This is a genomic window from Burkholderia sp. AU15512, assembly GCF_002223325.1.
Taxonomy (GTDB): Bacteria; Pseudomonadota; Gammaproteobacteria; order Burkholderiales; family Burkholderiaceae; genus Burkholderia.
The window spans coordinates 684064-1145436 of the sequence record NZ_NKEX01000006.1; the positions used below are offsets into that span (position 1 = coordinate 684064).

Annotated in this window: 395 protein-coding genes, 5 pseudogenes and 3 riboswitches (1 of these 403 only partly in view); of the genes and pseudogenes, 212 read left to right on the forward strand and 188 right to left on the reverse strand. The window is 67.1% G+C overall.

Translation table 11 applies throughout. From position 1 onward, the window contains the following. Positions 1-190: 190 nt before the first annotated feature. Positions 191-1108, reverse strand: coding sequence for a LysR family transcriptional regulator (locus CFB43_RS22430; RefSeq protein ID WP_089475162.1), 918 nt, complete (start codon positions 1106-1108; stop codon positions 191-193). Positions 1109-1445: 337 nt separating this feature from the next. Here CFB43_RS22430 and CFB43_RS22435 point away from each other — a divergent pair, with 337 nt between their 5' ends. From CFB43_RS22435 to CFB43_RS22445, 3 genes are all read left to right on the forward strand, one after another. Next, positions 1446-2762, forward strand: a complete 1317-nt coding sequence (locus tag CFB43_RS22435; RefSeq protein WP_089496617.1) for an MFS transporter — start codon at positions 1446-1448, stop codon at positions 2760-2762. Positions 2763-2918: 156 nt separating this feature from the next. Further along, entirely contained in the window at positions 2919-4169 is a 1251-nt protein-coding gene (locus CFB43_RS22440; protein ID WP_089496618.1) for an MFS transporter, read from the forward strand. 173 nt (positions 4170-4342) lie between these two features. Further along, entirely contained in the window at positions 4343-4954 is a 612-nt protein-coding gene (locus tag CFB43_RS22445; RefSeq protein ID WP_089496619.1) for a cysteine hydrolase family protein, read from the forward strand. Between the two features lie 23 nt (positions 4955-4977). On the opposite strand, the gene CFB43_RS22450 is transcribed toward CFB43_RS22445, so the two are convergent. The 3 genes from CFB43_RS22450 to CFB43_RS22460 all read right to left on the reverse strand — a co-directional run bounded on the left by CFB43_RS22450 (position 4978) and on the right by CFB43_RS22460 (position 8548). Beyond that, positions 4978-6603 (reverse strand): amidohydrolase, encoded by a 1626-nt coding sequence (locus tag CFB43_RS22450; RefSeq protein ID WP_089496620.1) that lies wholly within the window; start codon positions 6601-6603, stop codon positions 4978-4980. Positions 6604-7022: 419 nt separating this feature from the next. Then, entirely contained in the window at positions 7023-7838 is an 816-nt protein-coding gene (locus tag CFB43_RS22455) for a helix-turn-helix transcriptional regulator (RefSeq protein ID WP_256990110.1), read from the reverse strand. A 233-nt stretch (positions 7839-8071) separates the two neighbouring features. Continuing rightward, on the reverse strand, positions 8072-8548 hold the full coding sequence (locus CFB43_RS22460) for a nuclear transport factor 2 family protein (RefSeq protein ID WP_011354627.1): 477 nt from the start codon (positions 8546-8548) through the stop codon (positions 8072-8074). Between the two features lie 329 nt (positions 8549-8877). On the opposite strand from CFB43_RS22460, the gene CFB43_RS22465 reads away from it, so the two are divergent. Next, positions 8878-9264 (forward strand): winged helix-turn-helix transcriptional regulator, encoded by a 387-nt coding sequence (locus CFB43_RS22465; RefSeq protein WP_089496622.1) that lies wholly within the window; start codon positions 8878-8880, stop codon positions 9262-9264. A gap of 493 nt (positions 9265-9757) precedes the next feature. Here CFB43_RS22465 and CFB43_RS22470 read toward each other — a convergent pair whose 3' ends face one another. Further along, complete coding sequence (locus CFB43_RS22470; RefSeq protein ID WP_089496623.1) at positions 9758-10132, reverse strand: YXWGXW repeat-containing protein; 375 nt, start codon at positions 10130-10132, stop codon at positions 9758-9760. 588 nt (positions 10133-10720) lie between these two features. Between CFB43_RS22470 and CFB43_RS22475 the strand changes: the two genes are divergently transcribed. Continuing rightward, positions 10721-11839: a porin gene (locus CFB43_RS22475; protein WP_089442094.1), complete on the forward strand. Its 1119-nt coding sequence runs from the start codon at positions 10721-10723 to the stop codon at positions 11837-11839. Positions 11840-12014: 175 nt separating this feature from the next. On the opposite strand, the gene CFB43_RS22480 is transcribed toward CFB43_RS22475, so the two are convergent. Next, the gene (locus tag CFB43_RS22480) at positions 12015-12413 is read right to left on the reverse strand and encodes a GreA/GreB family elongation factor (RefSeq protein WP_089496624.1); all 399 of its coding nucleotides are present in this window, start codon (positions 12411-12413) and stop codon (positions 12015-12017) included. A gap of 512 nt (positions 12414-12925) precedes the next feature. Between CFB43_RS22480 and CFB43_RS22485 the strand changes: the two genes are divergently transcribed. Continuing rightward, positions 12926-13255: a DUF4148 domain-containing protein gene (locus CFB43_RS22485; RefSeq protein ID WP_089496625.1), complete on the forward strand. Its 330-nt coding sequence runs from the start codon at positions 12926-12928 to the stop codon at positions 13253-13255. Between the two features lie 153 nt (positions 13256-13408). On the opposite strand, the gene CFB43_RS22490 is transcribed toward CFB43_RS22485, so the two are convergent. Further along, positions 13409-13870: a CBS domain-containing protein gene (locus CFB43_RS22490; protein WP_069252006.1), complete on the reverse strand. Its 462-nt coding sequence runs from the start codon at positions 13868-13870 to the stop codon at positions 13409-13411. A 177-nt stretch (positions 13871-14047) separates the two neighbouring features. On the opposite strand from CFB43_RS22490, the gene ribA reads away from it, so the two are divergent. Together ribA and CFB43_RS22500 are read left to right on the forward strand one after the other, a co-directional pair. Further along, positions 14048-14698: a GTP cyclohydrolase II gene (gene ribA, locus CFB43_RS22495; protein ID WP_069260282.1), complete on the forward strand. Its 651-nt coding sequence runs from the start codon at positions 14048-14050 to the stop codon at positions 14696-14698. Between the two features lie 148 nt (positions 14699-14846). Continuing rightward, entirely contained in the window at positions 14847-15413 is a 567-nt protein-coding gene (locus tag CFB43_RS22500) for a GNAT family N-acetyltransferase (protein ID WP_089496626.1), read from the forward strand. Positions 15414-15434: 21 nt separating this feature from the next. On the opposite strand, the gene CFB43_RS22505 is transcribed toward CFB43_RS22500, so the two are convergent. Further along, entirely contained in the window at positions 15435-15821 is a 387-nt protein-coding gene (locus tag CFB43_RS22505; protein ID WP_089427154.1) for a VOC family protein, read from the reverse strand. Between the two features lie 298 nt (positions 15822-16119). On the opposite strand from CFB43_RS22505, the gene CFB43_RS22510 reads away from it, so the two are divergent. After that, the gene (locus CFB43_RS22510) at positions 16120-16410 is read left to right on the forward strand and encodes a hypothetical protein (protein ID WP_089498104.1); all 291 of its coding nucleotides are present in this window, start codon (positions 16120-16122) and stop codon (positions 16408-16410) included. Between the two features lie 173 nt (positions 16411-16583). On the opposite strand, the gene CFB43_RS22515 is transcribed toward CFB43_RS22510, so the two are convergent. The 3 genes from CFB43_RS22515 to CFB43_RS22525 form a co-directional block, all read right to left on the reverse strand. After that, entirely contained in the window at positions 16584-17348 is a 765-nt protein-coding gene (locus tag CFB43_RS22515) for a hypothetical protein (protein WP_179254884.1), read from the reverse strand. A gap of 51 nt (positions 17349-17399) precedes the next feature. Beyond that, positions 17400-18008 carry an acyl-homoserine-lactone synthase gene (locus tag CFB43_RS22520; protein ID WP_027789397.1) on the reverse strand — a complete coding sequence of 203 codons (609 nt, stop codon included), beginning with the start codon at positions 18006-18008 and terminating at the stop codon, positions 17400-17402. Between the two features lie 214 nt (positions 18009-18222). After that, entirely contained in the window at positions 18223-18666 is a 444-nt protein-coding gene (locus CFB43_RS22525; protein WP_089496628.1) for a DUF4902 domain-containing protein, read from the reverse strand. Between the two features lie 72 nt (positions 18667-18738). On the opposite strand from CFB43_RS22525, the gene CFB43_RS22530 reads away from it, so the two are divergent. After that, on the forward strand, positions 18739-19458 hold the full coding sequence (locus CFB43_RS22530; RefSeq protein WP_089496629.1) for an autoinducer binding domain-containing protein: 720 nt from the start codon (positions 18739-18741) through the stop codon (positions 19456-19458). 46 nt (positions 19459-19504) lie between these two features. Here the strand turns inward: CFB43_RS22530 and CFB43_RS22535 are convergent, their stop codons facing one another. The 5 genes from CFB43_RS22535 to CFB43_RS22560 form a co-directional block, all read right to left on the reverse strand. Further along, on the reverse strand, positions 19505-20212 hold the full coding sequence (locus CFB43_RS22535) for an MgtC/SapB family protein (protein WP_011354660.1): 708 nt from the start codon (positions 20210-20212) through the stop codon (positions 19505-19507). Between the two features lie 305 nt (positions 20213-20517). Further along, the gene (locus CFB43_RS22545; RefSeq protein ID WP_089496630.1) at positions 20518-22062 is read right to left on the reverse strand and encodes a TolC family protein; all 1545 of its coding nucleotides are present in this window, start codon (positions 22060-22062) and stop codon (positions 20518-20520) included. Continuing rightward, a complete protein-coding gene (locus CFB43_RS22550) occupies positions 22049-24091 on the reverse strand; it encodes an FUSC family protein (protein WP_089496631.1) in 2043 nt (680 codons plus the stop codon). Before CFB43_RS22550 ends, CFB43_RS22545 begins: the two co-directional genes overlap by 14 nt. Further along, complete coding sequence (gene mdtN, locus CFB43_RS22555) at positions 24072-25121, reverse strand: multidrug transporter subunit MdtN (protein ID WP_089496632.1); 1050 nt, start codon at positions 25119-25121, stop codon at positions 24072-24074. The genes CFB43_RS22550 and mdtN overlap by 20 nt, the downstream gene beginning before the upstream one ends. Continuing rightward, positions 25118-25411: a hypothetical protein gene (locus CFB43_RS22560; RefSeq protein ID WP_089496633.1), complete on the reverse strand. Its 294-nt coding sequence runs from the start codon at positions 25409-25411 to the stop codon at positions 25118-25120. Before CFB43_RS22560 ends, mdtN begins: the two co-directional genes overlap by 4 nt. A gap of 857 nt (positions 25412-26268) precedes the next feature. On the opposite strand from CFB43_RS22560, the gene CFB43_RS22565 reads away from it, so the two are divergent. Beyond that, positions 26269-27417: a metallophosphoesterase gene (locus CFB43_RS22565; RefSeq protein ID WP_089496634.1), complete on the forward strand. Its 1149-nt coding sequence runs from the start codon at positions 26269-26271 to the stop codon at positions 27415-27417. Between the two features lie 73 nt (positions 27418-27490). On the opposite strand, the pseudogene CFB43_RS22570 reads toward CFB43_RS22565, so the two are convergent. Next, a pseudogene (locus tag CFB43_RS22570) lies at positions 27491-27682 on the reverse strand (malonic semialdehyde reductase); the annotation flags it as partial. A gap of 98 nt (positions 27683-27780) precedes the next feature. Between CFB43_RS22570 and CFB43_RS22575 the strand changes: the two are divergent. From CFB43_RS22575 to CFB43_RS22595, 5 genes and pseudogenes are all read left to right on the forward strand, one after another. Then, positions 27781-28386, forward strand: coding sequence for an alpha-ketoglutarate-dependent dioxygenase AlkB family protein (locus CFB43_RS22575; RefSeq protein ID WP_256990111.1), 606 nt, complete (start codon positions 27781-27783; stop codon positions 28384-28386). Between the two features lie 339 nt (positions 28387-28725). Continuing rightward, positions 28726-28932 (forward strand): hypothetical protein, encoded by a 207-nt coding sequence (locus CFB43_RS22580; protein ID WP_089429068.1) that lies wholly within the window; start codon positions 28726-28728, stop codon positions 28930-28932. A 306-nt stretch (positions 28933-29238) separates the two neighbouring features. After that, positions 29239-29385, forward strand: a pseudogene (locus CFB43_RS22585) (type II secretion system protein); the annotation flags it as partial. A 257-nt stretch (positions 29386-29642) separates the two neighbouring features. After that, entirely contained in the window at positions 29643-30122 is a 480-nt protein-coding gene (gene tecA, locus CFB43_RS22590; protein WP_021161519.1) for a type 6 secretion system effector deamidase TecA, read from the forward strand. 260 nt (positions 30123-30382) lie between these two features. Then, on the forward strand, positions 30383-31276 hold the full coding sequence (locus CFB43_RS22595) for an IclR family transcriptional regulator (RefSeq protein ID WP_089496636.1): 894 nt from the start codon (positions 30383-30385) through the stop codon (positions 31274-31276). A gap of 105 nt (positions 31277-31381) precedes the next feature. On the opposite strand, the gene CFB43_RS22600 is transcribed toward CFB43_RS22595, so the two are convergent. Further along, entirely contained in the window at positions 31382-32461 is a 1080-nt protein-coding gene (locus tag CFB43_RS22600) for a porin (protein ID WP_039344086.1), read from the reverse strand. A 440-nt stretch (positions 32462-32901) separates the two neighbouring features. On the opposite strand from CFB43_RS22600, the gene CFB43_RS22605 reads away from it, so the two are divergent. The 16 genes from CFB43_RS22605 (at position 32902) to CFB43_RS22680 (ending at position 47451) form a co-directional block, all read left to right on the forward strand. Next, the gene (locus CFB43_RS22605; RefSeq protein ID WP_011354710.1) at positions 32902-33219 is read left to right on the forward strand and encodes a non-heme iron oxygenase ferredoxin subunit; all 318 of its coding nucleotides are present in this window, start codon (positions 32902-32904) and stop codon (positions 33217-33219) included. Between the two features lies 1 nt (position 33220). After that, positions 33221-33532, forward strand: a complete 312-nt coding sequence (locus CFB43_RS22610; protein WP_089427169.1) for a recombinase-like helix-turn-helix domain-containing protein — start codon at positions 33221-33223, stop codon at positions 33530-33532. 52 nt (positions 33533-33584) lie between these two features. Further along, a complete protein-coding gene (locus CFB43_RS22615) occupies positions 33585-34661 on the forward strand; it encodes an aromatic ring-hydroxylating dioxygenase subunit alpha (protein WP_089496637.1) in 1077 nt (358 codons plus the stop codon). Next, on the forward strand, positions 34654-35424 hold the full coding sequence (locus CFB43_RS22620) for an SDR family oxidoreductase (protein WP_089496638.1): 771 nt from the start codon (positions 34654-34656) through the stop codon (positions 35422-35424). The genes CFB43_RS22615 and CFB43_RS22620 overlap by 8 nt, the downstream gene beginning before the upstream one ends. Before the next feature lie 37 nt (positions 35425-35461). Further along, positions 35462-35989 (forward strand): cupin domain-containing protein, encoded by a 528-nt coding sequence (locus CFB43_RS22625; RefSeq protein ID WP_039344094.1) that lies wholly within the window; start codon positions 35462-35464, stop codon positions 35987-35989. A gap of 18 nt (positions 35990-36007) precedes the next feature. Continuing rightward, entirely contained in the window at positions 36008-36904 is an 897-nt protein-coding gene (locus CFB43_RS22630; protein ID WP_089496639.1) for an alpha/beta fold hydrolase, read from the forward strand. After that, the gene (locus CFB43_RS22635; protein ID WP_089496640.1) at positions 36901-37758 is read left to right on the forward strand and encodes an IclR family transcriptional regulator; all 858 of its coding nucleotides are present in this window, start codon (positions 36901-36903) and stop codon (positions 37756-37758) included. Before CFB43_RS22630 ends, CFB43_RS22635 begins: the two co-directional genes overlap by 4 nt. Then, entirely contained in the window at positions 37755-38552 is a 798-nt protein-coding gene (locus CFB43_RS22640) for an SDR family oxidoreductase (RefSeq protein WP_089496641.1), read from the forward strand. The genes CFB43_RS22635 and CFB43_RS22640 overlap by 4 nt, the downstream gene beginning before the upstream one ends. Beyond that, entirely contained in the window at positions 38545-40212 is a 1668-nt protein-coding gene (locus tag CFB43_RS22645; protein ID WP_089496642.1) for a thiamine pyrophosphate-binding protein, read from the forward strand. The genes CFB43_RS22640 and CFB43_RS22645 overlap by 8 nt, the downstream gene beginning before the upstream one ends. Then, a complete protein-coding gene (locus CFB43_RS22650) occupies positions 40205-41032 on the forward strand; it encodes an aspartate dehydrogenase (protein ID WP_089496643.1) in 828 nt (275 codons plus the stop codon). The genes CFB43_RS22645 and CFB43_RS22650 overlap by 8 nt, the downstream gene beginning before the upstream one ends. A 72-nt stretch (positions 41033-41104) precedes the next feature. Then, a complete protein-coding gene (locus tag CFB43_RS22655; protein WP_089427177.1) occupies positions 41105-42595 on the forward strand; it encodes an aldehyde dehydrogenase in 1491 nt (496 codons plus the stop codon). Between the two features lie 18 nt (positions 42596-42613). Continuing rightward, on the forward strand, positions 42614-43576 hold the full coding sequence (locus CFB43_RS22660; protein ID WP_089496644.1) for a VOC family protein: 963 nt from the start codon (positions 42614-42616) through the stop codon (positions 43574-43576). Further along, positions 43573-44817, forward strand: coding sequence for an NAD(P)/FAD-dependent oxidoreductase (locus tag CFB43_RS22665; RefSeq protein ID WP_089496645.1), 1245 nt, complete (start codon positions 43573-43575; stop codon positions 44815-44817). The genes CFB43_RS22660 and CFB43_RS22665 overlap by 4 nt, the downstream gene beginning before the upstream one ends. A gap of 30 nt (positions 44818-44847) precedes the next feature. Beyond that, the gene (locus tag CFB43_RS22670; RefSeq protein ID WP_089475139.1) at positions 44848-46248 is read left to right on the forward strand and encodes an MFS transporter; all 1401 of its coding nucleotides are present in this window, start codon (positions 44848-44850) and stop codon (positions 46246-46248) included. A gap of 171 nt (positions 46249-46419) precedes the next feature. Beyond that, positions 46420-46971: a GNAT family N-acetyltransferase gene (locus tag CFB43_RS22675; RefSeq protein ID WP_089496646.1), complete on the forward strand. Its 552-nt coding sequence runs from the start codon at positions 46420-46422 to the stop codon at positions 46969-46971. Positions 46972-47037: 66 nt separating this feature from the next. Further along, on the forward strand, positions 47038-47451 hold the full coding sequence (locus tag CFB43_RS22680; protein ID WP_089496647.1) for a PPC domain-containing DNA-binding protein: 414 nt from the start codon (positions 47038-47040) through the stop codon (positions 47449-47451). 168 nt (positions 47452-47619) lie between these two features. On the opposite strand, the gene acnB is transcribed toward CFB43_RS22680, so the two are convergent. Further along, the gene (gene acnB / locus CFB43_RS22685) at positions 47620-50205 is read right to left on the reverse strand and encodes a bifunctional aconitate hydratase 2/2-methylisocitrate dehydratase (RefSeq protein ID WP_089427183.1); all 2586 of its coding nucleotides are present in this window, start codon (positions 50203-50205) and stop codon (positions 47620-47622) included. A 623-nt stretch (positions 50206-50828) separates the two neighbouring features. Here acnB and CFB43_RS22690 point away from each other — a divergent pair. After that, positions 50829-51560: a BPL-N domain-containing protein gene (locus CFB43_RS22690; protein WP_256990112.1), complete on the forward strand. Its 732-nt coding sequence runs from the start codon at positions 50829-50831 to the stop codon at positions 51558-51560. Between the two features lie 9 nt (positions 51561-51569). Here CFB43_RS22690 and CFB43_RS22695 read toward each other — a convergent pair whose 3' ends face one another. Beyond that, a complete protein-coding gene (locus tag CFB43_RS22695) occupies positions 51570-52043 on the reverse strand; it encodes a nuclear transport factor 2 family protein (protein ID WP_089496649.1) in 474 nt (157 codons plus the stop codon). Positions 52044-52267: 224 nt separating this feature from the next. Between CFB43_RS22695 and CFB43_RS22700 the strand changes: the two genes are divergently transcribed. Next, complete coding sequence (locus tag CFB43_RS22700) at positions 52268-53650, forward strand: lysozyme inhibitor LprI family protein (protein ID WP_089496650.1); 1383 nt, start codon at positions 52268-52270, stop codon at positions 53648-53650. A gap of 68 nt (positions 53651-53718) precedes the next feature. On the opposite strand, the gene CFB43_RS22705 is transcribed toward CFB43_RS22700, so the two are convergent. Together CFB43_RS22705 and CFB43_RS22710 are read right to left on the reverse strand one after the other, a co-directional pair. Beyond that, positions 53719-53967 carry a hypothetical protein gene (locus tag CFB43_RS22705; RefSeq protein WP_039344123.1) on the reverse strand — a complete coding sequence of 83 codons (249 nt, stop codon included), beginning with the start codon at positions 53965-53967 and terminating at the stop codon, positions 53719-53721. Between the two features lie 628 nt (positions 53968-54595). Next, positions 54596-55030 carry a universal stress protein gene (locus tag CFB43_RS22710; protein ID WP_089496651.1) on the reverse strand — a complete coding sequence of 145 codons (435 nt, stop codon included), beginning with the start codon at positions 55028-55030 and terminating at the stop codon, positions 54596-54598. A 367-nt stretch (positions 55031-55397) separates the two neighbouring features. Here CFB43_RS22710 and CFB43_RS22715 point away from each other — a divergent pair, with 367 nt between their 5' ends. The 6 genes from CFB43_RS22715 to CFB43_RS22740 all read left to right on the forward strand — a co-directional run bounded on the left by CFB43_RS22715 (position 55398) and on the right by CFB43_RS22740 (position 60285). Further along, a complete protein-coding gene (locus CFB43_RS22715) occupies positions 55398-56882 on the forward strand; it encodes an amidase (protein ID WP_089496652.1) in 1485 nt (494 codons plus the stop codon). 280 nt (positions 56883-57162) lie between these two features. Beyond that, positions 57163-57849 (forward strand): hypothetical protein, encoded by a 687-nt coding sequence (locus CFB43_RS22720; RefSeq protein WP_089496653.1) that lies wholly within the window; start codon positions 57163-57165, stop codon positions 57847-57849. A gap of 121 nt (positions 57850-57970) precedes the next feature. After that, on the forward strand, positions 57971-58798 hold the full coding sequence (locus CFB43_RS22725; RefSeq protein WP_089496654.1) for an arylamine N-acetyltransferase family protein: 828 nt from the start codon (positions 57971-57973) through the stop codon (positions 58796-58798). Between the two features lie 90 nt (positions 58799-58888). Further along, positions 58889-59065: a ribbon-helix-helix domain-containing protein gene (locus tag CFB43_RS22730; RefSeq protein ID WP_089496655.1), complete on the forward strand. Its 177-nt coding sequence runs from the start codon at positions 58889-58891 to the stop codon at positions 59063-59065. A 1-nt stretch (position 59066) separates the two neighbouring features. Then, positions 59067-59417 carry a VOC family protein gene (locus CFB43_RS22735; protein WP_089496656.1) on the forward strand — a complete coding sequence of 117 codons (351 nt, stop codon included), beginning with the start codon at positions 59067-59069 and terminating at the stop codon, positions 59415-59417. A gap of 7 nt (positions 59418-59424) precedes the next feature. Further along, a complete protein-coding gene (locus CFB43_RS22740; RefSeq protein ID WP_089496657.1) occupies positions 59425-60285 on the forward strand; it encodes a class I SAM-dependent methyltransferase in 861 nt (286 codons plus the stop codon). A gap of 49 nt (positions 60286-60334) precedes the next feature. Here CFB43_RS22740 and CFB43_RS22745 read toward each other — a convergent pair whose 3' ends face one another. The 5 genes from CFB43_RS22745 to CFB43_RS22765 form a co-directional block, all read right to left on the reverse strand. Continuing rightward, positions 60335-65176, reverse strand: coding sequence for an NAD-glutamate dehydrogenase (locus CFB43_RS22745; RefSeq protein ID WP_089496658.1), 4842 nt, complete (start codon positions 65174-65176; stop codon positions 60335-60337). A 147-nt stretch (positions 65177-65323) separates the two neighbouring features. Beyond that, positions 65324-65545: a hypothetical protein gene (locus tag CFB43_RS22750; RefSeq protein ID WP_089496659.1), complete on the reverse strand. Its 222-nt coding sequence runs from the start codon at positions 65543-65545 to the stop codon at positions 65324-65326. Positions 65546-65850: 305 nt separating this feature from the next. Next, positions 65851-66039 carry a 4-oxalocrotonate tautomerase gene (locus tag CFB43_RS22755; protein WP_039344138.1) on the reverse strand — a complete coding sequence of 63 codons (189 nt, stop codon included), beginning with the start codon at positions 66037-66039 and terminating at the stop codon, positions 65851-65853. A 52-nt stretch (positions 66040-66091) separates the two neighbouring features. Then, positions 66092-66868: a class II aldolase/adducin family protein gene (locus tag CFB43_RS22760; protein WP_089496660.1), complete on the reverse strand. Its 777-nt coding sequence runs from the start codon at positions 66866-66868 to the stop codon at positions 66092-66094. Beyond that, positions 66843-67736: an urea transporter gene (locus tag CFB43_RS22765; RefSeq protein WP_089496661.1), complete on the reverse strand. Its 894-nt coding sequence runs from the start codon at positions 67734-67736 to the stop codon at positions 66843-66845. The genes CFB43_RS22760 and CFB43_RS22765 overlap by 26 nt, the downstream gene beginning before the upstream one ends. 256 nt (positions 67737-67992) lie before the next feature. Between CFB43_RS22765 and CFB43_RS22770 the strand changes: the two genes are divergently transcribed. Continuing rightward, a complete protein-coding gene (locus CFB43_RS22770; RefSeq protein WP_089496662.1) occupies positions 67993-68559 on the forward strand; it encodes a putative glycolipid-binding domain-containing protein in 567 nt (188 codons plus the stop codon). Here CFB43_RS22770 and CFB43_RS22775 read toward each other — a convergent pair. The 5 genes from CFB43_RS22775 to CFB43_RS22795 all read right to left on the reverse strand — a co-directional run bounded on the left by CFB43_RS22775 (position 68508) and on the right by CFB43_RS22795 (position 73799). After that, positions 68508-69431 (reverse strand): alpha/beta fold hydrolase, encoded by a 924-nt coding sequence (locus CFB43_RS22775; RefSeq protein ID WP_089496663.1) that lies wholly within the window; start codon positions 69429-69431, stop codon positions 68508-68510. The two genes, CFB43_RS22770 and CFB43_RS22775, sit on opposite strands and share 52 nt — an antisense overlap. 4 nt (positions 69432-69435) lie before the next feature. After that, positions 69436-70341: a metal-dependent hydrolase gene (locus CFB43_RS22780; RefSeq protein WP_039344147.1), complete on the reverse strand. Its 906-nt coding sequence runs from the start codon at positions 70339-70341 to the stop codon at positions 69436-69438. After that, positions 70338-71270 (reverse strand): SDR family NAD(P)-dependent oxidoreductase, encoded by a 933-nt coding sequence (locus CFB43_RS22785; protein WP_089496664.1) that lies wholly within the window; start codon positions 71268-71270, stop codon positions 70338-70340. Before CFB43_RS22785 ends, CFB43_RS22780 begins: the two co-directional genes overlap by 4 nt. Before the next feature lie 21 nt (positions 71271-71291). Continuing rightward, positions 71292-72881: a flavin-containing monooxygenase gene (locus CFB43_RS22790; protein ID WP_089496665.1), complete on the reverse strand. Its 1590-nt coding sequence runs from the start codon at positions 72879-72881 to the stop codon at positions 71292-71294. Between the two features lie 246 nt (positions 72882-73127). After that, positions 73128-73799 carry a lysoplasmalogenase gene (locus CFB43_RS22795; protein WP_089496666.1) on the reverse strand — a complete coding sequence of 224 codons (672 nt, stop codon included), beginning with the start codon at positions 73797-73799 and terminating at the stop codon, positions 73128-73130. Between the two features lie 434 nt (positions 73800-74233). Between CFB43_RS22795 and speB the strand changes: the two genes are divergently transcribed. Beyond that, positions 74234-75202 (forward strand): agmatinase, encoded by a 969-nt coding sequence (gene speB / locus CFB43_RS22800; protein ID WP_089496667.1) that lies wholly within the window; start codon positions 74234-74236, stop codon positions 75200-75202. 233 nt (positions 75203-75435) lie between these two features. Here speB and CFB43_RS22805 read toward each other — a convergent pair whose 3' ends face one another. Further along, a complete protein-coding gene (locus CFB43_RS22805; RefSeq protein WP_089496668.1) occupies positions 75436-76731 on the reverse strand; it encodes a citrate synthase family protein in 1296 nt (431 codons plus the stop codon). Positions 76732-76833: 102 nt separating this feature from the next. On the opposite strand from CFB43_RS22805, the gene CFB43_RS22810 reads away from it, so the two are divergent. Further along, on the forward strand, positions 76834-78267 hold the full coding sequence (locus CFB43_RS22810; protein ID WP_089496669.1) for a CoA transferase: 1434 nt from the start codon (positions 76834-76836) through the stop codon (positions 78265-78267). Between the two features lie 314 nt (positions 78268-78581). Here the strand turns inward: CFB43_RS22810 and CFB43_RS22815 are convergent, their stop codons facing one another. The 6 genes and pseudogenes from CFB43_RS22815 to CFB43_RS22840 all read right to left on the reverse strand — a co-directional run bounded on the left by CFB43_RS22815 (position 78582) and on the right by CFB43_RS22840 (position 83111). Then, on the reverse strand, positions 78582-78806 hold the full coding sequence (locus CFB43_RS22815) for a hypothetical protein (protein ID WP_089496670.1): 225 nt from the start codon (positions 78804-78806) through the stop codon (positions 78582-78584). 276 nt (positions 78807-79082) lie between these two features. Further along, complete coding sequence (locus CFB43_RS22820) at positions 79083-79286, reverse strand: cold-shock protein (RefSeq protein WP_006485974.1); 204 nt, start codon at positions 79284-79286, stop codon at positions 79083-79085. Positions 79287-79700: 414 nt separating this feature from the next. Further along, the gene (locus CFB43_RS22825; protein ID WP_089496671.1) at positions 79701-80684 is read right to left on the reverse strand and encodes a sulfonate ABC transporter substrate-binding protein; all 984 of its coding nucleotides are present in this window, start codon (positions 80682-80684) and stop codon (positions 79701-79703) included. 123 nt (positions 80685-80807) lie between these two features. Then, positions 80808-81647, reverse strand: coding sequence for a MerR family transcriptional regulator (locus tag CFB43_RS22830; protein WP_089496672.1), 840 nt, complete (start codon positions 81645-81647; stop codon positions 80808-80810). A gap of 9 nt (positions 81648-81656) precedes the next feature. Beyond that, positions 81657-82217 carry a GNAT family N-acetyltransferase gene (locus CFB43_RS22835; RefSeq protein ID WP_089496673.1) on the reverse strand — a complete coding sequence of 187 codons (561 nt, stop codon included), beginning with the start codon at positions 82215-82217 and terminating at the stop codon, positions 81657-81659. A gap of 79 nt (positions 82218-82296) precedes the next feature. Beyond that, positions 82297-83111 (reverse strand): annotated as a pseudogene (locus CFB43_RS22840) (LysR family transcriptional regulator). 131 nt (positions 83112-83242) lie between these two features. Between CFB43_RS22840 and CFB43_RS22845 the strand changes: the two are divergent. Then, positions 83243-84241: a quinone oxidoreductase family protein gene (locus CFB43_RS22845; RefSeq protein WP_089496674.1), complete on the forward strand. Its 999-nt coding sequence runs from the start codon at positions 83243-83245 to the stop codon at positions 84239-84241. Positions 84242-84299: 58 nt separating this feature from the next. On the opposite strand, the gene CFB43_RS22850 is transcribed toward CFB43_RS22845, so the two are convergent. Continuing rightward, positions 84300-85814: an MDR family MFS transporter gene (locus CFB43_RS22850; RefSeq protein WP_089496675.1), complete on the reverse strand. Its 1515-nt coding sequence runs from the start codon at positions 85812-85814 to the stop codon at positions 84300-84302. A gap of 229 nt (positions 85815-86043) precedes the next feature. Here CFB43_RS22850 and CFB43_RS22855 point away from each other — a divergent pair, with 229 nt between their 5' ends. Continuing rightward, positions 86044-87603, forward strand: coding sequence for a methyl-accepting chemotaxis protein (locus CFB43_RS22855; RefSeq protein ID WP_089496676.1), 1560 nt, complete (start codon positions 86044-86046; stop codon positions 87601-87603). Positions 87604-87658: 55 nt separating this feature from the next. On the opposite strand, the gene CFB43_RS22860 is transcribed toward CFB43_RS22855, so the two are convergent. Beyond that, entirely contained in the window at positions 87659-89326 is a 1668-nt protein-coding gene (locus CFB43_RS22860; protein ID WP_089432881.1) for an ATP-binding domain-containing protein, read from the reverse strand. Between the two features lie 126 nt (positions 89327-89452). Next, positions 89453-90307 carry a helix-turn-helix domain-containing protein gene (locus CFB43_RS22865; RefSeq protein WP_006485970.1) on the reverse strand — a complete coding sequence of 285 codons (855 nt, stop codon included), beginning with the start codon at positions 90305-90307 and terminating at the stop codon, positions 89453-89455. 224 nt (positions 90308-90531) lie between these two features. Here CFB43_RS22865 and CFB43_RS22870 point away from each other — a divergent pair, with 224 nt between their 5' ends. Next, the gene (locus tag CFB43_RS22870; RefSeq protein ID WP_089496677.1) at positions 90532-91866 is read left to right on the forward strand and encodes an NAD(P)/FAD-dependent oxidoreductase; all 1335 of its coding nucleotides are present in this window, start codon (positions 90532-90534) and stop codon (positions 91864-91866) included. A gap of 90 nt (positions 91867-91956) precedes the next feature. Continuing rightward, complete coding sequence (locus tag CFB43_RS22875; RefSeq protein WP_069251854.1) at positions 91957-93051, forward strand: potassium channel family protein; 1095 nt, start codon at positions 91957-91959, stop codon at positions 93049-93051. A gap of 807 nt (positions 93052-93858) precedes the next feature. On the opposite strand, the gene CFB43_RS22885 is transcribed toward CFB43_RS22875, so the two are convergent. Next, entirely contained in the window at positions 93859-94821 is a 963-nt protein-coding gene (locus tag CFB43_RS22885) for a LysR family transcriptional regulator (protein WP_089496678.1), read from the reverse strand. Between the two features lie 451 nt (positions 94822-95272). Between CFB43_RS22885 and CFB43_RS22890 the strand changes: the two genes are divergently transcribed. Continuing rightward, positions 95273-96286 carry an MBL fold metallo-hydrolase gene (locus tag CFB43_RS22890; protein WP_089496679.1) on the forward strand — a complete coding sequence of 338 codons (1014 nt, stop codon included), beginning with the start codon at positions 95273-95275 and terminating at the stop codon, positions 96284-96286. A 57-nt stretch (positions 96287-96343) separates the two neighbouring features. After that, positions 96344-97216, forward strand: coding sequence for an alpha/beta fold hydrolase (locus CFB43_RS22895; RefSeq protein WP_264172453.1), 873 nt, complete (start codon positions 96344-96346; stop codon positions 97214-97216). A gap of 20 nt (positions 97217-97236) precedes the next feature. On the opposite strand, the gene CFB43_RS22900 is transcribed toward CFB43_RS22895, so the two are convergent. Further along, a complete protein-coding gene (locus tag CFB43_RS22900; RefSeq protein ID WP_089496681.1) occupies positions 97237-98145 on the reverse strand; it encodes an AraC family transcriptional regulator in 909 nt (302 codons plus the stop codon). Between the two features lie 498 nt (positions 98146-98643). Here CFB43_RS22900 and CFB43_RS22905 point away from each other — a divergent pair, with 498 nt between their 5' ends. Beyond that, complete coding sequence (locus CFB43_RS22905) at positions 98644-103785, forward strand: ATP-binding sensor histidine kinase (RefSeq protein WP_089496682.1); 5142 nt, start codon at positions 98644-98646, stop codon at positions 103783-103785. A gap of 27 nt (positions 103786-103812) precedes the next feature. On the opposite strand, the gene CFB43_RS22910 is transcribed toward CFB43_RS22905, so the two are convergent. The 4 genes from CFB43_RS22910 to CFB43_RS22925 all read right to left on the reverse strand — a co-directional run bounded on the left by CFB43_RS22910 (position 103813) and on the right by CFB43_RS22925 (position 108236). Continuing rightward, positions 103813-104478 (reverse strand): response regulator transcription factor, encoded by a 666-nt coding sequence (locus CFB43_RS22910; protein WP_089496683.1) that lies wholly within the window; start codon positions 104476-104478, stop codon positions 103813-103815. A 97-nt stretch (positions 104479-104575) separates the two neighbouring features. Continuing rightward, positions 104576-104953, reverse strand: coding sequence for a response regulator transcription factor (locus CFB43_RS22915; RefSeq protein ID WP_089496684.1), 378 nt, complete (start codon positions 104951-104953; stop codon positions 104576-104578). 135 nt (positions 104954-105088) lie between these two features. Continuing rightward, complete coding sequence (locus CFB43_RS22920; protein ID WP_179254885.1) at positions 105089-106516, reverse strand: winged helix-turn-helix domain-containing protein; 1428 nt, start codon at positions 106514-106516, stop codon at positions 105089-105091. Between the two features lie 898 nt (positions 106517-107414). Beyond that, positions 107415-108236 carry an alpha/beta fold hydrolase gene (locus CFB43_RS22925; protein WP_226203241.1) on the reverse strand — a complete coding sequence of 274 codons (822 nt, stop codon included), beginning with the start codon at positions 108234-108236 and terminating at the stop codon, positions 107415-107417. 555 nt (positions 108237-108791) lie between these two features. Between CFB43_RS22925 and CFB43_RS22930 the strand changes: the two genes are divergently transcribed. The 11 genes from CFB43_RS22930 to CFB43_RS22980 all read left to right on the forward strand — a co-directional run bounded on the left by CFB43_RS22930 (position 108792) and on the right by CFB43_RS22980 (position 121804). After that, positions 108792-109214: a DUF3331 domain-containing protein gene (locus tag CFB43_RS22930; RefSeq protein ID WP_082138633.1), complete on the forward strand. Its 423-nt coding sequence runs from the start codon at positions 108792-108794 to the stop codon at positions 109212-109214. A 55-nt stretch (positions 109215-109269) separates the two neighbouring features. Next, on the forward strand, positions 109270-110097 hold the full coding sequence (locus CFB43_RS22935) for an alpha/beta fold hydrolase (RefSeq protein WP_089496687.1): 828 nt from the start codon (positions 109270-109272) through the stop codon (positions 110095-110097). Positions 110098-110260: 163 nt separating this feature from the next. Beyond that, positions 110261-110641 (forward strand): BON domain-containing protein, encoded by a 381-nt coding sequence (locus CFB43_RS22940; protein WP_089496688.1) that lies wholly within the window; start codon positions 110261-110263, stop codon positions 110639-110641. A gap of 357 nt (positions 110642-110998) precedes the next feature. After that, positions 110999-111976 carry a quinone oxidoreductase family protein gene (locus tag CFB43_RS22945; RefSeq protein WP_089496689.1) on the forward strand — a complete coding sequence of 326 codons (978 nt, stop codon included), beginning with the start codon at positions 110999-111001 and terminating at the stop codon, positions 111974-111976. A 368-nt stretch (positions 111977-112344) separates the two neighbouring features. Further along, on the forward strand, positions 112345-112839 hold the full coding sequence (locus tag CFB43_RS22950) for a (2Fe-2S)-binding protein (RefSeq protein WP_089496690.1): 495 nt from the start codon (positions 112345-112347) through the stop codon (positions 112837-112839). Further along, positions 112791-115094: a xanthine dehydrogenase family protein molybdopterin-binding subunit gene (locus tag CFB43_RS22955; protein ID WP_256990113.1), complete on the forward strand. Its 2304-nt coding sequence runs from the start codon at positions 112791-112793 to the stop codon at positions 115092-115094. The genes CFB43_RS22950 and CFB43_RS22955 overlap by 49 nt, the downstream gene beginning before the upstream one ends. Beyond that, the gene (locus CFB43_RS22960; protein WP_226272109.1) at positions 115091-116389 is read left to right on the forward strand and encodes a c-type cytochrome; all 1299 of its coding nucleotides are present in this window, start codon (positions 115091-115093) and stop codon (positions 116387-116389) included. The genes CFB43_RS22955 and CFB43_RS22960 overlap by 4 nt, the downstream gene beginning before the upstream one ends. A 352-nt stretch (positions 116390-116741) precedes the next feature. Then, complete coding sequence (locus CFB43_RS22965) at positions 116742-118229, forward strand: FAD-linked oxidase C-terminal domain-containing protein (RefSeq protein ID WP_179254938.1); 1488 nt, start codon at positions 116742-116744, stop codon at positions 118227-118229. A gap of 9 nt (positions 118230-118238) precedes the next feature. Next, positions 118239-119456 (forward strand): FAD-binding protein, encoded by a 1218-nt coding sequence (locus CFB43_RS22970; protein ID WP_179254886.1) that lies wholly within the window; start codon positions 118239-118241, stop codon positions 119454-119456. 1 nt (position 119457) lies between these two features. Then, positions 119458-120786 (forward strand): glycolate oxidase subunit GlcF, encoded by a 1329-nt coding sequence (gene glcF, locus CFB43_RS22975; protein WP_089496694.1) that lies wholly within the window; start codon positions 119458-119460, stop codon positions 120784-120786. 118 nt (positions 120787-120904) lie between these two features. Further along, positions 120905-121804, forward strand: coding sequence for a fumarylacetoacetate hydrolase family protein (locus CFB43_RS22980; protein ID WP_089496695.1), 900 nt, complete (start codon positions 120905-120907; stop codon positions 121802-121804). 435 nt (positions 121805-122239) lie between these two features. Here the strand turns inward: CFB43_RS22980 and CFB43_RS22985 are convergent, their stop codons facing one another. Beyond that, positions 122240-122866, reverse strand: coding sequence for a TetR/AcrR family transcriptional regulator (locus CFB43_RS22985; RefSeq protein WP_089496696.1), 627 nt, complete (start codon positions 122864-122866; stop codon positions 122240-122242). 332 nt (positions 122867-123198) lie between these two features. Here CFB43_RS22985 and CFB43_RS22990 point away from each other — a divergent pair, with 332 nt between their 5' ends. Continuing rightward, the gene (locus CFB43_RS22990) at positions 123199-123534 is read left to right on the forward strand and encodes an H-NS histone family protein (protein ID WP_089496697.1); all 336 of its coding nucleotides are present in this window, start codon (positions 123199-123201) and stop codon (positions 123532-123534) included. A gap of 279 nt (positions 123535-123813) precedes the next feature. Here CFB43_RS22990 and CFB43_RS22995 read toward each other — a convergent pair whose 3' ends face one another. Both CFB43_RS22995 and CFB43_RS23000 read right to left on the reverse strand, forming a co-directional pair. Then, complete coding sequence (locus tag CFB43_RS22995; RefSeq protein WP_089496698.1) at positions 123814-124572, reverse strand: SDR family oxidoreductase; 759 nt, start codon at positions 124570-124572, stop codon at positions 123814-123816. A gap of 140 nt (positions 124573-124712) precedes the next feature. Further along, positions 124713-125657, reverse strand: coding sequence for a LysR family transcriptional regulator (locus CFB43_RS23000; RefSeq protein ID WP_089496699.1), 945 nt, complete (start codon positions 125655-125657; stop codon positions 124713-124715). A gap of 166 nt (positions 125658-125823) precedes the next feature. Here CFB43_RS23000 and CFB43_RS23005 point away from each other — a divergent pair, with 166 nt between their 5' ends. Beyond that, positions 125824-127038 carry an FAD-dependent monooxygenase gene (locus CFB43_RS23005; protein WP_089496700.1) on the forward strand — a complete coding sequence of 405 codons (1215 nt, stop codon included), beginning with the start codon at positions 125824-125826 and terminating at the stop codon, positions 127036-127038. A 168-nt stretch (positions 127039-127206) separates the two neighbouring features. Here CFB43_RS23005 and CFB43_RS23010 read toward each other — a convergent pair whose 3' ends face one another. Together CFB43_RS23010 and CFB43_RS23015 are read right to left on the reverse strand one after the other, a co-directional pair. Beyond that, a complete protein-coding gene (locus CFB43_RS23010) occupies positions 127207-128142 on the reverse strand; it encodes an alpha/beta hydrolase (RefSeq protein ID WP_089496701.1) in 936 nt (311 codons plus the stop codon). Positions 128143-128203: 61 nt separating this feature from the next. Beyond that, positions 128204-129301 carry an OpgC domain-containing protein gene (locus CFB43_RS23015; protein ID WP_089498106.1) on the reverse strand — a complete coding sequence of 366 codons (1098 nt, stop codon included), beginning with the start codon at positions 129299-129301 and terminating at the stop codon, positions 128204-128206. A gap of 383 nt (positions 129302-129684) precedes the next feature. Here CFB43_RS23015 and CFB43_RS23020 point away from each other — a divergent pair, with 383 nt between their 5' ends. Then, the gene (locus tag CFB43_RS23020) at positions 129685-130839 is read left to right on the forward strand and encodes a porin (protein WP_089496702.1); all 1155 of its coding nucleotides are present in this window, start codon (positions 129685-129687) and stop codon (positions 130837-130839) included. Positions 130840-130887: 48 nt separating this feature from the next. Here the strand turns inward: CFB43_RS23020 and CFB43_RS23025 are convergent, their stop codons facing one another. Next, positions 130888-131799, reverse strand: a complete 912-nt coding sequence (locus CFB43_RS23025; protein ID WP_089496703.1) for a LysR family transcriptional regulator — start codon at positions 131797-131799, stop codon at positions 130888-130890. Positions 131800-131938: 139 nt separating this feature from the next. Between CFB43_RS23025 and CFB43_RS23030 the strand changes: the two genes are divergently transcribed. Next, entirely contained in the window at positions 131939-132955 is a 1017-nt protein-coding gene (locus tag CFB43_RS23030; protein WP_089496704.1) for an aldo/keto reductase, read from the forward strand. A gap of 327 nt (positions 132956-133282) precedes the next feature. Then, the gene (locus tag CFB43_RS23035; RefSeq protein ID WP_089496705.1) at positions 133283-134023 is read left to right on the forward strand and encodes a sulfite exporter TauE/SafE family protein; all 741 of its coding nucleotides are present in this window, start codon (positions 133283-133285) and stop codon (positions 134021-134023) included. 112 nt (positions 134024-134135) lie between these two features. On the opposite strand, the gene CFB43_RS23040 is transcribed toward CFB43_RS23035, so the two are convergent. The 3 genes from CFB43_RS23040 to CFB43_RS23050 all read right to left on the reverse strand — a co-directional run bounded on the left by CFB43_RS23040 (position 134136) and on the right by CFB43_RS23050 (position 138136). Beyond that, on the reverse strand, positions 134136-136310 hold the full coding sequence (locus tag CFB43_RS23040; protein WP_089496706.1) for a hypothetical protein: 2175 nt from the start codon (positions 136308-136310) through the stop codon (positions 134136-134138). Positions 136311-136806: 496 nt separating this feature from the next. Next, entirely contained in the window at positions 136807-137193 is a 387-nt protein-coding gene (locus CFB43_RS23045) for an ester cyclase (RefSeq protein WP_089496707.1), read from the reverse strand. A 46-nt stretch (positions 137194-137239) separates the two neighbouring features. After that, positions 137240-138136, reverse strand: coding sequence for a LysR substrate-binding domain-containing protein (locus tag CFB43_RS23050; RefSeq protein WP_089496708.1), 897 nt, complete (start codon positions 138134-138136; stop codon positions 137240-137242). A 511-nt stretch (positions 138137-138647) separates the two neighbouring features. Here CFB43_RS23050 and CFB43_RS23055 point away from each other — a divergent pair. From CFB43_RS23055 to CFB43_RS23065, 3 genes are all read left to right on the forward strand, one after another. Further along, positions 138648-139508, forward strand: coding sequence for a peptidoglycan DD-metalloendopeptidase family protein (locus CFB43_RS23055; protein WP_089496709.1), 861 nt, complete (start codon positions 138648-138650; stop codon positions 139506-139508). A gap of 210 nt (positions 139509-139718) precedes the next feature. Then, the gene (gene bla, locus CFB43_RS23060) at positions 139719-140618 is read left to right on the forward strand and encodes a class A beta-lactamase (protein WP_089496710.1); all 900 of its coding nucleotides are present in this window, start codon (positions 139719-139721) and stop codon (positions 140616-140618) included. A 106-nt stretch (positions 140619-140724) separates the two neighbouring features. Continuing rightward, positions 140725-141597: a LysR substrate-binding domain-containing protein gene (locus tag CFB43_RS23065; protein ID WP_089442238.1), complete on the forward strand. Its 873-nt coding sequence runs from the start codon at positions 140725-140727 to the stop codon at positions 141595-141597. Positions 141598-141666: 69 nt separating this feature from the next. On the opposite strand, the gene CFB43_RS23070 is transcribed toward CFB43_RS23065, so the two are convergent. The 9 genes from CFB43_RS23070 to sapR form a co-directional block, all read right to left on the reverse strand. Continuing rightward, on the reverse strand, positions 141667-142002 hold the full coding sequence (locus tag CFB43_RS23070) for a type 1 fimbrial protein (protein ID WP_089496711.1): 336 nt from the start codon (positions 142000-142002) through the stop codon (positions 141667-141669). A 379-nt stretch (positions 142003-142381) separates the two neighbouring features. Beyond that, on the reverse strand, positions 142382-142636 hold the full coding sequence (locus CFB43_RS23075; protein WP_089496712.1) for a GlsB/YeaQ/YmgE family stress response membrane protein: 255 nt from the start codon (positions 142634-142636) through the stop codon (positions 142382-142384). A gap of 128 nt (positions 142637-142764) precedes the next feature. Further along, positions 142765-143541: an ABC transporter ATP-binding protein gene (locus CFB43_RS23080; RefSeq protein WP_089496713.1), complete on the reverse strand. Its 777-nt coding sequence runs from the start codon at positions 143539-143541 to the stop codon at positions 142765-142767. Further along, positions 143538-144452 carry an ABC transporter ATP-binding protein gene (locus CFB43_RS23085; RefSeq protein WP_089427230.1) on the reverse strand — a complete coding sequence of 305 codons (915 nt, stop codon included), beginning with the start codon at positions 144450-144452 and terminating at the stop codon, positions 143538-143540. The genes CFB43_RS23080 and CFB43_RS23085 overlap by 4 nt, the downstream gene beginning before the upstream one ends. A 1-nt stretch (position 144453) precedes the next feature. Then, positions 144454-145368 (reverse strand): nickel transporter permease, encoded by a 915-nt coding sequence (gene nikC / locus CFB43_RS23090; RefSeq protein WP_089496714.1) that lies wholly within the window; start codon positions 145366-145368, stop codon positions 144454-144456. Positions 145369-145434: 66 nt separating this feature from the next. Next, positions 145435-146505: an ABC transporter permease gene (locus CFB43_RS23095; RefSeq protein WP_089496715.1), complete on the reverse strand. Its 1071-nt coding sequence runs from the start codon at positions 146503-146505 to the stop codon at positions 145435-145437. A 10-nt stretch (positions 146506-146515) separates the two neighbouring features. Next, the gene (locus tag CFB43_RS23100; RefSeq protein WP_089496716.1) at positions 146516-148117 is read right to left on the reverse strand and encodes an ABC transporter substrate-binding protein; all 1602 of its coding nucleotides are present in this window, start codon (positions 148115-148117) and stop codon (positions 146516-146518) included. A 46-nt stretch (positions 148118-148163) separates the two neighbouring features. After that, a complete protein-coding gene (gene ddpX / locus CFB43_RS23105; protein WP_089498107.1) occupies positions 148164-148727 on the reverse strand; it encodes a D-alanyl-D-alanine dipeptidase in 564 nt (187 codons plus the stop codon). A gap of 24 nt (positions 148728-148751) precedes the next feature. Then, positions 148752-149633 (reverse strand): sap1 transcriptional regulator SapR, encoded by an 882-nt coding sequence (gene sapR, locus CFB43_RS23110; protein ID WP_089496717.1) that lies wholly within the window; start codon positions 149631-149633, stop codon positions 148752-148754. Between the two features lie 432 nt (positions 149634-150065). On the opposite strand from sapR, the gene CFB43_RS23115 reads away from it, so the two are divergent. After that, complete coding sequence (locus CFB43_RS23115) at positions 150066-151322, forward strand: oxalate decarboxylase family bicupin (RefSeq protein WP_089496718.1); 1257 nt, start codon at positions 150066-150068, stop codon at positions 151320-151322. 84 nt (positions 151323-151406) lie between these two features. Then, the gene (locus CFB43_RS23120; protein WP_089496719.1) at positions 151407-152714 is read left to right on the forward strand and encodes an Nramp family divalent metal transporter; all 1308 of its coding nucleotides are present in this window, start codon (positions 151407-151409) and stop codon (positions 152712-152714) included. Between the two features lie 19 nt (positions 152715-152733). Here CFB43_RS23120 and CFB43_RS23125 read toward each other — a convergent pair whose 3' ends face one another. From CFB43_RS23125 to CFB43_RS23155, 7 genes are all read right to left on the reverse strand, one after another. Continuing rightward, positions 152734-153987: a hypothetical protein gene (locus tag CFB43_RS23125; protein ID WP_089496720.1), complete on the reverse strand. Its 1254-nt coding sequence runs from the start codon at positions 153985-153987 to the stop codon at positions 152734-152736. A 27-nt stretch (positions 153988-154014) separates the two neighbouring features. After that, the gene (locus CFB43_RS23130) at positions 154015-154557 is read right to left on the reverse strand and encodes a class I SAM-dependent methyltransferase (protein WP_089496721.1); all 543 of its coding nucleotides are present in this window, start codon (positions 154555-154557) and stop codon (positions 154015-154017) included. A gap of 170 nt (positions 154558-154727) precedes the next feature. After that, positions 154728-156317: an ABC transporter substrate-binding protein gene (locus tag CFB43_RS23135; RefSeq protein WP_089496722.1), complete on the reverse strand. Its 1590-nt coding sequence runs from the start codon at positions 156315-156317 to the stop codon at positions 154728-154730. A gap of 136 nt (positions 156318-156453) precedes the next feature. Continuing rightward, positions 156454-156795 (reverse strand): sugar ABC transporter ATPase, encoded by a 342-nt coding sequence (locus CFB43_RS23140; RefSeq protein WP_089496723.1) that lies wholly within the window; start codon positions 156793-156795, stop codon positions 156454-156456. 257 nt (positions 156796-157052) lie between these two features. After that, a complete protein-coding gene (locus CFB43_RS23145; protein WP_089496724.1) occupies positions 157053-157382 on the reverse strand; it encodes a hypothetical protein in 330 nt (109 codons plus the stop codon). 174 nt (positions 157383-157556) lie between these two features. Further along, positions 157557-159116, reverse strand: a complete 1560-nt coding sequence (locus CFB43_RS23150) for a DHA2 family efflux MFS transporter permease subunit (RefSeq protein ID WP_089458438.1) — start codon at positions 159114-159116, stop codon at positions 157557-157559. A gap of 396 nt (positions 159117-159512) precedes the next feature. Further along, a complete protein-coding gene (locus tag CFB43_RS23155; RefSeq protein WP_089496725.1) occupies positions 159513-160415 on the reverse strand; it encodes a LysR family transcriptional regulator in 903 nt (300 codons plus the stop codon). Between the two features lie 145 nt (positions 160416-160560). Between CFB43_RS23155 and CFB43_RS23160 the strand changes: the two genes are divergently transcribed. Together CFB43_RS23160 and CFB43_RS23165 are read left to right on the forward strand one after the other, a co-directional pair. Next, positions 160561-162591, forward strand: coding sequence for an FUSC family protein (locus tag CFB43_RS23160; RefSeq protein WP_089496726.1), 2031 nt, complete (start codon positions 160561-160563; stop codon positions 162589-162591). A 317-nt stretch (positions 162592-162908) separates the two neighbouring features. Then, positions 162909-163760, forward strand: coding sequence for a hypothetical protein (locus CFB43_RS23165; RefSeq protein ID WP_144023097.1), 852 nt, complete (start codon positions 162909-162911; stop codon positions 163758-163760). A gap of 220 nt (positions 163761-163980) precedes the next feature. On the opposite strand, the gene CFB43_RS23170 is transcribed toward CFB43_RS23165, so the two are convergent. Both CFB43_RS23170 and CFB43_RS23175 read right to left on the reverse strand, forming a co-directional pair. After that, complete coding sequence (locus tag CFB43_RS23170) at positions 163981-164901, reverse strand: bestrophin family protein (RefSeq protein WP_089496728.1); 921 nt, start codon at positions 164899-164901, stop codon at positions 163981-163983. 12 nt (positions 164902-164913) lie between these two features. Continuing rightward, on the reverse strand, positions 164914-167238 hold the full coding sequence (locus CFB43_RS23175; RefSeq protein WP_089496729.1) for an FdhF/YdeP family oxidoreductase: 2325 nt from the start codon (positions 167236-167238) through the stop codon (positions 164914-164916). A gap of 155 nt (positions 167239-167393) precedes the next feature. Here CFB43_RS23175 and CFB43_RS23185 point away from each other — a divergent pair, with 155 nt between their 5' ends. Then, positions 167394-168815: an aminotransferase-like domain-containing protein gene (locus CFB43_RS23185; protein ID WP_089427250.1), complete on the forward strand. Its 1422-nt coding sequence runs from the start codon at positions 167394-167396 to the stop codon at positions 168813-168815. Between the two features lie 54 nt (positions 168816-168869). Here the strand turns inward: CFB43_RS23185 and CFB43_RS23190 are convergent, their stop codons facing one another. Next, positions 168870-170120, reverse strand: a complete 1251-nt coding sequence (locus CFB43_RS23190; RefSeq protein ID WP_089427251.1) for a mechanosensitive ion channel family protein — start codon at positions 170118-170120, stop codon at positions 168870-168872. Between the two features lie 492 nt (positions 170121-170612). Between CFB43_RS23190 and CFB43_RS23195 the strand changes: the two genes are divergently transcribed. Next, positions 170613-172331, forward strand: a complete 1719-nt coding sequence (locus CFB43_RS23195; RefSeq protein ID WP_089496730.1) for a SulP family inorganic anion transporter — start codon at positions 170613-170615, stop codon at positions 172329-172331. A gap of 12 nt (positions 172332-172343) precedes the next feature. Here the strand turns inward: CFB43_RS23195 and CFB43_RS23200 are convergent, their stop codons facing one another. Continuing rightward, the gene (locus tag CFB43_RS23200) at positions 172344-173219 is read right to left on the reverse strand and encodes a LysR substrate-binding domain-containing protein (protein WP_089496731.1); all 876 of its coding nucleotides are present in this window, start codon (positions 173217-173219) and stop codon (positions 172344-172346) included. 95 nt (positions 173220-173314) lie between these two features. Here CFB43_RS23200 and CFB43_RS23205 point away from each other — a divergent pair, with 95 nt between their 5' ends. Further along, entirely contained in the window at positions 173315-173914 is a 600-nt protein-coding gene (locus tag CFB43_RS23205) for a LysE family translocator (protein WP_089496732.1), read from the forward strand. 51 nt (positions 173915-173965) lie between these two features. On the opposite strand, the gene CFB43_RS23210 is transcribed toward CFB43_RS23205, so the two are convergent. The 6 genes from CFB43_RS23210 to CFB43_RS23235 form a co-directional block, all read right to left on the reverse strand. Then, a complete protein-coding gene (locus tag CFB43_RS23210) occupies positions 173966-175420 on the reverse strand; it encodes a DHA2 family efflux MFS transporter permease subunit (protein WP_089496733.1) in 1455 nt (484 codons plus the stop codon). Then, the gene (locus tag CFB43_RS23215; RefSeq protein WP_089496734.1) at positions 175417-175980 is read right to left on the reverse strand and encodes an isochorismatase family protein; all 564 of its coding nucleotides are present in this window, start codon (positions 175978-175980) and stop codon (positions 175417-175419) included. Before CFB43_RS23215 ends, CFB43_RS23210 begins: the two co-directional genes overlap by 4 nt. Positions 175981-176047: 67 nt before the next feature. After that, positions 176048-176503: a MarR family winged helix-turn-helix transcriptional regulator gene (locus tag CFB43_RS23220; protein WP_089496735.1), complete on the reverse strand. Its 456-nt coding sequence runs from the start codon at positions 176501-176503 to the stop codon at positions 176048-176050. Between the two features lie 73 nt (positions 176504-176576). Next, positions 176577-176810: a DUF7661 family protein gene (locus tag CFB43_RS23225; RefSeq protein ID WP_089496736.1), complete on the reverse strand. Its 234-nt coding sequence runs from the start codon at positions 176808-176810 to the stop codon at positions 176577-176579. Positions 176811-176854: 44 nt separating this feature from the next. Then, complete coding sequence (locus CFB43_RS23230; RefSeq protein WP_089496737.1) at positions 176855-177955, reverse strand: serine hydrolase; 1101 nt, start codon at positions 177953-177955, stop codon at positions 176855-176857. A gap of 241 nt (positions 177956-178196) precedes the next feature. Continuing rightward, on the reverse strand, positions 178197-178496 hold the full coding sequence (locus CFB43_RS23235; RefSeq protein WP_089496738.1) for a hypothetical protein: 300 nt from the start codon (positions 178494-178496) through the stop codon (positions 178197-178199). 51 nt (positions 178497-178547) lie between these two features. On the opposite strand from CFB43_RS23235, the gene CFB43_RS23240 reads away from it, so the two are divergent. After that, positions 178548-179423: a LysR family transcriptional regulator gene (locus tag CFB43_RS23240; RefSeq protein ID WP_089496739.1), complete on the forward strand. Its 876-nt coding sequence runs from the start codon at positions 178548-178550 to the stop codon at positions 179421-179423. A gap of 79 nt (positions 179424-179502) precedes the next feature. Beyond that, positions 179503-179787: a transcriptional regulator gene (locus CFB43_RS23245; protein ID WP_089496740.1), complete on the forward strand. Its 285-nt coding sequence runs from the start codon at positions 179503-179505 to the stop codon at positions 179785-179787. A 58-nt stretch (positions 179788-179845) separates the two neighbouring features. Here the strand turns inward: CFB43_RS23245 and CFB43_RS23250 are convergent, their stop codons facing one another. The 3 genes from CFB43_RS23250 to CFB43_RS23270 all read right to left on the reverse strand — a co-directional run bounded on the left by CFB43_RS23250 (position 179846) and on the right by CFB43_RS23270 (position 185807). Further along, a complete protein-coding gene (locus CFB43_RS23250; protein ID WP_089496741.1) occupies positions 179846-180589 on the reverse strand; it encodes a transporter in 744 nt (247 codons plus the stop codon). A gap of 80 nt (positions 180590-180669) precedes the next feature. Continuing rightward, positions 180670-183435, reverse strand: a complete 2766-nt coding sequence (gene mgtA, locus CFB43_RS23255; protein ID WP_089496742.1) for a magnesium-translocating P-type ATPase — start codon at positions 183433-183435, stop codon at positions 180670-180672. Between the two features lie 719 nt (positions 183436-184154). Further along, on the reverse strand, positions 184155-185807 hold the full coding sequence (locus CFB43_RS23270) for a S8 family peptidase (protein ID WP_089496745.1): 1653 nt from the start codon (positions 185805-185807) through the stop codon (positions 184155-184157). A gap of 421 nt (positions 185808-186228) precedes the next feature. On the opposite strand from CFB43_RS23270, the gene CFB43_RS23275 reads away from it, so the two are divergent. Further along, positions 186229-187125 (forward strand): glutamate/aspartate ABC transporter substrate-binding protein, encoded by an 897-nt coding sequence (locus tag CFB43_RS23275; protein ID WP_089496746.1) that lies wholly within the window; start codon positions 186229-186231, stop codon positions 187123-187125. A gap of 75 nt (positions 187126-187200) precedes the next feature. On the opposite strand, the gene CFB43_RS23280 is transcribed toward CFB43_RS23275, so the two are convergent. After that, positions 187201-187740: a hypothetical protein gene (locus CFB43_RS23280; protein WP_089496747.1), complete on the reverse strand. Its 540-nt coding sequence runs from the start codon at positions 187738-187740 to the stop codon at positions 187201-187203. A 299-nt stretch (positions 187741-188039) separates the two neighbouring features. On the opposite strand from CFB43_RS23280, the gene CFB43_RS23285 reads away from it, so the two are divergent. Together CFB43_RS23285 and CFB43_RS23290 are read left to right on the forward strand one after the other, a co-directional pair. Next, on the forward strand, positions 188040-189293 hold the full coding sequence (locus tag CFB43_RS23285) for a multidrug effflux MFS transporter (protein WP_089496748.1): 1254 nt from the start codon (positions 188040-188042) through the stop codon (positions 189291-189293). Between the two features lie 21 nt (positions 189294-189314). Then, the gene (locus CFB43_RS23290; protein ID WP_089498108.1) at positions 189315-189836 is read left to right on the forward strand and encodes a GNAT family N-acetyltransferase; all 522 of its coding nucleotides are present in this window, start codon (positions 189315-189317) and stop codon (positions 189834-189836) included. A 39-nt stretch (positions 189837-189875) separates the two neighbouring features. Here CFB43_RS23290 and CFB43_RS23295 read toward each other — a convergent pair whose 3' ends face one another. Then, positions 189876-190577 carry a hypothetical protein gene (locus CFB43_RS23295; protein WP_089496749.1) on the reverse strand — a complete coding sequence of 234 codons (702 nt, stop codon included), beginning with the start codon at positions 190575-190577 and terminating at the stop codon, positions 189876-189878. 322 nt (positions 190578-190899) lie between these two features. On the opposite strand from CFB43_RS23295, the gene CFB43_RS23300 reads away from it, so the two are divergent. Next, entirely contained in the window at positions 190900-192315 is a 1416-nt protein-coding gene (locus CFB43_RS23300; RefSeq protein WP_089496750.1) for a TPM domain-containing protein, read from the forward strand. A gap of 81 nt (positions 192316-192396) precedes the next feature. After that, positions 192397-193023 carry a LemA family protein gene (locus CFB43_RS23305; RefSeq protein ID WP_089496751.1) on the forward strand — a complete coding sequence of 209 codons (627 nt, stop codon included), beginning with the start codon at positions 192397-192399 and terminating at the stop codon, positions 193021-193023. A gap of 23 nt (positions 193024-193046) precedes the next feature. On the opposite strand, the gene pbpC is transcribed toward CFB43_RS23305, so the two are convergent. Together pbpC and CFB43_RS23315 are read right to left on the reverse strand one after the other, a co-directional pair. Next, positions 193047-195293, reverse strand: a complete 2247-nt coding sequence (gene pbpC, locus CFB43_RS23310; RefSeq protein WP_089496752.1) for a penicillin-binding protein 1C — start codon at positions 195291-195293, stop codon at positions 193047-193049. A 10-nt stretch (positions 195294-195303) separates the two neighbouring features. Beyond that, complete coding sequence (locus CFB43_RS23315) at positions 195304-201357, reverse strand: alpha-2-macroglobulin family protein (RefSeq protein WP_089496753.1); 6054 nt, start codon at positions 201355-201357, stop codon at positions 195304-195306. A gap of 304 nt (positions 201358-201661) precedes the next feature. Between CFB43_RS23315 and CFB43_RS23320 the strand changes: the two genes are divergently transcribed. From CFB43_RS23320 to CFB43_RS23340, 5 genes are all read left to right on the forward strand, one after another. Beyond that, positions 201662-202168 carry a sugar dehydrogenase complex small subunit gene (locus CFB43_RS23320; protein ID WP_089442267.1) on the forward strand — a complete coding sequence of 169 codons (507 nt, stop codon included), beginning with the start codon at positions 201662-201664 and terminating at the stop codon, positions 202166-202168. Further along, positions 202168-203787, forward strand: coding sequence for a GMC family oxidoreductase (locus CFB43_RS23325; RefSeq protein ID WP_089496754.1), 1620 nt, complete (start codon positions 202168-202170; stop codon positions 203785-203787). Before CFB43_RS23320 ends, CFB43_RS23325 begins: the two co-directional genes overlap by 1 nt. Positions 203788-203789: 2 nt before the next feature. Next, positions 203790-205067, forward strand: a complete 1278-nt coding sequence (locus CFB43_RS23330) for a cytochrome c (RefSeq protein ID WP_089496755.1) — start codon at positions 203790-203792, stop codon at positions 205065-205067. A 185-nt stretch (positions 205068-205252) separates the two neighbouring features. Then, positions 205253-205672 (forward strand): DoxX family protein, encoded by a 420-nt coding sequence (locus CFB43_RS23335; protein ID WP_089429075.1) that lies wholly within the window; start codon positions 205253-205255, stop codon positions 205670-205672. Between the two features lie 63 nt (positions 205673-205735). Next, positions 205736-206842 (forward strand): porin, encoded by a 1107-nt coding sequence (locus tag CFB43_RS23340; RefSeq protein WP_046548031.1) that lies wholly within the window; start codon positions 205736-205738, stop codon positions 206840-206842. Between the two features lie 84 nt (positions 206843-206926). Here CFB43_RS23340 and CFB43_RS23345 read toward each other — a convergent pair whose 3' ends face one another. The 3 genes from CFB43_RS23345 to CFB43_RS23355 form a co-directional block, all read right to left on the reverse strand. Beyond that, positions 206927-207469 carry a cysteine hydrolase family protein gene (locus CFB43_RS23345; protein WP_089496756.1) on the reverse strand — a complete coding sequence of 181 codons (543 nt, stop codon included), beginning with the start codon at positions 207467-207469 and terminating at the stop codon, positions 206927-206929. 229 nt (positions 207470-207698) lie between these two features. Continuing rightward, positions 207699-209018, reverse strand: a complete 1320-nt coding sequence (locus tag CFB43_RS23350) for an MFS transporter (protein ID WP_089496757.1) — start codon at positions 209016-209018, stop codon at positions 207699-207701. Between the two features lie 43 nt (positions 209019-209061). After that, the gene (locus CFB43_RS23355) at positions 209062-210246 is read right to left on the reverse strand and encodes a M20 aminoacylase family protein (RefSeq protein ID WP_089496758.1); all 1185 of its coding nucleotides are present in this window, start codon (positions 210244-210246) and stop codon (positions 209062-209064) included. 181 nt (positions 210247-210427) lie between these two features. On the opposite strand from CFB43_RS23355, the gene CFB43_RS23360 reads away from it, so the two are divergent. Further along, a complete protein-coding gene (locus tag CFB43_RS23360) occupies positions 210428-211330 on the forward strand; it encodes a LysR substrate-binding domain-containing protein (protein WP_089496759.1) in 903 nt (300 codons plus the stop codon). Positions 211331-211539: 209 nt separating this feature from the next. Next, positions 211540-211860, forward strand: coding sequence for a pyrimidine/purine nucleoside phosphorylase (gene ppnP, locus CFB43_RS23365; RefSeq protein WP_006478890.1), 321 nt, complete (start codon positions 211540-211542; stop codon positions 211858-211860). Positions 211861-211950: 90 nt separating this feature from the next. On the opposite strand, the gene CFB43_RS23370 is transcribed toward ppnP, so the two are convergent. The 4 genes from CFB43_RS23370 to CFB43_RS23385 all read right to left on the reverse strand — a co-directional run bounded on the left by CFB43_RS23370 (position 211951) and on the right by CFB43_RS23385 (position 216273). After that, entirely contained in the window at positions 211951-212286 is a 336-nt protein-coding gene (locus tag CFB43_RS23370; protein WP_046196524.1) for a hypothetical protein, read from the reverse strand. A gap of 467 nt (positions 212287-212753) precedes the next feature. Beyond that, a complete protein-coding gene (locus tag CFB43_RS23375) occupies positions 212754-214541 on the reverse strand; it encodes a chloride channel protein (RefSeq protein ID WP_089496760.1) in 1788 nt (595 codons plus the stop codon). A 20-nt stretch (positions 214542-214561) separates the two neighbouring features. Further along, positions 214562-214975: a MarR family winged helix-turn-helix transcriptional regulator gene (locus tag CFB43_RS23380; protein WP_089442277.1), complete on the reverse strand. Its 414-nt coding sequence runs from the start codon at positions 214973-214975 to the stop codon at positions 214562-214564. Positions 214976-215097: 122 nt separating this feature from the next. Next, a complete protein-coding gene (locus tag CFB43_RS23385; RefSeq protein ID WP_089496761.1) occupies positions 215098-216273 on the reverse strand; it encodes an HPP family protein in 1176 nt (391 codons plus the stop codon). A 361-nt stretch (positions 216274-216634) separates the two neighbouring features. Between CFB43_RS23385 and CFB43_RS23390 the strand changes: the two genes are divergently transcribed. Continuing rightward, positions 216635-217603, forward strand: coding sequence for a LysR family transcriptional regulator (locus CFB43_RS23390; RefSeq protein ID WP_089427284.1), 969 nt, complete (start codon positions 216635-216637; stop codon positions 217601-217603). 49 nt (positions 217604-217652) lie between these two features. Here the strand turns inward: CFB43_RS23390 and CFB43_RS23395 are convergent, their stop codons facing one another. Beyond that, positions 217653-219017: an MFS transporter gene (locus CFB43_RS23395; protein WP_089496762.1), complete on the reverse strand. Its 1365-nt coding sequence runs from the start codon at positions 219015-219017 to the stop codon at positions 217653-217655. Positions 219018-219090: 73 nt separating this feature from the next. After that, entirely contained in the window at positions 219091-220029 is a 939-nt protein-coding gene (locus CFB43_RS23400) for a 2-hydroxyacid dehydrogenase (protein WP_089496763.1), read from the reverse strand. Positions 220030-220147: 118 nt separating this feature from the next. Here CFB43_RS23400 and CFB43_RS23405 point away from each other — a divergent pair, with 118 nt between their 5' ends. The 8 genes from CFB43_RS23405 (at position 220148) to CFB43_RS23440 (ending at position 229784) form a co-directional block, all read left to right on the forward strand. Beyond that, positions 220148-221056, forward strand: coding sequence for a LysR substrate-binding domain-containing protein (locus tag CFB43_RS23405; RefSeq protein ID WP_089485589.1), 909 nt, complete (start codon positions 220148-220150; stop codon positions 221054-221056). A gap of 282 nt (positions 221057-221338) precedes the next feature. After that, complete coding sequence (locus CFB43_RS23410) at positions 221339-222367, forward strand: TRAP transporter substrate-binding protein (RefSeq protein ID WP_089496764.1); 1029 nt, start codon at positions 221339-221341, stop codon at positions 222365-222367. 3 nt (positions 222368-222370) lie between these two features. Then, positions 222371-224257: a TRAP transporter large permease gene (locus tag CFB43_RS23415; RefSeq protein ID WP_089496765.1), complete on the forward strand. Its 1887-nt coding sequence runs from the start codon at positions 222371-222373 to the stop codon at positions 224255-224257. Positions 224258-224279: 22 nt separating this feature from the next. Beyond that, positions 224280-225350, forward strand: coding sequence for a LacI family DNA-binding transcriptional regulator (locus CFB43_RS23420; RefSeq protein ID WP_089496766.1), 1071 nt, complete (start codon positions 224280-224282; stop codon positions 225348-225350). Beyond that, entirely contained in the window at positions 225347-226369 is a 1023-nt protein-coding gene (locus tag CFB43_RS23425; RefSeq protein WP_089496767.1) for a hydroxyacid dehydrogenase, read from the forward strand. Before CFB43_RS23420 ends, CFB43_RS23425 begins: the two co-directional genes overlap by 4 nt. Further along, positions 226366-227190: an amidohydrolase family protein gene (locus CFB43_RS23430; RefSeq protein WP_089496768.1), complete on the forward strand. Its 825-nt coding sequence runs from the start codon at positions 226366-226368 to the stop codon at positions 227188-227190. The genes CFB43_RS23425 and CFB43_RS23430 overlap by 4 nt, the downstream gene beginning before the upstream one ends. 666 nt (positions 227191-227856) lie before the next feature. Further along, complete coding sequence (locus CFB43_RS23435; RefSeq protein ID WP_089496769.1) at positions 227857-228630, forward strand: hypothetical protein; 774 nt, start codon at positions 227857-227859, stop codon at positions 228628-228630. A gap of 20 nt (positions 228631-228650) precedes the next feature. Beyond that, positions 228651-229784, forward strand: coding sequence for a transporter substrate-binding and LysM peptidoglycan-binding domain-containing protein (locus CFB43_RS23440; protein ID WP_089496770.1), 1134 nt, complete (start codon positions 228651-228653; stop codon positions 229782-229784). Positions 229785-229878: 94 nt separating this feature from the next. Here CFB43_RS23440 and CFB43_RS23445 read toward each other — a convergent pair whose 3' ends face one another. Next, on the reverse strand, positions 229879-230967 hold the full coding sequence (locus CFB43_RS23445; protein ID WP_089427295.1) for a calcium:proton antiporter: 1089 nt from the start codon (positions 230965-230967) through the stop codon (positions 229879-229881). A 552-nt stretch (positions 230968-231519) separates the two neighbouring features. Here CFB43_RS23445 and CFB43_RS23450 point away from each other — a divergent pair. The 5 genes from CFB43_RS23450 (at position 231520) to CFB43_RS23470 (ending at position 237276) form a co-directional block, all read left to right on the forward strand. Next, the gene (locus CFB43_RS23450; RefSeq protein WP_089496771.1) at positions 231520-233076 is read left to right on the forward strand and encodes a 3-hydroxyacyl-CoA dehydrogenase; all 1557 of its coding nucleotides are present in this window, start codon (positions 231520-231522) and stop codon (positions 233074-233076) included. A gap of 58 nt (positions 233077-233134) precedes the next feature. Then, positions 233135-234457 carry a phenylacetate--CoA ligase PaaK gene (gene paaK / locus CFB43_RS23455; protein WP_089496772.1) on the forward strand — a complete coding sequence of 441 codons (1323 nt, stop codon included), beginning with the start codon at positions 233135-233137 and terminating at the stop codon, positions 234455-234457. A 38-nt stretch (positions 234458-234495) separates the two neighbouring features. Further along, complete coding sequence (locus tag CFB43_RS23460; RefSeq protein ID WP_089496773.1) at positions 234496-235296, forward strand: enoyl-CoA hydratase-related protein; 801 nt, start codon at positions 234496-234498, stop codon at positions 235294-235296. A gap of 138 nt (positions 235297-235434) precedes the next feature. Next, positions 235435-236106 carry a MarC family protein gene (locus CFB43_RS23465; protein WP_046548012.1) on the forward strand — a complete coding sequence of 224 codons (672 nt, stop codon included), beginning with the start codon at positions 235435-235437 and terminating at the stop codon, positions 236104-236106. Positions 236107-236295: 189 nt separating this feature from the next. Further along, entirely contained in the window at positions 236296-237276 is a 981-nt protein-coding gene (locus CFB43_RS23470; RefSeq protein ID WP_089496774.1) for an aldo/keto reductase, read from the forward strand. Positions 237277-237296: 20 nt separating this feature from the next. Here the strand turns inward: CFB43_RS23470 and CFB43_RS23475 are convergent, their stop codons facing one another. The 4 genes from CFB43_RS23475 to CFB43_RS23490 all read right to left on the reverse strand — a co-directional run bounded on the left by CFB43_RS23475 (position 237297) and on the right by CFB43_RS23490 (position 242493). After that, positions 237297-238163, reverse strand: a complete 867-nt coding sequence (locus CFB43_RS23475; RefSeq protein WP_089496775.1) for a CPBP family intramembrane glutamic endopeptidase — start codon at positions 238161-238163, stop codon at positions 237297-237299. A gap of 74 nt (positions 238164-238237) precedes the next feature. Next, positions 238238-238894 carry a VC0807 family protein gene (locus tag CFB43_RS23480; protein WP_089498109.1) on the reverse strand — a complete coding sequence of 219 codons (657 nt, stop codon included), beginning with the start codon at positions 238892-238894 and terminating at the stop codon, positions 238238-238240. 152 nt (positions 238895-239046) lie between these two features. Then, on the reverse strand, positions 239047-240984 hold the full coding sequence (locus tag CFB43_RS23485) for a sensor histidine kinase (protein ID WP_089496776.1): 1938 nt from the start codon (positions 240982-240984) through the stop codon (positions 239047-239049). 444 nt (positions 240985-241428) lie between these two features. Beyond that, complete coding sequence (locus CFB43_RS23490; RefSeq protein ID WP_089496777.1) at positions 241429-242493, reverse strand: 2,3-butanediol dehydrogenase; 1065 nt, start codon at positions 242491-242493, stop codon at positions 241429-241431. Positions 242494-242968: 475 nt separating this feature from the next. Here CFB43_RS23490 and CFB43_RS23500 point away from each other — a divergent pair, with 475 nt between their 5' ends. Then, positions 242969-244180, forward strand: coding sequence for an MFS transporter (locus tag CFB43_RS23500; protein WP_089496778.1), 1212 nt, complete (start codon positions 242969-242971; stop codon positions 244178-244180). Between the two features lie 38 nt (positions 244181-244218). Next, positions 244219-244698: a DUF3331 domain-containing protein gene (locus CFB43_RS23505; protein ID WP_089496779.1), complete on the forward strand. Its 480-nt coding sequence runs from the start codon at positions 244219-244221 to the stop codon at positions 244696-244698. A 27-nt stretch (positions 244699-244725) separates the two neighbouring features. Here the strand turns inward: CFB43_RS23505 and CFB43_RS23510 are convergent, their stop codons facing one another. Further along, positions 244726-245928 (reverse strand): GNAT family N-acetyltransferase, encoded by a 1203-nt coding sequence (locus tag CFB43_RS23510; protein WP_089496780.1) that lies wholly within the window; start codon positions 245926-245928, stop codon positions 244726-244728. Between the two features lie 216 nt (positions 245929-246144). On the opposite strand from CFB43_RS23510, the gene pdxR reads away from it, so the two are divergent. The 4 genes from pdxR (at position 246145) to CFB43_RS23530 (ending at position 251747) form a co-directional block, all read left to right on the forward strand. Further along, positions 246145-247644: a MocR-like pyridoxine biosynthesis transcription factor PdxR gene (pdxR, locus tag CFB43_RS23515; protein ID WP_089496781.1), complete on the forward strand. Its 1500-nt coding sequence runs from the start codon at positions 246145-246147 to the stop codon at positions 247642-247644. Between the two features lie 386 nt (positions 247645-248030). Further along, entirely contained in the window at positions 248031-249608 is a 1578-nt protein-coding gene (locus CFB43_RS23520; RefSeq protein WP_089496782.1) for a trypsin-like peptidase domain-containing protein, read from the forward strand. A gap of 227 nt (positions 249609-249835) precedes the next feature. Next, positions 249836-251047 carry an MFS transporter gene (locus CFB43_RS23525; protein WP_089496783.1) on the forward strand — a complete coding sequence of 404 codons (1212 nt, stop codon included), beginning with the start codon at positions 249836-249838 and terminating at the stop codon, positions 251045-251047. Between the two features lie 160 nt (positions 251048-251207). Continuing rightward, the gene (locus tag CFB43_RS23530; protein WP_089496784.1) at positions 251208-251747 is read left to right on the forward strand and encodes a DUF4303 domain-containing protein; all 540 of its coding nucleotides are present in this window, start codon (positions 251208-251210) and stop codon (positions 251745-251747) included. A gap of 63 nt (positions 251748-251810) precedes the next feature. Here the strand turns inward: CFB43_RS23530 and CFB43_RS23535 are convergent, their stop codons facing one another. The 7 genes from CFB43_RS23535 to cobA all read right to left on the reverse strand — a co-directional run bounded on the left by CFB43_RS23535 (position 251811) and on the right by cobA (position 257855). Then, positions 251811-252509, reverse strand: a complete 699-nt coding sequence (locus CFB43_RS23535) for a fumarylacetoacetate hydrolase family protein (protein WP_089427313.1) — start codon at positions 252507-252509, stop codon at positions 251811-251813. 125 nt (positions 252510-252634) lie between these two features. After that, a complete protein-coding gene (locus CFB43_RS23540) occupies positions 252635-253576 on the reverse strand; it encodes a helix-turn-helix transcriptional regulator (protein ID WP_089496785.1) in 942 nt (313 codons plus the stop codon). A gap of 119 nt (positions 253577-253695) precedes the next feature. Then, entirely contained in the window at positions 253696-254490 is a 795-nt protein-coding gene (locus CFB43_RS23545; protein ID WP_089496786.1) for a YkgJ family cysteine cluster protein, read from the reverse strand. Between the two features lie 61 nt (positions 254491-254551). Then, on the reverse strand, positions 254552-255151 hold the full coding sequence (locus CFB43_RS23550) for a uracil-DNA glycosylase family protein (protein WP_089496787.1): 600 nt from the start codon (positions 255149-255151) through the stop codon (positions 254552-254554). 122 nt (positions 255152-255273) lie between these two features. Further along, positions 255274-256326 carry a CmpA/NrtA family ABC transporter substrate-binding protein gene (locus tag CFB43_RS23555; protein WP_089496788.1) on the reverse strand — a complete coding sequence of 351 codons (1053 nt, stop codon included), beginning with the start codon at positions 256324-256326 and terminating at the stop codon, positions 255274-255276. Between the two features lie 5 nt (positions 256327-256331). After that, entirely contained in the window at positions 256332-256928 is a 597-nt protein-coding gene (locus CFB43_RS23560) for an ANTAR domain-containing response regulator (protein WP_089442307.1), read from the reverse strand. Positions 256929-257084: 156 nt separating this feature from the next. Next, positions 257085-257855, reverse strand: coding sequence for a uroporphyrinogen-III C-methyltransferase (cobA, locus tag CFB43_RS23565; RefSeq protein WP_089498110.1), 771 nt, complete (start codon positions 257853-257855; stop codon positions 257085-257087). 665 nt (positions 257856-258520) lie between these two features. Here cobA and CFB43_RS23575 point away from each other — a divergent pair. From CFB43_RS23575 to CFB43_RS23590, 4 genes are read left to right on the forward strand one after another with little or no spacing between them, the layout of a single operon-like run. Beyond that, positions 258521-259846, forward strand: a complete 1326-nt coding sequence (locus CFB43_RS23575; RefSeq protein ID WP_089496790.1) for an MFS transporter — start codon at positions 258521-258523, stop codon at positions 259844-259846. 21 nt (positions 259847-259867) lie between these two features. Continuing rightward, positions 259868-262465 carry a nitrite reductase large subunit NirB gene (gene nirB / locus CFB43_RS23580; protein ID WP_089496791.1) on the forward strand — a complete coding sequence of 866 codons (2598 nt, stop codon included), beginning with the start codon at positions 259868-259870 and terminating at the stop codon, positions 262463-262465. Between the two features lie 38 nt (positions 262466-262503). Continuing rightward, on the forward strand, positions 262504-262851 hold the full coding sequence (gene nirD, locus CFB43_RS23585) for a nitrite reductase small subunit NirD (protein ID WP_089496792.1): 348 nt from the start codon (positions 262504-262506) through the stop codon (positions 262849-262851). Between the two features lie 16 nt (positions 262852-262867). Continuing rightward, the gene (locus CFB43_RS23590; protein WP_089496793.1) at positions 262868-267055 is read left to right on the forward strand and encodes a bifunctional nitrate reductase/sulfite reductase flavoprotein subunit alpha; all 4188 of its coding nucleotides are present in this window, start codon (positions 262868-262870) and stop codon (positions 267053-267055) included. Between the two features lie 25 nt (positions 267056-267080). On the opposite strand, the gene CFB43_RS23595 is transcribed toward CFB43_RS23590, so the two are convergent. Next, positions 267081-267704: a hypothetical protein gene (locus tag CFB43_RS23595; protein ID WP_144023099.1), complete on the reverse strand. Its 624-nt coding sequence runs from the start codon at positions 267702-267704 to the stop codon at positions 267081-267083. Between the two features lie 52 nt (positions 267705-267756). Here CFB43_RS23595 and CFB43_RS23600 point away from each other — a divergent pair, with 52 nt between their 5' ends. The 3 genes from CFB43_RS23600 to CFB43_RS23610 all read left to right on the forward strand — a co-directional run bounded on the left by CFB43_RS23600 (position 267757) and on the right by CFB43_RS23610 (position 272412). After that, positions 267757-268137 (forward strand): hypothetical protein, encoded by a 381-nt coding sequence (locus tag CFB43_RS23600; RefSeq protein WP_089498111.1) that lies wholly within the window; start codon positions 267757-267759, stop codon positions 268135-268137. A gap of 403 nt (positions 268138-268540) precedes the next feature. Beyond that, positions 268541-271135 carry a bifunctional lysylphosphatidylglycerol flippase/synthetase MprF gene (gene mprF, locus CFB43_RS23605; RefSeq protein ID WP_089496795.1) on the forward strand — a complete coding sequence of 865 codons (2595 nt, stop codon included), beginning with the start codon at positions 268541-268543 and terminating at the stop codon, positions 271133-271135. Further along, positions 271132-272412, forward strand: a complete 1281-nt coding sequence (locus CFB43_RS23610; RefSeq protein ID WP_089496796.1) for a virulence factor family protein — start codon at positions 271132-271134, stop codon at positions 272410-272412. The genes mprF and CFB43_RS23610 overlap by 4 nt, the downstream gene beginning before the upstream one ends. 78 nt (positions 272413-272490) lie before the next feature. Here the strand turns inward: CFB43_RS23610 and CFB43_RS23615 are convergent, their stop codons facing one another. The 6 genes from CFB43_RS23615 to uxuA form a co-directional block, all read right to left on the reverse strand. Then, positions 272491-272904, reverse strand: coding sequence for a DUF934 domain-containing protein (locus CFB43_RS23615; protein WP_089496797.1), 414 nt, complete (start codon positions 272902-272904; stop codon positions 272491-272493). Beyond that, positions 272901-274685: a nitrite/sulfite reductase gene (locus tag CFB43_RS23620; RefSeq protein ID WP_089496798.1), complete on the reverse strand. Its 1785-nt coding sequence runs from the start codon at positions 274683-274685 to the stop codon at positions 272901-272903. Before CFB43_RS23620 ends, CFB43_RS23615 begins: the two co-directional genes overlap by 4 nt. 201 nt (positions 274686-274886) lie before the next feature. After that, positions 274887-275282 (reverse strand): hypothetical protein, encoded by a 396-nt coding sequence (locus CFB43_RS23625; RefSeq protein WP_089496799.1) that lies wholly within the window; start codon positions 275280-275282, stop codon positions 274887-274889. Positions 275283-275374: 92 nt separating this feature from the next. Further along, positions 275375-276808 (reverse strand): aminotransferase-like domain-containing protein, encoded by a 1434-nt coding sequence (locus tag CFB43_RS23630; RefSeq protein WP_089496800.1) that lies wholly within the window; start codon positions 276806-276808, stop codon positions 275375-275377. 141 nt (positions 276809-276949) lie between these two features. After that, the gene (locus CFB43_RS23635; RefSeq protein ID WP_089496801.1) at positions 276950-278260 is read right to left on the reverse strand and encodes an MFS transporter; all 1311 of its coding nucleotides are present in this window, start codon (positions 278258-278260) and stop codon (positions 276950-276952) included. Between the two features lie 71 nt (positions 278261-278331). Beyond that, entirely contained in the window at positions 278332-279396 is a 1065-nt protein-coding gene (gene uxuA / locus CFB43_RS23640; protein ID WP_179254888.1) for a mannonate dehydratase, read from the reverse strand. A gap of 270 nt (positions 279397-279666) precedes the next feature. Here uxuA and CFB43_RS23645 point away from each other — a divergent pair, with 270 nt between their 5' ends. From CFB43_RS23645 to CFB43_RS23655, 3 genes are all read left to right on the forward strand, one after another. After that, positions 279667-280389: a FadR/GntR family transcriptional regulator gene (locus CFB43_RS23645; protein ID WP_089498113.1), complete on the forward strand. Its 723-nt coding sequence runs from the start codon at positions 279667-279669 to the stop codon at positions 280387-280389. Positions 280390-280550: 161 nt separating this feature from the next. Beyond that, on the forward strand, positions 280551-281684 hold the full coding sequence (locus CFB43_RS23650) for an ABC transporter substrate-binding protein (protein WP_089496802.1): 1134 nt from the start codon (positions 280551-280553) through the stop codon (positions 281682-281684). Then, positions 281681-283471: a sensor domain-containing diguanylate cyclase gene (locus CFB43_RS23655; RefSeq protein WP_089496803.1), complete on the forward strand. Its 1791-nt coding sequence runs from the start codon at positions 281681-281683 to the stop codon at positions 283469-283471. The genes CFB43_RS23650 and CFB43_RS23655 overlap by 4 nt, the downstream gene beginning before the upstream one ends. Before the next feature lie 103 nt (positions 283472-283574). Here CFB43_RS23655 and CFB43_RS23660 read toward each other — a convergent pair whose 3' ends face one another. The 3 genes from CFB43_RS23660 to CFB43_RS23670 form a co-directional block, all read right to left on the reverse strand. Then, positions 283575-283874 carry a DUF4148 domain-containing protein gene (locus CFB43_RS23660; RefSeq protein ID WP_089496804.1) on the reverse strand — a complete coding sequence of 100 codons (300 nt, stop codon included), beginning with the start codon at positions 283872-283874 and terminating at the stop codon, positions 283575-283577. A 274-nt stretch (positions 283875-284148) separates the two neighbouring features. Beyond that, a complete protein-coding gene (locus tag CFB43_RS23665) occupies positions 284149-284403 on the reverse strand; it encodes a hypothetical protein (RefSeq protein ID WP_027791787.1) in 255 nt (84 codons plus the stop codon). Positions 284404-284456: 53 nt separating this feature from the next. Beyond that, positions 284457-285815: a D-serine ammonia-lyase gene (locus CFB43_RS23670; RefSeq protein WP_373452563.1), complete on the reverse strand. Its 1359-nt coding sequence runs from the start codon at positions 285813-285815 to the stop codon at positions 284457-284459. 70 nt (positions 285816-285885) lie between these two features. Between CFB43_RS23670 and CFB43_RS23675 the strand changes: the two genes are divergently transcribed. Continuing rightward, positions 285886-286842: a LysR substrate-binding domain-containing protein gene (locus CFB43_RS23675; RefSeq protein ID WP_179254939.1), complete on the forward strand. Its 957-nt coding sequence runs from the start codon at positions 285886-285888 to the stop codon at positions 286840-286842. Positions 286843-287210: 368 nt separating this feature from the next. Here CFB43_RS23675 and CFB43_RS23680 read toward each other — a convergent pair whose 3' ends face one another. Next, the gene (locus tag CFB43_RS23680; protein ID WP_089496807.1) at positions 287211-288059 is read right to left on the reverse strand and encodes a sulfite exporter TauE/SafE family protein; all 849 of its coding nucleotides are present in this window, start codon (positions 288057-288059) and stop codon (positions 287211-287213) included. Between the two features lie 319 nt (positions 288060-288378). Here CFB43_RS23680 and CFB43_RS23685 point away from each other — a divergent pair, with 319 nt between their 5' ends. Beyond that, positions 288379-289275 carry a LysR family transcriptional regulator gene (locus tag CFB43_RS23685; protein ID WP_089496808.1) on the forward strand — a complete coding sequence of 299 codons (897 nt, stop codon included), beginning with the start codon at positions 288379-288381 and terminating at the stop codon, positions 289273-289275. A 123-nt stretch (positions 289276-289398) separates the two neighbouring features. Next, complete coding sequence (locus tag CFB43_RS23690; protein WP_089498114.1) at positions 289399-290028, forward strand: LysE family translocator; 630 nt, start codon at positions 289399-289401, stop codon at positions 290026-290028. 73 nt (positions 290029-290101) lie between these two features. Here the strand turns inward: CFB43_RS23690 and yddG are convergent, their stop codons facing one another. Together yddG and CFB43_RS23705 are read right to left on the reverse strand one after the other, a co-directional pair. Beyond that, entirely contained in the window at positions 290102-291046 is a 945-nt protein-coding gene (yddG, locus tag CFB43_RS23695; RefSeq protein ID WP_144023100.1) for an aromatic amino acid DMT transporter YddG, read from the reverse strand. 593 nt (positions 291047-291639) lie between these two features. Next, a complete protein-coding gene (locus tag CFB43_RS23705) occupies positions 291640-293325 on the reverse strand; it encodes a purple acid phosphatase family protein (RefSeq protein ID WP_089442329.1) in 1686 nt (561 codons plus the stop codon). A gap of 324 nt (positions 293326-293649) precedes the next feature. Here CFB43_RS23705 and CFB43_RS23710 point away from each other — a divergent pair, with 324 nt between their 5' ends. The 4 genes from CFB43_RS23710 (at position 293650) to CFB43_RS23725 (ending at position 295871) form a co-directional block, all read left to right on the forward strand. Continuing rightward, the gene (locus CFB43_RS23710; protein WP_089496810.1) at positions 293650-293949 is read left to right on the forward strand and encodes a YXWGXW repeat-containing protein; all 300 of its coding nucleotides are present in this window, start codon (positions 293650-293652) and stop codon (positions 293947-293949) included. 241 nt (positions 293950-294190) lie between these two features. Next, the gene (locus CFB43_RS23715; protein WP_089496811.1) at positions 294191-294955 is read left to right on the forward strand and encodes an RNA polymerase sigma factor; all 765 of its coding nucleotides are present in this window, start codon (positions 294191-294193) and stop codon (positions 294953-294955) included. Then, complete coding sequence (locus CFB43_RS23720) at positions 294952-295371, forward strand: hypothetical protein (protein ID WP_089442332.1); 420 nt, start codon at positions 294952-294954, stop codon at positions 295369-295371. The genes CFB43_RS23715 and CFB43_RS23720 overlap by 4 nt, the downstream gene beginning before the upstream one ends. After that, positions 295368-295871, forward strand: a complete 504-nt coding sequence (locus CFB43_RS23725) for a periplasmic heavy metal sensor (RefSeq protein WP_089496812.1) — start codon at positions 295368-295370, stop codon at positions 295869-295871. The genes CFB43_RS23720 and CFB43_RS23725 overlap by 4 nt, the downstream gene beginning before the upstream one ends. 151 nt (positions 295872-296022) lie before the next feature. On the opposite strand, the gene CFB43_RS23730 is transcribed toward CFB43_RS23725, so the two are convergent. Beyond that, positions 296023-296880: an alpha/beta hydrolase family protein gene (locus CFB43_RS23730; RefSeq protein WP_256990114.1), complete on the reverse strand. Its 858-nt coding sequence runs from the start codon at positions 296878-296880 to the stop codon at positions 296023-296025. Positions 296881-297266: 386 nt separating this feature from the next. Here CFB43_RS23730 and CFB43_RS23735 point away from each other — a divergent pair, with 386 nt between their 5' ends. The 3 genes from CFB43_RS23735 (at position 297267) to CFB43_RS23745 (ending at position 300102) form a co-directional block, all read left to right on the forward strand. Further along, positions 297267-298661 (forward strand): DUF1800 domain-containing protein, encoded by a 1395-nt coding sequence (locus CFB43_RS23735; protein ID WP_089496813.1) that lies wholly within the window; start codon positions 297267-297269, stop codon positions 298659-298661. A gap of 2 nt (positions 298662-298663) precedes the next feature. After that, the gene (locus CFB43_RS23740; protein WP_089458351.1) at positions 298664-299821 is read left to right on the forward strand and encodes a DUF1501 domain-containing protein; all 1158 of its coding nucleotides are present in this window, start codon (positions 298664-298666) and stop codon (positions 299819-299821) included. Positions 299822-299883: 62 nt separating this feature from the next. After that, positions 299884-300102 carry a YXWGXW repeat-containing protein gene (locus CFB43_RS23745; protein ID WP_089498116.1) on the forward strand — a complete coding sequence of 73 codons (219 nt, stop codon included), beginning with the start codon at positions 299884-299886 and terminating at the stop codon, positions 300100-300102. Positions 300103-300136: 34 nt separating this feature from the next. Here CFB43_RS23745 and CFB43_RS23750 read toward each other — a convergent pair whose 3' ends face one another. Both CFB43_RS23750 and CFB43_RS37940 read right to left on the reverse strand, forming a co-directional pair. Further along, a complete protein-coding gene (locus tag CFB43_RS23750; protein WP_089496814.1) occupies positions 300137-301330 on the reverse strand; it encodes a tyrosine-type recombinase/integrase in 1194 nt (397 codons plus the stop codon). Between the two features lie 94 nt (positions 301331-301424). Then, positions 301425-301538, reverse strand: a complete 114-nt coding sequence (locus tag CFB43_RS37940; protein ID WP_226203037.1) for an SDR family oxidoreductase — start codon at positions 301536-301538, stop codon at positions 301425-301427. A 90-nt stretch (positions 301539-301628) separates the two neighbouring features. On the opposite strand from CFB43_RS37940, the gene CFB43_RS23755 reads away from it, so the two are divergent. Continuing rightward, positions 301629-302009 carry a DUF4377 domain-containing protein gene (locus CFB43_RS23755; protein WP_089496815.1) on the forward strand — a complete coding sequence of 127 codons (381 nt, stop codon included), beginning with the start codon at positions 301629-301631 and terminating at the stop codon, positions 302007-302009. A gap of 9 nt (positions 302010-302018) precedes the next feature. Here CFB43_RS23755 and CFB43_RS23760 read toward each other — a convergent pair whose 3' ends face one another. After that, positions 302019-303407 carry a DHA2 family efflux MFS transporter permease subunit gene (locus tag CFB43_RS23760; RefSeq protein ID WP_089498117.1) on the reverse strand — a complete coding sequence of 463 codons (1389 nt, stop codon included), beginning with the start codon at positions 303405-303407 and terminating at the stop codon, positions 302019-302021. A gap of 157 nt (positions 303408-303564) precedes the next feature. Here CFB43_RS23760 and CFB43_RS23765 point away from each other — a divergent pair, with 157 nt between their 5' ends. Further along, entirely contained in the window at positions 303565-304425 is an 861-nt protein-coding gene (locus CFB43_RS23765) for a LysR family transcriptional regulator (RefSeq protein WP_089496816.1), read from the forward strand. A 51-nt stretch (positions 304426-304476) separates the two neighbouring features. Here CFB43_RS23765 and CFB43_RS23770 read toward each other — a convergent pair whose 3' ends face one another. Beyond that, the gene (locus tag CFB43_RS23770) at positions 304477-304827 is read right to left on the reverse strand and encodes a VOC family protein (RefSeq protein WP_089496817.1); all 351 of its coding nucleotides are present in this window, start codon (positions 304825-304827) and stop codon (positions 304477-304479) included. A 258-nt stretch (positions 304828-305085) separates the two neighbouring features. On the opposite strand from CFB43_RS23770, the gene CFB43_RS23775 reads away from it, so the two are divergent. From CFB43_RS23775 to infA, 31 genes are all read left to right on the forward strand, one after another. Continuing rightward, positions 305086-306225: an LLM class flavin-dependent oxidoreductase gene (locus CFB43_RS23775; RefSeq protein WP_089496818.1), complete on the forward strand. Its 1140-nt coding sequence runs from the start codon at positions 305086-305088 to the stop codon at positions 306223-306225. Positions 306226-306388: 163 nt separating this feature from the next. Further along, positions 306389-307582: an acyl-CoA dehydrogenase family protein gene (locus CFB43_RS23785; RefSeq protein ID WP_089496819.1), complete on the forward strand. Its 1194-nt coding sequence runs from the start codon at positions 306389-306391 to the stop codon at positions 307580-307582. A gap of 10 nt (positions 307583-307592) precedes the next feature. Next, entirely contained in the window at positions 307593-309350 is a 1758-nt protein-coding gene (locus CFB43_RS23790; RefSeq protein WP_089496820.1) for an FAD-dependent oxidoreductase, read from the forward strand. Further along, a complete protein-coding gene (locus CFB43_RS23795) occupies positions 309350-309868 on the forward strand; it encodes a flavin reductase family protein (protein WP_089496821.1) in 519 nt (172 codons plus the stop codon). Before CFB43_RS23790 ends, CFB43_RS23795 begins: the two co-directional genes overlap by 1 nt. A 15-nt stretch (positions 309869-309883) precedes the next feature. Then, a complete protein-coding gene (locus CFB43_RS23800) occupies positions 309884-310945 on the forward strand; it encodes a ferredoxin--NADP reductase (RefSeq protein WP_089496822.1) in 1062 nt (353 codons plus the stop codon). A gap of 39 nt (positions 310946-310984) precedes the next feature. Then, entirely contained in the window at positions 310985-312571 is a 1587-nt protein-coding gene (locus CFB43_RS23805; protein WP_089496823.1) for a FadD3 family acyl-CoA ligase, read from the forward strand. Between the two features lie 32 nt (positions 312572-312603). Then, on the forward strand, positions 312604-313377 hold the full coding sequence (locus CFB43_RS23810; protein WP_089496824.1) for an SDR family NAD(P)-dependent oxidoreductase: 774 nt from the start codon (positions 312604-312606) through the stop codon (positions 313375-313377). Between the two features lie 776 nt (positions 313378-314153). Then, positions 314154-314837 (forward strand): hypothetical protein, encoded by a 684-nt coding sequence (locus CFB43_RS23815; RefSeq protein ID WP_089498118.1) that lies wholly within the window; start codon positions 314154-314156, stop codon positions 314835-314837. A 371-nt stretch (positions 314838-315208) separates the two neighbouring features. Further along, positions 315209-315445 (forward strand): FitA-like ribbon-helix-helix domain-containing protein, encoded by a 237-nt coding sequence (locus tag CFB43_RS23820; RefSeq protein ID WP_089496825.1) that lies wholly within the window; start codon positions 315209-315211, stop codon positions 315443-315445. A 778-nt stretch (positions 315446-316223) separates the two neighbouring features. Continuing rightward, on the forward strand, positions 316224-317417 hold the full coding sequence (locus tag CFB43_RS37945) for a hypothetical protein (protein ID WP_144023101.1): 1194 nt from the start codon (positions 316224-316226) through the stop codon (positions 317415-317417). Between the two features lie 481 nt (positions 317418-317898). Further along, on the forward strand, positions 317899-318300 hold the full coding sequence (locus CFB43_RS23830; RefSeq protein ID WP_179254890.1) for a type II toxin-antitoxin system VapC family toxin: 402 nt from the start codon (positions 317899-317901) through the stop codon (positions 318298-318300). A 199-nt stretch (positions 318301-318499) separates the two neighbouring features. Further along, positions 318500-319396, forward strand: coding sequence for a VOC family protein (locus CFB43_RS23835; RefSeq protein WP_089496828.1), 897 nt, complete (start codon positions 318500-318502; stop codon positions 319394-319396). Between the two features lie 9 nt (positions 319397-319405). After that, on the forward strand, positions 319406-320299 hold the full coding sequence (locus CFB43_RS23840; RefSeq protein WP_089496829.1) for a CoA transferase subunit A: 894 nt from the start codon (positions 319406-319408) through the stop codon (positions 320297-320299). A gap of 10 nt (positions 320300-320309) precedes the next feature. After that, positions 320310-321107, forward strand: a complete 798-nt coding sequence (locus CFB43_RS23845; protein WP_089496830.1) for a CoA-transferase subunit beta — start codon at positions 320310-320312, stop codon at positions 321105-321107. Positions 321108-321115: 8 nt separating this feature from the next. Then, complete coding sequence (locus CFB43_RS23850) at positions 321116-322048, forward strand: enoyl-CoA hydratase (protein WP_089462538.1); 933 nt, start codon at positions 321116-321118, stop codon at positions 322046-322048. Then, positions 322045-323133, forward strand: a complete 1089-nt coding sequence (locus tag CFB43_RS23855; protein WP_089496831.1) for an NAD(P)H-dependent flavin oxidoreductase — start codon at positions 322045-322047, stop codon at positions 323131-323133. The genes CFB43_RS23850 and CFB43_RS23855 overlap by 4 nt, the downstream gene beginning before the upstream one ends. Before the next feature lie 18 nt (positions 323134-323151). Further along, the gene (locus CFB43_RS23860) at positions 323152-323967 is read left to right on the forward strand and encodes an enoyl-CoA hydratase family protein (RefSeq protein WP_089496832.1); all 816 of its coding nucleotides are present in this window, start codon (positions 323152-323154) and stop codon (positions 323965-323967) included. Beyond that, positions 323964-325133: an acyl-CoA dehydrogenase family protein gene (locus CFB43_RS23865; protein ID WP_089496833.1), complete on the forward strand. Its 1170-nt coding sequence runs from the start codon at positions 323964-323966 to the stop codon at positions 325131-325133. The genes CFB43_RS23860 and CFB43_RS23865 overlap by 4 nt, the downstream gene beginning before the upstream one ends. A 35-nt stretch (positions 325134-325168) precedes the next feature. Then, complete coding sequence (locus CFB43_RS23870) at positions 325169-326236, forward strand: acyl-CoA dehydrogenase family protein (RefSeq protein WP_089496834.1); 1068 nt, start codon at positions 325169-325171, stop codon at positions 326234-326236. Further along, complete coding sequence (locus tag CFB43_RS23875) at positions 326236-327387, forward strand: acetyl-CoA C-acetyltransferase (protein ID WP_089496835.1); 1152 nt, start codon at positions 326236-326238, stop codon at positions 327385-327387. Before CFB43_RS23870 ends, CFB43_RS23875 begins: the two co-directional genes overlap by 1 nt. 33 nt (positions 327388-327420) lie before the next feature. Further along, positions 327421-328299 (forward strand): SDR family oxidoreductase, encoded by an 879-nt coding sequence (locus CFB43_RS23880; RefSeq protein WP_089496836.1) that lies wholly within the window; start codon positions 327421-327423, stop codon positions 328297-328299. Between the two features lie 3 nt (positions 328300-328302). Next, a complete protein-coding gene (locus tag CFB43_RS23885) occupies positions 328303-329541 on the forward strand; it encodes an acyl-CoA dehydrogenase family protein (protein WP_089496837.1) in 1239 nt (412 codons plus the stop codon). Then, on the forward strand, positions 329538-330740 hold the full coding sequence (locus CFB43_RS23890) for an acyl-CoA dehydrogenase family protein (RefSeq protein WP_089496838.1): 1203 nt from the start codon (positions 329538-329540) through the stop codon (positions 330738-330740). Before CFB43_RS23885 ends, CFB43_RS23890 begins: the two co-directional genes overlap by 4 nt. Continuing rightward, positions 330737-331537, forward strand: coding sequence for an SDR family oxidoreductase (locus CFB43_RS23895; RefSeq protein WP_089496839.1), 801 nt, complete (start codon positions 330737-330739; stop codon positions 331535-331537). Before CFB43_RS23890 ends, CFB43_RS23895 begins: the two co-directional genes overlap by 4 nt. Continuing rightward, on the forward strand, positions 331537-332022 hold the full coding sequence (locus tag CFB43_RS23900; RefSeq protein WP_089498119.1) for a MaoC family dehydratase: 486 nt from the start codon (positions 331537-331539) through the stop codon (positions 332020-332022). The genes CFB43_RS23895 and CFB43_RS23900 overlap by 1 nt, the downstream gene beginning before the upstream one ends. 17 nt (positions 332023-332039) lie before the next feature. Further along, on the forward strand, positions 332040-333245 hold the full coding sequence (locus CFB43_RS23905) for an acetyl-CoA C-acyltransferase (RefSeq protein WP_089496840.1): 1206 nt from the start codon (positions 332040-332042) through the stop codon (positions 333243-333245). A 150-nt stretch (positions 333246-333395) separates the two neighbouring features. After that, complete coding sequence (locus tag CFB43_RS23910; RefSeq protein ID WP_089496841.1) at positions 333396-334367, forward strand: WD40/YVTN/BNR-like repeat-containing protein; 972 nt, start codon at positions 333396-333398, stop codon at positions 334365-334367. Positions 334368-334422: 55 nt separating this feature from the next. Beyond that, on the forward strand, positions 334423-336885 hold the full coding sequence (locus tag CFB43_RS23915; RefSeq protein ID WP_089496842.1) for an efflux RND transporter permease subunit: 2463 nt from the start codon (positions 334423-334425) through the stop codon (positions 336883-336885). 67 nt (positions 336886-336952) lie between these two features. After that, positions 336953-338032 carry a Rieske 2Fe-2S domain-containing protein gene (locus CFB43_RS23920; protein WP_089496843.1) on the forward strand — a complete coding sequence of 360 codons (1080 nt, stop codon included), beginning with the start codon at positions 336953-336955 and terminating at the stop codon, positions 338030-338032. Positions 338033-338322: 290 nt separating this feature from the next. Next, positions 338323-338526: a cold-shock protein gene (locus tag CFB43_RS23925; protein ID WP_006483056.1), complete on the forward strand. Its 204-nt coding sequence runs from the start codon at positions 338323-338325 to the stop codon at positions 338524-338526. Positions 338527-338995: 469 nt separating this feature from the next. After that, positions 338996-339259 carry a translation initiation factor IF-1 gene (infA, locus tag CFB43_RS23935; protein ID WP_011355053.1) on the forward strand — a complete coding sequence of 88 codons (264 nt, stop codon included), beginning with the start codon at positions 338996-338998 and terminating at the stop codon, positions 339257-339259. A 149-nt stretch (positions 339260-339408) separates the two neighbouring features. Here infA and CFB43_RS23940 read toward each other — a convergent pair whose 3' ends face one another. Then, entirely contained in the window at positions 339409-339774 is a 366-nt protein-coding gene (locus CFB43_RS23940; protein ID WP_373452557.1) for an alpha/beta fold hydrolase, read from the reverse strand. Between the two features lie 311 nt (positions 339775-340085). Between CFB43_RS23940 and CFB43_RS23945 the strand changes: the two genes are divergently transcribed. Next, a complete protein-coding gene (locus tag CFB43_RS23945) occupies positions 340086-341333 on the forward strand; it encodes an alkaline phosphatase family protein (protein WP_089496845.1) in 1248 nt (415 codons plus the stop codon). Further along, positions 341330-341578, forward strand: a complete 249-nt coding sequence (locus tag CFB43_RS23950; RefSeq protein ID WP_089496846.1) for a hypothetical protein — start codon at positions 341330-341332, stop codon at positions 341576-341578. Before CFB43_RS23945 ends, CFB43_RS23950 begins: the two co-directional genes overlap by 4 nt. A gap of 109 nt (positions 341579-341687) precedes the next feature. On the opposite strand, the gene dmpG is transcribed toward CFB43_RS23950, so the two are convergent. From dmpG to CFB43_RS23980, 6 genes are all read right to left on the reverse strand, one after another. Next, complete coding sequence (dmpG, locus tag CFB43_RS23955; RefSeq protein ID WP_089496847.1) at positions 341688-342719, reverse strand: 4-hydroxy-2-oxovalerate aldolase; 1032 nt, start codon at positions 342717-342719, stop codon at positions 341688-341690. Between the two features lie 16 nt (positions 342720-342735). Then, complete coding sequence (locus tag CFB43_RS23960; RefSeq protein WP_046547936.1) at positions 342736-343635, reverse strand: acetaldehyde dehydrogenase (acetylating); 900 nt, start codon at positions 343633-343635, stop codon at positions 342736-342738. Positions 343636-343648: 13 nt separating this feature from the next. Then, positions 343649-344431, reverse strand: coding sequence for a 2-oxopent-4-enoate hydratase (gene dmpE / locus CFB43_RS23965; RefSeq protein WP_089496848.1), 783 nt, complete (start codon positions 344429-344431; stop codon positions 343649-343651). A gap of 117 nt (positions 344432-344548) precedes the next feature. Beyond that, positions 344549-345931 carry a DUF1329 domain-containing protein gene (locus tag CFB43_RS23970; RefSeq protein WP_089496849.1) on the reverse strand — a complete coding sequence of 461 codons (1383 nt, stop codon included), beginning with the start codon at positions 345929-345931 and terminating at the stop codon, positions 344549-344551. Between the two features lie 40 nt (positions 345932-345971). Further along, positions 345972-347537, reverse strand: a complete 1566-nt coding sequence (locus CFB43_RS23975) for a DUF1302 domain-containing protein (protein WP_089496850.1) — start codon at positions 347535-347537, stop codon at positions 345972-345974. Between the two features lie 127 nt (positions 347538-347664). Next, entirely contained in the window at positions 347665-348444 is a 780-nt protein-coding gene (locus tag CFB43_RS23980; RefSeq protein WP_089498120.1) for an SDR family oxidoreductase, read from the reverse strand. A gap of 137 nt (positions 348445-348581) precedes the next feature. Between CFB43_RS23980 and CFB43_RS23985 the strand changes: the two genes are divergently transcribed. From CFB43_RS23985 to CFB43_RS24030, 10 genes are all read left to right on the forward strand, one after another. Then, positions 348582-349418: an alpha/beta fold hydrolase gene (locus tag CFB43_RS23985; RefSeq protein WP_089496851.1), complete on the forward strand. Its 837-nt coding sequence runs from the start codon at positions 348582-348584 to the stop codon at positions 349416-349418. A gap of 66 nt (positions 349419-349484) precedes the next feature. Beyond that, on the forward strand, positions 349485-350273 hold the full coding sequence (locus tag CFB43_RS23990; protein ID WP_089496852.1) for an SDR family NAD(P)-dependent oxidoreductase: 789 nt from the start codon (positions 349485-349487) through the stop codon (positions 350271-350273). A 38-nt stretch (positions 350274-350311) separates the two neighbouring features. Then, complete coding sequence (locus CFB43_RS23995; protein WP_089496853.1) at positions 350312-351061, forward strand: electron transfer flavoprotein subunit beta/FixA family protein; 750 nt, start codon at positions 350312-350314, stop codon at positions 351059-351061. 16 nt (positions 351062-351077) lie between these two features. Beyond that, positions 351078-352022 carry an electron transfer flavoprotein subunit alpha/FixB family protein gene (locus CFB43_RS24000; protein WP_089496854.1) on the forward strand — a complete coding sequence of 315 codons (945 nt, stop codon included), beginning with the start codon at positions 351078-351080 and terminating at the stop codon, positions 352020-352022. A 3-nt stretch (positions 352023-352025) separates the two neighbouring features. Beyond that, positions 352026-352553: an acyltransferase gene (locus tag CFB43_RS24005; protein ID WP_089496855.1), complete on the forward strand. Its 528-nt coding sequence runs from the start codon at positions 352026-352028 to the stop codon at positions 352551-352553. A 98-nt stretch (positions 352554-352651) separates the two neighbouring features. After that, a complete protein-coding gene (locus CFB43_RS24010) occupies positions 352652-352900 on the forward strand; it encodes a hypothetical protein (protein WP_089496856.1) in 249 nt (82 codons plus the stop codon). A 267-nt stretch (positions 352901-353167) separates the two neighbouring features. Next, the gene (locus CFB43_RS24015; RefSeq protein ID WP_043186617.1) at positions 353168-353467 is read left to right on the forward strand and encodes a hypothetical protein; all 300 of its coding nucleotides are present in this window, start codon (positions 353168-353170) and stop codon (positions 353465-353467) included. Positions 353468-353657: 190 nt separating this feature from the next. Next, the gene (locus tag CFB43_RS24020; protein ID WP_089496857.1) at positions 353658-354302 is read left to right on the forward strand and encodes a DUF1326 domain-containing protein; all 645 of its coding nucleotides are present in this window, start codon (positions 353658-353660) and stop codon (positions 354300-354302) included. Further along, positions 354299-355090 carry a DUF2182 domain-containing protein gene (locus CFB43_RS24025; RefSeq protein WP_089496858.1) on the forward strand — a complete coding sequence of 264 codons (792 nt, stop codon included), beginning with the start codon at positions 354299-354301 and terminating at the stop codon, positions 355088-355090. The genes CFB43_RS24020 and CFB43_RS24025 overlap by 4 nt, the downstream gene beginning before the upstream one ends. 324 nt (positions 355091-355414) lie before the next feature. Continuing rightward, complete coding sequence (locus CFB43_RS24030) at positions 355415-356824, forward strand: collagen-like triple helix repeat-containing protein (protein WP_089496859.1); 1410 nt, start codon at positions 355415-355417, stop codon at positions 356822-356824. Positions 356825-356947: 123 nt separating this feature from the next. Here the strand turns inward: CFB43_RS24030 and CFB43_RS24035 are convergent, their stop codons facing one another. Beyond that, entirely contained in the window at positions 356948-357409 is a 462-nt protein-coding gene (locus tag CFB43_RS24035; protein WP_089442386.1) for an Lrp/AsnC family transcriptional regulator, read from the reverse strand. A gap of 114 nt (positions 357410-357523) precedes the next feature. Between CFB43_RS24035 and CFB43_RS24040 the strand changes: the two genes are divergently transcribed. Next, positions 357524-358156: a LysE family translocator gene (locus CFB43_RS24040; protein WP_089496860.1), complete on the forward strand. Its 633-nt coding sequence runs from the start codon at positions 357524-357526 to the stop codon at positions 358154-358156. A gap of 31 nt (positions 358157-358187) precedes the next feature. On the opposite strand, the gene CFB43_RS24045 is transcribed toward CFB43_RS24040, so the two are convergent. From CFB43_RS24045 to CFB43_RS24070, 6 genes are all read right to left on the reverse strand, one after another. Then, entirely contained in the window at positions 358188-359213 is a 1026-nt protein-coding gene (locus CFB43_RS24045) for an alpha/beta hydrolase (RefSeq protein WP_089496861.1), read from the reverse strand. Positions 359214-359242: 29 nt separating this feature from the next. Beyond that, positions 359243-359815, reverse strand: coding sequence for a TetR/AcrR family transcriptional regulator (locus tag CFB43_RS24050; RefSeq protein WP_089496862.1), 573 nt, complete (start codon positions 359813-359815; stop codon positions 359243-359245). 95 nt (positions 359816-359910) lie between these two features. Beyond that, on the reverse strand, positions 359911-360756 hold the full coding sequence (locus CFB43_RS24055) for a GNAT family N-acetyltransferase (RefSeq protein WP_089496863.1): 846 nt from the start codon (positions 360754-360756) through the stop codon (positions 359911-359913). A 114-nt stretch (positions 360757-360870) separates the two neighbouring features. Further along, entirely contained in the window at positions 360871-361440 is a 570-nt protein-coding gene (locus CFB43_RS24060; protein WP_089496864.1) for a YdeI/OmpD-associated family protein, read from the reverse strand. Between the two features lie 236 nt (positions 361441-361676). Next, complete coding sequence (locus CFB43_RS24065; protein WP_089496865.1) at positions 361677-363605, reverse strand: TonB-dependent receptor domain-containing protein; 1929 nt, start codon at positions 363603-363605, stop codon at positions 361677-361679. A 349-nt stretch (positions 363606-363954) separates the two neighbouring features. Then, a riboswitch (cobalamin riboswitch) is annotated at positions 363955-364147 on the reverse strand. 89 nt (positions 364148-364236) lie between these two features. Beyond that, on the reverse strand, positions 364237-365295 hold the full coding sequence (locus CFB43_RS24070) for a helix-turn-helix transcriptional regulator (protein ID WP_089496866.1): 1059 nt from the start codon (positions 365293-365295) through the stop codon (positions 364237-364239). Between the two features lie 167 nt (positions 365296-365462). Here CFB43_RS24070 and CFB43_RS24075 point away from each other — a divergent pair, with 167 nt between their 5' ends. Genes CFB43_RS24075 through CFB43_RS24095 form a run of 5 tightly spaced genes read left to right on the forward strand, consistent with a single transcriptional unit; the run spans position 365463 to position 369208 of the window. Beyond that, entirely contained in the window at positions 365463-365807 is a 345-nt protein-coding gene (locus CFB43_RS24075; RefSeq protein WP_089496867.1) for a hypothetical protein, read from the forward strand. Further along, entirely contained in the window at positions 365797-366429 is a 633-nt protein-coding gene (locus tag CFB43_RS24080) for a Dabb family protein (protein ID WP_089496868.1), read from the forward strand. Before CFB43_RS24075 ends, CFB43_RS24080 begins: the two co-directional genes overlap by 11 nt. Before the next feature lie 49 nt (positions 366430-366478). After that, a complete protein-coding gene (locus CFB43_RS24085; RefSeq protein WP_089496869.1) occupies positions 366479-367471 on the forward strand; it encodes an NADP-dependent oxidoreductase in 993 nt (330 codons plus the stop codon). A gap of 31 nt (positions 367472-367502) precedes the next feature. Next, positions 367503-368378: an SDR family NAD(P)-dependent oxidoreductase gene (locus CFB43_RS24090; protein WP_089496870.1), complete on the forward strand. Its 876-nt coding sequence runs from the start codon at positions 367503-367505 to the stop codon at positions 368376-368378. 5 nt (positions 368379-368383) lie between these two features. Continuing rightward, complete coding sequence (locus CFB43_RS24095) at positions 368384-369208, forward strand: SDR family NAD(P)-dependent oxidoreductase (RefSeq protein ID WP_089496871.1); 825 nt, start codon at positions 368384-368386, stop codon at positions 369206-369208. A gap of 34 nt (positions 369209-369242) precedes the next feature. Here CFB43_RS24095 and CFB43_RS24100 read toward each other — a convergent pair whose 3' ends face one another. The 4 genes from CFB43_RS24100 to CFB43_RS24115 all read right to left on the reverse strand — a co-directional run bounded on the left by CFB43_RS24100 (position 369243) and on the right by CFB43_RS24115 (position 371851). Beyond that, on the reverse strand, positions 369243-369491 hold the full coding sequence (locus CFB43_RS24100) for a hypothetical protein (RefSeq protein ID WP_089496872.1): 249 nt from the start codon (positions 369489-369491) through the stop codon (positions 369243-369245). Between the two features lie 117 nt (positions 369492-369608). Further along, positions 369609-370583, reverse strand: coding sequence for a threo-3-hydroxy-L-aspartate ammonia-lyase (locus tag CFB43_RS24105; protein WP_089496873.1), 975 nt, complete (start codon positions 370581-370583; stop codon positions 369609-369611). A 61-nt stretch (positions 370584-370644) separates the two neighbouring features. Next, positions 370645-371283, reverse strand: coding sequence for a helix-turn-helix transcriptional regulator (locus CFB43_RS24110; protein WP_089496874.1), 639 nt, complete (start codon positions 371281-371283; stop codon positions 370645-370647). A gap of 64 nt (positions 371284-371347) precedes the next feature. Continuing rightward, positions 371348-371851, reverse strand: a complete 504-nt coding sequence (locus CFB43_RS24115; RefSeq protein WP_089432741.1) for a YbaK/prolyl-tRNA synthetase associated domain-containing protein — start codon at positions 371849-371851, stop codon at positions 371348-371350. A gap of 483 nt (positions 371852-372334) precedes the next feature. Between CFB43_RS24115 and CFB43_RS24120 the strand changes: the two genes are divergently transcribed. The 4 genes from CFB43_RS24120 to CFB43_RS24135 all read left to right on the forward strand — a co-directional run bounded on the left by CFB43_RS24120 (position 372335) and on the right by CFB43_RS24135 (position 374793). Further along, positions 372335-372955 (forward strand): TetR/AcrR family transcriptional regulator, encoded by a 621-nt coding sequence (locus tag CFB43_RS24120; RefSeq protein ID WP_179254892.1) that lies wholly within the window; start codon positions 372335-372337, stop codon positions 372953-372955. Positions 372956-373010: 55 nt separating this feature from the next. Further along, entirely contained in the window at positions 373011-373919 is a 909-nt protein-coding gene (locus tag CFB43_RS24125; RefSeq protein WP_089498121.1) for an alpha/beta hydrolase, read from the forward strand. A 121-nt stretch (positions 373920-374040) separates the two neighbouring features. Beyond that, positions 374041-374373, forward strand: coding sequence for a lysozyme inhibitor LprI family protein (locus tag CFB43_RS39210; RefSeq protein ID WP_373452564.1), 333 nt, complete (start codon positions 374041-374043; stop codon positions 374371-374373). A gap of 54 nt (positions 374374-374427) precedes the next feature. Then, on the forward strand, positions 374428-374793 hold the full coding sequence (locus tag CFB43_RS24135) for a hypothetical protein (RefSeq protein ID WP_089496877.1): 366 nt from the start codon (positions 374428-374430) through the stop codon (positions 374791-374793). 210 nt (positions 374794-375003) lie between these two features. Here the strand turns inward: CFB43_RS24135 and CFB43_RS24140 are convergent, their stop codons facing one another. Together CFB43_RS24140 and CFB43_RS24145 are read right to left on the reverse strand one after the other, a co-directional pair. Then, a complete protein-coding gene (locus CFB43_RS24140; RefSeq protein WP_089496878.1) occupies positions 375004-375720 on the reverse strand; it encodes an EthD domain-containing protein in 717 nt (238 codons plus the stop codon). 51 nt (positions 375721-375771) lie between these two features. Continuing rightward, on the reverse strand, positions 375772-376284 hold the full coding sequence (locus tag CFB43_RS24145; protein ID WP_089496879.1) for a nuclear transport factor 2 family protein: 513 nt from the start codon (positions 376282-376284) through the stop codon (positions 375772-375774). Positions 376285-376496: 212 nt separating this feature from the next. On the opposite strand from CFB43_RS24145, the gene CFB43_RS24150 reads away from it, so the two are divergent. The 5 genes from CFB43_RS24150 to CFB43_RS24175 all read left to right on the forward strand — a co-directional run bounded on the left by CFB43_RS24150 (position 376497) and on the right by CFB43_RS24175 (position 381964). Further along, on the forward strand, positions 376497-376997 hold the full coding sequence (locus CFB43_RS24150) for a nuclear transport factor 2 family protein (RefSeq protein ID WP_089496880.1): 501 nt from the start codon (positions 376497-376499) through the stop codon (positions 376995-376997). A 55-nt stretch (positions 376998-377052) separates the two neighbouring features. Beyond that, positions 377053-377919 (forward strand): SDR family NAD(P)-dependent oxidoreductase, encoded by an 867-nt coding sequence (locus tag CFB43_RS24155; protein WP_089496881.1) that lies wholly within the window; start codon positions 377053-377055, stop codon positions 377917-377919. Between the two features lie 9 nt (positions 377920-377928). Beyond that, positions 377929-378684 carry an SDR family NAD(P)-dependent oxidoreductase gene (locus tag CFB43_RS24160; protein ID WP_089496882.1) on the forward strand — a complete coding sequence of 252 codons (756 nt, stop codon included), beginning with the start codon at positions 377929-377931 and terminating at the stop codon, positions 378682-378684. A 112-nt stretch (positions 378685-378796) separates the two neighbouring features. Continuing rightward, positions 378797-379573: a glucose 1-dehydrogenase gene (locus CFB43_RS24165; RefSeq protein WP_089496883.1), complete on the forward strand. Its 777-nt coding sequence runs from the start codon at positions 378797-378799 to the stop codon at positions 379571-379573. Between the two features lie 525 nt (positions 379574-380098). Continuing rightward, positions 380099-381964, forward strand: coding sequence for a phosphoenolpyruvate carboxykinase (GTP) (locus CFB43_RS24175; protein WP_089496884.1), 1866 nt, complete (start codon positions 380099-380101; stop codon positions 381962-381964). Positions 381965-382061: 97 nt separating this feature from the next. On the opposite strand, the gene CFB43_RS24180 is transcribed toward CFB43_RS24175, so the two are convergent. The 5 genes from CFB43_RS24180 to CFB43_RS24200 are packed head-to-tail and all read right to left on the reverse strand — an operon-like array spanning position 382062 to position 385977. Next, positions 382062-382970, reverse strand: coding sequence for an NAD-dependent epimerase/dehydratase family protein (locus CFB43_RS24180; RefSeq protein ID WP_089496885.1), 909 nt, complete (start codon positions 382968-382970; stop codon positions 382062-382064). Positions 382971-383028: 58 nt separating this feature from the next. Continuing rightward, the gene (locus CFB43_RS24185; protein WP_089496886.1) at positions 383029-383865 is read right to left on the reverse strand and encodes an SDR family NAD(P)-dependent oxidoreductase; all 837 of its coding nucleotides are present in this window, start codon (positions 383863-383865) and stop codon (positions 383029-383031) included. Between the two features lie 37 nt (positions 383866-383902). Next, positions 383903-384661, reverse strand: coding sequence for an SDR family oxidoreductase (locus CFB43_RS24190; RefSeq protein ID WP_089496887.1), 759 nt, complete (start codon positions 384659-384661; stop codon positions 383903-383905). Between the two features lie 38 nt (positions 384662-384699). Next, a complete protein-coding gene (locus CFB43_RS24195) occupies positions 384700-385557 on the reverse strand; it encodes an SDR family NAD(P)-dependent oxidoreductase (protein WP_089496888.1) in 858 nt (285 codons plus the stop codon). Positions 385558-385560: 3 nt separating this feature from the next. Further along, on the reverse strand, positions 385561-385977 hold the full coding sequence (locus CFB43_RS24200; RefSeq protein ID WP_089498122.1) for a nuclear transport factor 2 family protein: 417 nt from the start codon (positions 385975-385977) through the stop codon (positions 385561-385563). 461 nt (positions 385978-386438) lie between these two features. Here CFB43_RS24200 and CFB43_RS24205 point away from each other — a divergent pair, with 461 nt between their 5' ends. Continuing rightward, on the forward strand, positions 386439-386648 hold the full coding sequence (locus CFB43_RS24205) for a hypothetical protein (protein WP_089427420.1): 210 nt from the start codon (positions 386439-386441) through the stop codon (positions 386646-386648). Between the two features lie 266 nt (positions 386649-386914). Next, complete coding sequence (locus CFB43_RS24210; RefSeq protein ID WP_089496889.1) at positions 386915-388411, forward strand: FAD-dependent oxidoreductase; 1497 nt, start codon at positions 386915-386917, stop codon at positions 388409-388411. A gap of 101 nt (positions 388412-388512) precedes the next feature. Here CFB43_RS24210 and CFB43_RS24215 read toward each other — a convergent pair whose 3' ends face one another. Then, on the reverse strand, positions 388513-390177 hold the full coding sequence (locus CFB43_RS24215) for an acid phosphatase (protein ID WP_089496890.1): 1665 nt from the start codon (positions 390175-390177) through the stop codon (positions 388513-388515). A gap of 482 nt (positions 390178-390659) precedes the next feature. Between CFB43_RS24215 and ftsH the strand changes: the two genes are divergently transcribed. Beyond that, positions 390660-392642 carry an ATP-dependent zinc metalloprotease FtsH gene (ftsH, locus tag CFB43_RS24225; RefSeq protein WP_089498123.1) on the forward strand — a complete coding sequence of 661 codons (1983 nt, stop codon included), beginning with the start codon at positions 390660-390662 and terminating at the stop codon, positions 392640-392642. 83 nt (positions 392643-392725) lie between these two features. Beyond that, on the forward strand, positions 392726-393193 hold the full coding sequence (locus CFB43_RS24230) for an OsmC family protein (protein WP_089496891.1): 468 nt from the start codon (positions 392726-392728) through the stop codon (positions 393191-393193). 16 nt (positions 393194-393209) lie between these two features. On the opposite strand, the gene otsA is transcribed toward CFB43_RS24230, so the two are convergent. The 3 genes from otsA to CFB43_RS24250 form a co-directional block, all read right to left on the reverse strand. Beyond that, the gene (otsA, locus tag CFB43_RS24235) at positions 393210-394616 is read right to left on the reverse strand and encodes an alpha,alpha-trehalose-phosphate synthase (UDP-forming) (protein ID WP_089496892.1); all 1407 of its coding nucleotides are present in this window, start codon (positions 394614-394616) and stop codon (positions 393210-393212) included. Between the two features lie 662 nt (positions 394617-395278). After that, positions 395279-396898, reverse strand: a complete 1620-nt coding sequence (locus CFB43_RS24245) for a methyl-accepting chemotaxis protein (protein ID WP_089496894.1) — start codon at positions 396896-396898, stop codon at positions 395279-395281. Positions 396899-397366: 468 nt separating this feature from the next. Further along, complete coding sequence (locus tag CFB43_RS24250) at positions 397367-399445, reverse strand: TonB-dependent receptor (protein ID WP_256990116.1); 2079 nt, start codon at positions 399443-399445, stop codon at positions 397367-397369. Between the two features lie 587 nt (positions 399446-400032). On the opposite strand from CFB43_RS24250, the gene adhP reads away from it, so the two are divergent. After that, positions 400033-401061: an alcohol dehydrogenase AdhP gene (adhP, locus tag CFB43_RS24255; protein WP_089496896.1), complete on the forward strand. Its 1029-nt coding sequence runs from the start codon at positions 400033-400035 to the stop codon at positions 401059-401061. A 51-nt stretch (positions 401062-401112) separates the two neighbouring features. Here adhP and CFB43_RS24260 read toward each other — a convergent pair whose 3' ends face one another. Beyond that, positions 401113-401544, reverse strand: a complete 432-nt coding sequence (locus tag CFB43_RS24260) for a MarR family winged helix-turn-helix transcriptional regulator (protein ID WP_089496897.1) — start codon at positions 401542-401544, stop codon at positions 401113-401115. After that, a complete protein-coding gene (locus CFB43_RS24265) occupies positions 401541-402458 on the reverse strand; it encodes an alpha/beta hydrolase family protein (protein WP_089496898.1) in 918 nt (305 codons plus the stop codon). Before CFB43_RS24265 ends, CFB43_RS24260 begins: the two co-directional genes overlap by 4 nt. Before the next feature lie 301 nt (positions 402459-402759). On the opposite strand from CFB43_RS24265, the gene CFB43_RS24270 reads away from it, so the two are divergent. Together CFB43_RS24270 and CFB43_RS24275 are read left to right on the forward strand one after the other, a co-directional pair. Continuing rightward, positions 402760-403725 (forward strand): ABC transporter substrate-binding protein, encoded by a 966-nt coding sequence (locus CFB43_RS24270; protein WP_179254893.1) that lies wholly within the window; start codon positions 402760-402762, stop codon positions 403723-403725. A 52-nt stretch (positions 403726-403777) separates the two neighbouring features. Continuing rightward, entirely contained in the window at positions 403778-404872 is a 1095-nt protein-coding gene (locus CFB43_RS24275) for an LLM class flavin-dependent oxidoreductase (protein WP_089496899.1), read from the forward strand. Positions 404873-404968: 96 nt separating this feature from the next. On the opposite strand, the gene CFB43_RS24280 is transcribed toward CFB43_RS24275, so the two are convergent. The 11 genes from CFB43_RS24280 to CFB43_RS24330 form a co-directional block, all read right to left on the reverse strand. Then, positions 404969-405904, reverse strand: a complete 936-nt coding sequence (locus CFB43_RS24280) for an ABC transporter substrate-binding protein (protein ID WP_089496900.1) — start codon at positions 405902-405904, stop codon at positions 404969-404971. 34 nt (positions 405905-405938) lie between these two features. Continuing rightward, complete coding sequence (locus CFB43_RS39135) at positions 405939-407729, reverse strand: amino acid ABC transporter permease/ATP-binding protein (protein WP_089498125.1); 1791 nt, start codon at positions 407727-407729, stop codon at positions 405939-405941. A 64-nt stretch (positions 407730-407793) separates the two neighbouring features. Beyond that, positions 407794-409146, reverse strand: coding sequence for an LLM class flavin-dependent oxidoreductase (locus CFB43_RS24290; protein WP_089496901.1), 1353 nt, complete (start codon positions 409144-409146; stop codon positions 407794-407796). Between the two features lie 7 nt (positions 409147-409153). Further along, a complete protein-coding gene (locus CFB43_RS24295) occupies positions 409154-410203 on the reverse strand; it encodes an LLM class flavin-dependent oxidoreductase (RefSeq protein ID WP_089496902.1) in 1050 nt (349 codons plus the stop codon). Between the two features lie 63 nt (positions 410204-410266). Beyond that, complete coding sequence (locus CFB43_RS24300; RefSeq protein ID WP_089496903.1) at positions 410267-411214, reverse strand: ABC transporter substrate-binding protein; 948 nt, start codon at positions 411212-411214, stop codon at positions 410267-410269. Positions 411215-411268: 54 nt separating this feature from the next. Beyond that, on the reverse strand, positions 411269-411829 hold the full coding sequence (locus CFB43_RS24305) for a GNAT family N-acetyltransferase (RefSeq protein ID WP_089496904.1): 561 nt from the start codon (positions 411827-411829) through the stop codon (positions 411269-411271). Between the two features lie 316 nt (positions 411830-412145). After that, entirely contained in the window at positions 412146-412547 is a 402-nt protein-coding gene (locus tag CFB43_RS24310; RefSeq protein WP_089442431.1) for a type II TA system antitoxin MqsA family protein, read from the reverse strand. A gap of 2 nt (positions 412548-412549) precedes the next feature. Next, complete coding sequence (locus CFB43_RS24315) at positions 412550-412846, reverse strand: type II toxin-antitoxin system MqsR family toxin (protein ID WP_089427443.1); 297 nt, start codon at positions 412844-412846, stop codon at positions 412550-412552. Between the two features lie 112 nt (positions 412847-412958). Further along, a complete protein-coding gene (locus CFB43_RS24320; protein ID WP_089496905.1) occupies positions 412959-413993 on the reverse strand; it encodes a succinylglutamate desuccinylase/aspartoacylase family protein in 1035 nt (344 codons plus the stop codon). Positions 413994-414253: 260 nt separating this feature from the next. Next, positions 414254-414529 carry a hypothetical protein gene (locus CFB43_RS24325; protein ID WP_089427445.1) on the reverse strand — a complete coding sequence of 92 codons (276 nt, stop codon included), beginning with the start codon at positions 414527-414529 and terminating at the stop codon, positions 414254-414256. A 245-nt stretch (positions 414530-414774) separates the two neighbouring features. After that, positions 414775-416325 (reverse strand): sensor domain-containing diguanylate cyclase, encoded by a 1551-nt coding sequence (locus CFB43_RS24330; protein ID WP_089496906.1) that lies wholly within the window; start codon positions 416323-416325, stop codon positions 414775-414777. Between the two features lie 521 nt (positions 416326-416846). Between CFB43_RS24330 and CFB43_RS24335 the strand changes: the two genes are divergently transcribed. From CFB43_RS24335 to CFB43_RS24350, 4 genes are all read left to right on the forward strand, one after another. Further along, the gene (locus tag CFB43_RS24335) at positions 416847-419723 is read left to right on the forward strand and encodes a xanthine dehydrogenase family protein molybdopterin-binding subunit (RefSeq protein WP_089496907.1); all 2877 of its coding nucleotides are present in this window, start codon (positions 416847-416849) and stop codon (positions 419721-419723) included. Further along, positions 419720-420415, forward strand: coding sequence for a (2Fe-2S)-binding protein (locus tag CFB43_RS24340; protein WP_089496908.1), 696 nt, complete (start codon positions 419720-419722; stop codon positions 420413-420415). The genes CFB43_RS24335 and CFB43_RS24340 overlap by 4 nt, the downstream gene beginning before the upstream one ends. Beyond that, a complete protein-coding gene (locus CFB43_RS24345; protein WP_089496909.1) occupies positions 420412-421671 on the forward strand; it encodes a cytochrome c in 1260 nt (419 codons plus the stop codon). Before CFB43_RS24340 ends, CFB43_RS24345 begins: the two co-directional genes overlap by 4 nt. A gap of 466 nt (positions 421672-422137) precedes the next feature. Then, the gene (locus CFB43_RS24350) at positions 422138-422602 is read left to right on the forward strand and encodes a hypothetical protein (protein ID WP_089498126.1); all 465 of its coding nucleotides are present in this window, start codon (positions 422138-422140) and stop codon (positions 422600-422602) included. A 139-nt stretch (positions 422603-422741) separates the two neighbouring features. Here CFB43_RS24350 and pal read toward each other — a convergent pair whose 3' ends face one another. The 3 genes from pal to CFB43_RS24370 all read right to left on the reverse strand — a co-directional run bounded on the left by pal (position 422742) and on the right by CFB43_RS24370 (position 426114). After that, positions 422742-423233, reverse strand: coding sequence for a peptidoglycan-associated lipoprotein Pal (pal, locus tag CFB43_RS24355; RefSeq protein ID WP_089496910.1), 492 nt, complete (start codon positions 423231-423233; stop codon positions 422742-422744). A 408-nt stretch (positions 423234-423641) separates the two neighbouring features. Continuing rightward, positions 423642-424853 carry a porin gene (locus CFB43_RS24365; protein WP_089496911.1) on the reverse strand — a complete coding sequence of 404 codons (1212 nt, stop codon included), beginning with the start codon at positions 424851-424853 and terminating at the stop codon, positions 423642-423644. Between the two features lie 238 nt (positions 424854-425091). Further along, positions 425092-426114: an ABC transporter substrate-binding protein gene (locus tag CFB43_RS24370; protein WP_089496912.1), complete on the reverse strand. Its 1023-nt coding sequence runs from the start codon at positions 426112-426114 to the stop codon at positions 425092-425094. A gap of 134 nt (positions 426115-426248) precedes the next feature. Beyond that, positions 426249-426370: riboswitch (guanidine-I (ykkC/yxkD leader) on the reverse strand. Between the two features lie 432 nt (positions 426371-426802). Continuing rightward, positions 426803-426936: riboswitch (guanidine-I (ykkC/yxkD leader) on the forward strand. Between the two features lie 57 nt (positions 426937-426993). Between CFB43_RS24370 and CFB43_RS24380 the strand changes: the two genes are divergently transcribed. The 6 genes from CFB43_RS24380 (at position 426994) to CFB43_RS24405 (ending at position 436061) form a co-directional block, all read left to right on the forward strand. Next, on the forward strand, positions 426994-427749 hold the full coding sequence (locus CFB43_RS24380; protein WP_089496914.1) for an urea amidolyase associated protein UAAP1: 756 nt from the start codon (positions 426994-426996) through the stop codon (positions 427747-427749). 13 nt (positions 427750-427762) lie between these two features. Continuing rightward, positions 427763-428419 carry an urea amidolyase associated protein UAAP2 gene (locus tag CFB43_RS24385; RefSeq protein ID WP_089496915.1) on the forward strand — a complete coding sequence of 219 codons (657 nt, stop codon included), beginning with the start codon at positions 427763-427765 and terminating at the stop codon, positions 428417-428419. Positions 428420-428570: 151 nt separating this feature from the next. Then, positions 428571-432164, forward strand: a complete 3594-nt coding sequence (gene uca / locus CFB43_RS24390) for an urea carboxylase (RefSeq protein WP_089496916.1) — start codon at positions 428571-428573, stop codon at positions 432162-432164. Continuing rightward, positions 432161-434068, forward strand: coding sequence for an allophanate hydrolase (gene atzF, locus CFB43_RS24395; protein WP_089496917.1), 1908 nt, complete (start codon positions 432161-432163; stop codon positions 434066-434068). Before uca ends, atzF begins: the two co-directional genes overlap by 4 nt. A 64-nt stretch (positions 434069-434132) precedes the next feature. Further along, a complete protein-coding gene (locus CFB43_RS24400) occupies positions 434133-435107 on the forward strand; it encodes an ABC transporter permease (RefSeq protein WP_089458251.1) in 975 nt (324 codons plus the stop codon). A gap of 45 nt (positions 435108-435152) precedes the next feature. Continuing rightward, entirely contained in the window at positions 435153-436061 is a 909-nt protein-coding gene (locus CFB43_RS24405) for an ABC transporter ATP-binding protein (protein ID WP_089496918.1), read from the forward strand. A gap of 39 nt (positions 436062-436100) precedes the next feature. Here the strand turns inward: CFB43_RS24405 and CFB43_RS24410 are convergent, their stop codons facing one another. From CFB43_RS24410 to CFB43_RS38915, 5 genes and pseudogenes are all read right to left on the reverse strand, one after another. Next, positions 436101-436679 carry a hypothetical protein gene (locus tag CFB43_RS24410; RefSeq protein WP_089496919.1) on the reverse strand — a complete coding sequence of 193 codons (579 nt, stop codon included), beginning with the start codon at positions 436677-436679 and terminating at the stop codon, positions 436101-436103. A gap of 42 nt (positions 436680-436721) precedes the next feature. After that, entirely contained in the window at positions 436722-437177 is a 456-nt protein-coding gene (locus tag CFB43_RS24415; RefSeq protein WP_089498127.1) for a VOC family protein, read from the reverse strand. Positions 437178-437870: 693 nt separating this feature from the next. Beyond that, positions 437871-438212, reverse strand: a pseudogene (locus tag CFB43_RS24420) (response regulator transcription factor); the annotation flags it as partial. 273 nt (positions 438213-438485) lie between these two features. Next, positions 438486-440420 (reverse strand): S53 family peptidase, encoded by a 1935-nt coding sequence (locus CFB43_RS24425; protein ID WP_089498128.1) that lies wholly within the window; start codon positions 440418-440420, stop codon positions 438486-438488. A gap of 1011 nt (positions 440421-441431) precedes the next feature. Beyond that, positions 441432-441542: pseudogene (locus tag CFB43_RS38915) on the reverse strand (alpha/beta fold hydrolase); the annotation flags it as partial. A gap of 372 nt (positions 441543-441914) precedes the next feature. Here CFB43_RS38915 and CFB43_RS24435 point away from each other — a divergent pair. The 5 genes from CFB43_RS24435 to CFB43_RS24455 all read left to right on the forward strand — a co-directional run bounded on the left by CFB43_RS24435 (position 441915) and on the right by CFB43_RS24455 (position 448071). Beyond that, positions 441915-442127, forward strand: coding sequence for a hypothetical protein (locus tag CFB43_RS24435; RefSeq protein ID WP_089496921.1), 213 nt, complete (start codon positions 441915-441917; stop codon positions 442125-442127). A gap of 51 nt (positions 442128-442178) precedes the next feature. Then, positions 442179-443099 (forward strand): DUF692 domain-containing protein, encoded by a 921-nt coding sequence (locus CFB43_RS24440; RefSeq protein WP_089496922.1) that lies wholly within the window; start codon positions 442179-442181, stop codon positions 443097-443099. Next, complete coding sequence (locus tag CFB43_RS24445; RefSeq protein WP_089496923.1) at positions 443096-443806, forward strand: methyltransferase domain-containing protein; 711 nt, start codon at positions 443096-443098, stop codon at positions 443804-443806. The genes CFB43_RS24440 and CFB43_RS24445 overlap by 4 nt, the downstream gene beginning before the upstream one ends. Positions 443807-443899: 93 nt before the next feature. Next, positions 443900-446506 (forward strand): methyltransferase domain-containing protein, encoded by a 2607-nt coding sequence (locus tag CFB43_RS24450; protein WP_089496924.1) that lies wholly within the window; start codon positions 443900-443902, stop codon positions 446504-446506. Beyond that, positions 446503-448071 (forward strand): coproporphyrinogen-III oxidase family protein, encoded by a 1569-nt coding sequence (locus CFB43_RS24455; protein WP_179254894.1) that lies wholly within the window; start codon positions 446503-446505, stop codon positions 448069-448071. Before CFB43_RS24450 ends, CFB43_RS24455 begins: the two co-directional genes overlap by 4 nt. Positions 448072-448097: 26 nt before the next feature. Here the strand turns inward: CFB43_RS24455 and CFB43_RS24460 are convergent, their stop codons facing one another. The 8 genes from CFB43_RS24460 to tssH all read right to left on the reverse strand — a co-directional run. After that, positions 448098-448427, reverse strand: coding sequence for a DHCW motif cupin fold protein (locus CFB43_RS24460; protein WP_089496926.1), 330 nt, complete (start codon positions 448425-448427; stop codon positions 448098-448100). A gap of 239 nt (positions 448428-448666) precedes the next feature. Then, positions 448667-448804 carry a hypothetical protein gene (locus CFB43_RS38495; RefSeq protein WP_179254864.1) on the reverse strand — a complete coding sequence of 46 codons (138 nt, stop codon included), beginning with the start codon at positions 448802-448804 and terminating at the stop codon, positions 448667-448669. A 192-nt stretch (positions 448805-448996) separates the two neighbouring features. Then, on the reverse strand, positions 448997-450487 hold the full coding sequence (locus CFB43_RS24465) for an ISNCY family transposase (RefSeq protein WP_089496927.1): 1491 nt from the start codon (positions 450485-450487) through the stop codon (positions 448997-448999). A gap of 185 nt (positions 450488-450672) precedes the next feature. After that, complete coding sequence (locus CFB43_RS24470; protein WP_089496928.1) at positions 450673-455769, reverse strand: RHS repeat-associated core domain-containing protein; 5097 nt, start codon at positions 455767-455769, stop codon at positions 450673-450675. Then, a complete protein-coding gene (locus tag CFB43_RS24475; RefSeq protein ID WP_089496929.1) occupies positions 455766-457064 on the reverse strand; it encodes a tetratricopeptide repeat protein in 1299 nt (432 codons plus the stop codon). The genes CFB43_RS24470 and CFB43_RS24475 overlap by 4 nt, the downstream gene beginning before the upstream one ends. Positions 457065-457081: 17 nt before the next feature. Continuing rightward, positions 457082-457705 carry a hypothetical protein gene (locus CFB43_RS24480; protein ID WP_089496930.1) on the reverse strand — a complete coding sequence of 208 codons (624 nt, stop codon included), beginning with the start codon at positions 457703-457705 and terminating at the stop codon, positions 457082-457084. Between the two features lie 55 nt (positions 457706-457760). Further along, positions 457761-460034 (reverse strand): type VI secretion system Vgr family protein, encoded by a 2274-nt coding sequence (tssI, locus tag CFB43_RS24485; protein WP_089496931.1) that lies wholly within the window; start codon positions 460032-460034, stop codon positions 457761-457763. After that, on the reverse strand, positions 460031-461373 hold the 3' portion of the coding sequence (gene tssH, locus CFB43_RS24490) for a type VI secretion system ATPase TssH (RefSeq protein ID WP_089496932.1). The gene runs 1321 nt beyond the window's last position; 1343 of the gene's 2664 nt are visible here — the last part of the coding sequence; the start codon falls outside the window, past its right edge; its stop codon occupies positions 460031-460033. The genes tssI and tssH overlap by 4 nt, the downstream gene beginning before the upstream one ends.

Sequence of the window (461373 nt, forward strand, 5' to 3'; positions counted from 1 at the left end):
GCACGTGTGCGTGCCGTGCGATGCATGCCGGCCATGATCGCAACAAAGCGCGTGCTGCGAGCCATCCAAACGGATGAGCTCGCGCGCTTCGTCGCTGCGTGGCGGGTGGGTAGGTGCGCCAGGGCGCGACGATGCAGGCGTGCGAAGTAGAACGGAGAAGGCGCGCGCTTCGGGCCGGGCGATCCGCGTGTTACCGCGCGTTCGGCCCCTTGACCGTCAGCCGGCACACGGTGGCCAGCGCAAGCAGGTTCGGGTCGCGTTCGCGCCGGTGCAGGAAGCTCAAGCCGATCGTCTGGCGGATCGTCGGCCCGGCGAGCGGCACGAGCGCGATCTTGTGCGCGAACAGGTCGCGCACGCGGCCGGGCAGCAGCGAGCAGCCGACGCCGCCCGACACGAGGTTGATCAGCGAGAAGATGTCGCCCACCCGCATCACGACGTTCGGCGTGACGCCGGCCGAACGAAACGCTTCCGTGAAGCCGTGATGTGTCGCGAAGCCTTCGCCGAGCGACACGAACGGCGCGTCGCCGCACGAGCACAGATCGATGGCATCGTGCCGCGCGTACGGCGAGTCGATCGGCGCGGCGAAGAACATCTCGTCCTCGAACAGCGCGATCGATTCGATCTCGGCATCCGGTTCGGGCAGCGCCATCAGCGTCGCGTCGATCGCGCCCTGCCGCAGCTTGTCGAGCAGGTCGGCATTCGAGCCGAGCACCAGCTCGGCCTGCAGCTCGGGGCGGCGCTCCTTCAACGCGATCACGACTTCGGGCACGGTGCGGATCGTCAGCGAGTAGAGCGAACCGATCTTCAACTGGCCGGCGCCGTAGCCGGCCGCCTCGCGCGTCGAGCGGATCCCGTCCGTCATCGTCTTGAGCACTTCGCCCGCGACTTCGGCGAGCACCTGCGCGGCGTCGGTCGGCATCAGGTTCCGCCCCTCGTGGCGAAACAGCGCGCAGTGCATCCCTTCCTCGAGCGTGTGCAGCGCCCGGTGCACGCTGACCGTGCTGACGCCCAGCGCCTCGGCGGCCTTCGCGAGGCTGCCCGCTTCCATGAAGGCGAGCAGCACCTCGAGCTTGCGGAACGTGATCTCTTCGTTGATGCGGTTGCGCATGGTGCGGGCGACGGGAAGGGCGACCGACGATTCTGCCGCAGAACCGGGGCAGCAACAATGCGCGGATTTCCGGGGTTTTCGCAGGGCGGCGCCGGGCGGGGCAACATTTAATCTCCGGCTAATCATCTGCCGCGGGTATTAATTGATGCGGGTTTTCGGCGTCCCTATGATCGTTTCACGCTGGTCGTACGGGTAGGACGCGAGGTTCCGATGGTGCGGGCCCGTGCCCGCGCCCGCACCTTACCGGCCGGCGATACGAACAGCCGGTTCGCCCATGCGTGCCACGCAACACGGCATGCATGCGGCGCGGCGCCATGAGACTGCAGGAGAGACAAGCATGCGCGACTCACGTCGGAACTCGCGGCATCGGCAGGTGGTTGCCGCTGTCGTCGGCAATACCCTCGAGTGGTACGACTTCATCGTTTACGGTTTCTTCTCCGGCATCATCGCGCGGCTGTTCTTTCCCGCCGAGAGCCAGTACGCGTCGCTGCTGATGTCGCTCGCGACCTTCGGCGTCGGTTTCTTCATGCGCCCGGTGGGCGGCATCCTGCTTGGGCTCTATGCGGACCGCAAGGGCCGCAAGGCCGCGATGCAGCTCATCATCTTCCTGATGACGCTGTCGATCGCGCTGATCACGTTCGCGCCGTCGTACGCCGTGATCGGCCCGGCGGCGCCCATCCTGATCGTCGTCGCGCGGCTGCTGCAGGGTTTCGCGACGGGCGGCGAATACGCGAGCGCGACCGCGTTCCTCGTGGAAAGCGCGCCGGAGAACCGGCGCGGGCTGTACGGATCGTGGCAACTGATCGGCCAGTGTCTCGCGGTATTCTCGGGCGCCGCGATGGGCGCGTGGGCCACGCAATCGCTGTCGGACGCGGCGCTGCATAGCTGGGGCTGGCGCGTGCCGTTCGCGCTCGGGCTGCTGATCGGGCCGGTCGGCCTGTGGATCCGCCGGCACATGGAGGAGACCGAGGCGTTCGTCGCCGCGAGCAAGTCGACCGTCGAGCCGCCGGCGAGCGTGTCGGGCGTGCTGCGCGACAACCTGCGCGGCGTGCTGGTGTCGATGGGGCAGACGATCACCGGCACGGCCGTGTTCTACGTGATGCTCGTCAACATGCCGACGTTCGTGCACAAGACCTTCGGGCTGCCGCTCGACCAGGTCTTCAAGGTGCAGATGGCGGCGGTTGCGCTGCTGACGGTGACGATCCCGTTCGCGGCGCTCGTGTCCGACCGCATCGGCCGGCGTCCCGTGCTGATCGCCGGTTCGCTGGCGCTGCTGACGGTCACGTATCCGCTGTTCACGTGGCTGGCTGCCGCGCCGGGCATCGGGCGCCTGCTCGTGATGCAGCTCGTGATCTGCACGATCATCGGCATCTGCTACGGGCCCGCGCCGACCACGCTCGCCGAGCAGTTCGCGACGCGTTCGCGCTCCACGGGCATCGCGCTCGCGTACAACTTCGCGGTGATGGTGTTCGGCGGCTTCGCGCCGTTCATCGTCACGTGGCTGACGCACGCGAGCGGGTCACCTGTCGCGCCCGCATGGTACGTGTTGTTCGCGGCCTCGTTCGGGCTGCTCGCGAGCGTGTTCATGCACGACGGCGCGCCATGCGTGCTCGCGCGCCGGCAGTTTCAGGGCGAGCCGTTGAGCGCCAAGTAGCGGCCGTGGTCTGCCGCCCGCGCCGGCGAGCCATCGGCGCGGGCGGTGGGCAGGGTAGCGGTCCTGCCGATGCTTAGCATCACGGGCGGCGGCCTACCGCGGCCGCCGCCCCATCGTTACGCTTGGGCGATCATCCACTCTGTCCGGAAGGTCGCCATGTCCCGGCTCGACTACACGTTGCTCGGCCCCTGCCTGCTCGCCATCGCGATCGACGCGATGGGCTTCGGGCTCGTCTATCCGATGATGTCCGCGATCTTCAGCGATCCGCACGCGGGCATCCTGCCGGCCGACGCCGGCGCGCATGCGCGCAATTTCTACCTCGGTCTCGGCTACGGGATCTACCCGTTGTGCATGTTCTTCGGCTCGTCGCTGATGGGCGACCTGTCCGATCGCTACGGCCGCCGCAGGATCCTGCTGCTGTGTGTGCTCGGCCTCGCGGCCGGCTACGCGATGATGGCGGCCGGTGCCTGGCATGCGAGCGTCGCGCTGCTGCTGACGGGCCGCGGGCTCACCGGGCTGATGGCGGGCTGCCAGGGCATCGCGCAGGCAGCGATCACCGACCTGAGCACGCCGGAGAACAAGGCGCACAACATGAGCATCATGTCGCTCGCGTTCAGCGCGGGCGTGATCGTCGGCCCTGTGCTCGGCGGCGTCACGTCCGATCGCACGATTTCGCCGCTGTTCGACTACGGCACGCCGTTCGTGCTGGTCGCCGCGCTGTCGCTGGCCTGCGCGTGCTGGACCTGGGCGTCGTACCGCGATTCGGCCGCACCGCGCGGCGACACGCGCATCGATCCGCTGCTGCCGCTGCGGATCATCGGGGAGGCCGCGCGCCAGCGCAACGTCGCGTTCCTGTCGGTGGTGTTCTTCCTGATGCAGGTCGGCTACGGGCTCTACCTGCAGACCATCATGCTGCTGCTGCAGGCGAAATTCGGCTACACGAGTGCGCGGCTGGGGCTGTTCAGCGGCGTGATCGGCCTTTGCTTCGTGTTCGGGCTGCTGTTCGTCGTACGGCGGATGCTGCGCGTGTGGCGCGTGGTCGACATCGCGAAGACGGGCCTGCTCGTCGCGGGCGTCGGCCAGGTCCTGTCCGCGCTGTTCCCGCACGAGCCGGTGCTGTGGTCGCTCGCGATGGTTGTCGGCTGCTTCGACATGGTTGCGTACACGACGATGTATACGGCGTTCTCCGACGCGGTCAGCGAGGGCCGGCAAGGCTGGGCGCTCGGCGTCGCGGGCTCGGTGATGGCCGTCGCGTGGGTCGTGACGGGCGCGCTTACGAACCTGCTGCCGGTGTTCGGCGAGATCGGCCTGCTGCTGATCGGTGGTGCGGGCTTCCTGCTCAGCTTCGCGATGATGGTCGCGTATGGCCGCACGCAGCCGGGCGCGCGAACAGCCGCGCTGTCGTAGGCGGTTTGCACGTTGGCCCGATCCTGTCGGACGTTGTCCCGCGCGCCGCTGTCGCGTCAGGCCGCGCGGCCCGACACTGGCGGCTCGCGTCCCGGGAGCATCCGGGCCGCGTCCGGCGGCGCCGGCTGGCCCGGCGCGCCGTTCCTTCGACATGCCAACCAAGAGAGCGACCCATGCAACATCCGACCATCCGTACCCTGGCGGGCGCGAGCGCGCCGACATCGATCGCCGCCGCCCGCACCGCGCTGCTGGTGATCGATTTCCAGAATGAATATTTCAGCGGCCGCCTGCCGATTCCGGAGGGGCCGCGCGCGCTGGGCAACGCGCAGCGCGTGATCGCGTTCGCCGACCGCGCGGGCATGCCGGTGTTTCATGTGCAGCACGTCGATGCGGCCGACGGCCCGATCTTCGCCGACGGCAGCGACGGCTTCCGCTTTCACGCGGACCTGCAGCCGGAGGCGCATCACACGGTGGTGAAGAAGACGTCGGTGAGCGTGTTCCCGACGACGGACATCGATGCGCGCCTGAAGGCGGCCGGTGTCGACACGCTGATCGTCACGGGGCTGATGACGCATGCATGCGTCGCCGGCGCGGCACGCGATGCGGTGCCGCTCGGCTACGCGGTGATCGTCGTCGACGACGCATGCGCGACGCGCGACCTCGACCTCGCGAATGGCGGCACGGTATCGCACGGCGAACTCCATCGCGCGACGCTGGCCGCGCTGTCGGACACATTCGGCGACGTGCTGACGACCGAGCAGGTGCTGGCGCTGGCCGTCGCCTGACGGCACGCCGCCGGATGCGTGCTTCAGTCCGCCCAGCCTGGCGCGGCGTATACGACTTCGCCGCGGAAGCACGTCTCGATCACGCGGGTTTGCGCGAACGTCTCGACCGGGTGCGCGAACGGATTGCGGTCGAGGATCGCGAAGCTCGCGTCCTTGCCCGCTTCGAGCGAACCCGTACAGTCGTCGAAGCGCAGCGCATACGCGGTGTTCACCGTATAGGCCTCGAGCATCGTGAGCAGGTCGAGGCGTTCGTGCGGATTCCACGGCGGGCTGTCGGGCTGGTCGATCAGCAAGTGCGTGACGCCGGTCTGGATGATCTGCATCGGGTCCATCGTGCTGACCGACCAGTCGGAGCCGGCCGCGAGCATCGCGCCCGCGTTGCGCAGGCTGCGGAACGGATAGTTGCGGGCGGTGCGCTCGGCGCCGAGCAGGTCGCGATAGAGCTGCTGCTGTTCCTCGCGCGCGGCCGTCCACAGCGTCTGGACGCTGGCGATCGCGCCGAGCCGGTTGAAGCGGCTCATGTCGGCCGGATCGACGAGCTGCAGGTGCGCGAGCTGCGCGCGCCGGTCGCGCATGCCGGTGCGGATCTGGACGTATTCGAGCGCGTCGAGCGTCATGCGCACCGCGCGATCGGCGAGCGTGTGGAAGTGCAGGTCGAAGCCGGCCGTATCGGCGAGCAGGCAGATCTCGTTCAGCGCATCCTGGCTCCACAGCGCGAGGCCGCAATCGTCAGTGCCGGCGTACGGCTCGAGCAGCGCGGCCGTCTTCGATTCGGGCACGCCGTCGACGAAGATCTTCACCGTATGCAGGCGCAGGTTGTCGCATTCGTATTCGCGACGCCATCTGGCGAAGCGCTCGATCTGCTCGCGCGGATCGCGGCGCGGGTTCGCATAGAGGCCCGCGCTCATGTACACCTTCAGCGTGCCCGCGCGTTGCGCGTCGGCATACGCCTTGAGTTCGGCCTCCTCGACGCGCGCGTCGAACCAGCCGGTGATGCCGTAACCGTGCGCCATCGCGTGCGCTTTCGCGAGCGACTTCGGGTAGCCGGCCGGGCTCAGTTGCGGAATGATCGGGCACACGCGGTAGAACGCCGCTTCGTGCACGACGCCATTCGGCGCGCCGGACGCGTCGCGCTCGTACACGCCGCCGGCCGGGTCCGGCGTATCGGCGTTAATGCCGGCCGCTTCGAGCCCTTTCGTGTTGAGGCAGCCGCTGTGCACGTCGAAGCCGACCACGAGCAGCGGCCGGTCGGGCACGATCCTGTCGAGCAGCTCGCGGGTCGGATACGCGCCGAATGCGGCCAGGTTGGCGCCGCCGAGATAGACCCACGGTTCGTTCGGCGTCGCATCGGCGCATGCGCGAATGCGCTGCAGGATCGTGTCGGGATCGTTGATGCCGGACAGGTCGAAGTCACCGAGGATCTGGTGGCCTTCGAGCGGGTGCACGTGGCCGTCGATGAGGCCCGGCAGCATCAGCCTGCCGGCCAGGTCGACGATGCGCGTCGCGGGGCCGGCCAGCGCGCGGATGTCGTCGTCGCGGCCGACGGCGACGATCTTGCCGTCTTTGGCGGCGAGCGCCCGAGCGAAGCGGCGTTGCGCATCGCCCGTGTAAAGCAGGCCGTTCAGATAGACGGTATCGGCGTGTTGCATGTGTCTCCTCCGGATGGGGGAAGGTTCGACGGGCGCACGTGTCCGGCGGGCGGGCCGTGTGGCTCGTCCGGTCGCGTGAACCCGGTCGGGTTGGAATGAGATGCGGGGCGGCTAGGTGCCGGTGTTGCGCGGCGGGCGCGGCGATGCGTCGTGGTGAAGGCCGGCTGTCGCCGGAGCGTCATGCCGATCGCGCCGCCAGGTCTGGATCGGCGGATCGATGGGCGACGCGCGCGCGGCCGTGCGGGCCGGCGTCCATCCGGTATTCGGCATGCCGTGTCTCCGTGATATCCGACGCGTTCCGGTCGTCGGGTGAGTCAGATACTAGGAGCGGGGCGGGCGGCTGTCTGTCATCGTTTTGAGGACAAGACGCGACAAAGAACGCGGCGGTGAGTAGGCGTGCAGCGATGCGGGGGTGTCATCTATTGGCCGCGTTCCCCCGGCGGTTCCTCTTCGGTCACGCACCACGCGAACAGTCCGGCCCGGTTCGCCACGCCGAGCTTCGCGAGCGCGCGCCCGAGATAGGTGCGCACGCTGCTGGGCTTGAGTGCGAGGGTATCGGCGATCTGCGGGACAGGCTGGCCTTGCAGCACCGCGCGGCACACGAGCCGTTCGCGCTGCGACAGCACCGCGCCGCTGGCCGACAGGCGCTGTTCGAACCGCTGCAGCAACGCGCCGTCGTCCGAACGCGGCGTCAGGCGGGCGAGCCGTGCATGCTGGATCAGGAGCGGCAGCACGAAATCGCCGAGCTGCCGCAGCAGCGCCAGCTCGGCCAGCGTATAGGACGGCTGGCCGCGTCGGCGGAACAACGAGAACGCATAGACATAGTCGCGCTCGCTGCCGAGCAGCGTGCAGTCTTCGCCGAGATCGCCGAGCGCGAAATGGCGGCCGTATTCGGTTGCCGTATCGATGTCCTCGTTGCACGAGAACACGAGCTGCGAATCGGTGGCGCGCTCGATATGCGGGAGCAGTGTGTCGGTGCGCCAGTCGCCCTGGGTATAGAGATCGAGCGCGTGGCGCGTGCCGTCGGGATCGTCGCCGCCCGCGAAGAACAGCACGTCGACACTGTCGACCGACTGCGACGGCGCATCGCGGCGGTAGCGCGTCGCGACGCTGTAATGGGACTGCGGATCGACGGTTTCGCGCAGCCATGCCCAGAGCCGGGCGGGAAACTGCGGACTGCCGAGGCTGGCGATCAGGTCGCCGGCATTGCTGAGGGAAATATGGGCGGGGCTCATCGTTGACACCGTCTGCGCGAACGGCCGCCCGTGCCGGCCGTGCTTCGCGGATGACGGCGCGCCGGCGGCGCGGCGGCTGGCGATGCGGTCATGCGGGACGGAGGCCGGCGCGGCGGCGAAGCTCGATTGTAGGGGAGTTCGCCGCCGCGGGGCACGCGCGCTTGCCCGGCGGGCGGCCGATCGTCCGTCGACGGGTGGTGCGCATCGTGGCGCACCGCGTGTCGGCCTGTGCGTCAGAACATCGTGTTCGCGTTCGCGGACTTTTCCGGTACCGGCTGGATCACGTCCCAGTGTTCGACGATCTTGCCGTCCTTGACGCGGAAGATGTCGACGACCGCTTCGCCGCGGTCGCCCGGACGCTCGGTCGCATGCACGTGCAGGTAGACGAGGTCGCCGTCGGTTGCGCTGCGCACGATGCGCGCGCGCGATGCCGGGTTCTTCTGGAACGCGCCGACGAAGTACGACACGAATGGCTTCTTGCCGTCCGGCACGTGCGGGTTGTGCTGCTTGTAGTCGTCCGCGACGACGGCGGCGGCTTCGACGGCTTCGTGCTTGTTGAAGAAGCGGTCGTAGAACGTCAGCACGAGCTGGCGGTTGGCTTCCTCGGCGGCCAGGTCGCGCGTGGCCGGGCCGGCGGCCAGCGCGGCCGTCGACGCGGCCAGCAGGACGAGCGCGGCAACGGCGCGAACGGGGGAGCGGAGCGATGACATGTAGCGGGTTCCTTGTCTGATGAAGCGTGGGTGGGTGCGCGAAGAGCGACCGCGGGTCGAGCCTGCCGCGGCGATCGGCGGGCGGCGGCGCATGGTTGCGGATGCACGCGCCTTGTCGCCGCGAGGGGTTTTCCGCCCGGCCCGTATCGTGACGACACGGGCCGGTAACGGCCGCGCGCCGTCGTCATGCTTCGTTGAACTGGCGAATCCGCGCGGCTGTCGGGGCGATCGAATGGTACAGTTGCCGCGAACCCGTCACAAGAAGTCAGCGCGGTGTGAACAGGTCACACCGCGCTGACCCTGCGTTGCCCGTGAAAGAGAATCCAGTCATGCCGTTCCCGCCCGCCGACGAATCCGTCGAACTCGATCAGCCATGCCCGATTCGCGATGTGCTCGACCGCATCGGCGACCAGTGGAGCCTGCTCGTGCTCGAAGCGTTGTCCAGCGGGACGATGCGTTTCAACGAACTCGGCCGTACGATCGGCGATGTGTCGAACCAGATGCTGTCGCGCACGCTCAAGCGGCTCGAGCAGGACGGCTTCGTCAGTCGCACGCTGTACGCCGAAGTGCCGCCGCGTGTCGAATATGCGCTGACCGACCTCGGGCGTTCGTTCCTGACGCCGATGCAGGCGATGATCCGGTGGGCCGACGAACATCATCGCGCGATCTGCGTTGCGCGACGTCGTGCGCGGGAAATGGAAGGGGGCGGGCGCTGAGCGGGGGCTTGCGCCGCCTTGTCGCTGGGCGTTGTGCTGCGTTCGGGGGCGATGCGACGAGGCGTGGCGTAGTTGCCGGTGCATCGCCATTGCATGAGTTCGTTATCCAAATGATTTCGTCGGTTTGATCAAGGGCGCCGATGCTGCAGTGCGTTCCATTCGTCCCGTATGCGGCAATGCGCTGGCGATGCTCCGTTCAACAAGGGCAGGTACGGGGCGATCGAGACGGCGGTCTTTCTGTGCATCGCGCACGAAGAGTGCGGCAGGGTCCGGTCGAGGCGGGATGGTGTGCGGTAGACCGGCGAGCAACGTCGATGGTCGAGGTTGCGTGACCGGAAGCATCTCCCCGGTTTGCGCGCCGGCATTGGGCCAGGGGGCAGGATTCGTCGGGGCGCCTGCCGGGCATCATGATGTTGATATCGGGGCAGAACGGCACGGGTTCGCTCGCGCCGTCCGCCCCGAGCCTGCTACTGGCCGGGCGCCCGGTGGCTGCCTATCGCCACGTACCGTCGACGTAGATCCACACCTGTCCCTGGCGGCGCCAGTAGCCGGGCACCCACCGACGCCCGGGGCGCCGTGCGACCCAGCGCCCCGGCACCCATATATAGCGGCCACGCTGCCAGCGCCAGTAGCCGTCGGTCCATATATAGCCGTGCGGCCGTGGCGGCGGCGGACGGCGGTCGTGCCGGGCGGCCGGCGGTGCGATGCCCGGGCGGTCCGGATAGGGCGGGCCGCCGGGCACGCGATTCGGGCCCGACGGCCGGTACACGGGCGGCGCCGGCTGGGCCGAGGCGGCGCGGAGCCAGCCGCCGGTGCCGACGAAGGCGGCAGTCAATCCGATGGCGCGCAACAACGAGCGTCGATTCATGGCGTGTCCTGTTCTGTATTCGAGGCTGCCTTACATTAGCCTGCCAGTCGGCCGGCCGGGTTACGCGAGCGGTTAACGCTGTTACCGTGTGTCACGGCAGGTGGAAGCTGGCCTTTCTATATGGATGGGTGCAGGGGATGTGACCCGCCGAACGACTGTCGTGCCCTGTTTACTGGCCGACGGATGCGTTTTAGGTGTCCGGAGCCAGAAATTCGAGAGCCAGTTGGGTAGAATTTACCGATTTCGGGGTGTCGCGCCGAATCCGTTTGTTGTTTCTATGCAACCGTCAAGACGATGACATGTAAGAATGGTGCGATGAAAGGCTCCAAAAAGCCCCCGTCAAGAAGTCAAAAACAAACGTCAAAACAAATACTTATAACTCGTCCCCACTTTCATTATTTCTAGTTCTGGAAAAGCTTATTTCTTTATTTGCGGATCGCTCCCCTAGGGTACACCCCTAAACTCACGGTTCCCAAACGGGCAACTATCCGGGCGCGGCCAGCAGGATCGATGGCGCTCCCGGGCGGTTGAAGACCGTTTATGAACAAGGTCGCGAGACCTGCCTCTTTTTAGAAGGGAGCTCCACGAATGAACAAGACTCTGATCGTTGCAGCAGCTGCAGCATCGTTTGCTACCGTCGCTCACGCACAAAGCAGCGTCACGCTGTACGGCGTGCTGGACGCAGGCATCACCTACACGAGCAACGTCCAGCCGGCACTCGGCCAAGCTGGCAAGTCGCGTTGGGCGATGGGTTCGGGCATTGACCAGAGCCGTTTCGGCCTGCGTGGCTCGGAAGACCTGGGTGGCGGCCTGAAGGCAATCTTCACGTTGGAAAGCGGCTTCAACATCGGTAACGGCAAGTTCGCGAACAGCAACGGCATGTTCAACCGCCAAGCTTTCGTCGGCCTGTCGAGCCAGTACGGCACGGTCACGCTGGGTAAGCAGTATGACGCAACGCAAGACTACCTGGCGCCGCTGACGGCAACGGGCTCGTGGGGCGGCACGTACTTCGCGCACCCGCTGAACCTCGACCGTCTGAGCACGAACGGTGATGTCGCTCAGAACAACACGATCAAGTTCACGAGCGCTAACTACGCTGGCCTGCAATTCGGCGGCACGTACTCGTTCTCGAACAACACGAACTTCGGTAACAACCGTGCGTACAGCGCAGGCGTTGCATACCAGTTCCAAGGCCTGAAGCTGGCGGGTGCATACTCGCAAGCGAACCTGGGTGACGGTACGAACGCAAACGGCGCAACGTCGTCGGCAATCGGTGGCATCGCTAGCCAAGGCCGCGTCCGCACGTACGGTGCTGCTGCTGGCTACGCATTCGGCCCGGCACAAGTCGGCGCTGCATGGACGCAAGCTCGCCTCGACAACAACGCAGTTGGCGTCGGCACGCTGCGCACCGACAACTACGAAGTCAACGCGAAGTACAACCTGACGCCGGCTCTCGGCCTGGGTGCTGCTTACACGTACACGAACGCGAAGATCAACAACGGCAGCACGCACTGGAACCAGTTCGGCCTGCAAGCTGACTACGCTCTGTCGAAGCGCACGGACGTCTACGCACAAGCTGTGTACCAGCGTGCAGCGAAGAACGGCATCGGCGCGTCGATCTACAACGGCAGCAACTTCAGCGACAACCTGCCGAGCTCGTCGATCAACCAAACCGCAGCAACGGTTGGTCTGCGTCACCGCTTCTAAGCGTGACGGCGGGGTAACCCGCTACGCAGCATCGAAAAAGGCGCCTTCGGGCGCCTTTTTTTCGTCTGCGGAATGCGATGTCGAGGATTCGTGCCGCCCGGATGCAAAAAAGCGAGGCCTGTGCCTCGCTTTTTTCGTTGCGCGCCACTACGGCGCGGTGCCGACGGCAGGGTGCTCAGCGCGTGTATTCGCCGTTGGCTTCCGGCTGGAACACGATCGCGGCCACCTTCATCTGTTTTTCGGCGCCGCTCGGCTGCGTCACCTTGACCATCTGGCCGCGCTGGGTGCCCAGCAGTGCCATGCCGACGGGCGAGAAGACGTTCAGGCGGCCGAGCTCGAGATTGGCGGCGTCCGGATAAACAATCGTCCAGGTGGCTTGTTCCTGGGTCGTTTCGTCGAGCAGCGTGATCTGCGAGTTCATCGTGACGACGTTCGCCTTGATGGCGTCGGGCTGGACGATGTCGGCGCGCTCAAGAAGCGTATCGAGCATCGTCTGAAAGCGCGGGTTGTGTTCGGCGTGCTTCTCGAGGCGAGCAACGTCGAGTTCGGTCAACTGGTAAAGGCGTTGTTTCATGGCAGTTCTCCAAATGATCGGCAAGGGCAGGCGTGGCGTGCCTATGGGGATCGCCCGGAGCCTGTCTGACCTGGCTCCGGGAGGAGACCGAGCCGTCAGATCAGGCGCCGGGCAGGGGCGAGCGGCGCCTGGGCCGTGCGTCGAGCGAGGGGATGCGCCGGATGACCGGCGCGCGCGCGCACGCCGGCCGGGCCGGACGGCGAAACCGAAAGGGGCGTGAGCGCGTACATGGTGGATGGAAGATCGACTGACGAATATAACCTTACGATTCTACAACACAACCTTCGGGATATGTGATTCGGCTGTCGGCATTTTGTCAGCGATTGTTGTGCGAGTGAAGCAAGTTGCCGCGATATCGTCTCGGATGTGCCAGCGATTTTTGTCAAAATCGCAACGCTGTATGTTCAAACTAAGGGTTTCCCCTCGGGTGGGCGAGCACTACACTGGATTCAATCGCTTCAGACAGTCCTGCCGAGGCGACACCAAAAGAGAACACATACCGGAGGTAAATCATGAAGTCGGTCATCTACGCAGCTATCGCCGCATCCGTCCTTGCCACCCCGATCGCATCGTTTGCACAGTCCGAGCAGGGGTTGACCCGCGACCAGGTCAAGGCCGAGCTCGTGCAACTCGAACAGAACGGCTACAAGCCGCTGGCGAGCGATTCGCAATATCCGGACAACATCCAGGCCGCTGAACAACGCATTCAACCGAACCAGCCGATGCTCGCGCAAGCCGATACGAGCGGCTACGGTGCCGTGGCGACGGGTGCGGGCCAAGCCGGCCGTCGCATGACGCGCGAAGCACCGAATCCCGTGAACTCGGTCTATTTCGGCAACTGAACGCCCCCGGGTCTGCCCGAGCGCACCGCTTAATCGACGAGACGCGCACCCATTGTGCGCGTCATTCGCCCGCAGGAGCAGAACCTCCGTCGCCGCATTCCGGCGGCTTTCCGCCCAGACGCTCGCGCGTTTGGGCCTTTTTTGCTGGGCGGGTCAGGCGGACGTGACCGCGGGCGTGCCGTGGATATAGTGTTCGAGCTGGCTGATCGTGAACTGCTGATCGGCAATCACGCTCTTGACGAGATCGCCGATCGAGATGAGGCCGACCAGCTTGCCGCCGTCGAGGACGGGCAGGTGGCGCATCCGGTGCTCGGTCATCAGCGCCATGCACTCGTCGGTGGATTGCGACGGTTCGACGTAGCGCACCTTCGCCGTCATGATTTCCTCGACGCGGGTGGCTTTCGACGAGCGGTCCTGCAGGACCACCTTGCGCGCGTAGTCGCGCTCGGTGACGATGCCCGCGATGTCGTCGCCGTCCACGACCAGTAGCGCGCCGATGCCTTTTTCGGCCATCAGCTTGATGGCGTCGTAGACGAGGTCGCTCTTCGTGACGGTGTAGATGGTGCGGCCCGAATCCGGCTTGGCCTTGAGAAGTTGCGCGACAGTCGTACTCATTCGCTTTCTCCGTGTGCAGGTCGATGCTGGGCAGGCAGGGTGTGATGCTTGTCACCCGATGAGCCCAGTATAGCCGCGCACGTGGCGGCAGTCGCGTGACGATTCCAGATTAGCGGTAAACTCCGGTCACGCACTATCCACACAATTCCTACATTCCTGAACGTTTCGATTGAATTCATGATGTCTTCGCGTCCCCAATCGCCCACGCCGGGCAATGGCCAGGCCGACGAGTGCGTGACGCTCGTCGCTACCGCGTCGCTGCCCACGCGTTACGGTACGTTCACGTCGTACGCTTTCCGCGTATCGGGCAGCGATGCCGAACATCTCGCGCTCGTGATGGGCGACGTCGCCGGCGAGCAGTCCGTGCTGACGCGCCTTCATTCCGAGTGCCTGACCGGCGATGTATTCGGCTCGTACCGCTGCGACTGCGGCGAGCAGCTCGATCTCGCGTTGCGTTACATCGCGGCGGAAGACCGCGGCGTGCTGCTGTATCTGCGCGGCCATGAAGGGCGCGGGATCGGCCTGAGCAACAAGATCCGCGCGTACGCACTGCAGGAGCAGGGGCGCGACACCGTCGAGGCGAACCTCGACCTCGGCCTGCCTGACGACGCCCGCGAATACGATTCGGCTGCCGCGATTCTCCGGATCCTTGGCGTGACGTCGGTGCGGCTGATGAGCAACAACCCGGCGAAGTTCGACACGCTCGCGAAGCACGGTATTCCGGTTTGCGAACGCGTGGCGCTTGCGGTGCCCGTGCGCGAGGAAAACGAGCGTTATATCCGCACGAAGCAGACGAAGTTTGGGCATTACTTCGAGGAAAACGAGTAACCGCCTCGGGCGCACCGGCGCCCGTTTCTCGTCATCTGTTCCCTGGATCGTCGCCTACAAAGGCGACGATTTTCATTTCTCCCATCCGTTCCGCTTTCAGGTTTGTGACGGCGCTCGCGTTACGTCGCCAGAACGATCCATCGCCCCTATGTCCACACCGTCGAAGATCGAAACCGAGCGTTTGACGCTGCGTCGCTGGCGGCCGACGGATGCGGGCGCGCTGTCGGCGATGCATGAGGATCCAGACGTGACCGCATGGCTCGCGCGCGGCCCGATGTCCGTTGACGAGGCGAGCGACGTCCTCGCGCGCTTCGACGCGCATTTCGATGCACACGGTTTCGGCCCGTGGGCCATCGAGCGCCGTGCCGACGCGATGCTGATCGGGGTGTGCGGCCTGTCGCACGAAGCGCGTGCAACGCATCCGATGGCGCCGTGCGTCGAGATCATGTGGCGGCAGGCGCGTCACGCCTGGGGGCGCGGCTACGTTGCCGAAGCCGCCGCCGCCGCATTGGCCGACGGGTTCGACCGGATCGGGCTCGGCGAGATCTTCGCGTGGACGGCCGACACCAACCTGCGATCACGCCACGTGATGCAGCGGCTCGGCATGCAGCATCAGCCCGCGCGTGATTTCGACCATCCTGCGTTGCCGGACGGGCACGCGCTGCGTCGGCACGTTGTGTATGCCGCCCGTGCCGCCGGCGTGGCCGGCGCGTAACGATTCACGCGTGTTCGCCTGTCAGCGCCACGTGCCGTTCTGCAGCACGATCCGGTAGCCGTCGGCATCCTCGAAAGTCTGCCCGGATATCTCCCAGTACGGATTGAACGACGTCACCGGCATGAAGCCATGTTCCGTGGCGCGCGCGCATGCAGCTTCCCATTCCGGCCGATCGGGCAGATAGAACACGATCAGGTCTTCGGGCGTCGGTGACGGCGCGATCGGGTGGTCGGGGCAGTGCGTGAATTCGAAGTGATAGTCGAGGCCGTCGCGCCCGAGCATCACGCCGGAAAAACCGTCGTGATCTTCAAAGCGCGCAAGAACGGACAGCTCGAGAGCGTCGCGATACATGCGCTCGGTACGGGCGAGGTTGCTGACCGGGCGGGCAATGCGCAGATGGGCGTGCAAGATGGCCTCGGGGGCGAGTGGCGGGCCGGTCAATGATAAGCCGGCCGATCCGGATTGCGTGTGACGAACGGCGCGCGTTCCGGCGTGGGTCCATCGTATCGAACGATATGGGCTTCTTCCGGCCAAACGAATCGAACCGCCGAACCTCGTCTCGTGAAAGAAAAAAACATGACGCTCCCGATCAAATGCGCGCACCCCATTGCAGCCGGTGCTTGTCAGGACAACCTTCGACGTCCTGTTTTCGCGTCAGTCTGTCGATCGATGGGCCGACGTGCCGATCCCGGGCGAGAGGGCGCAAATGAGTAAGCCCGATCTCCGTCGGCCGGTTACCGGCCCTTATCGCCAGTCGCGATGGGCGGGCGCGTTGGAGATTGCCTTTGGATGGGTGGCCAAGGGAACGATGGTGCTGGTCGGACTCGGCATGGTCGCGCTGGCGGCCCTGACGGGCGACGTGAGTGCGCTGGTTGATCTGCCCACCACCAAAAAGGGCTGGTTGTACCTGCTGCTGGTCGTGATCGGGGTGGTGGCGCTGATATTTGCGGTACACCACTACTGGCCGTGGCCGTCTGGTGTGCGCCAGGCAGGTTAGGCGGGGAGGAAGATGATCTGTCCCCGTAATTCACGCGGGCAAGAAAAAGCCCGCTACATTGAGCGGGCTGAATCCATGTTTGGAGACATGGAGGAGACAGACGTAAATTTAAGGGAAAACCCGAGGCATGGCAAGCCCTAGTTGTATCGATACAACTTCGTGTTGCATCGCACTCACATGCCGCCTGCCCGCGCGTGCGCCGCAAACGCGCTGAAACGCTCCTGCGCAACCGGTAACGCGTACTTGTCGCGCATCTCCGTCTCGATCCATGCACAGGCCTCGCGCGCGCAGTCGGTCAGCGCGTGCCGCGTCGCATGGCCATCGATGTCGTAGACGAAGCGCACGCCGACCTCGTCGTCGGCCACCTGCCGCTCGAGCTGGTTGAGCTGCAGTTGCGGCCCATGCTGTTGCGACAGCGCACGGAGTTCGTCGAAGTGATATTCGAGCCAGTCGGCAAAGAACAGCGCGTCGCTGTGGCACGGCAGCCGGAAGGCCGCGCTGCGCGACGGGCGCGGCGCGGCTTCGCCGGCCGACGCATGCGGGTCGCCGTCAGTGGCGACGGACGCGTCGACGGGCGCAAGCGGCTGCTGAATTTGGCGGTAGGGCTCGCGATCACGCAACGCGTGCCACAGCAATTCGTCGCCGGCGGCGCCGGATGGCTGCATCGTCAGGTCATGCCGGCCTTCGCCGGCCGGCGCGATGTCGCGGATCACGAGGCGCAGCGAGCAGAGCGGCTCGTCCGCGACCAGCAGCGTCGCCGCGCGCGGCAGCCCGCAGACGAGCGGCGCGGCGCCGGCCGCACGGAACACGAGCCCGCGGCGGTCGAGCCGCACGAGCGGCAGCGGCCGGGGAAACGACGGGTAGGCGACCGCGATGCGGGCGCCGTTGGCGCTCGTCAACCCGGGCATCATCGCGCGAAAGACCTGAGACGGGTCCACGTTGATTCTCCTTCGTTACGATACCGCCCGGACAGAAACGCGCGTTCCGGTTCAGGCGGCGATGGCTTGCCGGGCGGCTTGCCCCGGCTCGATTCCTAGTGCGGCAAACGTTTGCGGATCGATGTCGATCCAACAGGCGACCACCAGACGTCCGTCAACCTGCTTCGGCGGGCCTGCGCGGTGCGCGTGTATGCCGATCCGGCGGAACAGCCGTTCCATGCTCGCGAACGTCACGCCGATCAACTGCCGCGCGCCAAGCTGCGCCGCGCATTCGACGACGGCTGCGAGCATCGGGCGCACGGCCCATTCGGCATTGCCCGGCCCGCCTTCGTCATCGGTTGCCGCAAACCGGGACAACTCCCAGACGGCGGCCGATTGCGGCAGCGGCATGTCTTCGGCGATCAGGTCGGCGAACAGCGACTTCAGCAGATACGGGCGCGTCGTCGGCAGCAGGCGCGCACATCCGCACATGTCGCCGCCGGCGTTCCGCGCGAACACGTACACGGTATCGTCGCGATCGAACTGGTCGCGCTCGAAGCTTTCGTTCGCTGACGGGAGTGCCCAGCCGAGCTGCTCGACGAACACACGGCGCCGATAGCGCCCTAGATCCGCCGCAAGTTCGTGTGGCAACCGCCCTTCCTCGTGAACGAAGGTCCGCATGGTGTCCTCGGATCTGTGCTTTTGTATGCATGCATTACATCGCGCAGCACGAGGGGGCTGTAACTGGTAACTCTTACAGGATCGCGTCGGAAAGACGCCGTTTAGGACGTGGTAACGGTTTCTTGATCAACGGGATTGAAAACCGTGGCGCTTTTGCTTATAAAGAGCGCCAGCATGGCGGAAATTGTCAGAGGAATAGAGGCGCAGCCAGTTGTCACTGGAGCGTCGGACCGGCATGATAGGCGTCGTTGCGTCCGAGCAGGGCCGACGCGACCGCGGCGGGCCAGTCGATGCACGCGAGCCGTGCGGCGAGCGCGGCGGCCGTGCGGACCATGCCGATGTCGGCGCCCGTGGCGTCGGTGACCATCACGTTGCTGCGGACGTCGCCGCCCGCTATCACGAACGCGCCCGTCGCGCGTTCGAGGTACCAGTCCCAGCCGATCGTCACGTAAGCGACGCCGGCACTGGCCGGGCGATGCCATTCGGTGTAGCCGGCGAGGCGCGCGTCGATGGCGCTGTCGCGCAATTCCTCGAGCAGCGATGCGTCGAGGCCGCTTGCGACATGGTCGAGCGCAAGCACGGCCAGTGCGCTTTCTGACAGGCGTACGTAGCCGTCCGGGGACGGGCCGGGGACCGAGTGCAGCAAAGGTGAAGTCATGCGCGGAATGTATCAGCCTCGAACGGGTCTGGAACCTGACAAGTATGACAGCGTGACGTTGTCGGAGAATGAATGGAACTGCGCTGGCAGGATGCCTATCAACAATTCAGCGCCGCGGAAGACGAGCAGCAGCTCTTCCAGCGGATCGCCGCCTATTCCAAGCGGCTGGGATTCGAATACTGCTGTTACGGCATTCGCGTCCCGCTGCCCGTTTCGAAGCCCGCGGTCGCGATCTTCGATACCTATCCGGACGGCTGGATGGCGCACTACCAGGCGCAGAACTACATCGAGATCGACTCGACGGTTCGCGACGGCGCGCTCAGCACCAACATGATCGTCTGGCCGGACGTCGACCGGATCGAACCGTGCCCGCTGTGGCAGGACGCACGTGATTTCGGGTTGTCGGTGGGTGTCGCGCAGTCGAGCTGGGCGCCCCGCGGTGCGTTCGGCTTGCTGAGCATCGCCCGCCATGCCGACCGGCTGACGCCGGCCGAGATCAACATGCTGACGTTGCAGACCAACTGGCTCGCGAACCTGTCGCATTCGCTGATGAGCCGCTTCATGGTGCCGAAGCTGGCGCCGGCGGCGGGCGTCACGCTGACCGCGCGCGAACGCGAGGTGCTGTGCTGGACGGCCGAGGGCAAGACCGCGTGCGAGATCGGCCAGATCCTCAGCATCTCGGAGCGGACGGTCAACTTCCACGTCAACAACATCCTCGAGAAGCTGGGCGCGACGAACAAGGTCCAGGCGGTCGTCAAGGCCATCTCGGCCGGGCTGATCGAGACGCCCTGACAGGGCGTGAAGGCGGCAGCGCAATATGCAGCTGCCGCCAGGCCGCTCACTCCATCATCGGCTCCGCTTCCTTCGCGGTCCAGCTCACGCTGGAAATGCTCTTCTCCATGCTCATCCGGCTCGCGATCTGCTCGAGCTTTTGCTGATCCTTTGGATGCAGCTTCAGTGTCGCGGTGACCTTCAGCCGGTCCGGCTGGTCGGGCACGTCCTCGCTCGTGAGGCTCTGGAACGACAGCGGCTTCGCATACATCGAGTTCGACAGCAGCGTGCGGATGTGCACTTCGTCGGAGGCCAGGCAGATCACGGTGATCTGGTATTCGCGCACGAGATCGGCGTTCGATACCGGCGTCGCGTTGATCGCTTGGCTGACGCTGCGCAACAGCGTATTGGTAAGCAGCACGACGCCGGTGCCGGCGAGCGCCGGCACGTAATGACCGGAACCGGACAGCACGCCGACGGCGGCCGAGCACCACAGCGTCGCGGCGGTGTTGATGCCCTGGATCGAGCCCTTGTCGCGCATGATCACGCCGCCGCCGAGGAAGCCGACGCCCGACACGACGTAGGCGGCGATCTGCGTGACGCCCGCGACACCGTTGCCGGTCAGCACGCCGAGCGTGACGAACAGGCACGCGCCGCTCGCGACGAGCGTGATCGTGCGCAGGCCGGCCGTGCGCTGGCGCATCTGGCGCTCGATGCCGATGGCGACGCCGCAGGCGAACGCGGTGAAAAGACGGAGTGCGAAATCGAAAGTCATGGTTGTCCTGCCGTGCAAGGAGCGCGTGCCGTTTCGCGTCGCGGCGGCGCAAGGCCGAGGGCGACACGAAGATAGCCGTCATCGCGCGGTACTGTACCGCGCGAATGCGTCATTCAGTGTGAAACGGGTGGCGTGCGGCTCGCGGAACGCGAGCCGGGCAGGAGAACTGCGTCGGACAGGCGTTCAGGCGGCAAGCGGCGCACGCAACGGAGTGCTGCAACTGTCCACGATGGTTCCTGAAGGAAGAATGGGCGGCATTCTAGTAGGCGGCGAGCGCATGCGTCAACCGCCTCGCGGCGGCTGCGCTACTGCGCCGAGCCGATCGTTCCCGTCGCAAGTGCGAGCGCGGCAGCGGCCGACAGTGCACCGGCATAGCTGTCGACCTCCGCGTTGCGGGCGGCGAGCAACTGGCTTTGCGCGATCGTCGCATCGGTGACCGAACCGACGCCGTTCCGGTACGCGGTCAGCGCCGCGTCGTAACTCGTCTGCGCGGCATCGACGAGCGCCTGCGCGGCGTCGTGCGACGCCAGGCTCGTCTGTACCGCGTTCTGCGCGGCGACCACCTGGCGGACCGCTTCCTCCTTGGTCCGCGTGAGGCGCGCGGAGGCGCTTTCCGCGTCGTTGCGCGCCTGCATCAGTACCGCCGAGCGCAGGCCGCCGTCGTACAGCGGAATCGTCACGCCGAGGAACACGCCGCCGCCGTAGCGGCTGCCGTTCAGATTGACGGTCGGCGCCTGGTCGCCGATCGCGGGCAGCGCGGAGATGGACGTGCCGCCGCTCGCGTACGACGTCGACGCGGACAGGAAAATCTTCGGCATGAACGCGGCTTCCGCGGCCTTGATCTTCGCGCGATTGGCCTTTTCGAGCGCGAACGCGCCCTGCAGGTCGGGGCGGCGCGCGATCGCATCCGACACGATCGCGTCGACCGACGAGCCGAGCGAGGGCGGCAGCGGCCGCTTCGGCAGCGTGGCGACAGTCGGCTTCGACAGCGGCGAGATGCCGAGCGCGGAGACGAGGGCGAGGTAGCCGTCGCTCTCCGTGCCGTTCGCCTGCACGAGCGCAAGGTTGGCCTGTGCGCGGTTCTGCGTCGCCTGTGCGAGTTCGACGACCGTGCCGACGCCGTGCTTGAGCCGCGCGCGGGACGCCGCGAGGATCGCGTCCGCGTTCGCGAGGCCCTGCTGGGCGCTGAGCGCGCGCGAGCGTGCGGCTTCGTAGCGGTAGTACGCGACGGTCACGTCGTGGATCACCTGCTGGTGAACGGCCGTAAACGCGACGTTCGACGCGATCGACGCCTGTTCGGCCGCTTCGACGCGCGCCGCGCGGCCGCCGAAATCGAACAGCAGCCATTGCAGCGACAGCGCCGAGATGGTGCCGTGCACGGTGGAGTTGCTCGACGAGTCGCCGAGGAACGACGACGTCGACCCGTGGTTTGCCTGGTATCCGCCCATGGCCGTCGCGGACAGCTTCGGCAGGTAGGCGGTCTTGGCCAGGCCGACCGCGAGCGCGGCGTTGCGCGCGTCGTTCCATGCGATACGGGTCAACGGGTTCGCCGATTCGGCGAGATCGATCAGCTCGGGCAGCGTGTACGCGTGCGCGGCATCGAGCGCGGCCGGCGGCGAAACGGACGCGAGCGCCGGCGACGCGGGCAGCGTGTAGTCGTGCGAACCTTGCGCGGACGCGCGCGGCGGGCCTGGCACGATGTCGCCTGCGGCCGACGTTTGCGGCTGCCATGGGCGGTCGGACGCCTCCGGCGCCAGATCGATCGACGACGTCGCGCAGCCGGCCAGCGCGACGGCGGTCGCGAGGGCGGCGGCGGCGATCGAGGCGGCCGGCGGTTCAGGTAGGCGCATGGGGAACAGGCTCCTTCGGTGTGGCTTGACGGGCGGCATCGGCGATGTGCGCGAGCCGCGTGTCGATCAGGTTCAGCAGCGCGTCGCGTGCGGGGTCGGTGGGGGCTGCGCGCGGCGGGGTGGCCGGCGGCGCGGAGGGTTCTCGATGGGGCGCGGCGTCGTCGTCGCGCGGTTCGGTCACGCGGGCGAGCTGCGCGCCGATCGCCGCGTCGCCGGGCTTGCGTTCGGCGAGCAGGAACAGCGGCCCTTCGAGCGCGCCGAGTTCCGCGAGTGCACGGCGTCGGCTGGCGAGCCACGACGCGGCCGGCCGTACCCACGACGGTTCGTAGTGGACGAGCGCGAGCGCCTGCGTGATCGCGCCGTGGCGGGCGAACGCCTCAGCCGCGAGCGCGCGCCGCTCGGCCGGCTGTGCGACCTGCACGAGGCGCCGCCACTGGTCGATCAGCGCGGCGAGCCCGGCGTCGATCTGCTTGCCGATGCTGACGGGCCAGATGCGCGTGAACACGAGATACACGACGACGTTGCCGAGCAGGATGCCGATCGTGCGATCGCGCGCGATCGTCAGGTCGAAGCCGGGGCCGGCGCCCTGGATCACGCACAGGAAAAACGCGAACGCGATCTGGAAGCCGGCATAGGCGATGCGCGGCGAGCCGAACGCGACCCACGCGGCGAGCCACCCGCCGGCGAACACCAGCGCCATCAGGTGGCCGACCGACGATAGCGACGGCACGACGAAGACGAGTGCCGCCGTGCCGAGCAGCGCGCCGACGATGCAGCCGAAGATCCGCAGCGTGAGCTTCTCGACCGTCTCGGCCGTCGAGCCGAGCGACACGATGTAGCAGGTGACGACGCAGGTATGGATGCCCGACCAGTCGAGCTGTGAATACAGCAGGTAGCAGAAGATCGCCGCGGCGGTCGTCTTCAGCGCGTAGCGGATGTGGTCGGGATTGGTGCGCGCGTCGGGCAGGAAGAAGCCGCCGCGCGGGGCGGGAGGCGGAGCGGATTCGGGGGCATCGGAGGCAGTTGTCGAAGCCGACGAAGCGGCATCGGTCGTTGCGGCCGGTTCCGCGAAATGCGTGATCGCCGCCTGGAGATCCGTCGCGGCAATACGCGCGAGCGGCGGCAGCGTGTCGGTCGGCGGTAGCGCGAGCGTCACGTCGACCGGGTAGCCGCCCTGGTCGAGGATGTCGGCCATCTCGTCGAGCGTCGCTGCGATCGGGGTGGCAAATGCGTCGGGCAGCCGTGCATCCGGTTCGCGATCGGCCAGCGCGACGCCGACGAGCAGCGCGGTGCTCGATGCCACGGCCTGCCGCAACGCCGCGACGTCGGCGGCCGACGAAGAGCCTTCGAGTTTCGACAGCTTGAGCCACGTGAGCAGCTGCTTGTCGCCTTCGTGCAGGCTGGCATTGAATGCGTCGCGCGCGGCATCGTCACCGCGCAGCCGCTGCGCGGCAAGCCGCAAGCGCTTCGCGAGTTGCGCGTGCGCGAGCTTGCGCGGCGACGGCGCGATCAGCAGGTTGACGACGATCGCGACCCCGACCGGGATCGCGATCGTCAGCCAAATGTACAGCAGCGCGCGCGTTGCAGCTTCGCCGAACGGCGCGAGGCCGAGCTGGTCGAGCCCGAAGCCGACGATCATCGCGAGGATCGCGCCAACCGGGCGCAGCTTGCTGGCCGACGTCAGATAGAGGAGGGCGACCGACAGCACGGCCATGCACGCGACCCGCAGGATCGAATAGTCGATGCTGAAGATCGCGATGCCGAGCACGAGCCCGATCACGATCGTGACGATCACCAGCAGCGCGGCCGCGAGCACGACGCTCGTCACGCGGTCGGCCCGGATCATGAAGAACACGACGTACGCGGACAGCGCGGCTTCGGGCGTGCCGTAGGCGGCCGTCACGAGCGCGGTCAGCGCGCAGATCAGCGCGACCCGCACGGCAATCGACGTGCGCCCCGGAAACGGCGCGAGCAGTCGCAGGACTTCGCGCGGGCCCGGCGCACGAACCTCAGCGGCAGGCAGTGCCATGCCGGACCTCGACGATGGCGCTGGCGCCGACACGCACGAGCTTGCCGTCGGGTTCGTCGAGCTTCACGCGCACCGGGAAGCGCTGCGCGACGTGCACCCAGTTCACCGAGTTCTGCACGATCGGCAGCGTGCGCGGCAGGTTGATGCGGGCGCTGTCGGCAATGCCTGCGCCGACGCCGACGACCTTGCCGGTCAGCGGGCGGCTGCGGTCGATCATCGAATAGACGGTCGCGCAGTCGCCGACCTCGATGCGGCTCAGCGACGTCTCGCGGAAGTTGCCGACGGCGAACCATTCGCTCGCGTCGATCAGCGTGAAGATCGACTGGTTCGGCGCAAGGGTTTCGCCGGCGAGCACGCTCAGGCCCGTGACGAGACCATCGTGCGGCGCACGCACGACGGTGTCTTCGAGCGCATGCTGCGCGCGGGCGAGCGCGGCCTCGCGCGCATGCAGCGTCGCGATCGCGTCGGCTTCGTCGCCGATCGTCTGTGAGGACGCGCGCTGCTGTTCCTGTGCCTGCGTGAGCGACACGGCCGCGTCGCGCTGGCGGACCTTCGCCTGGTCGAACTGCTGCGCGCTGACGTAGCCCTGCGCGGCGAGCGGCGCGAGCCGGTTCACGTCGCGCGTGGCAAGGTCGTTGTTCTGGGTCGCGCGCTTGACCTGCTCGGCGGCCACGGCCGCGTTCGAGCGCTCGCCGATCAACGAACGGCGGCGCGTGTCGAGCGATGCGCGCGCGAGTTCGAGGTCGGCCTGCGCCTGCGCAACCGTCAGCCGGTACGGCACGGGATCGATGACGTACAGCAGGTCGCCTTTCGCGACGCGCTGGTTTTCATGTACCGCGAGCTGCACGATGCGGCCGCCGACCGGCGACGCGACGTGTACGACGTCCGCGTCGATCGACGCATCGTCGGTGGACGGGTACGCCGTCGTGCGGTGGTACGCATACACGAGTGCCGCGATGCCGAGCGCGACGATCGCCAGGGCGATCACGCGGCCTTTGACGGAGGGGCGGGCGATACCGGCGGCCTTCATGCGAACGGCCCCGTGCCGGTGAGCCACACGATCACCGCGACCACGAGCCCGATCGCGGTGCAGACGGCCAGCTGGTAGGGCACCGTCGCGGCCCAGCCGGTCGCGACGAATATGCGGTGCGCGACGATCGCGCCGATGACGCCGACGATCGCGCTGACGAGCCAAAGCGGGAAATACGCGCCGAACAGGACGTACGACGGTGCACCGCGCGATGCGCAGCCCGCGAGCGGCAGGGCTGGCGCCAGGACGGCGGCGACGCGCAAGGGCGCGCGCGGCGTTGTTTTTCTCATGGTGTGACGAGCTCGACGTTGGGGGTGGATGCCGGGCGCGGCGCAATGCGAATCGTCGCCGCGACGACGATTCCGGGATATGGGGCCGATAATAAATCAGCGCGATGCGGACCGCCAGCCACCCGCCCTGTACATCGTGCGGGGGAGCGAGCCGGTCACGGGACGCGTCGACACGTCCGGCATCGCGTTTCGGCGACCGAAACCGGACCGTCGCGATTCTGCCAGCGCACGCTCGCGTAGGGTTGCTAACGGACTGTAAAGAATCGTCAGACGAACGAAGGGCGGCCGATTTGTCGTGTCGACAGCGCGGAATCGGGACGGAATAGGCCGATTGCCGTTCGAACGCAGGGGAATAGGGGCGATCCGGCGGATGGAGGGCAATGTTGACGAGTGGGTCGACCGGATTGCGTGTGAAGCGCGGCAGCGTGTCGTGATCGACGCCACGGATTTGCGGCGGGCGTTCGGCCTGAGCTGTCTGCTCGTTTGCTCGTTTGCTCGTGTGCTCGCCCGCGAGAGCGGCAACGCGCAGTGCCTTCGGGCAAGACGCGGAAGTTCGCATCGATCATCCGGCCGTCGTTCTCGAAGTGGCTGACCGGGATGGGCAAGTGCAGCGTGCGCTGCATGTCGGTAACGACGGGCTTCGGGAAAGCGTCAACGTCGCTCGCGTCGGGCGGGCCGATGAAGTCGCGGTCGACCGGTGCGCCGAGCGGCGTCGAAGCCCGGCCGGCGACCGGTCGTCACAGCCGCGATCTGTGTACCATCGTACGTATGGCGCGACGCGCGGCACGGAGCCTCACGGCCTCGTGCGACACGCAACGCGGAAGCGGTATCGGTATCGCAACGAAGGTGAGTGTTCCATGCGAAGTTTCTTTGTCCGGTTCATTGCAATCGGCATGCTGTTCCATCTGTACGTCGGGATTCGGATCATTCCCGATGCATTCACGTCGCCGGTCGCGCGCACGATCGCGGCGCTCGTGCTGGCAAGCTTCGTCGTGCTGATCCCGGTCGGCATGTTCTCGCGCCGCTTCGACGAAGGTTGGGCCGCGACGCTGGCCGGCTGGGCCGGCTCGCTCGTGATGGGCTTCTTCTCGTCGCTGCTCCTGCTGACGTTCCTTCGCGAATTCGTGCTGCTCGGCGTGTCCGGATGGCGGCATCTCGGGCACGACGGTGCGTGGCCCGGCGCGGCGACCGACACGGCGATCGGCGTGCTGGCCGGTGCGGTGTTCGTCACCGTGATCGGGTTCGTCGGTGCGCGCCGCACGGCGGCGGTCAAGCGCGTGTCGATCCCGGTCGCGGGGTTGCCGGCCGGGCTCGACGGCCTGACGATCGTGCAGCTGTCCGACATCCACGTCGGGCCGACGATCAAGCGGCCCTACGTCGAACGGATCGTGCGCGCGGTCAACGCGCTCGATGCCGACCTCGTCGTCGTGACGGGCGACGTGGTCGACGGCTCGGTCAAGCGCCTGCGCGACCACACGGCGCCGCTCGGCCGCATGCAGTCGCGGCACGGCAGCTTCCTTGTGACGGGCAACCACGAGTATTACGCGGGCGCGCATGCGTGGATCGACGAGTTCCGGCGCATCGGGCTGACGGTGCTGCTCAACGAGCATGTGCTCATCGAACATGACGGTGCGCACGCGGTGCTCGCGGGCGTCACCGATTTCACGGCGGGCGGGTTCGATCCCGCTCATCGCAGCGATCCCGTGCAGGCGCTGGCGGGTGCGCCGCATGACGTCGGTACGAAGATTCTGCTCGCGCATCAGCCGCGCAGCGCGGAAGCAGCGAACCGCGCCGGCTTTACCTTGCAGTTGTCGGGGCATACGCACGGCGGCCAGTTTCTGCCATGGCCGCCGTTCGTGCGGCTGCAGCAGCCGGTGATCGGCGGGCTGAGCCGCATCGGCAATCTGTGGCTCTACACGAGCCGCGGCACCGGATACTGGGGGCCGCCGAACCGCTTCGGCGTGCCGTCCGAGATCACGCTGATCCGGCTGACGCGCGGCGGGTAGGGCACGTTTCCCCGTTTGGAAACAGGCCGGCGCAAGCCCGACATCTACGGGCGCCGGCCCTGGCCCGCGGCCGTCACTCGATGCCGGCAATATCGTCGAAATCGAAGCACGGGCTGCGCGAGAACGGGCCGCCCGGATCGCCGTAGGCCAGATTCGCGAGGAAGTTGCGTTTGATCGCCGTGCCCGCGAAGAACGCGGCATCGATCTTCGCGCCGTCGAAGCCGGACATCGGGCCTGCGTCGACGCCGAGTGCGCGCGCGGCCACCTTGCATCCGCGAATGACAGTGCATGGCTGTGTGCGACGCCGTTGGCTAGTATGCAGGCATGCCCCGTTCGCTCCGTTCATCGCCCGTTTCTCCCGACATGTCGACACCCGATTTCTTCGCTGATACGCCCGCACCCGACGTGGACTGGTACCCGGACTGGCTGGCGCCGTCCGATGCCGATCGCGCGCTGGCCGCGTTGATCGGGGAAGTCGCGTGGCAGCAGGACACGATCCGCACGCCGCGCGGGCGCATTCCGTTGCCGCGGCTGACCGCATGGCAGGGCGAACCGGAAGCCGTCTACGTGTATTCGGGGATCCGCAACGTGCCGGCGCCATGGACGCCGGCCGTGCTCGACCTGAAGCGCGCGGTCGAGGCGACGTGCGGCGCGCACTTCAACAGCGTGCTGCTCAACCGCTACCGCAACGGGCAGGACAGCCTCGGCTGGCATGCGGACAACGAGCCCGAGCTGGGCGATGCGCCGGTGATCGCATCGGTGAGTCTCGGGGCGATGCGCGTGTTCGACCTTCGCCATCGCAAGATCGGTGTCACGCATGCGTATCGCCTCGGACATGGCAGCCTGCTCGTGATGCGAGGCCGCACACAGGCCGAATGGCAGCATCGCGTGCCGAAGGCGCCGGGCGTGCAGGGCGAGCGCGTGAACCTGACGTTTCGGCGCGTGATGCCGGCGGGTACGGGCCGGTAACCTCGCCCATCGCCGACGTGCCTGGATCGCCGGGCAATTCGCGCCCCGTTTTGCAATTCATGGGCGATCGATGCAGGCAAGCGGTCGCGTGTGCGGCACGTTGCCGCACGACTGCTGAGCCATGCGCGCTGAAACGCCGCTGAGGCCCGTGCCATATGGGGTTTCAGGAAATTTGATCGACCGCCCGGTTCCGATAGATGAGTGAAACCTCTGATGGTGCGTCGCAACAATCCTTGACTAGACTGTCGAATGGCAAAAGCGCGTCGCATCCCGGCGCGATCCTTTCGACATGCTCCAAGCGTTGCCGATGCGGTGCGCAAGGGGGCAGGAGCAAAACGCGTGACCGTATTCGACCCTTCCTTCGAACCCTCGCTGCACGTCTTCGAACAAGACGGCGGATGGCAATGGGCGCTGACGGTGAAGCGGGCGACCGGCGTTGGCGTGAAAGTCGTTGCGTTCAGCCGGGACGGCTTTCGCGGCGAAGCCGAGGCCTACGCCGCCGGCCAGCTTGCCCGCGCCGCGTATGACGCCGCCGTGACAGCCTGACGCCGTCGCGTCGATCCCGCCGCCCGAGGATCGTCTTCATCGCATGCCGCCCGCCGCCGGGTGGTTCTTCCCGATCGTTTCCAGTTTTCCGTCGCCTGTCGCGCTTCGCGCGATGGCGCGTGCGGCGCGCTTGCGCGCCCGTCCGCCCGAGCTCGCCGCGCCAAATGGTCCGTACCATTCGACACGTGTGTGCCGTACGCCACGCTTAACGTCCGTGCACGGCGTCCGTCGCGCCGGCGATGCGGCTTCGCGCCGCGATTCGAATGCCGGACGCCGGACGCCGACCCATCGACAAGAATGCAGGTCATGTGCGACGACAGAACCGACTACCACCGCCATGCGCGCGGCGGATCGCGCACGGCGCGGGCGCCGGAACGGGGATTCACGCTGATCGAGGTGCTGATCGCGCTGGCGATCGTCGCCGTGGCGCTGGGCGCCGTGATGCGAGCGATCGCGCCGGACGTGCGCGCGCTGTCGGATCTCGGGTGCGATCGTCGGCGAGCGCCGCCGCCCGACATGCTGCAGCCGTTGCGCGTGCGCCTGCGGCTCGCGCCGAATCCCGATGCGGCGGCCGCCGCCGCGCCGGCTTCGGCGGCGCGCATGCCGTGACGTCAGAGCGCGTGCGCGGACGTGGTTCGATATCGTAATAACATATGACGTTATTGCGTTGGCGGGACGATGACGTCCTGCTTCTTCACCAGGAGCCACCCATGCAACTCTCCCAGCTAGGCGGGCATGTCGCCCAGTCCGGTTTCGCCGAACGGCAGAAGCACGCCCAGGCGCTGATGTTCGGCATGGCCGACATCAACGAGTATGTTTCCGGCGGCGTCTGCTACGACGCCGCGGCTTATGTCCGGTACCTGCTGCGCAGCGATGCGATGATCGCGCCCGGCGCGCTGCTCGACACGATCGGCCAGCACTGGCGAACCCGTTTCAACTTCGAAACCGGCGGCGAATGGGACGGGCGCGCGAGCATTCCGGCGGGAACCGCGGTCGGCTTCTCGCGCGGCGGTACGGTCTTTCATGCGGCGATCGCCGTCGGCGGCAGCCGGATCCGGGCGATCAACGGCGGCCGCCTGGGCAGCGGATGGATGTATGCGGTCGATCTGGCGCGCGTGCTCGAGCCGGATGCGGCCGGCGGCTTCACATACGATCGAGCAAACATCCGGGTTCACCTGTCGCGCCTGTAGGCCGCCCGGCCTTGCCTGCCACGCCGGCCGCCACTCACGCGGCTGCCTTCCCGCGCTGCCGGCCGCTCCGGCATGGCGTGGCGCTGTCCATCGCTGCTATCCTCTCGACCGTGATTGACTCTCCACGGCGTCGCGATCCGCATGCTGCGGTGCGGCGATGCGCGCGGGTGTGAACCCCGTGCGCGCTGAGGTAGCATGACTGAATATCCACGACGATCCGTGACCTGTTACGTGACTGATTTCCTACCGTCCATGTCCACATGGTCAAGACAACGATGAGCGACGCACCTGAAACCACGGCGTCCGGCGACGACGAATCGTCCGGCGGCGCGTCGTCCTATCTGGTGCCGGGGCTCGAACGCGGGCTGCGGATCCTCGCCGAATTCTCCGCGCGCGAGCCGGTGCTCGGCGCGCCCGAGCTGTCGAAGCGCATCGGCATTCCGCGTACGACCACGTTCCGCCTGCTGCAGACGCTCGAAGCGCTCGGCTTCCTCGAGCGCGTGAACGGCGACCGCTATTTCCGGCTCGGCGTCGGCGTGCTGCGGCTCGGCTTCGAATACCTGAATTCGCTCGAACTGACCGATCTCGGCGCGCCCGTGCTCGAACGGCTGCGCGACGCGACCGGCCTGTCGACGCATCTGCTGATCCGCGACCAGCGCGACGTCGTGTTCGTCGCGAAGGCGCAGAGCAATGCGTCGATGTTCGGTTCGGTGAAGGTGCACGTCGGCACGCGCCTGCCCGCGCATGCGACCGTGCACGGCCACGTGCTGATGGGCGACCTGACGCGCGACGCACTGCGCCAGCTGTATCCGGAAAAGCGGCTCGAGCAGTTCACCGAGCGCACGCCGGGCACCGTCGACGAACTTTACGAACGCGTGCGCCATTACGCGCGGCTCGGCTATGCGGTGAGCGAGGCGGCGTTCGAGAGCGGCATTTCGGCCGTGACCGCACCTGTACGCGATCATTCGGGCTCGATCGTCGCGGCGATCACCGCGACCGTGCCGCGCTCGGAAATCGGCGAGGCCTGCGAGAAGGAGCGGCTCGTCGAAGCCGTGTGCGGCGCGGCGGTCGACCTGTCACAGCGGCTGAACTATCGTCCGCTCGAAAGCGACCCGACCTTCGCGCATGCGCGCCACAAGGTCGCGATGTTCTGAGTGCGCCGATGCGCGGCCGGCGGCCGTGCAAATGCCATGCGCGAAAGAAAGAGAGCGGCCCGCGGGCCGCTCTTGTCGTTTCAGGCGACGCACGCCCGACGTCGTTCAGAACGAGTGGTGGATCCCGGTGAGCACGATCACCTGGTTCGCCGTGCTCGACACACCCGCCGTGAAGAACGCGGCCTTCGCACCGCCCGACCCGTGCTCGTACAGCACGTTCGCATAAAGCTGCGTGCGCTTCGACAGCGCATAGATGTCGCCGAGCTCGACCTGCGTCCAGCGGCGGCCGGCCAGCGTCGTGGTCGCCGCGCCGCCCGCGATCGTGTTGAATGCGCTGCTGCGGTAGTTCACACCGGCGTCGTAGCTCTGGAACGTGTCCGAAAAGCCGTTCGACTGCATCTTCGTGCGCGTGTACAGGCCGTGCACGAGGAAGTCGCCGAACTGGTAGGACGCGCCCGCCCCGATGTTCTCGACCTTGCTCGCGGTGTAGCCGTTCGCGGTGTTCTGCCCCTGGAACGACGTGATGCCGGTCGTGCTGATCAGGATCGAACGGTCATGCTCGTTCGAGTACACGGCCGACGCCTTGAACGGCCCGTTCGCATAGTTCAGCGCGACACCGACCGACTTGCCGGTCGAGAAGTTCGTCGTGTTGCCGAGCGCCATCGTCGCGGCGGCCGAGAAGCCCGCGAAGGTCGGTGAGCGGTACTTGACCGAGTTGTTGTACGGCACGTTGCCGGTCGCGGCGAGCCCGTCGATGTTACCGGGGTGGAACGCGTACCAGCTCATCGCGAGGTAGGCCGTGCTGAGCGGATCGAGATAATCGAACGACAGCGGCGTCTGGCGGCCGAGCGTCAGCGTGCCGTAGCGCTCCGAGCCGAGGCCGACGAAGGCCGCGCGGTTCCAGATCGTGTTCGCGGTCGCGAACTGACCGTTGTTCGTATAGAAGCCGTTTTCGAGCTGGAAGATCGCCGACAGGCCGTCGCCGAGGTCTTCCTTGCCCTTCAGGCCCCACCGATCGGGCTGCGTATTGCCCTGGATCATCGCCCACTTCGCATGGCCGCCGACGTTGTTCACGTACGCGACGCCCGCATCCATGCTGCCGTACAGCGTCACGCTGCTCTGCGCCCACGCGCCCGACACGGCGCCCACTCCGATCACTGCTGCTGCTACCGCATGCTTGACCATTTGATCTCCTGAATCTCCAACCTGATGAATACGTGCCGTGGCGGCATGCGCGGGAACGGCCGTCGCGCGTTTTCGCCATCGGGTGGGCATTCGAATGTTCCATATAAGGAACAATGTGCCTCTGATGGAATGGAGTATAGGGGTGTCTCGCACCGTATCAAAAATAATTTTTTCGGGACGGATGGGTTTCCGGCCGACGCCCGGCGTCGCTGCACGAAACTCGCGTAAACCCGGTAAAGCCCCGTCAGATAACAAAAAATTTCATTTGGTGAGGTGGGTGAACGCGATTGCCGACCCGGCGGTCAGTGTTTTCCCTAGGGCGTGCAGCTTTTTGTTTTACTCGTGGAAAGTCGCTCCTATAATCACCATCCATAAACTGCTGTTCCGGGTATGGAACAAATCGGAACAAACCGAGAGTCGATCAGAAGGAAGGGTGTGAGATGTCTGAACAATGGGTTTGCGCCGGGCACGCCGGCGCGCTGTCGGAAGACACGCCGATCGAGTTCAAGCGGACCGACGGCGTCGAAATCGGGATCTACCGCGTCGGCGACGACGTGTATGCGCTCGAGAACGTGTGCCCGCATGCGTACGCGCTGCTGACGCAGGGGTTCGTCGACGAAGGCACGGTCGAATGCCCGCTGCACGAGGCCGTGTTCGACATCAAGACGGGCGAATGCCTGAAGGGTCCGGGCGGACGCGCACTGAAGCAGTACGCGGTGCGGCTCGCCGGCGAGGAAATCCAGATCAAGGTGGAGTGACATGAAAGAAGCGACCGTGAATTTCAACCCCTTCCTGAAGCCGTGGGTGGCGCCGCAGCCGAACAACGTCGCGGGCAAGGGGCAGATCGAGATCCCCGGCCAGGTCGAGAACCAGGTCTGGCAGAACCGCAAGGCCGCCCCGACCCAGTATGAAAACGACCTCGGCGATGCGCTCGAACGCGTGTTCGAAGCCGGCGCGATCGAGCTGGACGAGGTCGTCGCGGGCCTGAACCGCATCGGCTTCCGCGCGCCGGACGGCACGGTCTGGACACCTGAGCGCTTCCGCGCCGAAATGGCCTCGCTCGCGGAATGACCGCGTAAGCGCCGACTGCCGATCCGACGACAACCGCATCCGGAGCACACTGATGACGTCCCCCGAACAACACGCAGCACAACACGACCCGGTCCGTGCCTATCTCGACCGCGGCATCAAGAACTACTGGTACCCCGTCGCGCCGAGCTGGCAGGTGTCGAATGCACCGGTCGGCCTCACGCGCCTGTCCGAGCAGATCGTGCTGTGGCGCGATCACGACGGCAAGGTCCACGCGCTCGAGGATCGCTGCCCGCATCGCGGCGCGCGCCTGTCGCTCGGCTGGAACCTCGGCGGCAACATCGCCTGCTGGTATCACGGCATCGAAGTCGACGGCGGCGGCACGGTCAACCGCGTGCCGGCCGTATCGAACTGTCCGCTCGAAGGCACGAAGTGCGTGAAGTCGTATCCGGTCGAAGAGAAGGCAGGCGCGATCTTCCTGTGGTTCGGTGACGAAGCGCACGGCGAGCCGGCGCCGCTGAACCTGCCCGAGGAACTGGTCGACGACGCGTACGGCCACTTCCTGTGCGTGTCGAACTGGAAGTGCAATTACCAGTACGCGATCGACAACGTGATGGACCCGATGCACGGCGCGTACCTGCATGCCACCTCGCACTCGATGGCCGAAGGCGACAAGCAGGCCGAGATGCGCGTGCGCAAGACGGAAACGGGCCTGATGTTCGAGAAGATCGGCCAGCGCGACGTGAACTTCGACTGGGTCGAGCTCGGTGAAACGGGCTGCCTGTGGATGCGCCTCGCGATCCCGTACAAGCAGAAATTCGGCCCGGGCGGCAACTTCGGGATCATCGGCTTCGCGACGCCGGTCGACGGCGACAACTGCCAGGTCTACTTCTGGCGCACCCGCAAGGTCAGCGGCTGGCAGCGCGACGTGTGGCGCTTCATGTACCGCAACCGCCTCGAGGGCCTGCACTGGGACGTGCTCGAGCAGGACCGCTACGTCCTCGAAAGCCTCGCGCCGAATGCGCGCGATCACGAATACCTGTACCAGCACGACGTCGGCATGACGCGTGTGCGCCGGATGCTGCGCACGCGTGCGCAGGAGCATCTTGCGGCGCTCGACGCGCATCGCGCGGCGCAGGCGCAGGCCGCCTCGGAGCCGGCAAATGGCTGAGCGCGCTCCGGTCGTGTCGCTCGCGGGGCGCCGCGTGCTCGTCACGGGCGGCGCGCGCGGGCTCGGCGCGGCGTTCGTGAAGGCGCTCGTCGAAGCGGGCGCGCAGGTCGCGTTCGGCGACGTGCTGCTCGACGAAGGCCGCGCGCTGGCCGCGCAACTCGCCGAAGCCGGCCATGTCGTGCATTGCTTCGCGCTCGATCTCGCCGATCCGGCGAGCGTCACCGCGTTCGTCGCGCAGGGCGCGGCGGCGCTCGGCGGCATCGACGCGCTGATCAACAACGCGGCGATCACGAACTCGGGCGGCAAGCTGTCGACCGAGCTCGACGTGTCGACGTGGGACGCCGTGATGAACGTGAACGTGCGCGGCGTGTGGCTCGTCAGCAATGCGGCGCTGCCGTATCTCGCGCAGTCGGGCCGCGGCGCGATCGTGAACCTCGCGTCGGACACCGCGCTGTGGGGCGCGCCGAAGCTGCTCGCGTACGTCGCGAGCAAGGGCGCGGTGATCGCGATGACCCATGCGCAGGCACGCGAGTTCGGCACGCACGGCGTGACGGTCAATGCGATCGCGCCGGGGCTGACCGAGGTCGAGGCGACCGCCTACGTGCCCGCCGAGCGCCACGCGTTCTACCTGCAGGGCCGCGCGCTGACGCGTGCGCAGGTGCCCGACGACGTGACGGGCCCCGTGCTGTTCCTGCTGTCGGACGGCGCGCGCTTCGTGACGGGTCAACTGCTGCCGGTGAACGGCGGCTTCGTGATGAATTGATTGAATTGAAGTTTTCACTCTGATGAAGGAGAGGACGATGGCGGACGCCGATCTCGAACGCAAGTCGTGGGACCAGCCGGAAGGCGCAAGCTTCAACGACTGGATGGAAGGGCGCGTGGCGCGCTACGCAACCCGTCGCTACGACTGGGACGCACTGAAGTTCCAGGCCGACTACGACCCGAAGTACCGCCGTGCGCAGATGCGCTACGTCGGCACGGGCGGCACGGGCGTCGCGAAGGACGTCAACACGGTGCCGGCCGGCGGCTTCACGTTCTCGACGATGGTCATCCCGGCCGGCAACATCGGCCCGAGCCACATCCACATGGACGTCGAGGAAATCTTCTTCGTGCTGCGCGGCAAGATGAAGGTGATCTGCGAGCGTGACGGCGAGACGTGGGAAGCGATCCTCGGCGAGCGCGATCTGATCTCGGTGCCGCCGGGCGTGTATCGCACGGAAATCAACATCGGCGAGGAAGACGCGCTGATGTGCGTGATGCTCGGTTCGCCGAAGCCGGTCACGCCGACCTATCCGCCCGATTCGCCGCTCGCGAAGATCAAGCGCTGAGACGGAGCAGGTGAAGCAATGAGTGTCATCGACAAACGTGAACGCGACCGCACCGCGGCGTTCGCCGCGCTGCTCGGGCAGTTTCCCGAACAGCGTTGCGTGGCCGGCGCGGCGGGCACGATCGGTTATCGCGAGGCCGGCGCGCAGCATGCAGCCCGTGCGCTGCCCGTCGTGCTGCTGCACGGCATCGGCTCGGGCGCCGCATCGTGGGTCCGCCAGCTCGACACGCTCGGCGCATCGCGGCGCGTGCTCGCGTGGGATGCGCCCGGTTACGGCGTGTCGACGCCGGTGCACGGCGCGTCGCCGACCGCCGCCGATTACGCGGCATCGCTGAACGCGTGGCTCGAGGCACTCGGCATCGAACGCTGCGTGCTGGTCGGTCATTCGCTCGGCGCGATCATCGCGGGCGGTCTCGTCCGAGTGATGCCCGCGCGGATCGCCGGCCTGCTGCTGGTGTCGCCCGCGGGCGGCTACGGCAGCGCACCGGCTGAAACACGCGAATCGCGCCGCGACGCGCGGCTCGCGATGCTTGCCGAACTCGGCCCGGCCGGGCTCGCCGAGCAGCGCAGCGGCAACATGCTGTCCGGTTTCGCGAACGAGGATGCGCGTGCGTGGGTGCGCTGGAACATGGCGCGCATCGTGCCGGCCGGCTACGCGCAGGCCACGCATCTGCTTGCGAACGCCGATCTCGCCACCGATCTCGCCGGCTTTCGCGGCCGCACGGCCGTGGCGGTGGGCGCGAACGACGCGATCACGCCGCCCGCTGCATGCGAGCGGATCGCCGCGGCCGCGCACGTCGGGCTGCAGGTGATTCCGCAAGCAGGCCATGCCGGCTACGTGGAAGCACCGGCCGTCTATTCCGCACTGATCGACACGTTCTGCCGTCAGTGCGACCAACAGCGGGGACTGGCATGAACGAACCGCTGCAACAACCCGATACCGAAAACGGCAAGGCCGAAGCGAGTTACGTGGTCCCCGGCCTCGAACGCGGGCTGCGGATTCTCGCCGAATTCTCGCCGCGCGAGCCCGTGCTCGGCGCGCCCGAATTGTCGAAACGGCTCGGCATTCCGCGCACGACGGTGTTCCGTCTGCTGCAGACGCTCGAATCGCTCGGCTTCCTCGAGCGTGCGGACAAGGATCGCAACTACAAGCTCGGCATCGCCGTGCTGCGGCTCGGCTTCGAATACCTGAGCTCGCTGGAGCTGACCGATCTCGGCCTGCCCGTGATCGAAAGCCTGCGCGATGCGACCGGCTTCACGACGCACATCGTGATCCGCGATGGCCGCGACGTGGTGTTCGTCGCGAAGGCGCAGAGCCAGGCGCCGGTGTTCAGCTCGATCCGCGTGAACGTCGGCACGCGCTTGCCCGCGCATGCGACGACGCACGGCCACGTGCTGATGGGCGACCTGTCGCTGAAGGAGCTGCATGCGCTGTACCCGGAAGGCGCGTTGAACCGGATGACGAACGCGACGCCGGAAACGGTCGACGCGCTGTACGAAGTGATCCGCGAGGATGCGCTGCGCGGCTACGGCGTCAGCAATTCGTCGTTCGAGCGCGGTATTTCGGTGGTCACCGCGCCGGTGCGCAACGAGACGCAGAAGATCGTCGCGTGCATCACCGTGACGGTGCCGAGGCCGGAAATCGACGCGGCGCTGATCGCGGACGGCCTGATCGACAAGGTGCAGCGCGCGGCGGCGGAACTGTCGCGGCGGCTCAATTACCGCTCGGACGACGAGCACACGTTTCTCAAGGCATTAGGACTCCGATGATTCAGATCGATCTGACCGGGCAGGTGGCGGTGGTGACGGGCGGTTCGTCCGGCATCGGCCTCGCGACCGCCGAACGGTTCCTGCAGGCTGGCGCGTCGGTCGCGATTTGCGGCCGCGACAGCGAGCGCCTCGCACGCGCCGAAGTGATGCTCATCGAAAAGTATCCGGGCGCGCAACTGCTCGCCGCGCGCTGCAACGTGCTCGACGAAGCCGATGTGGCTGCTTTTGCGCAAGCCGTATCGGCGCGCTTCGGCCGTGCCGACATGCTGGTCAACAACGCCGGCCAGGGCCGCGTGTCGACCTTCGCCGACACGACCGACGACGCATGGCGCGAAGAACTCGAACTGAAGTATTTCAGCATCATCCGCCCGACGCGCGCGTTCCTGCCGCTGCTGCGCGACGCGCACGCGCCGACGATCACCTGCGTGAACTCGCTGCTCGCGCTGCAGCCGGAGCCGCACATGGTCGCGACGTCGTCGGCGCGCGCGGGCGTGCTGAGCCTCGTGAAGTCGCTCGCGACCGAACTCGCGCCGCAGCGCATCCGCGTGAACTCGATCCTGATCGGCATCGTCGAGTCGGGCCAGTGGCGCCGCCGTTACGAAACGCAGGCGCAGTCCGGGGAGAGCTGGGAGGACTGGACGGGCGCGATCGCCCGCACGAAGAACATACCGCTGAACCGCTTCGGCAAGCCTGACGAGGCCGCCTGGGCACTCTTTTATCTCGCAACGCATCTGTCGTCCTACACGACGGGCAGCCATATCGACGTTTCTGGAGGCTTTGCACGCCATGTCTAAAAAAACCACGGTTGGCGAGCTGATTGCCGCCTTTCTCGAGCAGTGCGGCGTGAAGACCGCATTCGGTGTCATCTCGATCCACAACATGCCGATCCTCGACGCGATCAACTCGCGCGGCAACATCCGGTATGTCGGTGCACGCGGCGAAGCCGGCGCCTTGAACATGGCCGACGGCCTGGCCCGCGTGTCGGGCGGCCTCGGCGTCGCGTTCACGAGCACGGGCACGGCGGCGGGCAACGCGGCCGGCGCGATGGTCGAGGCGCTGACGGCCGGCACCGCGCTGCTGCACGTCACGGGGCAGATCGAGACGCCATACCTCGACCAGGATCTCGCGTACATCCATGAAGCGCCGGACCAGCTGTCGATGCTGCATTCGATCTCGAAAGCCGCATTCCGCGTGCGTACCGTCGAAACCGTGCTGCCGACGATCCGCGAAGCCGTGCGTATCGCGCAGACCGCGCCGACGGGCCCCGTGTCGGTCGAGATTCCGATCGACATCCAGGCCGCTGAAATCGAATGGCCGGAAGACCTCGCGCCGGCACACGTCGCGGTGCGCGAGCACGACACCGCCCGCGTCGCGAAGCTCGCCGATGCCCTCGCGGCCAAGCGCCGCCCGCTGCTGTGGCTCGGCGGCGGCGCGCGCCATGCACGCGAGGAAGTCGAACGCCTCGTGAAGCTCGGCTTCGGCGTCGTGACGAGCGTGCAGGGCCGCGGCGTGCTGCCCGAGGATCACCCGGCGACGCTCGGCGCGTTCAACGTGCACGCGTCCGTCGAAGCGTTCTACAAGACCTGCGATGCGCTCGTCGTCGTCGGCTCGCGCCTGCGCGGCAACGAGACGCTGAAGTACAAGCTCGCGCTGCCGCAGCCGCTGTTCCGTGTCGACGCCGACGCGCTCGCCGACAACCGCGGCTATCGCAACGAGTTGTTCGTGCACGGCGATTCGAAGCGCGTGCTGGCCGAGCTGGCCGACCAGCTCGAAGGCCGTCTGGCGGTCGATCCACAGTTCGCGGCCGATCTCGCGGCCGCCCGCGAGCAGGCGGTGGCCGACGTGTCGAAGGGCCTCGGGCCGTACAAGCAGCTCGTCGACACGCTGCAGGGCGCGGTCGGCCGCGACTACAACTGGGTGCGCGACGTGACGATCTCGAACAGCACGTGGGGCAACCGCCTGCTGAAGATCTTCGAGCCGCGCTCGGGCGTGCATGCGCTCGGCGGCGGCATCGGCCAGGGCATCCAGATGGGCATCGGCGCGGCGCTGGCGGATGCGGCGGCGAAGACGGTCTGCCTCGTCGGCGATGGCGGCCTGATGGTCAACGTCGGCGAGCTCGTCACGGCCGTGCAGGAAAACGCGAACGTGATGATCGTGCTGATGAACGACCAGTGCTACGGCGTGATCCGCAACATCCAGGACGCGCACTACGGTGGCCGCCGCTGCTTCGTGCAGCTGCACCAGCCCGATTTCGCGCAGTTCTGCGCGAGCTTCGGCCTCACGCACTACCGGATCACGTCGCTCGACGACGCGGAAGCGATCGTGCGCGAAGGAATGGCGAAGGCAGGCCCCGTGATGGTCGAGGTCGACATGCTGTCGGTCGGCGCGTTCGCGTCGAACTTCGCAGGCCCGCCGGTCAAGAAGGAAGAGCCGTCGGAGCGCCAATATGCTTAACGGGCAAAAGCGGGCTCACGCCCCCGTCGACGTCGCGATGATCGGCTTCGGTGCGATCGGCGCGGCCGTGTACCACGCGGTCGAGCACGATGCGTCGCTGCGTGTCGCGCACGTGATCGTGCCGGAACACCAGCGCGCGGCGGTGCAGGGCGTGCTGGGCGGCGCGGTGGAGGTCGTGTCGTCGGTCGACGCACTGGCCCGCCGCCCCGAGTTCGCGCTCGAATGCGCGGGCCACAGCGCGCTCGTCGATCACGTCGTGCCGTTGCTGAAGGCCGGCACCGATTGCGCGGTCGCGTCGATCGGCGCGCTGTCCGATCTCGCGCTGCTCGACGTGCTCGCACAGGCGGCCGACGAGGGCGACGCGACGGTCACGCTGCTGTCAGGCGCGATCGGCGGGATCGACGCGCTGGCGTCCGCGAAGCAGGGCGGCCTCGACGAAGTGCTGTACGTGGGCCGCAAGCCGCCGCTCGGCTGGCTCGGCACGCCCGCCGAGGCGCTGTGCGACCTGCGCGCGATGACCGCGGAAAAGGTGATCTTCGAAGGCAGCGCGCGCGATGCCGCGCGCCTGTATCCGAAGAACGCGAACGTCGCGGCCACCGTCGCGCTCGCGGGCCTCGGCCTCGACGCGACGCACGTGCGCCTGATCGCCGATCCGGCGGTCGAGCGCAACGTGCACCGCATCACCGCGCGCGGCGCATTCGGCGAGATGTCGCTGGAAATGAGTGGCAAACCGCTGCCCGACAACCCGAAGACGTCCGCGCTGACGGCGTACAGCGCGATCCGCGCGCTGCGCAACCGCGCGGCCCGCTGCGTGATCTGACCGGGCCATTGAATGCCTGCCCGCGCCACGGCGAGGGCGGGCGTGCAGAGACAGATTTGTGGGACTTGTGACATGACTCCTTTCGATACGAGCCTCGTACCCGACGGCAACATCCTGATCGGCGGCGAATGGCGGCGCGGCCGTGGCGCGCCTTACGCGAGCATCTATCCGGCCGACCAGTCGCTGAACATGGAAGTGTCGACCGCGAATGCGGACGACGCGGCCGAAGCCGTCGTGGCGGCGGACGCCGCATGGCGCCGCGCCGACTGGGCCGGGCTGAAGCCGCACCAGCGCGCGCAGGTGCTGTACCGCATCGCCGATCTGATCATGCAGCGCCACGAGGCGCTCGCGAACCTGCAGCGCCGCGACAACGGCAAGCCGATCGGCGAGACGCGCGTGCTGGTGGCGAGCGCCGCGAACACGTTCCGCTATTTCGCGGCGTGCCTCGAAACGCTCGACGAGGAGCTGACGCCGTCGCGCGGCGACTACCTGACGATGAGCGTGTACGAACCGATCGGCGTGATCGCGGCGATCACGCCGTGGAATTCGCCGATCGCGTCCGATGCGCAGAAGCTCGCGCCGGCGCTGGCGGGCGGCAACGCGGTGGTGCTGAAGCCGGCGGAAGTCACGCCGCTCGTGTCGCTGGCGCTGGCGCGCATCTGCGAGGAAGCGGGCGTGCCGAAGGGTGTGCTGAGCGTGCTGCCGGGCAAGGGTTCGGTGATCGGCGACGTGCTCGTGCGTCATCCGCTGGTGAAGAAGGTGTCGTTCACCGGCGGCACCGAAGTGGGCCGCGGCATCGCGCGCATCGCGGCCGAGAAGCTGATGCCCGTGTCGCTCGAACTCGGCGGCAAGTCGCCGACCATCGTCTGCGACGACGCCGATCTCGACCACGCGGTCAACGGCGTGCTGTACGGCATCTTCAGCTCGTCGGGCGAGGCGTGCATCGCGGGCTCGCGGCTGTTCGTGCAACGTTCGGTGTACGACGAATTCATGAAGCGCCTGGTCGCGGGCGCACGCAAGCTGCGCGTGGGCGATCCGACGCGCCCCGACACGCAGATGGGGCCGCTGATCACCGCGAAGCATCGCGAATCGGTGGAGCGCTACGTGGCGCTCGGCCTCGAGGAAGGCGGTCGCCTGCTGTGCGGCGGCGAGCGGCCTGCGGGCGATGGGCGCGAGGACGGCTTCTTCTATCAGCCGACGATTCTCGAAGGGCTGCCGAACAGCGCGCGCATCTGCCAGGAAGAAATCTTCGGCCCGGTGCTCGTCGCGATGCCGTTCGACGACGAAGCGTCGCTGATCGCGCAGGCGAACGACAGCGTGTTCGGCCTGGCGGCCGGCATCTGGACGCGCGACTACAAGCGTGCGTGGCGCATCGCACGCGCGCTGGAGACGGGCACCGTCTGGATCAACACGTACAAGTTGTTTTCGATCTCCACGCCGTTCTCGGGCTGGAAGGAGAGCGGGATGGGGCGCGAGAAGGGGCGTCTCGGCATCCGCGAGTACATGCAGCAGAAGAGCCTCTACTGGGGCTTGAACGACGCGCCGCTGCCGTGGGCGAACTGAGCGAAGGGGAATGACGCAATGAGCATTTTGGGAATCGAGCAGATCACGTACGGCGTCGACGACCTCGCGACCTGCCGGCGCTTTTTCGCCGACTGGGGGATGAAGGAAGTCTCGCACGACGACACGCGCGCACGCTTCGAGACGCTGAACGGCTGCACCGTGCTGGCCGTCAAGGCTGACGATCCGTCGCTGCCGCCTGCGTTCGAGGCGGGGCCGACGCTGCGGGAAGTCACGTGGGGCGTCGCGACGCGGCAGGAACTCGACGCGCTGCGCACGAAGCTCGCCGGCCAGCCTGGTTATTACGCGCAGGACGATGCGGTCGGCTGCATCGACCCGAACGGGATGGCGATCCGCATCGAAGTCACGCGCAAGCGCGCACTCGACATCACGGGCTCGCCGTCGAACGTGTGGGGCCAGACGCTGCGCGTCGACCAGCCGAGCCCGATCTATGCGCGCGCGGAGCCGGTCGAGGTCGGGCACGTGGTGTTCTTCACGAACTGCCTCGACGCGCAGGAAAAGTTCTATCACGAGCTGCTGGGCTTCGAGACGTCCGACCGTTACCCGGGCCGCGGCGCGTTCATGCGCTGCGCGCCGCACGGCGGCCATCACGACCTGTTCCTGCTCGCGCTGCCGAACGGCAAACGTGGCCTGAACCACGTCGCATTCACCGTGCGTGATATCCACGAGGTGTTCGGCGGCGGCATGCACATCGACCGCTGCGGCTGGGAAACGCAACTCGGCCCGGGCCGCCACCCGGTGTCGTCCGCGTACTTCTGGTACTTCCAGAACCCGGCCGGCGCGCTGATCGAGTACTACGCGGATGAAGACGTGCTGACGCCCGAGTGGCAGCCGCGCGAGTTCGAACCGGGCCCGACCGTGTTCGCCGAATGGGCGATCGATGGCGGCCTCGACGGCAACACGCGCCGGCAGAAGAACGCGAAGGCGCCGGAAGGCAAGTTCATGACGGAGCGCAAATCGTGAGCGAAGAGAACACACCGGAGCATGCCGCGCCCGGCACGGTCGTCGTGATCGGCGGTGGCCAGGCCGCCGGCTGGGTGCTGAAGACGCTGCGAGCGGAAGGCTTTGCGGGCCGCCTCGTGATGATCGCGGAGGAACCGCATCTGCCGTACGAGCGTCCGCCGCTGTCGAAGGCCGTGCTGGCCGGCGACGCCGACATCGAAACCGTGCGCGTCGTGCGTCCGGACGAATTCGACGCGCTGAACGTGGAAGCATGGCAGCCGGAGCGCGCCGCGTCGATCGACCGCGCACGCCGCGTCGTGACAACCGAAAGCGGCCGCGAGATCGAGTACGACCGCCTCGTGATCGCGACCGGCGGCACGTCGCGCCGCTTGCCGGACGCACTCGTGAGGACCCCGAACCTGCATTACCTGCGTACGCTCGACGAAGCGGCCGCGCTCGGCGAGAAGCTGCGTGCGAGCCGGCGCGTGCTCGTGATCGGCGGCGGCTGGATCGGCCTCGAAGTCGCGGCGACCGCGCGCAAGCTCGGCGTCGAAACCGTGGTCGTCGAAGGCGCGCCGCGGCTGTGCGGCCGCTCGGTGCCGCAGATCGTGTCGGATTTCCTGCTCGACCTGCATCGCGCGAACGGTGTCGACGTCCGCCTGGGCGCGGCGCTCGCGTCGCTCGACGCACAGCCGGACGACGCGTCGAAGGTGCGTGCAACGCTCGCCGACGGCACGACGATCGACGCCGATTTCGCGGTGGCCGGCATCGGCCTCGCGCTGAACGCGTCGCTCGCGAGCGACGCGGGGCTGGCGCTCGACGACGGCATCGTCGTCGACGAATTCGGCGCGACCAGCGACCCGGCGATCTTCGCGTGCGGCGACGTCGCGAACCATCACAACGGCTGGCTGAAGCGGCGCGTGCGGCTCGAGTCGTGGGCCAACGCGCAGAACCAGGCGATCGCGGCGGCGAAGGCCGTGCTCGGCGTGCGCGCCCCGTACGCGGAGATTCCGTGGTTCTGGTCCGATCAGTACGACGTGAACCTGCAGATCCTCGGTGATCTGCCGGCCGATGCGCAGCTCGTCGTGCGCGGCGAGCTTGCCGCGCGACGCGCGACGCTGTTTTTCGTAGGCGAAGGACATGTGAGAGGTGTCATCGCCGTCAACAACGCACGTGAGCTGAAGCTCGCGCGCAAGTGGATGAACCAGGGCCGGGCAGTGGATACGGAAGCGCTGGCAGACACGAGCAGGACACTGGCCTGACCGGGCGACGAGACACAGGAGACTCCCCGCATGAGCACTTTCGACAACGTCGTGGCCGGTCGCGCCACGATGGAAGCTGCCGCCTCCACGCCCGGCGCGATCATCGCGCGGCTCGAGCGGCTTCCCGCCAACGCGATGCAGATCCGCGCGCGCGTGCTGATCGGCACCGCGACGTTCTTCGACGGCTTCGACGTGATCACGATCGCGGCGACGCTGCCGCTGCTGATTCACAAATGGGGGCTGTCGCCGACGCAGATCGGCATGCTGATCGCGTCCGGCGCGATCGGCCAGCTGATCGGCGCCTTCCTGTTTCCCGCGCTGGCGGAGAAGCACGGCCGCGTGAAGGCGATCGCGTGGAGCTCGGCCGTGATCGGCATCACGAGCATCGCGTGCGGTTTCGCGCCGACCTTCGAGATCTTCGTGCTGCTGCGGATTTTGCAGGGCCTGGGTCTCGGCGGCGAGTTGCCGGTTGCGGCGACGTACATCAACGAGATCACGCGCGCCCATGGCCGCGGCCGCTTCGTGCTGCTGTACGAGATCGTGTTCCCGATCGGCCTGCTCGTGTCGATGGCGCTCGGTGCGTGGCTCGTGCCGCGCTTCGGCTGGGAAATCATGTACTTCGTCGGCGGGCTGCCGCTGATCCTGTCGTTGGTGCTCACGCGTCTCGTACCGGAATCGCCGCGCTGGCTCGCATCGCGTGGGCGGCTTCCGGAAGCCGGGCGGGCGGTCGGCGTGTTCGAAGCGTCGGTGCGCGGCGAGCTGCCGCCGGTCACGCAGGCAGCGGCGTTCGACGAGATGGTGCGCCAGCATCCGAAGCGCAAGATGAGCGACCTGTTCAGCGCCGCGTATCGCAAGCGCACGCTCGCGGTGGCGACGTTGTGGGCGACCTGCGGGTTCATCCAGTACGGGCTGTCGACGTGGCTGCCGACGATCTACAAGAACTTCTATCACGCGCCGTTGCAGCTCGCGCTGAACCTCGCGGTGATCGGCTCGGTGATGGGCGTGCTCGGGTCGCTGGCGTCGGCGCTGCTCGTCGACAAGCTCGGCCGCAAGCCGGTGATCGTGTGGTCGTTCGTGCTGTGCGCGCTGTCGCTGGCGTTCGCGGGTTTCTATCACGCGTCGTCGGTGTATGTCGTGTCGATCTTCTGCTCGCTGTCGCTCGGGTTGATGGCGTCGGGGTTCATTACCGCGTACGTCTATACGCCGGAGCAGTATCCGACGAGCATCCGCGCGTCGGGCTGCGGGCTCGGCAGCGCATGGCTGAAGATCGCATCGTTCGTCGCGCCGATGGTGGTGCCGCACGCGATCATCGGCGGCAACCTCGCGCCGGCGTTCTACCTGATCGGCATCGTGCCGCTGATCGCGGCGGTGACCGTGCACTTCGTCGGGATCGAGACGAAGGGCAAGGTGCTCGAAGCGCTTGAAGCGTAAGCGCGGCCGGTGGCAACGGCTGCAGTGACGAGGCCCGGGCGACGCCCGGGCCTTTTTGTTGGGCGGCGATCGGGGTTGCTGCTGTGCGGCGGGGCGCGCGAACGCGTGAGATGGCCGACTTGCGGCTTGCATGTTCTAATTCACGATCTCGTTTTCAGAACGATTGTCGCCATGCCTCTGTTCGAACCCGTCACGCTGGACACCTCCCGCCTCGTCCTGCGACCGCTACGCAAAGCCGATGCGCCCACCTTCTTCGAGATCTGGTCGGATGCCGAAGCGATGCGCTATTTCTCGTTCTCGCCGATGACGCACATCGAACAGGCGATCGAACGCGTCGCGCGCAACGTGCAGACGTCCGCGAGCGGGGAGAGCCTGACCTGCGTGCTCGAACTGCGGGAAACCGGCGAAGCGCTCGGCGAATGCGTGCTGTTTCATGCGAACGAGCCATGCCGGCGCGCCGAGATCGGCTTCAGCCTGCGGCGCAAGTACTGGCGCGGCGGTTACATGCGCGAGGCGGCATCGGCCATGATCGATCATGCGTTCGGCACGCTGCGGCTGAACCGGCTCGAAGCCGATATCGATCCGCGCAACGCCGCGTCCGCGGGGCTGCTCGAACGGCTGGGCTTCGTGCGGGAAGGGCTGCTGCGCGAACGCTGGATCGTCGGTGACGAAGTGTCGGACAGCGCGCTGTATGGGTTGCTGGCGGGTGATCGGCGCGGGTGACTTGCCGGATTCACGGCGCGAACGTACCCTTGGCCGACACCATCCACCATCGGCAGGTGCTCGACCATGCAAGCTCATCCTCTGCGTCTTTCCCCCGGCGACGATTTGCGCGGCGCGATCGAGCAAGCGTTGCGCGGCCACGCATCGCACGCGGCCTTCGTGATCCAGGGCATCGGCAGCCTGAGCGTCGCGCAGCTGCGCTTTGCCGGGGCCGACGTGCCGACCGAGTTGCGCGGTGACCTCGAAATCCTGACGCTGGCCGGCTCGGTGTCGCCGGACGGCGCGCATCTGCATATGTCGATCTCGGATGCGGCCGGCCGCGTGACGGGCGGCCATGTCGCGAGCGGCTGCGTGGTGCGCACGACCGCCGAGATTCTGCTGGCCGTGTTGCCCGCGCATCGCTTCGCGCGCGAACCCGACCCGCACACCGGCTTCAACGAACTGGTGATCCGCCGCGAGCCGGGCGGCGAGGGCGCGTGAGCGTCGCGTCGCAGCGGTAGAAACGCCGGTCATCGCGGCTTTCCCGCTATCTCCGGAGAGGCTTGTTTCGAAACCGCATAAAAAAATGGCGCCGCCGGCATTCAGCCTGCGACGCCATTACGTAGCGCGCTGCGCCGTCAACCACCCGCCGCAGCGCGCTCCGCGTGCTTACATCTGCACGGTGTCGGCTACTTCCTTGAAGTCTTCGATCTGGTCGAAGTTCATGTACTTGTAGATCTGGTCGCCGTTCGCGTTGAGTACGCCCATGTCGGCCATGTACTCTTCCTTGGTCGGGATCTTGCCCAGACGCGAGCAGATCGCCGCCAGTTCCGCCGAGCCGAGATACACGTTCGTGTTCTTGCCGAGACGGTTCGGGAAGTTGCGGGTCGACGTCGACATGACCGTCGCGCCTTCGCGCACCTGAGCCTGGTTACCCATGCACAGCGAGCAGCCCGGCATTTCGGTACGCGCGCCGGCCGTGCCGAACACGCCGTAGTGGCCTTCTTCGGTCAGCTGCTTCTGGTCCATTTTGGTCGGCGGCGCGACCCACAGCTTGACCGGGATGTCGCGCTTGCCTTCGAGCAGCTTCGACGCGGCACGGAAGTGACCGATGTTGGTCATGCACGAGCCGATGAACACTTCGTCGATCTTCGCACCTGCGACGTCCGACAGCGTCTTCACGTCGTCCGGGTCGTTCGGGCATGCGACGATCGGCTCGTGGATGTCGGCGAGGTCGATCTCGATGACGGCCGCGTACTCGGCGTCGGCGTCCGGCGACAGCAGTTGCGGGTCGGCCAGCCACTGCTCCATCGCCTGGATACGGCGCTGCAGGCTGCGCGGATCCTGGTAGCCCTGCGCGATCATCCACTTCAGCAGCGTGATGTTGCTGTTCAGGTACTCGATGATCGGTTCCTTGTTCAGGTGCACCGAGCACCCGGCAGCCGAACGCTCGGCCGACGCATCCGACAGCTCGAACGCTTGCTCGACCTTCAGGTCGGGCAGGCCTTCGATTTCGAGGATGCGGCCCGAGAAGATGTTCTTCTTGCCTTGCTTGGCGACCGTCAGCATGCCTTGCTTGATCGCGTACAGCGGAATCGCGTTGACGAGGTCACGCAGCGTGACGCCCGGCTGCATCTTGCCCTTGAAGCGGACCAGCACCGATTCCGGCATGTCCAGCGGCATCGTGCCGGTGGCGGCCGCGAACGCGACCAGGCCCGAACCTGCCGGGAAGCTGATGCCGATCGGGAAGCGCGTGTGCGAATCGCCGCCGGTGCCGACGGTGTCGGGCAGCAGCATGCGGTTCAGCCACGAGTGGATCACGCCGTCGCCCGGGCGCAGCGCGATACCGCCGCGCGTGCTGATGAAGTTCGGCAGCGTCTGGTGCGTCTTCACGTCGACCGGCTTCGGATAAGCGGCGGTGTGGCAGAACGATTGCATCACGAGGTCGGCCGAGAAGCCGAGGCATGCGAGATCCTTCAGTTCGTCGCGGGTCATCGGGCCCGTGGTGTCCTGCGAGCCGACCGAGGTCATCTTCGGTTCGCAGTACGTGCCCGGGCGCACGCCCTGGCCTTCCGGCAAACCGCACGCGCGGCCGACCATCTTCTGCGCGAGCGAGAAGCCCTTGCCGCTGTCGGCCGGCTGGTGCGGCAGGCGGAACAGCGTCGACGGCGCGAGGCCGAGCGCTTCACGTGCCTTCGCGGTCAGGCCGCGGCCGATGATCAGCGGAATGCGGCCGCCGGCGCGCACTTCGTCGAACAGCACGTCGGACTTGACCTGGAATTCGGCGATGACCTTGCCGTCCTTCAGCGCCTTGCCTTCGTACGGGCGCAGTTCGACCACGTCGCCCATTTCCATCTGCGACACGTCAAGCTCGATCGGCAGCGCGCCGGCGTCTTCCATCGTGTTGTAGAAGATCGGGGCGATCTTGCCGCCGAGGCACACGCCGCCGAAGCGCTTGTTCGGGACGAACGGGATGTCTTCGCCGGTGAACCACAGCACCGAGTTGGTGGCCGACTTGCGCGAGGAGCCGGTGCCGACCACGTCGCCCACGTAGGCGACCAGGTGACCCTTTTCCTTCAGCGATTCGATGAACTTGACCGGGCCGCGCTTGCCGTCTTCTTCCGGCGTGATGCCCGGGCGTGCGTTCTTCAGCATCGCCAGTGCGTGCATCGGGATGTCCGGGCGGGTGGTGGCGTCCGGGGCCGGCGACAGATCGTCGGTGTTGGTTTCGCCCGTCACCTTGAACACGGTGATGGTCAGGCTTTGCGGCACTTCCGGACGGCTCGTGAACCATTCGGCGTCGGCCCAGCTCTGCAGCACGGCCTTCGCGTGCGCGTTGCCCTTGTCGGCGAGTTCCTTGACGTCATGGAACTGGTCGAACATCAGCAGGGTTTTCTTCAGTGCATCAGCGGCCACGGCGGCGACGGCTTCATCGGACAGCAGCTCGATCAGCGGCTGGATGTTGTAGCCGCCCAGCATCGTGCCGAGCAGTTCGGTCGCGCGTTCGCGCGAGATCAGCGGGCAGGCGGTCTCGCCCTTGGCCACGGCGGCCAGGAAGCCGGCCTTCACGCGGGCGGCTTCGTCGACGCCGGCAGGCACGCGATGGGTGATCAGGTCGAGCAGCGTCTGCTCTTCGCCGGCGGGCGGGTTCGTCAGCAGTTCCACCAGTTCGGCGGTCTGCTGAGCCGTCAGCGGCAGGGGAGGAATACCGAGCGCGGCGCGGGCGGCCACGTGAGCACGAAAGTTTTCAAGCATGGGGAGACCTGCTGATATTGCGTTTGAGGGGAAGGCCTTGCCGGCACTCCGGGGCTGTTCCAGACACTGCTTTGAGCGGGATTCTAATCTCAATGCTCTTTAACGTCAAATGTCTTATGTCTTATATAAGAGTTGATGACCGGGCACGGGAAGCCCGGTGGCACGGGGGCGTCGGTGGGTCGGGGTGTGTTTTGGAGGTTCACCCGGGTGCGGATGCCGGCAGGGTGTTTTGGGTGGTCCCGACAGTGGAGGGGAGGCGCTGCGGGGTGCCTGACTGCGATCCGGGCGCGTTCGTTTGCGTCGGGTGCCTCCGTTGTCGGTTTTGGCTGACGTCATGCGAACCGACACGAACCGTTCGAGGCCACGGCCGGGGAGGGGCGCCACCGGTAACGACGCGTCGGGAGTCCGGCTACCGGCTACCGGCGGCACAGATATCTGCACAAGCAAGCAAGAAACGTTACACACGGGCCGCTTTCGCGCGCCTACGCTCTATTTCACGCGGCTTTCAAGCAGGTTTCAAAAGATGGGGCCCACATCGGCACGTGCCGGTTGCACCGTCCTGAACGGCCGCGAGCCCTCAAAGCCCGTCGATCAAGTACATGCGATCCAGAGAATCGATTTTCGTGGTGGTGTCGCTCATTGCGTCGTCGGTCGCTCACGCGGCCGTGGCCGATGGTGAAGCGCGCGACTCCGCCAGCCGTCCCGTCGCACTGGTCTATCGCGGCCCGGCCGCATGCGATGGCTGCCCCGAGACGATCGCGCAGCGCCTGCGTGAATCCAGCCACAGGTTCAGGGTGATCTACGTCGGGCCGGCGGAAAAACTCAAGATCACGCCCGCCGTCCTGGCCGGCGCCGCGCTCTATGTTCAGCCGGGCGGCGGACAGGACATCCCCGGCGCGGCGGCCAGCATCGGCAAGCGTTCGATCAACGCCGTGCGGCATTACGTGTCGAACGGCGGCCGCTATCTGGGCATCTGCATGGGCGCCTACCTGGCGGGCGACCCGGGTTTCGGGCTGGTTGCCGGCGAGTTGGACTCCGAGGTCGGCCGGCCGGGCTCGAAGCTTCAAGGTATCGAGGACACCGTGACACCGGTGGTCTGGCGTGGGAGAAAGCGCTGGATCTACTTCCAGGACGGCGCGATGCTCCCGGCCGCCCGGGGCGCGGTCGTGCTGGCGACCTATCCGAACCGCGATATCGCGGCGGCGACCTATCGCTACGGCAAGGGGCGCGTCGGGCTCGTCGGCCCGCATCCCGAAGCCGACGAAAGCTGGTATCGCGAGAACGGTCTCAAGAATCCGGACGGCGTTCGGCCGGACATGGCCGACGACCTGATCAACGCGACGATGAAGCCATGACGGTGTGCGCTATTTCCGCTTGGCGCGATAAGCATCGAGGTTCTTGCGCGCCTGCGCGCGGATCGCGCGTTGCACGAAAGGCGTCCAGCCGAGCAGGGCGCCTTTCAGCCCGAGCGCCTGACGTGCCCAGCGCCACAGGTCGAAGCTGTCGCGATGCTCGACGATGCGTCCGTCGCGAAACCGGAACCGCGCGTCGATCCGGTTGACCACCATCCGGCCGGTCGCGGTGAAGCGGTACTGGGCGATCCATTCGGCGCGCCCGGTGTGTTGATCCGCGGCGACTTCGCCGAACGTCAATGAAAAATCCTGTGCACGCGCCACCAGCATGCGCCACATGTCGCGTGCGAGGTCGCCGCGCAACTCGCCGAATGCGGGATCGCTGAACACGACGTCATCGGCATAGCAGGCGAGCATCCCGTCGATGTCGCGCTGCTGGAACGCCGTGTAGAAGCGCTGGATCAATTCGGTGTGCGGGTGGCTCATCTGTGGGCGTGTTGTCGTTGGCGATGAAGCGGGGTCTCGACGCGGCAGCCGGATGCCGGGCACGCCACTGTAGCGGAAATCAAACCGGCTGTCGCCCATGGCAGCGGGTGCGCGCGTCGGTCCTTGCGGCTGTTCCGCCGGCCGGGCAATTGACGGACAATCCGGCGCTGAAGGCCGATCGCGCCTCGACCCGAGCGCGCGCATCGACTGCCAGGAACCCACTCATGACATTCCGCCTTGAAATCCCGCTGCGGCGCGCGTTCCTGCTCGTGCTGCTTGCTCACGCGCCCCAGGCTTTCGCGGCAGGGCTCGACTGCGTACAGGCATCCAGCCCGACGGAAAAAGCCATCTGCGCATCGAACGACCTGCATCTGGACGACGGCCGGCTGTCGGCCTTCTACCGGAGACTGTCCGATGCATTGCCGCAGGGGCAGCGTGCCGCGTTGCGCACCGCGCAGCTCGGCTGGCTGAAGGCCCGCGATCAATGCGGCGCCGATCACGGTTGCCTCGAACAGCGCTACCTGACGCGGAGCGGCGACCTGCAATCACAGCTCGCCACAGTGCTCGCCTATCGCCCGGACGCCGAAGACAAGGCGGCGCTCGACGACTTGCGCGCGCTCGTCGACCAGGCGCGCCGCACGGATTCCAGCTCGCCGGTCGACAAAGTGATCGACCGGTTGCGGATCACGAACGGCGTGACGCGCTTTTCGAGCGACGCCGGCGACGGGCAGGGCCCGGTGTGGCCGACCGCGCGGCCGGGTGGCGTGACGGCCGACGAGTGGCGGGCGTTGAAGGCGTCGCCGAGCGGTGCGGACGACACCGCGACGGGGGCGTCGTACACGCTGATCGATCTCGACGGCGACGGGCAGCGCGATCTGGTCGTCGAATCGGCGGCGAACGGAACCGGCTTGTGGTCGTCGGTCGATGTGTTGCGCCGCAAGGGCGGCAAGTTCGAGGTATCCGGCGATTCGAACGAGGCACTCGACCGCAGCTTGTACACGACGAATGGCCGCGGCGCGAATCAGGCCGGTGAATGGATTCGCTTGCGCGGGCGCGTCTATGCGTTGTATCGCGACAGTCACTACGGCATGGACGAGTTTTACCTGCTGCGGCCGTTTACCGTCGTCGGCGAGGTGCCGAAACTGACGGTGCATTACCGTTACCGCCTGTCGGTACCGATCGAGCAACACAATGAAGGCCAGCGTGGTCCGACGGTGCTCGACGGCAAGCTGCATGCGGCGCTCGAAAAAGCGCTGCACGACGTGAACGACAACACCGCGCGCGATGCGGGCTCCGACACGCCGCTGTGCCCGATCCCGCCTTCGGTGCAGGGCGACGATCGCAGCGAATACGCGAACTATGGGCCCGGCCACTATGCGTACGAGATCGTCGGCGACATGGGGGTTCAGGTCGGCGACAAGTGCTATATCGGCCGGTTGATCGACTGGTTCGGCGATTACCGGAAGGATGGCCTGGTCGCGCAGTTGTCGATGCGTCTTCCCGGCGACGAGTCGGGCCGCGAGCAGACGTTCAGCGTGAGCGGCATCCGGACCGTGACATCCGTTGCGACTTCGATCGAGAAAATGACCGTCAACAGCGGGAATTGAGGCAGGCGTGCGCGGCTCCGGTTCAGCCGTCGTGACCGGAGCGCGACCGGAGCGTCAACGGGCACCCTTTAGCGGTTCGCCAGTGCGACGTCCTGGTTGCCGCGGCCCGTCACCAGGCAGCCCGACATGAAGGCTTCGCTCTGGCTGCTGGCGGCTGCTTCGCCGAAGCCGCGGCCGAGCGCGTCGACCTTCACCTGCGCGGCACCTTGCTCGCACGCGAGCGGGCTGGTGTCGCGGCCCTGCGCATGCAGGATCGCGCGATCGCCAATGAGATACGCCAGCAGCGCAAAAACAGCGATATGAACGGCTCGTCTCATGGTTCGTCTCCTCGTGGCTCAAGCGTAACGCGGACCCGTTCGACGAAGCACTTGGGGGTTCCCCCGGTAAACGTCTGCTGAAATGAGGGCGTGCCGGGTGATCCTGTCCTGTTTTCCGAGGCTGGCCTGCGGGAGAAGAGCGCAACGTCAACGCGCGTGGCAGGCGCAGCCGGACGGACGGCGACACATGGGTACGGCAGTTTTTTGCGCGACAGGCGCGCGATTCACGGGAGTTTGACGAATGTCAGGTTACGGACGGGAGGGGGCGGTCGCGCAGCGGTTCAAAGCGATAGCATGAATACATGATTTGACGGAACGCGATCGCGAAGGCATGCATCGGTTCCGGCAAGCGGGTGCGTGTTGAACATCGCTATCGAATTAGTGAGGAATCCAAATGCTTAACGTCTCTTCCGTCCTGATCAGCCTCGCCCCGATGTGGGCCATCCTGCTCGTGGCGTCTTCGGCCGCCGCCTATTTCGTGTTCGTGCGCAAGGTCATCGACTAAGCGCTGCGGGAACGCCGATGCAACACGGGTGAGCGGCAACGCGCACACGTGTCGCACCGCGCGTCGCAAACCCGCGGCCCGTCGACGAACGGGCCGCTGCCGCATCGTCGCGCTTCATCCCCGTCATTGCACGGCCGTGACCGGCACATTCGAAATCCGCACCAGCCGGCTCATCACGCTGCGACGGAACACCGACAGCAGCGCATGCAACGGGCCGTGCCGCGGTGCGACGACCACGATCTCGTCGCACCCCGTCTCCGCCGCCACGGACGCGATCGTATCGGCCACCGGGCCCACCTTCATCACGACGCTGTACTTGACGCCGGCTTCCTGCAGGATCCGCTCGGCCATGGCCAGATCGTCGGACGCGAACTTCTCCTCGATCGAGCGCAGCCGCGACAGCGGATGGTAGGCCTCGAGACGCGTCGATTCGAGCGGCGCCTGAACGTTGATCAGCACGATTTCCGACGCGCACCGTTCGCGGTACAGGAAGGTCGCGTGGCGAACCGCCTGAAGCGAGCGGGGAGAGTGGCCGACCGGAACCAGCAGCTTGAGCATGAATGTTGTCCAGGAAACGTGATGATTCCAGCGTAGCGCGCCGCCGGGCCGGACGATCTAAAGAGAACGGGCGACCGCGTAAAAATGTCGTTAACGCGCGCCGCCTCGTGCCGCGCCTAATAGAAATATAAGAAATTTAAGTTTATGCGCATAAACGATTTCATCGGCCGGAGCGGCGCGCGCGAAGCGTCGCCTGCCACCCCGATTCAGTCGGAACCGCAATGAATCGCGGCGGAAAATATCGGAGGTCGCCGATCGGGCGTCGCGTAGAGTAGTGCATCGGCCGCGGCGCGGCCGCTCCCGGCCGGTTCGGGCGCGACCGCCGCCATGCGGCCCGCCATTCCATTCCGATTCCAGGAGACTTCGCATGCCGCACGGCGCCCCGCAGCTTCTCGCTCCCGCTTCCATCCCCGTCGACCCGATCGTGCGCCTGTCGGCGGGCGAGCTCGCGTCGGCGATCCGCGGCAAGGCCGTGTCGTGCGTCGAGACGATGCGTGCGTATCTCGATCACGTCGAGCGCGTGAACGGCGCGGTCAATGCGATCGTCGCGCTGCGCGATCGCGACGCACTGCTCGCCGAAGCCGCGGAAAAGGATGCCGCGCTGGCGCGCGGCGAGTACCACGGCTGGATGCACGGGATGCCGCAGGCGCCGAAGGATCTGGCGATGACGAAGGGGCTGCGGACGACCTACGGCTCGCCGATCTTCCGCGAGAACGTGCCGCAGGCCGATTCCGTGGGCGTGGCGCGGATGCGCGCGGCCGGCGCGATCTTCATCGGCAAGACCAACACGCCCGAATTCGGGCTCGGCTCGCACACGTTCAACGAGGTCTACGGCGCGACGCGCAACCCGTACGACCTGACCAAGAGTGCGGGCGGCAGCAGCGGCGGCACGGCGGCGGCGCTTGCGTCGCGGATGCTGCCGGTGGCGGACGGCAGCGATTTCGGTGGCTCGCTGCGCAACCCGGCGGCGTTCTGCAACATCTACGGCTTCCGCCCGTCGCAGGGCCGCGTACCGCGCTGGCCGGGCGTCGACGTGTTCGTGCAGCAGCTCGGCATCGAAGGCCCGATGGGCCGTACGGTCGGCGACGTCGCGCAACTGCTCGCGATCCAGGCCGGCTACGACCGCAACGATCCGCTGTCGCTCGCGGACGATCCGGCCGTGTTCGCGCAGCCGCTCGACGCCGACCTGCGCGGCAAGCGCATCGCGTGGGTCGGCGACTGGAACGGTTATCTCGCGACCGAGGCCGGCGTGCTCGCGCTGTGCGAGCAGGGGCTGGCGACGCTGCGCGAGATCGGCTGCGACGTCGATGCCGCGTTGCCGGCGTTCGCGCCCGACCGGATCTGGCGCCTGTGGCTCGCGCACCGGCACCTGCTGTCCGGCGGCGGGCTGCTTGCGCACTATCGCGACCCGGCGCGGCGCGCACTGCTGAAGCCCGAGGCGATCTACGAGGTCGAGGGGTTGCTCGCGATGCAGGGCGCGGCCGTGTTCGACGCGAGCGTCGAGCGCACCGCGTGGCATCAGGCCGTGCTGAGCTTCTTCGACCGCTACGACTTCATCGCGGCGCCCACCGCGCAGGTGTTCCCGTTCGACGTCGACCAGCGCTGGCCGAAGGAGATCGCGGGCCGTGCGATGGATACCTACCACCGCTGGATGGAAACGGTCGTGCCGTGGACGCTGGCCGGCTGCCCGGTGATCAGCGTGCCGGTCGGCTTCAACGATGCCGGGCTGCCGATGGGAATGCAACTGATCGGGCGTCCGCGCGCCGATCTCGCCGTGTTGCAGCTTGCGCGCGGCTACGAGCAGGCGGCTGACTGGGTCGGCGGGCGGTTGCCGGCGTGGATGGCGGCGTAGCGCGACGCTGGCCGAAAGCCGAAAGCGGGTGGCCGACCACCGGCCGCCCCACTTTGCCAACCTCTGCCGCCATCGCCATTCATGCGGCTCGCGAACGAATTCCAGCCCCCGCGCGAAATCGCACGCAATCGTGGATGAATTCCCTCGAGCACGTACGTGACGCGCGCAATTGCAAGCGGCCGCGCGGCGTGATTTCGTTTCGATGTGTTTCAGTCGTTGCGGCCGCGCGCGGCGCGCTTCGACAATATCGGGCTCAACCATTCGGGCACGAGGACAACACATGAAGCAGATTCGCGCGACGGGCCGGCACCTGGCCTCGGCAGGCATTGCGTTCGGCATTCTCGCAAGCGGCACCGCGCACGCGCAGCTCGACCTGCAGTCGATCGGCGCGTCGCTGCTCGGCGGCGGGCAGCAGCAGGCGGCGCCCACGCAGGGCGGCGTCGCGCAATTGCTGCAGGCCTATGTCGGTGCGAACCAGCAGGTGCTGACCGGCCAGTCGTCGCTCGCATCGGCGATGGGGCTGACCGGTGCTGCCGGGCAGGCGCAGCAGGCCGCGAGCCAGCTCGCCGGCGGCAATGCGCTGACGCCGGCCGCGCTGTCGCAGATGGGCGGCGCGCAGCAATCGGTATCGCAGGCGCTCGGCCAGGCCTTCGCGAGCGGCGGTGCGACGCACGGCCCGATCGACAAGCAGGCATTCAGCAACGGCCTCGCGTCGCTCGGGCAGGGGCTCACGCAGTATTCGCAACTGCAGTCGGGGCTCGGCAATCTCGGTTCGACGAGCGCGGCGTCGCTGTTGCAGTCGGGCCTGAATCCGCAGAACATGCAGGCTGCGTCGTATATCGCGCAAAGCGCGCCGGGCCAGTTGCAGTCGCTCGCGACGACGCTCAGCCAGGCCGTGCAGTTCGCGACGAGCCAGGGCATTTCGGTGCCGTCGGTCGCATCGTCCGCGCTGAAGCTGCTGCCGTAACGTTGCGCGGGGCCGTGCGCGATGCGGTGCCGGCATCGCGCGCGACACGAAGATGACCCCGCCCAACATGGGGATGGCGCACGATGCTATCGTGGCGTGTCCCTTTTTTCGGTGCAGGTTCATGACAGACTCGTTTGACCTCTCGCGCTATTTCTCCCGCATCGGCTACGACGGCCCCGTCGAGCCGACGCTCGACGTGCTGCGCCGGCTGCATCTGCTGCACCCGCAGGCGATTCCGTTCGAAAACCTCAATCCGCTGACCGGCGCGCGCGTCGCGCTCGACCTGCCGTCGATCGTCGACAAGGTGCTCGCGCATCGCCGCGGCGGCTACTGCTTCGAACTCAACAAGCTGTTCTACACCGCGCTCACGGCGATCGGCTTTCGCGTGACGCCGATGATCGCGCGCGTGCGCTGGATGCTGCCGCCGGAAGTCGCCACCGCGCATACGCACATGCTGCTGCGCATCGATCTCGACGGCGCGGCCTGGTTCGCCGACATCGGCTTCGGCAGCGCGACGCTCACCGCGCCGCTGCGTTTCGTGCCGGACGAGCGGCAGCTGACGCCGCACGGCGCGTTCCGCGTCGTCGCCGCGCCGGTCGACGGTGAATTCGACATGCAGATCGAGACGCCCGACGGCTGGCAGACCACCTATCGCTTCCAGCCGAAGCGGGTCGAGTGGATCGATTACGACGCCGCGAACTGGTTCACGTCGACGTACCCCGAATCGATCTTCCTGCATAACCTGATCGCCTGCCGCGTACTGCCGGAAGGCCGTGCCGCGCTGCGCAACACCACGCTGACGATCCGCGACGCGGCCGGCGTCGGGCGCACCGTCACGTTCGACGATGCGGCCGCTTGGGGCGCGTGCCTGCGCGACACGATCGGCATCGACACGACGGGATTCGATCTCGACGCGCTGTTTGTGCGACTGGCGGCACCCGCCGCGTAACCCGGATTCACGACCGATAGCCAACGGCGGCCCGTACCCACGGGTCGCGCTTGCGATTGACTTTTGCTAGATTGCTAGCATACTAGCTCCATGACCGACGAAGAAGTGAAGCAGTTCAACGTGTACCTGCCGCTCAGCCTGATCCGGCAGGTCAAGCATCGCGCCATCGAAACGGAGCAGTCGCTGTCCGCGCTGGTGGCCGACGCATTGCGCGCGTACCTGGCCGTGCCGCCGCCGGGTGCGGAGCCGTCCACCAAGGAGGAGTGACATGTCATCCGAGCGAATCGAAGCCGTGTACCTGACGACGCACAACTGGGGCAAGTCGGCGAAGTTCTTCCAGGCGCTGGGCTTCAAGCTGGAGTTCGAAACCGATCACCAATCTGGGCAGCTGCGCAGCGGCGACGGCCCCTTTCTGTTCATCGCCGAAGTGCCGCCGGGCGAGACGCCGGCCATGCAGGTCGTGCTCAAGGTGGCGGATGAGCAGGCGGTGCAGCCGCAGCCGATCGTCGACGTCGTCACGCCGTTCGAAGATACCCACTGGGGCACGCGCGACATGACCGTGCGCGATCCGGACGGCCGCGTATGGCGCCTGCAGGCGCCGGGCAAGCAGGGCGCGTGAGGCGATCATGACCGAACCCCGAGAAAGCGCCCCCGACAGCACGGCCGCGCGCGTTGCGCTGTGGCGCGCACTGCACGTCGAACTCGACGCGCCGCCGCACGTGCTCGCCGATGAAGTCGGGCTGCAATTGCTCGCGCCGGAACCCGGCTGGCAGCAGCGCGGCGACATGGATCCGCAGTTCACGCGGCCGTTCCGTGCGTCGATCGTCGCGCGGGCGCGCTTCATCGAGGATCTCGTCGTCGAACAGGCCGCGCGCGGCGTGAGCCAGTACGTGATCCTCGGCGCGGGCCTCGACAGCTTCGTGCAGCGCCGGCCGGAGATGGCGTCGCGCGTGACCGTCTTCGAAGTCGATCCGCCCGCGACGCAGGCCTGGAAGCAGCGCCGCCTGGTCGAGCTCGGTTTCGGCGTGCCCGACTGGCTGCGTTTCGTACCGGTCGATTTCGAGGCGAAGCAGTCGTGGCGTGCTGCGCTGGTCGGCGCGGGCTTCGATGCCGGCAAGCCGGCGGTCGTGGTGTCCACCGGCGTCAGCATGTACCTGACGCACGAAGCGAATGCGGCTGCGTTGCGCGAAGTCGCGTCCCTCGCGCCGGGCTCGACGTTCGCGATGACATTCCTGCTGCCGCTGGAGCATGCGGATCCGGACGTGCGCCCCGGGCTGGAAATGGCCGCGAAAGGCGCGCGCGCCAGCGGCACGCCGTTCATCAGCTTCTTCATGCCGGCGCAGATCCAGGCGCTCGCGCGTGAGGCCGGTTTCGCGGAGACCGCGCACGTATCGGCCGCCGAACTGACGCGCCGTTACTTCGCCGATCGCACCGACGGCCTGCGGCCGCCGAACAACGCGGAAGAGCTGCTGGTCGCGACGGTCTGAGCTGTTGCGACCATAGCGACCATAGCGATCACCGGGACCACAGCGACCATCACGCCCGTTCGAGCACGGCCATTTCCCGCACGACCACGAGCAGCACCGCGAGGCTCGCACCGCCCGATGCGCGCAGATCCGCGAGCAGGTGCTCGTAACGCACGAGCGCGGCTTCGCGGCGCGCGCGCCATGCGCCGACGATCGTCTCCGGCGTGGTCGAATCCGGTGACTCCGCGAGTGCGCTCGATGCCAGCGTGCGCTTGAGGCGCGCGACTTCCGCGAGCGCGGCCGCGCGCGCCAGCATGTCCCAGTGCGTCGGCGTCGGCAGTGTTGCCGCGCGCTCGCCGATCCAGCTGTAATTGAGCAGCGTGCCGAGCGAGAAATAGACGCCCGCGACGAGTTCGAGGCTGCGGTTGCTGGTCGCGGCCACTTCGGCGATGTCGAGCAGCGCGGCCGAGATGTCGCCGCTCGCGACGCGCACCGCGAGCGCGCTGTCGACACCGGCTTCGACCAGCACGCGCTGCCGCTCGGACAGCGCCTCGAGATCGTCGGCCGGCAGCAGCGACGGCAGTTGCGGCGCGAGCCGCTCCGCCGCGTCGCGGCAGCGCGCGATCAGCTCGGTGACGCCACCATCGGCCACCGCGCCGGATTGCAGGTGCCGCAGGAACCACAGCGCCGCGCGTTCCAGCAGCCGCGCGACGTCGACGAACATGCGCGCCTGCACGTCGTCGGCGACGCGGTTGTCGAGCGCGTCGATATCGCGCCACACCGCATCGAGGTCGAACACGTCGCGCGCCATGATGCACGCCCGCACGATGTCGCCGGGTTTCGCGTCGGTCTCCTCCATCAGCCGGTGCACGAACGCGCAGCCGACGCGGTTCACGAGCGCGTTGGTCAGGTGCGTCGCGAGGATCTCGCGGCGCAGCGGATGGCGGCGCATCGGCTCGCTGAAGCGCTGCTGCAGCGGCTTCGGGAAGTAGTCGACGAGCATCGCGGCCACCAGCGGATCCTCGGGCACGTCGGATTCGAGCAGCGCGTCGTACAGCCACATCTTGCTGTACGCGAGCAGCACAGCGCGTTCCGGTGACGTGAGGCCGAGCTTCGCGGCCTGCCGTTCGGCGACTTCGTCATCGGTCGGCAGGAATTCGATCACGCGGTTCAGGCGGCCCGCGCGTTCGAGCCAGCGCATCAGGCGCGCTTCGGCGTCGAGCAGCTCGACCGCGTAGCGGCCGGCGATCGACAGCGCCTGCGTCTGGTAGTAGTTGTCGCGTAGCACGAGCAGCCCGACTTCGTCGGTCATCTCCGCGAGCAGCGCGTTGCGCTGCTTCTCGGTCATCTCGCCGTCGGACACGACGAGCCCGAGCAGGATCTTGATGTTGACTTCGTGATCCGAACAATCGACGCCGGCCGAGTTGTCGATCGCATCGGTGTTGATGCGGCCGCCGCGCTGCGCGAACTCGATCCGGCCGAACTGCGTGCAGCCGAGGTTGCCGCCTTCGCCGACCACCTTGCAGCGCAGGTCCGCGCCGTTCACGCGCACCGCGTCGTTCGCGCGGTCGCCGACCTGCAGGTGGGTTTCGCGCGCGGCTTTCACGTAGGTGCCGATCCCGCCGTTGTACAGCAGGTCGACCGGCGCCTGCAGGATCGCGCGGATCAGCTCGGCCGGCGGCAGCGCATGCGCGTCGATGCCGAGCGCGGCCTGCACGGCCGGCGACAGCGGGATCGTCTTCGCGGTGCGCGGGTAGACGCCGCCGCCCGACGAGATCGATGCCGGATCGTAGTCGGCCCAGCTCGAGCGTTCGAGTGCGAACATGCGCGCGCGCTCGGCGAAGCTCGTCGCGGGATCGGGGTTCGGATCGAGGAACACGTGCCGGTGATCGAACGCGGCGACCAGCCGGATATGCGGCGACAGCAGCATCCCGTTGCCGAACACGTCGCCCGACATGTCGCCGACGCCGACCACCGTGAAGTCGGTCGTCTGCGTATCGATGCCCATCTCGCGGAAGTGCCGCTTCACCGACTCCCACGCGCCGCGCGCGGTGATCGCCATCTTCTTGTGGTCGTAGCCGACCGAGCCGCCGGACGCGAATGCGTCGTCGAGCCAGAAGCCGTACTCGTGCGAGATCGCGTTCGCGTAGTCGGAAAAGGTGGCCGTGCCCTTGTCGGCGGCGACGACCAGGTACGGGTCATCCGGATCGTGACGCACGACGTCGGGCGGCGGCACGATCGCGTTGCCGACGAGGTTGTCGGTCAGGTCGAGCAGGCCGCGCAGGAAGGTCTGGTAGCACGCGATGCCTTCGCGCATCCACGCTTCGCGATCGCTCGGCGGCGGCGGATTCTTCACGACGAAGCCGCCTTTCGAGCCGACCGGCACGATCACGACGTTCTTTACCATCTGCGCCTTCATCAGCCCGAGCACTTCGGTGCGGAAATCCTCGCGGCGATCCGACCAGCGCAGGCCGCCGCGCGCGACGCGCCCGCCGCGCAGGTGCACGCCCTCGACACGCGGCGAATACACCCAGATCTCGAACATCGGCTTCGGTTCGGGCAGGCCCGGCACCTTCGCCGGATTGAACTTGAACGACAGGTACGGCTTCGGTTCGCCGTTCGCATCGGCGAGGAAGTAGTTCGTGCGCTCGGTCGCGTTGATCACGCCGAGGAACTGGCGCAGGATGCGGTCCTCGTCGAGGTTCGGCACCTGGTCGAGCGCGCCTTCGATCGCCTTCAGTAGCCGCTCGGCCTGTACGTCGCGCGTGTCGCCGGTGGCCGGATCGAAACGCAGCAGGAACAGCTCGACGAGCTGCCGCGCGATCGCCGGGTTGCCGGTCAGCGCGCGCTCGATATACGCGTCGCTGAAGGTCGAGCCGACTTGACGCAGGTACTTCGCATACGCGCGCAGGATCGTCACTTCGCGTGCGCTCAGGTGGGCGCGCAGCACGAGGCGGTTGAAGTCGTCGTTCTCGATCCGGCCGCTCCAGATCTGGTCGAACGCATCCTCGAACAGGCCCTTCACGCGCTCGATGTCGAACTCGGTATCGTCGGCGAGCTCGAGGCCGAAGTCGTGTACCCACGCATGCGCGGCGTCCTGCGTCTGGATCCGGTACGGCCGTTCCTCGTCGACGCGCACGCCGAGATGCTCGAGCATCGGCAGGCTGCGCGACAGCGCGATCGGGTCGCCCGCGCGATAGACCTTGAAGCGGAACGCACGCGCGTCGGCCTCGATCGGCCGGTACAGGTTCATCGCGAGCTGCCCCGAATCCTTCACGCGCTCGATCAGCTCGATGTCGCGCACGGCCGTGCGCGCCGGATAGTCGTCGCGATAGCCGGCCGGGAACGAATCGGCATAGCGCTGCAGCAGGCGGTTGCCTTGCTCTTCGCCGAAGGCGTCGAGCAGCGCGTCGGCGAGATCGTCCTGCCAGCGGCGCGTGACCTGCACGAGCCGCGTTTCGAGCTCGCGCGTGTCGACGTCGGGCATCGTGCCCGGTTCCGCGTGGACGACGAAATGAATGCGCGCGATCGCCGATTCCGACAGCAGCGGCGTGAACTCGACGTTCACGCCGTTGTACGCATCGACGAGCAGCTTCGCGATGCGCCGGCGCAGGTCGGTGTTGTACTTGTCGCGCGGCACGAACACGAGGCACGACACGAAGCGGTCGAAGCGGTCGCGCCGCACGAACAGGCGCGTGCGCTGATGTTCCTGCAGCCGCAGGATGCCGAGCGCGATGTCGTAGAGCTGGTCTTCGTCGGCCTGGAACAGCTCGTCGCGCGGATAGGTTTCGAGCACCGTCACGAGCGACTTGCCGAGGTGCCCCTTCGGCAGGAAGCCCGCGCGCCGCACGATGTTCGCGCACTTGCGGCGCACGATCGGGATCTCGGCGCTCGACACCATGTACGCGGTCGACGTGTAGAGCCCGATGAAGCGGCGCTCGCCCGCGACCTTGCCGTCGGGGCCGACGAGCTTCACGCCGACGTAGTCGAGATAGCCGGGCCGGTGCACGGTTGCGCGTGAATTCGCCTTGGTCAGGAAGATCGGCCAGGCGCCGGTGATGATGTCGGCGGCGGCCTGCGGCAGCGGCGTGACGTCGGGCGCGCCCGACGTGCGCAGCGATTCGCGCAGGATGCCGAAGCCGGTGCCTTCGATGCCGCGCAGCCCGAAGCCCGTGCCGTCCGATACCAGCGCGTAGTCGCGCTGGCCGAGGAACGTGAAGTGATCGGCGGCCATCCATTCGAGGAAGGCGCGTGCCTCGATGTCTTCCGCGGTTGATTCGCGCGCCTTCATTTCCTTGATCGTCGCGCGCGCGATCTCGACGATCTTCGGCCAGTCTTCCACCGACGCGCGCACGTCGCCGAGCACGTGCGCGATGTCGTTGCGCAACGTGTTGAGCAGCGCGGCATCGCCGCAGCGGTCGACTTCGAAATGGATGAACGACGCGAGCTGCGACTGGCCGTCGCCGGGCGTCGCGCCGCCCGCGTCGACGCGCTCGATGCCGCCATCGCGGCCGCGCCAGATGCGGAATACCGGGTGCAGCGCCGAATGCAGCGCGAGCCCGAGACGGTTGACGGCCATCGACACCGAATCGACGAGGAACGGCATGTCGTCGTTGACGATCTCGATGACCGTGTGATCGGAATGCCAGCCGTGCTGTTCGAGGATCGGGTTGTACACGCGCAGCCGTTCGCTGCCGGGCACGAATTTCTGGGCGGTCTGCCAGTGCGCCATCGCGGCGCCGTAGAGATCGGCGATGCTGCGGCTTTGCAGATCGTCGGCATCGACGAAATCGTAGTAGTGACGCAGGAAGGGTTCGACGATCCGGAACGTGGCTTCGGGCAGGCGCCCGCGCGCGAACTCGACGACGTCCGAGAGCAGGTGTGCGACGACTTCCTCGTTCTTCGCTTCCATGGCGGTCTCCTCGTCGGGTGGCCATCGGCTGCTGCGTCTGTCCGGCATTATGCGCCGATTGCGTGACAAAGCGATGTGCGGGCGCACAACGAGGGGCGGCTGGAGAAGGCCGCGTGCAGCGCCCGTCGTGGGCGCTGCAGATGTGGTTCAGGTTAGTTCTGGCGGCTTCAGGTCGGGATGCCGTTTGTAGAGCGGGTTCATGAAATCAAGCAGCATCGTGTTCAACAGAGAAGAAACGAATTCGCGATAGGCAACGAATTCGGCATCCGGGCACGATGCCTTGACTGCCAGTAGAGAGCGATCGAGATCAGCCCCCATTTGTAAGACCATATCGTTCAGGGCGGTTGCGACTTGCTTGTCTGTAATCATGTGTTCACCTTGTTAGCATCCTGCCAGCGCGTTGCAGCTGTTGACGCAGTTCCAGAATTTGAAGCCGAAGTGTGGTGTCATGCCCGGATTCATTGCTGGCGGTAATACCGGTGAACGGTGATTGGCTGGCTAGCTTGTCGAATGTGGCATCGTGATTTTTGTTGTGCTCGATGTCAACGTGAATATATCAGGATAACTAAGTGTTTGGAGGGGGCGAAATGAGCGTGACGGCGAACCTGCGGCACAGAAACGAAGGCTGCGCGCTATCGTGATCCGGTAGCACGCAGTCTAGATGAGGAGGCTGCTCAGCGCTCGTCGCTCCACAGCTTCCCTGCCGTCGCCCAGTTCTCCTTCTTCACGTCGGTGAGAATGATGTCGACCGAGCCCGGTTCGCAGCCGAGCGTCTCGCACGTGACGCGCGTGATGGCTTCGACGAATGCGCGCTTCTGGTCGACGGTGCGGCCTTCGAAGAGCTGGATATTGAAAGTCGGCATGACGGAGTGCTCCGATTGGTTGGGATGAATGAGGCGTTGGGAGCCGGCGTCGTCAGTCGCGATACGTCGGATCGATCCGGTCGAGCCGGCGCAGCAGCGCCGGCCATTCCAGTTCGCCCTCGATCGCGCCGCCGTCGCGCAGCTGTTCGGCGGTTCGGTCGGCGATGGCCGGTGCGGGCAGCACGAGCGGCCCGCCGCCGGCCTGCGCGCGCACCTGGATATCGCACGCCTTGATCAGCGTGTCCATCAGCACGTAGGCTTCGGCCACGGTGCGGCCGACCGTCAGCGTGCCGTGGTTGCGCAGCAGCATCGCGGATTTCGCGCCGAGGCTCGCGGTCAGCCGCGTGCCTTCGGCCGGCGAGAACGCGAGCGCCTCGTAGTCGTGGTACGCGAGGTCGCCATGAAACCGCAGCGCGTGCTGCGACGCGGGCAGCAGCCCGTCGCGCTGGATCGACACGGCGATGCCGGCCGTATTGTGCAGATGCATCACGCACACAGCATCGGCGCGTGCGGCATGCACGGCCGCGTGCAGCGCGAAGCCCGTCACGTTGACCGCATGCTCGCTGTCGCCGATCCGGTTACCGGCCAGGTCGATCTTCACGAGATTCGACGCGCGGACTTCGTCGAACGTGAGGCCGAACGGGTTGATCAGGAAGTGGCCGGGCTCGCCGGGCACGGTCGCGGACAGGTGCGTGTAGATCAGGTCGTCCCAGCCGTTCAGCGCGACGAGCCGGTACGCGGCGGCGAGGTCGACGCGCATCCGGCGTTCGGCGTCCGAGATCGGGCCGCCGGGTTTCACGGCATCAGGACGGTGTGCGAATGACGACATCGGGTTCTCCGAAGGTGAAGCGGCGGGCGACGATCACCGTGACCCACGACGCGAGCGCGAACGGGGCCGTGAACGCCGGAATGCCGGCGCGCGTCGCGAGCCACTGGATCAGCGCGGCGAGAGCGGCGGCCGCGAGCGCCGCACGCGGGCCGCGAGGCATCAGCGCAAGCGCGGCGAGCGCGCCGTTGAAGCCGAGCACGCCGTCGGCGAACGATGCGCCGCTCGCGCCGAGCGCGACCAGCAGCACGGTCGACACCAGCGCGCCGCCGAGTGCGAATGCGGCCGCGCGGCGTGATGCAACGGCAAGGCCGGCGACGATCAGCGCGCCGGCCCATGCGCCTTGCGCGAAAATGGTCTGCGCGATGCCCGAGAGCAGCGCGTCGGCCGCGGATGAAAACGTCAGCGCCGGGCCGGCCGTCGCGCCGCCTGCCTGCTGCAATGCGACAAACGGAAACCACAGCGCGGTGACGGCGAGGCACGGGCTCGAATACGGGCACTGGCGCCAGCGCGCCAGCGGCACGCGCATCACGCGCTGCACGAGCGCCGCGCCGATCGAGGCCAGCGGCACCAGCACGATGGCGGCAAGTTGATGGGGTGCGAACAGCACGGCGATCAGCGCGGCGAGCGCGCCGTTGAAGCCGTGCAGCCCCTGTTCGACGTCGCGGCGCTCGGCGCCCGTCAGCACCGCCGTCATGCTGGCGGCGGCCGAGCCGACCAGCGCCGCGCTCGCGAGCCGCAGGTCGGTCAGCGCCAGTGCGGCGAGCAGCAGCGCGCCGGTGAGCGCATTCGCCTGCAGCACGATCTGCCCGATGCCGCGCAGCAGGATACGCAGGTCGATCGATGGCGAAACGGGGCGGGCGGTAGGCATGATGGCGGCGGAACAGGACGAGCCGCGAGCATAGGACACAATCCCGTGCACCGGAATAGGGAATTCTGGATAGTCAGGATTTGTGGCCGATGCCCCGAAACGGTGAATCCGGAGGTCGGTTCGAGCCCGAACGCCGCGTCGTCGGCACTTTCGGCGGGGTGGCCGGTTCGGGACTCGAATCCTCGCGGTGGCCGGCACTTTCGTTGAGCGATTCGTGCGACGATGCCTCGCATCGGGAATACCGGGAGGCGGAAAGATGCGCGAAGTGCGTTGGGCGTCGCTCGAAGGCGACGGGGTCGAACATCTGACGTTCGACCGGAGCGGCGGCGGGATCGTCGTCGAAAGCGCGGTGGTCGGCCAGCGGTATGGCCGTGCGTACGGGCTCGCGTATCGCGTCGAGTGCGACGCGCACTGGCACGTGACCCATGCGGTGCTCAAGGTGATGGGCGGCGGCACGCTCGAATTGCGCGGCGACGGCGCGGGCCACTGGCGCGACGGCTCGGGCCGCGCACTGTCGGAACTCGACGGTTGCATCGACATCGACATCGCGGCGACGCCGTTCACGAATTCGCTGCCGATCGGCCGCCTCGGCCTCGCGCGCGGCGAGCGGCGGCCGATCGACGTCGCGTACATATCGACGCCGGACCTGAAGGTCACGCCGGTCAAGCAGGCCTATGCGTGCCTCGAGCCGGGCCGGCGCTACCGCTACGAAGGAATCTTCCGCGACTTCACGGCCGAGATGGAGATCGACGACGACGGGCTCGTCGTCGATTACGAGACGCTGTTCAGACGCCTCCCGGCGCTGGCGCCCGCAGTGCGCTGAACCCGGGCCGCGACCGGGGTGAGTGCCGGCCGCTCCTGCGCGGACGCGAAGCGGTCGATCCGCGACGCGATCAGGTCGGGGTGGCGCAGCACGATCCAGTGCGTGCCGTCGATTTCCTCGCGCACGTGGTCGCCGAGCCAGCGGTCGAGGTCGACCGACATCTCGGGCGTCACGTAGCGGTCGCGCACCGGCACCAGGATCTGCACGGGCGCCTGCGCGTACCGCTCGCGCGGCTTGCGGGCCCGTGCGATGAAGTTCGCGCGGTACAGCTGCAGCCCGTTCAGCGCGTTCTTCAGTTGCACGGGATCGCGCTCCGCACGCACACGCTCGGTGAGCTGCAGCCAGCGCGGCCACAGTGCCGCGCCGCCGAGCCGCCACACCAGCGACGGCACGAGCGGCAGGTGGAAGAACGCGATGTACCACGACTTCAGGCTCTGCTTGAGCCGCATCTTCGCGCGGAACACGTGATCGAGACACGGGCCCGAGATCGACGTGTACGACGCGATCCGGCCGCGGAACGCGGGGTCGGTCACGGCCTCCCAGCACTGGATCGACCCCCAGTCGTGGCCGACGAGATGGAACGGCCGGCCGCCGCAGGTCGCGTCGGCCACCGCCTTCAGGTCGGCGGCGAGCCGCTCGAGCGAGTAGTCGGCCCGGCGGCGCGGCGCATCGGACGCGCCGGCGCCGCGCACGTCGTACGCGATCACGCGGTAGCGCTTCGCGAGCCGCGCCCGGATCGGCGCCCACACGGCCGCCGAATCCGGGTAGCCGTGTACGAGGATCAGCGGCGGGGCGCGACGCGACCCGCTCACGTAGACGGCGAGTTTCACGTCGCCGGACTGGACGGTCAGCATCTCGTGGGCGCGCGCCATGGCGTCATGCCTGCGCCACCGAGTGCAGCGGCACGCGGCGCGGGGCGGCTTGCGCGGCGTAGCGCGCGTTGGTCGCGTCGATGTTCTCGAGCAGCGTGTCGAGCTCCTGCAGGTACTGATGGTTGTCGTGGTCCCACGGGTGGAAGCCCGGGCGGAAGTAGTCGAGCCATTCGCGTGCGATGCTCGGGAACACGCCGTGCTTCGGGCTGTACAGGTACTTCACGAGGCGCCACATGCCGCCGAACTTGCCGTGCTCGCGACGGTGCGCGCGCATCAGGCGCACGTGGAAGTCGAACACGATGGCCCAGAAGAACACGGTGGTCGTCAGCATCGTGCCGGTGCGCAGCAGGTAGCTGCCGAGGCCCGGCTTCATCACGGTGCGCCACACGTCGTACGACACCGCCTTGTGCTCGGTTTCCTCCATCGCGTGCCACATCCACATCTGCTGGTAGCCTTCGACCGAGCCGTCGATGCGGTGCTCGTGGCCGGACAGCAACTGGTTCGCGAGGATCGCCGTGTAGTGCTCGAGCGCGATCGTGATCGCGAGCTGCATCGAATGCGGCAGCACCTTCTTGAACCAGCCGAGGATCGTCCACAGGCGCTTGTCGAGCTTGTGCGCGGGCAGGCCCGACGCTTGCAGCAGGTCGTTGTATTCGATGTGCTCGCGCGTGTGCATCGCTTCCTGGCCGATGAAGCCGAGCACCTGCTTCTTCAGTTCCGGATCCTCGATCTGGTCGCGGTAGTTGCGCACCGAATCCATGAAGAAGCGTTCGCCGGCCGGGAACAGCAGCGACAGCGCGTTCATGAAGTGCGTGACGGGTACGCCCTGCACGTGCCAGTCGCGTGCGCGTTCGGGGGGCAGCGCGAAACGGATGTCGCGCCGCACGGGCATCATGTTCGGGGTGGTCATGATTGTTCTCCTCCCTGGTTGCCTGCATTGTTGTAGGTGGCGTGCAGCGGTGCGGCCGCCGGCGTGCCGCGCGCGGCGTGGCGGGCCTTCGCGGCCTCGCGGCGCGTCGCCAGCACGACGAGCGCCTGGTACGCGGCGGGCAGGATGCGCGCCATCCAGTCCGCGCCCTTCGCGTCGCGGCCGATCAGCACGCGGCGCTTGTTCTTGCGCACGCCGGCGAGGATCGTGCGCGCGGCATCGTCGGCGGTCGTGATGAAGAACTTCTCGAAGCTGTCCTTGCCTTGCTGTTCGCTCTCGACGATGAAGCCGACCATGTTCTTCGCGACGCGGCTCGATTGCGCGATGTTCGTGCGGATGCCGCCCGGATGCACGCAGGTGGCCGATACGCCGCACTTCATCATGTCGAGTTCCTGGCGCAGCGATTCGGTGAAGCCGCGCACCGCGAACTTGGTCGCGTTGTAGCCGCTCATGCCCGGCTGCGCGAAGATCCCGAAGATGCTCGACGTGTTGATCACGTGGCCTTCGCCCGAGGCCTTCAGGTGCGGCAGGAACGCCTTCGTGCCGTGCACGACGCCCCAGAAGTTGATGTTCACGATCCACTCGAGATCGCTGTATTCCATTCCTTCGATCGTGCTCGACAGCGCGACGCCCGCGTTGTTGAAGATCAGGTTGACCTTGCCGTGCTCCTTCGCGGTGTCGTCGGCCCATGCGAACATCGCGTCGCGGTCGCCGACGTCCAGCACGCGCGTCGACACGCGCACGTTCGGCGCGATCGCGCGGACGATCCGTTCGGTTTCGGCGAGGCCCACGCCGTTCTTGTCGGCGAGCGATACGTGGCAGCCGGCCCGCGCGAGCTGGATCGCGAGCGAGCGGCCCATGCCCGAGCCGGCACCCGTGATCGCGGCGACCTTGTTGGCGAAATCTCTCATGTCGGTGGCTCCTTGTCTGGCTCAGGCCGCTTCGGCGGACGGGGAAGTCGAAGCGGAAGCGGCGGGCGCGGCGGCGGGCCGCGCAGTGGTGTCGTGTTGCGGCGCGCGATACGCGTGGTAGTCGGCGATCGAGAAGTGCGCGGTCGCCTGGCGGAAACGCCACGTGAAGCCGGGCCACAGCGTCGTGTTCTTGCCGGTGCGCGGATCGAGGTACCAGCTCTTGCAGCCGCCCGTCGACCAGATCGCCTTCTTGAGCTTGCCTTGCAGGTCGCTGTTGAACTGCGCCTCGACGAGCGGGCGCACCTCGATCGCGTCCGCCCGTTCGCGGCGCATCGCCTGCAGTGCACCGAGGATGTATTCGATCTGCGACTCGATCATGAACACCATCGAGTTGTGGCCGAGGCCCGTGTTCGGGCCGACGATCATGAAGAAGTTCGGGTAGCCGGGCAGCGTCGAGCCGAGATACGCGTGCGCGCCGTCGCGCCAGGCGTCGACGATGTCGAGCCCGCCGCGGCCGATGATCGCGCCGCGCGGATACGGATCGGCCACCTGGAAGCCGGTGCCGTAGATCAGGCAGTCGACTTCATGACGCTTGCCGTCGGTCGTCACGACCGCGTCGGCTTCGATGTGGTCGATGCCGGTGGTGATCACGTCGACGTTCTTGCGCGACAGCGCCGGGTAGTAGTCGTTCGAGATCAGCACGCGCTTGCAGCCGAGCGTGTAGTTCGGCGTGACGGTCTTGCGCAACTCCGGATCGGGAATCTGCTTGCGGATGTGGCGCAGCGCGAGCTTCTGCACGTTCTTCATCAGCGACGGATGGATCGCGAAGCCGAGCACGCGCGATTCGAGCATCCAGTAGATGCCGCTGCGCACGGCCTTCTGCGTGAACGGCAGCGTGCGGAACAGCCACTTCTCGAACCCGGTCAGGTTGCGATCGGGCTTCGGCATGATCCACGGCGGCGTGCGCTGGAACAGCGCGAGCGCCTTCACGCGCGGCGCGATCTGCGGCACGAACTGGATCGCGCTCGCACCGGTGCCGATCACCGCGACGCGCTTGCCTTCGAGCGGATAGTCGTGATCCCACTGCTGAGAGTGGAACGCGCGGCCCTTGAAGGTCTCGACGCCGGGAATCGCCGGCAGCGCGGCGCGCGACAGGCCGCCCATCCCCGACACCAGCACGCGCGCGGACAGCTGCTTGCCGTTCGCGAACGTGAGGCGCCAGCGTTGCGCGGCCTCGTCGTACTCGGCGCGCTGCAGTTCGTGGTTCAGGCGCAGGTGCGGGCCGACGCCGAAGCGCTGCACGCAGTCCTCCAGATAGGCGCGGATTTCCGGCTGCGGCGCGAACATGCGCGTCCACCGCGGGTTCGGCGCGAACGAGAACGAATAGACGTGCGATTGCACGTCGCATGCACACCCGGGGTAATGATTGTCGCGCCACGTGCCGCCGACCGACGCGGCCTTCTCGAGGACGACGAAGTCGGTCATGCCTGTCTGACGCAGGCGGATCGCCATCCCGAGGCCGGCGAAGCCGGTGCCGATGATGGCGATGTCGATGGTTTCGTCCAGGCCGTCGTGGCCGGGCGGACCGAAAGGCAACGTGCGAGCATTCATCCGGGTGTCTCCGATTTGGCTCATTTTCGAATGTTACATTGTTTGATGTAACGATAGTGGGTGAACCTGGAAATCGCAAGAGGCTAGAAGCAGCGCTCTAAGGGCCGGAAGCCAGACGGGAAAAGGCTGAGCGGGGTTTGGAACGGGTCGGTTTCCGCATCGCGGGATACGCGGAAAGGGCCGTCGACAGGGCGAGAGAGGGTGCGGGCGAGACCGCCGGCGCGCGGCGGTCTGTTTGAAACGGTATCAGGGACGGATCAGTCGACCGGCTGTCTCATGGAAAACCCCGGCCACGATCGTGACCTGCGCGAGCGCGTAGAGGCCCCAGATCAGGTAATCGATGCCCGGAAAACCGCCGAGGAAGCGGCCGACGCCGATCAGCGTATCGGAGCCGACGAAGATCAGGCTGCCGATGGCCACCAGCGGGCCGCGCGTGCGGGCGGCGAGCGCGAAGCTCGCCATCGCGCACAGCACGAGCATGTAGACGGCGACCGGCGCCATCAGCTCGCCGAGGTGCGGGAAGAACGCCACGTAGAACGCCGGCGCGGCGATCCACAGCCCGACGAGCGCGACGATGCGCCAGCCGTGCGGCCGCGCGCGCCAGCGCATGAAGATCGCGCAGTAGCACAGGTGCGTGAGCAGGAACGCGCCGAGGCCGAGGACGAACGACAGCGGCCAGTCGGGCAGCGCGAGCAGTACGTCGCCGAGCACGGCCGTCACGAGCGCCGCGCACAACCACGCGCGTTCGCGCGGTGCGGCGCAGGTGCTGCCCGCCGCGAGCAACAGGATGCCCATCACGGCTTTCGCGGCGGCCTGGCCGGGATAGGGCGCGGCGGCGAGCGACAGTCCATAGAGCAGCGCGGCGACGACGGCGAGCGGCCAGAGCCGGCGGTAGGGGGCGGGAAGCGTGGCGATCAAGGCGGGTGTCTCCGGTTTGTTGTCGTCTGCGGTGGACGGCGCGCGGTCGAGGCGCGGCTGTCGGCCATTATCCGGAAGAAAGGGCGTGCCAAAACCGGCGAATCCTTCTAGGAAACGACCGGGATCGCGATGCACGAGGATTGCCCGCCGGCGCGGCAACCCGGCGATGCCGGGCTCCGATGCGTGGGCGCGGCCGCCGGATTTCTCCGCGCGTTGCCCCGGTTGAACCGGGGCAACGACTGCAATTCGGCTTGCTATGATCGCCGCGGTATTGCCGTTGTCGATGTGGTGGTTGCCGTCGTTGTCGTTGTTTCCGCCCGGCCTCGCGACTGGATGCACGAGCCGGTGCGGGCCCGATGAATCCCAGCCGTGCCCGGCCCGTGCGCTGATGCGAAGCGGTGCGGGCGGGCCTCTCCACGAAAACAGGTCCGACCATGACCGAACTTCTCCACGGCGACGGCGCGATCCGTCGCACGACGCCGTACGGCTCGTCGATCGAAAACACCTACGCGGGCGTGCTGTCGTTCATGCGCCGCAACTATTCGCGCGCGCTCGATGGCGTCGACGTCGCGATCTCCGGCGTGCCGCTCGATCTGGCGACGACCTACCGCTCCGGCGCGCGGCTCGGGCCGGCCGCAATCCGCGCGGCGAGCGTGCAGCTCGCGGAGCTTCATCCGTATCCGTGGGGTTTCAACCCGTTCGACGATCTCGCGGCGGTCGACTACGGCGACTGCTGGTTCGACGCGCACAACCCGCTGTCGATCAAGCCCGCGATCGTCGAGCATGCGCGCACGATTCTCGGTTCCGGCGCGAAGATGCTGACGCTCGGCGGCGACCACTACATCACCTATCCGCTGCTGGTCGCGCATGCGGAGCGCTACGGCAAGCCGCTGTCGCTGATCCATTTCGACGCGCACTGCGATACGTGGGCCGACGACGATCCGGACAGCCTCAATCACGGGACGATGTTCTACAAGGCCGTGAAGGAAGGGCTGATCGATCCGGCGACATCGGTGCAGGTCGGGATTCGCACGTGGAACGACGACTTTCTCGGCATTGAGCGGCTCGATGCGGCGTGGGTGCATGACCATGGCGCGCGTGCGGCGGTCGAGCGGATCGTCGCTATCGTCGGCGCGCGGCCGGCGTACCTGACGTTCGATATCGATTGTCTCGATCCGGCGTTCGCGCCCGGCACCGGCACGCCGGTCGCGGGCGGGCTGTCGTCGGCGCAGGCGCTCGCGATCGTGCGTGCGCTCGGCGCGGTGAACCTGGTCGGCGCGGATGTGGTCGAGGTCGCGCCCGCGTACGACCACGCGGACATCACGGCGATTGCGGCCGCGCATGTCGCGTGCGACTTGCTGTGTCTGTGGCGGCAGAAGAAGATGGCGGGAGCGCTGAAGTAAGCCGGCATGCCGGGCATGCGCGTGCCGCTGGCGCGGTGCGCGCATGGCCGGATCGAGGCGCTGTGTGCTGTTCGTATCCCGTGAATCGGGAGAAAAGTCTTCGCGGATTTCCGTGGAGGGGCCTGCCGACCCGTTGGCGAAATCCGCGAAACGTCTGTGGTTGGCTGCTTCCGTTCACCAACGAGGCGTTAGCGTATCCCCGATGACGTGCCGCGACTTCATCGAGCAAAAACCTATTTGCTCCTGAAAAAAGCCGCAAGCATGTCGTCTTTCGGCGCTGCCGGTTGCGTTGTTTGCTGTTTTCCCGACCGTCCGCGAGAACGAGTGTGATCCGCCCCGGCGCCGGCGCCATCTGGCCAGGCACCCGTATAAACCGCACGCGGCCGGATGAGATCGGATTGCTCGCGCTGCTCCAGCCCGTGCGCGATCCAGCCGATCGACCGGCCAAGCGCGAACAGGCCGAATGCCGCGCCGACGGGAAGCCGCAAATGTCTGCGTAACGCCACCAGCGCGAGATCGAGCGAGGGCTTCTGGCCGACGAGCGCGCTCCCGGTATCGATCATCCTTTTCCACTGAGGATGTCGCGGCAGGATCCGCGACAACAGATACGTCGCACGCACGTCGCCATCGGGATAGAGCGCATGCCCGAAGCCCGGCAAGCCGTCTCCCCGGGCGAGACGCGCGACCATTTTTTGCTCGACGTCCTGATTACCCAGTTCGTCCCACAGTGCTTCGCCGCGCGCGGTGGTGGCGCCGTGCCGCTCGCCCGACAAGCCGGCCAGGCCGCCGACCACGACGGCGCGCAAGCTCGCGTTCGTCGACGCGATGCACCGCCCCGTGAAGCTCGACGCGTTCAGTTCGTGATCCGCGCACAGCACGAGCGCCATCCTGATCAGCTCGGCACCCGCCGGCCCGACGCCCCATGCTCGCGCGCATTGCGCGTGGATCGGGGCGGTATCGGTCCGGGTGCGCAGCAGGCACGCCGCCAGAATCCGCACGAGATCGCCGCAGCCCTGCGCCTGACGATCGGCCGATTGATGCCAGATCGCCGTGGGCGCATCCTCGCTCGCGACGGTGAAGAGCGGCAGCAGCGCTTGCTCGGTGCGTTGACCGGCGTAGTGCCTGAAGAGCGTTCGCAGTACTGATGGTGTCGTGGGGACGTGACGGCCGAAAGCGGTCTGCTCGTCGCATCGCCACAGCAGCGCCGCGACTTCCTCGAGACTCGCGCGGGCAGCGAGATCGAGTGCATCCACGCCGCGAAAGAAAAGCCGGCCGCCATCGATCAACGTGATGCTCGATTCGAGCACGGGCGACCCCCAGTTCAGCGCGGCCTTCGCCACTTCCTTCGGCTTGCGGCCGCGTGCGCGTTGATCCGCGAGGCGCTCGACATCGGCCGCGAGGTAGCGGCTTTCACGGTGGCTGCCGCCTGGCTCCGCGCGAAGCAGGCCGCGGCTGACGTACGCATAGAGGGTTTGCCGCGAGACACCGAGCCTTGCCGCGGCTTCGGTCGAATTCAGGTAGTTCGACATCGTGCGCAGGGGGAATCGTTCGACAGGTTGATCAGGATAATCAACGTTGACAGCAAATGCGAGCGGGACGATCTTTGCCTCACCAATTCATGCGAGGCGAACATGGGTGTCGATCAAATGTCGAGGGAACGGGCCGCGGCCGATGACGAACGGGTGTCGCGTCATCTACGGGCGTTCTGGCGCGCGGCGGGCGGGTCTCAGGCTTTTCTCGAGTCGTGCAGCTTCAGCGGGGCGGGCGAACTGGTTTCGGCATTTCGCGTAACCGACCTGGCCACGGCGGCGATCGGTGCGGCAGGAACGTCCGTTGCCGAATTGCTGCATGCATCGACCGGGACGTTGCCGGCGGTTCGGATCGACCGGCGCATGGCGTCGCTATGGTTCGGCACGTCGCTGCGTCCGCAAGGCTGGTCGATGCCGCCGCAATGGGATCCGGTGGCCGGCAACTATCGGGCACGCGATCGCTGGATCCGGTTGCACACGAACGCGCCGCATCATCGGCTGGCCGCGTTGTCGGTGCTCGGCTGCGCCGCCGATGCGCAGTCGGTCGCGCAAGCGGTGAATCACTGGGATGCCGGCGCGCTCGAAGCGGCGATCGTCGAGCGCGGCGGTTGTGCCGCGGCGATGTACTCGGCGCGGGAGTGGGCCGGGCATCCACAGGGCAAGGCAGTCGCAACCGAGCCGTTGCTGCATGTCCGTGCCGCGACCGATGCCGTCGCGCACGCCTGGCGGCCTTCGAAAGACCGGCCGTTGCGCGGCATTCGCGTGCTCGACCTGACGCGCATTCTCGCCGGCCCCGTGGCGACACGGTTTCTTGCGGGCCTGGGTGCCGACGTGCTGCGCATCGATCCGTACGGCTGGGAAGAGCCGGGCACGGTGCCCGAAGTCGTCCTCGGCAAGCGGTGTGCGCGGCTGAACCTGAAGGATGCCGCGGATCTCGATACGCTCAAGCGGTTGCTCGGCAGCGCGGATATCGTCGTGCACGGTTACCGGGCCGATGCACTCGCGCGCCTGGGACTCGATGCCGCGCATCGGCGCGGACTGAATCCCGCGCTCATCGACGTGTCGCTCGACGCTTATGGCTGGAGTGGTGAATGGCGTTACCGGCGCGGCTTCGACAGCCTCATTCAAATGAGCACGGGAATCGCCGAGGCGGGCATGCGCGTGATGGGCCGTGATGAGCCGGTGAACTTGCCTGTTCAGGCGATCGATCACGCGACGGGCTACCTGATGGCGACCGCCGCGATACGCGGGCTGACGATGCGAATGAAAGAGGGTTTCGGTAGCGAGGTGCGCGCTTCGCTGGCGCGCACGGCGCCCGAGTTGAAGTTGCGCTCGGAGCCGATGAGCGAGGTGGTCGAACTGGTTGCCGACGATCAGCGTGATCGTGCGGCGCACGTCGAATCGACGTCGTGGGGGCCGGCATCCCGGCTCCTTCCGCCCGTGCGGATCGACGATGCGCCGCTCCGATGGCCTTATCCGGCGCGCGCGCTGGGTGCATACGAGCCCGAATGGTTGTCGTCGAACGACGATCTGTGACGCGATGCGACGAGTCGGCTGGTGTCGGTGAGTGGCGACGGGGCGGAAATCGAACTGGCCACGGCGATGAATGGTGCTCAGCGCAATGCGCAGGTCGTCATCGTCGGACAGCGCGCGAACGGGCTGGAACACGTGGCCGAAGCGATCGGCGGCGTGTTTCCGGATGTCCCCCCACCGCGCCCTGGCCGCCGATCGGGATGTGCCTGATCAGACGGAACGCGTTCGGCGGAGAGGGGGCAGGCTAGTGAAGCCAGTCGGCCGGCGAAGACCGTCGGCGCGTTGCTCGTCGCTGGATCGAGGGCCTGGCGTTGTGTTTAACCGCGCGTGTCGACCCAGTTGCGTGCCCAGCGGGCCGAATGCTGCAACGCCTGCTCCTCGCTCGTGAAGTAATCGAGCGAATAGAACTGGTAGCGGGCTTCGGTGCGAGGGCTGCCGGCGCGTTCAAGCAGCAGGTTGGACGAAAAACTACCGTCGGGCAAACGATGCGCCGAGGGTTGGACGGCATAGCCGTTGTATTGATGAATTTGTTCGTTATGCATTTTAATTTTAATCATGTTCGAGTGCGCGCGTGCCGTGCGGATGTGCACGGATATGCCGATTCAAAGCCATTGCGAGCTGAATCTGGCGCAGTCGTAAAGCGAAAAAGGGCTTGGCAGCCAGAGGGGGAATGAAGTGCAACGAGGCGTGTGGCGCGCGGCGAGCTGCTCAATGAACCGATGCAGCCAAGAGCAATCGCGCCAACTTTGGGAGACCAGGCTCCGCGAGGATGTCGCTGCAACCCGGCGCCCGTGACGGGGCGCCGGATCCTTCAAACTTTACAGCGGCTTGATGTTGGCCGCTTGCAGACCCTTCGGGCCTTGCTTCGTTTCGAAGCTCACTTTCTGGTTTTCAGCCAGCGTCTTGAAGCCGTCGGCGCGAATTTCGGAGAAGTGAGCGAAGAGATCGTCGCCGCCGTTGTCGGGCGTGATGAAGCCAAAGCCTTTGCTGTCGTTGAACCACTTGACGATACCGGTATCCATGAAGATTCCTTGAGAAAAAATATGAAGATTTGCTCTGGAAAGAGCGCTTGAAGCGTCAAGGAGGGAGAGGACAACGAATACCGCTGAGGAGCGATCAATTGATGAACAGCAATCGGACTTCTTGAACTTCGACCGAGACATTAACCGCTGGGCAGCGGTGGCGTCAATCACTAACTTGTAACTGTTTCACTTCGCAGCCCGTTTTGCGGATGAAGCGATGTGGCCCTGCAGGGCGGAGCGTGCTATGCGGCATGGCGTGCAGGGGCGTCCACAATAGACGCAAACGCGAGACTCGCGCGCTGGCGCGAACGCCGACAGCGCGTCCCGCGTTTCCCGAAAATTCGACAAGGACAAGAAAGGCCGACGAGTCGTGTGCCCGGCGGCCGTTTTGACACATTGCGCGCTGCGTTCCCGCTACTTCGCCGCGAGCGCACGCTGCGCACTTTTATCGACCCATGCGTTGTCGGCCACGTTCAGCTTCTGCGGAATCAGCTTCGCCGCATAAAACGCATCGGCGACGCCCTGCTGGGCCGCGACGATCTTTTCGTCGAGCGGCACCGCGCCAAACGGGACACGCTTGATCCACGTCTCGACAATCGGTTGCGGCAGGCCGACCTTCGGTGCGATCAGCGCCGCCGTGTCGGCCGGATGCGTGTTGACCCACTGGCCCGTCTCGCGCGCCTGCTTCAGGATCGCGCCGACCACGTCGGGATGCTGCTGCGCGAAGTCCTGCGTGGCTTCGTAGAAGTTGTTGGTCGCCGCGAGGCCCGTGTAGTCGGACAGTGTCCGCACCTTCAGCGCATTCTGCGCGGCCGCATAGTAAGGATCCCAGACGACCCACGCATCGACGTTGCCGCTCTCGAATGCGGCGCGCGCGTCGGCGGGCGGAAGATACACGGGGCGGATTTCGTCGTAGCGCACGCCGGCCTGCTTCAGTGCTTCGAGCAGCAGGTAGTTCGCGCTCGAGCCCTTCTGCAGCGCGATCTTCTTGCCGCGCAGGCCGGCGACCGAACCGATCGGCGAATCGGCCTTCACGATCACGGCCTCGTTGTGCGGCGCCGGCGGTTCCGCGCCGACATAGACGAAGTGCACGCCGGCCGCCTGGGCGAACACGGGCGGCGGCGCGCCCGTATAGCCGAAGTCGATGCTGTTCGCGTTCAGCGCTTCGAGCAGCTGCGGGCCGGCCGGGAATTCGAACCACTGCACGCCATAGCCGAGCGGCTTGAGCCGCGCTTCGAGCGAACCTTGCGCCTTGATGACCGACAGCAGGCCGGCCTTCTGGTAGCCGATGCGCACGACCTTGTCGGCGCCGCCTTGCGCGAAGGCCGACGCGGCGGACAGCGCGACGAGCGTGGTGACGGCGGCGGTGCGGGCGATCCAGCGGGTGAAACGAATCATCGAACGGACTCCATGCAAAACGTCTTCGGGCGGGCGGCGGTGCCGCTCGGTTGGAAGAATCGTCGCATGGGCAATCACGCCCGCAAACGAAGCATTGCCGATATCAATATGACGGCGGCGCGCCTATGCTTCGTCGCCGCCGTGTTCCGGCGAAGGTGTGCCGGACTGCCGCGCGGCCTCGTCGCTGAGCTTCTTGTCGAGGATCGTCGCGACGCGGCCGCCGAGATACGCGCTTGCCGCGGTTTCCAGTGCGCGGTTCGTCTCGCCTTCGACGAACACGGCCGCGAGCGGGCGCAGGCGCCAGATCGCGTCGACCAGTTCGGGCACGTCGGTGGCGGGCGGCAGCGTGCCCGCGTCGTAGCGGTCGAGCCGCTTCACGACGAGATCGACCAGCAGCCGCGCGATCGCGTCGAAATGCGGCCGTGCGAGGCTGATCACGTCGAGCAGCTCGCGCGGCGGAATGCCTTCCTTCGTCATCGCGGCGGCCGCTTCGAGCAGCGCGGGACTCTTGGCGACGAACGACAGGCCGCGCCGTTCGAGCAGGCCGAGTTCGGTCACGCGCGACAGCTGCGTGGTGGCCTGCGGGCCGAACATCTGCGCGAGCGCGGCAAGCGAATAGGTCTTCGGCAGTTCGTGCGACCAGCGGCCGCCGATCGCGTTTTCGAGACCGAGGATCGAGCGCAGGTCGTGGCCTTCGTCGATCGCCTTGATCAGGTCCTGGATGTTCGACAGCGTGTAGCCGCGCGCGAGCAGGTGGTTGATCAGTTTCAGCCGCGCGACGTGCGTGTCGTCGTAAATGCCGACGCGGCCGCGCTTTTCCGGCGGCGCGAGCAAACCGCGATCCTGGTACGCACGGACGTTGCGCACGGTCGTGTCGGACACGCGCGCGAGTTCGTCGACCGTGTACTCGTTGCGGGCGTCCGGCGCTGCCTCGTCGGGTGTGGAATGAGTCTGTTTTGACATGCGGCCATTCTAGCGCGACGCGACAGGCTCAGGCGAGACGGGGAGCGTGTCCGCGCCGTTACCGAGCGGGCGCTGCAGCAGCGCCGTATCGATCCAGCGGCCGTGCTTGAAACCGACCGCCTTCAGCACGCCGGCCGGCTCGAAACCGAACGCGCGATGCAGTGACGTCGAGCCGCCGGTACCGCCGTCGGCGATCACCGCGATCATCTGCCGCCACGGGCCGGCCTCGCAGCGTTCGATCAGCGCGGCGAGCAGTGCGCGGCCGATTCCGCGCCCGCGCTGCGCATCGTCGATGTAGATCGAGTCCTCGATCGTGAAGCGGTATGCACGGCGGGTGCGGTACGGCGTCGCGTACGCGTAGCCGGCCACGCGGCCGTCGCATTCGGCGACGAGATACGGCAGCCCGTCGCGTAGCACCGCGTCGCGGCGCGCGCGCAGTTCGGCGACATCGGGCGGCGTTTCCTCGAACGACGCGACGCTGTGGTGCACGTGGTGCGCATAGATCGCGCGGATCGCGTCGAGGTCGGCGTCGGTTGCGTCGCGAACGACACAGGCGGGGGCGGTCGGCATGGCGGCAGTCCGGTGAATTCAAAGCGCCACTATGCCGGTCGCTGGAGCGGATCGCAAAGCGTTGTTCGGCGGCACCCGGCTACAGCCGGCCGGCCGCTGCGTGAACGGCTTCGGCGATTGCGTCGGCGACGCGCTGCACGCGCGGCGACCGGCGCACGTCCGGGTGCACCACGAGCCAGATCTCGCGCTCGATGTCGCAGCGCGGTGCAGCCGTCAGCTCGACGAGCGGCGCGCCCGCATGCGCGGCCGGATCGTCGACGAGAAACCGCGGCAGCAGCGCAACGCCGGCGCCGGCCGCGCACGCGCGATGCTGCGCGGCCAGATCGTTGGTGACGAACGCGAAACGGCGGCCGGCCGCGAAGCGGGCGAGCCACTGATGCTGCGGCGTCTGAGCGAGCGCGTCGTCGTAGCCGACGAACGGCCAGGTGTCGGGCGGTGCATCCGCCCATTCCGGTGCTGCGCACAGCGCGAAACGCATCGTGCCCAGCCGGCGCGCGGCGAGCCCCGGCTCGGTCGGCCGCGACAGCCGCACGGCGAGATCGGCTTCACGTGCGTACAGGTTCGCCGCGTGCATCTCGCCCAGCAGGTCGATGCGCAGCGCCGGCCATGCGCGCTGCGCGCGGGCGAGCCGCGGCGCGAGGAAGTGGCTGGCGAACACCGGCGACGCCGATACGCGCACCACGCCGTCGAGCGCCGCCGCGCCCTGGGCGGCACGCGCGAACGCATGTGCGTCGGTTTCGAGGCGTGCGGCGTGCTCGGCAAGGTGCAGCCCTTCGTCGGTCGGCGGCCAGCCGCGCGGCAGCCGGTCGAACAGCCGGATGCCGAGCGCGGACTCCAGCGCGTCGATGCGCCGCGCATCACCGCGAGGAAATAACGGATGTCGTCCCAGCTCATCGGCAGCGCGGACGCGGAACCGGGATCGTGATCGGTCGAATTTTGCACAGTAGATGGGCGATTGACGGGAATTCCGTTCGATTATGCACGATGGGATGATCGTGTCACTTCATTCGATTACGAGGAACGTCATGACCCAGACTGCCACCGCCATCCGGATCGGGATCGACCGCTACGGCGACGCCGGCGTGCTGCGCCGCGTCGATGCGCCCGTCGCGCCGCCCGGCGCGGGCGAAGTACGGATTCGCCAGACCGCGATCGGCGTGAATTTCGTCGACATCTATTTCAGGTCGGGCGCGCACGCGTTGCCGGCGCTGCCGGATGCGCTCGGTGTCGAAGCGGCCGGCGTGATCGATGCGGTCGGGCCGGGCGTGACGGATCTCGTTCCCGGCCAGCGCGTCGCGTATGCGGGCATGCCGACCGGCAGCTATGCGAGCCTGCGCACGATGCCGGCCGGGCGTGTGCTGCCGATTCCCGACGGCCTGAGCGACGAAGCCGCCGCGGCCGGGCTGCTGAAAGGGATCACCGTTTACATGCTGCTGCATCGCGTCCGGCAGGTCGGCGCCGGCGACACGGTGCTCGTGCATGCGGCCGCCGGCGGCGTCGGCTTGCTGGCGACGCAATGGGCGCGTGCGCTCGGCGCGCGGGTGATCGGCACGGTCGGGTCGGCCGCGAAAGCCGCGCTTGTTCGCAAGCATGGCGCCGACGCGGTCGTCGATTACCGGGAGGAGGATTTCGTCGCGGCGGCACGCGCGTTCGGCGGCGGCGCGGGGGTCGATTACGCGATCGACGGGATCGGCGGCGACGTGCTGACGCGCACGCTCGGCGCGGTCCGTCCGTTCGGGATGGTCGCGAGCATCGGGCAGGTGGCCGCGATCGGTGCGCGGCAGACGTTCGATCTCGACGAACTGGGGCCGGCGCGGTCGATCGCGCTGGCACGGCCGAGCGTGCTGGGCTTCATCGCGCGTGACGTCGACGGATATCGGGCGGCTGCGCGCGCGACGCTCGAACGGCTCGCGGGCGGCATGCATGTGGAGATCGGCGCGCGGCTGCCGCTCGAACAGGCGGCCGATGCGCACCGGTTGCTGGAGTCGCGTGCGACGACGGGCGGGGTCGTGCTGGTGCCGTGATGGCGGGGGATGGGGATCGCGAGGCGGCTCGACGCTCGCGTCGCGATCCACGGGAGGCTCAGTGGTGCTTGCGCAGCGGCGCATCCTCGACGAACCACGCGAGCACGAACGCGATCGCGATGACCGTCGCCGCGGCCAGATACACGACGTGCAGCGAACCGGCGAACGCATGCAGGTACGCGTCGCGCACGGCATCCGGCAACTGGTGGACGGCAGCCGGGCCGAGCGCGGGCGGCAGCGCCGTGCCGGCCGGCAGCGCAGCCATCACCCGCGACTGTAGCCCGTGCGAGAACAGCGCGCCGAACGCCGCGACGCCGAGCGAGCCGCCGATCGAGCGGAACAGCGTTGCGCCCGACGTCGCGACGCCCATGTGCCGGAATTCGACCGTGTTCTGCACGGCAAGCGTGAGCACGGGCATCACCATGCCGAGGCCGATCCCGAGCAGCGCCATGTACGCATACATCGTGTGCAGCGGCGTATCGAGCGTCAGCGTCGACAGCAGCGCCATCGCGATGCCGCCGGTCAGCGTGCCCAGGATCGGGAACATCCGGTACGAGCCGAGCCGCGAGATCAGCCGGCCGCTGACGATCGACGTCACGAGCATTCCGCCCATCATCGGCAGCAGCTGCATCCCGGCCTGCGACGGCGTCGAGCCCTTCACGACCTGCAGGTAGAGCGGAATGAACGTGACCGAGCCGAACAGCGCGATGCCGACGACGAAGCCGATCAGGCTGACCAGCACGAAGGTGCGATGGCGAAACAGCTCGAGCGGCATGATCGGCTCGGCCGCGAGCCGCTCTTCATAAATGAAGCCGCCGATCGCGACGATGCCGAGCACGAGCGTCATCCACAGTTGCGGCGACGTCCACGGCAGCAGCGAGCCGCCTTCGCTCGTGAACAGGATCACGCAGGTGAGGGCGGTGGCGAGGAACGCGGCGCCCATGTAGTCGATCCGGTGCTTCACGTGCGCGCCGTGCGGCCGGAACGCGACGCCGATCACCGCGAGCGCGAGAAAGCCGAGCGGCAGGTTGATCGTGAAGATCCAGCGCCACGACAGGTGCTCGACCAGGAAGCCGCCGAGCAGCGGGCCGATGATCGTCGCGAGGCCGTACACGCCGCCGAACATCCCCTGGTAGCGCGCGCGGCGATCGGGCGGCACCAGATCGCCGATCGCGGCCATCGTGACGACCATCAGGCCGCCGCCCCCCAGCCCCTGCAGCGCGCGCAGCACGATCAGCTGCGTCATGTCCTGCGCGACGCCGCACAGCGCGGAGCCCGCGAGGAACAGCACGATCGCGGCTTGCAGCACGATCTTGCGGCCGTACAGGTCGCCGAGCTTGCCGTACAGCGGCAGCACGACGGTGGAGGAGAGCAGGTAAGCGGTGACGACCCACGACAACTGGTCGAGCCCGCCGAGCTCGCCGACGATCGTCGGCAGCGCGGTCGACACGATCGTCTGGTCGAGTGCGGACAGCAGCATGACGAGCAGCAGCGCGGCGACGATCAGCCCGGTCGGCGCGTCGCGGCGGGCCGTTTCGGCGGCCGGCGGAGTGAGGAGGATGTTGGTTGTCATCGAGATATCTGCCATGGCAGGGAATTGTGTCGAATATAGCCATTGATAGTTGACTGGTCAATTTCTGCTCAGCCTCGATGTGTTGCAACCGTAACAGGAGATTGCCGGCCCGGAAAATTGACCGGGATCACGGGAAAGCGGGGACGGACTCAAGTTTTTTGCAGGCAAACCGTAATCCAGAGTGCTGCGGACCGATTGCCGCGGCTCTTTTCACCGCTCACGTCCCGTCATGAACCTGAACGCCCTGTTTTCCCGTTTCTCGATCCGTACGCGGATTTTCTCCACGCTCGGCCTCGTTGCCGCGCTGCTCGTCGTATCGGGGCTGATCGGCCTCGCCGGCATGCAGAGCTCGAACCGCGCGCTCGACGAGGCTTATACGCAGCAACTGGCTGCGAAGACCGCGCTGTCGGCGGCCAGCCTGAACCTGACGATCGTGCGCACGACGCTCGACCGCGCGATGCTGCATCCGGAAGCGCCGGAAGTGCCCGATCTCGTCAAGAAGGCCGAGAACTATCTCGCGAAGGCCGACACTGCCTGGCGCGGCTACGCGTCGATGCCGCACGACGGCGACGAAGGCCCGCTCGCGAGCCGCCTCGACGCCGCGCGCCAGGCGCTGATCGGGCAGGCGCTGAAGCCGATGATCGACGCGGTCCGCGACGGCCGTCGCGACGAGGCCGACCGGCTGCTGATGTCGGTTGCGCCGCCGCTGTCGGTCGCGCTCACGCAGGCGACCGATGCGCTCGATGCGTACCAGGTCGCACGCGGCAAGGACGTGTACGACACCGCGCAGACCTATTACGGCTGGATGCGCGCGGGCGCGATCGCCGGTATCGCGTTCGGCCTGGCCGCGTGCCTCGGTTGCGCGATCGGCCTGCATTACGCGATCACCCAGCCGGTGAACCGGCTGCTGTCGCATTTCCGCCGCCTGTCGGAAGGCGACCTGACGTCGGAAGTACGCTGGTCGTCGCGTGACGAGATGGCCGAACTGGTCAAGGGCGTGACCGGCATGCAGCGCAGCCTCGCGGATACGGTCCGCCAGGTCAGCCAGGGTTCCGAAGCGATCTCGACGGCGACGCACCAGATCGCGGCCGGCAACACCGACCTGTCGCAGCGCACCGAGGAACAGGCGTCCGCGCTGCAGGAAACGGCCGCGAGCATGGAACAGCTCACCGCGACCGTGAAGCAGAACGCGGACAATGCGATGCAGGCGCAGGCCTGCGCGGATACCGCGAGCGAGATCGCCACGCGCGGCGCGACGGTGGTCGGCGAAGTGATCGGCACGATGAACGAGATCGACCAGAGCTCGCAGAAGGTCGCCGACATCATCGGCACGATCGAGGGCATCGCGTTCCAGACCAACATCCTCGCGCTGAACGCGGCGGTCGAAGCCGCGCGCGCGGGCGAGCAGGGCCGCGGCTTCGCGGTGGTCGCGGGCGAGGTACGCACGCTCGCGCAACGTTCGGCGTCGGCGGCGAAGGAAATCCGCACGCTGATCGGGGAATCGGTGGAGCGCGTCGCGACCGGCTCGCGGCTCGTCGGCACGGCTGGCGCGACGATGCAGGACATCCAGCAGGCGATCGGCCGCGTGACGGGCATCATGACCGAGATCGCGGCGGCGTCGAACGAGCAGCGCGACGGGATCGAGCAGGTGAACCGCGCGGTGTCGCAGATGGACCAGGTGTCGCAGCAGAACGCGGCGCTCGTCGAGCAGGCCGCGGCGGCGGCCGCGTCGCTGGAAGAGCAGGCCGACGGGCTGCGCCGCGCGGTCGGCGCGTTCCGCGTCGCCTGATCGACCGTGGGCGGCGACGGGCGGGCGCTGGCCCGCCTGCCGTCCGCCCGTTACATCAGACGGCCGCGAGTTGCGCGGCCGCGCGGGACGACGCGACGATCAGCAGCTTCATCGTCGCACGCGTCGCGCCGACGAACAGCTTGCGCGCGGCACGCGCGTCGAGCGTGTCGAAGTCGACCTCGGTGAGGATCACGCACGGCGCCGACTGGCCCTTGAAGCGGTAGATCGAATCGAGCAGCACGTCGCCTTCGCGATACTCCGGGTTGCCGAACAGGTCGTACTTGCCGGTAAAGCTCTTGAGCCGGTGCGGGCCGAGCTGGTCGAGCGGCGCGAGCACCGAGCCTTCGCGACCGCGATACGACAGCACCGCGATGTCCTGCTTGCGGAAGCCGAGCGACAGCGCGTGCGTGATCGCCCGCTTGGTCGCGTCGATGCAGGCGTCGGCCAGCGCGTCTGCCGACGCGCCTTCTTCCCCGTACGACGACACCGACGGATCCGAACCGTCGAACGGGCTGCCCGAGCGTAGCTCGGCCGCCAGCGGCTCGACCCGGCCGACGATGTCGCGCACGAATTCGAGCAGATCGCGCGGGCTCCGGTAGTTCGTGAGCGCCTTCAGCGTGACCCAGCCCGGCAGCGCGACGGGCTCGCGCATGTACAAATTCTGCAGCGGATCTTCCAGCCACCACCATGCGCCTTCCGGCGCCAGCAGGCGCGCCAGGGCGGCCGCCCACGGCGCATGGAAATCCTGTCCTTCATCGACGACCAGCACGTCGAAGCGCCAGCGCTCGGGAATCGGGGTTGCCGCGAAGCGCGCTTCGAGCCGTTCGAATTCGCCGGGCACCTGGAAGTCGGGTGTATAGCCGCCGTCACGCGCGACCCAGTCGCACAACTGGTGGTAGTTCGCGATCTTCGCGCCGGGCGGCGCGATGCGCGCGATGTAGTCGGCGAGCGGCCGGTTGAAACACACGTAGAGCACGCGCTTGCCGGCGGCGACCGCATCGCGCATCGCCTGCACGGCGAGCTGCGTCTTGCCCGAGCCGGCCGTGCCGGTGACGCGCAGCCGGAACGGTGCGAATTCGAGCTGGCGCGCCCACGCGGCGAGCCCGCCCGACAGCCGCGTGACGAGCGTGCCGGCCTGCCCGACGAGCGCGCTCGTGTCGGGCGTGAGCGCGAGCTCGTCCGCGAGGAAGTGGTGCAGTTTCGGCGCGTTCGGGAAGTGCTCGTCGTCTTCCGGCAGGATCTGCAGGATCACCTGCGCGAGCTGCGCCTTGCGCGACGCATCGACGATGCGGTCGGCCGCGACGCCGGCGATCGATGCGTCGCGGATCGAGTAGTCGGGGCAGTACAGCAGCGCCTCGACGCCGTAGACGCCCGCGCCGAGCGCGGCCGTCAGGCGCCGGTGCAGCGTTTCCTGCGTGCGCGCGAGCTGGATCGGGACATTGCGTTCCTTCTGCAGATAGACCTTCACGAGCCCCTTCGGCGTTTCGCGCAGGAAGCCGGCCTTCTGCTCGATCAGCAGCACGCGGCCGGCCGGGCTCACGACGACGAACGCGGCCTCGCCGAACACAGAGAACGCCTGGTCGGCGCGGGTCCAGTGCACGCCGTGATACACGGTGTAGCTGTCGGGCAGCGCGTGTTCGAGCGCGGCGAGCGTTTCGCGCTCGCGTTCGGCCGCGCCGGTCGCGGCGAGGCTTTTCCAGTCGTCGGGGATGAGGCGGGCCATGGCGTCGGGCGGCGGAAGCCGGCGTGGGCGTGAACGGGTGCGGCTATTGTACTGAGCTATGCACCGGTTCACGACCGCCGTGCCGCGCGGACGTTGGCCGTCAGGAGGAAGAACGGCCCTGGGACGTTACCCGCGGGCGAGCCGTTTCGCGAGATCGGCGCTGAGGATCGCCATGCGCGCGGGCTTTTCGTAGCAGACGACGTCGAACGCGCGGATCACTTCGCTGATGTCGGCTTCGCTCGCGCGGCCGGTGAGCAGGTCGCCGGTCAGCACGAAGATCGGTGCGCCCGGGTTGTCGGACGTGCGCACGGCCTTGATCGCGGTGGCGGCCGTGCTGTCGTCGAACAGCCATTCGGTCAGGACCGCGTCGAACGCCTGGCCCTGCAGCGCGTCGACGAACGGCGCGAGGCCGTCGAATGCGGCGGTCGCGAAACCCTGGCGTTCGAGATAGCGGCACAGCTCGGTCGCGCTGACGCGATCGGGGTCGATCACCGCGACGACGAGCTTGTCGCTTTCCGCGCGGCGCGGATAGATCTCGATCTTGTGCACGTCGTACGCGTTCTGGTACAGCACGCCGGTGTGGCGCAGCACGCGCCAGCGGCCGTTCTGTTCGTACGCGACGAATTCGGGGCGCGCGCCGGCTTCGAGCGGCGCGCCGATCCAGGCGGTGCACGGAATCTCGGCGACGCCCGCGTAAAGGACGGCCTCCTGCGAATAGGCGCCGACCATGCCGGGGTCGAGCGTTTGCGCGCCGAACAGCTGCGCGGCGGGTTCGCCGTACGCTTCGGCGACTTTCTTGATCTGCGCGAGCGTCCAGGGGCTGCTGCCGCGCAGTTTGCGGTGGCCTTGCGAGAAACTCAGGTCGAGGATGCGGCACAGCTCGGTGGTCTGCTGGCGCTTGCCGATGCCGTTGCGGGTCATCAGCTCGCGCACGCGCTCGGCAACCGCGAGGGAATCCGTGGTGATTGCTTCAGTGGTCATGCTACGGGAACGGATCGTGACGTTCAGAACGACGCCTTGCGGCAGTCTCGACGGACAGTCTTCATGACGTCCAGGGGCGAGCCGACCGGCCACGCGCGGAAAAGATAACTTTACCGCAAAATGGTCGTTATTCAGCGTGGCGAAAGGTGCGTTTGTGTGAAAGGTGTGTCACGACGTTACCACCGCCGCCCACATTCGAATGCATTAACGCCTAACAGGAAACAATGACGACAACCTATCCGCTGCATGATGCCCTGACCCTCGCCGATACCGCCTTCCCGGCAGAAGCCGATATCGTGATCGCCGGCGCCGGCATCATGGGCTGCGCAGCCGCGTATTACCTGAGCTTGCGCGGCCTGAAGGCCGTCGTGCTCGACAAGTCGCGCCTCGCCGGACAGCGGTCGACCCGTGCGTGGGGCTTCGTGCGGCAGCAGGGGCGCGAAGCGGCCGAGGTGCCGCTGATGATGGCCGGCATCAAGATCTGGGAGGAGTTAGAGGAAACCCTCGGTTTCGATCTCGAATGGCGGCAGGGCGGCTGTCTCTATATTGCGGACAACGAAACGGACTGGGCGTCGTTCAACGCGTGGCTCGCCGTCGCGCGCGAGCACGGGCTCGACACGCGTACGCTGACGCGCGCGCAGATCGACGCGCGCGTCAGCGGCCTTTCGCCGGACGCACGCACGCTCGGCGGGCTGTACACCGCGACCGACGGGCAGGCCGAGCCGCGTCGCGTGGCCGCCGCGTTCGCCGCGCGTGCCGCCGAGGCGGGCGCGCGCTTCTTCGAAGGCTGCGGCGTGACCGCGATCGAGACGGCCGGCGGTGCGGTGGTCGGCGTCGTGACCGAGCGCGGCACGATCCGCACGCGGCGCGTGATCTGCGCGGCCGGCGCGACCAGCTTCCGGCTGCTCGATGGCGTCGGCATCCGGCTCCCGCAACAGGCCGTGCGCGGCACCTGCATGCGCACCAATGTGGTGCCGCCGGTGTCGGCGTCCACGGTGTGGGGCCACGGCCTCGGTATCCGGCAGCGCAAGAACGGTGCGATCAATCTTGCCGACGACATGCAGGTCGACGTCGACCTGACGCTTGGCCACCTGCGCGGGTTGAGCCTGTTCTGGCCGGAGTTCTGGGCGCAGCGCGACAAATTCCGGCTGCACGTGAACGGGGCCGCGTGGCGCGATGCGCTGGCACGCATCAACGGGGCGACCGGGCCGATAGAGCCGCGCGATCCGCAGCCGCAGCCGAATCGCGCGCATGCGCCGCGCGCGCTTGCGAAACTCAAGGCGATCTTTCCCGCGCTGAAGGACGCGCAGATCGTCGAGGCCTGGGCCGGCCTGATCGACGTGCTGCCCGACGGCATTCCGGTGATCGATGCGCCGGGCACGCCGTCCGGGCTCGCGATCGCGACGGGGTTCTGCGGACACGGTTTCGCGATGGGGCCGATCGTCGGGCGGCTGCTGGCCGAATGGATCGACACGGGGGCGCCGTCGCTAGACCTGTCGGCGTTTCGTGCGCAGCGCTTCGTCGACGGCACGATGGTGCGGCCGCGCAGCATGCTGTAACGGCCGCATCGGCGCATCGACACGAGGACGCCGGCCGGTCGCGGCCGACCCATCGTAGAATCGAGCCCGCATCCTTCAGGAGATTCCCCGTTGGCTTCGCCCTCCGCCCAGCGCCGCTCGTTGCGCTCACGCCTGCGTCGCGCCCGCAATCCGTGGCAGGCGCCGCGTGCGCGCACGCTGTTCACGCGTCCCGCGACGTCGCCGCGGCGCACGCTGCTGTTCCGCATCGGCGCGGTCGTGCTGCTGTGCACGCTCGCGTTCCTCGTGCTGTATCTCGATCGCGACGGGTTGCGCGATTCGACCAAGAGCACGCCGATGACCGTCGCCGATCTCGTGTACTTCACGATGGTCACGGTCGCGACGGTCGGCTATGGCGACATCGTGCCCGTCACCGCGCGGGCGCGCCTGATCGATGCGTTCTTCATCGTGCCGATCCGCATCGTCATCTGGTTCATTTTCCTGGGCACGGCGTATCAGTTCGTGATCCAGCGCGTCATCGAGGAATTCCGCATGAAACGCCTGCAGAAACAGTTGTCCGATCACATCGTCGTCTGCGGTTATGGCTTGTCCGGCTCGATCGCCGTGCGCGAACTGCTCGAAAGCGGTGTCGATCCGGCGACGCTCATCGTGATCGATTCGCAGCAGCAGGCGATCGAGGCCGCGACGTCGCTCGGCGTGGCGGGATTGCTCGGCGATCCCGCGCACGAGGATCTGCTGCAGCAGGCACAGGTGCGCGAAGCGAAGGCCGTGATCATTTCGGTGACCGATGATCCGACCGCGATACTGCTCACGTTGTCGGTGCGCAGCATCGCGCCCGATACGAAGATCGTCGTGCGGATCCAGGAGAACCTGTACCAGCGGCAGTTGCGGCAGGCGGGCGCGGACGTGATCGTGTCGTCGACGAAGATCGGCGCGCTGCTGCTCGCGGACGCCGTGCATAGCCGCTATATCGTGCCGTTCGTGAACGACATGCTGTCGACGCGCGGCCGCGCGACGCTGCTGGAGCGCGAGGCGATGCCGCAGGAAGTCGGCTGCATGACGAACGTCGTGCCGGGCGCGATCGTCGTCGGGCTCGATCGGTGCGGGAAGATCTTTTCGTTCTATGAAGACCCGCCGTGCCGGATCGAGAAAGGGGACACGCTGGTCGTGATCCAGTCGGCGCGGATTCCGGATCCGGATGTTTGAGGAGATTGGACTGGAAAAAATAAACTAATTCAGTGCGTTGATATATTTCATTTTTAGGAAAATTCTTATCGGTGCGCACTGCATGGGCGTCGTGTAGGCGTCCGGAATCCGCATCAAGCCACTTCGATCCTCGTTGGAATCGATGGTTCGAAGCCTGGTTAGGTGGCATCCATGCGGCAACAGGTATGTTTTTCAACGATTTCAATAAATCGGCCACACCTACCATCCGAATTTGAGTTCGGCACCCAGATACGTGCCGTCATGGCCGCCGGATGCCTGGATCGTGTTGCCGACAGCGTAATAGACGCCCTCGACCGCTCCCGTTAGATGGCTGTCGAGCACCTAGTCGGCTCGTATTTGCGTGTATGCCCAGTCCAGCGCGTGCCGGCAGTACCCACGACCGGAGCGACCGGCAGCGATTTTGTGCAATAGGAAATGAAAGCGGTCTGGTTACGGCAAGACGGTCTGCGTTCGCCCCAGAGCCTCCCGCGCCTTTGTGATTGCATATGCGTTGAGGAGGGCCATATCGAACGAGTGATCGCCCGCCAGACGACGGCCGTCAATCGAAATTTGCCAGTGTTCGCCGTCGTGTTCGCATACGGCGCGACGCTCACTTACCAACTCGGCATACCAGCGCCACGCGTTCCGGTGGCACGTTGATGTGCTTCGCCGGAGAACTCCAGGGTCTGGTCGATCACGCGACTGATCGCTCATGGAAAAGCAATTGGTGATGGGGCTGGGCGAGTCTCCTAACCCGCTATCGGAAAGGTGAAATTCTTGACGCCTGGAAGCCACTGTATTCGGTCGTCAGCTTTGAGCCTGCGGGACAGAGCGTCTGAACGCGGTGCGAGTTGCTTGCTGCGTTGTCGTTGCCGCGCTGAGTATTTCTCGCAACCGCACCGTCAGAAAATCAACAAACGTGGCGATCTTGGCATCGAGAAACTGACGACACGGATAGACGATGAAAATACTCGTACCTTCGATGGTGTGGTCGGGAAATAGTGGTATCAGGCGACCCTCAAGTATGTCGTCCGCAATGCAATGAAGTGGCAGCACGCCGACGCCGATTCCTGCAAGCAGCGCGATCCGGATAGCTTCCGGGTCGTCAACGACGAACGGCGCATGGGAATCTCGGCTGACATGTCCGGGCACAGTAGCCTGGATCGCCGGTCGTACAGAACGGGCTGCTAGCGGGATCGGAGTCAGTGCATGCTGCGATAGATCGTCGATTGTCTCGATCGCATGCTCACGGACGAACGATGGTGCTGCTACTAGGACTCGGCGGCATTCCCCGACCCGCTTCGCGACGTTTTCTGAATTCGGCAGCGACTTCGCTGAGACGATTGAGACATCGACATGCTCTTCAACCAGATTTCCAGTTCTCGGCGCGAATCGGAGATTGACGGAAACGGCGGGGAAATCTCGTCGATAGTCGACGATTGCGTGCGTCAAGGGCACGCGTCCGACTTCAGGCATGCAATGTACTTTTAATTGACCTCGCGCACACAGGTGCGCCGTGCCGACTTCAGTCTCCGCATCCTCGAGATCAGCGAGGATTTTCTTGCATTTCCGATAGTAGTGTTCACCTGGTTCGGTTAGCGAAATTGAACGCGTCGTGCGGTTCAGCAGTCGGGCTCGTAGCTGGATTTCGAGTGTCGACACGGCGCGCGAAACGCTGCCTGTTGTGCATTGCAAGTGCTCCGCCGCTGCAGTGAAGCTCTTGACTTCCGCGACGCGCGCGAAGATGCGCATGTTTGTGATCTTGTCCATGGATACGTTCAGTCCTGGTCGAACGGTCGAGGGTGGCACGGTTCGTCACCGGTGATGCACCGCTGGTGCAGGCCTCCGCTCACGTGATCTTGTCAATCAACTGCCGTGCTTCAGACAAAAGATAGATGGGTGCTGGCAATCAAGCTATCCATACATGCGGAGGTCGGTTTAGACATCCGGGCACAGTCGATACTCCTTGCGTATAGGCATGCAATTCCCTGTACACATATCGATCGAGACTCGCGTCAGCGACGACGCTCCTCAGTGATCAGGGCGACCGCAATATCTCGTTTCCGGAAGCGACGGAAGTGATCGGAGACCTCGGGGTCGCGGTGCCGGGTCTCACGTTAGCGACTAAAGAAAACGAATCAGAACGATTCAGGAAGTTTAGGGACGCAGCGTGCGGCGGTCGTTATGCTGGATGCACATGACCAAACACCAGAGGACTTGAATGGAAAGCTTTCGAGAAAGAGCCTGGATGCACGCGCGCAAGTGCTTGAAGCTGTGTCTGGCTGGGTTCGCGACGGCATGGGTAGCTGCTGCCTTTGCTGCCGCACCGTTTGCCGGCAAACAGGCGCCGGGCTTCTACAGAACGATGGTGGGGACGTTCGAAGTTACAGCGCTGTCGGACGGAACCCATCCGTTCCCGATCGACAAGGTGGTCGAAGGTGTGTCGAATGCAGACATCGAGAACGATCTGCAGCGCGCATTCCTTGCGCCGCCCGTGCAAGGATCGATCAATGCGTTTCTGGTGAATACCGGAGAGAAACTGATCTTGATCGATGCTGGCGCTGGCTCGCTGTATGGTGATTGCTGCGGACGATTGGTCGACAACCTTCGTGCAGCCGGCTATCGACCGGAACAGGTCGACGAGGTTTTGCTTACCCACATGCACGAAGACCACATCGGCGGTATTGCTTCGAAAGGTGTGGCCGTGTTTCCGAATGCAGTTGTCAGGGTAAGCCGCAAGGAGGCCGACTACTGGCTCAATCCGGCCAACAAGACTCAAGCGTCGCCGCTTCTCGCGCCGTTCTTTGACGCAGCAACAGCGGCAATAGAACCTTACCGTGCTGTTGGGCGGTTCAAGACGTACGATCGCGACGGCGTACTCGAACCGGGCATTCGTGCGATTTCACTTCCTGGCCACACACCTGGCCAGATGGCCTATCTGGTCGAAAGCGGCTCCGCGCGCCTGCTGGTCTGGGGGGATGTCGTGCATGTCGCTGCAATTCAGCTTCGGCAACTGCAAGCTACCGTCAAGTACGACAGCGATCCATCGGAAGCGCACGAATCTCGACAGGAAATTCTGCGTGAAGTTGCGGACCGACGTTACCTCGTCGGTGCGGCCCATGTTTCGTTTCCGGGACTCGGGCACGTGCGGAAGGATGGTGACACCTTTGACTGGGTGCCTGTCAACTACGACGCTTCGCCGATGCCCAGGACCAGTGTAACGCCTGGCCCTTGATGCCGCGCAGGCAGCGGCAATTTTCCAAGACTTTTTGAAGGATCGATCGTGGAAACGTTGGAAAACATTGCAGTCACTCACCATACGCTGGTCGCGAACGGCATCAGGCAACATTACCTCGACGCAGGCAGCGGGCCGGTTGTCGTGTTGCTCCATGGCTTTCCGGAGACCAGCTACGCATGGCGCCACCAGATTCCGGTGCTCGCCCGAACGTATCGCGTGATTGCGCCGGATTTGCGCGGCTACGGCGAAACCGACAAGCCGGCGTCCGGATACGACAAGCGCAACATGGCGCTGGACATCATCCGCCTGCTGGACGCGCTGGGGATCGAGAAAGTCGTGCTGGTCGGGCACGATCGCGGCGCACGGGTTGCTACGCGGCTCGCGAAGGATCATCCGGAACGTGTCGACCGGCTGGTGGTCATGGACAATGTGCCGACGCGTATCGTTGCAGAAAACATGAGTCCGAAAACGGCGCGCGCATACTGGTTCTTCCTGTTCCATCTGGTAGTGGACTTGCCCGAGACGCTGATCGCCGGCAATGAGGAGGCCTGGTTGCGCCATTTCTTCTCCGACTGGTGTTACAACCCGCACACGATCGAGGGAACGGATTTCGAGACGTACGTGAAAGCGTACAAGCGACCAGGCGCCGTACGGGGCGCGATGTCGGACTACCGAGCGAACGCGCAGGACGTCGAGCAAGATCAGGCGGACGCCGACATCCGGATCGCCTGCCCGACGATGGCAATATGGGGCGAGGACTTTTACGCGGTCGGTGGAATGTTCGATATGAAGGCGGTGTGGGAGGGGATGGCGACCAATCTGCGCGCCGAGCCGATCTCACGTTGCGGTCATCTGCCGCAGGAAGAGCAGCCCGAGCGCGTCAATGCGTTGCTGCTCGATTTTCTGGGCGGCTGGACCGGGCGTTGATTACCCGCTTGCTTATCGCGTCAGCGGCCGCCCCGACGTCGCCAGGCGCCGGGCGGTTTGCCAACGACCCGGGTGAAGGTGCGGTTTAAATGGCTTTGGTCGGCGAACCCGCAACAAGTGGCAATTTCGGTTAACGTCATCTCCGATGACTCGACGAGCTTGCGGGCCTTCTGAATGCGTTGATCCAGTAACCACTGATGCGGCGTGCGACCGGTGGTCTTGGCGAATGCGCGAATAAAATAGCCGCGTGACAGATTGCATTCGCGAGCGACGTCCGCGATTGCCATGCCTTCATTCAGGTTCGCGATCAGCAGTTCTTTTGCCAGCGCTTCCTGCGCGCGCGACAGCATGCCACCCATACGGCTTGCGGGAAGCAAAGGCGTTCCGTATTGCTTCGAAAGATGGATGCCGATGGCAAGCCCCATCTGTTCGACGAAGAGCGCGTTCAGCGCGCCCGCGGTATCGAAACACCCGGCGACCGCGCGGGCAAGGTGGCCCAGTACCGGGTCACGCTGATCGATCGAACATGTCAGTCCGGCGAACCGGCCCGCGTCGCGTTCGGCATCGAGACGATCAAAAAATAATCCAGGCAGCTCGATGAGCACGAAATCGAAATTGCCGTGAAGATCGGCGCGATAGTCGTCGGACATATCGCGGATATAGATCGAGTCGTCGCTGAATTGTCGTGCAATCTTGCGTTGCCCACGGAAAATGTCGCGCCGATGACCACTGTTCATCGATACGCCAATCAAGTACCCACGATCCGAGGCGGGCATGGCAACCCGATGGACGGTACCGTTGTCCATGCATTTTCGGTAGAACGTCACATCGGTGCCGCGCATTTCCAGATTTGTGCGCAGCTGGCTTGACGTGCACCCAAGCGTATCCTTCTTCATCGGGCCGGCGGCGGGCTGGGCAGTAAGCAGCATGCGGCGTACCTCGGATCAAAATAAGGAAGGTTGGCGAAGAGTGAAGATTACACTGTTGCGCCGCACAAAAAAACCTCGAATCAATGAAAGCCACGGTGCGCACGATCGGTGCTTGCAACCTACGATGAACGTATCGGTGCGCTGTGACGTAACTCTCCTTCAATTCACGTACCAAAAGTACAAGAACAGCCTCCTCTTTTGAGATAAAGTCGGGACCGCATCGATCGTTGCGGTGCAGGGTAAGTGAACGTTGAAAGCAATTTCGAAGGTTCGGCCCGAAAGCGCCGCGATTCGAAGCGCGCAGACAATCAGCTTGCGTTTGCCGACATGCGCTCACAATGGCGCCAGAACATCCCAAAAATTGTGACCGGACAAGATACACATAACCGACGGGACGTGTCGTTTGAAGTGTCGTGCCGCTAGCGGCACTGGGTGGGAGGGACGAGTCGGGGAAGCGATTCGTCGTATGTGACTATGTGTTGAATAGTGAAACGAAGCATGGAGAATCACGTCGCTGAAGGGATCGTCTGGGACGAGAGACGATACGCGCAAGCCACGCAGAACTTCATTCGGGCATCAGACAAGTTTGTCGAATTTCAGATTGTCGATCTCGCGTCGGACACAGCCTGGCTTGCATTGCAGACGGAATGGTCAAATGAGGTGTCGTGCAGCCACATTGAACGCGAATTCAATGTCCGAGCCAAGCTGTCACAGGACTGGGCCGTCGTACCGCATGCGCTGGTCCGGACCGCGGACGGACCGGCATTGATTTACGAGATGAGCGCTGGCACGTCGCTATCGGCGCTGTGCGGAAAATTGTCCGTTGCTCAGTTTCTCTCTATCGCGATTGGAATGGCGCGGTGCGTCGCGAAGACGCATGAGCAGCGTCTTGTACATGGCGATATTCAGCCTGCGAATTTCGTACGTGACTCGAATGGCATCGTCCGTATTCGCTCGTTCATGCATGCTTGCGACCTGACTGGCGAGCTACGTTTCAGACGGCAGCCCAGCGAGGCTGCGGCGCCGTACGCCGCGCCTGAGCGAACCATGTGGGAAGATGCGTTCGACGACGAACGAAGTGATCTATATTCGCTTGGCGTCACGCTATTCGAGCTATTGACCGGCACGTATCCGTTCAAGGTGTCCTCGCTGGCCGAATGGTTGCATGCACATGTCGCAATCGAGCCTGCGAAACCGGGCAAGCACCGGGCAGACGTGCCGCCGATACTCGACGAGGTCATCCTCAAGCTGTTGTCGAAAGATCCGAATACCCGCTATCAGACCGCCAAATCGCTTCATCACGATCTCGCGTACATTGTGGCAGCGTGGACGGCGTCCGGTGCGGTAGCACCGTTCGATCTCGCACGTGCCGACCGCTTCTTGCAGGAGGCTGGGTCCGGTGCGTTCGTCGGGCGCGAAGGCGAACTGCGCCAGCTCGTCGATACCTATGACGATGTTGCGCTGACGGGGCGCTCGTCAATGGTACTGATCGAGGGCGGGGCCGGGCTGGGAAAAACGATGCTCATCAACCGGCTCAAGGTGCGGTTGAATCTGTCGTCGCAGTTCTGCGGCATCGGAAAGGTCGATCAATATCAGTCTTCGCAACCGTATGCGCCGATCGTCGGCGCGTTGCGCTCGCTATTACCTCATGTCGCCCCGCGGGAAGACGACGCACGCGTACATCTGACGCAGGGAATCCGTGAGCGTCTGCACGAACACGCTGGCTTGCTAGCTCAATTGGCCCCCGAGTTCGCGCAGACGATGGGCATACAGGAAGTCGAAGCGGATGGGACCGGCACGATGCCGGTATCGCGCGTTCACCAGATACTGGCCGGCGCATTTTCCGCCTTCGCGTCACCAGGTTCGCCGCTGTTGCTTGCGATCGACGACGTCCAATGGGCCGATGACGCGACGCTCGACTTCGTCGAGGCGTTAATTGCCGATGCGCCGGCGAACCTGTGCGTTGTCGTCACCTGTCGGCCTCCCGAGTACGATCAGACAGCCCGTTTTCGAGCGTTCGTCGAACGCCTGCGCGGCGTCTGCACGACTGCGATCGATCTCACGCCGCTGCAAGTATCCGACGTCGCTCGAATGATCGGATCTTTTCTGAACGAACCGCTCGATCGTGTGCGCGATCTAGGTGAACTGATCCATACGAAGGCGGAAGGCAATCCGCTCCATGTGCGGCAACTGTTGCGTGCGCTCTTCGATGCCCGACTAGTTCGCTTCGATGGGGACAGTCATGAGTGGTCCTGGGACGGAGAGGCAATCAAACGACACCACGACGCGGAAAACGTCGTCGAATTGTTGGAGCATCGACTGGGGGGATTGTCGCCGGCCGAGCGGGATATGCTCAGTTGGCTTGCGTGTATCGGGACGGAGTGTGATTCCGGCCGCATCGCCCGCATACTGGGAACGTCGCGGGGCGACGTACTGTATCGGCTGGAGCAAGCGCGGCGGACGGGTTTCGTCTGGCGGCAGGGCGAGCAATGGGGATTCGCCCACGACAGGATTCGCGAGGCGGCTTACGGGCTGATCGATCCGGCTACCCGCGCGGCGCGGCACGAGCAAATTGCTGCCGCAATGATTTCGCTGTCGTCTGCAGGTAATCCGGACAATGTGCTTGATATCGCAGCGCAGATCGAGCGCGCGATTCGCATCCCGGTCGAGCGTGCACGGGCAGTTTCGTTTGCAAGCACGCTGATTCTCGCGGCGGAGCGCACCGCGGCAGCCGCCGCGCGCGACAGGACGCTTGCATTTCTCGCAGCGGCCGAAACCTTGCTCGGCAAGAGCGCCTGGAGTGATACGTACGATCTCGCGAAGGCTCTGACCGTGCTGCGTTGTCGCACATTGCTTGCCACTGGTCACCTAGAGAGCGCCGCACGGGAAATCGATGCATTGCTGCCCCGCATGCGTTCGGCGATCGATGCCGCGGAAGCTTATCGGCTCAAGGCAGCACTGCTGACCGTCAATTCGGATTATGCGGGGGCCGTCGATGTCGCGCTCGAAGGCTTGAGGTTGTTCGACATCGATTTTCCCGCCCAACCGTCGATCGACGATCTGACAGACGCGTATCGTGAAATTGAGGCCGAACTCGCCGGGCGTTCGATCGCGGAGCTCGTCGCGCTCGAGAAGATGAATGACGCTCGCATCGAGGCGGCGATGGGTTTGCTGACCGCCCTTGAGGCGGCGATGTTCTATCCGAGTGCGGGGCTGACATTGCTGCAGTTGGCGACCATGGTACGGCTGACATTGCAATACGGCGTCACGGGTGCCTCCGTGCAAGGCCTCGCGTGGTACGGCGTCTATATTGCGGATGCCTACGATGCGTACGAAGAGGGGTTCGCATTCGCGAAAGTCGCGCTTGCGCTCGTCGACAAGCATGGCTTCGAGCGCTATCGAACGGCAACCCTGGTCGCGCTCGACCAGGTCAGCGTGTGGACCCAACCGCTCGCGTCTGCGCTCGGTTATGCACGTCAGGCAAGGGCGGCCGGAAACGAAAGTGCGGAATTGCGGTGGCAGTGCTATAGCTGTAACCACATCGTGTCGGACTTGATCGCGATGGGCGAGACGTTGCCCCGAATCCGTGACGAAATCGAATCGCTGTTGACGATCGCGCGCGGTGCCGGCTACCACGATATAGTCGACTTGGTGACGACTCAGGCCGAGTTCATCGAATCGCTCCAGACAGACAGCGGGCGGACGATCGGGACATGGCAATCCCGGGGCAGGGAAAGCGGGCACACCGAATGCTGTGAGAACCCCCCCATGGCTGTGTTGTCGTTTTGGACGCTCGTTCTGCGCGGACAATCCGCGTTCTTGCTTGGCGATCTGGTTACTGCCGAGTCCGCGTTCGAAGCGGCTGTGCCGCTGAGCTGGTCCACACCAGCGCATATCATGCTGTCAGATTTTCGTTTGTTCGCGACTTTGACCGCGATCCATGCAAATCGGGGGCGGCTGGAGCCGGAGCAACTGCTCGCGAAAGTCAGTATTCATCGAGAACAGATGGTGATTTGGTCGGCTCTGAACCCGGGTACGTTCCGGAACAAGCTGATGTTGATCGAGGCAGAGTTCGAGCGCGTGCGAGGCAACGATCTGCGCGCGATGCAGCTGTACGAGGCGTCGGCCCACATGGCAGCTGCACAAGGCTTTGTGCACGAACAGGCGCTTGCCCACGAATTGGCGAGTCGTCACGCGACCGAATCGTCCCTTTCTGGCGTTGCACGCCATCATTTGCGCATCGCCCACGCGTGCTATCGGCGGTGGGGCGCGCTTGGCAAGGCGGCTCGGATCGAGGCACAGCACTCGTTTGTCGCGACCGACGCTATACCGGCGGCGACGCCGCTGGAGATCCAAGGCAGCACGGACCTCGATTTCATGGTCGCGATGCGTACCGCGCAGTCGCTATCCGAAGAGCTCGACCTGGAGCGCCTCGTCCAGTCGCTCATGATTAACATGGTCGTACATGCCGGCGCACAGTACGGCGTACTGATCCTGGTGCGCAACGGCGTGCCGAGGATCGAGGCATCGGCCCGTGTCCATGGCGACGACGTGGTCGTCGATTTCACGCGGACACGGCCAGTCGACAAGGACATACCGACATCGATGCTGAATCGCGTCATGCGATCGCGCAAGCCGCTCGTGTTTGACGACGCGTCGACGCAGGGTATGCCCGAGCATGCGGCGAGCCTCGCCGTTCGCCCGACCCGATCCGCCTTCTGCTTGCCGTTGCTCAAGCAGGGAGACCTGATCGGCGTGCTTTATCTTGAGAACGCGTTGGTGCACGGCGTATTCACGCCTAAGCGTACCGCGATGCTCGAGGTGCTCGCGCCTCAGGCCGCGAATTCCCTTGAAACCGCACGGCTCTATACCGAACTCATCGAGGAGAATGCGCGCCGCCAGGAAATGGAAGAGGCGTTGCGACGCGCCCGGACGGAGTTGGCTCATGCGGCCCACGTCACGGTGATGGGGGAGCTCGCCGCATCAATCGCTCATGAGATCAACCAGCCGCTCACCAGCATCGTGTCGAGTGCCGGTGCGAGCCTGCGCTGGCTGGGCGGTGCGCAGCCGAACATTGCCGAGGCGCTGTCCAACCTCGAAGATATCCGTTCGTCGGGCGTTCGCGCGGCGGAGATCGTGCGAGCGCTGAGGTCGCTGGCGAAGCAGACACCCGTCGCGCTCGCGCCGGTCGTAATCGATGACCTCGTCGAAGAGATGCTGAAGCTGACGGCGATGGAGATCGACTCGAAGCGTGTCCGGCTGCGGGTCCGGCTGGAAAGCGGCAGCGCCGAGGTCCTGGCCGACCGGATCCAGATCCAGCAAGTCGTTCTGAATCTGATTACCAATGCGCTGGACGCGATGGACGGTGTCGAACACCCACGCCTGCTCGATGTGGCGTCGACGATCGAGGCTGGCTATGTTGTTGTCAGCTTGCTCGATAGCGGCCCAGGGATCGACGAGTCGCTGATGGAGCGCATCTTCGACCCCTTCTTTACGACCAAGTCGCACGGAATGGGCATGGGGCTCGCCATCTGCAAATCGATCATGGAGGTGCACCGCGGAATGTTGACCGCCACGCCCGGACCGTCCGGAGGAGCGGCATTCGTGTTCCGGCTGCCGCTTGCCGACATCGCGCACTGAACAGACTGTCGTGGCAGCAGCCCGTTATTATTTCCGGATGTCGTGCGGTTCGACGCCGAGCGCCTGCGCCATGCGGACGAGATCGGGCAGCGTGCGTGCGCCCATCTTGCGCATCACCTGACCGCGATGGACCTTCACGGTGATTTCGTGCAGGTTCAGGTGCCCCGCGATCTGCTTGTTCATCAGGCCGGTGATGACGTATCCCATGACTTCGCGTTCGCGCGGCGTCAGAGAAGCGTATGCGGCGCGTAGGCCGGTCAGTGAGCGCGCTGCATCGAGCCTCGCGGCATCGACCGCGAGGGCGTGCGTGACGGCGTCGACAAGATCTTGCTCGCGAAACGGTTTGGTCAGGAAGTCGACTGCACCGCTTTTCATTGCCTTGACCGACATCGGGACATCGCCGAAACCTGTCATGAACAGGATTGGAATGTTCAACCCGTTTCGCGTGGCGTCTTCCTGAAAGGTGAGACCACTTTCTCCGCGGAGGCGCACATCGAGTAGCAGGCAGCTCGGAGCGTCCGGTCGATCGAAGGCGAGAAAGTCACGCGACGACGCAAACGTTTCGACGTGCAGTCCGACCGAGCGCAGCAGAGAGTCGAGCGAGCGACGCAAAGTTTCGTCGTCGTCGACGATGTAAACGACAGGCGGATGGTTTGGCACGTGCGGCGATATCGTGCTTGTTTCGCTTGTCATTCTGGATTCCTTCGGGGTGATTAAACCGGCGTGCATCATGTCGCCACGGCTCCCGACATTCTATGCGGTTGAAATATCACAGCGATTCGACGCGGAATCAGCAGGACCCGGCGGGGCCCGAGGACGTCGCTTGGTCGACCAGATTCAATAGATCGTCATCCGAAAAGGGCTTGCGCAGAAAATCTAACGCACCTTGATCCAGTGCACGCTTGACGACATCTTCGTCGCGTTGGGCGGACATGATGATGACCGGCGTACGCGCCCCTTTTTCTTTGAGCGCGCGCTGGACTTCCAGGCCGTTCATTCCTTTCATCTTGAAGTCGAGAAGAATGCAGGCGGCGTGAAATCGTTGGTCGGAAAGCAGAAAGTCCTCGCCCGACGCAAACGACAAGGCTGTATGTCCAGCCGCCTTGAGAAGGCTTTCGAGACTTTTCCGTACCGACGCGTCATCATCGATAATGCAAACGAAGGCCATGAGCGCGAACTTTACGAGGCAGGCTGTAATAATAAAGACAGATTCGGCTCGCCGCGATTAGTCGTTCGTATAATTGCACCGAACGGACAAACCGGGTTAGCCCTGAATCGACCGGGTTCGCGACTTGCGGCAACGTCAATTTGTGGCCTGCGACGCCGATGCGGAGGCAGGGGCGTAGGTTGCGGGTTCGCGATACGGGCGATGATGTTCGAGTTCGCCGCGTTCGCCCGCTTCCATCCGTCTTTTCAGAGCGTAGGCCCGTGTCGGCCCCGGCAGCCGGTAGCGCTGCGATTTGGCGGTCGGGCTGGTCAGGATCAGCGACTTCTCCACCAGCCCGACGATACCACTCAGCATTCGCGCTGAGCCAAAGCGCTCACAACTGGCGACTGCGTGGGCGGTTGCCAGTTCGAATGGGCCATCGATGACCGACAAGCGTCCCAGTAGCGTGCGTTCGTCATCGTCCAGCAACCGATAACTCCAGTCAAGCGCCGCTCCCATCGTCTTATGTCGCGGCGGGGCGGCGCGCAACAGGTTGGGCAACTCCAGGAGTCGTGTATCGAGTTCGGCGCTCAATGTCGGAATCCCGAGCGAAGCGACACATGAAGCTGCCAGTTCCAGCGCGAGCGGTATGCCGTCGAGCGCGCGGCACATCGATGCGACGAGTTGCAGCGTACACGGATCGAGCGAAATGTCCGAACCAGTCGCAGTCGCGCGCTTCAGGAACATCTGGACCGAACTACAGGCTAGTACGTCCTCGCCGGAGGCGCCCGCGGCCGGTGAATCCAGCGGAGGAATCCGGTACACCCGTTCGCGTGCGATCCGCAGCGGCTCGCGGCTTGTCACAAGAATACGGGTGTCAGGGAGATGAGCATGAAGGGTAGTGCAGAGTTCCGCGACTTCGTCGGCGACGTGCTCGCAGCCGTCGAAGAACAGCAAAGTCGGCCGCGCGTCGAGCGTCGCAAGCAAGTGGTCGAGATCGGTCGGCGTCACCTTCAAGGCGCGTCCGGTGGCATGCAACACCGATTCGTACGGGTGACCGTCGGACAGGTCGACCAAGCAAACGGCCATGCCTGAGCCGGCCGAGAACTGCCGGGCGCATTCGTGGGCGACGGTAGTTTTTCCAATCCCGCCTGGGCCGCAGAGCGTCACGATGTTCTCGGACGTGATGGAATCGAGCACGCCGGCGATCACGGAATCACGACCGACGAGGACGGATGGCACGACCGCGATGCGGCTTGGCCTATCGATCGAACCGCCGCCAGACGGTGCTTCTACCGGGCGGGCGAGCCGGTAGCCGCGTCCGGCACACGTCTTGATGATGCCATGCTTACCACCCCCAAAAATCTTGCGTAGCGCCGAGATATGAACCTGGATATTGTTCTCAACGACGAAGGTATTCGGCCAGACCGTGTCCATGATCTCGTCCTTCGTGACGAGTCGTCCGTCCGCCTTGATCAGCAACTCGAGGATGTCGAATGCCCGCATGCTGATATGGTGTACGTCGCCGTTCACGAAAATTTCGCGGCTTTCGAGGGATACCGCTACCCGGTCGAATGTATGCATGTTTTGCTCATTCAATGAAATAGCGCAGGCGCGCCGTCTGTTGAGCACTCGCCCGGACGCGTGGCAGGCGGTCCGAGAACTTGTCGCCATCGTATTTCGGGAGCCGGTATGTCGCTATTATCCATGTGTCTAAGTTGGCTACACCTGCCGAACATCGACCAGCCAATGTCGCACTGTCACCCGATGACCGATCGACCGGTCATGATTGCGGCAACCACGCGTCCACGCGCATCGTCCGATCGAAAATGCACGACGAGCTGGATCAGGAACTGCACGGCCATAGAACCGAAGCCGACAGGCAGCGAAATGTCGAGGAGAGATCAAGGCGTTGGCACGAAAGCCGCCACCCGGCTCACGCTCGCGCCGAGCGCTGTCGCTATCGTCAGCTTGCGTTTTGGAGCGGATCGCCGAGCGATTCTCTGACGAACAGGTGAAACGCACGGTCGATCTGTGTGAGCGACACGGCGAGGCTTGCCGTGTCACCCGACATGTGAAGACATGGCGCTATCGTTCCGGTCGCCGTTGAGCTTAGTACAGGTGGCAACGACCGCGCCCCGACAGAGCGCGAGCGTGCAGGGAGTCATCGGTGAGTTTGGCGCATGACCTCGGGCCGCAACCGAAGTCGAACCTACCGACATAAGGGTTCGCTGAACGTAGAGCATCGTACGCACCGCTGCCAGTGGAGCCGTGATCGGATGGCCGCGGTGCGCGGGTCGGTAACGTGTGCGTTCCGGTCTGCGCATCGCGCGTCATGCATGCCGACTGGATTATGGGTTGTCCGCTCCAGTTGGAGCGGCGTCAGCGCGCAACCCGGCAATGTCGCCACGCAAAAGCGGGGCCCGAGGCTGCTGCAGCCGCGCGCGCCGGCTCCAGCGGCCCCTTGCGCGGTATCGCACGATTAGGCTTGCAGGAACGCCAGCAGTTCGGCGTTGATCTGGTCCGCGTTGACGACGCACATCCCGTGCGACGCTCCGGCGATGACCTTGAGCCGGGCGTCCTTGACGATCCTGGCCGATAGCTCAGCCGAGTCACCGATCGGCACGATCTGGTCGTCATCGCCATGCAAGATCAGCGACGGCACGTCGATCTTCTTGAGGTCTTCGGTGTAGTCGATCTCCGAGAATTCCTTGACACACAGATACTGACCGTATGCGCCGCCCATCATGCCCTGGCTCCAGAATGCGTCGATCGTCCCTTGCGAGACTTTCGCATTCGGCCGGTTGAAGCCGAAGAACGGCACTGCGAGTTCCTTGTAAAACTGTGAGCGGTTCTCGGCGACGTTCTTGCGGATGCCGTCGAACACCTCCATCGACAAGCCACCGGGATTGCTCGCCGACTTCACCATTTGCGGAGGCACCGCGCCGATGAGGACGGTCTTGGCGACCCGCTCCGTACCGTGGCGACCGATGTAGCGCGCGATCTCGCCGCCGCCCGTGGAGTGGCCGACGAGCGTCGCTTCGCGCAAATCGAGGGCGTTTATCAGCGCAGCGAGGTCATCGGCATAGGTGTTCATGTCGTTGCCTTGGGACGGCTGGCTCGACCGTCCATGACCGCGCCGATCATGCGCAATGACCCGAAAGCCGCGCTGGACGAGGAACAGCATCTGCGCGTCCCACGCATCCGCGGAAAGCGGCCAGCCATGGGAGAAAACAACCGGACGGCCGGTGCCCCAGTCCTTGTAGTAAATCAGGGTGCCGTCTTTCGTGGTGATCGTGTTCATTGCGTTGACTCCGTGATGGGCCGAGGTGGCAGAAGAATGTTTCGTCGGACTGACGGCCGACGCGGCGGCGGGCAGGGCTGCCGCCGCCAGGGCTGTGGCGCCGGCGAGCATCATGTCGCGTCGCCGTGGCGAGGGCGGAACTTCAGTTTGCGGAATGCGCATCCAAGGGCTCCAGGTGCGTGCGGCGGATGATGCCGCGTTGAACGAGCGGGTAAGGCTGCCGGCGCGAGGCGGTGGCACCGGGTCGGCAGTGATGCGCCGTCGAAATCGGACCTCGTCCGAGTACTGACAAGCGCGGTAGGCAGCCTAGATCGTGTTGAGGCGGCAAGTACTGAAAGCTGTCTCAATCTTCATGAAAGCGCCACGGTCACGCCGTGCGAGCGCGCCGGCAAGAAAGTTTCAGAAACGATAAAGGACGCTTCAACGGAGTCTCGCTATCGTTGGTCCCGAATCGTCCCCCCTACCCGTATCGCTTCACGCCAGGAGGCGTCACGACTGACGCAGCGGTCAGACACGGGGACGCGTCACCCACGTCATTTGCGAGGATGCCTTGCCATGAATGAGATCAGTCGCTGGGAGCGGATGATTACGCAGTTCGCCCCGTTGTTCGGCACGGACAGTCATCTGCCGGTTTGTCAAAGTGTCGATGTCGCCGGACGATGCCGACGCGATGTCGCATCTATGCAATCGCTCGGCAACGTGCGAGCGCGGAGCTCAATCGTTTCCGTCGAGCGCCAGACCGAGTCGTCCGTTCTCGTATCTTGGAGTGATCCGACGTGCTGTCGCTACGACGAGCAACGCTGGATCAACGCGAAGTCCCGAATGCGAGCGCTCTGCGCGTTGAGTGGACGCGTCATTCGCCCGGGCGATCCTGTTTACAAGCCGCAGTGGCGTGGCGCAAGAAGACCGGCGAACGGTGCGGAGATGATTCTGACGACCGAACTGGAACGGCTGATCGTCGAACTGAGTCGCCATTGATATTTATTCAGGTCGCGGGCCAATCCGCCGACCGCCAACCTGTCAGGAAATAACTATGAGTCTGTTCACCACCCACGATGGCGTTTCGCTTTACTACAAGGACTGGGGTTCCGGTAAACCGGTTGTTTTCATTCACGGCTGGCCGTTGAATGCTGATATGTGGGATGTTCAGATGCATCACCTCGCATCGCGGGGGTTTCGATGTATCGCATACGACCGACGCGGGTTCGGTCGGTCCAGCCAGCCGTGGCAAGGTTACGACTACGATACGCTGGCTGACGATCTCGCCGCCTTGCTCGATCAGCTCGATCTGCGCGAGGTTACGCTCGTCGGCTTCTCGATGGGGAGCGGCGAGGTTGCGCGCTACATCGCTCGACACGGCACCGCCCGCGTGGCGAAGGCCGTGCTGATCGGAGCGGTTACGCCTTTGATTGCGCAGCGCGACGATTATCAGGAGGGCGTCGCGGTCGAAGTGTTCGATGGCATGCGCGCGGCAATACTCGCCGACCGCGCCACCTTTCTCGAGAATTTCTGGCCGTTGTTCACCGGTTCCAACCGAGCCGGTTCGACAGTCTCACGCGCGGCGCTTGACGCGACGACGTACATGGCGCTGCAGGCAGGCCTGAACGCCACGCTCGATTGTGTGCATGCGTTTTCAGAAACGGATTTCCGTGCAGATCTCAACAAGCTCGATGTACCGACGTTGATCGTGCACGGCGATGATGACCAGACCGCACCGATCGGGCTTACGGCAAGAGCGACAGCCAATCGTGTGCCTCACGCGACTCTACGCGAATACGAAGGTGGTCCACACGCACTGTACCTGACGCATGCGGAGCAACTGAATGAAGATCTGCTTGCTTTCGTGCGAGCGCACGAATAACCGCACTCGGTTGGGCAGCAAAAATGGCGCGATCTGTGTCGATTCCGAACGAACACTCCAGCCGCATGTAAGTGCACTTGACGACGGTGATCGCTCAGTGGAATTCGATTTCTGCGTCGCGTAGCAGGCTCTGCAACGTTCATCATAGCCCTGAGGAAATCACATGAAATCTAGCCTTCTTTCCGTTTTCATTGCTGCAGTCGTAGCGGCTCCTTCGATAGCGTCCGCATCGGTTGCGTATGCACCCGCCGAGCCAGGATCTTCCGCCATTGCCCGGAAACATAAGGATCCTGCTGTTGTCGCCTCGCGCAAGAAAGCGAAAGCCGCCGATCGGGCTCTTGCAAAGCGCGTGCGGAAAAGTTTCGAGCAGGATCACGCGCTGGATTCGACACGCATTGTCGTGTTTGCCAAAGGCGGCGCAGTGACGTTGACCGGCGAGACTGCGGATGATGCGCAGATCCAGCTTGCAGAAAAGCGCGCGAGTGCGGTACCGGGTGTGACGTCGGTGAGCAACCGGCTGACGCTTACCGAAGGCGGCAGCTGAGCGTTGTGCCAGACCTGATCTGATGGCGGCGAGAACGCGGAGTATTGATAGCCAGGATGGCCGTTGCGTTCGAGCGCAACGGCCTGGCCGAGCAATGTCAGGCACACGGTGAGCTTCTCGAAGCTGCTGCATAAGTGAGCAGCTGAACACCGCAAGTGCGACTGTCGCACAGTCAGCGGTCGGGTCGACATCTCGGGAGTTTCATCGGTGCGTGGCGCCAGGCGGCGCTCCCACGGTCATCGCAGGTTCTGATGCTAGCCCCATCTTAAGCGACTATCCCCGAGTTCGTGAGCGATCGTATGCGGCTGTACTCGGAACGTCATTTCGGCAGTTGGAGCTTCCTGGAGAGGCAGACGAATGAGGCGCGTTCGCGTCCTTGAGAGCAGCAATGATGTAAACACCTTGCGCCTGGAAGTTGAGACACAATCGCTTCCCGAAACGAATGATTCGGAATGCATTGTCGAAATTGCAAGTGCCGGCGTTGATCCAAGTGACGTGAACGCAATGCTTGGCCTAATGCAACACGCCGTGTGGCCGCGCACACCAGGTCGCGACTATGCCGGTCGAGTAATCGATGGGCCACCGGCGCTTGTTGGACGGTCGGTGTGGGGCAGCGGCGCCGATCTGGGAATCCGGCGTGACGGCACGCACGCGCGCTATCTTGCAATTCCGCTCCATAGCGTGCGCGAAAAGCCTGCTAACTTGACGTTGGACGAAGCCGGGACAGTCGGTGTGCCGTTTGTTACGGCATTCGAGGGTTTTCGTCGGGCTGGTGGGGTCAATAAAGGGGATGTGGTGCTGGTCATCGGTGCCAACGGAATTGTCGGACAAGCTGCGATTCAACTCGCGACGATGGTGGGCGCCACCACGGTAGCTGCCGAGCGTGCAGCACCGGCCTACCTTGGTCATGCGAACAACAAGGTACGTATGATCGATGCGTCTTCGAGCGATTTCGAAGTGATGGTGCGTGATGTCACACATGGACATGGTGCGGACATCGTATTTAACGCGATCGGCAGCCCGTACTTCGAGCAAGCCAATTTGGTAATGGCGGCCGGTGGTGCACAGATCTTCATTTCGACGGCCGAGGGGACGGTGCCGTTCGATATCTCCACGTTCTATCGTGACCAGCACAGCTATGTTGGAGCCAACACGCTCGGTCTCGATGCACGCAAAAGTGCGGTCATCCTGGACAAGCTGCTTCCCGCATTTGAGCGTGGCGCGTTGAGACCTTTTCCAATTCACGACGATTACATGTTTGACCTCGATGACGCGGTGCGCGCGTATCGGACTGCATGTGCCGGCGCAGCTTATCGGACGCTGCTAAAACCCTGAGCGTTGTCCTCGAATCGCGCGTTATCGCGGTACATACCCAATCCGCATTTCAGATGAGCCGCATGCGGTTGCCACTTGCAGGTCTGTTGTGTCGAGGCGCTACAGGTCTGTCTGCCGGCGAACCGATCGGTTTGCAATTGGCGTACGGTCGACGATGGCGTGTCCGACGGTACTCGAAGATCAATGCCCAATTGCCGGACCTTCTTCCTCGTCCAGTCGATTCGTTTCATTCTCCAAGAACGATTCAGGCAGATTCAGGAGTCTCGTTATGGAATCCCCTAATCTGTGAGTGTCAATTTCCATGACTCGCGGGACATGGTGACAAAGGCGTGCGATTAACCGCATCCGCTGATCAAGGACGACTGCCAATGGGAAAGCAAGTGCCAATACTGGAGCAACAGACGAATTCACCGTGGCCGGTTACGTCACTGGTCATCAACGGGCAGCGCACTGAACTTCGCGTTCCCCCTGACATGCCGCTCCTGTGGGCGTTGCGCGAGATGGTCGGTTTGTGCGGTACGAAATTCGGCTGCGGCATCGGACAGTGCGGTGCCTGCACGGTGCACCTGGACGGAAATCCGGTGCGCTCGTGCGTTTTGCCGGTGTCTGACGTCAACGGGCCAGTGACGACAATCGAAGCAATCGGTAAAACCGATATCGGCAAGCGGGTCCAGGCGGCCTGGCTCAAGCTTGAAGTAGTCCAGTGCGGTTACTGCCAGTCTGGGCAGATCATGTCGGCTGCTGGCCTGCTGATGCGCGACCCCCATCCCGACGATGCGGCCATCGACGCAGCGATGTCAGGAAATCTGTGCCGATGCTGTACGTACCCGCGCATTCGTGCAGCAATCAAGGTGGCAACATGAAAACGTATGGGCCTGTTGACGAAGCTACCTTACCTGACATCGCACGCCGTCGGTTCTTGACGGCAGGCGCGTTGCTGGTTGGCTTTTCCCTTGCGGCGCCGGCGCGTGCGTTTATGAGAGAACCGGATCTTGCTGCTGTCGGTGCCCTCGACGCGTCGGGTACGGGTTTTGATGGTTTTGTCCCAAATGGTTTCATTCGCATCGGTGTCGATGGGCGAATCGTGCTTGTGGTGCCGAGCGTCGAAATGGGGCAGGGTATCGCTACCGGCGAGGCGATGATGCTGGCCGAGGAACTCGAGGTGGAACTCGACCAGGTCGAGGTCGTGATGGCGCCCGCCGATGCTCATGCCTATACTCAGTCGCTTCTGAAAGCACAGGCCACAGGGGGCTCTACATCGGTTCGGGCTTATTTCGGTCCGCTAAGAAGTGCCGGTGCGGCCGCGCGCACAATGTTGGTAGGGGCCGCGGCCGAGCGGTGGCATGTTCCTGCATCGGAATGTTCCGTATCGCGCGCGATCATCACCCACGATCCGACCGGGCGAACGCTGTCTTTTGGAGCAGTCGCGTCGGCCGCACGCCGGCAGCCAATGCCGACGCGTGTCGCGTTGAAGCCACCTTCACGTTTCCGGCTCATCGGCAAATCAACCAAGCGGGTCGATACGCCGGCCAAGGTTAACGGGACCGCTACGTTCGGGATCGATGTACAAGTCGCAGGAATGCGTGTTGCAGCACTGCTGATGAGTCCGACCATCGGCGGCAAGGTCCACCGCGTCGACGACCGGGCCGCTCGTGCAATGCCAGGCGTGATTGACGTGTTGCGAATTGACGATGCCGTAGCAGTGGTCGGTGAAGACTATTGGATAGCGCGTCGTGCGCTGGCGCAATTGCAGGTCGAATGGGAAGCCGGGCCCAATGCTGCGCTGACCTCGAGCGCGCTCGCGAACGAGCTACGAGATGCGCGGGGTACACCTATACTCGGCAAGCAGGTCGGCGAGCCGGAACGCAAGTTGAATGAGGCCGGCAATCACCGGATCGATTCCGTTTATACGCTGCCATACTTGGCGCATGCAGCACTCGAGCCGATCAACACGACGGTTCACGTGCGGCCAGACGGGTGCGATATCTGGGTTGGCACGCAGGTGCCGCAGACAGCACGTATTGTTGCTGCACAGATCACCGGTCTATCGATGGAACAGGTCGTTGTTCGCAATCACCTGATTGGTGGCGGATTTGGCCGCCGACTGGCTGTCGATACGATCGAGCAAGCGGTGCGCTTTGCGCGCCAAGTCACGTATCCGCTCAAGGTGATCTGGACGCGTGAACAGGATATCCAGCACGATCGCTTTCGTCCTGCATATCATGACACCATCTCTGCGACGCTCGGAGCGGACGGTATGCCGGCAGCTTGGATACACCGCACGAGATGCTCGACCGTCCGTCCATACTACGATCGCAAGCCGTGGCCACAGGGTCAACTCGATCATGATGCCGTGGCCGGTGCGGCAGACCTGCCTTATGAAATTGCCGCGATGCGCTCCGATTGGGTGAGGCAGGATGGGCCTGTCGCACTGAATTGGTGGCGCGGGGTCGGGGAGACTCATAACGTATTTGTTGTCGAATCCTTTTTGGACGAGCTCGCGCATGCCGCGAAACGCGATCCGATCGAATACCGCCGTGCGCTCCTGCGCCAAAACCCCCGTTCGCTAGCCGTGCTCGATCGAGCGGCAAAGGCTGCCGGTTGGGGAGACCCGCTACCACCACGCTGCGGCCGAGGTGTCTCACTGCATGACAGTTTCGGCACGCACGCTGCACTCGTGGTGGAGATCGAGGTGGATCCACAAGGAGATATTCGGTTGCGGCGAGCTACGGCGGTCGTTGACTGTGGCATCGCCGTCAATCCAGACAGCGTTGTGGCGCAAGTCCAGGGTGGCGTGTTGTTCGGGCTCTCGGCTGCGCTCTATAACGCGATCACGATAGAAAATGGTGTGGTCCAGCAGAGCAACTTCCATGACTATCGTCAGATCCGCATGAACGAAGTGCCTCCATTCGAGGTAATCGTCATGCCGAGCGAGGAGTCGCCGGGCGGACTCGGTGAAGTCGGAACGGTCTCGGCTGCCCCAGCGCTGGCGAATGCCATATTCGCGGCGACCGGGGTGCGGCAGCGTAGTCTGCCTATCAACAGGCCGGCGTTGGCGATCAAAGGGGAAAATCGACGTCCACCATCGATTTCTGCATTCGACGGGAGACGCGCATGATGCTCCGTCAAAAAAAATGGGTGGTCGCGATCGCCCTGGGAAGTGCGGCGTTCGCCGGCCTGGCGTCGGTCTTTTTCTGGCCGCATCGCCTTGAGCCAGTCTCGACAAGTACGGTGTTGCCACGAGGCGATGCGTTAATAGCTCGAGGTCGTTATCTTGCTACCGCTGCAGACTGTGCTGCATGTCACACGGTACCGAACGGTCGGCCGTTCGCGGGCGGTACGAGCTTCAAGCTCCCATTCGGCAAAATATACGCACCCAATATAACGCCAGACAGAACCTACGGCATCGGAGCGTGGAGCGACGCGGAGTTCGTACGAGCCTTGCGCGAAGGCGTGGGGCGGCATGGCGAAGATCTCTATCCTGCGTTTCCATATACGTCGTATTCAAAGCTCTCCAATGATGACGCATTGGCGATCCGAGCGTTTCTCGCAACGATGGAGCCGGTCCATACGCCGGCACCGTCGAATGACCTCGCCTTCCCTTTTGATCAGCGTCGATTGATGCGGGCCTGGAAGTTACTTTTCTTCGATAACAAGGTATTCACTCCCGATCCGACGCGCAGCATCTCCTGGAACCGTGGAAACTATCTCGTCAATGGCCTTGCCCATTGCGGGGAATGTCACACACCGCGAAATATGTTGTTCGCCACGAAGACCGCGAAAATGTTGTCGGGTGGTGTCGTGGATGGTTGGAAAGCGTGGAACATTACTTCTGATCCCGACACCGGAATCGGTGGATGGAGCGATTCGGATCTCGTCGAGTATTTGTCAAGCGGATATGCAGTCGGCCATGGCGCGGCGTCGGGCAGTATGCGAGAGGCGGTCGAGATGAGTCTTGGTCGACTACCACGGCGCGACATTGAGGATATGGTGACATACCTGCGGACCGTCCCATCACAGCGTAGCGATCCGGAGGCGGCCATTTCCGTGGCATCGTCAACACTCGCGCGATCGGGGCGATGGGCAACCGTACCTGGAGGTGACGGTGTCGGCAAGCGCATATTCGAAGCTGCCTGCGTGAGTTGTCATGGTTACGATGGAAATGGGCAGCAAATGAAGCGTGCCAGTCTAGCCGGGGCCCATGCCCTGAGCGACCCGGCCGGCGACAACCTCATAGGCTTGCTGCTCGATGGGTCGCACAGCCGCGACGACGCCCCTTCCACGTCAATGCCTGCGTTCGGTGCCGCATACAGTGATGTCGAGATTGCTGCAGTCGCAAACTACACGATCGCTCAATTCAGCGGAAAGAGAGGGCAAGTTACGCCAGATCGAGTGGCGGAATTCAGAAAATAAATCGGATTGATTGATTCGTATTCTGTTTCGATCAAAAAAGTATCCGCCTGTTATGCGGTCGAATATTCTTCGTTTTTAGAAGATGATCGCTGGTTGATGGGTTATAGATCTGTGCAAAAAATTATTTTTCGCCAAAGAAATTCTATCAACTGAAAGGTTGGTTGCGATTTTTCATCGATTCGAACCAGTTTATATTCGAAAAGTTCGTCAATGAATTAATAAAGATTAAGTTGTTTTTGATTGGGTTGAGTTATCTAATTGGCAGGTAAGTTATTGAATGGACGGTGCGCCCGAAGTTGGTCGTGCCCGCATGTCTGGACAACCAGTCGCCGAAGGAGCTTCCAACGTGAAAATGCCTGTTGTCGATTCGTCCGTTATCGATCGCCGCGCCACGATTGCGGAAGACTTGCGAGAGATCGTTGGAGAAGAATGGGTGCTCGATAGCGAGGCGGAGCGACGCCCGTACGAGTGCGATGGTCTGACCGCATATACGGCATTGCCGTTACTTGTAGTTCTCCCCGACACGACGGAGCAGGTTAGCCGAATACTCACGTACTGCCACGCCGCGCGCATCAAGGTTGTGCCGCGAGGATCGGGTACGTCGCTGTCTGGCGGCGCGTTGCCGCTTGAGGATGGCATCTTGCTCGGCACAGCCCGCATGAACCGTATCGTCGATATCGACGCCGCAAATCGTGTCGCGCGTGTTCAGCCTGGTGTGCAGAACATCCGGGTGACCGAGGCGGTTCGTTCGCTTGGCCTCTGCTACATGCCGGACCCATCCAGTCAGGCAATTTCGACGATCGGGGGAAACGTCGCCGAGAACTCAGGAGGAGTGCATTGCCTGAAATATGGTGTCACGTCGAATCACGTTACCGGAATGGAAATCGTGTTGATGACGGGCGAAATACTCAGGCTGGGCGGTGCGTTTGTTGGTGGCGCGGACGGCGAGTTCGACCTCTGTGGTGCATTGATCGGCTCCGAAGGTCTGTTGGCCGTCGTGACTGAAATCGCGGTGCGGCTGACGCCTGAACCACCGCTAGCGCGCGTCGTGTCGCTGGGTTTCGTCGATGTCGCCCACGCGAGCCGGTGTGTCGGCGACATCATTGGGAGCGGCATTGTGCCGGCCGGACTCGAATTCGTCGACCGCAGGGTGATCGGAGCGGTGGCGTCGTTGCTCGGTGAGATGCCGTCCCCCGGTGTCGAGGCGTTGTTGCTGTGCGAACTGGATGGCACCGAAAGCGAGGTGGATGCGCTGGTCGAGCAGGTGGAGCGCATCGCCCGCAACGCTGGTGCTGTCGACCTGAAGGTCAGCCGGACAGAAGCTGAACGCGAACGTCTGTGGCGTGCCCGCAAGCTTGCATTCGGTGCGATGGGAAAGATCGCGCGGGATGTCTACGTAACGGACGGAACGATTCCCCGTCGCCGTCTCGCGGAGATATTGAATCGGATTGAGGCGTTGTCGAAACGGCATGGGCTCGAGTACGCGAACTGCTTTCACGCGGGCGATGGCAACTTGCATCCGATGGTGTTGTTCGATGCTGCCATTCCAGGTGATCTCGAGAAGGCAGAAGCATTCGGCGCGGACATTCTTCGAGCCTGCGTCGATCTCGGTGGTGTGCTGAGCGGTGAACATGGCATTGGTGTCGAGAAGCGTGATTTGCTGCATTACCAATTCGACCCGAACGACATTGCGCAGCAGCAACGGCTCAAGTGTGCATTCGATCCGAATGAGTTGCTCAACCCTGGCAAGGTGTTCCCGACAGCTTGCCGTTGCGTCGAATTGGGCCGCACCCGTATGCGTGACGGCAACGTGCGCTTTGCCGATGTTCCCCGCTTCTAGGATATGCAAATGATACCGACCGACAATCCCCTAACACTAGATCGAATCTGCCCGCGTGATGCGGAAGATCTGGTCGACATCGTCGTAGACGCGGATACTCATGGCCGCTCCTTCGAGATCGTCGGAGGTGGGACAAAACGCGGATTCGGCGAGCCGATCAGCGCCGACGCGCTGCTGGATTTGTCTGCAGTTTCCGGGATCGACTTCTACGAACCCGAGGAACTTGTGATCAAAGTGCGGGCTGGCACGCCTATCGAGGTGGTACACGAGACTCTGGCCGCACACCGGCAACAGCTCGCGTTCGAGCCCCCGGATTACGGCGCGTTGTTTGGGGAGCAGGCGGGACGCAGCACGATTGGCGGTATTGTCGCCACCAATCTTTCCGGACCGCGCCGGGTATCTTCGGGTGGGGTGCGCGACGCGGTGCTTGGCGTGGAGGGCGTGAACGGTCGAGGGGAGGCGTTCAAGGCGGGCGGGCGCACCGTCAAGAATGTGACCGGCTACGATTTGCCTCGGTTGATGGCCGGCTCGTTCGGAACGCTGGCTGTGCTGACGACTGTCACCTTGAAACTGCAGCCGGCATGGTTGGACGAGATCACTTTGCTGATCGACGGGCTCGACGACGGGGCGGCGATCGAACTGTTGACCGATGCGCTGCAGTTGCCTTTCGACGTTAGTGCCGCAGCTCATATCGGCGGCGCGCGTCGTGAGGCCCAGACCACGGCTTTAAGGCTGGAAGGTTTCGGTGTGTCGTTAGCGGCGCGTGCGAAGGCGCTCGTGAAGCACCTGGGGCGATCCTTCACAATTCAATCGATAGGCACCGACGCGAGTCGTGAATTTTGGCGTGCGTTGCGCAATCTGCAGGAGTTCGCTGACGACCCGAACACATGCATATGGCGACTCATGCTACCTGGCACACAAGCCGCGAGAATCGTCGAATCAATGGGGGGTGACGCGATCTACGATTGGGGCGGTAGCCTTGTGTTCCTGCGAACCGGCGAGGCAGATGCTGCGGTCCAAGCGGAGGCGCTCAGGCGCGCTGCTGATGCAGTAGGCGGACGTGCCTGTTTGTTGCGAGCGCCTGCGACGCTGCGGCGTACGGTCGGCGCGTTTCATCGTCATCCCGCAGCGCTGCGTGTGCTCGGTGAACGGGTGCGCGGAATCTTCGATCCGAACCGAGTGCTTAATCCAGGCCGGCTCGTACCCTTCGCTGCGGGAGTGGCGTGACATGAGAACCCGCATTCCCGACACTGCACTGATCGACCCTGATATCGCACTGTCGAACGACATCATCCGTAGTTGCGTACATTGCGGTACTTGCCTTTCGCACTGCCCAACCTATCAAGTTCGCCACGACGAGAACGACAGCCCGCGCGGGCGCATTGTCTTGATGAGGAACATGTACGAGTCGGGCGGTGCACCGGACCCGAAGACAGTCGAGCACCTCGATCGCTGCCTTACTTGTCTCGCGTGCGAGGCGATCTGTCCGTCCGACGTACAGTATTCGAAGTTGATCGCACATGGCCGCGAATACGTTGAGAACCATTATCGTCGGCCGCTCGTGCAGCGTGCGATCCGTCGCGCACTGGCCGCACTGATTCCGAGGCGCGGAATGTTTCGTGCCGCACTGGCTGTCGGTCGGCTGTTCTGGCCGCTGCGGTCGGTGTTCGGCGGCGCGCCGCGTGCGATGTTGGAGACGATCCCTCGCAAGCCGCTTCCGAAGGCAAGCCCAGTCGACCGACCGCAGGTGTTTCCCGCGCAAGGGCCGCGGCGTGCGCGCGTGAGCTTGCTGAATGGTTGTGTGCAAACTGTTCTGGATCCTGCCATCAACGAAGCGACGATCAGGCTGTTGCAGCGGCATGGTGTCGAAGTCGTTATCGCGCGTGGGGCTGGGTGCTGTGGGGCACCGGCCGAGCACATGGGACATGAAGCGCAGGCACTGCAGCTGGCAAAGTCGAATATCGATGCGTGGCTGCGTGAGGCCGACGGGCCGGAGGGGCTCGACGCCATCATCGTCAACACGTCTGGATGCGGTACCTCGCTCAAGGCTTACGGTCATGCATTGCGGCTCGATCCTGCGTGGAAGGATAAGGCCGCGCGCATCAGTGCACTTGCCAGGGACATTTCGGAGTTCATGACGCAGCTGGGACTTCGGATGCCGGTGATCGTGCCTGGGTTGCGAGTTGTCTATCACGCCGCGTGCTCGATGCAACACGGCCAGCGGATAGTGCATCAGCCGATCGACTTGCTGAATGCCGCAGGGTTCGACGTCGTCCAACCGTCGGACAACTTCATGTGCTGCGGGTCGGCCGGTGTATACAACCTGCTGCAACCCGAGATCGCGGACGAGTTGAAGCAGCGCAAGGTCGCGGCGATCGCGGCAACGGGCGCCACAATTGCAGCGAGCGGCAACATCGGTTGCATGACCCAGCTCGCTAGCGCGGTCAGCATGCCGTTCGTGCATACAGTGCAGTTGCTCGACTGGGCGACTGGCGGGCCGTTGCCCGGCGCATTGCAAGACGTGATCAAGTCGCGGGGCTCGTGCCACGCCGAATAATGATATCCCGACATGTCGGGAATGCGGGGGCATACCGTCGGCTGCGCCAGTGATATGCCCGGACAGGATGTTGACGAGGTCACCGACATCTTTTCAGATGTCGAACAAGGAGCAAGCTATGCGATTTGCAGCGTATGAAATGAATGGCTTTCGTGGTTTGGCCGTCGAACGAAATGGAGAATGGTTTGGCTCATCGGCCGAGGAGTCGGACGCTCCCGGGGATCTGGACACGATGCTGGCTCAGGGTGCCGATCTTGTCGAAGTGGCTGATCGCCTTGCGCGCGGAGCGCGAATCGATCTCGACTCGGTGCGTCTGCTGCCGCCATTCACGCATCCCAACAAGATCTTGTGCGTGGGTTTGAACTACCTTGACCATTCGAACGAAACAGGTTTTGCGAAGCAGACATATCCGACCGTATTCGCCCGGTTTACGTCGAGCCTGATCGGACACGGCGAACCAATAGCGCTGCCGGCGCAGTCCACTCAACTTGACTACGAGGGCGAGCTGGCAGCAGTGATCGGGAAAGGCGGGCGCGGAATTTCGCGTGAGCGGGCACTCGATCACGTTGCCGGATATTCAATCTTCAACGATGCGACACTGCGTGACTATCAGTTTCGTACGCCGCAGTGGACGATGGGCAAGAACTTCGATGGAACAGGAGCATTCGGGCCTTGGTTCGTTACTGCGGACGAATTGCCGGCAGGCTGTGATGGACTACGTATCCAGACACGCCTGAACGGGGAAGTCGTCCAGGACGCGTCGACGTCCGACATGATATTTGATGTCGCGACGCTGGTCGCATTGTTGAGCGACGTGATGACACTGCAACCCGGCGACGTGATCGTCACCGGGACACCGGCCGGGATCGGGATGGCGCGCGATCCTCAGCTCTGGATGAAGTCTGGTGACGTATGCGAAGTCGAAATTGAACGGCTTGGCGTGTTGCGAAACCCGGTTGCGTCGGCTGGCGATGAACGAACGGAGCCTTCGCGGTATCTGACCGTCGCACCTCGATGACCAGCCGCTCCCGGGGCGAGAGCGGGTTCCTGAAGCGCACGGCGGTGGAGTAGAACATTTGGAGAGCGGCGATGATGCTCTTGCCGAGAAATGCCGAAGCGACGCCGCGTCGGACGACAACATCAACTTGACAACCCAAGATGTCGGTCGTCATGGTTGCCGTGCCGAAGTGCCAGGCCCGCTGCCGGGGGGGCGTCGCGACGGGAGCGGCAAGCTACTCGCAGACGAACTGGTTCAGGTCGTCGTCCGCCGTCCCGTACTCCTCGCGCACCTTGTCCTCGTGCCCGAGCATGATGATTTCCCTGTGGCGTGAGCGGTCGCGCGCACAGGTTTCATTTCCCGCGCGATCTGCCGGCGCGGTGACCCGTACGCAGGATCGTCACGCGTGCGCTCGCGCCGGATCGGCGCCCGTGCGAAAGCGGCGACCTTCCCCGGTCAACGCACCGGCTCGGCCGTGGCCAGCAGGCTGCGCAGGAACACCATGATCATGTGCCCGATCGGCACCTCGGACAGGATCGACTGCTGCAGCGACAGGCCCTGCGAGAGCCCCATGAACGCAACGGCCAGGACGGCCGGCGGTTCGGGCGGCACCTTCTTCAGCCGCGCGAAAATCTGTTCGATGCAATAGGCGAGGCCATCGCGGTGGGCGTCCAGCAACGCCTGCGACGCGATGGCGAAAGCGGGGTTGCGCCGCCCCTGAAGCTTGAATTCGACACCCAGCACCGACCACTCGGGCTCGGCATCGACGGTCCGCGACCAGACATCCAGCGCATTCAGGATGTCCTCCCCGGACGCCGCGGGGTCGCTCAGCACCCGGGCGATGTCGGCCACTTGCGTCTGCGAGCGCTCCCGCATCAGCTCGACGAACAATGCCTCCTTGCTCGCGAAATTCGAATAGAACGCGCCTTGCGTATAGCCGGCCTCGGCCGCGATATCCCTGAGCGACGTGCCGCCGAACCCGCGGTCGACGAACAGCCGCTTCGCCGCGGCGAGCAAATGAGCGCGGGTCTGTTGTCGGCTTTCTTCGCGGCTCAGCCGCGGGGGAGGGGGAACCATGTTCATGGCCGGCAGGATATCAGTTGATATTTGAGATGGATACCATTACGATCGCATTTCAGATATCACTCGATATTTGAAATGCCGGGCGCGATTGTGTCGCCGAACGTCTGCAGCGGGGGCCCCGGGCGGGCGATCGGGTCGACGCGGGGGCGCGCACGGTGTGCCGGTGCGTGGCGGCGTGTCGCTGTTCTCTTGTCGCGTGCTTCGATGCGCCGGCGCGAGCTGCTTGCCGATCGAGTGAATGTGGCCGTCACGGGACGTCGTGAAACAGTCGGTTAGTCATGCGAATCATGCCGGTTCGCATGCAGATGCGGATGCGGGGCAGGAAGCAGAAGATGAACGCGAGCAAGACCTATGCACAGCTCGTCGTCGAGCTGGCCGAACTGGACGAGGAAATCGAGCGCGCACGCGCGCGCGAACGCATCGATGCGATCGCGGAGGTTCACTCGCTCATGGATACCTATGCGATCAAGCATCGCGACCTGGTCGGCCGCAACGGCAGCCGGGGTTCGTACGTCGTGAAAGCGCTGCCGGCGCGCTATCGCGATCCGGTGAGCGGAAAGGAGTGGAGCGGGCGCGGCAATGCGCCGCTCTGGATCAGGGGCAAGGATCGTCGTCAGTTCGTCGTCGTCAAGCCGCCGTCCGCCGGCAAGAAAAGCAGGCGCAGCTGACCGCGGGCGTCGGGCTACGGCGACAGCGGCTTCGCCGATGCCTGACCGGGCGGCGTGAGCACCACGCGCAGCGTCGCGCCTGCCGGAGACGGCGCCACGTACGCATGCGGCCGAGGCGACTAGAAGAGCGCGTTCACACCGGCGCGCAATCGCGTCGGCTCGCCATGCTCGACGTGCAACTCGCGTTCGCCCGACAGCACGTGATGTCGTCCGCAATCATGGCGCGGGTGACGTCTCGCGATGCGGGCCGGACTGGATCGGGCGTCGCGTGCGTTTCGTTCAGCCCCGGCCGACGAACGGCATCGCGGTCGCCATGATCGTCATGTTCAGGATGTTCGTGTCGAGCGGCAGGTTCGCCATCTGGACGATCGCGTTCGCGACATGCGTGACGTCCATGCGCGCCTCGGGCGCGAGGCTGCCGTCGGCCTGCGGGACGCCTTGCGTCATGCGGTCCGTGAGCGACGTCGCTGCGTTGCCGATGTCGATCTGGCTGCACGCGATGTTGTACCGGCGGCCGTCGAGCGCCAGCGACTTGGTGATCCCGGTCACCGCATGCTTGGTGGCCGTGTACGCGATCGTGTCGGGGCGCGGCGCATGGGCCGAGATCGAGCCGTTGTTGATGATCCGGCCGCCCTGCGGCGTTTGCGCTTTCATCAGGCGCCACGCGGCCCGCGCACACAGGAAGACGCCGGTCAGGTTGGTCGCGACGACGCTGTTCCACACGTCGAATTCGTATTCGTCGAGGGATACCGGCGGCGCGTTGCGGCCGGCATTGTTGAACAGCACGTCGAGCCGGCCGAACTGCTGCGCGATCCGGGCGAACGCGTGGTCGACCGATGCTTCGTCGGTGACGTCCGCAGGAAACACGTGCGCGTCGCCGCCGGCGGTGCGGATTGCGTCCTGCGTGTCGCGCAACGATGCCTCGGTGCGTCCGAGCAGCGCGACGGTGTAACCGGCCTGGGCGAGCGCGATGGCCGCCGCGCGACCGATGCCGGAGCCGGCGCCGGTGACGGCTGCGAATTTCTTCGAGACAGACATGGCTTGATTTCCTGCGGGTTGAAAGAGGGGCGACGTGGCCGACGACCGGAATCGTCGCCACTTCGGCAATGTAGTCGAAATGCGCGGCGCACATGCTCAAGCGACATCGTCAGGCACGCTCGACAACGTGATGACCTCGGCTACTTCTTGCGGCCAGGTATGGCCTTCCGCGCCCGCGGGCCTGACTCCGCGAACAGATCGACCACCACGTCGCGCAGCCACTTGTTCCCTTCGTCCTGATTGACCCGCGTATGCCAGAGCATGTGAATCGGCGCGCCCGGCACCGTGACGGGCAACGCGCGCCAGCTCAGCGAAAACGGTGCGGCAAGCCGCTGCGCGAGATGCTCGGGCACCGTCGCGATCAGGTCGGTGCGCTGCAGGATGTAGCCGACGCTCATGAAGTGCGGCACCGTGAGCCGCACCTGGCGCGCCACGCGGCGGCGCTTCAGCCATTCGTCCACCTGCCCGTGACCGGTGCCGGCCGACACCACGACCAGATGTTCGGCATTGCGCCACGCGTCGACCGTCAGCGGCGCGTCCTCGAGCGGATGGCCGCGCCGGAACAGGCACACATAGCGCTGATCGAACAGCCGGCGCTGATAGAAGCCGCCCTTGAGCTGGGGCAGCAGGCCGATCGCGAGATCGACGCGGCCGTCGGCCATTTCGTCGCCGAGGTTGACGCTCGTGTCGCGCACGGTATTGAGCGCGATGCCCGGCGCCGCTTGCGACAGGTGTTCGAGCAGCGCGGGCAGGAACACGACTTCGCCGATGTCGGTCATGCCGATCGTCAGCGTGCGCGTGGCGCGCTGCGGATCGAAACCGGTCTCGGGGTTGAGCGCGGCGTGCAGCGTCGCGAGCGCGTGCGACACAGGTTCCGCGAGGCGCAGCGCGAACGGCGTGGGCACCACGCCACCGGGCCCGCGCACGAACAGCGGATCGCCGAGCCGGCGGCGCAGCTTCGCGAGCGCATTGCTCACGCCCGGCTGGCTCATGTTCATCTGCTCGGCGACGCTCGACACGCGCCGTTCCTGCATCAGCCGCTGGAAAAGCAGCAGCAGGTTGAGGTCGATATCGCTCAGTTCCATGGGTTGGGCCTCGCCGGGTTCATTGCATCCAGTGATGAAGCAGATTCCGGTCATTTTATTGCGGGATGAAAGTCCGCTCCCGAGAATACCGATACGGTCCATGCATTCGACATGACCGCTGCGCACGCCGCAGACCCCACATCGGAACATCGGAGACACCTTCATCATGCAGACGAACCTGAAGATTGCGATCGTCGGCGCCGGGATCGGCGGCCTGACGCTCGCGCTTGCCCTGCGCGAGCACGGCATCGACGCGCAGCTCTACGAACAGACGGAGGTGTTGCGCGAAGTCGGCGCGGCCGTCGCGTTGTCGGCCAATGCGACGCGCTTCTACGAACGGATGGGATTGCGGGCGGCCTTCGATGCGGTGTGCGCGGACATCCCGGGGCTCGTCTATCGCGACGGCCGCAGCGGCGCGGTGATCGGCCATCATCGCGGCGACCCCGACTATCGCCGGCAATTCGGCGGCGCGTACTGGGGCGTGCATCGCGCGGATCTTCAGGCCGTGCTGTCGCAGGCGGTCGGCCTCGACGCCATCCATCTCGGCCATCGGCTGACCGATCTCGCGCAGCATCCCGATCGCGTCACGCTGTCGTTCGACAACGGGGTGCGCGTCGACGCCGATCTCGTGATCGGCGCGGACGGCGCGCGCTCGATCACGCGGCGCTGGATGCTCGGCTACGACGATGCGCTGTATTCGGGGTGTTCGGGGTTTCGCGGCGTGGTGCCGGCCGCGCGGCTGAACCTGTTGCCCGATCCCGAGACGCTGCAGTACTGGATCGGGCCGCACGGGCACCTGCTGCACTATCCGATCGGCGACGACGGCGACCAGAATTTCCTGCTGGTCGAGCGCCATCCGTCACCGTGGCCGTCACGCGACTGGGTGATGCCGTCGGAAGAGGGCGAGCAACTGCGCGTGTTCAGGGACTGGCATCCGGCGGTGGTGCAGATGATCACCGCCGTGCCGATCAGCCAGCGCTGGGGGCTGTTCCACCGGCCGCCGCTCGGCCGCTGGAGCCGCGGGCGCGTGACGCTGATCGGCGACGCCGCGCATGCGCTGGTGCCGCATCACGGGCAGGGCGCGAACCAGTCGATCGAGGATGCGGTGGTGCTGGCCGCGCAACTGGCGCAGGCCGGGCCGGGCAACTGGCGCGAAGCACAGGAAGCGTATGAACGGCTGCGTCGCGGCCGCACGCGCAAGGTGCAGTACGCGTCGATCTCCGTGGCCGATGTGTTGCACCTGCCCGACGGGCCGGCCGCGCAGGCGCGCAATGCGCGTCTGGCCGAGCGCGACAGCGTGCTGCATCACCTGGACTGGATTCACGGTTTCGACGCGCTGGCGGGGGAGCCGAGCGAGCGGCAGGGCGGCACTTGGCTTTGAGTCTGCCAATCTGGAGCAGGGGTGCGGCGGCCAGCGCCACGCGTGCGCCCTCAGGCGCGACCGGCTCGCCGGGATTGCATGCGCCGGGCATGACATGGGTCGACGGCCGTCGGCCCGCCGGTCACCGGCCAGCCTGACGAAAACGGGCGGGGCAACGCCCGCCCGCCGTCACTTCACGCATTCGAGCGCGTACTTCAACCCCTGGCCGAGCAGGCCGCGCCATACATCCCACGTATGCCCGCCGTCGACGATGCGCAACTCGGCCGGGTTCTGCGCACGGCGCAGCTGCGTGTACAGCACGCTCGATTCGGCCTGGATGGTCAGGTCGTCGTCGCCGGCCGCGATGAACATCGGGATCCGCCAGCTGCGCGCGAAATAGCCGCGCATCAGCGCCGGGTAGTTGAGCTCGTGCCACACGCGCGGGTCGAACTGCCGTTCGCCGAACACGCCGACGTAGCGCGCGGCGGAATTGAGCGGCGGCTCGTTCGCGTAGATCGCGGGGCTCAGCAGCATCGCGCCGCAGAACAGCCCGGGTTCGAGCAGCGAGAAGCGCAGCGCGCCGAAGCCGCCCATCGACACGCCGCCGATCGCGCGGCCCGCGCGCTGGTTCGACACCGCGAAGTGCGCTTCGACCTCGGGCAGCAGGTCGTTGAGGAACGCGCTCTGCATCTTTTCCTTGCGGTCGACGTACCAGTCGGTGCCGCCCTGCGGCATCACGATCACGACCGGCGGGATCTCGCGGCGCTCGATCAGCGTGTCGGCGGTGGCCTGCAGCCGGCCCTGCGTGACCCAGTCGTTCGCGTTGCCGGCGTTGCCGTGCAGCAGGTACATCACCGGGTAGCGCGCGCCTTCCGGGTTGTAGCCGGGCGGCAGGTAGACCGTGTACGACCAGTCGCGCTTCAGCGACGCCGACCGGAACGTGCGCAGCACGACGCTGCTGCCCGGATTGAGCGCGCTCTCCTGGGCGGCCGACGGGGTCGTCGCGGTCTGGACGGCCGGCGGCGGCGGCGCGGGCGCTGCCACCGGCGCGGGCGGCGTGGCGCGGGCGGTGGCGATGGAGCCGGCGATCAGGGCGGGGGCGAACGCAAGGGCGAGTCGGCGCATGTCGAATCGTTTCAGAAGAGGCGCCGGCTATCGTAGCAGCGGCGCATGACGGCGCGGCGCGTCATCGCCGCGAACGGAACGGCAGCCGCGCGACGAGCGGCCCGTAGAGTTTGGCGACGAGATACAGCAGGCCCATTGCCACGACGTCGGCGATCAGGCCGAGCTTCACGTCGAGATAGCCTTCGGTCGCCTGGTAGAGCACCGAATCGACCGCGAGCGAGATGGCGGTGCCCGCGACGAAGCACAGCAGCCCCTGCCGGCCGATCGTGCCGATCCACGGCATCGCGTGCGCAACCTTCTTCATCCAGCCGAGGTGGACCAGCTTGGCCGCGAGCCACGCGATCGCGAGGAAGTTCGCGAGCCGCAGCGCGCCGAGATTCTGCTTGATCGACGGATCGGTCGGGAACGGCTCGATGCGCAGCCGGTAGTACGCGCCGGCCGCGACGATCGCGAGCGCCGCGGCCGTCAGCAGCCAGCCCTGCGGCTTCGGCGCGAGCGTCTGGTAGACGGGCTGGCAGCGCGCGATCACGCCGAGCACGAACAGGAACTGCCATGCGAACGGATTGAAGTCCCACGGCGCGCCTTCCACGGTCGGCAAAAAGCGCGCGACGTGCGGCGCGGCGACCCACAGCGACCCGCTGAACGCGAGCAGCAGCCACGGCTGCGTGCGCGCGAGCGGCAGCGTGAGCGGCACGAGCAGCGCGAAGAACGCGTACATCGGCAGCACCGACGCGAGGTACGGCTGGCGGCGGAACAGCAGGATGTCGCGCAGCGCGGCGAGCGGCTTGTGGAGCAGGCCGTCGAGATCGTTGGTCGGCATGTTCGGGCCGTCGATCGCGAACGCGTTCAGCGCGGCCGTGATCAGCAGCATCAGGCCGGCCGTCACGAGGAACGCACGGTAGATCTCGAACGCGCGCCTGATGAAGCGCTGGCGCGCGGCAGCCTCGTCGTGCCGTTCGGCGAGCGAGTTGTACGCGATCGCGGTGGCGAAGCCGCCGAGGAACACGAAGACCTCGGCCGCGTCGCACAGCGCGTAAGCGTGCAGCGTCACGCGCGACAGGATGCTGCCGCCGATGTGGTCGACGACGATGACGAGCAGCACGAGACCGCGGAAGAAATCGAGCTCGGCGTAGCGGCCGGCCCGGGCCGGTGCGGTCATCGGACCGCCTCCCGGCGCGGGCCGCGGGCGCGGCCGGCACGCGCCGCGCATGAATCGGGGGGAAGCATGACTTCGTGAAGAAATGACGAACGGATGCGCATTGTGCCACCGATGCGGTGCATATCGGGTTTACGCGAATGGTCGGCCGTCGTGCTGCTGCCGATAAGCCGGGTCAGGCAGCCCACGCAACGGGGCAGTTGGACGAGCGCAACGGTTTGCGCAGGGTTCATCTACCCCGATGGACGGACGGTTTCCGACGTGACACCATTTTGACCTCACGCGGCCGCACACCGCGTCGTCCGCCCTGCGGGCCACACCTATAACAGACCAAACATTCGCCGGGCGCTCGACCATGCCCGGCCACCCGGCTCCGGAGAACCGTCATGAAGAAGCACATCTTTTTTACCGCCGCGCTGGCCGCTTTCGCCGCGCCGGTCTTCGCCCAGAACAGCGTGACGCTGTACGGTGTGATCGATGAAGGCTTCAATTACACGAACAACGTGAACGTCAATGGGGTCGGAAAAACGAATTACCAGCTCGCGAGCGGCTATGCGCAGGGCAGCCGCTGGGGCCTGAAGGGCAGCGAGGATCTCGGCGGCGGGCTGAAGGCGATCTTCACGCTGGAAAACGGTTTTGACGTGAACAACGGCCGGCTCGGCCAGGGCGGCCGCATGTTCGGCCGACAGGCGTTCGTCGGGCTGAGCGCGCCGCGCTTCGGCACGCTGACCCTCGGCCGTCAGTACGATTCCGTCGTCGACTATCTCGCGCCGCTCACCGCCAACGGCAACTGGGGCGGCACGCTGTTCTCGCACCCGTTCGACAACGACAACACGGACAACTCGTTCCGCGTCAACAACACGGTCAAGTATGCGAGCGCCGACTGGAACGGCCTGACGTTCGGCGGCACGTACAGCTTCAGCAACAGCACCGGCTTCTCGAACAACCGTCAATACAGCCTCGGCGCGCAGTATTCGCTGGCCGGGCTGCAGGTTGCGGCTGCGTACCTGCAGGCGAACAACCCGGGCATCGGCAGCGCGGGCGCGATTTCGGCCGACGATGCGAACTTCGTCGCCGACCGCCTGCGGATCTTCGGCGGCGGCGTCAATTACACGTTCGGCCCGGCCACGGTCGGCTTCGTCTACACGAAGACGGACGTGAAGAACCCGGTGTCGACCGTCTACCTGCCGGCGTCGACGTTCGCCGGTCTCGGGCTGACCGCGACGAAGTTCCAGAACTTCGAGATCAACGGCAAGTACCAGCTCACGCCCGATTTCTATCTCGGCGCGCAATACGTGTACACGGACGGCAAGTACGATGCCGCGGCCGGGACGTTCAAGCCGAAATACCACACGGTCGGCCTGATGGCCGACTACAGCCTGTCGAAGCGCACCGACGTGTACCTGCAGGGCGCGTGGCAGAAGGTGGGCGGCGACAAGACCGGCACGGCGGCCGACGGCGGCTACGTGGTCGGCACGGACGGCCCGTCGGCGTCGTCGAACCAGTTCGCGGTGCGCGCCGCGATCCGCCACAAGTTCTGATCGGGGGGCGGGGAGTGCCGAGGCCGAGCGCCTCGGCGCCCGCTGCCGTCAGTCTGCCCGGGGGTTGCCCCCGAGCGTATCCGCGAGCCAGTCGACGAAGATCCGCACGCGCGGCGCGAGATGCCGGCCGGTCGGAAACACCACCGACACGGGCAGCGGCGTGGCATTCCATTCCGGCAGCACCTCGACCAGCGAGCCGTCGGCGAGCAGCGGCCCGAGCCCTTCGCGCGGCGCCTGGATCAGCCCGAGGCCCGCCAGACAGCACGCGAGATACGCCTGCGAGCTGTTGACCGACACGACGCTGCGCATCTTGACCGCGTGCAGCTGGCCCGAATCCATATCCGCATATTCCCAGTCCAGCTCGCGGCCCGTGCGGCTCGAGAAATAGCCGACCGCGACGTGGTCCGGCAGCTCGTCCGGCGAGCGCGGCGTGCCGTGCCGCTCGAGATACGCGGGCGCCGCGCAGTTGATCTGCGCCAGTTCGCCGATGCGCCGTGCGACGAGCGACGTATCGGACATCGCGCCGACCCGCACCGCGCAGTCGATGCCGTCGGCGACGAGGTCGACGAAGCGGTCGGTCGTGCCGATCACGACGCGCAGGTCGGGGTAGCGCGCGTGGAAACCCGGCAGCGCCGGAATCACCTGGTTCAGCGCGAAGCGTTCGGGCAGGTCGACGCGGATCGCGCCACGCGGCGTCGTGCCGGCGTCCTCGAACAGCGTTTCCGCATCGTCCAGATCGGCCAGCAGCCGCATGCAGCGCTCGTAATAGGTCGCGCCTTCGGCCGTCAGCGCGACGCGCCGCGTCGTGCGCTGCAGCAGGCGGACCTTCAGGTGCTTTTCCAGATACTGGACGGCGTTGCTGACCGTCGGGCGCGGCAGTTGCAACTGCTCGGCCGCTTTCGTGAAGCTGCCGAGATGGGCGACGCGCGCGAAGATGCGCATTGCTTGCAGATGATCCATGCGGGGCGGGTGCGTGGGTGGAGGGAGCAGGCTCCATTGTTAATCAGCGTCGAATGGTTTGGTTGAGTGTTTCGCGTTTATCGCGCGCCGCGATGCGCCCAGAATCCGGCCTGTTCATTCATCACTCGAGGAAACGGATATGGAAACGCGTGAACTGGGCCGGACCGGCCCGCGGGTGTCGGCAATTGCACTTGGCTGCATGGGGATGTCGGACTTCTACGGCCCGGCCGACCGCGACGAAAGCATCGCGACGCTGCACGCGGCGCTCGACCACGGCATCACGATGCTCGACACCGGCGATTTCTACGGGATGGGCGACAACGAGATGCTGATCCGCGACGCGCTGCGCGGCCGGGCACGCGACCAGGTGCTGATCAGCGTGAAATTCGGCGCGCTGCGCGATCCGGCCGGCGGGTTTGCCGGCTACGACGCGCGGCCGGTGGCGATCCGCAACTTCGTCACGTACTCGCTGAAACGGCTCGGCACCGACTACATCGACATCTATCGGCCGGCGCGCGTCGATCCGGCCGTGCCGATCGAGGAGACGATCGGTGCGATCGCCGATCTCGTGAAGGCCGGGTACGTGCGCCACATCGGCCTGTCGGAAGCCGGCGTCGACACGATCCGCCGCGCGGCGGCCGTCGCGCCGATCTCCGACCTGCAGATCGAGTATTCGCTGCTGTCGCGCGGCATCGAGGCCGGGATCCTGCCCGCGTGCCGCGAACTCGGGATCGGCATCACGGCCTACGGCGTGCTGTCGCGCGGGCTGCTGGGCGGACGCTGGAGCACGGCGCGGCAAGGCGAGCGCGATTTCCGTGCGGCGAGCCCGCGGTTCCAGGGAGAGAACCTCGCGCACAACCTCGCGCTCGTCGATGCGCTGCGCGCCATCGCCGACGAGAAGGGCAGCAATCCGGCGCAGGTCGCGATCGCGTGGGCGCTGTCGCGCGGCGGCGATATCGTGCCGCTGATCGGCGCGCGCAAGCGGACGCAGCTTCAGGATGCGCTGAAGGCGATTGAAATGCAACTAACGGTCGATGAGATTGCTCGCATCGAAGCGGCGGTTCCCGCCGGGGCGGCTGCCGGTGAGCGTTATCCGGCCGCACAGATGGCGCACCTCGACAGCGAGCAAGGCCGGGGGTCATCTCACGGGGACTGATCGGCGCGGATCGGCAATGGTTTCGGAACAGGCTCTGCATTCGGCTCGAATCCGGGGGCTGGGGCTGGGGCTGGGGCTGGTGCTGAGGCTGGTGCTGAGGCTGGTGCTGAGGCCGGGCTGGCAACCCCGATTGCGGTGCATGGCTGGCCTGGCCCGACTTGACGCCGGCGGCGCAGGTTTCGCCGGCCCACGGCGCGCCAGCCCATCGGCACAATCGCGCCGCCGCCCATCCGGCAAGCCCTAGCCAGCCTCAGGCAAAACCAGATGGCGAGCGGCGCGATCGGAGTTCACCATCGGCGCCGTACTCAACCGGACGGAATGCCTTTCATGCACCTTCATACGCTGACGATCATCGCGGTGGTCTTCCTGCTGGCCGGCGCGGTCAAGGGGATGATCGGGCTCGGGTTGCCGACGATCGCGATGGGGCTGCTGACGCTTGCGATGCCGCCGTCGGCCGCCGCGAGCCTGCTGCTCGTGCCGTCGTTCGTCACCAACGTGTGGCAGTTGTGGCTCGGCCCTTCGTTCGGGCCGCTGCTGCGCCGGCTGTGGCCGCTGCTCGCCGGCCTGACGATCGGCACGCTGACGGGCGGGCTGCCCGCGCTCGCGGCCGGCAGCACCTGGACGCATGCGGCGCTCGGCATGGTGCTGATCCTCTACGGGCTGTGGGGGCTGGCCGCCGCGCGGCTGCCCGCGCCGGGCCGCCATGAAAAATGGCTGTCTGCCGTGGTCGGCTACCTGACGGGTGTCGTGACGGCCGCGACCGGCGTGTTCGTCGTGCCGGCCGTGCCGTACCTGCAGGCGCTGCGGCTGTCGAAGGACGACCTGATCCAGGCGCTCGGGCTGTCGTTCACCGCATCGACGATCGTGCTTGGCCTGCAGTTGCGCGTGACGGGCGCGCTGGAGACGGTCGATCTCGGCGTGTCGGCGCTCGCGCTCGTGCCGGCGCTGGCGGGCATGGCTAGCGGGCAATATGCTCGGCGTGTGATGAGCGAGAAGGCGTTCAAGCGCTGCTTCTTCGTCGGGCTGATCGCGCTCGGCGCATACATGGCGGCTTCGGGATGGCTGTAAGCGGGCCTCGCTGACGAGCGCGATGCCCGCGATCCACTGTCCGTGACGTGCCCGAAGCCGGTTTCGACATCAGCCGGCTTCAGGCGCGTTCACCGGGCGCAGGTCACTTCGCTCAGGCCGGGTCGGCGTACTTCAGCGTCCAACCGAACGTGCGGGTCGCGCCCGCGCCGAGGGCAAACGGCTTCGTCGTACACGCGAAGTTCGAATGCAGCTGGCCGATCGGCGTCGTCGACAGCGGGTTCGTCGTGCCGTTCACCGTGTCGAAGGTCGACAGCGCGCAGGTGTCGAACCCGGACGCCGCATAGCCGGTCGCGGCGCTGTTCGCGTAGGTCACCGACACGCCGTCGCCGTTCGCCTGCGTCGACGCGAAATCCGCGAACGACGTGAAGTCCGTCTCGACCGACAGGTTGCCGGTGAGCGAGCCCGTGCTCAGCGTGTCGCTGCGGGCGACCGAGCCGTGCGCGAACGTCAGCACCGTATGCACCTGCAGGTCGAGATCCGTCGTGTACGCCGCGTTCTTCGACGCGAGCCGGAACTTCGCGGTATCGAACGACACGATCACCTGCCCGTTGTTTTGCTGGACGTTCAGGTTCTTGTAGTACGTGACGGGAATGTAAGTCTTCCCGTTGTACGACACCTGCGGCACCAGCAGCGCGTAGCCGAGATCGGTCGTGCCGTAGATCAGCTTGTCCGAGAACGGTACCGGGTAGTACGGCGTGTACGAGTTGTAGTCGGGCGCCTGGCTGAGATTCAGGTTGATCACGCGCCGGCCGTCGCGCACGGTGACGAGCGCCGCACTGTACGGATGCGCGGCGTCGCCCGGCTGGTTGTACCAGGTGAGCGTGTAGTGCGGCAGCGCGTCGAGCCACGCGTTGTAGTCCGTATCGGCCATCGGCGCCTTGCCGCCGAAGCCGAGCTTGTTCCACCACGCGTTCACGTACAGGTACTGGTGCAGCAGGCTGAAGTTTTCGCCCATCACGCGCGGCTTGCCGCGATACGCGTCCGTGCCGCGGCCCTTGACCCACATGTTCACCGACGGCGTCGGCAGCGACGGGTCGTACCAGTACGTGTCGAAACGCTGCGCGGCCTGATAGATGAACTTGTATGCAACCTGCTTCTCCTGGTCGGACAGCACGCCGGCATTGGCCGCGGCCGTCAGCACTTCCATGAACGCCGAATCGCCGTACGGGCCGATCGAGCGGCCGTAGTTGAAGCCCTGGCCGGTCGCGTTCAACTGCGGCAGGATCAGGTCGACCGACTTGCGCAGATAGCCCTTCAGCTCGGGCGTGAGGTTCGCCTCGTTGCCCATCTCGAACGTGCGCTCGGTCACTTCACCGATCAGCAGCGTGCTGTAGCGGTCGAAGCGCGCCTGGTCGTAGTAGGTCGTATGCGTGTTCGACGCTTCATCCGAGAACCCGCCCGACGAGTCGTTGCGGATATGGTTCGTCAGCGTGTACAGCAGCGCGTCGCGCGCACCCATCGTCGCGACCGAGGGATCGGTCTTCGATGCAAACGACGGGCTGCTCCAGCCGAGCTTCTGGCGCAGCCCGGCAATTCCGTAGGACACCGCATAGTAGTTCTGCGCGGTGTTGAGCGATGCGATGTCGATCGGCGTGCCGGCCGCGGGGCACGTATCGGTCTTGCCGCTCGCATCGGGGCCGAACATGTCGCAGAAGGTGAGCCGCCGCTGCAGCGTCGCGAGCATCGCGTCGCTGAAGACTTCGTTGAGCATCCCGTGCGCCTTCAGATTGTTCAGCGCGACGAGGTAGTAGTACTCGCCCCAGGACGTATTCGCATACGTGTAGTTGCTGCCCGACTGCGCCATCATCGCGGTCGTGATCGTCTGGTACGTCGCGAGGTAGCTGGCGTATTGCGGATCGTTCTTCGACTTCATGTCGATCAGGATGTACGACAGGCCGAGCGCGAGCTTGCCCGGCAGGAATTTGTCGCCGGTGTTCGTGTCGAGCACGTGGACCGGCGTGCCGTCGCCGAGATCCATCACGACCTGCGTGAAGTCGGACGATTTCCGGATCAGGTCGAACAGTGCGCGCATTTGGCCCATCATCGTGACCGGAATGTTCGCGCCGGGCGGCACGCTGGTGTCGGGCGCGCCGTAGACGAGCGCCTGCAGCGAGTTCGCTGCGAGCGTCGGTGTCGTGGACGGGGGCGGCGAAGATGACGACGGTGGCGGCGTGTCGGTCACGTCGTTGCCGCCGCAGGCGCTGACGAACAGGACGGAAAGGGCGCTGAGCGCGGCGCCGAGCGCGAATCTGCTGCGCGGATGCATTGTGTCTCCAGTTTTGAATAGTGATGAAGCACGGGCGGGTGTGGCCGTTGCCGCGCTCGATGCCCGTACCCGGCCGCCGTCTTGCAACCCTGATCCCTGAAGACGGACGGCCTGATTCACTTATCGAGCGGGCAAGCGTTCTCCCTGCACGGGCCGTGACCGGCGTCGTGCGGATGTATTGGAAAACGTTTTCCAAATTTAGGCAGCCATCGGCGTGATGTCAATGAACTTTCACGTCGGAAGGGGCGGGAAAAACCCGTAGGGTGGGAAGGCGGGAGTGAAGGGGGAGGGCGAAATTTTGCAGAATTTACCGGGATTTCTTCTTGGTAAGGCAGCGGGTGGCGAAGGATATCAATGCGGAAATGACGGCCGGAAGGAATGTCCGTCGATGCCAGCTCACTGGATTGAGAGAGAAAACGTTATCCATAAGGGTCGAGACGAATTCGACCGACATCGGGGCGCGATGGCGACGGGCAGCCACGCCGTTTCGTCGAGCCTAAAGCTGTGCCTCGATCGCCGTCTTGTCGATCACCGACCAGACCTGGCGGATCTTGCCGTCGTGAAACTCGTAGAACACGTTCTCGCAGAACGTGACCTTCCGGCCGTCGACGGCGAGCCCCATGAACGTCCCGCTCGGCGAACAGGCGAAGCGCAGCCGGCAGGCGATGCGCGGCGGCTCGCACACGAGCAGCCGGATGTCGAAACGGAGATCGGGAATGTCGCGGAAGTCCTGTTCCAGCATCGCGCGGTAACCGGAGAGGCCGAGTGGCCGGTCGTTGTGGATCACGTGGTCGGCGACATATTCGCCGAGCGCCGGCCAGTCCTGCCGGTTCAGGCAGTCGATGTATGCGCGGTAGCGGGTTGCGAGATCGGTGTCGGTCATGGCCGTGCCTCCGTATGTCGACGGGATGAGTCGGATGCGGCGCGCGTCACCGCGGCGTCGCTTCCCCCGACAGGAACGCGACGAACTCCCGCGTGTACTTCGGCAGCGCATCGAACGACCGCGCGCACAGCTTCAGCCTGCGGTGGCTCCACGAATCGGACAGCTCGACGAGTCGCACGTCCATCGTCTGCATCGCGCGCTCGGCCGCATGGCGCGACACGATGCCGATGCCCACGCCGCTCGCGATCACGCGGCAGATCGCATCGAAGCTCTTCAGCTGCACGCGATAGCGGATCCGCTTGCCGAGCGCGCGCGCCTGGTCGGCGAGATGCACCTGCAGTGCGCTGCCGTCGGTGAGGCCGATGAAGTCGGCATCGACGATCGAGTCGAATGCGACCTTCTCCTGCGACGCGAGCGGATGCGCGGCCGGCACGACGACGATCAGCCAGTCCTCGCGGAACGGCTTCTGTTCGAGCCCGCCGAGCCCGACCGAATCGGCGACGATGCCGACCTCGGCCGTCTTGTTGCGGATCGCATGCACGATCTCCTGGCTCGAGCGCTCCTCGACGCTGATCGACAGCTTCGGATGATGCGGCAGGTAGTCGGCCAGCGCGTCGGGCAGGTATTCGCTCAGCGACGCCGTGTTGCACAGCAGCCGGATATGCCCGCGCAGCCCCTGGCCGTATTGCTGCAGTTCGCCGCGCATGTGGTCGATCTGCTGCAGCACGGTGCGCGCGTGGTGTTCGAGCGCGCGGCCGGCATCGGTGGCCTGCGCCCCCGACTTGGTCCGGTGCAGCAGCGGCACGCCGAGCTCGTCCTCCATGCCGCGGATGCGCTCGCTCGCGGCCTGCAGCGTGATGTGGGTCCGCTCGGCGCCGCTCGTGATCGTGCCGGCCTCGCAGATGTTCAGGAAGAGCCGCAGGTCGGTCAGGTCGAAGCGCATGATGGGTGGGGCGATCGTATTGGAATGGCCGATAAGTTAGCAGGGAACCGCGGCCCGGGTCTCAGGCGCAGCTTGAGGCCCGATTCGCCGGTTCCGCATTTTCGGGGCGCGATCGATGGCGGATCATGGCCGCACATCAACCGGGGAGCCTGTCATGCAGATCGATCCGTCGTGGGGCGTGTCGTTCAAGATCGCGTTGCACGTGCTGTTCCTGTGCATCGGCATCGCGTGGGCCTGTTCCGAACTCGCCGCGTGGTTACGTTGAACGTCGCGGCGATCGCCGCCTCGTGCCTATTGAAACAAATCCGTCATAGTTTCCAGAGACGAAAATTCTTCCGCTTTCCTGCAAAAAGACCATCAAGTTTTCCTGAATCGGACCGTATTACCGGTAGCGAATGCCGGCCGGCATCCGGTTCGTGATCGTTTGTCATCATTGTTTGCATCCGGTTACACGTCGGCCGTTCCGTTTTTGAGATGCTTGAAAGATTGTCAAACCGGAGTCGGATCGTCCATGAAAACGCGCGAGATTCACCGCAACGCGGCGTGGCTGCCAGGCCTGGCAGCCGTGCTCGTCATGGCCGGTTGTGCAGGCACGCAGTCCGTTCCGCCGAGCGACACGCTGGCGGGAACGCCTTCGCCGTCGAGCCAGCCCGCCGCTGCGCCGTCGGCCAATACACCGCCGCCGGCGCCGATTCTCGTCGCGCAGAAGTACGTCGTGAAGCGCGGCGACACGCTGACGGGCATCGCGTCCGCAAACGGCTGCAGCATGGCCGACCTGCGCACCTGGAACAAGCTGGGCGCAAACGGCAGGCTGCGCATGGGGCAGGTGCTGCGCATCGTCAAGCAGCAGCCGTTGCCGGCGCCGGGCGCGGCCGGCACGCAGGTAGCCGCATCGTCGGCGTCGGGCAATGGCGCGGCGAGCAACCCGGCAGCTACGCAGACCATCGCGTCGAATGCGAGCGACCGTCAGGTCGTCAAGGAAACGAAGCGGCATGCGGGCGGCGTCGCGCTCAAGTGGCCCGCGAGCGGCAAGATCGTCGACGGCTTCCGGCCGGGGCAGAACCGCGGCATCCAGATCGCCGGCCGGCCGGGCGACCCGGTCCGCGCCGCGGCCGACGGCCGCGTGATGTATGCGGGCACCGGCTTGAACGATTACGGCAGCCTGATCATCGTCCAGCACAACGCGGATTTCCTGACCGCGTATGCGCACAACCGCAAGCTGCTCGTGAAGACGGGCGACATCGTGCGCCAGGGCGACGAGATCGCCGAGATGGGCGACCTCGACAACTCGCGCGTCGCGCTGCTGTTCGAAGTGCGACGCGACGGCAAGCCGGTCAATCCGATGCCGTATCTGCCTTCGTCGCAAGGGTGACGCCGGGCCGTTTCGCTGGAACGGCGCGGCGGTCGCTGCTACGCTAGGGTCTGTTCATGCAAGTCCCGCGCTTCGCGGGGCCGGCGGTCGTCTTTCGGGGATGCGCGGCGTAGGCCGTCGCGGGCCGGCCGCCGGCGTGAACGGGCACGCTGCTTCGACGCGTGCCCGAGCTGCTTCGTGCCACCGATTCCGACAGAACTCACGACATTCATGGAACACTCTCCGACACGCCGCTCGCTGTTGCTTGCCGCCGTTGCCGCGCCGTTCGTCGCCGCGTGCACGTCCGCGCCGGTCGCCGACCAGGGGCGCGCCCACACCGCCCAGGCTGAATTGACCGCGCTCGAGAAGGCCTCGAATGGCCGGCTCGGCGTCGCCGCGCTCGATACGTCGAACGGCGTGCGCATCGCGCACCATGCGCGCGAGCGCTTCCCGCTGTGCGGCACGTATGCGGTCGCCGCGGCGGCCGCGATGCTCGCGCGCGGCTCGCTCGACGCGTCGCTGCTGCCGCGCCGCATCCTGTACCGCCGCTATGAAATCGTTGCGGGCTCGCCGATCACGGAAAGCCACGTCGATACGGGCATGACGATCGAGCAGCTGTGCGTGGCGATGCTGCAGTCCGGCGACAAGGGCGCCGGCAACCTGCTGATGGGCGTGCTCGGCGGCCCGCAGGCCGTCACGGCGTTCGTGCGCGCGAGCGGCGACATGTCGTTCCGCCTCGATCACTGGGAACCCGAACTGAACAACGCCGCGCCCGGCGACGAACGCGACACGTCGACGCCGGTCGAGATGGTCGACACGCTGCAGCGGCTGGTGCTCGGCAACACGCTGCAGGAGCCGCAGCGCGCGCGACTGACGGAATGGATGGCCGGCGGCGCGCGCGGCGCGACCGGCATCGCGGCCGGCGTGCCGCCCGGCTGGCGCATCGCCGACAAGGCCGGCACGGGCGGTTACGGCACGACGACCGACATCGCGGTGCTGTGGCCGCCGTCGCGTGCGCCGATCGTGATGGCCGTGTCGTTCACGCAGCCGCAGGCCGCCGCGGCGGCCCGCGCGGACGTCGTCGCGTCGGCGGCGCGCATCGTGGCGGGCGCGCTCACCGCGACGGCCTGAGCGTCCCGCGCCTCGCGCAAAGCCGGCGTTTGGCTTATCGTGTCGGACAGTGCGCGCCGGGGTCGGCGCGCGGTCCTTCCGCGCCGTTTTTCCGTTTGCCTTCTTCATGCGCCGACTTCCGCCCCTGCACGCGCTGCAGATCTTCTCGACGGTGGCCCGCCACCGCAGCTTCACGCGCGCGGCCGAGCAGCTGTGCATCACGCAGGGCGCGGTAAGCCGGCAGATCCAGACGCTCGAGGCGCATTACGGTTTCCCGTTGTTCAAGCGGCATGCGAAGGGCCTCACGCTGACGGCGGAGGGCGAGCAGTTGCTGCCGGTGGTCAACGAGAGCTTCGCGCGGATCGAGGATATTTCGATGCGGCTCACGCGGCAGCGCACCGATCTCGCGCTGAAAGTGCCGACCTGCGTGATGCGCTGGATGCTGCCGCGCATCATGCGCTTCCAGGGCGAGCATCCCGATCTCCATGTGCAGATCACGACCGCGTGGCAGCACGTCGTCGATTTCTCGACCGAGCCGTTCGATGCGGCTGTCGTCTACGGCACGTCGCCGGGCGCCGGCGTGTTCGCGCTGCCGCTGTTCGACGAGCGGCTGACGCCCGTCTGCGCGCCCGAATTGCGGCAGACGTCGCCGCTCGATGCGGTCGGCGATCTCGCGCGCCATACGTTGCTGCATCCGACGCGTGACCACCGCGACTGGCGCGCGTGGCTCGATCACGCCGGCGAGCGCGGCGTCGATCCGGCACGCGGGCCGACGTTCGACACGCTCGATCTCGCGACGAACGCGGCGATGCAGGGCTTCGGCGTCGCGATCGGCGACGTGACGCTCGTCGACGACGACGTCAGCGCGCGCCGGCTGGAGCGCCCGTTCGACATCGTGCTCGAGACGGGCGCGCGCTATTTCTTCGTCTATCCCGAGAACCTCGGCAACCAGCAGAAGATCCGCGCGTTCAGCGACTGGATCGCGCGCCATCGCGATTGACCGGCGATCACGCAGGTACGCCGAACCGGCGCGCGGAATCCGTGGGATCCCGCGCGCCGGCGGACGGCTTTACTGGTACGTCACGACGGCGATCATCGGCGCCTGGTTGTTGCCCGAACGGTTCGGTAAAACGATTGCGCGCGAGGCCTGAGTAAAGGTCGTGGTCTTGATGGCCTGCTGGCTCGCCGCGTCGACGAACGCGATCTGGCCGGAGGCCGGGCGCGGACAGTCAGGACGGACCTGCCCGCGGGCGACATCGGCCGTATCGACCGCGAACGAGCAGGGCGGCTCGACGATCATGCCGGAAAAATAGATGGTGCCGGACGCGCCGGCGGCGAAGGACGAGGAAGTGGCCAGAAGCGAAGCAGCCAGGACGAACGAGGCGGCGATAGGGCGATGCTTCATGACAGGCTCCAGAGAGGAAGCGCGTCGCAGCGGGGCCGCTCGGGTGGCAGTCCGTCTAACGCTGCGATGCTGTATGCGTAAACGGCAAAACCATCGAAACTCTTGAGTGGAAAATTACCAATTTGGGATAGGAGCAAACGATTTCGTATTGCTGAATTCAATCTATGCCTGATTTGCGAGATATCAAATCAGGGTAATGCCGGTGGTGTACGCTCGACCGGAAAGCGGACGCCCAGTGCCGGTCGTCACGACAGGTCGTTGCGAAGTCAACGAGTTTACGGATCGTGGAAATGATGCGCAGGTGAATATCGGCGATCCAAAAGAAAACGGCCGCCCGGAAACGAGCGGCCGTTTTGCGTTGAAGCGGAAGGTGCGTCGTTCAGGCCGTGCGCTTGCGTACCGCGCCGACGACCACGAGCAGCACGATCGCGCCGATGATCGACGCGATCCAGCCCGCGCCCTGGCCCGGTGCGTACCAGCCGGCGGCGCGGCCGACGTAGCCGGCGACCAGCGAGCCGACGATGCCGAGCACGGTGGTCATCAGGATGCCCATCTTGTCGTCGCCGGGCTTGAGCGCGCGGGCGAGGAGGCCGACGATGAGCCCGACGACCAGGGTTTCGATGAATTGCAGCATGAACGCCTCCCTATTGCGGTTGAGCTGTTGACGAAAGAAAGTTGACCCGTGCGGCGCACAAGGGTTCCATGCGCGGCAGGGCGCCGCGTGGCGTGCGGAGTATCGCACGCCGGCTCGGCGCGCAGATGTCAGGCCGCCGGCGCGCCCGCCACCGGGTCGAGACGGCGATAGCCTTCGGTCGCGTTCAGCAGCGTGCGCGTGTAGTCGCGTGCCACTTGCCCGGCGCGTACGTCCTCGATCCGGAGCTGCTCGACGATCTGGCCATGCTGCATCACCGCGACGCGCTGGCACAGGAAGCCGATCACCGCGAGGTTGTGGCTGACGAGGATCATCGTCAGGTTGCGTTCGCGATGCAGGCGGCGCAGCAGGTTCAGGATCTCCGCCTGCACCGACACGTCGAGCGCCGACGTCGGTTCGTCGAGCAGCAGCACGCGCGGCTCGACGATCAGCGCGCGCGCGATCGCGACGCGCTGCCGCTGGCCGCCCGACAACTGGTGCGGATAGCGGAACCGGAACGCGGGGCCGAGGCCGACCTCGGACAGCGCGCGGGCGATGCGCGCATCGGTGTCGCCGATGCGATGGATCGACAGCGGCTCGCGCAGCGTCTGGTCGACCGTGAAGCGCGGATGCAGCGATGCGTACGGATCCTGGAACACCATCTGCACGTGACGGCGAAAGGCGCGATCGGGGGTGCCGCCCACCGGCCGGCCGTCGATCGACAGGCTGCCGGACGCGAGCGGCACGAGGCCCGTCAGCGCGCGCAGCAGCGTCGACTTGCCGGAACCCGATTCGCCGACGAGCCCGAACACCTCGCCGTCGCGCACCGCGAAGCTCGCGTCGCGCACGGCGTCGACGTGACCCGTGCGGGTCGGGAAACGGATCGATGCGTGATCGACGTCGATCATCGTGCGGCCTCCTGTCGATCGGCGGGCGTGCCGGCAGGCGACGCGGGTTCGAGCCACGCCGGATCGCGCCGCAGCACGGGCAGTTCGTCCGGCGGGTTCGCGAGCGGCGGGTTCGCCGCGAGCAGCCCGCGCGTATAGGGATGGGATGCGTCGCGCAGGTCGCGCGCGGCGCAGGTTTCGACCACGCGGCCCGCGTACATCACCGCGACGCGATCGCAGAACGACATCACGAGCGGCAGGTCGTGGCTGATGAACATCAGGCCCGTGTCGTGTCGCGCGATCATCGCGTCGAGCACGGCGAGCACCTGCATCGACACGGCGACGTCGAGCGCGGAAGTCGGCTCGTCGGCGATCAGCAGGCGCGGGCCGGTCGACACCATCATCGCGATCATCACGCGCTGGCCCATGCCGCCCGACAGTTCGTGCGGATACGCATCGGCGACGCGCGCCGGGTCGCGGATCTGCACGGCCGCGAGCGCGTCGACGATCCGTTCGCGCAGCGCGCGGCCGCGCAGGCCCGGCTCGTGCAGCCGGAACGCCTCGCCCATCTGCTTCGCGACCGTCATCACCGGGTTCAGCGAATATTTCGGATCCTGCAGGATCATGCCCATCTGGCTGCCGCACAGCCGCCGGCGTTCGCCCGGCGGCATCGCGAGCAGGTCGTGGCCCGCGAAGCGCATCGTGCGAGCCGACCAGCGCGCGGCGTCGGGCAGCAGGCCGAGCAGCGCGCGGCCCGTCAGCGACTTGCCGGAGCCCGATTCGCCGACGATGCCGAGCCGTTCGCCGGGCGCGAGCGTCAGCGACAGGTCGCGCACCGCGTCGGTGACGGTGCCGTCGTGGCCGCGAAAGCCGATCTTCAGGCCGTCGATCTCGCAGAGCGGCGCGGGCGAGGGGGCGGGATTCATCGGCATGTCATGCTCCATGGCGGGGATCGAAGACGTCGCGCAGCCCGTCGCCGAGCAGGTTGAACGCGAGGCTCACGAGCAGGATCGCGCAGCCGGGCAGCGTCGCGACCCACCATGCGTCGAGCAGCACGTTGCGGCCCGACGCGACCATGAAGCCCCATTCGGGGCTCGGCGGCTGCGCGCCGAGGCCGAGGAAGCCGAGGCCCGCGACGGTCAGGATGATGCCGGCCATGTCGAGCGTCGCGCGCACGATCACCGACGACATGCACAGCGGCACGATGTAGCGCAGCAGGATGCGCGGGCCCGACGCGCCCTGCAGGCGCGCGGCGTGAATGAAGTCGGCCTGCGCGATGCGGATCGTCTCCGCCCGCGCGAGCCGCGCATACGCGGGCCACGCGGTGATCGAGATCGCGACGACCGCGTTGATCACGCCCGGCCCGAGCGCGGCGGCGAACGCGAGTGCGAGCACGATCTTCGGGAACGCGAGTGCGATGTCGGTGATGCGCATCAGCACGCTGTCGACGAAGCCGCCGCAATAGCCGGCCGTCGTGCCGATCAGCAGGCCGATCGGCACGACGATCACGACGACGAGGATGGCGATGCCGAGCGTGAGGCGCGAACCGGCGATCAGCCGCGAAAGGATGTCGCGGCCGAGCTGGTCGGTGCCGAGCCAGTGCGACGGCGAGCCGGGCGGCAGCAGCCGGTCGGACAGCACCTGGCGCAGCGGATCGTGCGGCATGATCAGCGGGCCGACGATCGCGACGACGATCAGCGCGACGAGAATCGCGAGCCCGAACAGGTTGAGCGGATTCGCGGCGAAACGACGCCAGCGCCGGTACGCGAGGCCGAGTGCGGCCTGCGAGCGCGATGCGGGCGCGTCGGAGAGCAGCCACGCACGCAGGGTGAGACGCTCGGCATTCATGACTGGACGACCTTCGGCATGGGCGATGAGAGAAGCAGAGTGGAAGCGGTCATGTCGGGTCGGCCCTCAGCGCGCACGCGGATCGAACACGCGGTACAGCGCGTCGGTCAGCAGGTTGACGGTGATGAACATCGCGCCGATCACGAGCGTCGCGCCGAGCACCGCGTTCATGTCGGCGTTCAGCAGCGCGCCGGTCAGGTACGAGCCGAGCCCGGGCCACGCGAACACGATCTCGGTCAGCACCGAGCCTTCGAGCAGGTTGCTGTACGTGAGCGCGATCACGGTGAGCAGCGGCACCATGATGTTGCCGAATGCATGCCGCCAGATCACGCGCCGTTCCGACAAGCCCTTTGCGCGTGCGGTGACGATGTATTCCTGGCTCAGCTGGTCGAGCATGAACGAGCGCGTCATCCGGCTCAGGTACGCGACCGAGTAGTAGCCGAGGATCGCGGCCGGCAGCGCGATGTGCGACACCGCGTTGCGGAACACGTCCCACTCGCCCGCGAGCGCTGCGTCGATCAGCAGGCTGCCCGTGCGCGTGTCGACCATCCCGTCGTACACGGGATCGAGCCGGCCGGGCCCGCCAACCCAGTGCAGCCGCGCGTAGAACAGCAGCAGCCCCATCAGCCCGAGCCAGAACACCGGTACCGAATTGCCGATCAACCCGACGAAGCGCGCGACGTGGTCGATCGGCCGGTTGTGCTTCACGGCGGCCGCGACGCCGAGCGGCACGCCGATCGCGATGCCGATCAGCGTCGCGATCGTCGCCAGTTCGAGCGTGGCCGGGAACACGCGCCTGATGTCGTCGAGCACCGGGTTCGCGGTCAGCAGCGACACGCCGAGATTGCCGTGCAGCACGTCGCGCGCATAGATCAGGAATTGCGTGGCGAGCGGCTTGTCGAGGCCGAGCGCGATGCGTTCGGCCGCGTATGCGTCGGCCGACGCGCGATCGCCGAGGATGGCAAGCACGGGGTCGATCGGCACCTTGCGGCCGATCACGAACGTCAGCGCGAGCAGCCCCGCGAACGTGACGGCGAGCGTGAGCGCCCAGCGCAGCACGCGCAGGGCCCAGCGCACGGCCGGGCGCCGCGCGGGCAGCGTGCGCAGTGCTTCGAGGGAGGAGGCGGGAGTCGACATGCGGCGAATCTTATGGCTTCTTCAGGTTGCGGTACGACACGAGATCGTTGATCGGCCCGACGTCGAGCCCGCTCACGCCGGGCCGCGTCGCGACCTGCGCGACTTTCTCGAACATGATCACGAACGGCGAATGCGCGAGCATGTCCTTCTGCATCGCCTGATACCGTTGCGCGCGTTTCGCGGCGGTCGGTTCGGCGAGCGCGGTGTCGGTTTCCTTCGTCAGTTGCGGGATGTCCCAGCTGTTGCGCCAGGCCAGCATTTTATAGCTCGACTTGTCGGAATTGTCCGGGTTCCATGCAAAACCCTGCGCGTTGCTGTGCGGGTCGATGTAGTCGGCCGACCATTCGCCGATGTAGATGTCGTGCTGGCGCGCACGGTATTTCGCGAGCGTCTGCTTGTTGTCGCCGGGGATCAGCTGCACCTTGATGCCGGCCTGCGCGAAGTTCGCCTGCACGGCCTGCGCGATTTCGGTGTACGGATAGTCGTTGCGCACGTCCATCGTCACCGAAAAGCCGTTCGGCACGCCGGCCTTCGCGAGCAGCGCCTTCGCCTTCGCGACGTCGAGCTTGTACGGGTTCGCGTTCAGCGTGCCGAGGAAGCCTTCGGGCAGGAAGGTCTGGTGCACCTTGTAGGTCGTCTTCACCACGTTGCCCTGGATGCCCGCATAGTCGACCAGCCATTTCAGCGCTTCCTGCACGTCGGGTTTCGCGAGCGTCGGGTTCTTCGTGTTCAGGCCGAGATACAGCAGCGTCGCCTGCGGCGAGGCCGACACCTTCGCCTTGCCGGATTTCACGACCGACGCCAGATCGTCGGGGCTCAGGTCGCGCGCCGCGTCGACGTCGCCGTTTTCCAGCAGCAGGCGCTGGCTGGCGGCTTCGGGCACGTGGCGCAGCACGATGCGCTTCATCGCGAGCGGCAGACGGTAGCCATCGAAGCGCTGCAGCACGACGCTGTCGCCGGCCGTCCATTTCACGAGCCTGTAGCCGCCGGAGCCTGCCTCGTTGGTCTTCAGCCACGCATTGCCGAAGTCGTTGCCCTGCTGGTGCGACAGCAGCAGCTTCTTGTCGACCACCGAGGCGGGCCACGAGCCGAGCACGTTCAGCACGAAGGTCGGGGCGTACTTCTGGTCGGTCGTGACCGATACCGTCAGGTCGTCGAGCCTCTTCACGTTGGCGACGACGTTCGCCTTCGTGAGCCCGATGCCGGTCAGCACGGCGGCCGGGCCCTTGTCGAGCAGCACGGCGCGCTGGATCGACCACGCGACATCGTCGGCCGTCAGCGGGTTGCCCGAGTGGAACTTGAGGCCGGGGCGCAGCTTGAACGTGTAGGTCAGGCCGTCGGTGCTCACCGTCCACGACTGCGCGACGTCGCCGTTGAATTTCGACGGATCGCGCAGATCGACGCGCACGAGCCGGTCGTACGTGTTCGCGACGTATTCCTCGGGCACCAGCTCGTAGATCTCGCCCGGGTCCAGCGTCGTGAATTCGTCGAGCAGCGTGGCCATCACGAACATGTCCTTCGGCGTTTCCGCGCGCGCGGCGGAAAGCGGAACGGCGGCGAGAACGGACGCGGCGGCCAGCGCCGCGACGAGCCGGGATGTCAGCAATTTCATGTGCGCTCCATCGGTTGTCGAACGTGAACGGGAAGGGGGACGTGCATCACATCAGGTGCCACGGGCCGCTGTCGGCATTGTCGATCTGCGGCAGCGCGCGCGAGCCCGGCAATTCGTAGTGCCACCACTCGCTGTCGATATGCGCGAAGCCGGCCGCGTGCATCACGCCGAGCAGCAGCAGGCGGTTATGCTGCACGGCTGTCGGCAGCCCCGCATGGAAGTGGCCCGACTCGGCGACCATCTCGTCGAATCCGGTACCCATGTCGAGCGGCTTGCCGTCCGCGCCGACGAGCGTCAGGTCGAGCGCGGTGCCGCGGCTGTGATTCGAGCCGCGACCGAGATCGGCGATGAAGTTCGGATCGGGCAGGAAATCCCACAGCACCTGCTGCGCCTGCGGCGGCCGGTACGCGTCGTAGAGGCGCAGCGTGAAGCCGGCTTGCGCCGCGATGGTCACCGCGCGGCGCAGCGCGGCTTCGGCCGGCGCCAGCAGCAGGCAGTGCGCGCGGCGGTAGATCGGCTTGCCCGTCAGGTTGCGGTCGGTCGCGTAGACGAGATCGATGTCGACGCGATGCGTGGCGGACGTGATTTCAACGAGACGGGGAGCGTTCATCGGCGGTTCGGCAGGCACTCGCATTCAGGATTCGAATTGATCGAACGTGCGCTGCAGTTCGCGGTTGCGCGCGACGCGCCGGTCGATCGCGGGGCCGAGGCGGTCGACCACGGCCGTGATCAGCAGGTTGAACAGGCAGGTGAGCGGCGCGAGCGAATCCCAGAACTGGCCGACGTCGGTCTTCACCTGCAGCAGGTCGGCCGGCCAGTCGCGCGCCCACGGGCACGAGAGATCGGTGACCAGCGCGAACGGCTGCCCGCGCTCGGCGGCCGCCTGGCAATAGCGGCGCGCGCTGCGCGAATACGCGCGTGTATCGGTGACGATGCAGTACGGCCGCTCGAATTCGGAGTTCAGCGAATCGACGTACGAGCCCGACTGGCCGTCCGAATAGAACACGCGCGGGCGCAGGTATTCGAGGTAGCTGCTGAACGCGTTGCTGATCCCGCGCGTCGACTGGATGCCGAGGATGAACACGGCGTCCGCCTGCGCGATCCGGTCGGCCACCTGCGCGAACACCGCGCCTTCGGCGAGCCGGTACACGTGGCGGATCGCATCGAGCTCGCGCTCGAGCGACGACGCGAGCGGGCCTTCACTGTCGTTGCCGCCGGCTCCGGCCGGTTGCGTGCCGGCGACGCGGCGGTATTCGTCGAGCCGGTCGGTGATCATCCACGGGCGGTCACCGCCGCCGCGCAGTTCGCGCTTCAGGTCGTCGAGGTTGCGGTAGCCGACGCTGCGCAGGAACCGCCCGACCGAGATCCCGCTGGTACCGGCCTGCTGCGCGATCTGGTCGGCCGTCTCGAGCCCGAGCCGGTCGAGGTTCGCGAGCATGTAGCTCGCGATGCGCTTGGCGGTCGGCGTCAGCTCGGCATAGCGGGATTCGACGGTACGGGCAAACGCGCAGGTCATCGGCTGTTAGATCGTTGTCGTCGGGTGATCGAATGTCATCCATCTAACAAAGCCAAAATCATCCGCGCCAGCGGATAAAAACTATGGTGTGAGGATAGGTGATAGGGGCGAAGGGGGCGTGAGCAGGGCGGTGGATTATTCCTGACAGGCATATTTTGCGTTTATGCCTGACAGGAATATTTGACCAGCCACCGACGGTTGAATTTCCACCCTTACTTGATCCGACCGGTTCGCCTGCGTCCCACATCCCTCAATCATTACAAAATTAAAGAGAATCAGATTAACTCATCAATTCAGGTTAATAATTCATTTAATTTTTAGATGAATATGGATTTAACTTGCGTCACGGGATGTTCGATTTTCGATAATCCGAAAAACGGCATGTGTTCCGTAAATGAAAATTCGCTCAATCGCAGGCATGAAGAGGAAATCATGACGAATCTTTCTCGACGCAAGATGCTGGCTGGAACGGCCGGCGCCATTGCCGCGGCGGGTATCGCCGTATCGGCCAAGGCTGCTTCGTTCGGTAATCCGGACCGTCCGCCGGAAGGCGCGGTGAATGCGCGCAACCGCCAGAGCCTGACCGACCCGGGGCCCCAAAACCCGGCAATCGCCAATCAATTCCCGTCCTTTCAGGATCCGCCGGCCACCGATATCAATGGGATGCCGTTATTCTGGGCGTCATTCAATAACGCCCATAAACGCATTCAAAATGGCGGATGGGCGCGTGAAGTCACGCAGGACGATTTTGCGATTTCCGAAACCATTTCCGGCGTCAACATGCGCCTCACACGCGGCGGCATTCGCGAGATGCACTGGCACCAGCAGGCCGAGTGGGCCATCATGCTCGACGGCCGCTGCCGGATCACGGTACTCGACGAACTCGGCAGGCCATCGGTGCAGGACGTGAAAACCGGCGATCTCTGGTATTTCCCGCCCGGCCTGCCGCATTCGCTGCAGGGCCTCGGCACCGACGGCGCCGAATTCCTGCTCGCGTTCGATAACGGCCGCGCGTCCGAATTCAACACGCTGCTGCTGACCGACTGGATCGCGCACACGCCGCCCGACGTGCTTGCGCTCAACTTCGGCGTGCCGGCCGACGCGTTCAAGAACATTCCGCTCGACAACCTGTGGATCTTCCAGGGCGACGAACCGGGCCCGCTCGCACAAGCGCAGCGCGCATCGGCGTCGTCGGCCGGGGCGCCGCCGCATCCGTTCATCTTCTCGCTCGGCGACATGAAGCCGGTCAGGAAGACCCGCGGCGGCGAAGTGCGGATCGCGGACAGCACGAACTTCAACGTGTCGACCACGGTCGCGGCGGCGCTCGTCACCGTGCATCCGGGCGGCATGCGCGAGCTGCACTGGCACCCGAACGCGGACGAATGGCAGTACTACCTGCAGGGCGACGCACGGATGACCGTGTTCGACACCGGGCCGAAGGCGCAGACGGCCGACTTCCGCGCGGGCGACGTCGGCTACGTGAAGAAGAGCCTGGGGCACTACGTGCAGAACACCGGCAGCACCGATCTGGTGTTCCTCGAGATCTTCAAGACCGACCGCTATGCGGAAGTGTCGCTGTCCGACTGGCTCGCGCATACGCCGCCGCAGCTCGTCGAAGCGCACCTGAACGTCGCGCCGGACGTGATCGCGCAGTTTCCGCGCAACCGTCCCGACGTCGTGCCGCTGTAAAGCCGCCGCCTCGGCCGGCAGGCGGCATGCCGGCCACGGCGCCCGAACTTCAGGAATCCTTCCTCATTCGAACGGAACCTCACCATGATTCCCGTCACGAGCAAACGTGCCGGCGGCTTCGCGCTGCCCGACCTGTCCACCGCGCACCCCGACGGCGCGGCGCGCGCCGCGCTGGAAGGGCGCCGCACCGGCGTCGCCGCGCTGCTGCCGTTCGTCGGCCCGGCCGTGATCGCGTCGATCGGCTACATGGATCCCGGCAACTTCGCGACCAACATCCAGGCCGGCGCCGCATACGGCTACCGGCTGCTGTGGGTCGTGCTGGCCGCGAACGCGATCGCGATGCTGTTCCAGGCGATGTCCGCGAAGCTCGGCATCGTGACCGGCCGCAATCTCGCCGAGTTGTGCCGGGACCGTTTTCCCGCGCCGGTCGTGTGGGGCATGTGGATCGCGTCCGAGATCGCCGCGATGGCGACCGACCTCGCCGAATTCCTCGGCGGCGCGCTCGCATTCGGGTTGCTGTTCCACCTGTCGCTGTTCGCGGGAATGATCGCGACGGCGCTTGCGACCGGCGCGGTCCTCGCGCTCGAAAAGCGCGGCTTCCGGCCGCTGGAAGCCGCGATCGCGGCGCTGGTCGGCGTGATCGGCGCGTGCTATCTCGGCGAGCTGCTGATCGCGCCGCAGGACTGGCGTGCGGCCGCGTTCCACCTGGTCGTCCCGCAGATTCCGGATCACGCGGCGCTGACGATCGCGGTCGGGATCATCGGCGCGACGATCATGCCGCACACGCTGTATCTGCATTCGGGTCTCACCCAGGATCGCACCGCGCCGCGCGACGACACGGAGCGGCGGCGGCTCGTGCGTTTCTCGAACCGCGAGGTTGTCGTCGCGCTCGGGCTGGCCGGGTTCGTGAATCTCGCGATGGTGATGATGGCGTCGTCGGCGTTTCACGCGAGCGCGCCGGGCATGACCGACATCGGCGACGCGTATCACACGCTGATCCCGGTGCTCGGGCCGGCGGCCGGCGCGCTGTTTCTCGTCGCGCTGCTGACGTCGGGCGTGTCGAGTTCGGTGGTCGGCACGATGGCCGGGCAGGTCGTGATGCAGGGCTTCATCCACCGCCGCATGCCGGTCTGGGTGCGGCGCGCGGTGACGGTCGTGCCCGCGTTCGCGGTGGTCGCGCTCGGCTGCGACGTCACGCGCGCGATGGTCGCGAGCCAGGTCGTGCTGAGTTTCGTGCTGCCGCTGCCGATGATCGCGCTGCTGTTGCTGTCGGCGCGCGCGGACGTGATGGGCGCCTACGCGATGCGGCTGCCGCTGCGGATCGTCGCCGGTGCGGCGACGGTCGTGATCGTCGGGTTGAATGCGTACCTCGTGTGGGCGGCCTTCAATTGAACGGCCGCGGGCCGGCAGCCTACTGCTGCATGTCCGGCGCCTCGCGAAGCCGCCAGATCACGTTGCACTGCTGGCCGCCGAGGCTCGTCGAGCGCAGCGTGATGACGGTGCCGGCCACGATCCGATACGAGAAATGCGCCATCAGCTCGGTGCCCTTGCGCTGGGGCTGCCCGTCGACCAGCACCTCGCACAGCAGCGGCGACGGCGAGCCGGATGGATGCGTGACGTAGACGTTCAACCGCGCGATGTCGCGGGTCGCGGTGAGCACGATTTCGTGGTTTCCGCTGCCGATCAGCATCGTGCCGCCGGGTTCGTCGATCGCCTGCAGGTAGGCGCCGGTGCTTTCCTCGATCGCCGCGGCCGTGACGGCCAGCCCGGCCGAGCGGACGTAGCCGGTCGCCGCGATGCGCGCGGCAACCGTGCCGGATTGCGCCGGCGTGCCGTCCGACAGCGCGAACGGCATGCCGTCGCGCAGCGCGGCGTCGACGTGATTCGCGTAGTAGCGCCACCGGTCGAGGAAGCGGATGTCGCCGGTCATGTGCAGCGCGCGGATCGGCTCGCCGTGATAGCGGAGCGTCGTTGTGCCGGTGCTCGCATCGAACGCTTCGTGAATGCCGTACTTGCTGACGAAGTTCTGGACCGGATCGAGCAGCGCGGTTTCACCCTGTGCGCTCCACAGGTGCAGGAAGGTCGTATCGATTCCGAAGCATTCCTGGAAATCGGTGCCGATGCGGGCGATGCAGTCGCGCAGGTGGCTGGCGTAGCGTGTCCAGGCATCGGCGGTCCCGGCCACGAGCCCGGCCTGCAAGGCGCCGCCGTGGCGCGCGGAGACTTCGTCGACGACGAGACGCCAGTGATGGTCGCGCCGCTCGCCGATCAGCGGCGTGACGACGAACGTGCAGAACAGCGGGTCGGGGCACGCGTGGATCCGGTCGTCGCCGATCTGCGAGAACAGGTCGAACCCCGGCGCGCAGAACCAGATGTCGGCGTCGTACAGCGCGAGCTTGCGAATCTGCGGGTGGCGCGCGCAATACTCGGCGGCCTCGATGAAGCGGCCGACCGGCAGCGCATACGCGCCCGATGCCTCGATCACGTCGACCGACTGGCTCGCCAGGATCTGCCGCTTGCGTTCGGTGAGGCCGTAGCCGATCACCGCGATCCGGCCGTCGTAGCCGGTGTGCCGCAGCGACAGCAGGAACGGCACGAGCATTTCGTACCAGGCGCGATTGTTGTCGTTGATCGCCACGCAGACCGCGTGCTCGCTCGAATGCATGTTCTTTCCCCGATGGGCGTGCCCGGCTCAGTAGCCGACGTGGCGCTCGCAGACGACCGCGCCGCAGCCGCGGCTGTCGTGATACGTAATATGAAACTGCTTGTTGTCCCACAGCCACTGGAACACGGCTTGATATACGCCGGCCGTGGTCATGTCGTGCAGCACGATCTTCTTGCGCGCCAGCGGGCCGAAGCGGTTCAGTTCGGCGAGCGTCTGCTCGTACGTATGCGTGGTGTCGATGAACAGCAGGTCGGATGCCAGCGGTTCCATCGCCAGATCGTCGGCGATCCTGAATTCGAAGTCGACCGACAGGTCTTTCGCGGCCTGCTCCAGTTCGTGCCGGATGCGGAAGTGCTCGTCGGAGATGTCGACCGACACGAGGCGCTTCGGTTGCGCGAGCATGAAGGCCGTCGTGGTCAACCCGGTGAACACGCCGAGCTCGAGGATGGTGTCGCACCCGATCGCCGTTTCCGTATAGAAGTCGAAGCGGGAAGGGCTGTCGCCGAGCCAGCCGATCGGTTCGATCTGGTACTGCAGGAATTCCAGTCTCAGTTGTTGTAGCGTGCGCATCCTGTTTTCCTTCGCGAACCGGATTCGGTGGTGGGTGCCATCGCCGGGATCGGCTGGCCCCGGCAGTGCCGGCCATTGTAGATCGCCGGCCGCCCCACGCCCTAGCGCCGGCGCGGCGGTGGCGGCGATTACCCGCGCGCCGGCAGGGCCGGCCGCGCGGGCAGCCCCGATTACTTCGCGAGCGTGCGGTATGACACGAGGTCGTTGATCGGCCCGATTTCCGGCCCGGTCGCGCCGGGGCGCGTCGCGACCTGCACGACCTTCTCGAACATGATGATGAACGGCGAGTTCGCGAGCACGGCCTTCTGCAGCGCTTCGTAACGCTGCGCGCGCTTCGCCGGCGACGGCTCGACGAGCGCTGCCTCGGTGTCCTTCGTCAGTTGCGGAATGTCCCAGCTGTTGCGCCACGCGAGCATCTTGGTCGGCGACTGGTCGGAGTTGTCCGGATTCCACGCGAAGCCGCGCGCATTGCTGTTCGGGTCCATGTAGTCGGGCGACCACTCGCCGACGAAGATGTCGTGCTGGCGCGCGCGATACTTGCCGATCGCCTGCTTCGCATCGCCCGGAATCAGCTTCACGCGGATGCCGCCCTGCGCGAAGTTCGCCTGCAACGCCTGCGCGATCTCGAGGTACGGATAGTCGTTCGGCATGTCCATCGTCACGTCGAAGCCGTTCGGCAAGCCGGCCTTGGCGAGCAGCGCCTTCGCCTTCGCGACGTCCTGCTTGTACGGCCGCGCGTTCGACGCACCGAGGAAGCCTTCGGGCAGGAAGGTCTGATGCACCTTGTAGGTCGTGCTGACGATGTTGCGCTGGATGCCGTCGTAGTCGACGAGCCATTTCATCGCCTGCTGCACCTCGGGTTTCGCCAGGTTCGGGTTCTTCGTGTTCAGGCTCAGGTACAGCAGCGCGGACACCGGCCACGACGTGACCTTGATCTTGCCGGCCTTCGTCAGCGCGGCGAGGCTGTCGGGGCTCAGGTTGCGCGCGGCGTCGGCGTCGCCGTTCTCCAGCAGCAGCCGTTGCGCGGATGCCTCGGGCACGTGGCGCAGCACGACGCGCTTCATCGGGTACGGGGTGCGGTATTTCTCGAAACGCTGCAGCACGATGGTCTCGTTGGGCGTCCACTTGACGAGCTGGTACGGGCCCGAGCCCGCGTCGTTGGTCCGCAGCCAGGCGCTGCCGAAATCGTTGCCTTGCTGATGCGACAGCAGCAGCTTCTTGTCGAAGACCGACGCCGGGCACGCGCTCAGAACGTTGAGCACGAAGCTCGGTGCGTACTTGCGGTCGGTTTCGAGCACGACGGTCTGCGGATCGACCACGCGCACCTTCTGCATCACGTTCGCCTTCGTGAGGCCGAGATCGGCGAGCACGCCGGCCGGCCCCTTGTCGAGCAGGATGGTGCGCTGCAACGACCACGCGACGTCGTCGGCGGTCACCGGGTTGCCGGAGTGGAACGTCAAGCCGGGGCGCAGCTTGAACGTGTAGGTCACGCCGTCGGCGCCGACCGTCCACGATTGCGCGATCTGCCCGTCGAAGCGCGTCGGGTCCTTCAGGTCGACGCGCACCAGGCGTTCGTAGGTGTTCGCGACGTATTCGGACGGCACCAGCTCGTAGATCCCGCTCGGGTCGAGGGTCGTGAATTCGCCGAGCTGCGTGGCGACGACGAAGATGCCGGGCGGCGTGGCCGCCTGCGCCGGGAGTGCCGGAACAAGCGCGACGAGCGCGGCGCTGACGAACAGGCGGGACAGCAGGTGCTTCATGCGGGCTCCGTTGAAAGGGAATCGTGGGTGCGATTCTCTCATCGACGGCTGCCCGGATGAAAATATTCGGCGTGCGCGCCGGCGGGGTGGCGCGCAGCCGCGAGCCGGGCGGGCGCCCGGCGTCGGCGGGTTCGAATCAGATCGCGCAGCGCGCGATCGCGAAGCGCATCGCTTCCTCGGCCGGCTCGTTGCCCGAGCCGCGCACGACCTTGATGACCGAACCGTTGCCCGACGGCGTCAGCGTGACGAAGTAGGAGTTCGAGCCGATGGCGATGTCGGTCACGCCGTTGTGCTGCGATTGCTCGGTGCCCGACAGGCGGCTGTCGAGGCAGTTGGCGACCGCGTAGGCCGGACGTTGCGACGACACGTAGATCATCGGCGCTGCACCGGAGGCGGAGGCGGAGCCCGGGTCGGACGAGGGCGCGGAACCGCAGGCGGCGAGCAGGGCGGCGGGAAGGAGCAGCAGGAATCGTTTCATGATGGGTCGTCGTGGGTCTCGTATCGAGGCTGGGGCGCGGGGTAGGCGAAACGCGAAGCTTCGCGACGAAACCGCCCGGAATCGGGCCGTTTTTGACGGACGACGATGCGACAGGCGGCTGACGACGGAGTATACCCGCAGCGTTTGAAGCCGTCGGCGCGTTGAAACGATTCGATACACAACAAGCACCCGCTGCCGCATCGCGGCAGCGGGCGTTTCAGGTGATGGCGAATGGGCACTTGCCGGTGTTGTCGATCTTATTGGCCGATCTGGTGGCTGACCGCATTTTCCTGCTGGTTCAGCACGTGCTTTTCGCTCTTCGTGATGTGGCTGTGATCCTGCGCAGCCATGTCCCGCTCTTCCCGGCGGATCTTGCGGTCGTCACGGCGCAGGCGCGCGGCCTCGGCGTGCGACATTTCGCCTTCCTTCACTTCGTGATGGATCCGGCGATTCTGGTTGGCGAGGCGCTGGTTGACCGCTTCGCGGCGCGGATGCGCCTGTTGCCACGGCGTGTCGGCGAAGGCGGTACCGGTCAGCACCGACATCAGGGTCGCGGCAATCGCGAGATGGCGGGTAAGGGCTCGCATCGTGTGTTCTCCTGTCGTTGCGCTCCGGAACGTGGGCGCTTGTCCAAAAAACGCGGAGCGGGCACCGGCTGTTGACGTTTCGGCCTGTATCGATTGCAAGTCTTTATTACGTCGGCGCGTGGCGGTGTGAGCCCCGGCGCATGCAGGACGGGGCTCGACTGTCGCGCACGCGGATCAATGCGCGCCGGCCGCCGCCGCATCGGCATCGCCCCCGCCCGAGCGCTTCGGTTTCGTGATCCAGATCAGCGGAATGATCGCGATGAAGATGATCGCCGACACGTAGAAGATGTCGTTCAACCCCATCACGGCCGCCTGCGAATCGACCGACGCGTTGAAGAACGCGAGCGCCGAATCGGGGCCGAGGTGCAGCAGTGAGCGCGTCGCGTCGACCTGCTGCGTGAAGACCGGATTGGTGACGCTCGCCTGTTCGGTGAGCCGCACGTGATGCAGGATCGTGCGGTCGTTCCATGCGTTGCTGATCAGCGACGTGCCCACCGCGCCGCAGAACGTGCGGCCGAAATTCGACAGGCCGGCGGCGGCCGGGATCTTCTCTGGCGGCAGCCCGGACAGGATGATCGACGTCAGCGGCACGAAGAACATCGCCATCGGGATGCCCTGCAGCAGCGTCGGCAGCACGAGATCCCAGCGCGACACGTCGGTGTAGAAGGTCGTGCGCATCATGAACACGACCGCGAAGCCGACGAACGCGAGCGTCGCGATGTAGCGCGGATCGGTGCGCGGCAGCAGGCGTCCCATGACCGGGGTGAGCAGGATCGCGAACACGCCGAGCGGCGCGGTGGCGAGCCCGGAATCGACCGCGCGGTAGCCGAGATAGCCCTGCATCCACTGCGGCAGCAGCACCAGCGTGCCGAAGAACATCCCGTACGCGACCGAGATCGCGATCGTGCCGCCCGCGAAATTGCGCTGCGTGAACAGCCGCAGGTCGACGATCGGGTTCGCCTCGTGAAGCTCCCACACGAGGAAGAACGCGAAGCCGATCAGCGCGACGATGCCGAGCGCGACCACGACGGGCGAGTTGAACCAGTCGAGATCCTTGCCCTTGTCGAGCATGATCTGCAGCGACGCGACCCACAGCACGAGCAGCAACAGGCCGATCGTATCGATCGGCATGCGTTTCGTGGCCGATTCGCGGTCGCGGAACACGATCCACGTGACGGCGGCCGCGAAGAAGCCGACCGGGATGTTGATGTAGAAGATCCACGACCAGTTGTAGTCGTACGTGATCCAGCCGCCGAGCGACGGCCCCGCGATCGGGCCGACGAGCGCCGTCATCGACCACAGCGCCAGCGCGCTCGACGATTTCTGCCGCGGCCACGCGCCGAGCAGCAGCGCCTGCGACAGCGGCGCGAGCGGCCCGGCGACCGCGCCCTGCAGGATCCGCGCGGCGAGCAGCGTCGGCAGGTTCGGCGCGATCCCGCACAGCCACGACGCGAACACGAACAGCAGGATCGACGTGACGAACAGGCGCACCTGGCCGAAGCGCTGCGTGAGCCAGCCGGTCAACGGAATCGACACCGCGTTCGCGGCCGCGAAGATCGTGATCACCCACGTGCCTTCGTCGACCGACACGCCGAGGTCGCCCGAGATCGTCGGAATGGCGACGTTCGCGATCGACGAGTCGAGCACGTTCATGAACATCGCAAGCGATACCGCGATCGTGCCGATCGCGAGACGGCCGCCCGATAGCGGGGCTGGAGTGGACGGAGAGGACATGGGTTTCCTGCGTAAGGGACGTAAGGGGCGGAACGGATGCGACCCGTTGCGGCGGGCACGCGCGGCCCCGCGCGCGGAGGCGACGCACGGACGGCGCGGCTGCTGAACGGAAGGAAGCACGGCGCGCGCGACGCGGCCCGGTAAAGGGGGCCGACGCGTGCGACGTGCTGCTCGATCGAATGCACGAAGCCGTGGCGGGCTTCGGGGGCGGAATGCTGCCGGTCAGGAAGGCGGGACGCGCGTGACGCGCCTGCGGGCAGCGGTCAGGCGGCTGCCGTCGCGTGTGGAATGGTTTTGCATCGCGACAGGCTAACGATGTGGCGAGCCGCCATCAACACGTGCCGGCTCATTAATCGATTTCGCTTGCTGCAACAATCGCTGGGCGAACCGTGCCGGTTACGGGGCGGTGCGCCAATCGCCGAACACTTCCGCGAGGAATTCGACGAATGCGCGCACCTTGCTGTCGAGCGTCGCGCGCCGCGGATACAGCACGTGCAGCTCAACGTCGTCGGTCCGGTGCCAGTCGGGCAGCACGACTTCGAGTTCGTTCCGCTCGAGCCGGCGGGCCGTGTAGTGGGTCGAGACCAGCGCGATGCCGCCGCCGCTCGCGGCCTGGCGCAGCACCGTCACCGATTCGTTGGTGATCAGCACCGGCCGCACCGGCACGTCGGCCACGTCGCCCGCCGCATTGGTGAGTCGCAGCGTCAGGCCGGGCGCGTCGCGGCCGACGAGCAGCAGGTCGTGCTGCGCGAGATCCTGCGGCGTGGCGGGCCGGCCGACGCGGTCGAGATACGCGGGGCTCGCGGCGAGTTTCGCCTGCGACCAGCCGAGCGAGCGCGCGATGTAGCTGGAGTCGGTCAGCACGCCCGCGCGCAGCGCCACGTCGAAGCCGTGCTCGACCAGATCGAGCGGGTTGTTGTCGTAGATCAGCACGAGCTGGACCAGCGGATAGCGCCGCCGAAACTCGGCGAGCGCCGGCTCCAGCTCGAACAGGCCGATCGAATAGGGCACCAGCACGCGCAGCATGCCCTCCGGCGCCGTGCGCAGCGCGCGGGCCTGGCGGTCGGCGTCGAGCAGGATGTCCTCGGCGCGCAGGCAGCGCTCGTAGTAGTCGCGTCCGGCTTCGGTGACGGACACACGGCGCGTGGTGCGGTACAGCAGCTGGACGCCGAGATCGTCCTCGAGTTGCTTGACCTTGCGGCTCACGCGGCTGAGCGGCATGTCGAGGTGCGTGGCGGCGGCGGTGAAGTTGCCGCGCTCGACCACGCGCAGGAATATCCGGATGCTTTCGAAGTCCATACGAGGTGCTTCAGTGTTCGACCTGCGCGCATCTTACCTTTGCCGGCCGAATTGCTTCGCGCGGTGGCGATTATCCTGCCCGGTGCAATAACGCATCCTGTCCGCGCTGCTTAGTGGCGGCGGCGTGCCCCCGTATGCTCGCCGCATGAAATTCGTCTTGCCCCCTCTACCGCCGCTCGCTGCCGTGCGCACCGCGCTGCGCGACGCCCGGCCCACGCTGCCGCCCGGCGCCCTCGGCTTCGCGTTGCGCAACACGGCCGCGTCGCTCCTCGCGCTCTACCTCGCGTTCCGGATGAATCTCGACGACCCGAAATGGGCCGCGTCGACGGTGTGGATCGTCGCGCAGGGCAGCCGCGGGATGGGCTTGTCGAAGAGCCAGTACCGGATCCTCGGCACCGCGATCGGCGCGGCCGTCGCGCTCGTGCTGACCGGCGCCTTCGCGCAGACGCCCGAGCTGTTCCTGCCGGCGCTCGCCGCGTGGATCGGCCTGTGCGCGGGCGTCGCGACCTTCCTGCGCAATTTCCGCGCGTATGCGGCGGTGCTCGCGGGCTATACGGCGGCGATCATCGCGATGGACGCCGTCGCCGCGCCGCTGCACGCCTTCGACATCGCGACCGCGCGCTTTCTGTACGTGGTGGTCGGCATTCTCTGCGGCGCGGCGTTCGAGACGGTGTTCGCGCCCGGTTCGCCGCTGGCCGACGTCCGCACGCGGCTCGCGCGCTATCTCGACCGCGCGGTGGCCGTCGGTGCGGGCGCGCTGCGCCGCGAGCCGAACGGCGCCGCCGTGCACCGGCTGTTCGCGGACGCGCTCGAACTCGACACGGCGGCCGAATATGCGGCCGCCGGCGATCCGCCGGTGCGCAACGCGATCGGCCATCTACGCGCGGCGGTGCTGGGCGTGCTGTCCGCGCAAGCCGCCGGGCAGGCGCTGCACGAGCACGCGGCGCGCAGCGGCGGCACGCCGGACCCGCTGGTCGCCGATGCCGCGCAGGTGCTCGATGGCGTGGCGGCGTCGGGCGAAGCGGGGCCTGCGCTGACCGCATTGCGTGCGCGCGTGGACGACGCGGTGCGTGCCGAGGCCGCGGAGCCGGCCGGCTCGGATCCGTCGCGCCTGCTCACGCTCGACCGGCTGGCGGCGCTGCTTGCCGGGTTCGACGCCGCCTTTGCGGGCAAGGCGCAGCTGGATCGACCGAATCCGCCGGCGTCGCGCGTGCGCTATGCGTTCCACCACGATCCGGTGCTCGCATGGCACAACGGCATTCGCGCGTTCGTCGCCGTGCTGGTCGCCTCGGCGCTCTGGATCGTCACCGCGTGGCCGTCGGGCGCCGGGTTCGTCGCGATCACGGGCGTGGTCTGCGCGCTGTTCTCGACGCGCCCGAACTCGGTCGGCGCCACCGTCGGCTTCCTGAAAGGGGCGGCCTGCGCGGCGGTCGCGGGTGCCCTTTGCAATTTCGTGCTGCTGCCGGCGGTGTCGGGCTTCGAGATGCTCGCGTATATCCTCGGCGTGTTCATGATCGGCACGGGCATCGCGATGCGCAATCCGCGCACGGCCGGCATCGGCAGCGGCTTCTCGATCTTCTTCTGGAATTTCACGTCGCCGGACAATACGGCGCGCATCGGCGATGCCGCCTTTCTCAATTCGGCGCTCGCCACGCTGCTCGGCATCGCGTTCGGGGCGCTGGTGTTCGCGCTCGTGTTTCCCGGCGATCCCGGCACGAGCCGGCGGCGCCTGCATCGCGCGGTGCGCGACGATCTGGTGCGCATCGCACGCAATCCACGCGCGTGGCGGGCGAGTGCGTGGCTGAGCCGCACGGCCGACCGTCTCGGGCGCGAACTCGGTTTCGCGGGCCGTCTGTCGCCCACGCTCATCGAGCGCGACCTGCGCGATTTGCTCGCGACCTGGACGATCGGCGACAGCCTGCTGGCGCTGGCGGAATTGGCGGCACGCGAGCCGGCGGCGCGCCGTGCGGTCGCGGTCGTGCGGGGGCGGGTCGGGCAGGCGGATTTCGCGCGGCTTGCGCGCACCAGCAACGCGGCAGCGCGCGTGCTGCTGCGGCGCGTGACCGAAGTCGACAGCGACGACGGCCGCGCACTGCTGCGCGGTGCGGTGCTGCTGAGAACGATCGCGGAGACGGCAGCCGCGCACGATGGCTTCCTGCGAGGCCGCCAGGATTGACGGAGCGCTCGACGCGCGGCGCGGCTGTCGTGGCCGGCGTGCTTCGCCCGCCAGTGCACCGATCGGGCCGATTCGGCCCGCCCCGAAGAGCCGGAATTTTCCAGCTAAGACTGGGACGGAAATTGGGCCAGCCTCAAAATCGTGCCAATTCAGTACACGATTGGCGAAGGCGGGGGGCGGGAAAAATGCCACGTATTCCCCTAATGCGAAGCGCCATGAAACCACGGATGATCCAATCACGTGGTCAGACGGATAACACTCGCGTCTTTTTTCGCCGGCGAGGGGTTTGATGCAATAGGCGGCAGCGGGGGCATGTCATGGATTCTCTGGAAAAAGGGGTTGCGGTGAGTCCCATTGGGCAGAGGGCTCACACCGTTGAACATGTCGGGTCCGACAACCAGAAACAGACGTACTACGCGGCGACGTCCATGTGGTTGAAGCTGGAGCAGCTTCAGATCGTGCAACAGCTCGTCGAGCCGCTGGACATGGGCAAGCAGCCGACACTTTCCACCTCGCTACACGGCGTGGCGAGTATCGAGGGGCAGGAGTTGTCGATCTTGGGTGACACGCAAGGTTCGACGCGCACGCTTCAGGTGACTTTTGAGGCGCGCGACGTCACCACGGCCGACCGGCTGGGTCTGCGTGCGTTGGAAGACGAGCTGGGTACCTCGTTGTCCGACGTCGCGCTCGGCAGTGCCCGGCTAGGCTTCAATCGTGCCGACGACGAAGTCGACGAGCCCGATCAATGGTGGCTCGCCTGCCATATTCCCGACGCCTGCCTGCAGGTGCTCGCGAAGGCAAGCTCGGATGGCCAGCTTGGCGCGGTAGAGTTGGGATTGACCATGCGGCATTTGTATTTGGCCGAACGCCCGACCGCTGCCGTCGTACGGCAGTCTCGACTTTTTCTCAAACCCAACGACAGCGACGACACGATCGAGTGGCCGACTATTGCCACGGGCTATGTCACCGGCCTTCGGATCGACTTTGCGACAACATCATTACGTGGCACCGAGCAGGGCGTAGACCAGAAAGACAATGGTGCGACGAAACTCGTCGCGGATTCCATGGTCACGCTGGGCCTCAAGCTTGCCAACCTCAATGTAACGGTGAAATGGCTCGGCGCCCTCATCGTCGTATTGCTCTTCCTCGAATTTCTCGAGCGGCTCTGATCCAGTGACCGAAGGCACACCGATACCTTGCAGGCATGGAGAGGGAAAGGTGCCTCCGTCAATTCGGCGGCGTGGGCTTTAGCGCAGCTTTTTCTCTGTAGTCTTGTCAGGCCTGACGCAGGTACTGCTGCATCATCCGCGTGCGCTATGCAGGACTTCGCCGTGTGGCAGTCGGTGCGGAAGCCGTCACGGGCGCGACGGTCGAGTTGAGTCGGCCGGATCAACTGAGCCGATAGGCTTTACCCGGCGTCACTTCCGCCGGCAGCGGCTCGCGGTTCAGCTCGAGCAGCGTGCGCTCGATCTGCCGCGTCATTGCATCGAGTGCGAGATGGTTCGGCCCGTCGCCGAACGGCTCGGCGATCGCATGTGCGATCGCGTCGAGGGCGATCAGCGTATAGGCGACGAACACGCTGACGAACGGCGTCGCCGCGCCGATCGAATCGACGAGACCGAACGGCAGCAGCACGCAGTACGCATAGATGGTCCGGTGCAGCAGCACGTCGTATGAAAACGGGATCGGCGTCGACGCAATCCGTTCGCAGCCGCTCACCATCGCGACGAGATCGTCGAGGCGCGCGTCGAGCATCCACAGTCGCGTGTCGGAGAGATGGCCCGCATCGGCGCGTGCGGCGAACGCTTCGCGCAGTGCGTGCACGATGACGACCGGGCGAAAGCGCGCAGCGGCAACGCGCGCGTAGGCGGCGCCGTCGAGCAGCCCGCGCAGGTCCGCGGCCGGATCGGTGCCGCGCAGTTGATGCTTGAGCGCATAGACGAACGCGACGACCGTCCGCACGAACGCGCGCCGCGATGCGTCGTCACGGTCGATCGCACCGTAGCAGAGCGCCTGCGACACCAGCGTGCGCGTGGCGGTCAGCACGCCGCCCCACAGTTGCCGGCCCTCGCGGTAGCGTTCGTAGCTCGCGTTGTTGCGAAACCCCGCGAAGATCGCGAGCGTGAGGCCGATCAACGTGAACGGCGTCGGGTTCAGCGGCACCTTCTCGCCGAGCACGCGGCCGCCGCCCCAGACCGCGACGAGGCTGATCGCGAGCGTCAGCACGAGCTGCGGCAGGATGGTCGGCAGCACCGAGCCGTTCCAGACGAGCAGCATCCGCAGCCAGTGCTCGCGCGGACGAACGATCATCGCCGCGCTCCGTCAGGCGGCGATCGAGGCCGGCGCGGCCGCGCGATGCAGCAGCACGGGAATCGACTTCGACGTCGGTGTGTTGCACACGTCGCCGACGCTGTCGAGCGGCACGAGCGGGTTCGTTTCCGGGTAGTACGCGCCGATGCAGCCGCGCGGGATGTCGTACTCGACGAGCAGGAAGCCGTCCGCGCGCCGCTCAATGCCGTCGTGCCACACGGTTTCCATGTCGACCCAGTCGCCGGCCTTCAGGCCGAGCATCGCGAGGTCGTCACAGTTGGCGAACACCACGCGGCGCTGGCCGAACACGCCGCGATAGCGGTCGTCGAGCCCGTAGACGGTCGTGTTGTACTGGTCGTGCGAACGCGTCGTCATCAGCGTCATCAAGCGCTCGCCGTGCAGCGCGCGGGCACGCTGGATCGGCGTGTCGGCCGGCAGCGCGTGCGCGATGAAGTTTGCCTTGCCCGTCGGCGTGAGCCATTCGCGGTCGCGCGACGCGACGCGCAGGTGGAAGCCGCCCGGCCGCGCGATGCGCGTGTTGTAGTCGTAGAAGCCGTCGAGCGTCGCCTCGATCGCGTCGCGGATCTTCGCGTAGTCGTCCTTGTAGGCAAGCCAGTCGATCTTGCCGCTGCCGAACAGCGCATGACCCATGTGCGCGACGATCGCGGGTTCCGACATCAGGTTCGGCGACGCCGGCTTGTTCATCCCGTACGACACGTGGACCATGCTCATCGAATCCTCGACCGTCACGCCTTGCGCGACGTTGTCCTGCAGGTCGATCTCGGTGCGGCCGAGCGTCGGCAGGATCAGCGCGTCGCGGCCGTGGATCAGGTGGCTGCGGTTCAGCTTCGTCGTGATGTGCACGGAGAGGTCGCAGCGGCGCATGCCTTCCCACGTGCGCGGCGTGTCGGGCGTCGCCATCGCGAAGTTGCCGCCGAGGCCGATCAGCACCTTCACGTGGCCCTCGAGCATCCCTTCGATCGTCTCGACGACATCGAGGCCGTGATGGCGCGGCGGTTCGAAGTCGAACACCTGGCCGAGCCGGTCGAGGAATGCCTGCGACGGTTTTTCCTCGATGCCGACCGTGCGGTTGCCCTGCACGTTCGAGTGGCCGCGCACCGGGCACAGGCCCGCGCCCGGGCGCCCGATGTTGCCGCGCATCAGCATCAGGTTCGTCAGCATCTGCACGGTCGCGACCGAATGCTTGTGCTGCGTGATGCCCATCCCCCACGTCGCGATTACGCGCTCGCTGCGCGCATAGAGCTGCGCGAGGCTGTCGATCTGCTCGTAAGGCACACCGCTCTCGGCCGTCAGCGCCGACCAGCTTTCGTTGCGCAGGTCGTCGGCGAATACGTCGAAGCCGGCCGTGTGCTCGCCGATGAACGCGGTGTCGAGCACGCGCGGCGCACCGGCGGCGCGCGCGGCGTCGTCGAGTTCGAGCACGCGCTTCGCCATCCCCTTGATCAGCGCGAAATCGCCGCCGATCGTCGGCTGGATGAACGTCGATGCGATCCTGGTGCCCGACATCGTCAGCATCTCGATCGGGCTTTGCGGATCGGCGAAGCGTTCGAGGCCGCGCTCCTTCAGCGGGTTGATCGACACGATCGTCGCGCCGCGCTTCGCGCACTCGCGCAGCTCGCCCATCATCCGCGGGTGGTTGGTGGCCGGGTTCTGGCCGAAGATCAGCAGCGTGTCCGCATGTTCGAAATCGTCGAGCGTGACCGTGCCCTTGCCGACGCCGACCGACGCCGGCAGCCCGCGGCTCGTCGCCTCGTGGCACATGTTCGAGCAGTCCGGGAAGTTGTTCGTGCCGTACAGGCGCACGAGCAGCTGGTACAGGAACGCCGCTTCGTTGCTCGCGCGGCCGGACGTGTAGAACGCGGCCTGGTTCGGGTCGGGCAATGCCCGCAGGTGGCGTGCGATCAGCGCGAACGCGTCGTCCCATGCGATCGGCACGTAGCGGTCGGTTTGCGCGTCGTACACCATCGGGTCGGTGAGCCGGCCGTGCTGCTCGAGTTCGAAATCCGACTGTTCGAGCAGCTCGGTGACCGTGTGCGCGGCGAAGAATTCGGGCGTCACGCGCTTGCTCGTCGCTTCCGCGGCCACGGCCTTCACGCCGTTTTCGCAGAATTCGAACGTCGAGGCGTGCTGGCGGTCGGGCCACGCGCAGCCCGGGCAGTCGAAGCCGTCCGGCTGGTTCTGGCGCAACAGCGTCCGGTAATTGCCGCCCGCGACCTTTTCCTTGATCAGGTTGATCGTGACGGCTTTGAGCGCGCCCCAGCCGGCGGCCGGGTGGGTGTACGGTTCGATGCGCGCGGTGGCGGATTTCTTTTTCATGATGCAGCGGGTGTCGGGGTCGATGGGTGCAGAGTACGCGCGGCCCCCATCCGGCTGTGTGTACACCTGTTCACTCCAAAAAAGAGTACAGTTTCGGCCATTCAGACAGTGCGGATCGCAACTGTATTGTTGAAGGGAAGTTGAAAGGGAGGCGCGTGAAGCGTTACGAACAACTGGCCGACGATCTCCAGGCGCAGATCGAGCGTGGCGTGTACCGGCCCGGCGAGCGGATTCCGTCGGTGCGGCAGGCGAGCCGGCAGCAGCAGCTCAGCGTCACGACCGTGCTGCGCGCGTACCTCGTGCTGGAAAGCCGCGGCCTGATCGAGAGCCGGCCGCAATCGGGCTATTTCGTCCGTGCGCGCGCGTCGGCGCCGGCCGAGGCCGAGCTGCACATGTCGGCGCCGGCCGCCGAGCCGTCGGCCGTGGACGTGAGCCGGCTCGTGCTGTCGACGCTGCGCTCGATCTCGCGCGACGATGCGGTGCCGCTCGGTTCGCCGTATCCCGATGCGTCGCAGTTTCCGGTGCAGCGTCTTGCGCGCTATGCACAGACGATCGGCCGCCGCCGCACGCGCTGGGGCGTGATCGACGATCTGCCGCCCGGCAACCAGGAGCTGATCCGCCAGATCGTGCGGCGCTACGCGGAGCGCGGGATCGTGGTCGAACCCGGCGAGATCGTGGTGACGATCGGCGCGACCGAGGCGATCAACCTGTGCCTGCAGGCCGTCGCGAAGCCGGGCGACACGATCGCCGTGGAGTCGCCGACGTTCTACGCGATGCTGCACGCGATCGAGCGGATGGGCATGCGCGCGCTGGAAGTCGCGACGCACCCGGTCGACGGCATCGATCTCGACGCGCTCGAACGGGTCCTGGAACGCGAGCGCATCGCCGCGTGCATGGTGATGCCGAACTTCCAGAATCCGCTCGGTTTCCAGATGCCCGACTCGCGCAAGCGCGCGCTCGTCGAACTGCTGGCGAAGCACGGTGTGCCGGCGATCGAAAGCGACGTCTATCACGAGCTGCACTTCGGCGACACGACGCCGAGCGCGCTGAAGTCGTTCGACCGCGACGGGCTCGTGCTGCATTGCGCGTCGTTCACGAAGAGCCTGTCGCCGCGCTACCGGATCGGCTGGGCGATGCCGGGCCGCTACCGCGATCAGGTCGAGAAGCTGAAATTCCTGAACACGCTGGCCACGCCCGCGATCGAGCAGCTCGCGATTGCCGAGTACCTGAAATACGACGGCTACGATTTCCACCTGCGGCGCATGCGCAAGCAGTACGCGCAGCAGGCGAGCCTGATGAGCGCGATGGTGCGGCGTTTCTTCCCGGAAGGCACGCGGCTGTCACAGCCGCAGGGCGGGTACGTGCTGTGGGTCGAGCTGCCGCGGCAGGTCGATGCGATGAAGCTGTATGCGGCCGCGCTCGCGCAAGGGATCACGGTCGGCCCCGGGCACATGTTCTCGGCGAGCACCGATTACCGGCATTTCATCCGGCTCAACTACAGCTATCCGTGGTCGCGGCAGATCGAGGATGCGCTGAAGGTACTCGGGCGGCTCGCGTCGGAGTGCGCGGCGCGCTGAGTACCGGGGGCCGCGCGGCAAGCGGCGGCCGACGATCGGCCGCCACCGCATGCATCACCCCGCGTGCGGCGCCTGCAGCCCGGCTTGCGCGGCGCCGACCATCTGCCGCATGTCGAAGCCCGACGGGTGCTGGTACACGCGCAGCCCGAACTCCGGCAGCACCGCGATCAGGTGATCGAACAGGTCGGACTGGATGGCCTCGTAGTCGACCCACGTCGTCGTGTCGGTGAAGCAGTACAGTTCGAGCGGAATGCCTTCGGCCGTGAGCGGCAGTTGCCGCGCCATGCAGGTCATGTCGCGGCGGATGCGCGGATGGCCCTTCAGGTAGTTCGCGACATACGCGCGGAACGTGCCGAGGTTCGTCAGCTGGCGGCGGTTCGCCGGGCAGTCGCCGGCCGCGCCGAGCGTGCCGTTCCATTGCTCGATCGCGTCGACCTTGTCCTCGAGATAGTCCTTCAGCAGCGTCAGGCGTTCGAGCCGTTCGATCTCGTCGTGGGAGAGAAAGCGCACGCTCGTCGCGTCGACGAACAGCGCGCGCTTGATGCGGCGCCCACCCGCTTCGGTCATCCCGCGCCAGTTCTGGTAGCTCTCGGTGATCAGCTTCCACGTCGGTACGGTGATGATCGTGTGATCGAAGTTCGCGACCTTGACGGTGTTCAGCGTGATGTCGATCACGGTGCCGTCCGCGCCGGCCGACGGCATCGTGATCCAGTCGCCGATCCGCAGCATGTCGTTCGACGACAGCTGCACGCCCGCGACGAGGCCGAGCAGCGTGTCCTTGAAGATCAGCATCAGCACCGCGGACATCGCGCCGATGCCCGACAGCAGCAGGCCGATCTGCTTGCCGGTCGCGTCGCCGATCACGACCAGCGCGGCCGTGATGAACATCACGAGCTTGACGAGCTGCATCGCGCCTTTCAGCGACAGGTGCGGCTGGCCGCGCTGATCGCGCTGGTACGTGCGATGCGTGTGTTCGAGCGCCGACAGCGTCGCGCTGACGGTCATCGTCACGAGGAACACGATCAGCGCGAACAGCACCTTGTCGGCGACCTCCGCGGCCGTCTCGGGGATGCCGGGCACAGCGCCGAGCCCGAACTTGATCACGACGAATGGGACGATGCGGTTCAGCCACTTGAATGCGCCGAACTCGAACAGCGCGTCGTCGACGCGCGTGGCGGACAGCCGGGCGAGCCGCGCGACCACGCGGAACAGCAGGAAATGGACGACGGCGGTGATCGCACCGGCGGCGGCAAGCAGGATGAGGGTGCCGACGAGCGGCGCAAACCAGGATTCGTTCAGGGTCATAGGGGCAAACAGGGGCCTTCTCGTGCGTTGAATCGGCGCCGCGGCGCGGCGCGCGCCCGGTGAAGGGCACATGAAAGGGACCGTGATTGTGCCATCGGGTTCCGGGTGCGTTACCGCGAGTGCATGGTGCGCGGCTCCCGAACCTCCTCACCATTGCATAGGCTTCCTCTGTAATCGGGTGAGGGCGGGTGGTGAAAGCGCATCACCGCGAGCCGCCGCGCGCGCGTGGCCGGATGCGTTGCGCACTGGCCGGGGATCGGCTGCGGCCCGCTCCAGCGGGCCTTCGCGCTTCGATGCGCGTGAACGGCGATCCATGCAATCATGCGGGCGTCGCCCGTGCCGGCGCGTGTGATGCTCGCCTTCGCGTGCGGCTCATCGCCGACGGTGAGCGACACGTGCCACCTTTGCGCACTTGCCATGTGATGGCTACCCGGGGCACGATGCACGAACGACTTCGCGAACCCCGCCACTCCGTATTCACGCATTCCACGCATGCAAGATTCCAACGAAAGCCGCCCGCCAGGCGTGCGGCTGCTGAAAGGCATCCTCCCGATCCGCCGTGGCGGGGCCATCCGCGACGTGTTCGCGGGCATGTCGCTCGCGTCGATGGATATCCCGCAGGTGCTCGGCTATGCGCGCATCGCCGGCATGCCGGCCGTCACGGGCCTCTACACGGTGTTCCTGCCGCTCGTCGCGTTCGCGTGCTTCGGTGCGTCGCGGCATCTGGTGGTGGCCGCCGATTCCGCGACCGCGACGATCTTCGCGAGCCGGCTGTCGTCGATGGCGCCGGCCGGCAGCGCCGAGTATGCGGCGCTGGCCGGCATGGTCGCGCTGCTGACCGCCGCGATGCTGCTGCTCGCGCGCCTCTTCAAACTCGGCTTTCTCGCCGATTTCCTGTCGCGCACGGTGCTGGTCGGCTTTCTCGCCGGCGTCGGCGTGCAGGTGTCGATCGCGATGCTCGGCGACATGCTCGGGTTGGCCGTGCCGTACCCGGCGTCGCGCAGCCTGGCACAGCTCGACTACGTCGTCACGCATCTCGTCCACACGAACCGGCCGACGTTCGCGCTCGCGGTGCTCGTCGTCGTCGCGATTCTCGCGTGCAAGCGGCTCCTGCCGCGCGTGCCGATGCCGATGATCGTGGTCGTGGGCAGCATCGCCGCGAGCTACGCGTTCGGGTTCGCCGCGCGCGGCATCGCGGTGCTCGGGCCGGTCGCCGGCGGGCTGCCGCCGTTGCGCTGGCCGTCCGTCACGTGGCAGCAGTGCCTCGATCTCGTGCCGGTCGCGGCTTCCTGCTTCGTGATGATCATCGCGCAGAGTGCGGCCGCCGCACGCGTATTCGCGCAGCAGTACGACGAGGAGGTCGACACCAACGCCGACATCCTCGGCCTCGCGGCCGCGAATGCGGCGGCGGCGGTGGGCGGCGCGTTCGTCGTCAACGGCAGCCCGACGCAGACGGCGATGGCCGACGGCGCGGGCGTGCGCAGCCAGATCGGGCACCTCGCATTCGCGGCCGTGGTGGCGGTGGTCCTGCTGTTCTTCAGCACCACTCTGCAGTACCTGCCGCATGCGGTGCTGGCCGGCATCGTGTTCACGATCGCGCTCGGGCTGATCAACGTGCGCAGTCTCGCCGCGATCCGCAAGGAAAGCCCCGGCGAGTTCACGCTCGCGCTGGTGACGGCGCTGGCCGTCGTGACGGTCGGCGTCGAGCACGGCATCCTGCTGGCCGTCGCGCTGTCGCTGATGCGACACGTGCGCCACAGCTACCAGCCGCACACGATGGTGCTCGAACCGGTCGACGGCAACGGGCGGTGGCAGCCGGTGCCCACGCGGCGCGGCGCGATGACGGCGCCCGGGCTGATCGTCTACCGGTTCGGCTCCGACCTGTTCTTCGCGAACGATCATCTGTTCACCGCCGAAGCGACCGAGCTCGTCGAGGCGGCGCCGGCGCCGACGCGCTGGTTCGTCGTCGATGCGGGCGCGATCACCGATATCGACTACTCGGCCGCGCGGACGCTGACCGATCTCATCAAGATGCTGCAGGCCCGCGGGGTCGGCGTTCTGTTCGGGCGCGTCAACCGTTACCTGCGCGCGGACATGGATCGTCACCGGATCACGGAGATCGTCGGCGCGTCGTGCATCTTCCCGACACTGCACCAGGCACTGGAGGCTGCAGGCACGACGCCGGCGCCGCAGGAACCGGGCACCGTGTAGCGGGAGCGGGCGCTAGGCCGCCGCCCGGACGCGCGCGAAGCCGTTGCGCAGATGGCGGGCGAGTTCCGTCGCGGCCGGCGTGCGCTGGCCGCGCGGCAGATGCAGGTTGATCGCGAAGTTCGGCAGCGCGGGCAGGCCGCTGTCGGCCGGCAGGATGTCGAGGTCGGCCGGTACGGTCGACGCGAGCCAGGCCGTCACCGCGAGGTCGGAGCGCACGGTCGCGGCTGTCGCATCGATGCTGCCGTTCTCGAACACGGTGCGCCACGCGCGATCGCAGCCGCGCAGCGCGTCGAGCACCGTCGGGCGGAACGCGCAGGTCTGCGCGACCATCGACACGGGCAGCGGCGTGTTCCGGTACGCGGTGCCGCCTTTCGCGCCGACCCAGACCAGGCGGTCGATGGCGATGCACTCGCCGCGTGACGGCCCGACCGGCGCCTCGATCAGCGCGACGTCGAGTTCACCCTGCGTGAGTCCGCGGCGCAGCTCCGGCGACGCAGCGCACACGAGCGAGAGGGCGACCCGCGGATGCGCCTGCGCATAGCCTTTGAGAATCGGCGCGAGGCAACTGCCGACGAGATCCTGCGGCGCACCGAGGCGAACTGTGCCCTCGACCGCGCCGGCCGTCAGGTCGGTCAGCAGCGCATCGTGCACGGCGAGCAGCCGGCGCGCCTGCCCGAGCAGCCGCTCGCCGTCCGCCGTGAGCAGCAGGTTGCGATGCTCGCGGACGAACAGCGGGCCGGACAGCGTTTCGAGCCGTGCGACCTGCTGGCTGATCGCGCCTTGCGTCAGGTGCAGCGCTCGGCTGGCCGCCGTCATGCTGCGATGCTCGGCGACCGTGACGAAGGCGCGCAGCAGCGCGATGTCGAGATTGCGTACCATGCAACGCATTATGAGCGCTAATGGCAGGCATAAAAAGATTTCGCTGTCGTAATGGGAAGGTCGCGGGTAAAACGAGGCTTCGACGACGACAACCGGGAGCTTCCGTGCCGTTCCGCGACTACCTGCCGTTGATGCTGTTCGTGATCGTATCCACCGTGACGCCGGGCGGCGCGACGACGCTCGCGACTGCCTCGGGCGCGCATTTCGGTTATCGGCGTTCGCTGCCGCTGATGGCGGGCATCGCGGCCGGCCTGGCGTCGATGGCGGCCGCTGCCGCCGCCGGGCTCGGTGGCGTGCTGCTGGCGTGGCCCGCGTTGCAGCTCGCGATGAAGGCGGTCGGGTCGGTGTACCTCGTGTGGCTGGCCGTCCGTATCGGGCGTGGCGGCAAGCCGCGGCTTGATGCCGCGGTGCACCGGCCGCAGGGGTTCGTCAGCGGTGTCTGGATGCTCTGGCACAACCCGAAAGGGTGGGCGATGACGCTCGGCGCGGCCGCGTCGTTCGCCGCGCTTGCATCCGGCCCGGCGCGGCTCGGCGTGTTGCTCGGGCTGGCGTTCGGCGTGGCCGCGATGGTGTCGCTGTCGCTCTGGTGTTTCGCCGGGCTGCTATTCGCGCGCGTGCTGCGTACGGAGCGGCAGTGGCGCTGGCTGAATGCCGGGCTCGGCGCGCTGCTGGTGGCGTCGATCGTGCCGATGTGGCTGCCGTAGCCACGCCGCGCGCGGGGCGCGGCGTGACGTAGCGCGGTGCGGCGCCCGCGGTCAGCGCGAACCGGCGCGCGCGACGCCGGCAGGTTTGCCGCCTGCACCGGCCGACCACAACGGCAGCCGCAGCGTCGTGACGAAGCTTGCCGCGTGCAGCACGCAAAGCAGGCCGAACGCCCACGCATACGCGTTTGCCTGCGTGCCGCCGCTCGCCACCGATTCGGCCTGCAGCCGCCACGCGAGGAACAGCGAGCAGATCGTCGTGAACGTCGGGCCGCCGAGACGCTGCACGATATTGAGCGAGGTCGTCGCCATCGGCAGGTTGCGGCGCTCGACCGATGCATACGCGGCGGAAATCGACGGCGCGCCGATCGCGCTCTGGCCCATGCCGCGCAGGAACAGCGCGGGCACGAGCAGGATCGGATCGTAGCCGGTCAGCGCGAGAAACACGAACGGCAGCGTCGCGAACAGCGCGAGCAGGGCGCCTGCGGCGGCCAGCCGGCGCACGCCGAACCGGCTCGTGAGCGTGCCCATCGACGGGTAGGTAACCAGCATGCCGAGCCCCATCGGCGCGAGCAGCCAGCCCATTTCGCCGGGCGTGCGGCCGCACGCCTGGATCAGGAACACCGGGATCAGCATCTGGCCCGCGAACAGCGCGCCGTTCGACAGGAACTGCGTGGACGCGGCCGCGCCGAACACCTTCCGGCGAAACAGCGCCAGGTCGATCAGCGCGTGGTCGCCCTTGCGCGTTTCGACCCGCAGGAACGCCGCGAGCAACAGCGCGGCCGCGACGATCGCCGCGATGCCGAGCGCTTCGTTGATCCGCTCGATCCCGTACAGGAACAGCACGAGCCCCGGCGACAGCAGCGCGAGGCCAACCCAGTCGAGTTCGCGCGGCTGCGTGTCGTCGCGGTCGCCGGGCAGGAACCGCGCGGCCAGCGCGAGCGCCAGCACGCCGACGGGCAGGTTCACGAGAAACAGCCAGCGCCACGACGTGTGCTGCAGGATCGCGCCGGCAACGACCGGGCCGAGGATCGGCGCGAGCAGCACCGGCACGGCCGCGTAGCCGATCACGCGCGCCATCTGCTGGCCGGCGACGCGCGCGATCATCATCTGCGCCATCGGCGCGAGCAGCCCGCCGCTCACGCCTTGCAGCACGCGGAACGCGATCAGCGACGGCGCGGACCACGCGAGCCCGCACAGCGCCGACGTGAGCGTGAACGCCGAGAAGCACCACAGATAGAGCGCCTTCGCGCCGATCCGGTCGACGAGCCAGCCGTTCAGCGGCAGCACCAGCGTGAGCGCGAGCAGGTAGCCGCTCGTCACCCACTGGATCGTCGCGAGGTTCGCGTGCAGGTCGGTCGCGAGACTCGACAGCGACACGTTGACGATCGTCGCGTCGAGTTGCGACAGCAACGAGCCCAGCACCGCGACCGCGCTGACCTTCCAGATCGACGGATCGAGCCGGCCGGCCGCGGGGGCCCGCGCCGGCCGAGTGCGTGGATCGCTCACGCGCCGCGCCGGTCGAGCAGCGCGACGATGTCCTGCGTCGTGCCCGTCTCGCCGAGGCGCGGGAACAGACGCTCGATGCTGTTCACGTGCGCGTCGGCGTTGAGGTCGGTCATCGCGTCAATGGCGAGCGTGACGTTGTAGCCGAGTTCATGCGCCTGCCGTGCGGTCGATTCGACGCCGATGCTCGTCGCGACGCCGGTCAGCACGATCTGCGTGACGCCGGCGGCCTTCAGGTGCGCGTCGAGGTCGGTGCCGGTGAAGGCGCCCCAGGTCTTTTTCGTCACGAGGTGGTCGCCCGGCTGCCGGTCCAGTTCGGGCACGAGCTCGGCCCAGTCGGCCGGGAGCTGTGCCGTGCGCGGCGGTTGCTCGGTGCGACCCGGTGCGCCGCCCGCGACGTTGACCAGCACGACCGGCAGGCCGCGGCTGCGGAATGCGTCGAGCAGCGTGCGGGTGTGCGCGATCACCGGTTCGACCGGGTGCGCGGTGGGGAGGGCGACGATGCCTTTCTGCAGGTCGATGACGACGAGGGCCGTGTTCGTGTCGAGACGGGTTGCGCTCATGATGGGACTCCGTGAAAGGGACGAAGGAAGCCGTGCGCGCGAATGCCGCCGGGCGCGCCGGCCGGATTCATTGCTCGCCGATGCGGCGGATCAGCGGGATCGCGGCGGCGAGGGTGGCGATGTCTTCGGGATCGAGCTGCGCGATCGCGGCGCCGAGCCACTGGTGTTTCGCGGCGTTGCGTTTGAGCCGTGCGTCGAGGCCGGCCGCGGTCAGTCGGAACAGGATCTGCCGACCGTCGGTCGGATGCGGTTCGCGTTCGACGAGACCGTCTTCCTCGAGGCTCGCAAGCGTTGCCTTCATCGACTGCGGCTTCATCGCTTCGGCGCGCGCGAGGTCGGCGGTCGTCATCGGCCCGTGTCGCTGGAGCCGCGCGAGCGCACTCGTCTGCGACATGCCGAGCCCGCCGGATTCGATTTCGGAGCGGAGCCGGCGGATCAACTGGCCGACCGCGAGGGTCAGATCGGCGGCGACGATATCGGCGGAAACGCCGGATTTGCGTGGCGGGTTCATGCGGCGGATCATAGGACACGACAGTTAAACTTGCAAGTTTAACTGTTGAATTGATCGCCGGATCGCGGTGTGGCCGGGTGGGTGGTTACGCGCCGGGGAGCGGGACCGGTACGACTTCGCTGTATCGCGGGGTCGCGTTCTCGTGCAGCAGGTCACCGAGGTATTGCGCGAGTTCGTCGGCGGCAAGCGCGGCCGGAATGTGAAGGTCTGCCGGGCGCCGCTTGCCTTCGGCGCCGAGCGCGAACACGATCCAGCGGTCGTCCTTGCGGACGACGGCGAGTAGCCGGCCAAATGCGTTGAAGCGGTATTCGTCCTGCATGGCATCGCTCCGTGAGGATGGACGCGCCGGCCGCCCGTGCGCGCTTACTGGATCGAGCAGGACAGCCAGCGGTGGATCTTGATGGCATCGCTCGAGACGCCCGCGCGTGTCGGCGCACCGAGCAGCACGACCGTTTCGCGGCGGCCCTTCACGCGCATGCGCATCACGACGCCGTGCCCCGACTCGTTGATGAAGCCGGTCTTCTGCAGCCGGATCGGCAGGCGGCGATAGCGGACGAGCGGGTCGGAATTCACGTACAGCAGCTCGCCGTCGCCCGGGCGCACGGTGGTGGACGTATCCGTCGAGAAATAGCGGATCAGCGGATCCTGTGCCGCTGCACCGACGAGCTTCGCGAGATCCTCGGCCGTCGACACGTTGTGCGGCGACAGGCCGGTGGGCTCGCGGAAGTGCGTATGGCGCATGCCGAGGCGGCGCGCTTCGCGGTTCATCGCCTTGACGAACGCGGCGCGTCCGCCCGGATAGTCGCGGCTCAGCGCGGCGGCCGCACGGTTTTCCGACGACATCAGCGCGATATGGAACATCTCGCGGCGCGACAGTTCCGAGCCGACCTGCAGGCGCGACCCGGTGAACTTGATCGTGTCGCGGTCGTGCGCGGTGACGCGCAGCACGCCGTTCAGCGGGCGATCCGCGTCGCGCGCGACGACGGCCGTCATCAGCTTCGAGATCGACGCGATCGGCCGCACCGTGCGTGCGTTGCGGGCCAGCAGCGGCGTGCCCGAGTCGACGTCGAGCACGTAGGCGGCGCGTGAGTGGAGCGAGTTGACTGCGCGCGGGGTGTAGCCGCAGCTCGCCATCAGGCGCGGCCTGGCGGCCGCCGGGCGCGGGCGCACGGCGGTCGTGCGCTTGGCGCGACGCTGCTGCGGCGCCGGTGCCGCGTGACGCTTGACCGCCTGGTGCTTCACACGCGGGCGGCGGTGCTTGACGGCCTTCTGCTTACGCTGCGCGGGCTTTTTCTTGACGGCTTTCTTGACGACCTTTTTTGCATGCGGCTGCCCATGCGCGACGCGCTGCGGCGCGTGACGTTGTGCGGACGACGCGTTCGTCGAGAAGGCGAACATCAGCATCGACAGGGCGACGAGCAGGATGGTCCGGGCGAGAGGCAGGCGCGCGATGAGGCCGGTCAAGCGAAAGTCTCCTTTTCACGCGTGGCGAGGCTGCGTGAAATGCGTGGTGGTCGGCGGGATGCGGAAAATTATACGGTCGATCGCGGGGCGATGACGATTGAAGGCGGGAAAAGATGCGCGATTCGGTGAAATTGGGAGGCGCTGTCTGGTGATTTGACGAGGGCGTAGCGGCGTGCGCGCTCGCGGTCGCTCCATTTATGACGCGATACGCGGCGCAATCGTGGATCGATAGCGCCGATGTTCAACGCGGCCAGTTGCGCCGCGATACCACCGCGAAGCTGATCGCGATCGAACCGGTCACGGGGCGCGTCGGCGCGTCGTTCGTTGCGGTCATCGCATCCACCGCATCGCCGAAACGAAAGCGGCGGCCGCGGCCGTCGGCGCGTACGGCACTACGTTTCGGCGCGCGCGGATCGGCCGTTGCGGCGCGCTCATCGAGGGCGGTCGGTGCGCACGACGTGTCGTCGGGCGGACATTCACAGACGAGATCTACAGACATGGCGGTCGATTCCTGAAAGGGCATGTCCGTATTGAACGTCATCGCATTCGATCGGTAAAATGAATGTTTCGATCGTTACGATTCCTTTTAAGAATGGAATTGAAACTGCTGCGAACCTTCCTGACGGTCACCGAGCTGAGCCATTTCAGCCGCGCGGCCGATGCGCTGCACATGAGCCAGCCGGCACTGAGCAAGCAGATCGGCGCGCTCGAGGCGAGCCTCGGCGGCAAGCTGTTCGAGCGCGGCCGGCACGGCGCGGAACTCACCGCGTTCGGCGAGCGCTTCCTGCCCGATGCACAGGCGCTGGTGCGCGATGCGGACGAGATTCTCACCCGCGCGCGTGAGCTGTCGAGCGGGCAGCGCGGCCATTTGCGGCTGGGCATCTGCCTGTCGGTGCTGACGCTCGTCCCGAAGCTCGTCGCGGAATTTCGCAGCCGGAATCCCGGCATTGCCGTTACGTTGAGCGACCTGTCGTCCGCGGAGCAGACGCGCCGGTTGCGCGCGGGCAAGCTCGATGCGGGATTTCTGCGTCTGCCGTCGGACGAAGGTTTGTCGTCGTTCAAGGTGATCGACGAGGCGCTGGCGCTGGCGGTGCCGCCGCATCTCGGCCTGAAGCGCGTGCCGGCCGATCTCGGCACGCTCAACGAGATTGGCTTCATCGCGTTGCAGCGCGCACGCGGCCAAGGGTTGGCCGCGCAGGTCGACCGGTGGTGCGTCGAGCGCCGCTTCGTGCCGCACGTGACGCAGCAGGCCGAGGACGTGCAGTCGGTGCTCGCGTCGGTCGCGGCCGGCGCGGGCGTCGCGTTCATTCCGTCGCGTGCGCAATATCTGCTGCGCGACGCGACGGTATTGCCGCTCGACGGCCGGGATGCGAAGTGGCGCGTCGGGCTCGCATGGCTATCGGATCGCGACGATCCCGTCACCACACGCTTCGTGTCGTTCATGCGTGCCGCGATCAGGAATGCATGAGGGACGAAGCGGTATAGTGTCCTCAGCCGGCAGCGGTCGCCCGATCGCCAGCCCCAGTCTCGCTCACCAACTGCCACCCATGACTTCAGAATCCGACGACGCCCCGCTCGATCCCGCACTCGTCGCGACGCTCGCGACGCTGAACGACGCCGCCAGCGATCCGGCCGGCAAGGCCTGGTCGCTGCCGAAGATCGCGAAACGCACGCAGCTGCCGATGAGCACGCTGCGCCGCGTGCTCACGCAGCTCGATGCCGCGGGCCTGAGCGCGACGACGCTGAACGAGGACGGTACCGGCAGCGCCGCGCTGACCGACGAAGGGCGCGCGGTGTGCGCGCAACTGTTCGGCGCGAACGACGCGCAATGAAAAACGGGCCGCTGGAAGCGGCCCGTCGTCTTGCGGTTCGACGCGCGGCGTCGATGCGTTACCACCGCACCGTCACGCCGCCCATCACCGAATGATCGTAGGTCTGGTCGTTCAGCCCGCGCCGGTAGCCGAGGTCGAGATCGAGCCACGGCTTCGGCGAATAGATCGCGCCCGCGATCACGAAGGCGGGATTCGTGCCGGCACCACTTGCCGTGTGGCGCGACGTGCCGATGTCGGCCACGATCTGCAGCGTGTCGGTCGCTTTGTAGATCGCCGCGCCGGACACGGCCCAGATCGACGTCCGGTCGCCCTGGCGATTCGGCTGATACGTCATGCCCGCATTCGCGAGGAACGAAAACCGCGCGACGTCGAGCTGCGCGAGCAGCGTTGCGCCGGCGCCCACGCGGCCGGTGCCGAGCCCGCGCCGGTCGTTGCCGGTCGGCGTCGTCACTTTCGGCTTCAGCGCGATCGACAGCGGACCGCGCTCGACGATGCGCCATTTCATGCCGATCTCGACATCGCCGATTCCGGCGCCGTTTTCATCGGTTCGGGTTTGCAGATGCGTGTAAGGCGCGTTCACGTAGAGATCGACGTGTTCGCCGAACCCGCGCGTGAGCGTCGCGTTCCACAGCTGATGGCGGCCGTTTTCTTCCTGTTTCGAGGTTTCCTCGGCGTTGAATTCGAACTGCCAGTTCGCGTTGCCCTGCGTGCTCGTGTCGTCGCTGACGAGCGGGTGGGTGGCGAACGCGTCGAACGGCGCGAGGAAGGCGCTCGCGGCTGCGAGCGGAAGCATTCTTTTCATGGGGTCACCTGTCGTGCGTGGCGTGCCTGCCGGCCCGCGCGGGTGGCGCGGGCTGGCACGACGCCTTCAAGCGGGGAAGCTCAGAACCACTGCTTGTAGCGGCGCACGTAGATCGTCTTGACGATCTGCGCGAGCAGGATGTAGCCGACCATCGTCGCGGCGAGCCACAGCCAGAAGGTGCCCGGCAGGTGCATGAAGCCGAGGGATTCGGCGAACGGCGAGAACGGCAGCCAGCAGCCGATCGCGATCGCGGTGAACGTCGACAGCAGCACCGGCAGCGCGGCCGTGCTCTGCAGGAACGGGATCTTCTGCGTGCGCAGCAGGTGCACGACGAGCGTCTGCGATACCAGGCTCTCGATGAACCAGCCCGAGTTCATCACGATCTGGCCGCCGGTGCCGCCGTTCAGGTGATACATCGCACCCGCGCCGAACACCGTCCACATCAGGATGTACGTCGTGATGTCGAACACCGACGACGTCGGCCCGACCCACAGCATGAAGCGGCTGATGTTGCCGGCTTCCCACTTGCGGGGCTTCTTCAGGAACTCGGGATCCATCTTGTCCCACGGCAGCAGCATCTGCGACGTGTCGTAGATCAGGTTCAGCACGAGCAGCTGCGTCGCGAGCATCGGCTCCCACGGCAGGAACGCGCTGGCGACGAGCACCGAGAACACGTTGCCGAAGTTCGAGCTGGCGGTCATGTTCAGGTACTTGAGGATGTTGCCGAATGTCTCGCGGCCTTTGATCACGCCTTCCTCGAGCACCATCAGGCTCTTTTCGAGCAGGATGATGTCGGCGGTTTCCTTCGCGATGTCGGCGCCGCTGTCGACCGAGATGCCGACGTCGGCGTCGCGCAGCGCGGGTGCATCGTTGATGCCGTCGCCGAGGAAGCCGACCGTATGGCCGTTCGCCTGCAGCGCCTTGACGATGCGCGCCTTCTGCAGCGGCGTGAGCTTCGCGAACACGGTGGTGCGTTCGACGACTTCCGCGAGCGTCGCGTCGTCGAGCGCTTCGATTTCCGTACCGAGGATCGGCTTGCCGGGTTCGAGGCCGACCTGGCGGCACACCTTCATCGTGACGACCGGGTTGTCGCCCGTCAGCACCTTCACCGCGACGCCGTTCTCGCGCAGCGCGGCGAGCGCCGGCGCGGCCGATTCCTTCGGCGGATCGAGGAAGGTCAGGAAGCCGCGCACGACGAGGTCGTGTTCGTCGGCGGTGCGGTACTGCTGGCGCTCGTCGCCGCGCGGGATCGTGCGCGTGGCGAGCACGAGCACGCGGAAGCCGTCCTCGTTGTAGGCGCTGGCCTGTTCGAGCAGTCGCTTTCGCGCGACGAAGTCGAGCGGGCGCACGCCGTCCTCGTCCTGCACGTGCGTGGAGACGGCCAGCATTTCCTCGACCGCGCCCTTGCAGATCAGCAGGTGCGTGCCGTGCCTGTCCTCGACGACGACCGACAGGCGGCGCCGCACGAAGTCGAACGGCAGCTCGTCGATCTTCTTGTAGCCCTGCGGCTTCACGCGCTCGCCGATCTCGTCGGCACGCGCGACGACCGCGATGTCGATCAGGTTCTTCTGGCCGCTCTGGTGGAAGCTGTTCAGCCAGCCGAGCCGCAGGATCTCCTCGTCCTTGTAGCCTGACAGGTCGAGGTGATGCTCGAGGATGATCTTGTCCTGCGTGAGCGTGCCGGTCTTGTCGGTGCACAGCACGTCCATCGCGCCGAAGTTCTGCACCGAGTTCAGCCGCTTGACGACGACCTTGCGGCGCGCCATTGCAACCGCGCCGCGCGCGAGGTTCGCGCTGACGATCATCGGCAGCATCTCCGGCGTGAGGCCCACGGCCACCGCGAGGGCGAACGTGAGCGCGCTCAGCCAGTCGCCCTTGGTCAGCCCGTTGATCATGAACACGATCGGCACCATCACGAACATGAACTTGATCAGCAGCCAGCTCACGCTCGCGACGCCGCGGTCGAAGCTCGTCTCGATGCGCTTGTGGCTCACGACGTTGCGCGCGAGCGAGCCGAAGTAGGTGTCCTCGCCGGTCGCGACGACGACGGCCGTCGCCGTGCCGCTGACGACGTTGGTGCCCATGAAGCAGACGTTCTCGAGATCGAGCAGCGATGCCGACGTATCGGTCGCGGAGTCGGCCGCGCGCGTGCTGGCGGATTTGCCGGCGACCGCACCGAGCGTGTCGTACTTCTCGACGGGCAGCGCCTCGCCGGTCAGCACGGCCTGGCTGATGAACAGGTCGCGCGACGCGAGCAGGCGCACGTCCGCCGGGATCATGTCGCCGGCCGACAGGTGCACGATGTCGCCGGCCACGACTTCGCGCATCGGCACGTCGCGGCGTGTCGGCTCGGACGTGTCGGTCATGGCACGCTGCACGGTGGCCGTCGTGCGGACCATCGCCTTCAGCTTCTCGGCCGCGCGCAGCGAACGGAATTCCTGCACGAAGCGCAGCAGCGCGCTGATCGTGACCATCGTCAGCAGGATCGTCATGCCGACGTAGTCGCGATCGTCGGGCGCGGCGAAGTAGACGTCGGTGAAGAAGCTGATGGCGGCGAGTACCAGCAGCACGTAGACGAACGGGTTGTGGAACGAGAGCAGCAACTGGCGGGTCCAGTGCGGCGGCTTGTCGTGCGCGATTTCGTTCGGGCCGTAGTGCTGCAGGCGGTCGGCGGCCTGGTCGTAGGTGAGGCCGCGCGTGCTGGTGTTCAGCGACTTCAGCGTCTCTTCGAGCGGGCGGGCCGCTTCCTGCGCGGCGCGCATGATGCGCGGATCGTTCTGCTGGGCGCCGCCGGCCTTGATGAAGCCGCGCTGTTTCTTGTGCGATGTGTTGTGTCGTGTCGTCATGAGTCGCTCCTTGCGCACGAGGCGGCGGGCGGGGAGCGACCGTGACGTTATCGACGCACGAGCGCTCCCCGCCGCGTCGCGTCAGGCGCGATCGGCTGTGGATCGGTGAAGGCGGGAATGCTCGCCGGCGCGTGCGGTGCGGCCGGAGGGGCGATGCGCAGCGTCGCACCGGCGAGCGGTAATCGACTACTGTCGTCTGAGTTCATCTGCACTCCTGTCGGTTGCGGATAGTCGGCACGGGCGATCGACGGCGACGCACGCACGAAGGCGCGCGGCCCGACGGCACGCGAACGGAAAACGCACGCGGCTGACGCTGCGCGCAACACGAACGCACGCGCGCGACGGCGCATCGCGTGCATTCGACAACCATGAAAATTCGGCGGGAGATCTGGCCAGTCAAGTCAGGCCGGAAGGACGCCGCATCCTGCTTCCCGGGATGCGGCAGAAGACGAGGCTCTGCGCGTTTTCCTCAGGCAGCAGTCAAGTTGGTCGAGGACCAACTACAACTCGCATCGGTGTTCACAGAACACTCCATGTAATTAGACGGGAGCGATGGTAATGGGTCGCTGTGCGAAGCGTCAACCCTTTTGTCAGTCGTTATTTCGAGAAACGTAATCGGGGTGATGGGTGCGCGGCGCGCCGTCGGATCGACGCCAATGAAACAGCCGCGCGCACGCGATATCGGCATGCGCGCGGCCGCGTCGAAGCAGGGTGGCGTATCAGTGAGCCGATGCGACGGCGGCCCCTGCATCGAGGATGCCCGAGCCCGCCGGCATCGCGGTGCACGACGTGCCGGCCGCGAGCTTGGCCGTGCGCGTGCCGCCCTGCAGCTTCTGCTGGATCTGCGCGGGCGTGAGGTTGCCGTTCACCGACAACATCAGCGCGGCAACCCCCGTCACTTGCGGCGTGGCGAGGCTGGTGCCGTTCGCGAGGCCATAGGTGTCCGAGCCCGGGGTCGTCGTGCCGGTATTCGACGTCGACAGGATGTTGACGCCCGGTGCGCTCAGCGAGACATCGGGGCCGAAGTTGCTGAACGACGCGCGGCGGCCGGTTGCGTCGGTGGCGCCGACGCTGATCACGCCGCGGCAGTTCGCGGGCTGGTCGAGCCCGGTCGACAGGCCGTCGTTGCCGGCGGCGACGATGACGGTCACGCCCTTCGCGGTCACGTCGTCGATGGCCTGCTGGAACGTCGAGCTGCACGCGCCGACCCCACCGAGGCTCAGGTTGATGACCTTCGCGGGACGCGGGTTGTTCGGCACGCCGTTCACCGCGATGCCGGCAGCCCAGCGCATCCCGTCGGCGATGTCGCTCGTCGTGCCGCCGCACTTGCCGAGCACGCGCACCGGCAGGATCTGGCCGAGCCACGACACGCCGGCGATGCCGGTGCCGTTGTTGGCGGTCGCGCCGATCACGCCCATCACACGGGTGCCGTGCCAGCTGCTGTCGCTCGGCTGGCTCGCGCAGTGATAGTACGGACCGTTTGCGTTGTCGAGTTCCTGCTGCGTGACCCAGTCACCCGGGTCGGTTGCGTCAGGGCTGCGGGTCAGGCCGTTGTTGCTGGTGTTGACGTTGCTGATGAAGCTGTAGCCGGACAGGAGGTTGCCGACGAGGTCGGCGTGCGGCCGGTAGCCCGTGTCGAGCACGGCCGTGACGACGGTCGGCGAACCCTTGGTCACGCTCCACGCGGGCGGCAGGTTGATCCCGGCGGTCGGGTCGGACAGGTACCACTGCTGGCTGTAGAGCGGGTCGCTCGGCGTGTCGCGGATCTGCATCGGATGATCCGGTTCCGCGTAGTCGACGTCGGAATCGGCCGCGAATGCCTGCGCGAGCGCGGCTGCTTCGGTGGCGGCCATGCGCTGGCCGAGCGACAGCACGGTCGCACCGTTCGAGATCGTCCGCTCGACCTGCACGTTCACCGGCGTTTGCCCGACCGTGCTCGCATACGCACGTGCGCTGCCGGCGACCGGCGCCGTCCAGCGCGTCAGCGAGCGCTGGATCACCGCGTCGAGCCGCGTCCCGTTGTCGATGGCCGCCATCGCACGCGTGGCCGTCAGCGTCTTCAGCTTGACGATCAGGTGATCGATCGGCGGTTCGGTCGGCGCGGTCTGCGCGGCCATCTGCACGGCGGCCTGCTGCGTCGTGCACGCATTGCTGCCGGAAGACGCGGGCGGGGCCGTGGGATTGGAGGGCGCGGGAGACGGCGCGGGGGCAGGGGCAGGCGCTGCGTTGGAAGAAGACGGGTTGCTGCCGTCGCCGCCGCCTCCACCGCCGCAACCGGCGAGGGGCAGGAGGGCGGCGGCGGACAGCATGCCGGCGAGCATGCGCGCATGTGCGGAGCGCGCCAGCGCGAAATTGAAACGCTTGGTTCTCATGTTGAAACTCGATCCTCGTAGATAACCGTCGTGCCGGCGGTGGCGCTGGTCCGGCTGACCCGGACCTTGTCTTTTTTGTCTGACGGTTGCAGCCAGGTTGCTGCGACGCGCCATGCACTGGGTAACGGCCAGCGCGGCGGCTTCTTGAGTGCGTTTCACGAGAAAAACCGGGGCGGGCGCAAACGATTACGTTGCTGCGTTGCAGCATGAACACGTGTTTGGAACGCGTGGCACAGAAGGTGGGGCGAGTCCGTGCGCGGTTGGTCGGGCGACACGTGCGGCGCGGGTACATTTGCGCGGTACGGAAAACATCTTTCACGGCCCGGTCGCCGTGGAAGGTTGATTACGCTTTCCCTGATGCGACGCGAATTTTGTCGGGCGTACGATCGCGATTCGATCAACGTTTCGTCAGGAGAAAGGCATGGATCGCCGCTTACGCTGGCTGGCCGTTACGCTGTCCTGTGCGCTGGCGGGCGCCGCGCACGCGCAGGCCCTCACCGGCACGCTGAAGAAGATCAAGGACACGGGCGTCGTGTCGCTGGGCATTCGCGAATCGTCGGTGCCGTTCTCGTATTCGGACAACCAGCAGAAGAACATCGGCTATTCGCGGGACATCGCGTCGCGCATCATCGACCAGTTGAAGACGGAACTGAACGCGCCGAACCTCGCCGTGAAGGAAATCCCGATCACGTCGCAGAACCGGATTCCGCTGTTGCAGAACGGGACGATCGATTTCGAATGCGGATCGACGACGAACACGCTCGAACGGCAGAAGCAGGCCGCGTTCTCGAACAGCATCTTTCTGTATGGCATCCGCTTCAGCACGCGCAAGGATTCCGGCGTGAAGGACTTCGCGGACCTGGCCGGCAAGACGGTCGCGACGACGGCCGGCACGTCGGACGAGCGCCTGCTGCGCAAGCTCAACGAAGAGAAGGCGATGAACATGACGATCATCAGCGCGAAGGATCATGCCGAAGCGTTCATGAACGTCACGACCGGGCGCGCGGTGGCGTTCGTGATGGACGAGCCGCTGCTGTACGGCGAGATCGCGAAGGACCGCAACCCGGGCGCGTACACGGTGACCGGCACGCCGCTCGTCCACGAGAACTACGCGTGCATGATGCGCAGGGACGATCCGGCGTTCAAGCACGTGGTCGACGGCGTGATCGCGAGGATGCAGACGTCGGGCGCGGCCGAGAAGCTCTACAACCAGTGGTTCACGCAGCCGATTCCGCCCAAGGGCGTGAGCCTGAACTATCCGCTGTCGGCGGAGATGAAGCAGCTGTTCAGGAATCCGACGGATCAGGCGCAGTATTGATTCGGCCGTCGCAATGAAAAACCGCCGGCGTATGCCGGCGGTTCGCGCGTGCCGCGCCGAGCGGCGCGAAGCGTGTCAGGCCTTGATTTCCGGGCCGCGCGCGGCGGGGGCGGCAGGGGCGGCCGGCGTTGCCGGGGCCGTCGAACGCACCGACGGCTGCGCCGGCACGATGACGAGCACCGGCTCGGGCATGGCCCACGGCGCCATCGCGAAGCCGACGGGCTGCGGCACCGGCATCGCGAATGCATGGGCGAGCGCGATGTGCTGGAGCGCCATCATCTGCTGCTGCATCGCGACCATCTGCGCCTGGGCCGCCTGCATCCGGTACTGCACGGCCTGCATGTGCCGCAACGCTGCGGCGGGCGGCAGGCCGTTCGACGACGACGTCTGCATCTCGAAGCTCGCGCCGCCTTGCGGGCTGTGCCAGCTCCACGTGCTGACCTTCATCGGGCCGACGGCCGTCTGGACGACGCGCGTTTCGGCTTTCACGGGCACGGCCTGCCCGTCGACGTTGACGAACATCGGTTGGGCGGCCGCCGCGCCGGCCTGCCCGGCCAGGGCGAACACGGGCGCCAGCGCCAGCGCGCCCGCCGCCATATACGAACGGAATCGCATCTTCGTATCTCCATCAAACGAGACTGATCGAATCAACAATGACGTGCGGCTCACGGAGTGAGCCATCCGGGACGATGCAGCCGTCGGCTTAAATCAACATTAAAACCGCCGCCGGCCGGCCCGGTCAGCGCATGTCAGGACGCTCCGCAATCGGCATTCAACCTCGTCCGTGCCAGGGGAATCCTGTCGCCCGATGCAACAACAGGCACAATACGGAATTCGCCACGACACGCACGCGTGTTCGCCATTCGAACATCGCACGGCTGCGCCGCTGCTGTCCGACCTCCTTCCCCGTCGTCATGAACACCACGCTCACTCCGGCGCGCGAGTCGAATTCGCCGCGTTTCCTGCTGTTCCTGATCTGCCTGTTCGCGTCCGCCGGCCAGCTCGCGATCGACATCTACGTGCCCGCGCTGCCCGACATGGCACGTTCGTTCGCCACCACGCCGCAGGCGATCCAGTCGAGCGTGTCCGGCTACATGGCGGCCTACGCGCTCGGCCAGCTGATTTTCGGGCCGGTCGCCGATGCCTACGGGCGCAAGCGTGTGCTCGCGTTCGGGCTCGTGATCTACACGATCGGCTGCCTGCTGTCGCTCGGCGCGCAGAACCTGGAGACGTTCGTGCTCGCGCGCTGCCTGCAGGGCTTCGGGATCGCAACCACCAACCTGCTCGCGAAGGCGATCATCACCGATTCGTTCTCCGGCCAGGCGCTGATGCACGCGTTTACGTACATGTCGATCGCGTGGGGGCTCGCGCCGATCGTCGCACCGGTGATCGGCGCGCACCTGCAGGAATGGTTCGGCTGGCGCGCGTGCCTCGTGTTCCTGCTCGTGTACTCGCTGGTGATGTGGGCGCTGCTGTGGCGATACCGCGAAACCTTGCCGAAACCCGTGCATCTCGAGCCGCGCACGCTGATGACGAACGCGGGCAAGGTGCTGGCGAGCCCGGTGTTCCAGAGCTGCTTCCTCGCACAGGGGCTGTGCTACAGCATCCTGCTCGTGTTCAACATCGTCGGGCCGTTCATGGTGCAGACCACGCTGCACAAGCCGCCGACCTTCTTCGGCTATCTCGCGCTCGGGATCGGGCTGATGTATTTCCTCGGCGGCCTGTCGAACCGGATTCACCGGCCCGGGCTGCCGAGCGCCGAGCAACGGCTGCGCATCGGCGCGCGCGTGATGGCCGGCGCGTCGGTCGCGATGCTGGTGCTGGCACTGACCGTCGGGTTGCGCGTATGGACGCTCGCGACGCCGGTGCTCGTGATGGGTTTCTGCGCGGGCGCGATGTATCCGACGCTGATGGCCAAGGGCAATTCGCTGTTTCCGCATATCGCCGGCCTGACGAGCGCGATCCTCGGATGCGCGCTGCTGCTGGTGTCGTCCGCGATGATGGGGCTGGCCGGCTTCGTGTCGATTCACGTGCTGACGCCGCTCGCGGTGTTCTTCGTCGTGCTGTCGTGCATCGTCGTGTGGATGGTCACCAAGCTGTTGCGGTACCTGTCGCAGCAGCAGGCCCAGGCCGCGCCCGTCGCGTGCGGGCGCGAAGAGGCCGCGTAAGTGCCGCCTGTCGACCGGGCCGTGAGCCCGATCCTGCTGAACCGCGTCGCCCTTACCGACGCCGCCGATCTGCTCGCCGCCAACCGCGCGAGCCGGAGCCACCATCTGCCGTGGGTCGATTCGTTCACCGACCAGGTGGGATTCGACCAGTGGTTCGGCCGCTGCCTGACGGGGCCGAACGTCGGCCTCGTCGCGCGCGAACGCACGTCCGGGGCGGTGGTCGGTGTGGTGAACCTCAACGAGATCGTCGGCGGCGTGTTCCAGAGCGCGTATCTCGGGTACTACGGGATGGCGGCGTTCAGCCGTACGGGGCTGATGACCGAAGCCCTGCGCGCGGCGATCTGCGTCGCGTTCGGCGAACTCGGGCTGCATCGGCTCGAAGCGAACATCCAGCCCGGCAACCACGCGTCGATTGCGCTGGTTCGGCGGCTCGGTTTCACGAAAGAGGGTTTTTCGCCGCGCTATCTGCGCATCGGCGGCGAATGGCGCGACCACGAACGGTGGGCGCTGCTGGCCGACAGTGAGCCCCAAGCGCGCGCCTAACGCCCGATACCGGGCGATCTTCTTCCCGCCACCGGCCGTCTATAGCGGATGCGCCGTGCCGGCCTGCGTCAGCAGCGAAACGGCCGCCGGATCCGGCATCCCGTTCGAGTCGATTGCACCGGCTTTCGCGAGTGCGGCGAGATCGCTGTCGACACCCGGTTGCCCGACCGTGAACGATGTGGTCAGGAACGCCGGCGCGGTGAGCGCCACCGAATAGCGCTGCTGCAGGTTCGTCACCACGGCCGATTGCGCGGCCTGGACGGTGTTCGCGCTGTTCATCGCCTGCTGATAGCGCGAATTCCCCTGGAAATTGCCGATCAATGTGGCCGTGTTCGTGCCGAGCTGGGCGGCGAGATAGACCAGCATCAGCTCGGTCTCGGGCGTCGTGTTGAACGTGCCGCCCGCGTATGCGAGCGAATGCAGGCTCGTGCCGCCCGACGTCACCGTGATCACGCACGGCAGCGCCGCATTGACCGTCACGTTGTAGTTGCCGCCGCCATCCGTCAGCGTTGTTGCCGACCCTGCCGCGCAACTGACGGTTACCTGCGCGCTGGCGAGCGCGCCGCCAGTCGCGGCCGTGCCGGAAAGCGCGACCGTCTGCGTGTTGTTGTTGTTGTTGTTGTTGAAGCAGGCATCGACGCCGAAGCAGGCGTCGCCGTTGCATGCCTGGAGCGTCGCGAGGGTGGCGACGCAGAGCGTGCCCAGCGCGGGGCGGATGAAACGCGTGGGGCGAATGTTCATGGTCGCGGGCCTTGAGGAGAGTGGGGCAACCGGTGGGCACCGCAGAGAGGGTGCCGTTCATATTCTATGTCTCGAATCGGGAGGGTTGCTTGCCCGATTGGCCCGGTTGGCCCGGTTGTGGCCAGGGGCAGGCCGCCACCGAGCGTGTCATGCGCTGCACGGCTTTGCCGGCATCGCGACGTGACGACGACAGACTGAAATGACGAAGTCCGGAAGCCGGTCGGAAACCTTTCAGTTCCCTTCGCAATTGGTTATGCTGCGGGACGATTAAAACGATGAGAGATCGCGCCGCTTCCAATGAAGCCGGCGCGCCGTTTCCGACATGAACTTGAAACGACAGACGGGCCGGCCGTGCCCGCCGGGTGGCGAGGGCGATCCGGCATCGTCGGCAGGCACGAATCAGCGCGGTATTCGGCACACAGGCAGTACGAAGGCGCGCGGCATCTGGAGGGCCACCACGGCCTTGCTGGCAAGCGCGGTCGTGCTGTTCGGCGGCGCGGCCACGGCAGCGTCCGCCGAAGACGGCAGCACCACCGTCGCGGCTTCGCCGGCCGCCACGCTTTTCACCCCGACCCAGTCGGCCTGCACGCACGTGGCTGCTGCTGCGGCCTATCCGGTCGCCGCAAAGCCCGAAGCCGCCCCACCGTTGAAAGGCCGCGTGACGGACACGACGGGCGTGCTCGGCGCCGCGTGCGCATCCGAGCTGACCGACCGCCTTGCTGCGCTCGAACAGCAACTCGGCGTGCAGATCGCGATCCTGCTGGTCGGGTCGACCGGGCAGTCGACGATCGAACAGTTCGCGACCACCGTATTCGACCAATGGAAACTCGGCAAGGCCGAGGTCAACAACGGCCTGCTGCTCGTCGCCGCGCTCAACGACCGCACCGTACGGATCGAAGTCGGCTACGGGCTCGAAGGCACGATTCCGGACATCGTCGCGGGCCGGATCATCCGCGAGCGGATCGTGCCGGCATTCCGCGAGAACCGCATTGAAGCCGGCATCAGCGATGCGGTCGACGCACTGATACGCAACATGTTGCCGACGGACGTCGTTACGCCGGATCAGGCCGCACCCGCGGCAACGCCCGGCGGGCGCGACGACGCATACGAAACGGCCGCGGCGACCACGACGGATGCCGCGACCGAGCCAACTCGTGCCGCACGGGCCGGCGGCGAACAGTACCAGTCGAACGGCTTGCCCGTGCGGAAACGCGCGAACGCCGGCGGCGTGCGGTTCTGGTTCCTGCTCGGGGTGGCCAATGTGGTGCTGGGCGTGATCGCGCAGTGGCGCCAGCTGCGCCGCAGGGTGGCGCTGCTGGCCGCCTGGCTCGTGGCGGCCGTCGTGCCGATCGTGATGCTGCCGGTCGGCGCGATCTTCGACGGCAATTTCGAAGCCATGCTGGGTGCCGCGGCGTTCGTTCCTGCGGCGGCCGGTGTCGCGCCGTGCCTGCTCGGCATCCACCTGTTCCTGTCGGCGCGCGTGCGCAAAACCACGGCGATCGTGGGCGGAACGCTGTTCATGATCATCGCGATCGGGCGCGAGATGGACTATTCGGTCGGGGAAGTGCTGTCCGGTATTTTCGGCGTGCTGTGCGTGCTCGCCGCGATCTGGGCGAAGCTGATGGGCATCGGCTCGTCGTCGTCATCGTCGTCAGGCTCCCGGTCGGGCTCGAGCTCCGATTCGTTCCGCGGCGGGGGCGGTTCGAGCGGCGGTGGCGGCGCATCGGGCCGCTGGTAGCCACGCCGTGCGGCTTGTCCGCGCCCCCGATTCTTTTCAACTACCGCTCCGTCTGGAGCGTTCAACCGGACACAACCGACGATGAAATGGTTTCGAATCCTGCTCGTGTGCTGCGTGCTCGCTCCGCTCGCGGGGTGCGGCTACAACGCGATCCAGTCGTCTGACGAGGACATCAATGCCGCGTGGTCCGAAGTGCTGAACCAGTACCAGCGACGGGCCGATCTCGTGCCGAACCTCGCCGCGTCGGTGAAGGGCTACGCGTCGCACGAGGAGCGCGTGCTGACCGAGGTGGCGTCGGCCCGAGCGCGCGTGGGTAGCGTGCAGATGACGCCGGAGATGGCGAAGGATCCGGCCGCGCTCGCGGCGTTCGACCAGCGACAGGGCGAGCTGTCGGGGGCGCTGAGCCGGTTGATGGTGGTGTCCGAACGCTACCCGGAACTGAAGGCGAACGAAGCGTTTCGTGATCTGCAGACGCAGCTCGAAGGTACGGAAAACCGCATCGCGGTCGCGCGCGGCCGCTACATCAAGACCGTGCAGCATTACAACGTGCAGATCCGCCAGTTCCCGGGCGTCGTGATCGCGAAGATCTTCGGCTACCAGCCGCGCCCGAATTTCGGCGTCGCGAACGAAGCGGCGATCTCGACCGCGCCGGCGCTCGATTTCTCCGCGCAGCCGCAGTCGCCGAAGGCGAAGGTGGCCGGCGAGTAAGGCCGGCTCACGCATTCACGTATTCAGGGCTTGCGCGCGCTCGCCTTCGCGAACGCGCCGCGCACCTCGAAGCGGATCGTATCGGCCACATTGCCGCGCGCATCGACGAGTTCGAGCCGGTGCCGGCCCGGCCACGGCATCCACGCGACGCGATCGGCATGCCCGATCACCTTGTCGTCGAGCCGCCATGCGAACTTCGTCGCGCGTCCGGCCGAGCGCTCGAACCAGATCCGCTGGTTCTTCGGCGGAATGTCCGGATCGATCGCGAAGATCGTGCCGTCGGTCGGCGTGCCGATCGTCAGCGGCGCGCGCGCGCCGTCCTTGCCCGGCGTGACGGGGGCGGCGAGCCGGATCGTGTCGACCGCCGTTCCCGCGATGAACCACTCGTTGCGCGACGGTTCGATATCGCGTTCGAACGTGATGCGGCGCGTCTCGACGCCGGCCGGCGCGCGCGGCGCACGGCTCGGCTGGTCGCGGTGCAGGTAGCCGACGACCGCCGACCACACCGGCGACGCACCCGTGACGCCCGACACGTCCCACATCGGCGAGCCGTCCGCATTGCCGACCCACACGCCGACCGTATAGCGCGACGTGAAGCCGACGGTCCAGTTATCGCGCATGTCCTTGCTGGTGCCGGTCTTGACCGCCGAGAAGAAGCGCGTCGCGAGCGGATTGTCGAAGCCGAACGTGCGCACCCGTGCGTTGTTGTCGGCGAGGATGTCGGTCACGACGAAGCTGGCTGCCTCGCTGAACACGCGCGAGCCGTCGGCTGCGCGGGCGGGTGACGCGGCCGATGCGCCGGCCGCACCGGCCGCCGGCGCCGGCACGTCGACGACCTTGCGGGCCACGCCGCCGTTCGCGAGCGCGCGGTACGCGTTGGTCAGCGACAGCAGCGTGACGTCCGCGCTGCCGAGCGCGAGGCTGAAGCCGTAGTAGTCGCCTTCCTGCGCGAGCGGCAGGCCGAGCGCGGTCAGCGTGCGCGCGAAGCGGTGCGGCGTGACGAGCACGAGCGTGCGCACGGCCGGCACGTTCAGCGAGCCGCCGAGCGCGCTGCGCACGCTCACCCAGCCCTTGAACTCCTTGTCGTAGTTTTGCGGAATGTACAGTCCGCCCCCGGCGGCGAGGTTGATCGGCGCATCGTCGAGCAGCGACGCGGCCGTCAGCCGTTTCTCGTCGATCGCCTGCGCATACAGGAACGGCTTGAGCGTCGAGCCGGCCTGGCGCGGCGCGAGCACGGCATCGACGTCGCGTGCGCCCGACAGCGCACCGGACGAGCCGACCCACGCGCGAATCTCGCCGGTCGCGTTGTCGATCACGACGACCGCGCCGTCCTGCACGTTGCGCCGGTGCGCGGGCGCGTTGAGTTCGGTCAGCGCGCGCACCAGCGTGTCGCGCGCGAAGCGCTGCAGCGACGCGTCAAGCGTCGTGCGTATCTGCGCGCCGGCCGTTGGCCGGACCTCGGCCGCGATGCGTCGCGCGAAGTGCGGGGCGAGGGCGGCGCCGTCGTCGCGCGCGGCGCCGGACGGACGCGCGATGACGAGCTGCACGTAGCCGTCGAGCGACGCGCAGCCCTGCTCGGCATGCATGTCGCGCAGGATCCGGCATGCCCGTTCGGCGACTTTCGCGGAGGTTGCGTTGGGTGCGCGCACGAGCGCGGCGGCGATCGCGGCTTCGCGGGCATCGAGGCCCGACGGCGCCTTGCCGAACAGCACCTGCGACAGCGCGGCAAGGCCGATCGTCTCGCCGCGGAACGGCACGAGGTTCAGGTATGCATCGAGCACCTGGTCCTTGCGCCAGCCGCGTTCGAGCAGCAGCGCGTTGACCGCCTGCGACGCCTTCTGCGGCAGCGAGCGCTGGCCCGAGCGGCGCGGCGAATCGCTGAGCAGCCCGGCGAGCTGCATCGTGACGGTCGATGCGCCGCGCGTGCGCTCGTTCCACAGATTGCCCCACGCGGCGCCGGCGATGCCGCGCCAGTCGACGCCGCTGTGGTCATAAAAGCGCTTGTCTTCGGACACGACGATCGCCTCGCGAAACGCGGGCGACACGTCGGCGAGCGACACCCAGTCGCCGCGCCGTTCGGTGAGGTCCACGCGCGTGCGCTGCAGCGGCGTGCCGTCGCGCGCGAGCAGCACCCAGTCGGAGCTGCGCCAGTTGCGACGCACGTCGTCGTAGCTCGGCAGCGCATGCGCGACGAGCGGTGCAGCCAGCACGATGGCGACGAATACGCGGCCGGCGAAACGCGCCGGCCGCGGCAATACCAGATCGATCATCGCTTGCTCGTTACTTGCCCGCTTCAGCCGGCTTCACGGTCATCGGCGGGTTCGGCCACAGGCCGTACACGGACGGCGCGTACAGCGCCTCGACACGCGTGGGCGGCAGCCCGAACGTGCCGACGTTGTTCAGCCGCACCGTGTACTCGACCGAGAATTTGCCCTTCGGCAGGTAGTCGTAGTACGCGCGATAGCCGTCGAAGTCGCGCTCGATGAACGCCGGCCACGCACCGTCCGGCGTCTTCTCGCCCTGGGTCGCGGCTTCGGAGTCGCGGCCGAGGCCCGAACCGAGGATCGTCGAACCGGCCGGCACCGGATCGTTGACGACGACCCACGTCATGTCGCTCTGCGCATCGATGTCGAGATGCACGCGCACGACGTCGCCGCGCGTCAGCACGCCCTTGACAGCAGGCGACACGGGCGTGACGGTCTTCGTGATCCGGTAGCCGGCCGCGAACGGAGCACGCAGCGGCACCGCCGCGAGGCTTTCGATCGTGGCCCACGGGCGGCCCGTGCCGTCCTGCGTGACGGACAGCGTGGCCGGCGCCTGCGACGCACGCGGCCACGGCAGCATCACGCTGCGGGCCGCGGCGGCGCGGGTGGCCGGGGTGGCCGACGCCGGCGTGTCGGCGGGCGTGGACGCGGGGGCCGACGCCTGCGACCACGAGATCGTGCGCGCGTCGCCGCCGAGCGCGACCTTCGTCGCGCCGGCCACCGGCGTGCTCTCGTAAGTGCGCGAGAAACGCTCGACCGCGAGCAGGCCGAGCGCGTTCGACGTCGTGGTCTGCCATGCACCCTGGCGCTGCAACGCGAGCAGGCCGGCCGTCACGCGCGGCATCTCGTCCTTCCACGCCGGGTCGCCGGCGAATTCCAGCGCGAGCCGTGCCGCGTTGGTCTCGTTGCTGGTCATCAGCCACCACAGGTCGTCGTCGCGGGCGGTCGAGAACACGAGCTGCGTGCCCTGGTACGTCAGGCGGGCCCGCAGGATCTGTTCGACCTGCGCGCGCTTCTCGTCGCGTTGCGGGATGTCCTTCACGCGCGTCAGGATCGCGTGATAGTCGATCACCGCGGAAGTCGGCCACTGGTTCGGCGCGATCTCGATCGAGCCGAGCATGCGGCCCTGCGCGGCGCCATAGCGCGACAGCGCCTCGATCGCGGCCAGCTTGCGCAGGTCGCGATCCTGGCGCGGCGCCCACGGGTTGCGTTCGAGGCGGCCGTCGACGAAGCGCGCGAGCCCGGCCTCGAGCTGCGTGCGCAGGTCTTCCGGCAGCGCGAAGCGCGGGTCGAGACGGCTCGCCTCGTCGGACACCACGAGCAGGTACGACGACAGCGTCGCGCTGCCGGCATGCGAATCGTCGGACGACGGCGGGAAGTAGCTCGCGAGCCCGTCGCTGTCGAGATACACGGGCATGCGTGCGATCAGCGCCTGCCATTGCGCGGGGTCGCGCAGGCCGATCGCGCGCGAGGTCTGCTGTTCGAGGCAACGGTACGGATAGCGCTCGAACCAGCGCTTCACGCCGGGCAGCCCGTCGGCGAGCTTCGACTGCAGCGACACCGCGATGCCGCCGCGCGGCAGGCCTTGCGCGTTGTTCGCGGCGCCGGCCGGGGAGGCGATCGGCACCGTCAGCGTGCCGTCGACTTGCGCGAGGGTCGCCTGCTGCACCGTGACCGGCAGCGCGGGCACGACCTTCTGCGCGACCGCCAGCGCGTCGGACGCGCGCTTGCCGCCTTGCTCGGCCGCTTCGATGCGCCAGTTCAGCGCACCGGCCGCGTCGAGCGCCTGCTCGGGCACGGTGATCGTCCACGCGACCTCTGCGGCCGTGTTGGCCGCGAGCGAGACGGTTTGCGGCGCGACGTCGAGGCCCGTCACGCGCGGCGTCACGACGACCTGCATCGCGCGGTCGGTCGTGTTGCGCAGCGTGACCTGCGCGCGGAACGCGTCGCCTTCGCGCACGAGCGGCGGCAGGCCGGAGATCAGCTGCAGATCCTGCGTGCTGCGGATCGACGTGCTGCCGGTGCCGAAGCGGTCGGGGCCGACTGCCGCGATCGCGACGATCCGGAAGCGCGTGAGCGCGTCGTTCAGCGGCACCTCGACGGTCGCGCTGCCATTGGCATCCAGCGTCACGCGCGGATTCCACAGCAGCAGCGTGTCGAACAGCTCGCGCGTCGGCGCGCTGCCGCCACCGCCGCCCGCGGGCACGGCCTTGCGGCCGAAGTGGCGGCGGCCCACGATTTCCATCTGTGCCGTGGATGTCTCGACGCCGTACGCGCGTCGCCGCAGCATCGCGTCGAGCAGGTCCCAGCTGTTGTTCGGCATCAGTTCGAGCAGCGCTTCATCGACGGCCGCGACGGCGATCTGCGTGCCGGCCGGCGCGGGCTGGCCGTTCGGCAGCGTGACCTTCACGTGCGCCTGCGCCTTGCTGCGCACCGTGTAGCGCGTCGCGTCGGTCGTCACGGTCACGCCGAGACGGTGCACGCCCGTGCCGACCTTGATCTCGCCGAGACCGTAGCGGAACGCCGGTTTCGACAGGTCGACGAACGCGGTCGGCGCTTCATAGTGACGGCCTTCGCGCCAGAACGCGCGCGCCCATTCGACCGGCGCCTTCCAGCCCCACGTGAAGAACGAGTACCACGGCACTTCGCGAATCCGGCCGCGCAGCGCGAGCACCGATACGTAGACGTTCGGCCCCCACGATTCGCCGACCTTCAGGTCGACCGTCGGATTCTTGCCGTTCAGCTCGACGATGTGCGTTTCCATCACGCCGCCGCGTTCGACCGCGACCAGCGCGGTCGCGTAGCGGAACGGCATGCGTACCTGGAAGCGGGCGGTTTCACCCGGTTCGTACGCGGTTTTCTCGGGGATCACGTCGATCCGGTCGGTGTTGTCGCCGCCGAACCAGAGTTCGTCCTCGCGCGTGACCCACACCGACGTCGACGCGTTCGACGTGCGGCCGTCGCCGTCCTTGGCGACCGCGATCAGCTGCACGTTGCCGGCCTGTTCGAGCGTCGCGTCGCAGGCCATGCGGCCCTTGTCGTCGGTCTTGCCCGAGCACAGCACGCCGAGGTCGCGCGTGTCGCTCTTGTTGTCGTACGCATAGAAGCCGCCGACCATCCGCTTGCGCGACGACGTCGTGATGCGCGCGATGCCCTTGATCTCGATCGGCACCGACGCGCGCGGCTTGCCTTGCAGGTCGACCGCCAGGGCTTGCACGGGCACGCGCTGGCCGACCGATACCCAGCGGCCTGCCTTGATGCCGGCCACGACGGCAGCCGGCCACAGGATCGCGTCGCCGCGAATCGTCTGCACTTCGCCGTTCGGGTCGGCGAACGTCGCTTCGAGGGCGATGCGCTTCGGCGCGTCGACGTCGGGCAGGCCCTTGAGCGTGACCGAGCCGGCACCGTTGCGGTCGAGCGTCAGCGGCAGCTTGTCGGCGATCAGCTTCGTCGCGTCGGGATCGTTGTTCGACGTCGATGCGTTGTCGCCGTCCTGCGAATCGTCGTCGGCATTGCCGTCGCTCGCTTCGGGGCGATACGGCGTGAAGCTGAAATCCTCGAAGCGATCCGCGAACGGCGGCGACGCCCACTTCATCAGCGCCGACACCTGCACCGGCAGGTTCGATGCGCCGCCGCCCGACACGTAGTCGATCTGCACCGCGAGCGGCGCTTCCTTCACGGCGACGAGCGGGCTCTTCTGCGCGTCGCGCGTGCCGATCGAGCCCTTCAGCACCGGCAGGCGGAACGCCTCGACGCGGAAGCTGCCGCTGTAGTAGGTGGCGGTCGGTGCGTCTTCCGGGCCGCCTTCGAGCTCGACGCTGTATTCGCCGAGCTTCGCGGCGGCCGGCAGCGTGAACTGCGTGTCCGCGCTGTGATCGGCTGCCCACGTGAGCGGCAGCTTGTAGGTCTGGCCCGTGCCGAGATGGCGGATCGTCACGCGCGTCGGGTATTGCGACGGGAACGCGAGGCTCTGCAGCGTCTCGGCACGGATGAAATGCTTCATCGACACGGTTTCGCCGGCGCGCAGCAGCGTGCGGTCGAAGACCGTATGCGCGCGCACGGTGCGTGCGCTGTCCGTGTCGGTCGGCACGTTGAAGCGCCACGATTCGATTCCGCGGTTCCAGCCCGAGCTGACGAACGCCATGTCGGGGCCCGTCTTCGGATCGTTCACGCGGGCCGACACGAAGTAGTCGTCGAAGCGTTGCTCCGAGTCGGACAAGCTGCAGGCACGCTTCGATTCGAACGCGCCGTCGATCTTCAGCAGGCCCTGCGCATCGGTCTTGCCGGACGCGATCTCGTCGCCGTTGCAGTCCGACACGCGGATCTGCGCGTTCGGCACGGGCTTGCCCTTGTCGAGCGTCGTGACCCACACGAGGTTGTTTTCGCGGCCCTGTTTCAGGTGCACGCCGAGGTTGGTGACGAGCACCGTGGTGCGCACGTACATGCTCGACGGCTTCGCGAGCAGCGAGCGGCCGAGCGCGGGCGACGCGAGTTCGAGCACGTAGAAGCCGGGCTTGTCGATCGGCACGCCGACGACTTCGAACGGGCGCAGCGCCTTCGGGTCCGCCTTCGGCAGCGTCAGCGCCTGCACGCCGGGTTGGCCCTTGAGCAGCGTCAGCGAACGCACGTCGATGCGGCGATCCTTCGGCGCGGGCGCCTTTTCGCCGGCTTCGCGCGGCACGTACACGGGATGCTGGCCCTTGCGTTCGAGCAGGCCGGGAAGCTGGCGATCGATCGCGCCGGCCGTCATCGACCAGTTGTCGAAGCGGTCGACCGTGCGCATCCACTGGCGGATCGCGGTGTCGTCGTCGACCTTCAGGTTCGAGAACTGCGCGCCCTGGGTGTTGAGGCCGTCGATATGCAGGTCGGCCTCGACGTTGCGCAGCGTGACGGGCACGAGCGCGGGCGAATCGGGTTCGGCGAAACGCTCGACGATCCCGAAGGTGCCCGACGAGAATTTCGCGAGCGGCGGCATCGGCGCGGTGCGCGTCGCGAGCGGGAACAGGTCGGCGTTCGACAGCGGTCGGTCGGTCACGTCGCGCAGGCCCGACGGCAGTTCGATCGTCAGGGCGGCCTGTTCGGGCAGCGGCGGGTTGAACGTGACGGTGGTGACTTCCTCGCTCTTGTCGTCGGCCGCGAAGGTCGGCGCGAGCGTTCCGTCAGGGCCGCGCAGCTTGATCGCCTCGGCGTGCTTGCGCGAGATCGGCGCGTTGAACGACAGCGTGAGCGGGCGCAGCGGCGTGCAGGGCGCCTTCGCGTTCTCGCGTTCGCACGAGAAGCTCGCGGCGAACGGGGCGCGCACGGTGAAATCGAAGCGACGCTCCGTTTCGTTCGGAATGCCGCTCGGGCTCGTGACGCCCTTGCCGTACACGAGCTGCATCTTCGCGCTCGCCGGCAGTGCCTGCGCGCACGACAGCGTCAGCACGCGCGCGGCATCCTTCTTCAGGCCGAAGTGATCGAGCAGCGCGTTGCGCGCATCGTCGTCGGCGGCCGTGACGGGAATGCGGTTGCCGATGCCGGCCGCTTCGCACCAGATGTTCGCGAGCGCCGAGCGCGGTTCGGCCGGGCCGTTCAGCTTCAGCACGAACATCTGCCGTTCCTCGATCTCGCGCGAGCCGGGGCGGACGTTCACCGGGAACGGGCCGCCCGTCTGGAACGTGAAGCGGCGCGGGCCGCTGGCCGCGTTGCCGGCGACCGAGCGCAACGTGTCGTTGAGCGCGACCGAGCAGCGCACGCCGGGCGGCAGGTCGTTTTCGAAATCGTAAACCCAGGTCTTGTCGTCGAGCCAGTGGCCCTGGCCGCGCGCGGCCGTGGAATCGTTGCAGGTCACGCGTGCGGGATTCGGCGCGGAGGCCGAGCCGAACGCGACCATCGGTTCGTCGAACTTGACGACCGTCTGCCGGACTTCGGTGACGGTGCCTTGCGGCGACACGCTCACCGTGCGCGCCGCGCCCGCATGCAGCGACAGTGCGGTGGCGCCGCCGAGCGCCGCGACGGCGCCGATGCGCCAGAGCAGCCGGGTGGTGGGGTGGGTTCGGTTTGCTTTGTTCTGTTTGTCGTGCTGCTTCATCGCTCGATCGCCCTCGGAGGGAAGCTTTCTGTTTGATTGCACGCGATTCTAACCGACCGACCTGCGCGCGCATCGCGCTGCACAGTGTGTCGTCGGCGTGCGACACTGGGGTGCGTGCCGCAGATTTGTCGCGTCAACGACACAAAAATGCAGCGAAATGTCGATTGTCTCGGATTGCGGAACATTTAATGGACTATAAAAAGATTGTTCGATCCGATTTGTGCGCGTACATTTCAGGTCCGCGCCAATGTTTGAGAAATATCAAGCGTGGTTTTCCCGAATCCGGTGTTCGAGAGAAGGAAACATGCACAACGACAACACTCCCCACTCGCGTCGCTCGGGCGACGCAGCCGTAACAGGCATCACACGGCGTCAATGGCTGCAGGGCGCACTGGCGCTGACGGCGGCGGGCCTCACGGGCTCGCTGGCGTTGCGGGCCCTGGCCGACGATCCCGGCACCGCGCCGCTCGATACGTTCATGACGCTCTCCGAAGCAGTGACAGGCAAGAAGGGGTTGAGCCGCGTGCTCGGCCAGCGCTTCCTGCAGGCGTTGCAGAAGGGTTCGTTCAAGACGGCCGACAGCCTGTCGCAACTCGCCGGCGCACTCGCGTCCGGTTCGCTGAATCCCGACCAGGAAGCACTCGCGCTGAAGATTCTTGAAGCGTGGTATCTCGGCATCGTCGACAACGTCGTGATTACCTACGAAGAAGCATTAATGTTCAGCGTCGTATCCGATACGCTCGTGATCCCTTCGTATTGCCCCAACAAACCCGGCTTCTGGGCCGAAAAACCGATCGAGAGGCAAGCCTGATGGCCGATACCGATACGCAAAAGGCCGACGTCGTCGTCGTCGGATCGGGTGTCGCAGGCGCGATCGTTGCACACCAGCTCGCGATGGCGGGTAAATCCGTGATCCTGCTGGAAGCCGGCCCGCGCATGCCGCGCTGGGAAATCGTCGAGCGCTTCCGCAACCAGGTGGACAAGACCGATTTCATGGCGCCGTACCCGTCGAGCGCGTGGGCGCCGCATCCGGAATACGGCCCGCCGAACGACTACCTGATCCTGAAGGGCGAGCACAAGTTCAACTCGCAGTACATCCGTGCGGTGGGCGGCACGACGTGGCACTGGGCCGCGTCGGCATGGCGCTTCATCCCGAACGACTTCAAGATGAAGACCGTGTACGGCGTCGGCCGCGACTGGCCGATCCAGTACGACGACATCGAGCATTACTACCAGCGCGCCGAAGAGGAACTCGGCGTGTGGGGCCCTGGCCCCGAGGAAGACCTGTACTCGCCGCGCAAGCAGCCGTACCCGATGCCGCCGCTGCCGCTGTCGTTCAACGAGCAGACGATCAAGAGCGCGCTCAACGGCTATGACCCGAAGTTCCACGTGGTGACCGAGCCGGTCGCGCGCAACAGCCGCCCGTACGACGGCCGGCCGACCTGTTGCGGGAACAACAACTGCATGCCGATCTGCCCGATCGGCGCGATGTACAACGGCATCGTGCACGTCGAGAAGGCCGAGCAGGCCGGCGCGAAGCTGATCGACAGCGCGGTCGTCTACAAGCTCGAGACCGGGCCGGACAAGCGCATCACCGCCGCGGTCTACAAGGACAAGACGGGCGCCGACCATCGCGTCGAAGGCAAGTACTTCGTGATCGCCGCGAATGGCATCGAGACGCCGAAGATCCTGCTGATGTCCGCGAACCGCGATTTCCCGAACGGTGTCGCGAACAGCTCGGACATGGTCGGCCGCAACCTGATGGACCACCCGGGCACCGGCGTGTCGTTCTACGCGAACGAGAAGCTGTGGCCGGGCCGCGGCCCGCAGGAGATGACGTCGCTGATCGGTTTCCGCGACGGCCCGTTCCGCGCGACCGAAGCCGCGAAGAAGATCCACCTGTCGAACATGTCGCGCATCAACCAGGAAACGCAGAAGATCTTCAAGGCCGGCAAGCTGATGAAGCCCGAGGAGCTCGACGCGCAGATCCGCGACCGTTCCGCGCGCTACGTGCAGTTCGACTGCTTCCACGAAATCCTGCCGCAACCCGAGAACCGCATCGTGCCGAGCAAGACGGCCACCGACGCGGTCGGCATCCCGCGCCCCGAGATCACGTATGCGATCGACGACTACGTGAAGCGCGGCGCCGTGCACACGCGCGAGGTCTACGCGACGGCCGCGAAGGTGCTGGGCGGCACCGAAGTCGTCTTCAATGACGAGTTCGCGCCGAACAACCACATCACGGGCGCGACGATCATGGGCGCGGATGCACGCGACTCGGTCGTCGACAAGGACTGCCGCACGTTCGACCATCCGAACCTGTTCATCTCGAGCAGCTCGACGATGCCGACCGTCGGTACGGTGAACGTGACGCTGACGATCGCGGCGCTTGCGTTGCGGATGTCGGACACGCTGAAGAAGGAAGTCTGACCGTGCGGAAATCTACTCTCACCTTCCTCCTCGCCGGCTGCCTCGCGCTGCCGGGTCTCGTACGCGCGGCCGATGCGGCCGATCCGGCGCTGGTCAAGCGCGGCGAATATCTCGCGGTCGCGGGCGACTGCATGGCGTGCCACACCGCGAAGGGCGGCAAGCCGTTCGCGGGCGGTCTCGGCATGCCGGTCCCGATGCTCGGGAAGATCTACACGAGCAACATCACGCCCGATCCCGACACGGGCATCGGCAACTGGTCGGCCGAGGACTTCGAGCGCGCAGTGCGCCACGGGGTGTCGAAGAACGGCGACAACCTGTATCCGGCGATGCCGTACGTGTCGTACGCGAAGATCAACGACGACGACGTGCAGGCGCTGTACGCGTACTTCATGCACGGCGTCGAGCCGGTCAAGCAGGCGCCACCGAAGAACGAGATCCCCGCGTTGCTGAGCATGCGCTGGCCGCTGAAGATCTGGAACTGGCTGTTCCTGAAGGACGGTGTCTACCAGCCGAAGCCGGCGCAGAGCGCCGAATGGAACCGCGGCGCGTATCTCGTGCAGGGCCTCGCGCACTGCAGCACGTGCCACACGCCGCGCGGCATCGCGATGCAGGAGAAGTCGCTCGACGAGACGGGCGGCAGCTTCCTGTCGGGCTCGGTGCTCGCGGGCTGGGACGGCTACAACATCACGTCCGACGCCAACGCGGGGATCGGCGGCTGGACCCAGCAGCAGCTCGTCCAGTACCTGCGCACCGGCAGCGTGCCGGGTCTCGCGCAGGCGGCCGGCCCGATGGCCGAGGCGATCGAGCACAGCTTCTCGAAGATGACGGAAGCCGACATCGGCGCGATCTCGACGTACATTCGCACGGTGCCGGCCGTCGCCAGCGGCGATGCGAAGCAGTCGCGCGCGTCGTGGGGCAAGCCGGCCGAAGATGGCCTGACGCTGCGCGGCGTCGCGCTCGCGTCGTCGGGCATCGATCCGGCCCGGCTCTATCTCGGCAACTGCGCGACCTGTCACCAGATGCAGGGCAAGGGCACGCCGGACGGCTATTACCCGCCGCTGTTCCACAACTCGACGGTCGGCGCATCGAATCCGACCAACCTCGTGCAGGTGATCCTGAACGGCGTGCAGCGCAAGGCCGGCAGCGAGGACGTCGGGATGCCGGCGTTCCGCCACGAGCTGTCGGATGCGCAGATCGCCGCGCTGACGAACTACCTGACCGGGCAGTTCGGCAATCCGGCCGCGAAGGTGACCGAGCAGGACGTCGCGAAGCTGCGTTGAGGCGGCGCGCGACGAAGCAGGGCGATAACTGACAAGAGGAGGAGCACAGCACATCGGGTTGTTGCCCGATGCCGGTTGTTGCAGAGCGGGGCGGGCGGCGCAGGCGGCCGCCCGTCCTGGTTCATTCGCAATCCGGTGCGCCGGGCGTGTTTTCGCCATGCGCATCGCTTTCGTTGATCGACACCATGACACCGAACCAACCGTTTCTCGCGTCCCAGCGCGATGTGCTGCTGCTGCTTGCCCGGATCCTGCTCGTGATCCTGTTCGTCATGTTCGGCTGGAAGAAGATCGTCGACTTCCCCGGGACCATCGCGTTCATGGGTTCCGAAGGCGCGCCCGCGCCGATCATCTCCGCCGCGATTTCCGTCGTGATGGAGTTGTTCGTCGGGATCGCGATCCTGGTCGGTTTTCAGACGCGGGCGCTCGCGCTGCTGCTGGCGCTCTATACGATCGGCACCGGCATCATCGGCCACCACTACTGGACGATGACGGGCGGCGAGCAGATCAACAACATGATTCATTTCTACAAGAACATCGCGATCGCCGGCGGCCTGCTCGCGCTTTGCGCGGCGGGCCCCGGTCGTTTTTCGATCGATCGCGGATAAACGGACCCGGGGCGCGCGCATGGGGCACGCGCTGGAAGGTCGAGACTCCGAGGGGGCATCATTTTGCGACTCAAACATTTCGCATGGCTGATCGCGGCTGCCACACCGGCGGCCGCTTTTGCGCAGACGAGCGTGACGCTGTACGGCCGCGTCGACGGCGGCATCGAATACCTGAACCACATCGCGAAGCCGAACGGCGGCAGCGGGACCCGCTGGAGCGCCGAAAGCGGCGACTGGGGCACCAGCATGTTCGGGCTGAAGGGCATCGAGGATCTCGGCGGCGGGCTGTCGACGGTCTTCAACCTGGAAACCGCGTTCCAGGTGATGAACGGCCAGACGGGCGGCGGCCGCATGTGGTCGCGGCGTGCGTACGTCGGGCTGAAGAGCAACACGTGGGGCCAGCTGCAGGCCGGCCGGAACCTGTTCATCGACAGCGACGGCGTGTGGGAATTCGACCCGTTCGTGCAGCAGGCGTTTTCGTCGGCCTCGCTCGTGCGCGGTCGTAACTGGCAGCAGACCAGCAACAACATCGAGTATCACAGCCCGGTGATCGGCGGCTTCGACGTGCAGGCGCAATACGCGTTCGGCAATCAATCACGCGGCTTCAACTACGGTGCGGCCGACGATTTTGGCCGCTCGGACGGGATCATGATCTCGTACCACTCGCCGTTGCTCGACGTGCGCGGCATCTACGACGAACTGCGCGACAACAACGGCAAGTTCAGCAACATCTTCACCGCGTCGCGCGAGTATTTCGTCGGCGCGAACGTGAAGGTGTCGAAGTTCAAGATCCAGGGCGCGTATACGCATTACCAGGCGCCGGATAGTCCGGCCGGTGTTGCCGATCGGGCCGATCACTACTGGCTCGGCGCGACTTACACCGCGACGCCGCAGTGGGCGGTGACGGGCGGCGGGTACTACGTGAAGGTGGGCGATGGCGGCGGCGATGCGTCGCACGATCCGTCGGGGCACGCGATGATGTATGTGCTCGGCACGACGTACAACCTGTCGAAGCGCACGTTCCTGTATGGGACGGTTGCGTATGTGCGAAATGGCGGGAATTCGAATTTCTCGCTGCTCGCGACGCCGCGGGATGCGACGTCGGGGACGAGCCCGATGACGGGTGAGTCGCAGACGGGGGCGTATGTGGGGATGATGCATACGTTCTGAGCAGGCGGTTACGCGACCGGTACGCAACGCACGGGCGGTGGCTGCCCGTCCGTTGTTGTGTTTACGGGGTATGAACGGTGTCGATCAAAACCCGCACAGCTCCGTCGTCGTCAGCGTCGCGAACGGCCCCCCAAGCGTCGCGTTGTGATGCGCGACGATCCGCTCGGCCGGCAGCTCCGGTGTGTCCATGCAGGTATGTGCATCGGTCACGAGCACCGCACGAAAGCCGTGATCGGCGGCCGCACGGCAGGCCGTATCGACGCAGTACTGGGTCTTCATTCCCGCGATGACGATCTCGCCGATGCCGGCTTCGCGCAGCCATTCGGCGAGCCGCGTACCGGCGAAGCTGCTCGACTGCGCCTTGTCGAACACGATGTCACGCTTCATATCGATCTCGAGCTCCGGCACCAGCGCGGTCAGCGGGGAACCGGGCGCAATCGGCGAACCGACAGGCCCGGTGTGGCGCACGGCGAACACCGGTGCATCGGCTTCATGCGCGCGACCGATCAACCGGTTGATGTTCGCGAGCACGCGTTCACCGTCGTAAGGATGCTCGGGGCCGTGAAACAGGCCAACCTGCATGTCGATGACGAGCAGTGCGCGTTTCGGGGAACAGACTTCTGGCATTGCGTTTCTCCTGAGTGACCGATACGGACGGAGAAACGACAAGACCCCGTCCGGAACCGGAGGGGCCTGTGAGGGATGGCGCTACGACCTTGCGCGCACTCGCCGCACGAGCCCGCCGAAGGCGGTCGTGCGCGTCGTGGTCGAAGCGGTGGTCGTGATGTGGCGCATGAAGCGATCATGCACGATGCGCGCGCGCCACGTCAATCGCGCATCGTGCATCAGCCACTAGTCAGTCGAGCGCCTTTCCGGCCTTCTCGTCCATGCAGCGAATCGCGAGCAACGTCATCGCGCCACACCCGATCGCATACCACGCAGGCGCATTCGGATTCCCGGTCGCCGCGATCAGCCACGTGACGAAGAATTGCGCGAAACCGCCGAAGATCGCGACGCCGACGCTATACACGAGCGCGCCGCCGGTGGCGCGCACCGCACGCGGGAACAGCTCGCCGAGCATCGCGCCCGTCGCGCCGATGTTGATCGCATGCACGATCGACAGCGCGGCGATGATCGACAGCAGCGATGCGGCGCCCGGCCAGCGGTTCAGTGCGATGAACGCGGGGTAGATCGCGGCCATCAGCACGATGCGCGTCCACCAGACGATCCGGTTGCGCCCGTAGACGTCGGACAGGTGGCCGCCGATCGGCGTCACGAGCATCAGGATCGCGCCCGCGACGCAGCCGGCCGTCATCGACAGCCACGTCGGCAGGTGCAGCACCTGCACGCCGTAGATCGCCATGTAGAACACGATGATGTAGTGGATCGACGTGCCGCCGATCGTCACGCCGAGGCCCGCGAACACGGCCTTGCCGTGATGGCGCAGCACGTCGGCGAGCGGCAGCGATGCAACCGGCTCGTCGTGTGCGGCGGCAGGCGCGGCGGCCGGCACTTCCTCGACGGTGCGGCGCAGCCAATAGCCGAGCGGCACGAACAGCGTGCCGATGATGAACGGCACGCGCCAGCCCCAGCTTTCGAGTTGCGCGGCATTCAGCGTCGACGTCAGTGCGACGCCGGTCAGCGCGCCGGCGAGCGCGGCGAGCCCCTGGCTCGAGAACTGGAACGACGCGTAGAAGCCGCGACGCTGCTGCGGCGCCTGTTCGAGCAGCAGCGTGGTCGACGCGCCAACTTCGCCGCCCGACGCGAACCCCTGCAGCAGGCGCGCGAGCACGAGCAGCAGCGGTGCGGCGAGCCCGATCTGCGCGAAGGTCGGCGCGACCGCGATCGTCGCGGTGCCCAGCGCCATCAGCAGCAGCGTGAGGATCATCGCCTTCTTGCGGCCGGCGCGGTCGGCATACATGCCGATCACGAGCCCGCCGAGCGGGCGCGTGACGAAGCCGACGCCGAAGCTCGCCACCGCGAGCATCAATTGCCCGAACGGCGAATGCACGGGAAAGAACAGCTTGCCGATCAGGATGGCGAAGAAGCTGTAGACCGTGAAGTCGTAGAACTCGAGCGCGTTGCCGACGGCGGCGGCCGCGATCAGCCGGCGTTTCTTCGCGGCGGCGCGTGCATCGACCGGCGTGCCGGCGAACGAAAGGGCGGACGTTTCCATGTGGGGCTCCCCGTTGGGCGCGAAACGATGGGGTGAAGGGCCGTCAGGCCGCGAGCCAGGCTTCGGCGATGCGAACCCAGTAGCTCGCGCCGATCGCGAGGATGTCGTCGTTGAAGTCGTAGCCGGGGTTGTGCACCATGCAGCCGCCCTTGCTGCCGATCCCGTTGCCGATGAACGCGTAGCAGCCGGGGCGCGCTTCGAGCATGAACGCGAAATCCTCGCTGCCCATCAGCGGCGCGGCGTCGGTTTCGACGCGTTCGGCGCCGAGCATCTGGCGCGCGATGTCGGCCGCGAACGCGGTCGGCTCCGCGTGATTGACGAGTACCGGGTAGCCGTAGTCGTAGTCGACTTCCGCCGTGACGCCGAAGCTTTCCGCCTGGCCTTTCGCGAGCGCTTCGATGCGGCGCGCGAGCAGCGCGCGCACGTCGGCGTTCAACGCGCGCACCGACAGCTTCATCGTGACGGTTTCGGGAATGATGTTGAACGTCTCGCCGGCGTGCACGCTGCCGACCGTGATCACGGCCGCATGCTGCGCATCGACCTCGCGTGCGACGATCGTCTGCAGCGCGACCATGATGCTGCCCGCGGCCGACATCGGATCGTGCGCGAAATGCGGCATCGCGCCGTGGCCGCCGACACCGCGCAGCGTGATCGTCACGCGGTCGGCCGACGCCATCGCGGCGCCGGTGCGGAAGGCCATGTCGCCGGCCGCGCGGCCCGGCATGTTGTGGATCGCGAAGATCGCGTCGCACGGGAAGCGGTCGAACAGGCCGTCGTCCATCATCGCCTTCGCGCCGCCGAAGTTTTCCTCGGCCGGCTGGAAGATCAGGTTCAGCGTGCCGGAGAACTGGCGCGTGGCCGCGAGGTGGCGCGCCGCGCACAGCAGCATCGCGGTGTGGCCGTCGTGGCCGCATGCATGCATCTTGTTCGCGTGGCGGCTCGCGTACGGCAGGCCCGTGGCTTCCGCGAGCGGCAGCGCGTCCATGTCGGCGCGCAGCCCGACCGTGCGCGTGCCTTGCCCTTCGCGCAGCACGCCGACCACCCCCGTCTTGCCGATGCCGCGATGCACTTCATAACCCCATCCGGCGAGCAGCTCGGCGACGAGGTCGCTCGTGAGCGTCTCCTCGAACGCGAGCTCCGGGTGAGCGTGAATGCGACGGCGCACTTCGACCAGCTCGGGTGCGATCGCGGCGATACCGGGGATGACGGGGTTCACGGCTTGCAGCATGGTATCTCCTGTGGGGCAGGTGGGCGTTTGACGCACATATGACGAGCAAGCATATAAATTTCTTTTGTGTACCAGAAGCTGATAAATTGCTTTGGTGCTCACCACCGGTTGCCGCTCGGGAATACCCTGAGCCGGCGTGTGCCGCGCAGCACAGGGTTTCCACGGATCACGCGTCGCCGCCATGAAATACCATCAGCTGAAAGCGTTCGTCACCGTCGCGGAAGAGGGGAGCATTCGCGCGGCCGCGCGGCGCCTGAACGTGTCGCCGGCGGCGTTGACGAAGGCGGTCAAGGAACTGGAGATCGCGCTCGGCGTGTCGCTCGTCGTGCGCACCGCGCGCGGCGTGCAGCTCACCGCGTTCGGCCAGCAGTTGCAGGTGCGCGCGCGGCTGATCGTCGCCGAAATGCAGCGCGCCCGCGACGACATCGAGCAGGCGCAGGGCGCGATGACGGGCTCCGTCGCGGCGGCGATCACGCCGGCCGCCGCGGTGACGATCCTGCCCGATGCGTTTCGCGCATTCCGGCGCCGCTTCCCGGTGGCGCGCGTCAACCTGATCGAAGGGTTTCCGGGGGTCGCGCTGCCGCGCCTGCACGATGGTTCGCTCGATTTCGCGGTGGCCGTTGTCGTGCCCGAACTGCTGGCGGCCGAATTCGATCACGCGGAACTCTATGCGAGCCGGTCGCTGATCGTCGCCCGCAAGGGGCATCCGCTCGCGTCGGCCACGTCGCTCGCCGAGCTCGTCGAAGCCGACTGGCTGATGAACCCGTCGCCGGAAAGCTCGACGCAGGTACTGTTCAATTCGTTCGTCGCCTACGGGCTGCCGGTGCCGGCGCGTGTCGTCGAGTGCCCGAGCTTCGGGCTCGCGCGCAGTCTGATGATGGAATGCGACCTGATCGCGTCGATGCCCGAGCAATTGTTGCAGGCCGAATGGGCGCGCGACCAGCTCGCGGTGCTGCCGATCCGCGAGCGCCTGCCGGGCGTCTCGATGCAGGTCATCACGCGTCGCGACAGCCCGCTGACGCCGGCAGCGGCGATGCTGCTCGACTGCCTGCGTGATTCCGCGCGGCGCAAGGGGCTGCGGTGAGCCGGCGCCCGCGGCGGGCGATCTTCAATGCATCGTCATCCTGACGATTATCCGTACGGCGTTGTCGTCGTTTGACGGGCACGCGGCTTGCGCAGCGGGCACGCCAATCCGGCGCATGCCGCGCGAGCCGGTATCATAGCGGCCGGCCCGCCGCTCCGGCCGGCCTCCAACCACATCGCCATCCGGCATCCAGCAATCAGAGGCATTTCATGACCAGTGCAACCCAATTCGACAACGTATCGGTCGTCAAGCGCGCGAACGTCTATTTCGACGGCAAGTGCGTGTCGCATACCGTGCTCTTCCCGGACGGCACGCGCAAGACGCTCGGCGTGATCCTGCCGTGCGCGCTCAACTTCGGCACGGACGCCCCCGAATTGATGGAAGTGCAGGCCGGCAAGTGCCGCGTGAAGCTCGACGGCAGCAGCGAATGGCAGACCTACGGCGCCGGCGAATCGTTCTCGGTGCCGGGCAAGAGCCGCTTCGACATCGAAGTGCTCGAGACGCTCGATTACGTTTGCAGCTACCTGTAACACGCAGCCGCGCAGCAAAAGAAAAGCCCCGCCGAAGCGGGGCATGTCGCAAGCGGATGGCGCCCAGGCCATCCGAAGCGCCTGTTCTCGTTACAGGCAGGCGTTGATGTCGCCGGCCGACGATGCATCGCCGCCGCGGAAACCCACCCAGGTTTTCGCATTCGCGGCGTTGGCCGGGCGCACGACGGCCGCGGCGCCATTCGGCGGCTGCTGGCCCGGCGCATACACGGCCATGGCGAGGCCGTTCGCGAGTTCATACTGCGACGTCACTTGTTGCTGCGACTTGTCGGCCCAGGTCTTCGCGATGCACTGCGCGACCTCGTCGGCGGGTTTCTGGCTTTGTCCCACGTTCTGCAGGGCAGAATCGGCTGCATGAGCAGAAAATGCCACGGTCAATGCGATGAGCGGTAAGTATTTCGCGTTCACGTTATCTCCCTCGAGTCGTGATTGATTGAGTGGGATGCGCAGCACAGGACTGCGTACAAGTGAGATTGCATCGGCGGAGCACGGTTCCGGCTATTCCGAAACAAGTTGTTAACGCGCTTGCCAAATGGCGGCTCCGATGCTCTGCAGCGTTGCTGCGGCGCGGCATGCATCGTGTGCGGCACGACGTCATGCGCTGCGTGGTCGGCGCGCTGCCCGGTCGTGTGGTGACGTGACGGCCGCGGCGAACGGCATGTGTCTGCATGCCGTGCCGTGACTCTTTATTGGATCGCGAAGTGGAATGGCTAGATGGATGGCCCCGTCGCATGAGCACCATGATGACAAACTTTCGCCCGTCGAATTGTTAACCAACTTTAAACACGGGAAGCGACGGAATGCGATGCGGCACGCGAGGGGCGTGCCGCATCGAGCGGAGCGTGCGCGGCGAGCGTGCCGCGCAGTGCAGTCGGTCAGCCGGCCTTGCGCGGGCCGATGTCGCGCAGGTTGGCGGGGACGATCGGGCGGAAGCGTTCGCGCTTCTGTTCGTCGTCGAAGTGCTGGAGTGCGGGCTTGATCAGGTCGCTGCGCGACACGATGCCCGTGATGCGCATCGATTGTTCGTCGTCGACGACCGGCAGGCGTTCGAGGCCGAGCATCGCGAGTCGCGACGCAACGACGCGGCAGGTTTCGTGCGCCTGCGCGACCGCCGGCGCGCGGTCGGCGAATGCGCCCGCGATCGGCGTGTCGGCCGCGGCCTGGGCGCGCAGTGCGTCGAGCGTCGCGCGATCGACGAGACCGAGCAGGCGGCCGTTCTGCACGACCGGGTACGCACGGTGCGTCTGCTTCGCGCCGAAGTATTGCGACTCGACGGCATCGAGCGTTGCTGCGCCGTCGATCGCGACGAGCCGGTCGGCCGACGTCATCACTTCGCCGATGTCGTGCCGCTCGAGCGGATCGACGCCGTATTCGCGATAGATGTGATAGCCGCGGCGCGCGATCTTTTCCGTCATGATCGAGCGCTTCATCACGATGGTCGCGAAGCCGTGCGCGACGAGCGTCGCCGCGAGCAGCGGCAGCAGTGCGTTCGCGTCGTGCGTGAGGCCGAACGCGAACACGATCGCGGTCAGCGGGGCGCCGAGCGTGGCGCCCAGCGTCGCGGCCATGCACACGAGCGGCCACAGCGCCGGGTCGCCGCCCGGCAGCATCGGCGACAGCACGGTGCCGAGGCCGGCGCCGAGCATCAGCAGCGGGGCGAGCACGCCGCCCGACGTGCCCGAGCCGAGCGCGATCACCCACATCACGGCCTTCACGATCAGCAGCGCGAGCGCGATCTTCAAGGCGATGTGCTGATGCAGCAGGTCGCCGATCACGTCGTAGCCGACCCCGAGCGCGCGCGGCTCGAGCCAGCCGCCGATGCCGATCACGATCGCGCCGAGCGCGGGCCACCACATCCAGTGCACCGGCAGCTTCGCGAAGGTGTCCTCGACGCGATACAGCGCCGCCGACAGGCCGCATGCAAGCATGCCCGACAGCAGGCCGGCCACGATGCACGACAGCAGCGCGACGGGCGTCGGTGCGGCCGAGGTCAACGGAAACAGCGGATCGACGCCGAAGAACACGGCGCGGGCGAAACCGGCCACCGCGCAGGCGAGCGCGACCGGCAGGAAACTGCGCGGGCGCCATTCGAACAGCAGCAGTTCGACCGCGAGCAGCACGGCGGCGACCGGCGTGCCGAACACGGCCGTCATGCCGGCGGCCGCACCGGCGACGAGCAGCGTCTTGCGCTCGGCGGCGGTGACGTGCACGCACTGCGCGATCAGCGAGCCGAGTGCGCCGCCCGTCATGATGATCGGGCCTTCGGCGCCGAACGGGCCGCCGCTGCCGATCACGACGCCGGACGACAGCGGCTTGAGGATCGCGACCTTCGGCGACATGCGGCTCTTGCCGAACAGGATCGCCTCGATCGCTTCGGGAATGCCGTGGCCGCGGATCTTTTCCGAACCGAAGCGCGCCATCAACCCCACGATCAACCCGCCGATCACCGGCACGACGATCACCCATGCGCCCAGCGTGTTGTTCGCCGGCGAGCGGTCGGCGAACGAGAACTGCTGGTAGAAGAACAGGTTCGTGAACAGGTGGATCAGGCTCAACAGCACGAATGCGGCCAGCGTGCTGAGCAGGCCGATCCCGGCGGCGAGCAACGCGATCCTGGGCAGGCGGTCGTTGGTCGCGAAATCGCGTTTGTGTGGTGCGTTCATCGGAGTGGAAAGAGCAGGGGTCAGTAATCGATCTGGGGAACCTGGAACGCGTCCTTGAGCGACTTCAGCTCGGCGCGATGCATGGCCGCGAGACGCGCGAGCAGCGTTTCGCCGGCTGGCTCGAGGTGGACCTCGACCTGGCGGCGATCCGCTTCGCTCGTCTTGCGCTTCACGAGGCCGAGCGCTTCGCAGCGCGTGACCAGCGCGACGACGCCGTGATGCTGCGCCTGCAGGCGTTCCGCGAGCTCGCCGATGGTCGCCCATTCGCGATGCGGATAGCCCTTGATGTGCAGCAGCAGCAGGTATTGCAGCGGCGTCACGCCTTCGCTTTGCGCGGCGCGTTCGGAGAAGCGCTCGAAGCGGCGCATCTGGTAGCGGAACTCGGACAGTTGCTGGAAATCGCCTTTCGTCAGCGCGCGTCGGGTATCGTTCATCGGGGCGGTCGGACAGTCAGTTTCGGTAGCGATGAATATATCGCAACATGATATAAATGGTCGAATGGCGGCGAATAAAATGCCCTCCGTGTTGTGCCGGCGCGTTACGCGCGTCGCATGCGCTACGCCGCCTCGAGCATCTGCGTCTGGCGATAGAGGCCCGTGACGAGATCCGTCTGGGTAATGATCCCGACGAGCCGGCGCGATGCATCGACGACCGGAATGTGGTGGTGGCCCGAATGCGTAAACAGCGGAACGAGCGCGGTGATCGGCATCGTTTCCGGCACGCACGCGACGTCGCGCGTCATCACGGTGGCGACGCTCGCCGGCTGGCCGCCGAACGATTGCGGCAGTCGTGCCGACAGGCGCTGCCACAGCGGGGTCGGACGGCGCAGCTGGCGCGTGAGGTCGGCGCGCGTGACGATGCCGGTCAGGCGGCCTTCGCCGTCGACGACCGGCAGCGCCTTCACGCGGTGGCGGTCGAGCAGCGTGAGCGCGGCCGTCACCGGCGTCGACGGCGCGACTTCGATCGCATGCTTCGTCATCAGGTCAGCGCACGAGAGTTGGCCGAAGGTGCGCGTATAAGCCTGCATCTCGGTTTCGCGCAGCAGCGCTTCGAGATCGTCCGGATCGACGTCGAGCCATTCGCCGCGGCGCTTCAGCACCGCATCGAGGTCACCGCGCGTGAAGCCGCCGCGCGCGGGCGCGGCGCCGCTTGCTTGCGGTTTCGGTTCGGGGCGCACGCCGCCGTGCGGGTAGCGGTGCCCGGTCAGCGCGTGATAGGCGAGCGCGGCCGACAGCAGGATGGCCGATTGCAGCACGATCGGCTCCAGCACGAAGCTGAACCCGAGCGAATGGATCGCGGGGCCGCCGACCACGGCCGTGAGCGCGACGGCGCCCGACGGCGGGTGCACGCAGCGCAGCACGAACATGCCGCCGATCGCGCACGCGATCGCGACCGCGGCGGCCGTGATCGGATCGGCGATCCATTGCGCACACGCGACACCGACCGTCGCCGCGACGAGATTGCCGCCGATGATCGACCACGGTTGCGCAAGCGGGCTCGCCGGCACCGCGAACAGCAGCACGGCCGACGCGCCCATCGGCGCGACGAGCAACGGCACGAGCCCCGGCACGCCGGGCAGCAGCCGCATCGTCACGCCGACCGTCGCGATGCCGACGAGCGCGCCCGTGCACGAACGCAGGCGCTCGCGCCAGCCCAGCGACATCGGATGGGGTATGAAGCTGTGCAGCCATTGCCGCAACGTGCGGCGCGACGAAGGGGAGCCTGACGACATGGACGGTAAGCGGTAAAAGTAACGGCGCGGAGGCACGCAGCGACGAGCCGCGAATTATATCGCGTTGTGATACAAATTGTCGCGATGCATCAAGCCGTTGCCCGTGCGCAGTGCGCCTTGCTTGCAAAAGCCTTTCATCTGATGAGAGCTTGGGGTCGGGCAATCGCGCAAATTTGTCTGCAGCGGCGTACAATTCGGGCCACTGAATCCCCCGTCATGCCAGAACCCCGTACGCGATGCCCGCTCTCCCGCCTTTCTCCCGGCACGGTGATCGATTCGACGTGGTTCGCGGCTGCGTTCCGTTCCCCACCTGACGCGAGCGCTGCCGACGCCTCCCCACTGACTCCCCCAAGCCAATTCAATGGACATGCTCGAAAACATGCGCCTGTTCGTGCGCGTTGTCGAATCCGGCAGTTTTACTGCGGTCGCGAAGGAAATCGACGCGACCACCGCGCAGGTGTCGCGCGCGGTATCGAACCTCGAAGCGCACGTACAGACGCGGCTGCTGCATCGCACGACGCGCCACCTCGGCCTCACCGAAAGCGGCGAACGCTATTTCGAGCGCGCGAAATCGATCCTCGCGGAAATCGACTACGCGAACGCTGAGGCGCGCAATGCATTGCTGCGGCCGAGCGGCAAGATGCGCATCCATGCGATGACGGGGCTCGGGCAGAGTCATGTCGTGTCGTCGATCGTGCGCTACCAGGAGGACAACCCCGACGTGTCGGTCGAACTGACGCTCGCGCAGCGGATGCCGAATCTCGTCGAGGAGGGCTATGACGTATCGATCGTGACGGCGTCGCAGCTGCCCGATTCCGGCTATGTCGCGCAAACCTGCGGCACGAGCTGCAGCGTGCTTGTCGCGTCGCGCGAATATCTGGCGCGCCACGGCACGCCGCAGTCGCCCGACGAATTGCCGAACCACGTGTGCCTGCGCCTCGACACGCCTGCGTCGCCGGCCGGCGAATGGCGGCTCGAGCGCAGCGATGGCGAGGAGGCCGTCTACGAACTGCAACCCGCGCCGTTCCAGGTCAACGTGCCGGACGCGCTGTGCGTCGCGGTGCGCGCCGGGCGCGGGATCGCTTGCGTCGCGCTGTATACGGTGCTCGACGACATCCGCGAGGGGCGGCTGATCCGCGTGCTGCCCGAGTACCGGCTGCAGACGGTGAGCGTGTATGCCGTCTACGCGACGCGCCGCTATCTCGATGCGAAGATCCGCACGTTCCTCGACCACCTGCGCACGACGCTCACGCCCGCGCTGGAGAACGACCTGCGCGAACTCGACCGGCTGACGACCGAACTGACGCCGGGCGGCCGCAAGCGCGCGTGACGATCCGCGCGGGCGGCCGCCGCGCGCACCGCTCGGAACGCGGCGCGGTTCATGCGCGCGGCGCGATGCGAATCCGCTCGAAGCGCCCCGCGAGCCACGCGTAGGCGGCAATGCCGAGCAGCCCGTGCGCGGCGACGAACCACAATGCGCCGGCGAACGAGCCGGTGCTGGCGACGAAATAGCCGATCACGAGCGGCGTGACGATCCCGGCGGTGTTGCCGAGGCCATTGAACACGCCGCCGCTCAGCCCGACCATGCCTTCCGGCGCCGTGTCGGCGAGCACGGCCCAGCCGACCGCCGCGAGCCCCTTGCCGAAGAACGCGATCGTCATCAGCGCGATCACGACCGCGTTCGACGATGCGCCGTTCGCCAGCACGAGCAGCGTCGCCATCGCCATCCCCACGACGAACGGCGTCTTGCGCGCCTTCGACGGGTGCATGCCGCGCCGGATCAGCCAGTCCGACAGCACGCCGCCGAGCACGCCGCCCGTGAAGCCGCAGATCGCCGGCAGCGCGGCGACCCAGCCGGCCTCCATGATGGTCATCCCGCGCCCCTTGATCAGGTAGATCGGGAACCACGTGATGAAGAAGTAGGTGAGTGCCGTGATGCAGTACTGGCCGACGTAGATCGCCCACAGGTTCCGGTGGCGGAACAGTTGCGACACGTCGTGCCACGACACGCGCGGCTGTTGGCGCACGCGGTTCGCTTCGAGATCGACGAGCGCGCCGTGCGCGCGCAGGTAGTCGCGCTCCGCGTCGCTCACGCGCGGGTGGCCGTGCGGCTCGCGATACCACGCGAACCACAGCGCGGCGAGCGCGATGCCGAGCAGCCCCATCCACAGGAACACGTGCTCCCAGCCGAGCGCATGCGTGAGCCATGCCATCGCGGGCGTGAACAGCACGACGGCCATGTACTGCGCGGAATTGAACAGGGCCGACGCGGTGCCGCGTTCGGCGGTCGGGAACCAGCACGCGACGATTCTCGAGTTGGCCGGGAACGCCGGCGATTCGACGAGGCCGAGCATGAAGCGCATGACGAACAGCGCGAGTGTGGCGGACGCGCCCTGCACGGCGAGCCAGCCGACCGTGCCCTGCAGCATCGTGAAGACCGACCACAGCAGCAGGCTCAGGCCGTACACGCGTCGTGCGCCGAAGCGGTCGAGCAGCCAGCCTCCGGGAATCTGCCCGATCGCATAGGCCCACGCGAACGCGGAAAAGACGATGCCGAGCTGCACGGGCGTCAGCCCGAGGTCGTGCGCGACGCCGGTGCCGGCGATCGACATCGTCGCGCGATCCGCATAGTTGATGACGGTGACCACGAAAATCAGCGCGAGGACCGCATAGCGGACGCGGCCGATCGTGCGCGAGGCGGCGGGTGACGCGGCGAGGGCGGCGCCGCTGGATCGATTGGGCATGCGTGTCTCCTGGCCTCCGTCATGCGGAGGCATCCGGTGTTGTAACGAGGGACGGCCGTGCGGTGGGCAGCGATCAACGTGTGACGCTGGTCGGCGGGCGCTGGCCCGCGAAGCACGCGGCGAGGTTGGCCAGCACGATCCGGCCCATCTCTTCGCGGGTTTCGCGGGTCGCGCTCGCCCGGTGCGGCTGCACGACGACACGGTCGAGCTCGAGCAATTCGGCCGGCACGTGCGGCTCGTTCGCGAATACGTCGAGGCCGGCGCCGGCGATCGTGCCGTCGGCGAGTGCGCGAATCAGCGCGGCTTCGTCGACCAGCTTGCCGCGTGCGACATTGATCAGGAATCCTTGGGGGCCGAGCGCGGCGAGCACGTCGGCGGTCACGAGCACGTTGCCGTGATCCGCCGATGCCGCGATCACGAGCACGTCGCTGTCGCGCGCGAGCGCGGCGAGGTCGGGCACGAAGCGATAGCCGCTGTCGCGATGCTCGCGCGGGCCGAAGTAGCTCACGGGCATCCGGAACGCCTGCGCGCGCTGTGCGATCGCGCGGCCGACGCGGCCGAGCCCGACGATGCCGAGCCGCTTGCCGGTCACCTGCGTCGCGAGCGGCTGGGCCGTCTTGCCCCAGCGGCCGGCGCGTACGATGCGCTCGCCGGCGCCGAGGTCGCGCAGCGTCATCAGGATCAGCCCCATCGCCATGTCGGCGACGTCGTCGGTCAGCACGTCGGGCGTCGTCGTCACGTGGATGCCGCGTGCCCGCGCCCGGTCGAGATCGACGGCGTCGGTGCCGATGCCGCTGATCGCGACGATCTCGAGCGCGGGCAGCCGGTCCATCAGCGCGGCGGCGAGGCCGTTCGCGCCGCCGGTCACGACACCGCGAATGCGTGCGGCCACGCGGTCGAGCAACGCGTCCGGTTGGTCGGCCGCATACAGCCGGTGCACCGCGTAACGGGCGGACAGTTCGGCGTCGATGGCGTCGGGGAGCGGCTGGGTGAGGAGGATGTCGATGGTCATGAAGGTCTCGGTCGGTATGCGCGGCGTGGGCCGTGCCGCGCATCAGGTGCAACCGAGTATAGAAATCGCATCGATATGCGTCTAACATCAAAAGACTATCGATTGATTCAAGAATTGGATGATTGAACTGCATCAGCTTCGCTGTTTCGTCGCGGTCGCCGAGGAGCTGCATTTCGGTCGCGCGGCGCGGCGGCTCTTCATGACCCAGCCGCCGCTCAGCCGGCAGATCCAGCTGCTCGAGCATGCGCTCGGCATCGCGCTGCTCGAACGCAGCAGCCGGCAGGTCAGCCTGACCGCCGCGGGAGAGCGGTTTCTGCGCGACGCGCGGCACATCCTCGAATTCTCCGCACGGGCCGAGCAGGCCGCGCAGCGCGTCGCACATGGCGGCGCGGGCCGCATCACGCTCGGCTTCACGGCGGTCAGCGCATACCGGATGATCCCGATGCTGCTGGCGCACGCCGCGCACGCGCTGCCGGACGTCGACATCGAATTGCGCGAGATGGTGTCGACCGTGCAGATCGATGCGCTGGCGTCGCGGATGCTCGACGCGGGCTTCGTGCGCCAGCGCGCCGCGCGCCAGCCGCTCGAATACCGGCTCGTGCAGCGCGAGCCGATGCTGGTCGCGGTCGCGGAGGGCGCGCCGCTTGCCGCGTGCGAGCGCATCGGCCCCGACGATCTCGACCGGCAGCCGTTCATCGCGTATTCGCCGAACGAGGGGAAATACTTCCACGACCTGATCTCGGGCCTGTTCGCGAACGCGGGGCGGCTGCCGAACTACCTGCATTACGTCGGGCAGACGCATACGATCCTCGGCCTCGTGCGCGCGGGGCTCGGCGCCGCGCTCGTGCCGGCGTCGGCGCGCGAACTGCATGTGGACGGCGTGGTGTTCCGGCCGCTGGCCGGCGCCGACGTGGCGGCCGAGCTATATCTCGCATGGCGCGCGGACAACGACAACCCGGCGCTGCCGGTGTTCAACGCGATGGTGGAGCGGTTCCTGACCGAGAGCGCCGACGAAGCGGGCGCATAGAGGCGCGGGGCGACTCGCGCGAGCGTCCTGCCCGCATGCCGGATTAAAAGTCTGTCGTCTGATGATTCGAGATGCCCGCTCGAATCATTTTCGGGTCGTCCGGAATCAGCGGGAATCCCGTTATATGCACGAAATCGGACGGAAATCAACGCCGCGGATCCTCCATTTTTACCTTTGTCACGGGAAAACCCTCATTTTTATCTCATCGGTCGTCGTATTACTGTATCGATACACTAAATCGATACAGTGCGTCGTGAGACGCCATCTCAAAGGAGACGGCCCATGAATACCTACACCCGGCGGCGCTTTCTGCAGACGGTGTCCGCCGCCACGCTCGCGGCTGCAGGCGGCTTGCCGGAAGCCGTGCGCGCGCAGCCGGTCGTGACGCTGCGTTGCTCGTCATCGATGCCGGCCGACCAGAACGCCGCGCACTACGTGTGGTACGAGCGTCTTGCGGCGAACCTGAAGGCGAGTGTCGGCGACGCGATCCGGGTCGACTACTTTCCGAACAGCCAGCTCGGCAAGGAGAGCGATGTCGTGCAGCAGGTCAAGATCGGCGCGATCGACATGATGATCGCGGGTTCGTCGATCTGGGCGACGGTGGCGCCGGAGCTCGGCATGCTCGATCTCGGCTATCTGTTCGACAGCTATGCGCATGTCGCGAAAGTGCTCGACGGCCCGGTCGGTGCCAGCCTGAACGCGCTGCTGCAAAAGCGCGCGGGCTGCTCGGTGCTGACCTGGGGCTCGCATTTCGGTGGGCGCTGCGTGTTCACGAAGCAGCCCGTGCTGGCGCTGCAGGGGCTGAAGGGCACGAAGCTGCGCGTGCTGCCGACGCCGGCGTTCATGGACACCTTCAAGGCGATGGGGGCGGTGCCGACACCGATTCCGTTCGGCGAGCTGTACATGGCCGTGCAGACGGGCGTCGTCGACGGGCTCGAGCACGATCCGGCCACGGTGCTCGCGAGCAAGTTCGACGAAGTGGTGAAGTCGTGCTGGCAATCGCAGCACGTGTTTGCGGCGATGACCGTCGTGATGGAGCGGCGTGCGCTCGACCGGATTCCGGCGAACCTGCGCCCCGCGTTCGATCGCGCGGTAGCCGACGCCACCGCGCAGCAGCGCGCGATTGCCGCGCAGAAGGCCGACCAGGCCGAGCAGGCGCTGAAGCAGCACGGCATGCGCTTCCATCCGATGGCGCCGGCCGAACGCGCGGCGGTGCGGCAGACGATGCACGACCGGCTCTATACGGCATTCGCCGCGCAGTATCCGGCGACCGCGCCGCTGTTTCCGGCGATCGCCGCCGGGCGGGGCTGAACGATGGAGACCTGTTCCGTTTCGGGCGCCGCGACGGCGCCTGGCGCCGGCCGCCCGGCACGACGCGGCGCGCGGGTGCTGGACGCGATGCTGCGCGCGATCGAATACGTGTCCGCGGCGGTGCTGGCCGTCGATGTGCTCGTCGTGTTCGTGTCGGTCGTGTGTCGTTATTTCCTGCACGACCCGCTCGACTGGACCGAGGAGGTCGCGAGCGCGCTGATGATCGTGCTGGTGTTTTTCGGTGCGGCGACGGTGCTCGGGCGCAGCCAGCACGTCGGCATCGACCTGTTTCGCGGCGCGTTCCCCGCGCGCTGGCAGGGCGCGCTCGTGCAGATCGGCCACTGGATCGTCGCGGCCGTCTCGCTGAACCTGCTGGTGTCGTCGTGCCAGTTGCTGGCCGATTCGTACGACCAGTTGACGCCGGGCGGGCTGCCGGGCTGGATCAACGTGTACCCGATGATGTTCGGCGCGCTGTTCATGACCGTGTTCGCGCTGGCGAACGCGCTCGACGCACCGCGCCGCCGGGTAATCGGCACGCTGGCATGCTGCGCGGGGTTTGCGGCCGCGCTGTACGGATGGAATGCGCTGGTGCCGGCGCACGCGATCGCGCCGGGCCTGCTGCTGGCGGCCGGTTTCGTCGGCGGCCTCGTGCTGGGCGTGCCGATCGGCTTCGTGCTCGCGTTCTCGGCGCTGCTGTATTTCCTGGCCGACCCGACGCTGCCGTTGCTCGTCTATTCGCAGCAGGTCATGGCCGGCGCCGATCACTTCGTGCTGCTCGCCGTGCCGTTCTTCGTGCTGGCCGGGTTGCTGATGGAATCGAACGGCATGTCCGCGCGGCTCGTCGAGCTGCTGCTGCGGATCTTCGGGCGCGTGCGCGGCGGGCTCGGCCTGATCGTGATTCTCGCGACGGCGTGCTTTTCCGGCGTGTCGGGCTCCAAGCTCGCCGACATCGCGGCAGTCGGCGGCGTCGTGATGCCGGCCGTGCGCCGTGCGCGCCAGGATCCCGACGAAACGGCCGCGCTGCTCGCGTGCAGCGCGGTGATGGCCGAGACCATCCCGCCCTGCGTGAACATGATCATCATGGGCTTCGTCGCGAACATCTCGATTGCCGGGTTGTTCGTCGCGGGCATCGTGCCGGCCGCGGTGCTGGCCGCGTCGCTCGCGGTGGTCACGGTGATCACCGGGCGCAGGATCGACGTCTCGGCGGTGTTCACGGAACGCCGCGCGTGGCTGCCGCTCGCGGGCGGTGCGCTGGTTGCGCTGGTGATGGTCGCGATGATCGGCAAGGGCGTGACGTCGGGGATCGCGACGTCGACCGAGGTGTCGGCGTTCGCGGTGGTCTATGCGCTCGTGGCCGGCTGGCTCGCGTTTCGCGAGTTGACCTGGCGGTCGGTCGGGCGCGTGTTCGTGCGTGCCGCGTCGATGGCCGGCGGCATCCTGTTCATCGTCGCCGCGGCGTCGAGCGTGTCGTTCGCGCTGTCGATCGAGCAAATTCCGGCGCTGGTCTCGGGCACAATGACCGCGTTCGCCCACCAGTACGGTGCGACGATGTTCCTGCTGCTCGCGGCGCTGGTCATGATCGTGTTCGGCGCGGTGCTCGAGGGGGCGCCGGCGCTGATCATCTTCGGGCCGCTGCTCGCGCCGATCGCGCTGCAGCTCGGCATCAACCCGCTGCATTTCGGCACGGTCGTGGTGGTGGCGATGGGGCTCGGCCTGTTCGCGCCGCCGGTCGGACTCGGTCTGTTCACGACCTGCGCGATCACGGGCACCGAAGTCCGGCACGTTGCGCGGCCGATGGTGAAATATCTGCTGGTGCTGGTCGCCGCCCTCGTGGCGCTGATTCTCGTGCCGGCGTTTTCGTTGTGGCTGCCGGCCCATTTCGGCCTGTAGCCGCCTTTTACAGCAAGACGACATGAGTACGATTCAGGACGTGGCCCGTCATGCGGCCGTTTCGGTCAGCACGGTTTCGAACGTGCTCAACGGCCGCACCGACCAGATGAAGCAGGAAACGCTCGAACGCGTGAAGGCCGCGATGGAAGTGCTGCAGTACCGGCCCAGCACGCTCGCGCGCCAGCTCAAGACGGGGCAGACGCCGCTCGTCGGGCTGCTGGTGCCGTCGATGGCGAACCCGATGTACGGCTACATCGCGCGCGAGGTCGAGGCCTGCGCGCAGGAACGGTACGGCCATCGCGTGCTGATCGGTAATACGTATCGTGATGCGAAGAAGGAGGCGTCGTTCTTCGACGACCTGTTCGCGCATGGCGTGCGGCGCGTGATCGTGATCTCGTCGCTGGCCGACGAAAGCCACCTCGAGCGCGCGGCCGGGCGCGGGATGACGGTGGTGAGCTATGACCGGCGCGCGACGCCCGGCGAACGGTCGAAGGTCGAACACGTCACGGCCGACAACGAGGCCGCCGCGCGGCTCGCGACGCGTTGCCTGGTCGATGCGGGACACCGGCGGCTCGCGTTCGCGACGGTCGCCGGCATGACGGTGAGCCGCAGCGACAAGATCCGGGGCTTTCTCGAGACGGCGCGCGAGGCGGGCGTCGACGCACACGCGCGGGTGCTCGACGGCGGTCCGGCGAACGAGTACGGCGACGCCGTGATCGTCGACGTGGGGCGCGCGCTGGGCGTCGCGCTTGCGGCCGATCCGGCGCGGCCGACCGGCATCGTCGCGGTCAACGACCTGTTCGCGCTCGGCCTGATGGCCGGGTTGCGCGATGGCGGCCTGCGCGTGCCGGACGACGTGTCGGTCGTCGGGATGGACGGTCATTTCCTGTCGGCGATTTCCAATCCGGCGCTGACCACGGTGCAACTGCCGGTCACCGAGATGGCCGAGGACATGGTGCGGCGTGTGATGCGGCCGGACGGCGACAGGCCGCTGGCGCACGAGCCGCACGTATTCTCCGGCGTGACGCTCATCGAGCGCGCCTCGGTCGCGCCGCCGCCTCCAGCGGACCACTCGCACGGAGGGGCCGCATGACGCGCGTCTTCGTCACGCATCCGTCGGGGATGCTCGACCGTTATTTCGGCGCGAAGGCCATGCGCGCGCTGCAGGCGATCGCGGACGTCACGTGCAATCCGCTCGATCGCGAGCTGGGCACGGACGAACTGATCGCGGCCGCGCAGGGTTGCGATGCGATGATCGCGTACCGGCAGACGCCCGCGCCGCGTGCGCTGTTCGCCGGGCTGCCCGCACTGGCGGCGTTCCTGCGGTGCGCGGTCGATATCCGCACCGTCGATGTCGACGCGGCGAGCGCGTTCGGCGTGCTGGTCACGCAGGCGAGCCCCGGCTTCGCGCCGGCGGTCGCTGAGTGGGTGATCGGCGCGATGATCGATCTCGCGCGCGGTATCGGCCGTTATGCGTCGGCCTACCACCAAGGGATGCCGCCCGTGCCGCAGATGGGACGCGAGTTGCGCGGCAGCACGCTCGGCCTGATCGGTTACGGGCAGATCGCGCGCCACCTCGCGCCGGTCGCGACGGCGCTCGGGATGCGCGTGCTCGTCAGCGATCCGTACGTGCGCGTCGACGCGCCGAGGCTCGAACAGGTCGAATTCGCGGCGCTGTTGCAGGCGGCCGATTTCGTCGTGTGCCTCGCGCCGGCGACGCCGGCCACCGCGAACCTGATCGATGCGGGCGCGTTCGCGGCCATGAAGCCGGGCGCGTATTTCATCAATGCGTCGCGCGGCGAACTGGTCGACGAGCAGGCGCTGTCCGAGGCGCTCGACACCGGCCGGCTCGCGGGCTGTGCACTCGACGTCGGGCGCGCGCCAGACCAGATGCCGACGCCCGCGCTCGCCGCCCATCCACGCGTGATCGCGACGCCGCACGTCGGCGGCCTGACGCTGCCCGCGGTCGAGCACCAGGCGCTCGAGACGGTCGATCAGCTCGCCGCGCTGCTCGCCGGAAGCGTGCCGCGCGGTGCCGTCAACGCGGCGCACGCCTCGCGGCTGGCGCGCTGGCGCACGGCAGGGGCCGATACCGGGCCGGGCGCGCGATGAGACCCGACACACCCACCGGGCGGACGGCCGACGCGTGCGATTGCCACATCCACATCTATGACGACGCATATCCGCTCGCGCCGACGGCGACGTTCCGTCCGCCGCACGCGCCGGTGGATGCGTATCGCCGGGTGCAGCAGACGCTCGGCCTGGCCCGCGTCGTGATCGTGCAGCCGACCGGCTATGGTGTCGACAACCGTTGCCTGCTCGACGCGCTGGCTGCATTCGGCCACCAGGCGCGCGGCGTCGCGACGTTGCCGGTCGACGTGCCGGATGCCGAGCTGGCGCGGTTGCACGCGGCGGGCGTGCGCGGCGTCCGGTTCATGACGTTGGCGGGCGGCCTCGCGCGGTGGGACGAGCTGGAGCGGGTGGCCGCGCGGATCGCGCCGCTTGGCTGGCACGTCGACGTGCAGCTCGACGGCCGGACGCTGCCCGAGGTCCTGCCGTTGCTGTCCTCGCTACCGGCGCGTGTCGTGATCGATCACACGGGCAAGTTCCTGACGCCGGTCGCGCCGGACGCGCCTGCGTTTCTCGCGCTGCGGCGTCTGCTCGACCGCGGCCACGCCTGGGTGAAGCTGTCCGCGCCGTACGAGACGTCGCGCTCGGGCGCGCCCGGTTACGACGATGTCGCGCGTCTCGCCGCCGTGCTGGCGCGCGACCACTCGGCGCGTTGCGTATGGGGCAGCAACTGGCCGCACCCGAACGCGTCGCCGGTCCCCGACGACCTGCTCCTGCTCGGCTGGCTGGACGACTGCACGGAGGACGACGCGGTCAGCCGCGCGATTCTGGTCGACAACCCGACCGTACTTTACGGATTCTGAGTCGGCTGCCAGGACGAGGTCGAGCGTCACAAGCTTTCAATCCGGAAGCTTGCACAAGCGATGCCAAGCAATCCTGACCGAGCACGACAGGTCGCAGTCCTGCCAATCCTTACCGTGCTGAAAGCGGGTTCGCTGCCGGTGTTCCAACGGAGGAACGCCGCGCTTCGCTGCACTGCGACAACTGCTTGACGCTGCATGCCGGTCGGCGCAGGATACGTCCGTGCATGTGGAGCGGGACGCGCCGGCCGCGCGGTTCCTGCACCCGCGATACGCAGAAAAACAACGATGAGCCTTTACGCACTCGTACCGGAATACCGGCCCCGCGTTTCTCGGCCCGCCGGAACAATGCTTCTCCCGACGCCCGTCGCGTCACGTATCCGTCATCCCGTTTCGTACCGTGCATCGGTACACTTTCCCGTCCGCGCGCGAGCCGCGACGATGAGCGGCGCCCGTCTGGCGCGCCGCATCGCAGCGTCGTCTGCCGCTCCTCACCACCGCGTCCTGAACGGCGCCTACACCGGCGTCTCGTGACGTCCGTCGCGCCCATCCTTGCATTGCGCCGCCGGCCTGCCTGACTGCCCGGCGGCACCGGAGTCCGAAGCATTTCGATTGAGCTTGAAGAGGCAAACGCGAGCAGTTCGGTTCGAGGTTCAAGGAGAAAAACTCATGTCGCAGCTTTCGAATGAAGAAGCAAACGGCAGTTCGGGGAGTGGCAAGGTCAAGCTGATCAAGTGGGCGATCATCATCGCCGGCGTCGCGATCGCGGCACCGGCGGCGTTGTTCATCCTGAAGGGCGTGATCGCACTGGTCACGGCGGCCGTGATCGGCCTCGGCGCGATCTATTTCGCGCCGGTCGTCGCGATGAAGTTCGCGAACCAGAAGGTGAAGATGATCGTCCAGGAGGCGCAGGCGAATCCGATCGAGACGCTGATCAACCAGCTCGCGGAGAAGCGCCAGGCGGCCCAGAAGTTCGCGGACAGCATCACCGCGTTCCGCACCGAGGTGAAGAATTTCGAGAACAAGACGGAGCTGTTCGAGAAGCAGTATCCGGACGACGCGCCACGCTTCCGGCAGCAGCTCGACACGATGAAGCAGCTGCTCTCGTTTCGCGAGGGCCGTTACAAGCAGGTGCAGGCCGAACTGAAGAATTTCGCGTCGGCGATCGACCGCGCGAAGGCGATGTGGGACATGTCGCAGGCCGCGCAGCAGATGAACAAGCTCGCGGGCCGGCAGGCGTCCGACACGTTCGAGCAGATCAAGACCGATGTGGCCGTCGATTCCGTGATGCGCTCGGTCAACAAGGCGTTCTCCGAAATGGAGACGTCGCTGATGGATAACCCCGAGGTCAAGCAGGCACAGCAGCAGGCGGTGATGAACGCGCCGCACGCGCCCGGGCTCGACGCGACGCCCCCCGCGCAACTGCCGTCGAAACAACAATAACCTCCTGCAGGCTCGCAACCATGAAAAAACTTCTTGGCGCCATCGCATTTCTGGTCGTGCTCGTCGGCGTATGGATCGTGCATCAGGGCGGCCTGTCGACGCTGATTCCCGCGCATGACGCGGCCCCGGCCTCGACGTCCGCGCAAAGTGGCGACAGCGGCCCGTCCACGCAGGCGTCGCCATCGGCCAACGTGCTGCCGGCCGGCTTCACGCCGCAGGCCAGCGCGCTGAAATCGATTGCCGAAAACGGCATCGTGCGGATTTCCGTGCAGAACCCGAGCGAACCGTTCTTCGGCGAGGACAAGGGCACGCCGCACGGCTTCAACGTCGAATTCGCGCGGCTGCTGTTCGCGGATCCGTCGTTCTCGCACGGCGGCAAGCCGGTGGTCGTCGATACGCGTCACGAGGTCGACACGTATCCGGGCGTGCCGAAGCAGCTGCTCGATACGGATGCGAAGGGGAACCACGTGGTCGACGTGGCGATGGACGGGCTGACGTTCCCGGACAACACGCCGTCGGGCGTCGTCTATTCGGTGCCGTACGTCGACGATTTCGGCTATTCGCTGATCGTGCGGCAAGGCTCCGCGATCCGCTCGACCGACGATCTCGCGGGCAAGACGGTCGGCATCCTGAAGGGCGACCCGGACGTGCGTGCGTTCGTCACGCGCCAGTACCCGAACGTGAAGTTCGTGGAAGTCGACGATTCCGATCCGGCTTTCATCGCGAAGAGCATCGACGGCCATGCGGTCGACGCGTTCATCTACGATTATCCGTTCGCGGTCAGCTCGATCAAGGACACCGACCTGAAGTTCGCGGTGACCAAGCTCGACGGCTCGAACATCGCGTACAAGATCGGCGTGCGCGCCGACGACCAGGATCTGCTGATCTACCTGAACGCCGCGATCGCGAAGCTCAAGCAGTCGCCGCAGTATCTCGACCTGCTGCGCAAGTACTTCGTCAGCGACCAGGCGGTGACGACCGCGGCCGCGTCGGGCGAGCATACGTACGTGGTGAAGGCGGGCGACACGCTGAACATGATCGCCGCGAGCAAGCTCGGCAGCGGCCAGCGCTATCGCGAGATTCAACGCCGCAACAACCTCGCCAACCCGAACCTGATCCTGGCGGGCCAGCATCTGGTGATTCCGGTCCGGTAACGGCGACGTGACGTGAACGAAGGAAGCTGAAGGGACGTGAAGGACGGCACGCGGCCCGGCGGAGGTGATCCGCCGGGCCGCACGCTTTTCTGCGTCAGTGCGTGATCGACAGGAACAGGTAGGCAGCGAACAGCGACAGGTGCACGACGCCGTGCAGCACCGTCGTGCGCCCCTGGCTGAGCGTCAGCGTGCTGACCAGCAGGGTGAGCGCCAGCAGCACGGTTTCCATCGGGCCGATGCCGAGCGTGAGCGGCTGGCCTACCCAGATGAACACGGCCGCGACGGTCGGGATCGTGAGCCCGATACTCGCGAGCGCCGAGCCGAGCGCGAGGTTCATGCTGGTCTGCAGGCGATTCGCACGCGCGGCGGTGACGGCCGCGAGCGCTTCCGGCAGCAGCACGAGCGCGGCGATCACGATACCGACCGCGGCCTCGGGCGCGCCGAGCTTCATCACCGCATGCTCGACGGCCGGCGACAGCAGCTTCGCGAGCAGCACGACCGCGACGAGACTCACGAACAGCAGCACCAGGCTGATCAGCGCAGTGCGGCCGCTCGGCGGCGCCGCATGCACCGATTCGTTCGCGCTGTCGTGCCCGGTGAGGAAGTAGTCGCGATGGCGCACGGTCTGCACGAACACGAACGCGCCGTACAGCACGAGCGACGCCACGCCGGCGAACGCGAGCTGCGATTTCGAGAAGAACGGGCCCGGCGCGGCGCTCAGGTAGTTCGGCATCACGAGCGACAGTACCGACAGGGAAGCCAGCACCGCGAGCGCCTTGCTGGCGCCGCGCCCCTGGAAGTCCTGCTCGCCGTGCTTCCACGCGCCGACCAGCAGGCAGATGCCGACGATGCCGTTGCAGATGATCATCACGGCGGCGTATACGGTATCGCGGGCGAGGCCCGATTTCTCCGGGCCCGCGCCGAGCATCACCGACACGATCAGCGCGACTTCGATGACGGTCACGGCGATCGCGAGCACGAGCGTGCCGAACGGTTCGCCGACGCGGTGCGCGACGACTTCGGCATGGTGGACGGCGGCGAACACGGCGCCGGCGAGGGCGGCGGCGAACACCGCGATGACGAGGCCTTCGGCCGGTACGACGCGCGACAGCGCGAGGACCAGCCAGGCGGCAAGCGGGGCCACGAGGGTCCAGCGCGGGAGCTGGTTTGACGAGAGCGGCATGGAGGGTTTCCTTATGCGAGTGACGGCGCGCGACGCGCCGTCACGGGTTGACGAAGCCCGGCCGTACTATCCGCCGAACGAGGATGATGAAACCGAAGGAGGGCGGCACGTAACGGTGCTGCCCGGGGTTCGCCGCCATGAGGCAGCGAGCGGCGCGGGCAGGCTGGAGCCCGTCGCGGGATGAAACGATTCGATGCGGCCGGCCGCGAACGACGAGGCGAGCACGTGTGACGACGCACGGGCCGGAGGCTCGGTTCCGACCCTGGAAGGGCGGCCGGCAATGGACGGCGGTGGCGACGTGACACGCGGTTTCCCCCTGAAATCCGGCGGTTTGTCGAATTTTATCAGGCGTTCGGGGGTCACTATCTCATATTCGAATGCTTTCATAGACCTTTCGGTTTACAAAAAGTGCCCCGACCTTTCGATTTTTTTTGTCTTTGCAGGTTTCGTAACGGTCTCTTGCACGACACATTCGGGCTCGCCCTGACATAAATCTACCGACCGGTCGGTTTATAATCGCTCGCACCTCCACTTCATGACGGATCGCAAGCGATGGCTGTTTCTTCTGCACATTCGGTGAACTCGGGCGCGCTGGCGCCGTCGGCCGTTGTCGGCGTGATCGGTGCCGGCGCGATGGGTGCGGGCATCGCGCAGGTCGCGGCGGCGGCCGGCCATGCGGTGCTGCTGTACGACCTGAACGAAGCCGCTTGCGACAAGGCGCTGGCCGGCATCCGCGCGCAGTTCGCGCGGCTCGCGGAGAAAGGCCGGCTCGAACCGGCGCAGGCCGACGCGGCCAGCGCCCGGATTCGCGCGGTGCGTGCGCTGGCCGACTTCGCGGGCGCCGCGCTGATCGTCGAGGCGGCGGCCGAGCGGCTCGACGTGAAGCGCGGGATCTTCGCGACGCTCGAGCGTCATGTCGACGACGCGTGCCTGCTGGCCACCAATACGTCATCGATCTCGATCACGTCGATCGCGGCCGGGCTGCGTGTGCCGCAGCGCGTCGCCGGCCTGCATTTCTTCAACCCGGCGCCGCTGATGGCGCTCGTCGAGGTGGTCAGCGGGCTCGCGACCGCGCCGGAAGTCGCGCAGGCGCTATTTGCAACCGCCGCCGCGTGGGGCAAGCAGCCCGTGATGGCGAAATCGACGCCGGGCTTCATCGTGAACCGTGTCGCGCGGCCGTATTACGCGGAGGCGCTGCGCGTGCTGAACGAGCAGGGCGGCGCGCCGGCATCGATCGACGCGGTGATGCGCGAGGCCGGCGGCTTCCGGATGGGGCCGTTCGAGCTGATGGACCTGATCGGCCACGACGTGAACTTCGCGGTGACCGAATCGGTGTTCCGCGCGTATTTCAACGATCCGCGCTACACGCCGTCGCTGATCCAGCAGGAACTCGTGAACGCGGGCTTCCTCGGGCGCAAGTCGGGCCGCGGCTTCTATTCGTATGCGGACGGCGCGACGCCGCCTGCCCCCGATCTCGAAGCCCCGCGCGACGCGCCGGCCGACGTCGCGCTGTTTGCGCAGGCCGGCCCGGCCGCCGCGCTGCAGGCTCGCTTCGCCGAACGCATTCCGGGCGTCCGGCAGGCCGGCGCGCATGCCGACGACCTGCTCGCGACGGCCGGCCGCGCATCGATCGCGCTGACCGACGGCCGTACCGCGACCGAGCGCGCCGCGCAGACGGGCGCGGCCGATCTCGTGCTGGTCGACCTGGCGCGCGATTACGCGCAGGCCGGGCTCGTTGCACTGACGCGCGCGCTCCAGTGCAGCGACGCGGCCTATGCGGACGCGGTCGGCCTGTTCCAGCAGGCGGGTTTTCGCGTCGTCGGCGTCGCGGACGTGCCGGGCATGGTCGCGATGCGCACCGTCGCGATGCTCGCGAACGAGGCGGCCGACACGGTGAACCAGGGCGTGTGCTCGCCCGCCGATCTCGATCTCGCGATGGAGAAGGGCGTGAACTACCCGTGCGGCCCGCTCGCGTGGGCCGATGCGATCGGCATCGGTCGCGTGCATCGCGTGCTGTCGAACCTGGCGGCGAGCTACGGCGAGGACCGCTATCGCGTGTCGCCGCGCATCGCCGCGTTGCATGCGGCCGGCCGCACGTTCCGGTCGTAGCCTCGCCCCCGTCACTTCGAACACGATAACGACATCACTCCATTGGAGGAGCACCCCGATGACTTACCCGACGCATCCCGCCGCCGCCCTCGAGCCGATCGAGACCGCCAGCCGCGACGAACTGCAGGCGCTGCAGCTCGAGCGCCTCAAGTGGTCGCTGCGCCACGCGTACGACAACGTCCCGCACTATCGGCGCACGTTCGATGCGGCGGGCGTGCATCCGGACGACCTGAAGTCGCTCGCCGATCTTTCGAAATTCCCGTTCTCGACCAAGCACGATCTGCGCGACAACTATCCGTTCGGGCTGTTCGCGGTGCCGCGCGAGCAGGTCGTGCGCGTGCACGCGTCGAGCGGCACGACGGGCAAGCCGACGGTGGTCGGCTACACCGCGCGCGACATCGACACGTGGGCGAACGTGACCGCGCGCTCGATCCGCGCGGCCGGCGGCCGCCCGGGCGACACGCTGCACAACGCGTTCGGCTACGGGCTCTTCACCGGCGGCCTCGGGATTCACTACGGCGCGGAACGGCTCGGCTGCATGGTCGTGCCGATGTCGGGCGGGCAGACCGAGAAGCAGGTGCAGCTGATCCGCGATTTCGAGCCGAAGATCATCCTCGTCACGCCGTCGTACATGCTGAACCTGATCGACGAGATGGTGCGGCAGGGGATGGACCCGGCCGAATCGTCGCTGAAGATCGGCATCTTCGGCGCCGAGCCGTGGACGCAGGCGCTGCGTGAAGAGGTCGAGACGCGCGTGGGCATCGACGCGCTCGACATCTACGGGCTGTCGGAGGTGATGGGCCCGGGTGTCGCGTGCGAATGCGTCGAGACGAAGGACGGCCCGGTGATCTGGGAAGACCATTTCTACCCGGAGATCATCGACCCGGTCACGGGCGAAGTGCTGCCCGACGGCAGCCAGGGCGAACTGGTGTTCACGTCGCTGACGAAGGAGGCGATGCCGGTGATCCGCTACCGCACGCGCGACCTCACCGCGCTGCTGCCGCCGACCGCGCGCGCGATGCGCCGGCTCGCGAAGATCACGGGCCGCTCCGACGACATGCTGATCGTGCGCGGCGTGAACGTGTTCCCGAGCCAGATCGAGGAGATCGTCGTCGCGCTGCCGCAGTTGTCGGGCCAGTTCCAGATCACGCTGTCGCGCGACGGGCACATGGACCGCCTCGACCTCGCGGTCGAACTGCGCTCCGAAGCGGCCGCGTCCGTCAGCGAAAGCGATCGCGCGGCGCTCGCGCGCGAGCTGCAGCACCGGATCAAGACGATGGTCGGCGTGTCGTCCGGCGTGACGGTGCTGGCCGCGGGCGGCATTCCCGCGACCGCGACCGGCAAGGCCCGGCGCGTGATCGACCGCCGCCAGGCCGCCTGATTCCCCTGTTTGCCGTTCAACCCGAGGAAACCTGTTCGATGGATGGATTGAAGACCCTGGCCGTCACGGTCGATGCGCGCGGGATCGCAACCGTCGCGCTGCAGCGCGGCGACGTGCTCAACGCATTCGACGAGACGATGATCGCCGAACTCACCGATGCGTTCACCACGCTCGGCCGGCGTGACGACGTGCGCGCGATCGTGCTGCGTTCGGAGGGCCGCGCGTTCTGCGCGGGCGCCGACCTGCAGTGGATGCAGCGCGCGAGCGCGAACGACGCGGCCGCGAACCTGCGCGACGCGGAGCGGTTCGCCGCGATGATGCGCGCGATCCGGCAATGCCCGAAGCCGACGGTGGCGCGCGTGCAGGGCCATGCGTTCGGTGGCGGCGTCGGCCTGTGCGCGGCGTGCGACATCGTGATCGCGAGCGATCACGCGCGCTTCTCGGTCAGCGAGGCCCGCTTCGGGATCCTGCCGGCCGTGATCGGCCCGTATCTGGTCGAGGCGGTCGGTCAGCGCCAGGCACGCCGGCTCGCACTGACGGCGACCCAGCTCGCCGCGGGCGAAGCGGTCGCGATCGGCCTGATCCACCACGCCGTGCCGCTCGATGCGCTCGACGAAGCACTCGACAGCACGCTCGCCGAACTCGGCCGTAACGGCCCGGACGCGCTGATGGAGATCAAGCGCTTCTTCGATGCGATCGGCGAGTATCCGCCGTCGGACGAGCGCGCGGCGTTCACCGCGCAGACGATCTCCCGCGTGCGGGCGACGCCGGAAGCGAAGGAAGGCTTCGCCGCGTTCTTCGCGAAGCGGCCGCCGGCCTGGGAGGCGGGCGCCGAGTAACGCGGAGCCAGGGCGAAACGGCGGCGCGCGGCGGGGCAGCGGGCCCGGCCGAATTTTGCGGCTCGGGCGCGGGCGCTTGCTCTACAATGCGTGACCTCCGGCGCGCTGCCGGCCCAGCCCCGACCGATTCTTCATCCGATGATCGTCAACCGCCTTATCTCCGAGATCCTGTTCGGCTTCACCGGCCTGATCGGCATCATCAACCCGATCGGCATCGCGTTCCTGTTTCTCGAACGGACCGAGGCGCTCACCGAGCAAGAACGCGATCTGCTCGCGAGGAAGGTCGCGTTCAACGCGTTCGTCGTGCTGATGGTCGCGTTCTTCGCCGGCACGCCGGTGCTGCATTTCTTCGGTATCTCGATGGAAGCGCTGCGGATCGGCGGCGGCTTCGCGGTTGCGGTGGCCGGCTGGCAGATGCTGAACGAGCCCGACGGGCCGGGCGGCGGCGACACGCCGGTCAAGCCGATCGACGCGAACGCGATCATGACGCGCGCATTCTTCCCGCTGACCATGCCGCTGACGGTCGGCCCCGGCTCGATCGCGACCGCGATCGCGCTGAACGCGAACCGCACGCACAAGCTGTCGGAGTTCGCGCTGTCGAGCATCGTGTCGATCGCCGTCTCGGTGCTGGTGGCGATCGTGATCTGGCAGGTCTACAGCCGCTCCGCGCTGCTGTCGCGCTACCTCGGCAGCGAAGGCACCAAGGTCGCGAAGCGCGTGTCGGCATTCCTGCTGCTGTGCATCGGCGTGCAGATCATGCTGACCGGTTTTTCCGCGTTCCTGCAGCCGATCGCCGACCAGGCCAAGTAAGCAAGCGCCCCGCGCCGCTGCGCACGTGCTGTGCGGCCGGCGCCCGTACGACCTCGCGCTCGCGAGCGCTTCCTTCGCACCTTGCGGCGCCGCCGCACGCATTTTTGCCGCCCGGGATACCATGCGACGGTCCGGCGGATGCGCGGCGCGCATCCGGCCGTCAGCTCAACTTCAATGGCGAGGCGTGCAATGGAATACGTGAAATTCGGATCGACAGGGCTGGACGTGTCGAAGCTGGTGCTGGGTTGCATGACGTTCGGCGAACCGCTGCGCGGCACGCATCCGTGGACGCTGCCGGAAGCGGAGAGCCGTCCGATCATCCAGCGGGCGGTCGAAGCCGGCATCAACTTCTTCGATACCGCGAACATGTATTCCGACGGCACGTCGGAGGAGATCGTCGGCCGCGCGCTGCGCGATTTCGCGAAACGCGACGACATCGTGATCGCGACCAAGGTGTTCTACCGGATGCGGCCCGGGCCGAACGGCGCCGGGCTGTCGCGCAAGGCGATCATGACCGACATCGACCAGAGCCTGAAGCGGCTCGGCACCGACTATGTCGATCTCTACCAGATTCACCGCTGGGACAACGGCACGCCGCTCGAGGAGACGCTCGAGGCGCTGCACGACGTCGTGAAGGCCGGCAAGGCGCGCTATATCGGCGCGTCGTCGATGTTCGCGTGGCAGTTCGCAAAGGCGCTGCACACGTCGAAGCAGCACGGCTGGACCCGCTTCGTCAGCATGCAGAACCACCTGAACCTGCTGTATCGGGAAGAGGAGCGGGAAATGCTGCCGCTGTGCGAAGACGAAGGGATCGCGGTGATTCCGTGGAGCCCGCTCGCGCGCGGCCGCCTCACGCGCAACTGGGACGAGTCGACCGAGCGGCAGCAGAGCGACGCGGTCGCCCAGCGGCTTTACGATGCGACGGCGGAGGCGGACAAGGCGGTCGTCGATGCCGTGGCGACGATCGCGGCGGTACGCAACGTGCCGCGTGCGCAGGTCGCACTCGCGTGGGTCGCGCAGAAGCGCGGGGTCACCGCGCCGATCGTCGGCATTTCCAAGCCGCGGCAGCTGGACGATGCGCTGGCCGCGCTCGAACTGAAACTGACCGACGACGAGATCGCCGCGCTCGAACGCCCGTACGTGCCGCACGCGGTCGCCGGGATCAGCTGAGCGGCGGCGCCGCGCGGCCGTCAGCGCGCGGCGTCGAGCATCGGGTAAGTGAACAGGCCGAAGTGAACGACGTTCAGCCCCGCATGCGCGAGCGCGGACGCGAGCAGCCCGCCACGCCGCCAGGCGAGGCCGTAGCCGATGCCGGCCACCGTGCCGAGCACGATCCATTGCCAGCCGCCGGCCGCATGCGCGGCGCCGAACAGCACCGCGCCGATCGCAAGCGCTGCCCACGGCCCCCATGCGAACGCGCGTAGCGCGCGCGTCAGTCCGCCCTGCACGTAGCCGCGGAACAGCGCTTCCTCGGCGAGCGTCACGATCAGCAGGTTGTTCACGAGCCACAGCCAGCCCGACGGCGGCCATTTGGGCGCCCAGCCGACCATCCCGATCGCGAGCGCGCCGGCCAGGCACGCGGCCGCCGTTGCGATGGCCGCCACCGCGCCGGTGCGCAGCGCGCGCGACAGCGGGACGTCGGGGGCGACCCACGGCAACACCCACACCAGCCACAAGCCGACGAGCGGCTTGTCGAGATTCAGGTACATCGTGAACGGCACGGCATCCGGCGTGAAGCGCGTCGGGCCGATCACGCGCGGATTGTGGAAGCCGGGAATCAGGTGCAGGCTGAGCGCGATCGCGACGGCGGCAAAGACGACGTGCGCGGCGAGGCGCACCGCGCGCGGACGCTCGGGCATCACACCCCACGCGGCCGCGGCCAGCAACGCGAGCGGGGCCAGCGCGAGCGGCCCGAGCTTGCCGAACGCCAGCGCGCACGCATAGCCGAGCGCGGCGAGGCCGACGCTCAGGCCGTGCTGCGGGCGATGCCACGCGAACGCGGCGGCCGCGAACAGCGCGAGCCAGATCGTGGCGGACGGAAGAAGCGAAAGGGACATGACAGGAGCGGCATTCGTCGGACGAGACGCCGCGCATCATACAGCAGCCGGCTTGCGATGCCGGTGGAGAGCGGTCAGCGGCCGGCGGTTTCGGTCGCGCGGTCGCGGCCCGGGACGTGGACGCTGTTGCGCTCGCGCATCCGCCGCCGGTACCAGAACGTCCACAGCAGCAGACAGCCGAACACGGTGTAGCCCATGACCGGCGACACGACCAGCACGCGTTCGACTGGCCAGGTCACGACCATCCAGAGGCGCAGCAGCATTTCCAGCGTCATGAACGCGCCCCACACGAAGGTCATCCGCCGGAGCATCTGCCGCAGCCCGGGCTGCGCTTCCCAGACGGTTTCGAAATGCGCGGCGCCGCCATCCATCTCGCGGGCCACCGTGGCGCGGGCCAGGTAGAAGATCAGCGGGCGTTCGCGGAAGAGCGACAGCAGGAACACGACGCCGATCGTGCCCGACGCGAGCGACTCGCGCATCAGCAGCGTGCGCGCGCTGCCGCCAAGCGCCATCCCGAGGATCGACAGCGCGATGCCCAGCAGCACGATGGCCGCCACCGCATCGACGCGGCGCGAGCGGATGAATTCGACGATCGACCAGATGATCGGCGGGACCGCCGACGCGTACAGCGCGCCGGTTTCGCCGAAATAAGGTTGCGCGGCCCGGTAGGCAACCCAGGGCAGGACCAGGTTGACGAAGAGTTCGAGGATCAGTCCGGCTCGCGGTTTCACGGTGAGCAATTCCACGCAGATTGGGGCGAACCTGCAAAGGGCGTGGTGGCCCCGCGGTTGCCCCGAAAAGGGTTCGATTGAGTATATCGAAAAATCGGGCGGGGTTGCGGTGCCGCGTCGGCCGCTGGCCGCTGTCGTCGCCGGCGCCATCGTCATGGAAGCGCCGCGGCCGGCAGCGTGATCGTGACCGTGGTGCCCTGCAGCATGACGCTGTGCACGTGGATCGTGCCTTCGTGCCGTTCGACGACGGCCTTGACGAACGCCATGCCGAGCCCGACGCCGCTGGTTTCCGGCTGGCCGGCGGTGCGAAAGCGCCGGTAACGCTCGAACAGCCGCGTCTGGTCCGCGCTGCTGATCCCGCACCCGCTGTCGCGGATCGTGCAGCGCACGGTCTTGCCGTCGGCGCCCGGCTCGACCCGGCATTCGACGCTCGTCAGCGACGCGCTGTACTTGATGGCGTTGTCCAGCAGGTTGATCAGCGCGCGCGACAGCAGCGCCGGGTCGCCGAGCACGATCGTGTCGTCGCGCCGCGGCACGTCGTCGATCGACATGGATTTCCGGTGCGCGAGCGGCCACACCGCGTCGCGTGCCTCGTTCATCAGGTCGGCGAGGTTGACCGGCACGCGTGCGTAGTCGCTGGCCTCCGCGCGCGAGAGCTGCGCGAAGCCGTCGGCCAGCGCCAGCGTGTGCCGCGCCAGCTTGCCGATTCTCGCGAACTGCTGCTTCATCTGCACGTCGCCCGCCCGTCGCGCCTGCGTGTCGATCAGGATGATCAGCGAGGTCAGCGGAGCGCGCATGTCGTGCGAGAACAGCGTCAGCATGTCGTTGCGCTGGCGTTCGAGCATGTCGCGGCGGACGGTCGCGTGGCGCAAGGTTTCCAGCGCGTCGTGGATCTGCGTGATCTCGGGCCCGATTCCGCGCGGCATCGCGACGTGCGACGTATCGCCATCGCTGAGTGCGACGATCCGGCGGCCTAGCGCATCGAGCGGCTTCGACAGCAGTCGCTGCACGCCGCGCGCGAGCGAGGCCAGGATCGCGATGCACAGTGTCGTGGCGAATGCCGACGACGCGACCTTGAGCCGGGCGGTGTTCCGGTCGCCGATCGCGCGACGCCGGGCCAGGTCGATCACGTGGTCGCGCAGCCGCTCGCTCGGCCGGAAATGCGGCACGATCGCGCGGGAAAAGTCGGCCGCACTCATCGCATAGACGCCGTTCTTGCCGCCGGCGACCGCCGCGTCGACGAGCGGCAGGATGTGCGCGTCGAAGGCCCCGTTGAGCTGCGCGTATTCGCGCGCCACGTCAGGGTCGTCGAGCTTCGCGCCGATCGAGCCGTCGATCAGCGCGCGCAATTGCTCGATGCGGCCGCGCATCCGCATGATGTCCGCGAACTGCGTGCGGTCGAGCGCCTGCCGCGCGAACATCGGCGCGATCAGCAGCGAGCCCGTGCGGCCCGCGTATTCGCGGAGATCGCCGAGGAGCCGCGCGAGCAGGATCGCACCCGATGTGCGCGGGTCGCCCATCGCGGTGTCGGTCATGGCGCCGTCGATCAGCAGCGACAGCGTGTCGACGATCCGGAACAGGCGCGCCTGCGCGTGCTGGATATCGCGAACGCTGCGTGTCGCGCGCGGCCGCATGCCGAGTGCGTCGACCTCCGTGCGCGCATCGGCGAGCGTGATCCGGACCGAGTCGAGGGCATGCAGCAGGTTGCCGCGTTCGCGATCGTCGAGCACGGTCGCCTGCGCGATGCCGCCGCGAAAACGTTCGAGCGCCTGGTCGGAACGCACGCGCGCGGCGAGCAGGTGGCGGACCTCGGTGGCGCCGTCGTCCTGCGGGCGCACCAGCAGGTCGTTCGTCGGGCCGCGTTCGGCCGAGATCACGTTGGCGGCGCTCATCGCGCCGCGGACGAATTCGAAGCGCTGCAGGTCGGCGTTCTCCTGCCGGTATTGCCGGACACTCCCCCAGATGATCGTGCCGCACAGCAAGGCCAGCAGCGTGGTGACGAGGGCGAAGCCGATATGGGTCTTCTGCTGGATCGTCAGCGATCGAATGTTGTATGCGCGTTCCCGGCTAGACGAGAATGTACGATTCATGACACACCATGTTTGCAAGCTTTCCCGGGTGGGCCCGTATTCTCGGCCTGTCGGCGCCGCGATACCGTAAGGTTTTGTGGGGGGCGGGGGCCGCCTTCAACGGGGCGGCAACGATCCTGGCAGGGATGCCGGACCGTGCCTTGCACAGGATCACCTTGCGTCAGTGTGCTGTCGACATCGGACGAGTCGCGATTGATCCGGAGAAACCCTGAACGCGCATCGGACCGGTGGCGCGTTACGACGGATGGTTTGGATTGCGAATGTTTATGGCCGTCGTATTCGATCGATGCGCGGCACGAAGTTCGCGACGGACGACGGCGGCAAGGAGGGCGCGCTGGAAGGAAACGGCAGGCAGGCGCGCCGCCCGCGCACGGGTGACGCGCCAGGGTGACGCTTGCAGCCCGCGTGCCGCGGCGCGAATCGCTGCCGCGGCCGCGCGCGCGGTCAGGCGAGGGCGGGCTGGACGATGATCTTCACGTTCCGGTCCTTGTGGTTGACGAGTTCCTCGAAGCCATGCGAGACGATGTCGCCGAGCGCGATGCGCCCGGTGATGAGCGGCTGCACGTCGATGCGGCCGTCCGCGATGAAGCGGATCACGTCCGCGAATTCGCCGTTGTACGCGAGCGAGCCGATCACTTCCTTCTCGGTCGACACGATGTCGAAGAAGTTGAACGGCGCCGGCTCCTCGAAAATCCCGACCATCACCGACTTGCCGGTCTTGCGGATCACGTCGATCGCGAGCTTCGCGGTGGTGGTGTGGCCGATGCACTCGAACGACACGTCGGCGCCATAGCCGCCGGTCAGCGCCTTGACTTCCGCGATCGCGTCGGACGTCTTCGGATCGATGACCACGCTCGCGCCGACCTCCAGCGCCTTCTGCTTGCGCGCGGCCGACATTTCCAGCGCGATCACGCGCCCGGCGCCCGCGGCCTTCGCGCACATGATCGTGCACAGGCCGATCGTGCCCGCGCCGACCACGACGACGGTCTGCCCGACGATGTTGCCGGCCTTCTTCACCGCATGCAGGCCGACCGCGAGCGGTTCGATCAGCGCGCCGGCCTCGGTCGGGAAGTCGTCGGGCAGCTTGTACAGCAACTCGGCCGGCACGTTCACGTATTCGGCGAATGCGCCGTTGTTCATCAGCCCGGTGAACGCGAGGTTCTCGCAGATGTTGTACAGCCCATGCTTGCAATACCAGCAGGTGCCGCAATGCTGGCAGGCGTCGGCCGTCACGCGATCGCCGACCGCGTAGCCCGTCACGCCCGCGCCGAGTTCGGCGATCTCGCCGCTGAACTCGTGGCCGAGGATGCACTGGCCCTTCAGGCCCGTCAGCGGATGCGGCGCATCGACCGGGATGAAGACGGGGCCCGCGATGTATTCGTGCAGGTCGGAGCCGCAGATCCCGCACCAGTGCACGCGAATCGTCACCCAGCCGGCCGGCGGGCGCTCGGGAACGGGAACCTGTTCGACGCGGATGTCGTGGCGGCCGTGCCAGACGGCGGCTTTCATGCTGGGAGCTGGGGTCGTTGCCGGTGTACTCACGTTGCTGTCTCCATCAGGTTGTCGTCGGGCGCGAGGCGTGGCTGCCGGTGCGCCCGTCGCGCGAGTGCGCGAACGACCGGTATGCAGGAACGGGGCCAGCTCGAGTGGGGGCGCCAGGCGGCGATTACACGGGATAGGCGCGATGCGATGCACCATTTGCCGGCTCTTTGACGGGAAACGATTTGACGGAGGAGGGTGGTGAGATTTGCTGCGGAAGCAAAAGCTCGGACCGGGTGAGACGCTGGGACGTTCGTCTCAGCGCAATGAGACGAATCGCGAGACGCACGCTGCCACGCCGATCCATTGCCGCGATCGGCGGAACGGATCGTTGCGCACATTACCCCTTTACTTGAAGTTAACTTCAATTTGTATCATGTGCGCCAGTCCGATCCCGGACGCGTGATGCATCCCGTTGCACGCGGCCGCTTCAACGGAGGGGAAGATGACCGAATCGCCTGTCGCGGCCGATGCCGCCACGCTGCCGTCGCGCAGCCACGGGGCCGCCGTCGCGAACGTCGTGCTGGCGAGCATCGTGTCGGCGCTGCACGTCGGCAAGGCGACGATCGCGTTGCCGTCGCTCCAGCACGAATTCGGCGGCTCGCTCGCGTCGCTGAGCGGGATCATGTCGGTGTTTCCGTTCGTCGGCGTGTTCGGCGGCATCGCGGCCGGCCTGCTGGTGCGACGCTGGGGCGACCGGCTGCTGCTGATCGCGGGCCTCGTCGTCCTCGGCCTGTCGAGTGTCGCCGGCGCATGGGCCGACAGCTTCGCGCTGCTGCTGGCCACGCGTTTCGCCGAAGGGCTCGGTTTCGTGATCGTGGTGGTCGCTGCACCGGCCGTGCTGAATCGCGTGACGCCGGCCGAGCGGCGCAATCTCGTATTTGGCTTGTGGAGCACGTTCATGCCGGTCGGCATGGCGCTGTCGATGCTGGTCGGGCCGCTGCTCGGCGGCTGGCGCAACGGCTGGCTCGCGGCCGCGGCGCTGACGCTCGCCGCGGCGGCCGCGGTGCCCGTCACGACGTCGGCCGATGCGCCGTCGCGGCAGGCCGGCGCGCCGCGTATCGGGCCCGCGCTGCGCGACGTGCTCGCGTCGCGCTCGACCACGCTGCTGGCGCTGGGGTTCGCCACCTACAACGTGCAGTTCTTCGCGGCGATGACGTTCCTGCCGGTGTTCCTGATGCAGCGCCTCGGCGTCGCGGTCGGTGCAGCGGGGGTGATCAGCGCGGCGATCGTCGCCGCGTGCGTGATCGGCAACCTGACGGCCGGCTGGCTGTTGTCGCGCGGCGCACGGCCCGGGATCGTGATGGCCGCGACGTCGGTCGCGATCGGCGCGGCCGGCGCGGGGCTCTTCAGCGCGGCCACGCCGGCGCCGCTCGCGGTCGCGCTGGGTTTTGCGTTTTCGGCGATCGCGGGGATGTTGCCCGCGACGATCCTCGCGTGTGCGCCGGGCTCCGCGCCGACGCCGTCTCTCGCGCCGCTCAGCATCGGCTGGGTCGTGCAGGGCAACTATCTCGGGCAGGTGATCGGGCCGCTCGCGATCGGCTCGATCGTCGGCGCATTCGGCTGGTCGGGCGGCATCGGGCTGATGCTCGCCGCTGCCGTCACCGGTGCGGCGATCGGCCTGTCGCTGCCGCGCGAACCGATGGGCCGGCGCTGAGCGCGGCGCCGTTCCACCTGCACGGAAATCCGTCAAGCATGCTCAACACCATGGAAAGCCTGATTTGCGAAGAGGACGTGCCGTGCGATGCGCCGGCCTGGGTCGAAGACGATGCGATGCCGCCGCGTGGCGGCGTCGCGCGTCCGCTCGTGACGATCGGCCGGGCGCCGGTTCTCGAGCACGCGGCGGCGGCCGTCTCGCCGTTGCGCCCGCAACTGTTCGTCACGGTGCTGGAGGCCGACGACCATGCGTTGCTGATTCGCTGGGTCGAGAGCGGCCGGTGCCATTACGGCGAGCAGCGCTGGCGCTTGCGCGTCGCGTTGCAGCCGGGCCGCTGCGCGATCTCGGGGCAGCCGATCGAGCCGGGCGAGCCGGTGTTCCGGCCGGTGCGAAGGCCCGTGCCGGCCAATGGCGACGAGATGATCTGCCCGGCGGCGGTGCCGGGTGCGGCGGGCCACGCACGTGACGCCGCGCCGGAGGGCGACGACGCGCGCGAGCCGGCCGACGTTTCCGGTTGAACGCCGGCCGGCTGCGACACGCGTTCGTTACTTCTTCACGTCGTGCCGGTACTGGATGAACCCGGCGTTGTTCGCGAGCTTGTCGTAGAGCGCGCGTGCCGTCGTGTTGGTTTCGTGGGTGAGCCAGTACACACGGCTCGCACCGGCTTCGCGGGCGTGTTCGTACACGGCCTCGATCAGCGCGCCGCCTGCGCCTTGCCCGCGTGCGTCGGGCGCGGTGTACAGGTCCTGCAGGTAGCAGTACGGCCCTTCGGTCCAGCACGAGCGGTGGTAGATCGCATGCACGATCCCGACCAGCGCCCCCGAGGCGTCGAATGCGCCCAGCACGAACATCGGCTCCGCCGGATCCATCAGGCGGGCCCATGTCGTCGCGAACACCGCGTCGCTCAGCGCGGTGTCGTAGAACTTCTGATAACCCTGCCACAGCGGGCGCCACGCGGCTTCGTCGGCGGCGACGAGCGGGCGCACCGTGACGCGCGTCGCGTCGTTCGCGCGGCTGGCCGCATCGCGCGCGCTTGCCTGCGCGTGGCGGATCGCGGTGAGCGACCGGCGCTGCTCGCCCTGCGCGTCGAAGTTCTCCGGGGCGAGCCACGCGTCGAATGCGGCGCGCACATCCGGCCATTCGCCGTCGATGATCGAAAACCACGCGGTGTCGCGATTGCGGCCGCGGTAGATGACCGCCTGCCGGAACGTGCCCTCGTAGCGGAAGCCGAGCCGGGCGGCGGCCTTGCGCGACGGGAGGTTCAGGTCGTCGCACTTCCATTCGTAACGCCGGTAGCCGAGCGTGTCGAATGCGTACTTCATCAGCAGGAACTGCGCTTCGGTCGAAACGGGCGTGCGCTTGAGCAGCGGCGAGAACGTGACGGAGCCGACCTCGATCACGCCGTTGGCAGGATCGATGCGCATCAGCGCGAGCGTGCCGACCGCGCGGCCGGTGGCGCGGTCGATCACCGTGTAGTGCAGCGGATCCGGGCTCGCCTGCGCGGTACGCGCGTACTCGCGGTAGCTCGCTTCGTCGGCGTACGGGCCGTGTGCGAGATAGGTCCAGTCGCTGCCGTCCGGCGCCTGCGAGTAGGCGGCGTGCAGGTCGGCCGCGTGGCGCTCGGCGTCGAGCGGTTCGAGCCGGCAGTAGCGGCCTTCGAGCACGATGCGCTCCGGGCGCGGACGCGCGGACCAGTCGGGAACGGGGTGGCCGATGGGTTGCTGGAAAGCGTTGGTGAGCGTGGACAAGGTCGATCTCGCTTCGGTTGGCGGCCGGCGACATGCCGGCATGCAGACGATCGTAGTCGCGACGAGGTACCATGAGAAGCGCCAGAGATCGGCAAATTTATGGTGCCACGATTGATGGGGCGCGAATCGCGAGCCGTCGTTCACCAGCCGCGCGCCACGCGCCGTGCGCCACCAGCCGTGCGCCACGTTCCGACATTTTCACGCTGCGAAGTTCCGATGACGACTGTCCTTCCTTCCGGCGATGCGCCGTTGCTGCCGCTCGACGCGCCGCTGGCGCGCACACCCGGCGCGCCTTCGCTGCAGCGCCAGTTGCTGCGTCGCGTGCGCGACGCGATTCTCGGCGGCGCGATGCCGGCCGGCACGCGGCTGCCCGGCACGCGCGCGCTGGCCGAGACGCTCGGCGTCTCGCGCAACACGACGGCGGCCGTCTACGAGCAGCTCGTGGCCGAAGGCTTCCTGCAGTCCGACCGCCGCGGTACGCGCGTGGTCGGGCTGTCACGGCCGGCGCCGCCGCGCCGGCGTGCCGCGCCGCCGGCCGTCGCGCAGCGGCTGGGCCGGATTCGCCCGAGCCGCATCGGCACCGGTGAATCGGAAGGCTTCCGGCCGGGCGTGCCCGCGCTGACGCATTTCCCGGCGGACGCATGGCGCCACGCGATCGACCGCGCGCTGCGCCGCGCCGGCCGTGACCTGCTCGGCTATGGCGACCCGCTCGGCGAGCCCGCGCTGCGCGAATCGATCGCCCGCCACCTGGCCGTGACGCGCGGTGTGCGCTGCGATCCCGAGCAGATCGTGATCACGGAAGGCGCACAGGGCGCGATCGCACTGTGCGCGCAGTTGCTGACGAACCCGGGCGATACGGTGTGGGTCGAGGAGCCCGGCTATCGCGGTGCGCGCACCGCGATGCAGGCGGCCGACCTCGACGTCGTGCCGATGCCGGTCGACGCGGAAGGGCTGCGCACCGACGAGGATGATTGGCGCGAGCGGACGCCGCGTCTCGTCTACACGACGCCGTCGAACCAGTTCCCGACCGGCGCCGTACTGTCGATCTCGCGCCGGCTCGCGCTGATCGATGCCGCGCGCCGGCATCGCGCGTGGATCATCGAGGACGACTACGACAGCGAATTCCGCCACACCGGCGAGCCGATCGGCGCGATGCACGGGCTCGCGCCCGATTCGCCCGTCGTCTATCTCGGCTCGTTCAGCAAGACGATGTTTCCGGCGTTGCGGATCGGTTTTCTCGTGCTGCCCGATGCGCTGCTGGCCGCGGTGCGGCCGGTGCTGCCGGAGATGCTGCGCGGCGGGACGCGCCACGTGCAGCTCGCGCTGGCCGATTTCATCGAGACGGGCGAGTACGGCCGCCATCTCGGCCGCATGCGCCGGCTGTATCGCGACCGGCGGCGGTTGCTGCTGGCTGCGCTGGACGGCAACCTGAGCGTGCCGCATCAGATCGAGGGCGGGCCGTGCGGGCTGCATCTCGCGCTGCGGCTGCCGACGCGCTACCGCGATCGCGCGATCGTCGACGCGGCGCGTGCGCACGGCATCGGGCCGTTTCCGTTGTCGGGTTTTTCGATCGAGGCGGGATCGGCGGGCAACGGGCTCGTGCTCGGCTTCGGTAATACGTCGGCCGACGCGTTCGAGCCGATGTTGCGGATGTTGTCGGCGATCGCGGAGCGGGTGGGTGGGGCGTCACCTGCGGGTGGCGGGGCGCGGGGATGACGTCACCCGTCGCCGGTGATTTCCGCGACCGTATCGATTTCGCTTTCGATCTCGCATTCGTCTCGGCATCCCGACAGGAGAATCAAGTCATGAAGATGCGAACTGGATCGGTGATGACCGTCGTTGCTCCGGCTACTTTCGCTACGTGAGCAGGGCGCTCTCGTGCGACGGATGACGATCGGACTTGTGCGGATTGACGAACCGCGCACTTTGTTCGAAACGGCCACCGTCGCGGCTCCGCGCCTGCCGCTCCGCCCGGCATTCGGGTTTCGATTCGTATGTTCGAACAGGCCGCGTGGACTATAAATGGATGGGTGTACCGGGCCTTGTCGAGCGTCTGCGCGTCTCGCGCATGTCGGCGCCGTGACTCCCGGGGGAGGTGCACCGTGGTTCGCCAGACGCTTGCTCGCGCCGTGCTTTGCACCGCGTTGATCGGGGGCGTGTTTGCCGGCTGTTTGTTGCCGCCGCCGGACGCCTTTGCCGGAACCCTCTCGCCGCCCGTCACGCCGCACCCGATGAAGCAGCGGCCGGCTGCCGCGCCTTACGCGATGCCGGTCGATTTTCCGGCGATCGTCGACCGCTACGGCCCGGCCGTCGTGACCGTCATGACCGCCGCACCCGACCAGCAGGCGAGCGGCCCGTCCTTCGCGATCCTCGATCCCGACGATCCGCTCGCGGCGTTCTTCCGGCATGACGTACCGCCGCCGGCACAAGGTGCACCGGCACAGGTACAGGCACCCGAGATGTTGCCTCGCGCGGTATCGGGCAGCGGCTCGGGTTTCATCGTCAGCGCCGACGGCCTGATCCTCACGTCGGCGCATGTGGTCGACGAAGCGACCGACGTGACGGTACGGCTCACCGACCGCCGCGAATTCAAGGCGACGGTGCTGGCCGTCGACCCGCAAAGCGACGTCGCGGTGCTACGGATCGACGGGAAGAAGCTGCCGTTCGTGCGCGTCGGCGATTCGTCGAAGGTGCGCGCGGGCGAGCCGGTGATGACGATCGGCGCGCCGGACGGATCAGGCAACACGGTCACGGCCGGCATCGTCAGCGCCACGTCGCACCGGATGCCGGACGGCAGCGCGTTTCCGTTCTTCGAAACCGACATCGCGCCGAACCCCGACAATTCCGGTGGCCCCGTCTTCAATCGCGCGGGCGACGTGATCGGCATCGCGGTGCAGGTCTATACGGGCCCGGACCGCTACGCGAGCACGACGTTCGCGATCCCGATCGCGTTGGCCGCAAAGGTGCGGGCGCAACTGCAGAAGCAGATGCAGGCGCAGCAGTCCCAGGCGCCGGATGCGTCGTCGTCCGGCAATGCGATCGGCGTCGACGTGCAGGATGTCGGCATCGGGCTGGCCGCGGCGTTCGGGCTGCCGCGTCCGGCGGGCGCCCTCGTCAATGGCGTCGCGCCCGGCTCGCCGGCTGCCGCGGCCGGCGTGAAGCCCGGCGACGTGATCGTGAAGCTGGGCGACAAGACGATCGGCCGTTCGGCCGAGCTGAACGACCTGGCTGCCGCGCTGCCGCCGGGCCAGAAGGTGCCGCTGCGGTTGATCCGCAACCGCGCGCCGGTGATGCTGACGATCACGGGCGCCGACGAGGCCGCCGGCAACGCGGGTGCGACCGTCGGCATGGCTGCGCCGAAGGCGGCTGCACGACCGGCGGCGGGAGCAGCGGCGGGCGCAGCGGCTGCCGACGGCGGCGACCGCCTCGGGCTGACGATGCATGCGCTCAGCGACGACGAGCGCCGCTCGACGGGGCTCGCGGTCGGGATGATGGTGGACGCGGTGCACGGCCCGGCAGCCAAGGCCGGCATCCAGCCGGGCGATGTCGTGCTGGAGCTCAACGATACGCTGCTCGAGACGCCCGATGACATACCGACGCTCGAAGCGAACGGCAGCGTGATCGCGGTGCTGATCCAGCGCAACAACGCCCGGAAATTCGTGTCGGTGCGTGCGCGTTAGGGCGTTGACGCGGTCGCTATCGTCCGCCTACCATCGTTCGATCTCGCACGCAGTCAGCGAGGCATTCAGGAGCCATCCGGCATGAACGCAGCATTCATCATCGTAGTAGTCCACAGGCGCAGGGTCCGGTAGCGGCACCGCGCCGGCACCCATGCGCCCCCGACTCGTTCGGGGGCTTTTTTTTGCATTGCGCACGGCCGTGCGGCACGTGCATGGAGGGCATCCGCTTGCAATCGAACCTGCCGATCGCTTCCGAACGGGCGTCGCCGAGACTCGCGACGCTGATCCTGCTGTGTGCGTGCTCGGTGCTACCGCTGAGCCTGTTCCTGCCGTCGCTGCCGGCCATCGCGCGCGACCTGCGCGCCGACTATGCGCTCGTCGCGCTGTCGCTCGGCGGTTACGCGGCGGTGGCCGCGTCGCTGGAGTTCGTGATGGGGCCGCTGTCGGACCGGTTCGGGCGGCGGCCGGTCGTACTGGCGAGCGTCGGTGTGTTCGCGCTCGGCTCGCTCGGCTGCGCGGTGGCGACCGATATTCGTGCGTTCCTCGCATACCGGCTGATGCAGGCGGCGATCACGTCGGTCTATCCCGTGTCGATGGCGACGATCCGGGACACCGGCGGCGGGGCGCGCGCGGCGAGCCGGATCGGCTATGCGGCGATGGCGGCCGCGTTCGCGCCGATGCTCGGCCCGACGCTCGGCAGCGCGCTCGACCAGACGTTGGGCTGGCGCGCGAGCTTCTGGCTGCTCGGCGCGGTGGGCATCGCGTTGTTCGTCTGGTGTGCGTTCGACCTTATCGAAACCCATGCGAACCGGTCGTCGAGCCTCGGGCAGCAGCTTCGTGCGTATCCGGCGCTGCTCCGCGCGCGCCGTTTCTGGGCCTATGCGCTCTGCATGGCGTTTTCGACCGGCTCTTTCTACGCGTTCCTGGCCGGCGCGCCGCTCGCCGCGCAAACGGTGTTCGGCATCGCACCGGCGGAGATCGGTTTCTACATGGGGACCATCACGGCCGGTTTCGTGTTCGGCGGCTTCGTGGCCGCGCGATACGCACGCCGCTACGCGCTGGCCACGACGATCCTGTGCGGGCGGGTGGTCGCGTGCGCGGGGCCGTTGATCGGGCTCGCGCTGAGGTTCGGTGGGGCGACGCAGGCGATCGCGTGGTTTGGCCCATGCGTGCTGGTCGGCATCGGCAACGGGCTGACGAATCCCGGCGCGCATGCCGGCGCGGTGTCGGTGCGCCCGGCGCTGGCGGGCAGCGCGTCGGGGCTGGCCGGTGCGATGACGATCGCCGGCGGGGCCGCGCTTTCGTCGTTGACGGGGGCGGTGCTGACGGCCGGCAACGCGGGCTATGCGCCGCTCGCGATGATGCTCCTGTCGGCGGCGATCGCACTGGCGGCGGCCGTCTGCGTGCGGGTGTTCGATGCGCGCGACGCCGGGCGGTGAACGGAAACGCGCGGCAGCACCGCGCGGAGCTGGGCATGGGGTGGGCACGGCTACCGTGCCGTGGACGATTGGCGGACAATCGATCGATTATCGGGAGACGACGAACCCGCCGCGCGCCGGGCATGCTCCAACGCGTGAAGGGCGACTGGACGAGGATGCGATGAGCGACTTTTCTGATTTCCAGCGAGACATTGCCGACGCCGCGAGAGCGACATTCAGGGCGCTGCGGGCGCAACATCCGGACGAGCATTTCTATGCGTTCGCGCTGTATACCGACAGCGGTGCGATGACGGTGGTGCCGGCGGCAAATTCGGTCGAGGGGCTGCGCCGGATCCGCGAGCAACAGGCCGTCCCGGACGACGACCCGTGGTATGCGTGGGGCTTTTCCGAATGGGCGTACGCGGCGGCGGAAGCGTCGCCGTTCAATGCGATCTGCGGCAAGCTCGCCGATGACGTGCTGAGCCCGCAGTTCGTTCGCTCGAGATTCCCGGAATTCGCGCGGCAACTGCACGCCGACATGATCGCGGCGTTGCGCTTGCTCGACCGCGAAGGCCTGTTCGGCACGGGCGACGAAAGGGCGGCGATCACGCTGTTCGTGTCGATCAGCGACGACGATGCGGCCGAGGCGCTGGAAAACGAATCGGCGAAGGCGCTGAATCCGCCGGCCGTCGCCGACGCATTCCTGCGCCGCTACGACTGACCGAAATCGGTATATTGCACGGCGGCCCCGGACGGGCGACCGCCATGCGTGCTGCGTGACGGCTTACGGCTTCGCGCCCACGACGAATTCGAACGTCGCGACGCCGTCGACGCCGCCCGTGACGCGATCGCCAGGCTGCAGCGCGCCGACACCCGCCGGCGTGCCGGTGAAGATCAGGTCGCCTGCCTTCAGCTCGACCGAGCGCGACACATACGCGATGACGTCGGGCACGGCCCAGATCATGTCGGCCAGGTCGCCTTGCTGGCGCGTGTCGCCGTTGACCGCGAGCCAGATGCGGCCCGTCGCCGGGTGGCCGGTGGCCGCTGCCGCGCGCAGCGGAGTCACGGGGCCTGATGCATCGAAGCCTTTCGCCCAGTCCCACGGACGGCTCAGCTTCTTCGCTTCGGCCTGCAGGTCGCGGCGCGTGAGGTCGACGCCGACGCCGTAGCCCCACACGTGCGACAGTGCGTCGGCCGGGTCGATCGATCGGCCGTCCTTGCCGATCGCGACGACCAGCTCGATTTCGTGATGCAGGTCGTTCGTCAGCGGCGGATAGGCGACGGTGCCGCTGGCCGGGACGATCGCGTCGGCCGGCTTCGTGAAGAAGAACGGCGGTTCGCGGTCGGGATCGGCGCCCATTTCGCGCGCGTGGTCGGCGTAGTTGCGGCCGACGCAGAAGACGCGGCGTACCGGAAAGCGCGCGGACGACTGGTCGACTTCGACGGAAGGACGCTCGGCAGCGTCGATGACATAAGCGGACATCGGATGGCCTCGTTCGGTGATAAGACGGATGCCGCGCCCGTGCGGTGCACGGGCCGGCATGCGTGCAACGATACCCGACAGCCGTGCGGCCGGATGCGACGCAACTGCGTTTTACCGGGACAATACTACGCGTCGGCCGCCGCCGGGGAATCGTCGCCGTCCGGCAGCGCGGCGTTCGCGTCCCGGTACGCCTTCGGCGACACGCCGACCCGTGCACGGAAGCGCCGCGCGAAATACCCTTCGTCGCGGAAGCCGACCGAGCGTGCGATATCGGCGATGCGCCGGCTGGTATGGGCCAGCAGCGACTGCGCGAGCGCGATCCGGCGCTCGGTCACGAGATCGGTGAAGGTGCTGCCGGTTTCCTTGCGGACCAGGTGCGCGAGGTAGTTGGGGGACAGGAACGCGGCCTCGGCGGTCGCGGCGAGCGTCAGGTCCTCGCGGGTCAGGTTGGCGCGCACGTGCCGCAGCACGCGCGCGAGCGCGTCGCGCCGGCCCGCGCGCTGGGCGCCGCGCTGCGCGAGCTTGTCGAGCGCACCCGCGTACTGCGTGCAGACGAGCCCGATCAGCTGCAGCAGGTAGCCGCGCAGCAGCGTGGTCGAGCCGAACGTGCGCACGCGATCGGTGTCGAGCATGCACAGCGCGAGGCGGCGCGCTTCTTCGTAGGTGTCGCCGGTCAGGATGAAGTCGAGGTGCTCCTGGAAGCGGAACGGCGTCAGCTCGGGAAAGCGATGCGCGGGCACGTCCTCGAGATCGAGCGGGTCGACGTCGAGATCGGCGCGCAGGAACGCCTGGCTGAAGTTGATGACGATGAAGTGCGCGCCTTCCGGATGCGGGATCAGGTGTTCGCGGTGCGGCAGCACGAACGCGAGCGCGCCGCGCGGAAACGGCCGCGTGACGCCGCCGATCCGCTGCTCGGTGTCGCCGCCGAGATTGAACTGGATCTGGAAATACGCGTGCCGGTGCGGCTCGGTGATCGCCTGGCGCGACGCCTGGTCGCGGATGTAGAAGTCGAGCCGGTCGCTGCGTTCGGGCATCCCGTACAGGCGCGGCGGGGCGATGGAGGGCATGAAGGATTCTGCTGTTCGTGACGCGGTTGAGCCGCGATGGTACAGCGAACCGGGCGCGGCGGCGATCCGTGCGGCCGCATGGCTTCGCCCGGTGTCGCTCGCGGCATGCCGCGCGGCGATTACTCGTCCGGATGGAAGCCGAGATAACTGGCGTGCGGGGTGGCGCTATCGGCACGCTGGCTTGCCGCGCCAACCGATCCGAGCGCATCCAGCGTCGACGTACGGTTCGACACCAACATCCAGGCGATGGCCTCGTCGGCGCCGGCCGGGGCCGACTCCGACGCGCGCTGCGCCGTCAAAGCCGTCAGCGCGGCAAGCAGCGCGGCAGCCGGCGGCGCGTGGACCGCGAACCCTTCGTTGGCCACCGCCGCCGTATCGATCCCCAGCACCTTGCACAACCGCGCCCGCAGCGGCGTTTCGGCTTCGCTCGCCGCACGCGCGAGCGCGATGTTCTCGCGGGTGGCCGCATCGACGATCGTGCCGCCGCGGACGAACGGCGCCTGCTGCCACGCATCGGGCGTGCATTGCTTGCCGTCCGGCACCAGCGGCACGAACGGATTCACTTCGGCCGGATAGATCCGGCACACGAGCGGGCGCGCGTCGTAGATCGCGCACCGCATGTCATCGCCGAGGTTCGGGCACGGCCCTGCATGGGTGGCGGTGAGCATGACCGTGATGCGGACGGGCAGCGAGCCGCTGAGCGCGGCGCTCGAGCGCACGCGCTTGTACGCGGCGAACGCGTTGTCGGGCTCGGGCTCGACGAGCCACGGCATCGCATCGCATAGCAGCTCCACGTGGCCGCCGCGCTGCAGCCACGCGATGGCCTCGTCGATCGTCAGCGGAATCCGCAGGTCGCGGCAGCATCCGCCGCAGCCGTTGCAGGCAAAGTCGATATCGGTGGGGGTGTCGTTCATGCTTGATTCGATACGGATAACAGGGTGCCGCGAAGCGTCGCGACAGGGCAACGGTGCGCGTTCATCGGGTGATCAGCGGCGCGATCCGGCGCCGCAGCTCGGGCACAACGTCGGTGTCGAACCACGGGTGGTGCTTGAACCACGCTTGGTTGCGCGGCGACGGATGCGGCAGCGGCAACACGTCCGGGCCATAGTCGCGCCACGCGTGCACGGTGTCGGTCAGCGTGGCCTTGCGCGACTCGCGCAGGAAATGCCGCTGCGCGTACTGGCCGATCAGCAGCGTGAGCCGGATCGACGGCAGCTCGGCGAGCAGCCGGTCGATCCACAGCGGCGCGCATTCGGGGCGCGGCGGGTTGTCGCCGCTTGCGCCGCGGCCCGGGTAGCAGAAGCCCATCGGCACGATCGCGAAGCGCGTCTCGTCGTAGAACGTGTCGGCATCGACGTCGAGCCAGCCGCGCAGCCGCTGGCCGCTCGCGTCGTCCCACGGGATGCCGCTCGCATGGACGCGTGTGCCCGGCGCCTGCCCGACGATCAGGATGCGCGCGTCGCGATGGGCCCGCACGACGGGGCGCGGGCCGAGCGGCAGGTCGGCTTCGCAGGCACGGCACGCGCGGATTTCGGTGAGCAGCACGTCGAGCGGCGCGCGCGTGGGTTTCGGCATCGAATCGGATCGGGGACGGAGTGGTCATGCGGCGTCACCCGGGGCCGCGTGCCGGGCGCCGGCAGGCGGCCCGGGAAAGGCGAGGCGCGGGAGCGCGCGCCGCCTGCATCACGCGGTGCGCATCACGCCTGCGACAGGCCCGGTGCGCCGCTTTCGGCGACGGCAGCATCATACAACGCGGTTTGTGCGATCGCTTGGGCGATCCCCGCGTCGTCGTGCGCACCGTCGAGCATGCCCCAGCGCCGGTATTGGGCCAGGAACCACTCGCCTTCGCGCGGATCGGGGCGGTTCACGGCGCCGCCGTCGTGGAAGCGGATCGGCAGCGGCGGCACGGCGAACGGGCCGGAGCCGTAGTCGCCGAGCAGACGCGGCGCGATCAGCCGGGCCGGCACGCCGAGCGCATCGGGCGACGCGAGCCAGTCGGCCGCCTCGCGACGGTGCGCGGCGCTGTCGAGCCAGGCGCACGCATCGACGAGCGTGCGGATCAGCGCGCGGGCCGTGGCCGGATACAGCGCGACGAAATCGCGCCGGGCCGCGAGCACCTTCTCCGGATGATCGGGCCAGATTTCGCTCGTGACGGCAACGGTCCGCCCCGCGCCGCAGGCCTCGGCCACCGCATGCCACGGCTCGCCGGCGCAGAAGCCGTCGAGCTCGCCGCCGGCGAGCGCGGCCACCATCTCCGGCGGCGGGATCACGACGCTGCGCACGTCGCGCAGCGGATCGACGTCGTGCGACGCGAGCCAGTGGTTCAGCCACATCGCGTGCGTGCCGGTCGGGAACGTCTGCGCGAGGAGCGGCTTGCGGCCGAGCGTCGCGAACGCATCGCGCACGCTGCCACTGGCGCGATATGCGTCGGCGAGGCCGCGCGACAACGAGATCGCCTGGCCGTTGCGGTTCAGCACCATCAGCGCGGCCATGTCGGCCTGCGGGCCGCCGATGCCGAGCTGCAATCCGCAGACGAGCCCGTACAGCGCATGCGCGGCGTCGAGCTCGCCGCTCAGCAGCTTGTCGCGCACGGTTGCCCACGATGGCTGGCGGCTGAGTTCGAGCGTGAGCCCGTGCCGTTCGCCGAGGTTCAGGCGCTGCGCGACGATCAGCGGGGCCGCGTCGCTCAGCGCGACGAACCCGAGGCGAAGATGTGCGCGTTCCGGCGCGGCGGGAGAGGAGGTATCCATGGCATTCATGACTGGGGTGACGCGTCGAGCAGTTGCCGCGCGACGTCGACGATGCGCAGGCCCTGATCCATCGCGCGCTTGCGCAGCGCCGCGTAGGCGTCGTGTTCGGACACCTTGCGCTCGTCCATCAGCAGGCGCTTCGCGCGGTCGATCAGCTTGCGTTCCGCGAGCTCGCGCTCGACGTCGGCCAGCCGGCGGCGCAGCGCGTCGTCGTGCGAGAAGCGGGCGAGCGCGACTTCGAGAATCGGCGCGAGGCGCTCGGCCGACAGCCCTTCGACGAGATACGCGCTGACGCCCGCGCCGACCGCCGCGCGGATCAGCGACTGATTGGCGTCGTGACTGAACATCAGCACGGGGCGCGGCGCGGTGGCGTGCATCACGGCAAGCTGCTCGAGCGTGTCGCGCGACGGGGAATCGGTATCGATGATCACGACGTCGGGATGTTGCTCCTCGACGGCGGCCGGCAGGCGCGCGGGCGTCGCGACGTCGTTCAGCATCTCGTAGCCGAGGTGCGCGAGCGCCTCGCCGAGCTCGCCGATCGGCTTGTCGGTGTCGGTGACGAGCAGCACGCGCAGGCGGGGGGAAGAAGCAGACGGACTCATGACGCGGACGGCGGCGGCGAAATCGTGGCGCGATGGGCGGATCGGGGGCGGCGGCCCCGTGCGGACCTCGGGTCGGTGCCGCGCGCGATGGCCCGGCGGCCGGCGCCGCTGTCTTCATGATAGGTAGGCGGCCGGTGCCGCGTGGCGTCGCGCATGCTACGCGGCCCGGGACAAGGCCGTTTCGATCGCGGTGCCCGCGTCCGGCACGTGCTGCACGGCCGCTTCGCCGATCGCGCCGCCGACGAGGATCACGGCCGGGCTGCCGAGCCGCGCGGCGTCGATGCCGCGCGCGAGACCGCCCAGCGTGCCGGTCCAGCGGCGTTCGTCGGGCGTGCCGGCCCATTGCACGGCCGCGGCCGGCGTCGAGGGCGACAGCACGGCGAGCAGGCCGGCGGCAATACTGTCGACGCGGCTCATGCCCATGTAGATCGCGAGCGTGGTGCCGGTCGCCGCGAGACGCGCCCAGTCGGGTTCGCCGTGGTCCTGACGGTGGGCGGTGACGAACGTGACGCCGTGGCAATGCGCACGGTGCGTGAGCGAGATGCCGAGGCTCGCTGCGGCCGCGAAGCCCGACGAGATGCCGTTGACGATCTCGACCGGAATCGCGGCGGCGCGCAGCGTCGCGAGTTCTTCGCCGGCACGCCCGAACAGCAGCGCATCGCCGCCTTTCACGCGCACCACGTGCGCGCCGCGCAGCGCGTGGCGGCGCATCAGCTTCTCGATGAATGCCTGCGGCGTGGAGCGGCAGCCGCCGCGCTTGCCGACGCGGATCACGCGTGCCTGCGGCGCGAGTTCGACGATGCCGGGCGCGACGAGATCGTCGAGCAGCAGCACGTCGGCGGCGGCCAGTGCCTTCACGGCCTTCAGCGTGAGGAGATCGGGATCGCCGGGGCCGGCGCCCAGCAGCGTGACTTTGCCTGTCGTCATGTCGTGTTCCAGTGCCGCCGGCATGCGGCGGTCGATAGCGCGTATGTCTTGCGCGGCGGCGGCGGGCGGTCGAAACGCACCGGCATCCGGCCGTGCCGCGCACGGAAGGACGCCGTTGTCCTGATCGGCCCGCCTGAATGACGGGCAGGGTTTGCGGGGACTGCCCACCGGCGCCGTTGCCGGTGTCATCAGCGGATTCAGCAATATCCGGGCCAACCGGCATGACGCGTCGCGCCGGGGCGGCGGCAACGGCGCGCATTGCGCCGCGCGATGCCCGCGAGCGTGAAGGCAGCCGCCGCGCGCGGGCAGCCGCGATGCCGCATCGGCGTGCATCGTGCCCCGTCAGCGCGCACCGCGATGTCGCACGGCGACAGTGCTGCAGCGCACCACATCTGTGCCTCGCTGCCTCACGGCGCATCGTGGGTCGCACGAAGCCGCGCATCGTGCAACGCCCGATGAGCCTTGCGTGGCGGGGCTGCGGGCCCGATTCGCGACGACATGGCACGGCGTTTGCGTCAGGGGCTTCGGGCGGATCAATGGCGATTCGTCCGGCAGTACCGATTACCGACGCGCCCGGCAACGGGCTTCATGGGCAACGGCGTCCTACGCATCGGGTCTCGACGAGACCGGGTGCGCAGGACGCCGTTTTTCGTTTGGCGGATGACATGACCGACAAAGCTACCCGTATCGATCTCTTCAGCTTCCGCACCGCGCCGATGCGCGCGTTCCACCTGACGTGGATGGCGTTCTTCGTGTGCTTCTTCGCGTGGTTCGCGTGCGCGCCGCTGATGCCGCTGATTGCACGCGAATTCCACCTGACGGCCGCGCAGGTCGCCAACATCAACATCGCGGCGGTGGCCGCGACGATCGCCGTGCGGCTGCTGGTCGGCCCGCTGTGCGACCGCTTCGGCCCGCGCCGCGTGTACGTCGGCCTGCTGCTGCTCGGCGCGATCCCCGTGTTCGCGGTGTCGTTCACGCACGATTACCTGTCGTTCCTGATCTGCCGGCTCGGCATCGGCGCGATCGGCGCGGGCTTCGTGATCACGCAGTACCACACGTCGGTGATGTTCGCGCCGAACGTGGTCGGCACCGCGAACGCGACGACGGCCGGCTGGGGTAACGCCGGCGCAGGCGCGACGCAGGCGCTGATGCCGCTGCTCGTCGCCGCCGGCCTGATGCTCGGCTTCGGCGAGGATTCGTCGTGGCGCATCGCGCTGGTCGTGCCGGGCGCCGCGATGCTCGTGATGGCCTGGGCGTACTGGCGCTTCACGCAGGACTGCCCGCAAGGCGACATCATCGCGCTGCGCCACGCAGGCGTGACGGTCGACAGCGGCAAGAAGGGCGGCTGGGCGAGCTTCTTCGCGGCCTGCGGCAACTATCGTGTGTGGATGCTGTTCGTCACGTACGGCGCGTGCTTCGGCGTCGAGGTGTTCATCCACAACATCGCCGCGCTGTACTACGTCGATCACTTCAGCCTGTCGCTGAAGGACGCCGGGTTCGCGGTCGGCCTGTTCGGGCTGCTCGCGCTGTTCGCGCGTGCGCTCGGCGGCTGGCTGTCCGACAAGATCGCCGCAAGCCGCAGCCTCGACGTGCGCGCGACGCTGCTGTGCGGGCTGATCGTCGGCGAAGGGCTCGGGCTGATCTGGTTCTCGCATGCGCAAAGCGTCGGCATCGCCCTCGTCGCGATGCTCACGTTCGGCCTCTTCACGCACATGGCCTGCGGCGCGACCTACGCGCTGGTGCCGTTCATCGACCGCAAGGCACTCGGCGGCGTGGCGGGGATCGTCGGCGCGGGCGGCAACGTCGGCGCGGTGGCCGCGAGCTTCCTGCTGAAGGGTGTCGGCGACGTGCAGCACACGCTGAGCCTGCTCGGCCTGGCCGTCACCGCGACCGCGCTCTGCGCGATGGCCGTGCGCTTCAGCGCGGAACACAAGGCGCGCGAAGCCGAGTTGCGCGACCGCGCGCTGGCTGCCAGCGGCGTCGCGAACTGATCGACCGGAGGAAACGTCACCATGAAACTCATCGTCATCGGCCACGGCATGGTCGGCCACAAGTTCCTCGAATGCGTCGCGGCGGAAGCGGGCGCCGCGGGCGCGCTGCAGGTCACGGTGCTCGGCGAGGAACCGCGTCCGGCGTACGACCGCGTGCACCTGTCGGAATTCTTCGCGGGCAAGTCGGCGGACGACCTGTCGCTCGTCGAACCCGGCTTCTTCGAACGTCATCCGCAATTCGACCTGCGGCTGAACGCGCAAGTCGCGTCGATCGACCGCGCCGCGCATACAGTCACGCTCGCGTCCGGCGAAACGCTCGCGTACGACAAGCTGGTGCTCGCGACGGGTTCGCGCCCGTTCGTGCCGCCGATGCCGGGGCACGATCGTGACGGCTGCTTCGTGTACCGGACGATCGAGGATCTCGAAGCGATGCAGGCGTGCGGCACGCACGCGAAAAGGGGCGTCGTGGTCGGCGGCGGCCTGCTCGGCCTCGAATGCGCGAAGGCGCTGCGCGACATGGGGCTCGACACGCACGTCGTCGAATTCGCGCCGCGGCTGATGGCCGTGCAGGTCGACGACGGCGGCGGCCGGATGCTGCGCGCGAAGATCGAGGCGCTCGGCGTGACCGTGCATACGGGCAAGAACACGCTGGAAATCGTCGATGGCGAGGCAGGCACGCACCGGATGGCGTTCGCCGACGGCTCGCACCTCGACGCCGACATGATCGTGTTCTCGGCCGGCATCCGCGCCCGCGACGAACTGGCCCGTGCATGCGGTCTGGACATCGGCCCGCGCGGTGGCGTCGCGATCGACGACGCGTGCCGCACGAGCGATGCCGACATCTACGCGATCGGCGAATGCGCGGCCTGGAACGGCATGGTGTACGGCCTCGTCGCGCCGGGCTACGACATGGCGCGCGTGGTCGCGAAGCAGCTCGGCGGCGATGCGAACCGTGCAGTCGAAGCCGCCTTCGCCGGCGCCGACATGAGCACGAAGCTGAAGCTGATGGGCGTGGACGTCGCGAGCATCGGCGACGCGCACGGCACGACGGCCGGCAGCCGCACCTACCAGTACGCGGACGAGCGCCGCCAGGTCTACAAGAAGCTCGTGGTGTCCGACTGCGGCAAGTTCCTGCACGGCGCGGTGATGGTCGGCGATGCGGCCGAGTACGGCACGCTGCTGCAGATGATGCTGAACCGCATCGAGCTGCCGGAGTCGCCGGAATTCCTGATCCTGCCGTCGTCGGACGGCGTCGCGAAGCCGGCGATCGGCGTCGAGGCGCTGCCCGCGGCCGCCCAGATCTGCTCGTGCAACAACGTGTCGAAATCGCAGATCTGCACGGCGGTCGCCGACGGCGCGACGAGCCTCGGCGCGCTGAAGACGTGCACCGGTGCCGGCACGTCGTGCGGCGGCTGCGTGCCGCTCGTCACGCAGATCATGAAGGCCGAGATGAAGAAGCAGGGCCTCGCGGTCAACAACCATCTGTGCGAGCACTTCCCGCATTCGCGCCAGGAACTGTTCCACCTGATCCGCGTCGAGCGCATCACGACCTTCGACGAACTGCTCGCGAAGCACGGCCACGGCCTCGGCTGCGACGTGTGCAAGCCGGCGGTGGCGGGCATTCTCGCGTCGTGCTTCAACGAATTCGTGCTGAAGAAGGAACACGCGGCGCTGCAGGATTCGAACGACTACTACCTCGCGAACATCCAGCGCGACGGCACGTACTCGGTGGTGCCGCGCATGCCGGGCGGCGAAGTCACGCCGGAAGGGCTGATCGCGGTCGGCCAGGTCGCGAAAAAATATGGCCTGTACACGAAGATCACCGGCGGCCAGCGCGTCGACCTGTTCGGCGCGCGCGTCGAGCAACTGCCGTCGATCTGGGAGGAACTGATTGCCGCCGGCTTCGAATCGGGCCACGCGTACGGCAAGGCGCTGCGCACCGTGAAGTCGTGCGTCGGGTCGACGTGGTGCCGCTACGGCGTCGACGATTCGGTCGGCCTCGCGATCGACCTGGAGAACCGCTACAAGGGGCTGCGCGCACCGCACAAGATCAAGTTCGGCGTGTCCGGCTGCACGCGCGAGTGCGCGGAAGCACAGGGCAAGGACGTCGGCATCATCGCGACCGAGAAGGGCTGGAACCTGTACGTGTGCGGCAACGGCGGGATGAAGCCGCGCCACGCGGAACTGCTCGCGTCCGATCTCGACCGCACCACGCTGATCCGCTACATCGACCGTCTCCTGATGTTCTACGTGCGCACGGCTGACCGGCTGCAACGCACGAGCGTGTGGCGCGACAACCTCGAAGGCGGCCTCGACTACCTGATCGACGTCGTCGTGCACGACCGGCTCGGGCTCGGCGCCGAACTCGAAGCCGACATGCAGCACGTGGTGGACACCTACGAGTGCGAATGGAAGAAGGCCGTGACCGATCCGGAAACGCGCAAGCGCTTTCGCCACTTCGTGAACAGCGACGCGCCGGACACGACCATCGAATTCGTCGAGACGCGCGGCCAGATCCGGCCCGCGACACCCGGCGAACGCGCGGGCGGCAAGCGCGTGTCGATTCCCGTCGTGGCCGAAGGCGTGACGCAAGCCGCCACCGAACCCGCCACCGTTTGACCCTGACCGACACCCGCGTTTTTTCCAAGGAGTCCATCATGAACGATCGTCTTCCGCTGTCCTGGACCCGCGTGTGCCCGCTCGACGACATCGTGCCGAACACCGGCGTGTGTGCGCTCGTCAACGGCGAGCAGGTCGCGGTTTTTCACGTCGCGCATGCCGAAGCCGGCGGCGTGTTCGCGATCGACAACATCGATCCCGTGTCGCAGGCGGCCGTGATGTCGCGCGGGCTGATCGGCAGCCTCGGCGAGCGCGTGGTCGTCGCGTCGCCGCTGTACAAGCAGCACTTCGACCTGCGCACCGGCGAATGTCTCGAGGCGCCCGAGCAGTCGGTGAGCGCCTACCCGTCGCGGGTCGAGGACGGTTTCGTGTGGATCGCGGCCTGACCGCCCCGGAGCGCGCATGACCGCCACCCCCGTCAAGAGCGTGTGCCCGTACTGCGGCGTCGGCTGCGGGATGGTGCTGCACGTCGAGGAAGGTGAAGTCGTCAAGGTGTCCGGCGACGCCGACCATCCGACCAACTTCGGGCGGCTATGCACGAAGGGCGCGTCGGCGCACGTCGCGCTGCGCCGCTCGGGGCGGCTCGACCGCGCGTTCGTGCGCCGGGCGCGCGAGGACGACCTGGTGCCGCTGCCGGCCCGCGATGCGATCGCCGACACCGCGCGCCGCCTGCGCGCGGTGCTCGATACGCACGGGCCCGACGCGCTGTCGTTCTACGTATCGGGGCAGATGTCGATCGAGGCGCAATACCTCGTCAACAAGCTCGCGAAGGGCTTCGTCGGCACCCGCAACATCGAGTCGAATTCGCGCCTGTGCATGGCGAGCGCGAGTACCGGCTACAAGCAGTCGCTCGGCGCGGACGGGCCGCCCGGGTCGTACCAGGATTTCGATCGCGCGAACCTGTTCTTCGTGATCGGCGCGAACATGGCCGACTGTCATCCGATCCTGTTCCTGCGGATGATGGATCGCGTGAAGGCCGGCGCGAAGCTGATCGTCGTCGATCCGCGCCGCACCGGCACGGCCGACAAGGCCGACCTGTTCCTGCAGATCCGGCCGGGCACCGATCTCGCGCTGACCAACGGGCTGCTGCATCTGCTGCATGCGAACGGCCGCACGGATGCCGCGTTCATCGATGCGTACACCGAAGGCTGGGACGCGATGCCTGCGTTCCTCGCCGACTACACGCCCGAGCGTGTCGCCGACATCACCGGGCTCGCGGAAGCCGACCTTCGCACGGCGGCGGAGTGGATCGGCGACGCGCAGGAGTGGATGAGCTGCTGGACGATGGGGCTCAACCAGAGCACGCACGGCGTGTGGAACACCAATACGATCTGCAACCTGCATCTCGCGACGGGCAAGATCTGCCGCACCGGCAGCGGCCCGTTCTCGCTGACCGGCCAGCCGAACGCGATGGGCGGGCGCGAGATGGGCTACATGGGCCCCGGGCTGCCGGGCCAGCGCTCGGTGGCGTCCGACGACGATCGCCGTTTCGTCGAGAACCTGTGGCGCGTGCCGGCCGGCACGCTGCGCAAGGAGACAGGGCAAGGCACGGTCGACATGTTCTCGCGGATGGCGGCCGGCGACATCAAGGCCTGCTGGATCATCTGCACGAACCCGGTCGCCACGGTGCCGAACCGGCAGAACGTGATCGCCGGGTTGCAGGCCGCCGAACTCGTGATCGCGCAGGACGCCTTCCTCGACACCGAGACCAACCGCTACGCGGACATCCTGCTACCCGGCGCGCTGTGGGCGGAAGGCGACGGCGTGATGGTCAACTCCGAGCGCAACATGACGCTGATGCGCGCGGCGGTCGACCCGCCGGGCGACGCGCTGCCCGACTGGCGCATCGTCGCGGAAGTCGCGCGTGCGATGGGCTTCGGCGATGCGTTCGACTATGCGTCGGCGGCCGACGTGTTCGACGAGATCGTGCGCTTCTCGAATCCGGCGACCGGCTACGACCTGCGCGGCGCGAGCCATGCGGCGCTGCGCGACGGGCCCGTGCAGTGGCCGGTCGCGCCGGGCACCGCGCGCGAACGGCACCCGATCCGCTATCTGAACGACGGCGTGAGCCAGACGCTGCGCGCGGCGGCCGAGGGTGACGCGACCGACGCGCCGCGCCTCGCGTTCCCGACGCCGTCGGGCAAGGCGCGCTTCTTCGCGCGGCCGCACGTCGATCCGGCCGAGCGGCCCGACGACACGTTCCCGATCGTGCTGAACACCGGGCGGCTGCAGCATCAATGGCACACGATGACGAAGACGGGCAAGGTCGCGATGCTGAACAAGCTCAACCCGCGCCCGTTCGTCGAGCTGCACCCGGACGATGCGAGCGCGCTCGGCATCGCCGCGAAGGACAGCGTCGAGATCCGCTCGGCGCGCGGCCGCGCGGTGCTGCCGGCGGTCGTGACCGAGCGCGTGCGGCGCGGCAACTGCTTCGCGCCGATGCACTGGAACGACGTGTACGGCGACGACCTGTGCATCAACGCGGTGACGAACGACGCGATCGATCCCGAATCGCAGCAACCCGAACTGAAATACTGCGCGGTCGCGCTGCGGCGCGTCGAGACGGATGCGTTCGCGTCCGCCGACGACGAGACGGCGCAACCCGACGCCCGCGCCGACGACGCGCGGCCGGTGTCCGCGCCGGCGCTTGCTTCACAGGAATCCGACATGGCAGACCTCGACACTTTCGCGGCCGCGCTCGGCGTGGCCGACCTCGCGCCGCCGCCGTTGACGGACACCGAACGGTTGTACGTGGCCGGCCTCGTCAGCGGGCTGAGGGCGAGCGCCGGCCGGCGCGAGGGCGGCGTACCCGTGCTGCCGGCCGGCGCGCCGCTCACGCCGCCGGTGCGGTTGTGGCTCGACGGCATGCTGGCCGGCCTGTTCAGCCGCTCGCTGCCGGCGAGCGTGCCGGGTGCCGTGGCGCCTGCGCCTACGGCCGATGCCGCTGCGTCCGGCGGCGTGCGGATCGTGCGTACACGGCCGAAGGTCGTGCTGCTGTGGGCGTCGCAGACCGGCAACATCGAATCGTTGACCGAGGACTACGCGACGCAGCTGATGAACGCGGGCTTCGAGATCCGCACCGCGTGCATGTCGGACTATCCGGCGGCGTCGCTCGCCGGCGCGCAATACGTGCTGCTGATGACCAGCACGTTCGGCGACGGCGATGCGCCCGACAACGGCAGCGAATTCTGGGACGCGCTGCGGGCCGGCAGCGCCGCGCGCCTCGACGGCGTGCACTTCGCGGTGCTCGCGTTCGGCGATCGCAACTACGACCAGTTCTGCGGCCACGGCCGCCGGCTCGACGCGCGGCTCGCGGAACTCGGCGCGGCGCGTCTCTGCGCACGCGTCGATTGCGACGTCGAATTCCAGCGCGACGCCGACCAGTGGCTCGAACGCGTCGTCGCGCGGATCAAGGAGGCCGATACCGCGCTGCACGCGGTGCCGACCGGCGGGATGAGCCCGTCGGGGCTGCTGCCGACGAAGGCGCATCCGGCGCCGTCGAAGCTCGTCGCGAACCTGCGGCTGAACCGTCCGGGCGCGGCGAAGGACACGCGCTACGTGTCGCTGTCGACCGAAGGCGCGAACCTCGAATACGAAGCCGGCGACGCGCTCGGCGTGTGGCCGACCAACTGCCTGGAGCTGGTCGACGAGCTGCTGTCGGTCACCGCGCTGAAGGCCGATGCGCCGGTGTCGATCGCGGGTGTCGGCGACGTGCGCCTCGGCGACGCGCTCGCGCGTCACTTCGACATCACGCGCCCGCATCCGGACACGCTCGCCTTCATTGCGTCGCGCAGCGCGAACGGCGCGCTGAAGTCGCTGCTCGGCGACGACCGCAAGGGCGACCTGAAGCAATGGCTGTGGGGGCAGCAGCTTGCGGACGTGCTGCACGAGTTTCCGGTCGAGCTGTCGGGCACGGAGCTGGTCGGGATGCTCAAGCGCATGCAGCCGCGCCTCTATTCGATCGCGTCGAGCCCGAGCGCACACCAGGGCGAGATCCACCTGACCGTGTCGGCCGTGCGCTATCACAACGGCCGGCGCGCGCGCAAAGGCGTGGCGTCGACGTTCCTCGCCGATCGCGCGGACGACGGCCGCGTGCCGGTGTTCGTGCAGAAGTCCGCGCATTTCCGGCCGCCGGTGAACGGCGACGTGCCGATCGTGATGGTCGGCCCCGGTACCGGTGTCGCGCCGTTCCGCGGCTTTCTGCACGAGCGGCAGGCACGCGGCGCGCGCGGGCGCAACTGGCTGTTCTTCGGCGAGCAGCATGCGCAGACCGACTTCTACTACGGCGACGAGCTGGGCGCGATGCACGACAGCGGTTTCCTGACGCGGCTCGACCTCGCGTTCTCGCGCGACCAGGCCGACAAGATCTACGTGCAGGACCGGATGCGCGAGCAGGGCGCCGAGCTGTTCGCGTGGCTGGAGGAAGGCGCGCACTTCTACGTGTGCGGCGATGCCGCGCGGATGGCGAAGGATGTCGACACGGCGCTGAAGGCGGTGGTCGCCGAACACGGCGGGATGTCGGATGAAGCCGCGAACGATTATGTCGCGCGGCTCTCGAAGGCGCGGCGCTACATGCGGGACGTGTACTGAACGCCGGCGACGCGGGCCCGGACGGTTACGCCTGATCGTCCGGTTGCGGCCGGCCGAACCACTGCCGGCTCGAGCGCGACAGCAACAGCAAGGTCGCCAGCGTGAACAGGCAGTAGACGGCGCTCAGGAAATCGGCCGGCCGATGGGCGACCGTAAAGGCCATCAACGCGAGCATGGCGATGACCAGCCCGATCATCGTGAGGCGCGCCCAGTTCTTCCGGCGCGCGATCTGCACGACGAGCAGCGCGAGGACGAGGGCGATCGCGATGAAGGCCGCCGCGAGCATCTGGACGATCCTGACGCGTAACGCGTCGCCCGAGACGCGGTCGAGCAGGGCCGGAACGATGGCCGACTCGAAAATGGCGACGCGGTACGAAAAGATGCACCACGCGCCAGCCAGCAGCGTGACGGCCACCCGGACCGTTTCCGGCGCATCTCCGCCGAAAATCGGCATATTCTTCAGCGAAGTCATTTTCATTCCGATGGGTTCCTTCGCGGCGGCGGGTATGCGGCTTGCGCTCGGCTGGCGGCGTCGCGGCCGCAGGCGGGAATCGATCGTCGCAGCGTAGCACAGGCGTCGGCGCCGGCAACGGCCGGTTCGTTTCGCGGCCGGCACACACCTTCCTTCACGATCGACCGGAGCAAACATGAAGACGAGATTCGTCAGGGCGGCGGCCCGGGCCGCGACCATCGGCATCCTGATGGCGGCAGCGGCATGGAACCTGTCCGCTGCCGCGCAGGGCGCGTCGTCGCCCGTCGGCTCGGCCGCCGCGACCCCCGACAACGCAATACTGCTCACGGTATTCCTGAAACACGATCAGTCGCGCCCGTTGGCCGAGCTGAATGCGCAGCTTGCGAAGCAGGGGTTCTACAAGGCCTTTCCGCCACCGGGTGTCGAAGTGGTGAGCTGGACCGTGACGATGGGGATCGGGCAGATCGTCGTGTTGCGGCTGCCGGCGTCGCGGCTGCGGGAGGTCAATCGCGTGCTCGAGGACACGGCGTGGGGCGCGTACCGGACGGAGTTCTATCCGACTTACGACTACAAGGCGATCGGGTTGGGGGAGCATGAGCGGGCGAAGTGACGGGGAAGCGGGATGCTTGCCCGGGATCGGCGCGTCCCGTCCCCGAAAAGCCGCGCGGCATTGCGCATTTGTCCCTGTCCGCGCGGGCGCGCCCGGCGATTTTCTCCCAAATGCATCAGAAGTCATTCATCAGATGAAAAAACCATCCCGGTTCCCGGTATGATGCGCACCTTGCGTTGCAGGACGCCTTGTTTCTTTATGCGTTTTTGATGGACGAGATACCACAAATCCGCACAAAGCCGACGTGAAAGATTCTGTAATATAAATTCCGTATACTCGTAAGTTCTGACCCAGGCGCCTCCGAGCCCGTCTTCGGCCGGCCGCCCACGCAGAACAACCACAGATACGTCGCCGCCCGGCCAACCCGCGCCGCGACACGCTATGCACCACCACTGAACAACTTATGTCTTCCCGCCACTCTGGTTCGCCTGGTCGTGCCGCGGCGGTGATCGCCCGTGCCCGGGCGCTGATCCGCAACGAGCGCGTGCTGTCGCCGCTGCTTGCGCTCGGCATCGGCCTGCTGCTGATCGTGGTTTTCCAGCACCTGTCGGAATCCGTCGACTACCGGTCGGTGATCCGCCAGTTGCGTCATATGTCCGCCGGCGAGTGGGGCGCGTCGCTGGCCGCGACGGCCCTCAGCTATCTCGCGCTCGTCGCCCGCGACGCGGTCGGCCTGCGCTACGTCGCCGCGAAGGTGCCGCGCGTCGCGCTGTGGATCGGCGCGATCGCCGGGTCCGCGCTCGGTAACGCGACCGGCTTCGGCGCGCTGACGGGCGGCGCGGTGCGCGCACGCGTGTACGGCGTGTCGGGCGTCACGCCCGCGCAGATCGGCCGGATGACGGTGTTCACGAGCGGCACGCTGGCGCTCGCGATGGTGTTGATGACGGCAGTCGGCATGGTCTGCATGCCGGAAGCGCTCGCCGCGATGCTGCACGTCGCGCCCGGCGTGCTGACGTGGACCGGGGCGGCGCTGCTGGTGGTGCTGGCCGCGATGGTCGTGATGTGCGGCCACGCCGCACGCCCGGTCGTCACGCGCTTCAAGTGGCTGTCGTTCGACGTGCCGGCGCGGCGCGATCTCGTCGCGCAGGTCGTCTATGCGGTGCTCGACGTCGTCGCGGCGGGCCTGACGCTGTGGGTGCTGCTGCCGGCCGCGCCGGTCGGCTTCCCGACCTTCATTACTGTTTACGCCGCCGCGTTGCTGCTCGGGATGATCGGCCATACGCCGGGCGGGATCGGCGTGTTCGAAGCGGCGATGGTCTTCACGCTGGGCCGCGAAGTGCCGCCGCACGCGATGGTCGCCGCGCTGATCGCGTATCGCGCGATCTATTTCGGCGTGCCGCTCGTGCTGTCGGCCGGCCTGCTGGCCGGTTTCGAGGGCCGCGCGCTGCGCCGCCGGCTCGTGACGCGGCAGGCCGTGCGAGTGTCGCAGCTCGCGCCGGTGTTCCTGAGCCTCGTGACGTTCGCGGTCGGCGGGATGCTGGTGATCTCGAGCGCGACGCCCGCGTTCTGGCACCGGATCGCGATCCTGCGCCACCTCGTGCCGCTGTGGGTGCTCGAAGGCTCGCAGGTGATCTGCAGCGTGCTCGGCGTGGCGCTGCTGTTCGTCGCGCGCGGGCTGCTGCGCCGCCTCGACGGTGCCTGGTGGATGACCTTCGCGCTGACGCTCGCCAGCCTCGCGCTGTCGCTGGCGAAGGGTCTCGCGTTCGTCGAGGCCGGCGTGCTCGGCACGCTGCTGGTGCTGCTGCTCGTCAGCCGTCGCCGCTTCAACCGCCATTCGTCGCTGCTGGCGGAGCGCTTCACGGTGAGCTGGTTCGTGTCGGTGGCGATGGTGCTGATGCTGGCCGTGTGGGTGCTGTTCTTCGCGTTCCGCGACGTGCCGTACACGCGCGAGCTGTGGTCGCATTTCTCGTTCGACGCGCGCGCGCCGCGGGCACTGCGCGCGACGCTCGCGTCCGGCGTATTCGTCGCGCTGTTCGCGCTGTGGCAACTGCTGCGCCCGGCGCCGGGCCGTTTCGTGAAGCCTGCGGAGCAGGACCTGTCGGATGCCGAACGAATCATCCGCGCGCAGGAATGCAGCGATGCGGGCCTCGCGCTGATGGGCGACAAGTCGTTCCTGTTCTCGGAGTCCCGCCGGGCCTTCCTGATGTATGCGAAGAACGGCCGCACGTGGGCCGCGCTGCACGACCCGGTCGGGCCGCGCGAGGAATGGCCGGCGCTGATCAGCAAGTTCATCGCGCTCGCCCACGCGCATAGCGGCCGTGCGGCGTTCTACCAGGTGCGCGCGAACGCGCTGCCGCTGTATCTCGACGCGGGGCTCACGCTGATGAAGCTCGGCGAGGAAGCGCATATCGCGCTCGACCGGTTCGACCTGAAAGGTTCGAACCGCTCGCACCTGCGCTACGCGCTGCGCCGCGGCGACAAGGACGCGCTGACGGTCGAGGTGATCGCGCCGAGCGACGTGCCGGCCGCGCTGCCGGCGCTGCGCGACATCTCGGACGGCTGGCTCGACAGCCGCGACGCGCGCGAGAAGAGCTTCTCGGTCGCCGCGTTCCACGACGGCTATCTGGCGACGCAGTCGGTGATGCTCGTGCGGCAGGCCGACAAGCCGATCGCGTTCGTCACGTTCATGACGACCGACCTCAACACCGAGGCGACGGTCGGCGTGATGCGCCATCTGCCGGACGCGTCGCCGTACGCGATGGAATATCTGTTTACGCAGCTCGCGCTGCATCTGAAGGAAGCGGGTTTCCGCAAGCTGAGCCTGGGCATCGCGCCGTTCTCGGGGATGGGGGCGGCGAAGATGCCGTCGCCGTTGCACCGCATCGGCCTGATGGTCTGGCGCTTCGGCGGCCGCTTCTACAACTTCCGCGGCTTGCGCGCATTCAAGAGCAAGTTCGAACCGCACTGGGAGCCACGTTACCTCGCGGCCTCGGGCACGGTCGGCGTGTTCGTCACGCTGGCGGATCTGTCATTGCTGGCTGGAGGTCGGCGTTCATGATGTTGAAGAAGGGAATCGCGCGGGCGGCAGCCGCCTGCGCGGGAATGATGCTGGCCGGCGCCGCGTGCGCCACCCAGCCAGCCGCAATGAAGGCCGAAACCGTATCGGGCGGCCGCTACGGGCCCGTGACCGTGACCAAACCCAGCGGGCCGCTGCGCGGCTTCGTCGTGCTGTTCTCGCGCGAGGCCGGCTGGAATGCGGCCGACCAGCAGGCCGCCGATGCGCTCGCGAAGGCCGGTGCGATGACGGTCGGTGTCGATTCGGAGCGGTACGCGATGAATCTCGCCGCGAAGCAGGAGACCTGCCACCACCTCGACGGCGACGCCGAAGCGGTCAGTCATCAGCTCGAGCGCCTTGCACAGTCGTCGCGCTACTTCACGCCGATCGTCGCGGGCGTGGGCCAGGGCGGCGCGATCGCGAAGCAGATCCTGTCGATGGCGCCGGAGAACACGATCGCCGGTGTCGTCTCGGTCGATCCCGCTGCCAAGCTCGATCCGCGCTTCAAGCCGTGCCCGCCCGATCCGACGATCGTGCGCCGCGCGATGCCCGGCTTCGTCGATACGGCGGCCACGGGCGATTCCGCGAAGCTCGTGTCGCTCGTCACGTCGCATCTGCTGGACACCACCCGCGGCGACGAACTCGACGTGTCGGACCTGCCGCTCGTCGAGCTGCCGGCCAAAGGTGGCAACGGCCAGCTCGCGATCGTGATCTCGGGTGACGGCGGCTGGCGCGATCTCGACAAGACGATCGCCGAGGCGCTGCAGCGCGACGGCGTGTCGGTGGTCGGCATCGACAGCCTGCGCTATTTCTGGAGCGAGAAGCCGCCGGCGCAAGTGAGCCGCGATCTCGCGCGCGTGATGCGCACCTACATGGCGCGCTGGCATGCGAACCGCGTGGCACTGGTCGGCTATTCGTTCGGCGCCGACGTGATGCCGTTCGCGTACAACCGGCTGCCGGCCGACCTGCGCGACAAGGTCGCCGTGATGTCGCTGCTCGGCTTCGCGCCGGCCGCCGATTTCCAGATCCGCGTGACGGGCTGGCTCGGCATGCCCGCAAGCGACAAGGCGCTGAAGGTCGCGCCGGAAATCGCGAAGGTGCCGCCGCAGCTCGTGCAGTGCTTCTATGGCGCGGAAGAGAAGGACACGATGTGTCCGGCACTCGTGAACACGGGCGCCGACGTGATCAAGACGCAAGGCGATCACCACTTCGGCCGCGACTACATCGCGCTCGAGAAGAAGATCCTCGGCGCGTTCGGCAAGCCGGTCGCGGCGCGCTGAACGCCGGCGCCCGCTTCGCGGTGGGCGCCGGCCGGGAGCTTCCGGTGCATCGTACGGGCGGCCCGCGGGCCGCCCGTTTCATTTTCCGGCGGGCGTTGTCGTTCGCGCATCGTGCTGGTAGAAGCCGGTGAACCGGTCGAGCTGCCGCCGCGCGGCCGTGATGTCCGTGCCGTCGCCGAGCACCGCGCTCGAAAACCCCGTGCGTTCCATCAGCAGCAACTGGTCGACCAGCACCTCGCCGGTCGCGCGCAGGTCGCCCGTGAAGCCGTAGCGCTTGCGCAGCAGGTACGCCTGGCTGTACGCACGCCCATCGGTGAACGACGGAAACGCGAGGTCGATGCGCGCGGCCCGCGCGATGTGTTCGGCGAGCGGTGGCAGTTCCTCGTCGTTACCGATCGTCAGCGTCGCCGTGCCGTGCTGCTGCGAATCGCCGGCGTGTTCGGCCGGTGTCAGCAGCCGGATGCGTGCGGTCGGATTCTCTTCGTGCGTCATGCGTGCTCCACCTGATGGCGCGCGTCGTTCGCGGCGGCCTTGAAGGGTTCCGGGCCGATGCGGCGGACGGTGTCGATGAATCGTTCGCTGCGGCCGTCGTCGTCGATGCGCGCGTCGAGATACGCGTTGACGATCGCGTCGACGACATCGACGATCTCGTCCGCCGAAAACGACGGGCCGATCACCTTGCCCGGCCGCGCGGGGCCGCTCGCGGCCGAGCCGTCCGAGCCGCCGAGCGTGACCTGATACCACTCGGCGCCGTCCTTGTCGACGCCGAGGATGCCGAGGTGGCCGCTGTGATGATGGCCGCACGAGTTGATGCAGCCGCTGATGTGCAGGTCGATGTCGCCGACGTCGTGCAGCATGTCGAGATCCTGGAAGCGCTCGCAGATCGCATCGGCGATCGGGATCGAGCGTGCATTCGCGAGCGCGCAGAAGTCGCCGCCCGGGCACGCGATCATGTCCGTCAGGAGTCCGACGTTTGCGCTCGCGAGCCCGACCGCACGCGCGTGTTCCCACAGCAGGAACAGGTCGTCGACATGCACCCACGGCAGCACGACGTTCTGCGTGTGCGTGACGCGCGCCTCGCCGGCCGAGAACTGGTCGGCGAGATCGGCGAGCGCGTCGAGCTGGTCCGGCGACGCGTCGCCCGGTGCCTGCAGGCGGCGCTTGAACGACAGCGTGACGATGCGCAGCGCCGGATCGCGGTGGTCGGCCACATTGCGTGCGAGCCAGCGCGCGAAGGCCGGATGGCGTGCCGCCTGGGCGGACAGGCGCAGGTCCGCGTCGCGCAGGCTGACCGTGCGCGGCTCGAGCCGCGGCGGGACGAACGATGCGGCGACGCGGTCGAACTCGACCTGGGCAATCGTGTGCAGCCCGCCGTCGTGATCGACGATCTGGCGGAACTCCTCCTCGACGTCGTCGATGTAGCGCTGTCCCTCGGTCTTCACGAGGATCTTGATGCGCGCCTTGTACTTGTTGTCGCGCCGTCCGTAGCGGTTGTACACGCGGACGATCGCCTCGATGTAGTTCATCACGTGCTGCCACGGCAGGAACGCGCGCAGCAGCGTCGCGATCATCGGCGTGCGCCCCATCCCGCCGCCGACGCTCACGCGAAAGCCGAGCTCGCCTGCGTCGTTGCGCACGAGCTTGAGCCCGACGTCGTGCCAGTCGGTGGCCGCGCGGTCTTCGGTCGCGCCGGTGATCGCGATCTTGAACTTGCGCGGCAGGAACGCGAATTCGGGGTGCAGCGTGGTCCACTGGCGCATCACTTCCGCGAACGGGCGCGGATCGGCGATCTCGTCCGGCGCGACACCCGCGCGCTCGTCGCACGAAATATTGCGGATGCAGTTGCCGCTCGTCTGGATGCCGTGCATGTCGACGGTCGCGAGCAGGTCCATCACGTCGGCGGCCTTGTCGAGCGGAATCCAGTTGAACTGCACGTTGGTGCGTGTCGTGAAGTGCGCGCTGCGGGTCGGCAGGCGCAGCGTGCCGAGCAGGGCCTGCGCGTCCGATGCGGCGCGGTAGGTGGCGTCGTCCGGCACGTCGTAGTCGTGCGCAATCCGCGCGAGCACGCGCAGCTGCGCACTCGACAGTTCGCCGTACGGGACGGCCACGCGCAGCATCGGCGCATGGCGCTGCACGTACCAGCCGTTCTGCAGGCGCAGCGGCCGGAATGCGTCCTCGCTCAGCGTGCCGTGCTGCCAGCGCTCGAGCTGGTCGCGAAACTGGGCGGCGCGGCTGTGCACGAGCGCCCGGTCGAAAACGGTATATCGATACATGACGTGATACGCGAGAGGAGCCGTGGCGCGGCGCGCGCGGCTCGGGACAGACGTTGCGACGGGTGTCAGGCAACCGGGGACAGCGTAAGGAACGCGGTGCGGCGGGACAAGCAGCAGATGGGGACGAAAAGGGCGCAGCAGATGGCCGGCGTGACGCCGGCGCGGGCCGGGCATGCGTGCGTGCATGCCCGTGGCGGGCGTTTATGCGGGAGCGTCGACGACGAGCGCCGGATCGAGCGCGCGGATGCGCTGGTCGATGAAGTAGCCGCCGCCTTCCTGATAGCGCAGGAACAGGCGGCCGCACGAGCGGCAGCGGTTGACGGTGCAGCGGTTGTACGGGAAATGGCGCAGTGCGATCGGCGCGTCGTCCGACGCGTAGCGCGTGCCGGCCGGATGATATTCGGCGTAGGTCGGTTCCGTCTCGCCAAGTGGCGCGAGCGTGGCGACTTCGGTCAGTTGCGCGTCCTGCAGCGACAGCGGCAGGGTCGTCCATCCGGCGAGCGGCGTTTTCGTGCAGAGGCACGACTGCGTGATGTGCGCGGCTTCAACGGTCAGTTTCAACAGCGCGTCGTGATCGAGGTAGGGCAGTTGACTCATGGGCAATCATGAAGGGCGGCGGGATCAGCACTGTAACCCGCATGCGGCTTGCGCGCATCGCCGTGACGCCGGCGGCGCGCCCCGGGTGAGATTCAACCGCCCTTGCGGACCGACGGCTGCGCGACGAGCTCGCCGAGCACACGGATCGCACGTTCGATGTCGCGGCTCCACGGATGGCCGAAGTTCACGCGCACGCAACGCTCGAAGCCGTGCGCGGCCGAAAACAGCGGCCCCGGCGCGAAGCTGATCCCGCGTGCGATGGCCTGGCGATGCAGCTCCATCGCGTCGATCGCGTCGGGAAACGCGAGCCACAGAAAATAACCGCCTTCGGGCCGCACCCATTCGACGCCGGCCGGCAGCCAGCGCCGCAGCGCGTCGTCCATCCGGTCGAGCTGCGTGTGCAGCGCGCCGCGCAGCTTGCGCAGGTGCCGGTCGTAGCCGCCGTGCTCGAGATAGTTCGCGATGCCGACCTGCGCGGGAATGCTGGCCGACAGCGTCGTCATCAGCTTGAGCCGCTGCACCTTCTCCGCGAACCGGCCGGCGGCGGCCCAGCCGATCCGGTAGCCGGGTGCGAGCGTTTTGGAGAACGAGCTGCAATGCATCACGAGGCCGTGTCGATCGAACGCACGCGCGGGCAGCGGGTAGTCGGGGCCGAAGTGCAGCTCGCCGTACACGTCGTCCTCGATCAGCGGTACGTCGCGCGCGGCGAGCAACGCGACGAGCGCGCGCTTTTTTTCGACGGACAGCGTGACGCCGGTCGGATTCTGGAAGTTGGTCATGAACCAGCACGCGCGGATGTCGTGCCGGTCGAGCGCGTTCGCGAGCGCATCGAGATCGAGGCCCGTGCGCGGATCGACGGGAATCTCGACCGCGCGCAGGTCGAGCCGTTCGATCGCCTGCAGCGCCGCATAGAAACCGGGTGCTTCGACGGCCACGACGTCGCCGGGCCGCGTGACGGCCATCAGGCACAGGTTCAGCGCTTCGAGCGCGCCGTTCGTGACGACGATCTCGTCGATCGGCTGCGAGACGCCGGTCGCGAGATAGCGCCGCGCGATCTGCTGGCGCAGCGCCTCGTTGCCGGGCGGCAGGTCGACGACCGTGCTCCACGGGCTGACGAGCCGCGTGGCCTGCGCGAGCGATTTCGCGAGACGCGGCAGCGGAAACAGTTGCGGCGACGGGAACGCGGAGCCGAGCGGCACGATGCCGGGTTGGGTCGCCGCGTCGAGGACGGAGAACACGAGGCTGCTGATGTCGACCTTGCGCGTGACGCCGGCGCGGCTTGCGTGGCGTTTGGCGGCCGGGCTCGCCGCCGGCGTGGCGCCCGGCGCGACATAGTAGCCCGAGCGTTCGCGCGCGCGGATCAGCCCCCACTGTTCGAGCAGGTAGTACGCGCGAAACACCGTCGACTGGCTCACGCCGTGCTGCGCGATGATCTGCCGCAGCGACGGCAGGCGCGTGCCGACGGCGAGGTTGCCGTTGCGGATGTCGTCGGCGATCGTGTGGGCGAGGGTTTCGTAGCGTTTCATCGGCGAGGGTGGCGCGCGCCGTCGCCACGCGCGGGCCGGAGTGGCGCCGCGCCGGCGGGCGCGGCTCATTGTCCGATGCGCGGCCCGAAAAGGAAAGCGCAGGCGAGGTCAGTTCAAGGCGGGCCGCGCTTTCCTGCCGCGTCAGGCCGCGTTCGGCTCGACGTTCTGCCGGGTCGCGGCGCCGCGTAGCGGTGGCAACGGCTCGACCTTGCCGACGATGAACAGGTACGACAGCGCGCCGACCACGCACAACGCACCGGCCACCGCGAGCGGCACGACGAACGAGCCCTTCGTGATCGACAGCATCACGCCCGTGAACGTCGTGATGAAGATCCCCGCGAGATTGCCGGCGAAGTTCTGGATGCCGCCGAGCGATGCGACATGCGCGGGCGTCGGCGCGACTTCGCCGACGAGCGTCCACACGTTGGCGCCTGCAAACGACAGGCTCGCATACGCGAGAGCGAACAAACCGAGGCAGGCCCACACGTTCTCGACGAAGGCCGACAGCGCGATCGACGAAGACAGCAGCATGCCGAGCACGAGGCAGGTCTTGCGCGCGGCGGTCGCGCTCCAGCCGCGGCGGAACAGGCTGTCCGACACATAGCCGCCGAGCCAGCCGCCGGGAATCGCGAGCAGCGCGGGCAGCATGCCCCACGTGCCGAGCGACGCGAGCGAGAAGCCGCGCGACTGCAGCAGGTAGCTCGGGAACCACGTGATGAAGAAGTAGATCGCGAAGTTCAGGCAGAACAGGCCGATCATCATGCCCCACACGGTGCGGTAGCGGAACAGGTCGAGCCACGACACCTTCGGGCCATCGGTTGCGGCCGCAACGGTCGGGGCGCCGCGCTGCGCGAGCAGGGCATCGACGGCGTCGGGCGCGATCGCGCGATAGCGTTCCGGGTCGCGATAGACGAACCACCACGCCAGCGCCCACACGATGCCGATGCCGCCCGTGATCACGAACGACCCGCGCCAGCCGACGATCGAGATCAGCCACGCGACGAGCGGCAGCGACAGCGCGGAGCCGACGCGCGAGCCGCTGTCGAAGATGCTGCTCGCGAGTCCGCGTTCGCTGCGCGGAAACCAGTTGAACGCGACCTTCGCGAACGACGGGATCGCGGCCGCTTCGCCGACGCCGAGCATCAGCCGCACGCCGACGAGCTGCGCGAGGCCGCGCGCGGCGCCCGTCGCGACGGTGAACACCGACCACCAGCCGACCGCGAGCGCGAGGCTCACGCGCACGCCGACCTTGTCGATGAACCAGCCGGCCGGCAGTTGCAGGAACGCGTAGGTCCAGAAGAATGCGCTCAGCACGAGCCCCATGCCGACCGCGTCGAGGCCGAGGTCGGCACGGATGCTGGGCGCCGCGATCGCGAGGTTCGCGCGGTCGATGAAGTTGATGACGTTGGCGAGGAAGCACATGAGGATCATGGCCCATCGGATGCGTGGCATGCGGTGTCTCCGCGCGGAATATCGTGACGGGCCGCCGGCGATCCGCAGCGCCGGCGGCCTCGATGGGCGGGTTAGCGCGTGGCGTGCGACGGCGTGCGGTCGAACTTCGCGAGCGCTTCCCACAGGCCGTTCAGATAGACCGCGCCGAGCGCGCGGTCGTAGAGGCCGTAGCCGGGCTTGCCCGTCTCGCCCCAGATCATGCGGCCGTGGTCGGGGCGCACGTAGCCGGTGAAGCCGGTGTCGTGGTACGCCTTCACGATCGCGGCGATGTCGAGCGAGCCGCAGCTCGACAGGTGGGCGGTTTCCTCGAAATCGCCGTTCGCGTCGACCTTCACGTTGCGAATGTGCGCGAAGTGGATGCGGCCCATCGCGCCAAATTCGCGCACGAGCGCCTCGACATCGTTCTGCGGGCCCGCGCCGAGCGAGCCCGAGCACAGCGTCAGCCCGTTCGCGGGGGTGTCGACGATGCGCACGATCCGCGCGAGATCGTCGCGGTTCTTCACGATGCGCGGCAGCCCGAAGATCGGGCGCGGCGGATCGTCGGGGTGGATCGCCATCTTCACGCCGGCTTCCTCGGCGACGGGGATGATCGCCTTCAGGAAGTATTCGAGGTTCGCCCACAGCGCGGCTTCGTCGACGTCGCGATACTCGGCGAGCAGCGCCTTCAACTGTTCGGGCCGGTAGCTCGAATCCCAGCCCGGCAGCGCGATGCCGTCGTCCGGATCGATCCGCTCGACCGCGTCGGTGCTGAACGCGAGGCAGGTCGAGCCGTCGTCGAGCGTCTTCGACAGCTCGGTGCGCGTCCAGTCGAATACGGGCATGAAGTTGTAGCAGATCACGCGCACGCCGGCCGCGCCGAGATGGCGAATCGTCTGACGGTAGTGGTCGATCAGGCGGTCGCGGCCCGGCTTGCCGAGCTTGATGTCCTCGTGTACCGGCACCGACTCGACGACTTCGAACTGCAGGCCGGCGCGCTCGATCGTCGCCTTCAGCGCGTCGATCTTGTGCGCGGGCCAGACTTCGCCCACCGGTTCGTCGTAGATCGCGGACACGATATGCGTGACGCCCGGGATCTGGCGGATGTATTGCAGCGAGACCGGATCGGACTCGCCGTACCAACGGAAAGACATCTTCACTGGAGCGGCTCCTGACGGGCGGTTGAGGCATCGGACGGACGGGCGGCAGCGTGGCGGCCCCGTCTCCGGTGTGCGGATTATGATTGGTATGCCAGTTTCGCGGGATAGTGGTTTACCAGTTGTCGAGATGAAATCGGAGCGTCAGCGCATCACCGGAAAGGCACGCGTCGCACCGGCCACCACGCCGAATCGGAGGCGGCCCGTAATTGGTGTACCATTTTGGCGATCCGGCGCCGCGACGGCGCCGGCCAGCCTGTTGCGAGCCTTTCGATGACCGATCTTTCCAGCCTGCCCGCCAGCCGCGATACCGATGCCGCGGATCGCTCCTATATCGGCCTTGCGCGGCAGATTCACGCGATAGTGGCCGCCGGTGCGTTCGAGGCCGGCGCGCGGCTGCCGTCCGAGCGCAGCCTGGCCGACCAGTTCGGCGTGAGCCGAACGCAGGTGCGCGAGGCGATCATCGCGCTCGAGGTGCAGGGGATCGTCGAGGTGCGAATCGGTTCGGGCATCTACGTATCGGCGGCCGACGCCGCGCGGCCGGTGACGTTCGAGGTGCCGCGCGGCCCGGGGCCGATCGAGACGCTGCGCGCACGCGGGCTGATCGAGGCGGAAGTCGCGGCGCTCGCGGCGACTGAACGCAAGGATGCGGATCTCGACCGGCTGTTTTTCTCGCTGACGACGATGCGCGAGCAGATGAACGACAAGGTCGCGTACGACGCGGCCGATCGCCAGTTCCACCTGCGTATCGCGGAATCGACCGGCAACACGGTGCTGCTGCACATGGTCACCGCGATGTGGGACTGCGCGCGCAGCGATCCGCTGTGGGACAAGATCGAGGAGCATTTTCACTCGACCGCGCTGCGCGAGGCATCGCAGGAAGATCACCAGCGGATCTTCGCGGCGATCATGGCGCGCGACGCAACGGCGGCACGCGACGCGATGCGTGCACACCTGTCGCGCGTGATCGCGGAATTCACGCAGGCGTGGCGCTGACGCGCGTTCCGTCAGAGGAAAGAGGCCGGCGTCACGTTACCGTCATACGGCGGTGAGCAACGGCGCCCGCGCTCTCGTTGTACGGCTTCTTCCGATTGCACGACCACAGGTTTTATGGTCTTGTTGCGGGATATCGCATCGACTCGAAAAAGGACAGTCGAATGCAGCCGGGCGATTCACACGGGGTCCTATTCATCAGGGGAATCGGCGCGCGTACGCGCGTACGGTTCGCCGTGCGCCGGCTGCTCATCATTTTGACGGCGGGCTTACTTGCCTCCGTGCTTCCCCCAGCGTTCGCCGCCTCTCCCGAAACCGTCAACGACACCGTGCTGCGTGTGCTCGCATGGCCCGGCTATGCGGACGACGATGTCGTCAGTGCGTTCGAGGCGCAATTTCACGCGCGCGTCGAAGTGACGTTCGTCGATTCCGACGAAGCACTGTGGACGCGCATGCACAGCGCGGCGCCGCCGCCGTACGACGTACTGGCCGCGAATACGGCCGAGATCCAGCGCTATGCGCACGAACGCCTGCTCGCGCCGATCGACTTGTCGCGCATCCCGAACCGGCGGCGGCAGTTGCCGAACTTCCAGCAACTCGCGGCGATCGACGGGCTCGTTGAAGCGGGCGCCCCGTATGCGATTCCGTTCACGTATTCGTCGATGGGGCTGATCTACGACCGCAAGCAGGTGCCGGCCGCGCCGCGCTCGATGCGGGAGATGTGGAATCCGCGCTATCGCGGCAAGGTGCTCGACTTCAACAGCGCGCAGCACAATTTTTCGTTCGCGGCGCTCGCGCTCGGCTATCGCGATCCGTTTCGCCTGTCGCCCGCGCAGACGCTCGCCGTCGCGCACAAGCTGATCGACCTGCGCCGCAACCTGCTGACGTACTACACGCTTCCTGAAGAGGCGACCGCGTTGTTCGTCCAGCATCGTGCGGCGCTGATGTTCGGCAACTACGGCACGCAACAGGTCGAACTGCTGCGACGGGCCGGCGCGGACGTCGGCTACGTGATCCCGGATGAAGGCGCGCTCGCGTGGCTCGACTGCTGGGCTGTCACGCGCGGCGCGCAACATCCGGCGCTCGCGTTCGCGTGGATCAATTACATGCTCGAACCGGCGATCGGCGCGCTGCTGACCGAACGCCAGGGCCTCGCGAACACGCTCGCGTCGCCGCCGGGACTCGACACCGGCCACCAGCATCTCGTCTGGCTCCAGCCCGTCGAGGACATCGCGCGGCGCGAATCGCTGTGGAGCCGCATCGTGTCGGGCGACCGGCCGGAGCGTTTCGGAAAATGATCCGGCTCGGGCTCACGTCGAAACTGTCGGTGCTGTTCGCCTGCATCGGCGTGATCGCGTCCGGCACGACCGGCTATTACGCGTATCGCGCGAACCGCACGATGCTCGTGCAGGAAGCGCAGCACAGCCTGCTGATGTCGACGCAACTGCTCGGGCAGCGCTTCACCACGGCGCTGTCCGACGTCTCGGACGATGCGCTCGTGCTCGCACAGTTGCCGTCGTGTGCGCGGGTCTCCGGCGGCGACAACCGGGATGGCGCGCCACGTGCGCGGCTCGAGCAGGTGTTCTACAGCTTCATGAGAAATCACCCGGAGTACCTGCAGATCCGCCTGATCGCGCGCGGGGATTTCGGCCTCGAACGCATCCGCGTCGATCGCGATGCGCATGGCATCGTCGTCCTGCCGGACCGTGCGTTGCAGGAGAAAGGACAGTTTTCCTACGTATTCGATACGCTGGCCACGGCGCCCGGTCATATCTACCTGTCGCCGATCGTGATCAACCACGAGACGGGGGCGCACGCGGCCGAAGGGCTGCCGATCCTGCGCGTGGGTACGCCGGTCGTCGACGCGTCGGGCCAGACGGTGGGGGCGCTCGTCGTCGACGTCGAGCTGTCGCGCGTGTTCGACCGGCTCGAGCGCGATCTGCCGGAAGACTACACGGTGTACCTCGCGAACGAGTGGGGCGATTTCCTCGTGCATCCCGATCCGACGCAGACGTTCGGCTTCGATCGCGGCCGGCGCGTGCTGATGCAGGACCGCTTCGCCGTCACGCGTGCGCTGTTCGACAGCGCGCGCACAAACGTGACCCTCGATGGCCTGGCCGACCCCGCCGCGGCGCCGGGCCAGATGTTCGCGTTCGTGCGCACGCCGTTCGGGCACGACGAGGGCAACCGCTTCGTCGTGCTCGGGATGGGGCGCCCGCTGGCGGACGTGTTGTCGCCGGCGGGCATGCTCGGCGAGCGGATCGTCCGGATGGTGCTGGTGTCGAGCCTGATGGCGGTGATCCTCGCGATCCTGTTCGCGCGTGCGATCACGCGGCCGCTGCAAACGCTCGCACGCGCCGCGACGCACGTGTTCGACGATCCGGCCACCGAGCAGTTGCCGGTCGGGCGTGCCGACGAGATCGGCGTGCTCGCGCGCTGTTTCGACAGCATGCGCGTCGAGATCCGCACGCAGGTCGCGATGTTGCGCGCGAAGCAGCTGGAACTCACGCACCTCGCCGGACACGATGCGCTGACCGAACTGCCGAATCGCCTGCTGTTCATGGAGCATCTCGATGCCGCGATCCGGCGGGCAGCCGCGCTGCACGAAGGGCTGGCCGTGATGTTCGTCGACCTCGACCGCTTCAAGCAGATCAACGACCAGCACGGCCACTCGGCCGGCGACCGCACGCTCGTCGCGGTCGCCAAGCGGTTGAGCCTCGTGCTGCGTGGCGGCGACATGGTCGCGCGGCTCGGCGGCGACGAATTCATCGTGCTGATTACCGACGTGCGCTCACCGGCGGTGATCGGCGACGTCGCGTCGCGCATCCAGCGCGTGATGGACGAGGAGCTGGAGTTCGGCGACCGGCGCGTGGCCGTCGGCGCGAGTATCGGCGTCAGCGAGTTTCCGGCTGACGGCGCGTCGGCCGAGGAACTGCTCGTCAAGGCCGATGCGGCGATGTACGCGGCGAAGGCGTCCGCGCAGCGCGCGTTCGTGCGCTATCAGGAACTGGTCGGCAACGGGCGTGGCGCCGGCAGCGGGACGGACGAAGCGGCCGGCCGGGTCGCGTCGGGCGGCGGCCGGTGACGGCCGCTCGAGGGTCCGCGCGTTGCACACGCCACGAGCCCGTCGCAAGACGGGCTCGTGGCGGGTTCGGACTGCGCGCGAACGCGCGCAGCGGCAGGCTTGCTTAGTGGCCGAAGTAGACCGAGTCGCGCGGGTTTTGCGCCTTGACGGCCGGAGCGCCACCCTGGACGGTCGCGGCCGGTTGCGCACCGTAGCCGCTGTTGTCGGCACCTTGCACGCGGGCTTGCGCGGCCTGGATGTCGGCCGGGTAATACGGGCTCGACTGGCTCGGCTTGTAGCCGACGCTTTCGAGCTGGACGAGTTCATTGCGCACTTGAGCGCGGGTCACGGTGCTTTGGGCGAAGGCGCCGAACGAGGCGGACAGGGCGACAGCGGCAACGACTGCGGAAACGAGCGATTTCATGATGACCTCCGATGTTTTTGGCTTTCCGCGTTCGACACCATGTCGTAAGCGGTTGATTACATCGTAGGCGCCGGTCGACCTAGGGTAAACGTGAGTTTTGGCGAAAGATCGTTGCAGCCGGGGCAATAATTTCGAGATAAATGCCTTCCGTCCCTAATCGATGTTGCCGGATTTGCAAGGGAAAGGGCGGCGGATGCGCGCGCACGCGCGGACGGGCGCGCGGCGGCGAAGGCGCGGGCGGAGAGGGGGGCGAACTGCGACGCTGCCGGATCGATCAGACGTCGTCGTCGATTTCCTTGCGTTCCCGGCGTTCCTCGTTGCCGCGGCGCGCGCGCAGGCGCTGGCGCGACAGCACGGCGATCACCTGCTGGGTCGGCGCGCCGGACGGCAGTTCGTTGCGGATGCGATCGGGCACCATGGGCAGGCCCGCGCGCTGCCGGCGCAGCGCCTTGGCGATTGCCCGGCGGCATTCGTCACCGTGGCAATCCCATTCATCGCGGATTCTCTGGCAATAACGGCATTGTTCCATCGGGACAGTCTAACGCGTCTTCGCGAGCGGGGCTGAACGCTTGCCCCGCTGCGTCACGGGTTGGCTGCGGCGCCGGCGAGCGCTTTCGCATGCGACTGGAAGCGTCGGTGCTCTTCCGGCGGCACGAGCGAGCCGCCGGTCGCCCAGATGACGTGCGTCGACCGGCGCAGATCGATCGCGTGGCGACGCACGTAGTCGCGGCCGGCCGGGGACGCCGTCAGCCAGCCGGGGCCACTGACGGCGGCAGCGGCCGACGGTTCGAGTTCCACGCCCGTCGCGCGCTGAACCGCGAGCAACTGCGCGTAGAGCTGCGCGTCGCTGACGGTGAACACGCCGGACAGCAGCGACACCATCAGCGGGCTGACGAGGTGCGATGCCTGTGCGACGGCCAGGCCGTCGGCTTCGGTCCGGTTGTCGAGCCCCACGTCGTAGACGGACACGGGCTTGCCCGGGCCGGCGGCCAGCTGGACCAGCATGCACGGCGACGCGACGGGTTCGGCAAAGAAGCAATGCACGTGCTCGCCGAACAGCGCCTTGAGGCCATACGCGATGCCGCCCGGTGCGCCGCCGACACCACATGGGATATGGACGAAGAGCGGATGCTGCGCGTCCACGCGGCGGCCCGCGTCGGCGAGCTGCGCGGCGAGATGCCGGGCGCTGGCCGCGTAGCCGAGGAACAGCATCAGCGAGCCTTCGTCGTCGACGAAGTGGCTGCGCGGCTGATCGCGTGCCTGCGCGCGTCCGGCGGCGACGGCTTGCGCATAGTCGCCGTCATGTTCGATCACGCGAACGCCGCGCTTTCTCAGACGTGCCTTTTTCCATGGCTTCGCGTCGGTCGACATGTGGACGACCGATTCGAACCCCAGCGCGGCGGCCATCACGCCGATGCTCAGGCCGAGATTGCCGGTGCTGCCGACGATGACGGTGTGCGCGGCAAACCGTTCGCGTGCGGCAGCCGATGCGAGGATCCGCCGGTCGCCCGCGGGGTCGAGCAATCCGTGTTCGATCGCGATCGACTCCGCGAGCGCGAGCACTTCATGAAAGCCGCCGCGCGCCTTGATCGAACCGGCGATCGGCAACGCGTCGTCACGCTTGATGAACCAGGCGCCGTGTGTGTCTGCCGGGAGCGCCAGCCTGCGCGGCAGGTCGTCTGCCGGCATCAGCGGCGATTCGATTTTGCCCGCGCTTGCCGCGAGTTCGGGAAACAGCGCGGCCATCAGCGGTTCGCAGCGCGCCAGCCGCGCTTCGGCCATTGCAATGGCGCCGAGCCCCGGCGCGTCGTGCGGCAACGGGCTGCCGGCATGGGGATTCAGCCACAGTAGCGGGTGACGGGATTGCAGTCTGGCTAATAGATCGGCGGGCTGGAGCGTGAGGGTCATGGATCGGTCTTGTGCTGGACATACGACAGGTATGGCCGGAATGCTACGATCCGGGACGCCTGCGCGAAAGCGCCGATTTCTAATGAATCCATTAGCCTGACTGATATCTATGCGACTCGACGGTTCGATCCTGGGTGCGTTGCTCTGCTTTGAAACCGCCGGCCGGTTGCTGAGCTTCACGAAGACGGCCCAGGCGTTCAACCTGACGCAAAGCGCCGTGAGCCAGCAGATCCGGAACCTCGAGGACCGGCTCGGCTATCCGCTGTTCGTGCGCCAGGCGCGCGGACTGAAGCTGACCGAGAAGGGCGCAATTCTGCTCGGGACGATGTCGAGCGCGTTCGTCGACATCAACCGCACGCTTCAGGCGCTCGGCATGCCGAATGCCCCGCTACAGGTCAGCTGCCTGCCGTCGCTCGCGCTGCAGTGGCTGATGCCGCGCCTGTCCGAATTTCACCGGCAACAGCCGAACGTGCCGGTGCGCGTGAAGGCCGAGTTTCAGGTGCTGGATCGCCAGGCCATGGAAACCGACGACATCGATGTCGCGGTGCGCTACGACCCGGTGCAATACGATCGGCTGCATGCCGAGGCCATCCTCGACGAAATCCTGTTTCCGGTCGCCACGCCGGCATATCTGGCGCAGCATCCGGCTTTTGCCCGCGGCGAATCGCTGGATGGCGTCGTCCTGCTGCACGACGCTGCGCCGTGGGGCGGCGCGCCCGAGTTCGTGGAGTGGCGCACGTGGCTCGACGAAGTCCGTCCGGCGTGGACGGCGCATCTTGACGGCCCGCAGTTCAACTTCTCCAGCCTGGCGATCACGGCCGCGCTGAACCATCAGGGTGTCGCGATGGGGCGCGGCGCGCTCGTGCATGACGAGATCGCGAGCGGGCGGCTCGTGGATGTCTTTGGCCGGCACGTGCGTGCGCCGGCGCGCTACGTGCTGTTGTCACGCCATCCCGACGATCCGCGTACCGAGGCGTTTTCGAATTGGCTCAAGGCCGAATGCACGCACTTCGACGCTGCGCGTTCACATCTGCTTTCGAACGGAAGCGGACGCGGGTAGCCGACGCTGTCGGATGGCTGAATCGGAGTGCGAAGGAGTTGGGTGACGACTACAAACGCAAACTCCATTTTCCCGTCCGTCTCCATACGGATGGCTTGCGCGTGGACGGGCGGCCACGCGTTACTTGAGTTGCCAGATGCCCCAGACGGCGATCAACAGGCCAAGGCCGAGTCCGCAGCCGAGCAATACGTAGGTTTCCATGTCATGCCTTTGAAAGCGTGGCAGCGCCGATGCGGGCATCCGCGAGCGAGCAGCCAAGTCGGTGACGTATCGTTCGGCCCGTCGGGCGGGGCGATACGCCGGGTCCGCGAATACTACGCTTCGCAGCTTTCAGAACGCATGCGCGATCGATGGCTTTGCGCCGTCTGTCAGTTCTTGCCCGTATGCGCGTGGTTCATCTGCGTAACGTGCGAGCCACCATGCCGGAACACGCCCGATTTCCAGATCATCTGCGATGCCGCGACGAGCACGAACAGCAGCACGACCATCCGGAAGCGCTTCGGCGACATCTTGTCCCGCAGCGGGCGAACGAGCCACATGCCGGCAATCGCCGGCAGGCTCGCCGCCGCCGAGATCGCGAGGTCGGCGCCGCTCGCGTGCGCGGCGCCGCTGAACGTCGTGATCAGCGTGACGATCGACACCACGAGGATGATCGCGATCTGCTTCGTGAAGACGCGCCCGGTCGCGCCGGACGAAATCAGGTAGGTGGCGAGCAGCGGGCCGGGAACCGACGCGATGCTCTCCATCAGCGCCGCACCGAAGCCGAGCGCGAAACCGACGGGCTTCCGCCATGCTTCCGGCAGGTTGAGCTTCGGCGCGGCGAGCATCAGCGCCGCGGCCACGATCAACAGCGCGCCGGACGCCGCCTGCGCGTGCCCCGGATTGAGCGACAGCAGGATCGCCACGCCGACGATATTGCCGATGACGGTGCCCGCGATCGGCGCGGCGATCTTGCGTGCCGTCGCCAGCAACTGGCCGCCTTCCAGCGCCTGCGGGATGTTGCCGAGGATGATCGGCATCGACAACAGCAGCACCGCATGCCGGATCGGCAGGAACTGGCTGAGTATCGGCATCGCGATCAGCGGCACGCCGATGCCCGTGATCCCCTTGGCCATGCCGCCCAGCAATAGCGCGATGGCGATGCCGGCCAGCTCGAACGCGCTGAGCCCCTGCAGGCTGGAGACCAGCACCCCTTCAGTCAGATTGAAATGCATCATGGATTGGCATGTCGCGGCATATCCGGCAGCGAGCGCTGTCGATGGCGCCCGCGGCGGTCGCGTGTGTCTGGCACGCAGGTGTTCTGGATTGGCTTGAACCGGAGCGATCGCCTGGCGCCGCGCCGTTGTGCGGCCGGGGCCGCAGGCAATCGACAGGCGGTTCGACGGTGCATCTTACCCGAGCATTGCGAAGGGCAGTCGGCACTAGCCGTGGCGCGTCATGGGGCGCGTCGACGTGATCATTTTCGCGGTTCAATATAATTCATGATGGTTTGTCATTTCATGTGCCGGATTCATAACTTCGAACAAGGAGGCGTCGATGACACTGGCCCAGTTGCAGGCACTGGCGGCCGTGGTCGAACTCGGCTCGCTCACGGCTGCGGCCGACCGGTTGAGCCGCAGTCAGTCCGCGATCAGTCATGCATTGACCGAGCTGGAAGACCTCACGGAGGTCAAGCTGCTGTGGCGCGACCGGCAGCCGGTCGTCCTGACGGCGGCGGGCGAACGCCTGTGGCCGTACGTGCAGAACGTGGTGCGGGAAGCGCAGCTGCTGCGCCAGCAGTTCAGCCTGTCGCGCGGCAAGCTCGAAGGGAAGCTGGTGGTCGCGTCGTTGCCGAGCGTGTCGCTGGCGTTCGTCGTGCCCGCGCTCGAGGCGTTGAAGGACATGCACCAGGGCGTGTCGGCGGTGCTGCTCGAAGGCACGGACAGCGAGGTCGAAGGGTGGATCGACGACGGTACGGCCGACGTCGGCGTGGTGGCCGGCACGAAGACGTTCGCACACAATCTGCCGCTGCTCGACGAGAATTTTGTCGCGGTGGCGGCCGACGGCATGTTCGCCGGCCGCAAGCGCGTGTCGGCCAAGCAGTTGTCCAAGGCGCCGTTCATCTTCTCGAAGGCAGGCTGCGGGCCGGTGATCGCGGATTACTTCGCGCGCGGCGGGGTGCCGCTGCGGGCCGCGTTCAACGTGGTCGAGATGCGCACCATCCTGTCGATGGCCGAGGCCGGCATGGGCGTGTCGATCGTGCCGCGCATCACGCTCACGTACACGCCGTTCGGCGGCCGCGTGCTGGAGTTGTCGCCCAGGCTGCATCGCTCGGTGCGGTTGTCGTGGAATACGGCCGGCAACGCGGTCGCAGACGAGTTCGTGCGGCTCGTCGACGCGCAACGCGCGAAGGCGGCGAAGGCGGTCGACACGCGCGCGAGAAAGGCCAGGTAACGAGCGGCTTCAGCGATGAACCGCGCTCATGGGCGACTTGAAGTTTATTCAAGCCGATGACAGTCGAGATGCAATACAGTGTTCGAACTCGCCCCTGACCGCTTCGTCCCGAAGGAGATTGCCGTGCCGGCCTTGCCCACCTTGCTTGCTTTCGGACTCGTGTCGCTCGGCATGGTGCTGACGCCCGGGCCGAACATGATCTACCTGGTGTCGCGCTCGATCTGCCAGGGCCGCCGTGCCGGGCTGGTGTCGCTCGGCGGCGTCGCGCTGGGGTTCGTGTTCTACATGGTGTGCGCGGCGCTCGGCATCACCGCACTCGTGATGGCCGTGCCGTATGCGTACGACGCGCTGCGCTGCGCCGGTGCGCTTTATCTGGCGTACCTGGCGTGGCAGGCGCTGAAGCCGGGCGGCCGCTCGGCGTTCCAGGTCAGGCAGTTGCCGCACGACAGCCGGGCCAGGCTGTTCACGATGGGCTTCGTCACGAACCTCGCGAATCCGAAGATCGCGGTGATGTATCTGTCGCTCCTGCCGCAGTTCATTTCGCCGGGGCACGGCAGCGTGCTCGCGCAATCGCTGGCGCTCGGCTGCGTGCAGATCGCCGTGAGTGTCAGCGTGAATGCGCTGATTGCCTGCATGGCAGGCGGCATCGCGGGCTTTCTGGCGGGGCGGCCGGTCTGGGCGTCGGCCCAGCGCTGGTTGATGGGTACGGTGCTGGCCGGGCTGGCCGTGCGTATCGCACTGGAGTCGCGCTAGCGCGCATGGTTGGCGGTATGCACGGCCACCGGAGGGCTTTCAGGCGGCATCGCAACGAAAGCGCCCGGCATCGTCAGCCCTGGCAGTTGCCCTGCGCTTCGTTGCCGACCCGGACGGGCACGGCTTGTTCACGACGCCGGCTGCGCGTCGCGAGCCAGCACAGGATCGACCCGCCGCACACCATCGATGCGCCTTGCCAGAATTCGATCGACAGCGGTGTATGCAGCAGCGTCGCGGCGAGCAGGGCGGCGAGCACCGGCGTGAAGTACGACGCACCGACGATGACGGTCACGTTGCCGTGCATGATGCCGGTGTTCCAGGCCGCATAGCCGAACCCCAGCGCGGATGCCGCCAGCACGATGTAGACGACCGCATGCACGCTGAACGTCATGCCGCCGCCGCCTTCGATCGCGAACTTGATCCAGAGCGCCAGCGCCACCAGCATGAAGAACGGCGTGACGCCGTTCTTGCCGTCGGCGAGGCGCGCCGTCACCGTGCAATAGCCGGCCCAGATCAGCGCGCCGACGAACGCGAGGCCGTAGCTCAGCGGATTGTCCGTGACGTTGTGCAGCATGCCGGCCGGATCGAGGCCCCGGTCGCCGCCGAGCACCCGGCAGATCCCGAGCATCGACAGCAGGACGCCGGGCACGACCAGCAGGTTGGCGCGCTGCTTGTTGAACACGATCGCCGCGACCAGCGTGAAGCTCGGCCACAGATAGTTGACCATCGCGACTTCGATCGCCTGCTGGCCGTTGCTGGCATAGCCGATCGACAGCGCCAGGCACAGCTCGTACGCGACGAACAGCAGCCCGCCCCAGAGCAGATACTTTTTCGGGAACTTGCTGAGATCGGGGAAGCCGATCGTGAACAGCAGCAGCGCGGATGCCACCGTATAGATCATCGCGGCGCCGCCGGTCGCGCCGAGGCTTTCGCTCACGCCACGAACGAGGGCGACCACGGAGGCCCACAACAACACCGCGCCGAGCCCGGCGAGCGTGGCCTTGTTCTTGCGCTTCATGCTTCCTGCCTGTTTCAACATGCCAATGCAAATTCGGATGATTCGGTTCCGCCTGCATGCGCCACGCGCGCATTCGGCATGCGGGACGGCCATTGCCGGCGAAAACGCGTAGTTTAACGGGGAGACGGAGAACGGGCAGCGGCGTCGGCGGTGATTCGCCCGGCGCTTGAGGCTGATCATCCGGGAGCACGGGCGTCACGCGGCTACCGGTCACGCGTCGTCGATGCGCCTGGCCGCGCCGCTTGCCGACAACGCGCGGCCAATCGAGTCGAGCATCGCGTCCCGCGTCGGCCCGAGCGTCGTGACCGGGGAGAAACCGTCTTCGTCGGTTGACAGGGCGATCAGCGGCCAGCCGCCGGCGTCGCCGCGGACTTCAAGTGTCGTCGGTTAGAATCGATTCGACGGCGTGATGCGCTTGGCGCAACGCATTCGCGATGGCATCGAATGCGTCGGCCGACGGCGTCGTGTGGATGCGGTGTTCGAAACACATCTTCATGGGCCGGTGGGCGAGGCGGGCAGTCTGGCGCGTGCCAAGCCGCCACCCGCCCTGACTGCACCGCATCAGGCGCCCGCCGCAACGGGCGCCCGCCCGATCACCGCTCGCGCCGCTTCTTGCTCAGCTCGATCGTCTCGAACAGTTCGTAATCGGCGGTCGGGTGCTGGTCGGCGCCCGGCGCGTGGTAGTAGCGCATCGTGATCGTCGTGTGCCCGCCCGGCTTGCCCGGGTCGTGGTCGAACACCGCGATCCCGTAACCGGTGCCCGTATCGCGGCGCGCGGACCAGATCGCATCCTCGAGCGCATCGGCCGGCGCGCGCACGAACGTATTCGGCGCCGTGCCCGGCACCGGCCGGTTCGGCTTCGTGAACACCTTCGCCCGCGCAAAGCCGGTGGCCGGGTTCTCGCCGTACACGTCGAGCGGCGCGCTGGTGCCGCCGCCGCCGAGGATCAGGTGGATCGTGCCGTGGCTCGTGTCGAACGTCGTGCGGTCCGGGTCGTTCGAGCCGACCGGGCGCGGCTGCAGCGTCTCGACGACTTCGCCGGTCGTCGCATCGACACCCGCGCGGTGATTGCAGCCGCGCACCGGGTAGCTGCGCTCGTAGTCGTGATCGTGGCCGCACAGCACGAGGTCGACGCCGTAACGGTCGAACAGCGGCAGCCAGGCTTCGCGAATGCCCTTGTCGGAACCGTTGCCCGTCTTCGACGAACTGAGCGCGTCCTGGTGCATCTGCACGACGATCCAGTCGATGTCGTCGTCATGCGCGGCATGACGCAGCGTGTGTTCGAGCCAGCGTGTCTGCTCGCCGTTGCTGTAGCCGCGCACGTAGAACGACGTGCCCGGTTCGATCGGCGGGTGGCCGGTGCTCGCGGCCGGCACGAGCGGCGCGGGGCCGCCGACGAACGCGGCGGCGTCCTGGTACACGACATCGTCCGCATCGAGCGAGACGAACAGCACCGAGCTCACGCGGAAGCTGTACCAGCGGCCCGGGAAGCGCGTGCCATTCTCCGGCAGCGTATAGCGCGCGAGATACGAGTCGAGCCCCTGCGGGCCGTTGTTGAACTCGATCTCGTGATTGCCCGGGCACGGCATCCACGGACGATTCGCGGCCGACGTCTGGTTGTTGTTGCCGAAATCGCGCCACACCTCGGGCTGGTGCGCGGGGTTCAGGTTCGCGTAGCAGAGGTCGCCGTTCAGCAGGTGGAACAGCGGCTGGAACTGCTCGACGGCCTGCACCGCGAAGCGGCTCTGCGGCGACGACAGCACCCACGCGCCGTTCGGCGTCGCGAGATCGCCGTAGCTCGTGAAGCGGAACGGTGCGCGGCCGCGCGGCGCGGTCGAGAAATGCGCGGAGAACGGCTGCGCGGCGTTGCTGTCGTTGTCGGCCGTGATCTCGTAGCGGTAGCGCGTATTCGGCTTCAGCCCGTGCACGCGTGCGTGGTACGCGAATACCGTCTCGCCGTTCAGGCCGTCGGTGTACACGCGCTGGACGCCGTGCACGGTGCGCGCCGGCTCGCCGTCGGCGACGATGCGCGCGCGCGGATTGACGGCCGACGCGAGCGAGGCCCACGAGATCACGACTTCCGACGTCGGGTCGTTGCCCCACGTGAGGTGCACCTGTTCGGGCGTGCCGTCGGGGTTCGACGCGGCGGCCCTGGCTGCCGCGAGGCCACCGGCGGCGGTGGCGAGGCCGGATACGCCGGCGAGCTTCAGGAAGCCGCGACGCGAGACGGACGCGGCCGGCTCGTTCGGCTGGATCGGGGAGTTGTCCTGGTTCGACATGGTCGGTGTTTTCGTGGGTGGAGACGCGAGAGGTGGAACCGCCTGGCCGAGCGCGAGCGCGGCCAGTGCGTGAGCCGGAAACGAGCGGGATCCCGGTGCGAGACATTGTCGAAGGGCAGTTTTGCCGGGTTGTGACAGCAGGGCAACCCCGCGTAAGCGTGGGTTCAGGCCACGAACTCGTGGATCGCGGCATCCGGCCAGCGCCGACGCGCGTCAGGTTCGGCCGAAATTTATTTGCAGACACCGCGACGGATTCCGTTCGCCCGCGCCGTTTAACGCATGAACGGCCGCTTCCGGTCGATACCCGCTACTTCGGAGTCTTACATGAAGCTTTCCGTCCCATTGCGGTTCGCAGCGGCATGCGTGGCCGCGCTGGCTGTATCCGCCGCCTTCGCGCAGGCCGTCATCGTCGCGCCTTACGCGCCGCCGGCGCCTCGCGTCGAAGTGATGCCGGCGCCGCGCGCGGGCTACGTGTGGGACCAGGGCCACTGGCACTGGCGGCAGGGCCGCTACGTGTGGATTCCGGGCCACTGGCAAGTGGTTCGCGTCGGCTATCACTGGGTGCCGGGCCACTGGGCCGCGCGCGGCCCGGCCTGGCGCTGGGTGCCGGGTCACTGGGCCTGATGCGCATGCCGCCGCACGGCACGCGGTGCCGGTGCGGTGGCGCTTTCCCGCAACGTCATGAGGCGCAGCCATGCCTGTTCGAACCGTGGTGATACTCGCGGCCGCAGTTGTCGTGCTGGCCGGCTGTGTCGTGGTGCCGGCGCGTCCGGCCTATTACCGGCCCGCGCCGGTCGTCGTATATTGAGCACGCCGGCCGCCGCTCGCGCAAACGGGCGGCCGGCGCCCGATCGACCCGATCGCCATGCAGCCTGAAACGGATGCCGATGAAACGGACCTTGCCGAGGCCGTGCGCGATGCGCGCGGCGATCTTGAACCGCCACTGGGGCGGGGCCGGGTAATGGCGCGGCGCATGCAAGGAGAGCACGACGATGAGTTTCAGTCTGCCGGCGGGCGCGTCAACGATCGCGCCGCGGCCCAGACGCGCGATGCGCTGGAGCGCCCCGCGTTGAGCGACGGCGATCCGGACGCGGCGCTGGTCGCACGGGTCGGCGCGCGCGACGCGTCGGCCGTGCGCATGCTCGTCGCGCGCAAGTTGCCGCGGCTGCTCGCACTCGCGACGCGCATGCTCGGCGACCGCACGGAAGCCGAGGACGTCGCACAGGAGACGTTCTTGCGGATCTGGAAACAGGCGCCGGGCTGGCGCGAGGGAGAGGCACGGTTCGACACGTGGCTGCATCGCGTCGTGCTGAATCTGTGCTACGACCGCTTGCGCGGCCGCCGCGAGGAACCGGTCGACGTGTTGCCCGACGTGCCCGATCCGCAACCGGAGCCGGCCAAGCGCGCGGAGACCCGCTCGCGCGACGCGCGCGTGCGGCAGGCGCTCGCGGCGTTGCCGGCGCGGCAGCGCGAAGCGCTCGTGCTCCAGTACTATCAGGAAATGTCGAACGTGGAGGCGGCCAACCTGATGGGCATTACCGTCGACGCGCTGGAAAGCCTGCTTGCACGTGCGCGGCGAAACTTGCGCGCGCAACTGGCGGGCGACTCACCTAGCGAGGACATCCGATGACACCCGAACGATTTCGTACCATCGTCGCCGCGTACGGCTCGGATGCGCGGCGCTGGCCGGACGGCGAGCGCGCGGCCGCCGAGGCATGGGCGCGCGCGCATCCGGGCGACGCACTGGCCGCGCTGGACGATGCCGCCGAACTCGATGCGTGGCTCGCCAACGATACGGTCGCACCGCCCGCGCCGGCGCTCGTCGAGCGCATCGTCGCGACGGCGCCCGCCCCGCGGCGCGCGCGGCGGCGGGGCGCCGTGTGGTGGTCGGGCGCGGCATTCGCGGGCGTCGGCCTGGCCGGCGCGCTCGCAGGTGCGGTGGCCGTGTCGATGCTGATGCTCGGCGGCGTGCCGACGTCGCAGCATGAACCGGGCTATCTGACGACGACGTTCGGTGGGCCGAGCGTGGACTGGAGTGATGAATGACTGAACGTGGCTGGAAATTCGTCCTCGTCGGGTCGGTCGTGCTGAACGTATTCATGCTCGGCGCGATCGGCGGCGGTGCGTATCAGTGGTTTTCGACGCATCGCGACCTGCGGGCGGCGGGCGCACCGGCGTCGCACACCGCATTGCGTTTCGCCGCGGACGAATTGCCGGACGCTCGCCAGCAGGAATTCGATGCGGCGCTGAAGGCGGCGCGCAAGGACGGCCGCGATTTCGCGCGGGAAGGGCGCGACGACCGGATCACCGTGCTGGATTTGCTCGCCGCGCCGCAACTCGATCGCACGGCGATCGACGCGGCGCTCGAGCGCACGCGTGCGGCCGATACGGCGCTGCGTGCGCAGGTCGAGCGCAGCGTCGTCGATTTCGCGGCGACGCTGACGCCGGACGAGCGCGCGAAGTTCGTCGACGGGTTGCGGCGCAGCGGGAACTGGCGGCTGCCGCCGAAGTGGCAGAAGAAGCAGGGCGACGCGGCGAGCAAGTAAGCCAACGCCGCACGGGCAACGTGCGGCGGCGTGCGTTTTCAGGGATGCGCAACGCGTACGCGCGCGAAAGGTTGGTCGGCAATGCTCTCACGCCGGGCTTCGGCGAAGGATCGCAAGCGGCCACCGCGACTTCGCTACGCGGCACGCACGTTCAGCGTGCCAGCATCCACGCGGAGATCGCGTCGACCACACCGCTCTCCAGGCCATTGAAGCCGTGATAGGCAAAGGCTTCGCACGGATCGCCCCGGGACGTGCCGCCCGACACGATCATCAGCTCGGCCTTCGAAGACTGCTCCAGCTTCTTCAGCAGCGTATCCGTTTCGGACACCGGACAATGTTTGCAGCCGTCATTCTGGTGGTGAACGATGAGAACCGGAATCGTGAGACTGGCAAGGTTCATGTCCGTGACCGCGGTCCCGCCTCGCTCTTCGCGGAGGATCGTGGACGTCAGTACGAGACCGTCGGGTCCGCCGCCGCCGGCCAGCTCAACCGCAATGGCGGCGGCGGACTGGGTGCCGCGGCTCGTCCCGACCAGCCAGACCGGTACATGGAGTTGCTCCTTCAACCACGCAATCACGGCGCGTGCGTCGTCGGCGTGTTCCTTCGACAGCCGAAAGCCGTTGAGGTAGGGCGCGGATTGCCGGTCGCTCGGTGCATCGATGACCGCGACGGCGATGCCGTCATTCACGAACAGCTGCCGGGTGCGGACGAGAAAGTTGCCTGCGCCCCATCCGAACCGGCCGGACGGTTCCAGTTGCAGCCCGCCGTGCCCGCCGGCATAGAGAATGGCCGCGGCCTTCGGCGCGTCCGGCGCGATGAAGAGAAACCGCTGAGTCACGCCGGGGCGCGTCGGGATGTCGACGACCTTGGGCGGATTCTGCGCATGGGCCGGATAGCCGTGCAGCGTCAGCGCGACGGCAAGCAGCCATGCACGGGTCCAGCGCGAGCGCGCACGCATCGCACCGACGCAACGAAACCGCGCACGCAAGCTGACGGAAAAAGTGGGCATCGTAGTGGTCGCTGGGTCGGGACGGCAAAACGCCGTGACGCGGGGGCGATACCTTCCATTGAGTCTAGGCGGCTTTGCGGGAACGGCAAGCGTCCGGGTGGGGCGGCCGGCGAGCCCTCCGGTGAGATCGAGGCCGGTCAGGCAAGTGAAAGCCCGCCAACCGAATGTCGAAACAGGCCCGTCCTTCGCAGGGATGCGGGGTCCCGATACGGCCGCTGAGCGACCCACCGATTCGCTGCATGCGTCAGCCGAATCCGCGACGGGCATTCGAGCGGCAGCACGCACGCGTTCAAAGCCGCGCGACGCACCGGAAATATTCGTCTTCCCGGCGACGGATTTCCCGCCGGCCAGCGTTAAACACGGGTACGCATCGCGAGAGCCCTGTCATGGACCACCCGAACGACATCACACCGGCCGCCATCGCGCTGAACCGTTTCGGTCTCGGCGCGCGGGCCGACGAAGCGCCGCCGGCGGACCCGAAGGCGGCGCTCGTCGCGCAGTTCGACCGTTACGACGCACGACCCGCCGCATGGGCCGGCGAACCGGACGCAATCACACTCGCCACGCGCTTTGCCGATGCACGCAATGCGATGACGGCCAACGATCCGGCGACGAAGCGCGCGACCGAGCAGTCGATCCGGCGCGACGGCAACGACACGTATCGCAGCGCCGTCGTCGCCCGGATGAACAGCGCGCTGAATACGCCCGCACCGTTCGTCGAGCGTCTCGTGCATTTCTGGGCGAACCATTTCGCGGTATCGGTCGACAAGGGGCCGGTGGCGGCCTATGCGGGCGCGTTCGAACGCGACGCGATCCGCCCGCACGTGCTCGGCCGTTTCGAGGACATGCTGGTCGCCGTCGAACAGCATCCGGCGATGCAGCTTTTCCTCGACCAGGCGCGCTCGGTCGGCCCCGACAGCCCGGCCGCGCTGCGTGCCGAGGCACGCAATCCGTCGGCCAGGCGCGGGCTCAACGAGAATCTCGCGCGCGAAATCATGGAACTGCACACGCTCGGCGTACGCACGGGATACACGCAGGCCGACGTGACGGAATTCGCGCGTGCGCTGACCGGCTGGAGCATCGCCGGTGGGCGCGGCCCGCAGCCCGGCGATGCGGCGCCCGGCGCGTTCGTGTTTCGCCCGAAACTGCACGAGCCCGGCGTGCGGACCGTGATGGGCCGCAGCTACGACCAGCCCGGCGAAGCGCAGGCGCGCGCGATCCTGCACGACCTCGCGCATTCGGAGTCGACCGGCCGGCATATCGCGCTCCAGCTGGCCCGTCATTTCGTCGCCGACCATCCGCCGCCGGCGCTGACCGACCGGCTGGCGCGTGCGTTCGACGCGAGCGGCGGCGATTTGCCGAGCGTCTATCGCGCGCTCGTCGATTCGACGGATGCGTGGTCGCCGGTCAACCGCAAGTTCAAGACGCCGTGGGAGTGGGCCGTGTCGTCGCTGCGCGGGCTCGGCTGGCGCGACACGGGCGACCTGAAGGCCGCGCCGCTGCTCGCGCAGCTCGGCCAGCCGGTGTGGCGGCCCGGCTCGCCGGCCGGTTACGACGACGTGGCCGCGAGCTGGGCCGCGCCCGACGCGCTCGTGCGCCGCGTCGAGCTCGCGCAGCGGCTGGCCGCGCGCACGGGCGACCGGCTCGACCCGCGCACGCTCGGCAACACGCTGCTCGCCGGTTCGTTGAGCGCGCCGACGGCGGCCGCGCTGTCGCGCGCCGAAAGCGCGACCACGTCGCTCGCGCTGCTGCTCGTATCGCCCGATTTCCAACGGAGATGACCATGGCACTGTCCCGCCGACAATTCCTGAGCGTGGCCGCCGCCGGCGCAGGCGCGATCCTCGTCGCACCGCGGATCGTGTTCGCGAACGTCGAGACCGATCGGCGCTTCGTGTTCGTGATCCAGCGCGGCGCGGCCGACGGCCTGAACATCGTCGTCCCGTATGCCGAACCCGCGTATGCGTCGCTGCGCGGCCCGCTCGCAATCGACACGTCGGCCGCGACGCGGCTCGACGGCACGTTCGCGCTGCATCCGTCGCTCGTGCAGACCGCGCAGTTGTACCGCGACGGGCAGGCGCTGTTCGTTCATGCGATTGCCTCGCCGTATCGCGACCGCTCGCATTTCGACGGCCAGAACGTGCTCGAGACGGGCGGCCGCGCGCCGTACCAGGTGAAGGACGGCTGGCTGAACCGGCTCGCCGCGCTGCTGCCGGCCACGCGCGAAAGTGCGATCGCGTTCGCGCCGACCGTGCCGCTCGCGTTGCGCGGCACCGTGCAGGCCGCGTCGTACGCGCCGTCCGGTTTGCCGGCCGCACCGGACGACCTGCTCGCGCGCGTGTCGGCGCTCTACGAGGCCGATGCGCAGCTCGGCCCGTTGTGGCAGTCGGCGATGGACGCGCGCGGCCTCGCCGGCGATGCGCATGCGCGGCAGGACCCGGCGGGCGTCGGCAAGCTCGCCGCGACGTTCCTCGCGCGCGACGACGGCCCGCGCATCGCGATGATCGAGACGGGCGGCTGGGACACGCACAGCGCGCAGAACGCACGGCTCGCGAATCAGCTGAAAGCGCTCGACACGATGCTCGCCGCGTTGCGCGATGGCCTCGGGCCCGCGTGGCAGCAAACCACGGTGCTGGTCGCAACCGAGTTCGGCCGCACGGCCGCCGCGAACGGCACGGGCGGCACCGATCACGGGCAGGCATCCGTCGCGATGCTCGCGGGCGGTGCGGTCGCGGGCGGCCGCGTGATTGCCGACTGGCCCGGTTTGCGGCCGGGCGACCTGTACGAAGGGCGCGACCTGAAACCGACCGCGTCGCTCGACGCGCTGATTTCGGGCGCCGCCGCCGACAGCCTGCGGCTCGATCCGCACCGTACCGCGTCCGCGCTGTTTGCGGAAAGCGGTGCAACGCGGCCGATGAGCGGGCTGATTCGCGGAACCGCGTGATGCGCCGCGTTGCCGCGTCGGCACTGAATCGATCCACTACACAAAAGGGAGAATCCACGATGTTGAAGATCCGATCCGTTTCGCTCGCCATGCTGGTGGCGGCCAGTGCGGCGCTGATGTCCGCCTGCGTGGTCGAACCCGTGCGGCCGCCGCAGCCGGCGCCCGTCGTCGAGGTGCCGCCGCCGATGCCTGCGCCGGGCTATCGCTGGGCGAAGGGGCATTACCGGTGGGCCGGCAATCACTGGGCGTGGGTGCCCGGGCACTGGGTGGGCGTGTACTGATCGAGTGTGACGCGGCGGGCGGGGCGGATGCCGCTTACCACCCGATCCGGTGCTTCTCTTCCGTCTCGCGATGCCGCCATTCGTCGTCCGCGTGCAGGTACTGGCTCGTGGTCGTGAGCGACACGTGGCCGAGGTTGTCGCGCACGAGCCGCAGGTCGACGCGGCCGTCGGCCATGTGCGAGCCCGCGCTGTGGCGCAGCCAGTGCGCGGACGCCTGTTCGAGCACGCGCGCCTGCTGCGCGCCGGCTTCGCCGTTCGCACGCAGCCGGTCGGCCGCGTGCCGGAACACCTGCTTCACGATCCGGTGCAGCGCCGCGCGCGTGAGCGGCTTGCGCGCGCGGCCGACCGGCAGCACGAGCGGCGTGGCCTCGCCGTCGGACGGCAACGCGGGCAGGCCATGCGCGCGCCGGTAGCGCGACAGCTCGGCCATCATCTCGTCGGTGGCCGGCACGAGCCGCTGCCGGCCGCCTTTGCCCGTCACGTCGAGCCACCAGCGGTCGCGCCCGTCCGCGTCGCGCCGGCAGAAGAACTGGCCCATCGTCGTGTCGGCCGCTTCGGTGATGCGCAGCCCGCCGAGATACAGCAGCGTGAACAGCCAGCGCGCGCGATCGGCATGGAAGCGTGCCCGCGCGTCGTCGCGCGGCATCGCGGCGATCGCGTCCTTGACCGACTGCCACAGCGGCTGCCCGAGATGGCGCGTGACGCGCGGCGCGGGCCGGCGCTGCCGTTGGCGCGACAACGCGAGCGGATTGCCGGCGAGATAGCCGGCCTGCACGAGCCACGAGAACATCACGTTCAGGATCACCAATGCCTGCCGCTGGCTGGCCGCCGACAGCGGCCCGTAGAACGGCCGCCAGCGCGGATCGTCGCGCGGATGCTTGCGTCCGCCGTTCGCACACCACAGCTCGGCGGGCGCAGGTGCGAGCAGGAACTGCCGGTAGACGACGAGATCCTCGTGCGTGAGCGACGACAGCGGCTTGCCGCACGCGATCACGGCCCACAGCAGCAGGCGTTCGGCTTCCTTGCGGTAGTTCTGGAACGTGGTCGGCGTATCGACGAAGCGGGCGAGCCACGCGCGCACCGCGTCGAGGTCGTTGGTCGCGGCAATCTGCGGATGCGCGCTGCTCGAGCGGTTGGTGCCGGTGCGTCCGTCGAGCGCGGCCGGCACGGTGAGTGCATCGATCGGCAGCGGGCGCAGCGCGGTGTCGGACGGAACGGGTGAGGTCATGCGAGGCGAGGTGCGCTGTGCAGATCGCACGCATGTGAAAAGGCGGACGAACGCTGCGCGATCAGGCATATCGGGAAGCGTCGATGGTACACGATCAGCACACGGTGAATTCGCCGTCGCCAGCGAGCGCCTGACCGGTGACGAAACGCGCGGCGGGCGAGCACAGCCACGTGACCGATTCCGCGATGTCGCGCGGCTCGCCGAGCATGAAGGGGGTGTGATTCCTGTAAGCTATTTGTGAACTTTCTTGTCGTGGGGGCCTCTAATCGGCCCTTCAACGCTTCCAGAGGAATACCCGATGATTCGCCCATCCAGAACGCTGCTCGGCGCGGCCGTCATTGCCGGCAGCACGCTCCTCGCCGGATGCCAGACCGATGCGGTCGCCACGCAGCCGAACGCGGTGCGCCCGGCGGACAGCAAACCGGTGACCAAGACCGTGTACGTCGCGCCGCAATCCGCGCGCTGCACGGGCGTCGCTCCGATGGAGTGCCTGCAGGTGCGCAACAGCCCCAACGAGCCGTGGAGCCTGTGGTACGCCGGCATCGAAGGCTTCGCATACCAGCCCGGTTACCTGTTCACGCTCGAAATCGACGAGTACCGCGTTGCGCAGCCGCCGGCCGACGGTTCGTCGATCCGCTGGGTGCTCAAGCGCGTCGTCGAGCGCCGCGCGGCGAACTGACGGCCGCGCTCACGCGGACGGGCGTGCGGCCGCGCTGGCCGGCGGCGCGGTCGTATCGATCCGCCGGAACACGACGGACGACAACAGCGTCACCACGCCCATGCACGCGAACGACAGCATGAACCCGTGCGCCATCGAGCCCCAATAGGCGGCAAACAGGTTGACGAGGCCGCCGCCGATTGACACGCCGAGCCCCATCGCCAGCATCTGCATCATCGTGAACAGGCTGTTGCCGCTGCCGGCGTCGGCATGCGACAGCCCCTTCAACGTCACGCCGTTCATCGCCGCGAACTGCATCGAGTTCGCCGTGCCGAACACGATCAGCAGCGCGCCTTCCAGCAGCGGCGCGGGCCGCGCCGACACCAGCGCGAACCCCGCGATCGCACATCCGACGATCCCCGTATTCACGACCAGGAACGCCGCGTAGCCGAACCGCTTCACGAGCGGCGCGATCCAGCGTTTCGCGATGACGCCCGCGATCGCGGCCGGCAGCATCATCAGCCCCGACTGCAGCGGCGTATAGCCGAGCTGCACCTGCATCAGCAGCGGCAGCATGAACGGCACGGAACTCGTGCCGATCCGGCACAGCAAATTGCCGAGCAGGCCCGAGCCGAAGTTTGGCTCACGGAACAACCCGAGCCGGAACAGCGGCTGCGCGCGGCGCCGTGCGTGCGGCAGGTACGCAAGCGCGCTCGCCAGCCCGACCACGGCGAGCCCGGCCGCCCATGCGGCGCGATGCGCGGGCATCGGCGGGTCGATCGCGAGCGACAGCGCGATCATCGCGACCGACAGCAGCGCACAGCCGACGAAGTCGAACGGCGGCGGCTGGTGCGCCTGGTCGTGCGGCAGGTAGCGCTGCACGGCGACGAAGCCGACCACGCCGACCGGCACGTTGACGATGAACACCCAGTGCCAGGAAATCGCCTGCGTGAGCCAGCCGCCGAGCGTCGGCCCGACGATCGGCCCGAGCTGGCCGGCGATCGACACGAACGCGATCGCCGCGACGTACTGTTCGCCCGGCACGCGGCGCAGCACGGCGAGCCGGCCGATCGGCAGCAGCATCGACCCGCCGATGCCCTGCAGCGCACGCGCGGCGACGAGCTGGCCGAGCGTATGCGATGCCGCGCAGCCGATCGAGGCGAGCACGAACACGAGAATCGCGAGCGAGAACACGCGGCGCGTGCCGAACCGGTCGGCGAGCCAGCCGGACGCCGGCGTGAGCATCGCCATCGTCAGCGTATAGACGACCACGACGGGCTGCATCGCGAGCGGCGAAGCATGCAGGCTTTGCGCGATCGAAGGCAGGGCGGTGTTGACGATTGTCGTGTCGAGCGACTGCATGAAGAATGCAGCGGCGACGATCCAGAGCAGCGCGGAATGTGTGGGTTCCCGGGACATGGCGAAATCGGTGGTGCAAAGGCCGGCGCGGAGGGCGCCTTCACGCGGTTGCGTGGCGCCTGCGGTCTCCAAGCGCACGATGGTACCGATTCCGATGGTCATCGGGAAGTGGCCTCAAGACGTTGACTGTCATCGGTAATGCCGATGACAATGCGCCATGCTCAATCCCGTCTGGCTCAACACGTTCGCGACCGTCACGAACTGCCGCAGCTTCACCGAAGCCGGCCGGCAGCTCGGGCTCAACCAGTCGAGCGTCAGCGAACACATCCGTCGTCTCGAGGAGAGCGTCGGCCGGCGGCTGTTCGTGCGCGACACGCATTCGATCGCGATGACGGCCGACGGCGAGGCGCTGCTCGTGCATGCAAACGTGATCCTGCAGGCGCTGAACCGCGCGGAGTCGCAGTTCCGCAAGCCGAGGCTGCAGGGGCTGGTGCGGCTCGGCGCACCGGACGACCTCGCGCTCGTCGCGTTGCCGGACGTGCTCGCCGGGTTTCGCGCCGCGCACCCGGACGTCGCACTGGAGATCACCACCGGCATGACGAGCCGGCTCTGCGAAGGGCTGGATGCGGGCGCGCTCGACCTGATGATCGGCAAGCGGCGGCTCGGCGAACGGCGCGGCACGCCGCTCCTGCGCACGCGGCTCGAATGGGTCGCGCGGCCCGGCACCGTCGTCGATCCGGAGCGGCCGCTGCCGCTCGTGCTGGTCGCCGAGCCGAGCGTGACGCGCGCGATCGTCCTGAACGCGCTCGCGGAGAAGGGGATCGGCTGGGAGGTCGTGTGTTCGAGCAGCAGCCAGCCGGGCTGCATCGCGGCCGCCCGCGCCGGGCTCGGGCTGACCGCGACGTCGCACTATCTGTCGACGCGCGGGCTCGCGCCGCTGGTGAACGGCGATGCGCTGCCGGTGCTGCCCGACATCGAATTCATCGCGCTGGCCGCGAAGCGGCTCAGCCAACCGGCGCGCACGCTGCTCGAATTGCTCGAAGCGAGCGACCTGAGCACGCCGGGCGCGCACGCTTAGCCAACTCGCCGCGCACGAGGCGCCCGTTTCCGGCGCCCGTGCGGCGTGCGGTCAAGCGGCCCGTTTCTGCGAAATCACGAGCAGTGCGCCGTTCTTGTCCTCCAGCACCGCGCGGTATTCGTGCGGCCCGGCCTGCACGGGCACGCGCACCGACGCGCCGGCCTTCACGACCCGCGCCATCGCCGCATACAGGTCGTCGCCCTCGTCGACGCGCAGCGTAAGCGCCGCGCGCTCGACGATCTGCTCGTCGCCCGCGACCAGCGCGATCGTCAGCGGGCCGCCGTCGAGCGCGCAATAACGGTCGCCGTCGCGAAACTTCACGGTCAGGCCCAGTCCGTCGACGAACAGCGGCAGCGCCGTGTCGATGTCGTCGACCGGATACAGCAGCATCGATACCTTCATTCCCTCTCTCCCTTGTCGTTGGTCGGCGCGCGCCACGCGCCCGCCGTTCGATGCTAGCGCGCCGTCCGCGCGCTCACGCAGTCCGATCGGATGACGGTGAAACCCCTCTGTCCTCGCGGGCGCGCCGGTACTCCGAACAGACGATGCCCGCGCCCGTGCGCGCGCCGACACTCCCATTCGTGGACCGTCGCGCTTCGTCCGTATCGTGCGGGCGGGCTGCACGACCCGACTCGTCCAACAACCATGGAGACGCACGCAATGAAGTTTTCCCTCATCTACGAAGCCCAGACCACCGACGCATCGCGCGAGGGCGACCACCGGGTATTCAAGGAGACGGTCGAACAGGCGCTGCTCGCCGAGCAGGTCGGTTTCGACACGATCTGGTGCGTCGAACACACGTCGCTGACCAACTATGCGCACATGAGCGCACCGGAAACCTTCCTTGCGTACCTGGCCGGCCGCACGACGCGCATCGGCCTCGGCCACGGCGTCGTGTGCCTGCCGCCGGCGATGAACCACCCGATCAAGGTCGCGGAGCGCGTCGCGCTGCTCGACATCCTGTCCGGCGGCCGCGTGCACTTCGGCGTCGGCAAGGGCGGCAGCCAGCAGGAAGCCGGCGCGTTCGGCTATGACCTCAACGAACTGCAGCCGATGATCGACGAATCGATGTACCTCGTGCCGAAGATGTTCGTGCAGGACGAGATCGAGCACGACGGCAAGTACATCAAGATTCCGAAGCGTCCGATCCACCCGAAGCCGTTCCAGGATCCACATCCGCCGATGTACCTCGCGTGTACCAACACCGACGCGCTGCTGCGCGCCGGCCAGCGCGGGATGGGCGCGCTGGTGCTCGGCTTCGGCGGCCCCGACGAAGTCGCGAAGAAGAACGCCGTGTATCGCGAAGCGTGGGCGAACCGCAAGCAGGAGGACCAGGTCGGCTTCCGCCCGACCCAGCACCTCGCGGCGCTGTGCCCGACGGTCGTGATGGCCGACGGCCAGGCCGCCCGCAAGATCGGCATCCGCGGCCAGCGCTACTTCATGGAATCGCTCGCGTACTGGTACACGGGCGGCGAGCGTCCGGACCCGGCGAAGTGGGGCGACGACCTCGTGCAGGCCGATACCGGCGAGATGGTGATCCGCTCGCGCTTCGCGTCGGAGGAGGTCGTCGTGAACTTCGCCGACCCGGCGCTCGCGATGATGAACCCGAACCACGCGTACGGCACGGTGGACGACTGCATCGGCTATGTCGGCCGTCTGCAGGAAGCCGGCGTCGACGAAGTGCTGTTCCTGTGCCAGATGGGCACGGTGCCGCACGACGCGCAGATGGAGACGATCCGCAACATCGGCGAGCACGTGATCCCGTTCTTCAACAAGGAGAAGGAGCGCGCCTGCGCGTGATGCACCGGGCCGCGCCCGTCGTCCGGTCGGACGATGCGGCGCGCTCGCGCGAAGCCGACCATCGGTGGTGGCGAGCATCGCCCGCGGCCAGGCCGCGCCGGACAACTTTGAACGAGAGCGGGGCACGCGCCGCGGCGCATCACCCGCTTCACAGGAGACATTCGTGCATCGCGACAACGATTCGAACGCACTGGCCGCCACGCTGATCGCCCGGGCCGAGGCACTGGCGCCGACGCTGGCCGGCCGCGCCGCGCAGGCGGACGCGCAGGGCCGCATCCCGGCCGAGACGATCGCCGACATGCAGGCCGCCGGCTTCTTCAAGGTGCTGCAGCCGAAGCGCTACGGCGGCTACGAGCTCGATCCGCAGGCGTTCTTCGACATCCAGATGGCACTCGCGCGCGGCTGCATGTCGACCGCGTGGGTGTACGGCGTCGTCGGCGTGCACAACTGGCAGCTCGCGCTGTTCGACGAACGCGCGCAGCAGGACGTGTGGGGTAACGATCCGTCCACGCTGATCGCGTCGACCTACATGCCGGTCGGCCGCGTGACGCCGGTCGACGGCGGCTTCCGCCTGTCGGGCCACTGGAAGTTCTCGAGCGGCAGCGAACTGTGCGAGTGGGTGTTTCTCGGCGCGCTGGTGCCGCCAGCCGTTGCCGGCCAGCCGCCCGAATACCGCACCTTCCTGCTGCCGAAAGCCGACTACCGGATCCAGCAGGACTGGGACGTGCTCGGCCTGCGCGCGACCGGCAGCCATGACATCGTCGTCGACGACGTGTTCGTGCCCGCGTACCGCACGCACAAGGCGATCGACGGGATGATGGGCACGAGCCCGGGCCTCGCCGTCAACGACGCGCCGCTGTTCAAGCTGCCGTTCGCGCAGATCTTCGTGCGCGCGGTGTGCACATCGTGCATCGGCGCGCTGCAGGGCGCGCTCGACGATTTCACCGGCTATGCGGCCACGCGCGTGTCGGCCAACAGCGGCACGAAGACGACCGACGATCCGGGCGCGCAGAACGCGTGTGCGAACGCGGCCGTCGCGATCGACGAGATGCAGGTGCTGCTCAAGCGCAATTTCGCGGAACTGATGGCGTCGGTCACCGGCGGCCCGGCCGTGTCGATCGAGCGCCGCGTGCATTTCCGCTACCAGTCCGCGCAGGTCGCCGAGCGCTGCGCGCAGGCGGCGAACGCGCTGCTGCGCTACGCGGGCGGCAACGGCATCTATCACCGCAATCCGCTGGTGCGCCGCTTCCTCGACCTGCATGCGGCCCGCGCGCACTACGCGAACAACGTGGACCGCTTCGGCCAGAACCTCGGCGCCGTGATGCTCGGCCGCGAGAACACCGACTTCTTCATCTGACGAGGCAGCGATGAACGACCCGCAAGCACAGCAATACGTGTTCGACGTGGTGGTCGTCGGTTCGGGCGCGGGCGCGCTGCTCGCCGCGTGCCGCGCGGCCGACCGCGGCCTGTCCGTCGTCGTGATCGAGAAGACGGCGCTGTACGGCGGCACGTCGGCCGTGTCGGGCGGCGGCATCTGGGTGCCGTGCAACCACCATATCGCCGAGCTGGGCGCGACCGATTCGCGCGAGGCCGCGCGCGGCTATATCGAAGCGTGCGTAGCCGGTGAATCGACGCCCGAGAAGATCGACACCTATCTCGACCGCGCGCCGGAGATGCTGCGCTACCTGGAATCGAAAACGCCGGTGCGTTACCAGTCGCTGCCGAAATACGCGGACTACTTCCAGAAGGTGCCGGGCGCGATGCCGGGCTATCGTGCGCTCGATCCGATGCCGTTCGACGGCGGGCTGCTCGGCGACGAACTCGACCAGCTGCGGCCGGCGTCGCCCGGCACGCTGATCGGCGGGCGTGTGGCGGTGACGTCGAAGGAGGCGCACACGCTGTTCTCGCGCGGGCCCGGCTTCATGAAGCTCGCGATCGCGCAGTTCGGCCGCTACTGGCTCGATATCGGGATGCGCCGCCGCACGCGGCGCGACCGGCGCCTGACGCTCGGCAACGCGCTGATCGGCGGGCTGCGCCGCGCGCTGCTCGACCGCAACGTGCCCGTGTGGCTCGATACGCCGATGCGCGACCTGCTCGACGTGGATGGCCGCGTGACCGGCGTGCGCGCGCAGCGCTTCGGGCAGCCGGTGACGATCGTCGCGCGGCGTGGCGTGATCCTCGGCGCGGGCGGTTTCGAGCGCAACCAGCCGATGCGCGAGCGCTACCTGCCGCAGCCGACGCAGGCGCAGTGGAGCGCGACGCCGCCGGCCAACACCGGCGACGCGATCGCCGAAGGCCACCGGCTCGGCGGCGCGCTGGCGTTGATGACGCACGTGTGGGGCGCGCCGACGGTCGGTGTCGCGGGCGAGGAGAAGCAGCGCGCGCTGTTCGTCGAGCGCAACCTGCCGGGCTGCGTGATCGTGAACCGCCTCGGCAAGCGCTTCGTCAACGAAGCCGCGCCGTATTCCGAATTCGTGCCGGCGATGTATCGCGACCATGCGCGCACCGGCGCGAACGTGCCGGCGTGGATGGTGTTCGACGCGCGGTTTCGCCGCAAGTATCCGTGCGGGCCGATCATGCCGGCGTCGATGATGCCCGATTCACGGATTCCGGCCGCATTCCGCGACGTGATCGTGAAGGCCGACACGATCGACGCGCTCGCGGCGCGCATCGGCATCGACGCGGCCGGCCTGCACGACACGCTGCGCGACATGGCCCGCTACGCGGCAACCGGGATCGACGAAGCGTTCGGCAAGGGCGACAACCTGTTCGACACGTACTACGGCGATCCACAGAACAAACCGAACCCGTGCCTCGGGCCGGTCGACCAGGCGCCGTTCTACGCGGTGCGGATCGACGCGGGCGATATCGGCACGAAAGGCGGGCTCGTCACCGACGTGCACGCCCGCGTGCTGCGCGCCGACGGCGAGCCCATCGACGGCCTTTACGCGATCGGCAACACCAGCGCCTCGATGATGGGCGCGAGCTACCCCGGCGCGGGCTCGACGCTCGGTCCGGCGATGACCTTCGGGTATCTCGCCGCCGACCACCTGGCTGCTCGCGCAGCCGACGCCGGCGGCCAATCCGCCCGGCCATCCACGACTGAACTTGACGGAGTCCAATGATGAGCGATCTCACCACCCATCCGCTGCGCACCGACATGCTGCTCGCGATGCGCCGCCTCGCGCGCTCCGTCACGGTCATCAGCAGCGCGCACGACGGCCGGCGCTATTCGATGTCCGCGACGGCGGTCGATTCGCTGTCGACCGATCCGCCCTCGCTGCTGATCTGCATCAACCGCAGTGCGTCGCTGTATCCGCCGCTCGACGCGGGCGCCGGGTTCTGCGTGAACGTGTTGTCGGCGGCCCAAGAAGGCATCGCGATCGACTGCAGCGGCCGCCTGAAGGGCGAGGCGCGCTTCACGACCGGCGACTGGCACACGTCGGCGCTCGGCGTGCCGTATCTGCGCGACGCGCAGGCGAGCCTCGTGTGCGAGCAGGACGGCCGCTTCGAATACGGCACGCACACGGTGTTCATCGGGCGTATCCGCGAGGTGCTGATGAGCGGCGATGTCGACCCGCTCGTCTATCTCGACGGCGCCTACACGACGCCCGGCGCGCCGGTGGCCCGTGCGGCCGCGTGACGTGAGGAGCCGGCCATGAGCGATTCGCGCTTCCATCGGCTGACCGTGGCCGACGTGATTGCCGAAAGCGACGACGCGTGCTCGTTCGTGTTCGACGTGCCGGCCGCGTTGCGCGACGCCTTCGCGTACCGGCCCGGTCAGTTCCTGACGCTGAACGTGCCGTGCGCGGACGCGACCGTCGCGCGCTGTTATTCGCTGTCGAGCGCGCCCGGCATCGACGCCGCGCCGAAGATCACCGTCAAGCGCGTGCGCGACGGCCGCGCGTCGAACTGGCTGTGCGACCGCGTGAAAGCGGGCGACACGCTCGACGTGCTGCCGCCGGCCGGCGTGTTCACGCCGCGCACGCTCGACGGCGACCTGCTGCTGTTCGCGGGCGGCAGCGGCATCACGCCGGTGCTGTCGATCCTGAAGTCGGCGCTCGTGCACGGACGCGGGATGCTGACGCTGATCTACGCGAACCGCGACGAGCGCTCGGTGATTTTCCGCGCCGAGCTGCAGCAGCTCGCGCAGCGCCATCCGGGCCGCTTGCGCGTGATGCACTGGCTCGACAGCGTGCAGGGCATTCCGCAGCAACGCCATCTCGAGGAACTCGCGCGGCCGTTCAGCCAGCAGGAGACGTTCATCTGCGGGCCCGCGCTGTTCATGGAGAACGCGCTGGCCGCGATGCTCGGCCTCGGGTTGCCGCGTTCGCGGGTCCATGTCGAGCGTTTTGCCTCGCTGCCCGATGCGCGGGCGCAGGCATCGGCGTCGGCGGATACGACGGCGTCAAGCGTCGCAGCGGCGGCCTCGGCATCCGGCGATGGCGCGGCGATCGAGACGGTGCTGGACGGCGACGCGTTCGCGTTCGACAGTGCCCCCGGCGAAACGCTGCTCGACGCGATGCTGCGCGCGGGCGTGCCGGCGCCGAATTCCTGCCGGATGGGGCAATGCGGCGCGTGCATGTGCCGGATCGAGCGCGGCGAGGTCGCGCTCGACAGCAACCACGTGCTCGACGACGACGAGATCGCGGCCGGCTGGACGCTCGCCTGTTGCGCACGGCCCGCGAGCGACGCGCTGCGCGTGGTGTTTCCCGACTGAGCCGTCGCGCGCCGGCGGCGCGCACGGCCACCCTGATCTATGACGATGGACAACGAAATCCTGACCACGCCCGCGCTGATCGCCCGGGCAGCCGCGCGCCACGGCGCGCATCCGGCGATCGAGTCGGAGCATGGCCGGCTGACCTACGCGGAACTCGACGCGGCGCGCGTCGCCGCGGCCCGCGCGCTGCTCGCGAGCGGTATCGAGACAGGCGACCGCGTCGCGGTGTGGGCGCCGAACCTGCCGGAATGGATCGTCGCGGCGTTGGCGATCCACACCGTCGGTGCGATCCTCGTGCCGGTCAATACGCGGATGAAGGGGATGGAGGTGGGCGGCATCCTGCACGACGGCGGCGCGCGGCTGCTGTTCTGCTGCGGCACCTTCCTCGGCGAATCGTATCCGGCGATGCTCGCGCCGCACCGGCCCGCGACGCTCGAGCGCGTCGTCGTGTTCGACGGCGAACTGCCTTCAGGCGCGCGCGACGAGACCTGGAACGCGTTCCTCGCACGCGGCGCCGAGGTGCCGCTGGCCGCGGTGCGCGAACGCGAGGCGCAGGTCACGCCCGACACCGTGATGGACCTGATGTTTACGTCCGGCACGACGGGCCGCCCGAAGGGCGTGATGACCGCCCACGGCCAGAACTTGCGCGCCGCGCAGGCATGGGCGGCGATCGCCGGCGTGCGCGCCGACGACCGCTACCTGATCGTCAATCCGTTCTTTCACACGTTCGGCTACAAGGCCGGCTGGCTCGCCGCGCTGTCGAGCGGCGCAACCGTGCTGCCGCAGCTCGTGTTCCAGCCGGCCGACGTGCTGCGGCGCGTCGCCGACGACCGCGTGTCGGTGCTGCCCGGCCCGCCGACGCTGTACTACGCGCTGCTCGATGCGCCCGATCGTGCGACGCGCGACCTGTCGTCGCTGCGGATCGCGGTGACGGGCGCCGCGGCGATCGCGCCGAGCCTGATCGAGCGGATGCGCGCGGAGCTCGGCTTCGAGACGGTGCTGACCGGCTACGGGCTGACCGAATCGTGCGGCTTCGCGACGCTGTGCCGCCAGGGCGACGATGCGGCGACGGTTGCCTATACGTCGGGGCGCCCGATGCCGGAGGTCGAATTGCGCATCGCGGGCGAAGGCGGTGAGCCGCTCGGGCCGGACGAAACCGGCGAAATCTGGGTGCGCGGCTACAACGTGATGCGCGGCTACTTCAACCAGCCGGACGCGACGCGCGAGACCGTCGATGCGGACGGCTGGCTGCATACGGGCGATCTCGGCTGCGTCGATGCGAACGGTAACCTGAAGATCACCGATCGCATCAAGGACATGTTCATCGTCGGTGGCTTCAACTGCTATCCGGCCGAGATCGAGCGGCTGCTCGCCGCGCATCCGGCGATCGCGCAGGTCGCGCTGGTCGGCGTGCCCGATACGCGGCTCGGCGAAGTCGGGCATGCGTATGTCGTGCTGCGGCCGGGCGCGCATGCCGACGCCGACGAACTGAACGACTGGGCGCGCCGCAACATGGCGAACTACAAGGTGCCGCGGCATTTCACGTTCGTCGAGCAATTGCCGACGAGCGCGGCCGGCAAGGTGCTGAAGTACCGCCTGCGGGCGGGGACCGAGGCGGCGGCCTGAGCGGCGCCGCGACACACGAACGGGATGAACGCATGAACGACAACGGGTTTCCGCAGGGCGCGGTGCTGGTGTTCGGCGGCAGCGGTGGGATCGGGCAGGGTGTCGCGCTCGAGTTTGCGCGTGCCGGCGTGCCGGTCGCGGTGGGCTATCGGAGCAAGGCCGACGTGGCCGAGCGCGTCGCGCGCGAGATTCGCGGCGAAGGCGTTGCGGCCACCACGCACTGCGTGGACGTGACCGATCCCGCCCAGGTCGAGGCCGCGCTCGCGGCCGCGATCGGCGCGCATGGTCGCGTGCATACGGTCGTCTGGGCGGCGGGGCCGTTCGTGAACCAGCGTTACATCGGCGACATGACGCACGACGACTGGCGCCGCGCGATCGACGTCGAGACAGTCGGCTTCTTCGTGGCGGCGAAGGCTGCGTTGCCGCACTTCCGTGCGTCGGGCGGCGGATCGTTCGTGACGCTAGGCTCGGCCGGGCACTTGCGCTGGCCGGATCGCGACGGGTTGTCGGTCGCGCCGAAGGCGGCGAACGAGGCGCTGGTGAAAGGGCTGGCGCGCGAGGAAGGGCGTTACGACATTCGCGCGAATTCGATCCTGGTCGGCGTGATCGAGGCCGGGATGTTTCCGGTGCTGCTCGAACAGGGGCAATTCGACCAGGCGTGGATCGACGAGACGCAGAAGATGCTCGCGCTCAAGCGCTGGGGGAAGGCGCATGACGTCGGGCGGGCGGCGGTGTTCCTGGCGTCGGACCGGGCCAATTACATCACCGGGCAGCAGTTGAATGTGTCAGGAGGGTACGGGTTGTAACGCGGGCAAAAGACGCTGTCCGGGCGACTGCGCTCGAGTGTCGGTCGTCATCGGCGTCGACATTGCGCCTCGTTAGATTGTCGACGGCGCCAGCCGAAACATCGATCGCCTCCTGGCGTTCGTTTCGGCACGCCAATCACTCCGGTGCGTGATGCGGACAAGATGCATGCGCACGCATCGGTATTCACCCTGCATCGCCACGTGCGATCGCACGTCGGCCACGCGCTCGAGCAGCGCGAGGTCACATCCTTGCAACGTTTCGTCCACGCATTGCGCCGCATGCACGTGACGGCGACGACGACTCGCATGCGCTGAAGGCCGTCCCGCCTCGTTCAATACGCATTGCGGCATCGATGCCGACACATCGGATCGCGTGTGCCGGCTTCGTCTGCCGAATAACGATGCGTTCCTGAAACATTTCCTCCGATTACACGCCGCGCGACTGCCCGCGTTCGGCGATGACGCATGTCCCGCTTCGATTTGCGCCGCATGGCACGCGCTTTGCGATTGACCCGGTGCCGCCGGTGCAAACGAAACACGCAACCACGATGAACGCATCGGCGGCACGCAGCGACATCGAAACAAACGGGGAATCGGATCGGGGCGTGGGCGCCGCCTGGAGCGGCGTACATGCCGCGCATGTCGTATCGGCCATGCGCAAGGGGCAACGCGTTCCCGATCCGTCGAACAGCAAGCGTGCTTGCAAGGTGTCGTGCCGGGGTTCGCGTCACGCGTGGCGGCACAGGCCACGTGCGTTGGCGAGGCGTGCCCGGCACATGTCGGGGGAGGCGCCCGTGAAAACGACGGTGAAACGATGGGCAGCGGTCGCGGTGACGTGTGCCGCGAGCATGCATGTCCTCGCGCAGGAGATCTACCTGCAGGGCGGCACGCAGGGCGTCGGCATCGGCGCGGCCGTGAGCTTCAATTCGATGCTGGGTGCGCATGCGGACTTCAATGCGATCGATATTTCGCATGACTTCACGGTAGCCGGCAATCGCTATCAGGACGACCTGAAGCTGCGCCAGGGCGGCCTGTACGCGGACCTCTTTCCATGGCGCGGCAGCGGCTTCCGGGCGACCCTCGGCCTGCGCTTCAACGACGACGATCTCCGTGGCGTATCGGTGCCGACCAATGGCGCTTATGTGTTCGGCGGCAAGCGCTATCCGGCGATGCCGGGGATGTTCGCGGTGGCTGAAGCGCGCTACCCGACCGTGATGCCGTACTTCGGGATCGGCTACGGGCACCGGCCGTCGTCGAAGGGGCTGGGCTTCGTTGCCGACCTCGGCGTGGCGTACGGGATACCGAAATGTTCGTACACGCTGTCGCCGGAACTGGCGGCCGCGGCCGGGCCGGCGAAGAGCCAGATCCTGGCCTCGAGCGGGCTGGATTCGCTGCGGCAGGTGATGTCGCGCTATCGGTGGTACCCGGTGTTGCAGATCGGGATTTCGTATCGGTTCTGAGCGGGTGAGGCATCGTCGCGTGTGCCCGGGAGGGCAGTGGCGGCATTGCGGATACGGGCGGGGCGACGGGTGTTGGCAAGACGGCCGACCGACGACCGTTGGGGGTACAGCGAGCGGAGGCGATGAATGCTGCCGCCTCGCTGCAGTTTGTGTGCACCTTCTCAAGAGGGGGGGTAGCCAATCGGCCGTCTTTCTCCGCCGTTCCGATCCGGCTTACCTTGCAAACAGCAGTTCGACCCGTCGGGCGAGCGGCGCATGCCGAGAGGATGCATGCGCTCGTTGTGAATCACCATTCTCCTTCCGTCAGTGGCGATGATTGCAATTCGCAGTCGTGACGCTAACATTGACAGCAAACCCGGCTGGAGGAACTCATGGCAAATCTACTGGTGCGTAACGTGGATGACAGTATCGTTCAGAGCCTGCGGGAGCAGGCTGCGGCCAATGGCAGGAGTGCCGAGGCCGAACATCGGGCCATCCTGGCCGATACGCTCGGCCGGCCGAAGCGAAAGACGTTTGCGCAAGTGTTGATGAGCATGCCCGATGTTGGCGGCGACGCGGATTTTCAACGTGTTCAGGATTCCAGCGAGGCCAGGCGTGTATTTGATTGAAACGTTCGATCGGCCGGAAACCCCTGTCGCATAAGGGCGTGTTCGGAACTTGTTCAGAATTCGTTAAGCCCCCACCTTCACTCGAATCGGCTCAATCCCTCGCGCATCCGCTTAGGTTTCGGTGGGCGTGTCGGACATATGGCCGAGCAGCGCCTTCGTGTTGACATTCTCCTGCTCGTCATACAGCCGTTTCGAAAGACTCCGAATCTCGTGAAACGATGGAGCATTCCCATCCGGAATGCCAGCCTTCTTGCGAGCCCGCGCGAACGCCGCCGAGATGACTCCCAAGCCGACAGTCGCGCCTGGTACCACTCCGTTTTTCGTTCACGTGCAGTGAATCAGGTACTGATTGGTGACGCCCGTCGACGACGCCCCCAGCCTTTTGCCGCGTTACGCGTGCGTCTTGGCTTGACCGGCGCAATAGCCATTGCAATCGATCGCCTGAAGCTTCTCGCACCGGTAGCTACGGGTGATATTGAGCTTCGACGGGTCGCCGCGGTCAGGCGCCGCGACGGACACCCGCAATGCACCGCCAGGAAGAGGGGAAACGAAAAGAGCGGGCGCTATATAAGTCGCCCACAAGAAAAAGCCACGCGTCCGAGGAGGCGGAATTACGCGGCTTGGGGGGAAGGTGGTCGTGCTACGATTAATATCGAGACAGTCAGCGAGCCATTCCGAGGGCCAACATGGATCGCATCAGATTGTTGAGCACGTGCTGCGGTTCGGCATGTTGGAGTGATGTGAATCGAGAGTGCGAATTAAAAATGGAGAAATTTCGATGAATCTATCTTCCTTCGTGGTGCGCTTTAAATTATCTGCGCTGTTGGCTGCTGTCCTTGCCATTAATCCGTGCGTGACGTCTGCTGGCACCGCGCGTTTTGTTTCTTCGTTTTCAACGGTTACGGCATCGGATTTGCAAAATCTGCAGGGCACATATATGAGCGAGATGGACGGGAGTAATTCAGCCTACAACAAGCTGAATGGCGTCCACCTCACGCCTGAGCAATTCGTTTCGGTGCGTGGTAGAGACTCGATGTATCAAACCAAGGCAATCATCAGTGTCTGGTCGAGGTTGATCGGTAACGGGGGCGCTCCAGTAAGCGATTTGGATGGCGCAATCAACACTTTGGGCCAGCAAGTGATTGATGGTTATCGGGACAAGATTCTCGCACTCTATATTTATGACGAGCCAACGGTCGCTAACGTTTCGAAGAGCTCGCTTGAGTTGATAATTTCGAAATTGAATGCTAGGTTTCCCGGTATTCCAACATACGTCGTCTACAACAGCAATTGTTATGTCAGTCCGTCATGCTCCTCGTCACTCTCCATGTCCGAGCGGGACATCCCGAGCAATGTTGATTGGGTCGGTTTCGATGCTTATAACTGGAACAACGATCCGTCGTTCGTCTCAAACACGATTTCACCCTATCTGACGCAATTGCGATCGCACCTGGACCAACTAGGTATGAAGAAGGCCATCGTAATTGTTGCGCAAGGATTTCAACCGGGTTCATCGGCGCCGTCCTCAGCAAGTGATACCGCTCTGGCCCAGCAGATGAAGAGTTATTTTTCTCTTCTGGAATCTGCGAACGGTTGCACACAGTCATGCGGTCTCCAGAGAGTCATCGGGATCGATAGTTACTTCTGGGGAAGCGATGCCAATGCCTGGGGAAGTCATTGGCTTCCTGTTACACAGCGAGCACTATTTGATGTGGCTGGCCCAATTATCAATGCAAGTGTTTCGGGGAATAACTACTATATTCCCGAGCCGAATTTCAACGGTCAGTTTGCGATAATCATAAACGGGGTGCCCAAGTACTACTACAAATATGTGTCTAATTTGTATTATTGCAGCTATGCCAGCGAGCAAGAATATCTAAATGATAAATCTGCTCTCGGGCTGTCGAACGTGACCACGCCGATTTATCCAGCGACAGAATCTCTGTTCTATAACGGCGCTTGCCATCCATAATGGATCTCACGAGCATGCCGAACAATATCTGAAGCAGTGGCAACGCGCGGTGCGATACGGAGGCGGGCGCAATGCCCGCCATCATGTGATGGCGTCCGAGACACACCAAATGGCCTCGTCGTGTTGAGTCTGCTCAACGAGGTAGCGACTGCGTTCCTCTCACGATCCGGCCGACCTGTTCGAGTTTTGGGAGGAACAGGGAAACGTAAGCGGCGCGATTGTCAAGGTATCTTCCAAAAATCAAATGCTTATTTTCTTGTGATTCCCTGAAGCCCTGCGTGGGCGGGTTCAAGTTTCATCGACCTACGAAAGATAGCGAGATGAAGGCCACGTAGGAAAGACTGTTCAGAAAACATCGGTAAGTGCTTAATTCTTATGGCGGCAAGATGCACAGTCGGGCAGGTATTTTTTTGCCAAAATGTGCATCTGACCAATTGAAGTCGAAAGAAAAGACGTCAAACCGCCCGCATATTTGCTCGACATGTCCATCATCAGCGAAATCAGGAAGGGCAAGCGAACCAACCGGGGCGTGCGGGCGTTCTTCACGCAGGCCGCGGCGGACGCAAGCCCGCTTTACCTGTCCGTCGTGACGGTTGCTGAACTTCGCCGCGGCGTCGATCTGATCCGTCATCGCGGCGATCATCCTCAGGCGTCGGCGCTCGAGGCCTGGATGGCGACCATCCTGTCCGGCTATGCGCCGAACATCCTGCCGGTCGACATCGAGATCAGCCAGATGTGGGGGCATTTGCGCGTGCCCGATCCGACGCACGAACTCGACAAGCTGATCGCGGCCACCGCGCTGATCAACGATCTCACCGTGGTCACGCGCAACGTCGCGGATTTCGCCCGCACCGGCGTCCGGCTGCTGAACCCGTTCGACTGACCCGGGCTGCCGCGCCGCGGCGACCCGCACCTGCTCGCCGTCTCCTCCCGCATGCATGGCCCGTCCCACCGGGCTTCCGCGCGCACCTGCGCCGCGCCGATTCCCCGCCGCCTCTCGTCCCAACAGACGATGTAACACCACCCCCGACCGGCCAGAATCCTTTCACGAACAACGGATTCTGAACCTGGAGGAGGCCGACATGATCGATGTCCGTGCGCTTGGCTATGTCGTCGTCGAGGCGACCCGCGTCGACGCGTGGCGCCGCTATGCGGAAGACGTGCTGGGCATGCAGGCGCTCGACGCGCCCGACGGCGCGTTGTACCTGAAGATGGACGAGCGCGATTTCCGCTACGTGATCGTTCCCGGCTCGACCGACCGCTATTTCGCGTCGGGCTGGGAACTGCCCGACGGCGCCGCGTTCGATGCCGCGCTGGCGGCACTGCAGCGGGCGGGCGTCGAGCCGGTGCGCGCGACCCGCGACGAAGCCGCGCTGCGCCGCGTGCAGGCGATGGCGTGGTGCACCGACCCGTCCGGCAATCGCCACGAGCTGTACTGGGGCGCGCGCTGCGACTTCCGCCGCTTCGTGTCGCCGCTGGGCGTCTCGCACTTCGTCACCGGCGACATGGGGCTCGGCCACGCGGTGCTGCCCGCGCCGCAGTTCGACGCGACCGACGCGTTCGTGCGCGGCGTGCTCGGCTTCGAGCTGTCCGACATCTTTCGGGTGAAGTTCACGCCCGATCCGGCCGAACCCGAGAAGCGCATCCACTTCATGCACTGCCGCAACGCGCGCCATCACAGCCTCGCGCTGTTCGAGATGGCCGTGCCGTCGGGCTGCGTGCACGTGATGGCGGAAGTCGGCTCGATGGACGAAGTCGGCCGCGCGCTCGATCGCGTGGCGACGCACGACGTGAAGCTGTCCGCGACGCTGGGCCGCCACTGCAACGATCAGATGATCTCTTTCTACATGAAGACCCCCGGCGGCTTCGATCTCGAATACGGCTTCGGCGGCCTCACGGTCGACTGGTCGAAGCACGCGGTGTTCGAGGCCACGAAGGTGAGCCAGTGGGGCCACGATTTCAGCATCGGATACCGGTAAGCCAGCACGATGACGATGAAACCTCTCGACAAGACGATGTCCGCGCGCGACGTGGTCGCGCAACTCGCCGACGGCATGACGATCGGCATCGGCGGATGGGGGCCGCGGCGCAAGCCGATGGCGCTGGTGCGCGAAATCGCGCGCTCGAACCTGAAGGACCTGACGATCGTCGCGTACGGCGGCGCCGATGTCGGCCTGCTGTGCGCGGCGGACAAGGTGCGCAAGGTGGTGTTCGGCTTCGTGTCGCTCGACGTGATTCCGCTCGAACCGCATTTCCGCCGGGCCCGCGAGCACGGCCGCGTCGACGTGCTCGAACTCGACGAAGGGATGCTGCAGCTCGGCCTGCGCGCGGCCGCCGCGCGCCTGCCGTTCCTGCCGACCCGCGCCGGGCTCGGCACCGCGCTGCTCGATCACGCGCCGCAACTGCGTACCGTGCAATCGCCATATGACGACGGCGAGACGCTGCTCGCGATGCCCGCGATCGACCTCGACGTCGCGCTGCTGCACGTGAACGCGGCCGACCGGATGGGCAACACGCGCATCGATGGCCCCGATCCGTTCTTCGATGCGTGGATGGCCCGTGCCGCGCAGCATTGCTACGTGTCGGCGGAAACGGTCGACGCGTCGCTCGCGAGCGAGGACCTCGATGCCGCCAAACGCAATCCGTTCGAGCGCTCGCTCGTCACCGGCGTCGTGCCTGCGCCGGGCGGCGCGCACCCGACGTCGTGCGGGCCGGCCTACGGCTGGGACCTGCCGCACCTGCGCGCGTACTGCGCGAGTGCGGAAGACGACGCGAAAACGACGGCGTACCTGCGCGACGTGGTCGGCCAGGACGAACGCCAGTACCTCGAAGGCGTCGGCGGCCTGTCGCACGTGACGACGCTGCCGTTGCCGATTCTGTAAAGGAGCGCCTGTGAGCGAATCTCTCGACCATTCCCTCGCGGAACTGATGATCGTCGCGTCCGCGCGACTCTGGCGCGACGACGGCGAAGTGCTGGCGACCGGCATCGGCACGGGCCCGCGGCTCGCGGCCGGTCTCGCGCGGCTCGCGTACAACAACGGGCTGATGCTGACGGACGGCGAAGCGTATCTCGTCGAGGAGCCGGTGCCGCTTGGGCCCCGCGCCGACGGCTATCGCGTGAAGGCGAGCGGCTGGATGACCTACGAGCGCGTGTTCGACTGCCTGTGGCACGGCCGCCGCCACGCACTCGTGATGCCGACGCAGATCGACCGCTTCGGCCAGGCCAACATCTCGTGGCTCGGCAGCGACTACGCGCGCCCGAAAACCCAACTGCTCGGCGCGCGCGGCTTCCCCGGCAACACGACGAACCACGCGAACTCGTTCTTCGTCAGCGGCCACGGCAAGCGCACGTTCGTCGAACGCGAAGTCGACATGGTGTGCACGGTCGGCTACAACCCGGCGCGCCGGCTGCCCGGGATGAAGACCTTCGTCGACCTGCGCAGCATCGTCACCGACCTGTGCGTGATGGATTTCGGCGGGCCGGACCATGCGATCCGCGTGCGTTCGCTGCATCCGGGCGTGAGCTTCGACGAAGTGCAGGACGCGACGGGCTTCCCGCTGATCGCCGCACCCGACCTCGGCACGACGGCCCCGCCGACCGCGGAAGACCTGCGCATCGTGCGGGCGCTCGATCCGCACAACCTGCGCGCGACGATCGTGCGCAACGATCCGGCGCCGCGCCGGGGATGAGGCACGACATGGAAGCGACCCAGGTGACCTTCGGCGACGGTGTCGTCGACTACGCGGTGGAGGACGGCATCGCGACGATCACGATGAACCGCCCCGAGTATCACAACGCGCAGAACTCGAAGATGACGTATGCGCTCGACGCGGCGTTCCGGCGCGCGGCGCACGACGACGCGGTGAAGGCGATCGTGCTCGCGGGCGCCGGCAAGCATTTCTCGGCGGGCCACGACATCGGCACGCCGGGCCGCGACATCCACGAGTCGTTCGATCGCGCATCGCTGTGGTACGACCACGTCGACAAGGAAGGCGGCGAATTCCTCTATGCGCGCGAGCAGGAGGTGTACCTCGGGATGTGCCGGCGCTGGCGCGACCTGCCGAAGCCGACGATCGCGATGGTGCAGGGCGCATGCATCGCGGGCGGGCTGATGCTCGCGTGGGTGTGCGACCTGATCGTCGCGTCCGAGGATGCGTTCTTCGCCGATCCGGTCGTGCGGATGGGGATTCCGGGCGTCGAGTATTTCGCGCATGCGTACGAGCTGAACCCGCGCATCGCGAAGGAGTTCCTGTTCCTCGGCGAGCGGATGCCGGCCGAGCGCGCGTACCAGATGGGGATGGTCAACCGCGTGGTGCCGCGCGAGCGGCTGCGCGACGCGACCTACGCGATCGCCGCGAAGATCGCGACGATGCCGCGCCTCGGCCTCACGCTGACCAAGCAGGCGCTGAACCACGTCGAGGAACTGCAGGGCAAGCGCGCGGCGATGGATGCGGCGTTCGCGTGGCATCACTTCGCGCATGCGCACAACGAACTGGTGAGCGGCGACCGTCTCGGCGGCTACGACGCGCGCAGCATGGCCAGCTCGCAGCGCCAGCCGAACGGCGCGGACCGCGGCGACACACAGGCTCAGGCGCAGGCACCGGTTGCCGTCAACGGAGCCGCCGCATGAGCACGACGCTGCATACGCCCTTGTGCGACCTGCTCGGCTGCCGTTACCCGATCGTGCAGACCGCGATGGGCTGGGTGGCCGATGCCCGGCTCGTCGCGGCCACCGGCAACGCGGGCGGCTTCGGCTTCCTGGCCGGCGCGACGCTCGAACCCGAGCAGGTCGAGGCCGAGATCCTGAAGGTGAAGTCGCTGACGGACCAGCCGTTCGGCATCAACTTCCACATGTTCCAGAAGAACGCGCAGCAGGTCGTCGAGCTGGCGATCAAGCACCGCTTGCGCGCGGTGAGCTACGGCCGGGGGCCCGATGCGAAGACGATCCGCCGCTTCAAGGAGGCCGGCATCGTCTGCATGCCGACCGTCGGCGCACCGAAGCACGCGGCGAAAGCGGTCGAACTCGGCGCGGACATCGTGACGGTGCAGGGCGCGGAAGGCGGCGGCCACACCGGCTCGGTGCCCACCACGCTGCTGTTGCCGAAGGTGCTCGACGCGGTGCGCGTGCCGGTGGTCGCGGCCGGCGGGTTCTTCGACGGGCGCGGGCTGGCTGCCGCGCTCGCGTACGGCGCGGCCGGCATCGCGATGGGCACGCGCTTCCTGATGAGCGCCGAATCGCCGGTGCCGCGCGAGACGCTCGAACGCTACGTCGCGGTCGGCGACCCGGCGCGCATCCGCGTATCGGACGCGCTCGACGGGCTGCCGCAACGGATGATCGACAACCCGTATCTGCTGAAGCTCGAACGCTTCGGCCCGTTGCGACGCACGTGGTTCGCATTGAAGACCGCCGAAGCGTGGCGGCGCCAGAACGGGTTGAGCACGGGCGACATGCTCGGCCTCGCGATCAAGGCGCTGCGTTCGCACGACTACACGGCCAGCCAGACGCTGATGGCGGCGAACGCGCCGTTCCTGATCCAGCGCGCGATCGTCGAGGGCCGCCCGGATGAAGGCGTGCTGCCGAGCGGTCAGGCGGCCGCGATGATCGGCGCGATCGAATCGTGCGACGCGCTGATCGCGCGGATCGTCGCGGAAGCGGGCGAGCGGCTCGATGCGCTGGCCGCGCTGCGCGGCGCACCGGCGACGCAGGTCGCGTGAAAACATAACAGGGAGGCTATGGAGATGACAGCATCCAACCAACCGGCCGGCGCAATGCCGTTCCGGATCGATCGCGCCGACGGCATCGCCGAACTGGTGATCGCCCATCCGCCCGTGAACGCGCTCGACGCACAGGGCTGGCACGCGCTCTCTCGCGCGCTCGACGCGCTCGGCGAGGACGACGACGTGCGCGTGATCGTCGTGCGCGGCGAAGGGCGCGGTTTCTGCGCGGGCGTCGACATCAAGGAGCTGGCCGCGCATCCGGAGCGGATCGTGGCGGTCAACGCGGGCAACTACGAGACGTTCCGCGCGGTGCACCGCAACCCGAAGCCGGTGATCGCGGCCGTGCACGGCTTCGTGCTCGGCGGCGGGATCGGCATCTGCGGCGCGGCGGACATCGTCGTCGCGGCCGACTGCGCGCGCTTCGGCGTGCCAGAGATCGACCGTGGCGCGATGGGCGGCGGCGCGCATTTGCAGCGTCTGTTCGGCGTGCAGAAGGTGCGCGCGATGTATTTCACCGGCGACATGATCGACGCGGCCGAAGCGTACCGGCTCGGCGCGGTCGAGCAGGTCGTGACGCGCGACACGCTGCGCGACGCGGCGCTCGCGATCGCCCGCAAGATCGAGGCGAAGAGCCCGGCGATGGTGCGGCTCGCGAAGGAGGCGCTGAACGGCGTCGAGGACGGCGATCTCGAGGACAAGTACCGCTGGGAGCAGGGCTTCACGCTGCAGGCGTACATGACGAACGACTCGACGGAAGCGCGGGCCGCGTTCGTCGAGAAGCGCGACGCGCGTTTCGATGCGCAGGCAACCGCCGAGGAGGCACGCGCATGAACCTGACCTATACGCCGCAGCAACAGGCGTTTCGCGCGGAGATCCGCGCATGGCTCGCGGCGCACGTGCCGCGCGAGCGCTTGCCGAGCTTCGACACCGAGGCAGGCTTCGCCGCGCACCGCGAATGGGAGCGCACGCTGCATTCCGGCCGCTGGAGCATGGTCACGTGGCCGCGCGAGCTCGGCGGGCGCGGCTGCGACCTGATCGAGTGGCTGATCTTCGAAGAAGAGTACTGGCGTGCCGACGCGCCGATGCGCGTGAACCAGAACGGCATCTTCCTGCTCGGCCCGACGCTGATGGATTTCGGCACGGCGGAGCAGAAGGCGCGCTTCCTGCCGGCGATGGCGGCCGGCGAGCACGTGTGGGCGCAGGGCTGGTCGGAGCCGAACGCGGGCTCGGACATGGCCGCGATCCGAACGACGGCCGCCCGCATCGGCGACGAATACGTGCTGAACGGCCAGAAGATCTGGTCGACGCGCGCGGTGTGGGCCGACTGGTTGTTCGGCCTGTTCCGCAGCGATCCCGAATCGTCGCGCCACCACGGGCTCACGTTCCTGATGGTGCCGCTGTCCGCGCCGGGCATCACGGTGCGGCCGATCCGCCAACTGAACGGGCAGACCGGCTTCGCGGAAATCTTCTTCGACGACGTACGTGTGCCAGTCGAGAACCGGCTCGCGGCCGAAGGCGCGGGCTGGCAGGTCGCGATGGCGACGGCCGGGTTCGAGCGCGGGCTGATGCTGCGTTCGCCGGCACGCTTCCAGCGCACCGCGCAGGCGCTGCGCGACCTGTATCTCGCACACCGCGACAGCGCCGACCGCGATCCGACGCTGCGCGAACGCGTGGTGCAGGCATGGATGGATGCGCAGGCGTATGCGCTGTCGACCTACGCGACCGCGAGCCGGCTGCTGAAGGGCGGCCATATCGGCGCGGAGTCGAGTACCAACAAGGTGTTCTGGTCGGAACTCGACCTGCGCATGCACCAGACCGCGCTCGATATCCTCGGCGCGCACGGCGAGGTCGTCCCGCAGACGGCCGCGCAGCACGCGACGCTCGGCCACTGGCTCGACGGCTTCCTGTTCGCGCAGGCCGGCACGATCTACGCGGGCACCAACGAGATCCAGCGCAACATCGTCGCCGAACGGATGCTCGGCATGCCGCGCGCGTAAGCGCGCCGGCGCCACTCTTACAGAACGGACATCGTATGGATTTCGTATTCGATGAAGACCAGGAAGCGCTCGCGGACAGCGTGAAGCGCCTGCTGATGACCGAGATGACGCCCGAGCTGATCCGCGAGCTGTGGGCCACGCCGACCGGGCGCTCGGACGACCTATGGGCGCTGTTCGCGTCGCAGGGGCTGACCGCCGTGTCGGTGCCCGACGCGCACGGCGGCCTCGGCCTGACCGAAGCGGAATGGGCGCTGCTCGCGCAGGCCTACGGCTATTTCGGCAGCCCCGAGCCGCTGCTCGACACGGCGCTCGTGTCGGCCGGCGTGCTCGCGCGGCTGCCGGCGAGCGACTGGCGCGACGCGCTGCTGCGCGACATCGCCGAAGGGCGCGCGCGCGTCGCGCTCGTGCATCCGGTGAACCCGTATGCGGCCGACGTGCATGTCGCGCAGACGCTGCTGTGCGAGCACCGCGGCGAGCTGCACTGCGTCGACCCGGCGCAGTGCGCGTGGCGCGCGGTGGACAGCGTCGACCCGTCGCGGCGGCTGTTCACGCTCGACTGGGAACCGTCGGCGGCCACCCGCATCGCGAGCGCCGACGAAGCCGGGCCGCTGCTGAACCGCGCGCTCGACCACGGCGCGTTCGCGGTCGCCGCGCAACTGCTCGGCCTCACGCAGCGCGTGCTCGACGTCGCGATCGACTACAGCGCGCAGCGCAAGCAGTTCGGCAAGGCGATCGGCTCGTACCAGGCGCTCAAGCACCTGCTCGCCGATGTCGCGATCCGCTACGAGTTCGCACGGCCGGTGGTGGCGCGCGCCGCACAGGCGATCGCCGACGACCACCCGCAACGTGCGGTGTTCGTGTCGCACGCGAAGCTCGCGGCGACGTCGGCCGCGCAGCTCGCCGCACGCCACTCGATGCAGGTGCACGGCGCGATCGGCTACACGTGGGAGCTCGACCTGCAGATCTTCATGAAACGCATCTGGGCGCTGTCCGGCAGTTGGGGCGACAGCGCGTTCCACAAGGCCCGCGTGGCCGACGCGATCCTCGGCGACGCGTTGCCGATCGGCCCCGCGCAGACCTTCGACCTCGAGGAATTGAACTGATGAGACAAGCCTATATCGTCGACGCGCTGCGCACGCCGACCGGCCGCCGCAAGGGCGGGCTCGCGCACGTGCATGCGGCGGACCTCGGCGGCTTCGTGCTGAAGACGCTGGTCGAGCGCAACGCGATTCCCGCCGATGAATACGACGACGTGGTGTTCGGCTGCGTCGACACGATCGGCCCGCTCGCGGGCAACATCGCGCGCACCTGCTGGCTCGCAGCGGGGCTGCCGCTGCAGGTGCCGGGCGTGACGGTCGATCGCCAGTGCGGCTCGTCGCAGCAGGCGGTGCACTTCGCCGCGCAGGCGGTGATGAGCGGCGTGCAGGATGTGGTGGTGGCCGGCGGCGTGCAGACCATGACGCAGATCCCGATCTCGTCCGCGATGACCTGCGCGGCGCCACTCGGCTTCAACGACCCGTTCTCGGGCAGCACCGGCTGGCGCGCGCGCTTCGGCGACGCGCCGGTGTCGCAGTTCGTCGCCGCGCAGCGGATCGCCGATCACTGGAACCTGTCGCGCGACGCGATGGAGCGCTATGCGCTCGAAAGCCACCGCCGTGCGGTCGCGGCGATCGAGGCCGGGCATTTCAAGCGGGAAATCGTGCCGCTCGAAGGCGTGATGCACGACGAAACACCGCGCCCCGATACGTCGCTGGAAAAGATGGCGACACTCGAACCGCTGACGCCGGGCGGCTCGCTGACGGCCGCCGTCGCGAGCCAGACGTGCGACGCGGCCGCCGCGCTGCTGATCGTGTCGGAGGATGCGCTGAAGCGCTACGGCCTCACGCCGCGCGCACGCATCCATCACCTGAGCGTGCTCGGCGACGATCCGCTGTGGATGCTCACCGCGCCGATTCCCGCGACGAAGGCTGCGCTGAAGAAGAGCGGCCTCGACTGGTCTCGGATCGACGTCGTCGAGATGAACGAGGCGTTCGCATCGGTCGCGCAGGCCTGGCTCGCGGACACGCGTTTCCCGCACGAAAAGACCAACCCGAACGGCGGCGGCATCGCGCTCGGCCATCCGCTCGGCGCGACCGGCGCACGGCTGATGACGACGCTGCTGCACGAGCTGGAGCGCACGGGCGGCCGTTACGGGCTGCAGACGATGTGCGAAGGCGGCGGCCTCGCGAACGTCACGATCATCGAGCGCCTGTGAGCGCGTCACCTTCACGATCCACGAGGCACCAGCATGGGAATCTGTAACGGACGCACCGTCATCATCACCGGCGCGGGCGGCGGGCTCGGGCGCGAATACGCGCTGGCGTTCGCGGCCGAAGGCGCGGCGGTCGTCGTCAACGACATCCGGCACGACGCCGCGCAAGCGGTCGTCGACGAGATTGCACAGCGCGGCGGTCGCGCGCTTGCCAATGCGGACGACATCACGCGGGTCGACACCGCGCAGCGGATCGTCGACGCGGCACGCGAAGCATTCGGCGACGTGCACGTGCTCGTCAACAACGCGGGCATCTGCCGCGACAAGATGTTCACGAGCATGACCGAGACCGACTGGGACGACGTGATGCGCGTGCACCTGCGCGGCCACTTCTGCCTGTCGAGCGTGCTGGCGCGCGTGTGGCGCGATGCGGCGAAGGCCGGCAACCCGGTCGACGCGCGGATCGTCAACACGAGTTCGGGCGCCGGGTTGCAAGGCTCGATCGGCCAGTCGAATTACGGCGCGGCAAAGGCTGGCATCGCCGCGCTCACACTGATGCAGGCAGTCGAACTGAAGCGTTACGGCGTGCGCGTGAACGCGCTGGCGCCGGCCGCCCGCACGTCGATGACCGAGGGCGTGTTCGCCGACATGATGAAGAAGCCCGAGGACGGCGGCTTCGACTATTTCGATCCGGCCAACGTCGCGCCGCTGGTCGTGTGGCTCGGCAGCGCGCTGTCGGCCGACGTGACGGGCCAGGTGTTCGAGGTCGCGGGCGGGATGATCGCGGTCGCGGAAGGCTGGCGCACCGGCCCGAGCGTCGATCGCGGCGCGCGCTGGGCGGCGGCCGAGGTCGGCACGGCGGTGGCACAGCTGCTCGCCGCCGCGCGCCCCGCGCAGCGCGTGTACGGGAGCTGAGAAATGGATCTGGCGCTCACCGACGAACAGGCGATGATCCGCGACGCGGCGGCCGACGTGCTCGCCGAACGCAGCGCGTCCGCCGACGTGCGCCGCGCGCTCGAGCAGTCGGCCGGCCGCGACGATGCGTTGTGGGCCGCGCTGTCCGCCGAACTCGGCTGGAATGCGCTCGCATTGCCCGAGGCGGCCGGCGGGCTGGGGCTTGGTGTGGTCGAGCAGACCGTACTGATGGAACAGCTCGGCCGGCGCGTGGCGTGCGTGCCGTATTTTTCGACGGCGTGCCTCGCGGCGACCGCGCTCGCGGGCTGTGCCGAGACGCCGCTGGCGAAAGACTGGCTTGCCAGGATCGCAGAAGGCGCGTGCAGCGCGACGCTCGCGCTGCCGTTCGACCTGCCGACCGTTTCGCGGTCGTTGCCGGTCGTCGCGGAAGAAACGGCGGGCGGCTACGCGCTGTCCGGCACGCTCGAACAGGTGCTCGACGGCGCGCGCGCCGACCTGCTGCTGGTGCCCGCGCGGATCGCGAACGAAGGGCGGTCGATCGGCCTGTTCGCAATCGACGTCGCTACGGCATCCGGGCTCAAAGTCACGCCGCTCGACACGCTCGACGCGACACGGCCGATCGCGTGCGTGGCGCTCGACGAAGCCTGCGTGAGCCGAGCAGCGCTGCTTGCTGGCGGCAAAGCGGTTGCACAGGTGCTGGAGCGCACCGCGTGGTTCGCGGCACTCGCGCTCGCCGCCGAACAGCTCGGCGGCGCCCAGCAATGCCTCGACCTGACGCTCGACTACACGAGCCAGCGCGTGCAGTTCGGCCGCGCGATTGCGTCGTTCCAGGCGGTCAAGCACCGCTGCGCACAGATGATGGTGCTGATCGAATCGGCGCGATCGGCCGTGCTCGGGGCTGCACATGCGTGGGATGCCGAAACCGGCAGCACGCAGCCGAGCGACGCATTGCGTGCCGACATCGCCGCCGCGAAATCCGCCGCGAACGACGCGTATGCGTTCTGCGCACAGGAAGCGATCCAGCTGCACGGCGGCGTCGGCTTTACGTGGGAATACGACCCGCATCTCTATTTCAAGCGCGCGCAGGCATCGGGTGCGCAGTTCGGCAGCACGCCGCAACTGCTCGAATGGATCGCGACCCATGCGATCGACGGCGGCGCATCGCCTCGCGACGCAGCGTTCGCCCCCGCCGCCGCGATGGCATCGCGCCCATCGGCCGCACGCGCAGGAGCCCTGCAATGAACAGCGAAACGCGCGAACAGCAATTGCGGCACGAAGTGGCCGACTGGGTGCAATCGCACCTGACCGGTGACTTCGCATGCCTGAAATACCGCGGCGGCCCCGGCGACGAGGAAGCGTGGCCCGAGCTGCGCAAGGCGTGGGAACAGGAACTGGCGAAGGGCGGCTGGACCGGGCTCGGCTGGCCGACGGATGCCGGCGGGCGCGGCTTCTCGGTTGCCGAACAGGTGATCTTCCACGAGGAATACGCACGCGCGGGCGGCCCCGGGCGGATGGGGCACATCGGCGAAGGGCTGCTCGGGCCGACGCTCGTTGCATGCGGTACCGACGACCAGCGCGCGCGCTTCCTGCCCGACATCCTCGCTGGCACACAGTTCTGGTGCCAGGGCTATTCGGAGCCTGGCGCGGGTTCCGACCTGGCCAACGTACGCACGCGTGCCGAACAGGATGCGGACGGCACGTGGCGAGTCTATGGCCAGAAAGTCTGGACGTCACTCGCACACGATTCCGACTGGATCTTCGTGCTGGCGCGCACCGACCCCGCATCGAAGGGCAACAAAGGGCTGTCGTTCCTGCTGATGCCGCTCGACCAGCCGGGCATCGAGATCCGGCCGATCAAGCAGCTCAACGGCGGCGCGGAATTCAACGAAGTGTTCTTCGACGGCGCGCGCGCTCAAGCCCGCGACCTCGTCGGCGCACCCGGCGACGGCTGGCGGATCGCGATGACGCTGCTCGGCTTCGAGCGCGGGATGTCGACGCTCGGCCAGCAGATGCAGTTCGTCCGCGAACTCGAATGGGTGATCGACGCCGCGCGCGAATCGGGCGCGGACCGCGACCCGGTGCTGCGCCAGCGGATCGGCCGCGCGTGGGCCGGGCTGCGCGTGATGCGCTACAACGCGCTGCGGATGCTGTCCGGCGCGGACGACACCGATGCCGGCGCCGGCGCGCCGCTGCGCCGCGAGGCGCTGATCTACAAGTATTTCTGGTCGAACTGGCACCGCGACCTCGGCCAGCTCGCGATGGATGCCCTCGGCCCGCGCGCGAACCTGATCGATCCGGCCGACGAAAAGCTCACCCATCTGCAGCGCGTGTTCCTGTTCTCCCGTGCGGACACGATCTACGCCGGCACCAACGAAATCCAGCTCAACATCATGGCCGAGCGCGGGCTCGGCATGCCCAGGGAAGCCAGAGGAACAGCATGACCGAACCCCAGATCCAGAAAGCGCCGGCCTACGTGCCGGGCCACCAGCTGCTCGCCGGCAAATCGGTGCTGATCACGGCGGCCGCCGGCGCCGGCATCGGCTTCGCGGCCGCGCGCCGCTGCGCGGAAGAAGGCTGCCGCGCGCTGTTCATTTCCGACATCCACGAAAAGCGCCTCGAACAGGCGGTCAAGACATTGCGCGCCGAAACGGGGCTGCAACAGGTCTACGGCCGCCTGTGCAACGTCGCGGTGGAGGCCGACGTGCAGGCCCTCGTCGCAGAGGCGCAGGACAAGCTCGACGGCGTCGACGTGCTGATCAACAACGCCGGGCTCGGCGGCTCGACCCGCATCGTCGATATGGACGATGCCGAATGGTCGCGCGTGATCGACATTAGCCTGACCGGGACGTTCCGGATGACGCGCGCGATGCTGCCGCACATGCAGGCCCGAGGCCGCGGCGCGATCGTCAACAACGCATCGGTGCTTGGCTGGCGCGCGCAGGCGGAACAGGCGCACTACGCGGCGGCGAAGGCGGGCGTGATGGCGCTCACGCGCTGCGCGGCGCTCGAGGCGTCGCCGTACGGCGTGCGCATCAACGCGGTCGCGCCGAGCATCGCGATGCACGATTTTCTGAAGAAGTCGGCCCCGGCCGATTTGTTGAATCAACTGGCGTCGCGCGAAGCCTTCAGGCGCGCCGCGGAAGTCTGGGAGGTCGCGAACGTGATGGTGTTTCTTGCAAGCGATTACGCGTCGTACATGACCGGCGAAGTGCTGTCGGTCAGCAGCCAGCACGCATGATGAGCGCGACCCTCGACCCCGTGCGCGCGGCGCCCCGCGTGTTCGCGCATCCCGGCGAACTCGCGGCGGCCGTCGGCGACATGCTCGGCGCGAGCGCATGGCTCGCGATCGACCAGCCCCGCATTGACGGTTTCGCGGACGCGACGGGCGACCACCAGTGGGTGCACGTCGACCCGGTGCGCGCGAAGAACGGCCCGTTCGGCGCGTGCATCGCGCACGGGTACCTGACGTTGTCGCTCGTCAATCACTTCCTGCCGCAGATCGTGCGGATCGACGGCGCGCGGCTCGGCGTCAACTACGGCTGCGACAGGATCCGTTTCCCGGCGCCGGTGAAGGTCGGTGCGCGCGTGCGCGCCGTCGGCGAGCTGCTGCGCGTCGAGCCGCTCGACGGCGGCGTGCAGGCCTGGATTCGCGTGACCGTCGAGATCGAAGGCGAAGCGAAGCCCGGCTGCGTGGCCGACACGATCAGCCGTTACTACTTCTAGATTCAGAGAGCAGAGACATGGAAGACGCAGTCATCGTTTCCGTCGCACGCACGCCGATCGGCAAGGCGTTTCGCGGCATGTTCAACGACACCGAGGCACCCGAGCTGGGCGGCCACGTCGTGCGCACGGCACTCGAACGCGCGGGTGTCGCGCCAGCCGACGTCGACGACGTGCTGATCGGTTGCGCCGCGCAGCAGGGCACGCAGGGCTACAACATCGGTCGCCTGTCGGCCGCGGCGGCGGGGCTGCCGGCGTCGGTGCCCGGCATGGCGATCGACCGCATGTGCTCGTCGGGCCTGATGTCGATCGCGAGTGCCGCGCGCAGCATCGGCGCGGGCGATGCGCGGATCGTCGTCGCGGGCGGCGTCGAGTCGATCTCGCTCACGCAGAACAAGCACAAGAACGCGTATCGCGCGCGCTCGAAGGCCGTGCTCGACCACCAGCCCGCCGCGTACATGGCGATGATGGAAACGGCCGAGATCGTGTCGCGCCGCTACGGGATCTCGCGTGCCGCGCAGGATGAATTCGCGCTGCAGAGCCACCAGCGCACGGCTGAAGCCCAGGCGGCCGGCCGCTTCGACGCGGAAATCGCACCGCTCGACGTGCGGCGCGCGCTGTTCGACAAGGAAGGCAACCCGGCCGGCTTCGAGGACGTAAACGCCGCGCGCGACGAAGGCGTGCGCGCCGACACGACGGCCGAGCGGCTCGCGGGGCTGAAGCCGTCATGGAGCGGCGGCAAGGTCGTCGAGCAGGGCGAATTCGTGACGGCCGGCAATGCGTCGCAACTGTCGGACGGCGCGGCCGCCGTGGTCGTGATGTCGCGCAGCGAGGCGGTGCGCCGTGGCCTGACGCCGCTCGGTGCGTTCCGCGGCCTCGCGGTGGCCGGCTGCAAGCCCGACGAGATGGGCATCGGCCCGGTGTTCGCGATTCCGAAGCTGCTGGCGCGCTTCGGGATGACCGTCGGCGACATCGGGCTGTGGGAGCTGAACGAGGCGTTCGCGTGCCAGGCGCTGTACTGCCGCGACACGCTCGGCATTCCCGACGACCGGCTGAACGTCGATGGCGGCGCGATCGCGCTCGGCCATCCGTTCGGGATGTCGGGTACGCGGATGACGATGCACGCGCTGCTCGAAGGCGCGCGGCGCGGCGTGCGGCACGCGGTGGTGACGATGTGCATCGGCGGCGGGATGGGTGCCGCCGCGCTGTTCGAAGTCGGCGCGTAGCGGCGCGCGGACGGGCCGCGCGGTACGAGCGGCCCGCCATTCAGGACCATTCGAGGCCGCGGCAACGACCGACGGCCCGGAGACATGCAGGCGACGGCGGTGGGCGCGATGGCGCGAACCGTCGTCGCACGCAGACACAGGAGACAAGCGATGAAACGAACTTTGCCCGGACTCGCGATGTCGGCGCTGGTGCTCGGCGCCGCGCTGTTCGCGTTTTCGCCGCGCCCGCTGCCGGCGTTCCCGGTCACCGCGATCCACGCGGACCGGCTGCAGATCAACGGGCTCGCCCGGGCCGGCGCGCGCATCGTCGCGGTCGGCGAACGCGGTGTGATCCTGCTGAGCGACGACGCGGGCGCCCACTGGCGGCCGGCATCGGTGACGCGCGATCAGGGCTCGACGCTCACGCAGGTGCGCTTCATCACGCCGACGCTCGGCATCGCGGTCGGCCACGACGGCCGGATCGTGCGCAGCGACGACGCCGGCCTGCACTGGCGCGACGTGCACATGGACCACGCGCATTCCGATCCGCTGCTGTCCGTGTGGGGCACGGCCGGCGGCCCGCTGTTCGCGGCCGGCAGCTTCGGCCAGCTGTTGCGCTCGGACGACGCGGGCGTCACCTGGCAGACCGTAAAGACACCGGCTGGCGACCGTCACCTGAACGCGATCGTCGGCGACGGCCACGGCAACCTGCTGATCGCGGGCGAGAGCGGCACGCTGCTGCGCTCGACCGACAACGGCGCGACGTGGGACAAGCTGCCGTCGCCGTATGCCGGTTCGCTGTTCGGCGCGCTGATGCTCGCGAACGGCGACTGGGTCGCATACGGAATGCGCGGCAACGTGGTGCGCAGCACCGATCGCGGCGCGACCTGGACGCATGTCGACAGCCACGTGCCGGCGTCGTACTTCGGCGCAACGCAGCTCGCCGACGGCGAACTCGTGCTGGTGGGCCAGGGCGGCGCGATCGTCGCGTCGCGCGACGGCGGGCTGACCTTCGACGTGCGCAAGCTCGGCGGCGTGCAGAGCCTCGCGGCCGTGCTCGACATGGGCCACGGCGCGCTGCTGCTCGGCGGCGAGGCCGGCGTCGCTCCGCTCGCCGGCGCGGCCGCGTCAACGCCGTCCTGACGCGCGGCGGTCCCGCTGCCTGCTCCCGTTCGTTTCGCATCGACAAGAGAATTCCATGAACGACCTGTCACGCCCCCCTGAAGCCGTCCCCGCGTCGCGCCTCGCCGCGTTCGTCGAGCGCTGCGCCGACACGATTATCCGCCAGCGCAAGCTGCTGATGCTGCTGTGCGTCGCGGTGACGCTCGCGCTCGGGCTGTCGGCGACGCGCCTGAAGCTCGATCCGGGCTTCAACAAGATGATCCCGATGCAGCATCCGTACATGCAGGTGTTCGAGCGCTATGCGGGCGCGTTTCCGGGCGCCAACACGATCCTCGTGAGCCTGCGCTGGAAGGGCGACGGCGACATCTACAACCAGTCGTTCATGGACGCGCTGCGCCATGCGACCGACGACGTTTTCTTCATTCCCGGCGTGAACCGCTCGCGCGTGTTCTCGCTGTTCACGCCGAACGTCCACTACACGGAGGTGACCGAGGCCGGCTTTCGCGGCGACGTGGTCGTGCCGGGCCAGTTCTCGAGCGCGAACCCGGACGATCTCGCGAAAGTGCGCCGCAACGTCGCGCGTTCCGGGCAGATCGGCCGCCTCGTCGGCAACGACCTGAAGTCGGCGCTGATCCGCGCGGAACTGCGCGAGACCGATCCGGCCACCGGCAAGCGGCTCGACTACAGCGCGGTCGCGCGACAGCTGGAGGAGATCCGCGCGAAGTACGCGAAGCAGGGCATCGACGTGAACATCATCGGCTTCGCGAAGCTGGTGGGCGACGTCGAGAACGGCATCGCGGGCGTGATGGCGTTCTTCGCGCTCGCGTTCCTCGTGACGGCCGCGCTGCTGTTCGCCTATACACGCTCGTTGAAGACCACCGTGCTGGCGCTCGTCGTCGCGCTGCTGCCGGTTGTGTGGCTGCTCGGCGCGCTGCCGCTGCTCGGCCTCGGCATCGACCCGATGTCGATCCTCGTGCCGTTCCTGATCTTCTCGATCGGCGTGTCGCACGCGGTGCAGATGACCAACGCGTGGAAGCAGGCGCTGGTGCGCGGCGCGTCGTCGGCCGATGCCGCGCGCGATGCGTTCCGCAAGCTGTTCGTGCCGGGCACGGTTGCGCTGCTGACCAACGCGCTCGGCTTCATGGTGATCATGCGGATCCGGATCGACATCGTGCGCGAGCTCGGCATCACCGCGTGCCTCGGCGTGCTGCTGATGATCGTGACGAACAAGGTGTTCCTGCCGATCCTGCTGTCGTACACGCGCCTCGAGCGCGGCACGTTGGCGCGTGCGCAGCGCACCGCGGCGGCTGGCGGCAGCCGGATGTGGTCGCGCTTCGCGGTGTTCGCCCGGCCGGCGCCGGCGCTCGGCGTGTTCGCGGTGGCGCTCGCGCTGCTCGCCTACGGCACGCTCGAATCGCGCAAGCTGGAGATCGGCGACATCGGCACCGGCGCGCCGGAGCTGCGCGCGAACTCGCGCTACAACCTCGACAACGCGGCGATCACGCACCAGTACAACATCGGGGTGGACGTGCTGTCGGTGATCGTCGAGACGACCGGCTTCGACGACGCGTGCCTGCATTACCCGGTGATGAGCGCGATCGAGAAGTTCGAGATGAACATGCGCGGCGTGGCCGGCGTGCAGTCGGTGACGAGCGTGTCGTCGCAGGGCAAGGTGTTCATCGCCGCATTCAACGAGGGCAATCCGCGCTGGGCCGCGCTGCCGCGTTCCAGCGACGGGCTCACGCAGGGTTCCAACGCGTTCGACCCCGACAACGGGATGAACACCGCGAACTGCAAGGCGATCCAGGTGCTGATCTACACGAAGAACCACGAAGGCACGACCCTCGCGCACGTCGTCGACGAGATCAAGCGCTTCGCGGCCGAGAACCCGACGCCGAACGTCGCGTTCCGGCTCGCGGGCGGCAACGTCGGCGTGATGGCCGCGACCAACGAAGCCGTCGGCGACGCGGAGATCGCGATGCTGCTGTCGATCTTCGGCGCGATCGCGCTGCTCTGCGCGGTCACGTTCCGCTCGTGGCGCGCGGTGCTGTGCATCATCGTGCCGCTCACGCTCGTGTCGATCCTGTGCAATGCGGTGATGGCGCGCCTCGGCATCGGGCTGAAGGTCGCGACGCTGCCGGTGATCACGCTCGGCGTGGGCGTGGGGGTCGACTACGGGATCTACCTGTACGAGCGCCTGCAGCACGACCTCCGCCACGGCGCGACGCTGCCGGACGCGTTCGCCGACGCAATGCGCCAGCGCGGCACGGCGGCGCTGTTCACGGCCGTCACGATGTTCATCGGCGTCGGCACGTGGGCGTTCTCCGCGCTGAAGTTCCAGGTCGACATGGGCGTGCTGCTCGCGTTCATGTTCCTCGTGAACCTGTTCGGCGCGGTGTTCCTGCTGCCCGCGCTCGCCGCTTGGCTCGGCGTCGACCGGGCCGAGCGCCGCGTGGCGCACCGGCAGCAGCCGTCGCCGGCGGCCCCGGCATCGCTGAAGCCGTCGCCCGCGCTCGAACCCGGCAATCCGATGCGCTGACCGGCGCCCCTATTTCCCCCGCGCGCGGCGGGCCGCCGTGCGCTCTCCACAAGAGGAGTCAACCCACATGTCCGCACGCCCCTACAAGATCGAAGCCCAGCCGCTCGCGCAGCGCTATGCGCGCGGCTGGCACTGCCTCGGGCTCGCCCGCGATTTCAAGGACGGCAAGCCGCACACGCTGAACGCGTTCGGCCGCAAGCTCGCCGCGTTCGCCGATTCGACCGGCAAGGTCAACGTCGTCGACGCGTACTGCCCGCACATGGGCGCCGACCTGAGCCTCGGCACGGTGCAGGGCGACCATCTCGTGTGCCCGTTCCACGGCTGGGCGTGGAGCGGCGAAGGGCAGTGCGCATCGATCCCGTACTGCAAGCGGATCCCGCCGAAGGCGCGCATCGGCGCCTGGCCGACCTGCGAGGAAAACAACCTGCTGTTCGTGTGGAACGACCCGGAAGGCAACGCGCCGCCGCCGGAAGTCGCGATTCCGCGGCTCGACGTGTGCTTCTCCGACGAATGGTCGGACTGGGTCGTCGACACGATGGTGATCCAGGCCAACTGCCGCGAGCTGGTCGACAACATCTCGGACGTCGCGCACTTCGCGACCGTGCATCGCGCGCCGATCGACTATTTCGCGAACCTGTTCGAGGATCACAAGGCGACGCAACTGATGGTCGGCCGCAGCGAGAAGCTTGGCGGCGATGCGCTGACCGCGCTGTCGACGTATTTCGGGCCGGCCGTGCACATCACGCAGATGACGGGGCAGAGCGGCGGGCAGCCGATCCACTCGGTGCTGCTGAACTGCCACGTGCCGATCGACATGAACAGCTTCGAGCTGCGTTACGGCGTGATCGTGAAGAAGGTGGCCGGGCTGACCGACGCGCAGAACATGGAGATCGCGAACGCGTACGTGAAGGAAGCGCAGCGCGCGTTCTACGAGGACGTCGACATCTGGCACAGCAAGACGCGGATCGACAACCCGCTGCTGTGCGAAGGCGACGGGCCGCTGTACCAGATGCGCGACTGGTATTCGCAGTTCTATCTGGACGTGGCGGACGTGCGGCCGACGAGCGTCGCGCGCAAGGCATTCGAAATGCGGATTCGCGAAGGCGCCGCGCCGCCGGCGCTGCATCACGTGTTCGAGCCGCAGTAAAAACCCGGCGGGCCGGCTGAAAAAGGGGGCGCATCGAAATGCGTCCCGTCGGCCCGCAACGCCCGCCGCATAAGGCGTAGACGGCGGGCATGCTTGTGCATCGCATCAAAAAGACTTGACGAAACGGCCGCTCGCGCGTAGTGTCCATGACCGAAGTGTTCAAGAAGTTCGATTGCTCATCATTGGCCGCACTCCGTGCGGCGGTCGTTGGTCTCTCCCTCTTTTGATTCTTTATGTGCCCGTCGCGGGCGCATGTTCAATTATTCGTCATTTGTATTAAGGAAGTATTTGTGGATACCGGTACCGTCAAGTGGTTCAACGAAACCAAGGGCTTTGGTTTCATTTCCCCGGACAACGGCGGCGACGATCTGTTCGCCCATTTCTCGGAAATTCGCGGCACGGGCTTCAAGACCCTGGCCGAAGGCCAGAAGGTCAGCTTCGAAGTGAAGCGCGGCCCGAAGGGTCTGCAAGCGTCGAACATCACGCCGCAGTAAGTCGCATCGGCAACGGCCGCCACGCGGTGGCCGCTGCCGGATGGATTAGCGCGCAGGGCGCCGCTTTGGCGGCAGCCGGCGCGTTTCCGATGCGCACGACCGATGCATCGCGACATCCGCGATGCATCGGTCGTGACGCCTCCTTCATCGCATGCGCGACCCGCGTGCGACGCAACGCCCTCGTGAAGCGCCCGCCGCTTCGCGAGCGCATCACCGCTTCAACGCATCAACCCGAGCAGACCGCCGCCATGCCGTTGCAGGCGCGGTCCCGACTTGCGCGGCGCGCCATGCGCCGCCGCCACCGACCGCCTGAACGCCGCAACGCGCCGGGCTCCGATCGCAAGACAGGCCCTGGGCCCGTCTGAACGAACCGATCCCCGGCAGCCTGCCGGCCGCCGTCCCGTTGTGGGGCACGGCGCCGGGCAGATCGCCGCGGCCGCGGTCAATTACCTTGTCTGGAGGAATTGGTTTGGCAAAAGAAGAACTGCTGGAACTGGACGGAATCGTCGACGAAGTGCTGCCGGACAGCAAATACCGTGTCACGCTGGAAAACGGCGTCGTGGTCGGCGCGTACGCGTCGGGCCGCATGCGCAAGAACCACATCCGCATTCTCGCGGGCGATCGCGTGACGCTGGAACTGTCGGTCTATGACCTCACCAAGGGTCGCATCAACTTCCGTCACAAGGACGCGAATTCGCCGCGTCCGCCGCGCACCGGCCAACCGCGCCGTTAAGCGGCAACGATCTGCGCGGGCATGCCGCACCGCCTCGCCGATCGAATCCCGTCCGGCCGACGAAGCCGGACGAACCGGGTGGACGACACATCGCGTGCCGTCCGCCGGTTGCCGCCGGCATCGTCATGCCGCGGCGGCCAATACCGCCTTTACCGGCCGCCGCGCGTGCGCAACGCGCAGGCGGTCGCGTCCCGCAGGAAATCCTCGACGATCATCGCAAAATACGGCGGACATTCCTGCATCGGGTAATGCCCGCAATTCGGTATCGTCACGAGCCGCGCGTTCGGATGCCGCGCGAGGAACGTCGCCTGCATCGCCGCTGCGTCGAGCCCCGGATCCTTGTCGCCGACGATCACCCGGAAGCGGGTGTCGAGCCCGCGGATGTCGTCGACGAAATCCGTGCCGGTCAGCATGTCGAGATACGCGAGCCGGCAAGCCGGCGCCACGCGCGCGCGGTTCTGCTGCAGCTTCACGTCGGCCCAGCGCGCCGACACTCCCCCCGTCGCGAATCGCACGAGCCGACGAAACGCATCGTCATCGTCGGTCGTCTCGGCGATCGGCGCGTGATGCGACCTGCTCGTACGGTCGACGATGAAGTTGAAACGGTCGACGCCCTAGTCTTGGAGGGCCTCGTGCAACGGGCCGGCAAGCGGTCGAACGCGCACACCGCCACACGGTTCGCGTGCGGCTTTACGCGCGGGCCGGCGCGGTCGTACACTCGTCGGCAATTCGCGGCCCGCGCCGTGGCTTTCAATCCCTTCAGCAGCTTTCAGCGGGCCAACGACCGTGCCAGCAGGACTTTCGTCGCGCGACGCCAGGAGGCGCCATGAGTGCAGACGCAGCCCCCGCATCCCCGTCGGTTCAGGACCGCATCCAGCACGTGTTCGTGCTGATGCTCGAGAACCGTTCCTTCGATCACCTGTTCGCGCTGTCGGGCTACCCCGACAGCGTCGCCGCGTCGCCAGGCAACAGCAACGCGTATGGCGATGCGGTCTATCCGTTCGGCGGCGGCGCGCCCGACCGGATGCCGACCGATCCGTGCCACGAATTCACCGACGTGCTCGAGCAGCTGTGCGGCGCGGGCGTGCCGTTCGTGAAAGGGCAGCCGTATCCGCCGGTCGTCAACACCGGGTTCGTGTCGAACTACGCGACCTCGCATTCCGAAGGCACGCCGCCGCAGCCGGCCGACGCGGGCAAGATCATGCAGGGCGTCGATATCGCGACGCAGGCGCCGTCGCTGCACGCGCTCGCGAACGCGTTCGTGCTGTGCGACGCGTGGCATGCGTCGATGCCGGGGCCGACCTGGCCGAACCGCTTTTTCCTGCACGGCGCGTCGTCGGCCGGGCTCGACCATTCGCCGACCAAGGAAGAAATGGCCGGATGGGACGCGTTCAACGGCTTTCCGTATCCGAAGGGGTCGATCTTCGCCGCGATCGGCGACGGCAACTGGCGCATCTACCAGGACCAGACCGGCGACCCGCTCGGCCACGTGCCGCAGGTCGCGTCGCTGAAGGGCATCAGCTTCTTCGACATCGACGACCTCGCGCATTTCGAGGCCGATCTTGCGGCCGGCTATACGGCGCGCTATACGTTCATCGAGCCCGGTTACGGCGACATCGTGCACGGCACTTACCAGAACGGCAGCTCGCAACACCCGATGGACGGCCTCGCCGGTGGCGACCAGCTCGCCGCGCGCGTGTACAACGCGATCCGCAATTCGCCAGTGTGGAACAGCAGCCTGCTCGTGATCTGCTACGACGAGCACGGCGGCTTCTACGATTCGGTCAGGCCGGGCGTCGCGCCGCCGCCGAACGACGGCGCGGCGGCGACGCTGAACGCGAGCGGCTTCGGGTTCGACGTGTACGGCGTGCGGGTGCCGGCGATCGTGATTTCGCCGTGGGTCGCGGCCGGGCAGGTCGACCATACGCCGTACGATCATGCGTCGGTTGCCGCGACGCTCGAGCGGCTGTTCGGCCTCGCGCCGCTGACGGATCGCGACCGCCTCGCGAATGACCTGCTGGCGCTCGTCTCCCCGACGTGCCGCACCGACTGCCCACAAAGGATCGGATCATGAGTACGACACCGGCCTTCGACCCGCGCGACGCGCTGCCCGTGCGCGACGGCACGAGCCTGATCGCGTTTCTGCACATCCTGAAGAAAGCGCATGCGGCGCTGGTCGGCCATGACAAGGCCCATCAGCGCTTCAGCGAGATCGTGACGCGCGGCCAGGCGCGGCAATACATCGAGGAACTGATGCCGTCGCTGTTGCAGGCGCGCGAAGCGCATCGGCGCAAGCGGCATGGCGGGAAGCATCGCTGAAGTCGACGGGCGATGCATGATCGAGGGGACTCGATCCGCGCATCCGAAATGAAAACGGGGCTTGCGCCCCGTTTGCCGTTGCTTCCGGACAAATGCCGGCCGCGTAGGTTCAGGCCGCCACCTCCCGCGCCCGCACCATCGTCAGCGCCGCGTCCTCGATCATGTCCTCCTGCCCGCCGACGAGCCGCTGCCGCCCCAGCTCGACGAGGATGTCGCGCGCGGGAATCCCGTACTTCGCTTCCGCGCGCTTCGCGAACAGCAGGAATGACGAGTAGACGCCCGCATAGCCGAGCGTCAGCGCATCGCGGTCGAGGCGGATCGGCGCGTCCATGATCGGCACGACGAGATCCTCGGCGACGTCCGAGATCGCGAACACGTCGACGCCCGTCTCGATCCCCATCCGGTCGCACACCGCGACGAACACTTCCATCGGCGTGTTGCCCGCGCCGGCGCCGAGGCCGGCCGCGGCCGCATCGATCCGGTTCGCGCCGGCGGCCACCGCCGCGACCGAGTTCGCGACGCCCATCGCGAGGTTGTGGTGGCCGTGGAAGCCGAGCTCCGTCTCCGGCTTCAGCGCGTCGCGCACCTGGCTGATGCGCGCGGTCACGTCGTCGGGCAGCATGTGGCCGGCCGAATCGGTAATGTAGATGCAGTTCGCGCCATACGATTCCATCAGCGTCGCCTGCACGACGAGCTGCGCCGGCGACGACATGTGCGCCATCATCAGAAAGCCGACCGTATCGAGCCCGAGCGTGCGCGCGAGGCCGATGTGCTGCTCCGACACGTCCGCCTCGGTGCAGTGCGTCGCGACGCGGATCGTGCCGACGCCGAGTGCGTGCGCCATCCGCAGATGCTCGACGGTGCCGATACCCGGCAGCAGCAGTGCCGACACCTTCGCCTGCTTCAGCTCCGGAATCACGGCGCTGAGGTATGCCTCGTCGGTATGCGCGGGAAACCCGTAGTTGACCGACGCGCCGCCGAGCCCGTCGCCGTGCGTGACCTCGATCAGCGGCACGCCGGCCGCGTCGAGCCCGCGCGCGATGTTGCGCATCTGGTCGAGCGTGATCTGGTGGCGCTTCGGGTGCATCCCGTCGCGCAGCGACATGTCGTGGACGGTGATCTTCTTGCCTGCAAGTGACATTGCGTGGCTCCTCAACTCAAGCGGTGGCGGCCGTCGCGGCCAGCATCTGTTCGGCGAAACGCTCGGCCGTGGCGGCCGCGGCGGCGGTCATGATGTCGAGGTTGCCCGCGTACTTCGGCAGGTAGTCGCCGAGCCCTTCAACTTCCATGAACACCGACACGCGATTGCCGTCGAACACGGGGCCGTTCTTCAGCGTGTAGCCGGGCACGTAGCGCTGCACTTCCTTGACCATCGCATGCACGGACGCGGTGATCGCATCGACGTCGGGCGGGCCGTCGGTCAGGCAATGGATCGTGTCGCGCATGATCAGCGGCGGCTCGGCCGGGTTGATCACGATGATCGCCTTGCCCTTGCGTGCGCCGCCGACCTGTTCGATCGCACCGGAGGTCGTGCGCGTGAATTCGTCGATGTTCTTGCGCGTGCCGGGGCCGACCGAGCGCGACGACACGGTTGCGACGATCTCGCCGTACGCGACCGGCTGCACGCGCGATACCGCGTACACCATCGGGATCGTCGCCTGGCCGCCGCACGTGACCATGTTCACGTTCGCCTGTGCACTGTCGAGGTGCGCGTCGAGGTTCACCGGCGGCACGCAATATGGCCCGATCGCGGCGGGCGTCAGGTCGATCATCTTCACGCCGAGCGCGGTGAGCTTGTCGGAGTTGTCGCGGTGGACGTAGGCCGAGGTCGCGTCGAACGCGATGCGGATGTCGTCGGCGGCCACGTGCGGCAGCAGCCCGTCGACACCCTTGTCGGTGGTCTTGAGGCCGAACTCGCGCGCCCGCGCGAGGCCGTCGGACGCCGGATCGACGCCGACCATCCACACGGGTTCGAGCACCGGGGAGCGGCGCAGCTTGTAGAGCAGGTCGGTGCCGATGTTGCCGGGCCCGATCAGTGCGCATTTGATTTTCTTCATCAGGATTGTTCCTTTAGATAAAGCGGACGTCGCAGCTGCCGATGCCGGAGATGTGCATCGACAGCGCGTCGCCGGCCGTGACCGGAATCAGTTTCGCGAGCGAGCCCGACAGCACGATCTCGCCGGCGAGCAGCGGCACGTCGTACGCGGCGAGCGTGTTCGCGAGCCACGCCACCGCGTCGGCGGGGTGGCCGAGTGCCGCGTCGCCGCGACCGTGCGCGACGGGCTCGCCGTTCTTGTCGATCGTCATCTCGCACGCGGCGAGATCGAGCGTGCGCGGATCGACGCGTGCATCGCCGAGGACGTACACGCCGCACGACGCGTTGTCGGCGACGGTGTCCTCGATGCGGATCGCCCAGTCGCGGATGCGCGAATCGACGATCTCGAAGCAGGGCGCGACGGCGGCGGTCGCGGCGATCACGTCGGTGCGGTCGATGCCGGGGCCGCGCAGGTTGCGCGCGAGGATAAACGCGATCTCGCCCTCGGCGCGCGGCGCGATCAGCGTATCGGTGGCGATCGCTTCACCGGCCGCGTAGTGCATGCCCGACAGCAGGATGCCGAAATCGGGCTGGCGCACGTTCAGCATGTCCTGCACGGCCTGGCTCGTCACGCCGATCTTCTTGCCGACCACGGCCTCGCCGTGTTCGATGCGGCGTTCGATGAAACGCTGCTGGATGCGGTACGCGTCGTCGAGCGACAGGCGGCGCGGGCGGCTCGACAGCGGCGCGACCGGCGCACGCGCGTGCCACGCGGCGTACAGCTCGTCGCCGAGCGTCGTATGCAGGCGGGAAGACATGAAAGAGCCCTCGAATCTCGAATGAATCGAATGGAACAGGCCGCCGTTGCGGGCGGCGCCGGGCGCCGGAGCGAGGCTCCGGCGCGTGGGGTGCGGGCGTGCCGTGTCGGGGGTTGCTTAGTTACCCGAACTGCGGATCGCGTCCGGCGAGAAGTACGCCTCGTTGAACTGCGGGCTGTTGTCGAGCTTCGGCATCGGGCCTTCGTTGGTCAGGCGGTCGGCCATGTACGCGCCGGAGATCAGGTCGTGAAAGAACACGACGCCCGGGTAGAACACCTTCGCGTCATACGCGTACAGCGTCGTCGCGACGTTGGTGCGCCACAGCTGGCCGCGCGCGTCATAGTTGTCGGCGAGCAGCGTCATCCACGAATCCTCGTCGATGTACAGCACGCGCTTCGCGTACTGGTGACGGTAGTTGCTCTTCAGCGTCGCCTGCAGCACCCATACGCGATGCAGCTCGTAGCGGATATACGACGGGTTCTCGTGGCCCTTGGTCAGCAGGTCGGCGTACTTCACCGAGCTGTCCATCGCCTTGTAGTTGTCGTACGGCACGTAGATCTCGCGCTTGCCGACGATCTTCCAGTCGTAGCGGTCGCCGGGGCCGTTGTACAGGCGGTCGTCGTCGACGGTGCGGAAGCCGCCCGGGCCCTGCGGCTGGTCGTAGCCGTACTCGGGCGCCTGGCGCACGCGCCGCGTGCCGGGGTTGTACATCCACGTGCGCGACGAGTTGTCCGCGCCGGCCTTGTCCCAGTTCGTGAAGCCGACGATCAGCGAGCCGCGGTCGGACAGCGGCAGCTCCGTCGCGTTGCGGTAGTACGTGCGGTTGTTCAGGTCGCTCTTCACGTCGTACTTGCCGGCGTTGCGCGGCGAGTAGATGTCGTAGCGCACCTTGCCCCATGCGATGTTGCCGTCCGAGTACACGACCGCCTGGTCGTAGGTCGCCTGCTCGGCGCCGATCGCCGACGAGAAGCGCTGGTTCCACAGCAGCTCGGCGGCCGTTTTCGGGATCGGGTAGGGCACCGTCGGCGGCGCGTTCGTGAGGCCGTTCGCGTCGGAGGTCATCGTCGAATCCGGCGCGTACGTGCGGATGTCCTTGTACACGGCATCCGCGTAGCGGAAGTCGCGATGGCTCGGATAGACGATGATCTTGAACGTCGCAGGGTAGCGCTTGAACATCGCCTTCTGGCCGTCGGTCAGGTGCTCGGCGTACTGCGCCATGTTTTCCGCGGTGATCGTCGCGACCGGCTTCTCGCTCGCGAACGGATCGGGGTAGCGGCTGCCGCGCTTGTACTGCACGTCCGGCGGCGTGCCGAGCCATTTGCCCGACCATTCGGGCACGCCGCTGTCCTTGCTCGCGGCGCGCACCGCGCCCATCGGCGTCAGCGGGCCGTCGAGCGCCTTCAGGTCGTCCGGCGTGACCTTCGGGTACGACGCCGTCGCGACGACCGCGCACGCGGCCATCACCGACGCGCGCAGGAGGGGGAGATGAATGCGTTTCATATCGATCCTCATAGTGCTGAGTGACGAGCGGCCGGGCCGCTCAGAAGTGGTAGGTCGCCGTGGCCAGCACGTAGTCGCGATCGGCGAGCGGGCGCGTGACCGGGTTCGGCGAGCCGAGGAACTTCGCGTAGACGAGCGACAGCTGCAGGTTGCTCAGGCGCGTGAAGGTCACGCCGGCCGTCACGCGGTGGTCGCCCTGGCCGGTCAGCGAGCCGAGCGCACCGGCGAGCGGCGACGTACCCGTCAGGTCGTGCGTGTAGGTCAGCGGCACGTCGAGATCCCAGCCGTTGAACACGTTCTTGTAGCTGAGCGTCCACGCGATCTCCATCGCGAGCGCATTGCGCGAATTCGCGAGCGTGGTCGAGCCGTCGAGCTCGGAGATGCTGCCGGCATGCACGTACGTGAGTTCGCCGATCAGCGACTGCGAATTCGCGAGGAAGCTCGGCCCGATCGAGTAGATGCCGGACAGGTTGGTCTGCAGCACGTTCGCGCGGGTCGACTGCGGGCCGGTCGGCGTGTTGACGAGCACGGCCGCGCCCTGGCGGTACGACACTTCGCCGGCGACGTTCACCGGGCCGACCTGCGTCGAGAAGCTCGCGCCGGTCAGCTTGATGTTGCTGAAATACTTCTGCTGGTACTGGAGCGTCGGGAAGTAGGTCGTGACGACACTCGGGTTCATGTCGTTGTAGTGCAGGTGGTACAGGCCGAGCTCGGTGTCGCCGAGGACGCGGAAGCGCGCGCCGATCCCCCACTGGTTGCGCGCGCTCGGCTTGTCGTCGGGGCCGCGCGGAATGATCATCCCGCCCGGGCCGATGATGAACTGCGCGCCGGGGCCCGTGACGTCCGAATAGCTCCAGTACGTGCCGGGCGCGGTCAGCCGGTTCTGCTGATACGAGAACTGGTAGTAGCCGAGCAGGCTGAAGTTCGGCGTGATCTGCCACTGCGTCGAGATCTGCGGCACCGGCAGCAGGATGTCCTTCACTTCGGCGCCGGCCATGTACGACTTGGTCGCGTCGGACGGCCCTTGTGCGCCCGCGATGTTCGGGAAGAACAGGCTTTCGCCCCACGCGACGACCTGGTCGCCGACCTTCACGTTCAGGCTCGTCGAGCCGATCTTGAACGTGTTGTACGCGTATGCGGCGAGCAGCGTCGTGTGGCCGCCCGACCAGTAGCGTGCATCGCTCGTGAAGTTGTTGTACTGGCCCGACTGGTTCACGGTGCCCGGCGCGTCGTTGTAGTTCGGGCGGCGATACGCCTGGTCGTAGAACGTGTCGGCGCGCACGAACACGCCCCAGTCGTCGTGCTTCAGGTTCACTTCGCCGAGCAGGCTGACCTGGTTCTCGATCAGCTTGTTCTTCGCGAAGTTGCGGTCGCCGTCGTCGCCGTTGATGTTCGCCGGCGTGAGGAGATTGCCGCTCGGTGCGCGGGTGCGCATGCCGAGGCCGTAACTGAGCGTGAACGTGTAGTCCAGCGTCGTGTCGGCGCCCAGCTCGATCGTGCTGCCTGCATGTGCGCCGGGAGCGGCACACGCGAGCAGCGCGGCGGCCAGCGTCGACAGCGTGGCGGTTGCCCGCTTGTCGGTACGGCGCGAAATCCGTTGATGCATGGTGTCTCCTCTTGGGGTATCGACGACGGTCGACTGTGTGTGTTGTCGTGAGAGGCAGAGTAGGGAGATCGCGGTAGCAGGGAATCGTCAAAATGAACTAGATGACTTCCCTAGGACTGGCAACGATTCAGCGCGCGGCGGCCTGCGCGGCGGAGAGGAACGCGGGCCGTTCGCCGCCGCCGTCGAGCCGCAGGTTGGCGCCTGACGTATACGACGCTTCGGGCGACGCGAGGAACAGGCACGCGGCGGCGACGTCGTCGGGTGTCGCGAGCCGGCCGGCGGGAATCGTCGCGCGAATGGCGTCGAGCGCATCGCCGTCGCCGTAGTGGCCTTCGGTGGCCGATTCCGTCTGCACGAGGCTCGGGCTGATCGCGCCCACGCGCACGCGCGGCGCCCACTCGACCGCGAGCGACGTGACCGCGTTGACGAGGCCGGCTTTCGCGGCGCCGTATGCGGCCGTGCCGGGCGATGGCCGCGACGCGCTGACGCTCGCGATGAACAGCATCACGCCGCCTTCGGGCTGCGGCTGCATGAGCGCGTTCACGCGCTGCGCGAGCTGCAGCGGCGCGATCAGGTTCAGGCGCACGATCGATTCGGTGAAGCGCGGCGACGCATCGGCCGCGAGCGCGAACGGCGAGCCGCCCGCGTTGTTGACGAGCACGTCGAGGCGGCCGGCCGCCGCGCGGATCGTCGCGAGCATCGCGTCGACGTGTTCGATGTCGCGCAGGTCGGCCGCGACGAACGTCGCCGTGCGGCCGCCGGCCGACGGCGGTGTGTCGGGCGCGCTGCGTCCGCAGACGAACACGCGTGCGCCCGCCGCGAGAAACCGTTCGGCGATGCGCCGCCCGATGCCCTTGGTGCCGCCCGTCACGAGCACCGTCTTGCCGCTGTAGTCGAATCCGTTCATCGTTGCCTCCGTTTCGGTGGGCCGATGATAGGAAGAAGCGCGCGCGGCTTCGTAGTCTGAAAGGATGATGCCGGCCGGCGCCGGCGGCGCAATCATCGTGGCAGACAGCCATCGAACGACGAAGGAGACAACCCGCGATGACGATCCCCACGACGCCGCCGGCCGGCAGCTTCACCGACGTGCCGGGCGGCCTGCGCCTGCACCACTACGAGGCGGGCGAAGGCCGGCCGGTGGTGTTCATCCACGGCAGCGGCCCGGGCGCCAGCGGTTTCAGCAACTTCAAGCACAACGTGCCCGCGTTCGCGGCGGCCGGCTATCGCGCGATCGTCGTCGACCTGCCCGGTTACGGGCAGTCGTCGAAGCCGTCCGACGTCGCCTATACGCTCGATTTCTTCGTCGGCGCGCTGCATGCGCAGCTGACCGCGCTCGGCATCGGGCCGGCCGTGCTGCTCGGCAACTCGCTCGGCGGCGCGATCGCGCTGAAGTACGCGCTCGACCATCCGGACGGAGTCGACGGGCTGATCATGATGGCGCCGGGCGGCGTCGAGGATCGCGACACCTATTTCCGGATGGAAGGCATCCAGCGGATGGTGAAGCTGTTCACCCACCGCCAGATGAATGACGACACGATGCGCGAATTGTTGACGCTGCTCGTGCACGATCCGGCGATCGTCACCGACGCGCTCGTCGCCGAGCGGATGAAGGTGTGCGTCGAACAGCCGACCGAAGTGCTGTCGACGATGAGCGTGCCGAACCTGACCGACGCACTCCGCGACCTGCGTACGCCGGTGCTCGGTTTCTGGGGCACGGACGATCGGTTCAATCCGGTCGGCGGCGCGCTGAAATTCCTCGAACGCTGCCGCGATGCGCGTTTCGTGCTGATGAACCGGTGCGGCCACTGGGTGATGGTGGAACACGCCGACTATTTCAATCGGGAATGCCTCGATTTCCTTGCGACGCGGAATACGCGATAACGCCGGATGCCCTTGAAGGCCGGCCTCGATGCAGGCGGCCTGTCTGAACAAAACCCTGGAGACGACATGAAGCTCATCGAAGACCTGTTCGACCTGCGCGGCAAGGTGGCCGCGATCACTGGCGGCGCGCGCGGCATCGGCGCGGAGACCGCGCGCACGCTGGCGGCCGCCGGCGCGAGCGTCGCGATTCTCGACGTGCTGTCGCAACCGGCGGAAGCGCTGGTCGAGGAAATCCGCGCGCAGGGCGGCCAGGCGGCGTTCTGGTCGCTCGACGTCACGCACGAGGCCGATGTGGCGCGCGTGTTCGGCGAAATCGTCGCGCGCTTCGGGCGCCTCGACGTGCTCGTGAACAACGCGGGCATCGAAGGCCACAACGTGCCGACGCACGAGCTCACGCTCGCGCAATGGCAGCGCGTGCAGGACGTCAACGTGAACGGCGTGTTCCTGTGTACGCGTGCGGCGATTCCGCATATCGACGCCGCTGGCGGCGGCTCGATCGTGAACCTGTCGTCGATGTACGGGATCGTCGGCGGGCCCGACGTGCCCGCGTATCACGCGTCGAAGGCGGCGGTGCGGATGATGGCGAAGGTCGACGCGATGCTGTACGCGGCGAAGAACATCCGTGCGAACTCGGTGCATCCCGGCTACATCCGCACGCCGATGCTCGAGGACGCGTTCCGCCAGATGGGGCAGGACCCCGATCGCGCCTTCGAGTACATGCAGACCCACGTGCCGATGGCGAAGATCGGCAGCCCGCGCGACATCGCGGCCGGCATCCTGTATCTCGTGTCGCCGGCGGGCCGTTACGTCACAGGCGCGGAGCTCGTGATCGACGGCGGCTTTACCGCGCGCTGACGCGGCGCGACGTACGCAACGGAACAGGAGACAGGCAGTTGAAAGCGCTCGTGGCAGTAAAACGCGTGGTCGACGCGAACGTGAAGGTCGGCGTGAAATCCGACCGGACGGGCGTCGACATCGCGAACGTGAAGATGTCGATGAACCCGTTCGACGAGATCGCGGTGGAAGAGGCCGTGCGGTTGAAGGAGGCCGGCGTCGTGACCGAGGTGGTCGCCGTATCGGTCGGCGTGGCGCCGGCGCAGGAAACGCTGCGCACGGCGCTCGCGATCGGCGCGGACCGCGCGATCCTCGTCGAATCGAATGAAGGCGTCGAGCCGCTCGCTGTCGCGAAGGTGCTGAAGGCGCTGGTCGACAAGGAGCAGCCGCAGTTGGTGATCCTCGGCAAGCAGGCAATCGACGACGATTCGAACCAGACCGGCCAGATGCTGGCGGCGCTGGCGGGGTTGCCGCAGGCGACGTTTGCATCGAAGGTCGTGGTGGCTGACGGCCGTGCGACGGTCGCACGCGAAGTGGACGGCGGCGCGGAAACGCTGTCGCTTCAACTGCCCGCCGTCATCACCACGGATCTGCGCCTGAACGAGCCGCGCTACGTGACGCTGCCGAACATCATGAAAGCGAAGAAGAAGCCGCTCGAAATCGTGAAGCCCGACGATCTCGGCGTGGATGTGACGCCGCGCCTGAGGGTGCTCGAGGTGAACGAGCCGCCGAAGCGCGCAGCCGGCGTGAAGGTGCCGGACGTGCAGACGCTGGTCGCGAAGCTGAAGACCGAAGCCAAGGTGCTGTAACAGGGAGCGGAAAGAAATGACGATTCTGGTGATTGCGGAACACGACAACACGTCGATCAAGGCCGCGACGTTGAATGCCGTCGCTGCCGCACACGCGCTCAATGTGGTGGGCGGCGGCGACGTTCATGTGCTCGTTGCTGGACACAATGCGCAAGCGGCAGCCGATGCAGCGGCGAAGCTCGCCGGTGTGTCGAAGGTGCTGCTGGCCGATGCGCCGCAGCTGGCCGACGGTCTGGCCGAGAACGTCGAAGCGACGGTGATGACCGTCGCGAACGACTACTCGCACATCGTTGCGCCGGCAACGGCCTACGGCAAGAACATCGCGCCGCGCATTGCCGCGAAGCTGGACGTCGCGCAGATTTCCGAGATCACGGCGGTGGTATCGGCCGACACGTTCGAGCGCCCGATCTACGCAGGCAACGCGATCGCGACGGTGCAGTCGGGCGATCCGGTCAAGGTGATCACGGTGCGCGCGACCGCGTTTGATCCGGTGGCAACGGAAGGCGGCAACGCCACGGTCGAGAAGATCGAAGCAGCGGCCGATGCAGGCAAGTCGCAGTTCGTGAGCCGTGAAGTGACGAAGCTGGACCGTCCGGAGCTCACCAGCGCCAACATCATCGTGTCGGGCGGCCGCGGTCTGGGCAGCGGCGAGAACTACACGAAGGTGCTGGAGCCGCTGGCGGACAAGCTTCAAGCCGCACTGGGCGCCTCGCGCGCGGCAGTCGACGCCGGCTATGTGCCGAACGACTACCAGGTCGGCCAGACCGGCAAGATCGTCGCGCCGCAGCTGTACATCGCGGTCGGCATCTCGGGTGCGATTCAGCATCTGGCCGGCATGAAGGATTCGAAGGTGATCGTCGCGATCAACAAGGACCCGGAAGCGCCGATCTTCAGCGTGGCCGACTACGGTGTGGTCGGCGACCTGTTCACGCTCGTGCCGGAAGCGGCCGCGGCGCTCTGACCGATGCCGCTGTTCGAATTCAACGGGATGCGGCCACGCATCGATCCGTCCGCGTATGTCGATCCGAGCGCGGTCGTGATCGGCGACGTGACGATCGGCGCGCGCTGCTACGTCGGCCCGCATGCGAGCCTGCGCGGCGACTTCGGCGCGATCGTCGTCGAAGGCGGCAGCAACGTGCAGGACGGCTGCGTGCTGCACGTCGGGATCGGCGAGACGTGCCGGCTCGGCATCAACAGCCACGTCGGCCACGGCGCGATCGTGCATGGCGCGACGCTCGAACCCGACACGATGATCGGGATGAACGCGGTCGTGATGGACGGCGCGACGATTGGTGCGACGACGATCGTCGCCGCGTGCGCGTTCGTGAAGGCCGGCTACGACGTGCCGCGCGGCGTGCTGCTCGCGGGCGTGCCGGGGCGCGTCGTGCGACGGCTGAGCGACGCGGAGATCGACGCGAAGGCGAACGGTACGCGCATCTATCAGCAACTGGCGGCGGACTGCCTGAGGACGATCAGGCGGATCGACGGGTGAGCAGCGGGCATCCGGGCGACCCAGGGTGTGACGGATTGCCGGGCAGGTTGCCGTTGCCGTAAGATCGGCACAGACTTTCCCACCGGCATTCGCGTCACATGAAAAAGCACGTCCGTTTGCGGCTCACGATCATTGCGTCGGCCTTCGCCGTCTACAGCGTTTATATGCACATCCAGCAGTTCATCAATGGCTGCGTGTGGGTCAGGGGCCATCAGCGCTGCAGTTTCGAAAACAGCACGAACTTCGAAGGCTGGATGGATCTCGACCTGATGATCGCGTGCTGCTGGGTCGCCGCGGCGCTGGTGGGCTGGATCTCCGTCATGCAGGCCGCGAAGAAGCCGGGTTGAAGGCGGGCGCTTCCGTTACGCGAAACCGGTCGCTGTCAATCCGTGACAACGATCATTCATGCGGCATCGCCGCAATCGTCAGCGTCGCCTCGGATCTCCGCGCCGCAGGCGCAACCGCCCGACAGGATCGGGTTCCGCTCCGTCGACGCGCTGGTCGGCTCGGACGCGGGTACGAGCGTTGCCATCCATCGGCCGCCGTTGTGCTTTTTTCCTGCCGTGCCCGGATAATGGTCCGGCGTCGCGCACGCCGCGCGAGGGGAGGCTCCCATGCAATTTCCGACGGGATCGGTGGTCGCGCTCAGTTCGGCCGCCGCGACGATGTTCTCGATGGGCATGCTGTTTCTCGGCTACTGGGGCTGGCACGAGCCGCTGCCGTGGCGGTTCGGCGACTACGTCGTGATCCTGCCGGCGCTGGCCGGGTTCGCGTGCCTCGTCAGCGTGCCGTTTCTCGCCACGTCGCCGATGAAGACCCCCGACGACGAATCGAGGATGTTCGTCGCGCGGCGCGTGTTTCTGTGCGGCGCGAGTGCGTTGTGGTGTGCGATCGTCGCGTCGCTGGTCGTGTGAGCTTCGTGCAGGATTCGCATGCGCCGACGTCCGCCGGTGCGGTCTTGCACGGGCGTGTCGAAGCGTCTTCCACGCGCGCTTGACCGGCGGTTTTGATGCGTCGATTCAGGCCGCCACGACGGCTTTGATTTCCCCTGTGCCGTGCACTAGATTCGAAACATTCCTGTGTAGTCGAGCGCGAGGTGGAGCCATGACGCCGTGGGAGATTCAGGGCACCGAATTGATGAATTGCAATTGCTCATACGGTTGCCCGTGCCAGTTCAATGCGCTGCCGACCCATGGGAATTGCGCGGCGATGGGGGCGATTTCGATCGATAGCGGCCACTACGGCGACGTGGTGCTCGACGGCGTCAGGATCGCGGTCGTGTTCGAGTGGCCGGGGGCCGTCCACGAGGGACGGGGCCGGTGCCAGCCGATCGTCGACGAGCGCGCCGGCCCGGCCCAGCGCGAGGCTGTGCTGAAGATCATGACTGGTCAGGATACCGATCCGTTTGCGACGATGTTCTCGGTCTACGCTTCGACGCTCGAGCAGGCGTTCGATCCGATCTTCGCGAAGATCGATTTCGACGTCGATGTCGATGCGCGGCGTGGCCGGATTCACGTCGACGGCGTGTTCGACCTCGCGGGCGAACCCATCCTCAATCCGGTGTCGGGCGCCGAACATCGCGCGCGAATCGACCTGCCGCACGGCTTCGAATACGAGCTGGCCGAAATCGGCTCGGGCACGTCGCGCTCGCAAGGCCACATCCCGCTGACCCTCGACGGCAGCTATGCGCAGTTCGCGCGGCTGCACCTGAACAACCACGGGGTGGTCAGGCATCGCGTCGCGGCATGACTCCCGTCGACCACTGGCTCGGGCGCGAGCGCGTCATCACGCTGCTCGGCATCGCGTCGCTCGTCGGTCTGTGCTGGTTCTATCTTTTGACGGGCGCGGGAACCGGCATGTCGGCGCTGGACATGACCGCCGTTGCGCTCTTTCCGCATCGCCTGAAGGGCGCCATGGGCAGCATGGATCCGTCGCTGCCCACCGTGATCGTGATGTGGTGGGTGATGATGATCGCGATGATGACGCCCAGTGCGGCACCGCTCGTGATGCTGTATCGGCGGGTGCTGCGGCAGCGCGGCGTGGACGGGGCGGGTTCGGCGTTCACGTCGCTGTCGCTGCTGGCCGGCTACCTGGCCGCATGGCTCGCGTTCTCGATCGGCGCGGCGCTGCTTCAGGCGATGCTGCAGCCGGCCGGGCTGATCTCCGCGATGATGCTGTGGTCGAAGAGCGCCGTCCTTTCCGCGATCGTGCTGGCGCTCGCCGGGCTCTATCAATTCTCGTCGCTGAAACGCGCGTGCCTTCGGCAATGCCGGGCGCCGGCCGGGTTCCTGGTCGCGCACTGGCGTCCGGGCGTCACCGGCGGTTTCCTGCTTGGCGCGCGGCACGGCATGGTTTGCATCGGCTGCTGCTGGTTGCTGATGGCGCTGCTGTTCGTCGGCGGCGTGATGAACGTCGTGTGGATCGCCGCGCTGTCGCTCTTCGTGTTCGCGGAGAAGATCCTGCCCGGCGGCGAACGTGTCGGGCGCGCGCTGGGCGTCGTGCTGATTGCGTGGGCCGGTGCGACGTTGATCGTGTGACGGGCCGTCATGGGCAAGCCGGTGCGGACGTGTGGTATCGCCGTGTACGGGTGACGGCCGGCCGCGGCCGGTCCTGCATCGAGCGATGCCGGCACTTTCACCGCGGGATGCTACGTAACGCGGGGCCTGCGTTACGCACGCGTTACCCGGAACGCAAGGCTCGATCTCGCTGATGAAGGCGAGCCCGGATGCGAGGCGTCGGCCCCGGACGGCCGTTGGAACAGGGCAGTCCGGCGTGGGCGTGAAGTCGACGTTGATGCCGATCGCAATGGCACGATAGGTGCTTGTCGGGATGATCGAGCTAAAAAGCGAACGGGGGCTTCCATGCAAAATCATTTCATCAAGGCGAACGTTGCGGTCGCAGCCATTGCGGCGGCTTGCGCGCTGGCGGCGTGTGGCGGCAGCGATGTTACGGCGCCGAAGCCGGGTGGCAACACGATCGGGACGAGTACGAGCGGCACGGGCGGGACCAGTGGCACGAGCGGAACCAGCGGGACGAGTGGAAGCAGCGGGACGAGCGGAACCAGCGGGACGAGCGGAACCAGCGGGACGAGCGGAACCAGCGGGACGAGTGGAAGCAGCGGGACGAACGGAACCAGCGGGACGAGTGGAACCAGCGGCACGAGTGGAAGCAGCGGGACGAGTGGAACCAGCGGGACGAGTGGAACCAGCGGGACGAGCGGAACCAGCGGGACGAGTGGAACCAGCGGGACGAGTGGAACCAGCGGCACGAGTGGAACCAGCGGCACGAGTGGAACCAGCGGTACGAGCGGAACCAGCGGCACGAGTGGAACCAGTGGCACGAGCGGAACCAGCGGTACGAGCGGAATCGGTGGCACAAGCGGCACAAGCGGCACCCCGGGCACGAACGGCATCATCAGCGCCGTCGGCGCGGTCGTCATCGACGCAGGCGCCACGATTTCCGGCGAGAGCCCGCCGGGACCGACCAAGGGCGTGACCACCGGCCTTGGCAACACGGTCGCGGGCGCAGGCACGATCATCCGCGACACGTCGAACGCCGTGAGCAACGGCATCGGTCAGATCGGCTTCACGGCGAACCCGGTCGGCACGACGGTCGCCGGGCTGGGCTCCATCGTCGGCTCGACCAGCAGCCCGGTCACCGGCCTCAGCGACACGGTGAAGGCGCTCGGCACCGGCCCGCTGTCGCCGTTGGCGCCGCTCACGACGCCGGTCGGCGGCCTGCTCGACACCGTCGCCGGCGGCCTCAAGACGGGCGGCACCATGCTCGGCGCGGCCCTGTCGTCGGGCCCGGTCCAGCAGACGACGCAGGCGATCAGCACGGCGATCACGCCGCTCGTCACGACCGTCGGCCAGGTCACGCAGCAGGTCGGCACGGCGACCGGCCTCGGGCAGCCCGTCGCGGGCCTGCTCGGACAGATCGGCGGCGCGATCACGTCGGCGGGATGGAAGGTGACGTCCACGTCGCCCCAGCCGCTGGTCGGCGGCGTCGGCGACCTCGTGCGCGCGGTCGGCAACACCGTGACCAATGCGGGCGGCCTCGTGAACCCGGGCGGCGCGAACGGCGCGGTGCCCGTCGCGGGCCTGGTGACGAGCGTGGTCGGCGGTAATACGGCGATCGTCCACAACGGTTCCACGACGGGCACGGGCGGCACCGGCGGCGGCTCACCGTTGGGTGGTCTTTCCAACCCGCTCGCACCCGTTACGGGGCTGGTGGGCGGCCTGCTGGGCGGCCTGGGGGGCCTGGGCAAGTAGCCGATCGATTGAGATCGTTACGGCGGTAACCGGCCAACCGACCAATCGGCCTCCGGTTACCGCCAACCAGAATGGCTTGATGATCCCCTGCGGGAAGCGGATCGGACGGGGCCTCCAGATGTGTCAATCGCGAACGACGTCGCGCTGCGACGGCGGCCGCGCCAACCCGCGTGCGGGCAGCGGCGTCGACATCACGATCGACGTGCGGGTTTCGCCGTACAGGTTGATGCGTTCGATCAGTTGTTCGAGATGGGTCATGCTGATCGCGGCGAGCCGCATCATGTACGAGTCCGCGCCCGTCACGTGATGGCATTCGACGACTTCGGGAATCGTCTCCAGCAACCGGAGGAATTTTGCTTTTGCCGGTTGTGGCACCGTGATGCCGATCAGTGCGCTGACCGGATAGCCGGCCGCGGCAGGATTGATCCGGGCCGTGTAGCCCTCGACGACGCCGGCCGCTTCGAGGCGCTTCACGCGCTCCGTTACCGCCGGCACCGACAGGTGCACCTGGCGCGCCAGCTCCGTGTAGCTGATGCGGCCGTTGGCCTGCAGCAGCGTCACTACCTTCCAGTCCAGATCGTCCATCGCGGCGTTTTTTTAAGGCGGAGCGGCCATTTTTCCTTAAAAACCGCATTCAGCGATGACGGGACTTTCCCTACGATGCCTGTTCAACACGTTACATGTCGCAGGGAGCAGGCGATGCTGTTCATCAAGTCAGTCGTGATGGGGCTATCGATCGCGGTGCCGGTCGGGCCGATCGGCATGCTGTGCATCCAGCGCAGCCTGAGCCGCGGTTTTCAGGCGGGATTCGCGACGGGCGTCGGCGCCGCGTGCGCCGATGCGATCTACGGCCTGCTCGGCGCGCTCGGCATCGCGGGTATCGTCACGGCGTTCCCGATGCTGACCGTCGGCCTGAAAATCGGCGGCGGCGCGTTTCTCGTGTGGCTGGCGTGGACCATCGCGCGCCAGGCGCCGGCCGCGTCGGCGGCGCAGCGCGACCAGCCGCGGACGACCGTCCTGCGCGATTTCGTGACGACGTTCGGCCTGACGCTGTCGAACCCGATGACGATCCTGTCGTTCGTCGGGATTTTCGCGGCGCTCGGCCCGCTGTCGGGGGCGCGGGAAGGGGCGATGTGGCCGGCCGTGGCGCTGATGGTCGCCGGGGTGTTCATCGGTTCCGCGACGTGGTGGCTATGCCTGAGCGGCACGACCGCCGCGCTGCGCACGAAGATGTCGTTCGCGTTCATGCACGGGCTGTCGCGCGTGTCGGCCGCGGTGATCGCGGTATTCGGCGTGATTCAGGTGGTCGCGGGCGTGCGCGGGGTCATTTAGGTCGATGCGTCGCGTGCATCGCGTTGCCCGTTCATCGGTCGACGCTCGACGGATTCAATTCAACGTCCGATGCCGGCAAATGCGCATGCACGAAACGCGCGATCTCCTCGCTCAGTTCCCTGTCCTCGGGCGCGCCCATGAACCCGCCATGCGGCATCCCTTCGAAAACGTGAAGCTCGGTCGGCACCTGCGCGCGCCGCAACGCGCGATGCAGGCGCACCGCGTTCGACAGGAACAGGTCGCGCGTGCCGCTCTGGATGAAGGTCGGCGGGAAACCGGCGGAGAAATCGCCGAACAGCGGCGACAGATACGGATGCGCGAGATCCGCGCCGTTCGCGTAGAGCAGGTTGTTCGGCATCAGCGACGCCGGCAGCACGACATCGACGAGGCGATGGGTTTCGAAACTGTCGCCGGATTCGGTCAGGTCGACTTCCGGCGACAGCAGCACCAGCGCGGCCGGCAGCGGCAAGCCTTCGTCGCGGGCGCGCAGCACCATCGCGGCGGCGAGGTTGCCGCCCGCCGAGCGTCCGCCGATGACGATATTTTCCGGTGCGTAGCGCTCCAGCACATACGCATAGGTCGCGATGCAATCGTCGAGCGCGGCCGGATACGGATGCTCGGGCGGCAGGCGATAGTCGACGCCGTAGCACCGAATGCCGAGCCGGTCGGCCTGCATCTGCGCGCCGGCGCGGCACGCGGCGCCGCCACTGAGCACCAGCGCGCCGCCGTGCAGTTCGATGTACGCGCATTCGCCGGACGCCGCAGCTTCGGGCGTGGCGACATGCACGTCCGCCGCGCCGGCCCGGATCGTCTCCACGCTCGAACGCAGATAGCCGCCGAGCTGCTCGATGGCCGCCGCGTAGTGCGCGTCGGCGGCTGCCTTCACACGCATCCATGCATCGAAATCGTCCGGCGGCGGCATCACGTGCAGCGCGTTCAGCGGCACGCCGTCGCTGCCGACCAGTCGTTCCAACGCGGTTCGCGCTTCGTCGCTGATCGACGTCGGGAAGGGGACGACGCGGCTCGGCACGGCGACGCCGTCGGGTTTGTCTTTCATCGATTCGGTTCCGTTGGACGTTGGGCGAGTCATGTGGCAGCAGGCCAGTGGCGCAGCATCACGTCCAGCGCATCGAGACTGCGCGACCACGACACGTCGGAAGCCGGTGCGCTGTGCGCGAAACCGCCCGCGCTTTCGAGCGTGACATAGCCCATGAAAAAGCCGCCGAGCAGGCGGATCGCATGCGCCTGCTCGGCTTCCGGAATGGCGTAGCTGCGCAGCACGGCCGAGGTCATCCTGACGAGCTGGCCACCCGCGCTTTCGGCGGCGCGTTCGGCGCTGACCGGGTGGCGCGCGGCAGCGAAGCGACCGGGGTGCTCGCGGGCGTAGTCGCGATAGACGTTGGCGAGCGCGGTGAGCGCGTCCTTGGCGGTGCGGCCGGCCAAGGCGTCGGTCGCGCGATCGGCGAGCTCCTTCAGCGCGAAGAGTGCGATGCGGCTCTTGAGGTCGTCGAAGCTCGGGATGTGGGAGTACAGGCTGGCCAGTTTGACGTCGAAGTGACGCGCGAGCGCCGCACCGGTCAGGTGCTCGAAGCCGGTTTCATCGGCGAGTTGCGCGCCGGCTTCGACGAGTTTGTCCAGGGTGATGCCGGCGCGTGCCATGGCGGATGCTACTCGAATTAGTCAAAAACCTAATTCTATTAGTTTTGATGGCGATGTCAATTTCCCGAATTCGCCGACCGCCATGTGCGTGACGATCACCCCAGCTCGAACGACGTCACCCCGAACACGCGATCGATCGCTATCGCCGGTGGGTCTTTCGTGTACATCCGTGCGGTTTCGAACACGCTCGTCATGCCGTGCCGCTCGGCCAGCGCGACGGCCGCAGGATTCGTTTCCGGCACGTCGAGCACGATGACCTCGCCGGGCATGCGCGCCGCCAGCGCGCGAAACAGCCCGGTGGCGACGCCCGCGTCGTCGGCGAAAAGCGGGCCGATCTTGCAGCCCGTCCTGCAACGGCGCACGACACCGTAACCGGCGACACGGCCGGCGTCCATCGTCGCGAGCGCAACGGCATCCGGCTGCGCGATCCAGGCGGAGACGAAACGCTCGCGCGCCACGGGAAAGCACTGGCGATCGTAGGCAAGCAACTGCTCGAAGGGTACGTCGGCCGCTGCCGCCACGTGCGCGCACCCGATGCCGTCCACGCGCCCCTCGTAGCGGATGTTGCGGTACGCAAGCGCGAATCCGGACTTCCCGTAGTTCGCTTGCTGGGCCACGACACCATCGAGCCCGATGTTACGGTCTCCGAGGTAACGCATGCCGTGCTGCCAGGTTCGGATGCCGAAGCCTTTGCCGCGAAACCCGGGTTTCACGATATAGAGGCCGATGAAGCCGAAGCGCTCGTCGTAGGCAACTGCAGAAATGCACGCGACCGGCTCGCCGCGCCATACGCCGACGAAGAACCCGGCAGGGTCCGTTTCCCTGAAACAGGCAGGATCGTGCAGGCCGGGGTTCCAGCCTTCTGCAGCCGCCCATTCGACCGCCATGGCGACCTCGTCGGCCGACATGGTGCGCACGATGAAGTCTCCGCCTTGGTCCATGGTTCACCCCCAGTCGCTGCGGTCACGATTGCGCGTTGCGTTACCGGCTGCCGAGCCGAAGCCGCAGTGAAGGGCGAGTTGCCCCATTTCGCGCCATTCCCGTCGGCGAAAAATCTATGGATGGATGGTTTCGCCGCGATTCAGCATGTCGATGAATTCCCCGATTTTGCGCGCCCGTGTTTCCGGCTTCTTGGCATGCTGTATCCGATACAGGATGGCATAACGGTTACGGCTGTTCAGTGTCGCGAAAAACGTGCGGGCTTCCGGATTGGCGTCCAAAGCCGCCAGCAGGTCGTCCGGCACGGCCGAGTTGCTGGGCGACGTATAGGCAGCCTGCCAGCGGCCATCCTTTCTGGCCTTCTCGATTTCGCACAAGCCGGGCGGGCGCATTCTGCCTGCGGCGATCAGCGCTTCCGCCCGGTCCGTGTTGAGTTTGGACCAGATGCTTCTTGCGGAGCGCGGGGTGAAGCGTTGCAACCAGTATTGCTCGCTCTCGGCCCGTTTTTGACCGTCGATCCAGCCATAGCAGAGGGCGCTTTCCAATGCCTGTTCGTAGGTGAGGGTTCGCCGCCCGGTCCCTTTTTTCGCGAGGCGCAACCATGTTCCGGCCGACGTGCTGCCGTTTTGCCCCAACCAGTTTTCCCATTCGATCTGACTGGTGAATGTCAGGGCGCATTCGGTCATGTCGCTGTCCTGAATGGTGAGTACATGGGCGGGGAAGGTGTCCGCAGTCTAACAGTGTTGATACGGACAGCAACGTGCGCAGTGCGACGAAAGACCGACGGCTCGTCAGCCGTCAGTCTGTCGCTTGGTTTGAGGGCGGCATCACCCGTTTCAGGCATCCGGAGGCGCAGGCATCGGATGCGCCCTTTCAAATGGGAGGCTTCGCCAGCTATCCGGCCGAAGCCTCCCCATCCCGGTCAGAACGTGTAGCTGACCTTCCCGAACGCCGTCCGCCCGAGCGTGTTGTACCCATACGCGGTCATGTACTGGCGGTCGAACAGGTTCGACACCGTCGCCGACACGGTCAGGTGCGAATTGATCCGGTACGAAGCACGCAGGCCCACCGTCAGATACGACGGCAGATAGGTCGAGTTGGCCGGATCGTCGAACGTCGTGCCGCCATAAAGCAGCGACGCCCCCGTGCTCAACGCATGCAGGTGCAGTTCATCCCACGTGTGATCGATGTTGAGGCCGACCGTCTGGCGCGGCCGGCGGTTGAGCCACGAGTCGTTGGTCTCGTCCTGCGGATTCAGGATCCCGACCGCGAGGCTCACCGGCGTCGAGCGGCCGATCGTCCCCTTGTACGACAGGTCGATACCGCGAATATGCGCGCGGCCGATGTTGATCGGCGAGAACGTCGCCGGGTTGTACGCGATCAGGTTGCTGACGCGCGTATCGTAGATCGCGGCCGTGAACGTGCCGTACGACGTGTTCGCATCGACCGCGGCCTCGACCGACGTGCTGCGTTCCGGGCTGAGGTTCGGATTGCCGTAGCCGGGGTAGTACAGGTCGTTGAACGACGGCAGCTTGAACGCATTGCCGTACGACACGCGCGCCGTGTACACCGGCGTGATCGCCCACGACAGCGCCGCGTTACCCGTGTTCACCGACTGCCCGGCGATGATTTCATGACGCCCCGCGAGGAACATCGTCACGCTGCCGAGCGTCGCCGATTGATGCAGCGAGAACGCGGAATCGTTGCGCGTCGGCACGCCGTTCGGAATGTCGACCGGCAGGAATGCCTGCTCGCGCGTGAAGTCGTAGGCGAGCTTGGTTTCGCCCGACAGCGGCAGCCCGAACAGATGGAATCCGCGCGCCTGATGCGTCAGCGACGTCGACGTGCTGATGCGCTGCGAATTGATCTGGTCGGTCGGGATGGTCGGATCGCTCGCGTAGATGAACCCGCGATCGTTCGCATAACCGAACGACTGATCGAACTGCGTGTCCGGCGTGATATCGAGGTGGAACGCGAGACCGGTCGTCAGCTGATGATCGAGCTGGCGGTTCGCATAGCCGCGGTTGTCGTAGGACAGGTCGGACCGGTGATACAGCGCGAACGTCGAGATCGACCAGTTGTCGCGCGCGTAGCCGAGGCGCGCATCGAGATCCTGCGCGTGGTACGGGTTGCGGCCCGCCTCGTGCCCGTACGCGAAGGGCCGCGTCGCGTCGATGCCGGCCGTGTTGTACGAGTGCAGGCCGAGCGAGTAGGTGAGCCCGCCGAGCGCGGCGAGCGGCCCGGTCGACGGCACCGTGCCCGACGTGCGCAGTTGCGTGTCGAACGTCTTGTTCGACCCGCCGCCGAACGACACGGTGGTCTGGTTCGGCTGGTTGGCCGCGCGGCGCGTGAAGAGCTGCACGACGCCGCCCATCGCATTGGCGCCGAACGACGCGGCGGCCGGCCCCGAGATCACTTCGACGCGTTCGAACGATTCGGTCGGCAGGTCCGCCCATGGCGCGATGCCGGTGGTCGGCGAGCCGATCCGGATGCCGTCGATGAACACGGCGACCTGGCTGGCCGACGAGCCGCGGATGCTGACCGACGCGGACGAGCCGGGCCCGCCGTTCTGCGAGACGGTCACGCCGGGCAGCGTCGCGAGCGCCTGCGTGATGCTCGGGTCGCTCGGCGACAGCCGGTCGAGATCGGTGCGCGTGAGCACCTGGGTCGTCGCATAGCGCTGGTCGAACGACTCGGGCAGCCGGCGTGTGTCGGTCACATTGATCGTCGCCAGGTCGGCGCCTTCGGCGGCCGGGGCCGGTTGCGCAACCGCGGTGTCGCCGGCTGCGTGGGCGAGCGGCGAAAGGAGCGCGGTCGCGGCGGACGTGGCAAGGAGGTGTCGAATCTTCATGAGGCTGTCGTTGTGGTCGGGCTGCGCATGTGTCGATCGGGGGAGTGCGGCGGGCAGCGCCGGTTTTGTTATCGGTGATCGGGCTATCGCGCGACCGGGTCGAGCGGGCCGGCCAGGTCGTTATCGCGGGCGTGGGCGCGGCACATGCCGGCGGACGCGATCGACAGGGAACGGCGCGCGCGAGCCGGCGGGCCGTGCATGCCGGCGGTGTGCCGGCGCGACGCTTCCGGTGAGGAAGCGGATGCGGTAACAGTGGACATCGGGCGGATCCTGAGGTCGGGCCGTCCATGCAACGGGCACCGCCAAAGGCGGTGCTGGCGCATCGGGACACCCCGCCCGGTGCGGCTGCTTGGACCTCGGGTCGATGGCAGGTCTCCTGGCTCGCGGGTCCTGATTCGTGCCGGCCTTCCCGGTTTCCCAGTGGCATGCAGTGGCACGGATTCGCCGCTCACAGTTGCGGGGGCAGCCGCAGATTCGAGGCACTGCCTCGCCTGCGTTCCCTTTTGATCCCATCCCTGGGAACCATCAGCGCGCAAGGGTAATGGCGTGCGCGCCGGCGCGTCAATTGTCGGGTAGCCCCCGGATGCGAAAAAACGTCATCGACGCGCCAAAACTTTCGAAATCCTGTCTTTCATGCGTCGACGGCGCGTTTCATGTCTGACGAAATGGCGTGGTTCGCTGCCATGTAATCGCGCCGGTACAGGCTCGGTGCGACACCCGTCCACCTGACGAACGCGCGGCGGAAGGCTTCCTCGCCGCCGAACCCGAGATGCGCGGCGATCCGCGCGACCGGCCAGTCCGACTCGCGCAGGCAGCGTTGCGCGGCCTCGGCGAGACACTGCTCCCGCAGCACGTGATAACCGCTGCCTTCGGCCACCAGCCGCCGCCGCAACGTCGCCTCGCTGACGCCGAGCCACGCGGCGAGCTCGGCGAGCGCCGGCAACGCCTGCTCGTGCGCGAGCGCCGCGTCGAGAAAACCGCGCACCTGCTGCGCCCACGACACGACGGCCGGCGCCGCATCGATCAGGCGAAACGGAAAATCGACGAGAAACGCGTCGAGCTCGGCCGGCTGCCGCACCACGCGGCACGCGAGCCGCGCCGCATCGAATGCGAAGCCGTAGCTCTTGCGGCCGACCTCGACCGGCGCATTGAACAGCCCGAGCAGCGGCATCGCGTCGTCGCGGCGCGGATGGCCGAGCCATACGTCGGTCGGCCGCAGCGGCTGCCCGATCAGCCAGCCGAACAGTTGCAGATAGCAGAGCAACCCCGTCAGGTCGACGAGGCACGCGGCCGGGCTGCGTGTGCGGCGCAGCGAATCCATCCGGAACGTCGCGCGCCCGTCGCGCACGGTGAGCGACAGCGCGCCGGCGCGCGGGCTCAGCATCTCGCCGAATTCGCGCGCACAGCGGATCGCGTCGGCCAGCGTCGCGCAGCTCAGCAGGCAGCGGCACATCAGGTCGACTTCGCGCTTGCGCATCGGCGGGTGGCCGTCGCCGCGCGCGACCTGCGCCTCGAGGCGTTCGATCGCGTCGCGGTACAGCGCGACGAAATCGCCCGGCGTCGCTGCCGGTGGCGGCGGCTGCGCATCGCGGTCGGCCGGCGGCGCGCCGCTGCGCGTGAGTTCGCTCAGCAGGCGCGCGCCGAGCCCCGGCAGGACGCGGCCGCGGGCCGCGATGGCGTGCTGTTTCATGAGTTTCCCGATCTGATCGTTGCGACAGGGGGCGGTGAGCGGGCCGGTAGGGGGCTGCGAATCGTCACCACGCAAGAATGCTATCCACGCCGACTGCCTTCGGCCTCGCCGGAACGGCGTAGGTCGGCTGCGCATCCCTGTCACGAACGACCACGGACGACACGCGAATGATCCAGATCGTAGACGAAATCACGCTCGCGCCCGAGCGCATTCCCGACGTGCTTGCACTGCTGCGCGACCGTTACCTGCCGGGCCACGCGGCGCGCGGGCTGACGGCGGCCGGCCGCTGGGTGTCGCCGCCCGTCGCGGTGCCGGGGCAGCCGAGCACGCTATGGCTGACCTGGCACGTGGCCGACGCGCCGGCCTACTACCGGATGCGCGCGTTGACGGATGCCGACGTGGTCGGATTCTGGATGGCGGTCGACGCGCTGTGCGGCATGCGCCGCCGCCATGTGATGACGGACGCCGATGCGCCGCTGCCCGCGCTGACGGAGGTCGATCATGCGGCATGACACGGCACAGGTATTCGTGTCCGCGGATTGCGATGCGGGCGCGATCGAGCCTGCATTGCGCGAAGCCGCGCACGCGCTGGTCGGCACGAAACGCGTGGCATTGGCACGCAATCTGAACGGCAGCTGGGGGGCGGGCGACTACACGCTCGACGTGCTGCGCGCCGATTCGGCAGCCGGCGGCACGGCGGATTTTGTGGCGCTGGCTCAGCTGCCGGGTATCGAGCGCATCGACGGCGCCGAATGCCGCGTGATCGGCGGCGGCCTGCGCGAACCGGCGCTGCGCGACGGCGTATGGCGCACGCTGATGCTGCGCGTGCGGCCGCAGGCCGGCACAGCGCGGATCGCCGCGCTCGAACGCGAACTGCTGCGGATGCCCGCGTTCATGCCCGGCATCCGCAACTGGCGCCTGAGCCGGATCGAGACGCCCGGTGCATGGACGCACGTGTGGCAGCAGGAATTCGCGCACGTCGGCGATCTGCTCGGCGAATACCTGATGCATCCGTATCACTGGGGCTGGGTCGACCGCCGGTTCGACGCCGAAAGCCCCGACTGGACGGTCGATGCGATCTCGCATGCGTTCTGTCCGCTCGCGTCGAGCCTGCTGGCGGATACGGCGGCATGACGCGCAGCCCACATCGAACTGACATCGAACCAACCCTGGAGACACGAAGATGCGAGCCCTGTTGATCGACCGCGTCGGTCATTCCGACACCTTGCGCATGGCTGACGTGCCGGCCCCGACGCCGGGCCCCGGCGACGTGCTGATCCGCGTGGCCTACGCGGGCATCAATCCCGCCGACTGGAAATGCCGCGAAGGCTACCTCGGCGCCTTCATGCAATACACGTTTCCGTTCGTGATCGGCTTCGACGCGGCGGGCGTGGTCGAAGCGGTCGGCGACGGCGTCGACGGTTTCGCGCCCGGCATGCGCGTGTTCGCGCAGACCGACGTCGGCGCGGGGCGCTGGGGTGCGTTTGCGGAATACGTCGCGGTGCGTCACGACTCGGTCGTGCGCGTGCCCGATGCGGTGAGCCTGGCGGAAGCCGCCACGGTGCCGACGCCCGCGCTCGCCGCATGGGCCGGCCTGTTCGACGACGGCGGGCTGAAGGCGGGCCAGACCGTGCTGGTGCACGGCGGCGCGGGCGCGGTCGGCACGTTCGCGATCCAGCTGGCCGTGCAGGCCGGCGCGCGCGTCGCGGCAACGTGTTCGGCGCGCAACCGCGAGACGGTCGAATCGCTGGGCGCGGCGGCGAGCATCGACTATCGCGCGCAGGACATCGCCGCGGCGCTGCGCGCCTGGGCGCCCGGCGGCGTCGACCTCGTGCTCGACGCGGTCGGCGGCGACACGCTGCCCAATGCGCTCGACCTGCTGGCGCCGGGCGGCACGCTGGTGAACATCATGACGCTCGCGGTCGGCGATGCGGAGCGGCTTGCCGCGACGGCAGCCGTTGCCGCACGACGCGGCTTGCGCACCGCGACGACCTACAGCCGGATGCCGAGCGGCGGCACGCTCGGCCGGATCGCGGCGCAACTGGACACGCGCGCGCTGCGCGTGCCGCGCTTCGACCGTTTCCCGCTCGAACAGGCGGCCCGCGCGCTCGATCTCGTTCAAACGGGCGAGGCGAAAACGAAGCTGGTGCTTCATGTTGCGGATATCGCCCGCTGAGCGGCCCGCACGCACATCACAGGAGACAACGATGACCGAGACCCGAACCGGCGTACTGGCCGGCAAGTGCGCGCTCGTGACGGGCGCAAGCCGTGGCATTGGCCGTGCGATCGCGCAGCGCCTCGCATCCGAAGGCGCGACCGTCGTCGTGACGGCGCGCAGCCTCACGCAATCGGCGACGACCGCCGGCACGCTTGCCGAAACGGTTGCGCTGATCGAGGCCGCCGGCGGCCGCGCCATCGCGCTGGCGGCCGACCTGTCGAACGCAGCCGAGCGCGATGCGCTCGTCGGGCGCGCGGCGCAAGCCGCCGGCGGCCTCGACATCCTCGTCAACAACGCGGGCGTGGCCGACTACGCGTGCGTCGACGCGATGCCGATGACGATGTTCGACACGACGATCGAACACTATCTGCGGATTCCGTTCGCGCTGGCGCAGGCCGCGATCCCGCTGATGCGCGCCCGCGGCGCCGGCTGGATCGTCAATGTCGGCTCGGTGACGGCGCTGCCGCCGCTGCGGCCGTTCGACGATTTCTCGCGCGCGGGCGGCGCGACCGTCTATGCGGCGGCGAAGGCGGCGCTGTCGCGCTTCACGCAGGGGCTCGCGGCCGAACTCGAAGCCGACGGAATCGCGGTGAATCTGGTCGCGCCGAGCACGGCGATCCGCACGCCGGGCGCCGCGCGCTACATCCCCGAAGGCTATCCGACCGAGGATGTCGCGTATCTCGCCGAGACCGCGCTCGCGCTGTGCCGCCTGCCGGCGCGCGAACGCACGGGCCTCGTCACGCACAGCCTGCATTTCCCGCTCGCGCAGCAACTCGCGGTGCGCTCGCTCGACGGCCGCACGGTGCTGCCGCCGCCGGTGATTCCCGCGTATGCGCATCCCCACATCGACCCGACAGGACTTTGATTGACATGACGAACTCGATTCGCTTCGACGGCGGCACCGCCGTGATCACCGGCGCGGCCAGCGGCATCGGCAGCGGGCTCGCACGCCACGCCGCCGGGCTCGGCATGCGCGTCGTGCTGGCCGATCTCGATCCGGCGAAGCTCGACGCATTCGCCGCGACGCTCGACACCGACGTCCTGTGCGTGTCGACCGACGTCAGCCGGCCGGAAGCCGTCGACGCGCTGGCGGAAGCGGCGTGGCAGCGCTTCGGCGGCGTCGATCTGCTGTTCAACAACGCGGGCGTAATGGCGACCGGTTTCAGCTGGGAAATCACGCCGGAACGCTTCGAGCGCAGCTTCGCGATCAACGTGCACGGCGTGCTGAACGGCATCCGCAGCTTCGTGCCGCGGATGCTCGAGCGCAACCTGCCGGCGCGCGTCGTGAATACCGCGTCGGTCGGCGGGTTCCTGCCGAGCCCGCTGATGTCGCCTTATTCGGCGACGAAATTCGCGGTGGTCGCGCTGACGGAATCGCTGTATGGAGAACTGAAGATGTTGGGCGCACCGGTCGGCGTGTCGTTGCTTGCGCCGGGCCCCGTGCAGTCGGGCATCTTCAACGACCCGTTCGGCGCGGTGCACGACCGGCCCGAGGTGCGCGGCTTCGTCGACACGATGCGCGCGATGCTGAACGCGCACGGGCTCACGCCCGACGCGTTCGCCGCGCGGGTGTTCGACGGCATACGTGCAGGGCGCTACTGGCTGATTCCGCAACCGGAGACGATCGACGGCGCGCTGCAGCGGCGTACCGACGACATCCTCGCGTCACGCGATCCGTCGCTGCCTGCGTTCTGAGGGCCGGACACGGCACCGCGCCCGGCGCGTGCCGTCACATGCGCATGCCGGAGTGCGAACGGCCGCTCGGGTCGCCGCCGCGATCGGGCGGCGTATTGTTCTGATCGATCTTCGCGAGCACGAAGCCGGCGTGCGGCAACGCGCCGGGCGAGCGGTGCGTCGCTTGCGCGACGGCGTCGTGCGGCGACGCGGCGGGGAAACCGGATGACGTCACGCCCGGTTGAGCGAACGCCGAAAGGGAAGCAGCCGTCAGGGCGGCGGCGACGATCGCGTGCGATTTCATGGTGGCTCCTTCACGACTGACTGCGGGACAACATCATCAGTCTAGGGCGCGAAACTTAACGCGACGTGAAGGAGCGATGCGGCGCGTATGACGGAATATTCATGCGCGCCGCGACGTTCATGCCGGCGTCGACACCAGCGCGCAGAAGTTCTCGAGATCGACGTTGCCGCCGCTGATCACCACACCCACGCGCTTGCCCTGCAGCGCGTCCTTCATCCGTCGCACCGCGGCGAGCGACAGGCAGCCGGTCGGCTCGACCACCATCTTCATACGCGTGGCGAAGAAGCGCATGCAGTCGATCAGTTCCGCGTCCGTCGCGGTCAGGATGTCGTCGACGTCGCGCCGGATGATCGGGAACGTCAGGTTGCCGAGGTGCTGCGTCTGCGCCCCGTCGGCGATCGTGCGCGGCGTGTCGATATGCACGATCGCGCCGGACCGGAACGATTGCTGGCCGTCGTTGCCGGCTTCCGGCTCGACGCCGTACAGCGTCGCGTGCGGCGACATCGCGCGCGTGGCGAGCGCGGTGCCCGACAGCAGGCCGCCGCCGCCGAGCGGCGTGAATACCGCATCGAGCGGGCCGACTTCGTCGAACAGTTCCTTGGCCGCCGTGCCCTGGCCGGCGATCACGTCCGGGTGGTCGTAGGGCGGGATCAGCGTGAGCCCATGCTGTGCCGCGAGATCGCGCCCGATCTGTTCGCGATCCTCGGTGTAGCGGTCGTAGGTCACGACCTTGCCGCCGTAGCCGCGCGTCGCGGCCATCTTCGCGGCCGGCGCATCCTGCGGCATCACGATCGTCGCGGGAATGCCGAGCATGCGCGCCGACAGCGCGATCGCCTGCGCATGGTTGCCGGACGAGAACGCGACGACGCCGTTGCGGCGTTGCACCGCGTCGAAGCGCGACAGCGCGTTGAACGCACCGCGAAACTTGAATGCGCCCATGCGCTGCAGGTTCTCGCACTTGAAGAACACGTGCGCGCCGAGCGCTTCGTCGATCGTCCGCGACGTCATCACCGGCGTGCGGTGCGCATGGCCTTCGAGCCGGGCCGCGGCGGCGGCAACGTCGTCGTAGGTGGGGAGAGTCGGAGCGTTCATGGGTGGTCCGGTGGTCGTAGGAATCGGTCAGCGGGAAAGCGGCGCGGGTATCGCGCCTGCGTCATTTCGCATCGTTGTAGACGGTCGCGCGCGAGACGCCGAGATGTTGCGACACGATCTCCATCGCGCGGCGCACCTCGAGGAAACCGTCGGCCTTCAGCGTCTGCATCAGCTCGCGGCGCTGGTCGGTCTTCAGTTCGCGCGGTGTCGTCGCGAGGCGCATCGCGAATGCGTCGATGCGTTGGCGGATCGCGTCCGCGCCGGCCGGATCGAGCGTTTCCGCGACGGCTTCGCCGTCCGTGCTGCAGAACTGGTTCAGCATGCCCTGGAAGCCGCGGAACAGCGTGACGTCGGCATTCAGGCACAGCGCGGCCACATAGCGGCCGGTCGAATCCTTGATGCCGATCGACGTGCTTTTCGCGGTGCGGCCGTCGGCGAAGCGGTTCGGGTAGTTCGCGAGCACGGGCGGGAAATCGTCGTCCGCGATGCGGGCGAGGCCGAGCTCGGTCGCGGGATCGCCGACTGCGCGCCCCGACAGGTTGTTGTGGATGGCGAGGATCGCGTGCTTCGGCGTGCGCAGGTCGTGAACCACGACCTCGGTGAACGGCGCGAACATCGCGCCGAGCCCTTCGGCGATGCGCTGCACCTGTTCGATCAGCGACGCCTGTTCGGACTGCACGAGTTTCCGGGTGGTGTTCATGATGGTTTCGCGGTCAGGTTTCGGATCGAGGCGACGACTGCGGGGGGAAGGGGCAATCGGCGTGTTACTCGCCTTCCGCGGCTTCAGGCCGGGTGATGTCGGCGAGCAGCGGCTGCGCGATCCGCACGTAGTCGGCCGCGTCGAGCACGACGGAGCGATCGAGGCGGCCCGCGTTGAAGGCGATCTCGGTGTTGCGTTCGACCAGGGCGGGGTCGACGACGAGCGTCACGCTGGCATCGAACACGAACGGCGGCACCGCGCCCATCACGCAGCGCGTGACGGTGGCCGCGAGGTCGGGCGACGCGAGGGTGGCCTTGCGGCGGCCGACCGCATCGGCGACCTTGCGGAAATCGATCTTCAAATGGCCGGGAATCACCGCGAGCGCGGTGGTGTCGCCACCATCCTTGAACGTGCAGAGCATCGCCTTCGCGCCCTGTTCGGGGCGCGTGCCGCGCAGTGCGGCGATTGCGTCGGATTTCCCTTCGGCCGGATGCTCCAGCACACGGAACCGCGCGCCGGACGTGTTCAGCAGATCGCAAAGCGTGTCGAAAACGGGGTAGTCGCTCATGTCGCTCCGGGCAAACTGGGCCGGGGAATCGAGGGCGCGCTCGGGTTCGAATGCTTCGGCGTGCCGGTCGATGGAGTGTCCAAGTATAGACGTTTTGTCATGGGCGTGGCAAAGGGACGGGAGAGCGGGGAGTCGAGGGCGTTCGGGCGCATCGACGAGAATGTGTCGCTCGACCCATTTTGTGACGGGTATCGAACAAGTCATGTGTAGGCTCGTCAATCGACATCGGTGCCTCTCCCCGGATTTCCAATCCTGCGTAGAATGTCGCCGTCGGGTTCGGCCTTTCGGTCTCTGCAGTGGAACCGGCACGACCCTGAGTCAGGCATCGATGTTTTGCAAAATCCGGTCGACCAACCTATATCACCACTCCCCGTGCATGGAGCGGATGCGGCGTGGTTGGTCTGCGACCGGGCATCAGCGGCGCTGGCGCGCCATCAGCACCATCGCCCCGGGCATGCGCTCACGGGGCTGCAGGAGGATTTCTTGAAGAGGGCGGCTCTCGATAACGGGCGCGTCTTGACCGAACGCGGCAAGCACGCTGTGAACAAGATTATGGTCAGTGCGATCGAGATCTTCGTGGACGAAGGTTACGGCGGGCTGACCATGAGGAAGGTCGCGGCAAAAGCCGGGTTGGCGCTGTCGAACCTGCAGCACTACTTTCCCACGCGCGAAGACATCTTCGAGGCCATCCTTGCCGTGACGCGGGAAGCGTACGCCAATACATACGACGGCGTGCGCGCGGACACGTCGCTGACACCCGAGGGTCGGCTGGAGAAAGTGGTCCGACTGTTGCTCGAAGACGGAAAGCAGCCCAAGACCCAAAGCCTGTTCGTGAACTTCTGGGCACTCGCCCAAACGCAAGAGTTCGCGCGGAAGATGCTCGAGGAGGGGTATGAATTTCAACGCGGCGTGATCGCCGGCCTCATCGAAGCCGTGAACCCGGCGCTGCCACAAGCGGTGCGCATCCGGCGAGCGGCACTCGTGACGGCGCAGATCGAGGGGCTCATCGTGCTGATACCGCAAAGGAATCGGTTCCCGTCGGATATCAAGGGAATCGAGGACGATGCGGTGACGGCTATTCTGGCGTTGGCCAAGGCGCCGTGAGCTGCACTGTTGGAGCGATTGTCGGTAGCTCATTCCCAGGGGGCTTTTGCAAACCATGCAGACGGAAATCGAGGCGCCGGGGCCATCTGGCCCGCTGAAAGGCACGCTCTTGTCCCCGGACACCGACGACATGCCGGTGGTGCTGATCGTGCCGGGCTCGGGCGCGACCGACAGAAATGGCGACGCGCCGAGCTGGCTTCAGGCGTCGACGTACCGGTTGCTCGCGGAAGGATTGTGCGAAGAAGGTATCGCGTCGGTACGAATCGACAAGCGCGGCATGTACGGCAGCGCGTCGGCGATACCGGATGCCAATGATGTCGTGATCGACGACTACGCGGCCGACGTCCATTCGTGGGTAGCCGCCATCCGCGCGCGGACAGGTGTTTCCAGCGTATGGGTGTTGGGGCACAGCGAGGGCGGTTTGGTGGCGTTGCTGGCGGCGCGGCAATCGGCCGACATTGCCGGCCTGATCCTGCTTGCCACGGCGGGGCGTCCGTTCGGGCCCGTATTGCGGCAGCAACTGCGGTCGAACCCTGCAAATGCGCCGATCCTGGACAACGCACTGTCGATCCTCGATTCTCTGGAAGCGGGGAATGGGGTAGACGCGACCGATATCGATCCGGCGCTCATGCAGGTGTTCAGGCCGCAAGTCCAGCGCTTCCTGATGAGCGAATTGACCATCGACCCGGCAGCACTGCTGGCCGATTACATGAAGCCCGTGCTGATCGTGCAGGGCGCGCGGGATATCCAGGTTCCCGTGCAGGACGCGGAACTGTTACAGCGAGCCAATCCGCAGGCCGAAATGGCGCTGATCGCCGACGCCAATCACGTTCTCAAGGCCGTCCGCACGGCGGATCTGCAAGAAAACCTCGCTGCTTATTCGAACCCGGATCTGCCACTGGCGGATGGTGTCGTGGAGGCTATTGCGGCGTTCGTGCACGCATCGCCAGCGAGTCGGCGCTAGTTCCGGAGTAAGACAGAAGCACGTTATTTCCGTTCGGTAACCGTCACGGAACAGAGGCTCCCAAATGAAGAGACGCACGCTATCGATGATCCTTTGCCTCGCTGCCGCCAGCTTCACTACGATGGCAAACTCACAAGCGCCCGTTTGTCACGACGACGGATCGGGTGCCGATAGTGCTGCTTGTGCGCATCAAGGTTTCGTTAGAGCAGACGCGCAGCTGAACGACGCTTACCGGGCCGCCCTTGATCTCTTGGGTTCCGACACCGAGCGGGCCGATGCGAGAGCTGCGTTGGTGGCGGCACAACGACAATGGATCAAGTTCCGCGATGCTGACTGTCAGGTTCAGGATCGCATCTTTCAACATGGAACATTGCGTGCGGCGATCGTAGCGTCGTGTCTGACCAATCTGACGGAGCAACGAACGACAGAGCTGAAAAAACTTTGGCTGCCTTAGTTGAAGGACCGCATCGAGTTGCAGATTCGACCGGTCAACGCAAAAAGACGAACCATGACGAACCTCATTCGATTCCGCGTTCGGCCGGTATTTCACGGCAGCGATCTTCTGGTCGAGGTACTCGACGACCATCGCGCAGCGGATTTTCCAGACGTCGCCGCGATCCTGCAAGACGCACTGCATTCGGTCCAGGTTCCGCATCCGGATGGCCTTGACGAACCCGAGGTCGCCTTGTCCCAGGACCGTTACTTCAGCTATTGGACGTATGCCCGCGGCAACTACGAAATAGACGACGATATCTGGGGATTGTTCGTCACGGCGACGTTCGACAACGCGCGCGTCGTCGCGGACGTCGAAAGCGCACTCCTGTCGATGGGGAAGTTCGTCAAGGAAGACGTGGATTTCAGCAGGTTCGAGTGAATTGAAGAGGGCCGGGAAAGCTGCGTAACCACGACGAACGGTGGCTCCCCGTGGCCAGCAGGGACCGTTCCAGGTCGATCAACGCCAACGGCGGAAATTCGCAAAGCAGCAAAAAGCAAGCCGGCGATGCGCACAAGCGCTCCACCGGCCCGTAACGTAAAATCGCAATCAATCCAGACGTAGGCGACCGCACAAAGCGATCCCCCGACCTCACCCCCGCACCGCCTTCACCACATACTGACTCGTCGGCACCACATCGATCTTGTCGAAATCGATGAAGCGCCCGCAGCTGTCCATCATCTCCGCCACGTTCCGCTGGAATTTCTCGTCATCGCCGACCGCATCGAAGAACGCATGCGGATCGGTCATCGCCGCAGCGGGGAAGCATTCCTCGACGATCGCGTCGTACCTCGGCGCCGCATGCGTGAGCGCGCGCACGACGACGTTCTGCACATACAGGAAATTGTCCTGCGTATCGATCGCGACGCGCGTGTGATGCCCGTGCCACACATCGAGCCACGCTTCGTGCGTCAGCCGCGGCGGCCGCTTCAAAAACGCGAGCTGCGAAAAGCCCATCGTCCGCTCGCCCGGCCGCGCCGGAAAGCGCGTATTCGGAATCGGCTGCGACTCGGTGACGAGATACGCCGCCATGTGCGGGACCACGGCGCGCACCGCGTCGTCGAACGGCTGACGGAACATCGCATTCGCGCTATCGACCCACACCGCGACGATTCCGTCGATGGCAGGGTGCGTGTTGGTCTGCTTCAAGCCGGCGGCCGGCGCGACATCCGCATCGGTGACGTTCACCTGCACGCCGTGCGCGCCGAGCGACAGCAGCTTGTCGGCGAGCTGAGCGCGCACCGTGCGGCTCCACTGATCGGGCGCGGCCTGCGTATCGCGCCACAACACGTAAATAACTTTCTCCATTGCTCCGGCTCCAGAAGGAAATGACAGGATCGGCGGCATCGCCGCCGGGATTCAGGAAGCGGCTTCTGTCGATCCGGCCGTCCGATGCGCATCCGGCGCGAACCGGTTCGCGGTCAGCGTGAACGACGGTGGAATCGGCGACGTGACGGTTTCGAACAGCCGCTCGTGGCGCGTCGCGTGAATGCGCCACACGCCATCGCGTTTCACGTACTGGTCGTCGTAGAACGCGGTGCCGTGCAGCAGGTAGTCATCCTCAAGATTGATTGCGTGATCCTCGAGAAACCACACGCCGCACGCGTGATCGGCCGACACCAGCGTGAGCTCGGGGTGATGGCCGTGATGCATCGTCAGGAAGGTCGGCTTGCCGATCAGCGCGCGCAGGCTCGACACGAATGCGTCGCGGCCATCGTACGCATAGCGGCCGCCATACAGCCGCGCCTCGCAGTCCTCGGTCAGGCAATCGGCGAGCAGTGCCCAATCGTGCGTGTCGACCGCGCGGAAATACCGGTACTTCAACTGTCGGATCTGCTCGTACTCGTGGAGCGTGCGGGTCGTGTCGTCCATCGCCGGGTCTCGTGGTGGTGTCGTTCGATAGTAGGAACGAAGCCGCCTGCATCACATCGTCTGTTCGGACGAACGCCGTAGACACGCGCCAACAGCGCGGCCGAAACGAATCGCGGAGTTCATCCGAACGGGTGATGGCCGGCCCATCGCGCGGCGGTAACGTGGCATCGACGCGGCGTTCGAACCGCGCCGGCACCGAACAAGGAGACAGGATGACCCTCATCGAATCGCTGGAAGCGCGCGTGCGCCGGCTCGAGGACGCCGACGCAATCCGCCGGCTGAAGGCGCGCTACTTCACCTGCTGCGACCGCAAGGATCCGGAAGGGATGCGCGACTGCTTCGCGCCCGGCCCCGTGCAGATCGACTACGGCCGGATCGGCACGTTCGATACACGCGACGCGCTCGTCGACGTCTTCGCGCAACTGGGCTGCCATCCGCACATCGTCGAGATGCACCACGGCGTGAATCCCGAGATCGATGTGCTCGACGCGACGCATGCACGCGGCACGTGGGGCCTGCACTACCAGATGATCGACACGAATGCGCGCACGCTCACGCAGCTCGGCGCGTACTACGACGACGCATACCGGAAGGTCGACGGCGAATGGAAGATCGCGGGCACGCGCTGCGTCGTCACGTCGACGCTGTCGGCCCGCTACGAAGGCGATGCGCCGGGCGTGCTGTTCGCCGGCACGCAGCCGGCGGCCGCGTGACGCACGCGAACGCCATCCACGCGGCGCCCAGCTCATTCCACAGGAGACATCGAACATGACACAGCACCACGAGGCGCCGGTCGCCGTCGTGACGGGCGCCTCGCGCGGCGCGGGCAAGGGCATCGCGCGCGCGCTCGGCGCGGCCGGCATGACCGTCTATGTAACGGGCCGCTCGCAGAACGAAGGCGATGCGCCGCTGCCCGGCACGATCCACGAGACCGCACGTGAGATCGATGCGCTCGGCGGGCGCGGAATCGCGGTGGCCTGCGACCACGCGGACGACGCCCAGGTAAAGGCGCTGTTCGAGCGCGTCGAGCGCGAAAGCGGGCGGCTCGACATGCTCGTCAACAACGCGACCTACCTGCACGATCAGCTGATCCTGCCGGGCCCGTTCTGGGAGAAGTCGCTCGATCTCGTCAACATCCTCGATGTCGGGCTGCGCTCGGCCTATGTCGCGAGCTGGCACGCGGCGCGACTGATGGCGCGGCGCCGCAGCGGGCTGATCGCGTTCACGTCGTCGTTCGGCGCGAGCTGCTACATGCACGGCGCGGCGTACGGCGCGCAGAAGTCCGGCGTCGACAAGTTCGCGAAGGACATGGCCGTCGACCTGAAGCCGTTCGACGTCGCAGCCGTGTCGATCTGGATGGGCCCGCTGCGCACCGAGCGCACGACGCGCGTGTGGGAAGCACACCCGGATCTGTACAAGGAATTCTCGCTCGTCGCGGAAAGCCCCGAATTCACGGGCCGCGTGATTCACGCGATCCACGGCGATCCGCAGCGCATGGCGTTGTCGGGGCAGGTGCTCGTCGGCGCGGAAGCCGCGCTGCGGTACGGCATCGCCGATCTCGACGGCAAGCAGCCGCCTTCCTACCGCGAACTGCTCGGCGGCCCCGTGCAGGCGCATCCGGCGATCGTCGCCTGAGGAGCACGCATGGGCATCCTGACAGGCAAGGTCGCGCTCGTGACGGGCGCGGGGCAGGGCGTCGGCCAGGGCGTCGCGCAGGCGCTCGCGGCGGAAGGGGCGCACGTCGCGGTGGTCGGTCGCACCCTCGACAAACTGCTCGCGACCTGCGAGGCGATCCGTGCACGCGGCGGCGTGGCCGACCCGTTCGTGTGCGACGTGATGGACGCGACGCAGATCGCGCAATGCGTCGACAACGTCGTCGCGCGGTTCGGTGGCGTGCAGATCCTGATCAACAACGCGCAGGTCGTGCCGCTCGGCCGTTTGCTCGACGTGACCGACGCGAGTTTCCTGGCGGGGCTCGAATCGGGGCCGATCGCGACGCTGCGCATGATGCGCGCGTGCCATCCGCATCTGAAGGGTGACGGCGTGATCGTCAATTTCGCGTCGTCGGCCGCGGTGCGCTGGGATGCGTCCGGCTACGGCGCGTACGCGGCGACCAAGGAGGCGATTCGTGCGCTGACGCGCGCGGCGGCCTGCGAATGGGGCGTGGACGGCATCCGCGTGAACGCGGTCGCGCCGCATGCATTGTCGCCGGGCCTGAAAGGCTGGGTCGACGCAAATCCGCAGGAAGCCGCGGCGTTTTTCCGCACGATTCCGCTCGGCCGCGTCGGCGACTGCGAGCAGGACATCGGGCGCGCGATCGTGTTTCTGGCGAGTCGCGATGCCGCCTACCTGACGGGCGCGACGCTGCCGCTCGACGGCGGGCAGGCGTACTGGGGTTGAAGGCGGGAATCGAAGGTGCGCGGCACTGGGGCCGCGCGCGAAACATGGGACGGCAAACCCGCGCATGGGCGTAGCGCGGTAGCCGGCAATCCGGAATCGAAGCGAGGACGACATGGGTCGACTGGAAGGAAAGGTAGCGATCGTCACGGGCGGTGCGCGTGGCATGGGCGCGGCAACGTGCCGGCTGTTCGTCGAGGAAGGCGCGCGCGTCGTGATCGGCGACGTGCTCGATGCGGAAGGCGAAGCGCTCGCGCGCGAGCTCGGCGACGCGGCGCGCTTCATGCGGCTCGACGTCGCCGACGAAGCGAGCTGGGTGCGCGTGACCGAAGCGACGATGGAGCAGTTCGGCCGGATCGACGTACTGGTCAACAATGCAGCCGTGCTGACGTTCGGCGGCATCACGGAGCTGTCGAAACGCGATTTCGAGCGCGCGGTGTCGATCAACCTCGTCGGGACGTTCGTCGGCATCCGGACCATCGCGCCGCGCATGATCGCGCAGAAGAGCGGGTCGATCGTCAACATCTCGTCGGTGGACGGGCTGCGCGGCGTGAACGCGCTGGCCGCGTACGTGTCGAGCAAATGGGGCGTGCGCGGGCTGACGAAGGTCGCGGCGCTCGAACTCGGCCATCAGGGCGTGCGCGTGAATTCGATTCATCCGGGCGGCGTGAACACCGCGATGTCGAACCCGACCGGCGCGCCGCTCGAGGAAATCAACCAGCACTATGCGAACGTGCCGCTGCAACGCGTCGGCCTGCCCGACGAAATCGCGCGCGCGACGCTGTTCCTCGCGAGCGACGAAGCGTCGTACTGCAACGGCGCCGAGCTGGCCGTCGACGGCGGGATGGCGGCAGGCGCGTATTACCCCGGATTGCCCGGCGCGCCGTTTTGAGCAGGGGTGCCTGCGACACGCTCACGTCAGATGTTTGTGTACGCAACCTAATTCAGGGTTTGCCTGAGTAGCGAAAACGTGAATTCGCCCGGCCCGCGCTCGCGTGGGCCTCACGCGGGAGCGGAGCGGCAAATTTGCCGCTTCCGCGAAACCCTTGCCGGACGGCCGTTCTGGCCGTTTCGTCCCCAAAGCGCGCGCCATGGCGCTGTAAAAAGCACGCACATGCAACCGGCGTGCCGGCTCGCCGACATAGTTGTTTCTTGTTGCAACGCAACGTTTGCCGAATAACGGCGATGGTATGCTGGCCGTCATGGAGTTGTACGGCAGGTTGCTTGTATGGCGAAACTCGCGTTCGCAATTACTAAAGAGACATCACCTTCTCTCGCACGCATCGCGGCATCGACGCGCGCTCCGCTCGCGCGTCCCGTCCTGCGCGCCGCCGCACCCTGCGCTCCAATCGCATACCCCATCTCGCGGGCTCGCCCCGCAACCCCCATCCCCGCCCAATAATCTGGAGACATCCTCATGTCGCAAAACACTTTGGCCGAAGCAACACACGGCCCGCTGATCGCTCCGCCGGCTTTCGTCAAACATCGCAAGCTGATCGACTGGGTGTCGCGTATCGCGGCGCTGACGGAGCCCGAGCGCGTCGTGTGGTGTGACGGTTCGCAGGAAGAAAACGACGCGCTGTGCCAGGCGATGGTCGACCAGGGCACGCTCACGCGCCTGAACCCGGCGAAGCGCCCGAACTCGTATCTCGCGCAATCCGATCCGTCCGACGTCGCGCGCGTCGAGGATCGCACGTTCATCTGCGCGGCCTCGCGCGACGACGTCGGCCCGACCAACCACTGGATCGAACCCGCCGAAATGCGCGAGACGCTCAACGGCCTGTTCCGCGGCTCGATGCGCGGCCGCACGCTGTACGTCGTGCCGTTTTCGATGGGCCCGCTCGGCTCGCCGATCGCGCACGTCGGCGTCGAGCTGTCCGACAGCCCGTACGTCGTCGTGAACATGCGGATCATGACGCGCATGGGTCGTGAGGTGTACGACGTACTGGGCGAGGACGGCGAGTTCGTGCCGTGCGTGCACAGCGTCGGCCATCCGCTCGAAGCCGGCCAGCAGGACGTGCCGTGGCCGTGCAATCCGGTCAAGTACATCGTGCATTTCCCCGAGACGCGCGAGATCTGGAGCTTTGGTTCGGGCTACGGCGGCAATGCGCTGCTCGGCAAGAAGTGTTTCGCGCTCCGTATCGCGTCGACGATGGGCCGCGACCAGGGCTGGCTCGCCGAACACATGCTGATCCTCGGCGTGACGTCGCCGGCCGGCAAGAAGTATCACGTCGCGGCGGCGTTCCCGTCCGCGTGCGGCAAGACCAACTTCGCGATGCTGATTCCGCCGCAGGGCTTCAAAGGCTGGAAGGTCACGACGATCGGCGACGACATCGCGTGGCTGAAGCCGGGCCGCGACGGCCGACTGTATGCGATCAACCCGGAAGCGGGCTTCTTCGGCGTCGCGCCGGGCACCGGCGTGAAGACCAACCCGAACGCGATCTCGACGCTCACCGAGAACGTGATCTTCACGAACGTCGCGCTGACGGAAGACGGCGACGTGTGGTGGGAAGGGCTGACCGACACGCCGCCCGCGAAGCTGACCGACTGGCAGGGCAACCCGTGGACGCCGGAGATCGGCAAGGAGACGGGCCGCAAGGCCGCGCATCCGAATTCGCGCTTCACGGCGCCGGCCGCGCAGTGTCCGTCGATCGACGGCGACTGGGAGAACCCGGCCGGCGTGCCGATCGACGCCTTCATCTTCGGCGGCCGCCGTTCGACGACCGTGCCGCTCGTGACCGAGGCGCGCGATTGGGTCGAGGGCGTGTACATGGCCGCGACGATGGGCTCGGAGACGACTGCCGCGGCCGTCGGCCAGCAGGGCATCGTGCGCCGCGATCCGTTCGCGATGCTGCCGTTCTGCGGCTACAACGTCAGCGATTATTTCGCGCACTGGCTCAAGCTCGGCAAGCAGCTCGAAGGCGCGGGCGCGACACTGCCGAAAATCTACTGCGTGAACTGGTTCCGCAAGGATGCGAACGGCAAGTTCGTGTGGCCGGGCTTCGGCGAGAACATGCGCGTGCTGAAGTGGATGCTCGATCGTCTCGAAGGCACCGGTGGTGGCGGCGAGCATGCGTTCGGCGTGTCGCCCGCGTATGAGGACCTGCACTGGGACGGCCTCGATTTCACGCGCGATCAGTTCGATGCGGTGACGTCGATGAACGCCGATGAATGGCGCGAGGAGCTGAAGCTTCATGCGGCGTTGTTCGATACGCTGAAGCTGCGCCTGCCGGCCGAAATGACCGACACGATGAAGAAGATCGAGCAGCGCATCGGCGCCTGACGGTTCGCATTCGTATAGTCATCCTGACGTCCCGCCGCCGGCATGCATCGCCGGCGGCGGGACGTTTTTGCATCGGCCCCGCACACGCGCCGTTCGCTTACTGCGCGCGGCAATGCGCGACGACTTCGTCCACCGCGCGCTGCACGTCGCCGCGCCGGTAGCGCAGCAGCGCGCTGTCGGCCGGATCGGGCTCGTACGACACGACATTGCCGCGCCCCGTGTAGATCGCGATGTCGGGCAACAGCGGATGCTCCTGGTCGAGCGACGGCACGTCCTGCGGATTGCCGGCCGCGCGGAAGAACGCCGCGAAGTAATCGGCGAAGCTGAGATTCTCGTCGCCGACGAGGTACGCCTTGCCCGCTTCGCCACGCTGCAGTGCGCCCCAGATCGCTTCCGACAGCGATTGCGTCGAGATGAAGTTGCTGCCGCCGGCCGGCCCGAACACGGGCAGCCCCGCGAACTGGCCCTGCGCGTAGCGCGTGTACGCCGCGAACATCTCGTTGCGCAGCCCCGGCACCGACCCGACGACGAACGGCGCGTTGACGCTGCACACGGCGAACGACGGCGTCGCGAGCGCACGCACGCGTTCGTCGGCGAGATGGCGCGAGCGCACGTACGGCACCGTGTCGACCAGCGCCGGCGCGACCTGAGGATAGAAACTGCCGACCAGCACCGCACGCTTCACGCCTGCCTCGCGGGCCAGCGCGAAGAAGCGCGGCACCGCGTCGACGTTCGCGCGTTCCCAGTGCGCGGCTTCGTCGGTACCGGGCGGCAGGTGGCGGATGTCGTTGCCGGCCGCGAACACCACCGCGTCGAACGGTGCGAGGTCGTCGCGCGTGAAGTTGTCGGCTACGTAATCGCGCAGCAGCACGTCGAACTGCGCGAGCGCGCTGCCGGGTGCGGGCGGCTTGCGCGCGGCGAGCGTGACGAGGTTGCCCTGCGCATGCAGGTGCAGCGCGGCATGGCCGCCGATGAGGCCGGTGCCGCCGACGATCAGGATCTTCATGATGTCTCCGAAAGCGGCGCCATTTCGCCGCGTGAAATGAACAGGCGAGCGGTGCCGCTCAGAAATTGAAGCCGTTGCCCGTGACGACGGGCAGGTTGGTCCAGAAGCCGTTCGGGTCGCGATACCAGCCGGCCGCCGCGAGCGCGCCGCCGTCGACATGCAGCGTCGTGCCGGTGACCCACGCGGCGAGCGGGCTCGCGAGGAACAGCGCGGCGCCCGCGATATCGCCGGCCGCGCCGAAGCGCCCGAGCGGGATCCAGCGCGGGATGTGCTCTTGGTGCTCGGCCGCGATCATCGCGCTAACAGGCACCTGCGGCGTCTCGGTGGTTTCGGGGGCGATCTGGTTCACACGAATGCCGGCCGGCCCGAGTTCGAGAGCAAGGCTCTTCGTGAAGCCGGTCAGCGCGGCCTTGAACGACGCGTACACGGTGCAGTTCGGAATCGCGCGGAAGCCTTCGATCGACGACACGCCGACGATGCTGCTGCCCACGCCGCGCTTGCGCAGCAACGGCAGCATCGCGCGCGTGACGAGGAAGACCTGGCGCAGGTTCACGTCGAACAGCCGAGCGATGTCGTCGTCGGTGCAGTCGTCGAACGGTTTCGCGATCTGCAGGAAATCGCCCACATTGTTGACGAGCACGTCGAGGCCGCCGAAGCGCGCGTCGACGGTTCGCGCGAATGCATTGACCTCGTCGCGGCGCGTGACGTCCACGGTGCCGACGAGCGCATTGACGCCCGCCGCTTCGAGTGCCTGGCGCACGTCCTGCGCGCGGGACGGGTCGATCTCGGCTACCGCGACGCGCGCGCCGGCCGCGCCGAACGCTTCCGCGCACGCACGGCCGATGCCCGCGCCGCCGCCGGTGACCAGCACGGTCTTGCCGGTGAATGAAATCATCGATGGACTTCTTTGAACGGGAAGGCAGTGAGCCGCGTCACAGCGACGACACCAGTTGCGCGTTGTCGATCCGCAGCTCCGCACCGTTCACGAAACGCGATTCGTCGGACGCGAGGAACAGCACGAGATTCGCGACGTCCTGCGGGTCGCACATGCGCGCCATCGGATCGCTGCCGATGCCGAGCGCGGCGGCGTCGAGATCGGGCATCAGCGCCTGCGTCATCGGCGTCCAGATCCCGTCCGGATGGATCGAATTGCAGCGGATCCGGTAGCCGCTGCGCTTGCAGTGCACGGCGACGCTGCGCGCGAGCGCCGTCACCGCGCCTTTCGACCCGGTGTACGCGCACATCATCGGCAGCCCGCCGAGCGCGGCGACCGACGACATCATCACGATCGAGCCCGGCGTGTCGTTGCCCTTCATCGCGCCGATCGCGTACTGGCAGCCGAGGAAATAGCCATCGGCGTTGGTACGCATCACGCGCCGCCACGTGTCGAGGCTCGTGTCCTCGATCGAACCGACCGGGCAGATCGCCGCGTTGTTGACGAGCACGTCGAGGCGGCCGAAGCGGTCGAGCGTCGATGCGATCGCGTGCTGCCAACCGGCTTCGTCGGCGATGTCGTGGCGGACGAACAGCGCCGCGTCGCCGATCTCGCGAGCGAGCGCACGGCCCGCGTCCTCGTCGATGTCGGTCAGCACGACACGCGCGCCTTCCGCGGCGAGCAGCAGCGCATCCGCGCGGCCGACGCCGCTTGCCGCGCCGGTGACCAGCGCGACCTTGTTTGCGACTCGATTCATGGTCGGTCGGATTCCTTTGACGTTGAAAGAAGGCGCGCTCATGCGGCGCCCGGCACACGGCCGGCCTTGATCGCGTCGAGCGCGGCCGTGCCGTAGATCTGCGCGATCGTGTCGTCGACGCGCGGGTTGGTGCGCAGCTCATGGCCGCCATCGACCGCGAAGCTCTGGCCGGTCACCCAGCCCGACTCGGGGCCGGCGAGATAGCGCACCGCGTGCGCGATCGCTTCGGGTTCGCCGAGCGTGCCGAGCGGGATCTGTTCGAGAAAGCTGTCGACGAGCGCGCGGTTGTCGAACATCGGCGCGGTGGCTTCGGAGCGCGTGAGGCCCGGGCGCACCGCGTTCACGCGGATCCTCGCGCCGGCCAGTTCCTCGGCCGCGCCGCGCACGAGCGCTTCGAGCGCGGCCTTCGCGGTGCAGTACGCGGACAGCCAGCGGAAATTGATCTGTGCGGCCGTCGACGAAATGCAGACGATCGCGCCACCGCCGCTGTCGGCGAGCCGCGGCGCCGCATGTCGGATCGCGGCGAACGCGCTGTGCAGGTTCAGGTCGATTTCCGCGCGGAAGGTGTCGGCGTCGTGCAGCAGCAGCGGCCGGAAGCCCGCTCCGCCGACCGTCGGCACGACGATGTCGAGGCGATGGTCGAGCGCCCACGCGCAGTCGAGCGCGGCCTGCAGGTCGCTTTCGTCGCAGGCGTCGCCCGCATGGATCGCGACGCGGCTGCCGGGCACGGCGTCGGTCAGTTGCCGCTGCGTGCGTTCGAGCGCGTCGCGGCGGCGGCCCATCAGCACGACGGCCGCGCCGTCGGCGACGAGCGCATGCGCGCAGGCCGCGCCGATGCCGCCGGCGCCGCCCGTCACGAGTGCAGTGCGGCCGGCGAGGGGAGCGGAGGTGCGCATCGTTCAGCCCTCCAGCGGCAGGTCTTGGGCCCAGTCGACGTGCAGCGTGCGCGCGGCGAAGCGCCACGTGCCGCCGTCGAACACGCAACGATCGCGATAGCGCAGCCCCCAGTCGAGCTTGCGCTTCACGCCGTCGCGCACGTAGACGTGGCAGGCGACGCCGTAGGTTTCGACGTCGGCCTCGCCGCCGTCCAGCGTGACGAGCTGGTTGTGCACGTGATGCTGGGTTGCTTCGTAGCGCTCGATCACGCGCATGCCCGCGACGATCGCGTCGCGGTCGTCGAAGCGGAAGCCGGGGCCGGCCAGCGTGGCGTCGGGGGTGAAGAGTGTGGTGAGGCGTGGCCAGTCGCGCCGGTCGACGGCTTGCGCGTAGCGGCACGCCAGTTCGTACAACGCGTGGCGGGGATTGGAATCGGTCATGCGTGGGCTCCCGTGGAAGAACGGAACGCGTGGGCCGCGCAAGGCGGGCCGACGCGACGGCATTGCGACGTCGACGCGCAGGTTCGCATCGCGCAGGCCGGGATTCATCATCCATACGGAGCAGGGCGAGGGTCGGGGAAAACACCGGGGCACGCCGCCACGCGTCACGTGAGGGCGCGGGGATGGTGCGGCGCAGCGACCGGTGTGCGAGATGCGTCTGACGATGCGTGCGACCGGCCGCGGCAGGCGCGCGACGTGCCGCGTTTCCTCCGCGTGGGCGAAGCCGCGGCGCGCGATGTTGCGATGCGTCAGGCCGCAAATCGTCCGCTCAGCGTTTGCCCCTAGTCGAGATGGACGATGGCCGGCGGCCGGGTGCTGGCTACCGTGCAGTCATCCGGTGCCGCATGCGATGCACGCCGGACACGAACCGCACCAGCGGACAACCGGAGGGGACGACGATCATGAGACTGACGACTCGCAAGCTGTGCGTATTGGCGATAGGGACGTTCGCTGCCATGGCGATGGCGCGATACGGCGCCGATCAGGTCCCGTCGCCGCCGTATGCGGCCGGCATCCTGCAATGCCGTTCGGTCGACGCGAACGGCCTGCCGACCGGTTGCGTGCCGATCGATCCGTCGCACTTCGGTTTCGCCGCGATGCGCGGCATGTGACACCGGCGCGGCCGCGCGCCGCGCAGCGCGGAAGCCGTGGCGGCGCGATGGCGTATGGATGCGATTCGCTACGGCAACGGTGGAGTCGCCGCGCGCCGATCCCGCTTTACGCGCTTCGACTTCAACCGGACGAGAGACGGACGTGCGCGTTGCACGCGCACCGTCGTACGTCCGCCTCGGCAACGGGGCCCGCAGCAACGTCCGCGTCAGTCCCTCGCCACCTCCATCGCTTTGCGCAGATTTCCCCAAACGCTGACCCATTCCTCATGTCATCCGACTATTCCCTGACTCACCCCCTGAATACCCGCGACGTGCATCGTTGGGACGCCGAACACGATGTCGTGATCGTCGGCTTCGGCGCGGCCGGCGCCTGCGCGGCGATCGAAGCCGCGAGCGCCGGCGCCGACACGCTGATCGTGGAGCGCGCGTCGAGCTTCGGCGGCACGAGCGCGCTGTCGGGCGGCGAGATCTACCTCGGCGGCAGCGGCGGCACACCCGCGCAACGGCAGGCCGGCTTTACCGACGACACCGAGGATCTGTACCGCTACCTGATGCTGGCCGGTGGCCGCGACGCCGACGAGGCGAAAGTGCGCCTCTACGCGAACGACAGCCTGGCGCACCACGACTGGCTCGTCGCGCAGGGCCTGACCTACAAGAACACGTTCGTCGCCGAGCGGATCGTCGAACCGGAAACCGACGATTGCCTGATCTGGTCGGGCAGCGAGGAAGCCTGGCCGTTCAGCGAGGCCGCGAAGCCGTGCCCGCGCGGGCACACGCCGCAATGGCCGGGCTGGGGCGGCGGACAGATGCTGATGCGCGTGCTGGCCGAACGTGTGGCGGCGCTCGGCGTCGCGACGCGCTACGACACGCGCGCGCTCGCGTTGATCGTCGACGACGGCGGCGGCGTACGCGGCGTGGTGCTGCGCGCCTATGGCGAGACGGCATTCGTACGGGCGCGTCGCGCGGTGATCCTGTGCGCGGGCGGCTTCGCGATGAACCGCGACATGGTGCGCCGGCACGCGCCGCAGTTCCTGCGCTCGGACGAACCGATCGGCAGCCCCGGAGACGACGGCTCGGGCATCCTGCTCGGCCAGAGCGCGGGCGGCGCGGCGATTCACATGGATCAAGGCTTCGTCAGCCTGCCGTTCTACGCGCCCGAAGCGCTGATCAAGGGGATCTTCGTGAACGCGCGCGGCCAGCGTTTCATCAACGAGGACGGCTATCACGGTCGCACGGGCCATCACGCGTTCCATCAGGCCGACGACCGGATCTACCTGCTCGTCGATCAGGCCACCTATCGGGAGCCGCCCGCGATCGCGCGGATCGGCATCGCGGCGGCCGGCGAAACGTGGGAGGAAGTCGAACGCGACCTGCAGATGCCGGCCGGCACGCTGACGGCGACCGTCGACGTCTACAACCGCCATGCGGCCGACGGTGCGGATCCGCTGTTCCACAAGGCGAAGAAATGGCTGCAGCCGCTGATCGAGCCGCCGTTCGTCGCGCTCGATTGCCGGATCGACTATGCGTTCTATCCGCACTTCACGCTCGGCGGCCTCGATACGCTGCCGACCGGGCAGGTGGTCGATGCAACACGCGCGCCGGTGCCGGGGCTCTACGCGGCGGGCCGCACGACCTGCGGGCTGCCGCGCTGGGGCGCCGGGTACAGCTCTGGGCTGTCGCTGGCCGACGCGACGTTCTTCGGGCGGCAGGCAGGGCGTCACGCCGCGCAAGCGGGGTGCGACGCAGTGCGCCGCGCCGCGTAGCGTTTCCAGGCGCGCAATGAACGACGCCCCGGGCAATCGCATTGCCCGGGGCGTCGTCGTTTCAAGCAGCCAGGCGGCCGGCCAGTCAGGCCAGTCGACCCTTAACCGAGATCGAGCGCATTCGTCAGATCACCCGGCGGCGTCGCACCGCGCGCGGCGAACGCCTTGTTGCGTGCAACCACGCCGTCGAGCGGCGCGAGCCCGTGCACGCGGCTGATGAAGCGCAGGATCGAGTTCGTGTCGTACAGCGTGTGATCGACGAAGCCCTTCTTCGCGAACGGCGAGATCACAAGCGCCGGAATCCGCGAACCCGGCCCCCAGCGATCGCCTTCCGGCGGCGCGACGTGATCCCACCAGCCGCCGTTCTCGTCGTGCGTCATCACGATCACGGTGTGGTCCCATTGCGGCCCGCGCCGGATATGGTCGATCACGGTCGCGATGTGACGGTCGCCCGATTCGATGTCCGCGTAGCCCGCGTGCATGTTCAGGTTGCCCTGCGGCTTGTAGAACGTGACGGCCGGCAGGCGGCCCGCGTCGATGTCGGCGATGAAGTGGTTGGTCGACGGCTCGTCGCCGAGCCCCGCGTCGCGCAGGTGCTTGCGGCGCGCGTCGGTGCCCGGCGCGTAGTTCGCGAAATAGTTGAACGGCTGGTGGTGGTACTGGAAATCGGGCACGGTGCCCGTGTCGCGATGCTCGAGCGCGTATTGCCATGCGCCGCTGTACCACGCCCAGTCGACGTTCTTTTCCGACAGGCGGTCGCCGATCGTCGCATAGCCCTGCGGCGGCATCACGCGATGGTCGGCCGGATCCGCATACGCGGCGTTGCCCGGATCGGGCGGCGGCACGTAGCTCGGCTGGTACGGCGGCGCCATCGTGTTCACGCCGTAGCCGTCCGGCGTCAGCGGGCCGTCGGCCACGAACTTCGGCGGGCCGTCGAGCGCGGACGCGGGCGAATTGTCGGCGAGCTTCAGGCGCGTACCGGTTGGATCGTCGCCTTCGACCTTCGACAGCAGCTTCGCCGCATGCGGATGCTTGTGCGCGTCCGGATACAGCGGCGGCTGTGCGGAGATCAGGAACATGTGGTTCATCCATGACCCGCCGAAGGCCGCCATGAAGAAGTTGTCGCACAGCGTGTATTGCCGCGCGAGATTCCACAGCCGCAGCGTGTCGGCCGAATTGCGGTAATGACCCATCACGAGGCCGCCCGAATCGGCCCACGCGGCGAACTGGTTGTTGCGGCCGGCCGCGATCTGCATCTGGTTCTGGTAGAAGCGGTGCCACAGGTCGCGCGTGATCACGCTGTTGGGCAGCGGGTTGCCCTGCGCGTCCTTGATCAGGAACGGCGCGTTCGGCAGCTTGTCGATGTCGCGCTCGGCGATCGCGTAGCGCTTGCCGTCCACTTCCTGTGCCTGCGGCACGAGCCCGCCCCAGATCTTCGGCAGCACGGGCAGCGGCGTCTTGCCGTCGCGATCGAGCTGCTGCGCGTGCTCGGGGCGCACCTCGCTAAGCGGATGGCGCACGCCCGGAAAATCGCCGTACAAGTTCGCGAAGCTGCGGTTTTCCGCATAGATCACGACGATGTGGCGCACGCGCTGGCGCAACGCTTCGTCGATGCGCAGGTCGGCAGCCGAACGCGGCGCGCTGCCTGCGGTGGTTTCACAACCGCTGAGCGCGACACCCGCACCGAGCGCGGCGAGGCTGCCGAGCACGCGGCGGCGGTCGGGATCGGCGGGAAAGTCGTCGGGGCGATCGGGGGTGTCGTTCACGTCGTGGGTTCCTCGAATGGGCGGGTGGACGGGGGCGTGATGCGCGGCGGCGTCGCACAGGCTGCCGCGCCGCGGGATGGAAAGCAACGGCCCCGGTGACGGATGGGCTGGCGCGATCCATCTGTCACAAAAATGTCACGAACGCGACTATAACGCGGCAACGGGGGCGGATGAAAGGTGTTTGTCGGACGATTCGACGCGCGTCCCGGGCCATGCGCGACGCCCGCGCGCGAACTAGACTGGATTCAGGGGCGGCGCGTCGCAGCGTGCTGCCCGGGCGAGGATTGCCCGGCGGCGCCGGCCGACGGCGTCGCCGCGGAGCCATTTGATGCGACGAACGAGGCGATGAAGCGAGGCGACGATGGCGCGCATGAATGCCGCTTCCGCATGGCCGCCGATGGCGCGCGCCGGTTGCGCGCGTGCCCGCACCCGTCCGCCGTGCCGCGCAACGCAAGCGTAGCGCGCACGTCCGGCCCGACGCCATGGACAGGAAATTCGACTACCCGGGATTGCTGATCGCGGCGGGCTTCTTCGTGCTGTTCGCCGCGCAGTTGCTGATGCTGCGCCCGACGTCGGCACCGATCGCGTACAGCGATTTCCACCAGCTCGTCGCCGCCCGGCTCGTCGACGATCTCGAAGTCGGCCCCGTATCGATCTCGGGCACGCTGAAGATGCCGCAGGCCGGCACGATGCTGCCGGCGTCCGAAGCCGCGGCCGTGCGGCAGGCCGGCGCGCCGTGGCGCTTCACGACCAACCGCGTGACCGACGAGCACCTGACCGACACGCTGACCGCCGCCGGCATCCGCTATCACGGTGCGTCCGACACGAGCTGGATCGCATCGCTGGCGTCGTGGCTGCTGCCGCTCGTGCTGTTCGTGTTCATCTGGAATATGATGCTGCGCCGGCGCGGCGGGCTGCAGGATTTCACCGGGATGGGCAAGAGCCGGGCGCGGGTGTACGTGCAGCAGGAAACCGGCATCACGTTCGACGATATCGCGGGCATCGACGAAGCGAAGGCCGAGCTGCAGCAGCTCGTCGCGTTCCTGCGCAACCCCGACCGTTACCAGCGGCTCGGCGGCAAGATTCCGAAGGGCGTGCTCGTGGTCGGCGCGCCGGGCACCGGCAAGACGCTGCTCGCGCGCGCGGTGGCCGGCGAGGCGGCCGTGCCGTTCTTCTCGATCAGCGGCTCGGCGTTCGTCGAGATGTTCGTCGGCGTGGGCGCGGCGCGCGTGCGCGACTTGTTCGAGCAGGCGCAGCAGAAGGCGCCGTGCATCGTGTTCGTCGACGAGCTCGATGCGCTCGGCAAGGTGCGCGGCGTCGGCCCGATGTCGGGCAACGACGAACGCGAGCAGACGCTCAATCAGTTGCTCGTCGAGATGGACGGCTTCCAGGCCGGCTCCGGCGTGATCATCATGGCCGCGACGAACCGGCCCGAGATCCTCGATCCCGCGCTGCTGCGGCCGGGCCGCTTCGATCGCCACATCGCGATCGACCGGCCCGACGTGAATGGCCGAAGGCAGATCCTCGGCGTGCACGTGAAGCGCGTGAAGCTCGCGGCCGACGTCGATCTCGGCGAACTCGCATCGCGCACGCCGGGCTTCGTCGGCGCGGATCTCGCGAACGTCGTCAACGAGGCCGCGCTGCATGCGGCCGAACTCGGCAAGCCGGCGATCGGCATGGCCGATTTCGACGAGGCGATCGACCGCGCGTTGACGGGCCTCGAACGCAAGAGCCGCGTGATGAACGCGCAGGAGAAGCTGACCATCGCGTATCACGAAGCCGGCCACGCGCTCGTCGCGGAAAGCCGCGCGCATTGCGATCCGGTGAAGAAGGTGTCGATCATTCCGCGCGGTGTCGCGGCGCTCGGCTATACGCAGCAGGTACCGACCGAGGATCGCTACGTGTTGCGTCGAAGCGAGCTGCTCGACCGGATCGATGCGCTGCTCGGCGGCCGCGCTGCCGAGGAACTCGTGTTCGGCGACGTGTCGACGGGTGCGCAGAACGATCTCGAGCGCGCGACCGCGATGGCGCGCCACATGGTCATGCAGTACGGGATGAGCGAGAAGATCGGGCTGGTGACTTTCGATGACGGCGACACGCGTACCGGCATGCCGGGCGTATGGCATGCGGGCGACGGGCGCTGCAGCGAGCACACCGCGCGGATGATCGACGACGAGGTGCATACGTTGCTGACCGACGCGCATGCGCGCGTCGCGGCGACGCTCGGCGAACGTCGCGATGCGCTGGAACGCATCGCGCGCCGGCTGCTGCAATGCGAAGTGCTCGAACGTGATGCGCTGCAGGCGCTGATCGACGGGCGCGCCGAACCGCCGGCCGCCACGGCGTCGGTGCCGGCTCCGGACGACGCAGCCGGCGCACGCGGCGGCACGGTCGAGACAGAGCAGGCGTCCTCGATCGAGCGCGATTTCGTCGCGTACGGGCCGCCACGCGAACCCGAGCGCTGAAGATGCCATGAACCGGCGAGCGGCGCGCGTCGAAGCGACTGCGTGCCGTCATTCCTTTCCCCGTTGATCTCCACGGAGTCGCCATGAGCGAGGCGCACGTATCGGTCGATGTCGCGCAGCAGGCGCGGTTCTGTTTCGAAGTGGTATTCGCCGGCACGACGCTGGCACCGGTGCTCACCGACGAACCGCCGCCGCACGGCGACGGACGCGGGCCGAACCCGATCCGGTTGTTGGCCGCGGCCGTCGCGACCTGTCTCGCGGCGAGCCTGCAGTTCGCGCTGGAAAAGCAGCAGGTCGATCCGCAGCCGATTGCCGCGCACATCGACGTCGACATGGTGCAGAACGAGGCGGGCCGGGTGCGCGTGGGCGCGATGTCGGTACGGCTGTCGATCGGCAAGACATGGGCCGATCTCGCAGCCGCGACGCGCGTGCTCGATCAGTTCGATGCGTATTGCGTACTGACGGAGAGCCTGCGCGAAGGCATTCCGGTGTCGGTCGACCTGTGCGACGTGAACGGCGCGGCGCTCGAGCACGCGGCGACGGACGCGTGAGCGCGCGTCAGGTCGGTCAGGATTCGGTCGCGGCCGCGACTTCGGCCGCTTCGGCGAGCGCGTTGAGAAAGCGCGTGCGCCACCAGTGCACGTCGGTCTTGCGCACGATCGCCATCAGCGCTGCGTGGCGCTGGCGGCGCTCTTCGAGCGGCATCGTGAGCGCGCGCTGGATCGCCTGCGCGGTGCCTTGCGTGTCGTACGGATTGACGAGCAGTGCCGACTTCAACTGCTCGGCCGCGCCGGCGAAACGCGACAGCACGAGCACGCCCGGATCGGCGGCATCCTGTGCGGCGAGAAATTCCTTCGCGACGAGGTTCATCCCGTCGCGCAGCGGCGTGACGAGCGCGACGCGGCTCGCGCGGTAGAGACCCGGCAAGCGCTTGCGCGCGACGGTGCGGTGAATGTAGCGCATCGGCATCCATTCGAGTTCGCCGTAGTCGCCGTTGATCGCGCCGCACAGGCTGTCCATCTCGCGCCGCAGGTCGTCGTACGCGCCGAGATCCTCGCGGCTCGGCGCGGCGATCTGGATCAGCGTCGCGCGGTTGCGGTTCTCCGGATATTGCTCGAGCAACTGCCGGAACGCATTCACGCGCTGCGGCAGCCCCTTCGTGTAGTCGAGCCGGTCGACGCCGACCAGCAACTGGCGGCGCGAGTATTCATCGCGCATCCGCTCGAACATGTCGAGGCCGTCGCGATCGCGCGCGAGCGATTCGAACTCGTCGACGTTGATGCCGATCGGGAACGCGCCGGCCGACAGCGTGCGGCCGAACGCGCGCAGGCGGCCGTCGGGCAGCCGCGCGGCGCCGGCTTCCGCTTCGACGTAATGCTCGAAGTGAAGCAGGTCCGACTCGGTCTGGAAGCCGACGAGATCGTAGGCGAACAGCGAACGCATCAGCCATTCGTGTTCCGGGATCGCGGCCATGATCGGCGGCGGCGGCATCGGAATGTGCAGGAAGAAGCCGATCGGGTTCGTGCAGCCCATCGCGCGCAGCTCGGCGGCGAGCGGAATCAGCTGGTAGTCGTGGACCCAGATGGTGTCGTCGGGGCGCAGCAGCGTGCGCAGCTTGCGCGCGAACAGCTGGTTCACGCGCCGGTAGCCGTCGGCGAAGCGGCGGTCGAACTGCGCGAGATCGAGCCGGTAGTGAAACACCGGCCACAGCACGTTGTTCGAATAACCGAGGTAGTACGCGTCGTAATCCTGCGGATCGAGATCGATCGTCGCGAGCTGGATGCCGCCGACGTTCTGGATCTGCACCTCGTCGCCGTGCGCAGGCTGGTCGTCGCCGCCGCGTAGCCTCCCGCTCCAGCCGAACCAGACGCCGCCGGATTCCTGCAGGCTGTCCTTCACGGCGACGGCGAGCCCGCCGGCCGCGGCTTTACGGGGATCTGCAATGCGATTGGATACGACGACGAGTCGGCTCACCAGCTCTCCTGACGATTGTTGAGGGAAAGGTTCGTGCGGCCGTGGCGCGAGAAGCAGACGCCGCCATCGATGCGCGGTGCGCGCAGAACGATGGGGCCGCAATGCGATCGGACGGGAATCAGGGCACGCGATTCGCCGTTCGAACGGGGAGTGCTTTTTTAAGCATACTCGTCATTCGGCTGTTTTAAAAGTCTGCATCGGCGAGCGATGCGCGTGCGAATGCAGCGCGATCTCCATGTCGGCGGTGTGGCAACGTGAGAAACATGCGCGGGATCGAAACTTGCGCAGCGCTGCCGATTCAGCGCGCGGCGCGTGATGCGCAAGCGCGCACGTCACGCGCGATCGAGCGTGACGATGGGCATTTCATGACGTGCGCCCGTGGCCCGCGCCGGTCGGTGGCAGCAACCGGCGATGCCGCGGCTGCGACGACGCGCGAGCGGCACCGAGCGGCGCGTAGGCGTGCCGCGCATGCGTGACGCGAATCGGCGAAGCGCGACGTCGTGCAGGCGAACCGGCCGCGCCGGACGGCGACGATACGCAACTGCACCGCGTGCCGCGTGCGGCCGCGCTTCGCGCGGGGCGCGCAAGCGTGACGCAGGCGGATCGGCGGAACAGCGGGCGCATCGTCGTCCCTTTGCGGTATCGGTTACGCAGTTCCGTGGCTATACAGTGGCCGGTTGCCAGTGATGCGTGGCGGGCTCATGCGCGTACTCGCCGGGCGACGCCCCGTGCGTGCCGGACGGCATCCGGAACGCGGCCACCGTTTCGGACAGCTCGCGGCCTTGCGCCTCGAGCGACTTCGATGCGGCCGCGGCCTGCTCGACGAGCGCCGCGTTCTGCTGGGTCGTCTCGTCCATCTGCGTGATCGTCAGGTTCACCTGGTCGATGCCGCGGCTCTGCTCGGCCGACGCGGCCGCGATCTCGCCCATGATGTCCGTCACGCGCGCGACGGCCTGCGTGACGTCCGACATCGTCTTGCCGGCTTCGCCCGCGAGTTCGGAACCGTCGCGGATCGTCTGCACCGACGCGGAGATCAGTTCCTTGATCTCCTTCGCCGCCGTCGACGAACGTTGCGCGAGGCTGCGCACCTCGCTTGCGACCACCGCGAAGCCGCGCCCCTGTTCGCCCGCACGCGCGGCTTCGACGGCCGCGTTCAGCGCCAGGATGTTGGTCTGGAACGCGATGCCTTCGATGATGCCCGTGATGTCCGCGATCTTCGACGAGCTGTGGCCGATCTCCGTCATCGTGTCGACCACGCGGCCGACCACCGCGCTGCCGCGCTGCGCGACGTCCGATGCGTTCGCGGCGAGCGAACTGGCCTGTTGCGCGTTCTCCGCGTTCAGGCGCACCGTCGACGTGAATTCCTCCATCGTCGCGGCGGTTTCCTGCAGCGACGCGGCCTGTTCCTCGGTGCGCTGGCTCAGGTCGAGGTTGCCCGATGCGATCTCGCTCACCGCATGCGCGATGCTGTTCGACGAATCGCGCACGCGGCCGACGATGCCGATCAGCCGCTCGTTCATCGTTCGCAGCGCGTCGAGCAGATCGCGCGTCTCGTCGTTGCCGCTCACGTCGATGCGGCTGCCGAGGTCGCCGTTCGCGACCGTGCGCGCGACGTCCACGGCCGAGCCGATCGGCACCGTGATCTTGCGCGTCAGCCACAGGCCGCCGGATGCCGCGACCACGACCGCGATCAGGCAGATGCCGGCCAGCAGGTTGCGTTCCATCGCATAGCGATCCGCGAACTGCTGCGCGATCGCGAGCTCGCGTTCATGCGTATAGGTTGCGTATGCATCGGTTGCGCGCACCAGTTGCGCGAGCAACGGCCGGCAGTTGTCGTCGATGTCGGCGATCGCCTCGTCCTTCTTGCCGGCCTGCGCGAGCCCGACGATGCGCAGGGCGACGGGCCCGTAGCTGCCTTCGATGCGCACGATGTCGGCCACCAGTTCGCGCGCGCGATCGGAGGTGTCCGTCGCGTTCGCCATCAGGTCCTTGAGCTTCGCGAGGTGATCCTGCACGTCCTTGTGCGCCTGGTTCACCTCGGCCAGTTCGAGCTCGACGTCGGACGGCTTGGTCACGAGCACGAGGTTGCGCGCGGCGATCGCGCGCCGGTCGACCGCGGTGCGGATTTGCGCGGAAACGGTCGCCCGCGCATTGATGCCGTTCATGTAGCGGGAAAATTCGGCGTTGGTATCGGATAGCGCCTTGAGTGCCATGCCCGACACGATCACGACGACCGCGGCGAGCAGGCCGAAGCCGCCAAGGAGTTTTGTCTTGATGCTCATTCTGGCGATTTTCACAGTGTGCCTCTGTGCGTGTGGTTGACGAATTGAATTTATTGTTCGACCAGATACGGGCTCGTGTCGGCATTAACGGGTATACGGGATGATTCTTTACCCTTCGAAAACCCTGATATTAGTTTTTTTAGCGCTGGAATCGTTGCCAGGCGGGCGTTCCTGATTTTGATCAAAAATCGGCGGAGTGCCCGTGATTAAAAGGTTTATATGTGGAATTTGAAACCGGTTTTCGTAGGTGAAACAAAAGCACTTGTTTTGATAATAATTGTCTGATGAATCTGTTTCGATTTATGGATGAATATCGGGAATCGATTTGTATTTAATTGGGGAGGGAACCGGTGAGCGTCGCCGGCGAATGCCGCACGATTGGCGGTTATCGCGGATCAACGGAAACTCGCGACGCAGGGAGGGGCGCCGGAGAGAGGCCCGCGGCGGGCGCCGCGGACCACGAGAGGGTCAGAACGTGGTGCGCAACCCGGCCATCACGCTGCGGCCGCCCTGTGGCGCGAAGCCGCGCACGACCGAGGTCGAATAGCGGATTTCCTGGTTCGTCAGGTTGTCGCCGCGCAGGTACGCGAGCCAGTGCGTCGGGCCGACGCGGAACTTGTACGTCAGCATCACGCCGAGCGACGTGTAGCCGTCCGTCGAGAAATCGTTGTCGGGCACGCGATGCTGCGACCACGCGTGCGTGACCTGCGCACGCGCGCCGAACGGGCCGTAACCGTAGTCGGCCGCGAGCGTCGCGCGCAGCGGTGCGATACGCGGCAGCGGCTGGCCCGTGTCGACGTTGCGCGCATGCGTGTAGTCGGCGGTCAGTTCGAGGTCGACCGTATGGCCGCGCCGCGCGAACGCACGCCACTTGCCGTCCAGCTCGATGCCGTAGAACTCGGCGCGCACGCCGCGATAGATCGCTTCGTTGAGCGCGCCGTCGGTGCCGGGCGCGACGGGCTCGTCGTCGCCGTTCACGACGCGGCCGGTGTTGTACTCGGTCAGGTAGTTCGAGAAGCGGTTGTAGAACACGCCGACGCTGCCGCGATTCGGCCCGCTCGCGTAGCGCAGCGACAGGTCGGTCGACACGGCCTTTTCCTTCGACGCGTTCGGGTTGCCGATCAGGAACTGGCCGGTCGCATCGTGCGGGCCGTTCGAATACAGCTCGTAGAAGGTCGGCGCGCGTTCGGTGTACGCGACGTTGGCCGCCACCGACCACACGGGCGTCAGCGAGAACAGTGCGCCGGCCGACAGGCTGCCCGCGTTGAATTCGCGCGGCTGCGCCCCCGCGAATTTCTCGACGCCGGCCGGATCGGGATCGACCTTCACGTGCTCGAAGCGGCCGCCGAGGCTCAGCTTCAGCGCCGGGACGACCTGCCATTCCTCGAGGCCGAACAGCGCGACGCTGTTGGTGCGCGTGGACGGCACGAGCAATTCGTCGCCGAGTGCGGAGAACGTGTTCTGGCCGAACTGCACGCCGATCGCGCCTTCGAACGGCCCGATCTTGCGGTGCGTTGCCTCGATGCGGGCCTCGTAGCCGCGATTGCGGAAGGTGGTCGCGGTTTCGCCGTTGTTGACTTCCTTGTGACGGTAGTCGGTGTACGCGAAGTCGAATTTCAGCTTCGTGAACGGCCCGCTCAGGTTGCGCACCTCGGATGCGAGCGCCAGGCGCTCCTGGCGCATCCGCAGCCGCACGTCGCTTTCCGCGACGGAGCCGTAGTTCGATTCGTAGCCGCTGTAGGACAGGCCCGCGAAGCCGTCCGCCCACGTGTACGACGCGCCCACCGCGCCGCCGTGCACGCGGCCGTCGCTGTTCGGTACGTTGCCGTACGGCTGCGGCGCGTCGGGGCCGTCGATCGCGCGTTGCGCGCTGCTGCGCGCGTAGCCGGGAATTCGCAGCTTGCTCGTCTCGCGGTCGAACGCATCGACGTGGAACGCGAAGCGGCCGTTGCCGCCTTCGACCTGCGCGGCGCCCGCGCGCACCGAGTTCGCGCCGCCGTAGCGCGCGTCGAGCGCCCCCGTCACGCCCTGGATCGCTTCGCGCGGAATCCGGTTGTCGATCGTGTTGACGACGCCGCCCACCGCATTGCCGCCGTACAGCAGCGCGGCCGGGCCGCGCACGATCTCGACGCGTTCGATCGACAGCGGGTCCTGCGGCACCGCATGGTCGTACGACAGCGACGACGCGTCGTACGCCGCGACGCCGTTCTGCAGCAGCCGGATCCGGTCGCCATCCATCCCGCGGATGATCGGGCGGCCGACCATCGGCCCGTAGGTGGTGGTCGACACGCCGGGCAGCCCGTTCAGCGTTTCGCCGAGCGAATCGGCCTGGCGGCGCGTCAGCGCATCGCCGGAAAGCTGGGCGGTCGGTGCGATCAGTTCGTTGTCGCCGAGCGGGTTCGCGGTCACGAAGATCGGGGCGAGCGTGGTGGTCGGCGGCGTGCCGGACCCGGCGGGCGGTTCGGTCTGCGCGTGCGCGACGGCGGCGAACAGCATCAGCGAAAGGGACGAGAGCGGGCGAAGCGGTAGACGAGGGAGGTCGCGCATGGTCGGTGAATCGGTTGGAATCGGATCGGATAACGAGCGATGCAGGTCACGGCTGGATACGATATATTGTTGCGTCTGCGACGCGCAGTGACCCCGTTGGAACATCGCTCGGCGAGGCTCGGCCACCCACAGTGGAACGGCGACAGGCGGACGAGCACGCGAAATGATATGTTATATCATTTCAAAATCCAAGCCGAATGGCGGGATCCTGTCGGGTTTCTGGCGGATGGGGGGAATGGCGGCGGGAGCGGAAACTGCCTGCGCGGTGTTCGGAGCGATCGCCTGAACCGGATGACGCGATGCGCACGCCGACGGCCGATGCGTTGCCGATACGCTGGCCAGGTGCGTGCTGCCCGCGTTCGGTGTTCGTCGAAGCGGCCCGCCCGAAGCAGCCCTGCGCTGATCGATGCTGCGGGCGCGGACCTCCGCTCCTGAGTCGGGAGCCAGCGCGATTCCGCGTCGCGCGACGGTGCGACGCCTTGTAGCGGTGGCCATCGCCGTGCATTGCCTGCGTGTTGATGCGTATCAACGTCGTTCGATTCCGGAACCGGATACTGGATCGCTCATCGACCAGGCAGGAGCGACCTATGACCCAAACCATGAAAGCGGCCGTCGTGCACGCATTCGGCGAACCGCTGCGCATCGAGGAAGTGCCCGTGCCGACGCCGGGGCCCGGCCAGATCCTCGTCAACATCAAGGCGTCGGGTGTGTGCCATACCGACCTGCACGCGGCCGATGGCGACTGGCCGGTCAAGCCGACGTTGCCGTTCATTCCGGGGCATGAAGGCGTGGGCGTCGTCGCGGCGGTGGGCGCGGGCGTCACGCACGTGCGCGAGGGGGATCGCGTGGGCGTGCCGTGGCTCTACACGGCCTGCGGCCATTGCGAGTACTGCCACACGGGTTGGGAAACGCTGTGCCACGGCCAGCAGAACACCGGTTATTCGGTGAACGGCAGCTACGCGGAATACGTGCTGGCCGATCCCGACTACGTCGGCCATTTGCCCGCGCAGGTTGCGTTCGACGAGATCGCGCCGATCCTGTGCGCGGGTGTCACCGTCTACAAGGGCATTCGCGTCACCGATACGCGCCCGGGCCAGTGGCTCGCGATCTCCGGCATCGGCGGCCTCGGGCACGTGGCCGTGCAGTATGCGCGTACGATGGGCCTGCACGTCGCGGCCATCGACATTTCACCCGACAAGCTCGCGCTGGCGCGGCAGCTCGGCGCGGAACTGACGATCGACGCGTCGATCGACGATCCGGCCAAGGTGATCCAGAAGGAGATCGGCGGTGCGCACGGCGTGCTCGTCACGGCCGTGTCGCGCAGCGCGTTCGCGCAGGCGCTCGGGATGGTGCGGCGCGGCGGCACGGTGGCGCTCAACGGCTTGCCGCCGGGCGATTTCCCGTTGCCGATCTTCTCGACCGTGCTGAACGGCATCACCGTGCGCGGGTCGATCGTCGGTACGCGGCGCGACCTGCAGGAATCGCTCGATTTCGCGGCCGATGGCCTGGTGCGCGCGCATATCCATCGCGACCGGCTCGGCAACATCAACGACGTGTTCGCAAAGCTGCGCGAAGGCAAGGTCGACGGGCGCATCGTGCTGACGGACATGCATTGACGTGATGCGCGCCGCGCACGTGCCGTCAATGGACCGACGGCACCACGCCGCTCAGCGCTCCGCCGGAAACCGCTCCTGCAACGCATGCAGCCAGCGCGCGACGACATCGAGTTCGTCGTCGGAAAACCCGTCGCACAGCTTGCCGTTGAGTTCGCGCAGCAGCACGCGCGCACGCTTGAGCGCGGCGTGGCCTTCATCGGTGAGATACAGGCGCGTCGCGCGGCCGTCATCCGAATCGGCGTGACGCGTAATGAGGCCGGCTTTCGCCATCCGGTCGGCGAGCCCCGTCATCGCGGACGGCGCGAGCTGCAGCGCGGCGCCGACTTCACCGATCAGTGCGCCATCCTGTTTCGCGAGACAGAACAGCGCGCCGGCCTGCGCGGCGCTCGCGCGCGTCTTGGTCTCCGCCTTGCGGTCGATCCAGCGCTGCACGCGCCGCTGGCCGATGTTCAACATGAAAAACAGTCGTCTGTCTTCGCTCAAGCTGGGTTCCCGGCTGCAATGGAAAGGGAGGGACGGCCCGCGGCGCGCGGCGTGTCGAGCGCCTGCGCGAGCCAGTCGGCCACGTCGGGCCACAGCACGGTGCCGGGGCGGCTGCGGAAGAAGCCCATGTGCCCGACCGGGCCGCTGCCCGCCGCGTGCGGATCGATCTGGCGGCGTTCGACCGTCGCGCGGGTCAGATAGCTTACCAGCAGCCCGATCGCAGGCGGGTTCGCCCACGGGTCGTCGTCGAAGCCGAGCGCGAGGATCGGCAACTGCTGTTTCGCGTAACGCTCGGCCGCGCCGAGTGTCGGATCGTCGAAGAAATAGTGCGGCAGCGTGGTCCAGCGGCTCCATTCGCGGAACACGCCGGCCGGCATGTCCTCGCCGAGCCCGAGCCGCTTGCCGGGCACGTAGCCGAGCAGCGCCGACATCAGCGGGCCGAGCACGCGCAGGATCAGCCGCACCTTCAGGCGTTCGGCCGCCTGCGTGATCAGCCGCGTGCTGCCCGCATGCGCGGCGACCAGCACGGCCGCACGCAGGTGCGGCGTCGCGGCGGACAGCCCGATCGCGTGCCCGCCGACGCTATGGCCGACCGCCAGCAGCGGCAACCCTTCGTACGCCTGCCGCGCCCACGCGGTCGCGGCGCCCACGTCCAGCTCCATCCAGTCGCGCATGCGGGCCTTCAACGCACCCAGGCGCGCGGGGCGAGACGCGCCGATGCCGCGATAGTTGTAGGTGAGCGCCGCGAAGCCGCGTTCGGTCAGGAAGCGCGCGAAGCCCGCATACAGCCGCTCCGGCACGGCCGTTGCCGGATGGATCAGCACCAGCGCGCGCGGCGGCGCGTCCGGCGACCACAGCGTGCCGTGCAGCGCGTAGCCGTCGGCGGCGGAAAACTCGATGGGCTCAGAGGTCATGGCTGTCCTCGTGACGGGTAGTTATTTCGTATGCGAAATATAGTCCGTGATTTATTTCGCGCACGAAATATCTGTCGAGGATTCATTCGAACCGGATTCCCTCGAGCGCGGCCGGCGGCATCCGGCGACACCTGCCTTGTCATAAAACATTTGCATCTTTGCATAGAAGAATATTGCGTTTGTTTCATGATGAGGATCGACGTATCTTCAGCGGTTCCATCCGTTCCGCCGGCCACCGTGCACGGCGGACCACCGGGCGCCGCTCTCGCGCGGCCGCCCGCCAACCCTCCGGGAGATCACGTTGTTGAGTCGAATCGTCACGGCACTCTTGCTGGCGCTTGCCGCGCAGCCGGGCATGGCCAAGGACACCGTCACGCTGCGCGTCGGTGAGCAGAACTACTTCAACATCCAGGCGTCGATGGAGGCGTCCGGCGTGCTGAAGGACCTGCCTTACACGATCGAGTGGAAGCATTTCCAGGCCGCGGCGCCCGTCGCCGAATCGCTGAACGGCAATGCGATCGACGTCGGCTTTCTCGGCGATTCCGCGCTGCTCACGCTGGCCGCGCGTGGCGCGCCGGTGAAGGTCGTCGCCGTGTCGCGGCAAAGCCTCGACGGCGTCGCGATTCTCGTGCCGAAGGATTCGCCGGTGCGCACCGTGGCCGACCTGCAAGGCAAGACCATCGCCGTCTGGCGCGGCGCGTGGAGCCAGCAGCTCGTGCTGCGCGCGCTCGAACACGCGGGCTTGCGCGCCGATTCGGTCAAGTACGCGTACCTGATGCCGATCGATGCGACCAACGCGCTTGCGAACGGCTCGGTCGACGCCGTGTCGCTGTGGGAGCCGTTCGTCAGCACGCTCGCGTTGCGGCAGGGCGCGCGGGCCGTGACGACCGCGCAGGGGCTGATGCCGGCGCTGAGCTTCGTCGCCGCGAACGAGCAGGCCGTCTCCGGCAAGCGTGCCGAGATCACCGATTTCCTGCGGCGCGTGGTGGCCGCGCGCCAGTGGGTCGACAACCATCCGCGCGAGTATGCGGACCTGTGGGCGAAGCGCGCGAAGCTTGAACCCGACGTCGCGTACCGCTGGCTCAACAATGCGAAGCAGCGCGTCGGCCCGGTCGACGAGACGGCCGCGAAGGACGCGCAGAACACGGCCGATTTCCTGCACAAGGCCGGCGTGATTCCGGTCGCGTACGACACGTCGAAGCTGCTCGACCGTTCGTATGCGGGCGCGTTCGCGGCGCCGGCGCAGAAGACGGCCGCCGCGCAGTAAGCGCGCCGCCTCCGCCGCGAATTTCGATCAAGTACCCCAAGGACATTCCGACATGCCAGTCGACATCATCGGCATGATCACCGCGACACCCGGCGCGGAGGTCGACGTACCGGGCGGCGCGGCCGTCCAGCCCGACTACGTGCGCCGCTTCGCGCAGGCGCACGAGGCCGCCGGCTTCGACCAGATCCTGGTCGGCCATTTCAGCAACGCGGCGGACGGTTTCATCGTCGCGTCGTTCGCGGCCGCCGCGACCGAGCGCCTCCGCCTCCTGCTCGCGCACCGGCCGGGCGTGATCGTGCCGTCGGCCGCCGCGCGGCAGATCGCGACGCTCGACGTATTCAGCGGCGGCCGGCTGGCGCTGAACGTCGTGTCGGGCGGCGACGATGCCGACCTGCAGCGCGACGGCGATTTCGCGCCGCACGATGCGCGCTACCGCCGCACCGGCGAATATCTCGATGTGCTGAAACGGATCTGGCAGGCCGACGCGCCGGTCGACCATGACGGTGCGTTCTATCGGCTGCGCGGCGCGTCGCCGGTCGTGAAGGGCGCGCAGCGGCCGCACGTACCGATCTATTTCGGCGGTTCGTCGCCGGCTGCGCTGGCGGTCGCGGGCGAGCATGCCGATGTCTACATGACATGGGGTGAGCCGCTCGCATCGGTGCGCGAGCAGATCGCACGCGTGCGCGAAGCCGCCGCGCCGTTCGGGCGGGCGCCGCGCATCAGCGTGTCGTTCCGGCCGATCGTGGCTGATACCGAAGCGGCGGCGTGGGAAAAGGCCGAGGCGATCCGCGAGCGCGTGCGCGCGGCGCGGCTCGCGAACGGCCAGCCGATCGCCGGCCATGCGCCGCAGAATGCGGGTTCGCAACGGCTGATGGCGGCGGCCGCGCAAGGCGACGTGCTCGACGAGCGGCTGTGGATGGGCGTCGCGAACCTGACCGGCGCGCGCTGGAATTCGACCGCGCTGGTCGGCACGCCCGAACAGGTCGCGCGGGCGCTCGGCGCGTATTACCGGCTCGGCGTGTCGACGTTCCTGATTCGCGGGTTCGATCCGCTGGACGATGCGCTCGATTACGGGCGCGAGCTGATTCCGGCGATTCATGCGCAGGTCGCGGAACTCGACCGGTATCACGCGGCGGTGACGGCGTAGGCTCCTGCAGCCAACGATGTTGCTTCGACGCGCCCCGGCATGGCCATCGTGGCATGCCGGGGCGAGGTCATGTCGGGCATCGCCCCATCGACGCCGTCAAAACGACGGCAGCCCCGGCGGATTGGTCTCCGCACGCGCGATCGCTTCACTCTGCAAGCCCCAGCGCGCGAGCGCCTGCCCGTAACGGCCGTTGCCGATCAGCCCATTCGTCGCGAGCGTCAGCGCGGGTGCGAGCCCGCTGCCGCGCCGCGTCGCGATCGCCACGTCGGCGTTGGCCGGCCAGCCCGCATTGACGACGCCGACGCGGCGGATCTTGCCCGTGCGGGCGGCCTCGTATGCGAGCGACGCGTTCGGGTTCAGCTCCGCATCGGCGCGACCCGACAGCAGCGCGACGCGCGCCGCCGCATCGTCGTCGAAATAGAGCAGCTCGGCCGGCTTCAGCCCCTGAGCCACGTTGCGCTTGTTCCACTCGAGCAGGATACGCTCCTGGCTCGTCCCCGCGCCGGTGATGATGCGCAGGCCGGCAATGTCCCTCGGCTCGGCGAGCTTCGCGATCGGGCTGCCGGTGCGCACGTAGAAGCCGTGCAGCCCGAGCCGGTAGGTCGTGAAATCGTATTTCTCCTTGCGCTTCTCGGTCACGCCGACGTTCGAGATCACCGCGTCGTACTTGCCGGACGTCAGCCCGAGCGGCCAGTCGGCCCACGCGATCGGCAGCAGCACGAGCGTGCGGCCGAGCGCGTCGGCGACGAGCTGCGCATAGTCGGGATCGGCGCCGACCACGGTGCGCGCGTCGGTCGCGTAGGCCGACACGGGCGGCGCGTGCGGTGAAATCGCGACCGTGAACGCGCCGTCGCGTACCCAGCGGTAGCCGGCTGCCGCACGGATCGCCGCGTCGTCGGGTTGCGCGCGCGGGCGGCCGGCCTGGCGCGGATCGAGATCCGCGGTCGCGGCGGCTGCCTGCACCGCGTGCCATGGAAGGCTGCCCGCTGCCGCGACCAGCGCCGCGGTCATGAACTGGCGTCGGTCGGTCATCGTGCGGCACCTCGCAGGTCGTGAGCGGTGCGCATCACAGCACCCGCGACAGGAACGCGCGCGTGCGCGGATGCGACGGCGCGTCGAGCACGACGGCCGGCGGCCCGGCTTCGACGATGCGCCCGCGCTCCATGAACAGCACGTTGTCCGCGACTTCGCGCGCGAAGCCGATCTCGTGCGTGACGATCACGAGCGTCGTGCCCGACTGGGCAAGTTCCTTGATCACGTCGAGCACCTCGTTGACGAGCTCGGGATCGAGCGCCGACGTCGGCTCGTCGAACAGCAGCACCTTCGGGCGCAGCGCGAGCGCCCGCGCGATCGCGACGCGCTGCTGCTGGCCGCCGGACAACTGGCGCGGATACGCATCGGCCTTGTCCGCGAGGCCGACGCGCGCGAGCAGCGTGCGGGCGACGCGTTCGGCGGCGTCGCGCGTGATGCCGCCCACGACGACCGGCGCTTCGACCAGGTTCTCGAGCACGGTCAGGTGCGGGAACAGGTTGAAGTTCTGGAACACCATCCCGACGGCCGTGCGCCGCGTCAGCACGTCGCGTTCCTTCAGCTCGTAGAGCACGTCGCCGTCGCGGCGATAGCCGATCAGTTCGCCGTCGATGTCGATGAAGCCGTCGTCGACGCGTTCGAGATGGTTGATCGTGCGCAGCAGCGTCGACTTGCCCGAGCCCGACGGCCCGACGATCGCGGTCACGCTGCCGCGCGGCGCGACGAACGACACGTTGTCGAGCACGCGCTGCATGCCGAACTGCTTCGACACGCCATGCACGGCCACTTCGCCGCCGGCGCGCGGTGCGACGGCGGTCGCGGCGTCGCCATCGCCGTGAGCCTGCTCGACCGATGCCGCGTGACGGGACGCCACACGCCGCCACAGCGCACCGATACGCGCGAGCGCGAACGTGATGACGGACGGCGGCGGGTTGCGCAGCGCCCCGCGCGCATAGTGCCGCTCGACCTGCACCTGGATGGCCGACAGCACGGTCAGGATGATCAGGTACCAGACGGTGGCGACCATCAGCAGCGGAATCACTTCCAGATTGCGGCGATAGATCACCTGCACCGTATAGAACAGCTCGGGCATCGCGAGCACGTAGACCATCGACGTGCCTTTCGCGAGCATGATCAGGTCGTTGAACGCGGTCGGCAGAATCGCGCGCATCGCCTGCGGCAGCACGATTCGCGTGGTCTGTCGGCCGCGCGGCAGCCCGAGCGCGGCGGCCGCCTCGAGCTGGCCCTGGTCGACCGCGAGAATGCCGCCGCGAATCACCTCCGCGGAAAACGCCGCGTGGTGCAGCGTGAGGCCGAGCACGGCCGCGAGGAACGGGCTGATCAGGTCGGTCGTCGGCGTGTCGAACCAGACGATGTCGGTGAACGGCACGCCGAGCCGCACATGCTCGTACAGGTAGCCGAGGTTGTTCAGGATCAGCAGCAGCACGATCAGCGGAATCGAGCGGAACAGCCACACGAAGGTCCACGCGCTCGCCGACAGCAGCCGCGAACGCGACAGCCGGGCCAGCGCGACGAACGCGCCGAGCACGAGGCCGAACACCGCGCCGAGCAGCGTCAGCACCAGCGTGCGCGCGAGCCCCGACAGCACCGGCGGCGACAGGAACCATTCGGCGAACACCGGCCAGCCCCATTGCGGGTTGCCGAGGATCGAATGCAGGACGATCGCGATCAGCGCGATGGCGAGCACGGTGCCGGCCGTGCGCGACCGGTGGCGCGCGGGCACGATCCGGAAACGCGTGCCGGCGTCGCGCGCGCCGGGGGAAGAGAGCGGCGGCAGCGCGCCGCCGAGGTGGGTCGTGTCGCTCATGTCGGTGGAAATCCTCGAATCGGTCGGGCGGGCGCGCCGCGCACGGGCGGCGCGGCGGCGGATGTCAGGCGTGCGCTTCGGCCGCCGTTTCGTGCGGCGCGCCGGGCGCCGCATGGCGGCTGGCCTTGCGCGGCAGCCCGAGATGGTCGCGCAGCGTCGCGCCGGGCAGGTCGCGGCTGTAGCGCCCGCGTGCCTCGAGCACCGGAATCACGAGCTCGATGAAATCCTCGACGCCCTGCGCCTGCACCGCGAAGCCGAGGATGAAACCGTCGCCGGCGCCGGCGTCGTGCCAGCGGATCAGCTCGTCGGCGACATGCTCGGCCGTGCCGATGAAGTTCGGGCGCGGCGTGGCGACCGCGAGCGCCGTCTCGCGCAGCGACAGGCCTTTCTGTTTCGCGTCGGCCTTGATCCGGTCGGTGGTCGAGCGGAAGCTGTTGCGGCCGAGCTCGCCGAGTTCCGGGAACGGCGCATCGAGCGCGTACTGCGTGAAATCGTGGTGATCGAAATAGCGGCCGAGATACGCGAGCGCCTCGTCGATCGTCAGCAGGTTGCGGATCGCCTGGTACTTGTCCTCGGCCTCGGCCGCCGTGCGGCCGACGATCGGCCCGATGCCGGGGAAGATCTTCACGTCGCTGCCTTGCCGGCCGTGCTCGATCGCGCTCTGCTTCACGCGCCGCGTGAACGCGGCCGTTTCGTCGAGCGACGGTGAATGCGTGAACACCGCATCCGCATACTTGCCCGCGAGGCCGATGCCGGTATCCGACGAACCGGCCTGGAAGATCACCGGCTGCCCCTGCGGCGAGCGCTGGATGTTGAGCGGGCCCGCGACCTGGAAGAAGCGGCCGTGGTGGTCGAGCGTGTGGAGCTTGTCGCGATCGAAGAAGCGCCCGGTCGCGCGGTCGCGCACGAAGGCGTCGTCGTCCCAGCTGTCCCACAGGCCCTGCACGACGTCGAGGTATTCGTCGGCGATCTCGTAGCGCAGTTCGTGATCGGGATGCGCCTTGCCGAAATTCTTCGCGGTGCCTTCGAGCGGCGTCGTCACGACGTTCCAGCCCGCGCGCCCGCCGCTGATCGCATCGAGCGACGCGAGCTGGCGCGCGACCGTGAACGGCTCGCTGTACGACGTCGAGATCGTGCCCGCGAGCCCGATCTTCTTCGTCGCGACCGCGAGCGCCGACAGCACGGTCAGCGGCTCGAAGCGGTTCAGGAAGTGCGGGATCGACTTCTCGTTGATGTACAGGCCGTCCGCGACGAACGCGAACGCGATGCCCGCGGCTTCCGCCTGGCGCGCGATGCCGATCGCGAAATCGAGGTTGATGCTCGCGTCCGGCGGGTTGCTCGGGTGCCGCCATGCATTCATGTGGCTGCCTGCGCCTTGCAGCATCAGGCCGAAGGGAATCGATCGTCGGGTCGTCATGGGCGCGTCACGCGTTCTGGTCAGGGGAAAGGGAGCGGTCGGCCGCGAGGGCCGCCTGCAACGGCGTGGCCGACAGCGCGCCGCCGAGCCATTCGGCCGATGCGAGCCGCGCCGCGTAGTCGGTCACCGGCGAATCGATCACGAACGCATCGACGTCGAGCCGCCGGCTCAGCGCGTCGAGCGCGCGGTGGACGCGTTCGGGCGTATCGGCCAGCACCGTCGGGCGCAACTCGTCGATCCGGTAGTCGGACGCGCCGCTCTGCCTCGCGAATTCGGCGGCCGCCTGCGCGCTGGCGAGATTGAAGCTCTGGCCGCCCGCGAACTGCAGCTTGAAGATCTTCAGCGGCCCGATCAGTTGCTCGGCCGCGTCGCGCGTGGGCGCGGCCACCGCGTACAGCGCGACCAGCGGCCGGGTGCCGCCCGCGCTGCGGTACGCGTCCAGCGAGCGTTCGAGGTTCGCGTCGTCGCCGTTGAAATGCCCCGCGTAGCAGAAGCGCCAGCCGTTGCGCGCGGCGAGCGCGCCGCTGTCCGGCGAGCCGCCGAGCAGGATGCGTTCGGGCGCCTGCGGCGGCACGGGCAGCGCGACGGCACCGGCGAGCGGATGATCCTCGGCGACGCCCCAGCCGAGAAACGCGTCGAGCTCCGCGAGCTGGCCCGCGAAATCCGGCTTGCGCGCCTTGTCGTGGAACCACTGCAGCGCGCGCGTGGTCAGCGGCAACCCGCCGGGCGCCTTGCCGATGCCGAGATCGACGCGGCCCGGCGCGAGCGCGGCCAGCACCTTGAAGGTTTCGGCGACCTTGAACGGGCTGTAGTGCTGCAGCATCACGCCGCCCGAGCCGACGCGGATGCGCGACGTGTGCGCGAGCAGGTGCGCGACGACGATCTCCGGCGCCGAGCTTGCAAAGGCCGGCGTGCCGTGATGTTCGGCGACCCAGAAGCGCTCATAGCCGAGCTGTTCGGCGCGCTGCGCGAGCGTCGTGGTGAAGCGCAGCGCGTCGGCGGCGTTCGCGCCGTCGGCGATCGGACTCTTGTCCAGCAACGAAAGCGAATAAGACATGGTGAGCGGCGTTCCTGCGTGAGCGTGGCGTGGGCGTGAAGGGGCGGTGCGCGTGCGCGGCGTTCAGCTCTTCGGCAGCCCCGGCGGATTCGTGCGCGACTGGTCGATCGCTTCCGAAGCGAGGTTCCAGCGGTCGAGCACCTGCTGGTAGCGGCCGTTCTTGATCAGCCCGTTCAGCGCGACGGTCAGCGGATCGGCGAGCCCGCTGCCGCGGCGCGTCGCGATCGCGATGTCGGCCGTGCGCGGCCAGCCGCCGCTGATCGCGCCGACGAGGCGCGTCTTGCCTTGCTGCGCGCTCTGGTACGCGAGCACCGAGTTCACGCTGAACACCGCATCGGCGCGCCCCGACTGCACGGCGACGATGCGCATCGCCTGGTCGTCGTAGTACTGGATCTGCACGGGTTTCAGCCCGTGCGCGACGTTCTCGCGATCCCACGCGAGCAGGATCTTTTCCTGGTTGGTGCCGGCGTCGGTCACGATGCGCAGCCCCGCGACGTCCTTCGGCTCGCGGATCGCCTGGATCTTGCTGTCGTTGCGCACGTAGAAGCCGACCTGGTCCTTGCGGTAGGTCGAGAAATCGAACTTCTGCTTGCGCTCCTCGGTGACGGTGACGTTCGAGATCACCGCGTCGACTTTTCCGGATTCGAGGGCGAGCGGCCAGTCGGCCCACGCCAGCGCGACGATCTTCAGCTTTCGGCCGAGGCTGTCGGACACGAGCTGGCCGACGTCGGCGTCGAAGCCGATCACCGTGCGCGCGTCGGTCGCATACGAGCTGATCGGCGGCAGGCTCGGCGCAACGCCGATCGTCAGCGTGCCGGGTTCGGCGAACTTGAACGACGCGGGCACCGCGCGCTCGACGGCCGCATCGGCCACGCCGCGCGGGCGGCCGCGCTGCTCGGGGCTCAGGTCGAACGTGGCGGCGGCCGCGGCCGCCGCGAACGCGGTCATGCCGATCAGTGCGGCGGCCAGCGTGCGCACGGCACGGGAAGAAAGCGGTACGGCTCGTTGCATGAAAGCGTCCTGGAGTGGCAAGCGGAAATCGGGGGGAAGCGGGGGCCGTCGCGGTCAGCGCGACAGCACCGGTTCGGGCACGGGCGCCCACAGGTCGGCCAGCGTCGACGTGCGCGACGGATCGGCGAGATCCTTGCCGAACCGCAGGTGGAAATACGCTTCGGGGTCGATCGACGAATCGAACAGCCGCGTATAGCCGGTGCGGTCGTACAGCGCCCATGCTTCGGGCTGGCGAAAACCGGTGGTCAGGTAGATGCGGCGATAGCCTTGCTGCGCGGCACGCAGTTCGAGCGCCTCGACGATGACGCGGGCGAGGCCCTGGCGGCGCAGGTCCGAGCGGGTCCAGATGCGTTTGAGCTCGGCGGTCTGCGCGTCGTAGCGCTTGAACGCGCCGCCGCCGATCGTCTCGCCGTCGCGCAGCAGCAGCACGAACGCGCCTTCGGGCGGCGCGAACACGTCGGCCGGGTAGCGTGCGAGTTCTTCGCGGGCGGACGCGTGGCTGTCGGGCCGATAGGCGTGGTAACGGGTCGAATACTCGTCGATCAGCGCGTCGATCAGCGGTTGCGCGCGGACGTCGAGCGGCGTCGTGTCGATGATGCGGTCGGTCGTGGCCATGGGCATCGCGAAGGGCGCGCGATGCGGACGTTCCTGGCGGGGTGCGGGCACGCGGCCCGTCCGGTCTGTTCCGTTATCGCGACGCGGTTGTCGTGATGGCGGCGGCCGTTGCGTGTCCTGCTGGGATGCGGGTGGCGGGCCGCCGCCGTTTTGAACACGTTAGCGGCGCGGCCGGCAAAGGCGAACGAAGCAATTTCGATAAGGATTTCGCGGGAAGCGTCAGAAGGCTTGCAGCGGGAGTGGGGTGGGGTGACGGGGGATCGCGCATGCGTTGAGGCGTGTGCCGGACGTATGCGCGATCCTGAAGCGCGAGCGCCTATGCCGCTCGCACTTCGGCGAGCAGATCGGGGTGACGATCCAGCAGCTTCAGCAATTTCACGAGGGCAAGCGGCGGATTCGTCTTGCCTGTCTCGTAACGGGAGAACGCGTTGACGCCGCCGCCGAAGAGCTCGGCCGCCTCGCGCTGGTCCAGCTTCAGCTTCTTGCGCACCTTCGCGATGTACTTCGGGTCGACGAGGGTGGCGTTCACCTGCTTGTTGAATTCGGTGATCGCTTCGCCGAGACGGGTGGCCTCGTCGAGATCCAGCACCGATTCCCCGCAGGCCGGGCAGAAATCGCCGGTGATATCGCGAACGACAGTCGACCGGCCCTTGTAGGTATATGGGATGTCTCGCGTGTCGCGGACCAGCTTGGCGGCACCGCAGGCAGGGCACTTCATGTTCAACGCTCCTTGAAAGACACGATCAGCACATCGTCGATCACCGTCAGTTTCAGGTACACGTCGCCGCGCACCGTGAAAGGCCGGTAGACGTCCTGCCAGATCGTGTGGTCGGCGTACGTCGTCATACTCTTGTGGAAGTCGAGATCGGTCAGCGACAGCACGACACCGAGCGCCTCCCGTTCCGTGAAACCCAATAGCCGGGCGCCGAGTACCGCGCTCGCCGTTAGCCGGACCTGGCCGGATTCGACGAGCGCTTTCACGCGCAGCAGCTTGCAATGAGGCGTTCTCTTTTCCATCTGCGATCATAACCAAGTAAGTTAATTTGTCAAGTTGGTTAATGACGAACGCATGCCGTCCGCCATGACTGGCAGACAGCGTGGAAAGGAGAGAGGTCCGGATTTAGGCCGTCTAGCCGATGCTCGGCGGCGCCGACAACTCCGCCAGCTGGAACAGGCAATCGCCGCGCTGCACCTGCGCGGGCACGCGCTTGCACACCACTTCGCCGTCACCTTTGAAGCGGTGCAGTACCGGCTCGCGCAGCGGCGTATCGGGGAAATGCACCCACGCGGCCGGCTGCCCGGCCTTCACCTGGTCGCCGAGTTCGACGAGCGGCTCGTACAGCCCGCGCTCGTACGCATAGACGAAATGGCGCTCGCCGTCGACGCGCATGAAGCGCGTGACGGTGGGTGGCGCATCGGGCACGAGCGCGCCGTGCAGCAGCCCGATATGGCCGAGGTAGTGCAGCAGCCCGTGGCGGCCCATCCGGATCAGCGACGGATCGGCCATGCCCGCGCCGCCGAGTTCGGTCACGATCGAGATCGCGCCCTGGCGGCGCGCGGCCGACGCCGAATGCACGGGATTCGGCGCATGCAGCAGCGCATTGTGCAGCCCGAACGCGACCAGCAGCCCGTTGAGCTTCGCGGCTTCGTCGGCGTCGAGCGGATCGATCGCGAGCATGTTGCCGCCCTGGTACAGCAGCGAGCTGCCGCCCGAGTGCAGGTCGACCAGATACTGCGCGCGCGACAGCAGCGCGTGCTCGATGTAGTGGGCGATCATCTGCGTCGGCGTGCCGGTCGGGTCGCCGGGGAAGCTGCGGTTCAGGTTGCCTCCGTCGAGCGGCGACACGCGCAGGCCGGCATCCGCTGCCGGGAAATTCGCCATCGGCAGCAGGATCAACTGCCCGCTGACCATCTCGGGCTCGATCTCGCGCATCAGTTGCGACACGATGATCTGGCCTTCGTACTCGTCGCCGTGATTGCCGGCCATCACGAGCGCGACCGGGCCGTCGCCGTTGCGGATCGACGCGATCGGGATCGGCAGCCAGCCGTATGCCGAGCGGTGGACGGAATGCGGCAGCCGCAGGTAGCCCGCGTGCTTGCCTTGTGCGTCGAGATCGATTTCGCAGTGGATGGGATTGCGGTGCGAGGAAGAAGAGGCGGTCATGGCGGCATCGTTCGATGAACGGAATTCGCCATCTTATCGGGAAACGACCGCCGCGCGGCGCGCAGGGAGTGCGCAACGCCGAACGCCATCAAGCGGCACGTGCATGGATCTCGGGTACGGCCAGTTGCACGGCAGCCGATACGCGAGACCCCGTGCGACGTTGCAGCGATGAACGCATGCCGGTCGGTCGGCCGGCATGCGTTCGGCGGGATGTTTCGCGCCGGCCCCTTGCCGAGACAGGGCCGGCGCGCGCAGCCGCGTTACCGGCCCGATGTTTCAGCTTCGAGACGTCCTTCTTCCCACAGCGCCCAGAAACGGCTGCCGGCGCGATACGGATTCCCGCGGCGTGCGCCGTGATCGGCGATGCCCTGGCGAAATGCGCCGTACAGCGTCAGCGGCGGATTGTCGACGCATCGGGCCTCGCGGGCGGCCGGCATGCGGCTTTCGGACACGAGCCGGCGGATCAGCGATTCGCCGTCGATCACGTCCAGTGCGTCGATGGTTTCGCTGCGGCTGAGGACTTCGACGGTATTCATGTTGGGTCTCCCTGACAACCTGTTTCCCTGACAGGGAGCAATAAGAGTGCCAGGCTTGAAAAGCCTTGCGCTGCTTCGATCGTGCCGGCTTCTGCAGCCAACGTGACGCGCGGCAGGCGGCGATGTTACGGAACACGTCACGTGACACGCGAACGCGCGACGACACGTGCGGCCACGCAAAGCGTTTCGGAATTGAATCGTCGGGAGGCGGCGGAGGCGGGGGAAAGCGGGCTTGTGCAGCCGGGTCAACTCGCGGTCACGGGCGTGACCCGGCTGCTGCCGCTCGAATAGAAGCGATAGATGCCCTTGCCTGCGGACTTCGCTTCATACAGCGCGCTGTCGGCCTGCCGGATCAGTTCGTCGGGGGAGCCGTGCCCGTCGTCGAGCGCGATGCCGATGCTGATCCCGAGGCTCACCGTCTCGCCGATCGACAGCGTGTACGGCGCCGAGATCTGCCGGATGATGCGCGCGGCGAGGAGCGAGCACGCATGCATCGTCGTGTCGTCGATCGCGACGACGAACTCGTCGCCGCCGATGCGGGCTGCCAGCTCGCCGGACGGCAGCGTCTTGCCGAGCCGCACGGCGACCTGCGTGAGCACATCGTCGCCGGCCTGGTGGCCGAACCGGTCGTTGATCGCCTTGAAGCCGTCGAGGTCGAGATACATGACGGCGAGCGCGGGACCCGGCGCGCGCGGCCGGCGCGCGAGCATCCGCTTGAGCTCGGCATGCAGTTCATGACGGTTCGGCAAGCCCGTCAGCGCATCGTGCCGCGCGAGATGCCGGATGTGCTGCTCGGTCCGGCGCCGCGCGGTGACATCCTCGACGATGATCACCGCGTTGCCGTCGGGCACGCGGTGGCGCGTCAGTTCGAGCTGGCGGCCGTCGGCGAGCACGACGTCGAGCGGCGCGGGTTCGTCGCAGGCCAGCCAGAGTTCGCACTGCGCGGCGAGAATGGCGCCGCCGGGATCGGTCGCGTCGTTCGCGCCGAGCGCCGCGACGACGGCGGGCAACGGCGTATCGAGCATGATCTCGCGCGGCGAGCCGAACAGGTGCGCGGTGCGCCGGTTCGCGACGATCACGCGGCGCTCGCCGTCGATCATGCACAGGCCGTGCGGCATGTAAGTGAGCGCGGCGTCGAAGCGCGCGACGAGTTCGGCGTTGCGCTGGCGCGCGGCGATCAGCGCGACGAGCACGCGATAGTGACGCTGGACGACCGTGCGCATCGCGGCGAGATAGATCGCGAGCGGCGGCAGCAGCAGCCACGCGCCCGACCGGTGGGCCAGCAGCGCACCGACGCCGATCGGCAGCACGCCGAGCGCGACCTGCATCATCGCGAGCCGCGGCAGCGCCGAATTGCGCGACGCGATTCCGCCGAACACGCCGCCCGCGACCATCACCGACAGCGTGCCGAGCTCGACGTCGACGGCCTGCACGCAGCCCATCACGCCGAGGCCGAGCACGAAGCACGCGACGAGCGACACGGGCGCATAGCGCAACGCCCAGTATTCGGCACGGTCGTCGCCGGCGTTGCGTTGAACGGTGTACGCGCGCGCGATCGAGAGCCGCGTGATGAGGAGGCCGACGTCGGCGATCAGCCACGCGAGGCACCACAGCTGCTGCAGCCGGATCAGCGCGACGGCCGCGACGAAGCCGCTCGCGAGCCCGGAGAGCGCCATCGGTCGGACGTCCTCGAACAGCGTAACGAGCATCGACGGGCGCAGCGCGGCCGTCACACGGTGGTTGCCGGAGGGGGGAGTGGCGAGAACGGAGTGCAGGAGAGATGCCCTGACTGCCATGGTTTTTAACCTCGACACGATGTCGCGTGATGTCGCGATGGCTGGCGGCGCCCGCACGGCACATGGCGGGCGCCCGGCCAGGCCGGATGCGCACGACATTACCATGAAACACGGGCGGCGCGGGTTGCCCCGGGGGATACCCGGAGAGGCCCGCGGCACCGCTCGCCGCGCCGGCCACTCGTCGTCAACCACGCCCGCGGATGGCTTGCGCATTCGTCGGCGCCGGGGCAGCATCGTGGCGAACGGATTGCGGCACGGCGACCGGCAGGAGACCCGCGTGAGATCGCTCGCCGTGCACGGCGCACGATCGAAACCGCCGTAACCGGGCACGCGACGCGGTCGGATCAACCCCCGCGACCGGCTGCCGCAGCCCGGCTGAATACCGTTATAAGAAATTCAATAAGTATTTCATGCGAGAAATACTATAGGCGATATATCTAAAACAATGCCAGAATGCGCGCCGCTCCGAACGTCGCGACACCCGATCGCCGTCCGAGCCGCATCAGGAGGTTCCCCCCCAAATGAAAAACCACGGCCTGTCACGGCGGGGTTTTCTGAAAGCCAGCGTGCTGGCGGGTGTCGCGGTGTATGTCGCGCCCCTGGGCAGCCGCGCATTCGCGGCGCTCTTCGAAGAAAAACTCCTTACCCCCGTCAAATGGGATAGCGTCACCGGCATCCCCCAATTCCGCATCGACGGCATCGCGAAGGTCACCGGCTCGAAAGTGTTCGCCCGTGACGTGCGCGCCGCCGACATGCCGCACTGGCCGCAGCAGCAGTCGCATGCGCTGATCCTGCGCGTCACGCAGGCCGACCGCACCTACGAAGGCTTCGACCTGTCGCTGCTCGGCGACGACCTGAAGCCGGACCGCGTGGTCACGGCCGACGATCTCGTGCGCGACGGCGTCGCATTCCCGACGTTCTACGGCGACGACATGCTGCTGCCGGCCGGCAAGACGCCTGCGTATCTCGGCCATGCGGTCGCGATCCTCATCTATCACGACTTCGCGCGCTTCCGCTTCGCGAAGAACGCGCTGAAGTTCCGCGACGACGTGATCCGCTACGGCGCGGTCACCGGCCCGCTCGAGCGCGATCCGTGGGGCACCTTCCGTTACGTGCGCGTGGGCGGCAAGACGGCCTACGACGACGACGTCTATTCGAGCCTGAAGGACGCGCCGATCTTCCCGAGCATGATGCGCAAGCACCTGCCGGTGTGGCCGGACGGCAAGGAGCACGGCAAGCTCGACGAGCAGGGCATGTTCCTCGCCGGGCAGATCGCCAGTGAGCTCGACCATCCGTCGGCCGACTGGCTCGTGTTCGACCGCGAGTACAACACGCAGTCGGTCGACACGTCCGCGCTCGAACCGGACAACGCGAACTGCTGGTACGACACCGCGACGCAGTCGCTGCACCTCGTCGTGCCGACCCAGTCGCCGCTCGAAGTGGCGGAGAACGCGGCCGCGATGGTCGCGAAGTGCCGCTTCCCGGTGAAGAAGCTGTTCGTGCATCCGTGCTACACGGTCGGCTACGGTTCCAAGGATCACTTCAACGTCCCGTTCTACGGTCTCGTCTGCGCGTTGTACGCGGACGGCCGCCCGGTGCGTTTCGCGAACGACCGCTACGAGCAGTTCCAGACGTCGCTGAAGCGTCACGCGTTCAAGATGCATTACCGGATCGCGGTGGATCGCAACACGGGCCTGCTGCAGTCGTTCAAGGGCGACTTCGAGGCGAACGGCGGCGGGCGCTCGAACTTCTCGCCGTCGGTGGCGATGGTGGGCGCGACGGCTGCCCAATCGATCTATTACTTCCCGAAGAGCGACCTGGCCGCGGTCGCGATCGCGTCGCGCGCGATCGATGCCGGCTCGGCACGTGGCTACGGCACGCTGCAGAGCATGGCGGCGACCGAGATGGCGGTCGACGAGATCGCCGCGCAGCTGAACATCGACCCGATCGATTTCCGCCTGCGCAACGCGCTGCGCTCCGGGATGAAGAACACGCAGGGGGCGATTCCCGCCGGCGCGCTGCGCGTGGACGAGGTGCTCGAGCGCTCGAGGCAGCATCCGCTGTGGACGCGCCGCGCCGCGCGCAAGGCCGAATACGAGGCTGCGCATCCGGGCAAGCGCTATGGCGTCGGCTTCGCGTGCGTGCAGAAGGATTTCGGCACGGGCGCGGAAGCGTCGTTCGCGAAGGTCGAATTCGACGAGAACGGCAAGGTGTCGCTGCAGCACACGGCGGCCGAGATCGGCACCGGGATGTCGACGTCGCAGGCCGTCGCGGTCGCGAAATGGCTGGGCCGTCCGGCCACGGACGTGCGCGTGGCTGTGACCGAATGGCCGGACCTGCCGGTCGAGACCAGCGGCGATCCGTACCTCATGTCGCAGGCCGACCAGGATCGCCTGAGCGCGAATCCGCGCTGGTCGCCGAGCTATGCGTCGCCGTCGAGCGCGACGAACTCCGCGTACTACTTCACGCACAGCACGCGCGAAGCCGCGCGCGCGGTGTTCCGCTACGGCCTGTGGCCGGCGGCGATGTCGATCTGGACGCGCGGCCTCGGCGGCGGCCAGGCCGCGCCGTACACGATCCGCATCGAGGACGCGCGCTGGGTCGACGGCAAGCTGACCGCCGACGGCCTCGAGCCGCTGTCGTTCGAACAGCTCGCGAAGCAGGCCCATGCGCTCGGCCTGCCGACCGGCGCCGTCGTGCACGTGTTCAACCGCTGGCAGTGGACCGACGCCGAGTTCGAAGTGGGCGGCATGGTCGAGCGTCTGCCGATCGACGGGCTGTCGCTGCGTGTCGGCGCGCCGAAGACGGGCGACAACGGCCCGGTGCCCGGCACCGCCGCACCGGCCGGCGCGACCACGATGCGCGGCACGCTGGCGCCGACCGCGAACGGCTACCGCGTGCTCGACCGCAAGCGCGTGTTCATCCCGCCGACGAGCCGCAACAACGCGGCCGTCACGTACTACACGGCAGTCGGCACGCTGGTCGAGCTGGCCGTGCACGAAGCGACCGGCAAGGTCGAGTTGCTCACGCACCACTCGATCATGGAATGCGGCAACCAGATTTCGCCGCAGCTCGTGTCGGGCCAGTTGCAGGGTGGTCTCGCGATGGGGATCGGCCATGCGCTGTACGAATACCTGCCGCTGTATGAAGACGGCCCCGGCAACGGCACGTGGAACTTCAACCGTTACCAGCTGCCGCGCGCGTCCGACGTCGCCGTCTGGACGCAGACGGGCGACGTGCTGCCGCCGCTGTCCGAGACCGATCCGCCGAAGGGCGTCGCCGAAGTGGTGATGATTCCCGTCGTCGGCGCGATCGTGAACGGCATCGCGCACGCGATCGGCCATCGTTTCACCGACCTGCCGGTGACCCCGCAAAAGATTCAGGAGGTGCTCGCATGACGACCGCCCAAACCGCGGCTTCCGCCGCGAGCGGAAGCGCCGCCGCGACCGGCGCTTCCGCGCCGAGCGCGGCTTCGGCCGCACCGGCATCGGCCCCGGCTGCGCCGGCTTCGGCCCCGGCTGCCGTCGAGCGTCCGCTCGTCCGGTTCCAGTCGAAACCGCTGTCGATCAATATCAACGGCAAGTCCGTCGGCCCGATGCAGGTGCCGGAAGGGCTGATGATGATCGAGTTCCTGCACGAATACGCGGGCCTCACCGGTTCGCGGCTCGGCTGCGGGCAGGGCATCTGCCACGCGTGCGTCGTGATCGTCGACAAGCCGGACGGCACGAGCGAGGAAATGCGCACCTGCATCACCGGCGCGCACTTCTTCCACGGCCGCTCGATCCGCACGATCGAAGGCCACGCGAAGCGCAACGAAGCGGGCGAAGTGGTCGAGCTGTCGCCGATCCAGCAGAAGTTCCTCGAGCATTTCAGCTTCCAGTGCGGCTACTGCACGCCGGGCTTCGTCAACGCGGCGACCGTGCTGATCGAACGCCTGAAGCGCGAGCCGGTCGCGAAGGCCGACGTCGAGCGCACGATCACCGAGGCGCTCGATGCGCACCTCTGCCGCTGCACGGGCTATGTCCGCTACTACGAAGCCGTCAAGGACGTGGTGCTGACGACGCCGGGACTCGTGAAGGACGCCGCATGAAACGCACATTCGCTCATCGTGTCGCGCGGGCTGCGGGCTTCCCCGCGCTCGCGGCCGCCTGCGCGCTGCTGCTCGCCGCGTGCGGCGGCCATGACGCGCCGGCCTCGAACGCGGCTTCCGGCGCACCGGGTGCCGACCCGATCGCGCGCGGCCGCTACCTCGTCAAGGCCGCCGACTGCGCGGCGTGCCACACCGCGAAGGACGGCGCACCGTTCGCCGGCGGCGCGCCGCTCGAATCGCCATTCGGCACGTTCTACGGCTCGAACATCACGCCCGACAAGGATCACGGGATCGGCAACTGGAGCGCGGACGATTTCTACGCCGCGCTGCATGACGGCAAGGCGCCGGGCAAGCGCCTGTATCCGTCGATGCCGTACACGTCGTACCGTCAGCTCACGCGCGCCGATTCCGACGCGATGTACGCGTACCTGAAGACCGTCAAGCCGGTCGCACTGGAAAACCGCGAGCACGCGCTGAAGTTCCCGTACAACCTGCGTTTCGGGATGGTCTTCTGGGACATGGTGTTCCTGAAGGACAGCCTGCCCGATGCGTCGACCGGCCAGTCCGCCGACTGGCAGCGCGGCCGCTATCTGGCGGGTGCGCTCGGCCACTGCGCGGAATGCCATACGCCGCGCGCGTTCACGGGCCAGCTCGACAGCGCGAAGCCGTTCGCCGGCGCCGCGCTCGGCCGCGTGGCCGCGCCCGACATCACGCCGGCGGGCCTCGCCGCGCGCGGCTGGACGGGCGCCGACCTGCAGACGTTCTTCGGCGTCGGCATCGCGCCGCAAGGCTCGGCGTTCGGCGAAATGTACCCGGTCGTGCACCTGAGCACGCAGACCATGACGAAGGACGACCTGCGCGCGCTGTCCGTGTACCTGCTGGGCGATACGCCGCCCGCGCCGCAACCGGTGAAGCCGGTGTCGGCCGACGCCGCGCAGCTCGCGGCAGGCCGTTCGGTGTATCTCGCGGTGTGCGCGGGCTGTCACGGCTTCAACGGTGAAGGCAAGCCGCACGTGGCGGTGCCGATGAACGGCAATTCGACGGTGCGCCAGGGCGACCCGCGCAACCTGCTGGTCGCGATGCTGGACGGCATCGGCGAGCAGAAGTTTGCCGGGTTCGAGAACCTGCAGCCGATGCCCGGTTTCGCGCACACGCTGAGCGACGACGAACTCGCGCAGCTCGCGAACTACCTGCGTGCGACGTGGGGCGGCCAGCCCGCGAGCGTCACGCCGGCCGACGTGAAGGCCATGCGTTAAGTCGTGCCGCAGGGCGGCGCGTCGCGCGCGAGTCAGCCGGTTTTCCGGTGCTCGCGCGCGACGCGTCGTTCGATTTTTTTCGGCGGTTCTTCAGTAGCCGCTGCCACCTCCGCCACCGCTTCCGCTGCCTCCCGAGCCGCCACCGCCATACCGGCTCATGCCCGGTCCCTGCGCAGGGCCGCTACCCGACGACATACATCCCGCCGACAGCACGAGCACCAACGCGGCGATCAGCGCCGCGGCCCACCTTGCCGATTTCATGTCCGCCTCCTTGCCGCGCGCGGGACGCTGGAAAGGCCGGTTCGCGTGAACCGCGCGTCTGCGTGCTGACGGAACATGAAACGTTTCGGGCGGGCGGGTTATTCCATGCATTTTGTGGATCGTTGAACGCGAAGGGGCAGACCGGATGCATCTTGCCGCCTTGGTACACTCCGGCAGCCGCCATTCCGGTTCCGACTACAAAAACATGAGTGCTACCGTAGAACGTCCGCCGTCGCGTCCGTCCCATTCCGTCGTGCTCGGCTGCGTGTCGTTTGCTATCGGCGGCCCGCTGGTCGCATCGCTCGTCTGGCCGGCCGTGATGCTGATCGCGTGGTCGTTGATCGACGGTCCGTCGTGGGAGGTACTGAAAGTCAGCGCCGGCATGGTGCCGCTGATCTTCTTCGCGTCGTTCCTGTTCGGCTATTTCGTGCCCGCGGCCGTGGCGGGCGGCATCATGGGTGCAATCGGCACGCGAATCCGGCGGCGCTGGTTCGTGCTGCTGGGGATGATCGTCGGGGCAGGCGCGATGATCGGCTTCGTCGAACTCGTGGCCTACCTGCTGAAATCCGACAAGGTCGGTGACATCAACGCGATCGCCACGCTCGATGCGATCGTGACGTCGGCCGCGCTGTCGTACTGGCTGCATCGGCGGCTCGCACGCCGGCGTTGAATGCGACGCCGTGCGTCAGCGGGCGCTGTGTCGTTGCTCGCGAGCATGCAGCGGGCGGCACCGCGCGGCCGCTTCTGCGGCCCGTGGGCTGGCATGCCGTTCCTTAAGCAGAAGCCGCCGCCGTCGCGGCGGCCTGTGATCAACGATAGACGAGATCGGCGCGGCGATTCTGCGCCCACGCATCCTCGTCGTGGCCGAGCGCAACCGGCTTTTCCTTGCCGAGGCTGACCGCCTCGAGTTGCGTGGCCGGCACGCCGAGCGTTTCGAGCCCGCTCATCACGGCCTGCGAGCGGCGTTGGCCGAGCGCGAGGTTGTATTCGGACGTGCCGCGTTCGTCGGTGTTGCCCTGGATCAGCACGTGCCGCGCCGGATGGCTGCGCAGGTAGTCGGCATGCGCCTGCAGCAGCGACTGGTATTCGGGCTTGACGGAGTACTGGTCGAAATCGAAGTAGATGCTGCGTTTCGCGAGCGGGCTGTTCGGATTGTCGAGATCGTCGGCCGTCACCGTTGCGACGGCTTCGCTCGAGGGTGTTGGCTCCGTGCCGGCATTCTCGGGCGTCTTCGCCGCATTGTGGCAACCGGCCAGCAGCACGAAGGTTGCCAGGACTGCAAATCGATTCGTTTTGCTCATCGTTCGTCTCCAGCGGTTGACTGCGTTGAACGCGTGGGGCGTGCGACGGGCACGCCCGTATCCGGCCGGCATGGCGCGAAAGGTCCGGCACGCACGGCGTGAAGCGCGTTCGTAAGCCGGTGGTGCGCCATATGAAAGAGTGTCGCGACCGGAACGCCAAATCTCGGCGTCGCTGCAAACAGATTAGGAAAAATGTCACAGCGTGACCAGTTTCTCCGCATTTTTTTGCGCCGATGCGACAGTCCGGGCCGCATTTTTGCCGTTGTGATGGGCGATGCCGCAGCGAAAAGGCCGCGCACGGGCGCGGCCATTCCGGTTCGGAGCATGACGATCGGGTGGTGCTGGAGCGCTTGCCTGATACGTCCGTCGGCGCAGCAGCGTTGCGCCGCGTCGCTCCGTCTTGCGTCGTCAGAACTTGTGCCGCAGCCCCAGGGCGACGACGACCTGGTTGCTGTTCGCCGACGGCGTCAGCGTCCAGACGGTTGCGTTGAATGCGGGATTGCCGTTGCCGCCGCTCACGCTCTGGTAGACGCCTTCGAGATACGCATCGGTGCGCTTCGACAGCGCATAGTCGGCTTGCGCCACGACCTGATTCCATTTCGGGCGCGTCTGGCCGGTGCGCGTGTCGAAGCGGCCCATCGTGTACGTGTAGGCGGCCGAGAGGCTCAACGCCCGCGTGACGACGTAGCGCCCGTCGATCGAGAAGTTGTCGAACACCAGCGATTCACCCTTCAGCGGCGCGATGCCGCCGCCCTGGAGCACGCCGGTCACGCCGTCGGTGGTCGAGTGCGACCACGCGGCGCCGACCGAATGCGGCCCGAATGCGTAGCGGCCGGCCGCGGCCCAGATCTGCTGGTTGCCGCCGGTGATCGTCGCCGAGCCGTCGACCGTGCTGAGCGCGCCGTTCGGGTTCGGCGCATTGCGGTCGCGGCTGATCTTCAGGTAGCCGGCGCCGAGCTTCAGCGGCCCGTTCGCATACGACACCCCCGTGCTCCACGCCGCGTTGTTGGAGAACTGGCCGGCCGTGTTCGAGAACCCGAACATCGCGCCGAACGTCAGCCCGCGGTACGTCGGGCTCGTGTACTTCACGGCATGGTTGATGCGAAGGTTGCGGTTCGAATCGTCGTTGTCGTACGGATGCACCGCGAGGTTGCCGCCCCAGCCGGGGCCGGACGCGCCGAGCGGCGTCACGAAATCGAGGATCAGGTCGTACTGGCGGCCGAACGTGAGCGTGCCGGCCGTCTTCGAGCTCAGGCCGATCCATGCCTGGCGGCCGAACAGGTCGACGCCTTTCTGCGACAGCGCGCCGGTGGTGCCCGAAAAGCCGTTCTCGAGCGTGAAGACCGCGGCCGTCCCGCCGCCCAGATCCTCACGGCCGCGCAGCCCCCAGCGCGACGCGTTCAGTGCGCCGCTCGTCATCGCGACGGTGCCGCTGCCCGGCGAGCCGGCGCCGTGCGTGCGCTGGTTGGTCGCGTAGGTGATCGACGTGTCGATCAGGCCGTACAGCGTCACGCTGCTCTGTGCGTATACCCCGCCCGACGCGAGGGCGGTCAGGCAGGCGGCAATGGCGGTCCCCGCGAGTCGAGTGCTGGCGTGCTGGTTCATCTTGTAGGAATGCATAGGAGTTTTTATCGTTTTTCCGGCCCGGTGGCCGGCGGATCGAGCGGCCATTATTGGAGATCGTGCGGCGCTCGATTAAGGCGTTGCACAGGAAAGGTCCTCTGCAAAATCGCGTGGAATCGCGGCGAAGCGGGGGCGGGGAGAGGGTCAGGCGGCGGCCGCGGCCGCGCCTCGACGCGGCCGGGTTTGGCGGGAGTGAGCGCGAGGGGCCGGCGCCCGAAGCCCGGCCCCGCGCCCGTCAATGCGGCATCACGAGGCGCGGATCGATATACGCGTCGATGTCCTGCGACTGCTTGTATACGCCGTTGCGTACGTTGAACGCATTCGCGTTGCGCGTCGAGCCGTAGATCGAATCGAGCCCGTCGCCCTTGCGGAACGCGCGCTTCGCGGCGCCTTCGTCGAGCAGGTGCGTGCCCTTCAGCAGCGGGAGGTATTGCTCCGGCGCAAGCCCGACGCGGGCGGACATGATCCGGACCGCGTCGCTCTGCGTCTTCGGATCGTTGATGTAGGCGACGCAGCGGTACCAGACCTTGATCACCTTGGCCCAGTCGGCGCGGCGCGCGGCGAGGCTGGCCGGCGCGACGGTAATGGCGTCGTAGATCAGCCCGGGCGCATCCGCCGACGTGAAGATCGCACGTGCGCCCGGCGCGCGCTTCAACGCCTCGCCCGCGTTCGGCTGCCAGGCGGCCACCGCGGCGATGTCCGTCGACGAGCCGAGCACCTGCGGCAGTTCGTTGGTTTTCGCGTTCACGAGCGTCACGTCGCCGTCCTTCAGCCCGTGCTTCTGCAGCGCGGTTTCGAGCAGCAGGTGATCGACGAGGCCGAGTTCGACGCCGACCTTCTTGCCCTTCAGCGCCTCGACGCTGCGCAGCGGCGGCTTGGCGACGATCATGTCGTTGCCGGCGGAATAGTCGGTGAGCAGGATCATCACGTTCTTCGCGCCGGCCGAGCCCGTCACGAGCGCGTCGCCGTTCGTCGCTGCGACCGCGTCGAGCTTGCCTGCCGAAAACGCGTCGAGCGATGCCGAGTAATCGAACCATTCGAAATCGACGTCGACGCCGGCTTCCTTGAACCACCCCTTGTCGAGTGCGACCTGGAACGCGACCCAGCCGGGCCAGTCGCTGTAGCCGATCTTGAGCGGCGCTGCCGCGTGCGCGGCGGGCGTCATGAGGAGCGTGGCGGCCGCGGCGGCGGCCCCCAATGCGTGACGGACGGAACGGCGGGACAGCAGGCGGCGGAGCGCCAGGGCGGGGCGGGTCATCGTTTTCTCCAGGAGACCGGGATCGGGATCGATACGGACCGTGCTCGTGCGCGGTCCGGCCGCGTGGCCGGTTCCTGCGGAGGCGGAACGAATGAAGCGGCCACGGAGAGGCGCGACGGCCGTTGCCATCGCCAATCTCCCGGGCTTTTGTCCCGCCGTGTAGCGCGTGCGCGTCCGGTCTCGCGATCGGACGTACCCGCGCCGGGCTGCTCTCGGACCAGACGTTCGATGAACCGGAACCCTAGCACCCCTAAGATGCGACGCCGCCGCACCTCTCGGCGTCATGCCGAGCGAGAAGCGTGCCAACGGCACGCGGCGGGGCGGCTCAGGGGCGGCGCGACCTGCGCTGCAGCTCGATGAAGCGGGCGGAGAAGAGCGCGCTCAGCGCGCGCCGGAGCAGGTCGAGCTTGTTCATGAGGTGTCGCGTATCGAGTGAAGGTGCATGCATCGAGCAATGCCCATGCCATCGCCGGTCGTGTCGTGCAGGCGGGCGCGGCGCGCACTGCGCCGGTGCGGGCGCGCGTTCGCATGGTGCGCGGCACGCCCGCCGCGAGGGCGGCCATCCGCATCCGGTGCGGTATCCGTCAGCGCGCGCATGCCGGAAAGCCGCATGGCGCGGCGATTCCTCACACGCTGGCACGCAACTCGCTTAGTCAGTGCCCGAGAGGTGCGAAGCAATTTGCATCATCTTCAGGATCGCTAGGGTTCCGGTCGTGCGGCGTTCGCGCCGCGCGATGGCTGGTCCGAGAGCAATCCGGTCTTGTCTTCTCCTCGTTTCGAGGAAACGGCGAGGCTCCACGGAGGGATAAAAGCCCGGGAGGTCGCGATGTCGTTCGGTCGCCCTCTCACGCCTTTTGTCCAACCGACCACGGAGCCGCCATGTCGCCGCGCCCCCAAGCCGTCCTTGCCCCGCCGCCACACGTCGTGTGGGAAACGCTCATTCCCGCCGGAACCCACTGGTCCGGCATCCTGCGCCGCGGTCTCGCGCTGCGTGTCGTCGATGTCGACGGCGGTGCGAATCTTTCCGCCGTGTTTCATCGCCAGGAAGATCCGCTCGAACGCTACAACATGGCCGACACGCTGAAGGCGCAGCACACCGCGCATCTCACCCGCGGCCATGCGCTGTACACCGACATGGGGCGCGTGATCGCGTCGATCACGGCCGACACGCTCGGCTGGCACGACCCGCTCGGCGGCGTCGGCGATGCGCGGCTGTTCGCGCACAAGTACGGCACGTCGTCGTACCAGGTCGATCGCAACGCGATGATCCGCAACGGCCGGGACAGCCTCGTGCTGGAACTCGCGAAATACGGGCTGTCGGCGCGCGACCTCGTCGCGAACGTCAATTTCTTCAGCAAGCTCGACACGCGTGACGACGGCGCGCTCGATTTCGTCGCCGGACATTCGCCGGCCGGCAGCGCCCTCGATTTGCGCTTCGAGATGAACACGCTGGCCGCGTTCTCGACCGCGCCGCATCCGCTCGACCCGCACCCGGACTACGCGCCGAAGGCGGTGAAGCTGATCGCGTACCGCGCGTATCCGGCGGACGGTGCCGCGCCGGAGGACGACCCGTGCCGCCGCGCGTGCGCCGAGAACGTGCGCGGCTTCGCCAACACCGATCGCCTGTTTGCGTAAGGAGCGCCGAGCCATGCCGATCATCGAAAGCCGTCTCGACCCGCGCGATGCCATTCACGACACCACATTGAACGCGGGCGAACCGTGGCTGCACGACCTGAAGCGCGGGCAGGTCTTCCGCATCCTCGACCTGGAAGGCAACCAGGCCGTCGACACGCTGTTCTACCGGTCCGACGACCCCGAGGAGCGCTACAGCGCGCAGGACACCATCCGCGCCCAGCGCAACCTGTACCTGAGCGCGGGCAGCGTGCTGCTGTCGAGCCGGGGCAACCCGATGGTGACGATCGTCGCCGATACCTGCGGCCGTCACGACACGCTCGGCGGCGCGTGCGCGGCCGAGAGCAACACCGTGCGCTATGCGCTCGACAAGCGGCACATGCACAACTGCCGCGACAGCTTCCTCAACGCGATCACGCACTGCACGTGCGGCGCGGGCGCGCGGCTCACCAAGCGCGACCTGGTCGGCAACGTCAACTTCTTCATGAACGTGCCCGTCACGCCGCTCGGCGGGCTGACCTTCGAGGACGGCATTTCCGCACCGGGCAAGTATGTGGAGATGCGCGCGGAGATGGACGTCACGGTGCTGATCTCGAACTGCCCGCAGCTCAACAATCCGTGCAACGGGTACAACCCGACGCCGGTGCGCCTCACGATCTGGGAGGCGAAATGAACGACCCCCACGCTCACTATCGTTCGCTGCCCCCCAAGGGGGCGGTTGCCGTCCACGGCCGGCTTTGCAAAGCCGGCCGGCTGCGCGGGCGCGGAGCGATGCTCCGCGAATTCCCCGCTACGCCCCTTGGGGCGGCCCGGCGGGAGGCAACATGAGATTCACGAAAGTCCTCGTCGCGAACCGCGGCGAAATCGCGTGCCGCGTGATCCGTACGCTGAAGCGGCTCGGAATCGCGTCGGTCGCGATCTACTCCGACGCCGACCGTGATGCGCGCCATGTGGCGCTCGCCGACGAAGCCGTGCGGGTCGGCCCCGCGCCTGCGGCGGACAGCTACCTGAACGTCGCGGCGATTCTCGCCGCCGCGCGCGAGACGGGCGCGCAAGCCGTGCATCCCGGCTACGGCTTCCTGTCCGAGCACGCCGGTTTCGCCGACGCATGCGAAGCCGCGGGCCTGCGCTTCATCGGGCCGCGCGGCGACCAGATGCGCGCGTTCGGGCTCAAGCACACCGCGCGCGAACTCGCCGCCGCACAGGGCGTCGCGCTGCTGCCGGGCACGGGCCTGCTCGACGATGCGCGGACGGCGCTCGCGGCAGCGGATGCGATCGGCTATCCGGTGATGCTGAAAAGCACCGCGGGCGGCGGCGGGATCGGCATGTCCCTGTGCCGCGACGCCGCGCAGCTCGAAGCGGCGTTCGATTCCGTCGTGCGGCTCGGCGCCGCGAACTTCGCGCATGCGGGCGTGTATCTCGAGAAGTTCGTCGAGCACGCGCGGCACATCGAAGTGCAGATCTTCGGCGACGGCCGTGGCGATGCGATCGCGCTCGGCGAGCGCGATTGCTCGGTGCAGCGCCGCAACCAGAAAGTGATCGAGGAAACGCCTGCACCGGGCCTGACCGCTGAAGAGCGTGCCGCGTTGCACGCGAGCGCGGTGCGGCTGGCCCGTGCGGTGGGCTATGCGTCGGCCGGCACGGTCGAATTCGTGTTCGACGCGACTGCGCGCCAGTTCTATTTCCTCGAGGTGAACACGCGGCTGCAGGTCGAGCATTGCGTGACCGAGGCAGTGACGGGCATCGATCTCGTGGAATGGATGATCCTGCAGGCGGAGGGCGACCTGCCGCCGCTCGACACGCTCGCCGTTGCACCGCGCGGCGCGAGCATCCAGGTGCGGCTCTATGCGGAGGATCCGCACAAGCAGTTCCTGCCGAGCGCGGGGCTGCTGACGCACGTCGCGTTTCCGGACGACGTGCGCGTCGACGGCTGGATCGAGGCGGGCACCGAGATCAGCGCGTATTACGATCCGCTGCTCGCGAAGCTGATCGTGCATGGCGAGACGCGCCGCGACGCGCTGGCCGCGCTGCAGCGCGCACTGGCGCGCACGGAACTGTACGGCATCGAAACCAACCTTGACTATCTGCGCGCGATTGCCGGTTCGGATACCTTCGCGCGCGGCGCGTCGACGACCGCCTTCCTGTCGCGCTTCGCGTTCGCGCCGCACACGATCGACGTGCTCGACGGCGGCGTGCAGACCACCGTGCAGCAGGCGCCCGGGCGTGTCGGCTACTGGAACGTCGGCGTGCCGCCGTCCGGGCCGATGGACGATCGCGCGTTCGCGCTCGCGAACGCGTTGCTCGACAACGCGCTCGACGCGGCCGGGCTGGAATTCACGATGGTCGGCGCGACGCTGCGCTTCAACGCCGAGACGCTCTTCGTGCTCGGCGGTGCGCCGCTCGCGGCATCGCTCGATGGCGAGCCCGCTCCGTTCTGGCAGGTGCTGCGTGCGCGGCCCGGCGCGGTGCTGAAGCTGGGCGGCGTGACGGGCGCCGGCGTGCGCGCATGCCTGGCCGTGAAAGGCGGGCTGCAGGTGCCCGACTATCTCGGCAGCAAGGCGACTTTCACGCTCGGCCAGTTCGGCGGCCATGCGGGGCGGGCGCTGCGCAAGGGCGACGTGCTGCATCTGGATGCGGCAGCCGGGCGCGGCGACGCGGGCGCCACGCTGGCCGCGGCGGACATCCCCGCGCTGACGCACGCGTGGACGCTCGGCGTGCTCGACGGTCCGCACGGTGCGCCGGATTTCTTCACGCCGGACGACATCGCGATGCTGTACGGCACGCAGTGGACGGTTCACTACAACTCGAGCCGCACCGGCATCCGGCTGATCGGCCCGAAGCCGCAGTGGGCACGCGCGGACGGCGGCGAGGCCGGCCTGCATCCGTCGAACATCCACGACAACGCGTACGCGATCGGCGCGGTCGATTTCACCGGCGACATGCCGGTGATCCTGGGCCCGGACGGCCCGAGCCTCGGCGGCTTCGTGTGTCCGGTGACGGTCGTGCATGACGAGTTGTGGAAGCTCGGGCAACTGCGGCCGGGCGATACCGTGCAGTTCGTGCGCGCCCGAGTGTCGACCAAGCGCTCCGCCGACATGGCGGTTGTGCGTCCGGCATCCACCGGCACGCCGGACGACTGCGTGCTGCATCGCGACCCGTCGGCCGGCGGCGGCCTCGGCGTCGTCTACCGGCGCTCGGGCGACCGCAACGTGCTGGTGGAATACGGGCCGCTCGTGCTCGACCTGAACCTGCGTTTTCGCGTGCATGCGCTGATGTGCTGGCTCGACGCGCACCGGCTGCCCGGCATGCTCGACCTGACGCCGGGCATCCGGTCGCTGCAGGTGCAGTTCGACGCGCGGACCTTGCCGCTCGACACGCTGCTCGCGCATCTGCAGGCGGCCGAGCGCGAACTGCCGGAAGTCGCCGACATGCGCGTGCCGAACCGCATCGTGCATCTGCCGCTGTCGTGGGACGACCCGTCGACGCGGGTCGCGATCGAGCGCTACATGCAGTCGGTACGGCCCGATGCGCCGTGGTGCCCGAGCAATATCGAGTTCATCCGGAGGATCAACGGCCTGGCCGGCATCGACGACGTGAAGCGCATCGTGTTCGACGCGCGTTATCTCGTGATGGGCCTTGGCGACGTGTACCTCGGTGCGCCGGTCGCGACGCCGCTCGATCCGCGTCACCGGCTCGTCACCACGAAATACAACCCCGCGCGCACCTGGACGCCGGAGAACGCGGTCGGCATCGGCGGCGCGTACCTGTGCGTGTACGGGATGGAGGGGCCGGGCGGGTACCAGTTCGTCGGCCGCACCGTCCAGATGTGGAACCGCCACCGTACCACCCGCGAGTTCGAAGCCGGCAAGCCGTGGCTGCTGCGCTTCTTCGACGAGATCCGCTTCTACGAAGTCGGCGAGGCGGAGCTGGCGGAACTGCGCGCGGATTTCGTCGCGGGGCGCGCCGGGCTGAAGATCGAGGAATCGGTGTTCGATCTCGGCGCATACAACCGTTTCCTGCGCGACGAGGCCGATTCGATCGCCGCGTTCAAGGCAGCGCAGCAAACGGCGTTCGAAGCGGAGCGCGAACGGTGGCGGGTGGCCGGCCATGCCGAATACGTCGGCGACGCGGCGCAGGGTGACGCGGATGCCGCGCGGGAAGCCGGCGCACTCGCCGACACGCAGCGCGCGATTGCCGCGGACGTATCGGGCAGCGTGTGGAAGGTGCTGGTCGAAGCCGGTGAACGCGTGACCGAAGGGCAGGTCGTCGCGATCGTCGAGTCGATGAAGATGGAGGTCGCGGTGACGGCAACGGAAGACGGCACGATCGAGACGATCGATTGCGCGCCGGGCGCGGCGGTGGTGGCCGGCCAGCGGCTGATGGTGATGAAGGCGGGCGCCGCCGAGGAGGTCGCATGAGCACGACGGAACGTTCGATTTTGCCCGGCGTCCGCTCGATCGCCGCGCTGCGTGCGCGCTATGCGGCGGGCGACCTGACGCCGCACGCGCTCGTCGACGCGATCGCCGCGCATTTCGCCGCGGGCGATTCGCATCATGCGTGGATCCGGCCGCTGACGCATGGCGAGATGACGGCTTACGCCGACGCGCTGGCCGGGCGCGACCTCGCGTCATTGCCGCTGTACGGCGTGCCGTTCGCGATCAAGGACAACATCGACCTCGCCGGCATCCCGACGACGGCAGCCTGCCCGGCCTACGCGTACACGCCGGCGCGCAGCGCGCCCGTCGTCGAGCGGCTGATCGCGGCCGGCGCGATCCCGATCGGCAAGACCAACCTGGACCAGTTCGCGACCGGGTTGTCGGGCCAGCGCTCGCCTTATGGCGCGTGCCGCAATGCGCTCGATCCGCGCTATGCATCGGGCGGCTCGAGCGCCGGGTCGGCGGTGGCCGTGGCGCTCGGCGTCGCGTCGTTCTCGCTGGGTACCGACACGGCCGGCTCCGGGCGCGTGCCGGCCGCGTTCCACGGGCTCGTCGGGCTCAAGCCGACCAAGGGCGTGTTGAGCACGCTCGGCGTCGTGCCGGCCTGCCGGTCGCTCGATTGCGTGTCGGTGTTCGCGCAGTCGGCGGCCGACGCGCGCACGGTGTTCGCCGCCGCGCACGGCGTGACCGACGGCGATCCGTACGGGCGCGCATGGCAGCCACTGCTGGGTGCGGACGGGCTACGCGCGCAACCGGCGCGACCGTTCGGGCAATTGCGCTTCGGCACGCCGCGCGCCGACCAGCTGCAATTCTTCGGTGACCAATCGTATGGCGCGGCGTGGCGTGCCGCGCTCGAGCGCCTGCGCGCGACCGGGGCGCGGATCGTCGAGATCGATTTCAGCGCGTTCCTGGCCGCCGCGCGGCTGCTTTACGAAGGCCCGTGGGTCGCCGAACGGCTTGCCGCGATCGGCGCCTTCGCCGCGCGGGAACCGGACGCGCTTCATCCGGTGATCCGCGAAATCGTCGGCGGCGCGGCGCGCTTCAGCGCGGCCGATGCGTTCGCCGCGTTCGACACGCTCGCGACATTGCGCGTCGACGCCGGTCGCGCCTGGGACGGACTGGACGCGATCGTCATGCCCACTTCGGCGACGACAGCGACCATCGACGCACTCGAAGCCGACCCGATCGGCGTCAATTCGCGTTTTGGTTATTACACGAACTTCGTCAACCTGCTCGACCTGGCGGCGATCGCGGTGCCCGCCGGCCTTTGCGAAACCGGGCCGCATGCCGGGCTGCCGTTCGGCATCACGTTCGTCGGGCGCGCGCACGACGACGCGCAACTGCTCGATCTTGCACAGGCGTGGGGTGACGCGGAGGAACGTGGCAGCGGTGAGGGTGGCGGCCTGCAGACGGACGTCGCCGGCGACGCGTTCGCAACGGCGGCATCGGTGCCCGGCGCGTCATCTGGCGTCGTGCGCGTGGCTGTCGTCGGCGCGCATCTGAGCGGTGAGGCGCTCAACTGGCAGCTCACCCAGCGTGGCGGACGTTTCGTCGCCGCGACGACGACAGCGCCCGCCTATCGTCTCTACGCGCTGTCCGCGGCCGCATCCGGCGGCGTCGCCAAGCCGGGCCTCGTGCGTGTGCCGGACGGCGGCGCGTCGATCGCGGTCGAGCTCTGGGAGATGCCGGTCGACGCGTACGGCAGCTTCGTCGCCGGCATTGCCGGCCCGCTTGGCATCGGCACGCTGACGCTCGCGGACGGCTCTCGGGTGCAGGGTTTCCTGTGCGAAAGCGCGGCGCTGGCCGGCGCGCAGGACATCACGCACTTCGGCGGCTGGCGTGCCTACCGTGCGAGCGCCGCGACCGGCGCAGGCGCATTGCAATGAACGTCCGGTCGCGCGGTGCCCCGGCATGCGCGCGACCGGCATCTGAAACGATACGGAGATTTTCATGCCAACGACCCGCAACACGACCGGATGGCTTGCCGTGCGCCGCGAGCTGACGACCCGCGGAAAATGGACGCTCGGCGTGGCGTCCTTCCTGCTGCCGTTCGCCGTCTGGTGCCTGATCAGTTATGTGCCGTTCATCTGGCATCCGCAAATGCGCGTCACGAATCCGGGCAGCGTCGACTACTTCCAGACCGGCATGCAGATCGATCGCGACGTGTTCGACGACGAACTCGCCCATGCGCGAGCGACCCACGCGGCCGTGCCCGAAGGCGTGCGCGCGAACCCGGTGTACCTGCCCGCGCCGCACCAGGTGCTGCGCGCGTTCTACACGGCGTTCACGACCCCGCCGGCATCCCGCGACGGCGTCTGGCTGCACGAGAGCCTGTGGCACAGCATCCGGATCATCTTCTGGGGCTTCGTGATTTCATCCGCGATCGGCGTGCCGCTCGGCATCGTCTGCGGCACCTTCAGCGTGCTCGCGCGGCTGCAGGAGCCGTTCCTGGAGTTCTTCCGCTACCTGCCCGCACCGGCGTTCGGCGCGCTGATGGTCGCGATCCTCGGCATCTACGATGCGCCGAAGGTCGCGATCATCGTGATCGGGACGCTGTTCCAGCAGGTGCTGATCATCGCGAACACGACGCGCAAGCTCGAATACGGGCTGTTCGAGGCCGCGATGACACTCGGCACGAAGAAGCTGAAGCTGCTCACGCACGTCGTGATCCCCGGCGTGCTGCCGGACCTGTATCGCGACCAGCGCATCCTGCTCGGCTGGGCCTGGACCTACCTGATCGTCGCCGAACTCGTCGGCACGAGCTCGGGCATCACCTGGTACATCAGCCAGCAGGCGCGCTACCAGCATTTCGACAACGTGTATGCGGCGATCCTGATGATCGGGATCATCGGCCTCGGCACCGACATCGTGCTTGGCCTGCTCGGCCGCCGGCTGTTTCCGTGGGATCGCACGCTGAACGCGTGACGCCCGTTGACGCCCACCCATCGACCGATTTCCGCGGAGACCATCATGCAGAACCCGCAAGCCGTTCCCGATTACCTGATGCAGTCCGACGCGGTGCGCGAGCGCTTCGCGCGCCTGAAAACCCGCGACGTGATACTCGACGTGCGTCATGTCGGCAAGCGTTTCGCGACACCGCAGGGCGAGTGCACCGCACTCGACGACATCAGTTTCCGTACCTACCGGCGCGAATTCGTGTGCGTGATCGGCCCGTCCGGCTGCGGCAAGTCGACGCTGATCCGCATCCTGGCCGGGCTCGACGCGCAGACGAGCGGCGAGGTGCTGCTCGACGGCAAGCCCGTGCAGGGGCCGGGCGCCGATCGCGGGATGGTGTTCCAGGGCTATACGCTGTTTCCGTGGCTCACCGTGAAGAAGAACGTGATGTTCGGACTCCGGATGAACGGAAGCAGCAGCGGCCAGGCCGAGCGCGAAGCGCTGCAGTGGCTCGATCTGGTCGGGCTGACGCGTTTCGCGGATGTCTATCCGCACCAGTTGTCGGGCGGGATGAAGCAGCGCGTGGCGATTGCCCGCGCGCTCGCGAACCGTCCGCGCATCCTGCTGATGGACGAGCCGTTCGGCGCGCTCGACGCGCAGACGCGGGCGCGAATGCAGACGCACCTGCTCGACATCTGGCGCAACATCGACGTGACGATCCTGTTCATCACGCACGACCTCGACGAGGCGATCTTCCTGGCGGACCGGATTCTCGTGCTGAAGGCGAACCCGGGGGCGGTGCAGGAGCTGATCGAGGTGCCCGTGCCAAGGCCGCGCGACGGTGCGCAGGTCAATACGCCCGAATTCATCGCGACGAAGGCGCGGCTCGAGGCGCTGATCCATCCGAAGGAGGCGGTGGCCATCGACGACGGCGTGAGGCCGCACATGATCCGCATGACGGATGTGTCGGACAACGTCGAGTAAGAGGTAGGTGATGAAAACGGGCGGACGGTCGCTACGTGTCTACGCTCGGGCGATCGCCAACGCCGTCGCGACATCGCCGCGGCGATATGCAGCCCGAACGGCTGCCGTCGTGGCCGCGATGACCTCCGGCGGGGGTGACTTTCGCAGGCGCACGGCGACGCGCGACAGTGATGCGAGCTGCGTCCGGAGGTCGACGATCAGCCGGCAGCAGCGAAAACCGTGGGACGCGGCCTGCGGGTGGACGGCGGCGTCGGCAAGCCCGGCCGTCCACTCGACGCCGCGATGGCGCCTGACTGCATCGAGGTGCGGCAGATGGCGTGCGTCGCCCGACAACGCGATCAACAGCGCGGCCCATTGCGCGCCGCGCCATCCATGTTCCTCGTCGCGCGTGAGGTCGGCCAGCAGCGCGTCGTCCAGCACGGACAGGCTTTGCTGGCACAGGTAGTGGAAGTCGAGCGGCTGGCAGCGGACCTGCGGGTAGTCGCGCAGCACGTGCCCGAGTTCGGCGCCGGTCTCGACGGCAGCGGCGAGAAACCGTTCGGCCGGCGCGGGACGATTCAGCAACAGCGTCGGCACGCTTCGGTAGAGCCGGTGGATGTCGTCGGGGTGATAGTGCATCGCGAATGTCGGGGTGATCGACCGGCGCGCGCGGTGCGCCGTTCAGGTTTTCGGCGGGTCGCCGGACAGCAGCGCGGTGTAACGCCGCTGCATTTCATCGGGTTCGACCGCTTCGAACGTATGCCCGATCAGCCAATCGTAGCCGAACGGATCACGAATCTTGCCCGAACGCTCGCCGTAGAACTGGTCCTGGATCGCGCGTGTCAGCTGCGCGCCGGCCGCGATCGCGGCGGCGATCGTCGCGTCGGCATCGTCGACATGCAGGTGAAGCGACATCGGCGCCTTGCCATCCGGGTCGAGCGCGAAGATATCGTATTCGGGGAACTCGTCCGAGATCATCAGCGTGCACGGCCCGAGCTGCAATTCCGCGTGGCCGATGCGTCCCGACGGCTCGACGAGACGAAATTTCTCCTGCGCGCCGAATGCCTTCGCATAGAACGCGATGGCGTCGTCCGCGCGCCTGGCGCGCAAATAGGGGAAGACTTCGTGAATCGCCATGGTGCCCTCCGGTGGGTGGTGCGGGTGACGCTCGATTCTGTCGGGCCTCGCCGGCCCCTTCCTGAACAGGATTGACCGCCTCGTCTGACTCGGAAACGGCGGATGTGACGCCCGGGCCGGGTCGATGAAGGATCGCAGGTCTTCGCCGGGGCAGCGGCCGCGGATCATGTCGTTTACCGTGCCGTGAACGGCGAACACGCTGATTCTACAGACTTCCAGTTGAAGGTCGCCCCGGGGAAACCGACGGCGAAACGGGTCTGCCAGCCACCACGTGGTCGTCGCGGGCCGTCCGTCCGGAGGGCCGGTGTTGGCCAGGACGAAACTTCCGGTGCAGTTTGCCGCAAGGTAGGCGCCGGCGTTCCATTGCGACCTGAGCCAGTCACATGCGGCGGACTGTCGTGCCGGCAACGGGTCGAATGCGTTGCCGACTGCATCGCCGGCGCGGTCGCCCAGGATAACGCCGACGATCGCGCGAAGTTGCGCCGCTACGTCGAGCAGAAGGCGGCGCGGCGCGAAGGGGCGCACTGGCGCCTGTACCACGCGCCGCGCCAGCAGGGCGAGGAGGGCGAGGAGGGCGATTTCGCTTGCCGACAGTTCGAGCCGGCCGCCAACCGGCGCGGACAGCACGCGCGCCTGACAGTCGAGCCGCCAGTCGTTTGCCACCCAACGGCCGGGTGCCTGAAGAATGGCGTCGAGTTCGAGCAGTTTCACCGGCTTGACGAGATAGTGATCGGCGCCGCCAATCAGGCCGTCGATTTTGTCCTGGGTCTCTCCGCGCGCAGTCAGCATCACGATGCCGCGGTCGAGATGCCGGGCCCCGAGCCACACGGCCGCATCGAAGCCGCTCCCGTCCGGCAGCATCACGTCGATGATCGCGAAGGCGAGATCCGACGCCCGTTCCTGGAAATCCGCGACCGTACCGGCCTGATCGACGGTCCAGCCGCGTTTTTCCAGCAACTCGGCGATTTCTTCGCGCAACTCGACCTCGTCGTCGAGCAACAGCACTTTGGCCATACTGCTAACTTGGATCCGCATTGTGTGGTTGCGGATTCTTTGCTTATGTCCGTTCCGATCGGTGGCGCCGCGGCGTTGGATAGCGCGATGCAGCCGTCGTCGGCCCCGCGTTTGCCTGCGCGTCGCAGGCGCGGGGATTTCAGCCGAACGAGGCGGCTGCGGTCGTGTTTCGTGGCAACAATCGAGGCGCGGGATGAACGTGAGGCCAACCCCGGTAAGCCGTGCCGTCACGTGAGCCCGACTGGGCAACGAGAGGCGCGGCGAGCTTGCCGCGCCCCCTCGGGCCGTGCCGCGTTACTTGACGGAGCTCGCGCTGACCTTCGCGAAATCCAGGCTGCCGAAGCCGGTGTCGTCGTCCCAGCCGGCCTTCGCGGTGTAGCCGTGGCTACTGTAGCCGTTGTTGCCCGACGTCACGTCGTGGAGTAGCGACGTATGGGTCGGGAGGCCCTGATAGAACGCCGAAGTCGGCAGGCCGAGGCTGTTGTTGTTGGCCGATTCGACACGTGCCCAGCCGCCGACGAAAATCGGCGAAGCGAGGCTCGTGCCACCGACGAGCTGGTTCGTCTGTCCGTTGATGACGATGTATGCGCCCGTCGACTGCGCGGCGTCGAACGCCACGTCGGGCAGTACGCGCTTCGTTACCGTGCTGCCAAGCGCTGCGGTCTGCCAGCTTGGTGCGGTCTCGAACGCGCTCACGCCGCCGCCCGTCGCCCAGATCCGCACGGCGTTGTCGACCGGGTTGCCGTTGCTGTCGAGGTCCGCATAGGCGACGCCTTCGTTCCACACGGTTTCGCCGGCCCACGTCGTGGTGCCGGTGGTCGATAGCGTCGTGCCGCCGACGGCGACGACGTACGGCGAGCTCGCGGGCGACGACACGCTGTACTTGGACAGGTTGATCGTCGTCTTGACCGACGTGCCGTTGTACGTGCCGATGTAGCCGGGTGCGCCCTGCGGTGACGTCGACCACTGATAGACGCCCGCGTCGCCTGCCGAGACGGAGAACACCTGCCCTTGCGCGACCGCCTGCTTGAATACCGCGTCGTCGGCCGCGAGCGAGCCGTCCGAGTTGGCGGCCGTTTCGTCGAGGCCGAGCGACACGTTGATGACGGTCGCCTTGTTGTCGGTTACCGCCTTGTTGTAGGCGGCGGTCAGCGTGGCGTCGGTGAGGCCGCTGTCGTTGCTGTCGCCGTTGATGGCCGAGTAGAAGATCAGCTGTTTGACGCCGCCCGACGTGCCGATGATGTCCTGGCTGTCGAGATCCCACTCGCTCGGATCGCCGTCGTCGGCCAGCGTGCCGGGGCCGCCCGCGACCACCGCCGTGTTGACGGTTGCCAGGCCGGCGTTCTGCGTGAAGGTGTTCAGGTCGGCGATGGTCTGGGTCATGTCGCCCCAGGTGATGATGCCCACCGTGGTGTTGGTCGCGGCGGGCAGGCCGCTCGCGTCATAGATCTTTGCGAAATCGGTCGGCTGATGGCCGACTTGCGAGCCGGCGGTCGCATTCTTCGAGATCGCATTCGGCTCGACGACGGCGGCCGGCGCGAAACGGTGGAGCAGGCGGTGCGGCACGGCAGCGTTCTGCAGGCCGAGCACCGAATCGACGACCGGGCCGAGCGACGCCGGGATCAGCGCCGCCGAATCGTTCGCGTAGACCGGCTTGCCTCGATAGTTGAAGCGCTTGATGCTCGCCTGGAAGCCACGCTGCACGTTACCGGCATTACCGTCGGCGGCGATCAGTGTGTTGTTGTCCGAGACCGTGATGTTGCTGAAGCCGTTCGCCTTCAGATGAGCGACTACCGCCGCGACCTGCGCGTCGGTCGGCGAGAAGCGTGCCTTGAATTGGGCCGGCGTGAGGTACTTGTGATAGCTCGCGCTACCCGGCTGGTTGACGTCGCGAAGGAAGGTGTCGAGCTGGTCCGCGTTGCGGTTCTTCAGGACCACGGTCACGTGCAGCGGCTGGCTCAATTCGAGCGGCGTCACGTGCGTATCGGTGAGCGCCGGCGTGCCGACGCTGTTCAGCGAATAACCGGGTGCCGCAGCGGACGCGGCCAGTGCCTGCGATGCGGCCGCGGCTGGTGCATTCGGCAGGAGGAACGCGCTGGTGCGCGTCTGGACCCAGTTGGTTGCCGCCTGGGCGGACAGCGGGACCATCGTGGCTGCTACTCCAACTGCAATTGCCGTCAGCGCAAAGCGTTGCAGGCGTTTGCGATTGAGGTATTGAGTTCTCTGCATTGTGAGCTCCGAGATTTCGACGAAGAACGGGTACAGCGCGCGGCCCGGATCGCGGGTAGCGAAGGGCGGCCGATGCAACCTGACGCAAGCCAGAACGATCAGCAGAATTCAAGGCGACATAAGTATTCCTCCCCACCCACCATCAGGATTTGAGGCCGGTCCGGTATCGGGCTCGCGTATCGCGGGCGCGGATTCTGCGCTCGGCCCTCTTGTTTGCCGGGCTGTGCCGCGATCGTGCGTGCGGTGGTCCGACAAATGCGTTGGGTACAGTCCGCGGCTTGCGGATGGAACCGCTTCGATTCGTTCCCTGTTGATTAGGAATGCAATTTATTGGAGTCGAAAAAAGGCGATATCGAGATGCCGTTAGACGACCTGGATGCCGGTAACTTCCTTGCGACGCATCTAAGAAACGGTCCAGCCTGAAGCAAAGCTGGATGAGGGTGAATCGAAAATATTTCCCTGCTGGAGGTAATCGCGGTTTGCGAACCGGATATCGACCTCGTAGTAACGTAATTAAAATGGAAGTTATTTGTCGGGTTTTTGATTTTTTCGCCGTTCAAGCTCCCGCCGGTATTTATTGCAGGAAAAGATAGCAAGGAAGAAAACGGAGCGTCAAATATTTTTTGATGGAATCTAAAATGTTTAGATCGAGGTTTGGCAGGGTTGCCGAGAAAGGTTTCAAAGCTTGCGGGAGTCGTAAGCGGAACGTAGGGGCGTCGCGCTGAAGGCGCGAGGCGACATGAACCGGTTCCCTGGTTGAACGTGACGAGCGGGGAGTCAACGGGCTCGCTGCGCCGCTGCTCGTTCGAGCGTGGCTCGATACAGCGAGGTGACGGTGAGCAAGGGGCAGGGGATTGCGCCAATTTAAAAGGATTGCAGAATATTTTTATCGTTTGAATCGACATGATGACGGGTGGCTGGCGGTTCGATGTGTTCGTGGGCGGCTCGCGTCGACATACCGCTCGCTCGAAACGACGGCCCTGGCTGTCCCTCCCCGAAGGGCAGGCTGCCAGCCGACCGGAGACCGGAATCGGTATAAGGCACGATCTGGTCGTCGTCGCCGTGCCTCACGAGCCCGGGAGTCGTTGTGCCCTTCAGGTCTTCCGTGAAGTTGGTCCGCGAGACTTGCGGAATATCGATTGAATACCCCCGTCCGCTCAATCGATTTAATCATTTAGAAAATTTTGTCGAATGCGGCGGTGCGAAGCGTGCCCCGTTATTTGATGCAATGAATTTCGTCTTTGTTTTATTTTTAGAAATTGATTTTTTTTGAATCGCGGCGATAATGAATTGAAAGGCTCGCGGAGCCGCGCCACACGGGCGATTCCGCCCGGTATTGCGCTTTATTTATGTAAAGACTCCATATCTCATTGAAATGAATTTTCAAAATATCGATTCCTGGATTTGCGCGAAATAACTGCTATAACGGATTTCAGCTGTCGGTCGGAAGTGGGTGTAATCAAAAGTGTTCAACTACAGGTGAAGGGGTATGAAATGGCAAACGACGACGTGAAGAAGCTGATTGTGCAATCGGCCGAGGCGGCCGAACTTGCTGCCCAGTGCGCGGCGAATCTGGCGAAATGCGCCGCGGCATACCATGCCGCAGTGGCGCGGGCAGCCTCCGCGAAATGCGCCGCCACCGCCGCCAAGTGCGCGGCGAACGCGGCCCACTGCGCGGCCAATGCGGCAAAGTGCGCGGCAAACTGACATGCCTCGCACGGATACGGGCTTCATGGCGGACCACCGGAGGAGTTCGCCATGAACGTCCCGACGCTGGGTGTAGGACTTCAGTTCAATCCGTCGCTGATTGGCTGGTTTCCGTTTCTCGAGCAGTCGCTCGATGCGCTGGAAATCCTGTTCGACGGCGTGATGACGCCGCTCGACGGGCCCGGGCTGATGCTGCCGGCGACGGTTGACATGATGTCCGCAGTCGCCGCGCGCTTTCCGCTCGTCGGTCACTCGAACTACGGCGGCGACTTCGGGTTCGATGATCTGGCGAGCACGCCGGCGGTGCGGCGCCACGTGCCCCTCGCCGGGAAATTCAACGTCCCGTGGGTCTCGAACCATTGCTTTTACAGCGACGCATCGTGGTGCGACGTGTGGAGCAGTCCGCTGCAGTTCTCGCATGCCGAGGTCGTCCGGGTCGCCGACCGCGCGCGCGCGTTGCAGGACCTGTACGGCGTTCCGCTCGCGCACGAGAACGCGGCCTACTACCGGACGTGCCCGGGAAGCGAAATGCAGGAGGCGGAGTTCCTCGCCCGCGTCGTCGAGCGGTCGGGCACCTATCTGCACCTCGACCTGCACAACCTGTATGCCAACGGGCAAAACCATGGCGCCAGTGGCTATTCGGTCGCGCGTTTCCTCGACACGATCCCGATGGACCGCGTCATCTGCATCCATATGGCCGGCGGCCGCTGGTTCGACGACCAGTACCACGATCTGCACGACACTCAGGTCGTCGAGCCGGTGTGGGACTTGCTCGACGACGTGCTGTCTCGCGCGCGCCCCGGCGCGGTGATTCTCGAATACGAAGCCGAGGCGCTGCACAGCCGCGAAGAGACCCTCGACATTGCCCGCTCGATCGACGTCGTCCTGGCCGATCTCGAGCGCGGACGCGCGGCGTGGGACCGTGCCTACGGCCCCGCCAGCCGCAGAACAACACAACGGGAGGCAGCGTGAAAGTGGGCCACGAGATCGACGTCGCGCCGGCGAACTGGACGTTCGGCGGCAACGTCGCAGATACCTTTGTCGACCACGTTCGCCGGTCGGTGCCGTACTACGATGCCGGGCACGACCTGGTTTGCCAGCTCAGCGATTTCTTCTGCCATGGCGACAGCGTCTGCTACGAGATCGGCGTATCCACGGGCCAGCTTTTGCGGAAGCTGGCCGAACATCATGCGTCGAAGCCGGGCATCCGGTGGGTCGGCATCGATCCGGTCGAGTCGATGATCGACAAGGCGCGGCAGCACTGCGTGGAGGTGCCCAACATCGAGCTTGAAACCGGCGACGCGCGGTTGTATGACTTTGAGAAGTCGGACCTGATCGTCTCGTTCTATTGCATGCAGTTCATCCCGCCGAAGGACCGGCAGAGCGTATTCGACCACATCTACGAGCGCCTGCACTGGGGCGGGGCCTTCATTCTCTTCGAGAAAGTTCGCGCGCCGGATGCGCGGTTCCAGGACATGACCGTGTCGCTTTACAACGACTACAAGCGGCGCGAGGGCTTCTCGGCCGACGAGATCCTCAACAAGACAGCGAGCCTCAAGAGCGTCCTGGAGCCGTTTTCCACGGAAGCCAACCTGGGGCTGCTCAAGCGAGCGGGATTCGTCGACGTCACGACCGTCATGAAGTACCTGTGTTTCGAGGGATTCCTCGCCATCAAGTAGGCCGCTGCGAGCAGACCTTCCGGCGATCGGGATGCCCTGCGAGGGGATCGCCGTGGCCGCGAGCGAGCACACTCTTAGAACACGGGGGGCTGGATGGATGCCAGGCTGGTATGGGACACGTGGCGGCGAATCCTGAGCGACGACGGTCTTGTCGCGATCGTCACGCAGGCCGGTCATGCCGATGACGCGGCACTCGCGCGCCTCGGCGCCGCCGAGCGGGCCGTGGTTGACGACTACGCGTCGACACCGCGCGCAACGAAGACCAATGTCGGCATGTACCGCCGCAGCCTGGTGCGGATCGCTCGCGTCGCGCTCGGTTGCGTGCCGATGAGTCAGCATCTTCTGTTGATGAGCGGGCTCGACGTCGATGAAGTGGGCGCGGAGTTCGCCCGCGTCAACGGCTATGCCGACGACGGCCCGAATTTCTGGCGCCTCGCCGGCGCCTTCGTCGCCTATCTCGCGACGCGTCCCGAATTCAACGCGCCAACGCACCAGGACGTGTTGGCGATCGATCAGGCGCGGGTTGCGCTCGCCCTCCGTCTCGGCCAAGGCACGGTCGATGCATGGCCAACCGCCGTCGCGGCCGGGATTCGCGACACTGCCGGTTCGGATCGCTCGGCCGTGCGTTTCGTCGCGTCGCGAGCCGCCGTCGTTGTCCGGTCGCGGCACGATCTCACGCGGTGGATCGAAAACCCGCATGGCTTCGATCCCGACGAAGCCCTGAACGCGTCGCCGCGGCATTGGCTGGTCTATTTCCCGGATGCGGACAGCGCGCCGGCTTATGCGGAGTTGTCCGAGCGATCGGCCCGCATCTTCGAGCTGCTGGCCACACCGCATTCAGCCGCCGACGTGGCACGGGTACTGGGCAGCCTGTCCGAAGCCGAGGCGCTCAAGGTGGTCGACCGGCTCACGGAACTCGGCGTGGTCGTCGGCGAGAAAGCCGGCGGGCGCGTCGAGCGGAGCGCCTTTCAGGACGAGTCCCTGAGCAGCGATGCGTTCGTCATGCTCGATCCGGCGGTCGAGATACTGGACGTGGAGATCGACGGGCACTGGTTTCTGTGCCAGGGCCACTTCGCAGTCGGCATGGCCGTGCCGCCCGGCGAAGGACTGTCCGACTTCGTGGGCGAACTCGCGGGCAAGCCTGTCCGCGTTGGCGCGCTGCGCAAGGGCTTCGACGATCAGCATCTGATCGACACGATGCTCGCCGCGTTGCGCCAGCATGGCTTCCTCCACGTGACGTCGCAGGATGCGCCGTCGGCCGATGCGTTGGCGCGGTTGCGCCGCTCCGCCGCGGAGCGCCGCCGGGCGAGGCTTTGCCACACCCTCGACCTGCCTCTCGACGCCACATCGGCCGACGCCATTCGTGCCCGTGCCGAGACTGAGTCGACCGCGCCGCAACTGCACTTGCGCTGTGCGCACCTCGGCGATCACGCGCCGACCTTCGCCGAGCTTGCGCGCCTGCGTCAGGCAGGCCAGTTGCGTCTGCATGACACCGTGGTGCAGACGACCGATCCGGGTTGCGACGCCGAGGTCGTCCGGTCGCTGCGCCGCCTCGGCGCCGGCGTGATCGTCGACGATGTGCCGTGGCCGGCACCGGAGCGGCCCATCGCGGGCGTCGATGTGTTGACGCGAGCGGGCATCCCCGTGCATGCGCGGATAACGCCGGACCGTTCCTTCCTCGACCCGGAAACGCGCGCTCGTGCGCTGGCCTGGGCCGAAAGGGCGGGGTTCTCCGGCTGGTGCCTCGTGCTCGATGCCGACGCGCTCTGGCCGGCAGGCGAGGCGAGCGAGGCCGATTTCCTCGGCGTCTTCCAGGCCGTGAGCGCGTGGGAGGAGATCCTGGGCGATGTCTCCATCGTCAGCCTGCCGAGTGACGAGGTCCTGCTCGGCAATGCGTCGTCGCCCGGTCCCGAGGGGCTGTCCGACATCGCCGCACGGTTCCGTCTCGCCTATTTGCGCTGGCGTCTGCCGCTGCTGAAGTCATTCGAAGGCGACAACACGTTCAGCCAGACACCCGAGGCGGAGGAAAAGCTCGTTCGCCTTCGGGAAGACCTGCTTCCCAACCATCCCGAGCTGCTTCACCTGGTGCCGGGCAGCGTGGTCGTCGACGTGTGCGGCGGCAATGGCCGCGTTGCGCGCCGTCTCTCGCCGCTGGTCGGCGCCGACGGCCTCGTCGTGTCGATCGAGATGCTGCGTTGCGTGACCGATCGCGCGCGCCGCTTTGCCTGCGAGCAGGGGTACCTGAACGTGCAGTTTCGCGCCGGCCTGGCGCAGCGCATCCCGTTTCCCGCCGGGGCGGCCGATGCGGCCGTCAACGAGTGGACAGGCGCGATCTGGCAGCTGGGGCTCGGCCCGGCGATGGTGGCCGAGATGGCCCGCGTCGTCCGCGTCGGCGGTCGAATCGCCGTCACGCATCGGCTGGTGCGGCTCCCGCTCGATCGGCTCGGGCAGCCGTGGGTGCAGTTCGACAACATCTACGCGTTGATGCGCGAGGCCTTCGATCGCCCGGACCTCGCGATCGTCACCGAGCGCGTGTGGGGGCAAACCGTGTCGACGTTGGCCGGCGAAAAAGCCAGTGCATGGCGCAAGCACTACGTGCCGCGCATCGTCAATCCGTTCGACGTGACCTACACCGAGGACAAGGATCCGGGCCCGCACGCCGACGTGTGCCTCACCCTCATCGCGGAGCGTGTTCAATGACGACCGATGCACCGGCCCCGGGGATCGAGGCACGATCGCAGGCCGCCGCCTTCGACGACGCGCGCGCGACGCTGGACCGGCTCGGCATCCCCGACGCGCTGCCGGCGCTGCACGCCGCGGGGCTGGGCATTCGACGCAGCGTGCTGGGCGGCTCCCATTCGGTGGCGGTCTATCCGCCGATCGACTCGTTGACGCCGGTCGAATCGCGTTCGGTCCTGCGCGCCATAGGCTTCGGCGGCGATACCAGTCTCTACGTGCACATTCCTTTCTGCGAGACGCGCTGCACCTTTTGCCATTACACGGTGCAGCACTATGCGGGCAAAGGCAAGGCATCGCAGACCAGCGAGGACGACGTGGCGCGCTATCTCGACGCGCTCCGGCGCGAACTGGCGCTCTGGGGCGCCAGGATCGCGCAATCGGGCACCGCGCTGTCGTCGATCTATATCGGCGGCGGCACGCCGCTGGTGCTCGACGAGGCGTCGCTGGGCGACCTGATTCGCACGATCGGCGCATGCTTCGACATCCTGCCCGGCGCGGAGGTGTGCGTCGAGGGCAGCCCGCTCACCATCACGGCGCCCGGCGGCGAGGACAAGCTGCATTTCCTGAAGGAGCAGGGTTTCACGCGCCTGAGCTTCGGGGTGCAGTCCTTCGACGACGCCGTCCTGAAATACGCGGGGCGCGGCTACAAGCGCGACGTGCCGATTCGCGCCGCGCAAATCGCGGGCGCGATCTTCGACAACTGGAATCTCGATCTCATCCAGGGGCTTTACAAGGGTTCGCCGGCGGAAGTCTGGCGGAACCTCCAGACGATCGCGGAACTGCAGCCCGCGCATCTGACCTGGTATCACGGCCGTTTCGCCGACCGGCCCCAGGGCGACTGGTATCAGTCGGACGACCGGCACGGCGAATTCGAGGACGAACTCGCGACGCTGCTCGGGCGCATGCTGATCTGGCGCGGGATGGAGGCGCTCGGCTATCACCAGTGCGACGGCAACCGCTTCGTGCGCGCGCACCACTATATCGATCCGTTCAAGAAGGTCCGCACGTCGGCGTCGCGCGATTTGCTTGGCGTCGGGGTGGCGTCGTATTCGCACGTCGGTGCAAGTTCGGCGGGTTACGGCTGTCGAGGCTATACGTTCCGCAACGACACGCAGGTTCGCGCGTACGCCGACCGCGTGCTGCGCGGCGACCTCCCGATCGCCACGGGCCGCGTGATCGACGACGAGGAGTGGCTGGCGATGTCCTACGCCACCGGGTTGCGTAGCGGCCGCGTGGAGGATCCCGCCTTGCACGCGATCGCCGTCGGCAAGCCGCGGCTCTCGGCGCATTATCGGGAGCTGACGAGCAGGCTGGCCGGGCTGGGCACCCTCGAGCCGTATGCCGACTGCGAGGGCAGGGAAGGGTTGCGGTTGACCCCGCTCGGCCGGCTGTTCGAGGACGAGACGCTCGCGCTGTTCTTCAGCCCGGCCGTCAAGCGCATCTTGACGGCGCCCCCGAAACCGGCGGTTTCGCTCGTGCGGATGCCAGCCAAAACCGCTGCGGTCCCGTCGATGACGCGCGTCTGATCTGCGCGTGGCGCCGACGGTGCGCGTCAATCGACGATGAACAGCTTGGCGCCGACGTCGGTGGACGAACGGTGGGGTTCCGTGTCGTCGGCAACCTGATAGCTCATGCCGGGCAGCAGCGTGAACGATCGGCCATCCTTGAGCTCGGTGTGCAGTTCTCCTTCGAGACACAAGAGGATGTGTCCCTTCGAACACCAATGGTCGGCAAGGTAGCCCGGCGTGTACTCGACCATGCGGACACGAATCGTCCCGAAGGTTTGCGTGCGCCAGTAGGCCGCGCCGCGTTCGCCCGGATATTCGACGCGATCGACCTGCGACCAGTTCGTGGTGCCAAAGGGAATGGCCGACATTTTCACGGTGACGACTCCAATTGCGCGCTCCATGCCTGAGCGTCCGATCAACTTTGTTGCGCTGGCGGGCCGGGCACGCGGGTGGGACTGCCGGGACGCGTGCGCAAATCGATGCGCGTCGCGAGATCCTTCCCGGTCAGGATACAACCATCGCCGGTGCCTCGTGAAACGGTGACGTCGTTGCGGGGACACCGGCCCGGCGAACTCGGCCGGATCGCGATTGCAGGATGCAGCCGCATGACCAGTCAGCGAACCTGCCGGGTCGTCAACTCCAGCCGTTCCGCAGCACGCCATGGTTTGAGCTTACTGTCCGCCACGTCCTGAATGACCTTGAATCGGTCCAGCTCGCGCATCGTCATGGTAATCGTCCCAGTCGCGTTCATCGCCGGCGCTCCCAAGGGTGCAGACGATCAACCTACAGGCCAAAACACGACATTTTTATTTAGCGGAAACGCGACATCTGAACTTGGGACCTACACCATGTCATACCCGGATTCAGATGTCCACCTTCCAGCCATTTAAAAATGTCCGGTTTTAAGGTTGTTTTTGCTGCGTCTTTTTCCTCGTTTTGAGCATTACGCAGTGTCGAAGGTCGGCGCCTGAACGGGCAGGGCGCTCACGTTTGTTTCGCTAGCCTTTGCAGACCGACGGCCAGGTTTGGTTGGCGGCTTTGCGGTTTGCCGACGTTGCGCCAGCTCCACGATCACATGCTCGACGTCGGCCTGCGTGATCTCGCGTTGCTTCTTCTTGCCCGCTTGGGGTTCGTTTCGGTCGGTCCGGGTTGAGTCGCCACGATGCGTTCGAGACGGGGCTTTACCGATTCGACTGTTATCGCGTTGCGCCTGCAGCGCTTGGGCGACCTGTAGCACATGGCTCAAACGCTTGTGCTCAACGACGGCACCTTGATCGATTTCGGCCAGGCGATCGTATTGCCTGCAGCTCAACGCACGATCGTCAGCCCGAATCTCGATCCGCCCATCCGGGTACTCCCATACCTCGATCTGACGGTCGATCAACTTCCGGTTCTCCGGCGTATCGTCCAGCAAGTACATCACCCGGTCGTACTGAACCGTGAGCGACTTCGTTACCTTCCGTGGCTCGCGCCACGTCAGCGCCCGGTCCAGACTCTCGTTGGCCCGCAACGGCCGGTGCGCATTGAAGTCGCTCTTTGGCGGCTTCGCGAAGCGCGTGTTGTAGGCGACCATGAAGGAGGGCGCGTAAGCGTTGGCGTCGGCCACCGTGTTGATGCCGCGCAATCGCATCTCCTTGACCAATCGATCCTGCAACGTCAAGTGCGCTCGCTCCACGCGCCCCTTGGCCGAGCTGCTGTTCGCGCAGAACGTGTCGATGTTCAGCTCGTACATCGCCCGGCCAAACGGCGTCACGCGATTGCCAGTCTTGCCCGGCTTCACGTTGCGGAACACGCTGGCCTTGTCGCTGTAGAACGCTCCCGGCTTGCCATGGCGTTCGATATACGTCCGCGTGGCCTCGAAGTAGCTGAACGTCGATTCGGTCTGCGTGAAGTGCAGCATCATCAATCGGCTCGTCGCATCGTCCACATACACCAGCAGCGTGCAGGCCGGTGCCCGTTCCTCGAACCATCGATGATCGCTGCCGTCGATCTGGATCAACTCGCCCAAGCATGCGCGACGCGCTCGCGGCTGATAAACCTTCGGCGGACGCTGCCGACGCGGAATCCACAAGCCAGCGTCCGTCATCAGCTTCCTGACCGTCTCCTTGGCCAGCCCAATGCCGTGACACTCCCAGAGCTTCTCGCAGGCCAACGTCGGCCCGAAATCGGCGTAGCGATCGCGGATGATCGACAGCGCCCGATCGGCAGCTCCCGGGTCGAGGCGGCGATTGCCGGGCTTCGCTCGGTGCCCTGATACCAAACCTGCCGGACCGTGCTCACGCAACCGGGCGACCAGCCGGCGAACCTGGCGTGTCGTCAACTCCAGCCGTTCCGCAGCACGCCACGGCTTGAGCTTGCCGTCGGCTACATCCTGAATGACCTTGAATCGGTCCAGTTCGCGCATCGTCATCGTGATCCGTTCCGTTACAGCCATCGCAGCCTCCGGCGCCGGACACCCGGCGACCGAACAGCTTACGCGGCCCGAAAGCGGACATTTCTATGTAGCCAAAAGCGGACATTTCAATCTAGCCACTACAACCAAATCCGTCGATAATTCACGTTATGTCAAATAATAAACGGCTGATCGAACGTAACCTAACGAGGCATCCGATCGACACGTCACTGCTGCTTCTTTTTTAGATATCGCTTAACGGATGGCCCCAATCTTTTTGGATCAACTTGCCATTTGCTCGCTGCATCTTTGATGATTTCATCCTTCTTATCCGTTTCCGCCTCCCCAACTTTTTTATCTAGCAATTGCTCGGCGGCATCTTTGGTGGCTTCAGTCATTTGACTCTTCAGAAATTTTCTAATAGATGTTGTCAGCGACTTTTCCTCAACGCCCCACTTGGTAGCAACGGTTTTGAGAACATTGCTGGCAGGCATTTTGTTGTTATTCGCGTCAACGGCCGATCGTTGCGAGAGAGAATCGTGGAAGGCCACCTCCTTCCTGAGCCAGTTTGTTAGTGTGTCCTTCTCGAGCTCCAATTTCTTTGCGACGTCTTTAATGACGTCTTCGGAAGGCATTGTTGTCTTGTCTGGCTGTCCATTTTTATTGAGTTGCCCTGCAAAGGAATCGTGAAGAGCCCTCTCCTTGGCATTATCGTCAATCATGCTTCGCGGCAGGGCATTTCGCTTGTTCTTTCTGGTCTCATTTTTTGGTATTGTATTTGGATCAGGATCATCTTTATAAAAAACACTTTTTTTCGCTTCCTCCGCGATAGCGTCACCCTCCGGGGGGCGACGAGATAAGATGGCCTGCAGACATCCCTCACACGCTGGCAAGGTCGGCGCAAAATAGGCACATCCTGAGATGTCCGGTTGGTTGTCCGCCCATCGTAGCGCTCGTTGCTCCGCATGGTGGTCAGTGGCTGCTGGCGGTGCGTAGTTTGTCGCTCGATCAAAGGACGCAGGCGCAGGGATGTCACTGGCACCAACGATAATTTCGTGCCCGTTGGAAATTTCTTGTAATTTTGCAAAGACATTCTTCTGGCCTTTTTTCAATTCATCCCATTCTTTGCTTGCAGCTATGCCGACATGATATGAGCCGTCTTTCTTTCTGAAAACGAAAGGTAGCAGAGTTACGACATTTTTGTGTGCTCCCAATGCATCAATAAAGTCAGCCCTCATTTTGTCTGCTTCTTGACGTGCCAGATCGAACGCTGGGTGCTCGTCATCTGGAACATGGATGATATCTTTCGGAAGCGATGCACCCGTAGGTTTATATTTTCCGTCTTTGTCTTTCGCAACAATGACCGGTTCATCTTCTACGGAATGCCCTTCAGGGCCTCCGGATGCATCACCCGCGGGTTCATCGCATGTCAGGCCGAATACGTCGACCAGAACAAGGGGATTCGGCGTGTACGCGTATATATTCACTCCTCCGGATTGCCCCACGGGGTCGCATTGCAGGTAACGCCGCAAGACCGGACTGTAGGTTCTGAACCGGTTGTAATGAAGCCCGGTGGCCTGATCGTAATGATGGCCCGCGAACCTCAGGTCGTATGCAACCGAATTGCCAGGCGCCACTTCGACCCGGCCATAAGGGTCGATGCTGTGTGCGCGCCACACGACCTCCCCGGTTCCGCTTTCGATCCATTCCGGCATCCCTACTTGATTCGTGATCACGAAATACTCGGTGCCGTTTTCCGGTTTGGCACCAACCGATTCATGATCGATGAACATGAACGGCAAAATCGCAGAATCATGGGCATAAACATAAAGACGCACCCGTCCATCGGGCTGAATTTCCGCAGCCAGACGATCATTGTCCCAGTAATAGAGCGTGCAGGCCGCTCCGTCGGCCTGATAGATTCGCCTGCACAGCCCGTCATAATCCGCTGTCCACGCGTCAGTGCGGTTGCTCCACTCGACCCGCGTCAGCAGATCCATGCTGTTGTACGAGTAGGTCGTGTAGCCACCGTCTTCATCGATTTGCCCGGCGAGATGATTCCGGTTGTTATAGTGAAACCGCGTTGACGACGCAGTCGCGAGGCGGTTCCCTTCGCTATAACGGATCGACGCATGTTCCGGCGTCGATATCAGATTTCCAGCCGGGTCGTACGCGAATCGCCGTACCGGCCATCCTTCCCGCTTCTCGCCGATTAGCCGATGTGCCGCGTCGTACTGGTATTCGATCACATCGCCCGATGGGCTTGTAACGGCGAGCAGTTCGCCGGTCGCACTGTACGCATAGTGGGTCGCCTCCATGTCCGCTTGAGCGTCTCCACGCCACACGATGCGCCCTTCGCACTTACCATTGGCGTCGAATCGACGGAGTACGTTTGTCCCGTTGGCAAACTGCACGAGTACCTGGCCATCCGACGAGCGGGTGATCCGGTGCGTGCGGCCCGCCTGGGTGCGGATCACGGCTTCGCCGGAGGCTTCTGACTCGTAAGAGATGGAAAAACGTTCAAACCAGGTAGTGCTCAAGCGCTTCGTTTTCGAATACTGATGCTCGACGCCAAAGCCGTTGCGCTTGTCGGACACAATCCGCCCGAACGCGTCCCATTTCAGGGCCACCTCGAACCGGTCGGTGGATGCATTCGTAAAATTCCCCTGGGTATCGTGTTGGTAGTAATGCGTTGCGCCGCTTCTCAGCCGCCGTTTGCTTGGTAATCCGTTGTCGCCGAACTCGAAGCGTAACAACCACTCGCCAGTTGCATCGCACTTCTCGACGAGCCGGTCGCCGCCGTCGTATTTGTAGGTTTCGCGTAGGGTGTTATGGCGCGTGACACGAACGAGGCGCCCCCGCAAATCGTGGTCATACCTGCTTTCGTTGCCGACGGGATCGATGACCGCAGAAATTTTCGCCTTGTTCGTATAGCGGTACCGGGTGACATGGCCGAGCGGGTCGGTTGTGCTTTCGTATAGGTTCCATGACGTTATGGCGTAGCGATACTCGCTGCCGCCTTGGTCGCGCTTCCAGACGACATTACCGACTCCGTCGCGCGCCAGACGGTCGATGCTGCCGGTTACCGTCCTGCGAGCCATGACTCGCCCAGCGGCATCATATTGCTCAGAGGGACTCGTCGGATCGGATGCCGTCGTGCCGAATAGCAACATGGCGCACTGCTCGATGCGAATCGGCAAGAGCAATGTCGCTGACAGCCATTGAGGTTCAACTGCGCCCCACTGTTGATCGAGCGAGGTGGCAGGCGGTACATGCTCTTTGGGACTCTGCCTTACCGGTACCTGTGAACTGGGGGGCCAGCAGTTGCCCCAGCGATCGACGCGGCCGATGCTGCGACCAAGGTTGTCGTAGACCCACCTTAGTTCGCGCCCAACGGTATCTACCTCGAGCAAGATCCGTCCGTCTGCGCCAGTCACACGATCTACCGCGTGACCATAGGGGTCCACAATGTGGGTCACCGTTTGCGAATCGTCATACTGAAATGTCCAGATGCCGCCGTCCGCATGAGTGGCAACGGTACGCCCCGGTTGATAATCGAAAGTAACGCGCCACAAGCCGTCTTGAGCTGCCGTCTCGACGCAGCGATCTTCAACATCGTATCGATAGAGAAAGGAAAATTCATTTCGATCGGTTTCGCGAATCATCCTTCGCCGTTTGTCATAAGCGTAAGTCATCGCGGTATCCAGTGAGTCCGTTGCCACCGACAGGCACCCACGGGAATCGTATGCATACCGGGCGATGCATCGACGAACGCCATCGGTACCGGTCATCAGGATCTGTACGATGTGGCCGTGATCGTCGTACACGAATCGAATCAGACGCCATGCCTGCCCGCCTTCGTCGGCCAGTGAAATGCTGCTCAATACACCCGTTGCGTCATATCGGTACTCGCTCCTGAGACCACCTTTGGCATGGCTGACCAGTCGAGCCAACGAGCCCGTTGCGGGATGGCGTTCGAAGTCGAAGATGCCGGCGGTTTCATGCCATATCGTAAATCTGCGGTCATCCCGTTGCGTCAGCCGGTAGCCTCCAAACTCGCCAGAATAGTGCTCGCCTTGATCTCTCGGAAACGGGTATTCCCGATTCAATGAATCGACATAGACGGCCCGCGTGCGAAACAGGCGCAACTCGTGTTGAAAATTGTGACGAAAGCCGAAGCCAATGGCACCATCCTGGTCGCGCCACCCACTGCAGTAGAACCGCTCCCAACTGAATCCGGAGTGGGCGGGGTCCTGATAGTCGACGAATTCGTTCTCCGCCGTGCCTCTGACGACGTCAACAGGATGCCCGTTCCTGCATGGCGCAGCCGCCTTTCGTCTGGTTGCTATCCGGGTTTTGACTTTCTTCGCGATCCCGTGCTTGGCGCCATGCCACATCATCTGCGAGTCCGGCAGTGGAAACCCGCCGATCAATACAGTAGGATTCCCCGCGAGCAGCGTACCCATGCTCGGCTCGATACCGGGATCCTTGCCCATCAGATTGCTGAGCATCATGAACGCAAGATCGGCCGCGGTCTGTGCGGCCATCATCGCGGCCGCCGCAATCTCCCCTTGCGACGCATCATCGGCAGCACTCGCCGTTCCCGACGCTGGCCCGACCGCTGCATTGCCGAGTTTCCACGCTTTCCCCGCCCGCCCCAGCAACTTCGCTCGACCAGACACCTGAGCCGCCTCGCTCGTCACCTTTTCGCCTTTCTCGGCAGCGCTCGCCGCTTCACCGCCTGACTTCCCCACATGCCCCATCGGATTGCAATGCCGCGTCATGTCGATACCCATGCGCGCGGCACGCATCCCGCCGATAAACGTATTGCTGGATCCGGTCTGGATATCGAAGTACGGTGTTATCCCGCCGCAAGTTGGCGCAATACCGATATCCAGCACGCGCGCCGCTGGAATGCCACCGATCAGAACGCTTAGACATCCACTGCCTATGGTGGCCCCGACACTCGGCAACGGAAAACCGCTACTCGGCGGATGACTGTGCGCATGCGGCGTACCGAGATGTGGAACACCAATGGTGGCGGCCGGCATCCCCGGCATCTTGTCGAGCAGCGGGATCTGTGCGATGCCGCTGTTGAGCAACTGCGACGGCATGCCCTGCAATGACGCAAGCGAATTCACGGCCTCGCTGACATGGTGAACCGTGCCACCCTCCGAAGAGAATGTCTCCTTGAACGGATCGAACGTCGACTTGACCGTACCGAGCAGTGAATCGCACGTGGTGTCGGCCTTCGACTCTGATTGCGTTGCATGGCTATCGCCAGGCACTGACGCGCGCGTCAACCGGGTTTCAGATTCACTCATTGACGCACCCGTTCGTATCCTGCCGTCGCATCGTGTACCGTCGGCGCTGCGACGTCACGGCGGCGAGCCATGTAAAGCGGATCCTTCTCCAGCTCATACGCCCTGGCCTCGATTTTCAGGCCGGCGTTTCCATAGAGCGATACGAGTCGGTCGAGGATGGATAGGCGTTGCGACTCGCAGCCGAGCTGCTCACACAATCCTTTCGCTGCAATCCAGCTTTTCGCCGCTTCTGCCGCTTTGCCGCACGCCAGCAGCGCGACACCGCCCTTCTCCATCGCTTCGATCTTGGTATGCACGAGCATCAGCCTGCCGGCGGCACCGCTCGCGAGATCGAAATAAGTCGCAGCTTTGGCATGCTCGCCGAGCGTGTCGCAGCAGCTACCCGTCGCCATCAGCGCATTCAGTACGACCAGCAGATTCCGGCCATCGAGCGCAGCCGGCAGCGCGCGCGCGTACCAGTCCTTCGCATCGCGCGGTGACCCATGGCGCAAAGCCACATCGCCGAGACCGTGCAACGCCACTGCGCAGCCTGTTGCATCCTTGCGCTCGGCATGGAAGGAAAAGAGCGCGTAATACTTGCGCTGCGCGTCGGGCAATCTGCCCTGAGCAAGATCGATCCCGGCAATCTGCAGCAAGGCCCCCATGCGTTGCTCGATCGGGTAAGCTGCATCGTTCGCCATGTCGACCAGATTGCGGACCGCCTTCTCGGACGAGAAATCCACCGGCAGGACCAACACATGCTCTGCCTTTTTCTCCCTCGCCAGCGGAATGAGGCAAGGATGTTTCCGGTCGTCTCGGATGCAGAACCGATGTCCCTCCATCCAGTCTTCAAAGCCATTCAAGGCGAGGCACGGCAACACCAATTTCGCGAAGCCGCCGAAGTCGCCCATCGGCGACGGCAGCCATGCCCAAACGACTTTAGCGCCCTTCGGCATCAGCGTGCGAACGTGCATGACGGCGTCGCGCAGCCGTGCCGCAGGCGCACGCCGTGGATCGGTGCACCTCAACGGCAATGGCGGCCAGCCCGCTTCGCCGCGCTCGACGCGCGCCCTGCTCTCTTCGCTGATCTGACGCGCAAGCGCTTCCATGCATGTCTGCAAGTACGCATCGGCCGCGTCACATGGAAACGGAAAGATCAGAAAGATCGCATCGCCAACGCGTTCGTCGAGCGACTGCATCATCTTCAGAACAGGCACGATGTCGTTGTCGGTCGTTTCGAGCAGCAGCGTCGGATCGTCGGGCTGCTCGATGAACGCTTCGATCGACGCTTCGATGGCGGAGAATTCACGATGCATGACGTCAGGCCACCTTTTCAGTTCAGACGAACGTACCGGCTGCGCACGACGGTGTCGGCTTCGGTCCGGATGTCGACCCCGCCGCGTCCGCCTTCGAGTTCGAGCGTCTGCGCGCTCATCCTTAGCTTGCCGGCGACTTCGATGTTCACGTTCCGGTTCAGCAGCGTGACAACGGGTCCATCCGGCGACGCACGCACCTGCAACAGCGGGTACCCCGACGCATCCGATATCTGCACGCACTTGTCCGCTTCAAGCGCGAGCGCCATTGCGGGTTCGATAACCGGTTCGACCGGCTCGCCGGAACCCTGACGCTTCAGCAGACCGGCAACCAGGTATTCAGGCCAGTTCGCGGGCGATTGCAGTAGCACACGATCGCCTCTCGCGGGTTTCACGCCATCGACGCATTCGAGCCAATGCTCGCGCGTGCCGCCATCCTGCATCGCCCATTTCACGCGAATCCGGCCCATCGCGTCCGGGTGGTGCGTATCTGTCACTTCGCCAATCAACGCCGACGGGTCGCGACGTTCGCTTGGCGGAATGCGATTCGGCGTCGCGTCGTTGGCAAACAGCCGACGGAGCGCTTCGACGGTTTCCGCTTCGAGCGTCTCGTGGGCCGTCATCTGATCCGATTCGTTTTCCATTGCATGTCTCCCATGCTTCGAATGCAACCGAACAACTGGTCAGCACCGGTTGAAATCAATTGATATGGGCGATCGTTCCCTGGATCGTGACACCTGATCCATCAAGCGTGATCGATCCGCCACCGGTTGCCAGAACGATCTTCGTCGCGTTGATATTGACGTTGCAACTGTTCTTGCCGTTATCGAGGTTGATTGTTGGCGCTTGCAGATTCGCAGTGGTTTTGCCAGCAAGGCTGAGATCGTTTTCACCGTAGATCGAGACCCCCTGCACATAACCGACGATTCCGACTCCCGCGTCGTATCCGGCGATGGTCACCCCGCCACCATAGCCGGCGAGGCCGACGCCGATATCGTTGCCCTCCCCGACGATCGAGACGCCGACTTTTTCCTTGTTTATCGACACACCGCTTTGCCCGGAAGCCATGTCGATATAGGTGCCTGCGCCCATTGAAACGATCTTGGCCACGTCGACAGAGTAGTTTCCCTTGTTGATATTCGTCGCATACGACCCGGTGCCGACGACATGCGTGCTGTTCCCCTCGACGAAGACGTCGTGCGTGCCGGCGATCACCGCCAGGTTGTGATTCCCCTTGGTCACGGTATGCGAACTGTTGCCATCGACCGACACGCTGCGATTCCCCGTCACCCCATGCGTCTCATTCGCCCCGATCTGCGCGACCCGGTTCTGCCCGATATTCACCGTCTCGTTCTGCCCCACGCTCCGCTGCCGGTTGTTCTTCACCTGCATCGTTTCGTCGTTCCCGACCGTGTGCGTATGGTTGTTCCCGACAGACAGCGAATGATCGAGCTCCGTCTCCGCATCGAAATTCCGTTCCGCGTGCATCCAGAGCTGCTCGGCGCCCTTCTTGTCGTCGAACCGGAACGCATTGGCGTGGTCAGTCGTTCCGCCCGGCGACGATCGCGACAACAGCCCGCTCTGCGTCGCACTGCCCGGCAGTCCCCACGGCGGCATCTTCTCGCCGTTGTAAACGCGCCCGGTCACGATCGGCTCGTCCGGATCGCCGTTCAGAAAATCCACGACGACCTCATCGCCCACCCGCGGAATCTGCACACCCCCGAACCCACCTCCGGCCCACGGACTCGACACCCGCACCCAGCACGACGAATCCTGGTTGCTCTGCCCATACCGATCCCAGCGGAACTGCAGCTTCACGCGCCCGTACTGGTCGGTCCAGATTTCCTCCCCCGGCGGCCCGACGACGGTGGCCGTCTGCGGCCCGTTGGTCCGCGGCCGCGGTGTCTCGCGCGGCGACCGGTAAGGCAGGCTCGACGGCTGCACGAGCATCATCGTCTGATGCACGACGGCCTCCGCACCTTGGTCGCTCGCATACGCGTTCTCCTGAAACCGGTACTGGCACCGCACGATCAGGTATTCGCGGTTCTGGTCCGCCCGCGGGCAATGTTCGAGCGTAAACAGATAACCGGGCGCGACACCGCGCACATCGGTATCGGCGTTCGCCCGCTCATGTTCCGCCTGCTGTTCCTCGAGCCGCACGCGGCTGTAATGCGCTCCGGGCGCATCGTCGCGATATCCACCAGGCCATTCGAACGACGCGAAGCCGTCATGATCGTGCCCACGCGGATCGACCTTCTGCGACGAAAGATCGGCGCGCGGCTTCGTATAGTCGTAGTCGGTGGTCTGGTGCCGGCCGACGCTCACCGCCTGCGCGGGCAGCCAGCCATCGATGTGCTCCTCGTCGGCGATCGCGGTGCGGTCGCGCGCGATGTACGGAATCGTCTCGTAGCCGGGCAGCACGGTATGTGACGACATCGCGTCGCCGAGCATCAGCGTATGCGTGTCCTCCGCATGCCGGAACCAGAAGTAGATCCCCTCGAACTCCATCAGCCGCGACACGAACGCGGCGTCGGTCTCGTTGTACTGCACGCAATAGTCGCGCGGCACATACGATTCGGCGAGGTGGTTCTCGATCGGAAAGCCGTACGTCGACAGCACCTCCTGCACGATCTCGGGCACCGTCTTGTTCTGGAAGATCCGGCAATCGGAGCGGCGCGTCGCGAGCCACAGCCACGGGCGCACGATCAGCTCGTAGCCGTAGTAGCGCTCGGCGCGCCGGCCGGAAAGCGATGCGCGCGCAACGATGCCGTTCAGGTAGCGGGTCGACAGGTCCTGCTGTTCGATCCGGACCGTCACGGGCTTGCCGAGCATGTCCTTCAGCGACAGGCTGTGACTGTCGGCGAGCGCCTCGATCCGGAATTCGAACAGGCGGCCGAGTTCATCGCTGCCGTCGAGCGTATGGAACTTGAGGCCGTCGCCGTGCGGGCTGTCGAGTGTGAATACGCGACTCAAGTCGTTTCCTCCTCGTCGAACCGGTACGTGAATTCGCCGTCGGCGGCGCTCAGCTCGATCGACGACAGCGTGCGGCCTTCGAGCGTGGCCTGCAGGATCGCGCGGCCGATGCGCGGCATCACGGTGTGCGTGAGGATCGCGTCGACCATCCGGCCGCCGGATTCGATCGTCCGGCAACGCTCGACGACCAGCGCGGTCGCCGCATCGGTGCAGCGCAGCCGGATGCCGTGGTGCGCGTCGATCCGCTGCGCGATCCGCCGCAATTGCAAGGCGACGATCCGCGCGAGCGTCGCGTCGGTGAGCGGGTAGTACGGCACGACGGTCAACCGGCCGAGCAGCGCCGCAGGAAACACGTCGAGCAGCGGCGCGCGCAGCGCATCGGCGAGCGTCTGCACGTCGGGCAGGCGCTCGGGATCGCGGCACAGCTGCATCACGCGATCGGCGCCGACGTTCGAGGTCAGCAGGATCACCGTATGCCGGAAATCGATGTCGCGCCCCTCGCCGTCCTCCATCCAGCCCTTGTCGAATACCTGGAAGAAAATCTCGTGCACGTCGCGGTGCGCCTTCTCGATCTCGTCGAGCAGCACGACGCTGTACGGGCGGCGGCGCACGGCTTCGGTGAGCACGCCGCCCTGCCCGTAGCCCACGTAGCCGGGCGGCGCGCCCTTCAGGGTCGACACCGTATGCGCCTCCTGGAATTCGCTCATGTTGATGGTGATCGCGTTGTGTTCGCCGCCGTACAGCGTGTCGGCCAGCGCGAGCGCGGTCTCGGTCTTGCCGACGCCGGACGGCCCGCACAGCAGGAACACGCCATGCGGCTTCTTCGGATCGTCCAGCTTGGCGCGCGCGGTCTGGATGCGCTCGGCGATCAGTTCGACCGCGTGCTGCTGGCCGACGACGCGCTCGCCGAGCGTATCGGCGAGCTTCAGCACGGCCTGCGTTTCGTCGCGCACCATGCGGCCGAGCGGAATGCCGGTCCAGTCGGCCACGACGGCGGCCACCGCGTGGGTGTCGACGGCGGGCAGCACGAGCGGCGCATCGCCCTGCAGGTCGGCCAGCGCCTGCTGCGCGGCCGAGAGACGGGTTTGTGCCGCACCGCGTGCATCCGCATCGAGTGCGTGGGACGGATCGTCGTCGAGCAGCAACGCACGGGCATCGACGATCGCGGTCAAGGCGTCGCGTTCGGTTTGCCAGCGGGTGTCGAGCCGGTCGAGTTCGGTCCGGGCGGTGGCAATGTCGTGCTCGATCGCATCGCGCCGCGCCGTATCGCCGGTGCCGAGCGCGCATTCGCGCCCGATCCGCTCCTGTTCGACGCGCAGGCTGTCGATGCGGCGGCGCG

Coding starts and splice junctions, on each gene's coding strand:
- CFB43_RS22430 (WP_089475162.1), bottom strand. CDS start 1,108: ATGCGCAACCGCATCAACGAAGAGATCACGTTCCGCAAGCTCGAGGTG.
- CFB43_RS22435 (WP_089496617.1), top strand. CDS start 1,446: ATGCGCGACTCACGTCGGAACTCGCGGCATCGGCAGGTGGTTGCCGCT.
- CFB43_RS22440 (WP_089496618.1), top strand. CDS start 2,919: ATGTCCCGGCTCGACTACACGTTGCTCGGCCCCTGCCTGCTCGCCATC.
- CFB43_RS22445 (WP_089496619.1), top strand. CDS start 4,343: ATGCAACATCCGACCATCCGTACCCTGGCGGGCGCGAGCGCGCCGACA.
- CFB43_RS22450 (WP_089496620.1), bottom strand. CDS start 6,603: ATGCAACACGCCGATACCGTCTATCTGAACGGCCTGCTTTACACGGGC.
- CFB43_RS22455 (WP_256990110.1), bottom strand. CDS start 7,838: ATGAGCCCCGCCCATATTTCCCTCAGCAATGCCGGCGACCTGATCGCC.
- CFB43_RS22460 (WP_011354627.1), bottom strand. CDS start 8,548: ATGTCATCGCTCCGCTCCCCCGTTCGCGCCGTTGCCGCGCTCGTCCTG.
- CFB43_RS22465 (WP_089496622.1), top strand. CDS start 8,878: ATGCCGTTCCCGCCCGCCGACGAATCCGTCGAACTCGATCAGCCATGC.
- CFB43_RS22470 (WP_089496623.1), bottom strand. CDS start 10,132: ATGAATCGACGCTCGTTGTTGCGCGCCATCGGATTGACTGCCGCCTTC.
- CFB43_RS22475 (WP_089442094.1), top strand. CDS start 10,721: ATGAACAAGACTCTGATCGTTGCAGCAGCTGCAGCATCGTTTGCTACC.
- CFB43_RS22480 (WP_089496624.1), bottom strand. CDS start 12,413: ATGAAACAACGCCTTTACCAGTTGACCGAACTCGACGTTGCTCGCCTC.
- CFB43_RS22485 (WP_089496625.1), top strand. CDS start 12,926: ATGAAGTCGGTCATCTACGCAGCTATCGCCGCATCCGTCCTTGCCACC.
- CFB43_RS22490 (WP_069252006.1), bottom strand. CDS start 13,870: ATGAGTACGACTGTCGCGCAACTTCTCAAGGCCAAGCCGGATTCGGGC.
- ribA (WP_069260282.1), top strand. CDS start 14,048: ATGATGTCTTCGCGTCCCCAATCGCCCACGCCGGGCAATGGCCAGGCC.
- CFB43_RS22500 (WP_089496626.1), top strand. CDS start 14,847: ATGTCCACACCGTCGAAGATCGAAACCGAGCGTTTGACGCTGCGTCGC.
- CFB43_RS22510 (WP_089498104.1), top strand. CDS start 16,120: ATGAGTAAGCCCGATCTCCGTCGGCCGGTTACCGGCCCTTATCGCCAG.
- CFB43_RS22520 (WP_027789397.1), bottom strand. CDS start 18,008: ATGCGGACCTTCGTTCACGAGGAAGGGCGGTTGCCACACGAACTTGCG.
- CFB43_RS22525 (WP_089496628.1), bottom strand. CDS start 18,666: ATGACTTCACCTTTGCTGCACTCGGTCCCCGGCCCGTCCCCGGACGGC.
- CFB43_RS22530 (WP_089496629.1), top strand. CDS start 18,739: ATGGAACTGCGCTGGCAGGATGCCTATCAACAATTCAGCGCCGCGGAA.
- CFB43_RS22535 (WP_011354660.1), bottom strand. CDS start 20,212: ATGACTTTCGATTTCGCACTCCGTCTTTTCACCGCGTTCGCCTGCGGC.
- CFB43_RS22545 (WP_089496630.1), bottom strand. CDS start 22,062: ATGCGCCTACCTGAACCGCCGGCCGCCTCGATCGCCGCCGCCGCCCTC.
- CFB43_RS22550 (WP_089496631.1), bottom strand. CDS start 24,091: ATGGCACTGCCTGCCGCTGAGGTTCGTGCGCCGGGCCCGCGCGAAGTC.
- mdtN (WP_089496632.1), bottom strand. CDS start 25,121: ATGAAGGCCGCCGGTATCGCCCGCCCCTCCGTCAAAGGCCGCGTGATC.
- CFB43_RS22560 (WP_089496633.1), bottom strand. CDS start 25,411: ATGAGAAAAACAACGCCGCGCGCGCCCTTGCGCGTCGCCGCCGTCCTG.
- CFB43_RS22565 (WP_089496634.1), top strand. CDS start 26,269: ATGCGAAGTTTCTTTGTCCGGTTCATTGCAATCGGCATGCTGTTCCAT.
- CFB43_RS22575 (WP_256990111.1), top strand. CDS start 27,781: ATGTCGACACCCGATTTCTTCGCTGATACGCCCGCACCCGACGTGGAC.
- tecA (WP_021161519.1), top strand. CDS start 29,643: ATGCAACTCTCCCAGCTAGGCGGGCATGTCGCCCAGTCCGGTTTCGCC.
- CFB43_RS22595 (WP_089496636.1), top strand. CDS start 30,383: ATGGTCAAGACAACGATGAGCGACGCACCTGAAACCACGGCGTCCGGC.
- CFB43_RS22600 (WP_039344086.1), bottom strand. CDS start 32,461: ATGGTCAAGCATGCGGTAGCAGCAGCAGTGATCGGAGTGGGCGCCGTG.
- CFB43_RS22605 (WP_011354710.1), top strand. CDS start 32,902: ATGTCTGAACAATGGGTTTGCGCCGGGCACGCCGGCGCGCTGTCGGAA.
- CFB43_RS22610 (WP_089427169.1), top strand. CDS start 33,221: ATGAAAGAAGCGACCGTGAATTTCAACCCCTTCCTGAAGCCGTGGGTG.
- CFB43_RS22615 (WP_089496637.1), top strand. CDS start 33,585: ATGACGTCCCCCGAACAACACGCAGCACAACACGACCCGGTCCGTGCC.
- CFB43_RS22620 (WP_089496638.1), top strand. CDS start 34,654: ATGGCTGAGCGCGCTCCGGTCGTGTCGCTCGCGGGGCGCCGCGTGCTC.
- CFB43_RS22625 (WP_039344094.1), top strand. CDS start 35,462: ATGGCGGACGCCGATCTCGAACGCAAGTCGTGGGACCAGCCGGAAGGC.
- CFB43_RS22630 (WP_089496639.1), top strand. CDS start 36,008: ATGAGTGTCATCGACAAACGTGAACGCGACCGCACCGCGGCGTTCGCC.
- CFB43_RS22635 (WP_089496640.1), top strand. CDS start 36,901: ATGAACGAACCGCTGCAACAACCCGATACCGAAAACGGCAAGGCCGAA.
- CFB43_RS22640 (WP_089496641.1), top strand. CDS start 37,755: ATGATTCAGATCGATCTGACCGGGCAGGTGGCGGTGGTGACGGGCGGT.
- CFB43_RS22645 (WP_089496642.1), top strand. CDS start 38,545: ATGTCTAAAAAAACCACGGTTGGCGAGCTGATTGCCGCCTTTCTCGAG.
- CFB43_RS22650 (WP_089496643.1), top strand. CDS start 40,205: ATGCTTAACGGGCAAAAGCGGGCTCACGCCCCCGTCGACGTCGCGATG.
- CFB43_RS22655 (WP_089427177.1), top strand. CDS start 41,105: ATGACTCCTTTCGATACGAGCCTCGTACCCGACGGCAACATCCTGATC.
- CFB43_RS22660 (WP_089496644.1), top strand. CDS start 42,614: ATGAGCATTTTGGGAATCGAGCAGATCACGTACGGCGTCGACGACCTC.
- CFB43_RS22670 (WP_089475139.1), top strand. CDS start 44,848: ATGAGCACTTTCGACAACGTCGTGGCCGGTCGCGCCACGATGGAAGCT.
- CFB43_RS22675 (WP_089496646.1), top strand. CDS start 46,420: ATGCCTCTGTTCGAACCCGTCACGCTGGACACCTCCCGCCTCGTCCTG.
- CFB43_RS22680 (WP_089496647.1), top strand. CDS start 47,038: ATGCAAGCTCATCCTCTGCGTCTTTCCCCCGGCGACGATTTGCGCGGC.
- acnB (WP_089427183.1), bottom strand. CDS start 50,205: ATGCTTGAAAACTTTCGTGCTCACGTGGCCGCCCGCGCCGCGCTCGGT.
- CFB43_RS22695 (WP_089496649.1), bottom strand. CDS start 52,043: ATGAGCCACCCGCACACCGAATTGATCCAGCGCTTCTACACGGCGTTC.
- CFB43_RS22700 (WP_089496650.1), top strand. CDS start 52,268: ATGACATTCCGCCTTGAAATCCCGCTGCGGCGCGCGTTCCTGCTCGTG.
- CFB43_RS22705 (WP_039344123.1), bottom strand. CDS start 53,967: ATGAGACGAGCCGTTCATATCGCTGTTTTTGCGCTGCTGGCGTATCTC.
- CFB43_RS22710 (WP_089496651.1), bottom strand. CDS start 55,030: ATGCTCAAGCTGCTGGTTCCGGTCGGCCACTCTCCCCGCTCGCTTCAG.
- CFB43_RS22715 (WP_089496652.1), top strand. CDS start 55,398: ATGCCGCACGGCGCCCCGCAGCTTCTCGCTCCCGCTTCCATCCCCGTC.
- CFB43_RS22720 (WP_089496653.1), top strand. CDS start 57,163: ATGAAGCAGATTCGCGCGACGGGCCGGCACCTGGCCTCGGCAGGCATT.
- CFB43_RS22725 (WP_089496654.1), top strand. CDS start 57,971: ATGACAGACTCGTTTGACCTCTCGCGCTATTTCTCCCGCATCGGCTAC.
- CFB43_RS22730 (WP_089496655.1), top strand. CDS start 58,889: ATGACCGACGAAGAAGTGAAGCAGTTCAACGTGTACCTGCCGCTCAGC.
- CFB43_RS22735 (WP_089496656.1), top strand. CDS start 59,067: ATGTCATCCGAGCGAATCGAAGCCGTGTACCTGACGACGCACAACTGG.
- CFB43_RS22740 (WP_089496657.1), top strand. CDS start 59,425: ATGACCGAACCCCGAGAAAGCGCCCCCGACAGCACGGCCGCGCGCGTT.
- CFB43_RS22745 (WP_089496658.1), bottom strand. CDS start 65,176: ATGGAAGCGAAGAACGAGGAAGTCGTCGCACACCTGCTCTCGGACGTC.
- CFB43_RS22750 (WP_089496659.1), bottom strand. CDS start 65,545: ATGATTACAGACAAGCAAGTCGCAACCGCCCTGAACGATATGGTCTTA.
- CFB43_RS22755 (WP_039344138.1), bottom strand. CDS start 66,039: ATGCCGACTTTCAATATCCAGCTCTTCGAAGGCCGCACCGTCGACCAG.
- CFB43_RS22760 (WP_089496660.1), bottom strand. CDS start 66,868: ATGTCGTCATTCGCACACCGTCCTGATGCCGTGAAACCCGGCGGCCCG.
- CFB43_RS22765 (WP_089496661.1), bottom strand. CDS start 67,736: ATGCCTACCGCCCGCCCCGTTTCGCCATCGATCGACCTGCGTATCCTG.
- CFB43_RS22770 (WP_089496662.1), top strand. CDS start 67,993: ATGCGCGAAGTGCGTTGGGCGTCGCTCGAAGGCGACGGGGTCGAACAT.
- CFB43_RS22775 (WP_089496663.1), bottom strand. CDS start 69,431: ATGGCGCGCGCCCACGAGATGCTGACCGTCCAGTCCGGCGACGTGAAA.
- CFB43_RS22780 (WP_039344147.1), bottom strand. CDS start 70,341: ATGACCACCCCGAACATGATGCCCGTGCGGCGCGACATCCGTTTCGCG.
- CFB43_RS22785 (WP_089496664.1), bottom strand. CDS start 71,270: ATGAGAGATTTCGCCAACAAGGTCGCCGCGATCACGGGTGCCGGCTCG.
- CFB43_RS22790 (WP_089496665.1), bottom strand. CDS start 72,881: ATGAATGCTCGCACGTTGCCTTTCGGTCCGCCCGGCCACGACGGCCTG.
- speB (WP_089496667.1), top strand. CDS start 74,234: ATGACCGAACTTCTCCACGGCGACGGCGCGATCCGTCGCACGACGCCG.
- CFB43_RS22805 (WP_089496668.1), bottom strand. CDS start 76,731: ATGTCGAACTACCTGAATTCGACCGAAGCCGCGGCAAGGCTCGGTGTC.
- CFB43_RS22810 (WP_089496669.1), top strand. CDS start 76,834: ATGGGTGTCGATCAAATGTCGAGGGAACGGGCCGCGGCCGATGACGAA.
- CFB43_RS22815 (WP_089496670.1), bottom strand. CDS start 78,806: ATGCATAACGAACAAATTCATCAATACAACGGCTATGCCGTCCAACCC.
- CFB43_RS22820 (WP_006485974.1), bottom strand. CDS start 79,286: ATGGATACCGGTATCGTCAAGTGGTTCAACGACAGCAAAGGCTTTGGC.
- CFB43_RS22825 (WP_089496671.1), bottom strand. CDS start 80,684: ATGATTCGTTTCACCCGCTGGATCGCCCGCACCGCCGCCGTCACCACG.
- CFB43_RS22830 (WP_089496672.1), bottom strand. CDS start 81,647: ATGTCAAAACAGACTCATTCCACACCCGACGAGGCAGCGCCGGACGCC.
- CFB43_RS22835 (WP_089496673.1), bottom strand. CDS start 82,217: ATGCCGACCGCCCCCGCCTGTGTCGTTCGCGACGCAACCGACGCCGAC.
- CFB43_RS22845 (WP_089496674.1), top strand. CDS start 83,243: ATGACCCAGACTGCCACCGCCATCCGGATCGGGATCGACCGCTACGGC.
- CFB43_RS22850 (WP_089496675.1), bottom strand. CDS start 85,814: ATGACAACCAACATCCTCCTCACTCCGCCGGCCGCCGAAACGGCCCGC.
- CFB43_RS22855 (WP_089496676.1), top strand. CDS start 86,044: ATGAACCTGAACGCCCTGTTTTCCCGTTTCTCGATCCGTACGCGGATT.
- CFB43_RS22860 (WP_089432881.1), bottom strand. CDS start 89,326: ATGGCCCGCCTCATCCCCGACGACTGGAAAAGCCTCGCCGCGACCGGC.
- CFB43_RS22865 (WP_006485970.1), bottom strand. CDS start 90,307: ATGACCACTGAAGCAATCACCACGGATTCCCTCGCGGTTGCCGAGCGC.
- CFB43_RS22870 (WP_089496677.1), top strand. CDS start 90,532: ATGACGACAACCTATCCGCTGCATGATGCCCTGACCCTCGCCGATACC.
- CFB43_RS22885 (WP_089496678.1), bottom strand. CDS start 94,821: ATGGACAAGATCACAAACATGCGCATCTTCGCGCGCGTCGCGGAAGTC.
- CFB43_RS22890 (WP_089496679.1), top strand. CDS start 95,273: ATGGAAAGCTTTCGAGAAAGAGCCTGGATGCACGCGCGCAAGTGCTTG.
- CFB43_RS22900 (WP_089496681.1), bottom strand. CDS start 98,145: ATGCTGCTTACTGCCCAGCCCGCCGCCGGCCCGATGAAGAAGGATACG.
- CFB43_RS22905 (WP_089496682.1), top strand. CDS start 98,644: ATGGAGAATCACGTCGCTGAAGGGATCGTCTGGGACGAGAGACGATAC.
- CFB43_RS22910 (WP_089496683.1), bottom strand. CDS start 104,478: ATGACAAGCGAAACAAGCACGATATCGCCGCACGTGCCAAACCATCCG.
- CFB43_RS22915 (WP_089496684.1), bottom strand. CDS start 104,953: ATGGCCTTCGTTTGCATTATCGATGATGACGCGTCGGTACGGAAAAGT.
- CFB43_RS22920 (WP_179254885.1), bottom strand. CDS start 106,516: ATGCATACATTCGACCGGGTAGCGGTATCCCTCGAAAGCCGCGAAATT.
- CFB43_RS22925 (WP_226203241.1), bottom strand. CDS start 108,236: ATGAACACGATCACCACGAAAGACGGCACCCTGATTTACTACAAGGAC.
- CFB43_RS22930 (WP_082138633.1), top strand. CDS start 108,792: ATGAATGAGATCAGTCGCTGGGAGCGGATGATTACGCAGTTCGCCCCG.
- CFB43_RS22935 (WP_089496687.1), top strand. CDS start 109,270: ATGAGTCTGTTCACCACCCACGATGGCGTTTCGCTTTACTACAAGGAC.
- CFB43_RS22940 (WP_089496688.1), top strand. CDS start 110,261: ATGAAATCTAGCCTTCTTTCCGTTTTCATTGCTGCAGTCGTAGCGGCT.
- CFB43_RS22945 (WP_089496689.1), top strand. CDS start 110,999: ATGAGGCGCGTTCGCGTCCTTGAGAGCAGCAATGATGTAAACACCTTG.
- CFB43_RS22950 (WP_089496690.1), top strand. CDS start 112,345: ATGGGAAAGCAAGTGCCAATACTGGAGCAACAGACGAATTCACCGTGG.
- CFB43_RS22955 (WP_256990113.1), top strand. CDS start 112,791: ATGCTGTACGTACCCGCGCATTCGTGCAGCAATCAAGGTGGCAACATG.
- CFB43_RS22960 (WP_226272109.1), top strand. CDS start 115,091: ATGATGCTCCGTCAAAAAAAATGGGTGGTCGCGATCGCCCTGGGAAGT.
- CFB43_RS22965 (WP_179254938.1), top strand. CDS start 116,742: ATGCCTGTTGTCGATTCGTCCGTTATCGATCGCCGCGCCACGATTGCG.
- CFB43_RS22970 (WP_179254886.1), top strand. CDS start 118,239: ATGATACCGACCGACAATCCCCTAACACTAGATCGAATCTGCCCGCGT.
- glcF (WP_089496694.1), top strand. CDS start 119,458: ATGAGAACCCGCATTCCCGACACTGCACTGATCGACCCTGATATCGCA.
- CFB43_RS22980 (WP_089496695.1), top strand. CDS start 120,905: ATGCGATTTGCAGCGTATGAAATGAATGGCTTTCGTGGTTTGGCCGTC.
- CFB43_RS22985 (WP_089496696.1), bottom strand. CDS start 122,866: ATGAACATGGTTCCCCCTCCCCCGCGGCTGAGCCGCGAAGAAAGCCGA.
- CFB43_RS22990 (WP_089496697.1), top strand. CDS start 123,199: ATGAACGCGAGCAAGACCTATGCACAGCTCGTCGTCGAGCTGGCCGAA.
- CFB43_RS22995 (WP_089496698.1), bottom strand. CDS start 124,572: ATGTCTGTCTCGAAGAAATTCGCAGCCGTCACCGGCGCCGGCTCCGGC.
- CFB43_RS23000 (WP_089496699.1), bottom strand. CDS start 125,657: ATGGAACTGAGCGATATCGACCTCAACCTGCTGCTGCTTTTCCAGCGG.
- CFB43_RS23005 (WP_089496700.1), top strand. CDS start 125,824: ATGCAGACGAACCTGAAGATTGCGATCGTCGGCGCCGGGATCGGCGGC.
- CFB43_RS23010 (WP_089496701.1), bottom strand. CDS start 128,142: ATGCGCCGACTCGCCCTTGCGTTCGCCCCCGCCCTGATCGCCGGCTCC.
- CFB43_RS23015 (WP_089498106.1), bottom strand. CDS start 129,301: ATGACCGCACCGGCCCGGGCCGGCCGCTACGCCGAGCTCGATTTCTTC.
- CFB43_RS23020 (WP_089496702.1), top strand. CDS start 129,685: ATGAAGAAGCACATCTTTTTTACCGCCGCGCTGGCCGCTTTCGCCGCG.
- CFB43_RS23025 (WP_089496703.1), bottom strand. CDS start 131,799: ATGGATCATCTGCAAGCAATGCGCATCTTCGCGCGCGTCGCCCATCTC.
- CFB43_RS23030 (WP_089496704.1), top strand. CDS start 131,939: ATGGAAACGCGTGAACTGGGCCGGACCGGCCCGCGGGTGTCGGCAATT.
- CFB43_RS23035 (WP_089496705.1), top strand. CDS start 133,283: ATGCACCTTCATACGCTGACGATCATCGCGGTGGTCTTCCTGCTGGCC.
- CFB43_RS23040 (WP_089496706.1), bottom strand. CDS start 136,310: ATGCATCCGCGCAGCAGATTCGCGCTCGGCGCCGCGCTCAGCGCCCTT.
- CFB43_RS23045 (WP_089496707.1), bottom strand. CDS start 137,193: ATGACCGACACCGATCTCGCAACCCGCTACCGCGCATACATCGACTGC.
- CFB43_RS23050 (WP_089496708.1), bottom strand. CDS start 138,136: ATGCGCTTCGACCTGACCGACCTGCGGCTCTTCCTGAACATCTGCGAG.
- CFB43_RS23055 (WP_089496709.1), top strand. CDS start 138,648: ATGAAAACGCGCGAGATTCACCGCAACGCGGCGTGGCTGCCAGGCCTG.
- bla (WP_089496710.1), top strand. CDS start 139,719: ATGGAACACTCTCCGACACGCCGCTCGCTGTTGCTTGCCGCCGTTGCC.
- CFB43_RS23065 (WP_089442238.1), top strand. CDS start 140,725: ATGCGCCGACTTCCGCCCCTGCACGCGCTGCAGATCTTCTCGACGGTG.
- CFB43_RS23070 (WP_089496711.1), bottom strand. CDS start 142,002: ATGAAGCATCGCCCTATCGCCGCCTCGTTCGTCCTGGCTGCTTCGCTT.
- CFB43_RS23075 (WP_089496712.1), bottom strand. CDS start 142,636: ATGCTGCAATTCATCGAAACCCTGGTCGTCGGGCTCATCGTCGGCCTC.
- CFB43_RS23080 (WP_089496713.1), bottom strand. CDS start 143,541: ATGATCGACGTCGATCACGCATCGATCCGTTTCCCGACCCGCACGGGT.
- CFB43_RS23085 (WP_089427230.1), bottom strand. CDS start 144,452: ATGCCGATGAATCCCGCCCCCTCGCCCGCGCCGCTCTGCGAGATCGAC.
- nikC (WP_089496714.1), bottom strand. CDS start 145,368: ATGAATGCCGAGCGTCTCACCCTGCGTGCGTGGCTGCTCTCCGACGCG.
- CFB43_RS23095 (WP_089496715.1), bottom strand. CDS start 146,505: ATGTCGACTCCCGCCTCCTCCCTCGAAGCACTGCGCACGCTGCCCGCG.
- CFB43_RS23100 (WP_089496716.1), bottom strand. CDS start 148,117: ATGAAATTGCTGACATCCCGGCTCGTCGCGGCGCTGGCCGCCGCGTCC.
- ddpX (WP_089498107.1), bottom strand. CDS start 148,727: ATGAACGCTCCCCGTCTCGTTGAAATCACGTCCGCCACGCATCGCGTC.
- sapR (WP_089496717.1), bottom strand. CDS start 149,633: ATGACCTGCGCGTTTGCCCGTACCGTCGAATCCCGCTATGCCGAGCTG.
- CFB43_RS23115 (WP_089496718.1), top strand. CDS start 150,066: ATGACGAATCTTTCTCGACGCAAGATGCTGGCTGGAACGGCCGGCGCC.
- CFB43_RS23120 (WP_089496719.1), top strand. CDS start 151,407: ATGATTCCCGTCACGAGCAAACGTGCCGGCGGCTTCGCGCTGCCCGAC.
- CFB43_RS23125 (WP_089496720.1), bottom strand. CDS start 153,987: ATGCATTCGAGCGAGCACGCGGTCTGCGTGGCGATCAACGACAACAAT.
- CFB43_RS23130 (WP_089496721.1), bottom strand. CDS start 154,557: ATGCGCACGCTACAACAACTGAGACTGGAATTCCTGCAGTACCAGATC.
- CFB43_RS23135 (WP_089496722.1), bottom strand. CDS start 156,317: ATGAAGCACCTGCTGTCCCGCCTGTTCGTCAGCGCCGCGCTCGTCGCG.
- CFB43_RS23140 (WP_089496723.1), bottom strand. CDS start 156,795: ATGAAACGATTCCTGCTGCTCCTTCCCGCCGCCCTGCTCGCCGCCTGC.
- CFB43_RS23145 (WP_089496724.1), bottom strand. CDS start 157,382: ATGCGAGCCCTTACCCGCCATCTCGCGATTGCCGCGACCCTGATGTCG.
- CFB43_RS23150 (WP_089458438.1), bottom strand. CDS start 159,116: ATGTCCTCTCCGTCCACTCCAGCCCCGCTATCGGGCGGCCGTCTCGCG.
- CFB43_RS23155 (WP_089496725.1), bottom strand. CDS start 160,415: ATGGACTTCGAAAGCATCCGGATATTCCTGCGCGTGGTCGAGCGCGGC.
- CFB43_RS23160 (WP_089496726.1), top strand. CDS start 160,561: ATGAAATTCGTCTTGCCCCCTCTACCGCCGCTCGCTGCCGTGCGCACC.
- CFB43_RS23165 (WP_144023097.1), top strand. CDS start 162,909: ATGGATTCTCTGGAAAAAGGGGTTGCGGTGAGTCCCATTGGGCAGAGG.
- CFB43_RS23170 (WP_089496728.1), bottom strand. CDS start 164,901: ATGATCGTTCGTCCGCGCGAGCACTGGCTGCGGATGCTGCTCGTCTGG.
- CFB43_RS23175 (WP_089496729.1), bottom strand. CDS start 167,238: ATGAAAAAGAAATCCGCCACCGCGCGCATCGAACCGTACACCCACCCG.
- CFB43_RS23190 (WP_089427251.1), bottom strand. CDS start 170,120: ATGACCCTGAACGAATCCTGGTTTGCGCCGCTCGTCGGCACCCTCATC.
- CFB43_RS23195 (WP_089496730.1), top strand. CDS start 170,613: ATGCAAGATTCCAACGAAAGCCGCCCGCCAGGCGTGCGGCTGCTGAAA.
- CFB43_RS23200 (WP_089496731.1), bottom strand. CDS start 173,219: ATGCGTTGCATGGTACGCAATCTCGACATCGCGCTGCTGCGCGCCTTC.
- CFB43_RS23215 (WP_089496734.1), bottom strand. CDS start 175,980: ATGAGCGCAACCCGTCTCGACACGAACACGGCCCTCGTCGTCATCGAC.
- CFB43_RS23220 (WP_089496735.1), bottom strand. CDS start 176,503: ATGATCCGCCGCATGAACCCGCCACGCAAATCCGGCGTTTCCGCCGAT.
- CFB43_RS23225 (WP_089496736.1), bottom strand. CDS start 176,810: ATGCAGGACGAATACCGCTTCAACGCATTTGGCCGGCTACTCGCCGTC.
- CFB43_RS23235 (WP_089496738.1), bottom strand. CDS start 178,496: ATGACGTTCAATACGGACATGCCCTTTCAGGAATCGACCGCCATGTCT.
- CFB43_RS23240 (WP_089496739.1), top strand. CDS start 178,548: ATGGAATTGAAACTGCTGCGAACCTTCCTGACGGTCACCGAGCTGAGC.
- CFB43_RS23245 (WP_089496740.1), top strand. CDS start 179,503: ATGACTTCAGAATCCGACGACGCCCCGCTCGATCCCGCACTCGTCGCG.
- CFB43_RS23250 (WP_089496741.1), bottom strand. CDS start 180,589: ATGAAAAGAATGCTTCCGCTCGCAGCCGCGAGCGCCTTCCTCGCGCCG.
- mgtA (WP_089496742.1), bottom strand. CDS start 183,435: ATGACGACACGACACAACACATCGCACAAGAAACAGCGCGGCTTCATC.
- CFB43_RS23270 (WP_089496745.1), bottom strand. CDS start 185,807: ATGAGAACCAAGCGTTTCAATTTCGCGCTGGCGCGCTCCGCACATGCG.
- CFB43_RS23275 (WP_089496746.1), top strand. CDS start 186,229: ATGGATCGCCGCTTACGCTGGCTGGCCGTTACGCTGTCCTGTGCGCTG.
- CFB43_RS23280 (WP_089496747.1), bottom strand. CDS start 187,740: ATGCGATTCCGTTCGTATATGGCGGCGGGCGCGCTGGCGCTGGCGCCC.
- CFB43_RS23285 (WP_089496748.1), top strand. CDS start 188,040: ATGAACACCACGCTCACTCCGGCGCGCGAGTCGAATTCGCCGCGTTTC.
- CFB43_RS23295 (WP_089496749.1), bottom strand. CDS start 190,577: ATGAACATTCGCCCCACGCGTTTCATCCGCCCCGCGCTGGGCACGCTC.
- CFB43_RS23300 (WP_089496750.1), top strand. CDS start 190,900: ATGAACTTGAAACGACAGACGGGCCGGCCGTGCCCGCCGGGTGGCGAG.
- CFB43_RS23305 (WP_089496751.1), top strand. CDS start 192,397: ATGAAATGGTTTCGAATCCTGCTCGTGTGCTGCGTGCTCGCTCCGCTC.
- pbpC (WP_089496752.1), bottom strand. CDS start 195,293: ATGATCGATCTGGTATTGCCGCGGCCGGCGCGTTTCGCCGGCCGCGTA.
- CFB43_RS23315 (WP_089496753.1), bottom strand. CDS start 201,357: ATGAAGCAGCACGACAAACAGAACAAAGCAAACCGAACCCACCCCACC.
- CFB43_RS23320 (WP_089442267.1), top strand. CDS start 201,662: ATGCACAACGACAACACTCCCCACTCGCGTCGCTCGGGCGACGCAGCC.
- CFB43_RS23325 (WP_089496754.1), top strand. CDS start 202,168: ATGGCCGATACCGATACGCAAAAGGCCGACGTCGTCGTCGTCGGATCG.
- CFB43_RS23335 (WP_089429075.1), top strand. CDS start 205,253: ATGACACCGAACCAACCGTTTCTCGCGTCCCAGCGCGATGTGCTGCTG.
- CFB43_RS23345 (WP_089496756.1), bottom strand. CDS start 207,469: ATGCCAGAAGTCTGTTCCCCGAAACGCGCACTGCTCGTCATCGACATG.
- CFB43_RS23350 (WP_089496757.1), bottom strand. CDS start 209,018: ATGGAAACGTCCGCCCTTTCGTTCGCCGGCACGCCGGTCGATGCACGC.
- CFB43_RS23355 (WP_089496758.1), bottom strand. CDS start 210,246: ATGCTGCAAGCCGTGAACCCCGTCATCCCCGGTATCGCCGCGATCGCA.
- CFB43_RS23360 (WP_089496759.1), top strand. CDS start 210,428: ATGAAATACCATCAGCTGAAAGCGTTCGTCACCGTCGCGGAAGAGGGG.
- ppnP (WP_006478890.1), top strand. CDS start 211,540: ATGACCAGTGCAACCCAATTCGACAACGTATCGGTCGTCAAGCGCGCG.
- CFB43_RS23375 (WP_089496760.1), bottom strand. CDS start 214,541: ATGAACGCACCACACAAACGCGATTTCGCGACCAACGACCGCCTGCCC.
- CFB43_RS23380 (WP_089442277.1), bottom strand. CDS start 214,975: ATGAACGATACCCGACGCGCGCTGACGAAAGGCGATTTCCAGCAACTG.
- CFB43_RS23385 (WP_089496761.1), bottom strand. CDS start 216,273: ATGTCGTCAGGCTCCCCTTCGTCGCGCCGCACGTTGCGGCAATGGCTG.
- CFB43_RS23390 (WP_089427284.1), top strand. CDS start 216,635: ATGGACATGCTCGAAAACATGCGCCTGTTCGTGCGCGTTGTCGAATCC.
- CFB43_RS23395 (WP_089496762.1), bottom strand. CDS start 219,017: ATGCCCAATCGATCCAGCGGCGCCGCCCTCGCCGCGTCACCCGCCGCC.
- CFB43_RS23400 (WP_089496763.1), bottom strand. CDS start 220,029: ATGACCATCGACATCCTCCTCACCCAGCCGCTCCCCGACGCCATCGAC.
- CFB43_RS23405 (WP_089485589.1), top strand. CDS start 220,148: ATGATTGAACTGCATCAGCTTCGCTGTTTCGTCGCGGTCGCCGAGGAG.
- CFB43_RS23410 (WP_089496764.1), top strand. CDS start 221,339: ATGAATACCTACACCCGGCGGCGCTTTCTGCAGACGGTGTCCGCCGCC.
- CFB43_RS23415 (WP_089496765.1), top strand. CDS start 222,371: ATGGAGACCTGTTCCGTTTCGGGCGCCGCGACGGCGCCTGGCGCCGGC.
- CFB43_RS23420 (WP_089496766.1), top strand. CDS start 224,280: ATGAGTACGATTCAGGACGTGGCCCGTCATGCGGCCGTTTCGGTCAGC.
- CFB43_RS23425 (WP_089496767.1), top strand. CDS start 225,347: ATGACGCGCGTCTTCGTCACGCATCCGTCGGGGATGCTCGACCGTTAT.
- CFB43_RS23430 (WP_089496768.1), top strand. CDS start 226,366: ATGAGACCCGACACACCCACCGGGCGGACGGCCGACGCGTGCGATTGC.
- CFB43_RS23435 (WP_089496769.1), top strand. CDS start 227,857: ATGTCGCAGCTTTCGAATGAAGAAGCAAACGGCAGTTCGGGGAGTGGC.
- CFB43_RS23440 (WP_089496770.1), top strand. CDS start 228,651: ATGAAAAAACTTCTTGGCGCCATCGCATTTCTGGTCGTGCTCGTCGGC.
- CFB43_RS23445 (WP_089427295.1), bottom strand. CDS start 230,967: ATGCCGCTCTCGTCAAACCAGCTCCCGCGCTGGACCCTCGTGGCCCCG.
- CFB43_RS23450 (WP_089496771.1), top strand. CDS start 231,520: ATGGCTGTTTCTTCTGCACATTCGGTGAACTCGGGCGCGCTGGCGCCG.
- paaK (WP_089496772.1), top strand. CDS start 233,135: ATGACTTACCCGACGCATCCCGCCGCCGCCCTCGAGCCGATCGAGACC.
- CFB43_RS23460 (WP_089496773.1), top strand. CDS start 234,496: ATGGATGGATTGAAGACCCTGGCCGTCACGGTCGATGCGCGCGGGATC.
- CFB43_RS23465 (WP_046548012.1), top strand. CDS start 235,435: ATGATCGTCAACCGCCTTATCTCCGAGATCCTGTTCGGCTTCACCGGC.
- CFB43_RS23470 (WP_089496774.1), top strand. CDS start 236,296: ATGGAATACGTGAAATTCGGATCGACAGGGCTGGACGTGTCGAAGCTG.
- CFB43_RS23475 (WP_089496775.1), bottom strand. CDS start 238,163: ATGTCCCTTTCGCTTCTTCCGTCCGCCACGATCTGGCTCGCGCTGTTC.
- CFB43_RS23485 (WP_089496776.1), bottom strand. CDS start 240,984: ATGAATCGTACATTCTCGTCTAGCCGGGAACGCGCATACAACATTCGA.
- CFB43_RS23490 (WP_089496777.1), bottom strand. CDS start 242,493: ATGAAAGCCGCCGTCTGGCACGGCCGCCACGACATCCGCGTCGAACAG.
- CFB43_RS23500 (WP_089496778.1), top strand. CDS start 242,969: ATGACCGAATCGCCTGTCGCGGCCGATGCCGCCACGCTGCCGTCGCGC.
- CFB43_RS23505 (WP_089496779.1), top strand. CDS start 244,219: ATGCTCAACACCATGGAAAGCCTGATTTGCGAAGAGGACGTGCCGTGC.
- pdxR (WP_089496781.1), top strand. CDS start 246,145: ATGACGACTGTCCTTCCTTCCGGCGATGCGCCGTTGCTGCCGCTCGAC.
- CFB43_RS23530 (WP_089496784.1), top strand. CDS start 251,208: ATGAGCGACTTTTCTGATTTCCAGCGAGACATTGCCGACGCCGCGAGA.
- CFB43_RS23535 (WP_089427313.1), bottom strand. CDS start 252,509: ATGTCCGCTTATGTCATCGACGCTGCCGAGCGTCCTTCCGTCGAAGTC.
- CFB43_RS23540 (WP_089496785.1), bottom strand. CDS start 253,576: ATGCCCTCCATCGCCCCGCCGCGCCTGTACGGGATGCCCGAACGCAGC.
- CFB43_RS23545 (WP_089496786.1), bottom strand. CDS start 254,490: ATGAACGACACCCCCACCGATATCGACTTTGCCTGCAACGGCTGCGGC.
- CFB43_RS23550 (WP_089496787.1), bottom strand. CDS start 255,151: ATGCCGAAACCCACGCGCGCGCCGCTCGACGTGCTGCTCACCGAAATC.
- CFB43_RS23555 (WP_089496788.1), bottom strand. CDS start 256,326: ATGGATACCTCCTCTCCCGCCGCGCCGGAACGCGCACATCTTCGCCTC.
- CFB43_RS23560 (WP_089442307.1), bottom strand. CDS start 256,928: ATGAGTCCGTCTGCTTCTTCCCCCCGCCTGCGCGTGCTGCTCGTCACC.
- cobA (WP_089498110.1), bottom strand. CDS start 257,855: ATGACGACAGGCAAAGTCACGCTGCTGGGCGCCGGCCCCGGCGATCCC.
- CFB43_RS23575 (WP_089496790.1), top strand. CDS start 258,521: ATGACCGACAAAGCTACCCGTATCGATCTCTTCAGCTTCCGCACCGCG.
- nirB (WP_089496791.1), top strand. CDS start 259,868: ATGAAACTCATCGTCATCGGCCACGGCATGGTCGGCCACAAGTTCCTC.
- nirD (WP_089496792.1), top strand. CDS start 262,504: ATGAACGATCGTCTTCCGCTGTCCTGGACCCGCGTGTGCCCGCTCGAC.
- CFB43_RS23590 (WP_089496793.1), top strand. CDS start 262,868: ATGACCGCCACCCCCGTCAAGAGCGTGTGCCCGTACTGCGGCGTCGGC.
- CFB43_RS23595 (WP_144023099.1), bottom strand. CDS start 267,704: ATGTTTGCTCCGGTCGATCGTGAAGGAAGGTGTGTGCCGGCCGCGAAA.
- CFB43_RS23600 (WP_089498111.1), top strand. CDS start 267,757: ATGGCGGCAGCGGCATGGAACCTGTCCGCTGCCGCGCAGGGCGCGTCG.
- mprF (WP_089496795.1), top strand. CDS start 268,541: ATGTCTTCCCGCCACTCTGGTTCGCCTGGTCGTGCCGCGGCGGTGATC.
- CFB43_RS23610 (WP_089496796.1), top strand. CDS start 271,132: ATGATGTTGAAGAAGGGAATCGCGCGGGCGGCAGCCGCCTGCGCGGGA.
- CFB43_RS23615 (WP_089496797.1), bottom strand. CDS start 272,904: ATGACGCACGAAGAGAATCCGACCGCACGCATCCGGCTGCTGACACCG.
- CFB43_RS23620 (WP_089496798.1), bottom strand. CDS start 274,685: ATGTATCGATATACCGTTTTCGACCGGGCGCTCGTGCACAGCCGCGCC.
- CFB43_RS23625 (WP_089496799.1), bottom strand. CDS start 275,282: ATGAGTCAACTGCCCTACCTCGATCACGACGCGCTGTTGAAACTGACC.
- CFB43_RS23630 (WP_089496800.1), bottom strand. CDS start 276,808: ATGAAACGCTACGAAACCCTCGCCCACACGATCGCCGACGACATCCGC.
- CFB43_RS23635 (WP_089496801.1), bottom strand. CDS start 278,260: ATGCCACGCATCCGATGGGCCATGATCCTCATGTGCTTCCTCGCCAAC.
- CFB43_RS23645 (WP_089498113.1), top strand. CDS start 279,667: ATGACCGATCTTTCCAGCCTGCCCGCCAGCCGCGATACCGATGCCGCG.
- CFB43_RS23650 (WP_089496802.1), top strand. CDS start 280,551: ATGCAGCCGGGCGATTCACACGGGGTCCTATTCATCAGGGGAATCGGC.
- CFB43_RS23655 (WP_089496803.1), top strand. CDS start 281,681: ATGATCCGGCTCGGGCTCACGTCGAAACTGTCGGTGCTGTTCGCCTGC.
- CFB43_RS23660 (WP_089496804.1), bottom strand. CDS start 283,874: ATGAAATCGCTCGTTTCCGCAGTCGTTGCCGCTGTCGCCCTGTCCGCC.
- CFB43_RS23665 (WP_027791787.1), bottom strand. CDS start 284,403: ATGGAACAATGCCGTTATTGCCAGAGAATCCGCGATGAATGGGATTGC.
- CFB43_RS23680 (WP_089496807.1), bottom strand. CDS start 288,059: ATGATGCATTTCAATCTGACTGAAGGGGTGCTGGTCTCCAGCCTGCAG.
- CFB43_RS23685 (WP_089496808.1), top strand. CDS start 288,379: ATGACACTGGCCCAGTTGCAGGCACTGGCGGCCGTGGTCGAACTCGGC.
- yddG (WP_144023100.1), bottom strand. CDS start 291,046: ATGAAGCGCAAGAACAAGGCCACGCTCGCCGGGCTCGGCGCGGTGTTG.
- CFB43_RS23705 (WP_089442329.1), bottom strand. CDS start 293,325: ATGTCGAACCAGGACAACTCCCCGATCCAGCCGAACGAGCCGGCCGCG.
- CFB43_RS23710 (WP_089496810.1), top strand. CDS start 293,650: ATGAAGCTTTCCGTCCCATTGCGGTTCGCAGCGGCATGCGTGGCCGCG.
- CFB43_RS23715 (WP_089496811.1), top strand. CDS start 294,191: ATGCAGCCTGAAACGGATGCCGATGAAACGGACCTTGCCGAGGCCGTG.
- CFB43_RS23720 (WP_089442332.1), top strand. CDS start 294,952: ATGACACCCGAACGATTTCGTACCATCGTCGCCGCGTACGGCTCGGAT.
- CFB43_RS23725 (WP_089496812.1), top strand. CDS start 295,368: ATGACTGAACGTGGCTGGAAATTCGTCCTCGTCGGGTCGGTCGTGCTG.
- CFB43_RS23730 (WP_256990114.1), bottom strand. CDS start 296,880: ATGCCCACTTTTTCCGTCAGCTTGCGTGCGCGGTTTCGTTGCGTCGGT.
- CFB43_RS23735 (WP_089496813.1), top strand. CDS start 297,267: ATGGACCACCCGAACGACATCACACCGGCCGCCATCGCGCTGAACCGT.
- CFB43_RS23740 (WP_089458351.1), top strand. CDS start 298,664: ATGGCACTGTCCCGCCGACAATTCCTGAGCGTGGCCGCCGCCGGCGCA.
- CFB43_RS23750 (WP_089496814.1), bottom strand. CDS start 301,330: ATGACCTCACCCGTTCCGTCCGACACCGCGCTGCGCCCGCTGCCGATC.
- CFB43_RS37940 (WP_226203037.1), bottom strand. CDS start 301,538: ATGCTCGGCGAGCCGCGCGACATCGCGGAATCGGTCACGTGGCTGTGC.
- CFB43_RS23755 (WP_089496815.1), top strand. CDS start 301,629: ATGATTCGCCCATCCAGAACGCTGCTCGGCGCGGCCGTCATTGCCGGC.
- CFB43_RS23760 (WP_089498117.1), bottom strand. CDS start 303,407: ATGTCCCGGGAACCCACACATTCCGCGCTGCTCTGGATCGTCGCCGCT.
- CFB43_RS23765 (WP_089496816.1), top strand. CDS start 303,565: ATGCTCAATCCCGTCTGGCTCAACACGTTCGCGACCGTCACGAACTGC.
- CFB43_RS23770 (WP_089496817.1), bottom strand. CDS start 304,827: ATGAAGGTATCGATGCTGCTGTATCCGGTCGACGACATCGACACGGCG.
- CFB43_RS23775 (WP_089496818.1), top strand. CDS start 305,086: ATGAAGTTTTCCCTCATCTACGAAGCCCAGACCACCGACGCATCGCGC.
- CFB43_RS23790 (WP_089496820.1), top strand. CDS start 307,593: ATGAACGACCCGCAAGCACAGCAATACGTGTTCGACGTGGTGGTCGTC.
- CFB43_RS23795 (WP_089496821.1), top strand. CDS start 309,350: ATGAGCGATCTCACCACCCATCCGCTGCGCACCGACATGCTGCTCGCG.
- CFB43_RS23800 (WP_089496822.1), top strand. CDS start 309,884: ATGAGCGATTCGCGCTTCCATCGGCTGACCGTGGCCGACGTGATTGCC.
- CFB43_RS23805 (WP_089496823.1), top strand. CDS start 310,985: ATGACGATGGACAACGAAATCCTGACCACGCCCGCGCTGATCGCCCGG.
- CFB43_RS23810 (WP_089496824.1), top strand. CDS start 312,604: ATGAACGACAACGGGTTTCCGCAGGGCGCGGTGCTGGTGTTCGGCGGC.
- CFB43_RS23815 (WP_089498118.1), top strand. CDS start 314,154: ATGTCGGGGGAGGCGCCCGTGAAAACGACGGTGAAACGATGGGCAGCG.
- CFB43_RS23820 (WP_089496825.1), top strand. CDS start 315,209: ATGGCAAATCTACTGGTGCGTAACGTGGATGACAGTATCGTTCAGAGC.
- CFB43_RS37945 (WP_144023101.1), top strand. CDS start 316,224: ATGAATCTATCTTCCTTCGTGGTGCGCTTTAAATTATCTGCGCTGTTG.
- CFB43_RS23830 (WP_179254890.1), top strand. CDS start 317,899: ATGTCCATCATCAGCGAAATCAGGAAGGGCAAGCGAACCAACCGGGGC.
- CFB43_RS23835 (WP_089496828.1), top strand. CDS start 318,500: ATGATCGATGTCCGTGCGCTTGGCTATGTCGTCGTCGAGGCGACCCGC.
- CFB43_RS23840 (WP_089496829.1), top strand. CDS start 319,406: ATGACGATGAAACCTCTCGACAAGACGATGTCCGCGCGCGACGTGGTC.
- CFB43_RS23850 (WP_089462538.1), top strand. CDS start 321,116: ATGGAAGCGACCCAGGTGACCTTCGGCGACGGTGTCGTCGACTACGCG.
- CFB43_RS23855 (WP_089496831.1), top strand. CDS start 322,045: ATGAGCACGACGCTGCATACGCCCTTGTGCGACCTGCTCGGCTGCCGT.
- CFB43_RS23860 (WP_089496832.1), top strand. CDS start 323,152: ATGGAGATGACAGCATCCAACCAACCGGCCGGCGCAATGCCGTTCCGG.
- CFB43_RS23865 (WP_089496833.1), top strand. CDS start 323,964: ATGAACCTGACCTATACGCCGCAGCAACAGGCGTTTCGCGCGGAGATC.
- CFB43_RS23870 (WP_089496834.1), top strand. CDS start 325,169: ATGGATTTCGTATTCGATGAAGACCAGGAAGCGCTCGCGGACAGCGTG.
- CFB43_RS23875 (WP_089496835.1), top strand. CDS start 326,236: ATGAGACAAGCCTATATCGTCGACGCGCTGCGCACGCCGACCGGCCGC.
- CFB43_RS23880 (WP_089496836.1), top strand. CDS start 327,421: ATGGGAATCTGTAACGGACGCACCGTCATCATCACCGGCGCGGGCGGC.
- CFB43_RS23885 (WP_089496837.1), top strand. CDS start 328,303: ATGGATCTGGCGCTCACCGACGAACAGGCGATGATCCGCGACGCGGCG.
- CFB43_RS23890 (WP_089496838.1), top strand. CDS start 329,538: ATGAACAGCGAAACGCGCGAACAGCAATTGCGGCACGAAGTGGCCGAC.
- CFB43_RS23895 (WP_089496839.1), top strand. CDS start 330,737: ATGACCGAACCCCAGATCCAGAAAGCGCCGGCCTACGTGCCGGGCCAC.
- CFB43_RS23900 (WP_089498119.1), top strand. CDS start 331,537: ATGAGCGCGACCCTCGACCCCGTGCGCGCGGCGCCCCGCGTGTTCGCG.
- CFB43_RS23905 (WP_089496840.1), top strand. CDS start 332,040: ATGGAAGACGCAGTCATCGTTTCCGTCGCACGCACGCCGATCGGCAAG.
- CFB43_RS23910 (WP_089496841.1), top strand. CDS start 333,396: ATGAAACGAACTTTGCCCGGACTCGCGATGTCGGCGCTGGTGCTCGGC.
- CFB43_RS23915 (WP_089496842.1), top strand. CDS start 334,423: ATGAACGACCTGTCACGCCCCCCTGAAGCCGTCCCCGCGTCGCGCCTC.
- CFB43_RS23920 (WP_089496843.1), top strand. CDS start 336,953: ATGTCCGCACGCCCCTACAAGATCGAAGCCCAGCCGCTCGCGCAGCGC.
- CFB43_RS23945 (WP_089496845.1), top strand. CDS start 340,086: ATGAGTGCAGACGCAGCCCCCGCATCCCCGTCGGTTCAGGACCGCATC.
- CFB43_RS23950 (WP_089496846.1), top strand. CDS start 341,330: ATGAGTACGACACCGGCCTTCGACCCGCGCGACGCGCTGCCCGTGCGC.
- dmpG (WP_089496847.1), bottom strand. CDS start 342,719: ATGTCACTTGCAGGCAAGAAGATCACCGTCCACGACATGTCGCTGCGC.
- CFB43_RS23960 (WP_046547936.1), bottom strand. CDS start 343,635: ATGAAGAAAATCAAATGCGCACTGATCGGGCCCGGCAACATCGGCACC.
- dmpE (WP_089496848.1), bottom strand. CDS start 344,431: ATGTCTTCCCGCCTGCATACGACGCTCGGCGACGAGCTGTACGCCGCG.
- CFB43_RS23970 (WP_089496849.1), bottom strand. CDS start 345,931: ATGAAACGCATTCATCTCCCCCTCCTGCGCGCGTCGGTGATGGCCGCG.
- CFB43_RS23975 (WP_089496850.1), bottom strand. CDS start 347,537: ATGCATCAACGGATTTCGCGCCGTACCGACAAGCGGGCAACCGCCACG.
- CFB43_RS23980 (WP_089498120.1), bottom strand. CDS start 348,444: ATGAACGGATTCGACTACAGCGGCAAGACGGTGCTCGTGACGGGCGGC.
- CFB43_RS23985 (WP_089496851.1), top strand. CDS start 348,582: ATGACGATCCCCACGACGCCGCCGGCCGGCAGCTTCACCGACGTGCCG.
- CFB43_RS23990 (WP_089496852.1), top strand. CDS start 349,485: ATGAAGCTCATCGAAGACCTGTTCGACCTGCGCGGCAAGGTGGCCGCG.
- CFB43_RS24000 (WP_089496854.1), top strand. CDS start 351,078: ATGACGATTCTGGTGATTGCGGAACACGACAACACGTCGATCAAGGCC.
- CFB43_RS24005 (WP_089496855.1), top strand. CDS start 352,026: ATGCCGCTGTTCGAATTCAACGGGATGCGGCCACGCATCGATCCGTCC.
- CFB43_RS24010 (WP_089496856.1), top strand. CDS start 352,652: ATGAAAAAGCACGTCCGTTTGCGGCTCACGATCATTGCGTCGGCCTTC.
- CFB43_RS24015 (WP_043186617.1), top strand. CDS start 353,168: ATGCAATTTCCGACGGGATCGGTGGTCGCGCTCAGTTCGGCCGCCGCG.
- CFB43_RS24020 (WP_089496857.1), top strand. CDS start 353,658: ATGACGCCGTGGGAGATTCAGGGCACCGAATTGATGAATTGCAATTGC.
- CFB43_RS24025 (WP_089496858.1), top strand. CDS start 354,299: ATGACTCCCGTCGACCACTGGCTCGGGCGCGAGCGCGTCATCACGCTG.
- CFB43_RS24030 (WP_089496859.1), top strand. CDS start 355,415: ATGCAAAATCATTTCATCAAGGCGAACGTTGCGGTCGCAGCCATTGCG.
- CFB43_RS24035 (WP_089442386.1), bottom strand. CDS start 357,409: ATGGACGATCTGGACTGGAAGGTAGTGACGCTGCTGCAGGCCAACGGC.
- CFB43_RS24040 (WP_089496860.1), top strand. CDS start 357,524: ATGCTGTTCATCAAGTCAGTCGTGATGGGGCTATCGATCGCGGTGCCG.
- CFB43_RS24045 (WP_089496861.1), bottom strand. CDS start 359,213: ATGAAAGACAAACCCGACGGCGTCGCCGTGCCGAGCCGCGTCGTCCCC.
- CFB43_RS24050 (WP_089496862.1), bottom strand. CDS start 359,815: ATGGCACGCGCCGGCATCACCCTGGACAAACTCGTCGAAGCCGGCGCG.
- CFB43_RS24055 (WP_089496863.1), bottom strand. CDS start 360,756: ATGGACCAAGGCGGAGACTTCATCGTGCGCACCATGTCGGCCGACGAG.
- CFB43_RS24060 (WP_089496864.1), bottom strand. CDS start 361,440: ATGACCGAATGCGCCCTGACATTCACCAGTCAGATCGAATGGGAAAAC.
- CFB43_RS24065 (WP_089496865.1), bottom strand. CDS start 363,605: ATGAAGATTCGACACCTCCTTGCCACGTCCGCCGCGACCGCGCTCCTT.
- CFB43_RS24070 (WP_089496866.1), bottom strand. CDS start 365,295: ATGAAACAGCACGCCATCGCGGCCCGCGGCCGCGTCCTGCCGGGGCTC.
- CFB43_RS24075 (WP_089496867.1), top strand. CDS start 365,463: ATGATCCAGATCGTAGACGAAATCACGCTCGCGCCCGAGCGCATTCCC.
- CFB43_RS24080 (WP_089496868.1), top strand. CDS start 365,797: ATGCGGCATGACACGGCACAGGTATTCGTGTCCGCGGATTGCGATGCG.
- CFB43_RS24085 (WP_089496869.1), top strand. CDS start 366,479: ATGCGAGCCCTGTTGATCGACCGCGTCGGTCATTCCGACACCTTGCGC.
- CFB43_RS24090 (WP_089496870.1), top strand. CDS start 367,503: ATGACCGAGACCCGAACCGGCGTACTGGCCGGCAAGTGCGCGCTCGTG.
- CFB43_RS24095 (WP_089496871.1), top strand. CDS start 368,384: ATGACGAACTCGATTCGCTTCGACGGCGGCACCGCCGTGATCACCGGC.
- CFB43_RS24100 (WP_089496872.1), bottom strand. CDS start 369,491: ATGAAATCGCACGCGATCGTCGCCGCCGCCCTGACGGCTGCTTCCCTT.
- CFB43_RS24105 (WP_089496873.1), bottom strand. CDS start 370,583: ATGAACGCTCCGACTCTCCCCACCTACGACGACGTTGCCGCCGCCGCG.
- CFB43_RS24110 (WP_089496874.1), bottom strand. CDS start 371,283: ATGAACACCACCCGGAAACTCGTGCAGTCCGAACAGGCGTCGCTGATC.
- CFB43_RS24115 (WP_089432741.1), bottom strand. CDS start 371,851: ATGAGCGACTACCCCGTTTTCGACACGCTTTGCGATCTGCTGAACACG.
- CFB43_RS24125 (WP_089498121.1), top strand. CDS start 373,011: ATGCAGACGGAAATCGAGGCGCCGGGGCCATCTGGCCCGCTGAAAGGC.
- CFB43_RS39210 (WP_373452564.1), top strand. CDS start 374,041: ATGGCAAACTCACAAGCGCCCGTTTGTCACGACGACGGATCGGGTGCC.
- CFB43_RS24135 (WP_089496877.1), top strand. CDS start 374,428: ATGACGAACCTCATTCGATTCCGCGTTCGGCCGGTATTTCACGGCAGC.
- CFB43_RS24140 (WP_089496878.1), bottom strand. CDS start 375,720: ATGGAGAAAGTTATTTACGTGTTGTGGCGCGATACGCAGGCCGCGCCC.
- CFB43_RS24145 (WP_089496879.1), bottom strand. CDS start 376,284: ATGGACGACACGACCCGCACGCTCCACGAGTACGAGCAGATCCGACAG.
- CFB43_RS24150 (WP_089496880.1), top strand. CDS start 376,497: ATGACCCTCATCGAATCGCTGGAAGCGCGCGTGCGCCGGCTCGAGGAC.
- CFB43_RS24155 (WP_089496881.1), top strand. CDS start 377,053: ATGACACAGCACCACGAGGCGCCGGTCGCCGTCGTGACGGGCGCCTCG.
- CFB43_RS24160 (WP_089496882.1), top strand. CDS start 377,929: ATGGGCATCCTGACAGGCAAGGTCGCGCTCGTGACGGGCGCGGGGCAG.
- CFB43_RS24165 (WP_089496883.1), top strand. CDS start 378,797: ATGGGTCGACTGGAAGGAAAGGTAGCGATCGTCACGGGCGGTGCGCGT.
- CFB43_RS24175 (WP_089496884.1), top strand. CDS start 380,099: ATGTCGCAAAACACTTTGGCCGAAGCAACACACGGCCCGCTGATCGCT.
- CFB43_RS24180 (WP_089496885.1), bottom strand. CDS start 382,970: ATGAAGATCCTGATCGTCGGCGGCACCGGCCTCATCGGCGGCCATGCC.
- CFB43_RS24185 (WP_089496886.1), bottom strand. CDS start 383,865: ATGATTTCATTCACCGGCAAGACCGTGCTGGTCACCGGCGGCGGCGCG.
- CFB43_RS24190 (WP_089496887.1), bottom strand. CDS start 384,661: ATGAATCGAGTCGCAAACAAGGTCGCGCTGGTCACCGGCGCGGCAAGC.
- CFB43_RS24195 (WP_089496888.1), bottom strand. CDS start 385,557: ATGCGCACCTCCGCTCCCCTCGCCGGCCGCACTGCACTCGTGACGGGC.
- CFB43_RS24200 (WP_089498122.1), bottom strand. CDS start 385,977: ATGACCGATTCCAATCCCCGCCACGCGTTGTACGAACTGGCGTGCCGC.
- CFB43_RS24205 (WP_089427420.1), top strand. CDS start 386,439: ATGAGACTGACGACTCGCAAGCTGTGCGTATTGGCGATAGGGACGTTC.
- CFB43_RS24210 (WP_089496889.1), top strand. CDS start 386,915: ATGTCATCCGACTATTCCCTGACTCACCCCCTGAATACCCGCGACGTG.
- ftsH (WP_089498123.1), top strand. CDS start 390,660: ATGGACAGGAAATTCGACTACCCGGGATTGCTGATCGCGGCGGGCTTC.
- CFB43_RS24230 (WP_089496891.1), top strand. CDS start 392,726: ATGAGCGAGGCGCACGTATCGGTCGATGTCGCGCAGCAGGCGCGGTTC.
- CFB43_RS24245 (WP_089496894.1), bottom strand. CDS start 396,898: ATGAGCATCAAGACAAAACTCCTTGGCGGCTTCGGCCTGCTCGCCGCG.
- CFB43_RS24250 (WP_256990116.1), bottom strand. CDS start 399,445: ATGCGCGACCTCCCTCGTCTACCGCTTCGCCCGCTCTCGTCCCTTTCG.
- adhP (WP_089496896.1), top strand. CDS start 400,033: ATGACCCAAACCATGAAAGCGGCCGTCGTGCACGCATTCGGCGAACCG.
- CFB43_RS24265 (WP_089496898.1), bottom strand. CDS start 402,458: ATGACCTCTGAGCCCATCGAGTTTTCCGCCGCCGACGGCTACGCGCTG.
- CFB43_RS24275 (WP_089496899.1), top strand. CDS start 403,778: ATGCCAGTCGACATCATCGGCATGATCACCGCGACACCCGGCGCGGAG.
- CFB43_RS24280 (WP_089496900.1), bottom strand. CDS start 405,904: ATGACCGACCGACGCCAGTTCATGACCGCGGCGCTGGTCGCGGCAGCG.
- CFB43_RS39135 (WP_089498125.1), bottom strand. CDS start 407,729: ATGAGCGACACGACCCACCTCGGCGGCGCGCTGCCGCCGCTCTCTTCC.
- CFB43_RS24290 (WP_089496901.1), bottom strand. CDS start 409,146: ATGACGACCCGACGATCGATTCCCTTCGGCCTGATGCTGCAAGGCGCA.
- CFB43_RS24295 (WP_089496902.1), bottom strand. CDS start 410,203: ATGTCTTATTCGCTTTCGTTGCTGGACAAGAGTCCGATCGCCGACGGC.
- CFB43_RS24300 (WP_089496903.1), bottom strand. CDS start 411,214: ATGCAACGAGCCGTACCGCTTTCTTCCCGTGCCGTGCGCACGCTGGCC.
- CFB43_RS24305 (WP_089496904.1), bottom strand. CDS start 411,829: ATGGCCACGACCGACCGCATCATCGACACGACGCCGCTCGACGTCCGC.
- CFB43_RS24310 (WP_089442431.1), bottom strand. CDS start 412,547: ATGAAGTGCCCTGCCTGCGGTGCCGCCAAGCTGGTCCGCGACACGCGA.
- CFB43_RS24315 (WP_089427443.1), bottom strand. CDS start 412,846: ATGGAAAAGAGAACGCCTCATTGCAAGCTGCTGCGCGTGAAAGCGCTC.
- CFB43_RS24320 (WP_089496905.1), bottom strand. CDS start 413,993: ATGACCGCCTCTTCTTCCTCGCACCGCAATCCCATCCACTGCGAAATC.
- CFB43_RS24325 (WP_089427445.1), bottom strand. CDS start 414,529: ATGAATACCGTCGAAGTCCTCAGCCGCAGCGAAACCATCGACGCACTG.
- CFB43_RS24330 (WP_089496906.1), bottom strand. CDS start 416,325: ATGGCAGTCAGGGCATCTCTCCTGCACTCCGTTCTCGCCACTCCCCCC.
- CFB43_RS24335 (WP_089496907.1), top strand. CDS start 416,847: ATGAAAAACCACGGCCTGTCACGGCGGGGTTTTCTGAAAGCCAGCGTG.
- CFB43_RS24340 (WP_089496908.1), top strand. CDS start 419,720: ATGACGACCGCCCAAACCGCGGCTTCCGCCGCGAGCGGAAGCGCCGCC.
- CFB43_RS24345 (WP_089496909.1), top strand. CDS start 420,412: ATGAAACGCACATTCGCTCATCGTGTCGCGCGGGCTGCGGGCTTCCCC.
- CFB43_RS24350 (WP_089498126.1), top strand. CDS start 422,138: ATGAGTGCTACCGTAGAACGTCCGCCGTCGCGTCCGTCCCATTCCGTC.
- pal (WP_089496910.1), bottom strand. CDS start 423,233: ATGAGCAAAACGAATCGATTTGCAGTCCTGGCAACCTTCGTGCTGCTG.
- CFB43_RS24365 (WP_089496911.1), bottom strand. CDS start 424,853: ATGCATTCCTACAAGATGAACCAGCACGCCAGCACTCGACTCGCGGGG.
- CFB43_RS24370 (WP_089496912.1), bottom strand. CDS start 426,114: ATGACCCGCCCCGCCCTGGCGCTCCGCCGCCTGCTGTCCCGCCGTTCC.
- CFB43_RS24380 (WP_089496914.1), top strand. CDS start 426,994: ATGTCGCCGCGCCCCCAAGCCGTCCTTGCCCCGCCGCCACACGTCGTG.
- CFB43_RS24385 (WP_089496915.1), top strand. CDS start 427,763: ATGCCGATCATCGAAAGCCGTCTCGACCCGCGCGATGCCATTCACGAC.
- uca (WP_089496916.1), top strand. CDS start 428,571: ATGAGATTCACGAAAGTCCTCGTCGCGAACCGCGGCGAAATCGCGTGC.
- atzF (WP_089496917.1), top strand. CDS start 432,161: ATGAGCACGACGGAACGTTCGATTTTGCCCGGCGTCCGCTCGATCGCC.
- CFB43_RS24400 (WP_089458251.1), top strand. CDS start 434,133: ATGCCAACGACCCGCAACACGACCGGATGGCTTGCCGTGCGCCGCGAG.
- CFB43_RS24405 (WP_089496918.1), top strand. CDS start 435,153: ATGCAGAACCCGCAAGCCGTTCCCGATTACCTGATGCAGTCCGACGCG.
- CFB43_RS24410 (WP_089496919.1), bottom strand. CDS start 436,679: ATGCACTATCACCCCGACGACATCCACCGGCTCTACCGAAGCGTGCCG.
- CFB43_RS24415 (WP_089498127.1), bottom strand. CDS start 437,177: ATGGCGATTCACGAAGTCTTCCCCTATTTGCGCGCCAGGCGCGCGGAC.
- CFB43_RS24425 (WP_089498128.1), bottom strand. CDS start 440,420: ATGCAGAGAACTCAATACCTCAATCGCAAACGCCTGCAACGCTTTGCG.
- CFB43_RS24435 (WP_089496921.1), top strand. CDS start 441,915: ATGGCAAACGACGACGTGAAGAAGCTGATTGTGCAATCGGCCGAGGCG.
- CFB43_RS24440 (WP_089496922.1), top strand. CDS start 442,179: ATGAACGTCCCGACGCTGGGTGTAGGACTTCAGTTCAATCCGTCGCTG.
- CFB43_RS24450 (WP_089496924.1), top strand. CDS start 443,900: ATGGATGCCAGGCTGGTATGGGACACGTGGCGGCGAATCCTGAGCGAC.
- CFB43_RS24455 (WP_179254894.1), top strand. CDS start 446,503: ATGACGACCGATGCACCGGCCCCGGGGATCGAGGCACGATCGCAGGCC.
- CFB43_RS38495 (WP_179254864.1), bottom strand. CDS start 448,804: ATGAACGCGACTGGGACGATTACCATGACGATGCGCGAGCTGGACCGA.
- CFB43_RS24465 (WP_089496927.1), bottom strand. CDS start 450,487: ATGGCTGTAACGGAACGGATCACGATGACGATGCGCGAACTGGACCGA.
- CFB43_RS24470 (WP_089496928.1), bottom strand. CDS start 455,769: ATGAGTGAATCTGAAACCCGGTTGACGCGCGCGTCAGTGCCTGGCGAT.
- CFB43_RS24475 (WP_089496929.1), bottom strand. CDS start 457,064: ATGCATCGTGAATTCTCCGCCATCGAAGCGTCGATCGAAGCGTTCATC.
- CFB43_RS24480 (WP_089496930.1), bottom strand. CDS start 457,705: ATGGAAAACGAATCGGATCAGATGACGGCCCACGAGACGCTCGAAGCG.